We start from the raw sequence: 369,535 nt of genomic DNA on the forward strand, positions 1-369,535 counted from the left end.
CGCGTCCCATTCATGAACCTTGCCAGCAGCGGCTGCCTCGCTGGCTGCGGCCGTGGCAAGCGCTCGTCCACCAGGCCGGCCCACCGGTCGGCCAACTGTTCGCAGGTCGCGCGTAGCACCGGGTCGGCGTCCGGCAGGCGCGACAGCGCGCACAGATGGCGCTCGATGACCGAGGCCAGCTTTACACAGGGTTGTTCGCCGCCAGCGCGCGTGGTGTAGTGCGACATCAGGTGCAGCAGGGATGCCACCAGCAGCACGTCCTGGCCGCGCGGTTCCTGCGGCGCTGGCGCCGGCTTACCAAAAAAACTGTTCATGCACACCCCTCCTACGTTAGTTCAACCAATAATGAATGAGAATGATTCTCATTCATTATTGATCGCGCAAGCGGTGAATGCAAGGCTTTTCGACAGGCGTTTTACAGGCGGGTGTCGCGCGCAGCGCGCAGGAATTCGTCGAGCACCGGCGTGCAATCGAGCAGCTCGACGCCGCCGGCGCGGTGGAACTCCGGGTGCCACTGCAATCCCATGACGAACTCGGCACGGTCGTAGCGGATCGCCTCGACGATGCCATCGGGGTCAGAATAGGCCTCGACCCGGATGTCGCGTCCCAGGTCCTTGACGGCCTGGTGATGAATGGAATTGACAACCGGCCGGTGCATGCCGCGGAACATGCGGCCCAGCGACGAGCCGGGCGGGAAGCGTATGGCATGGCGGTGGGCATCGTACAAATCGTGCACGTGAGCCAGCGCCTCGGGCACATTGGTGGCGACATCCTGGTGCAGGGTGCCACCGAAGGCGACATTGATCAGCTGGCAGCCACGGCACACGCCCAGCACCGGCTTGCCGGCATTGACGAATTCGTGCAGCAGTTCGAGTTCGTACAAGTCGCGCGCCCGGTCGCCGCTCCATTCGGGCCGGGTCGGCGATTCGCAATAGGTCTGCGGCGCCACGTCCGCCCCGCCCTGCAACACCAGTCCATCGAGGTGGCGCGCGTAGTGGCGCAGCGTGATATTGCTGGGATGGAGCAGGCCGTTGGTGTTTACTGTCGGAATCATGACGACCAGGACGTCGCGCGACATCACCCACTGCGCGATCGACTCTTCGAGGTATTGGAGATTCTTGCTCAGTAATCCCTTGGCGCCGGCTTCGGGGTGAAAGATGCGTGCCGATACCCCGATCAGGAGCGTCCGGCGCATGAAGTCGCGGCTGAAACGTTCGCGCAGGGCGCGCCAGCGCGAGCTCAGTACCCGTCCGGCCAATGCAAACGGTGTATCGCCATCGCGCTGGTAGCGCGCCGTGCCGCGTGCGGGCGCGCCCTGCGGTGCGCGCTGCTCCGGCATCCGGATCGGACTTTCCGGACTCTGGTCGATCGGGGAATCGGGAAGGTGTTCGGGGGGTTTCTGTTCGTCTTGCGCCATGTTTAACAATATATCCTTGCTACGCACCGCGCACGATTTGAAATTGTGACAAAAACCGCATTGCCGATACGGCGCGCCGGAGCAGGCAGCGCGTGTGGCAGTAACGCTGCCGCCGCCATCGCCAGCTTGCAGGATTGGCGATTTCAGTGAATACTGTATGCAATTACAGTATTAGTCATGGGGGCAGTGCCAGCAGTTTCTGAAAGGTCGCCACAATGTGACGGTCGGCCACCGGTTTGTCCAGCAGCCCACGCACGCCGGCATCGCGCGCGCGCAGGCTGTCGTACTTGAACGATTGGCCTACCAGGAAAAGTACCGCGGTGCGTCCGGCACCGTCCTGCGACTTGATTCTGCGGCACAAGTCGTAGGGTTCGATGCCGGGGGCCGCAGTATTGATCATCACCAGCGACACTGCCGTCTCGTCGCACAGGCACAGCGCGGCGCGGCCGCTGTCGGTCCATTCGACGGGGCGGGCCTTGATGCCGACGACCTGGGCGACGTGGTCGCGAAATGCCCCGCCTTTGTCGATGATTAAAACTGCGCCATCGTGCGGTCCCTGGCGCATCTGGGCGTAATCGGCCGGGGCTGCGGTATCTGGCCGCAGCCTCGGCCTTCGTCGCCGCTCGGGTAGGCTGCGTACGCCGCGCGCCCGGGAGACGGCCATTGTCTGCACGCGGGCATCGAGCAGGTCGGCCAGGGCATCGTATAGCTCGGCAGCATCGACCGGATGGGGCAGCGTGCGGTAGCAACTGGCACCCTGGCCGCCAATGACCAACGTCGGTTGCGAAGCGCCGGGCGGCAGGCAGCGCAGCCGGGCCAGTGCCGCGGGGCTGTCGCCGGCGGCAAGGTACAGGTCTGGCTCCTGCAAGCTGTCGTCGTGCAGGCAGAAGTAGGACGGCCCCGAGCGTGGAGCTTGCGCCAGCAGGTGCTCGAGCTGCGCGCATTCGGCTGGCGCGAACCCGACCAGGCGGACGGTGAACGGATATCTGGCTGCGTGCATGCGCTTTTCCAGCCTTTCCATAACAAATCCGGGTCAATCGTCTTAATCTAGCACAATGGTACGGACTAACAAGTCCCTTTGACGTGTTGAAAAGATAAAATTTTTCCGTCCGACAAGATAAAATGCGCGAGCATTAATTCAAGAAAACTAGCATGGCTTCCAAGAAACCCGCATCCGACTACAGTGAATCATCCATCCGCGTCCTGAAAGGACTCGAGCCCGTCAAGCAACGTCCGGGCATGTATACCCGGACTGAAAACCCGCTGCACATCATCCAGGAAGTGATCGACAACGCCTCGGACGAGGCCCTGGGCGGCCACTGCATGAATATTGCCGTGACGATGAATACCGACGGCTCGGTCACGGTCGAAGACGACGGCCGCGGCATTCCGGTTGGACTGCACCCCGAAGAAAACGTGCCGACCGTGGAAATCGTGTTCACGCGCCTGCATGCGGGCGGCAAGTTCGACAAGGGCTCGGGCGGCGCCTATGCGTTCTCGGGCGGCCTGCACGGGGTCGGCGTCTCCGTCACCAATGCGCTGTCGACGCGGCTGGAAATTACCGTCTGGCGCAAGGAAGACAACGGCAACGGCGTGCACGACCTGGTGTTTTCCGCGGGCGACGTGATCGCGCCGCTCACCTCGCGCCCGCTCGAGCGCGGCGGCAAGAAGAACGGCACCCGCGTTACCGCCTGGCCCGATCCAAAATACTTCGACTCCCCGAACATTCCGTTGGGCGACATGCAGCGCCTGCTGCGCTCCAAGGCGGTGCTGCTGCCGGGCGTGACCGTCACGCTCACCAACCAGAAAACCGGCGACGTCCAGACCTGGCGTTACGACGAAGGCCTGCGCGGCTACCTGACCGAGGCGCTGGCCCAGGCCTCGACCGGCCAGACCGTGATTCCGCTGTTCGAAGGTGCGCAATACGCGCCATCGAGCGATGACGGTTTCGCCGAAGGCGAAGGCGCGGCCTGGGTCGTGGCCTGGACCGAAGAAGGGTCGGTGGTGCGCGAATCCTATGTCAACCTGATTCCAACCGTCAGCGGCGGCACCCACGAGTCCGGCCTGCGCGAAGGCTTGTTCGGCGCCGTCAAGAGTTTCGTCGAGATGCACTCGCTGCTGCCCAAAGGCGTAAAGCTGCTTCCTGAAGACGTGTTCGCACGCGTGTCCTTTGTATTGTCGGCCAAGGTGCTGGACCCGCAGTTCCAGGGCCAGACCAAAGAACGCCTGAACTCGCGCGACGCGGTCAAGCTGGTCTCGTTCTTCACCCGTCCCCCCCTCGAATTGTGGCTGAACCAGCACGTCGAATACGGCAAGAAGCTGGCCGAACTGGTGATCAAGCAGGCGCAGTCGCGCCTGCGTTCGCTGCAAAAAGTCGAGAAAAAGAAGTCGTCCGGCGTGGCCGTGTTGCCGGGCAAGCTGACCGACTGCGAATCGACCGACCTGACGCGCAACGAACTGTTCCTGGTCGAGGGCGACTCCGCGGGCGGCTCGGCAAAAATGGGCCGCGACAAGGAATTCCAGGCCATTTTGCCCCTGCGCGGCAAGGTGCTCAATTCCTGGGAAACCGACCGCGACCGGCTGTTCGCCAATAACGAAATTCACGACATCGCCGTGGCGATCGGCGTCGACCCGCATGGCGCGCACGACAATCCCGACCTGAGCGGCCTGCGCTACGGGAAAATCTGCATCCTGTCCGATGCCGACGTGGACGGCTCGCACATCCAGGTGCTGCTGCTTACCCTGTTCTTCAAGCATTTCCCTGCCCTGTTCCGCAATGGCCACATTTGCGTCGCCCGCCCGCCCCTGTTCCGCGTCGACGTGCCGGCCCGGGGCAAGAAGCCGCTGCAGAAACTGTACGCGCTCGACGACGGCGAACTGCTGGCGATCGAGGACAAGCTGACCAAAGAAGGCATGAAAGAAGGCGCATGGAGCATTTCGCGCTTCAAGGGCCTGGGCGAGATGAACGCCGAACAGCTGTGGGAAACCACCATGAATCCCGACACCCGCCGCCTGCTGCCGGTCGCCTTTGGCCAGTACGACCTGGCCGAATCGGCATCGCGCTTCAATATGCTGATGGGCAAAGGCGAAGCCGCCGCGCGCCGGGCGTGGCTGGAAGAACACGGGAATGAAACCGAGGCGGATATCTAAAGACGCTGGCGCGGCGACTGTCTGCCGCCCAAACACCGAACCCCAATCATGACGACGCAAGCAAACCTTTTCGAACAACAATCCGGGCCGGCCGACGACGTCGAAACGCTCACCCTTTCCACCTTCGCCGAGCGCGCCTATCTCGACTACGCGGTCTCGGTGGTCAAGGGCCGCGCGCTGCCGGACGTCGCCGACGGCCAGAAACCGGTCCAGCGCCGCATCATGTATTCGATGCACGAACTGGGCCTGGGCCATACCGCCAAGCCGCGCAAGTCGGCCACCGTGGTCGGCGACGTGCTGGGCAAGCTCCACCCGCACGGCGACCAGTCGGTCTACGACGCGCTGGTGCGCATGGCGCAGGACTTCTCGCTGCGCTATCCACTGATCGACGGCCAGGGCAATTTCGGCTCGCGCGACGGTGACGGCGCCGCGGCGATGCGCTACACCGAGGCGCGCCTGACGCCGGTGTCGCGCCTGCTGCTCGATGAACTCGACATGGGCACGGTCGACTTCCAGCCCAATTACGACGGTTCCAGCAACGAGCCGCGCCAGCTGCCGGCGCGCTTGCCGATGGTGCTGCTCAATGGCGCCTCGGGCATCGCGGTCGGCATGGCCACCGAGATCCCGTCGCACAACCTGCGCGAAGTGGCGCAGGCGGCGGTGGCGCTAATCCGCAATCCCAAGATGTCACATGCCGAACTGATGACGCTGATCCCGGGCCCGGACTTCCCGGGCGGCGGCCAGATCATCACCCCGGCCTCGACCGTGGCCGACATGTACGCCAGCGGCCGCGGCTCCATGAAGGTGCGGGCGCGCTGGAAGATCGAAGAACTGGCGCGCGGCCAGTGGCAGGCCGTGGTCACCGAACTGCCGCCGGGCACCTCGAGCCAGCGCGTCCTTGAAGAAATCGAGGAACTGACCAATCCCAAGATCAAGATGGGCAAGAAGGCCCTGCTGCCGGAACAGCTGGCCCTGAAGCAGAACATCCTCGGCGCGCTCGATACCGTGCGCGACGAATCCGGCCGCGAGGCAGCGGTGCGCCTGGTGTTCGAGCCGAAGTCGAAGAACCAGGACCAGAATGAGTTCATGCTGATGCTGCTCGCGCATACCTCGCTGGAGAACTCGAGCCCGATGAACCTGGTGATGATCGGCGGCGATGGCCGCCCGCGCCAGAAAGGCCTGCTCGAGGTCCTGCAGGAATGGATCGACTTCCGCTTTGTCACGGTGCGGCGCCGGACCGAATTCAAGCTCGGCAAGGTCAACGACCGCATCCATATCCTGGAAGGCCGCGAGATCGTCCTGCTCAACATCGACAAGGTGATTGCCATCATCCGCAATTCGGATGAGCCCAAGGCCGCGCTGATGGAAGCATTCGCCCTGAGCGAGCGCCAGGCCGAGGACATCCTCGAGATTCGCCTGCGCCAGCTGGCGCGCCTGGAAGCGATCAAGATCCAGCAGGAGCTGGCCGAACTGCGCCTTGAGAAGGAAAAGCTGCAGGACATCCTCGAGAATCCGTCGACCATGAAGCGCCTGATCATCCGTGAGATCGAGGCCGATTCCAAGCAGTATGGCGACGAGCGCCGCACGGTGATCGAAGAAGCCGAACGTGCCGTGGCAGAGCAGAAGATCATCGACGAGCCGGTGACGGTCATCGTGTCGGAAAAAGGCTGGGTGCGCGCGCGCACCGGCATCGGCCACGATCCGGCGCAATTCACCTTCAAGACGGGCGACTCGCTGTACCAGGCCTTCGAGTGCCGCACGGTCGACGCCTTGATTGGCGTAGGCAGCAACGGCAAGGCCTATTCGGTGCCGGTGGCGGCGCTGCCGGGAGCGCGCGGCGACGGCGTGCCGATCACGACCCTGGTCGACCTGTCGGGCGGCGTACGCATCTTGCACTACTTTGCCGGCAACCCGGACACACGCCTGCTGCTGGCATCGTCGAACGGCTTCGGCTTCATTGCCAAGGCCGGTGACATGGTCAGCCGCCTGAAGGGCGGCAAGTCGTTCATTACGCTCGACGAAGGAGCGCTGCCGCTGCCGCCGCGCATCGTTCCGGATTCCACCGGCGCGATCGCCTGCCTGTCCGAAAAGGGCCGGGTGCTGGTGTTCGGCATCGACGAAATGAAAGTGCTGACCAACGGCGGGCGTGGCGTGATCCTGATGGAGCTCGAGCCCAGGGAAACCCTGCTGGCGGCGCAGCCGATCAACCAGAAAGGCGTGAACGTCATCGGCACCTGGGCCGGCTCGAAGCCGCGCACGGTGGAGCTGTTCGCGTCCGGCCTGGAGCCGCACTACGGCAAGCGCGCCCGCAAGGGCAAGCCGCTGTCGGCCAAGCTCAAGGCGCAGGATCTGGCGATGCGCATGACCGAAGGCGAAGCGGCGAAAGCCGGTTAACGCAAAAACGCCGGCTGCAAGCCGGCGTTCTCTTTTAAACCAGCGCCAGTTTAGTGCTTGGCTGCTGCCTTGTGCACATCGGCGGTCGCTTCAGCGCGCACCTGTTCGGTCTTGGCTGCGGCGGTTGCCTTGTCGGCGGCCGCTTCGACCTGGGTCTTGAGCAGCTTCTCGTCGGCCTTGATCATCTTCTTGTCGGCCTTGAGCTGGGCGTCGGCAATCTTGACTTCGGCCTTGGCCATGGCCTTGGCGCGGTCTTCAGGATCGGCCTTGGCGATTTTTTCAGCCGCCTCGGCGTGGGTCTCGACGGCGTTGGCATGGGCCTTGGCCTTGGTCTCATTGGCCTTGGCAACGGCCTTGCTCACCTTTTCGTCTGCCTTGGTGACGACCTTCATTTCCTTCGATTCGGCCTTGACGATGTCCTTCTCGGCCGAGGCTTCCGCTTTCACGACTGCCTTGGTGGCAGGGACGGTGGTGCTGACCTGGGCGGTAGCAGCGGTGGCGAACAGGCCGGCGATCAGGGTAGCGATGAGTTTATTCATGGTGGTTCCTTTTTTTTTGGTGGTTGAGTCGCGCAGATCGGTTTGTCTGCGCATCAGTTTTTCTCTGACGACGACTCCAGAATAGGCTGCCGCCTTTCCCGGGTCTGTTACCCAGCCCACTTAGGCCCCCGCCAAGTTGTAAGCAAACATTACTGTCGAGCTGGCCCCGCATACAGGTCGATGATGTCGGTGATGCCGTCCTGGCACACCGGGCAGAAAGCGTCGCTGCGGTCGAACATCAGGCATTGCATGGTCGGGCGGTAGTAGCCGGACGCTTCGTAGTTGGCGCCTTCGAAAGCGCCCACCGCGTGGCGGTGCGGCTTGCCGGCGAACAGCGCCTGGGTCGCGCGCAGGTCTTCGCGAAACAGCGCGTTCATCTCGGACTCGGGTCGATTGGCCGCGCGCAGTGCGGCGCGCCTGGCCTGATAGGTGCGCGAGGCCGTTTCGTATTGCGCTTTCGGCCAGGGCGTCGGTAGCGGGGTGCCGGCTTTCACGTGGCGCTGCCACTTGACGCTGGCCGGGTCGCGCAGCGCCGTCACGTTCGGCTCCCATGGCTCCATGCGCGCGCTTGCTGCCGCGTACGCGACCGGCGAAGTGTAGTACTCGTCGGCCAGGCCGGCGAAGTGGTGGCCGAATTCGTGCACGAACAGATAGCTTGCCCATTCGTTGCCGGCCGCCGCGGTGCTGAACTGGCCAAAGATGCCGCCGCCGCCATAGGTCTCGTTGTTGACCAGGATCTCGATAAATTCGTAAGGCGCATGCTGGGCAATGTCGCGCAAGGCGCGGTTATCCAGGGTGAGCACATAGCGCTCGCTGCCAAAGATGTCGTAGCGCGTACCAAGTTGGGATGCCCGATGCACGCCGGTGGACGGGCGGCTGATGCCCGACTCGCTGGTAGGCACGGCCAGTGCCCAGACATTGAAACTGCTGGCGCGCTCGCGAAAGGGCGAGACCGAGAACAGGTGCCTGGTCAGGCGGCGCGCCTCGCGCTCGAACTTGGGCATGTCGGCCGCGGTATAGCCATCGCCCATGATCAACAGGTCGACCTTGTCGGGCGACGGTCCGCTCACGTGGATCGGGATCAAGGGCGCCGGCGCTGCCGGCTGCCGCTTGACGACATCCGGGGCGTCGGTATCGATCTCGATGCTCCAGGCAACCGAGAACTCGTTGCGCTCGTCGCGCTCGAGGATGCGCACCCGCACCGGACGCTCGAATTTCGGGAAGCGTACCGACTCCTGGAAGCTGCGGCTGATCTTGCTTGCCTCTTCGGTGCTGCGCCACTCACCGAAAATGGTCGAGAAACCGCGCGAGTACAGCAGGTCGCCGGTCTTGGCATCGACGACCTCGACACGATTCTGGCCGCGGTTGGTCGCGTCGATGGTGCGCGCGCTACTGCCGGGCCAGGGCAGCGGTTCGATGACGACGCGTTCGAGCGCATAGCCATCTTGCAGCGCATTGCCGCTATGAGCGTAGTCGACGCGAACGGTCGCTAACGGGGCGGCTACAGCCGCGCAGGCAGCCAGCGCGAGCGTAGCGGCAATGACATGGGAAACGAAACGGCGCATGGAAACCCTCTACACGAAGATTCTCCATTGTACCCATTCATTGTACCGCCGGTTCGGGGCTCACCTGGCAGCGCCTGTCCTGTCGGCAGCGGCCGGGCGATACTGGTAGAGCGGACGCTGCACCACGATCGGCCGGATATCGAGGCGCAGGTGATAGACCGAATACTGCTCGCTGAGCGCGGACACGTAGCCGACGCTGTCGTTGGTGCGGGTTAGCCTGAATTCGAAACCGAGCCTGGGCTGGATGCTGCGCGGGCTGCCGAGCGACAGGCCAATGGCTTCGGGCTGGTCGCTGTCGATGAACCGGGCCATCAGGTCGATAACCGCGCCGTTGCCAAGGATATCGGCCGAGAACAGCGGCTCGCGGTAATAAGGCTGGGCCGGATCGAGCCGGTTCTCGGCCTTCTCTGGCGACGGCGTCAAGACCCTGGTGGACAGGTGGAAGCGGTCGCCGTTGTCGAGGTAGCTCAGGCGCACATTGCTCACGTCCAGCGGACCGTCGCGCGCGACCGCGTTCGATAGATCGACCAAGAGCGCGCCGCGGTAGCCGATCACTTCGACCTCGCGGTCGGGGCCCACGACAATTGCACTGTTCTCGTCGATGCCCAGGCCGATCTTGTAGCCCTTCTTGAGCATGGCCGGCACCATGCGCGCAAAGCGCCCGCGCACCAGGAGGTGCTGGTCGATAAAGACATCCGGGCCGATGAAGCCGAGGCCCGGCGCGATCTCGCTGCCGTCTTCAATGCCGAGCTTGAGCGTGGCCAGCACCGTCTTGGGGTTGCCGAACATGGTGCTGCTCATGATGGCGGCGCCGGCACTGGTGCCGGCAATCAGGCCGCCGCGCCGGTACATCTCCCACAGGGCGTCGAGCACGCGGGTGTTGCTGCCGTCTGCACGGCGCAGGGCGCGCGTGATGCGGCCCTGGTCGCCGCCGGTAAAGAAGGCGCCGCCTGCCGTGCGCACCGCCGCTGCCAGCGCCGGATCGTCGGCGGCAGCCTGGTAGTCGGTGCCGGCCAGGCGCACGGCGACCGGCACGAAGAAAGCGTTGGCCCCGTAGTGATTCAGGCGCTCGACCAGTGCTTTGCCGACCCGGTCGGGATAGGCGGAAGCGGAAGCGAAGACCGCGATGCGGGCGCCCTTGCCACCGGCCAGCTGGACCGTACGCTCCCAGACGGCGGCATTATCGCTGCGCAGCGCGCCGCCGATGATGATCAGCGAGCCCTTGGGGGCTTCGGCAGCCCCGAGTGCACCGCTTGCCAGCAAGGCGAGCGACAAGATGGCACGAAGGACAAGATAGATTGCGGCCTGGAACATATCGCTTCCTTCTCGATTGAAACAATCTTAAGCCTGATTCGAGAAGGCAGGCGCCGTGTTGCGTCTGCTCAGGACAAATAAATGTTCGGGAAGTAACGTTCCATGAAGCTGTCGGGCTGTTTCGGCGCGGTAAATCCGAAGCGTTCGTACAGGCCGTGCGCGTCGTTGGTGGCGAGCGTGAACCGGCGCAGTTTTTGCAAGCTGGGATGACGCAGCACGACCCCGACCAGCTGCTTGCCATAGCCATGGCCACGGTACTCCGGCAGCACGAACAGGTCGATCAGGTTGGCGAAAGTGGCGTAGTCGGTGATGACGCGGGCGAACCCGATCTGGCGTCCGTCGAGATAGGCGCCAAAGCATAGCGAATTCTCGATTGCGCGCTCGACGACCGGACGCGAAATGCCAACGGCCCAGGTCGCCTGCTCGCTCAGGAAGCGGTAGATCATCGGGATGTCGAGCTGCGTCTGGTCGGTACTGACCTGGAAGCTGGAATCGTTGGTAATCATGGGAACCGTTCTGGCGAAAAAACCAATTCTAGCGCTGTTTTCACGATGTCCAACATTCAATTGGACGCCGCGTTGCATCGCCACGTGGACGGCCCATCGCACAGCGCACCAGCTGCCTGACCGGCAGGGTCCGCGCGCGGCATGTCGTCTGCTTGTTATTGCTATTTAATAAAGCTCGCCTGCAACCTCAGGCATTCTTGGGCGCTGCCCGCCCGCCGCCGATCGGGCCTTGGCCGGCCAGTTATAATCGGGGGATACCACACTGGGATCCCACCATGAACGAACAATTCTCCAAGAAAGCCGAAGCCTGGTCGGCGCGCTTTTCTGAACCGGTTTCCGACCTCGTCAAGCGCTACACCGCGTCTGTATTCTTCGACAAGCGCCTGGCGCAGTTCGACATCCAGGGATCGCTGGCGCATGCCGAGATGCTGGCCGCGCAAGGCATTATCAGCCAGCAGGACCGCACCGACATCGAACGCGGCCTGGCGCAGATCAAGGGCGAAATCGACGCCGGCAGCTTCGAGTGGCTGCTCGACCTGGAAGACGTCCACCTGAACATCGAAAAACGCCTGACCGAACTGGTGGGCGACGCCGGCAAGCGCTTGCACACCGGGCGCTCGCGCAACGACCAGGTTGCGACCGACATCCGCCTGTACGTGCGCGCCGCGATCGACGACATTCTTGTGCTGCTGGCGAGCCTGCGCACTGCACTGACTGACCTGGCCGAGCGCCACGTCGATACCATCATGCCGGGCTTTACGCACTTGCAGGTGGCGCAACCGATCACCTTTGGCCATCACATGCTGGCCTATGTCGAGATGTTCGGCCGCGACGCCGAGCGCATGCACGACGCGCGCCGCCGCGTGAACCGCCTGCCGCTGGGCGCCGCCGCCCTGGCCGGCACCACCTTTCCGATCGACCGCCTCCGCGTTGCCCAAACCCTTGGCTTCGACGACGTTTGCCATAATTCGCTCGATGCAGTGTCGGACCGCGATTTCGCCATCGAGTTCAGCGCCGCTGCTGCGCTGATCATGATGCATGTCTCGCGCTTCTCGGAAGAGCTGGTCATGTGGATCAGTCCGCGTATCGGCTTCATCGACATCGCCGACCGCTTCTGCACCGGCTCGTCGATCATGCCGCAAAAAAAGAACCCGGACGTGCCGGAACTGGCGCGCGGCAAGACCGGCCGCGTCTATGGGAACCTCACCGCCCTGCTAACCCTGATGAAGGGCCAGCCGCTGGCCTACAACAAGGACAACCAGGAAGACAAGGAACCGCTGTTCGACACCGTCGACACCGTTCTCGATACGCTGCGCATCTTCGCCGACATGGCCGGCGGCATCACGGTCAAGGCCGAGAACATGCGCGCCGCGGCGCTGCAGGGCTATGCCACCGCCACCGACCTGGCCGACTACCTGGTCAAGAAGGGCCTGCCGTTCCGCGATGCGCACGAAGCCGTGGCGCATGCGGTGCGCGCCTGCGATAGCGCCGGGTGCGACCTGTCGGAAATGTCGCTGGAGACGCTGCGCAGCTTCTCGCCGCTGATCGAGCAGGACGTGTTTGCGGTCTTGAGCCTGGAAGGTTCGGTGGCGGCGCGCGATCATGTGGGTGGTACGGCGCCGGCGCAGGTGCGCAAGGCGATTGAGCGGGTGCGCGGTCAATTGGCCGAATGATCCAGCAAGCCTCATGAGCCCAACCAACCCCGCCATCCTCCCCGCCCGCGGATACAGCGCTTTTCTATTCGACATGGACGGCACCATCCTGACCTCGATTAAATCCGCTGAGCGGGTCTGGAGCGCGTGGGCGCTTAGCCATGGGCTCGATCCGCTCAGCTTCGTGCCGACCATTCACGGCAAGCGCACCGAAGACACCATCCGCAACCTGGGCCTGCCCGGGGTCGATCCGGTGGCCCAGGCCATGGTGATCGCGCTGGCCGAGATCGAGGACGTGGGTGATATCGAAGAAATTCGCGGCGTGGGCGCCTTCCTGGCGAGCTTGCCGCCCGAACGCTGGGCGATCGTCACGTCGGCCTCGCGCCCGCTGGCCACGGCCCGCATCGCGGCCGCCGGCCTGCCCTTGCCGCCCCTGTTGATCACGGCCGAGGACGTCCGGCACGGCAAGCCGGCGCCGGACCCCTTCCTGCTGGGCGCGACCATGCTGGGCGTCGATCCACAAGATTGCCTGGTGTTCGAGGACACGCCGATCGGCCTGCAAGCGGCGGAGTCGGCCGGCATGGATAGCATCGTCGTGACCGCCACCCATACGCATCCGCTCGAGACGCGCTCGGCCGGCGTGGCCGACTATGCCCACCTGGAGGCGGTGCTGACGGACAGCGGCATGCTGCGGGTGCAGCGCAAGGTAATGTGAGCGCCGTTGATGCAGCGCTACCGTAACCTCAGCGGCCAGTCCGGCGTGCTGGCCTACGAGATCGGAGAGGATTCGATCACCATCGAATTTGTCGGCGGCGACCGCTATCTCTACACCGGGCACAGTACCGGTGTAGAGAATATTGCAAAGATGCAGGAGCTGGCACGTTCAGGCCGGGGGCTGGCGACCTTCGTCAGCCAGCACATTCGGACCAATTATGCGCGCAAGCTGGACTAGAAACGGCTAACAAAATCACCGAGTGGCTCAGCAGGCAACAGCCGAGTATATTGAGCCGTGCCGACCGACCGCTATCGGCCCAGAAGCGGACGCTGGACGTGGCGAAGAAGTCAGAAATTAAGTAAACGAATCCATGAGAAAACTAAACCTAGGCAAAGCCGCCTGCAAGATGACAGCAATGGCTACGATTATTTTTGGGCTGTCATGGCTTAGGATGGCGCATGGAGGCGAGCCAGAGAGCGTCGAGCAAGTGCTTGCCTCAACACCCATGCCCTGCGCAGAAGAGGCAACTCTGTTGATGAATCGACAATTGCTTCGGATGGCTCCGGACCAGATTTTAAGCGGCATGCAGCAGGCTACGCGTACCGCCTTGACTCCCGGTGGTCCTTCATACAACAAAGCGCGCGCGATTGTCACTGAAGCTCTCGCTTCGGAAGAAGAGGCACACGGTCCTCTCTTCAAATATACTCCCGCGCAAATTTTCAAGGGTGTTATCGCGACGTGGGGTGCAGACGAAAAATCGTATTACTCTTCCTTCTTCTCCAGCCCGTCCGGCAAGCTATACCTGACTGACATTCTGGATGGCGCGACATGTAAAGGCTGGTTGAAGAGCTTGAATTCGCCACCTTTTTCAAATTTCCATGATGAGGATAAAGCGCGCTGGGAGACATCGATGGCGAGATTGAATGGTGGCGAAGAACGCTTTCTCTTAAGGCTGAGGCAACTCACAAAAGAGGAGCGAAAACGCTTCGAGATTGGCTACAAAAAGCTGGATCGGGTATTCGACGCTGCCCTGATGCAGGCTGCAACTCGACAAGATGCTGTCCTCAAGGCACGTATCGAAAAGGCTTTGCAGACGCACGCGGCCGAGATATTGAAAACGATTAACACCCCCTGATCCCGACACTGCTGCCATGATGCATGAGCCGTCCTTTTGCGTTGCGCACGAGGCGAGCACTAGGGACCGGAATCGGGCCAAAAGCAGACATATAATGATCCCCGAAATGGTCGACCGCAGAGCAGGCGCACAGATATAAAAGGTAATAAGTGCTGAAAAAAATTCTGCTTTGGCTCATCGCTTTAGTAGCCTTGCCCTGTGTCGCGTCACCAATGGCATCGGGAGACTACGACGGCATCCTGGTCGGAGTCGACCGAAACGGCATCCTGACCGGCTACTTCGAGAGTTCTACGGGGGCTGGCCAGTTCAGTTGCATCTTCTTCGTTAGCGGCAAAGTAACTGGCTCCTCCTCTAATCGTGTTCAGACGTGGTTTCCAGGCGATCGCGACCCCAAAGAAGTAATACGCGGTGTTCTCAAACACGTGTCTTCGAATGGAAAGCCGGCCGTCCTCCTAAAGCTCGACGAAGAACATGGCGGGTGCTGGAACGTCCAGACTTTTGCATCGGATCCGTCTACCTTTGTGCTTACAGAGCAAGGTCGTTGGGAGTCGATCAGAATTATCGCGTCAAAGAAGGCATATTTCTATGACGAGCCTTCGAGTGAAAAGGCACGCAAAGCTTATGCCGTGACCGGAAACGCACTGAGAGTGTTTGAGACACGCGACGGCTGGGTCAAGGGGGAATATGTGAGCCCGGAAAATAGGCGTACACGTGGATGGATTTCAGAGCGAGACCTGTTCTCTGCTAAGACTCCTACGATCGTCGAAAAGGTAGCAACGCAGCGTTAATGCGAAGGTCCGCTTCGGGTCCAGGCTGTGTAAAAACGCGAAGTCGCCGCCATGCTGACGGCACGCGACCACTTAAAACGCGCGCCATGGCGTTTTCTCGATGCCGGAAATGGTGAGGCGACCCCTGAAAACACGCGGATCTCGCGTTTTTACACAGCCTGGGTCGTTAGCAGACGTACACAGCCGGTGCCCGGTTATACGGGGCAAAATCAGCGGCCATCTCAATATTCCCGATCGGGATATCAGTTTTCAGTCGCCGCTTGTAGCGTTTGCAACCGCTGCTGACATATGTACAGTATGGCTGGAAGCCAGTGGTGCAACGGTTGCCAGCTATTTGGCCTGCTAGGTAGCCAAAATCTCGGCCCCCCGAAGGCACGACTCGCGTTTTCTTGTTCCACTCGTCGAAGCCATCCCAGCGGTTAAAGGGATTGGGCTTTGTTGCCGTTCGCGTACGCGCCCAGATAAGCTGCACGCCGATCGGGCATAGGCTTCGCGAGCACATCGGACTGGGCCACGCCGGCGAGGCATCGCAGCACGTATCGCGCGATATGGTGTGAAGTCGCGAAAAAGGCTCGGCCGATGGCGTTGGGTTGTTGAGCGCACCTTGAAATGGCTACACCGCTTTCGCAGCTTGCGCACTCGGCACGAGCGGCGAGCAGGCATCCATCAGGCGCCCCAAGGAGCGCCAGCACCGCGCCGCACGCGGCTACGCGTCGCCGCGCTGCGGATACGGGCTGCCGTCCTCGTGCGTATAGGCGCCGCTGGCGCCATCGTAGCGCAGGTCAATGTCGGGATACGTGGTCACGTCTTGCTGAACGTGTGCGCCGACGCACAGGAACACACCCGGCCCCCAGCTACGGTTGACCAGGTGGTGGCCGTTTGGCTTTCCGGCTGGAAACGCCGCGCAGTCGCCCGCCCGCATGATGGTCTCGCCGTCGTCCGTCACCAGCACCAGTTCGCCGGATACCATCATCACGAACTCGTCTTCGTGCGAATGCCAATGGCGTTGCGACGAGGCCGCGCCGGGCTGCAGCTCGACCAGGTTGACGCCGAACTGGCTCAGCGCCCCGGCCTCGCCCAGGGCTTGACGGCTACGTCCGTCGACCAGTTCGGCGAAGGGTTCGGGGTAGTCGGTGCCCTTCAGTACGGCAATGCTGCTCAGGTCCAGTCTCGACATGCACGATCTCCTCGTTGTGATCAAGCTCAGGTGCGTTTTTGTACCAGCGTCAGGATATCGTAACTCGCTACCAGTTCGTCGTGTTGATTCGTCACCTGCACGTCCCAGGCCACCACGCCCTGGCCGCGGCCCTGCTCGTCCGCGCGGTTGCGGTCGACCTTGCGCTTGCAGGTCAGGCGTGCGCGGATGGTGTCGCCAATGGCGACCGGTGCAACGAAGCGCAGGTTGTCCAGGCCGTAGTTGGCCAGCACCGGGCCCGGGGCCGGCGACACGAACAGGCCAGCCGCCGCCGACAGCACGAAATAACCGTGCGCGATGCGCTTGCCGAACTGGGTGTCTTTCGCCGCGATCTCGTCGAAGTGCATGTAGAAATAGTCGCCCGAGACGCCGCCGAAGTTGACGATGTCGGCTTCGCTCACGGTGCGCCGGTGGGTCAGCAGCGAGTGGCCTACTTCGAGGTCGTCGAAGTGGCGGCGGAACGGGTGCAGGTCGCTTTCCTTCACGGCGCCGCCGCGCACGTATTCGCCGGTGACGGCGGTCAGCATGGTGGGTGAGCCCTGTACCGCGGCGCGCTGCAGGAAATGGCGGACGGCGCGAATGCCGCCGAGCTCTTCGCCGCCGCCGGCGCGGCCCGGGCCGCCGTGCTTGAGCTGCGGCAGCGGCGAGCCGTGGCCGGTGGAGTCCACCGCCGATTCGCGCTCGAGAATATGAACGCGGCCATGCGAGGCGGCCGCCATCGGCACCGCATAGGCGGCAATCGCCGGATCCTTCGTCACCAGCGTGGAGACCAGGCTACCCTTGCCGCGCGCGGCCAGCGCCAGGGCTTCGTCGATGTCGCGGTAGGTCATCAAGGTGGACACGGGGCCGAAAGCCTCGACGTCGTGCACGGCGTCGTTGACCATCGCGTTGCGGCACAAGATCAGGGTTGGCGAGAAGAAGGCGCCGTTGGCACAGCCTTCGCCCACCGGCTTGAAACCGTCGCGCGCGCTGAACAACACTTCGTTGCCGCGCGCGAGCATCTCGACGCGCTCGCTGACGTCGCGGTGCTGGTCCATCGAGGCCAGCGCGCCCATGCGCACGCCTTCCATCTTTGGGTTGCCGACCGTGATTTTCGCCAGGCGCTCGCGCAGGCGTTCGCCCACCAGCTCCACGTGCTGCTCGGGCACGATCACGCGCCGGATCGCCGTGCATTTCTGGCCGGCCTTGCCAGTCATTTCGCGCGCGACCTCTTTCACGAACAGGTCGAACTCCGGGTCGGATGGCAGAACATCCGGCGCCAGGATCGCGCAGTTGAGCGAGTCGGCTTCGGCGGTGAACGGAACCGAATTGCGGATCAGGTTCGGATTGGCGCGCAGCTTGGCGGCGGTGTCGGCCGAGCCGGTGAAGGTGACGGCATCGAAGCCGCCCATGCGGTCGAGCAGGTCGCCGGTGCTGCCGATGACCAGCTGCAGCGCGCCTTCGGGCAGCAGGCCGGAATCCATCATCATCTTGACGGTGGCCTGGGTCAGGTAGCTGGTCGCCGTGGCCGGCTTGACGATGCAGGGCATCGCGGCCAGGAAGCTCGGCGCGAATTTTTCCAGCATGCCCCAGATCGGGAAATTGAAAGCATTGATGTGCACCGCCACGCCGCCACGCGGCACCAGGATGTGGGTGCCGGCGAAACCGCCGCGCTTGCCCAGCGCGATGGCCGGGCCTTCGTGCAGTACGTTCGACGACGGCAGCTCGCGTCCGCCCATGCTGGCGTAGGCGAACAGGGTGCCGATGCCGCCTTCGACGTCGACCCAGCTGTCCGGACGGGTGGCGCCGGTCAGGTGCGAAATCTCGTACAGTTCTTCCTTGCGCTCCATCATGTACAGCGCCAGCGCCTTCAGGCATTGGGCACGCTTCTGGAAGTCCAGCGCCATCATGCCCTTGACGCCAGTCTTGCGCGCCCAGCTCAAGGCTTCGTCGAAGTCGATCGGCTCACGGTGGGTGTGATAGATCAGCTCGTTGTCCAGCGCGCTATGCAGCGGAGTAAGTGCCTGCTCACCATGCCAGCGGCCGGCGATCAGGCTTTGCAGCGTTGCGATGTTGCCCATATTATTTATCTCCTTCAGTTATCTTGTCAGTCCAGCGCCCGCAAGCCTGTGGGCGTTTCGGAATCAGCTTTTCGGCTTGTGCAGCGCATCCATCGCAAATTCGATCCCGCGCCGGTTCGGCTCCACCTCGGTAAACGCCTCGACCTCGCGCATCGTCTGTCGCGAGCGTACGGCCAGTTCGTGGTACTGCTGCGTCCCAAAACTCTTCCACTTCACATCGTCGTCGGTGAGCGCGCGCATGATCTTCGCGGGCGTGCCCATCACCATGCTGCGTGGCGGGATGAGCATGCCGGCCTTGACGAAACTCATCGCCGCAACGATCGACTCTTCGCCGACCACCGCCTTGTCCATCACCACCGCATTCATGCCCACCATGGCGTTGCGCCGGACGCGGCAGCCGTGCAGGACGGCGCCGTGGCCGATGTGGCCATCGACTTCGACCACCGTTTCTTCGCCGGCGAAGCCGTGCATCACGCAGCTGTCCTGCAAATTAGCGCCTTCTTCCAGGATCAGCCTTCCGAAGTCGCCGCGCATCGACGCCAGCGGGCCGATATAGCAGCGCGGGCCGACGATCACGTCGCCGATCAGTACCGCGCTCGGGTGCACGTAGGCAGTCGGATGCACCACCGGGCGCACGCCATTGATCTCGTAGACCTTGACCACGCCTAGACCCGCTCGACGATGATGGCGATGCCCTGCCCGACGCCAATGCACATGGTGCACAGCGCGTAACGGCCGCCCGTGCGGTGCAATTGGTTGACGGCGGTGGTCACCAGGCGCGCGCCGGAGGCGCCCAGCGGGTGGCCGAGCGCGATCGCGCCGCCGTTCGCGTTCACATGCGGCGCATCGTCCGCCAGGCCAAGGTCGCGCGTCACCGCCAGCCCCTGGGCGGCAAAGGCTTCGTTCAGTTCGATCACGTCCATCTGGCCCAGACTCAGGCCGGTGAGTGCCAGCAGCTTTTTCACGGCCGGCGATGGGCCGAAGCCCATGATGCGCGGCGCCAGGCCGGCGGTGGCCATGCCGACTACGCGCGCGCGCGGCGTCAAGCCATGGCGCGCGGCGGCGTCGCTGGAAGCGAGCAGCAGCGCGCAGGCGCCGTCGTTCAGGCTCGATGCATTACCGGCGCTGACCGAGCCGTCCGGCGTGACCACGCCCTTGAGTTTCGCCAGCGCGGCCAGGCTGGTCTCGCGCGGCTGCTCGTCGGTGTCGAACACGCGCGACTCGCCTTTCTTGAGCGCGATCGTGACCGGCACGATCTCGTCCCTGAAAAAGCCGGCGGCATGCGCCTGCGCCCAGCGCTGCTGGCTACGCAGTGCAAACGCGTCCTGGTCCGCGCGGCTGATGCCGAACTCGCGCGCCACGTTCTCGGCCGTTTCCGGCATCGAATCGATGCCGTATCTTGCTTTCATCAGCGGATTGACGAAACGCCAGCCGAGAGTGGTGTCCTCGATCTTTGCCGCGCGCGAAAACGCGCTGTCGGCCTTGGCCATCACGAAAGGCGCGCGCGTCATGCTCTCGACCCCACCAGCAATGATCAGGTTCGCTTCGCCAGCGCGGATCGCGCGCGCGGCGCTACCGACGGCGTCCATGCCCGAGCCGCACAGGCGGTTGATGGTGTTGCCCGGCACCTCGGGCGGCAGCCCGGCCAGCAGCGCGGCCATGCGTCCGACGTTGCGGTTGTCCTCGCCGGCCTGGTTGGCGCAGCCGTAGAACAGATCATCGACGGCGCTCCAGTCGACGTCTTTGTTGCGCGCGATGAGGCCGGCGATCGGCAGCGCGCCGAGGTCGTCGGCGCGCACCGTGGACAGCGCACCACCGTAGCGGCCGAAGGGGGTGCGAATGGCGTCGCAGATGAATGCGTCAGTCATGAAGTCTCCTTGATATTAATGTTTGGGGCGCTGGTCGAGCACGCGCCGGGCCTTGCCGGTGAGCGTGCGCTCGATGGCGCCAGGCGGTTTCAGGCTCACGCGCGTGCTCACGCCCACATGGGTCTTGATGCGGTGCTCGAGTTCGCGGCAGAGCAGCTCGACGTCGCCTGGCGCAAGCGCGCCGTCGCGTAGCTCACCGAGCACCGCGAGCGTGTCGAGATGGCCTTCGCGCGCCACCACCAGCTGGTAATGCGGCGCCAGCGCCGGCATGGTCAGGATGATCTCTTCGATCTGGCTCGGGAACACGTTCACGCCGCGAATGATCAGCATATCGTCGGAGCGGCCGGCGATGCGCGCCATCCGGCGCATCGAGCGCGAGCTTGGCGGCAACAGGCGTGTCAGGTCGCGGGTACGGTAACGGATGATCGGCAGCGCTTGCTTGGACAGCGAGGTCAATACCAGCTCGCCTTCGGCGCCATCGGGCAGCACCGCGCCGGTGTCCGGGTCGATGATCTCCGGGTAGAAGTGGTCTTCCCAGATGACCGGGCCATCCTTGCTTTCGATGCATTCGCTGGCAACGCCCGGGCCCATGACCTCGGACAGTCCGTAGATATCGAGCGCATCGATGCCTGCGCGGGTTTCGATCTCGCTGCGCATGGCGTCGGTCCAGGGCTCGGCTCCGAAGATGCCGATCTTGAGCGAGGACTGTGCCGGGTCGAGTCCCTGGCGCGTGAACTCCTCGATGATGTTGAGCATGTACGAGGGCGTGACCATGATGATCGAGGGCTGGAAGTCCTGGATTAGCTGCACCTGCTTTTCGGTCTGGCCACCGGACATCGGGATCACGGTGCAGCCAAGTCTCTCGGCGCCGTAGTGCGCGCCCAGGCCGCCGGTGAACAAGCCGTAGCCGTACGAGATCTGCACCATGTCGCCGGCCCGCCCCCCCGCGGCGCGGATCGAGCGCGCCACCAGGTCGGCCCAGGTATCGATGTCGCGCTGCGTATAACCGACCACGGTTGCCTTGCCGGTGGTGCCGCTCGATGCATGGATGCGCACCACCTGCTCGCGCGGCACCGCGAACAGGCCGAACGGGTAATTGTCGCGCAGGGTTTTCTTGTCGGTGAAGGGGAATGTTGCAAGGTCTTCAAGGGACTTGAGTTCGCCTGGGTGCACGCCGGCCGCATCGAAAGCGGCGCGGTAGTGCGGCACGTTTTCGTAGGCGTGACGGAGCGACCACTTCAGGCGTTCGAGCTGCAAGGCCTGCAGTTCGTCGCGGCTGGCGCGTTCAATCGGTTCGAGCTCGCCCGGAGCAGGCATCTTCTGGACCATCTGCGGCCTCCTAGTCGACTTTCGGCATGCTTTACTGCGGGAGCTCGGCCACCATGCCGCTCACACGGTGCGACTTGCCGCGAAACAGCGCCACCGTGCGGCCGTCCTGGTTGCGCACGGTGACGTCATACACGCCGGTCTTGCCCTGCAAGGCTTGCTCGATGCCTTCGGCCACCAGCACGTCTCCTTCGCGGCCCGGCGCAAGGTAATCGATGCTGCAGCCCGCGCCCACGGCGTTGAAGTTGTGCGAATTGCAGGCGAACGCAAAGGCGCTGTCGGCCAGCATGAAGATATAGCCGCCGTGGCAGGTGGCGTGCCCGTTGAGCATGCTTGCTTGCACCGGCATCGACATGCGCGCATACCCCGGGCGGATCTCGTCGAGCGTCATGCCCAGCGCCTGCGTGGCCTGGTCGCGCTCGTACATGGTCTTGCCAGCCAGTTCGGCCAGCGCCTGCGGCTCAATCATGAAAGCGTGCTCCCTCGCCGCCGCCAGCGAGCTTGCGGCGCAGCAGCGGCGAGACGCGGTAGCGGTCTTCGCCATAGGTAGCGGCCAGGTTGGCCAGCACGGTGACCACCTGCTGCACGCCAATGCTGTCGGCCCAGGCCAGCGGGCCGCGCGGGTAGTTGACGCCCTTCTGCATGGCGATATCGACGGCGCTGGCGCTGCACACGCCCTGGTTGACGGCATCGGCCGCTTCGTTGGCCAGCATGGCGACGGTGCGCATCACCAGCATGCCCGGAACGTCGTCGAAACGGGTGACGGCAAAGCCGGCGGCCTGGAACATGCCAACCACGGCGTGATACGCTTCTTCGCTGCACTGGTCGGCGCGGGCCAGCGCGATGCGGGTGGCACCGGCGGCATCGAGCAGCAGGTCATAGACGACGGTGTCAGGGTGCCAGCTTTCGGCGGCGCGCTCGCTGGCGCTGCGGCCGTCGCTCAGGTAGACCGCTGCGCCCTGGCAGACGAAGCCCGGCGTGCAGTCCAGGGTTTCTTCGTGGTGCAGGTCGAAACCGGCGTCGGCCAGGCGCGCCGCCAGCGGGGCCAATTGGGCAGATTCGCTGCCGACGATCGACACCGACTCCGGCCTGGCTTGCGGCGGCTCGGTTTGCACAACTGGTTTTTCAACACCCTCGCCATAGCGGTAGAAGCCGCGGCCAGTCTTGCGGCCCAGGAAGCCGGCATTGACCAGCTCCTGCTGCAGGATCGAGGGCGTAAAGCGCGGGTCGCCAAAATAGGCGGCGTAGACCGAATTGGTCACCGAGAAATTCACGTCGTGGCCGATCAGGTCCATCAGCTCGAAGGGCCCCATGCGAAAGCCGCCGCAGTCGCGCATCACGGCGTCGAGCGTAGCGTGATCCGCGGCCTGCTCCAGCAGCAGGCGCAGCGCCTCGGCATAGTAGGGACGGGCGACGCGGTTGACGATGAAGCCGGGCGTGGATTTCGCCAGCACCGGGCTCTTGCCCCAGGCGTGCGAGGTAGCGTAGACGGTGTCTGCCACGGCCGGATCGGTGGCGATGCCGCTAATGACTTCCACCAGCGCCATCAGCGGAACCGGATTAAAGAAGTGCATGCCCACCAGCCGCTCTGGGCGGCGCAACGGCGCCGCGATCGCGGTAACCGAAATCGACGAGGTATTGGTGGCCAGGATGCAGTCGTCGCCAACGATGGCTTCGAGTTCGGCGAACAGCGCGCGCTTGGCGTCGAGGTTCTCGACGATGGCTTCTACCACCAGCGCGGCGTCTTTCGCTTCTTGCAGCGTGCCGATGCGCGTGAGGCGCGCCTGCGCGGCATCGGCATCCGCCGCGCTCATGCGGCCTTTTTCAACCAGCCTGGCATAGGTGGCGCCAATGCCGGCGATGGCCTTGTCGGCCGCTTCGACACGGGTGTCGAACAGCAGCACCTGGTGGCCGGCGTTTGCCGCCACCTGGGCGATACCGGCGCCCATGGCGCCGCTGCCGATCACGGCGATGATGCTTTCTTGCGATAGTGCTTGCATACGACTACTCTCCCTTGAACTGCGCCGGGCGCTTGGCGATAAAGGCGGCGACGCCTTCGCGGTAATCGTGGGTATAACCGAGTTCGCGCATCATGTCGCCTTCCAGCTTGAGCTGTTCGGGCAGGGTGTTGGCGTAGCTGGCCTGCAGCGCCTTCTTGGTGAAGGCCAGCCCCTTGGTGGGCGCGGCCGCGAAATGCTCGGCCATGGCCATGGCCTGGTCCATCAGCGCTTCGTCCGGCACGCAGGCCCAGATCAGGCCCCACTGCTCGGCCTTCTCGGCACTGAGCTTTTCGCCCAGCATGGCCAGGCCGGTGGCGCGCGCATGGCCGATCAGGCGCGGCAAATGCCAGGTGCCGCCGGTGTCCGGGATCAGGCCGAGCTTGCAGAAGGCCTCGATGAAGCTGGCCGATTTGGCCGCCAGCACGATGTCGCAGGCCAGCGCCAGGTTGGCGCCGGCGCCGGCGGCCACGCCGTTGACGGCGCAGATGACGGGCATGGGTAGCGATTTAAGCGTCAGGACCAGCGGAGCGTAATATTTTTCGACCGATTCGCCGAGGTCGACGCCCTGGGCGCCCGGTTCGACGGCGCGGTCGGATAAATCCTGGCCGGCGCAAAAGCCGCGGCCAGCGCCGGTCAGGACCAGCACGCGCACCGACCGGTCGGCCTGCAGTGTATCGAGTGCGTGGCGCACTTCGAGGTGCATGGCTTGCGTGAAGCTGTTCAGGCGATCGGGGCGGTTCAGCGTGAGCACGGCGACGCCGGCGTCGATGCTGAACTGGATGGATTGGTAGCTCATGGTGGTCTCCAAGTCTTATTGTTATGTGGCGGCCCGCGGGCCAGGGACTTATTCGGCGATATCGAAATCGACGACTACCTTGTCGGTAATCGGAAAACTCTGGCAGCTCAGCACGAACCCGCGCGCGACTTCGTAGTCTTCGAGCGCGTAGTTCACGTCCATCTCCACCTGGCCTTCGAGCACCTTGCAGCGGCAGGTGGAACACACGCCGCCCTTGCACGAATAACGCATGTCGATGCCGGCGCGCAGGCCGGCGTCGAGCAGGGACTCTTTGTCTTTGTCCATCGTGAAGCTGGCGGCGCTGCCATCCATGATCACGGTCACTTCGGTCAGGTGCGGCACGCCTGCTTCGATCTTGCGCGGACGGTGTTCGTGCTTGGGGATGCTGGCGGCGAACAGCTCGATGCGGATTTTTTCCTTGGCCAGACCAGCTTCTTGGAGCGAGCGCGAGACGCCGTGCATCATGTCTTCGGGGCCGCAGATAAAGGCCACGTCGATGTCGCGGATATCGATCCAGTGACGCAGGAAATGGCCGCACTTTTCTTCGGTGATGCGGCCGTTGAACAGTTCGATGTCCTGCTGCTCGCGGCTCATGACATACACCAGCTTGAGCCGGTTCATGTAGCTGTCCTTGAGGTCGGTCAGCTCGTCGCGGAAGATCACGCTCGACGACGCGCGGTTGCCGTACACGATCGTGAAGCGGCTCTTCGGCTCGGCCAGCAAGGTGGTCTTGACGATCGACAGGATTGGCGTGATGCCGCTGCCGGCCGCAAAAACCAGGTAGTGGCGCTCGCTCTCGGGCTCGAGCGGGACATTGAAATGGCCCATCGGCGGCATCACGTCCAGGGTGGCGCCAGGGGCCAGGTGCTCGTTGGCCCAGGTCGAGAACAATCCGCCGGTGGTGCGCTTGATCGCCACGCGCAGGGTATCGTCCTGCACCGCGGAGCAGATCGAATACGAACGGCGCACGTCTTCGCCGTCGATCATGGCGCGCAAGGTCAGGTGCTGGCCCTGCTGGTAGGCAAATTGCGACTTGAGTTCGGGCGGCACATCGAAGGTGACGGCGATGGCATCGCGTGTCTCGTGTCTTACCTTGGCCACGTTCAGTGGATAGAATTTGCTCATCTTAGTGGCACTTGAAGTAGTCAAAGGGCTCGCGGCAGTCGAGGCACTTGTACAGGGCCTTGCACGGCGTCGAGCCAAATTCGCTGGTCAATTGGGTGTGCGGCGAGCCGCAGTTGGGGCAGGCCACGATCGGCGCGGCGCGGCGGCGAATGCCGGCGTGCAGGCCGCTGATGTCGATCGCCTGCTGGACGGGCGGCGCGATGCCGTAGCCCTTGAGGGCGGCCTTGCCGGCATCGCTCATCCAGTCGGTGGTCCAGGCCGGCGCCAGGCGGCTGACGATGCGTACGTCGTCGATGCCCTTGGCCTGCAGGGCTTCTTTGACCGAATCGGCAATCACCTGCATCGCCGGGCAGCCGGAATAGGTCGGGGTGATCGTCACGGTGCAGGTCTCGCCCTCGAAGGCGACGTCGCGCACGATACCCAGGTCCACCACCGAGATGACCGGAATCTCCGGATCGGCGACCTCGCCGAGCCAGTTCCAGACCTCGCCGGTGGTGATGCCCGACGCCGTCATTACCACTGCGCTCCCGGATAGGCGCGCTGCAAAAACTGCATCTCGGCCAGGATGAAGCCGAGGCGCTCGGTGTGGCGCCCCTGCTTGCCGCCGCGCTGCATCCAGGCGTCGGGCGATGGCATCGTCAAGGTCGCTTCGGCCAGCACCTCGGCCAGGTGCTCGAGATACTGGCGGCGCAGCGGTTCCGCGGCCGGGGCCACGCCCTGCTCCACCATCGCATTGTCGATCTCGTCGTAGAGGAACATCTCGCCGCTGTACATCCACAGGTCGTCGAGTGCGGCCTGCATCTTGGCGTGGCTGACATCGGTGCCGTCGCCCAGGCGCACCACCAGGTCGCCGGAGCGGCGCAGGTGGTAGGTCACTTCCTTGATCGACTTCTGGGCGATCTCGGCGATGCGGGTGTCGCTCGATCTGGCCAGGCCATCCATCAGGAAGTAGTGCCAGGTATCGAACAGAAACTGGCGCATCACGACCTCGGCATAGCTGCCATTGGGCTGCTCCACCAGCTGGCAGTTACGAAATTCCATGGCGTCGCGGTGGAAGGCCAGGCGGTCTTCGTCGCGTCCTGCTCCTTCGAGTTCGCCCGCATAGGTCAGCCACATGCGGGTCTGGCCCAGCAGGTCGAGCGCGACGTTCGACAGCGCCATGTCTTCTTCCAGCGCCGGGCCCTTGCCGCACAACTGGGACAGCTGCTGGGACAGGATCAGGGCGTTGTCGCCCTGGCGCAGAAGGTAGTCCATCTTTGCAGTGTTCACCATCACGGCCGCGCTCACAGGTTCTTGACTTCTTCCGGCATCGGGAAGAAGGTCGGGTGGCGGTATACCTTGCTGTTGGCTGGCTCGAACAGCGCCTCTTTGTCGGCTGGACTGGAAGCGACGATGTCGTTGGCACGCACAACCCAGATCGAGACGCCTTCGTTGCGGCGGGTGTAGACGTCGCGCGCGTTATTGACGGCCATCTCGGCGTCCGGTGCGTGCAGGCTGCCCACATGCTTGTGGGCCAGGCCGTGCTGGCTGCGGATGAAAACTTCCCACAGGGGCCATTCTTTGCTCATTATGTGTCTCCGGTCGTTTCTTATGCAGCGGCCCTGGCCGCGGCTTTCTTGTCGGCGTGGGCGACCAGCGCGTCGCGGAACCACTCGCCGTCTTCCCAGGCCTTGACGCGGGTGCGCAGGCGTTCGCGGTTGCAGGGGCCGTTACCCTTGAGGACGTTCTGGAACTCGCTCCAGTCGATCGCGCCAAAGTCGTAGGAGCCGCGCTCGGCGTTCCATTTCAGGTCGGGGTCCGGCACCGTCAGGCCCAGGTATTCGATCTGCGGCACGGTCTGGTCGACCATGCGCTGGCGCAGTTCGTCGTTCGAGAACAGCTTGATGCGCCAGGCCGCCGATTGCGCGCTATTGACCGATTCGGCGTCCGACGGGCCGAACATCATCAAGGACGGCCACCACCAGCGGTTGAGCGCATCCTGCGCCATCGCCTTCTGCTCGGAGCTGCCCTTGGCCAGGCTCATCATGATGTCGTAGCCCTGGCGTGCATGGAAGGACTCTTCTTTGCAGACCCGGATCATGGCGCGCGCATACGGGCCGTACGAACAGCGGCACAGCGGAATCTGGTTGATGATGGCCGAGCCGTCGACCAGCCAGCCGATGGCGCCCATGTCAGCCCAGCTCAGGGTGGGGTAATTGAAGATGCTCGAATACTTGGCCTTGCCCGAATGGAGCGCGGCGAGCAGTTCGTCGCGCGACACACCCAGGGTTTCGGCGGCGCTGTACAGGTACAGGCCGTGGCCGGCTTCGTCCTGGATCTTGGCCAGCAGGACCGACTTGCGCTTAAGCGTCGGCGCGCGCGTGACCCAGTTGCCCTCGGGGAGCTGGCCGACGATCTCGCTGTGCGCATGCTGCGAAATCTGGCGAATCAGGGTCTTGCGGTAGGCGTCGGGCATCCAGTCCTTGGCCTCGATCTTGATGCCGGCATCGATGCGCGCCTGGAACGCGGCTTCTTCAGCGCTCATGTCTTCTTCGGTACGGACTTTCTTGAGCCCGGTCTCCACCATCTGTGCGTACATGTCGGTTCTCCATTTGCAAACCTATCCAATCCATAATACGATACAAAAAATCAGATGTACACCAGAATTTTGAATCATATTGCGGCGAATCTCATGCAACTCATATGCCCCTAAGCGCAAGCGGCGACTGGATCGCCCACTTTCTCGCCAGCGACCCGCCGCGCCATAAATCGCTGGTGATGACGCTCTGCGGCGACGCCATTGCGCCGCATGGCGGCGCGTTCTGGCTGGGCAGCATGATCGAGCTGCTGGCCCCGCTCGGCGTGTCCGACCGGCTGGTGCGCACCAGCGTGTTCCGGCTGGTGCAAGAAGGCTGGCTCAGCGCCAGCCGCGAAGGCCGGCGCAGCCGCTATGCACTCGAGCCGACCGCCCTGCCGCGCTTCGAGCGCGCCAACCGCCGCATCTATTCGCCGCCGGGCCAGCACTGGGACGGTCGCTGGACGCTGGTGCTGGCCCCGACCAGCAGCATCGACGGCGACCTGCGCACCCTGCTGAGAAAGGAACTCGAATGGGAAGGCTTCGCCATGCTGGCCAGCGGCGTGATGGCGCATCCCGCGCCCAGCCGCGACACCCTGCACGAGGTGCTGGCGCGCTGCCAGGCCGCGGGCAAGGTCTTCGTCGTCGATGCGGCCGAGTTGCCCGGCAGTGGCTCGCGGCCCTTGCCGGAGCTGGTCGGCGACTGCTGGGATCTGTCCAGCGTCAGCGCCAGCTACCGCCAATTCATCGACGCCTACACCCCGGTGCTGGCCCTGGCTGAATCCGGCGCGATCACCGCGCCACAAGATGCCTTTGCGCTGCGCAGCTTGCTGATCCATTCGTACCGCCGGGTCCAGCTGCACGATCCGATGCTGCCGGTCGAGCTGCTGCCCAAGCCGTGGCCCGGCTCGGACGCCTACCGGCTGGCCAGGCAGATCTACCGCCTGACCTATGTGCAGGCGGAGCAGCACCTGATGGCCATGCTGCTGCATGAAGATGCCAGCACACCGGGCGCCAGCCGCGACTTCCATGAGCGCTTCGGCGGCCTCGATTGAGGCTTGCGGTATCATTTGACTTTCCGACATCATCCAACAACAGGACATACCATGTCTATCAAGATCAGCAGCCAGTTCGACGCCGGCGCCATCGAGGTCGTGAACGCCACCAGCGCCAACGCCATCGACCTGAACATCCGCAAGGACTCGCACGCCGAGATCATCCAGTGGTTCTATTTCCGCCTGCAGGGCGCGCAAGGCCAGGCCTGCACGATCCGCTTCCTTAACGCCGGCCAGGCCGCGTATCCGGCCGGCTGGGAAGGCTACCAGGCCATGGCCAGCTACGACCGCGTCAACTGGTTCCGGGTACCGACCAGTTTCGATGGCGACGTCATGACCATCGAACACACACCGGGCATGGACAGCGTCTACTACGCCTATTTCGAGCCGTATTCGTGGGAACGCCACCTGGAGTTGTTGGATCGCGCCCAGATGTCCGAGAACGTGCGCATGCTCGATCTGGGCTCGACCGTCGACGGCCGCGACCTGAACATGCTGGTGATCGGCGACGACTCGCAAGGCGAAGCTGCGCCGACAAAGAAGAAAGTCTGGGTCATCGCGCGCCAGCATCCGGGCGAGACGATGGCTGAATGGTTCGTCGAAGGCATGCTCGACGCCCTGCTCGACCCGGCCCATCCGTTTGGCCGCCAGCTGCTCAATGAAGCGGTGTTCTACGTGGTGCCGAACATGAACCCGGACGGTTCGGTGCGCGGCAACCTGCGCACCAACGCGGCCGGCGCCAACCTGAACCGCGAGTGGATGAACCCGACCATGGAGCGCAGCCCGGAAGTATTCCTGGTGCGCCAGAAGATGCACGAAATCGGCGTCGACATGTGCCTGGATGTACATGGCGACGAAGGCCTGCCCTATGTGTTCGTGGCCGGCAGCGAATCGCTCCCCACCTTCAGCGCCGACCAGATGGCGGCGCAGCAGCGCTTCATCGCCGACTTCAAGGTCGCCAGCCCGGACTTCCAGGACGTGCACGGCTACGGCGCGACGCCGTTCACCGAAGAAACGCTCACCATGGGTTCGCCGCACATCACCCATGCCTTCGGTTGCCTGTCCCTGACCCTGGAACTGCCGTTCAAGGACAACGCCAACGACCCGGACCCGCTGGTGGGCTGGGACGGCGCCCGCAGTGCGCGCCTGGGCGCCTCGGTGCTGCAGCCGGTACTCAATACCGTGCGCGCCCTGCGCAAGCAATAAGAAAGCGCGCACCATGACCGTATTTGCCGCATCCGTGTTCGACGCCACCGTCGTGTTCGACGGCCACGAACTGTTCAAGGGCCGCGGCTCGGCCCAGGCCTGGGCCGAGAAAGTGGCGAAGGAGCTCAATACCGAGGTACTGGTGGAGAAGCTCGGCACCGGCTGGGTCTTGAAGGCCACGGTCGATGGCGAGCCGCGCACCTGGGGGATTTACGGGCAGCGGCTCAGCCGGATCGAGCCGGCTGGCGGTTGACCGCCTGGCCGCCAGCCTCTGGGCCGGCGCTGTCAATGATTGCCGTCAGCCGCGGTCAAGCTGCGGCGCAGCTGCCGCGATCGGGCTGCCGTAGCGCGCCCGCGTGACAGCAATCGATTCGGCCACCATTTGTTCGAGCACGCCGGCGTCGACCTCGCCGAGGCGGCGCAGATACAGGCAGGCCTTGCCCATCTTGTGCCGGCCAAGCTGCTCGCGCAGGGCATCGAGGCGCTCCGGCTCGCAAGTCAGGTACAGGCTGATGTCGCCCTTGCGCGCGGCGAAGCAGGCCAGCGGCGCATCGCCTTCGCGGCCGCTGTCGTAGACATAGTGGTAGCTGCCGAAACCGACGATGCCGGTGCCCCACATGCGCCCTGGGGCGCCGGTAAGGCGGCCCATCATTGCGGCGATCGCCTCGCAATCGCGCCGGCGCTCTTCATCGACAATGGCATCGAGATAGGCACGCACGCTGGCATCGTTCGCCACCGTCTTGTTGGCAGCCATGGCGTGAGGCCTAAAGCCTGACGTCGAGGTGGGTGGCAACCCAGGCATGGGCATCCTCGACGTTGTCGAAATGCACGGTTGCCAGCGTGGTCTTGTCACCCGAGAGCAAGCTGGCGTAGACGCGCTTTTCGTCGTTGCTTGAGCTGAGCAGTTCGGATTGCGGTGCCAGCTCGACCGTGGCGACCAGGTCGAGGTTGAGCAGGACTGCCTTCTTCGGGACGTTGTCCTTGTCGATACGGATGAATTTGCTCATGGCGGTCTCCTGTCAGCAGCCGGCGATGACCATTTTCTCGATCAGGATCGAGCCGGTCGACTTGTTGCCGCGGGTGAGGACGTCGTTGCCGACGGCCACGATTTGCTGGAACATCTCGCGCATATTGCCGGCAATGGTGATTTCTTCCACCGGATATTGGATTACGCCGTTTTCGACCCAGTAGCCGGAGGCGCCGCGCGAATAGTCGCCCGTGACATAGTTGACGCCCTGCCCCATCAGCTCGGTAACCAGCAGGCCGGTGCCCATCTTGCGCAGCATGCCTTCGAAATCGTCGGCGCGTTTGGTCTGGGTCGATACCATGTCGAGATTATGCGAACCGCCGGCATTGCCGGTGCTGGCCATGCCGAGCTTGCGCGCCGAATACGAGGACAAGAAATAACCCTGTAGCACGCCATTGTCGACGACCTTGCGCCGCACGGTCTTTACGCCTTCTTCGTCGAACGGCGCCGAACCGACCGCGCCGATCAGGTGCGGATCTTCGACGATGTTGATATGGTCCGGGAACACCGGCTTGCCGAGCGTATCGAGGAGAAAAGTCGACTTGCGGTACAGCGCGCCGCCCGACACCGCCTGCACGAAGGCGCCAAGCAGGCCGGCAGCCAGCGGCGCCTCGAACAGCACCGGGCAGGTGCGGGTGTCTAACTTGCGCGCGTTCAGGCGCGCCAGCGCGCGTTCGGCGGCGTAGCGGCCCACCAGCTCCGGCTTGGCCAACTGCTTCGGGTCGCGCGCCGAGGTGTACCAGTCGTCGCGCTGCATCTTATTGCCCTTGCCCGCGATCGGCGCCACCGATATGGTGTGGCGCGAGAACGGATAGCCGCCGATGAAGCCGCGGCTGTTGGCGCTCACGAAGTGCGACTGCTGCAGGTAGACGCTGGCGCCTTCGCTGTTGGTGACGCGCGGATCGACCTCGAAGGCGGCGTTTTCGCAGCGCTGGGCCAGCTCGACGGCTTGCTCGGTGCTGATCTGCCACGGATAGAACAGGCGCAGGTCGCGCGGGTTCATTTCAAGTAGGTCGGCATCGGGCAGGCCCGAGCAGTCGTCTTGCGCGGTGAAGCGGGCGATGTTCCAGGCCGCTTCGACGGTATCCTTGAGCGACTTGGTGGAGAAATCGGAGGTATTCGCGTTGCCGCGGCATTGCCCGACATAGACGGTAATGCCGATGCCCTTGTCGCGATTTTGCTCGATCGTCTCGATCTTGCCTTTACGCACGGAAACTGAAAGACCGCTTCCTTCGCTGATGTCGACCGACGCATCGGTGGCGCCCTGCTCGCGGGCAAACGTCAACATGTCGCGGGCGAGCTGTTTCAGCTGGTCCTGGGTGTGGGTAAAAGCGGAGTCGTTCATATCGTGTTTTTCGTGGCCAGCCCTAAAACAGTTATCATAGCAGCCGTTTACAGTTTTTACTGATCGGCCCAGCGCCAATCGGATCATTCCGGAATTTCATCAAATATGCCTAATCCAAACCGCGGCTCCGTCGGCTTCCAGTCCAACGAGTTCGAGCAAGAATACGAACGCCCATCGAAGTCCGAGGCCAAGCGCCACTCGAACGAGCTGCAAAAGCTCGGCGAACAGCTGGTCGAAGCCGCGCGTGACCGGGTCAAGCGCGTCGAGATGCCGGAAGACGTGCGCGAGGCCATCCTCACCTGCCAATCCATCACCAACCACGAAGGCCGCCGCCGCGCCCTGCAGTTCGTGGGCAAGAAGATGCGCACGCTCGACGAAGAAGAAATCGCCGTCATCCAGCGCACCATCGACAGCTGGAAGGGCGCCTCCAAGGCAGAAACGGCTTCGCTGCACGCCCTCGAGCGCCGCCGCGAGAAGCTGCTGACCGACGACACGGCCCTGACCAAGCTGCTGGAAGAAAATCCGGAACTCGATGTGCAGCACCTGCGCACCCTGATCCGCAATGCGCGCAAGGAACAGGCTGAGTCCAAACCGCCGAAGGCCTATCGCGAAATCTTCCAGATTCTGAAAGACCTGAACAAGAAGTCCAAGCCGGCCAATGCCGAAGGCGACGACGAGGAAGCAATCGATGACGAGTCCGGCGACGAATAAGCACGACCAGGACGGCCACGTGCTCGTGATCGGCCTGGTGTCGGTATCCGACCGTGCCAGCGGCGGCGTCTACCAGGACAAGGGCATTCCTGCCCTGAGCGACTGGCTGGCGCAGGCCATCACCACGCCCTATCGGCTCGAGACGCGCCTGATCGCCGACGAGCGCGCCGAGATCGAACGCACGCTGCTCGAGCTGGTCGACAGCGTCGGCTGCCACCTGGTGCTCACCACCGGCGGCACCGGGCCGGCGCGGCGCGATGTCACGCCCGAGGCCACGCTGGCGGTGGCCACCAAAGAGATGCCCGGATTCGGCGAGCAGATGCGCCAGATCAGCCTGCGCTTCGTGCCAACCGCGATCCTGTCGCGCCAGAGCGCGGTGATCCGCGAGACGGCGAACCATGCGGCACTGATCATGAACCTGCCGGGCCAACCCAAATCGATCAAGGAAACGCTCGAAGGACTCAAGGACGAGGCCGGCGAAGTCGTCGTCGGCGGCATCTTCGCTGCGGTCCCCTACTGTATCGACCTGATTGGCGGCCCCTATATGGAAACCAATCCGGACGTGAGCAAGACCTTCCGCCCGAAGTCGGCGCTGCGTCCTGCCACGCCCACGTAACACTTCTTGAGGATGCACATGAACCAGCTGCTGGAAAACATCGAGATCGACACCGCGCCGAATCCGGAAATCGCCATCATCTGGCTGCACGGCCTGGGCGCCGACGGCAACGATTTCGTGCCGATGGTGCAAGAACTCGACCTGGCTGGCTTGCCGGGCATCCGGTTCGTCTTCCCGCACGCGAACACCATGCCGGTGACGATCAATGGCGGCTATGTCATGCGCTCGTGGTACGACATCGTCGCCACCGACCTGACCCGCCGCGAGGACGAAGGCGGCCTGCGCGCCTCGCAGCGCGACGTCGAAGCGCTGATCGCGCGCGAGAAAGCACGCGGCATCCCGGCCTCGCGCATCATCCTGGCCGGCTTCTCGCAGGGCTGCGCCATGACGCTGCAGGCCGGCATGCGCCATCCCGAAACGCTGGCGGGCATGCTGTGCCTGTCGGGCTACCTGCCGCTGGCGGCCAACGCCGGCGCCGAACGCACCGAACAGAGCCTGGCCACGCCGGTGTTCATGGCCCACGGCCGCCAGGACACCGTGGTGCCCTTCGCCCGCGCCCAGGAATCGGCCGAGATGCTGCGCCAGCTCGGTTACCAGGTCGAGTGGCACGAGTATCCGATGCCGCACTCGCTGTGCCTGGAAGAGGTGCGGGATATCTCGGCGTGGCTCAAGAAGGTGCTGGCAAAGCCCTAGGCCCGCAGGGCCGCCTCCACGGCATCGGCCAGCCGCGACACGATCTCCGACAGATCCGCCGCCGTCGCAATGAAGGGCGGCGCCAGCAGCACGTGGTCGCCAGCCTGGCCGTCGATGGTGCCGCCCATCGGATAGACCATCAGCCCGCACTCCATCGCCTTGGCCTTGATCGCCGCATGCAGCTTGCGCTCGGGGGCGAACGGGGTCTTGCTGGCGCGCTCCTGCACGAATTCCAGCGCCAAAAACAGGCCGCGGCCACGGATGTCGCCCACGTGCTCGTGGGTGCCGAAGACGTCGCCAAGCATGCGCCGCAGCGTGGCGCCGCGGCTGCGCACCCGCCCCAGCAAATCGTCGCGTTCGATCACCTTTTGCACCTCGAGCGCCGCCGCCGCCGCGACCGGATGGCCGATATACGTATGCCCGTGCTGGAATACCCCGCTGCCAGTGCGCAGGCAATCGACGATACCCTGGTGCGCCAGCACCGCGCCGATCGGCTGGTAGCCGGCGCCCAGGCCCTTGGCGATCACGATGATGTCGGGCGCTACGCCTTCCTGCTCGATGGCATACATGCTGCCGGTGCGGCCCATGCCGCACATCACTTCGTCGGCGATGAACAGGATGCGGTGGCGGTCGCAAATGGCGCGCACGCCCTGGAAATACCCCGCCGTCGGCGGGATTGCGCCGCCGGTCGCCCCCACCACCGGTTCGGCCACGAAGGCGATGATGTTCTCAGGGCCGGCCTCGAGGATGCGGGTTTCGAGTTCATCCAGCAGGCCGGCGGTGTAGTCGCCGACGCTCTGGTGGGCGGGGCGGCCGCGGTATTCGTAGCAGGGGCCGACCCGCACGGTGTCCATCAGCAGCGGCGCGAAGTCCTTGCGGCGCCATTCGTTGCCGCCGACCGCCAGCGCTCCCAGCGTATTGCCATGATAGCTCTGGCGACGCGCGACGAACAATCTGCGACCTGGTTCGCCCGCCTCTACCCAGTACTGGCGCGCCAGCTTGAGCGCCGTCTCCATCGCTTCCGAACCGCCCGAGACCAGGTAGACGCCTTTGAATTTCTGCGGCGCGCCGCGGATCAGGCGGTCGGCCAGTTCCTCGGCCACCTCGGTGGTGAAAAAAGCGGTGTGGGCATAGGCGCAGCGGTCGATCTGGCGGTGCATGGCGGCGATCACGTCCGGATGGCCGTGTCCCAGCGACGAGACGGCCGCGCCGCCGCTGGCATCGATATAGCTGCGGCCGACGCTGTCGCGGATGTGGATGCCGCTGGCGGACACCGCGAGCGGAGGAACCTGGCGCAGGTTGCGGTGGAGGATATGGCTCATGGCGCTTCCTTCGAAAAGAACGACTTTGACAATAAGCGTGCGGCGCGCCGGTTCTTTTGATTTTTACTGGACGCTATGCAATTATTTTCTAATTACAACATCGGTGTTTTTCCATGACCGACCGACTCGGACCGATCGCCCCCGACGCCATGACGCCGGCCCAGCGCGCGGCGGCGCAGGCCATCATCGACGGCCCGCGCGGCGCGCTCTACGGGCCGTTCGTGCCGCTGCTGCGCAGTCCCGAGCTGATGGAATACGCCCAGCGCATGGGCGAGTACCTGCGCTACCGCAGCGCGATCGGCGCCAGGCTCTCGGAGCTGGCAATCCTGGTCACGGCGCGCCAGTGGAACCAGCAGGTGGAGTGGGCGATCCATGCGCCAATCGCGGCGCAGGTGGGCATTCCGCACTCGGTGATCCATGCGATCGCGCTACGGCAGCGGCCCGCGGACATGCTGGTGGACGAAGCGGTGGTGCACGACTTCTGCGTCGAGCTGCACGAAGGAAAATCGGTCTCGGACCGGGTGTATGCCGATGCGCTGGCGCTGTTCGGAGAACAGGGCGTGGTCGACCTGATGGGGGTGAACGGGTACTACACCTTCCTGGCGATGGTGATGAACACGGCCAGGACGGCGGTGCCGTGGTGTGCGGTGGAAGCGCTGCCGGACTAGCCGCCCTGGCAGCGCCAGGCCTGCTTACTTCGGGTAGGCCACCACTTCGGCCTGTTGCTCGCCCAGTCCCGCGATTCCCAATCTCAGCTGGTCGCCCTTCTTCAGGAAGCGCTGCGGTTTGCGGCCCATCCCCACGCCCGGCGGAGTGCCAGTGGTGATGATGTCACCTGGCTCGAGCGTCATGAAGCGCGACACGTAGCTGACGATTTGCGCCACCGTGAACACCATGGTGGAGGTGTTCCCGCTCTGCATGCGCTTGCCGTTCAGTTCCAGATACAGGTCGAGGTCCTGCACGTCGAACACCTCGTCGCGCGTGACCAGGAAGGGACCGACCGGACCGAAGGTATCGCAGCCCTTGCCCTTGTCCCACTGCGAGCCCATCTCGAACTGGAAGGCGCGCTCGGACACGTCGTTGACCACGCAGTAGCCAGCCACGAAGTTCAGCGCTTCTTCTTCGCTCACATACTGCGCGCGGGTGCCGATGACCACCCCCAGCTCGACTTCCCAGTCGGTCTTTTTCGAGCCCTTGGGCAGCTGGATCGGATCGTCCGGGCCGGACAGGCTGCTGATCGCCTTGGTGAAGAACACCGGTTCGGCCGGCACCGCGGCGCCGGTCTCCGCGGCATGATCGGCATAGTTCATGCCAATGCCGATGAACTTGCCGACGCCTTTCACCGGCACGCCCAGGCGCGGGTTGCCGCGCACCAGCGGCAGCGTTTTCCAGTCGAGCTTTGCCAGCTTGCGCAAGGCCTTGTCGGACAGGACCGACCCGTCGATGTCATCGATTACCGTGGACAGGTCGCGCAGGCGGCCTTCTTCGTCGAACAGGCCCGGCTTTTCCTTGCCTGGGCGGCCATAGCGCACCAATCTCATTGTTGTCTTCCCGTGAGTAGTCAAGCCCGCAGCGGGCCGAGGCGGCGATGATACCAAGGATCGGTGCGGCCGGCGCCTCAGAGCATCAAGAGGTAAGCGCTCATGTCGATGGCATCGCGTTCGCTCACGCCCATGTTGGGCATGGCCGAATGCGGGTTGATCGCTTGCGGGTCGCGAATCCAGCGCACCAGGTTGGCCTGGTTGTTCTCCAGCGTTCCAGCCAGTACCTTGCGCTTGGAAAGGTCGGACAGCGGCCGGCCGACATAGACCTTGGAGCCGGGAACGGCCGGAATCATGTGGCATGACTGGCAGGCGTACTGGGTCAGCGCGATCTTGCCGCGCAGCGGATCGCCCTCGACGCCGGGACTCGGAACCGGCACGCAGCCGGCCAGCGCCGGCAGCAGCAGGCAAAGGAAGCATTGCAGCGGCTTCATGGCGCTACCTCCGTGGCAGTGGCCGCACGAAAATCGTCGGCGCTCATTGACGACATGGTCTTGACAAACGCCACCACGGCCCAGATGTCGTCGTCGGGCAGGTGGTATTCCCAGGCCGGCATGCCGCTCATCTTGATGCCGTTTTTCGTAACCCAGTACAGCTCGCGCGGCTGCCAGCGCAGGGTGGCATCGACCAGCGGGCCGGGAATCGGCTGCATGCTCATGCCGAAGGTCGACTGCGCGACGCCAGGGCCGCCGTGGCACTGCAAGCAGTGGTCGCGATAGACCTGGGCGCCGCGCTGCAACTGCTGCGCGCCGCCCCAAGGCGGCACCTTTACATCCTGGGCATGGTTCTGGACCGACCGCGTCATGCCTTCTTCCAGCACCGTGTAAATGAAGGGGAAGTGCTGGGCGGTGGCCCCGATGTTATACCAGCCGCCGTACAGCATGGCGAGACCGGCCGCGCCTGCAGCGACCCCGGCAGCGAGCAGCGTAAGTACGGCGGTCCTGGCGATCAGCCGGTGGCGGTTGGAGAGCATGCTGGAGGGGAGCGTCCGATTGGATATGTTAAAAAAAATACATCATTCTTTGTGTATTATAAAAGCCACTTCATAATCCTGATTTCCAAGCGTGCGCACCCTTACATCCCACCACTTTGTCTCTCAAACCACACACCGTGTCGGCCTGGTGCTGGTTTGTGCCGCCATACTGGCCGGCTGCAAGGGAGACTCTGGCGTGGTCGCCGTGCCTGGTGGCGATGCGCAGCAAGGGCTGCGCCTGGTCACCCAGTACCAGTGCGGCGCCTGCCACTCGATACCCGGGGTCCAGGGCGCGGCCGGCGAGCTGGCCCCGGCGCTCGACCATATCGGACGCCTGAGCTATATCGCCGGCGGCATCCCCAACCAGCCCGCCAACATGGTGCAATGGCTGCGCACGCCGCACGCCGTGAAACCCGGCACCGAGATGCCGCCCATGGGCCTGACGGAGCAGGAGGCGCGCCACATGGCGGCCTTCCTGTACACACTGCGATGAGCGCCGAACGCCTGCAATCGGTGCTGCATCCGGCCGGCTGGGACGCCGCCATCATCAGCCAGTTCGCCTGGGTGCTGTTTATCGCTGGCGCCATGATTTTCGTGGCCGTGATGCTGCTGCTGGTCGTGAGCCTGCGGCGCCATGAACGCCCTGCGCGCGCGCTGCTATGGATTGGCGGCGGCGGCATCGCCTTTCCGGTCGTGGTGCTGACCGCGCTGCTCGGATGGAGCACCTGGCGCAGCACCGAGCTCGCGCCGCAATCCTCGCACGACGCCCTCACCATTTCGGTGACCGCCAAGATGTGGTGGTGGGAAGTGCGCTACCGCGATCCGGCGACCGGACGCGAGATCGTCACGGCCAATGAAATCCATATTCCGGCCGGGCGCGAGGTTTATCTCGGCCTGAATTCGGCCGACGTGATCCACAGCCTGTGGATCCCGGCACTGGCCGGCAAGCGCGACATGGTACCGGGGCGCGTTACCGGCCTGCGTCTGCGCGCCGACAAGCCCGGCATCTACCGCGGCCAGTGCGCAGAATATTGCGGCGCCCAGCACGCCAAGATGGCGCTGCACGTCGTGGCCTTGCCCGCGCCGGAATTCGACGCGTGGCTGGCGCGCCAGGCGCTGCCCGCGGCGCCGCTGTCCAGTGCACTGGAGAGCCCGGTATTGCAGCGCGGCCGCAGCGCCTTTCTGGAGCAGCGCTGCCAGGCCTGCCACACCATCCGTGGCGTGACCGAGGTCACGCGCCTGGGGCCCGACCTGACCCACGTCGGCAGCCGCATGCACATCGGCGCCGGCACCTTGCGTAACCATCGCGACAGCTTGAGCAGCTGGATCGCCAACCCGCAGGCTGCCAAGCCGGGCGTGTTCATGCCCGGCTCGCAAGACCTCGACCGCGATACCCTGGACGCGCTCGCCACTTACCTCGAGCACCTGAAATGACCGACGCTGCCTTGCCAAGCCCTTCACCGACTTCTGTGCCGACTGCGCTGCCCCGCCCCGCAGAAGACTTCGAGCAGCTGAAAAAAGTCTGGCGCACCCCGACCGGGCTGCGCTTTGTCACCTCGGTCAACAACACCAGCATCGGCCTGCTCTACATCGGCACCGCGCTGCTGTTCTTCGTGCTGGCCGGCATCCTGGCACTACTGATGCGGGTCCAGCTGGCGGTACCGGACAACACCCTGCTCAGCCCCGGCACCTATAACCAGGTCTTCACCATGCATGGCACGGTGATGATGTTCCTGTTCGCGATCCCGATCGTCGAAGCCATCGCGGTCTACCTGCTGCCCAACATGCTGGGCGCGCGCGACCTGCCCTTTCCGCGCCTGTCCGCCTATGCCTATTGGGCCTACGCCTTTGGCGGCCTGGCCTTCTTCTGCACGCTGTTCTTCAGCCTGGCCCCGGATGGCGGCTGGTTCATGTACCCACCGCTGACGGGCGAGAAATACTCGCCCGGATTGAATGCCGACTTCTGGCTGCTGGGGATCGGCTTCATCGAGATTTCGGCCATTGCCGGCGCGGTCGAGCTGATCGTCGGCATCCTGTTCACCCGCGCGCCCGGCATGACGCTGCGCCGCATGCCGGTGTATGCCTGGGCAATGCTGGTGGTAGCGGTAATGATCGTGTTCGCGTTCCCGGCCGTGATCGCCGGTACCGCCTTGCTCGAACTCGAACGCGCCTTCGACTGGCCATTCTTCATTTCCGAGCGTGGCGGCGACCCGATCCTGTGGCAGCACCTGTTCTGGTTCTTCGGCCACCCCGAGGTCTACATCATCTTCTTGCCTGCCGCCGGCATGGTCTCGACCATGATCCCGACCATCGCCCAGACCACCCTGGTCGGGCGGCGCACGATCATCGTGGCGCTGGTGGGCGTGGGCTTCTTCAGCTTCGGGCTGTGGGCGCATCACATGTTCACCGCCGGCCTCGGCGTGCTGGAGATGAGTTTCATTTCGGCCGCCAGCATGGCGGTGGCGATCCCCACCGGCATCCAGGTATTCGCCTGGATCGCCACGCTGTGGAACGGCCGCGTCAAGATGAGCGCACCGACGATGTTCCTGATGGGCTTTATGTTCATCTTCGTGCTGGGCGGCCTGACCGGCGTCATGGTGGCGGTGATTCCGTTCGACTGGCAGGTGCACGATACCTATTTCATCGTGGCCCACCTGCACTACGTGCTGATCGGCGGGATGGTGTTCCCGGTATTCGCGGCGATGTATTACTGGGCGCCGCTCATCAACGGCAACCAGATGTCGGAAACGCTGGCGCGCTGGGTCTTCTGGCTGATGTTCGGCGGCTTCAACCTGGCCTTCTTCCCGATGCACATCACCGGTCTGTACGGCATGCCGCGCCGGGTCTATACCTATGACGCGAACCTGGGCTGGAACCTGCTCAACATGCTCTCCACGGTCGGCGCCTTCGTGTTCGCCGCGGGCGTCGTGCTGTTCTTCGCCGACCTGGTGCGCACGCTGCGCCGCTCCACGAAAGACGTCGGCAACCCATGGAACGCGGCCACCCTCGAATGGCTGCCATCCGAATCCTATGGCAACCGCAGCATCCCGCGCATTACCACGGTCAACCCGCTGTGGGACCAGCCGACCCTGTCCGACGAAGTCGCGCGCGGCCAGCACTACCTGCCGAACACTGCCACCGGCCTGCGCGAAACCATCGCCACCAGCCCTGTGCGCGCCGAGCCACGCTACGTGATGGTGCTGCCTGGCGACAGCTGGCTGCCACTGATCGCGGCGTTAGGCACGGCGGGCTTTTTCCTGCTGCTGACGGTGAAGATCATGCTGCTGGCCTGGATCTTCGGCTTCGTGGCGGTGGCCGGCACCATGGCCTGGCTGTGGCAGTCGGACCGCAAGCCGTCCATTGAAGAGGCGCGCGTCTCCGACGACCTGGTGCTGCCGGTCAATGCCAAGGGCACCGCCTCGCAGTCGTGGTGGGGCACGATGGTCACGCTGGTGGTCGACGCCAGCATCTTCGCTTCGTTCTGCTTTGCCTACATCCACGTGTCGATGCGGCTGCAGGTGTGCCCGCCGCCGGGCGCGGCGCTGCCTGCCCTGCCCTGGCAGTTCGCCTCCGGCGGGCTGCTGCTGGCCAGTTCCGCCCTGATGATCCTGGCCGTGCGCGCGCTCGGCAAGCGGCGCCTGCCCTGGCTGGTGCTGGCGGCGCTCGGCTGCGCGGTGGCGTCGTTCCTGCTCGACCTGAACGGCCACCAGTTCGCGGGACTGGACCCGACCGCCACCGCCTGGGGCGCGGCGATCGGCGCGCTGCTGAGCTACCAAGGCCTGCATATCTTCCTGCTGGCCCTCGCCGGTCCTTACCTGTGCCTGCGCGCCTGGCGCGGCATGCTTGGTGTACGCAGCCGGGCGACGCTCGACAACATCGCCCTGATCTGGCACTACACGACGCTGCAGGGCATTGCCGGCATGGTGCTGGTACATGTCCTGCCACTGCTGATGGAGTAACAAGCATGCACGATCATTTCTGGCGCCAGCTGCTGCGCGGCACCCTGCCCCTGCTGATATGGGCGGCGCATTTCACCTTCTGCTACCTGGTGGCAGCGGCGCAATGCACGCCGGCCATGATGCGCGCGGGTGGACCCGACCGGATGCTGCTGGGGATGGTCACCGTGGCGGCGCTGGCGGTGTGCGCCTGGCTGATGTGGCGCGAGCGCGCGATCTTGCGTGCCCGGGCCGCGACCCAGGCTAGGTTGCTCGACTGGGCGGCGGCGCTGGGCGCGGCGCTGGCCTTCGTGGCGATTGCCTGGACCGGGCTGCCGATCATGCTGGTGCGCGGTTGCGCCTGAACGACTGCGGCCGCGCGTTCGCTACGCGCGCCTGATCAGCGCCGGGCCGGCGTCACCCGCCAGACCACGTTTCCTACATCGTCTGCCACCAGGATCGCACCCGCCTTGTCTACTGCCACGCCAACCGGGCGCCCCAAGGCGTCGCCACTGTCGTCGACAAATCCGCTGAGCACCTCGACCGGCTTGCCCGATGGCTTGCCCTCGGTGAACGGAATGAACACCACGTTATAGCCCGCCAGCGGCTTGCGGTTCCACGAGCCGTGCTGACCGACGATGGCGCCATTGGCGAACTGCGGCAGCAGCGCGCCGGTGTAGAAGACCAGCCCGAGCGCCGCCACATGGGCGCCAAGCGCATAGTCTGGCACCAGTGCCCTGGCCACCAGGTCGGGGCGCGCCGGCTTGACGCGCGCATCGACGTGCCTGCCGAAATAACTGTACGGCCAGCCGTAGAAGCCACCATCTTGCACCGATGTCAGGTAGTCGGGCACCAGATCGCTCCCCAGTTCGTCGCGTTCGTTGACGACGGTCCAGAGCGCGCCGGTCTGCGGGTTCCAGGCCATGCCATTGGGGTTGCGCAGGCCAGAGGCGAACAGGCGCGTTTGGCCGGTGGCGATGTCCACTTCGAGAATGGCGGCGCGGTCGAGCTCCTGGTCCATGCCGTTCTCGCCGACGTTGCTGTTCGAGCCCGCGGTGGCGTACAGCTTGCGGCCGTCCTGGCTGGCGAGAATGTTCTTGGTCCAGTGGTGGTTCAGCGGACCGCCCGGCAGCGCCGCCACCGGCTGGGCGGGCGCCGTTATCTCGAGATCGCCCGTGCGGTAGGGAAAGCGCACGATGCCGTCGGTATTGGCCACGTAGAGCTGGTCGCCCACCAGCGCCATGCCGAACGGCGAGTTCAGGCCCTTGAGGAACACCTTGCGTGTTTCAGCGACGCCGTCGCCGTCGGCATCGCGCAGCAATGTGATGCGGTTGGCGCTCGGCACGGCGGCCCCGGCCCGCGCCATCACCTTGCCCATGATATAGCCCTTGATATGGCCCATGATGCCCTTGTGGCCCTCGGGACGCGGCGGTGCATTGGTTTCCGCCACCAGCACGTCGCCATTGGGCAGCACGTGCAGCCAGCGCGGGTGGTCGAGCTTGGCGGCGAACGCCTGCACCGCCAGGCCCGGTGCAGTGGCTGGCACGCCACCCTGCGGCCAGCCCTTGGCGGGGGCGATGTCGACGGTCGGGATCAGGCGCTTGACCGGTTGCTTGATGGTCGGTTGCAGGCCGACGTCGGCGCCTACCGGCAGGGTGGATCGGTCGCCGCAGGCGGCAAGCAGCAGCACCAGTGCGCCTGCCGACAGGCGAGGCAAGCTAGGGTTGGGCATGGTGGTTCTCTCCCTGGGATGGACCGATGCTCACCATTGTGCCGCCATGCTGGCCCGCCTGGCAAGCCCGCGCCGTTGCCGATTTCAGGCAAAGCCCCCCTTCACGAGGGGGTAGCCAGTGGCGCGTCGTCGTCCGCGCCGGCCACGGATGAGGGCAACGCAGCGGCGGCACGCAACTGGCGCCGGCGGCGCAGCACGAACGCGGCCAGCCCCGGCAGCTGCACCAGCAGCAGCACGGCAAAGGCGGTGCGGTAGGCCAGCGCCGGCGCATGGCCGGCCGCGTCCGGAGTCCACAGCCCCAGCATCAGCCCGAAGCCCGCCTGCACCACGAAGGCGCCGATGAAGATCAAGAGATTCAGGCAGGTCGCCGCGCGCCCGGTCAGCTCCTTGGGCATCGATTGCGCGACGATCGCATATTCGATGCCGGTAATCGTGCCGACCAGGGTGAACATCACCGATAGCAGCTGGAAGCTCGGCTGGTAATTGAGCACGAAGGCGGCCTGTATAAGCAGGAACAGGCCGATGCCGGTGGCGGCCACATCGAATGGGGCAATGCCGCGCCGCGCGGCCCATTCGGTGATCATGCCGACCGCGATGGCGCCGAAGATCACCGCCGCCATGCCCAGGTACAGCAGGTAGGCGACGGCATCGTCGGGAAAGCGCGCGACATCGGACAGCCAGCGCCCGATCCACAGGCCCTGGATGCCGAAGAACACCGCATGCGGCACCAGCACCAGCGAGGCTGCGGTGCGAAATACCGGCGCCTGGAACACCTCGCGCAGTGCCTGCCCGAGCGGGGCGCGCGGCGCTCCAGGCGCCGGCCTGGCCGCCTGGGGACACAGCAGCCAGATCAGCAGGCCGCAGCAGGCCGTCAGGGCCGCCAGCATGACGAACAGGCCGCGCCAGTCGGTATAGTCGAGGGCCAGGCGCACCGGCATGGTGGCGCTGGCCGCGCCCAGGCCGCCGACCGCGATCAGGTAGCCATGCACCGACGGCAGCCGGCTTGGCGCAATCCAGGTAGAGATGGCCTTGACCGCCGCCATGAAGCAGCCGCCCAGCCCAAGGCCCATGACGGCGCGCGCGAGCATCAGTTGCGCGAAGTCGTGGCCGCGCGCGAACAGCAGCGCGCCGAGCGCACCGACGAGCATCATCGCCAGCTGCACCCTGCGCGGTCCGTAGCGGTCCAGGGCAATCCCGACCGGCAGCTGGACCAGGGCAAACGCGAGGAAAAACGCGCTGGTGAGCAGGCCCAGCTGACCCGGGGTGAGCGCGAGCGCCCCGACCAGGTGCGAGGCCAGCACCGCGTTCACGTTGCGCAGCAGCGAAGACAGGTAGTGCCCCAGCGCAAACGGCAGGAACACGTAGAAAAAAACCGCCACGCCGGACAGGCGTGGCGCGATGGCCTGGTCCGGCATGGTTCAGGTCTCCCGGCCTGGCGTCAGGCGGCGTCGGACTGGGCCGGAGTGCATGCGTTGCCGCTGGCGCGCAGCTGGTTCGCCGGCACCAGTGGAATCACGCGCCCGCCCGGACCGCGCAAGGGACCGCCGCTCTCGTGCTCGAAGAAGAACTTGTCGCGCCCGAAGGCTGGCTTGAGGTGGTCGAGCCAGGTGGCGTCGGGATCGTATTTGGCAAAGAATGGGCGGCGCACCCATTCCGGATTGCGGGCTTGCAGGAACTGCAGCGCGAACAGCTTCTCGTCGTTGATGGTGACGATGCCATCGATCACCACCTTGCCCGGGAAGGCGCTCATCGACGGCCCACGCACCGTGCGCGACAGGCCCGAGACCATCGAATACGCCTCCTGGAAAATCTGGTGCGCGCGCGCCAGCGGCAGCGAGAAGTAGTCGCGCGGGCCGGTGTCGCGCTCGACGAACATGTAATACGGTATGGCGCCCAGGCGCACCCCGGTGGTCCAGAGTTCGGCCCAGCTCTTCGGGTCTTCGTTGATGTGGCGGATCAGCGGCCCTTGCATGCGCAGCGTGGCGCCGGTACCGACGATGCGCTTGACCGCTTGCTGCGCAACGGGCGCACGCAGCTCCACGGCATGGTTGTAGTGCCCCATGATCGCCAGGTTCTTGCCGGCCCCGACCACTTTCTCGAACAGTCGCATCAGGTCGTCGCTATCCTTGTCGGAGACGAAGCGCTGCGGCCAGTAGGCAACCGACTTGGTACCGAGACGAATATTCTGGATATGGGCCAGTTCGGGCGCCAGCAGCGGCTCGAGGAATTCGGCCAGCGAGCGGGTATTCATGATCATCGGGTCGCCCCCGGTGATCAATACATCGGTGACGTCGGGGTGCGCCGCGAGGTAGGACACCAGCTCGGAGCACTCGCGCGCGTCGAATTTCATGTCGTCCATGCCGACGAACTGCGGCCAGCGGAAGCAGAAGGTGCAGTAAGCGTGACAGGTCTGGCCGGCGCTCGGGAAGAACAGCACGGTTTCCTTGTACTTGTGTTGCAGGCCCCGGAGCGGCGCGTCGTTCACGCGCGGCACATTGTGCGTCATCTGGCCGGCCGGGTGCGGGTTCATGCGCATGCGGATACCGTGCACCAGGCGTGCAATGGCGGCATCGTCTTTCTTGTACAGCACCAGGTCGCGCAGCTGTTCGTACTCGGCCGCGGGCAGCATGTCGCGGTGCGGAAAGGTCAGGCGATAGATCGGATCGTCGGGCACCCGGCTCCAGTCGATCAGTTGCTCGAGCACGTAGGCGTTGACGCGAAACGGCAGCACATGCGACACCACCTGCACCGCTTCCTGGAGATCCGGCGTCATCCATTGCCATTGGCGTGCCAGGTGGATGGTCTGCCGGGTATAAGGCTTGAACTTGGAGGGCGTCGATTCGGTCGTGATCACGGGAATTCTCCAGGAAACGGTAGATGAAGGAAGCCGGCGAGGGAATAGTCATTGCCGGAAGGAATTCATCTTACGTTAAGGAAATTTGCTGGAAATTGCCTTCAATCAACCAGATCGATCCTGATGGATGGGGGTTATCACAAGAGGTGCATATAAGCTGGACGACCAGGCCCATCGGCGAAGGCCCGGATTGACATCCGGGCCCCCGCTTTATTGCCGCGCCCGATGTTGGGGCCGCTGCGCGAAATGCTTGCCGACAAACAGGTCGCCGTCATAGCTCAGGTGGTCTTTGTCGCGGTACATCAGGCGGCCGTCGATCATGACATTGCAATGGTCCTTGTCGCACAGCGCCGACGCCGTGTCGAACCATTCGATCTGCGGAAATTCCTCCATGAACTGTTGGAGGATCGCGTTGTGCTGCGCCACCTGCGCGTCCCATTCGCTGCGCGCGATCGCGCACGGCGCACGGGTAGCCGACGAGGCCACGCCGGCGCGCTTGATGCACGAACGTGGGTCGAAGTTCAGGATCGGCACGTCGTTCATGAACACCACGTGCTTGCCGGCCGCGAGGTAGCGGCGGAAGGTGTCGCGCGCGGCATCTGCCAGGAAGCGCCGCTCGGGGCTGGTGTCGAACCGTACATGGGTCGAGAATACGATGGTCTTCACCGACGGCATGCCCAGGGCCAGCTCCAGCATCGGCTGCGTCGCCATCTGGTAAGGGTCATTTTCATGATTGAGGCCCCAGTACGGGTAGCGGGTGCCGAGCATCAACAGATTTTCGCCGACACCGCTGTAGTAGCGCGTCAGGCCGGCCACCACATGATAGGCATGGCTGTCGCCTACCAGCACCACGGTCGGGTCTTTCGCCGCATCGGCCTGCAGGCAGTATTCATAGTCGGAATCGAAGCCATAGCGCTGCTTGCAGGCCGCGGCGTTGGCCTGGTCCTCGACCACGATCAGCGCTTTCTGGTTGGCCAGGTTGTCCTCGATCGGCTTGCGCGTCGGTAGCCCCTCATTGAAGTAGATGTAGGCGCCGGCACCGGCGGTGGCCAGCATCAGCGCGCACAGCGCCGCCACCTTGCCGCGTGCGGCGCCGAAGCGCAGCGGCCGCTCTACCACCTGGTAGGTCAGCCAGGCCAGCACGATCGCCAGCGCCACCGCCACCGCGCGGATGGCGGGGGCCGGCTCGCGCGACTCGATGATCTGGGCAAACGACAGCAGCGGCCAGTGCCACAGGTAGAGCGGATAGCTGATCAAGCCGACCCACACCAGCACGCGGTTGGACAGCACCACGCGGTTGAACCAGGCTTGCGGACCGGCGCTGATCAGCAGCACCGCAGCCAGCACCGGCAACAGCGCCAGCCAGCCCGGAAACTGGCGCTCGCGCGTGATGAGCGCCAAGCCCAGCGCAAGCAGGAGCACCCCGCTCCAGGACAGCAAGTTGGGAGAGAGATGCCGCGCGAGCGCGAGCGCACGCCCCGACAGCGGGCCGGCGCCGGTGCCCCGTGCATGCAGGCAGGCCAGGCCCGCCCCCAGCAGCAGTTCCCAGGCCCGGCTGGCGGGGGAGTAAAAGGTGGCGCTGGCATGGTTGGCGACACCACCGATGTTGACGACAAAGGATGCCAGCGCCAGCACGCCCGCCACCAGCAGCAGGTTCATGCGGCGCTTCCAGGCCACCAGCATGATCACCGGCCACAGGATGTAGAACTGCTCTTCGATGCCGAGCGACCACAGGTGCAGCAGCGGCTTGGTGTCGGCCGCGGTGTCGAAATAGCCGATTTGGGCCCAGTAGAAGAAATTGGCGGCGAAACCGGCGCCACCCAGCACGTGCTTGCCGAGCTGCTGGTATTCGTCGGGGAACAGGGCCAGCCAGCCGAAGGCCAGGCAGCACGCCAGCACCAGGATCAGTGCCGGGAAGATGCGCTTGACGCGGCGCGCATAGAAATGGGCGAAGCTGAAGCTGCCCTGTCCGAGCTCGCGCAGCACGATGCTGGAAATCAAGAAGCCAGAAATGACAAAGAAAATATCGACGCCGATGAAGCCGCCGCGCAGCCAGGCCGGAAACGCATGGAACACCACTACCGACAATACTGCGAGCGCACGCAGGCCATCGATGTCGCGCCGGTATGGCAGGTGGCCCACGCCATTGACGAGCGGGTCCCCCAGAGGGATCTGTTTTTCTAACTTCATTACTTCGAACCCGGCAAATCCTCCCATTCTACAGTAGCACCTTGCCCCAGAGCACATTCCTGATGGTCGTTATGCAAGCCGGCTAGGCCCCATCGGACAGTCGCGCAACTGTCCTGGCCAAGCACCGTTTCGCATGACGAATCGGCATCGCTTGACCCGAATCTGCACACTTCCTACCCCACCCTGCCGATAGATTGCGTTATCGCAATTCAACCCGGGAACGCCCCGGTACATTTGCCAATGCACTCCAGCAATATTGGTCCCAGAACATTCACTAAAGGAGTATCACCATGAAGTTGTTCGCACCTGCCGCAATCTTGTCCCTGGCTTTCGTGGCCGCTCCCGTCCTGGCCAATGCGCCGACTGAAAAAGACGCCATCGCCATGGTCGAACGCGGCGTGGCACTCGTGAAAGCCAAGGGCAAGGACGAGATGATGAAAAAAATTAACGCGAAAGATGCCGAGTACGTCCAGGGCGAACTCTACATTGACATGCGCGACCTGAAGACCGGCATCGTCCTGGCCCATCCGTACAACCCTTCCATCGTCGGCAAGGACCTGACCGACGTGCCCGATGCCAACGGCAAGAAATACCGCCGCGAGATCATCGATGTCGCCGCCGCCAAAGGCAAAGGCTGGGTCGACTACCAGTACAAGAACCCGACCAGCGGCAAGATCGAGCCGAAGACCACCTATATCCAGCGGGTGGATGATGTGGTCCTGGAAGCCGGCATCTACAAAAAATAGACCAACCCACCAGCCCACACCCGGAGTCAAGCATGCTCAATCAACTGCGGATCGGTCCCAAACTCTTGCTGGCTCCGGGTCTGGTGCTGGTGCTGCTGACCATGCTGTCGGCAGCTGCCTACTACGGCATGGTGCGCCAGAACGCCTCGCTCGAACACATGGTGCAGGTGCGCGCCGCGCGCCTGCAGTCGGTGGCGGACGTGGCAGGCGATGCGCGTTTTGCGCACGCCAATATTTATCAGCTGCTGGCCTGGGTGAACGGCAGTTTCGCGCAGAATCGTCTCGCGGCGCTGACCGCCGACATCCACAAGAAGCATGCGGGCGTCAAGGCCAAGCTGGACGCGCTGGCGAATCTGGCCGAGCCGAGCGAGCGCGTTTCGCTGGACAAGTCGCTGGCGGCGCTGGCGAGCTATCGCAAGGCGGTCACCGAGACGATCGAGCTGGCGCAGGTCGACCAGTCGATCGCCACCAATTCAATGCAAAAGGCCGAACAGCAGTTCGTCGTGCTCGATGCCGAGCTGCAGCACCTGGCGTCACTGGAGAAAAAGCTCAGCGTGGAGGCGCACGCCGCCGCCAAGGCCGAATTCCGCACGCTCGGCATGAGCATGGCGGGCCTGGTGCTGCTGTCGATCGCCCTGTCGCTGCTGGTAACAATGCTGGTGCGGCGCGCCATGCTGGCCGACATCCGCTCGATCGCGACGGTGGTGGGCGACCTGGCCGAGGGCCGCCTGCAGGCCTCGAGCGCGCCCGGCACCGGCCGTGACGAGATCGCCGACACCTCGCGCGCGCTGGATCATGCCATCGGCCGCCTGCACGGCGCCCTGCAAAGCATCATGGGCTCGGTGCGCTCGATCGACACGGCGTCGAAAGAGATCGCCAGCGGCAACCTGGACCTGTCGGCCCGCACCGAGATGCAGGCCGGCTCGCTCGAGCAAACCGCCAGCACGATGGAAGAACTGACCACGGCAGTGAAGGAAAACGCCAGCAATGCGCAGCTGGCGTCAAGCCTGGCGGCCGAAGCGGCGCAGCTGGCCGCGACCGGTGGCCAGTCGGTGGAGCGCGCGGTATCCACCATGGAATCGATCCAGGCCAGCTCGCGCAAGATCGTCGAGATCACCGGCGTCATCGACGGCATCTCGTTCCAGACCAATCTGCTGGCCCTGAACGCGGCGGTGGAAGCGGCCCGCGCCGGCGAGCAGGGACGCGGCTTTGCGGTCGTGGCGGCCGAAGTGCGCACCCTGGCGCAGCGCTCGGCGGCGGCGGCGCGCGAGATCAAGGGCCTGATCGCCGACTCGGTGAAGATCATCGAGGACGGCAGCGCCTCGGTCAGCCAGGCCGGCGCCAGCATGGGCGACATCGTCGCCTCGGTGCGCCAGGTGAACGACATCATCGGCCGCATCAGCGTGGCCAGCACCGAGCAGGCCGACGGCATCGCCGAAGTCAACAAGGCGGTCGGCCAGATGGACAGCATGACGCAGCAAAATGCCGCCCTGGTCGAGGAAGCCGCGGCCGCTGCCGAGAGCCTGCACGAACAGACCGTCAACCTGACCCGGGCAGTCTCGATCTTCAAGTTCGCAGGCGGCGGTGAATCGCCTGACGGCGAGCTCGATACCGAAGTTGACGAAGCGGACCACGACGAATCGGGCTTTCACGGCCTGCAAGAACGGCGCGGTAGCGCGAGCGCGATGCGCCGGCGCCCGGTGCGCGCCCTGCCCGCGTCCGAACCCCAAAGCCAGCGCCAGCGCCAGCGCCGGCTTTGACATCAGCGCAGCGGCCGGCTGACGAAACGCGAGCCGGCCAGGCCGAACCTCCAGGGCACGTCCACCGCCTTCGAAATGCCGATACGCGGCCCCGCCACGATCGGCAAATCGAGGGGGCCGGGCAGCAACTCGAAGGGCGGCATCGACAAGGGCATGCCGTTGAGGGCTCGGGTCACGCCCAGCGCCTGGCATAGCTTGCCGGGACCCGAGCACAGCAGCCATTCGTCGTCGGCGTCGCGGCGCTGGCGCATCTGGTCGAGGCCGGCCACCGGTTCGAGCGCACGGATCAGCACCCCGGCTCCATGGCCTTCTTCGCGGCAGACGAAATTCAGGCACCAATGAATGCCGTAGGATCGATAGACATAGGCGTGCGCGGGCGGCCCGAACATCGCGGCATTGCGCGCGCTCGGGCCGGAATAGGCGTGCGACGCCGGGTCTTCTCGGTCATAGGCTTCGGTCTCGACGATGCGTCCACCGACGCCGTCGATCAGCACCGTGACGCCGATCAGCTGGCGCGCGACGACGTCGGCCGGGGCGCTAAAGTCAATGCCGGATAGTGTTGAAACAACCATGGGCTGATTTTATCGCGGGCTCGTCTGAGACGCCGCTTTGGTGAAATCACCACAGTCGGCCCCTACTTAGAGTATTGCCTCAATGCAAGTGAGCGGCGACTGGGGTATAGTGAAGGCTGACCCATGCCCCCGAAGCTACGCTTCCCTGCCTGCCCATGAATACCGTCGCCGATCCCACCGCGCATCTCGCGCATCTCGACCAGGTCGATGCGCTGATCAAGTCGATCCGCATCCCTCCGCGCCCGAGCCTGCTTGCCGACATGCAGCGCGAGCTGGCTTCAAACGACCCGTCGCCGGAAGCGATCGGCAAGATCGTGGCGAGCGACGTCGGCATGTCGGGCGCGCTGCTCAAGCTGGCCAATTCATCGATCTACGGTGGCCGCAAGGCCAAGTCGATCGAGCAGGCGATCCTGTTCCTCGGCATCAACCAGGTGGCGGCACTGATGACCGGCCTGCTGGCGCGCCAGGCGATTCCCGTCAACAGCGCCAGCCTGGCCAGCTTCTGGGACATCTCGACCCGCCGCGCCCAGGCGATGGTGTTCCTGTCGCGCCGCCTGCGCATCGGCGAAGCGGACGTGGCCCACACCTTCGGCCTGTTTTGCGACACCGGCGTGCCGCTGCTGATCGAGCGCTTCGCCGACTACGCCACCACCTATGCCGACGCGGCGCTGGAAGCGGAGCGTCCGTTTACAGCACTGGAAGAACAACGCCACAGTACCAGCCACGCCGCCGTCGGCTGCCTGCTGGCGCGCAACTGGGGGCTCTCAAGCGATGTCGGCTGGGCCATCCTGCACCATCACGACTATGACGTGATCGACGACACCTCGACCAGTGGCACGGTTCGCTCGCTGGTGGCGCTGTCGCTGCTGGCCGAAAGCGCCATCAGCCGCTACCAGGGCGATGGCGCTTCGCTCGAATGGAGCAAGGGCGGCGCCGCCGCCTGCGCCTACCTTGGCTTGTCGGATGAAGAAACCGCCGAACTGCTGGACGAACTGGCCGAAGCGTTTCACGAGGAATGAACAAGCTTTGACATCCCCGCGGCACAGGCAGATACTGCGCCTGTCAGTACGCCCGGAGGTATGCCATGCCGCGCTTTACGGTCTTGTTGTCGTTATTGCTAACGTGGTCGCTGCTGGCCGGATGCGCCGGCATGCAGCCGCCCGCCGCGGCCCCTGCCCCGTTTGCCGATGCGCGCTTCGCGCCACCGCGCGACAAAGTCGGCGCCGACGACCTGTTCACCCTCAGTCCGGCGATGCGGGCTTACCTCAACAGCCACGCCTTTACCGTCCAGCTGCGCCAGCTGGGCCAGCACCGCGGCCTGGTCGCGGCGCTCTACAGCAAGAGCGATCTCAAGCTCCAATACGAATCCTCGAAAACCCGCACCGCCGCCGAAACCTATGCCGACCGCTCGGGCAACTGCCTGTCGCTGGTGATCATGACCGCGGCCTTTGCCAAGGAACTGGGCATGCCGGTTCGCTACCGCAGCGTGGACGTGGACGATGCCTGGAGCCGTAGCGCCGGCCTGTACCTGGCCAGCGCGCATGTCAATATCAGCCTGGGCCAGCGCGCAGAAAGCGGCGTGCGCAGCAGCGACCAGGACGACATGCTGCTGGTCGACTTCATTCCCCAGGACGCCGCGGCGCGCCTGCGCGCGCGCGAGGTCGACGAACAAGACATCGTCGCGCTCTACCTGAACAACCGCGCGGCCGAGATGCTGGTACAAGACCGCATCGACGACGCCTACTGGTGGGCGCGGGCGGCGGTGGCCAAGCGCCCCGGCATGCTCCGCGCCCTCAATACGCTCGGCGTCATCTACGAAAAGCATGGCGACATGCTGCTTGCCGAGCAAACCTACCGCGCGGCCCTGGAGCGCGAGCCGGAGAACATGGCGGTCATGCGCAACCTGCAGCCGGTGCTGGCCAGGCTGGGCAAGCAAGAAGAAGCAGCGGCGCTGGCCAGGCGCATCGCCAGCATCGAGCCCTATCCTCCCTACCACCACTTCGACCAGGGCATGATCGCGCTACGCGCCGGCGACTACGGCAAGGCCCGCGACCTGTTCGAGCGCGAGGTCAGGCGCGCCCCATACAACGACGAATTCCGCTTCTGGCTCGGCGTGTCGCACCTGCAGCTGGGCGAGCTGGGCCACGCCCGCGAGCAGATCGCCAAGGCGGTCGACACCAGCACCCGGCAGGAAATGCGGCAGGTTTATTCGGCCAAGCTGGCGCATTTGCGACGGGCGAGTGCGGCGCTGGCGCCCATCCGGTGAACGGCGCAATACCCCGGCCTGCGGCAGCATTCACGATCCTGCAGGCAGCGCCAGTTGGCGCCAGATCGCCAGCTTCTGTTCCAGGCGCATAGCCTGATGCGCCGGCGAACTCGATGGCAGCACCAGGCTACGATAACCAGCGGCAGCGAACTGCGGCGCAAACTTGCCCGCTGCCTGGCCGTTGAAGCCCACTGTTTGCAGCATGGGGCACACGGTGCGCAAGCGCTCGAAATCGTTGGCGGCCGCTTTGCGGATGCTTGCATCGAGGCTGCCTTCGCGCTCGCAGGCGCCCAGCACATCCCACAGGCCAAAGCCGTGCGCCAGCAGGCGCGTCAAGCGATCTTGATAGGGCAGCGCTGTCAGGTCGTCCTCGACAACGGCCGAGACGAGGGGCCAGAACTGGTTGCGCGGATGGGCGTAGTACTGCTGGGCGGCGAGCGAGGCGGCGCCGGGAAAGCTGCCGAGCACCAGCACGCGGGTGCCCGGCCCGATCACCGGGGCCAGCCCGGTCAGCGGCGCCGATTGTGGGGTGTCGAGGAAATGCGGCATGGTGGCATTGTAGTGCCAGGGCAGAACCGGGCGCTCGAGGTTTCGCCAACCATTGCGCCTGGATGCCGCGACAGGCGGTGTAGAATCGCCCGCAACAAGCCAGCCGGAGACCAGCATGGAGCACCGCACACCACCCCGCGATATCGACATCTTGCTGGAGCGCTATGGCGACAGCCACCAGAACCATACCAACGAAATCATCCACATCGTCTGCATCCCGCTGATTGTCCTGGGCCTGCTGGGCATCCTGTGGGCGATCCATCCGGTGCTGGCGGTGGCGGCCACGCTGGGCGCGCTCCATTACTACTACAAGCTCTCGCGCGGGTTTGCCATCGGGATGGGCGCGATGAGCGCCGCGATGCTGGGGGTGCTGGCGCTGATGCCGCCCATGACCGTGCTGCCGGTGTCGATCGCGGTGTTCGTGGTGGCGTGGATCGGCCAGTTCATCGGGCACAAGATCGAAGGGAAGAAGCCGTCCTTCCTGGATGACCTGCGGTTCTTGCTGATTGGGCCGCTGTTTGTGCTCAGCTTCCTGTATCGGCGCTTCAACCTGGCCTACTGACCGTTTGGTGGCAGGCAGATAGTGCGGGAACGCTGCCGAGCACGTATACTCCCGCGATGCCTTCTTCCGTCTTGTTTACCGTCGCCTCGCTGATCTGGGGCTCTACCTTCTTCGCCATCACGCTGCAGCTGGGCGAAGCGCCGCCGGCTGTGTCGGTGGCCTACCGCTTCTTTCTAGCCGCCGCGACGCTGTTCGTCATCTGCATCGTGCGGGGCGACCGCTTGCGGCTGCCGCTGCGTACCCACCGCTGGATTGCACTGCAGGGCGTGCTCACTTTCTGCATCTCGTACCTCTGCACCTACGAGTCCGAACAGTATGTGGTGTCGGGACTGGTGGCCGTGATGTTCGCGCTGATGGTGTTCTGGACGCCGCTCCTGAGCCGTTTATTCTTCGGCACCGGCATTTCGGCACGCACGGTCGTGTGCGGCGTAGCGGCCATTGCCGGCGTGGCCCTGCTGTTCTCGCATTCGCTCGCCATTGCCTGGCACGACTACCAGCGCGGGGGCAGCGCCAATTTCATCGCTGGCGTGATCCTGGCACTGGTGGCAACCATCGCCAGTTCGGCCGGCAGCATCGTGGTCAGCAAGGTGCAGCAAGAGTGCGCCAACCTGCCACTGAGCATGGCGTGGTCGATGCTATGGGGCGCCAGCCTGGTCACCGTATGGTCGCTGATGAATGGCGACCGCTTCGTGCTGCCCCCGAGTGCCACCTATTGGGCGGGGCTGGTCTACCTGTCGATCTTCGGTTCGGTGATCGCCTTCTTCGCCTACTTCACCCTGATCAACCGCATCGGCGCGCAGAAAACCGTGTATATCGGCGTCGTCACGCCGGTGCTGTCGGTACTGCTGTCGATCCAGCTCGAGGATTACCGTCCCGGGCCGGTCGAATTCGCCGGCATGGTCCTGTGCCTGGCCAGCGTGGCCTGGGCCCTGCATGCGCCCGCGGCCAGACCCGTGCAAGCTGCTAACCTGAACAACCCCATCGAAACCCCATGACCCAATTTACCATCCGCCCCGCTACCGCCCTCGACGTCGGCCATATCCAGTCCATGATCATGGAGCTGGCCGTATTCGAAAAACTCGAACATCAGGTGGTATCCACCGAAGCGCTGCTGCACGAAGGCCTGTTCGGCGCGCGTGCATCGTGCGAAGCCATCATCGGCGAAGAAGACGGCCAGGTGGTCGCTTTCGCCCTGTTCTTCCATAATTTCTCGACCTTCCTCACCAAAAAGGGCCTGTACCTGGAAGACCTCTACGTACTGCAGTCGCACCGTGGCAAGGGCTATGGCACCAGGATGCTGGCGCGCCTGGCGCAGATCGCGGTGGAACGCGAATGCGGGCGCTTCGAGTGGTCGGTGCTGGACTGGAACGAGCCGGCCATCCGGTTCTACAAGTCGATGGGTGCGGACGTCATGCCGGACTGGCGTATCTGCCGCCTCACTGGCGCCACCCTCACCGCCATGGCAGAACGCTGACACGGCGGCACAAAGAAAAACCCACGGGACCGGAAGGCACCGTGGGCGAACCCATTTTTACAAATGGGGAGGGGAGATGGTGAATCACACAGCTGAACTATAAAGCCGCTTTCTTAAAGTGGGATTAACGAGCGGGATTCATTCATGCATGCGGTTACCATGCTCGCCGCCTTGTCATACCCAGTAAGGTCATCATTCCTTAGCTGGAAACTGGCGCTTTGACGGCAATCAAGAAAAGCGAGGTCAGCTGCGGATAAGTCGGCAAGCACGACGAAACAGCTCCCTGTCCGTCTGCGCCGCGCCTTATCCGGGGGAGAGATGGGCGGGACGCAGCACGCCGCCGTTGACCACCGCGCGGCAGGGGTTCAAGCCCATCGCATAGGCCAGGTCGGCCGGGCGGGCGATATCCCACAAGGCCAGGTCGGCCACCTTTCCGGTTTCCAGCGTCCCGATCTCGCCGTCCAGGCCAAGCGCGCGCGCGGCGTGGCAGGTAGCGCCCAGCAGCGCCTCTTGCGGTGTCAGGCGCCACATGGTGCACGCCATGTTCATCGCCAGCAGCAGTGAACTCATGGGCGAGGTACCAGGATTGCAATCGGTGGCCACCGCCATCGGCACGCCGGCAGCGCGCAGCGCGGCGATTGGCGGCGGCGTGGTCTCGCGCAAGAAGTAATAGGCCCCCGGTAGCAGCACCGCCACGGTGCCGGCACGCGCCATCGCCTCGATGCCCTCTGGCGTGATGTGTTCGAGGTGGTCGGCCGACAGGCCGCCGAAGCGCGCCACCAGCTCGGCGCCGCCCTGGCTGGATAACTGTTCGGCATGCAGCTTGACCGGCAGGCCGAGCTTGTGCGCGGCGGCGAATACGCGCTCGGTCTGGGCAAGCGTAAAGCCGATCCGTTCGCAGAAAGCGTCCACCGCATCGATCAGGCCCTGGGCGGCGAGCTGCGGCAGCATGCGCTCGCACAGTTCATCGACATAGGCGTCGGGCCGGCCGGCGAATTCGGGCGGCAGAGCGTGGGCGCCCAGGAAGGTGCTAGCAACCCGCACCGGCAGGCGCTGCGCGAGCTCGCGCGCGGCGCGCAGCATGCGTTCTTCGGCGGCCAGCTCCAGGCCGTAGCCCGATTTGATTTCGATGGTGGTCACGCCTTCGGACAGGAGCTGGGCCACCCGCGGCAGGCTCTGGGCCAGCAGCGACCCGGCATCGGCCTGGCGCGTGGCGCGTACCGTCGACATGATGCCGCCGCCCTGGCGGGCGATGTCTTCGTAGGTGGCGCCGTTCAGACGCGCTTCCCATTCGTCGCTACGGTTGCCGGCGTGGACGATGTGGGTGTGGCAGTCGACCAGGCCCGGCGTCATCCACATGCCGCCGCAATCGTGTTCGGTCGCCGCCGCTGGTGCATCGCCGAGCGCGCCGAGCCAGGCAATGCGCCCGTCTTTCACCGCCAGTGCGGCATCTAGCATCTCGCCGTAGCCGTCCACCATCGTGGCCAGGCGCACGTTGATAAACAGCAGGTCCGCCATCTCACTCATACGCGGCTTCGTCTTCTTCGTTGTGATACCAGACGTCGACGATATAGATCAGCGCCTGCCCTGCTTCGAGCTTCCAGATCGAGCCGGCAGGAAGCACCACCGCGTCGAAGCGCACCAGGCCGATACGCTCCTTTTCGTTGCGCAGTTCCAGCGTCTCGCCTTCGGCCAGGAACAGCACGGTGACGTCGGCGCGCGCCACGAAGGTCGAGGTACCGGTGAGCCGGCGCCGCCCGAAGGTGTGGTAGCAGCGGTCGCTGCGCGTCATCGCATTGAAGTCGGTGCTGCCGCCGCGGTTGAGTTTTGCCGTGACGTGCGAACTACCGTCGAAGGCGATCACCGGATCGCCGTCGGTCACCAGCACCGGGTCGCCGTCGATATCGAGCGTCATGCCATGCCCTTCGACCAGCGCCAGCGTGCGGTCCACGCCGGGAAACTGCGAGAACGCGCCGTCTTTCTCGATGGTGGCGAGGCTCACGCGCCAGTCGAAATCCTCGAAGCCCGAATCGGGCGGCCCGATGGCGATTTCGGTCGTGCTGCCGCCGCCGTTTTTCCACGGCACCGGCGACAGACTAGCGAATTGGATCAGTACAGTCATTGGCTCACCTCGCGTAATTCATGAACGGCTTGTCGGTAGCGCTGCGCGATCGCATCCTGCGCCATGTGGCGGCCAGCCTGCACCACCCAGCGCCCGCCGCACAGCACATCGCGCACCAGGTTATCGTTACCGCAAAACAGGAAGCGCCCGAGTACGTCTGCGTCCGCCACCCCATCGAGGTTCGGATGCGTCCCGTCCAGCACCAGGAGGTCGGCACGCCGGCCCTGCTCGAGCGCGCCGACCTTGCGCCCGGTCGCCTGGGCGCCGCCGCGCAATGCAGCTTGCCACAAGTACTGGCCGATGTCGCGCTGTTCTGGTGTGAACGCGATATTGCGGCGCTGGTGCCTGAGCCGCTGGCCATATTCCAGCCAGCGCAATTCCTCGACCGGACTGTGCGATACATGGCTGTCGCTGCCGATGCCAAAGCGCCCGCCCGCCTCGATATAGTCTTGCAGCGGAAACAGGCCGTCGCCCAGGTTGGCCTCGGTGGTCGGGCACAAGCCGGCGATGGCGCCGCTGCGGGCCAGCGCGCGGGTTTCGTCCGCGTTGAGGTGGGTGGCATGCACCAGGCACCAGCGTTCGTCCACGCCGATATGCTCCATCAGGTACTCGACCGGGCGGCGTCTGGTGTGGGCGATGCTTTGCTCGACCTCGGCCTGCTGCTCGGCGATATGGATATGCAGCGGGCGTCCGGCCGGCAAGCCGGCGGCCAGCTCGCGCACTTGTTCAATGCTGGCCGCGCGCAGCGAGTGCGGCGCGGCGCCGACCTCGAGCTGCGGACCGCGCAGCACGCCGAGCGCATCGACGATGCCGAGGATGTCGTCGACGCCGGTGCGAAAGCGCTGCTGCTGCGGGCGCAGTGGCTGCTCGCCGAAACCGGCATGGCTGTACAGCACCGGCAGCAGCGTCACCCCCATGCCGGTGGCGTGTCCGGCGGCCGCGATGCGTTCGGCGGTTTCGGCCGGGCGCGCATACGCTTGGCCGCCCGGTGCGCGCTGCAGGTAATGAAATTCGCACAGCGAGGTATAACCGTGGCGCAGGCATTCCGAAAACAGCTGGGCGGCGATTGCCTCGATTTGCTCGGGCGTGATGCGCGCGGCGAAACGGTACATCAGGTCGCGCCAGGTCCAGAAGCTGTCGTGGCCACCATCGGCGCCCGCCGCGGCGCGCTCGGTGAGCCCGCCCAGCGCGCGCTGGAAGGCGTGCGAATGCAGGTTGACCATGCCCGGCACCACGTAGTCGGCGCGCGCCACGCCCAGCGGCGGCGCGGCCTGAGGCGCCACGCGGGTCAGCTCGCCATGCACGTCCCATTCGAGCAGCACGTCGCGCTGCCAGCCTTGCGGCAGCAGTGCATGGCGGGCGAACAAGGCCCTCATGCGCGCACCCAGTCGGCGGCCGCGCCGATCATGGCGCGCAGCAGCGGCTGCACCTGCGCCGCCACCTCGGGACGGTAGTCGAAGGGCGCCGCCTCGTTCATGTACAGGCATTGGCACATCTCGAGCTGGATCGCGTGCACATTGTCCTGCGGCTGGCCGTAGTGGCGGGTGATGTGGCCGCCCTTGAAGCGCCCGTTGACGGCAATGCTGAAACGGTCCTGCGCCCGCGCGACGCCAACCACCGCCTGCTCCAGGCCGGGTGCGCAGGAGGCGCCGTCGGCGGTGCCGAAATTCAGGTCGGGCAGGCGGCCCTCGAAGAAGCGCGGCACGCTGGAGGCGATCGAATGGGCGTCCCACAGCACCACGCGGCCGAACTCGGCCTTCAGGCGGTCGAGTTCGGCGCGCAACTGGGCGTGGTAGGGCATCCAGTAGCGCTGCAGGCGGCGCTGCACCTCCGCCTCGTCCGGCGTGCGGCCCGGCAGGTAGAGGGGCTCGCGGCCGAAGGTATCGACCGGGCACAGCCCCGTGGTGTCCATCCCCGGGTACAGATTGGTGTTCTCCGGCGGGCGGTTCAGGTCGATCAGGTAGCGCGACCAGCGCGCCGAGATGGTCGACACGCCCATCTCTTCCAGGAAGCCGTAGAGTTCGGGCAGGTGCCAGTCGGTGTCCGCGCGCGCTGCCGCGCAGGGCGACATCAATCCTGCTACCTCGTCCGGGATATCGGTGCCCGCGTGGGGCATCGACACCAGTACCGGAAGCCTGCCTGCCTTGAACCGAAAATCCATTGCCCCTCCTGGGTGGTGTGTTACGGGTGTAATGCGACGAACAATTCCTTGCACGTGGCCGACAGCTCGCCATTGACTACCATCGTGCGGGCGGCCTCGATGTCCGGCGCGAAGAAGCGGTCGGCATCATACGGGGCTACCTGCGCGCGCAGCTGCGCATGCACGTGCTCGAGGTGGCTTGACGTGCGCAGCGGACGGTGAAATTCGATGCCCTGCGCCGCCGCCAGCAGCTCGATTCCCACGATGACCGAGGTATTGTGCGCCATCTGGTCCAGACGGCGCGCCGCGAAGGTGGCCATGCTGACATGGTCTTCCTGGTTGGCCGAGGTCGGCAGGCTATCGACGCTGGCCGGATGGGCCAGCGACTTGTTCTCGGACGCCAGCGCCGCTGCGGTGACGTGGGCGATCATGAAGCCCGAATTCAGGCCCGGCTCGCGCACCAGGAAGGCGGGCAGGCCGGACAGGTTGGCGTCGATCAGCAGCGCGATACGGCGCTCGGACAGCGCACCGATCTCGGCGATGGCCAGGGCCAGCGTGTCGGCGGCAAAGGCCACCGGCTCGGCATGGAAATTACCGCCCGAGAGGATGTCGCCGGACGCGGCGACATCCGGCGCCCCTGGGAACAGCAGCGGATTATCGGTGACGGCATTGGCTTCGATCAGCAAGGTGCGGCCGGCGTTGGCGATGATGTCCATCGCCGCGCCCATTACCTGCGGCTGGCAGCGCAGGCTGTACGGGTCTTGCACGCGCTCGTCGCCAACCAGGTGCGAGGCGCGGATCGCGCTGCCCGCCACCAGCTCGCGGTAGATGCCGGCGGCCGTGATCTGGCCCGGCTGGCCGCGTACCGCGTGGATGCGCGCATCGAACGGCGCGTCGCTGCCGCGCGCGGCGTCGAGCGAGAGCGCCCCCGCCACCATGCCCGCTTCCAGCACGCGCTCGGCCATGAACAGGCCGTGCAGCGCCAGCGCGGTTGACACCTGGGTACCGTTGATCAGGGCCAGGCCTTCTTTCGCGCCCAGTGTCACCGGAGCAATCCCGGCGGCGTCGAGCGCGTCCATCGCCTCGACGATCTCGCCGCGATAGCGCACCGGGCCCACGCCCAGCATCGCCAGCGTCATGTGGGCCAGTGGCGCCAAATCGCCCGAGGCGCCGACCGAGCCCTGGCAGGGAATCGCCGGCATGATGCCCGCGTTGTACAGCGCGACCAGGGTCTCGATGATGACCGGACGCACGCCGGAATAGCCGCGTGCCAGGCTGCCGATCTTGGTCAGCATGATCAGGCGCACGATGTTGTCCGCGATCAGCGGACCGGTACCGACCGCATGCGACAGGATCAGGTTGCGCTGCAGCGCGGCCAGCTGCTCGTTCGGAATATGGGCCTTGGCCAGGATGCCGAAACCGGTGTTGATGCCATATGCCGGGTCGCCCTTGGCGACGATGGCGTCGACCAGCGCGAGCGAAGCCTGCACTGCCGGCCAGGCGCTGGGCGCCAGGGTGAGCGGCGCGTGGCCGGCCCAGACCGCGCGCAGGTCGTGTAAGCCCAGCTGGCCGGGTTGAAGGGTAATACCGTGGTTGGTCTGGTTCATACGTTCGCTCTTACTTGATCATCGGAAGGTTCAGGCCGTTGCGCCTGGCCGTGTCGATCGCGCTCTGGTAGCCGGCGTCGGCATGGCGCATCACGCCCGAGCCGCTGTCATTGACCAGGACCCGCGCCAGGCGTTCGCTGGCGGCGTCGCTGCCATCGGCCACGATCACCACGCCCGAGTGCTGCGAATAGCCCATGCCTACCCCGCCGCCATGGTGCAGCGACACCCAGGTGGCGCCGCCGGCGGTGTTGAGCAGGGCGTTGAGCAGCGGCCAGTCAGAGACCGCATCGGTGCCGTCGCGCATTGCTTCGGTTTCGCGGTTCGGGCTGGCAACCGAACCGGTATCGAGGTGGTCGCGGCCGATCACGATCGGCGCTTTCAGCTCGCCGCTGCGGACCATCTCGTTGAAGGCCAGGCCGGCCAGATGGCGCTCGCCCAGGCCGAGCCAGCAGATACGCGCCGGCAGGCCCTGGAAGGCGATGCGCTCGCGCGCCATGTCGAGCCAGCGGTGTACCTGCGCGTTCTGCGGAAACAGCTCCTTGATCTTGGCGTCGGTCTTGTAGATATCTTCCGGGTCGCCCGACAGCGCCACCCAGCGAAACGGGCCGCGGCCTTCGCAGAACTGGGGACGGATATAGGCTGGCACGAAGCCGGGGAAGTCGAAGGCATTCTCGACGCCCTGGTCTTTCGCCACCTGGCGAATGTTGTTGCCGTAGTCGACCGCGTGGCAGCCCATCGCCTTGAAGTCGAGGATGGCGCGCACGTGGAGCGCGCACGATGCGGCGGCATCGGCCACCAGCCGCGCGTGCTGGCCAGGGTCCTGCTGGGCGGCCTTCCATTCTTGCACCGTCCAGCCGCTCGGCAGGTAGCCATTGACCAGGTCGTGCGCCGAGGTCTGGTCGGTGACCAGGTCGGGCTTGATGCCGCCTGCCCGCGCGCGCCGCACCAGCTCCGGCAGCACGTCGGCGGCATTGCCGAGCAGGCCGATGGAAACAGCTGCGCGTTGCTCGACCGCGTGCTTGATCATGGCCAGCGCCTCGTCGATGTCTTTTGCCTGTCGGTCGAGGTAGCGGGTGCGCAGGCGGAAATCGATGCTGGCCTGCTGGCATTCAACCGTCAGCGACGCTGCCCCCGCGAAGCTCGCGGCCAGCGGCTGGGCGCCGCCCATGCCGCCCAGGCCCGCGGTCAGGATCCAGCGCCCGGCCATGTCGCCGCCAAAGTGCTGGCGGCCGGCTTCGGCGAAGGTCTCGTAGGTGCCCTGCACGATGCCCTGGGTGCCGATATAGATCCAGCTGCCAGCGGTCATCTGGCCGTACATGAACAGACCCTTGCGGTCGAGCTCATTGAAATGGTCCCAGTCGGCCCACTTTGGCACCAGGTTGGAGTTCGCCAGCAGCACGCGCGGCGCGTCCGGGTGGGTGCGGAATACGCCGACCGGCTTGCCGGACTGGATCAGGAGGGTTTCGTTGTCTTCGAGTTCGCGCAGCGAGGCCAAAATCTGGTCATAGCATTCCCAGTTGCGGGCAGCGCGTCCGATGCCGCCGTAGACCACCAGCGCCTGCGGATTTTCCGCGACCTCGGCGTCGAGATTGTTCTGGATCATGCGGTAAGCGGCTTCGGTGAGCCAGCTCTTGCAGGAAAGCTCGGTGCCGCGCGGGGCGCGGATGGATCGGGTCGGATCGAAGCGTGGGTCTTGCGACGTTGGTTGGCTCATGGCGGCTCCTGGGTGGAAGTGCAGCAATGAAGTCTAGGTTGTCTATACAACCAAGTCAACCGGTTTTGGTGCGCGCTTTGCGCTGCCCCGCTGGATCGGCAGGAACACCTGCCCATCCAGCGGGGTGCGCCGGTTGAATCCCTATTTCTTGAACACCTGCCTGCCGCCGACCCAGGTCTCGAGCACGCCGGTCTTGTGGATGTCGTAAGTCGGCATCTTGAACAGATCGCGGTCGATCACGATGAAGTCGGCTTGCTTGCCCGGCTCCAGCGAGCCCAGGGTGTTTTCCTGGTGGCCGGCATAGGCCGCATCGAGCGTGAAGCAGCGGAAGGCTTCCTTGAGCGACATCGCCTGGTTCGGGTACCAGCCGGCCACTGGCTGGCCGCTGGCGTCCATGCGGGTGACGGCGGCGTGAATGCCGAAGAAGGGGTTGGGCGACTCCACCGGGAAATCCGAGCCGCAGGCAATGCGCGAGCCCTGGTGCAGGAAGCTGCGCCAGGCATAGGCGCCCTTGATGCGTTCCGGCCCGACCCGGTTTTCGGCCATGTTCTTGTCGGACGTGGCGTGGGTCGGCTGCATCGACGGAATGATGCCGATCGATTTGAAGCGCGCAATGTCGCCTGGCGCGACGACCTGGGCGTGCTCGATGCGGTGGCGCTGGGCACCGCTATTGGTGGCAGCGACCTGCTTCTTGTAGATGTCGAGGATCTGCTTGTTGCCGGCGTCGCCAATGGCATGCACGTTGACCTGGTAACCCTTGCGCATGGCCTTGGTCATCATGGCGTCCATCTGGGCGGTCTTGAAGAACAGCAGGCCGTGCGAATGCGCTTCGTCGCTGTACGGCTTGACGAGCGCGGCGCCGCGGCTGCCCAGCGCGCCGTCGGAATACAGCTTGACCGCGCGCAGCGCATACATGCCGTTGGCGTAATCGCGCAGTGGTCCATTTTTTGCCAACTGGTCAAAATCCTTGTCGGTGCCGCCGATCATGCCGTAGATGCGTGCAGTCAGCTTGTTGTCGTCGGCGTAAGCGCGGTACAGGCGGTCTTCGGCCACGCTGACGCCGGCATCGTGCACGCTGGTCAAGCCGACCCGGGCGATTTCCTGCAGCGAACGCTCCAGCACCTTGCGGCCCTCGGCCTCGGTCTGGGTTGGCATCACTTTCGTGACCAGCTCCTGTGCGGCGTCGATCAGCACGCCGGTGGCCTCGCCATTGGCATCGCGCTCGATCTTGCCGCCGGCCGGATCGGGCGTGGATTTCGTGATGCCGGCCAGCGCCAGCGCGCGGCTGTTGGCCCAGCCGGCGTGACTGTCGACGCGCTCGAGCCATACCGGGCGGCTCGATTCGACCGGATCCAGGTCGGCGGCGGTGGGGAAGCGCCCCAGCTTCCAGTTTTCCTGGTTCCAGCCGCGGCCGCGGATCCAGGCCAGGCCCGGATGCGCGCGCGCATAGGTGGCGATGGCGGCGGTCGCATCGGCCAGCGAGGTGGTGCCGGACAAATCGAGCTGGGTCAGTTGCTGGCCCAGGCCGAATACGTGGCCGTGGGCGTCGATCAGGCCTGGCAGCACGGTACGGCCACCCATGTCCACCTGGCGCGCGCCCGGTGCCCTGGCAGCGACCTCGGCGGCCGTGCCGACAGCCGTGATGCGCCCCTTGTCGTCATAGGCCAGCGCGCTGAACTGCACCAGCTCGCCTTTGCTGTTGAGGGTGTAGCCGTTGGCGTTGGCAATGACCGTGTCGGCGTGGGCCGCTGCCGTCACACCAAGGACGCCGAGGCCGGCAAGGACAATCAGGGAAGACAGGGGGGACCGGCGCGCGCGCATATGCTTTTCTTTTCTCCGTATTGAAGGGATTCCAGGCCTGGTGGGCGTGGCACCAGGCAGTGTATCGCAATGCCGGCAGCCGGAACAGCGCCCGGAGCCGAGCCGGGCCTCAGCCCCCGGCCTCGCGTTCGAGCAGGGTGCGCTTGCGCTCGATGCCCCAGCGATAGCCAGACAGCGCGCCGTCCTGGCGCACCACGCGGTGGCAGGGAATCGCCACCGCTACCGGGTTGGCCGCACAGGCGCCGGCCACGGCGCGCGCTCCCGCGGGCAGGCCGACGCGTTCGGCCAGCTCGGCATAGCTGACGGTGGTGCCGGCCGGCACCGCGCGCAGCGCTTCCCACACGCGGCGCTGAAAGGCGGTGCCGCGCACGTCCAGCGGCAGGTCCAGCCCCAGGTGTGGCGCCTCGACCAGGCCGACAACCTGCGCCACGGTCTGCTCGAAAGCGGGCTCCGCGCCCTTGAGTTCGGCCCGCGGGAAGCGCTCCTGCAGGTCGCGCACCAGCGGCTCCGGCTCGTCGCCCAGCAGGATCGCGCACATGCCGCGCTCGGTGGCCGCCACCAGGATCGCGCCCAGCGAGCAGGCGCCGACCGCGAACCGGATCGTCTCGCCCTGGCCGCCCGCGCGGTAACGGCCAGGGGTCATGCCGAGCGCGCCGGCACTGGCTTCGTACAGCCGGCCGCTCGAGCCGAAACCGGCGTCGTACAGCGCAGCAGTGACGCTCTGGGCCGTCCCCAGGCCCTGCTGCAGGCGCGCCGTGCGGCGCGCGCTGGCGTAGGCCTTGGGCGTGATCCCGGTATGCGCCTTGAAGATGCGGTGGAAGTGAAAGCGGCTCATGCCGACCGCCTGTGCCAGGCTGTCGAGGTCAATGGCCGCCTCGGCCGCATCGATCAGGCGGCAGGCGCGCGTTACCGCTTGTGCCTGGCGCTCGGCCAGCGGCGGCAGCGCAGGGTGGCAGCGCTGGCAGGCGCGAAAGCCGGCAGCTTCGGCGGCGGCGCAGTCAGGATGGAAGGCGACATGGGCGCGCAGCGCGCCGCGCGATGGGCACGAGGGCCGGCAGTACACGCCGGTCGTGCTGACCGAGTAATAGAACCGGCCGTCGGCGTCGGGGTCGCGCCGCTGCACGGCGGCCCAGCGGGCATCATCGGTGTCGTCAATGCTGGTCATGGCATGCATGGTGGTTCCCGGTTCGGTAGCGATGAAAGCAGCCTAGCGCTGTTGCGCCCCGCGGGCACTCCGGGTCTTGCTTTCGAATGGCGATGCTAAAATCGATGCCGGCGGCATCCCCGCCGCATAGCCCACCGACCGCTCCCCGGAGAGTAATTTGGAAGAATACACCGCGCAAGAGAGCACGCCAGTTTTCCAGCGCATCAAGGATTACCTGGTCGGCGAAATCGTGGCCGGGCGCAGGAAAGAAGGCGACCTGGTACCCTCGGAGCAGGCGCTGGTGCGCCAGTTCGGGGTCTCGCGCATGACGGTCAACCGCGCGGTGCGCGAGCTTACCGCCGAGGGGGTGCTGACGCGCCGCCAGGGTTCGGGAACCTACGTCGCGCCGCAAAAATACCAGGCCACGCTGGTAGAGATCCGCAACATCGCCGACGAGATCCGCTCGCGCGGCCGTATCCACCGCAGCCAGGTGCGCCTGCTGCGCGAAGAGCCTGCGTTAGATGAGCTCGCTGCCGGGTTCGGGCTGACGCCGGGCATGTCGCTCTTTCATTCGGTGATCGTGCACTTCGAGAACGACGTGCCGATCCAGGTCGAAGACCGCTGGGTCAACCCGGCCTGCGCGCCCCATTACCTGGAGCAGGACTTCTGCACGATCACGCCCAACGAGCACCTGATGGCGGCCGCTCCGCTGCAGGGCGCCACCTATGGCATCGAGGCGCAGCCTGCCCCGGACGACATCGCGGACATGCTGGCGGTCGAGCCTGGCCTGGCCTGCCTGGTGCTGCATCGGCGCACCACTTCCGGCGGACGGGTGGCGTCGACCGCGACGATGTGGCATCCGGGCCATCTGGCGCGGTTTACCGGCAGCGTCTGAGTTCGCGGCGGGGCCGCTGCAACTATCGAGCAACTGTCGTGCAACACTATTGTTCAATATTTCCACGACAATAGAAAACTTCGCCATAATGGCCGGGTTCCAACCGCCGCCAACGCTTTGCCTCCATGATGCCAGCTTCTCCGCCCGCCCCGTTCGCCGCCGCGTCGCATAAAGCGTCGCAACGCGTGTTGCTGCTGGACGACGACCGCTTCATGCTTGCCATGCTGCGCGATATGCTGGAAGACTTCGGGTCCTTCGATGTTCATGCCGAACTCGACGCCCGCTCGGCACTGGCCGAGTTGCCGCGCCACGCCCCCGACCTGTTGATCTGCGACCTGGCCATGCCCGACATGGACGGCATCGAATTCTTGCAGGCGGCGGCCGGGCAAGGTTTCCGCGGCCGGGTGATCCTGGTGTCGGCGCTCGAGGACGGGGTGCGCGACGCCGCCACCGAGCTGGCCCGCGCCATTGGGCTGCAGGTGGCGGGTGCCTTCCGCAAGCCGGTTGCGGCCGAGCAGTTACGGCGCGCGGTGCAATGTTGAGATTTTGTACAAGCTACCTACCCATTTTAAAAAAATGGGGTATTATTCGGCACATCCCCGCCTGACATCCCCTTGCCGTCCTTCCATATTGAATCGTGCACACAGTGCCTCCACCATTGTGTAACATTAAATTATTCAATGGCATGCGCAATGCGCAATGCAAGGAAAGCCGGCCAGGAATACGCAGGATCGGCATTGGCCGCGAGCCGTTAATTGATCCTTACCTCTTTTGAGGAACCTATGAGCGAAAACATTAAACATATCAGCGATGCAAACTTCGATGCCGAAGTGCTCAAATCCGAGCTTCCGGTACTGGTCGACTTCTGGGCCGAGTGGTGCGGTCCGTGCAAGATGATTGCACCGATCCTCGAAGAAGTCGCCAAAGAATACGAAGGCAAGCTGGTCATCGCCAAGGTAGACGTCGATGCGAACCAGGCCGTACCGGCCCAGTTCGGCATCCGCGGTATCCCGACCCTGATCCTGTTCAAGAACGGCGCAGTGGCAGCCCAGAAAGTCGGCGCCATGGCCAAGGGTCAATTGACGCAGTTTATCGACAGCAACATCTGATACCATAGCGACGGCAGCGCGCCCGCGTTGCCGTCATTATCGGGAAGCCAGCCGGCTCCGGCGCTTCCAGTCCGACGCAGTTTAACGAACCCACGTTGTTCCCTCCCCTACCTTTACTTTCCCGTCACGGGACACCCACACAAACATGCATTTATCTGAACTGAAGGCAATGCACGTCTCCGCGCTGCTGGAGATGGCTATCGGCCTCGACATCGACAACGCAGCACGCCTGCGCAAACAGGAACTGATGTTCGCGATCCTGAAGAAGCGCGCCAAGGGCGGAGAGCAGATCTTCGGCGACGGCGCCCTCGAAGTGCTGCCCGACGGCTTCGGCTTCCTGCGCTCGCCTGACGCCAGCTACATGGCCTCGACCGACGATATCTATATCTCGCCGTCGCAGATCCGCCGGTTCAACTTGCATACGGGTGACTCGATCGAAGGTGAAGTGCGCACGCCGAAAGACGGCGAGCGCTATTTCGCGCTGGTCAAGGTGGACAAGGTCAACGGCGAATCGCCCGAAGCCTCGAAGCACCGCATCCTGTTCGAAAACCTGACGCCCCTGCACCCGAACGAGCCGCTGCGGCTCGAGCGCGACATGAACGGCCAGGAAAACATCACCGGCCGCATCATCGACCTGATCTCGCCGATCGGCAAGGGCCAGCGCGGCCTGCTGGTGGCTTCGCCCAAGTCGGGCAAGTCGGTCATCCTGCAGCATATCGCCCACGCGATCACGGCCAACCACCCGGACTGCACGCTGATCGTGCTGCTGATCGACGAGCGTCCGGAAGAAGTGACCGAGATGCAGCGTTCGGTGCGCGGCGAAGTCGTCGCCTCTACTTTCGACGAGCCAGCTACCCGCCACGTGCAGGTCGCCGAGATGGTGCTGGAAAAAGCCAAGCGCCTGGTCGAGATGAAGAAAGACGTGGTCATCCTGCTCGACTCGATCACCCGCCTGGCACGCGCCTACAACACCGTGATCCCGGCTTCAGGCAAGGTGCTCACCGGTGGTGTCGACGCCAACGCGCTGCAGCGTCCGAAGCGTTTCTTCGGCGCCGCCCGCAATATCGAAGAAGGCGGCTCGCTGACCATCATCGCTACCGCGCTGATCGAAACCGGTTCGCGCATGGACGACGTGATCTTTGAAGAATTCAAGGGCACCGGCAACATGGAAGTGCACCTCGAGCGCCGCCTGGCCGAAAAGCGCGTCTACCCGGCGATCAACCTGAACAAATCGGGTACCCGTCGCGAAGAACTGCTGATCAAGCCGGACCAGCTGCAAAAAATCTGGATCCTGCGCAAGCTGCTGTACTCGATGGACGAGATCGAAGCGATGGAGTTCATCCTCGACAAGATGCGCGCGACTAAGAACAATGTCGAATTCTTCGACATGATGCGCCGCGGCGGCTAAGCACCGACGCAGCAACGCGCCAGAGGCGGCCTGCGGGCCGCTTTTGTCGTTTGCGCGGATGCTGTTGCAAGCGCAAGCGCAAGCGCGGCAGTAGCGTTGCCTTCGACCCCAAACCAATTTATAATCTTCGGTTCAGTCCACCCTGGCAAGTGAGCGGCAATCGGGTCAAGAAGCAGGACGACCGCCGAAGTGCTGTTTGGCTACCAACTCTTAGAAAGCAATACCATGAAGACCGATATCCACCCAACTTACCGTGACGTCGTGTTCCACGACCTGTCGTGCGACTTCAAGTTCGTCACCCGTTCGACCATCAACACCCGCGATACGATCCAGCACGAAGGCAAAGAATATCCGCTGGTCAAGATCGAAGTCTCGGCTGAATCGCACCCGTTCTTCACCGGCAAGCACAAGATCGTCGACACCGCTGGCCGCGTCGAGAAGTTCCGCCAGAAGTTCGGCGCAGTCGGTTCGAAGACCGCCGTCGCCAACGGCTGATCGGTCACAGCACGACCTGCACACCCGGGCCACTGCGCCCGGCGTTGCCAGAGAAGAAGCCGGTTCACCGGCTTCTTTTTTTTTCGCGGCTATACTACGCGACTATTCTCATCCCGCAACAGACTGACCGATGAAACCCGTCCGCCTTCCCGCCGCCGCCACGCTGGCGCTGCCCCGCTGGGCCCTGCTCGCGCTGGGCATGCTGTACATCCTGCCGGGCCTGATCGGCCGCGACCCGTGGAAGGAAGACGCCGGCCCCTTCGGCATCATGTGGACCATGGCGCATGGTGGCCTGGACGACTGGCTGTACCCGAATATCGCCGGCCTGGCGGCCAGCCAGGAAGGCCCGCTGGCATTCTGGCTCGGCGCACTATGCATCAAGCTGTTCGGCCCGATCCTGGGCGACGTGCTCGCTGCGCGCGTCTCGACCATCGGCATCTTCGTCACCGGCGCGATGTCGCTCTGGTACACCGCTTTTCACCTCGGCCGCCGCGCCGAAGCCCAGCCGCTGCGGCTGGCCTTCGGCGGCCAGCCGGAGCCCGACGACTACGGCCGCACCCTGGGCGACACCGCGGTTCTGATCTACCTCGGCTGCCTGGGCTTGCTGGTGCAAAGTCACCTGACCCTGGCTGCGACGCTGCAGGGTGCCCTGCTCGCCTATTTCCTGTACCGCGCGGTGCGCTATGTCGAAAACGCCAGCACCCGCAATGCGGTGCTGGTCGGCCTGGCCCTCGGTGCGCTGGCGCTCACGCGCGGCTTCATGCCGCCAGTCATGCTGGTGCTGGCGCTGTTCGCCTGCACGCGCTACCTGAAGCTGCACACGGCCGCGACGGTGCGCCACCTGGGCATCGCGGCAGGCGTCGCGTTTCTGATCACCCTGGTCTGGATCCTGCCTGCGGCCAGCCTCAAGCCCTACGGCCTGTCGCCAGTGGGCGAATGGCTGGCCTGGAATGCCGGCCAGATCGGCTTGCCGGGCTGGGCCTCGCTGAAAGGCTTCCTGCGTATTGGAGTGTGGTATTTCTGGCCGGCCTGGCCGTTTGCATTGTGGGCGCTCTGGGCCTGGCGGCGCCAGCAGCACCTGCTGCACATTGTGATGCCGGTAATGTTCTTCGGGGCGCTGGCGCTGCTCATGCTGTGCGATCCGGAGCCGGAAAACGCCGACTTTCTCAAGATGCTGGCGCCACTGGCGCTGATGGCCGCTTTCGGTTTGCCAACCATGAAGCGCGGCACCATCAATGCGATCGACTGGTTCTCGGTCATGGTGCTGACCATGCTCGGCGCGCTGATCTGGCTGTTCTGGATCGCCAAGCTGACCGGCTGGCCCGCGCAGCTGGCCAAGAACGCGCTCAAGCTGGTACCCGGCTTCAAGCCCGAAGTTGGCATCATTGCCTTCATGGTGGCGGCCGCGGCCAGCATCGGCTGGATCATGCTGGTACATTGGCGCCTGTCGCGCCAGCCTTCGGTACTATGGCGCGCGGTGGTGCTGTCCTCGAGCGGTCTGATCCTGGTGTGGGTACTGCTGATGACGCTGTTCCTGCCCGACCTCAACTACAGCAAGAGCTATGCCGGCGTCGCCCAGCAAATCGCGGCGCGCCTGCCGCCCGATGCCGGCTGCATCGATACCAATGTCGGACCGGCCCAGCGCGCTTCGTTTGCCTATTTTGGCCGCCTGCCTTTTGCCGGTCTGGGCGGCGGGGAGTGCAACTACGTGCTGCTCCAGGACAGCATCAAGCATCGTGACGACAACATTCTCGCGCGCCGCCATGGCGTGCGCGGCGCCACCCTGCTATGGGAGGGCCGGCGCGCCTCCGACCGCGACGAACGCTTCCGGCTGTTCCGCCGTAGCCGATAACACCCCGCTCGCCTCGCAAGCTGCAACCGCCGCCTCACCGCCGGCGGATTTTTGCTGGCACGATTCGTGCATTGTTATTTCATTTGCGTGAGGCACGCCAGCCGACGGGGAACTTTTCTCCAGTGAGACGGTGTTTGAGCTCGATCAAGCTCTCCATTGGGCTGGTGATTAGATTGAATCGAGTGCATCCGATGTCGTGCGGCCCACCAGTCCAGCAGCGCTGCGAGGAGACCAACTTGAAAAGTATTACATTTTCCGAAATTGTTCGGATTCACGAACGCCCCTTTTTCCTCGGCCGCCGGGCGACCTGGCGCCAGCTGCTGCCCTGGCTCCTGACCCTGGCCCTGGGCTTGCCACTGTTGATGCTGGTGCTGCATGCCATCGATCCGGGCACGCCCTTGCCCTTCATCGTGGTGCCAGCCCTGGCTGGCGCTATGCTGCCAGTGGCCATGATGGGGCCCGGCCGCTTCGAGATGAATACCCACTTCGACGCCCGTTACATGATCAAAACGCTCGACGACGCCCTCACCTCGCTGGGTTATCGCCGCACAGCCTCCGACCCCGACCGCATCAGTTATTTCCGCCCGCGGCCCTGGCTACGCGGCCGCGAGGGCGCGATTGAAGTCGCCGTCACCGCGCATGCGCTGCAGGTCAAGGGGCCGGTGGGCAGCCTGCGATTGCTGCAGCAGCGCATCGTTTGCTGAGGCTTTCGATCGGGCGGACATCAGATAGTCGGGCGCAAGCGCGCTAGTACTGGTCAGTTGGGTACGGCATGTGCTAAGATTCGCGCCTGCTGTTGGGCCTCTGTGGCGGAATTGGTAGACGCACTTGACTCAAAATCAAGCGCCGTAAGGCGTGCCGGTTCGATTCCGGCCGGAGGCACCACCCCAACTGCATGGCAATCCCGCAAGACCCATCTTTCGCAGCGCAGTTCGCCGCTGTCACTCGCTTCTACGCTGTAAGAAATCCCGACACCCAGCGCCGGCCGTTTTAGCCAGTTCAGCGCACGCGCGCTTCGGGCACCCAGTTCTCGTAGCGGCGCTCGATGCGCCGTCCCGTTCCGTCTTGTGCTATCTGGTAGAAGGCGCGGTTGAGCCGGCCGATCACGTCGTTTGGCACTGCCCGGTTGCAGGCCAGGTAGACTCCGATTTCCTTGAACACCAATACCGGCACGATTTGCTTGTCGAAGCCATAGCGCGTGAGCACGTTGCTGCCGCTACGCTGGCTGGCTGCCCACAGGTCGATGCGTCCCAGGAGCAGCTTTTGCGGGTTGGACAGTTCGTTGGAAGTGGGGTCGGTGATCATGCCGCGGGCGCGCAAATAGGCGTCGCGCGCATCGCCATTATGCGTGCCGATGCGCAAGCCGCGTGCGTCGTCCAGGCTGCGCAACTGCAGCTCATGGTCGGCGCGCGCCATCAAGACCCATTGGGCGATAGCGGTCGGGCCCACCCACTTGAACAAGTCCTCGCGCTCGGGTGTGCGGGTAGTGGAATAGACGCAGGCGTCGGGCCGCTGGAGCGCCGCCGCGTAGGCGCGCTTCCAGGGCAGTACGTCGATGGTGTAGGCAAGTCCTGCGCGACTCATCGCTTCCCGGACCTTGTCGGTGGCGATGCCGACCACCCGCCCCTGGTCGAGCATGCTTGAAGGCGCCATGACCTCGGTCGTGATGTACAGGCGCGGCGGTTCAGCCGGCTGCACAGCGGCCAGGGCCGACCCGCATACCAGACTGAGAACCAAACATGTGGACCTGATGAGCAACATTCGAATCGCCTGACAACGCTTGCGCGTCGGTGAAGACAGCATATCAGGTGGTGTGAATTTCCACACTGCATGTGACGAACTGGTGGTGTCGACGCGACAGAGGGTATGCGCAGAAGCGCACGCCAGCTCAGGGCGTTGGCGGCAATCCAGCCAGTCCGACATTTGCGTCGGCACTGGCAGGCGCCTTGCGCGCCACCAGCTCCTGGTACAGCGCGGTGTAGTTCGCCGCCATCTGCTCGGAGGTGAACAGCTCGTGATACCGCGCCTCGGCGCGCGCGCCCATGCGGCGCGTCAGCTCGGGGTTTTCCCACAGCGTGTGCAAGGCGCCGCGCAAGGCACGCGGGTCCGATGGCGGCACCGCCAGGCCGGTCTCGCCGCCGATATTGATATAGGTGGTACCGGTGCCGATCTCGCACGAGATCATCGCCTTGCCATACATCGCACCCTCCAGCAGCGAGATGCCAAAGGCCTCGGAGCGCAGGTGCGAGGGAAACGCCAGCGCGTAGCACAGGCTCAGCAGCGCCGCCTTGTCGGCTTCGTCCACGGCACCGGTGAAGATCACATGCTTGAGTCCCAGGCGCTGCGCCTGTTCCTTCAGGGCCTGCTCTTCCGGGCCAGTGCCGACGATGACGATCGGATAATCGAGTCCCGCGGCTGCTTCGAGCAGGATGTGCAGGCCCTTGTAGTAGCGCAGCACGCCCACGAACAGGAAGAACTTCGGCCCGACCCGGGCGCGCCAATGCGCCAGGCGACATGGATCGGCGCTCGGGTAGGTAGCCTTGTCCAGGCCATAGGTAATCACACGCGTCTTGTCGCGGTAGCGCGCCAGGACGGTGGACGAGGCCAGGTAGTTGGGCGAGGCCGCGACGATGCTGTCGACGCTGCGCAGGAAGCGGTGCTTGAGCGGCTGGTACAGGCGCAGCAAGTGCTTCTGGCGCACGATGTCGGAGTGGTAACTGACCACGGTGGGCTTCTTCACGCGCGACACGAAGTGCGCCATGTCCATGAAGGGCCAGGGAAAATGGTAGTGCACGACATCGGCCTGGTTGGCCATGCGCGCCAGCGCACCCAGTGCCGCCAGCGAGCAGGCGTTCGACGCGATCTCGAAATCGAGCGGTACCCGGCACACCGTGTGGCCATCGACGTGGATTGGCGCCAGGTCTTTATGGCGCGACAGCGACAGCACGGTATTGGTCACCCCCAGGCGCGTCGTGCCGACGCACAGCTGGCGGATCACCTGTTCGATGCCGCCGACCGAGTCCGGATAGTAGGTCTTGTAGAAATGTAGGACGCGCATGTTGGAAGCTTACTGCGAAAGGACGGTTCGGTACACCTCGGCGGTTTGCCGTGCGGTGGCATGCCAGGTGAGTTGTTCGGCGCGGGCGCGACCGGCGGCGATGCAGCGCGCGCGCTCGGTGCTATCGTTCGCCAGCGTGCGCATGGCAGCGGCCAGTTCGCCTGCATCGAGTGGATCGACATCGAGCGCGGCGCCCTGGGTCACTTCTGGCAGCGAGCTGGCGTTCGAGGCCACTACCGGCACGCGCGAGGCAAACGCCTCGACCACCGGGATGCCGAAGCCTTCGTACAGCGAAGGAAAGACAAACACACCGGCGCCCAAAAACAGGTGGCGCAGGTGGCGCGCATCGGTAACCTGGTCGAGCCAGACGATGTTCTCTCCCAGCGCGCGCGTGGCTTCCAGGCGCGCCACCAGTTCTTGGCAGCGCCAGCCGCGCGCGCCCACCACCACCAGCGCGCGTTCGTCGCGCAGCGCCTTGGGCAGCATCAGCCAGGCGTCGAGCAGGCGGCCGACGTTCTTGCGCGGCTGCAGGGTGCCGACGGTAAGGAAGTAGCCGGGCGTGAGCGCATACGCGGCCAGGGTCGCGGCCACGGCCGCGTCGTCGGGCGGCTCCAGCCATTCGTCGTCGACCCCGCAGTACACCACCGAGATCCGCTTGCGATCTACCCCGAAACATTCGACCAATTCGTCGATCGCGAAATGCGACAACGCGATCACATGGTCGGCCTTGGTGGTGGCCTTGCGCTGCAACCAGTTCTTCAGGCCGCGCAGGCGTGGGCTGCACCACTCGGGATACTTGATGGGCAGCGCGTCGTGCAGGGTCGCCACCACCGGGCAGTCCATGCGCACGATGCGGTAGTCGGTGACGTGGAACAGGTCGGCCGGCATATGGACGCGGTGCGCGCGCGGCGTGGCCAGATCGATCAGGGAGGCGGCCTCGAAGGATTGCGGCATCGGCTGGCCAACGCTGATGCCGCTGCCGCCAGCATCCCTGCCGAGTTGCACACGCGGCCAGGAATACGGCACCACGGTGGCGCCGAGCGGGGGCAGGTAGCGCATCAGCGCGCGGGTATAGACCCCGATGCCATCGAGGCGACCGCCGGTCAGGCCCGGTTCGATCATGGTCGCTCCGAGTCCGACGGTAAGGCCGCCCTCGCTCACGCCAGGTACATCCAGCGCAGCGTCTCGGACAGCGGGGTCGGTTCGAGCTGGCCGATGACGGCAGTGAGTTTGCTGTTGCTGCCGGCCAGCGTGAGCACGTCGTTGGCGCGCACGAAAGCCGGGTTGACCTGCACCTCGATATGGTAGCCGGCGATCTGGCCCATCATGTCGATCAGGTTGGCCAGCGAATGCGACGAGCCGGAGCAGACATTGAAGGCTTCGCCGCTGGGGGCCACCGCCAGCAGGCGGCGGTAGGCGCGCGACACCATGCGCACGTCGGAGAAGTCGCGCGCGATCGCCAGGTTGCCCAGTTCGATGCGGCGCTCGTTGCGGCGGAAGTGCGAGACGATTTTCGGCAGCAAGAAGTTTTCGTCCTGCCCCCTGCCTGTATAGTTGAACGGGCGCGCGATGATGATCGGCAGCTTGTCCATCCACAGGCGCGCCATGTACTCCATGGCCAGCTTGCTGACGGCGTAGTCGTTGGCGGGAGAAGGCGGGACGCTCTCGTCGATGACGGACACGCTGGCGTTGCCGTAGATATTGGCCGACGAGGCCAGCAGCACACTGGTGGGGCGGTGCGCACCAAGCGCGAGCGCCTCGAGCAGGTTGCGCGTGCCGACCACGTTGACGCGGTAGATCAGCTCGGAATTGGCATGCGCCACGAAGGCAATGCCGGCCAGGTGCGCGACCACATCCGGTTGCACCTCGTCGACGATGCGGGCCACGGCTTCGCGGTCGCACAGGTCGACCGCGTGGATGTCGGGCCCGAGCTCCTCGCCCGGCAACACGGTGCCAAAGACACGGTATCCGGCGGCGCTCAATTCTTGCGCCAGGTAATAGCCGGTGAACCCGCGCAGGCCCGTGATCAGCGCGCGGCGCCCTTCGCCTTCTCTCCCGCCGATAAACGCCGGGATATCATCCGTGGCGACGCGCTCCATATCAGAACGAGAAGCCGATTTCGTTGCGGCGCAGGTCGGCGTCGACCATCATCTGGCACAACTCCTCGAGCGTGGTCTTTGGCTCCCAGCCAAGCACGCGCTTGGCCTTGGCCGGATCGCCAATGAGCAGCTCGACTTCGGCCGGGCGATAGAACTTGGGCGACACGCGTACCAGCGCCTTGCCGGTACGGACGCAGTGGCCGGTTTCGTTTTCGCCGGAGCCGCTAAATTCGAGGTCGATGCTGGCGCTCTTGAACGCCATGGTAACGAAGTCGCGCACGGTCTCGGTGCGGTTGGTCGCCAGCACGAAGGTGTCCGGCTCGTCGGCCTGCAGGATGCGCCACATGCCTTCGACGTATTCCTTGGCATAACCCCAGTCGCGCTTGGCGTCGAGGTTGCCCAGCTCGAGCACGTCGAGCTTGTTGAGCACGATCTTGGCGACCGAATCGGTGATCTTGCGGGTGACGAACTCACGGCCGCGCAGCGGCGATTCGTGGTTGAACAAGATGCCCGAAGAACCAAAGATATCGTAGGACTCGCGATAGTTCACCGTCATCCAGTGCGCGTACAGCTTGGCGACGCCGTAGGGGCTGCGCGGGTAGAACGGGGTGTCTTCGATCTGCGGGATGGCCTGGACCTTGCCGAACATCTCGGAGGTGGATGCCTGGTAGAAACGGATCTTCGGGTTGACGATGCGGATCGCCTCGAGCAGGTTAACCGCGCCCAGGCCGGTAATCGAGGCCGTAGCCAGCGGCTGTTCGAACGACACGCCGACGAAGCTCTGGGCCGCGAGGTTGTATACCTCGTCAGGGCGGGCATTTTCAACCAGGCGGATGCTCGATGACAGGTCGGTCAGGTCGTATTCGACCAGCGACAGGTTCGGGTGCTTCTCGATACCAAGTTCTTCGATCCGCCAGAAGTTGACGGAACTGGAGCGGCGGTAGGTGCCGGTCACGTGATAACCTTTTTCCAGCAGGATCTGGGCCAGATAGGCGCCATCCTGGCCGGTGATACCAGTGATCAGGGCTCTTTTTGTTGTGTGCATGTTCTTGGGTTCTAGAAGATGGTCTTGCAGGCCGCCAGAGAATGGCAAGCCGGAATTGTAACAGAGAGGAAAAGTCGCAGCATTGCACCATAGAAACTGGTGCAATAAATGCAACGATTATTTAGCCATTATGCCTTGAAACGGTGAGGGCACGTCGCCCGCTTACGGTTTGTTACCGTTGTATTTGCGCGGGGACAAATGGCGACATCGTGCGACATTGCCCCCGGACGCCGTCCGACCAGGGTGCGCGGGCCTGCTGCACCGGGACCTGGCCCGGTGCGGTTTTCAGGACCGGCTAACGTTGCAATATTAACGCTGCGACACTGCGTCGACCACGCACAGCGCCGTCATGTTGACGATGCGGCGCACCGTCGCCGACGGCGTCAGGATGTGCACCGGACGTGCGCAGCCCAGCAGCACCGGGCCGACGGCAATGCCATTGCCGGCTGCGGTCTTGAGCAGGTTGTACGAGATGTTGGCGGCATCCATGTTCGGCATGACCAGCAGGTTGGCGTCGCCCTGCAGGGTCGAATTCGACATCACCTTGGCGCGCAGCTTGGCGTCGATCGCGGCGTCGCCGTGCATCTCGCCATCGACCTGCATGTTCGGCGCTTTTTCAAGCACCATCGCCAGCGCGGCGCGCATCTTCTTGGCCGACTCGCTGTTGGACGAGCCGAAGTTCGAATGCGACAGCAGCGCCGCGCGCGGCTGGATCCCGAAGCGCTCGAGTTCCTCGGCCGCCATGATGGTCATCTCGGCGATTTCCTCGGCGTTCGGATTCTCGTTGACGTGGGTGTCGAGAATGGCCAGCTGGCGCTCCGGCGTGATGATGATGTTCATCGCCGCATACACGTTGGTGCCGGCGCGCTTGCCCAGCACCTGGTCGATGTAATACAGGTGCATCAGCGTATTGCCGTAGGTGCCGCAGATCAGGCCATCGGCATCGCCCTTGTGCACCATCATGGCGCCGATCAGGGTATGGCGGCGGCGCATTTCCAGCTTGGCCAGGTCGGCGGTGACGCCCTTGCGCATGCCGATCGCGTGGTAGGCCTCCCAGTATTCGCGGTAGCGGGTGTCGAAATCGGGGTTGATGACGTCGACATGCTCGCCAAGCTTCAGGCGCAGGCCGAATTTCTCGATGCGCTTTGCCAGCACCGCCGGACGGCCGACCAGGATCGGGCGCGCCAGCTTTTCGTCGACCACCACCTGCACCGCACGCAGCACGCGCTCGTCCTCGCCTTCGGCGTAGACGATGCGCTTGATTTCCGCCTGGGCGGCCTTGGCCACCGAGAACAGCGGCTTCATGAAGGTGCCGCTGCGGTACACGAACTGCTGCAGCGTCTCTTCGTAGGCCTGCATGTCGGCGATCGGGCGCGTCGCTACGCCGCCTTCCTGCGCGGCCCGGGCCACGGCCGGGGCGATGTGGGTCAGCAGGCGCGGATCGAAAGGCATCGGGATCAGGTATTCCGGACCGAACGACAGGTTGGTGATGCCATAGGCCGAGGCCACGATGTCCGACTGCTCGGCATGCGCCAGGTCGGCAATCGCATGCACCACCGCGATTTCCATTTCACGCGTAATGGTGGTGGCGCCGCAGTCGAGCGCGCCGCGGAACATGTAGGGGAAGCACAGCACGTTGTTGACCTGATTCGGGTAGTCCGAGCGGCCGGTGGCGATGATGGCGTCGCTGCGCACCGCCTTGACGTCTTCCGGCAGGATTTCCGGATTCGGGTTGGCCAGCGCCAGGATCAGCGGGTTCGGCCCCATGCTGGCGACCATCTCGGGCTTGAGCACGCCGCCGGCCGACAGGCCCAGGAAGATATCCGCGCCGGGAATCACTTCGGCCAGCGAGCGGTGCGCCGTCTCCTGGGCGAAGCGTTCCTTGTCCGGGTCCATCAGTTCGGCACGGCCCTTGTAGACCACGCCGGCCAAATCGGTGACGAAGATGTTCTCGATCGGAAAACCAAGATCGACGATCAGGTCGAGGCAGGCCAGTGCGGCCGCGCCGGCGCCGGAAACCACCAGCTTGCAGCTTTTCAAATCCTTGTTGACGACCTTCAGGCCGTTCAGGATGGCCGCGCCGACGATGATGGCGGTGCCGTGCTGGTCATCGTGGAAGACCGGGATCTTCATGCGCTCGCGCAGCTGGCGCTCGATGTAGAAGCATTCGGGCGCCTTGATGTCCTCGAGGTTGATGCCCCCGAAGGTCGGTTCGAGCGCGGCGATGATGTCGACCAGCTTGTCCGGGTCGTTCTCGTTGATCTCGATATCGAAGACATCGATGCCGGCGAATTTCTTGAACAGCACGCCCTTGCCTTCCATGACCGGCTTCGAGGCCAGCGGACCGATATTGCCCAGGCCAAGCACGGCGGTGCCGTTGGTGATCACGGCCACCAGGTTGCCGCGCGCCGTGTACTTGTACGAATTGGCCGGGTCCTTGACGATTTCTTCGCAGGGCGCGGCCACGCCCGGCGAGTACGCCAGGGCCAGGTCGCGCTGGTTCAGCAAGCCCTTGGTGGGGGTCACGCTGATCTTGCCGGGGCGAGGAATCATGTGGTACTCGAGCGCTGCAGCACGCAGTTGCTGACGCAATTCTTCTTTTTTATCCGATGACGAATCCATGCTGGGCAGCTTTCCTGATACTAGAGGGGAACCTCCAATTTTATCAGACCGGCACTTGGCAAGGTCTACGTATTTTCAACTAGCCGCCGATCGAACTATTAGACAAGCAAATAGTCGAGCTCGATCTAGTTGCCTGGCTAATAGTATGCGGCGTGCCGAGCGATGCCGGCATTACAATACGCAGATGCTCTCCGAATTCGACCTCATCAAGCAATACTTCCAGCGCGATCGCTCCGGCCGCGCCGACCTGGGCATCGGCGACGACTGCGCCCTGCTCACCCCGGCGCCGGGCCACCAGCTGGCCATTTCTACCGACATGCTGGTCGAAGACCGGCATTTCTTCGCCGGCGCCGATCCCTTCATGCTTGGCCATAAAAGCCTGGCCGTGAACCTGTCGGACCTGGCGGCGATGGGTGCGCGCCCGCTCGGCTTCACGCTGGCCCTGAGCTTGCCCGGGGCCGATCCCGCCTGGCTCGACGGCTTCTCGCGCGGCCTGTTCGCGCTGGCCGACGCCTTCGACTGCGAACTGGTGGGCGGCGACACCACCAAGGGGCCGCTCAACATCTGCATCACCGTCTTCGGCGAACTGATGCCGGGGCATGCATTGCGGCGCGATGCCGCGCGGATCGGCGACGACATCTGGATTTCCGGGACGCTGGGCGACGCGCGCCTGGCGCTGGCAGCGGCGTGGCAAGAAGTCACGCTCGGTCCCGCTGCGCAGGCGCAGGCGGCGCTGCGGATGCACATGCCGTCACCGCGGGTGGCCCTCGGCCTGGCCCTGGCAGCGCAGCCGATTGCGCACGCCGCGCTCGACATTTCAGATGGGCTGGTGGGCGACCTCGAACATATCCTGGCCGCCTCGCGGGTCGGCGCCACGCTCGACGCCGATGCGCTGCCGGCCGGGCCGGTGCTGGCGCTGCAGGAAACGGCGCTGCGGCGCCGGTTCACGCTGGCGGGCGGGGACGACTACGAATTGTGCTTCACGGCGCCGGTGGGCCATCGCGACGCCGTGCTGGAGGCGGGACGACGCAGCAGCACGCCCGTCACCCGTGTTGGGCGGATCGAGGCGGAGCCGGGCTTGCGGCTGGTCGACGCCAGCGGCGCGCGGCTCGACCTGACACTGCGCGGCTGGGATCATTTCAGTTAAAGGCACCGGCAACATCCAGCCACGCCGTCAATCAGCGTTCGCGCTCTCGTCTTCCCGCGGCGCCTTGCGGTCATCATAGGGCCCATAGGTCAGCCAGTAATGCCGGAACGCCAGCCGGATATTCTCCCTCAGCTGCAGGTCGTGCCAGGGCTTGGTATAGAAGCGATAGATCGCGCCGCGGTTGATCGAATCGAGCACCGTGTCCACGCCCGTACAGCCGGACAGGATGATGCGGATGGTCTCCGGATACATCTCCTTGACCTTGCTGAGGAACTCGGTGCCATTCATCACCGGCATGCGCTGGTCGCACAGGATCACCTGCACCCGGTACAGCGCCAGCAACTCGAAGCCTTCCGCCGGTGACGATGCCGTCAATACCCGGTAACTATCGCGCCTGAACAGGCGGTGCAGCGAGGTCAGTACATTGACGTCGTCGTCCACCACGAGCAAGGTCTGCACCTTGTCGTCGTGCGTGGGCGGCGTGTCGGGCTGGGCGCGATTGTCCTGCACCAGGCGCGCCAGCTCGCCCGCCGGCAGCGCGCGCGAAAAATGGAACCCCTGGATCTCGTCGCAGCGGTGGCGCCGCAGGTAGGCCATCTGGGCCCGGGTCTCGACCCCTTCGGCGATCACCTGCATGTGCAGGCTGTGCGCCATGCTGATGATGGCCGTTGCGATCGCCGCATCGTCCGGATTGGTCACGATGTCGCGCACGAAGGCGATGTCGATCTTGAGCTTGTCGATCGGGAAGCGCTTCAGGTAGGCCAGGCTCGAATAGCCGGTGCCGAAGTCGTCGATCGAGATCCGGATACCCAGCGCGCGCAACCGTCCCAGTACCTCGATGGTGTGCTCGGCGTTCGACATCAGTGCGCTTTCGGTCAGCTCCAGCTCCAGCAGTGCCGGTTCCACGCCATGCCGCTCGAGGGCGGCGCGGATCACGCCTTCCAGGTCGCCTTCGACAAACTGGCGGCTCGAGACGTTCACCGCCACCCGCAGATCGCGCAGGCCGTCGCTGCTCCAGGCGGCGATCTGGCGGCAGGCCTCGTCGACGATCCAGGCGCCGACCCGCACCACCAGCCCGGTCTCTTCCATGATCGGCACGAATTCGGCCGGATACACCAGACCGTAGCCCGGCCGGTTCCAGCGCAGCAGCGCTTCCACCCCCGACACGCGGCCGGTATTGAGCTCGAGCTTGGGCTGGTAGTACAGCACGAACTGCTGATCTTCGAGCGCGCCGCGCAGCGCCAGTTCCAGGTCGAGGCGCGCCAGCACCTGCACGTTCATGCCGGCGGTAAAGAAACGGTAGCCGTCGCGGCCCGCTTCCTTGGCCCGCACCATCGCAGCGTCGGCGTATTTCACCAGGTTGCCCGGTTCGAGCGCATCTTCCGGATACATCGCGATGCCGATGCTGGCGGTGAGCGCGGCGTGCTGGCCGTGCAGGTCGAATGGGGCGCGCAGCGCTTCGCGCACGTCGTTGGCCATGTTCACGGCTTCTTGCTGGTCGCGCGTCATGGTCAAGAACAGCGCGAACTCGTCGCCGCCCAGGCGGCCCGCCGATTCGCGCAGGCGCACGCAGCGCACCAGCCGGGTGCTGAACTGGCCCAGCAATTCGTCGCCCAGCTCGGTCCCGAGCGAATCGTTGATGATCTTGAAGCGGTCGAGCGTAATGCACAGCACCGCCACCCGCCAGCTCTTGTCGCGCGCCAGCTCGATCGCATCGTTCAAATTCTCGAAGAACAGCGTACGGTTCGGCAGACCGGTAAGCGCATCGTAGTGCGACATGTGGCGCAGGCGCTGCTGCGCATGCAGGCGCTCGCTGATGTCGCGTGCCACCGCGATCAGCATGCGGCTCTTGCCCAGGTCTTGCAGCTTCCAGCTGATCTCGACCGGCACAGCGCCCTGCCCGCCGGCGCGCAGCAGTTCGGTCTCGACGATGTCGCCCGGCAGGGTGTCCAGGCGCAGCGCGTGTGCGCCTTCTTGCGCGGCGGCGGAGTCATATACCTGGTGCGCCGGCGCGTCGGCCGCGAGGTGGCGCTCGAGCAGTTCGCGCGTGCCCAGGCCCAGTGCCACCGGGTCGATCCGCAACAGCGCATCGCGCGAGAAGCCGAGCATGCGGCAGGCGCCGTCGGAGACGTCGACGATCGCCATGCTGGCGGTATCGATCAGGAAGATCGCGTCGAGGGTCGCATCCATCGCGCCGCGAAAGCGCGCCAGCTCGGCGGTGCGTTCGCGTACTTCGCGCTCCAGCGCCATGCCGTAGTCGTGCGACTCGCGGTGCAGCAGGCGCACCTCGAGCAGGTTGCGAATCCGGGTCATGACTTCGACCGTATCGAAGGGCTTGCCGATAAAGTCGCGCGCGCCGGCCTCCAGGGCCGCCAGCTTCTTGTCCGGCTCGGCCGTCACCACCAGCACCGGCAGCCATGATTCGCTCTCGAGCGGCTTGAGCGCCTCCATCACGTCGAAGCCGTCCATGCCGGGCATGTGCAGGTCGAGGATGATCAGGTCGAAGCGGTGCTTCAGGTGCAGGGATACCACTTGGCGCGGATCGTTGGTGCTGAACACGTTCTCGTAACCGGTGGTCTTGAGCAGGTATTCGAGCAACTGGACGTTGACGGGTTCGTCGTCGACCACGAGCAGGCGCGCGCGGCGGATGTCGGACAATGAAATCATTCGGCCTTCCTTCCGGCCGGCTGCGCTCCCACGGGATGGAGCGCCGCCAGCGTACTGTTGATCGCTTCGGTGAATTGGTCGATGTCGATCGGTTTGGTCAGGTAACGGTTGAACCCTGCCTCCTGGCTGCGCTCGATATCGCGCGACATGGCGTTGGCGCTCAGGGCGATCACCGGAATGGCCGCGGTGGCCGGGTCGGCGCGTAACTGCCGCAGCACCTCGATGCCGCTCAGGCCGGGCAGGTTCAGGTCGAGCAGGATAATCTCGGGATGGTGGCAGCGCGCCAGCGACAGGCCGACGCGGCCGTCGGGCGCCGACAGCAGCTGCAGGTCGGCGCGAAAGCGCACGATCTCTTCGATCAGGCGCAGGTTGGCCGGATTGTCCTCGATATACAGGATCACATGCGGGTCGCGCCGCGGTTCGCCTTGGCCCGGCGCGGCCAGCGCCGCCGGCAGTACCGCTGCTGCGCCAGGCTGCAGCGGCGCCGCCAGCGGCGCAGTCGTGGATAGCTCGATCCAGAACACGCTGCCCACGCCCGGGCTGCTGGTAACGCCCATCTCGCCGCCCATCAGTTCGACCAGGCGCCGGGTCACGACCAGGCCGATTCCGGTGCCCTCCTGGTTGCCGCCCTCCTGGCCCAGCCGGTTAAAGGGCTGGAACAGGCTCGCCACCTGCTCCGCATCGAGGCCGCTGCCGGTATCATGCACCGCCATGCGCAGCTTGCCCGGGCCGACCTGCTCGCAGCTCAAGACCACGGCGCCGTCGTCGCGGTTGTATTTCACCGCGTTCGACAACAGGTTGAGCAGCACCTGCGTCAAGCGCGTGCGGTCGGCCAGCACCACCGCACCGGGTGCTTCGGGAAACAGCATGCGCACCCCGCGCGCAGCCGCGATCGGCGCCACCATGGCGTGGCATTCGCGCAGCGTGTCGGCCAGCGGCACCGGCTCCATCGACAGCGTCACCGTGCCCGACTCCACCTTGGCCAGGTCGAGGATTTCGTTGATCAAGGTAAGCAGGTGGCGCCCGGACTTGAGAATATGGTTGGCGAATTCCTTTTTTTGCTCGAGGGTCGAGGGTAGCGTGTCGGACGTGAGGATCTGGGCGAATCCAAGGATCGCGTTGAGCGGCGTGCGCAACTCGTGGCTCATCGAGGACAAAAAGGCCGACTTGGCCTGGTTGGCGCTGCGCGCCTGCTCGATCGCGTTGGCCAGTTCGGCATTGGCCAGTGCCAGCTGCAGCGTGCGCTCGTCGACGCGGTGCTCGAGCTGTTCGTTCAGGCGCATCACTTCCTGCTGGGCGCGCGAGCGTTCCTGGACCTCGTGCGCGATGTCGGCGCTGGAAGTTTCAAGTTCGCGCGTACGTCCTTCGATCTCGGTGAGCATCGCATTGAAAGAGTCGACCAGCTCGCCCGCCTCGTCGTCGCTGATGCGCGGGGCGCGGCGCGAATAGTCGCGCGTGGCGACGACCTCGCGCGCGATCTCGGTGATGGCCACGATCGGCGCGGTCACGACATGCCCCATGCGGCGCACCAGCAGCCAGGCCACGCCCATCGCCAGCAGCGTTACCCCGGCGGCAATGCTCAGGTAGTCGATAGTGCGCGCCAATAGCTGGTTTTCAGCGCGCAGGTAGACGGTGCCGACGATGTCGCCATTCTCGACGATGCGTTGCTGGATGATCATGTCGTCGTCGTCGACGTGGTCCGGGTCGGCCGCCGCCAGCGCGGCCGGCAGCGCGCGCTCCTCGCCCCTGGCGCGGTAAGAGGCGAACAGCGCGCCGCTGGCGTCGTAGATGGCGGCGGCGCGCACCTGCGGACGGGTGCGCAGCAGCGCCAGGTTTTCATTGGCCAGGCGCGGATCGTCGAAGCTCAGCGCGGCCGAGGTCATGTGCCCTACCAGCTCGGCCTGGGTAGCGAGGTCGTTGACCAGGGTGCGGTGGTAGCTGCGCAGGTCGTAGCCAATGATGATCGCAATCGACACCAGCAGCGCCGCGAGCGTGGTCGTCATGACCGCCGTCACCAGCTTGGCACGGATCGAATGGCGCGCGCTCATGCACTCTCCGGTGCCGGGACTGGCGCGCGCGACCCGCATGCATCGACATGCCGGTCCATCGGTGGGCGAGCGGAGCAAGCTGTGCGGGCCGCACCGCACGGATGGGCCAGCGCCATCCGGTCACGCGCAGTTCGTTCGAGCGGCATCGAGGGTCCTACGGAAAGCGGAAAAAAATGCGCCTGCCGGGTCGGCTGGCGGGCGCCGTCAGCATAGCCTAGCACTGTGGGTCATGTCGCACGGAACCTTTCATGAATGGCGCTGTCGTGGACAGTGCGCACGCATATGCACGGCGGGTCGCAATTTGTCGATGCCGGCCGTGCCAGGACCGGGCGGAGCGCGCTAGAATGGGACTGTGCGCACTTGGGTGCGCGCAATCCCGGCGACCCCGGCGCGCATGCGCGTCCGCGGCCCGCGAAGTGGCCTCTGGACCGGCCCAGACCAGTATGCAAAGGAGCCTCACGTGACGAACGACATTCTCGATCTTGCTACCAAAGCCGGACGCGCACTCGAGGCCAAGCGCCTGATGCTGGCCACCGCCGAGTCCTGCACCGGCGGCGGCGTTTCCCAGGCCATTACCGACATTGCCGGCTCTACCGGCTGGTTCGACTGCGGCTTCGTCACCTATTCCAACGCCTCCAAGAGCGAACTGCTGGACGTTCCGGCCGCGCTCATCGCGCAGTTCGGTTCAGTCAGCGAAGAGGTCGCCGGCAAGATGGCCGAAGGCGCGCTGGCCAGCAGCACCGCCGATGTCGCGCTGTCGACTACCGGTATCGCGGGCCCGACCGGCGCGGTGCCGGGCAAGCCGGTGGGCACGGTCTGCTTCGGCTGGGCGCGCGGCGACTCCACCTTTACCGAGCGGCTGGTGTTCCAGGGCGACCGCCAGTCGGTGCGCGAGCAGGCCGTCGCGCATGCGCTGCGGGGCCTGCTGCGCTTCATCGAGTAATCCGGGCCGCCGCATGTTCGCCGCGCGCCGCTGGCTGGGCGGCCTGGCACTGCTCGCCGCTGCCAGTCCAACGTGGGCATCTGCCGACACCAGTGCCGGCAGCGCCGCCTATACCGTCTATGCGGCTGGCGACATTGCGCGCTGCAAGCACCCGGACCCGCGCTGGTCGGGCGCTGCCGCCACTGCCCATCTGGTCGAAAGCCTGTTGCGCGCCGACCCGCAGTCGGCGGTGCTGAGCCTGGGCGACCATACCTATCCGCGCGGCACCGCGGCCGAATTCCGGGACTGCTACGGCCCTACCTGGGGGCGCTTTCGCGCGCGCACCTGGCCCACGCCCGGCAACCACGAATACGCCACCGCCGGCGCCCGCCCTTATTTCGACTATTTCGGCACGCGCGCCGGCTCCGCCGAGCGCCCCTACTACAGCCTGCGGCTGGGCAGCTGGCAGGTCATTTCACTCGACAGCAACCTGAAGGGCGCGGCCCATGCGGCCCAGATCGCCTGGCTGCGCACCGAGCTCCAGCGCCAGCCGGCCGCCTGCACCCTCGCCTTCTGGCACCATCCCCTGTACAGTTCGGGCGGCCATCCGCCGCCGGGCCGGATGCGCGACGCCTTCGCCCTGCTGCACCAGGCCGGTGCCGAACTGGTGCTGTCGGGCCACGACCACGACTACGAGCGCTTCGCGCCGCAAGACGCCAACGGCCGCATCGACCGCCAGCGCGGGCTGCGCCAGTTCGTGGTCGGCACCGGCGGCGCCTATGCTACCCCGTTCATCTTCTTCGCCCCGAACAGCGAAGTGCGCGAGGCCAGTTATGATGGCGTGCTCGCCCTGCGCCTGCTCGATGGCGCCTACGAGTGGCGCTTCCTGCCGGCCGACCCGGGCAAGGTGCCGGCGGCGGCGCGGCTTGACCACGGGCGCAGCAGCTGCCACTAAGCGGAGTCCGGCATGTCGCCCCTTTTATATTTTGCTCGTTTCACCTTGTTTATCACGCTCATGACCGCATTCGCCCAGGACGCGCAGGCCCAGCCTGTCGCCGCAACGCCGCCCTCGGTGGCCTTTGAAAAAACCATCCTGCCCAACGGGCTGCAGCTGATCCTGGTCGAGGACAAGCGCCTGCCTATCGTGGCCGTTAACATCTGGTACCACGTCGGCCCCGCCAACGAAGCGCCCGGCCTGGCCGGCTTCGCCCACCTGTTCGAGCACATGATGTTCGCCGCCACGCGCCACCTGCCGCGCGGCACGGCCGACCGCCTGCTCGAAGGCGCCGGCGCCACCGACAGCAACGGCGGCACCAGCTATGACAGCACCAGCTACTACGACACCGTGCCCTCGAACCAGCTCGAGCTGGCGCTGTGGGTGCACGCCGACCGCATGGGCTACCTGCTCGACGTGCTGGACCAGCAGGCGCTCACCAACCAGCAAGACGTGGTACGCAACGAGCGCCGCCAGACGGTCGAAGAAGAACCCTATGGGGTGGTCGAGGAAGCGCTGGCGCATGCCCTGTTCCCCAAGAACCATCCGTATCACGCCTCCATCATCGGCTCGCATGCCGACATCCAGAACGCGAAGCTCGGCGACGTGCGCAGCTTCTTCGAGCGCTTTTACGGCCCCAACAACGCCAGCCTGGTGATCGCGGGCGATATCGACAAGGCCAGAACGCGGGCGCTGGTCGACAAATATTTCGGCAGCCTGCGCCGCAGCGCGCCGGTGCTGCGCCCGGCGATCGTCACGCCGCCGATCACCAGCGAACGGCGGGTGGTGGTGCGCGACCGGATCGAGCTGCCGCGCGTGTTCATGGGCTGGCTCACGCCGCCCGCCTTCCAGCCGGGAGATGCCGAACTGGCGCTGGCGGCCGAGATTCTCGGCGGCGGCAAGGCGAGCCGGTTGTACAAAAAACTGGTGTACGAACGCCAGATCGCGCAAGACGTCGGCGCGGCCCAGAACGCGTATGGCTTGAGCTCGACCTTCGTCATCGATGTCACCGCGCGCAGCGGCACCGAAGCGCGCGAGCTCGAAGCGGCGATCGACGCCGAGCTCGCGCTGCTGCGCGAGCATGGACCCTCGCAGCGCGAAGTCGAGCGCGCCCGCAACAGCCTCGAGACCGCGCTACTGAGTTCTATCGAAAAACTGGGAGGCGACGGGCTGGCCGACCAGCTCAATCACTACAACCAGTACACGGGCGACCCCGGCTACCTGGCGCAAGACCTGGAGCGGCTGCGCCGGGTGACGCCGGCCGACGTGCAGCGCGCCGTGCGCGCTTACCTGGGCCAGCAGGCGCGCGCGGTTGTCACCGGCCTGCCCGGCAAGCCGGTAGTCAACGATCCGCGCGCGCCCAAGCCGCCCAAGGCCGGCAGCGCCGACAGCGCAGGCATCAATGCACCCGAGCCGTGGCGCGCACAGGCGCCCAAGGCCGGTCCGGCGCCGGCATTCACGCTGCCGCAGGGCGAGTCGTTTACGCTGGCCAACGGCCTGACAGTGATCCATCACCACAATCCGGCGCTGCCGCTGGTGTCGACCCAGCTGGTGGTACGCAGCGGCAGCGCCGCCAACCCGGCCGCGCTGCCCGGCCTGGCCGGCTTCACCGCGCAGATGCTCGAAGAAGGCACCGCCACCCGCAGTGCGCCGCAGATCGCCGACGAGATTGCGCAGCTCGGCGCCTTCCTGGGCGCCGGCACCGGCGCGGACGCTTCGATCGTCTCGCTGCTGTCGCTGCGCGCAACCTTCGCACCGGCACTCGACGTGCTGGCCGATATCGTGCAGCGCCCGGCCTTCCCGGTGGCCGAAGTCGAGCGCCAGCGCGCCGACCGCATCGGAGAACTGATGCAGCAGCGCGACGACCCGGAAAGCGTGGCGGCGGTGGCCTCGGCCGCAGCGCTGTTTGGCGCCAGGCACCCGAAAGGCTATGGACAGCTGGGCACCGAACGCGCGATTCGGCGCACCACCCGCGACGACCTGGCCGGCTTCTGGCGGCGCCACTATGTGCCGGGCAATGCGGCGCTGGTGGTAACAGGCGATATCACGCGCGGCGAGCTGGCAGCGCTGGTAGAAGCGCGCTTTGGCACCTGGACCGGCACTGAAACACCAGGCGCCAACCCGGGAACGCCGGCAGGCACGCAGGCGCGCCTGGTGGTGGTGGACCACCCGGACGCGGGCCAAACCGCGCTGCGCGTGGCCAGCATCGGCGTGGCGCGCGATACCCCCGACTTCGCGGCGCTGCAGGTCATGAATGGCGCCCTGGGCGGCATGTTCTCGAGCCGCCTGAACAACAACCTGCGCGAGACCAAGGGCTACAGCTACGGGGTGTATTCAGAGTTTCGCTACGACCGCACGCCGGGGCCCTTCGTTATCGCGGGCAGCGTCCAGCGCAATGCCACCGGTGCCTCGGTGCGCGAGATCTTCCGCGAGGTGGAAGCCATGCGCGAGACCACGCTGCCGCTGGCAGAACTTAGCGCGGCGCGCGACGCGCAGCTGCTGTCGCTGCCGGGACAGTTCGAAACCAATGCCGATGTCGGCGCCAGCCTGGCCGAGATTTTTTTGCATGGACTGCCGCCCGACTACTACCAGCGCCTGCCCAGGCAGCTCGCCGCCGTCACCGCCGCGCAGGTGCAGCAAGCCGCGCGCACTTACCTGGTGCCCGAGCGCATGGTCGTGGTCGCAGTCGGCGACCGCAAGCGCATCTTGCCTCAGCTAAAACCGCTGGGGCTGGGGGCGGCCGAGCTGCGCGACAGCGATGGCGAATTGATCGCTCAATAAGCGGAACCGGCGCGGCGCTTGCCGCGTCCGCGATTTTCGCCTAACATATGAACAACTATTCATATGTTTGATACTATGACAATCAACACCGGATTCGAAGTTGCCCCCGGAGCCGTCGAGGAACTGGCCGACTTGTTCCACCTGCTGGGCGAGCCTACCCGCCTGCGTATCGTGCTGGCCTGCCTGGCGCAACCGACCGCGGTGGGCGATATTGCCGCGTCGCTCGAGCTGTCCAGTTCCCTGGTCAGCCACCACCTGCGCCTGCTGCGCGCGGCCCGCATCGTCAAGGCCGAGCGGCACGGCAAGCAGGTCTTTTATTCGGCGGCCGATGCCCATATCAGCAGCCTGCTTGCCAACATGTTCGAGCATATCGCCGAACCAGCCATCGGGATGGATACATGAGCAATCACCAACACGACCACCACGCGCACGATCACGGCCACGGCCACGGCTTCGGGCACCATCACCACCACATGCCCGACCCGGCTGGCAACGGCCGCGCCTTCGCGCTGGCGATCGGCGTCAACGCGCTGTTCGTCGTCATCGAATTTGCCTACGGCTTTATGGCCAATTCCACCGCCCTGATGGCCGACGCCGGCCATAACCTGTCGGATGTCCTCGGCCTCATGCTGGCCTGGGGCGCGGCGCGGCTAGCCCTGAGCGCGCCAAGCGGGCGCTATACCTACGGCTTGCGCGGCTCGTCGATCCTGGCGGCGATGGGCAATGGCCTGCTCTTGATGGTAGCCTGCGGCGCCATCGCCTGGGAGGCTGTGCACCGGTTCAACGCGCCGGCGCCGGTCGAAGGCCTGACGGTCACGGTGGTGGCGGCGATCGGCGTGGCGATCAACGGCTTCTCGGCATGGCTGTTCCTGGCCGGCAGCAAGGGCGACCTGAACCTGCGCGGCGCCTACCTGCACATGGCGGCCGATGCAGCGATCTCGCTGGGCGTCGTGATTTCGGGACTGGTGATCATGAGCACCGGCTGGGCCTGGATCGACCCGGCGGTGAGCCTGCTGATCGTGCTGGTGATCGTGCTAAGCACCTGGTCGCTGCTGCGCGAATCGGTGCAGCTGTCGATGGCCGCGGTGCCGCCCGGCGTGGACGCCGGCGCGGTGCACGCCTACCTGGCCGGCCAGCCCGGCGTAAAAGAAGTCCACGACCTGCATATCTGGGCCCTGAGCACCACCGAGAATGCATTGACCGCGCACGTGGTCATGCCTGGCGGATATCCAGGCGACCAGGTGCTCGATGCGATGGTGGCGAAGCTGCGCAGCGATTTCGCGATCCATCACTGCACGCTGCAGGTAGAAGAAGGCACGACGCAGCACGATTGTGCGCTGGAGGGGCATGATGCACACGCGGCCCATGCGCACTGAGACCCAGGCACGCCTACCTAGCCGGCAAGATTGGCGTACAGCGCCGTACTCAGATAGCGCTCCCCGAACGACGGAATGATTGTCACGATGAGTTTGCCGGCGTTTTCGGGCCGGCGCGCCACCTGGATTGCCGCCCACAGGGCCGCGCCCGATGACATCCCCACCAGCAGCCCTTCTTCGCGCGCCGCGGCGCGGGCAGTGTCGAAGGCGTCGCTGTTGGTGACGGCGATGACTTCGTCGTAGGCGTGGGTGTTGAGGACCTGCGGCACGAAGCCGGCGCCGATGCCCTGAATCGGGTGCGGGCCCTTGGTTCCTTTCGAGAGTATCGGTGACGCCTCGGGTTCCACGGCGATCGCCTGGAAGCCCGGCCTGCGCGCCTTGATGACTTCGCTCACGCCGGTGATGGTGCCGCCGGTGCCGATGCCGGCCACCAGAATGTCGATCTTGCCGTCGGTGTCAGCCCAGATTTCCTCGGCGGTCGTGGTGCGGTGGATCTCTGGATTGGCCGGGTTGTTGAATTGCTGCGGCATGAAATAGCGTGGATCGGACGCCACCAGTTCGTCGGCGCGGCGGATCGCGCCCAGCATGCCTTCGTTACCCGGCGTGAGCACCAGTTCGGCGCCATAGGCGCGCAGCAGCAAGCGCCGTTCGCTGCTCATGGTTTCGGGCATGACCAGCATGCAGCGGTAGCCACGCGCGGCGCACACCATCGCCAGCGCGATGCCGGTGTTGCCGCTGGTGGGTTCAACGATGACGGTATCGTGCTTGATAAGCCCGGCCCGTTCGGCGGCCTCGATCATGGCCAGGCCGATGCGGTCTTTCACGCTGTGGGCGGGATTATGGTATTCGAGCTTGCCGAGGATGTCCGCGCCGGCGCCCTGCGCCAGCCTGCGGATGCGTACCAGGGGGGTATTGCCGATCAGTTCAGTGACATCGTTCGCAATGCGCATGCCGTTTCCCCCCAGGTATGGTTGACTTACTTCACGTTGAGCAGTTCCACGTCGAAGATCAGGTCGGCGTCCGGCGGGATCGCGTCGCCCGCGCCGCGCTTGCCGTAAGCCAGCACGCTCGGGATGATCAGGGTGCGCTTGCCGCCCACCTTCATGCCCGCCACGCCCTGTTCCCAGCCCTTGATGACGCGGCCCGCGCCCAGCTGGAACTCGAGCGGTTCGCGGCCGGCATCGAGCGAGGAATCGAACTTGCGGCCGCGCTGCTTTGGCGCCAGCGGCTTGTGGAACCAGCCCGAATAGTGGACCACGACATTGCTGCCGAGGGTGGCTTCCTTGCCCTTGCCGACCACGCGGTCGACGATCTCGACCTGCGGGGTAGGCAGTGGCGGCAGGGTTGGCGCCGCCTGCGGCTGGGCTACCTGCGCTTGTGCCTGCGCTTGTGGCTGCGCGACAGCCTGCTGCTCCGGCGCCGGCTGGGCGGTCGGTTTGGACGCGTCCTGGGCGGTGGTGTCCTGGGCGCTGCTGACGGTGGCCACCAGCATCAGGGCGGCAAAAGCGGTACGACGGATCATAGGGGTTCTTCCATCAAGGGGTCATTAACTGATCCTATGATAGCAAGGCCTCTTCCACTTGCACAGTTGGCAGTTGCTTAATCTCGAGCGGCGCGGCATTGGCGGCATCGGCCAGCTTGCGCAGCAGGTGGGCGGCGGCCACCATGCCAAACGTTGCCGTGACCACCATGCTCGACCCAAAGCCGGCGCAGTTCAACCCGGTCACGCTGGCCGCATCGACCGCGCAGGCGTCGCCGCTGTCCGGATAGCGCAGCGGCTCCATCGAGAACACGGCGTCGATATGGTATTTGTTCTTTTCGCCGCGGGCAAAGCCATACTGCGAGCGCAGCAGCTTGCGTACTTTTTTCAGCAGAGGCTCCTGCTCGGTGCGTCCCAGGTCGCGCACTTCGATCCTGGTGGGATCGGTCTGGCCGCCGGCGCCGCCGATGACGATCAGGGGCATCGCATTGGCGCTGCACCAGGCGATCAGGGCGGCCTTGGATTTGACGCCATCGATGGCGTCCACCACATAGTCAAACCCCTGTCCCGCCACCATCGCCTCGATATTGTCCGGATCGATGAATTCCTCGACCAGGGTGACCTTGCAAGTTGGGTTGATCTGCGCGATGCGTTGGCGTAAGGCCTCGATCTTGGCCATGCCGATGGTCGACGTGAGCGCCTGCAGCTGGCGGTTGATGTTCGATTCGGCCACGTTGTCGAGGTCGATCAGCGTCAGCTGACCGACCGCGCTGCGCGCCAGCGCCTCCACGATCCACGAGCCGACGCCGCCGACCCCGATCACGCAAACGTGCGCCGTACGGAAGCGTTCGAGCGCACGCTCGCCATACAGACGCGCAATCCCGCCGAAGCGGCGTGCAAAGTCGATGTCGTCGTCGGGAGTGTTGTCAAGAGTGCTGGCTTGGATCGGGTTCATCCCGGCATTTTAACGGACGATCGTTTCGCAACTGCACTAAAATAACTTCTCGTCAATCAAATTATTCTCGGCTGTCAACAAACCACCCATGACCCAACTTCTCCACGAGACCGCTCCCGATTTCGACCAGCCGATTGCTGTCCTCAAGCATTGCCACGGACGCATCCGCCGCCAGCTGGCCACGCTCGACAAGCTGCTGGCTCACCTGCCCGAGTGCGGCGCCGACGAGCAGGCGCGCCAGGCGGCAGCGGCGGTGCTGAATTATTTCGACAAGGCCGCCCACCTGCACCACGACGACGAGGAGCAAGATCTGATTCCCATGCTGCGCGCGGTGGCCCAGGGAGAGGATGCCGCCACGCTGCAGGCGCTGGCGCCGGTCATCCTGCAAGACCACCAGGACATGGACGCGCTGTGGCAAGACTTGCACGAACAGCTGGTAGCCGTGGCCGAAGGCCGCTCGGCGGTGCTCTCGGCCAGCGCGGTGCAGCGCTTCAGCCAGCGCTATTCGTCCCACATGGACCGCGAGGAAACCACCATGGCGCCGATGGCCATGCGCCTGTTCAGCCCGGAGCAGATGGCGCAGCTGGGCAAGTCGATGCAGGCGCGCCGCGGCATCGGCGGCGCGCCCGCCGCCGATGCCGCGGCGGGGGTAGGCCAGGCGGTGGCCGACCTGCGCAAGGATTACGGCCAGGCCAGCCTGAACGAAACCGAGGTAATGGACGACCCGGTGCTGCAATTTACACAGTGGTTCGAGCAAGCCCTGAAGGCCAAGGTGAACGAGCCCAATGCAATGTCGGTAGCCACCGTCGGGCTCGACGGGCGGCCGAGCTCACGTATTGTATTGGTGAAGCAATTCGACCAACGCGGCTTTACCTGGTACACCAACTATAACAGCCGAAAGTCTGCGGAGTTGCAAAATAATCCACACGCGGCCTTGCTATTCTTTTGGAGTGAACTCGAACGCCAGGTTCGCATTGAAGGACGCGTGGAGCGCACGTCCCCCGAGGAAAGCGACCGGTATTTCCGCAGTCGCCCGTTAAAGAGCCGCCTGTCGGCGATTGCCTCGCAACAGAGCGCTCCGATCGGCAGCCGCGCCGAGCTCGAACAGAACTACGAAGCCACCGCGCGGCAGGCTGGCGAAGATCCGGCGCGACCAGGCAACTGGGGCGGCTTGCGCCTGGTGCCCGAGCGACTGGAGTTCTGGCAGGGACGCCGCTCCCGCTTCCACGACCGCATCGTCTACGAGCGGCAGGAAGACGGCAGCTGGAAGCGCCTGCGTTTGCAACCGTAGGGCCGGGCACAGCGCAACACCGCGCCCGGCCGTTATTGCCGGAGGTGATCGTGTTCGAACAGATGATCTTGTCGGCCTGGAATGCCGGCCTGCGCAACAAGCTGTCGCTGCCCTTGCGGGTAGAACTGTGGGACGGCCGGCAGCTCGAATTTTCTTCCGGTGCCGCGGACGCGGCCGATCCGCGCGTCACCATTCGCGTGCCCGACCGCTCCGCCCTGCGCTACCTGCGCTCGCCCTCGCTGTACAACCTGGGACGGGCCTATGTCGAAGGCGCCATCGACATCAAGGGGCGCGCCGCCGACATCATCAGCGTCGGCAACAGCCTGGCCGCGCACCTGGCCGGAACCGGCAACCGCCTGGCCGATACGCTGCGCCGCGTTGCCCCGCACACGCGCGAAAAAGACGCCGCGGCCATCCGCTACCACTACGACGTCTCCAACGCCTTTTATGCTGCCTGGCTCGATCCCGGCATGGTGTATTCGTGCGCTTATTTCGACAACGGCGACGAAGACCTGGCCACGGCGCAGCAAAACAAGATCGACCACATCCTGCGCAAGATCGCGCTGCAGCCGGGCCAGTTGTTACTCGACATCGGCTGCGGCTGGGGCGCGCTGGTGCTGCGCGCGGCGCAGCAGTTCGGGGCGCGCTGCGTCGGCATCACGCTGTCCGATAACCAGGCCGCGCTGGCGCGCGAGCGGGTCGAACGCGCCGGCCTGCAGGGGCAGGTCGAGATCCGCCTGCAAGATTACCGCGACGTGGCCGGCCAGTTCGACCGCATCACCAGCGTGGGCATGTTCGAGCATGTCGGCGTACGGCACCTGACGGATTATTTTTCACAGATAAACAAATTACTGGTGCCGGACGGCGTCGTGATGAACCACGGAATCACCACCACCAACGCCGACAACGGCGTCTCGCCCTACGGCGGGGGCGACTTCATCGACGAATACGTGTTTCCGGACGGCGAGCTGGCCCACCTCGCCACCGTGGTGCGCGCCATGCAGGACGGCGGCCTGGAAGTACGGGACGTGGAAAACCTGCGCCGCCACTACGCCCGCACCTGCGCACTCTGGACCGACAATTTCGAGGGCAATGCCGCGCATATCCGCACGGTCACCGACGAAAAACGCTTTCGCATCTGGCACCTGTACCTGGCCGGCTGCGCCTATGCGTTCGCGCACGACCGGATCAGCCTGTACCAGATCGTGTGCGGCAAGGCGGGCATGGATCCCGAACAGATCCCGTGGTCACGCAAGTACATGTACCGGTAGGGTAGCCGGCCAGGCCGGCCGCCCTACTTCAGGCGCTCGGTAAAGGTCTTGCGAAACTTCGCCACCTTTGGCGCCACTACCAGCGCGCAATAACCCTGCAGCGGGTGCTGCGCGAAATAATTCTGGTGGTAGTCCTCGGCCTTGTACCAGGCTTCTTGCGGCAGCAACTGCGTCACCAGCGGCGCATCCCACACCGACGCCATTTCGGCCATTACCTTGCGCGCGGTCGCTTCCTGTTCGGGCGAGGTGGTGAAGATCACCGAGCGGTATTGCGGTCCGACGTCATTGCCCTGGCGGTCCTGGGTAGTCGGGTCGTGGATGGTGAAAAAAACCTCGAGAAGGTCGCGGTACGAGATCACGCTCGGGTCGAACTCCACCCGCACCACTTCGGCATGCCCGGTGGTGGCCGCGCATACCTGTTCGTAGCTCGGGTTGACCACATGCCCGCCCATATAGCCCGATTCGACCCGCGTGACGCCGCGCACTTCGAGATAGACCGCCTCCAGGCACCAGAAGCAGCCGCCGCCCAGGATGGCCACTTCGCTAGCTGTTTGCTCGCTCATCGCATACCTTGATTCGTCAGTTTCGATAGCTCTTAATGTAACGCAAAGCCGTGCTATCTGCATCGCAGCAGGGAGCCGGAACCGGTCCTGGGCCCGACAATGGCATAATGGCGCCATCCTTCAAGGTTCCAATGAATACACGTGCCCCCCTCGCCGCATCGCGCGGTTTCGATTCGGCGCATTTCCGCCATGCGCTGTCGCAGTTCGCCACCGGTGTCACCGTGATCACCACGCGCCTGGCCGACGGCAGTTTCCGCGGCCTGACCGCCAGTTCCTTCAACTCGGTCTCGCTCGAGCCTCCGCTGGTGCTGTGGAGCCTGGGTGCCGGCGCCAACAGCATGCCCATCTTCAGCGGCAATTCGCATTACGTCATCAATATCCTTGGCGCCGGCCAGGAAGAGCTGGCCATGCGCTTTTCGCGCCGCACCGAGAACCCGTTCGAGGGTGTCGACTACGAACTGTCGCGTACCGGCCAGCCGATCCTCAAGGGCGTCTCGGCCTGGTTCGAATGCCATAACCGCAGCCGCTACCCCGAGGGCGACCACGTGATCTTCGTGGGCGAAGTCGAGCAATGCGCGGTTCACCCCCAGCAGGCGCTGCTGTTCCACGGCGGCCGCTTCGGTACCACGCCGCCACGCTGACTGCTGCCGGGCAAAAATGAAAATGGCTGTCGCCATTTCAAAAGATGCGGCGCCGCCTCCTTTCTATAATGGCCAGACTGTGCGCAGCCTGTGTCCGTGCTTGCTCGCGCCTGATGTACAACTCACCTACAAGATCTGTACCAGATTCGACCAAGAACTTACCGAGACAGGATGACCCATGAACCGTTCCGATTCGCCCCGCAAAGCCGCTTTCCACTGGGATGACCCGCTGCTGCTGAACAGCCAGCTGCAAGATGATGAGCGCATGGTACGCGACGCCGCCGCCGCCTATTGCCAGGACAAGCTCAAGCCGCGCATCCTCGAAGCGTTCCGCCACGAACGCATGGATACCGGGATTTTCCGAGAAATGGGCGAACTCGGCCTGCTGGGCCCGACCATTCCGGAACAGTACGGCGGGCCGGGCATGAACTATGTCGCCTATGGCCTGATCGCGCGCGAAGTCGAACGCGTCGACTCGGGTTACCGCTCGATGATGAGCGTGCAGTCGTCGCTGGTGATGGTTCCGATCTTCGAGTTCGGCAACGAAGCGACCAAGCAGAAATACCTGCCCAAGCTGGCCACCGGCGAATGGATCGGCTGCTTCGGCCTGACCGAACCGAACCACGGCTCGGACCCGGGCTCGATGATCTCCCGCGCGCGCAAGGTCGACGGCGGCTACGCGCTCACCGGCGCCAAAATGTGGATCACCAACTCCCCGGTCGCCGACGTGTTCGTGGTCTGGGCCAAGGACGACGAAGGCGCCATCCGCGGCTTCGTGCTCGACAAGGACATGCCCGGCTTGAGCGCCCCGGCCATCCATGGCAAGTTCGGCCTGCGCGCCTCGGTGACCGGCGAAATCGTCATGGACAATGTGTTCTGCCCAGAAGAAAACGCCTTCCCGGACGTGCGCGGCCTGAAGGGTCCGTTCACCTGCCTGAATTCGGCCCGCTACGGCATCGCCTGGGGTGCGCTGGGCGCGGCCGAAGATTGCTGGCACACGGCGCGCCAGTACGTGCTCGACCGGCAACAGTTCGGCAAGCCGCTCGCCGCCAACCAGCTGGTGCAAAAGAAGCTGGCCGACATGCAAACCGAGATCACCCTCGGCCTGCAGGGCTGCCTGCGCCTGGGCCGCATGAAAGACGACGGCACCGCCGCCGTCGAAATCACCTCGATCATGAAGCGTAATTCCTGCGGCAAGTCGCTGGATATCGCCCGCGTGGCGCGCGACATGCTTGGCGGAAACGGAATCTCGGACGAGTTCGGGATCGTACGCCACATGGTCAACCTCGAAGTGGTCAACACCTATGAAGGCACCCACGACATCCACGCGCTGATCCTCGGCCGTGCCCAGACCGGTATCGCCGCGTTCTGACCCCCTCCTGCTCCCTGCGCGCCGCCGGCCTCGCCGGCGGCGCGCTGTCCAAGCTTGTTACAACACATCATTTACAGATTTCAATCGAGCGGCGTCAATACTGCTCTATTTTGCGTTACGATAGTTACCAGTATTGAATAACTAGATGTCTTAACGACCACTACGCGAGGCCCGATGAGTGCTCTCGATGAACCGCGTTCGCCAGCCCCGGCTAACGCGGAAGCGTTATCCCTTGACCTATTGCTCCGCAATTTGCCCGGTGCGGCTTATCGTTGCGCGAACGATGGATCGTGGACGATGGAATTCGTCAGCGACGGCATCGAAACACTCACCGGCTATCCGGCCGCCGCTTTCCTGGCCCGTCCTGGCGTCGCCTATTCCAGCATCATCGTTGCCGAAGACCGCGCCGGGGTCGAACGCGGCATCGCCGCCGCCGTGCAGGGAGACCGGCAATACCAGCTGACCTACCGCATCCGCTGTGCCAACGGCGAGCTCAAGTGGGTGTGCGAACAGGGTACGGTGGTGCCTCAAGAGCAGGGCCAGATTCTCGAGGGCTTGCTATTCGACTACACGCGGCTGCGCAGGGCCGACATGCTGGTTCACGAGCAGGCGTCCTTCCTGCATCGCGCACGCGACGCCATCATTGCGGTGGACATGAATTCGCGCATCTCGTACTGGAACAACGGCGCCGAGCGGCTGTACGGCTGGAGCGCCACCGAGGCGCGCGGCAAGAAATTCTCCGAACTGCTGTGCGACAACCTGCCGGCATATTCATCGGCCTACGAGACGACCCTTGCCAACGGCGAATGGTCGGGCGAACTGGCCCACATGCGGCGCGACGGCGTCTGCATCGAAACCGATACGCGCTGGACCCTGCTAAGCGCCGATCCGGCCTTCGACGCGCCACAGAAGATTTTGGTGATCAGCACCGATATCAGCGAGCGCAAGCATAACGAAGCGAAGATCTATCGGCTCGCCTTCTTCGACGCCCTGACCGACCTGCCCAACCGCGCCAGCTTGCTCGACCACCTGCGCCGCGCCCTGCTCGGCAGTGCGCGCACGCGCAAATATGGCGCCCTGATGTTCTGCGACCTCGACAATTTCAAGTACCTCAACGACTCCCAGGGCCACGCGGCCGGCGACATGCTGCTGCAGGCGGTGGCGCGCCGTCTCGAGCATTGCGTGCGCGAAGCCGACATGGTGGCGCGCCTGGGCGGCGACGAGTTCGTGATCCTGATCCAGCCGGTCGAAGACACGCGCGAAAGCGCCGCCGCGCAGGCCGAGACGGTGGCGGCCAAGGTGGTGGCCGCCATGGCGGCCCCGTTCCAGCTGGCCGAGGTGAGCTATTCGGTGTCGGTCAGCGTTGGCGTGGCGACCATGTGCGGCACCGTCGACACGGTCGAATCCACGCTGCGCCAGGCCGACGCCGCGATGTACCAGGCCAAGGCCTGTGGACGCAACACCTTCCGCTTCCACGATCCGGCGGTGCAGGCCGCCTGGGCGGCGCGGGCCGATCTCGAGTACGGAATGCGGCGCGCGCTGCGCGAGAACGAATTCGTGCTGCACTACCAGCCGCAGCTGGACCGCAGCAGCCGCGTGATTGGCGCCGAGGCGCTGCTGCGCTGGCGCCTGCCGGACGGCCGGTTGCTGTATCCGGCGGAATTCATCCACGCCGCCGAAGAAAGCGGGATGATCATCGACATCGGGCGCTGGGTACTGCGCACCGCCTGCGCTGAACTGGCGCGCTGGCAGCGCTTTCCAGATACTGCCGGCTTGACGCTGTCGGTCAATGTCAGCGCCGGCCAGTTCACCGAACCGGATTTCGTGCCGATGCTGTCGCAGATCTTCGAGCAGACCGGGGTACAGCCGTCGAGCCTCAAGCTCGAACTGACCGAAAGCCTGGTGGTGAGCGACTTCGCGCAGACCGCGCACACGATGGGCATGCTCAAGCAGCGCGGCATCAGCTTCTCGCTCGACGACTTCGGCACCGGCTACTCGTCGCTGGCCTACCTGCGCAAACTCCCGCTCGACCAGCTCAAGATCGACCAGTCCTTCATGCGCGATGTGCTCACCGACCAGAACGACGCCTCGATCGTGCGCTCGATCATCGCGCTCGGCGACAGCCTCGGCTTGCAAGTGATCGCCGAAGGGGTCGAGACGGCGGGGCAGCGGCAATTCCTGTCCGACGCCGGCTGCTTCATCTACCAGGGCTTCCTGTACCAGCACGCGATCAGCGCCGAGCATTTCACGGCGTACGCGCGCAACGTTCACTAAGAACCTATCCCAGTAGGGAAGAGGAAGTTGATGGCGATGCATGGCAGGCGCGCCAGCAACGACTCATAACCTGCGGGGATAGGTTCCAAGCGCCAGCGGCACGCCACGCGCCCAGCGGTTCGACGAAAGCGAAAAGCTCAAGGCCCGCACCTGGTGATACCAGCCGGCCGGCACGTACAGCATCTCGCCCGGGCCGACGACGCACTCGACCAGCGCCGCCTGACGCGCCAATGGAAAGCGTTCGAAATCCGGCGCCTCCGGGTCGAACGGAGAGCCAAACAGCATGGCATTGGCCTGGCTCGGGTACAGGAACGCCTCGTGGTGCGGCGGCGCCAGGAAGATCCGCTTGCTGCCCCAGATCTGGGCGAAGATATTGTCGTCGTAGTCGCAGTGCAGCGGCGTCATGGTGCGTTCCGGGCCGATCCAGAAGCGCGGCGGCCCCATCTTGCCAAAGTACATCGGCCAGTGGCACATGCGGTTCAGCTCGCGCAGCTCCAGGTTGCCGACATAAGGCGGCAGCGCGTCTGTGCCAGGGGCCAGGTCGAGGTATTCGCCCAGCGACATGTCTTGCATCGCGCGGTCGGGGTGAAAGGCAGTGCCGATGTAGTCGCCCACGCGGGCGCGCACCCGCAGATGGCCATAGCGTTCGCGCAGCACTTGCGGCGTGAGCGACAGCAGCGGCCAGCGGTTGACCACCCCGGTCATGATGAAGGGCAGGCCCTGCGTGGCGCGCGCGCGAAAGGCTGCCGCATCGAGCCGCGGCACACGCGGCACGGCGCTCATGCGGGGCAGGCTGCGCGCTGCCTCTATCACGGCGGCGCGCATCGCGCCGATCGAGGCGACGCCGCGGACCTGGGCATCGCGCTGTTCGCGCGCCTGACTGCGGGCGGCGGCTTCTTCTGGCGTAGCGGGCGCTGCCGCCGGAAGCGGCGGCAGGCGCGGCGCCGGGCGTTTTTCTATTGGCATTGGTGCTGAAGCTTTCTGCGGTCCGATCTGTCAGGCGAGAGTATAGCCGCGATGGCGGGCAATATCGGCGGTCCTGTCGACGAACGCCACATCGAAGGCGCTGTACCCGTTAGCTATGGATGAGCATTGAACTGCTGAGCTGAACTGCTGAGCTATTTTGCGGTCAAACCCCTGTCGATCTCGATAGGGAGTGGTGGATGAAAACGCCCAGGGTCGCCAAGCTGTTTGCCCAGCTTCCGATGCTCAACCAGGCCCAGCGGCAGCAAGCGCTTGATGCCCTGCATCCCGCAGCCGGCCTCGACCGGGCAGTCGCCCTGATTGGGCAGATCCGTTCCGCAGAGCGGCGCTGTCCTGAATGCGGATGCCAGCGCTATCACCGGCACGGCCAGGCCAACGACCTGCAACGTTTTCGCTGCTGCCAGTGCCGGCGCACCTTTAATGACCTGAGTGGCACGCCGCTGGCGCGGCTCAGGCTGCGCGGCAAGTGGCTCGACTACCTCGGCGCCGTGCTCGATTCCCGGCCGGTGCGCGACGCCGCCAAGCGCGTTGGCGTCCATCGCAATACGGCATTTCGCTGGCGCCATCGCTTCCTGGACCGGGTCAAGCATGACCGGCCAGCGCAGCTCGGCGGCATCGTCGAGGCCGACGAAATGTTTTTGCTCGAATCGCAAAAAGGATCGCGCACACTCGAGCGTCCGCCGCGCAAGCGAGGCGGCCGGGCCAGCCTGCCCGGCATCTCGCATCACCTCGACTGCATCCTGGTCGCGCGCGACCGCAGTGGGCAGACCATCGACGCCGTTACCGGACGCGGAGCGCTGAAGGTAACCCAACTGGTGCGGCACCTGTTGCCGAAGCTGGCCCCGCAAGCGCTCCTGGTCACCGATTCGCATGCCGCCTACCGTGCGTTCGCCCGCCAGCGGGGCATCGCCCACCAGGCGGTCAACTTGCGCTCCGGCGAGCGGGTTCGGTTCAGTAAGGGGGGCGCGATCCATGTCCAGAACGTGAACGCTTACCACCGGCGCTTGCGCCAATGGCTGGCGCGGTTCCACGGGGTTGCCTCGCGTTGGCTGCCCAATTACCTGGGCTGGCATTGGGCACTTGATGGCGGGCGGGTCACTTCCGTCGAGCACTTGCTGCGCATCGCTTGTGGACTCATCCACAGCCAACGGTGACAGCGCCACGGCGAAACCCTGGTCATGGCCCCCCGCCGGTACGCATGCCGTTAACGCAAAAACGTCGTTCCGGCGCGAGCCCGAACGACGTGCTGGTTGATCCTGCCGGACAGCGTTGCCGCGCCCAGCGAAACGCTGTTAGAACTTGTAGCCCACCGCCAGCATCACCGCCACCGGATCGAGCTGCATATGCTGCTTTTGCCCGGTCGAGAAATGGACGTCGGTGCGCAGGCGGCTCTGGTTGACGCTGGCATCGGCGAACCAGCGCTCGTTGATGTTCATCGTCATGCCGAGCTGCAGCGTATACGTCAATTTATTGTCGATGCTGAAGCTGGTCGGCGCGCCGCTGCCCGGGTTGGTAATGGCGGTCATCTTGGCCGAACCACGCTCTTTCATGAAATAGACATAAGTAGCGCCGATGCCCACGTAGGGACGGAAGGTCGCGCTCGGGGCGAAGAAGCGGTACTGTGCGAACAGGGTCGGCGGCAGCACTTCCACGGTGCCCAGCACGCCGGTGCCGGCGATGGCGCCCGCGCCGGAAATCTCGTGCTTGTACGGCGTGCCCAGACAGGTTTCGAGCGAAATATTATCGGTCAAGCCGTAGGCGAAGCTCAGCACCGGCCGCAGGTCGCGGCCGACGTCGGCCCTGGTGCCCGGCAGGGCCGGCGCGCTGATGTCGCCGCTCTCGACCTTCGGGGTCACCTGGTTGAAGCCGAACTTGGCCGTGAACTGGCCAGCCGACTGGGCCGACGCCGTCGAGGCGCACGCCAGTGCGGCGGCCATGGCCAGCACCTTGGCGGCGCTGTTAAAACGAATTTTCATGTGGTCTCCGATGTTGTTTCACGGGCTCGGCGCTTACAGCCAGCCCTTGACGGCCATTTCCTTGAGCACGAAGCGCGCGATCAGGTTGTTCTCGAACGGGGTCGGGTGGATATCGTCGGCGAACATGTAGCGGCTGACGTCGCCCGCCACGGTATTGGCATTGGTGCAGGCCAGCGAGGTGGTGCCCAGCACATTGGGACCGCAGGCCGGCGTGCTGGCATTGGTCAGGCCGTAGGGCGCCGGATTTTTCACCTGGTCGTTGCTGATGGTGTAGAGGTCGACGTACAGTATGCGCTCGTCGCTACCCAGGCCGCTCTTGAGCTGGCTGTTGAAAGCGTTGACCATGGCGGCGGTCAGCGCCCGGATGTCGGCCGACTGCGACTTCGATGCCGGGGTATTGGCCACGTCGGGCAGGTTGGCTACCACGACGTACCTGGCTCCCTTGCCGACGATCTCGCTCTTGACCAGTGCGGCCATCTGCGCGCCAGCCGCGCCCAGTTCGGCGACCAGCTTCGGGCCGTTGGCAGCGGCGTAGTCGTTACCGGCCTTGGTACCGGCGGCGGTGGCGTCAAGCTGGGCCTTGGCGACCATCGGGCCATGCACCGCTACCTGGCCGACGGCGGCATTGCCCGGCTGGGTTGCGGCCGCCATGACGGCTGCGGTAACCACGCTCTGGTCGGTCTTGCCGGGACGGGCGTTTTCCAGGGCGATGGCGGTGCCGATGGCCTGTGCGGCGGCTTGCGGATTGGTCGCGCCGGCAGCCAACTGCAGGGTCAGCGACGTGGCAAAGGCCTGGGCGCCGGCAGCGTTGCCGGCGGCGGTCGCCGCGCTCGAGAGGGTGTTCAGTTGCATCAGCACGTCGTTACCGCCCGACAGCAGGGTAACCAGCTCGGTGCCGCTGAACTTGTTACCGGTGCGGGCCAGGTGGTTGGCGACCTGGGTAACCAGCGGCACGGTGGTCTGGCCGATCGGCGAATTGGTGAACGGATTGCCCGGGCCGACCGGATTGGTCACGCGCGAACCGCCCTGGGCATAGTTAAAGCAGGTCAGGTGCTGGACGATCGGAACCGAGAAACCCATGGCGGCATTGCCGACCAGGCCGGTCTGGGCGGCGCAGGGCGCCGGCAGCTTCAGTTCGGCGGCCAGGAAATCCACCCAGATCTTGCCGTTCAGGTCAGGGCTCTTGGCCGTGCCGTCACCGTTGATGGTGAATTTGCCGCCGCCGGCGGTCTTGACCGCGCCCACGGCATAGGTACCCACGTCCGACAGGCTGTCGCCGAACGACACCTGCTGGGTGAACCTGATTTTTTGAGTCTGGTCGCCGCCGCCTGGGCTGGTTCCGCCGCAAGCAGCCAGTACCGCTGCCGTCAACAGAGCGAGCGCGAGTGTGGTTTGACGCATTGTGTCTCCTGAATGGAAAGTTTCTAACGAACGGCCGTACTATTCATATCAGCAACAATATGCCAGCGTTCAACTTTCTTGTATAGAAATTGTTGCCCAGCCGTCAGTTCCTAACGACAACAAACAACCGGTCAGGGAGGCGATTATAGCTTCGGCGCGTTGCGCGGCAATAACGGTTTTTTGAACAGGCCAGCAGGCTGGAACGCCGTAGCAGCAGGCGTTCTACCCGAAGCAATTGTTAGCCGGGCAAGTCGCCCGGGGTGGCTTGATTGAGCAAGCCGTGCACGATACCGGTCGAGCCGTGGGCGGCGCGGCGCAGGCGGTCGTTGACCCCATGCCAATTGCCGCCTTGCGGCGGCGCTTCGACCAGGATGACGTCGGCGCCATGGCCGTCCATTGCGCGCAGGGCTGCGTACAGGGCGTGGGCAAAGCCGGCGGGCGTGGCCGGCAGGCGCAGCGCGGCATGTGGTAGCGGCGCATCGGCGAGCGGCACGTCCGAGTAATGAATCAGCGCCACCTTGCGCCCTGCCCCGCTTAGTTGCGCCAAGGTCAGGCGCAGCGTGGTGCTGTCTTGCATCGCCACCGGCGTATGCGGCGCGTAATGCGATTCGAGCGTGCCCGAGGCGCGCGGTGCGGCGGCGTCGGGCGCGGCCGGGACCTGGTCGATCACTGCCGCGATGGCCTCGGCGCTGATCTGGCCGGGACGCAGCAGCACCGGGCCGTGCGTGGCCAGGCGCGACAAATCTACGATGGTCGACTCGATGCCGACTTCGGACGCGCCGCCATCGAGCACCATGGCAACCGAACCGTCACCGCCGAATTCGTCGCGCACGTGCTGGGCCAGGGTCGGGCTCACGGCGCCGAACTTGTTGGCCGATGGTGCGGCCAGGCCGCCCTTGCCGTCCTTGAACGCGCGCAGTAGCGCAATGGCCACCGGGTGCGCGGGACAGCGCAGGCCCACCGTGTCCTGGCCGCCGCTGACGGCGGCCGGGATGTTCGGGGCGCGCCTAACGATCATGGTCAGCGGACCGGGCCAGAAGGCATCGGCCAGTGCCTGCGCTTGCCGGGGAATATCGGCGCCCCAGTAGTCGAGCGCGGCCTCGGGCGCCAGATGCACGATCACCGGGTGGTCTTGCGGGCGGCCCTTGGCGGCATAGATGGCGGCGACCGCCGCCGGGTTCTCGGCGTCGGCACCGAGGCCGTAGACGGTCTCGGTCGGAAAAGCGACCAGTTCGCCCCGCTCCAGCGCGCGCGCCGCCGCGTCGATGGCGGCGTGGTCCAGGTCCCCGATGCTCATACCGCGATGCCGAGGATTGCGCACGCCTCGGCCAGGCTGGCCTGCGCCGCGGGCAGCGTGGGCGCAACGAAGGTGACGTGACCCATCTTGCGCCCGCGGCGCGGGTCGTCCTTGCCGTACAGGTGCAGGTTGGCGCCCGGCAGCGCCAGCACGCGGTCCCAGGCCGGCTCGCGCGCCGTGACGCCGTCGCCGTCGAACCAGACGTCGCCAAGGATATTGAGCATTACGCTGGGGGAGTGCTGGCGCACGTCGCCCAGCGGCAGGCGCGCCATCGCCCGCACCTGCTGCTCGAACTGGCTGGTAATGCAGGCATCCATGGTGTAGTGCCCGCTGTTGTGCGGGCGTGGCGCCATTTCGTTGACCACCAGCGTGCCATCGTCGAGCACGAAGAACTCGATGCACAGCACGCCCACGTAGCCCAACTGCGCGACAATCGCGGTGGCTGCAGCCTGCGCCTGGCTGGCACAGGCGTGGGACACGTTCGGGCCGGGCACGGTGGTGGTAAACAAGATACCGTCACGGTGCACATTCTCGGCGATCGGGTAGACCACAGAGGCGCCGTCGGCCCCGCGCGCGGTCAAGACCGATACCTCGCAGGCCAGCGGCAGCATCTTTTCAAGCAGGCAGGTCACGCCGTCCATGGCGTCGAAGGCGGCGCGCACGTCCGCGCGCGACCGCACCCGTACCTGGCCCTTGCCGTCGTAGCCCATGCGCACGGTCTTGAGGATCCCCGGCAGCAGTTCGTCCTCGATGTCGTCGATGTCGGCGTGCGAGGCGATGGTCTTGTGCGGCGCCGGCATCACCCCTGAGCTGGGGGCGCAGTCCACGAAAAAGCGTTTCTCGGCGATGCGGTCCTGTGCGATCGATACGCACGAGGCGCTTGGCGCGACGAAGCTGCGCGCGCCCAGCCAGGCCATGCTGTCGGCCGGGACGTTCTCGAATTCGGTGGTGATGGCCACGCAGGTCTGCGCCAGTTCGGCCAGCGCGGCCGGGTCGGAATAGGCGGCGTTGACCAGGCGCTCGGCCACCTGCCCGGCCGGGCAATCCGCGCCTGGCTCGAGCACGGCGACCTTGAAGCCCATGCTTTGCGCGGCGTGGGCAAACATGCGGCCGAGCTGGCCGCCGCCCATCACGCCGAGCCAGGCCGGGGGATGGGCACTCGGAAGCAATGGCACTGCCATTGCCGGATCGGTCAGTTTAGGCATGGTTCACACCGGAAGCAGCATGGCTTGCGCGGCCGCGCTTTGCGCGGCGCGGAATTCAAGCAGGGCCTGGGCTAGAACGTCGTCGTGCGCGGCCAGCATCGCCACCGCGGTCAGGGCGGCATTGGCGGCGCCGGCTTCGCCGATGGCGAAGGTCGCTACCGGCACGCCCTTGGGCATCTGCACGATCGACAGCAGCGAATCTTCGCCGCGCAGGTATTTCGACGGAACCGGCACGCCGAGTACCGGCACGATGGTCTTGGCGGCCACCATGCCCGGCAGGTGGGCGGCGCCCCCTGCCCCGGCGATGATCGCGCGCAGGCCGCGCGCGCGCGCGTTTTCTGCATACGTGAACATCTCGTCGGGCATGCGGTGCGCCGAGATCACCTGCGCCTCGAACGGCACATTGAACTGTTTCAAGATGGCGACCGCGTGCTGCATCACGTCCCAGTCCGAGGACGAGCCCATGATGACGCCCACTACAGGTTTTGCTTGTTCAGTCATCTCAAGCCTTCAGCTTGTCGCCGGTGAGGCGTTCGATGGCTTCGAAATACTTGGCCTGGGTCTTGTCGATGACGTCCTGCGGCAGCGATGGCGCCGGCGCGGTCTTGTTCCAGTCAGACAGCGTCTCGAGGTAGTCGCGCACGAACTGCTTGTCGAAGGACGGTGGCGACATGCCCGGCGCGTAGGAATCGGCCGGCCAGAAGCGCGACGAATCGGCGGTGAGTACTTCGTCCATCAGGTGCATGACGCCGTCGTCATCGAGTCCGAATTCAAACTTGGTGTCGGCGATGATGATGCCCCTGCTTGCCGCGTACTGCGCGGCGGCGGTGTACAGATTGATGCTGACGTCGCGCATCTTGGCGGCCAGCTCCTTGCCGATGCGCTGCTCCATGTCGTCGAACGAGATATTCTCGTCGTGCTCGCCGAGTTCGGCCTTGGCCGCCGGGGTGAAGATCGGCTCCGGCAGCTTGTCGGCCTGGCGCAGGCCGGCGGGCAGCGCGATGCCGCAGATGGCGCCGCTAGCCTGGTAATCCTTCCAGCCCGACCCGATGATATAACCACGCACGACCGCTTCGACCATGATGGGCTTGAGGCGCTTGGCCACCACCGCGCGGCCGCGCACCTGCTCGACTTCGTCTGGCGCCACGACCGACTCCGGCGCCACGCCGGTCAGGTGGTTCGGCACGATATGGCCGAGCTTGTCGAACCAGAAATCGCTCATCTGGTTCAACACCATGCCCTTGCCCGGAATCGGCTCGTTCATGACCACGTCGAAGGCCGACAGGCGGTCGGTGGTGACGATCAGGATCTTGTCGTCGCCGACGGCATAGTTGTCGCGTACCTTGCCGTGACCGAGCAGTGGCAGGGACTGGATTGAGGATTGGTAGAGGCTGTTCATAGAAGGGATATCAGGGAAACGGAACCGGAACAATGTCGCCGGTCGAGTGGGGCAAGCCGGGGGTGGCCTGGGCCAATGCGTGATTTTACGCCAATTCACCGCTCACCGTCCCGGCAGGAACCGGGATGGTGAGCGGTGCGGTCTATCCTGGCGGGTACTGCGCTTATTGCACGATCTGCGACAGCTCGCCCGCCTTGTAGCGCTCGGCCATCTTGTCCAGCGGCATAGGCTTGATCTTGCCGGCCATGCCTTCGCAACCGAACGACAGGTAGCGTGCCTTGCAGATCTCGGTGGCCGCTTCGCGTGCCGGCTTGAGGTAGTCGCGTGGATCGAACTTGCCCGGATTCTGGAACAGGTACTTGCGAATCGCAGCGGTCATGGCCAGGCGAATGTCGGTGTCGATATTGATCTTGCGTACGCCGTGCTTGATGCCTTCCTGGATCTCTTCGACCGGCACGCCATAGGTCTCTTTCATGTCGCCGCCGAATTCGCGGATTATCGCCAGCAGTTCCTGCGGCACCGACGACGAGCCATGCATCACCAGGTGGGTATTGGGAATGCGCTGGTGGATTTCCTTGATGCGGTCGATCGCCAGGATGTCGCCGGTCGGCTTGCGGGTAAATTTATAGGCGCCGTGCGAGGTGCCGATGGCAATTGCCAGCGCGTCGCACTGGGTCTTGGCGACGAAGTCGGCGGCCTGGGCCACATCGGTCAGCAACTGCTCGCGGGTCATGGCGCCGTCGGCGCCGTGACCGTCTTCCTTGTCGCCCATCATGGTTTCGAGCGAACCGAGCACGCCCAGTTCGGCTTCGACGGTGACGCCGATCGAGTGCGCGAACTTGACCACCTCGCGCGAGACTTCGACGTTGTACTCGTACGAGGCGACCGACTTGCCGTCGGCCTCGAGCGAACCGTCCATCATTACCGAGGTAAAGCCCGAACGGATCGCGGCCATGCAGACTGCCGGCGACTGGCCGTGGTCCTGGTGCATCACGACCGGGATGTGCGGATAGGCTTCGACGGCGGCGTCGATCAGGTGGCGCAGGAAAGCTTCGCCGGCATACTTGCGGGCGCCGGCCGAGGCTTGCATGATGACCGGCGCGTTGACCGCGTCGGCGGCGGCCATGATGGCCTGCACCTGCTCCAGGTTGTTGACGTTAAACGCCGGCAGGCCGTAGCCGTGTTCGGCGGCATGGTCCAGCAGTTGACGCATCGATACGAGTGCCATGGTTGATTACTCCAAACAATTAAGAAACTTTTTCGTCCAGCTCGCCCACGCGCACGATCTTGAGCGCATTGGTGCCCCCGGCCTGCCCCATCGGCGAGCCCCAGGTCACGACGATCAGGTCGCCCTTGCGCACCATGCCTTCGCGCATCAGCACTTCTTCGGCCTTGCGCAGCACGGCGTGGCTGCCGCCTTCCTGCAGCAGATGAAATGCTCGCACGTTCCGGTACAGCGATGCCTTGCGCTGCGTCGTTTGTGACGGGGTCAGGGCGAAGATCGGGGTATCGATCGAGTGGCGGCTCATCCACAGCGCGGTCGAGCCCGATTCGGTCAGGGCGACGATGGCTTTCACCTTCAGGTGGTGGGCGGTAAACAGCGTGCCATAGGCGATCGACTGGTCGATGCGGGTGAACTGGACGTTCAGGAAATCGGCGTCGAGCTTGTTGTATTCGGATTGTTCCGCCTCGAGGCAAATCGCGGCCATCATTTCGACCGTTTCAACCGGGTACTTGCCCGATGCTGTCTCGGCCGAGGTCATGACGGCGTCGGTGCCGTCCAGCACGGCATTGGCCACGTCCGATACTTCGGCGCGGGTCGGCACGGCATTGACGATCATCGACTCCATCATCTGGGTCGCGGTAATGGCCAGCTTGTTCGAGGCGCGCGCCATGCGGATCATGCGCTTTTGCAGCGCCGGCACTGCCGCGTTGCCCACTTCCACCGCCAGGTCGCCGCGCGCGACCATGATGCCGTCGGAAGCGTCCAGAATTTCCTGCAGCACCGGAATGGCTTCGGCGCGCTCGATCTTGGCGATCATCATCGGCTTGTGCTGGAAGGGCTCGCCGGCGATATTGGCCAGCTGGCGCGCCATTTCCATGTCGGTCGCGCTCTTCGGGAACGAGATCGCCAGGTAGTCGGCCTGGAAGCTCATCGCGGTCTTGATGTCTTCCATGTCCTTGGCAGTGAGCGCCGGCGCGGTCAGGCCGCCACCCTGGCGGTTGATGCCCTTGTTGTTGGAGAGCTCGCCGCCTACCTTCACCGTGGTGCAGATCTCATGGCCCACGACCTTGTCGACGATCAGCACGATCAGGCCGTCGTTGAGCAGCAGCTTGTCGCCCGGCTTGACGTCGCGCGGCAGCGCCTTGTAGTCGAGACCGACACGCTCCAGGTTGCCCAGCTCGCCGTTATCTCCCCATTTGGCATCGAGAATGAAACGGTCGCCGTTGTTCAGGAAAATCTTGCCTTCTTCAAACTTACCGACGCGAATCTTTGGACCCTGCATGTCGGCCATGATCGCCACTTCGGTGCCGCATTCGGCGGCGGCACGGCGCACCAGCATGGCGCGGTCGATATGGTCCTGCGCTTTACCGTGCGAAAAATTCAGGCGCACGACGTCGACGCCGGCGCGGATCATCTTGACCAGAATGTCGAAGTCGGTCGATGCCGGGCCGATGGTAGCGACGATCTTGGTGGCGTTGTACATGGGGCGCGCAGGTTGCATGGGTATAAATCCTTGATTCTGAAAAGAGAAACGCAGCTCTCTGGGCTGCGCTTGCAATGACTTGGCTTAGGTCGCGTTCCGCTGGAGCAGGATCTCGACTGCCGGCAGGGTCTTGCCTTCGAGGAACTCGAGGAAGGCGCCGCCGCCGGTGGAGATATAACCGATCCGGTCGCCGATGTCGTACTTGGCAATGGCGGCCAGGGTGTCGCCGCCGCCGGCAACCGAGAACCCCTGCGAGTCGGCGATCGCCAGCGCCAGCGTCCTGGTGCCTTCGGCGAACTGGTCGAACTCGAACACGCCAACCGGGCCGTTCCAGACAATGGTGCCGGCCTTGGCGACCTGTTCGGCCAGCATGGCGGCGGTCTTCGGACCGATGTCCAGGATCATGTCGTCGTCGGCCACATCCGCCACATCCTTGACGGTGGCAACCGCGGTTGGGCTGAATTCTTTGGCGCAGACCACGTCGACCGGAATCGGCACCGAGGCGCCACGCGCGCTCATCAGGTCGATGATCTGCTTCGCTTCGTTCACCAGGTCGTTCTCGACCAGCGACTTGCCGATGTTCAGGCCAACAGCCTTCATGAAGGTATTGGCGATGCCACCGCCGACGATCAGGTTGTCGACCTTGCCTGCCAGGCTCTGCAAAATGGAAAGCTTACTTGACACTTTCGAGCCGGCCACGATGGCCAGCAGGGGACGCTTGGGCTGGCCGAGGGCCTTGCCCAGCGCGTCGAGCTCGGCCGCCAGGAGCGGGCCGGCCGCCACCACCGGCGCGTATTTCGCGATGCCGTGGGTAGTGGCTTCGGCGCGGTGCGCGGTGCCAAAGGCATCGTTGACGTAGATATCGCACAGCCCGGCCATCTTGCGGGCCAGCTCGTCGTCGTTCTTCTTTTCGCCTTTGTTGACACGGCAGTTTTCCAGCAGCACAACCTGGCCTGGCGCGACATCGACGTTCTCAAGCCAGTCCTGCTTCAGTTCGACCGGTTGGCCGAGCAGCTCGGACAGGCGCACGGCGACCGGCGCCAGGCTGTCTTCGGGCTTGAATGCACCCTCGCTTGGGCGCCCCAGGTGCGAGGTCACCATGACGGCGGCGCCAGCCTTGAGCGCGGCCTGGATGGCCGGCACCGAGGCGCGCACGCGGGTGTCTTCGGTGATATTGCCAGCGTCATCTTGCGGAACGTTCAGGTCGGCGCGGATGAAAACGCGCTTGTTTGTCAGCAGCGAGCGGTCGATCAGGTCTTGCAAGCGGGTGAAACTGAGAACGTCGTCCATGGGCTGGTCAAGGGTGGAATAATGAAAGAACATTATTGTACATTAGGCTGGGGCGCCAAAAACGTGTAACAGGCGCAACAGAGTGAAGACCGCCATGCCAAACAAAATGGTCAGTATCATACTGCGGCGCCACAGGTAAAACGCCAGTGCGGCCAGGCCGGCGAGCAGCTTCGGATTGGCCAGCGTAAATTGCGCCTCGCCTTGCGCATCGACCAGCATGTCGGGACCGACGATGGCGGCCAGCGCACAGGCCGGCGCATAGCGCAGCATCTCCTGCACGCGCGGCGGAATCGTCACGCGGTGGCCGATCAGCCAGAACGAGCTGCGGGTGGCGGCGGTGGCCAGGCACAGCACGCCGATGATGGCCCAGATTTCCCAGTCAGACATGCCCGGCCTTTCGCTTCATGTGCCGTTTGATCACGGTTTCTTCGATCGTCATGGCGGTGACCATGCCGACCACGACTGCCAGCAGCAGGCCCAGTTTATATGGCAGGCCATATGCCAGCACCGAGATCGCGCCCGCCACCACCACGCCGCACAGCGCGGCACTATTGATAATCAACGGTACCGTGATGCACAGGATCGCCAGCGTTCCGGCAAAGCCAAGACCCCATTCGGCCGGAATCGCGCTACCCAGGAAGATGCCGGTCAGCGAACCGATCTGCCAGGCAAACCAGTTCGGGTACATCAATCCTTTTAGATAGGATAGTTTGCCGGCGACCCGTTCAGCAGTTGGATAGCGGCGCAGGAACATGGCCACCGTAATGTCACCTGAGACATAGCCAAGCAAGAAGCGCTGCTTCCACGGCAGGTGCGCGAAGTGGGGGCCGAGCAAGGCAGAAAAGATGACGAAGCGCAGGTTGACGACCAGCGCGGTGGCAAAGATGACCCAGATCGGCGCGGCGGCCACGATCAGCGGAAGTGAAGCAAGCTGGGCCGATCCGGCAAACACCAGCAGGGTCATGCCGACTGCCTGCACCGGGCTCAGGCCGCTCTTGACCATCGCGATCCCCACCACCAGGCCCCAGGCGGCGATGCCGAACAAGGTCGGCAGGCCGGTCTTGAAGCCTTCGCGCCACGCAGCCGGGTCGTGGGCCTCGGCCGGCGCAGGATGGGACGGGCCCGGCGGGGCTGGCTGGCTCATGTGGTCTTCGCGCTACCGCCGTGGCAGGCAGGTGCGGCGACGGGCAGAAAACGGCGGGGCAAGGAACGCATGTAAATGGTGTACAAAAATGCGGGTGTGCAAGAGTGCGGCGCCGAGTGGCCTGACGGCGCCCGGGCTCGATAGGGTTCAGTTTGTTATTCTACCGATCATTTCGGTATGCAGGGTGAATCCGGTAGAATCCTGTTTTGTCCAAAATCGCTGAACGGAGAACCCAGATGAACCAAAAGACGATGCCCGTGGTGGAGCTCGAGGCCAAGGACTTGCCGGCACATTGCCCGAACCCGGCCATGCCGCTGTGGTCGTCGCACCCGCGCGTCTTCCTCGACTTCGACCACCATGGCGACGCCAAGTGCCCTTACTGCGGCACCCAGTACCGCCTGGCCGCTGGCACCGTGCTCAAGCACCACTAATCCACCCTCGACCGGCGCGCTTGACCACGGCGCCGGCACCCTCCCCTTTCGATGCATTACCGCGCGCCAGCGTGGCTCCCCGGCGGCCACCTCCAGACCATCTACCCGGCTACCTGCATCCCCAGGGCGCCGGTTGCCTACCGGCGCGAGCGCTGGACCAGTAGCGACGGCGACTTCGTCGACGTCGATTTCGTCGACGGCCAGCCGGGCAAGCCGCTGGTGGTGCTGTTCCACGGACTCGAAGGCTCGTCCGCGAGTCATTACGCGCGTTCGCTGATGGCAGCCTTGCAATCGCGTGGCTGGTCGGGAGCGGTCCCGCATTTCCGCGGCTGCTCGGGCGAGCCGAACCTGACGCCGCGCTTTTATCACTCGGGCGACGCCCTTGAGGTCGACTGGATCGTGCGCAAACTGCATGCGCGCATGCAGGGTGACAGCGGCCCGCTGTTCGCCGCGGGCGTGTCGCTCGGCGGCAATGCGCTGCTGCGCTGGCTGGGCGAATCGGGCCAGGCCGCCGGCATCGTCAAGGCAGCCTGCGCGGTCTCGGCGCCGCTCGACCTGGCGCAGGGCGGCAAGGCGCTTGGGTCGGGTTTCAACCGGCTGTACACGCGCATGTTCTTGCAAACGCTCAAGCCGAAATGCCTGGCCAAGCTCGAACGCTATCCCGGTCTGTTCGACCGCCGCGCCCTGCTCGAGGCGCGCGATCTCTACGCCTTTGACAACGTGGTGACCGCGCCGCTGCATGGTTATCGCGATACCGACGACTACTGGCACCGCGCCAGCGCGCGCCACGTGCTGCACGACATCACGGTACCGACTCTTGTGCTCAATGCCCGCAACGACCCTTTTTTGCCGGGCCAGCACCTGCCCACGGGCGCGTCTAGCATGGTAAGGCTCGAGTATCCGGACGAAGGCGGCCATGTCGGCTTTTCGACCGGCCCCTTTCCGGGTCGCAGCAACTGGCTGCCACAAAAAATCCTGCACTTCTTCGACGGCCTGGCCCCGAATTGCGCGACCCGTGCGCATGAACTGTGCGAAGCTCCCTGACTATGGACGACATCGTAAAACAGGCAATGGCCAAGTGGCCGAACGTGCCGCATTGCTACGGCTGGCTGGCGCTGGACGCGCGCGGCAACTGGCGCATGCGCGACGACACCGCGCAGCGCGCCAACGCCCCGGGCGACAAGCTGGCGCACACGGCGCTGATCGGCTTTATCAACCGCAATTACGCGCACGACGACCAAGGCCGCTGGTATTTCCAGAACGGCCCGCAACGCGTGTACGTGAACCTGGAAGCGACGCCCTTCATTGCGCGTACCGACCCGGCGCAGGGCTTCGTGCTGCACAACGGGCAGGCGCTGCCGCCAGTAAGTGGCGCCTTCATGACCGATGCCGGCAGCGTCATCGTGCAGTCGGGTGACATCCTGGCCCAGCTGGACGACCGCGACGTGGAACAGGTGCTGGGTCAGATGCAGCTCGATGGCCGGCCAGCCTCGATCGAGGCCATCATGGCCTGGCTCGAAGACGATTCCGAGCCGCTGGTGCTGGTGCTGGGCGAAGCCCGCGTGCGCGTCGAGCGGCTGGCGGCCGAAGCCGTGCCGCGCCGCTTCGGCTACGTGCAGACCCCGGGTTCGTAGGGCGCAACCAGGCCCGCCTCACCACTGCTTTTCTTCTTCTTTCTCTGCTTTCTGCCGGGCCTTGATCTCGCGCTCGCGCGCGTCGATGACGGCCTGGTCGTAGAACGACACGTCGCCCGCCTTGCGCGCCAGTTCGAGCTGCGCCACCGCGGCCGGCAGCGCGCCAGCCCCCGCATACGATTCGGCCAGCGCCATATGCTGCAAGGCGATCTTGCCCTGCTTGGCGTAGGCGCGGGCCAGCATGTCGTGCAGCTTCGGCTCTTCGCGGTAGAGCTGCGTCTGGTCGCGCAGGTAGCGCGTCGCTTCTTCTAGTTTGCCGGCCGCGATCAAGGCTTCGCCGTACTGGCGTGCCAGCGCGCGCGACAAGGGATAGCGCTGGCGCGCCCGGTCCGCATCTTGCACCGCCTGCTGCACCAGCGCCTGCGGCTGTCCTGGCGCCAGCTTGATCTCGAGCGCCAGCCCGGCGAACATCGTTGCGCCATCGCCGGCACTGGACTGGCTGGAGAACACGCCTTCTGCCGGCTTGACGGTGGTGCGTGCCTTGTCGAGCCAGGATTGCGCCTCGACAGTATTGCCCTGGCGAAGCGCCAGCAGGGCCAGGCCATACTGGGCGCCGGCCTGGAGGTGGCGGTGACCTTCCTTGAGCTGGGTGGTGAAAGCGGTCTTGGTGTCGCGCCGGCCGTTGACGCTTTCGTCCTGCAGCACGCGGGCACGGGCCCGCACCAGCTGGAAATCGAGGTTGTCGATGCGCGCCTTGCGTGGAATCTCGCGGATGCGCGCCTGCATGTCGGTGATGCGCTCGGCGGTCAAGGGGTGGCTGCTCAGGCTAGCCAGTTGGGTCGGAATCTCACCGTACAGCTTGCTGGCCGACTGCAGGCGCTTGAAGAAGCCGACGATGCCGGTGGTGTCGTAGCCACCGGCGCTCATGATCTGGAAACCGACCCGGTCGGCCTCGCGCTCGGCGTCGCGACTGAAGTTGAGCTGGCGCTGCACGGCCAGGCCCTGGCCGCCCATCAGCACGCCCATCGCGGCATCGGAGCTGGCGCGCGCGGCCAGCGCCGCCAGGATCATCGCCGCCAGCGGCAGCAGCACGTCCTGCTTCTGCTGTCCCAGCATGCGCGCGATGTGGCGCTGCGAGACGTGGCCGATCTCGTGCGACATCACGCCGGCCAGTTCGGATTCGTTCTGCGCGGCGACGATCAGGCCGGTATGCGCGCCGATGAAGCCGCCCGGCAGCGCGAACGCATTCAGGTTCGGGTCGCGCATGGCGAAGAACGAAAAATCGGCGTTGGTCTCGCCGCGTGCGCCCGGCACGGCCGCAACCAGCGCATTGCCCAGGTTGTTGAGGTAGTCGGTGATCGGGTCGTCGTCGAGGTAGGCAGCGTCGCGTCGCACGTCGCGCATGATCTCCTCGCCGAGCTTGCGTTCGACGACCGGCGACAGGTCTTGCCGCGCGGCGTCGCCAAGTGTCGGCAGGCGGGTCTGGTCGGGCTTGCGCAGGGGTTCGGCCGGAGCCGCGATGGCGCAAGCAGCGGCCGTGGACAGGGCCAGGGCCAGGGCGGTCGTCACGGGGCGCCAGCGGCGCCTCGATGCTGGGCGGGGAGCATGGTTCACAATGCTATGATAACCGCATCCGTCGCCGCCTTGCTGTCCAGCGGAGCTGTTTAATCCTCACCTAATTTTTCCTGGCAATGAGCTCCCCTACCCTCCCGCTTGAGCAACTCACCCACTTCGATTCCACCGGCCAGGCCCACATGGTCGACGTCGGCGCCAAGCAAGATACTCACCGCATCGCCGTCGCCGCCGGTACCATCCGCATGCAGCCGGAAACCCTGGCGCTGATCCAGTCGGGCACTGCCAGGAAAGGTGACGTGATCGGTATCGCGCGGATTGCGGCGATCATGGCCGCCAAACGCACGGGCGACCTGGTACCGCTGTGCCATCCACTGCCGATCACGCGGGTGGCGGTCGATTTCGAGGTGGACGAGGCCGCCAGCAGCGTGCATTGCCGGGCGCAGGTCGAAACCATCGGCAAGACCGGGGTCGAGATGGAAGCACTCACTAGCGTGCAGGTCGGCCTGCTGACGATTTACGACATGTGCAAGGCAGTCGACCGCGGCATGGTCATGACCGATGTGCGGGTGCTGGAAAAGCATGGCGGCAAGAGCGGAGACTGGACCGCACAACCCGGCCGCTGAAGGCCGGGTGTGCTCCGCCCGCCTGCTCAGTGAGCGCGGGCGGTCAAGCTTACGGAGCGGTCAGCCGCAGCTTGCGGCCAACGTGCAGCTCTTTAGGATCGGCGATGTTGTTCCATTTGGCGAGATCGCCATGGCTGATCGAGTTTTTCTCGGCGATACCCCACAGGGTGTCACCTTTTTCTACCTCGTACATGCCGTCGCCGCCTGCCTCGGTCATGCCGGCAACCGACGAACCCGATGAGCCCGATGAGCCCGACTCAGGAACGGTTGCGGTCGCAGGCACCGCCGCAGGCACGACCTCGGTAGTCTCGGTAGCAGGCGGCATGGAGGTTGCCGGGGTAGTCGGGGTCGTCGTGGTCTGATCTGGCACCACCGCGACAGGCGCCGTCGTGGCTGGCACGGGCTCGTCTTTTTTACATGCGCTCAACAAGGTGATGCAAGCTACGGCTGCGAGTAATGTTTTCATATCGACCTCTATTGGTTGGTTGACAAGATATTCCGCCTATGACGGCAACGCGCCACCTTTATGGGGCAGGAGGCGCCGGATATGTCCATCCTGTCAAGAGTATGCTCCTTTTATTAAGTATCGAGCGCTCTTATCAAAAATTTCTCGGATTGCCCTGCAACGCCGGCGAACATTCGTCTATGGCGCGGGGGAGCGTCAGGCGCCCAGGCTGGCTGTTGCGCGCTGATCCGCGGCCCGGGTCGCCCGGTGCCATGCTGCCTGGTCCACGCCTTTTACCAGCAACCACAGGCACATCGCGCTCTCCCCTACCAGGGCCGGCAGCAAGATCGCCGGGAACAACAGGTTCTGCAGGGGCGGCGACAGGAACATGGCGAAACTATTGATCAGGTAGCTCGCGCCCACCACCTGCATCGCCGTGCCAAGAATGGCCGGGAGGTAGCCTGATTTGCGGATCAGGTAGCCCACCAGCAGGCATTGCACGCCAAAGAAAATGAGCGCGACCCCGAAGGCTTTCGCATGCGCGACCAGCGCCAGGTAACTCAAGCCATGGCGTTGTTCCACACTGGCGACTTTCGCCAGGGTCGCGTTGGTGAGAGGATCGAGCACCGCTTGCAACTGAAGCGCACTGACGCTTTCGACCGCCAGCGAGACCAGGCCAAAACACACTACCGCCAGCGCCAGGTTGCGGTTCACTGGGCGTAGCAGAACGTACCAGATCGCAGTCAGGGCCACCGCGCAGACCAGCAGCACCAGCTGCCCGGCCACGCCCAGTCGCCATAACCACTCCGACGCCAGGATACTGCGCGCGGTGGCAGTCGGATCGCCCGGCACCACCAGGCTGTTGCGGATGAACGCTTCGCCAAGCAGGCCGATCACGATGATGATCAGGTAGAGCAATCCTGCGCTACGGGCCACTGGCTGCACCGGTCGCAATCGATCCATGGCGGGGTGCGGTGCGGACATCGTGCTTCCTCGTGTGGTGGCCATTGGTCAGTTGAGCTTACGTCAACGATTTCACATCGTCAATATTTCCATTCCTCTGCCATGGCTGTCCTTCGTTCGTTGACATGTCACATGTTAAATTGCTTACCTACGCAAGCGGCGTCCTGCCGCGTGCCGACCATGACAACGAGGATGAAGCATGAAATTTCGTTTGCCGAGCTTGCTGCCGCATTGGCCGCAATTACTACCCATCGCAGCCGCTACCCTGGCCGCCACCACCGCGATGGCCGCACCGCGCGGCTTTACCGTGGAAGACCTGGTCAACATGGAACGGGTCGGCAGCCCGGCTGTGTCGCCTGATGCAAGCCGCGTCGTGTATACCGTGCGCAGCACCGACCTGGCCAAGAACCGCGGCCATACCGAACTGTGGATGGTCGACCTGCGCGCGGCCAAGCCTGCGCCGCGGCGCCTGACCAGCCACGCTTCGAACAGCACCGACCCGGAATGGGCGCCCTCGGGCGACGCCGTCTACTTCTTGTCGAGCCGTTCGGGCTCGTCGCAGGTGTGGCGCATTCCTGTTGCTGGCGCCAAAGCCGGCGCCGGGCCGGTCAAGGTCACCGACCTGCCGCTCGACGTCGACAGCTTCCGGGTCTCGCCCACGGGCGAGCGGCTGGCGTTGAGCATGTCGGTGTTCCGCGATTGCGCCAATCTAGCATGCACCAAGGAGCGCGCCGCTGCCAAGGCCAAGGACAAGGCCAGCGGCAAGCTGTACGACCGACTGTTCGTGCGCCATTGGGATACCTGGAAAGACCACCGCAACGCGGTGCTGTTCTCGGCGCCGCTCGACGCCAGCGGCAAGGTAAGCGCGGCGCCGGTCAACCTGTCCGGCACGCTCGACGGCGACGTGCCTTCGAAGCCCTTCGGCGACCGCGAGGAGTTCCGCTTCAGCCCGGATGGCAAGACCATCGTGTTTTCGGTGCGCCTGGCTGGCAAGACCGAAGCCTGGTCGACCAATTTCGACCTGTACAGCGTGCCCGCCACGGGCGGCGCCGCGCCTCGCAACCTGACGCCCGACAATCCGGCCTGGGACGCCAAGGGCGTGTATTCGCCAGACGGCCGCACCCTCGCCTACCTGGCGATGGCACGTCCCGGCTTCGAGGCCGACCGCTTCCAGATCATGTTGATGGACGTGGCCAGCGGCGACAAGCGCAAGCTGGCGGCCGACTGGGACCGCTCGCCCGGCAGCCTGCACTGGAGCGCCGACGGCAAGGCCTTGATCGTCGACGCCGAAGACCTGGGCCAGCACCGCCTGTTCTCGATCGATGTCGCGACCGGCAAGGTGGCCGCCCTGACCGACAAGGGCGCGGTCGGCGCCTTCGATGTGCGCGGCGATACCATCGCCTACACCCAGGCCAACCTGGCGTCCGGCGCGCAGCTGTACGCCATGAAGCCGGGCGCCGCGCCTGCCCAGCTTACCGAGCTTAACAAGAAGCGCCTGGCGGACGTACGCTGGGGCCAGTACGAGCAATTCAGCTTCAAGGGCGCCAACGGCGACACGGTCTACGGTCATGTGATGAAACCGTGGAACGCCGAGGCCGGCAAGAAATACCCGGTCGCCTTCCTGGTGCACGGCGGCCCGCAGGGCAGCTTCGGCAACGGCTGGAGCTACCGCTGGAATCCGCAGGTGTATGCCGGCGCCGGCTATGCCACCGTGTTCATCGACTTCCACGGCTCGACCGGCTACGGCCAGTCATTCACCGACTCGATCAGCGGCGACTGGGGCGGCAAGCCGCTCGAGGATCTGCAAAAAGGCCTGGACGCGGCAGTGCAGAAATTCTCCTGGCTCGACCGCGAACGCAGCTGCGCGCTGGGCGCGTCCTACGGCGGCTACATGGTGAACTGGATCGCCGGTAACTGGCCCGACGGCTTCCGCTGCCTGGTCAACCATGACGGGGTGTTCGACAACCGCGGCATGGCCTACTCGACCGAAGAACAGTGGTTCACCGATTGGGAAAACGGCGGCGCCTACTACGCCGTGCCGCAGAACCACGAGCGCTTCAATCCGGTCAACCACGTCAACAAGTGGAAGACGCCGATGCTGGTGATCCAGGGCGAACTCGATTTCCGGATCCCGACCGCGCAAGCCCTGTCGACGTTTACGGCGCTGCAACGCAAGGGCATCGACAGCCAGCTGCTGGTGTTCCCGGACGAGAACCACTGGGTGCTGAAACCGGCCAATTCGCTGCAGTGGCACCATACGGTGATCAACTGGCTGGACAAGCACTTGAAATCGCCAGCGCAGAAGTAAGGATCGGCGACTGCAAAAGCAAAAAACCCGCTCCGAGGAGCGGGTTTTTTAACGTGTTCCAGAATTACGGAGCGGTCGGGGTAGTTGCAGCAACCGGAGCGTTGTTCTTTTCGATCAGTTCCAGTGCCGCAGCGTGGGTGATGGTGGTGTCATTGGTCCAGGCCACGGTGGCGTCGCTCACCTCTGGCGTCATGGTCACGGCCAGCCCATCGACACCGTCACCGATTCCGGTACCCATGGTGATGGTGATGACACCATCAGCGACGCCGACTTTGGCAACTTCTTTGGTGGCCGCGAAGGCGCCGGCGCCGGTTTCAGCAGGAATGCCGTTCTTACCGCTATCGCAATCAGCTTCCACGCCGCCGTTTTCCTGGATGCACACGCCAACTGCGGTCTTGATCGAAGAGACCGAACCCAGGGCTGCGCCGATCTTGGCCTTGACGGTGTAGTTCTGGTAAGCAGGAATTGCCACCGCAGCCAGGATACCGATAATCGCGACGACGATCATCAATTCGATCAGGGTGAAGCCGCCTTCGGCTTTTTTGGTTTGCATTTGCTTGAAGTTCATTTTGTATCTCCAGGTGGTGTGTCGGGTGAATTTGGGGTGCTGCTTCGTGCCACGCTTTCTTATATGCAAGCGGTGTGCCAGCCTCAAAAATGTCGATTTTATGAGCTCGGAGATAACAAAACGGCCTGATAACGCAAGATTTTGCTTGATCGGTGACAAAATTTGTCAGGTTAGACGCGCAATTTTTGTCAGTACCTGTTTTTTCGTAACGTAATTTGTCATGCCAGCGTGCAGGCATGCTGCTATGCCCGGCAGCGCTAGCCAAAAAAAAGCGGGAAGCTCGCGCTCCCCGCTTATCTCAACCTAGAAGTCGCCGGTATTACAGCATGGCCTTGAGCAGGCGCGCCATTTCCGACGGGTTCTTGGTGGCCTTGATGCCGCACTCTTCCATGATGTCCAGCTTGGCTTGCGCGGTATCGGCGCCGCCCGAGATCAGCGCGCCGGCGTGGCCCATGCGCTTGCCCGGAGGAGCGGTGACACCGGCGATGAAGCAGACCACTGGCTTCTTCATGTTGTCCTTGATCCAGTAAGCAGCATTGGCTTCGTCCGGACCGCCGATTTCGCCGATCATGATGACCGCGTCGGTATCAGGATCGTCGTTGAACATGCGCATGACGTCGATGTGCTTCAGGCCGTTGATCGGATCGCCGCCAATGCCCACTGCCGACGATTGGCCCAGGCCCAGTGCGGTCAGCTGGCCGACTGCTTCGTACGTCAAGGTGCCCGAGCGCGAGACGACGCCGATGCGGCCCTTGCGGTGGATGTGACCTGGCATGATGCCGATCTTGATTTCGTCCGGGGTGATCAAGCCTGGGCAGTTCGGGCCCAGCAGCAGGGTCTTGGAGCCGGCTTTGGCCATGCGGTCCTTCAGGGCCATCATGTCACGCACTGGAATGCCTTCGGTGATGCAGATTGCCAGGTCCAGCTCGGCTTCGACGGCTTCCCAGATGGCAGCAGCCGCGCCCGCAGGCGGCACGTAGATGACCGACACGTTGGCGCCGGTGGCCGCTTTCGCTTCCGACACGTTGGCATAGATCGGAATGCCTTCGAAGTCTTCGCCGGCTTTCTTCGGGTTCACGCCAGCAACGAAGGCTTCCTTGCCGTTCGCGTAGTCGCGGCACATGCGGGTATGGAACTGACCGGTCTTGCCGGTAATACCCTGGGTGATGACTTTCGTATCTTTGTTGATCAGAATCGACATTTGTTTATTCCTTAATTAGGCTTGACCAGCGGCAGCGGCGACCACGGCCTTGGCTGCATCTTCCATCGTATCGGCAGCGATGATCGGCAGACCGGAGTCAGCCAGCATCTTCTTGCCCAGGTCTTCGTTGGTGCCCTTCATGCGCACCACCAGTGGTACTTGCAGCGAGACTGCCTTCGATGCGGTGATCACGCCTTCGGCGATCACGTCGCAGCGCATGATGCCGCCGAAGATGTTGACCAGGATGGCTTTCAGGCCAGGGTTCTTCAGCATGATCTTGAATGCTTCGGTGACTTTCTCAGCCGTCGCACCGCCGCCCACGTCCAGGAAGTTGGCCGGCTCGCCGCCGAACAGCTTGATGGTGTCCATGGTGGCCATGGCCAGGCCAGCGCCGTTCACCAGGCAGCCGATGTTGCCGTCGAGCGAGATATAGGCGAGGTCGAACTTCGATGCTTCGACTTCGGCTGGATCTTCTTCGTCCAGGTCGCGGTAGGCGACGATTTCAGGCTGGCGGTACAGCGCGTTCGAGTCGAAGTTGAACTTCGCGTCGAGGGCGATGACCTTGCCCGAACCGGTCAGGATCAGCGGGTTGATTTCAGCCAGCGAGGCGTCGGTTTCCCAGTAAGCCTGGTACAGGCCCTTGAGCTGGGTGCGGGCATCGGCCAGCGATTCGGCAGGCACGCCGATCTTGGTCGAGATTTCGTCGGCTTCGGCATCGAGCAGGCCAACCGATGGGTCGATCGCGATCGAGTGGATCTTCTCAGGATTGCTGTGCGCGACTTCTTCGATGTCCATGCCGCCTTCCGACGAGGCCATCAGCACCACGCGCTGCGAGATGCGGTCGGTGACCATCGAGACGTACAGTTCTTTCTTGATGTCGGCGCCTTCTTCGACCAGCAGGCGACGCACTTTCTGGCCTTCTGGGCCGGTCTGGTGCGTGATGAGCTGCATGCCCATGATCTGCTCTGCATATTCGCGTACCTGCTCGAGCGACTTGGCGACTTTCACGCCACCGCCCTTGCCGCGGCCGCCAGCATGGATCTGCGCCTTGACAACCCAGACCGGACCGCCCAGTTCTTCGGCAGCCTTGACCGCTTCGTCAACCGACATGCACGGAATGCCGCGCGGAACGGTCACTCCGAACTTTCGGAGGATCTCTTTGCCTTGATACTCATGGATCTTCATGCTGGCTTCCCTTCTATTGTTTACTGATTTGGAAATACGGTTGAACTACAAATGACAAACATCGAATGCTAACCCGCCACGGCCTTGATCGACCAGCGGGGATAGTAAGAGGCCACGGTCGGACCGTCGCTGCGCAGCGCGTGGCAACGGTCGAGCTCGAAAGGCCGTTCGGCCGAATGCGCAATGCCATTCGCGTCGGCGGCGCCGCGGGTGTCGAACACGTCGTCGGCAAAGGCCTGCAGCGCTGCGGTAGGCAGCACCTGGGCCAATTCGGTCAGGTGGGTGCAGCCGAGCACGCCTGACAGGCGGTCTTTCAGGTGCAACCGGAAATGCTTCATCAGCGACAGGCCCACCAGTTGCTTGTAGGCGGGGCCGATCGTTTCGCAATAGCCAGGATAGGGAACGGCATCGGACGCGGCTTCGGCGTCGACGATCGTCAGGTCGCGGTCGATAGTCACGCGCAATTTGAGGTCGTGCACCGGCATGCCGCCCGGGCGGATGCCGGAGGCGAGCGGAATGTCACGGGTTTTGACGTCACGGATGCTGGCGTCCAGATCCCACAGGCCATCATCGCGCGCATAGGCTTCGACAGTGATGGCGCGCGTATGCCGGAGCGAGCGCGATACGGGAGGAGACAGGGGCATAAAAACCAATGCCGCTTGCGCGGCCGTTAGTGGTGCAGCCAGTGTGCGTTGTGCACGTTATCGTAGCTTCTACGACAACAACCGCTCATGCGGCGCTGCTTAAACCACAAAAGTTTATCACACGGCGATCTAGGTTGCACTGCAACAGAGGGGTTTTCCGGCGTATGCAGCTTGATATAGCGGGGTTTCTTGCAGAGTGGTCAATGTTGCAGTGGTCGGCATGCGACTGGCGCAGCGATAGGGGACGAAGAAATGCAGAAGGCGAAACGCGATGCAGCGTATTAATTGAAAAAGTCCAATCGATGGTGCTGCAAGCAGCGCACCCTACCGACCGGCGCCGTGGACTAAAACGCTTCGTCTTCTGGTCCACCTTGCATGGCAATCCGGGCCGCGCGCTGAGAAAAGCCACGCTGCAGCAAAAACCGCATCTGCTTGGCACGCTCGGCCGCATCGACAGCGATCGATCCGAACTTGCGCTGCCAGACTTCGCTTGCGCGTGTGGTCTCGCTGTCGGCCAGGCCAAGCTTGAGTTCGGCCAATGCATCGCCAGTGACGCCATGGCTTTTTAACTCGGCCATGACCCGGCTGTTGCCGAAACGTGCAGCACGCCGGTTGATGAGCGACTCGGCGAAACGTTCCTGCGACAGCCAGTTGTTCTTTTCAAGAAAATCCAGAAGGGCTTCCACGTCGTCGCCCTCCTCGGCATAACGCGCCAGCTTGCGTCCCAGCTCGAGCCGGCTATGCTCGCGCATCGACAGATAGCGAAGCGCGCGGCCTTTCAGGCTGAGCTGAGGTGCTGGCATGTGGTGCGGGCAAGGGCTGGCGGCGATTACTCGCCGACCGCCTGCAACTTGGGCTTGCCGCCGTCTTCGGCAGCCACCAGCGGCGGCGGCAGTTCGCGCACGCCCAGTGCCGAACGGACCTTGTTCTCGATTTCGCGGGCCAGTGCAGGACGATCGCGCAGGAACTGGCGGGCGTTGTCCTTGCCCTGTCCGATGCGTTCGCCGTTATAGCTGTACCACGAGCCCGATTTCTCGACGATCTTGTTGTCGGCGCCGAGGTCCAGGATTTCGCCTTCGCGCGACGTGCCTTCTCCATACAGGATGTCGAAGTGCGCTTCTTTGAACGGCGGCGCGATCTTGTTCTTGACGACCTTGACCTTGGTTTCGTTGCCGATTACTTCGTCACCCGACTTGATCGAACCGGTACGGCGGATGTCCAGGCGCACGGAGGCGTAGAACTTCAGCGCGTTACCGCCGGTCGTGGTTTCCGGGCTGCCGAACATCACGCCGATCTTCATGCGGATCTGGTTGATGAAGATAACCAGCGTGTTGGTGCGGTTGATCGAGCCGGTCAGCTTGCGCAGTGCCTGCGACATCAAGCGTGCCTGCAGGCCCGGGAGCGAGTCGCCCATGTCGCCTTCGATCTCGGCGCGCGGGGTCAGTGCCGCCACCGAGTCGATGACGACCAGGTCGACCGAACCCGAACGCACCAGTGCGTCGGTGATTTCGAGGGCTTGCTCGCCGGTATCCGGCTGCGAGATCAGCAGGTCGGACAAATTGATGCCGAGTTTTTGCGCATAGCCGACGTCGAGTGCGTGCTCGGCATCGATGAAGGCGCAGGTACCGCCCAGCTTTTGCATTTGCGCGATGGTCTGCAGGGTCAGCGTGGTCTTGCCCGACGATTCCGGACCGTAGATCTCGACGATGCGGCCGCGCGGCAGGCCACCGACGCCCAGCGCGATGTCCAGGCCCAGCGAGCCGGTGGAAACAGTCTGCACCTCTTCGACCGGCGTATTGGCATCCATACGCATGACCGAACCCTTGCCGAACTGCTTTTCAATCTGCGCCAGGGCGGCGGCCAGCGCCTTGCCCTTTTCAGCGGCGTTTATTGCGGATTTTTTGTCGTCCATGATGTACTTTCAGCTGTGGAGTAGGCAAGGTAGGGGCGCTACCGCGCAAATCAAGGTCACTACTGTATATAAATCCAGTGGTCTTGGCAAGCCAATTCAATGCCACTACTGTATATAAATCCAGTAGTTGTGGCAAGCGAAAATTCTGGCTGTGCTGGGCTCGCATTGTTGCGTTAAATCAAACACAATAGGGACCTGACAACGCTCCAATGCTTACAGGTGGTCCCATGCGAATTTTGCTTGCCGAAGATGATAGCGTACTTGCCGACGGCCTGACCCGTTCCCTGCGCCAGTCCGGCTATGCCATCGACTGCGTCAAGAACGGCCAGGATGCCGATACGGCACTGTCGACCCAGGAGTTCGACCTCCTCATCCTCGACCTTGGCCTGCCGCGGCTGTCCGGGCTCGAAGTGCTGCGCCGCCTGCGCGCGCGCGCCTCGCTGCTACCGGTTCTGATCCTTACCGCTGCCGATTCGGTCGAACAGCGCGTCGAAGGCCTCGACCTGGGCGCCGACGACTACATGGCCAAGCCGTTCGCCTTGTCCGAACTCGAAGCGCGGGTGCGCGCCCTCACCCGCCGCGGCGCCGGCGGCGGCCCGGCCGTGGTGCGGCACGGCCCGCTGGTCTACGACCAGGTCGGGCGCAGCGCCTATATCGACGAGCAGATGCTCGACCTGTCCGCGCGCGAACTGGGCGTGCTCGAAGTACTGCTGGCACGTAGCGGGCGCCTGGTATCCAAGGAGCAGCTGGTCGACCACCTGTGCGAATGGGGCGAGGAAGTCTCGAACAACGCCATCGAAGTCTACGTGCACCGCCTGCGCAAGAAGCTCGAGATCGGCGGCGTGCGCATCGCCACCGTGCGCGGCCTGGGCTACTGCCTCGAAAAATTCCCGGACACCCCGCGCGCGCCTGGCGCCGGCAGTAAAACCGTTAGCCAGTGAGCACGCGCCACGCCGGGACCGACGCCGTTCCCTGGACGGCCGAGTCTCCCTACATTCCGCCCAATCCCGAGCCGGACGAGAATATCCGGCACTCGCTGTTTGGCGAGATCCTCGACTGGATGCTGGCCCCGCTGCTGCTGCTGTGGCCGATGAGCATTGCGATCACCTACCTGGTGGCCAAGTCGATTGCCAACCAGCCGTTCGACGATGCGCTGGAAGACCGCGTCACGGTGCTGTCGCAGCAAATCCGGACGATGGACGGGCGGCCCAGCGCGCAACTGCCCGGCAGTGCGCGCGACGTGCTGCGCGCCGACGACGTCGACAGCGTCTACTTCCAGATCAGCGGCCCCGACGGGATGCACATCGACGGCGACCGCGACCTGCCGCGCCCCGATGCCGATGCCGATGCCAATAGCGACGCCACCGACAGCGTCCGTAGCGGCGCCGTCACCTTTCGCAACGACAGCATCCATGGCACGCCGGTACGCGTGGCCTTTTCGTACGTGAACCTCGATCCGCTCGGCGCGAACGATACGGCACGCGCCGGGGCGCCTTCCGCCGCGCCGCAAACCATGCCGAACCTGGCCCTGGTACAGGTGGCGGAAACGCTCGACAAGCGCGCCCACCTGGCCAACGAGATCATCAAGGGCGTCATCCTTCCGCAGTTCATCATCCTGCCCGTCATCCTGGCACTGGTATGGTTTGCCCTGTCGCGCGGCTTGAGCCCATTGGCCGAGCTGCAAGAACGCATCCGCGCGCGGCCACCCGACGATCTGTCGCCTATCGATCCGCGCCAGGTGCCAGAAGAAATCTCGCCGCTGGTCGGCTCGTTCAACGACATGCTCGAGCGCCTGGCCCAGACCGTCGAGATGCAAAAGCGTTTCATTGCCGACGCCGCGCACCAGATGAAGACGCCGCTGGCCGGCATGCGCATGCAGTCGGAACTGGCGCTGCGCGAAGTCGACCCGGACGAAATCCGCCGTTCGCTCGAACAGCTGGCCAAGAGTTCGGAGTCGGCCACGCGCCTGGTCAACCAGCTGCTGGCGCTGGCGCGCGCCGAAAACCAGCCGCATGCCGGTCTCGCCTTTGAAGAAATCGCGCTTGAACAGCTGGCCCGCAGCACCGTGCAGGACTGGGTACAGGCCTCGTTCGCACACCGGATCGATCTGGGCCTGGAGGTGCCGGAGCACGCGCCGGGCCCGGCCCCCGACCAGCAACTGCTCATCGCCGGCAATGCGCTGATGCTGCGCGAGCTGCTGTCGAACCTGATCGACAACGCGCTGCGCTACACGCCGCCAGGCGGCAGCGTGACGGTGCGCGTGCGGCGCGACGGTGACAACGCCCTGCTCGAAGTCGAAGATACCGGCCCCGGCATCGCGCCCGCCGAGCGCGGCCAGGTGTTCGAGCGCTTCTACCGCATCCTGGGCAGCAATGTGCAGGGCAGCGGTCTGGGACTGGCGATCGTGCGCGAGATCGCGCAGCAGCATGGCGCCGAGATCGACATCTTCAACAATCCACGCAGTCATTCCAAGAAGCTTCCCGGAAGCCTGTTTCGACTGACCTTCCCGCCACCGCTGCACCTTGCCGACGAGGCCGACGATGCCGCTTGACTCCCCCACCCCGAGCTCCGACGACGGGGCGCGCCAGCGGCGCTTGCTGGCCGCCCGCGCCGCGCACTGGCAGGCCAGCCAGCGCATGACCGCCGTGCTGCTGTCGCTATGGCTCGTTACCGGATACGGTTCCGTGTACTTTGCGCGCGAGCTGGCGCGCTTTACCGTATTCGGCTGGCCGCTGTCGTTCTACATGGCGGCCCAGGGCGCCTCGCTGGTATCGCTGGCGATCATCGGCTGGTATGCCTGGCGCATGCGCCGGCTCGACCTTGCGTGCGACGCCGCGGCGCAGGACCGCCCATGAGCGCGCCGCGGCCGCCTTACTTTCGCAAGCTCTCGCGCTACTACCTCTGGTATACCGGCTGCTTCGCGCTATTTCTGGCGTCGCTCGCCCTGCTGGAGCAGGAAGGCATGCCGCGCCTGTGGATCGGCTATACCTTCATGGTCGCGACCATCGCGTTGTATGCCACCATTGGCGTGATCGCGCGCACCTCGAGTGTCACCGAATACTACGTGGCCGGGCGCCGGGTGCCGGCCCTGTTCAATGGCATGGCGACCGCGGCCGACTGGATCTCGGCGGCCAGCTTCATCAGCCTGGCCGGCGGCCTGTACCTGCACGGTTTCGACAGCCTGGCCTTTATCATGGGCTGGACCGGCGGCTACGTGCTGGTGGCGCTGCTGATCGCACCCTACCTGCGCAAGTTTGCCCAGTACACCATTCCGGATTTCTTGGCGGTGCGCTACGGCGGCGGCGAGGGTGGACGCGGCGGGCCGGTGCGGGCGCTGGCCGTCGGCGCCACCATTTTGGTCTCGTTCACCTACGTGGTGGCGCAGATCTACGCGGTCGGCCTGATCGCCTCGCGCTTTACCGGCGTCGACTTCTCGGTCGGAATCTTCCTGGGGCTGGCCAGCATCCTGGTGTGCTCTTTCCTGGGCGGCATGCGCGGCATCACCTGGACCCAGGTGGCGCAGTACATCATCTTGCTGGTCGCTTTCCTGATCCCGACCATCTGGCTGTCGGCCAAGCATGCCGACAATCCGATTCCCCAGGTGGCCTACGGCTCGCTGCTGCCCAAGCTGGCTGCGCGCGAGCAGCAACTGGCGAACGATCCACGCGAACTGGAGGTGCGCGCCGAATTCAGCCGCCGCGCCGGCGAATTCGACGCGCGCCTGCGCGCGCTGCCCGCCTCCTGGGAAGCCGGCAAGCTCGATGCCCAGCGCGCGCTGGCGGCGGTTCGCGCCAGCAATGCCTCGCTGGGAGAGGTGCGCCAGGCCGAGCGCGCGCTCACCACCTATCCGGGTTCGCCCGACGAGGCGCTCGCCGTATGGACCGAGCTGCGCGACGCCAACCTGGTGCGCGCCAAGCCGCCGGAGCCGCATGCCACGCCCTTTCCCGGCGCCACCGAAGCCGAGTCGGACAACCGCCGCAACAACTTCTTGGCGGTGGTGTTCTGCCTGATGTTCGGCACCGCCGCCCTGCCCCACATCTTGATGCGGTCCTATACCACGCCCTCGGTGCACGAAACCCGGGTATCGGTGTTCTGGGCCCTGTTCTTCATTTTGCTGATCTACCTGACCATTCCGGCGCTGTCGGTACTAGCCAAGTACGACATCTATACCTCGCTGGTAGGCAGCGATTTTTCCTCGCTGCCCACCTGGATTTCATACTGGGCCAACGTCGACAAGGTCAGTCCGCTCGTCACGGTAGCCGACATTAACGGCGACGGCATCGTGCAGCTGGCCGAGTTCGCGATCGACGCCGACGTGCTGGTGCTGGCCACGCCGGAAATCGGCGGCCTGCCCTATGTGATATCGGGGCTGGTGGCGGCCGGTGGCCTGGCGGCGGCGCTCTCCACGGCCGACGGCCTGCTGCTGGCCATTTCCAACGCGCTGTCGCACGACGTGTACTACAAGATGGTAGACCCGGGCGCCTCGACCCAGAAGCGGGTGACGATTTCCAAGCTGCTGCTGCTGGCGGTGGCCTTCATTGCCGCCTACGCGGCCTCGCAGCGGCCGGCCGACATCCTGTCGCTGGTCGGCGCGGCCTTTTCGCTGGCTGGCTCCACGCTGTTTCCGGCACTGGCGCTGGGAGTATTCTGGAAGCGCGCCAACCATGTTGGCGCAATCGCCGGCATGGTCACCGGATTTTGCATCTGTCTCTGGTACATGCTGCGCGCCAGCCCGACCCTGGGCGGCAGCGTCGACGATGCCTGGTTCGGCATCCAGCCCCTGGCGGCCGGCGTGTTCGGCGTGCCCGCCGGACTGCTGGCGGCGGTACTGGGCAGCCTGCTCAGCGCGCCGCCGAGCCGCACCAGCCTGGGCATGGTCGATTACATCCGCGCGCCGGAACCGGAGCCGCCCAGGAATCCTTGATACATCCTGTGCGCCGGCGCAACACAACTATGCGCACCGGATGAATGTGAGCCCGAGGGTTTTTTTGGCCTGGCAAGACTGTTATCGTTGGCGGCCCCTCCGGGACCTATCATCTTCTTAAGAGCCAACATGACAACTCTCTTTCCGCGTGCGCTGCGCGGCGCCGCGTGCGCCATCGTGCTGGCCTGCACCCTGCCGGCCGTGCAGGCGCAGGCGCCCGCACCAACGTCCGTCACGGCAACCCTGCCCTCGATCGCCAGCTTCTTCTCCAACTCCCGCTTCGGCGGCGCCAAGCTGTCGCCGGATGCGCGCTTTCTTGCAGCGCGCTCGAGCGCGCCGGACAAGCGCGATTTCCTGGTGGTGGTCGACCTGCAGACCAACAGCGCCAAGGTGGTGGCCGCGTACGACGACGCCGACGTCGGCGACTTCCAGTGGATCAGCAACGAGCGCCTGATCTTCGATACGCGCGAAAAAGGCGTTGGCCAGGGCGATGCCCGTTATGCGCCAGGCCTGTACGCGGTCAACCGCGACGGCGAAAAATTCTTCGAACTGGCCGACCGCACCGGCAAGCGCAATACCACCGGTACCCGCACGGTACGCAAGATCCTGCCATGGCATACCTTCATGCTCGACCAGGAAGGCGCCCAGGACTCGGAATACGTCTATGTGTCGAGCATTAAACCTGATACATCAGGACAGATGCGCAACGTCGAACTGCTGCGCCTGAACACCCTGAACGGCACCACCCAGGCGGTGCCGCGCCCAACGTCGAACGTCACCGACTGGACGCTCGACCACAAGGGCGAACCGCGCCTTGCGCGCTCGCTGGAGCGCGATACGGTCACGCTGCACTACCGTGAACCGTCGAACGGTGCCTGGCGCGTGCTGGCCAGTTATCCGGCCTTCGGCGACGGCAGCGAGTCGCTCGAGCCGCTTGGCTTCACGCCCGAGGGCAACCTGTTCGTGCTGGCGCGCAGCGGCGGGCGCGACACAACCGCGCTTCATCTGCTCGACATCGCCACCGGCAAGATCAAGCCGGAACCGGTACTGGTCACGGCAGGCTACGATTTCGACGGCTCCCTGGTGAGCAATCGCGACAAGATACTGGGCGTGATGTTCCGCACCGATGCCACGTCGAACGAATGGTTCGATCCAGGCATGAAAGCGGTGCAGCAGGCCGTCGACAAACTGCTGCCGGCCACGATCAACCTGCTCTCGGCCCCGGCGCAAGCCGATGCGGCATGGGTGCTGGTGCATGCCTACTCCGACGTCGTCCCGGGCAGCGTTTCGCTCTACAACACCAGCACCGGCCGGCTCAACAAGATCTCCGACCTGCATCCGAACATCAACCCGGCCCAGATGGGGCGCCAGCAATTCGTGCGCTACCAGGCGCGCGACGGCCTCGAGATCCCGGCCCTGCTGACGCTGCCGGCGGGCGGCAAGAAGAGCGCCCTGCCGCTGGTGGTGCTGGTGCATGGCGGCCCCTACGTGCGCGGCAGTTCGTGGGGTTGGAACCCACAGGTCCAGTTCCTGGCCTCGCGTGGCTACGCCGTGCTCGAGCCGGAATTTCGCGGCAGTACCGGTTTCGGCACCCGGCACTTCAAGGCCGGCTTCAAGCAGTGGGGGCTGGCGATGCAGAACGATATCGCCGACGGCGTGCGTTGGGCCACCGGCAAGGGCATCGTCGACGCCGGGCGCGTATGCATCGCGGGCGCCAGTTATGGCGGCTATGCCGCGCTGATGGGGTTGGTGAACGATCCGGGGCTGTACAAGTGCGCCATCAACTGGGTAGGCGTCACCGACATCAACCTGCTCTACGACAGCGGCTGGAACTTTACCAGCGATCTATCGGACGAATGGAAGGCGTACGGCATGCCGGAGATGATCGGCGACCGGGTCAAGGATGCGGCCCAGTTCAAGGCCACCTCGCCGCTCGAGCAGGCCAGCCGCATTACGCAGCCGCTGCTGCTGGCCTACGGCGGCGTGGACCAGCGCGTGCCGATCATCCACGGTACCAGGTTCCGCGACGCCGTCATGAAGACCAATCGCAACGTCGAATGGGTCGAGTATCCGGAAGAAGGCCACGGTTTCTATCTAGCCAAGAACAAGTTCGACTTCTGGGGCCGGGTGGAGCGCTTCCTGGACAAGCACATCGGCGCGGGGGCCGCGCGCGAATAAGTGCGGTTTTACCCTTGGCGGCGCCTGGGGCGCCGTTAGGGGGTCAGACTCAAACTCAAACTCAGGCTCAGGCTCAGGCCACGATGGTCTGGGCCTGGCCCTCTTCGCGGGCGCGGATCTCGCCGATGCGGTAGACGGTTTCGCCGGCCGCGGCAAGCTGCGCCATCGCGGCGTCGGCGTTTTCCTGCGAGACGATCACGGTCATGCCGATGCCGCAGTTGAACACGCGGTGCATCTCGGCGTCGGCCACGCCGCCGTGCTGCTGCAGCCACTGGAACAGCGGCGGCATGGTCCACGAGCTCGCATCGAGCACCGCCGTCACATGCTCTTGCAGCACGCGCGGGATATTCTCGACCAGGCCGCCGCCGGTGATGTGCACCATGCCTTTCACTTCCATCGACGCCATGAGTGCCAGCAGCGGCTTGACGTAGATGCGGGTCGGCGCCATCAGCACGTCCGACAGCTTGCGGCCGTGGAAGTCGGCCTCCAGGTCGGGCTTGGCGACCTCGATGATCTTGCGCACCAGCGAATAGCCGTTGGAGTGGATGCCCGACGAAGCCAGGCCCAGCACCACGTCGCCTGGCACGATCTTGCTGCCATCGATGAGCTGCGATTTTTCCACCGCACCGACGGCGAAGCCGGCCAGGTCGTATTCGCCATCCGGGTACATGCCCGGCATTTCGGCGGTCTCGCCGCCGAGCAGCGCGCAGCCGGACTGCTCGCAGCCCTGGGCAATACCCGAGACCACGGCGGTGGCGGTGGCCACGTCGAGCTTGCCGCAGGCGAAATAATCAAGGAAGAACAGCGGCTCGGCGCCCTGCACCAGGATGTCGTTGACGCTCATGGCGACCAGGTCGATGCCGACCGTGTCGTGGCGGTTCAGCTCGAACGCGAGCTTGAGCTTGGTACCGACACCGTCGGTGCCAGAAACCAGCACCGGTTCCTTGAACTTCTTGCTGATCTCGAACAGCCCGCCGAAACCGCCGATGCCGCCGAGGACGCCTTCGCGCATGGTGCGCTTGGCAAGCGGCTTGATCGCTTCGACCAGGGCGTCGCCCGCGTCGATGTCGACACCGGCGTCGCGATAGGAGAGGGAAACATTAGATGGTTGGCTCATGGTATTTGGCAGCGGAGGCGGTAAAATAGAAGGCGGCAGACCCAAACCAGGTCAATCCAGCATTTTAGCATTAGCAAAACGGCCCATCCGCAACCAAGTTTTTGCCCAACCGCGAACATAATAATAACTACATGCCTTTTTCCCTGACTCCGGAGCAAAAACAATCCACGTTCTGGTTGGCGCTCTGGTGTGCGGTGGCGCTGTTGTTGTACGTGCTGGGGCCGATCCTGTCGCCCTTCATTGCGGCCGCCATCCTGGCCTACATGCTCGGCGGCGCCGTCGACAGGCTGGCGCGGGGCCATCGCGGGCGCACCCGGATGCCGCGCGTGCTGGCCGTCTCGATCGTCCTGAGCGCCTTTTGCGCGGCGGTGGTAGCGCTGTTCCTGATTGTGCTGCCGGTGCTGCGCGCCGAGATTCCCCTGCTGCAGGCCAAGATTCCCGCCTTTTTCACCTGGCTCGACACCTACCTGGCACCGTGGCTGGGCAGCTACGGCATTCACGTCAAACTCGACAGCGCCGGCTTGCGCGCCCTGCTCGAACAGCAGGTGGCGGCCGGCGGCGACGACATGTGGACCTCGGTGCTGGCCCAGGTGCGCGTCGGCGGCAGCGCCCTGCTGGGCTGGATCGCTACCCTGACGCTGGTGCCGGTGGTGCTGTTCTACCTGCTGCTCGACTGGCACGCGCTGCTGGCGCGCATCGAAGGCGCCATCCCGCGCCGCTGGTCCAGGCAAACCGTGGGCATGGCGGTCGAGGCAGACGTACTGCTGGCCCAGTACCTGCGCGGCCAGCTCCTGGTGATGATCGTGCTGGCGGTGTACTACTCGACGGCGCTGTACTTTATCGGACTGGACGTGGCGCTGCCGGTGGGCGTGCTCACCGGCCTGCTCGGCTTCGTGCCCTACTTGGGTTTTGGCCTGGGCATGCTGCTGGCCCTGGTCGCGGCGCTGCTGCAGTTTTCCAGCTGGGCCGCGCTGGCCTGGGTGGTGGCGATCTACACCGCCGGCCAGCTGATCGAAAGCTTCATCCTGACGCCGCGCCTGGTAGGGGAGCGCATCGGCCTGCATCCGCTGGCGGTGATCTTCTCGCTGATGGCCTTTGGCGAACTGTTCGGCTTTGCCGGCCTGCTGCTGGCGCTGCCGGCATCGGCGGTGCTGATGGTCGGCTTCCGGCACGTGCGCCGCCACTACCTGCGCAGCAGCTTTTATAATGCGGGCAGCATGCAACCGAGCCTGGTCCACAGCCCCGACACCGATGTCTCCCGCGTGAAAGCGACGCCATGAAGCAGCTGGTGCTCGATTTAGGCGCCGAACCGGCGCACAGCCTCGACACCTTCCAGGTGGGCGAGAATGCCGAACTGGCGCACCTGATGCACCAGTTCGCACAGCGCGCATCGCGCGAGCATTTCGCCTACCTGTGGGGCGACACCGGCGCCGGCAAGACCCACCTGCTGCAAGCCCTGGCGGCCAGCCCGCGCTCGCGCTATATTCCCTTCAGTGCCGCCGAAGACCAGTTCGTCCATTCACCCGACGTTACCCTGTACCTGCTCGACGACTGCCACTGCCTGTCGCCGCAGCGCCAGATCGACGCTTTTGCCCTGTTCAACCAGATCCGCGAACACGGCACCTACATGGTCAGCACCGGACCGGTGCCGCCGGCGGTGTTGCAGGTGCGCGAAGACCTGCGCACGCGCATGGGCTGGGGCCTGGTGTACGAAATCAAGGGCCTGTCCGACGACGAAAAGATCGCCGCCCTCACCCAGGCCGCCGAGGCGCGCGGTTTGACGCTCTCGGCCAGCGTGTTACCCTATTTGCTGTCTCACTTCAAGCGCGACATGCGGTCGCTGGCGACGATGCTGGACGCCCTCGACCAGTACTCGCTCGAGACCCAGCGCCCCGTCACCGTGCCCCTGCTGCGTGATTTGTTGCTTCAAGAAACCCAGCAGCCGGAACCCAAAGAATGAAACACCTTGCGTTGTTCGACCTCGACCACACTCTGCTGCCGATCGACTCGGACTATGAATGGGGCGAATTCCTGGTCCGCGTGGGCGCGGTCGACGAAACCGCCTTCCGCCGCCGCAACGACGACTTCTTCGCCCAGTACCAGGCCGGCACGCTCGATCCGGCCGAATACCTCGAATTCGCCCTGGGCACGCTGGCGCGCTTGCCGCGCCATGATCTCGATGCCCTGCATGCCCGCTACATGCTCGAGGTTATCGAACCGGCGATCACGCCGCGCGCGCTGGCGCTGGTGCGCGAACACCAGCAAGCGGGCGACCTGGTGGCGATCATTACCGCCACCAACCATTTCATCACGGCGCCAATCGCCGCCGCCTTTGGCGTCGAGCACCACATCGGCGCGATGCCCGAATACGACGCCCAGGGCCGGCTCACCGGCAAGCTGGCAGGCACCCCGACTTCGGGCGCGGGCAAGATCACGCACATGCATGCGTGGCTCGGGCGCCTCGGCCACACGTTCGACATGTTCGAACGCAGCCATTTCTACAGCGATTCGCATAACGACATCCCGCTGCTGTCGATCGTCACCCATCCGGTCGCCACCAACCCGAGCACCAGGCTCGCCACCCATGCAAGCGAGCAGGGTTGGCCAACACTCCATTTATTCAATGATTAAGAAATTCATCCGCAAAATCCTGGGCGTCAAGGACGACGGCCGCGACCCGACCGAACCGGTCATTCTCGGACCCGACCAGCACCGCATCGATCCGCGCCTGGTCTCGAGCAACGCCATCAAGGTCACGCAAACCCTGCAAGAGGCCGGCTACCAGGCCTTCGTGGTCGGCGGCGCCGTGCGCGACCTGCTGCTGGGCGTCAAGCCAAAAGACTTCGACATCGCCACCAACGCCACGCCCGAGCAGGTCAAGCGCCTGTTCCGGCGCGCTTTCATCATTGGCCGGCGCTTCCAGATCGTGCACGTGATGTTCGGCCAGGACCTGCTCGAGGTCACCACCTTCCGCGGCAACGGCAGCGACGCTGCGCCCAAGGACGAGCATGGCCGGGTCCTGCGCGACAACAGCTTCGGGCCGCAGCACGAAGACGCCGCGCGCCGCGACTTCACCATCAACGCCATGTACTACGACCCGGCCACCGAAACGGTGCTCGACTACCATGGCGGCATCGAAGACATCCGCGCCAAGCTGCTGCGCATCATCGGCATGCCAGAGGCGCGCTACCGCGAAGATCCGGTGCGCATGCTGCGCGTGGTGCGCTTCGCGGCCAAGCTGGGCTTCACCATCGAGCCGACCACGCGCGCGCCGATTCCTGTCATGGCGCCGCTGATCGACAACGTGCCGGCGGCGCGCGTGTTCGACGAAATGCTCAAGCTGCTGCTGTCGGGCCACGCGCTGGCCTGCCTGCGCGAGCTGCGCTCGGCCGGCCTGCACCATGGCCTGCTGCCGCTGCTCGACGTCGTGCTGGAGCAGCCGATCGGCATGAAGTTCGTTACCCTGGCGCTGGAATCGACCGACAGCCGGGTCAAGGCCGGCAAGGGCGTCTCGCCCGGCTTCCTGTTCGCTTCGCTGCTGTGGCACCAGGTGCTGGAAAAATGGAATGCCTACCGCGCCGCCGGCGAAGCGCCGATCCCGGCCCTGCACCTGGCCGCCGACGACGTGCTGGACACGCAAACCGACAACCTGGCCCTGCAGCGCCGCATCGCCACCGACATGCGCGACATCTGGGCCATGCAGCCGCGCTTCGAGCGCCGCACCGGCAAGGCGCCGTTCAAGCTGCTCGAGCACCCGCGCTTTCGCGCCGGCTACGACTTCTTGCTGCTGCGCTGCGAATCGGGCGAGCTGCCTGAAGAAGTGGGCCAATGGTGGACCGCGTTCTACGCGGCCGAAGGCGGCGAGCGCGAGCAGTTGCTGGTCTCGGCCAATTCGGGCGGCCGCCGCTCCGTCGGGTACCGCGCCAACGTGGCCTCGGTCTCGAACGACAGCCAGGCGGGCGAGGGCCAGGGCGGCGAGAGCCAGCCGGCGCCGAAACGCAAGCGCGCGCCGCGCCGTGGCCCGCGCAAAACCGCTGGCGGCGAAGGCGCGCCAGCCAGCGTCCAGGGCGGCAGCGAGAAATGATCGCCTGGGTCGGCATCGGCGCCAACCTGGGCCAGGCGCGGGCCAATGTGCTTGACGCGCTGGCCCGGCTCGCCCTGCTGCCCGACACCAGCGTGCTGCGCGCGTCCAGCCTGTACCGCACGGCGCCGGTCGATTCCAGCGGCGCCGACTACATCAACGCGGTCGCCTGCATCGACACCACGCTCGCCCCGCACGCACTGCTGGCCGCGCTGCAGGACATCGAACTGGCGCACGGCCGCGAGCGGCCCTACCGCAATGCGCCGCGCACGCTCGACCTCGACCTGTTGCTCGCTGGCGACGAGACCATCGCCACCGATACCTTGACCGTGCCGCATCCGCGCATGCACGAGCGCGCCTTCGTGCTGGCGCCGCTGACCGAGATCGCCCCCGGGCTCGAGATTCCCGGCCGCGGCCCGGCGCGCGACTTCCTGCCCCTGGTAGCGAACCAGGCCATCGCCAGGATCGCCTGACAGGCGGGGGCTGCAGATTTGCGGCAGCCGCATTACACTACGCATTTTCGAACGACCGTTTTATAAGGAACTCCATGAGCGCTTACCTGCAGGGCCAGGACCCGGCCGCCAACGACGCACCGAAACGCGCGCGCAAGGCCGTCACCGCGCCTTCGCTGCTGGCCATGCGCGCCGCAGGCGAGAAGATCGCGATGCTCACTGCCTACGACGCCAGCTTCGCTGCGCTGATGGACCGCTGCTCGGTCGACGTGCTGCTGATCGGCGATTCGCTCGGCATGGTCTGCGCCGGCTACGACTCGACCCTGCCGGTAACGGTGCCTGATGTGGCGTACCACACGGCCTCGGTCGCGCGCGGCAGCAAGCTGGCGCTGGTGCTGGCCGATATGCCCTTCGGCAGCTACACGACGCCCGTCGAAGCCTACAACAACGCCGTTACCTTGATGCGCGCCGGCGCCCAGATGGTCAAGATCGAAGGCGGCGCCTGGCTGGCCGAGACGGTACGCTTTCTGGTGGAACGCGGCATTCCGGTGTGCGCCCACATCGGGCTGACCCCGCAGTTCGTGCACACGTTTGGGGGCTTCAAAGTGCAGGGCAAGACCGATGCCGCGGCCGAGCAGCTCAAGGCCGACGCCCTGGCACTGCAGGCGGCGGGCGCGTCGATGGTGGTGCTCGAAGCAATTCCAGCGGCGCTGGGCAAAGAAGTCACCGAGCTGCTCGGCATTCCCACCATCGGCATCGGCGCCGGCCCCGACTGCTCCGGCCAGGTGCTGGTGATGCATGACCTGCTGGGTGTCTTCCCGGGTCACAAGGCACGCTTCGTGAAAAATTTCATGGAAGGCCAGGCCAGCATCGACGCGGCCGTGACGAGCTATGTAACGGCGGTCAAGGACGGCAGCTTCCCGGGGCCGGAGCACTGCTTCTGAGGTGACGGCCATGGACAGGCAATCGAGCGTTCCTGCTGCGCGTCTGTTTCTTGCCCTGTGGCCCGACCCGGCCATGCGTGACCTGCTGCTGCAACGGCGCGACGCCTGGCACTGGCCCAGGGGCGCCACGCCGGTTGCTGCCGACAAGCTGCACCTCACCCTGCATTTCCTTGGCGCCCAGCCGGGTGAACGGCTGCAGGAATTCATCGATGGTTTCAGCGTGCCGTTCGAACCGTTCCGGCTCGACCTGACGACTGCGCTCGTCTGGCACAACGGGGTCGCAGTGCTGGAACCGGATCGAGCGCCGCCCCAACTGCTGGCGCTGCATGCGCGCCTGGCCGACGCACTTGTGGCGCTCGGCCTGCACCCGGAGGCGCGCCCCTACCGGCCGCACGTGACGATGGCACGCCGCGCCAGCGGGGCGCTGCCCGCTTCGAGCGGCCCGCCCCTCGCCTGGGATGTGCGCGGCTACGCGCTGGTGCAGTCCACGGGCGGCCTGTACACGGTATTGCGCGATTACCGCTAAGCCCCAGGCCTTGGCTGGGGCTTAGCGCAGTACCACCTCGCCCACCGAACGGGCTTCTGGCGCAACCGCCTGCATACCCCACCCTGCGCCAGCCACGAGGATCGTGGTCAGGATGAACGGCACCATCGTGCGCTTGAGCGCCGCAACCATCCAGTGCTGCGGGTCCAGCACCCGCAGCCGCCGGTACAGGCCCGCGGCCAGCAACCCGTCGACCAAAATCTCGGCAAACAGGATCGGCGCCGACCAGATCACGAACAGCGACGAAAACGCGATGCCCAGGGCAAGCAGGAGCACAACGAGAGGGATCGCCCCCTCGTCCGCATGCCCGACGATGCCGAGCGGCTTGTCGCCGACGGCATCGGCCACGCCGTCTCCGGTGCCAAAATCGACATTGGCGCTGGCGCCGCCGCCGTCGAAGCTGCCGCCGCCACCGCGAAAACTGGCCGCGCCTGCGGCGCCTTGTCCGGCGTTGGCGTCGGCCGGAACCAGCTCGAGGAAATCGGCCGCACTCGCACGCAACCATATCCAGAGCAGCAGCAAAAACACGATGTAGGCCACGCCCATCGCCAGCGCGTAGCGCAGCGCCATCGTATCGATTCCGGCGGCGAGCATGGCCGCCGAGGCGCCGAAGCCGGCCAGGCCGGTGAGCGACACCAGGATGAACATCTGGATGCGGGGGAAGCCTTCGCGCAGCAGGCGCGCACGGATGGTGGCTACTGCACTGGCACGCGTGATGCGGTGGGGTTCCGGGTGAGGAAGCACTTTTACCTCGAGTGTGAGACCACGGCGCCATCGTCAGGAGCCAGCGTTAAGTAGGGCCGGCAAATACCACGAACTGAACTTGGCGCATAACGCCCGCACTGGTCGATTGCATGCCGCTGAAGGTGCTCAGTGTACAAGGATTGCATTCCGAAAAACACGCGAAAACTATCGGCCTGGATCGATCATCCTTGTGCGTCTTTGCTACCAATTTCATGCAGGACAGGTAGCGATAGTCGGCGCATCGGTGAATTGCTACACTGGGCCGCTGCATTGCGCGTTGCACTTGATTGCCAGGCTTTCGCAATCCGCGCCGTTTTCCTGCGATCCGTCGCACGGCTTGCCACACGGGCTGCCAACCGGGACGCGTCGCGCGTCTTGCGGGACATGGCGGTCTAGGTGGCATCCGCGACCAGCCTGTCCGCTTCCAACTTACCAAACATTCACGAACAAACCTGAAGACACATGAAAACCTTCCTGGCCATGGCACTCGGCGGCGCAGCCGGCACCCTCATCTATACCGGCTGGATCAGCAGCGCCCAGGAGCTGGATTGGGGCCGCGCGCTATTCGTTGGCATCGCCGTCGGCTTCGGCGCGATTTTCTGGCCGCAGAAAAAGGCGAACCAAGCCACGCATCCGTGAGCGAAGTCGACCATGCCACCTCTACGTTTTCTCGTCTTCGTCGGCGTTTCCCTGGTCGTCTTCGGCGCCATCCTGCGCTGGACCTTGCGTGCCCGCGCGCTGCCACCGAAGGCCGGCATGATTGCCGGCCTGGCGTTCGTGGTCGTGGTACTCGGCATGGTGTTCGCGAAATTCGGCGCCACTGCCGGGCTGCCCTGGCCGGTATACTATGGCGTGCCGGCCGCGACGACACTGGCCCTGCCGCCGCTGGTGCTGCGCATGCACACGCGCGAGTTTGGCATGTACGTCGTGCTGGCGTTTGCCTCGTCGCCGGCAATCCACGCGTTCTTCTCGTTCTTCGTCGGCTGGCATGAATACATGCCGTTCTGGCGCATTGCGTCGCTGTGGGAGCTGGGCGCCTGATGTACATTATCAGCCATTGAAAACGACTGCACCTGCCATGCCGCACCCCGATCCGGATAACCCATTTCCCCTGCCAGGCTTTGCACAGGTGTGCTTTTTAAAAAACCTGATCACGCGCCCGAACATCGAGGTCGGCGCATTCACGTATTACGATGATCCGGACGGTGTCCAGAACTTCGAGAACAACGTGCTCTACCATTTTCCGTTCATCGGAGATCGCCTGCGCATCGGTAAATTCTGCGCGATCGCGCGCGGCGTGAAGTTCATCATGAATGGCGCCAGCCACCAGATGGACGGGATCTCGACCTACCCATTCTTTATTTTCGGGAATGGATGGGAAGACGCGCGGCCAGCCGAGGGCGAGTTGCCGTACAAGGGTGACACCGTCATCGGCAACGACGTCTGGATCGGCTTCGACGCGCTGATCATGCCGGGAGTGACAATCGGCGATGGCGCCATTATTGCGGCGCGCTCGGTGGTCACGGGCGACGTACCCGCGTATGCCATCGTGGGTGGGAACCCGGCCCGGGTCGTGCGCGCGCGCTTCGACGCCGTGCACGCAGGCCGGCTGGTGACGCTGGCCTGGTGGGACCGTCCGCTAGCGTGGATCACCAGGCACCTCGACCTGATTCGCGGAGGCGACGTCGACGCGCTCGAACGCGCCGCACGAAACTGACGCGGCGCCAGCAAAAGCGTTCAGCCGATCCGGATCCAGGTCGTCTTCAACTCCGTGTACTTGTCGAAGGCATGCAGCGACTTGTCGCGCCCGTTGCCCGACTGTTTATAGCCGCCGAAGGGCACGGTGATGTCGTCGTTGTCGTACTGGTTGACGTGCACGGTGCCGGCGCGCAGGGCGCGCGAGGCGCGGATCGCCTTGGTCATGTCGGCCGTCCACACGCCCGCCGCCAGTCCGTAGGGCGTGGCGTTGGCCTGCCGCACCGCCTCGTCGAGGTCGGTGAACGACAGCACCGACAGCACTGGCCCGAAGATCTCTTCGCGCGCGATGCGCATGTCGGGCTCGACGCCGTCGAACAGCGTCGGCTCGATGAACAGGCCGCCGCTGTCCTGGCGCACCGCATTGCCGCCCGCGAGCAGGCGCGCGCCGCCGTTCTTGCCCTCTTCGATATAGCCGAGCACCGTCTTCATCTGGATCGGGTCGACAATGGCGCCCATCACAGTCGATGGGTCGAGCGGGTCGCCCGGTGTATAGCGCGGCATCAGCGCCAGCGCTTTCTCCAGGAAAGCATCCTTGATCGAGGCTTCCACGAACAGGCGCGAAGGCGCATTGCAGCTTTCGCCCTGGTTGAAATAGATCGAACCGATCGCGCTTTCCACCGCGGCGTCCAGGTCCGGGCAGTCGGCGCAGACGATGTTGGCCGACTTGCCGCCAAGTTCAGTCCAGGCGCGCTTCAGGTTCGACTGGCCGGCCATCTGCAGGATCTGCTTGCCCACGCCGGTGGAGCCGGTGAAGCCGATACAGTCGACATCCATGTGCAGTGCCAGCGCGCTGCCGACTTCATTGCCAAAGCCAGGCAGCACATTGAACACGCCCGGCGGGATGCCCGCCTCCAGCGCCAGCTCGGCCAGCCGCAGGGCGCTGAGCGGCGATTTCTCGGATGGCTTGAGGATGACGCTGTTGCCGGCGGCAAGCGCCGGGGCGATCTTCCAGGCCGCCATCAGCATCGGGTAATTCCACGGCACGATCGCCGCCACCACGCCGACCGGCTCGCGCTGAATCAGGGCCAGGCTGTCTTCGGCGGTGGGCGCGACCTGGTCGTAGATCTTGTCGATCGCCTCGCCATACCAGCGGATGCAGTTCTGCGCCTGCTGCACGTCCACGGCCAGGCTGTAGCGGATGGGTTTCCCCATGTCGAGGGTTTCCAGCAGCGCCAGTTCGTCGCGGTTCTCGAGCATCAGGTCGGCGAAGCGGATCAGGGCGCGCTTGCGCCTGGCGGGCGCCTGGCCAGCCCAGCGCCGGTCTTCGAAGGCGGCGCGGCTGGCGGCGACGGCGGCGTCGGCGTCGGCGGCGTCGCAGCGCGCGACTTCGGCCAGCTTGCGGCCGTCGATCGGCGAGAGGCAGTCGAAGCGCGCGCTGCTGCGGGCGTCGACCCGGAACCCATCGATGAAGGCCCGACCGTCGATGGCCAGGCTGGCGGCCCGCTCGGTCCAGGAGGGGGTGGAACTGCGGCTATCGGACATGCTTTTTTCCTTCTCTGTTGAGCAACACTGGATCAGCAAATACTAGCAAACTTGATCCAGTTGCCGAATTCTGCCTTTATAATCGCGGATTTTCCGCGCGAACATTTTCGGAGCGTCCACCGCATGAACACCACTTTGCTTGTTTTCGTCGCGCTTTACCTGCTCGGCACGCTGGGACTCGGGGTGTGGGCCGGCACGCGGATCAAGAATACCAGCGACTTTGCCGTGGCCGGACGCAGCCTGCCGCTGATCATGGTGATCACGACCACTTTCGCGACCTGGTTCGGCGCCGAGACCGTGATGGGCATCCCGGCCAAGTTCGTGCAGGGCGGCCTCAATGCCGTCATCGAAGACCCGTTCGGCGCCGGCATGTGCCTGATCCTGGTTGGTCTGTTCTTTGCCGCCAAGCTGTACAAGCTCAATCTGCTGACCATCGGCGACTATTACCGCCAGCGCTACGGCAAGAGTATCGAGATTTTCTGTTCATTGGCCATCATCCTGAGCTACCTGGGCTGGGTGGCGGCGCAGATCACGGCGCTGGGCCTGGTATTTACGGTATTGACCAATGGCGCCATGTCGCCTGCGCTGGGCATGCTGGTCGGTACCCTGGCGGTGCTGATCTATGTGGTGGTGGGCGGCTTCCTGGCGGTGGCCATTACCGACTTTATCCAGATGATCGTGCTGGTAGTCGGCATGAGCATCATCGCCGTCTTCGCGGCGGATCTTGCCGGCGGCACCGACAAGGTAATGGCAATGGCGCAGCAGGCCGACCTGTGGCGTGTGCTGCCGGAGCCGAGCTTCACCGACATCATGTTCTTCATTGGCGCGGCCGTGACCATGATGTTCGGCTCCATCCCGCAGCAGGACGTGTTCCAGCGCGTGATGTCGGCCAAGGATGCACCGACCGCGCGCACCGGTGCGGTGATCGGCGGCGCCAGCTACATCCTGTTCGCTTTCGTGCCGATGTTCATCGTGGCCGCGGCCGTGGTGGTGATGGGCGACTCGGCCATGGACATCGCCAGGAACGACTACCAGCGCCTGCTGCCGACCTTCATCATGACCAAGATGCCGCTGGTGATGCAGATCCTGTTCTTTGGGGCCCTGCTGTCGGCGATCAAGAGCACCTCGTCGGCCACGCTGCTGGCGCCGTCGACCAGTTTCGTCGAGAACATTTTGCTGAACCTGCGCCCCGGCATGGCCGACAAGCAGAAACTGCTGGCGATGCGCATCACGATCGTGATCTTCGCGGCCACGGTATTGCTGTATGCAATCGCCATGGAAGGCACCTCGATCTATGAGCTGGTCTCAAGCGCCTACCAGGTGACCCTGGTCGGCGCCTTCGTGCCGCTGCTGATGGGGCTGTACTGGAAGCGCGCGACCACCCAGGGCGCGATCGTGTCGATCGCGGCGGGCATTATCGTGTAGTTGATGTTCTTCCCGCAGGTAACGACCTGGGGCGAGCATTTCCCGGGACAGCTGGCGGGGCTGGTAGCGGCCTTTATCGGAATGTTCGTGGGGTCGCTGGCGCCGCAGGTGTTCAAGAATGGCGGTGAGCCGCCCAAGCAGATGGTGGTCGGTGGGGTGTAGGCGGGACGCGTCTATTCACACCTGATGTGAACGCGTGGGCAGGAAACCTGCCCACGCCAGGCGTGGCCAGCTGGATTAGGCCATCCATCCGCGCTGGGTTAGTTCTTCCAGCGTCAGATCCAGGCACTCCCGAATCCGCTCCACCATCTCGTCGATCTGCGCCACGGTCATCGACAGCGGCGGCGCCACGATCATGCGGTCGCCGACGGCGCGCATGATCACGCCCTTGTCGAACATGTGCTTCCGGCACAGCATTCCCACTCCTTGCTCAGAGTCGAACGGCTCGCAGTCGTGCACCGTGGCGCCCTTGCGCCGCACCAGGTTCAGGCCGGCCGTCAGGCCGCAGGTCTGCGCATGCCCCACCAGCGGATGCGTCGCCAGGGAGGCAAAGCAGGCTTTCAGGTGCGGCCCGGTTTCCAGCGCCACGCGCTCGACCAGCAGCTCGGTTTGCAGGATGCGGATGTTCTCCAGCGCCGCCGCGCACGCCGACGGGTGGCCCGAATAAGTGAAGCCATGGTTGAAGTCTTCGCCCTTCTCGATCAGCATCTGCGCCACGCGCCCGCCCACCAGGACCCCGCCCAGCGGCACATAGCCCGAGGTGACGCCCTTGGCGAAAGCGATCAGGTCTGGCTGGAAGCCCATCAGCTCGCAGCCGAACCAGGCACCCAGGCGCCCGAAGCCGCAGATCACTTCGTCGGAGATGAGCAGGATGTCGTACTTGTTGCAGATGCGCTGGATCTCGGGCCAGTAGGTGCTTGGGGGGATGATCACGCCACCCGCGCCCTGCACCGGTTCGCCAATGAAGGCGGCGACCTTGTCCGGCCCCAGTTCGAGGATCTTCGCTTCGAGCCAGCCGGCCGCCTCGAGCCCGAAGTCGGCCTCGCTCATGCCACGTCCGCCCTCGGCATAGCAGGGCTGGCCAATGTGGTGGATGCCCGGGACCATTGGCCCACCCTGGGCGTGCATGCCAGCCATGCCACCGAGCGAGGCCCCCGCCACGGTGCTGCCGTGGTAGGCATTGTGGCGGCTGATGATGGCCTGGCGTTCGGGCTGCCCGGCCAGCTGCCAGTAGCGCCGCACCATGCGCAGAATAGTGTCGTTGGCCTCGGAGCCGCTGTTGGTAAAGAACACGTGTTCGAACTGCGGCGGAGAGATCTCGGCCAGCAGCGTCGCCAGCTGGACGGCCGGCACATTGGTGGTGTTGAAGAAGCTGTTATAGAAAGGCAGCTGCAGCATCTGGGCGTGCACCGCGTCGGCGATGCTGGTGCGGCCGTAGCCGGCATTGACGCACCACAGGCCGGCCATGCCGTCGATGATCTTGTTGCCCTCGGAATCCCATAGGTAGATGCCGTCGCCGCGCACGATCACGCGTGCGCCACTTTCGCGCAGCGCGGCGTGGTCGGTGAACGGGTGCAGGTAGTGCGCGCTATCGAGCTGCTGCAGGGCCGCGGTATCGAGGCCCTGCTTGCCGGCAGCCTCGGAAACGACAGGCACGCAGGCCTGAGGTGGGTTAGTTGTCATGATTGCCTTCCAGCGTGTGAAACTGCACGGATCAGACGTGCAGCAGGAGGTGTTCGCGTTCCCATGGACTGATGACGCGCATGAACTCCTGGTGTTCGAGATCCTTTACTGCAGAGTACACGTCGATGAAGCGCTCGCCAAGGATTTCACGAAGCCGTTCTTCACGCCGCAGTTGCGTAATCGCCTCGGACAGGCCGCCAGGCAGTTCGACAGGCATGTCGTAGGCACTGCCCTCGACCATCGGGCTCGGCTCGAGCGCCTCGGTCATGCCAAGGTAGCCACAGGCCAGGGTAACGGCCAGCGCCAGGTAAGGGTTGGCATCGGCGCCGATCACGCGGTTCTCGACGCGGCGGTCTTGCGCGCCCGATGCCGGCACCCGGAAGCCGACGGTGCGGTTGTCCATGCCCCACTGCAGGTTGATCGGCGCGGCCGTATGGCGCACGATGCGGCGGTACGAGTTGACGTAGGGCGCGACGATCGCCATCGCCGACGGCATGTAGCGCTGCAGGCCGCCGATGTAGTGGTGGAAGGCCGGCGACGCGCTGCCGTCGTCGCTGCTGAAGATATTGCGGCCGGTCTCGGCATCGACCACGCTCTGGTGCACGTGCATGGCCGATCCCGGCTCGTCGGCCATCGGCTTGGCCATGAAGGTGGCGTACATCTCGTGCTTGAGCGCGGCCTCGCGCAAGGTGCGCTTGAAATAAAACACCTTGTCGGCCAGGCCCAGCGGGTCGCCATGCAAGAAGTTGATTTCCATTTGGCCGGCGCCGATCTCGTGGATCAGCGTATCGACGTCGAGGTTCATCAGCTCGCAGTAGTCATAGATGTCCTCGAACAGCGGGTCGAATTCGTTGACGGCGTCGATGCTGTAGACCTGGCGGCTGGTCTCGGCGCGGCCGCTGCGGCCGATCGGCGGGGCCAGCGGCAGGTTGGGATCGATGTTCTTGGCAGTGAGGTAGAACTCGAGCTCGGGCGCCACCACCGGCTTCCAGCCACGCGCCGCGTACAGCTTGAGCACGCGCCGCAGCACGCTGCGCGGTGCGAAGTCGACCAAGGTGCCATCGGCGAAATAGCAGTCGTGGATGACCTGCGCGGTGGGGTCGACCGCCCACGGCACCATGGTGATGGTGGTGGGGTCGGCCTTGAGAACCATGTCGCGGTCGGTGACCGCGATGGCGTTGTTGTACGAGTCGTCGCGCTCGGGCGTGTTGCCGGTCACGGTCATGCCCAGCACCACTTCAGGGATGCGCATGCCGCGGTCTTCGGTAAATTTCGCGCGCGGCAGAATTTTTCCACGGGCTACGCCGGTCAAGTCGGGGACCAGGCATTCGATTTCGGTGACACGTTTGGCGTTGAGCCATTCTTCCATGTCGGTATAAGAAAATTTGTCGCGGATTGCCATGATTGCCTCTCTGTCTTGGATGGGTGCGCGCGCTGCCGGGTCGGCCACGCGCGTGCAGGCGCCGCTAGCGGGCGCGCTGGCTGCTTCAGGCAGGGAAGCTAGGGAACGGCGCTGGTTGCCCACCGGCGCGCCGCCGATGTCGTACGAAAGCTCATGACTGGTTCCATTGTTCGGACTGGCGTAAGGCGCGCTGCCTGCTCTGGCGCTCGGCCTGAAATTCGCGGCAGGCCTGGCCGAAGGCGCCGAACATCTTCATCGAATACGGGTTGTGCTCAATGCGCCACTCGGGATGCCACTGCACCGCCAGCGTGAATCCGGGCGCGGTGGACACCGAGAAGGCCTCGACCAGGCCGTCTTCGGCGACGGCCTCGATGCGCAAGCCAGGCCCGAGTTCGTTGACGCCCTGCCCGTGCAGCGAATTGACCGGGATCTCGGACACGCCAAGTATGCCTTCGAGGCAGCCGCCCGGCACGATCGTGACATTGTGGGCATCGCCGTATTGTTCGTCCATGCCGAGTTCTGGATTCTCGCGGTGGTCGAACTTGCCGCTCACGCTTTGCACCGCCTGGTGCAGGTTGCCACCCAGCGCCACGTTCATCTCCTGGAAGCCGCGGCAGATCGCAATGATCGGAATGCCGCGCCGGACCGCCTCGCGGATCAGGGGCAGCGTGGTCTGGTCGCGCGCCGGATCTTGCGGCAGCGACGGGTCGAGCACTTCTTCGGAATAGTAGCTGGGATGGACGTTCGAGGCCGAGCCGGTGAGCATGATGCCATCGCACAGATCGAGCACCGTTTCCAGGTCGAGCGATTCGCCCAGCGAAGGCAGGATCATGGGCGCGCAATCGGCACCGAGCACGACGGCGTCGACATATTTGTGCTGGGCAGCGTGATACGGATGTTCGCCGAAATCACGGGTGCACGCGGGAACGATGACGATGGGACGCATGGTCTCTACCTTGTCTTGAAGCGCACCAGACCATGATACGGGCATTCCAGTCCGGGCGCGAGTGGCAAAAAAATGGAACGTTGCTGCATCGATTCCATGACAAAATCATAACGGCAACTGGCAAAGCATGGCAACACACTAAGCCAAACGACGGGCTTGAAATTTAATTTCATTTTACCGCAATCAGTGAAATATTATTTCACCGCCTGCCGGCGCCGCGGCGCTTCCGCCTGGGTGGCCAACTGCCCAATGTTGGCAAAAACGTCTACCATGTCGCTTCGCTATCAGCCGCCCATGCAAAGGACATCCCATGCTAGATCTCAAAGACCCTTCCCTGTTGCGCCAGCAGGCTTATATTGGCGGCCAATGGTGTGACGCCGACGACGGAGCGACGGTCGCCGTCACCAATCCCGCCAGCGGCGAAACGCTGGGCAAGGTGCCGCATATGGGCGCGCCTGAAACCCGGCGCGCGATCGAGGCCGCGAACGCCGCTTGGGCGCAGTGGCGCAAGAAGAGCGCCAAGGAGCGCGCCGCCATCTTGCGCCTGTGGTCCGACCTGATGCTGGAGAATGCCGACGACCTGGCGCTGCTGATGACGCTCGAACAGGGCAAGCCGCTGACCGAGTCGAAGGGCGAAGTGATGTATGCGGCTGCGTTCTTCGAGTGGTTTGCCGAAGAGGCCAAGCGCGTCGCCGGCGAGACGCTGGCTTCGCCCTGGCCAGATCGCCGTATCGTCGTCACCAAGGAACCGGTCGGCGTGTGCGCCGCGATCACCCCATGGAACTTTCCGTCTGCGATGATCACGCGCAAGGTAGCGCCGGCGCTGGCCGCAGGTTGCCCGATCGTGCTCAAACCGTCCGAACTTACGCCCTACTCGGCACTGGCGCTGGCCGTGCTGGCCGAGCGCGCCGGCGTGCCGAAAGGCGTGTTCAGCGTGGTGATTGGCGACGCCAAGGCGATTGGCGGCGAGATGAGCGCCAGCCCGATCGTGCGCAAGCTCAGCTTCACCGGCTCGACCGCGGTTGGCCGCCTGCTGATGGAGCAGTGCGCGCCGACCGTCAAGAAAATCTCGCTCGAACTGGGCGGCAATGCGTCGTTCATCGTGTTCGACGATGCCGACATCGACGCCGCGGTCGAAGGCGCGATCGCCTCGAAATACCGCAACGCCGGCCAGACCTGCGTGTGTGCCAACCGCATCTATGTGCAAGACGGCGTCTACGACGAGTTCGCGCGCAAGCTGGTAGCGGCGGTGGGCAAGCTCAAGGTGGGCAACGGCGCGCATGAGGGCGTCAACCAGGGCCCGCTGATCGAGGAAAAAGCGGTGCGCAAGGTCGAGCAGCACATCGAGGATGCCATCGGCAAGGGTGCCAAGCTGCTGGCCGGCGGCAAGCGCCACGAACTCGGGCACAGCTTCTTCGAGCCGACCGTGCTGTCCGAAGTGACCTCGAGCATGCTGGTGGCCAGCGAAGAAACCTTCGGCCCACTGGCGCCGCTGTTTCGCTTCCATACCGAAGAAGAAGTCATCGAACTGGCCAATGCCACCGAATTTGGCCTGGCCTCGTATTTCTATGCACGCGACATCGGGCGCGTATGGCGCGTGGCCGAGGCCATCGAGACCGGCATGGTCGGCGTCAATACCGGCCTGATCTCGACCGAAGTAGCGCCCTTTGGCGGCGTCAAGCAATCGGGCCTGGGGCGCGAAGGCTCCACCTACGGCATGGACGATTACCTGGTCGTGAAATATATCTGCATGGGCGGTATCTGAAGCAGGCGGGCTGCGCTGCGCAGCCCGCTCTCACTTCTTGTACTCGTAGTATTTGCGCGCGTCTCCGCGCACTAGCTCGGCCGGGTATTTCTCCCGGTTGAGCACCATCTTGTCCTGCACCGCGGCGAACAGGTCGACGTCGAGCTTGTCGGCCAGGCGCACCAGGTAGACCAGCACATCGGCCATCTCGTGCCGCACCTGCTGATGCCTGGCCTCGCCCAATTCGTCGAGACGTCCATGCTGCAGCCACTGGAAATGCTCCAGCAGCTCGGCCGCTTCGACGCTCAGGGCCGAGGCCAGGTTCTTCGGCGTATGGAACTGGTCCCAGTCGCGCTCGTCCACAAAGCTGCGGACGATATCGCGCAGCCGCGCGAGATCACTGTCCGCGCCGCTCGTCACGTACTTTTCCCCCGTCCAGGTAACCATTGAGCACGCGCTCGAGCTTCGGCGCGATCTCGTCCTGGCTGCTGACGGTAATGCCAAGGTCGCGCAACAGGCCATCGTGCACGCCGTAGACCCAGCTATGGATGGTCAAGGGCTGGCCGCGTTCCCAGGCATCGCGCACCACCGTCGTCTGCGCCACGTTGATCACCTGCTCCGCGACGTTCAGTTCCACCATGCGGTTGGTGGCGGCCCGGCCGACCACGTTGCCCAGGTACTTGCCATGCTTTTCGCGCACGTCGCGCACATGGCCCAGCCAGTTATCGGCGATGCCCACGCGCTGGTCGGTCAGCGCAGCATGCACGCCAGAGCAGCCGTAGTGGCCGCAGATGATGATGTGCTTGACCTTGAGCACGTCGACCGCGAACTGCAGCACGGACAGGCAGTTCAGGTCGGAATGCACGACCACGTTGGCAATATTCCGGTGCACGAACAGTTCGCCTGGCGCCATGCCCAGCAGCTCATTGGCCGGCACGCGGCTGTCGGAACAGCCGATCCACAGGTACTCGGGCGCCTGCTGCGCTGCCAGGTCCTTGAAGAAGTTCGGGTCTTCGACCACCATCGAGGCGGCCCATTTGCGGTTGCGTGCGAAAAGGTCTTCGGCGGTCACGCCTGTCTTGTTTTCCAATTTTTCTCCCTGTTTTGATGCATCCTGGATAAGCGATAGTGTACAAAAAAAACCGCTGCCGATTTGCACCGGACAGCGGTTCTTTTTTGCCAGGCGCTTACTCGAAGAAGTCCTTGACCTTGTCCATCCAGCCCTTGCTCTGAGGGCTGTGCTTGCCGCCACCCTCGTTGGTCGAGCGTTCGAACTCGCGCAGCAGGTCTTTCTGCTTGTCGGTCAGCTTGACCGGGGTTTCGACGTTGACGTGGCAGAACAGGTCGCCCACATAGCCGGAACGCACGCCCTTGATGCCCTTGCCCTTGAGGCGGAAGGTCTTGCCGGTCTGGGTGCCTTCGGGCACCGTGAACGACACCTTGCCGGTCAGGGTCGGCACTTCGATCTCGCCGCCCAGGGCCGCCTTGCTGAACGAGATCGGCATCTCGCAATGCAGGTCGTCGCCTTCGCGCTGGAACACGGCGTGCGGCTTGATGTGGATCTCGACATACAGGTCGCCCGCCGGTCCGCCATTGGTGCCCGGTTCGCCGTTGCCGGTCGAGCGGATACGCATGCCGTTGTCGATGCCGGCCGGGATCTTCACTTCCAGCGTCTTGTTGCGCTTGATGCGTCCGGCGCCGCCGCAGGCCGCGCACGGCTCCGGAATGATCTTGCCGTTGCCGTGGCATTTCGGGCAGGTCTGCTGGATGCTGAAGAAGCCCTGCTGCATGCGCACCTGGCCATGGCCGGCACAGGTGGTGCAGGTAACCGGCTGGGTACCCGGCTTGGCGCCGCTGCCGTGGCAGGTGTCGCACTTGTCCCAGCTCGGAACCCGGATCGTGGTCTCGTAGCCGTTGGCGGCCTGCTCCAGCGTGATCTCGAGGTTGTAGCGCAGGTCGGCGCCGCGGTAGACCTGGGGTCCGCCGCCGCCGCCGCGGCCACGGCCGCCGCCGAAGATGTCGCCGAAGATGTCGCCCAGGTCGCCGAAGCCGCCGGCGCCGAAACCGCCGCCGCCACCACCGCCGCCCATGTTCGGATCCACGCCGGCATGACCATAGCGGTCATACGCGTCGCGCTTTTCCGGATTGGTCAGCATCTCGTAGGCTTCTTTTACTTCCTTGAACTTCTCTTCCGCTTCCTTGTTGTCGGGATTGCGGTCGGGATGGTATTTCATCGCGAGCTTGCGATACGACTTCTTGATGTCGTCTTCCGACGCATTCTTCGCGACCCCGAGGATCTCGTAAAAATCACGCTTTGCCATAGGCGGCACCTTGCTTTGTTAGATACTGATGAAACGGTGTATATGCAAAAAAACCGAGCCGGGGAACCATGTGGTCGCAGCGGCTCGGCGGTTCGCTCGGAGCGGAGCTAGTCGATCGACTCGCCCCGGCCGCGCTTACTTCGCGTCTTTCACTTCCTTGAAGTCGGCGTCGACCACGTCGTCCTGCTGCGCCTGCTCGCCACCCTGGCCGCCCGGCTGGTCGCCGGCCGCGCCGGCACTACCGGCCTGCTGGGCCTGCATGTCGGCATACATCTTCTCGCCCAGCTTTTGCGAAGCGCTCGACAGGCTTGCGGTCTTGGCATCGATGTCCGACTTGTCGCCGCTCTTGATCGCGCCTTCCAGGTCCGTGATCGCAGCTTCGATCGCTTCCTTTTCGCCCGCTTCGAGCTTGTCGCCGTATTCGGCCAGCGACTTCTTGGTCGAGTGCACCAGCGCGTCGCCCTGGTTGCGCGACTCGGCCAATTCCTTGACCTTCTTGTCTTCTTCGGCGTTAAGCTCGGCGTCCTTCACCATCTTCTGGATCTCGTCTTCGGTCAGACCCGAATTGGCCTTGATGGTGATCTTGTTTTCTTTACCAGTGGCCTTGTCTTTGGCGCCGACGTGCAAAATGCCGTTGGCGTCGATGTCGAAGGTCACTTCAACCTGCGGCGTGCCGCGTGGTGCTGGCGGGATGCCCTCGAGGTTGAATTCGCCCAGGCCCTTGTTGCCCGATGCGATTTCACGCTCGCCCTGGAACACCTTGATGGTCACGGCCGGCTGGTTGTCGTCGGCGGTCGAGAACACCTGCGAGAACTTGGTCGGGATCGTGGTGTTCTTGTGAATCATCTTGGTCATCACGCCGCCCAGGGTTTCGATACCCAGCGACAGAGGCGTCACGTCCAGCAGCAGCAAGTCCTTGCGCTCGCCCGACAGTACCGAGCCCTGGATCGCGGCGCCGACAGCGACGGCTTCGTCCGGGTTCACGTCCTTGCGTGGATCCTTGCCGAAGAATTCCTTCACTTTTTCCTGCACCTTCGGCATGCGGGTCATGCCGCCGACCAGGATGATGTCGTCGATGTCCGAAACCTTGACGCCGGCATCCTTGATGGCGATGCGGCATGGCTCGATGGTCTTGGCGATCAGTTCCTCGACCAGCGATTCGAGCTTGGCGCGGGTCATCTTCAGGTTCAGGTGGACCGGCGCGCCGTTCGCCATGGCGATGTAGGGCTCGTTGATTTCGGTCTGCTGCGACGACGACAGTTCGATCTTGGCGCGCTCGGCCGAAGCCTTGATGCGCTGCAGGGCGATCGCGTCTTTCGACAGGTCCAGGCCATTGATCTTCTTGAACTCGTCGATGATGTAATCGATGATGCGCTGGTCGAAGTCTTCGCCGCCAAGGAAGGTGTCGCCATTGGTCGAGAGCACTTCGAACTGCTTCTCGCCGTCCACATCGGCGATCTCGATGATCGAGACGTCGAAGGTGCCGCCGCCGAGGTCATACACGGCGATCTTGCGGTCGCCCTTTTCGGTCTTGTCCAGGCCGAAAGCCAGCGCGGCCGCGGTCGGCTCGTTGATGATGCGCTTGACGTCCAGGCCCGCGATGCGGCCGGCGTCCTTGGTAGCCTGGCGCTGCGAGTCGTTGAAGTAGGCCGGCACGGTGATGACCGCTTCGGTGACTTCTTCGCCGAGGTAGTCTTCGGCGGTCTTCTTCATCTTGCGCAGGATTTCAGCCGACACCTGCTGGGCCGCGAGCTTCTTGTCGCGCACGCCGATCCAGGCGTCGCCATTGTCGGCCTTGACGATCGCATACGGCATCAGCGAGATGTCTTTCTGGACTTCTTTCTCGTCGTACTTGCGGCCGATCAGGCGCTTGACGGCAAACAGGGTGTTCTTTGGGTTAGTGACGGCCTGGCGTTTCGCCGGCGCACCGACAAGAATCTCGCCATCTTCCTGGTAAGCGATGATCGATGGCGTGGTACGCGCGCCTTCGGCGTTCTCGATGACCTTTGGCTGGCCGTTTTCCATGATCGCGACGCAGGAGTTGGTGGTCCCCAGGTCAATACCGATAATTCTGCCCATGATGTGTTCCTTTTATATAAGACGCTTAGTTTCGGATGGATTCAATATTGGGAAAAACTGCGTGCTTTCAAGGGGAGCGACGGCGATACTCAGCCGTCGCAGATATTCTTCCCGCGCCGCAGCGTCACTTCCACTTACTTCGGCGCGGCGGCCGTCACGATTGCCGGACGCAGCAGGCGGTCGGCAATCGTGTATCCTTTTTGCAGCACGGTGACCACGGTATTGGCCTCCTGCTCGGACGGCACCACGGCCACGGCCTGGTGCTTGTTCGGGTCGAGCTTGTCGCCGGCTTGCGGCATGACCTCGAGTACGCGGTTCTTTTCGAACGCGGCGCTAAGCTGCTTGAGAGTCATTTCCACGCCTTCGCGGATGGCTTCGACGGTCTGGGTCTCGACCTTCAGCGCCATTTCCAGGCTGTCGCGCACCGGCACCATGGCCTCGGCAAAACCTTCGATGGCGAACTTGTGGGCCTTGGTCACGTCTTCCTGGGCGCGGCGGCGAATGTTCTCGGCATCGGCCTTGGCGCGCATGAACGCATCATGCATCTCGGCCAGCTTGGCTTCGGTGGCACTGAGCTGCGCTTCCAGGTCCGACTCGCCGGCCGGCGCCACGCCAGCCTGGCCAGCGCCTGCCTGCGCGGCCTCGTTCGCTGCATCGGCAACGGCGGCATCGACCGGCGATTGCTGGGATACCTCTTGGTTTTCTTGGTCTTGCATAGAAAAAACTCCTAGAATCAAGGACTTGGCTTAATTGGAAACGTATCTTGCCTGGCACACAGGCCCGCAGATGGGGCGATCTTCACCGTTTTCAAGGGTTGTTCCCCATCCCCCGATGAAAATCTGGAAATTATTTGTTACAAGATTTACGGTTTCCCTGAATCAATTCATAACGAAATCTCGTAATCTTTTCGGCATGGATGCGGCAGCTTTGCCGCGCAACCTGGGAACAGATTTCATGAGACTACGAATGATTAGCAGCGCCGTCGTCCTGTACACCATCGCGGTGCTGGCATGGTTATGCCACGTGGGAATCGGCGCGACGCCCTGAACCCTCGCAGATGGGCGGCTCGCGGCGCGCGAACGCGCCGGAAGCAACTATTTTAACAGATCGGCAACACCAGCTTCCGCGCCGAGCTGGGCCGCATGCTGGGCCCCTACCTGGACATCGCGGCGCTGGGCCGCGCGCTGGGCCGGCGTCAGGATGGTCGGCCAGCCGATCAGGTGCTGTTCGGCGATCTCGGCCAGCCCGGTGATCCAGGCCGGCGAATCGTTCAGGCACGGTATGTAGTGAAATTCCTTGCCGCCCGCGGTTTCGAAGTCATGCTTGACTTCCATGGCGATCTCTTCGAGCGTTTCCAGGCAGTCGCTGGTGAAACCCGGGCAGATCACGTCGACGCGCTCGACGCCCTCGCGCGCCAGTTGCTGCACGGTCGGCGCGGTGTACGGCTGCAGCCATTCGGCCTTGCCAAAGCGCGACTGGAAGGTAACGACGTATTCGTCTGCCCCCATGCCCAGCGCGGCGGCAAGCAGGCGCGCGGTCTTCTGGCATTCGCAGAAGTACGGATCGCCCAGCATCAGCGTACGCTTCGGAATGCCGTGGAAGCTCATCACGAGCTTCTGGCCGCGGCCATGGGCTTCCCAATATGCTTCGACGCTCGCGCGCAGCGCGTCGATATAGCCTTCGTTATCGTGGTAATGCTTGACCAGGCGCAGTTCCGGAATATTCCGGGACTTGCCGAAATAGGCGTACACGGCGTCCCAGACCGAGGCGGTGGTGGTGCCGGAATACTGCGGATAGGCTGGCAGGATCACGATGCGCTCGCAATGCTCCTGCTTGAGACGCTCCAGCACCTCGGGCAGCGACGGCGAGCCATAGCGCATGGCCATCACCACCTTGACCGCTTCGTGGCCGCGCTCGTGCAGCATCTTGTCGAGCAAGACGGCCTGCTTTTCGGTATTTACTTTCAGTGGCGAGCCGTCACGGGTCCAGATGCTGCGGTATTTGGCGGCTGACTTGCCCGAGCGGAAGGGCAAGATGAACAGATGCAGGATGAACCACCAGACCATGGCCGGGATCTCCACCACGCGCTGGTCGGAAAGAAACTGTTTCAGGTAGCGGCGCACGGCCTTGCGGGTCGGTGCATCCGGCGTGCCAAGGTTGACCAGCACGATGGCGTTCGCGGACACGGTGCCGTGGGTGAAAGGCGGTTCTTTTCGAAATAACATGAGCGAGGGAGGTTGGAGGGACGCCGCTATTATAAAGTGGCGTCCCTACGCCGCATATGTGTACGGCGGACAACAGTGGGACAAACGATCGTTCAGGTAGTGGTGCTCAAGCGCACGTCGATGTTGTTGCGGGTGGCATTCGAATACGGGCAGACAATATGCGCCTTGTCGACCAGCTCCTTGAGCTGGTCCGGATCCATGCCAGGGCCATGGATGGTCAGGTCGACCTCGATACCAAAGCCGGTCGGGATCGGGCCGATGCCAACCTCGCCTTTGACGGTCAGCTCAGGCGGCAAGCTCACCTTCTGCTGGCCAGCGACAAACTTCAGGGCGCCCAGGAAGCAGGCCGAATAGCCGGCCGCAAACAGCTGCTCGGGATTGGTTCCCGGCCCGCCGCCGCCGCCAAGCTCCTTCGGCGTGCTCAGCTGAAGATCGAGCACCCCGTCGGAACTTTTCGAGATCCCTTCGCGGCCGCCCTGCGACGTTGCCTGGGCGCGGTACAGCACTTTATCGATGCTCATTCGAACTCCTTGTGGTGGTTGGACAAGCCTGGACTTTGCCACAGAATCGACAATCCGGTTGAGCCGCCAGGTGACAAAGGTCGGCCGCCCGCCGACGCTTTGCGGTAGCCATCACGAGGCCAGCAACTCCCTGGCGTGCTTGCGCGTCGTCTCGGTGATTTCGATTCCGCCCAGCATGCGCGCGACTTCTTCGACCCGCGATCGGTTGTCGAGCACATCGATGCGCGAGACGGTGCGGCCTTCGCCGCTCGTGCCCTTGGCGACCTGGAAGTGCTGGTTGGCCTGGCTGGCCACCTGCGGCAGGTGGGTCACGCATAGCACCTGGCGCTGCTGCCCCAGGCGCTTGAGCAGGCGTCCCACCACCTCGGCCACGCCGCCGCCAATGCCGGTATCGACTTCGTCGAAGATCAGGGTCGGGGTGGTGGTGGCGTGCGCGGTAATGACGGCGATCGCCAGCGAGATGCGCGCCAGTTCGCCGCCCGAGGCCACCTTGGCCAGCGGCCGCGGCGCCACGCCGGCATGGCCGGCCACCAGGAATTCGACCTGCTCGACGCCGTGCACGCCAGGCTCGCCGGCGTTGAGCGCAACGGCAAAGCTGCCGCCGGTCATGCTCAGTTCTTGCATCGCGCTGGTGACGCCCTTGCCCAGCTCCACGGCCGCTAGCGCGCGCCGTTTCGACAGGCGCGCGCTGGCTGCCAGGTAGGCCGTCCTGGCCTTGTCTTCCTGCTTGCGCAGGCCGTCGATGTCGCTGGCGTCGGCCAGCTGGCGCAGGCGCGCCCCCAGGGTGGCGTGTTCTTCGTGCAGCGCTTCGGGCGCGACGTGGTAGCGGCGCGCGGCGCCGTGCAGGGCTTCCATGCGGGCGTCGACCTGGCGCAGGCGGTCCGGGTCGAGTTCGACCTTGTCGATGTAGTTGTTCAGCGCGTACACGGCCTCTTGCAGCTGGATGCGCGCCGGTTCCATGCAGTCGAGCACCGGCTGCAGCCCGGTGTCGATATCGACCAGCTTGCCCAGCTTCTGGTTCAGCGACGAGAGCTGCGACAGGATCGGCTGGTCGGCTTCGGAGATCGCCTGCAGGGCCTCCTGCGCGCCCTCGAGCAGGCTGGCCGCGTGCGACAGGCGGCCATGCTCGTTGGTGATCTCGGTCCACTCGCCGGACTTTGGCGCCAGCTTGTCGAGCTCACCAACCTGCCACTCCAGGCGTTCGCGCTCGAGCAGCACGTTGCGCGCGTCGTTCTCGAACTCTTCGCGCTGGCGCACCAGTGCACGCCAGTTCTTGTAGGCGCTGCTCACCGCCTGCATGTCCTCGAGGGCGGCAGGGTCGCGCACCGCGATCTGGTTGTCGAGCAGGGCGCGCTGGGACTCGAGCTTGAGCAGCGACTGGTGCGCGTGCTGGCCGTGGATGTCGACCAGCAGGTCGCCCAGCTCGCGCAACTGCGCGGCGGTGGCGCTGATGCCGTTGATATAGGCCTTCGAGCGGCCGGCGTTGTCGATCACGCGGCGCACCAGCGCCCCGTCCTCGTCGCTGCCTAGCTCGCGCTGCGCCAGCCACTGGCTGGCCGCCGGCGTAAGCGCGAAATCGGCGCTGATGTCAGCCTTGGCTGCGCCTTCGCGCACCATGCTCGCGTCGCCGCGCCCGCCCAGCGCCAGTTGCAGCGCATCGATCAGGATCGACTTGCCGGCGCCGGTCTCGCCGGTAAACACCGAGAAGCCGTTCGCGAACTCCAGTTCGATGGCGTCGACAATGACGAAGTCACGGATGGTAAGTGTGCGCAGCATGAAAAATCGGGTCTCCTGTCGTGGCTTGTTGGTGCTTGGCGCGGCCCTGGGGCCTTACGCGAGCTTGACTTCGTTGGTCGGGTATTCGTTCCAGTGCAGCTTTTCGCGCAGCGTATGGTAATAGCTCCAGTCGCGCGGGTGCAGGAAGGTGATCGTGTGCGGCGAACGCGAAATAACGATATGGTCGCCCAGCTGCGCGCTGGTAAAGGTCTGCATGTCGAAATTGACGCTGATGTCGCGTCCGGCCACCAGTTCGACCACGATTTCGCTCGATTCGGGCACCACGATCGGACGGTTCGACAGCGCATGCGGCGCGATCGGCACCAGCACGATGCCTTGCACGCGCGGATGCAGCAGCGGACCACCTGCCGACAGCGCATAGGCGGTCGAGCCGGTGGGCGTGGAGACGATCAGGCCGTCCGCGCGCTGGTTGTACATGAATTCGCCATCGACGGTGAGCTTGAGCTCGACCATGCCGGCGCCGGCGCCGCGCGCCACCACCACGTCGTTGAACGCCACGGCGCAGAAGATCTGCTGGCCGTCGCGCACCACGCGCGCTTCGAGCAGCGTGCGCTCCTCGGCCTTGGCCTGGCCCTGCAAAATCTCGTCCAGGGCCGGCACCATGCGGTCGATCGGAATGTCGGTGATAAAACCAAGCCGGCCCGAGTTGATGCCGATGAGCGGAATATCGTACTGGGCAAGCTGGCGCGCGATGCCGAGCATGGTGCCGTCGCCGCCCATCACCACCGCGTAGCTGGCCTGTTCGCCAATCTCGGCCACGCTCATGGCTTCGATGCCATGGGTTCCCAGGTGCGCCGCGGTATCGGTTTCGTACACGACCCGGTAGCCGGAGGCGGCCAGGAATTCGGTCAGGCGCCCTACCGGCTCTTCGATGCCGGGGGTATTTTGCCGCACCACGAGCGCGATGATTTTTTGCGGTTGGGGCGTCACGGGCATGGGTCTCGGGCGGTTGGGGTCAGGACTGTGGAGATTAACCGATTCGCGGCTGCGATAGAAGGTGCGGCTACAAGGTTCGGCGACGAGGGCCCGGAATGACTGTATGAATAAACAGTATAGCGGGGATGGCGCGCAACCGGCAAGCCATCTGGCGCCGGTCAGCGCCTTGCGCCACCGACACCAGGGCCAGCCGTCCAAGCGCGCGACTTCATTGGCGGTGCGGGGTTAGGATTGCGTCAACTGCTATAGGAGATGTACATGGTTACCGAAACCAAAGACCGCTTCGTCAACACGAAGGCCCCGATGGAAAACGATGGCGTCAAGCGCCAGCCACACGAACGCGACGAAACCCCCGACGCGCAAGACCAGGCGCCGCGCGGCGTCATCAAGCAGGCCGCCGAAGATTTGGCGCAGGGCCTGCAGAACACCGATTGCTACGGCACCAACGGCCAGGGACTGGACCAGGCCGTCGATCCCAAGGCAGGCGCGACCGGGCAGGCCAATCCGCTGTCCGACAACCACCGCTCGATGCGCCGTCATGACGCCGACGACGCTCCCACCGACAAAAACAACCTGTAAGGAATCAATCAATGACAATCAAACGCAAAGGTAGTGCCGTCTGGAGCGGCGGCCTGAAAGACGGCAAGGGCGCAGTCTCGACCGACAGCGGCGTGCTCAACGAGGCGCAGTACGGCTTCAATACCCGCTTCGAAGACGGCCCCGGCACCAACCCCGAAGAACTGATCGGCGCCGCCCACGCGGGCTGCTTCACGATGGCGCTGTCCGGCCAGCTGGGCCAGGCCGGCCTTACGGCGCAAGAACTGCGCACCAGCGCTACGGTCTCGATGGAAAAAGTCGAAGGCGGCTTCTCGATCACCGCCGTGCACCTCGACCTGGTCGCGAAAATTCCGGGCGCCAGCCAGGAAGCCTTCGACAAGGCTGCCAACACCGCCAAAGACAATTGCCCGGTCTCGAAGCTGCTCAACGCCACGATCACGCTCAGTTCAACACTCGAAAACTAAGAACCTATCCCAGTAGGGAGGAGGAAGTTGATGGCGATGCATGGCAGGCGCGGGCAAGGCGCGAGGAGGCCGCATGGCGAGCCATGCAACGACGAGCAACGCAGCACCCGCCTGTCAGGCGCGCCAGCAACGACTCATAACCTACTGGGATAGGTTCTAAGCCGCTCGATGTGAGCCGGTTTGCAAAGTGGGCGGCTGGGCCAGCAAGGCGCAGCCGTTCCCTGCAAGTTCCCCCTTCACCGCATAAAATGGCTGCTTTCCCGCATTTCTAGAAAGTCACCCCATGCGCATCCTGCACACCATGCTTCGCGTCGGCAACCTGCAGCGCTCCATCGATTTCTATACCAAGGTGCTCGGCATGACATTGCTGCGTACCAGCGACAATCCCGAATACAAATATACCCTGGCCTTCCTCGGCTACGGCAGCAATCCGGACCATGCCGAGCTCGAACTGACCTATAACCATGGCGTCGACAGCTACGACATGGGCACGGCATATGGCCACATCGCCATCTCGGCCGACGATATTTATGCCACCTGCGACGGCGTACGCGCAGCAGGAGGCAACATCACGCGCGAGCCGGGCCCGGTCAAGGGCGGCAGCACCGTGATCGCCTTTATCACCGATCCCGACGGCTACAAGGTCGAGCTGATCGAGCGCAAGGATCGTGCTGCCGGCAGCGGCCTGGCCGGCTAAGAACCTATCTCAGTAGGGAGGAGGAAGTTGATGGCGATGCATGGCAGGCGCGGGCAAGGCACGAGGAGGCCGCATGGCGAGCCATGCAACGACGAGCAACGCAGCACCCGCCTGTCAGGCGCGCCAGCAACGACTCATAACCTACTGCGATAGGTTCTAAGGGCAGCACCAGTACCGGCTGCGCTTTACGCCATCGGATCGATCGCGAAGGCTGGCATCCGCGCATTGTCCTTGGCGCAAGCCAGGAACTTGTCGGCGGTGGACAGCGCCTCGTTGATGGTCACGTCCATGTCGAGGTAACGGTAGGTACCGAGGCGGCCCACGAAGGTGACGTTCGGTTCTTCTTTGGCCACCTTCACGTAGCGCTCGAGCTGCTCCTTGTCGCGCGCCTGGCGGATGGGATAGTACGGAATGTCTTTCTCTTCGCATTGGCGGCTGAACTCCTTGTACAGCAGCGTCTTCTCGTGCTGCTCCCATGGCGAGAAGTGCTTGTGCTCGGTAATGCGGGTATAGGGCTGCGCATTGTCGCAATAGTTGATGACCGCATTACCCTGATAGTCGCCGGTATCGCGGAAGACTTCGAAATCGAGCGTGCGGTACGGCAGGCGCCCTTCGGCATGGTTGAACCAGGCGTCGATCGGGCCGCTGTAGAACACATGGGCGTAGTCGCCCTTGGCGGCCGGATCGAAGCGGGTGTTCAGGTGCACGGTGATGCCCGGCACGTCGAGAATCTTCTCGACCAGCGAGGTGTAGCCGTCTTCCGGCATGCCCTGGTACTTGTGATTGAAATAATTGTCGTCGTAGTTGAAGCGCACCGGCAGGCGCTTGAGGATACTGGCCGGCAGTTCGGACGGCTGCATGCCCCACTGCTTGACGGTATAGGTCTTGAAGAAAGCTTCGTACAGCTCGCGCCCGACGAAACGCAGGGCCTGGTCTTCGAAGGTGACCGGGTTTTCGATGGTCTTGTCGCCGAGCGAAGCCAGGAATTGCTGCGCTTCGGCCGGGCGGAAGGTCTTGCCGAAGAACTGGTTGATGGTCAGCAGGTTGATCGGCAGCGTGTAGACGCTGTCGTTGGTGATCGCCTTGACCCGGTTCACGTACGGCATGAAGCGGCTGTAGCGGTTCACGTATTCCCAGACGCGCTCGATGTCGGTGTGGAAGATGTGCGGACCGTAAATGTGCACCATGACGCCGGTCTCGGCGTCGCGTTCGGAGTGGCAGTTACCGGCGATATGGGGACGCGATTCAAAGATCTCGACCTTGTAGCCGGCCTGCGCCAGCTCGCGGGCAATGACAGCGCCAGAAAAACCGGCACCGACGATCGCGATATTCTTTTGCATGTTGTGATTCCTATGGGAGATGGATTTCTGACTCCGGGCACATGCATGAGACGGGCTCTGCCGGCCTGCGATTCGCGGAGTGCTTAACGTTGTCAGTTTATCAGCTTTGCAAAAAAAACCCTGGTCGCGATACTTGTCGTGCGTCAACTTTTCATTCTTAAATCAAGCACTTATGCGAGCGCCATAAGAAAAGCCCGAACCATCTCCAGTCCGGGCTTGTCACTTTCGTGGCCCTGGGTCGGGCCTGCCGCGATGTTACTGGACGAGCAGCTGATTTACCGCCGCCAGGTCGGCCTCGCGCAGCGAGCCCGCGGCCGCCTTCAGGCGCAGACCGTTGACGATGGTGTCGTAGCGCGCACGCGACAGGTCGGTGCGGGTCGAGTACAGCTGGCGCTGCGCGTTGAGCACGTCGATGTTGATGCGCACGCCGACCTGGTAACCGAGCTTGTTCGATTCGAGGGCCGACTGGCTCGACACTTCCGCCGCTTCCAGCGCCTTGACCTGGGCCATGCCGCTGTTTACGCCAAGATACGCCTGGCGCGCCTGCAACGCCGCCTGGCGGCGGGTGAACTCGAGGTCGCTGCGGGCCTTGTCTTCGAGCGCGATCGATTCGCGCACGCGGCTGGTCACGCCAAAACCACTGAAGATCGGCACCGCGAATTGCACGCCGATGCCGTTGTTCTTCTGGACGCCCGAGCCGGTGATCTGGCCACCGACATCGCGGCGGGTCGAACTTGCCACCAGGTCGAGGGTCGGATAGTGGCCGGCGCGGTTGCGCGCAATCTCGCGCTTGGCCAGTTCTACCTGGAGCTGCGACACGGTCACGCCATAGTTCTGGATCTCGGCCGAAGTCACCCACGGCTCCGGCGAAGCCGGCGATGGCGCGTTCAAGGTGATGCCGGTCTTGAGCGGTGCCAGCGTGCCCGGCGTGGTGCCGATGATCGCCTGCAAGGCATTGGTTTTGTTGTCCAGGTCGTTCACCGCCGCAAATTCCTGCGCGAGGACCAGGTCATTGGCGGCCTGTGCTTCGTGGGTGTCGGTAATGGTCTGGGTGCCGACCTCGAAATTACGCTTGGCCGAAGCCAGCTGCTCGGTCACGGCGCTTTTCTGGGCGCGTATCGATTCGAGCTTGTCCTGGGCTGCCAGCACGTCGAAATAGGCCTGCGCCACGCGGGTGATCAGGTCTTGCTGGGCCTGGGCAAATTGGGCTTCCGAGATGGCCTGCTGCAGCTTGCTCTGCTGATAGGTCTGCCAGGCGGCCCAGCGGAACAGCGGCTGGGTCAGCGCCAGCGTGTATTCGGTGGTACGCACATTGGCGCCACCGCCGGCGACCATGCTTTGCTCGCCGGTCACCGGATTGGTGATCAGCTGGCCTTCGTTCCATGGCGAGCTGTCGCCATCGTTCCTGACGCTACTGCCGGTGAGCCCTACCTGCGGAAGCAGACCCGACCGCCCCTGCACGATCCGTTCTTGACCGGCGGCAGCCAGGGCGCGCGCGCTCGCATACGTCGCGTCATTGGCCAATGCCTGCTGGTACACCTGAAGCAGGTCGGCCGCGCTGGCGTTCAGCGAATAGAAGGCGCTGGCGACCAGCACGGCAATAAAGCGTTTCTGCATTGCAATCTCCACAGGAGTCATCAAAAGTAAGGAACGGGTCAGTACTTCGGCATCGAAGGATCGACCTGCAGGGCCCAGGCGTGTACGCCGCCTGTCAGATTCGTTACGTTGCCAAACCCGTTACGTTCCAGGAAGGCCGCCACCTGCATGCTGCGCGCGCCATGGTGGCAAATGCAGACGATCTCGCGGTCATCGTCGAGTTCGCCCACGCGGATCGGGATCAGGTGCATCGGGATCTGGATCGAGCCTGCGATATGGCAGGTAGCAAATTCCCAGTTCTCGCGCACGTCGAGCAACAACGGCGGTTCGGCAGCCCCGGCGTCAGCCTGGGCCAGCCGCGCTGCCAGTTCGGGGGCGGTCACATGCTGCATGCTGTCCTCAGAACTGGAAGCGCGAGGGCGTTTGCGCGCCGCTTAGCGTCTTGACATTGGTCTCGAACAGCTTGACCGTGTCGTATGCCGTTTCCGACACCCGGGTGACGATGTTAAAGCTCATCGCCGGCGCATCGCCCAGGATCACCGCCAGGCGGCCGCCCACTTTCACTTGCTTGAGCAAGCTCTCCGGCAGCATCGGCAAGCCGCCCGAGACCACGATGACGTCGTAAGGCGCGCCCTGGTCCCAACCCTGGGCGCCATCGCCGAGCTCAACCGTCACATTGGTCACGCCGGCGCGGGCCAGGTTATGCTCGGCCAGCGCCTTGGTCTCGGGCAAAATCTCGACGGTCGTCACATGGCGCGCCTTGTGTGCCAGCAGTGCCGCCATATAGCCCGAGCCGGCGCCGATCTCGAGCACGTTCTCGTGCTTCTTGACCGCGACCTCTTGCACAATGCGTGCTTCGACCTTCGGAGTGAACATCGCTTCGCCACCCGGCAGCGGAATTTCAACGTCGGCAAAAGCCAGGTTCTGGTAAGCGACCGGCACGAAACCTTCGCGCTTAACGATGTGCAACAGGTCGAGCACATCCTGGTCAAGCACGTTCCACGGGCGGATCTGCTGTTCGATCATGTTGAAGCGGGCTTGTTCGATATTCATCTGAGTTCTCGGTGGAAAAATAATTAATCCGATATTTTATCGTTGAACGGCCTCGGGACGTACATCTTAGCGATGGGCCCCCGAAGACAGCGGAAATTGCGACAGTCTGCAGTTTGGATGGGTTGAACGCCAGAAAAGTGGCACCCTGACGCAAATGGCAACTTATTCGACGTTCGGAAGCAGCCCGTGCAGGGCCAGGTCGAGGAAAGCGTCGATGAATGCCAGCGGCTGCAGCTCATGGGCGTCGCAGGGCGCGACTGCCGAATACTTCCAGGTGTTGAGCATCAACATCGGCGCGATCAAGACTTGCGTCAGTTGGGGGATATTGACATTTCGAAACTCGCCACGGCTGACGCCGCGCTCGAGCATGCTCGAAATCATGCGGGTGCCACGCATGGTCACCTCTTCCTGGTAAAACCTGGCCAGCTCGGGAAAATTGCCCGCCTCAGCCATCATCAGTTTGCTGATACCGGCAGCCTTGCACTGGCCGATGCGACTCCACCAGCTCAGCATGACGGTGCGCAGCAGGTCGGCGCTATGGCCGTCGAACTCGGCCACGGAGTGCTCGGCCTCGCCGATGAACGGCACGATGCTTTCGCGCACGACCGCCTTGAACAGCTCTTCCTTGCTGGTGTAGTACAGGTAGAGCGTGCCCTTGGTCACGCCGGCACGACGGGCAACGTCTTCCAGCCGGGTAGCGGCAAAGCCGCGCTCGACGAACAGATCGATGGCAGCCGCAAGGAGCTCCTGGGGGCGGGCATCCTTGCGGCGCTCCCAGCGCGGCTTGCTATCGAACGAGCATTCCATATTGCTGCCTAGAAACCAACTATCGAGGCCTTGAATATAGTCGCGGCATATCAAGCAGTCAAGTGACCCGCGAATAATAAAACTCTGAAGAAAAACAAGCGTTTAGCGTATTTACGGTGGTTTGGAATGCATTCAGAGAGGGTGTGTGCGCCTCCTGACCGGCGCCGCCTGAAGCGGGTATACTCCGGTCCTGCCATGACTGCCTCTCTTTTCCCTGCCACGCTGCACTGCCGCGACCACTGCGGCGCCTGCTGCACCGCACCCTCCATTACCAGCCCGATTCCAGGCATGCCAAATGGCAAGCCGGCTGGCGTGCGCTGCATCCAGCTTGCGGAAGATAACCGCTGCCTGATTTTTGGGCAGCCAGAGCGGCCCGCGTTTTGCGGTGGCCTGCAGCCATCGGCAGAAATGTGCGGCGACAGCCGAGAATATGCGATCCATTGGCTCGATGCACTGGAACGGGCAACCGCGCCCTGATACCGTCGGCCGACGCGTTGTTGGGCTTTCTTGCCTGGCCTTAGCCTACGCCGGAGGCCTTGCCACGCGCCTGCTGCACGCGCTGGAATAAACCACCCAGGGTCAATTCTTCGTGCCAGATATCGTCGAGCCTCAGGCCGTACTGGTCACGCAGCGCCTTGGCCAGCATCTCGAGCTCGGCCGTATCAGGAAGCCAGCGGGTCGGGTTGACGGCGCGGTAGATACCAAGCACGGCGTCGTCGGGGCGGAAATGTCGGGTTTCGCTGTCACGAAACGAGAACGCCGACACGAACACGGACAGGAAATCGCGGATATCGCGTTTCGATGCACCAGGGAACGTGCTGCGCCAGGCCCTGCCCTGCCAGGGACGGTAGCGCAAGGCGTTGGGCTGCTGCCAACCGTAGAATGCTGCCCAGGCGAGCGCAGCGAGAACAAGAACAACGAGAATACCCATGCGGATGAGTGTAGCACGCGTTTTCGGGCGCGGCGCACGAAACAAATTCGACCGTCCACACGCTGCCTCAACCCGAAGCTAACGTGTGCGGGGTACAATCTTGCTCCAGACACAGTTGTAGCGCGAATCATTCGCGATGTCGTTTGCGTCCCTGGCACGCTCCGCCCCCGCCGGCGGGTCCACGGAAACTCCCGTTACACCCATCCACACTGACTGTTACGCACTCATGGACATTCTTCTCGCCATCAAGGCAATCATCATGGGCCTGGTCGAGGGCTTCACGGAATTTCTTCCGATTTCCTCTACCGGCCACCTGATCCTGGCGGGCAGCCTGCTCGATTTCACCGGTGAAAAGGTCAAGATCTTCCAGATCGCGATCCAGGCCGGTGCCATGCTGGCAGTGATCTGGGAATACCGCCAGCGTATCGCCACCGTGTTTTCCGGCCTCGGCTCGGACCCGAAGCAGCGCAAATTCGTGCTCAATCTCCTCATTGCGTTCATTCCGGCCGCCATGCTCGGCTTCCTGTTTAGCGAGATGATCAAGGCGCGGCTGTTTACGCCGGTTGCGGTGGCGACCGCCTTTATCGTCGGCGGCCTCGTCATCCTGTGGGTGGAGCGCCGCCACACCGGCAAGGACCACGCGGTGCGGGTCGAGAGCGTGGACGACATGAGCTACGGCGACGCACTGAAGGTGGGCATCGCCCAGGCTTTCGCCCTGATTCCCGGCACCAGCCGTTCTGGCGCGACCATTATTGGCGGCATGCTGTTTGGCCTGTCGCGCAAGGCAGCCACCGAATTCTCCTTCTTCCTGGCGATTCCGACCCTGCTGTCGGCGACCGTGTACTCGGTGCTCATGGAGCGCCATCTGCTGTCGATGGCCGACTTGCCGATGTTCCTGCTCGGTGGCCTGGCCGCGTTCGCTTCGGCCTTCCTGTGCGTGCGCTGGCTGCTGCGCTACATCAGCACCCACGACTTCACGATCTTCGCCTGGTACCGTATCGTGTTTGGTATTCTCGTACTCGTGACCGCACACTTCGGTTTGGTGGTGTGGGCAGAATAAACACATGACTACCGAGCTTCAAGCACGCGCACTGCACGTCCTCGAGACCGTCTTCGGCTATCCCGCCTTCCGCGGGCAGCAGGACGAGATCGTCGAGCACGTGGCCGGCGGCGGCGACGCCCTGGTCCTGATGCCCACCGGCGGGGGCAAGTCGCTGTGCTACCAGATCCCGGCGCTGCTGCGCGATGGGGTGGGCGTGGTCGTCTCGCCGCTGATCGCGCTGATGCAAGACCAGGTCGATGCGCTCGAAGAAGTCGGCGTGCGCGCGGCATTCCTGAATTCGACCCAGACCTTCGAAGAGTCCCAGCGCATCGAACGCCTGGTGCGCAGCGGCCAGATCGACCTGGTCTACGTGGCGCCCGAGCGCCTGCTGACGCAGCGCTGCCTTGAGCTGCTCGACGCTTCCCCCATCTCGCTATTCGCCATCGACGAAGCGCACTGCGTGTCGCAGTGGGGCCACGACTTCCGGCCTGAATACATCCGCCTGTCGGTCCTGCACGAACGCTACCCTGGCATCCCGCGCATCGCGCTCACCGCGACCGCCGACCAGCAGACCCGCGACGAGATCGCGCACCGCCTGCAGCTCGACGACGCGCGCAAGTTCGTGTCCTCGTTCGACCGCCCCAACATTCGCTACTCGATCGTCGAGAAAACCACCGGCCGCAAGCAGCTGCTCGACTTCATCACCAGCGAACACCCGCAGGATTCCGGCATCGTCTATTGCCTCTCGCGCAAAAAGGTCGAGGAAACCGCCGAGTTCCTGAACCAGCACGGCATCCGCTCCCTGCCCTACCATGCCGGCATGGAGTACAGCGTGCGCGCCGCGAACCAGTCGCGCTTCCTGCGCGAAGACAACATCACGATGGTCGCGACGATCGCCTTTGGCATGGGCATCGACAAGCCCGACGTGCGCTATGTCTGCCACCTCGACCTGCCTAAAAGCCTCGAGGGGTATTACCAGGAAACCGGCCGCGCTGGCCGCGACGGCGCGCCCGCCAGCGCCTGGATGGCCTATGGCCTGCAAGACGTGGTGCTGCAGCGCCGCATGATCGACGAATCCGACGCCGACGAGACCTTCAAGCGGGTGCTGTCGATGAAGCTCGACGCCATGCTCGGCCTGTGCGAGACGCTCAGTTGCCGGCGCATGCGCCTGCTCGACTACTTCGGCGAGCGCTCCGGCCCCTGCGGCAATTGCGATACCTGCCTGATTCCGCCGGTGCAGGTCGACGGCACGGTGCCAATGCAAAAGCTGCTCTCGACGGTCTACCGGGTCGACCAGCGCTTTGCCGCCGGCCATGTCATCGACGTCCTGCGCGGCGCCCAGACCGAGCGTATCGGCCAGTGGCACCATGACAGGCTCACCGTGTTCGGGGTCGGCGCCGACCGTCCGGAACAGGAATGGCGCGCCATCGTGCGCCAGGCGATCGCGCTCGGCTTTCTCACGGTGGACCACGATGCCTTCAGCTCGCTCAAGCTGACCGACGCGGCCCGCCCGGTGCTCAAGGGCGAACAGAAGGTGCAGCTGCGGCAGTACCAGAAACCGGTCAAGGCCAAGCGTCCGTCCTCGCGCGCCGCCGGCAGCTACGAGGAACTTGAACTGTCGCGCTCCGAGCAGGCGATCTTCGAACGGCTGCGTTCCTGGCGCATGGGCACCGCGCGCGAGCATGGCGTGCCGGCCTATGTGGTGTTCCAGGATGCGACCTTGCGCGAAATCGCCAAGGGCAAGCCGGCCTCGCTCGACGCGCTGCGCGGCGTCTCGGGCGTGGGCGAGAAAAAGCTGGTGTCGTATGGCGATGAAATCGTCGCGATTATCAATGAGATGATGTAGTGTCTCGGGTGATGAACGCTCCGCGTTCAACCTACCGACACTGCCATGGCCCTTCCGACTCCCACCAGTAGCACCGTTTCCCCCGCCAAGGACGGCGCCGCCGCCCCGCAGCTCCCGCCCGTTCCCGACAACGCCGCCAGTTTGCAGACCTTCGTGTTTGCGCTGTTTTTCGTTTTCGGAGGCATCACCAGCCTGAACGACGTCATCATCCCCAAGCTGAAAGACCTGTTCACCCTCAGCTACGCACAGGCGATGCTGGTGCAGTCGGCTTTTTTCGCCGCCTATTTCGTGGTGTCGATTCCGGCCGCGGCCATCGTGCAGCGCATCGGCTACATGCGTACCGCGGTCGCCGGCCTGCTCACGATGGCGGTGGGCTGCCTGATGTTCATTCCGGCCTCGTCCTCGGGTGTATTCGCCACCTTCCTGCTGGCGCTATTCGTACTGGCAGCGGGCATCACCATCGTGCAGGTGGTGGCCAATCCCCTGATCTCGATGCTGGGCAAACCCCAGACGGCGCATAGCCGCCTTACCTTTGCCCAGGCCTTCAATTCGCTGGGCACCACCGTGTTTCCCTACGTGGGCGCGATCCTGATCCTGGGCTCGCTGGCGACGGTCGACCCGGCCACGCTCAGCGGCGCCGCGCTCGACGCCTTCCGCCAGGAAGAAACCCGCGTCGTGGTCCATACCTATGTTGGCCTGGCGATTGCGCTGGTGGTGCTGGCCGGCGCCGTATGGCTCAATCGGCGCAAACTGGTGGAGACGCCGGCGCCATCGCAGAACATCCTGGGGGCGCTGGACCTGCTGCTGCGGCCGCGCTTCTCGCGCGGTGCGCTGTGCATTTTCTTGTACGTGGGCGCCGAGGTGGCGATCGGCTCGATCATCGTCAACTACCTGATGGAAGCCGACGTGCTGGGCCTGGGCGCCGAGGCGGCCGGCAAGCACGTGCCGCTGTACTGGGGCGGCGCCATGGTGGGCCGCTTCATCGGCGCCGCGCTGCTGCGCATGTTCTCGCCAGGCAAAGTGCTGGCCTGGGCGGCGGCGCTGACCATCCTGCTGCTGCTGGTTTCCAGCAATTCAAGTGGCGCGTTGTCCGGCTGGTCGCTGCTGGCCATCGGCCTGTTCAACTCGATCATGTTCCCGACCATTTTTTCGCTCGCTTGCGAAGGCCTGGGTGCGCGCGCGGCGGAAGGCTCGGGCGTAATCTGCGTGGCGATCGTGGGCGGCGCGGTCGTGCCGCTGCTGATGGGCTTTGCCGCGGATGCGGCAGGACTGAAGATGGCGCTGGCGGTGCCGGCGCTGTGCTACGCGGTGATTTTGTATTTCGGGCTGTATGCGAGGAAGCCGCACGTCGCATAAGCCTCGGGGTGGGCAGCTGCGCCGCCCATCCCGAGGCTTACCAATCGCAGCCTCTTTTTACTTCTTGGTAAACACCAAATCCCAGACCCCGTGCCCCAGCTTGAGCCCGCGGTTCTCGAACTTGGTGAGCGGACGGTAGGCCGGCTGCGGCGCATAGCCGTCGGCCGTATTCTGCAGCGCCGGCTCGGCGCTCAAGACCTCCAGCATCTGCACCGCATAGTCTTCCCAGTCGGTGGCGCAGTGCAGGTAGCCGCCCGGCGCCAGCTTGTCGCACAAGTGCTTGACGAAGGGCGGCTGAATCAGGCGGCGCTTGTTGTGGCGCGCCTTGTGCCAGGGGTCCGGGAAGAAGATGTGCACCCCGTGCAGCGAACCGTCGGGAATCATGTGCGCCAAAACCTCGACCACGTCGTGCTGGATCAGGCGCAGGTTCTCGATGCCCTGCTCGCCGATCTGCTTGAGCAGGCTGCCCACGCCCGGCGTATGCACCTCGACGCCGATGAAATCCGTTTCCGGCATCAGGCGCGCGATATGCGCGGTGGTGTCGCCCATGCCGAAACCGATTTCGAGCACGACCGGCGCCTTGCGCCCGAAGGCCGCTTCCAGATCGAGCGCGTCTTTCCTGTACCCGATCAGGAATCGCGGGCCGAGTTCTTCCAGCGCCCGCGCCTGCGCGGTCGACAGCCGTCCGGCACGCGTGACGAAACTGCGGATGCGGTGTTCGGTAGGGTCGTAAAGCATGGGCCGCGCCGGGCCGTTGGTGGGCGTATCAGAGGACATGGAATGGAAGTGAGGGCAAGTGAGAAAAACGGCTGCCATTATAACGTAGGCGCCCTGCCGGTCCGCCCCCCTCCGCTACCCGCGGCGTGTGGGGCTGTCGGGCAGAACCCGGCATAATCGTGCTTTATTCCTTACTGCGCCGCTGGAGCTACCGCCATGCATTCGACGAAACATCCGATCGCCCTCGACGACAACGTCGCCACCGTGCACCTGACCTCGCACCATTTCGGCAACCCGCGCGGCGACGCCGGCACTGGCAAGAAAGTGTATATCCAGGCAGCGATCCATGCGGACGAGGTACCGGCCATGCTGGTGGCCCACGTCTTGCGCCAGCAGCTCGAACAACTCGATGCCGAGGGGCGCATCAAGGGTGAGATCATCCTGGTCCCGGCGGCCAATCCGCTCGGGCTGTCGCAGGTACTGCATGGCGCGCCCTTCGGCCGCTACGACCTGTCGACCGGCACCAATTTCAACCGCGCCTACCACCACGCCGCCGATGGTCTCAAGACCTCGCTCCAGGGCCGGCTCGGGCTGGACGCCGCCGCCAATGTGGCACTGATCCGCGCCGAGGCGCAACGCGGCATGGACGCATGGGAGCCGGCCGACAATGCCGGCATCCTCAAGAAAACCTTGCTGTCGATGGCGATCGACGCCGACATCGTGCTCGACCTGCATTGCGATAACGAAGCGGTGCTGCACATGTACACCGGCACGCCGCTGGTGGACGCGGTGCTGCCGCTGGCGGCGCTGCTGGAGTCACGCGTGCTGCTGGTGGCCAAGGTGTCGGGCGGCGAAGCTTTCGACGAAGCCTGCAGCCGCCTGTGGTGGGACCTGGCCGACCATTTCCCCGATGCGGCGATTCCGCCCGCCTGCGTGGCCGTGACCGTCGAGCTGCGCGGGGAGCACGATGTGAGCTACGACTGTGCCGGCTCGGATGCGGCCGCCATTTTGCAATACCTGGCGCAGCAGGGCGTAATCGACATGCCGCTGCAGCCCCTGCCCGATTTGCTGTGCGGCGCTACCCCACTCGACGCGGTCGAGCCGCTGCACGCGCCGCACGCCGGCGTGCTGGTGTTTCACAAGAAGCTGGGCGACCGGGTCGAAGCGAACGAGCCGATCGCCGACATTATTAATCCGGTCAGCGGCAAGGTGACGACGGTGGCCGCGAGCCAGCCCGGCCTGCTGTTTGCGAGCACCGCGCATCGCCACCTGTTGCGTGGCATGCATGTTTGCAAGATCGCTGGCGCCGCTTCCTTCAGAAAAGGCAATCTTCTGTCCAATTAGCCGCAAAGCAGACGCTGGACGCCCTTGGTTGTATAAGAAATACAACGATAGATGCAAATAATAAATATAAGTTGTGTTTCAATCTACATAATTGTAGGATTGAAACATAAATTATCCAATGTATCATTCGCCAGGGAGTCTTTCATGAAATCGTCTGCGATCCTTTCACTCGGTAGTCTTGCGCTTTCGCTGGCCATCTCGGGCAATGTAGCGGCTGGACCTGTATGGAACGCGGCTAGCTGCGTAGCATCCAAAACCACACCCAAGACCATGGACTGCAAGTCAGCAGCGCCGGGCCCGGTCTATTCCGCCGCGCTCAGCGGCTGGTCAGCCGCAGGAACGGCCAATTTCGCGGCTGCCGACATCAAGTATTACGGCGGTGGATTGGGCGTGAGCGCCAAGGGCGAAAGCGGCAGCCCGCAGCATGCCATCGACAACAAGGGCGGCACCGACGCCGTCCTAATGTATTTCGACACCAACTTCGCGCTGAAGCAACTGAGCACCGGTTGGATCAATCGCGATGCCGATGTCAGCATCTTGCGCTATACCGGCACCGCCCCTCTCCAGCTTGGCGCCTCCCGCGTCAACAATCTGCTGGCGGTTCCAGGATGGGAACTGGTCGGCAACTACAGCACCCTGACGAAAAGCACCCCGCTCAATTTCAACGACACCAATAAAACGGCGTCGTGGTGGCTGGTTAGTGCCTACAATTCCGCCTACAACGGTGTTGCCGCCAGCGGCGCTTTGAACAACAACAATGATTATTTCAAGCTGAACGGCTTCAAGGGCGAAGTCGTCCCGAACGAGGTGCCTGAACCGGCAACCTGGAGCCTGGTGGGACTCGCCTTGCTCGGCATCGGTGCAGCAAGGCGCAAGGCCAGGCTGGGCTAAAGTGTTGGCGGCGATCGAATATTGACCCGCCCTGCCGATCGAACTAGCGATCTACACGATTTACTTCGACAATACGATCCCGCTGTTTCAGAACCGTTCGTGCTGCCTGCCCTTACCGGCCCCTTGTCCGGCGATCTAGCAGCGCCGTCGTCATCTTGGCGGTTCCGAACACGGCCGAACAATCGGTGAAGCCCAAGTTGATGGTGATGGCGACACTGGTGTGCTCGTGCAGCTTGGAATTCAAGTGGAACAGCAGTGCGCCGCCGGTCTGACTAAACGGCAGGTAGCCCAGCTCACCAAGGATGACGCGGTCCATGTGCATCAGCGACTGTGCAAGCCGGCCGGCCTAGCCCTCCCGTTTTTCGCGCTCCATGTGTTGACCAGATCTACCCTCGAGTAAAAGCGCACCCGTTTGTCCATCGCCGCGATGCCCGCCACCGCGATCGCCGTCGCCAGATGCGTCTTGTCGGTGCCGGGGCCGTTGGTGAGCACTGCATTCTGCGCCGTGTCGGTAAAGACCAGCGTACCAGTTGCCGCACCAACGCCTGGTCGACCTTGGACGCATCGAAGTCAAAGCCCGTTCTTTTTGTTGATCCCATAGTGAGTTCGTATGGTCTTGCGCCAGCATCAAGGCCCGCGCACTGATGCAGTGTCAGTGCCCACCCGCAGATCAATTTCATGCGCACGGCATATATCTTCCATTTCCGCTTCTTCCTAGAAAATTGTCCTAAATTCTTCGCTGAACCCCCGGATACATTGTTCGACAGTGCCAGTGGTTTTGAACGCCGGCCCCATCCAACATTTGCGGCCGGCGGGCCGCCTTACGGGAAAGAACGACATGGTTGCAATTGTTAGCGGAAATGGTAATGGCGTCTCCACAAGTTCGGCCAGTGTCCTGGGCCAACGTGGTGTATTCAGCGATGCTAAGACCGGCAACAGCAATGAACATGCTTACGTTAATATCGCTACCGGCAACTTGTCCCTGTCCAACCGCGACGACTTCCTCGCATCGCGTGGCATCGACGTCGCACTGACGCGTACCTACAACTCGCGCGGCACGCTTAACGACGGCAATGGCCTGAACTGGAAGATGGGCATGCGGCGCCAGGTATCCAACCTGACCGGATCGCTCAACTATGCCGGCAGCACGGTTACCCGTATCGACGCCGATGGCGCGGCGGTGGTTTACACCTACGACAGCACGCGTGCCGCCTACCTCGCTACTGACGGCGGTGGCGCCTACCAGAGCATGACGTACAACGCCGCGACCCAGGAATGGGTGTGGCGCAGCGATCGCCACGACCTGAAAGGCGTCCACGAAGTTTACGATCATGCCAGTGGCGGCCGCCTGAAATCCGTGCGCGACGAGATGGGCGTCAGCCTAACCTACGGCTACAACGCTTCCGGACAGCTCAGCCAGGTGACCGACGCCACCGGCGACACCACCTATTTCGACTACGCGGGCGCCAACCTCAGCCAGATCCGCACCGTACACAGCGGCACCACCAGCAGCTTCGTACGCGTGCGTTACGAATACGACGCCCAGAACCGCCTGAGCAAGGTCACGACCGACCTCACCCCGGAAGACGGCAGCATCGCCGACGGCAAGGTGTATGCGACCACGTATGTCTATGTCGGCACCAGCTCGCGGATCGAATCCGTCACCCAAAGCGACGGCAGCAAATTAAGCCTGGAATATATCCAGACAGGGTCGACTTCAAGGTTTCGGCCACCACCGACGCCCTTGGCCGCAGGACGACCTACGACTACACTGTGGCCGGCAAGACCACCGTCACCGCCCCGAACGGCGCCAAGACCGTCTACAGCTACGACGCGCTGGGTCAGTTGGTCGATGTGCTGGCGGCCCCGGTCGGCGGAGTTTCGCAACGCACTCAGTACACTTACGACGCCAAGGGCAACCTGACCCGCACGATTGACCCGATGGGTCTAACGGTGACTGTCAAGCTAGTTGTCGCCTGAATTAGTTGTTATGCCGCTTTTTTGAGCAGCTCGTTTTTGTCCACTTCGGTCACATTGCTGCTGGTCTGATCCGGGTTCAGATGGACGATGGAGACGGGCTCCCAGTTGCGCGTGTTGCCGCTCCAGCGCTCCGGATGCGCAGCCCTTGCTGCCTGATACACCGCGTCCCGTTTGCGTAGCAACGCCGCGTCCAGGCCTGCGTGGCGCTGTGCCGGGGTCACGAACCGGATCGCGCTGTGGCGGTGCTCGTGGTTATACCAATGAACAAAGCGACCGACCCACTGCCGTGCCGCCAACAGGCTGTCGAAGGCCCTTCGTGGATAGATGGGCCGATATTTCAATGTCTTGAACAACGACTCCGAAAAGGGGTTGTCATTGCTCACGGACGGGCGGCTGAATGAGGGCATCACGCCCAGCGCCTGCAGGGTCGCCAGCATGGTTGCGCCCTTCATCGGGCTGCCATTGTCCGAATGCAGTACGACCTGCTCCGGAGCAATGTTCTCCCGTTCGCAAATGTCACGCACAACCTCGCCGGCAAGCTCACTGCTTTCCACGTCGTATATCTGCCAGCCCACGATTTTGCGGCTGAAAATATCCATGAACAAGTAGAGGTAAAAATAGACGCCCTTCACGGGCGTGGGCAGATACGTGATGTCCCAGCTGTACAGCTGACCAGGGGCGGTCGCCACCAGCGCACGCGGCTTGTGACGAGCCTGTGCGGGACGTTCGGCATTTCGATGGGCGAGTTGATTCTCCGCTTTCAGCACCCGATAGAATGTCGACTCCGAGGCCAGGTACACCCCTTGATCGACCAAGCGCGGCACGATCTGGCTGGGCGGCAGGCTCGCGAACTCATCGGAGTTGGCGACAGCGAGCAACTGACTGCGTTCAAGCGCGCTGAGCCGGTTTCGCGGCGCCTGCACACGCGCCGGCCGCTGGTCGCCGCGCAGTACGTCACGCTGCCACCGTTGCAGCGTGCGCTCGCTGAACGAGATCGCAGCGCACGCCTTGTCCTGGCGCGCACCGGCTTCGACCGATTCTGCGACCAGGGCCATCACTGCGATGCGCTCTGGCAGCGAGGTCATTTGACCTCGTCCTCCCAGAGCGCCCGGAACTTTTTTTGTAGGATCAGTAACGCTGCCGCCTCCGCCAGTGCCTTGTCCTTGCGCAGCACCTCCCGTTGCAGTCGATCGTTGTCCTCCTTGAGCGCGCGTAGCGCTTTCGAATCCTGCGGCCCCGTTTTTCTATCGGTGCAAAACGCCGCCTGCCACTCGTTCAAATGATGAGGAAAAACGCCGTGCTCTCGGCACCACGCGTTCAATGTCTCGCCCGTCATGCCGTGGGTCTCGTGCAGCGCCACCAGCTGCTCCTGGGCACTCCAATCCTGCGGACGCTTCTCTTTTGCCGCTGGGGTATTCGTCTCTGCCACTGCTTTCCTCACCATCCAATTTTTCAGCGTGTGGTAATTGACGTTGATATCGTCTGCGACTGCCTGCACGCTCCTGCCGCCACGCGAGAATACCTTGACCAGTGCCTGTTCTACAAATGCCGGTGAGTACCTTGCCTTCATCTTGCGCCTCTATATTTGGGGGAAATCTAGAGGCGACAACTAGTCTGACACCGGGGGACCGCGACGCGATGAACCGCATGGTCACCGCGCAGGACCAGCTCACCAAGTATGACGCGCAAGGCCGCATCGATACCGTCAAGTCGAGTGTTGCCGGCGCTGACTACCAGCACCGCTACGAGTACGACAGCCATGGCAACCGCCTACGCGTGACCACCTCGTATACCAACGGCAACGGTGCGCACAAGCTCATCGTCGTCGACAGCACCTACGACCAGATGAACCGCCTGAAGACGGTCGGCGGGACGGTCACTACGACCGGTGACCAGGTACAGGCGCTGCCAGGTAACAAGCGTTACGACTACGAGGACACCTACGACCCATCGCCGGTCGAAAAAATTACCTATATCGCGACGCACGCCATCACCTACGACGGCGTGGGAAACCGCCTCACAGACACGATCGGCGGCAAGCTCGAGTCGTACCGCTACGACGCTGCCGGCCGCCTCGAGACCATCACGCGGGATAACGTCACCGTGGGCTACCGTCGCTACGATGGCGCGGGCCGCATCGTGGAAATGAAGGATGGCACCGAGGTGCGCACCAGCACCTATGACGCCCTGGGCTTCCAGATCCGCCAGCGCACTACCGCCGCGAGCGATGGCAAGGTGCTCAGCGAGATCTTCTATGGAAACAGCGGATACGACAACTACGGCTACGACGCCCAAGGCAAGCTGAGCTATTACCAAGTCAAGCAGGGTTCGACGACGACGCTGAACTCGATCACCTATCAGGGCTTCGACTCGTACAAGGAGAAGTCAGTCGAGTCCAGCGGTAACGGCGCAATCCGCAGGTCGACCCGCACCTACGACGCCTTCGGCAACCTGGCGGCAACCAGCGTTCAGCGCGAGAACAGCAGCTGGTCGAACCAGAGCTTCGTCAACGACATCAGCGGCCAGATGCTGAAGAAGACGACCGATGGCCTGGACACCCATTCGCTGATCGTGGGCGGCCAGTTCATCGGCAGCAGCGACCGTACCAGCGAATCGTTCAGCACCGTCGTCGATCCGATCAGTTCCCCTGCCCTGACGGCGGCGCCGACCACCTACACCGTGATAACAGGCGATACCCTGCAGGGCATCGCGAAAGCCGTATGGGGCGATGCGACCCTGTGGTGGCTGATCGCCGACGCCAACGCGGTCGGCAACGAGCTCACCGCCGGCATGACGCTGACCCTGCCAACCCGCGTGAACACGGTAAACAACGACTACGCCACCTTCAAGCCATACGACTCGGCGCAAGCGGTGGGCGATACCACGCCGAAGCTGCCGGTGCCGCCGGCGGATAAGGGTGGGTGTGGGGTGATCGGGACCATCATCATGGTGGTGGTGGCGGTCGTAGTGACCATTTATACGGCTGGAGCAATGACTAGCGCAGTGGCCGGCTTTGCCAACACTATGGCTGCTGGCGCAAGTGCGCTCGGTGGTGGCATGGGAATGGGTGCAGCTGTGGCCGCCGGTGCCGTCGGCGGTGCTGCTGGATCCATTGCGAGCCAGGGCGTGGGTATGGCGATGGGTATGCAAGACTCATTTAGCTGGAAGGCTGTCGGGATGGGAGCTTTGGGAGGGGCGATCAGCGGCGGGCTGGCTGGTTACATGCCTACAACCGGCGTTGCAGCAGCGATCGCGAAGGGTGCCGTGGGAAGTGCGCTATCTCAGGGTATTGGTTCATCCATCGGCATCACTAGCTTCTCATGGCGGAATGTCGCCGCTGCCGCCGCGGGGGCAGGCGCTGGCGCTGCGATGTCGAGCGGATTGGGCGATGCGTTCTCCTCGCTCGGAAGGATCGGGGCTGGCATTCTACGAAGTACAATTTCCGGAATGGCCGCCGGTGCAGTGACCCAGCGTATCGGTAACGGCAAGGTTGATTGGGTTCGGGTTGCGGCGGATGCATTTGGCAATGCGCTGGGGAGTAGCTTAGCCGCAAGCTTGCGCCCGACGGTTGAGCAGCCATCTAGTGGCGAAAAAGCTGGACCAATCTCGCGGGCTCAAGCAGAGCGAAGCATGTATGGAGGAATGACCGTCAAGGAAGTGTTGGGCGGCGAAAAGGATTGGCTTGGCTCGCTGGGGACGTATGAGGGCGCCATTGGCAACGGCGGCGCTGGGCTTTCATGGGATGGTGACCTTGCGGCGCGACGCGCTGCCCAGCCGACTTATCTTGCTGCACTTCCGCAAGTTGTAGTTCAGGGCGAGCGGATGACTGCGGAAGAAAAGGTTGAATCCCTATTCAATATCAATCGCCGGAACTGGCCAGCGGCAAATTCGCCAACTGAAAACTACGCTTCGCGATTCGGCCAGGGTGTCATAGGCGCAATTAAAGGGGTAGTGGTAGAGCCAGTGCGGCAGGTTCGCGATATGGCTTACGCAGGGGCGTCTGTTTTCTACAACGAACTTCTGCGGTCCAAAGGGACAGAGCGATGGGATCCCGCAATGTATAGCGGTGTAGCGAACGCGTACTCGAACGGGACGTCACAATTAAAATTGCTTCTCCAGTCCAATTTTGTAACTGGGACTGGGGCGATGTCGTATGATGCGACAACTGCCTTAATGAACCGGCAATACGGCGATTTGGCCGAAATGGCTGGCGGCATTGCTGGGGGCTTTGCCATTGGTAAAGTGGGGCAAAAATACGGTGGTTACGGGGTTGCACTAGCAGATATTGGCGGGCCTCGTTATGGGCCGATGGCGTCTCAACGCGGTTCGATTGGTCTAAGGTTGGTAACTCCCGATAGTGCCGGGATCGACATTACTCTCAAATTTAAACCAGAATGGACTGACGCGCAGCGGGCAGATGCGATCGTAAAGGCGCAAATTTTGAACGATGCCCCAACTGTCGTTACCAAATCGGATCGTTCTGGTACAGCAGGTGCAATGGATCGATATCGTAAAGCTGTGGAGGCACCGGCGAAAAGCGATATAGATCATAGAGTCGATTTGCAGCTTGGTGGCAGCAAAGCTATCGAGAATCTGGGGTGGCTCGATTCCAGCGTAAATCGGAGTTTCGGGGTTCAGATTTACCAACAAATTAAATACGCTCAACCGGGCACACTCGTTAATCGAGTGACAATTGGAGATTAGTCTGCATGTTCGATAACTTTGAAGCGGAGTTTGGCTCCTCTGGTTACCCAGGGCATGTTGAATCGTGCGCGTCACTTCCAGCACCGGAAGTGCTCGCTACGCTGTTTGCGAGATATGGTGGCCGCTCCTTCAGGCAGGGCATCTATCGAGTACTCTCGCCTGAGACGGCTGACCACTGGGCCAGCGTGATCATAAGCGCTTTCCCCACCTACGCCGGTCGCATCAGGTGTTTCGGAATGGATTGGTTAGGGCGTTGCTTTGCGCTCGACTCTGAGCGACTTGAAGGCGGAGGGGAAGGAGTTGTGATGTTTGAGCCAGGTACCGGAGAGGCATTGGAAGTTCCCTGTAATCTCATAAGCTTCCACGAAGGTGAGCTAATTCAATATCGGGAGGCAGCATTGGCCGAAAGCTTTTACAGGGAGTGGTTGGAAAATGGCGGAGCCGCGCCAACAATCACTCAATGCATCGGTTACCGGACACCGCTATTTCTTGGTGGGTCGGACACTTTAGGAAATCTTGAACTGTCAGATATGGATGTCTACTGGACGATTTCCGCTCAGCTAATTCAAAAGACTAGATCTTTGCCAATTGGCACAGTACTTCCACGGATCTCGATTGAGTGAGAAAGTGACATCGTAAGGCGAGGGCTAACATCTGACTGTAAGGTGACGGCCCACATCTCGGGGATTATCTGTTTAATTCGTAAAAAAGCCGCCCCCAACCCCGGCTAACGCCAGGGCACTGGTTGCGGCTTCAATTTTAGCTGCTAAGAAAAGGCGCTACACGCTGGCGTTCTTCGCTGCCGCCCGTGCGCCACGCTTGACCTCCACCTCGACCGCCGGCTGCTTCGCCGCTGCCGCCTCGGCCCTGGCCGAATCCCACCTGCGCGCCTCATGTTTGAGGATCATCCCTTCGAGCAGTTCGCGCACAGTCTGCTTCTCCGCATCAGTGAACTGGCTGACGGCCTCGAACTGCAGCGCCAGATCGGCGCTGGGTCCGCGCTCCTGGTCGCCAAACACCAGGTCATCCAATCTCACATGCAACACCTTGGACAACCGGATCAGGGCGTCTAAGGTCGGCTGGGCCGTCCCTGCCTCGTAGCGCCGGATCTGGTTGACGTGCAACTCTGCCACGTCGGCCAGGCTCTGCTGGGTCATGCCGAGCGCCTTGCGCAGTTGAATCAATCTGGAGGGGAAGGACATGGGCAGGAACCAAAGCGTGAGCGGTTGCATACTGTATCCCCCGGTTTCAAAAATGATTAACACGTACACAGTATAAGGGGCAGTCTCTAAAACCAAGTGCAACACTCTTCCTGTAGAGTGCCGCCATGCCCCGAATCTATACCCATCTGACGACGCAGGAGCGTGCCGTCGTGATGACCATGCGCGACGACCAGTGCAGCATCCGGTCTATTGCTGAACGCCTTGGCCGTTCTCCGAGTTCGATCAGCCGTGAGCTGCGCCGGGCGCCCGGCTCGGGCGCTTACGACGCCAACCTGGCTCACTTGCAAAGTTACGAACGACGTATGGCGCCGCGACGCATACCCAAACTTCACGCCGACGGTGCGCTATTTCAGGTAGTGCGGCACTATCTGAAGGAACTCTGGTCGCCGCAGCAAATTGCGAACATACTGCGCACCATGTGGCCCGATGACTGCGATAAAACGGTCTCTCACGAGACGATCTACAACGCGATCTACCTGCACCCGCGTGGCGAGCTCAAGCGCGAACTGATCGCCTGCCTGCGCCACCATAACCAGGTACGCAAACCGCGCAGCCGCGGTGTCGATCGCCGCGGCCAGATTAAGGACATGCAAAGCATTCACATCCGTCCACCCGAGATCGAGGACCGTCTCATTCCCGGTCATTGGGAAGGCGACCTGATCAAAGGCGAAGGCAACCGTTCCTCGGTCGGTACGCTGGTCGAACGTACGACACGTTTCGTGGTGCTGGCCAAGATGGACAATGCCGGCACGCGCTCCGTTGTCGACAGCTTCTCAGCCGTCCTGAATCGACAGCCGGCGGCGCTGCGAAAATCGATGACCTACGACCAAGGCCGCGAAATGCACGGCCACAAAATCCTCACCGAGCGCACTGGCGTGCAGATCTACTTTGCCGACCCGCACAGCCCCTGGCAGCGCGGCTCCAACGAGAACACCAACGGCTTGCTGCGCCAGTACATGCCCAAGGGTTCGGACTTGTCGATCTACTCCCAGGATGAGCTCGATGCCATTGCGCTCTCGCTCAACACCCGGCCACGCGAAACGCTTAGCTGGAAAACGCCGCTCGCTGTCTACACCGAGCATATGGCGCGGCTACAATTACAGCCCGACGCGATCCATTAACCCCAGTGTTGCAATTGGTTCTTGAGACCGCCGGGGCTTGATATCGTTTCTGGTCCGGCAATCTATGCAGTGCGGAATCTGACTCCAGTTGGTGATCTTTTGCAGGCGGCCACCAGTAAAGTTGCTGGTTATTTTGCCGATGGATTTGAGCGCGCTGGTCGCTCTGAAGTGGATTCCGCCAATGGTGGTATTGGTGGAACGGCAATGCTGTCTGTGGGGGGCGGTGGATTTGCCGGCGCGATCAAAGGCATAAGAAGTCTAGCAACCGACTTCAATCCAATTCGTAAATTTGATCGTAAGGAAATAACCAAAGGATTTCAAGATCACCACATCATCAGCGATAAGAATAATTTGACCAAAAATCATGAACTTCTGTCGCTCAGCGGTGCGGACTTGCAAGCACGATCGAACAAGATATTTCTTCCAAAGGCCCCAGGTTCGCATCCGACCCGTTCGCTGCACGACGGCAGGCACACGAATGCAGTAAGCGAAAATCTAGCGAACCAGATGGATGCCGTTGTTGAGGCTGGAAAACGAAACGGATGGACCGAGCAGCAATACCGTAAGGCACTGGATGCAATCACTGCACAAGAACGTGCCCTGCTAAAATCTGGTGACCGTGGCCTAAACAAAATCGCTCGGCCATGGTCGAAATGAAAAGGGTGGTAAATATGACGTATCTCTGGCGAATTCCTGACGACTATCCTCGATCACTGATTGGGGAGTACCAGCGGGAAGGCACACCTGATCGCTTCCTCTTTAAAAGGAGCGAAAGAGTTTCAGGATTGGCGGGGCTCCCTAAGGTCAAGTTCGACGCTTCGTGCGCGAAATTAAGGCAGTTCGATTGTCTATCCAGTAATGCGCAGGTGCCTATTGTAAGTCCGGCTCTAGCGGAATTTCTGCTGAGGTTTGCTTCGAATGATGTGCAACTTATGAAATTGGACATTAATGGGACCGACGGTTCAATAGGGGACTATTTCTTGTTGAATGTCGTTAAAAAAGTCTTATGCATTGATCACAAAGTTTCGAAGTACACACTTGTTCCAGGCACCACGGAGATTATGGGATTTCGGCAACTTAGCTTTCTGGATAATTGCATGGGAGAGCATGCGCTAGCGCGCGACAGCGAATATTTGTCACATTTGCTAGTGTCTGACCGTGTCGCTGACAACTTGATGCGCAACGGGTTTCATGGGGTGGCTTTGGTTGATCCTTCCGATATTGCCTGGTAGATGACGGGGAACGAGCGTCAGCGGCAGATTGCTCAATCGGGGTCGGGTCAGTGCCGGAAAGCGGATCCGGACGAAAAGCGACGCAAGTTGGTAGTATCGGCAATCAGCGATCCTATTCGTATCCTGTTCGTATCCGGATCGTAGGCTGGGCAGTCTCTAAAACCAAGTGCAACACTCTTTCCTGTAGAGTGCCGCCATGCGCCGAATCTATACCCATCTGACGACGCAGGAGCGTGCCGTCGTGATGACCATGCGCGACGACCAGTGCAGCATCCGGTCTATTGCTGAACGCCTTGGCCGTTCTCCGAGTTCGATCAGCCGTGAGCTGCGCCGGGCGCCCGGCTCGGGCGCTTACGACGCCAACCTGGCTCACTTGCAAAGTTACGAACGACGTATGGCGCCGCGACGCATACCCAAACTTCACGCCGACGGTGCGCTATTTCAGGTAGTGCGGCACTATCTGAAGGAACTCTGGTCGCCGCAGCAAATTGCGAACATACTGCGCACCATGTGGCCCGATGACTGCGATAAAACGGTCTCTCACGAGACGATCTACAACGCGATCTACCTGCACCCGCGTGGCGAGCTCAAGCGCGAACTGATCGCCTGCCTGCGCCACCATAACCAGGTACGCAAACCGCGCAGCCGCGGTGTCGATCGCCGCGGCCAGATTAAGGACATGCAAAGCATTCACATCCGTCCACCCGAGATCGAGGACCGTCTCATTCCCGGTCATTGGGAAGGCGACCTGATCAAAGGCGAAGGCAACCGTTCCTCGGTCGGTACGCTGGTCGAACGTACGACACGTTTCGTGGTGCTGGCCAAGATGGACAATGCCGGCACGCGCTCCGTTGTCGACAGCTTCTCAGCCGTCCTGAATCGACAGCCGGCGGCGCTGCGAAAATCGATGACCTACGACCAAGGCCGCGAAATGCACGGCCACAAAATCCTCACCGAGCGCACTGGCGTGCAGATCTACTTTGCCGACCCGCACAGCCCCTGGCAGCGCGGCTCCAACGAGAACACCAACGGCTTGCTGCGCCAGTACATGCCCAAGGGTTCGGACTTGTCGATCTACTCCCAGGATGAGCTCGATGCCATTGCGCTCTCGCTCAACACCCGGCCACGCGAAACGCTTGGCTGGAAAACGCCGCTCGCTGTCTACACCGAGCATATGGCGCGGCTACAATTACAGCCCGACGCGATCCATTAACCCCAGTGTTGCAATTGGTTCTTGAGACCGCCATCCATTCACGCTGTTGCCGGGAGCTAAAATTGATAGATTTGGATCTGATTTTGGAAGCTACTTATCTCCAACTGGAACAACCTATGCGGAACGTGCATTGAGACCCGGCACTCAGAATTCCCCGTATTCTGTATTCGAAGTAACAGGCCGGCTAGATGTTGAGGCCGCGACGATTAGGCCATGGTTCGGTGAAATTGGTATGGGAACGCAGTCTAAGCTTCTCGGCGACACTCGCGTCAAGAATTTGCTCGAAAGTGGACAGTTGAAAGAAATTTATAGAGGGCCTTACAATGGATTCAAGCACTAGACTCAAACTTATTCGCGCTTTGCAATCAGCAGGCGTCCGACCAAGTGCATATAGTGTTTCCGGTGCTGAAGATTTAGCTCTCTGTTTAGAAAGTGTCGACGGAAAATGGGAAGTATTTTATTCAGAAAAGGGAGAGAGAAATGGCTCTAAGTTCTTTACTTCTGAATCCGACGCTTGTACTTACATGTATAACGAATTGATGGGGGATAAAACTTCGTTTATGTAAGAATTTGATGTGCTGTTGGGGCAAACGGCGACAGGGGGGCAGTTCCGGCAGAACGACAAATCTCGGTGCGCTCGCACGGGGCACTGGCGGCGGGCACGGCCCGTATGCTGTTCGTATCCGCTCGTATTGAGGTAGCCTGAGTTCTGTGGACACTTCTATTTGATAAACTTGTCAAAGGGAGTGAACTTATGAAGTTGACGACATACACGCCGGAATTCCGAGCGGAGGCCGTGAAGCTGGTGCTTGCCCAAGGCTTGACGCTGGAAGAAGCCGCGAAGCGAATCGCGATCCCCAAAGGGACATTGGCGAACTGGGTGAGCGCGGCCAAGCGCGGTAGCGATCCGACTGCACCACCGGGCAGCCGTAGTGTCGCCGAGCTTGAAGCCGAGGTGGCGAAGCTGCGCAAAGAGCTGGCCGTCGAGCGCATGGAGAAGGACGTACTAAAAAAGGCCACCGCGTACTTTGCCAGGGAGTCGCTGCCCGGTACGCGTTCATAAAGTCCGTGCGACTCGATTACCCGCTTGGCCTGTTGTGCCGCGTATTTGACGTGTCGCGCAGCGGCTTCTATGCAGCAGTGGAGCGCCCACCATCCCAGCGCGCACAGGACGACGAGCGGCTGAAGGTTGCGATCAAGGCTGCACACGTCCAGACCCGGGAGACGTACGGCCCGTTGCGGCTGCAGCCTGAACTGCTTGCACAAGGGTTCGACACGGGCCGTGACCGCATTGTGCGGCTGCGGCAGGAGATGGGCTTGCGATGTAGGCAAAAGCGCAAATTCAAGGCGACGACGAATTCGCGCCATGCATTCCCGGTGGCGGAGAATCTGTTGAACCAAACGTTCGCGCCAACCCGCCCTAACGAAGCCTGGGTGACCGATATCACGTACGTGATGACCGATGAAGGTTGGCTGTATCTCGCTGGAGTGAAAGACGTTTTTACGTGCGAGCTGGTGGGCTATGCGATGGGGCCACGAATGACGCAGGACCTGACGGCGCAAGCGTTGTGGCGGGCGGTACGCAGCAAGCGACCGGCCGCGGGACTGGTCCATCACTCCGATCGCGGCACGCAGTACTGCGCCGACGATTACCGCAAGCTGGTTGAGCAATTCGGCATGCGGGCCTCCATGTCGCGCAAGGGGAACTGCTATGACACTCAGTCTATGATGAGCTCGAACGCCTGCCGAATCTGACCCGTGCTACGATTGGCCGGATGCCTTTGCGTTGACTTGTCGATTCGCCAGTGCGTTCCCCGAGCGTTGTCGGGCCTGGTCTGGTGACCTAATAGGAGCTTTGAATTTCCATCTTGAGTGTCCTGTCCGGCGACTAGGGTTGGCAATGCGCCCACTTCGACAGGGAGCGCAAAATGCATGAACAAGAGTTGCAACGTGAAGTGATTCTGGGCGTGGACACGCATTTGGATCTACATGTTGGCGCCGTTATTGATGGCACCGGCAAATTTCTTGGGACCTTGGCAACACCGACAACAGCTGGCGGATATGAGCAGCTTATTGCCTGGGCTCGTACCCTAGGGCATCTTCGCCGGGCGGGTGTCGAAGGAACCGGAACGTATGGTTCCGGACTTGCTCGTGCTTTGCACGAGCAAGGAATCGAAGTTCTCGAAGTGAATCGTCCCGATCGCAGTAAGCGGCGTCTGGTAGGGAAGTCCGATCCGATTGACGCGGAAAGCGCAGCACGCTCTGTCCTCTCTGGGCAAGCGACAGCGATTCCAAAATCCCACAACGGTGTCGCAGAAGCATTGCGAATACTTACAGTCGCCAGGCGTAGTGCGGTCAAGGCCAAGACTCAAGCGATCAACCAATTGAGGTCGATATTGGTAAGTGCGCCCGAGGAAATCCGTAATCGGCTTTGGCAGGCCAAAGCCGAGCATTGTGTTGCTGGCTGCGTCGATCTTCAGCTACTCGGGACGGCGACGCATTTGGTCGCATTGACGTCGACCTTACGTCTTCTGGCGAAGCGCTGGCTAATGCTGAAGGCAGAACTCAAAGAGCTGGATTCGGAGCTGGAAAAGCTGACGTTCGAATTTGCACCGAACCTCCGCAAGCAGTTCGGCGTTGGCCCACTTACCGCAGCAACGTTGATCGTCGCTGCTGGCGACAATCCCGAACGCTTACGTAGCGAAGCAGCGCTCGCCGCGCTTTGCGGCGTGAATCCATTGCCGGCATCCTCTGGAAAGACAGCACGCCACCGACTAAATCGAGGCGGCAACCGACAAGCCAATAACGCGTTGTGGACCATCGCGATGGTAAGAATGCGTAGTGAGCCCCGAACACGCGCTTATGTCGAGAAAAGATCGACGGAAGGATTGTCGAACAAGGAGATCCATCGCTGTGTTAACCGGTACGTCGTCAGGGAGCTATACCCGTATATTTTGGCAGATCTAAAGTCCACGGCACAAACCTGTTGACATAGGAGCGTCAACGCTCCGATGGAGAGCTTCTGGGGGAGCTTGAAGAACGAGATGATTCATCATCAGAGGTATGCCACGCGAGCCAACGCGGAGTCAGCGATCAAGGAGTACATCGAAATCTTCTACAACCGCCAGCGACGCCACTCGCGTCTTGGCTACGTATCGCCAGCCACATTCGCCGAGAATTTTAGGAAAGAGGCGCTGGCTGCTTGAAACGGACGTGTCCACTATTGACAGTACACCTCAGTGTCGCCGGACCTGATTTCGACCATCACCGACGAGGTTCTCGAAGAGGTCGCACAGTGGCAGCAAAGGCCGCTCGAAGCGATGTATCCGATCGTGTATTTCGATGCGCTGCGCCTGAAAATCCGGGACGAAGGCACAGTCAAGAACAAGGCCGTGTATCTGGCTCTGGGCATTCGTGCCGACGGCTGCAAGGAAGTACTGGGCCTGTGGATCGAACAGACCGAAGGCGCCAAGTTCTGGCTGAAGGTTTTCAACGAACTCAAGAACCGCGGACTGGACGATATTCTGATCGCCGTCGTCGATGGTTTGCGCGGCTTCCCGGAAGCCATTGAGGCCGTGTATCCGCAGGCGCAGATCCAGACCTGCATCGTGCACCTGATCCGCAACTCGACCACGCTTGCAGCTTGGAAGGACCGTAAGGAGCTGGCAGCGGCGCTCAAGCCGATTTACCACGCTGCCAACGCCGACCTCGCCGAAGCGGCGCTGGATGCGTTTGCAGCCGGACCATGGGGTACCAAATTCCCGACGGTGGCGGCAATGTGGCGCCGGCAGTGGCAGCAGGTAATTCCGTTCTTCGCTTACCCGCCGGAAGTGCGCACAATTATCTACACGACCAACGCCATCGAAAGCTTGCATATGCGCCTGCGAAAGATCGTCAAGAATCGTGGCCACTTCCCAAGCGATGAAGCCGCGACCAAATTGTTATTCCTGGCCTTGCGCAACATCGAGAAAGATTGGAAGATGCCGCAACGGACCTGGAAGCAGGCTGCAAACCAGTTCGCCATCATGTTCGGCGAGCGGTTCACAAACGCAATTATCTAACTACGAATTCTGGCCCCGCACACAGAATTCCTGACAGGTCCCTGAGTTCGGTTGAGTCGTCAAACCCAAACGTACCCATGAATCACGGTGGCCACCTCATCACTGCTCAAGCCTCGGCGCCGAACTCAGCGCCGATGCACTGGAGCGGGTGAAGGGAATCGAACCCTCGTCGTAAGCTTGGGAAGCTTCTGCTCTACCATTGAGCTACACCCGCGTGCAGCAGCATTCTACGCGGATTCTGGTTTATCTGACAAATCCCGCTTGCTGCCGGCCAGAAAAACACGCCCGGTGCACTGGCACTGGACGTCTTGCATGCGCGCCAGGCTTGCCGCCGGCCTACTCCGGCTGTTCGACCTTGTAGCCCTTTGCCGCCAGCGCTGCCACCATGCCTTTTGGGCTGAGCAGGTCCTTCATGGACAGTACCGCAAAGGTCGAGACATTGTTCGCCAGCGCAGCCTCGGCATTGGCGACCCACATGGCGCGCAGGCGGGGCTCTGCCGTCTGGAAGGCCGGGTTGTCGCGCACGGCGGCGCTGTTCATGATGACGTTGACGCAGCTTTCCTGCTGGTCCACGAAGTCCAGCTTGCGGATGGCCTCGATGTCGCCCTTGGACCAGGCGTTGGCGCGCAGGCGCATGCCTTCGATGTCGGTCTCCAGGCGGCTCAAGGTGGCGGCGAAACAGGCGGCATCGTCCAGCGGCGACTTCTTGAAGTCCTTGATGACGCGCCGCGCATTCTCGACCGGCAGCTTGAGTTCCGTCCGGGTGACCTTGAGCTTGTTGTCGTCGACGATCTTCTCGACCTGCTTGCGCACGCTGGTAGCAGACGTCAGTCCGGCTTGTTTCAGGGCGGCGCTGAACAATTGGTTGGCTACGAAGATGGGCCGCTCGCGTTCCTTGTTCTTTGGCAGGTATCTCTCCTTGAGCGGCAGCCAGCGCGCATACACCTCGGCCGGGAGCACGTCGCGCAAGGTGGCGCCGTCAGGGTTGTCGTTGATGCCGATGAGCAGAGGCAGCGCCATCAGGCCCTGCAGGTAGCCGATGTCGACCTTGCCATTGGGCGGCGCCAGGTATTCCTGCGAGCGCTTGATGACGGCTTCGACTTCGTGCGATCGCCAGTCCATCTTGAGCGGCAGCGGCGAATACGTCCCGAAGATCCACAGCGCATGGCCATCCCTGGACACCTTCCACATGCCGGGGCCAGGCTTGTGGCCGACCACCACGATCTGTTCCGGGACCGGTTCGGCGTCGCTGGTGATGGTGGCCGACAGTGCCGGTGGGGTGGCCGCCGGATCGAGCGACTGCGCCTGTGATGGCGCTGCGGTAAGGGCCAGGCATAGTGCCGGGAGGATTGCGCATTTCATCGGACATCCTTGTTGTTAGTAGTCCGTCAAGCGTAGCGCTGCATGATGAGGCGGTGCTTAATCCTGGCCGGGCCGCGCTATTTCATGCCGTGCGCATGGGCTGGCGTGAGCGCTCAATCCGGGCTGGGCCGATTGACGAGCTCATGCGCCAGCTGCAGTCCCCTGACCATGCTGGAAAACGCCTCGTGCTTGGCCGCTTCGTCCGGCACCCGCAGCACGTAAGAAGGATGGTAGATCGTCACCACCCAGCGTCCCTCGTGCCAGATCGGTGTGCCAAGCGACTCCTTGAGCGTGACGCTGCGCTTGCCCAGCACCGACTTGAGCGCGGTGGTGCCCATCGCCACGATGACCTTGGGCTTGACCGTGGCAAGTTCTTTCTCGAGCCAGTAATGGCAGGCCTCGACCTCGCGCTGGGCCGGCGTCTTGTGGATGCGGCGCTTGCCCTTGGGCTCCCACTTGAAATGCTTGACGGCGTTGGTGAGATAAATGGCCTTGCGCTCGACCTGCGCCTGCGCGAACACGCGGTCGAGCAGCTTGCCGGCCGGGCCCACGAAAGGCTTGCCGGCCAGGTCTTCCTGGTCGCCCGGCTGCTCGCCCACGATCATGATCGGTGCCTCACCATTGGCACCGAGTGCGCCTTCTCCGGGAACGGCCTGGGTGGCGTACTGCCACAGCTCGCAGCGTCGGCATTCGTCGAGCCTGGAGGGCTGCTCGCGATCCGGTTGCGCCTTTTCGGCGGTGATGGGAATCGTGGCGCCGCTCTTGCCGCCCAGGGTCTGCACCTGGCCGATCTTGCGCGCGCCAAGTTCGGCCTGGCTCACCATCATCGGCACGATCGCGCCCTCGGGCAGGTTCTTCCAGAAGCGCGAAGGAATGTGGCTCTGCATGAGCTGCGCGTTGACGCGTGCCGGATTGAAAATGCTGCGGTAATAGGTGAGCCAGAGCGCCTCGCCGGCATCGTCCAGGTCGGCCGCGCTGCTCATCAGGGGGCCGGTATTGTGCAGCGTAGCGCCATCCCATAGCACGCTGGCCTCGGGCGTGGCGATCATCCAGCTGGTCTTGCCCATGCGCGCCACGAAATGCTCGGCCACCTGCGGCAGCACGTCCTGGCTGGGTTCGAACCAGGCCACGAAGCGCGGCGCGCCGGCGTCTAGCGGGCGCTCGCGAAAACGAATATAGGCATGCATGTCGTGCTCCTCGCGCCGCACCGCCTTGACCATGCCGTGCAGGCGCGCGCCATCCGGGTCGGCCGCCGACTGCACGTCGTGCTCGCCCTGCTGCCAGCGCCACAGTACCCGGTACAGGAAAGCCCAACGGTCGGGGGCGCGAAAGCAGGCAGCTTTGTGCAGCATCTCCATCAACGAGCGCGGTATCACGGCAGCTGTTTGCGACGGCGGCGCCGATGGGCGGGCCGCGGAATGCTCCGGCGCTGCCGGGGCCGGGGCGTCCGAGAACAAGTCGCCGCTCCCGTGCGCGTCAAGCGCTCCCCAGACAACCGCTTCGGGCGGCACCCTGGTGCGCAGCAGTTCGCGCGCCAGTGCGCGCCACTCGTCGAAGCTGTTCGCTTGCAGAGGCTGGCCGCGCGCGACCATGGCGGCGGCCGATTCGGTCATGCTGCCTGCAGCTCCGGCCACAGGTTCATCTGCTCGGGCGCATCGGCCAGGTGACGCCGCAAGATGTGCGAACTGGCCGCGCCCTGTACCGGTTTGTAGTCGGCCGTGACAATGAAGGGCGCCAGCTTTTTCATGCTGCAGCGCAGGCGCGAGAGGTCTTCCCAGCGCACGCGGCGAATCCGGCGCAGCTCGATGATGCGCTTGGCGTTGCGCAAGCCGATGCCGGGCACGCGCGCGATCATGGTTTCGTCGGCGCGGTTCAGGTCCATCGGAAAGTGCTCGCGGTTGCTCAGCGCCCAGGCCAGCTTGGGATCGACATCCAGCGCCAGGTTGCCTGCTTCCGGCATCAGTTCGCCCACCGTGAAGCCGTAGCCGCGCAACAGAAAGTCGGCCTGATACAGCCGGTGCTCGCGCATCAGTGGCGGCGGCGCCAACGGCACGCTCTTGGGGCTTTGCGGGATCGGGCTGAAGGCCGAGTAGTACACGCGCTTGAGCTTGTAGCTGCCGTACAGGGTCTCTGCCGTGTTGAGAATGGTCTGGTCGTCGCTGGCGTCGGCGCCGACGATCATCTGCGTGCTCTGGCCGGCCGGCGCAAAGGCCGGCGCGCGCGGTTCCTCGGCCTTTTGGTCGAGCTTGCGGCGGATCGAACCCATCGCCAGCTTGATGGTATGAACGTTCTTTTCTGGTGCCAGCCGCGTCACGCTGTCGTGGGTAGGCAGCTCGATATTCACCGACAAACGGTCGGCCCAGCGGCCGGCCTCGGCAATCAGGAGCGGGTCGGCATCGGGGATGGTCTTGAGATGGATGTAGCCGCGAAAATTATGCACTTCGCGCAACTGGCGCGCCACCGCGACCAGCTGCTCCATCGTGTAGTCGGACGACTGGATGATGCCCGAGCTCAGGAACAAGCCGTCGATGTAGTTGCGGATGTAGAAGTCGTGCGTGAGCTTGACGACTTCGTCCACCGAAAAGCGGGCCCGTGGCACGTTCGAGCTGCGGCGGTTGATGCAGTACTGGCAATCGTAGACGCAGAAATTGGTCAGCAAGATCTTGAGCAGCGAAACGCAGCGCCCGTCCGGCGTATAGCTGTGGCAAATGCCCATGCCCGTGGTGGCGCCAAGGCCATCCTTGCCCTCGGAGCCGCGCTTGGGCGCGCCACTGCTGGCACAGGACGCATCGTATTTGGCGGCATCGGCCAAAATTTCCAGCTTGTCGTTGAGTTCCATCGCGCTTGATTGGACTGTATGGGCATACAGTATACCGTAGCGTGGCAATGACCGATCTCTTTCACGCGAAAAGCGTGGCTTCTTTAGTGGTTCATACGCGGGACAACGCTGGACAAAGATGACAACGTAGCAAATAAAACCAACGAAAAGTTACATTGGAAATAACGGATATTTCCGTGTGGCATTATTTTACAAACTGCTTTATCATGTCTGCTGCGTCGCGTTCCTACAATGCCGTGTCCAGGCTCCTGGCTTGAGCCCCACCTCCCAAGAAAAAATACCATGTCCGGATCTATCGTCAACGAACATTACCTGAGCAAAGTACTCACTTTGTCCGAGGAAGTCGGTGTCAATGCTACCGAAGACATTTACGACACCAGGGGCACCAAACTGCTGGCCAAGGGCGCGAGCGTATCGCGTCAACTGCAAGAACGCCTGATCGTCCACCGGCTGAGCAAGCCCCTTGAGTCCTGCATCGCCGTCGAAGACGCGGTCGACGGCAACCGGCTGGCCGACTGCGCCCTGAGCGCCTGCGAAGACTCGCGGGCGCTGGGCGCCATCATTGCCGCGTCGGGACTCACGGCCGCCAGTGTCAGGAACCAGCTCGCCTCGCTCCGGTTTGCCCCTGCCATGGCGATGATGCTGACCATGATCGACCGCGGCAGCAAGACCGGGCTGCGCCATGTCGCCGAGGTGGCGAGCCTGGCACTGGCCTTTGCCACCCGTGCCGGCTTGCCGCCGGATCTCCGGCAAGTAGTCTGCATGGCCGGTGTCCTGCACGATATCGGCGAATTGTATATCGATCCCGACCTGATCAACGCGAAACAGGTTCTCACCGCAGAACAATGGTCTCACGTAATTGTTCACCCACATATCGGCCGGCTCCTGATCCAGGACCTGGGATCGTGCCCGCCGGCTGTCGGCATTGCAGTAGCCGAACACCACGAACGCCTCAACGGCACCGGATATCCACGCGCCATGGTCGCAGGCCAGAGCAGCGCAGCAGGACAACTCGTCGCCAGCGCCGAACTGATCTCCGGACTGCTGCACAAACCGCACGCGCTCGAGCGCGCCGAGTTGGCACTGAAGATCGTCAGCGGCGAGCATCCGCGCCTGATCTCGTCGATCATCTCGCAGGCAAGCCGGACGCTCAACTGCCAAACTTTCGAACCGGGCCTGGCGACCATCAATGACGACGAAATCGAACGCCTGTCGGTGCGGCTGGTCCAGGCTTCCGAACTGGCGGCGCAGCTGGCGCGCGGCGCCATGATCGCGCCCAAGCACCTCGACCTGATGCTGCGTACACGCGAACGCCTTGCGGTCGTGCAGCGTGCCTTCATGTCGACCGGACTCGACATGCACGTCACTGCAATGGAATGCGCCGACGTCGACCAGTTCGAGGTGTTCGAAAGCGAACTGGCACTGCGTGAAATCAGCTGGCGCGTGCGCGATATCGGCCGCGATTTGGCCATTCAACTTGGCCCGGCCAAGGCATCGATTCCCCAGGCCGAGCAGCTGCTCGCGCTGCTGTGCTGACAATCCACCGGCGCTGAGAAGGCATGCGCCGGCACCACCGCCTGCCCGTCTTACAAGGCCGCCTGCGCCTGCGCCAATAACTGCGGCTCCATGCGGGCCGCGATCTTTTTCAGGTAACCCGCCGCCGCGCCCACGCCCGCGCCACCTGCGCGCTGCAGCCACCCATAAGCTTGCACCAGGTCGCGCTGCACGCCCTGCCCGGCCGAATACATCACGCCGAGATTGAACTGGGCGCGCGCATGGCCCTGGCGTGCCGCGCACAGGTACCAGAAATGGGCGGCCTCGTAATCGCGCTCGATGCCCTTGCCGCAGTCGTGGCGCAGGCCCAGCTCGAACTGGGCCAGCGCGTGGCCCTGGTCGGCGGCCTTGTGGAACCAGTCGGTCGCTTCGACCGGATTGCCGTGCTCGGCGCGGTCGAGCAGTGCGCCGACCATGTACTGGGCCGGCGCGTAATCCTGGTGCGCGGCGCGGCGATACCATTCCAGTGCCTGCGCTTCGTCGCGCGCCACGCCGATCCCGCCTTCATAGCGCAGCCCGAGGTCGAACTGGGCGCGCAGGTGGCCCTGCCCGGCGGCCTTGCGGTACCACTCGACGGCCTGCTCCGGGTCGTTCGCCACGCCCATCCCGGCATCGAACAACTGGGCCAGGTGATACTGGGCCGAGGGCATGCCCTGTTCGGCGGCCTGCAGATACCAGTGCGCCGCCTGGACCGGGTCGCGCGCGACGCCCTGCCCGTGCTCGTAGCGCACGCCCAGGTTGTCCTGCGCGCCGGCGTGGCCCTGGTTTGCCGCGCGGCGGTACCACTCCAGGGCCAGTGCTTCGTCGCGTGGCAGGCCATGGCCGCTGTCGTACATCAAGGCCAGGTTGAACTGCGAGCTGACATGCCCCTGTTCTGCGGCGCGGCCGTACCAGAGCACGGCGCGGCTGCTGTCCTGATCCACGTCCTGGCCTTTATCGTAGCGCAGGCCGAGGTTGAATTGCGCGGGTGCGTAACCCTGCTCGGCGGCCTTGCCAAACCACTGCAGCGCCGCATCGCCATCGCTGCGCAGCGCAAGACTGAACTGCGAGCGCGCATAACCCTGTTCTGCCGCGCGGCGGTACCACATGGTGGCCGCATCGACATCCTGCGGCACGCCCTTGCCGGTCTCGTACATCATGCCCAGGTTGTGCTGCGCACCCGGCTCGCCCTGGTCGGCAGCCTGGCTGAACCACTGCAAGGCTTGCTGCACGTCGTTCGGCACGCCCTGGCCCTTGGCATACAGCCAGCCCAGGTTGTACTGCGCCGGCGCATAGCCTTGACTTGCCGCGCGGCGATACCAGTAGGCGGCCTGGCCATAATCCTGTGCCACGCCCTGGCCCTTCTGGAACATTACGCCGAGGTTGTACTGCGCCAGTTCCAGGCCGGCGCTGGCGGCCATGCGGTACCAGGCCACGGCCAGCTCGAAATTCTGCGCCACGCCCTGGCCACTGGCATACATGAAACCCAGGCTGTGCTGGGCGGTCGGCACCCCGCGGTCGGCCAAGCCCTTCACGCGCAGGAAGTCGGCCGTGTAATGCGCCGCCGCAGGGCTGTCTCCCTGGTCGCTGGGCTGTGCCGGAATGTCGAGCATGGCCGTGGCTCAGGCTTGCACGGCGCGCAGGCCGAACAGCGTCGGCTGGGTGCGCAGCGCCTTCATGAACTCGCCCAACGGAATCGGCCGATAGTACAGGTAGCCCTGCATCGTCATGCAACCGTTCGAGCGCAGGTAGCGCGCTTGCTCTTCGGTTTCGACGCCTTCGGCGATCAGGTTCAGGCCCAGGCCGCGCGCGATCGAGATGATCGCCAGGATCACCGGGTAATGCCCGCCCTCTTCGTGGATCTCTTTCACGAAAGACTGGTCGATCTTGACGGTATGGATCGGGAAGCGGTGCAGGTAGGACAGCGACGAATAGCCGGTGCCGAAATCGTCGATCGCCACCGATACGCCCAGCTGGCACAGCTTGTTGAGCTGCTCGATCGCGTACTGTGGGTTGCGGATGCAGATGTTCTCGGTGATTTCGACTTCGATCTGGGACGGTTGAATCGAATAGCGCACCAGCGCGCTGCGCATCTTCTCGAAGAAGTCGCCGCGGTCCAGGTATTGCGGCGACAGGTTCAGCGACAGGCGCACCTGGTCGTTGCCGCTTGAATTCCATTGCAGCATATCGCGGCACAGTGCGCCGATCATCCAGTCCGAGATCGGCAGCATCAGGCCGTTTTCTTCGGCGAACGGCAGGAATTCGCCGGCCGACAATACGCCGCGGGTCGGGTGGTTCCAGCGCATCAGCGCCTCGGCGCCAACAATGCGCCCGGTCAGGGCATCGATCTGCGGCTGGTAATACATCTCCAGCTCGCCCTGCTCGAGCGCGCGGCGCAGCGCCTGCTCCAGGGCGATCTTCTGGTGCGACACGTCCAGCATCGACGTATGGTAGAAGCTGTGGCCGTTCTTGCCGAGTGCCTTGACCTGGTACATGGCGATGTCGGCGTGGCGCAGCAGTTCGTCGATCGATTCGCCGTCGGTCGGATAGATCGCGATGCCGATCGAGGCCGAGATATGCACTTCGTGGCCGTCCAGGTCGAACGGGCACTGCAGCGTTTCCAGGAACTTGTCGGCGACCATGCGCGCGTCGTCGCGGTCACGCAGTTCCGGCAGCACGATGGTGAATTCGTCGCCGCCCTGGCGCGCCAGGGTGTCGCCCTTGCGCAGGCACTCTTTCAGGCGGGTCGCGGCCTGCTGCAGCAGTTCGTCGCCCTTGACGTGGCCAAGCGTGTCGTTCACCAGCTTGAAGCGGTCCAGGTCGATGAACATCACCGCAAGTTCGGTCTGCTTGCGCTTGGCCTGGATCACGGCCAGCCCGAGGCGGTCCTTGAACAGGATGCGGTTAGGCAGGTCGGTCAGGATATCGTGATAGGCCTGGTAAGAAATGACTTCTTCGGCGCGCTTGCGGTCGGTGATGTCGCGCGCCACGCCGTAGGTGCCGAAGAACTCCAGCTTCTTGACTTCCTGGTCGGGCACGTGCATGCCGATCGCGTTAAGCGAAATCGTCATCAGGGTGGTGTTGAAGGTGCGGTCGTTGCTGTTTCCGCCGCGGCACTTCAGGCGCAGCTCGACGTTGCGCGAGGCGCGCTCGTCGACGCGGCGCTCGTTGAACACGTAGCGCGCGCGTTCCAGGTCTTCCTCGTGCACCAGCACCGAATAGTGCTTGCCGAGCAATTCGTCGCGCGAGTAGCCCAGCAGCTGGTAGGCGCGGTCGTTCACGAAGGTAAAGCGCCCTTCGTGGTTGAGCGTATAGATGATGTCCGGCGAGCTGTCCACCAGATAGCGGTACATCTTCTCGGAGTTTTCCAGCTGGTTGGCCATGCGCTCGTTCTCGAGCGCCAGGCGGCGGCCCTTGAGCGCGTTGGCGACGGTGGCCAGCAACTCCTCGCGCGCATAAGGCTTGCGCAGGTAATCGTAGGCGCCGCGCTTGAGCGCGCCGCTCGCCGCATCGATGCCCACCTCTCCGCTCATCACGATGACATCGGCGTCGATGCTTTTCTGGTTGATGAAGTCCATGATCTCGTGGCCGCCGATGTCCGGCAGGCGCAGGTCGAGCAGGACCAGGTCGAAGCGCAGGCGCGACAGGTGGGCCAGTGCCTCGCCGCCCGACGCCGCGGTGGTCAGCTGATAGCCGCGGCCCTTGAGCAGTTCGTACAGCGACGAGAGCAGGCGCGGTTCATCGTCGACCAGCAGCAGGCGGGGCTGGCTGTCGGTTTCCAGTGTTGCGGAAAACGGAGCGGGTTCGCCGGCAAACATGGCGTTATGCGCGTTCATCATGACCTTATGCGGAGCCGAGGGCACGTGCCGGCAGGGCGACGCTGCTGCCAGTGCCCGTGCCGGCCCAAGCCGGCAGGAGGATTTCGAAGGCGGTGCCGGTGCGGCCGCTGCGGCAGGCGATATGCCCGCCCAGCTTCTTGACCAGGCTGTGCACGATCGACAGGCCGAGGCCATGGTGGGCACCGTCCTTGGTGCTCTTCACCGGCGAGAACAGGTGGGCCAGCACTTCGCGCGACAGGCCCGGCCCGGTATCGCTGACGACCAGTTCAAGGTAAAGCTGGCGCTCGCGGTTCACATGGCCGCGGTTGAGGATCTCGATGCGCCCACCGGTACTGCCGAGCGCCTCGATGGCGTTCTTTACAAGGTTGACCAGGATCTGCTTGAGCACGTCGGCGTCGCCCTCGATGCGGGTGGCATCGTCGTGCATGCTCACCGCGATGTCGACCGAACTGGGGACGAAGCCGGTGCTGCGGAACAGGCGCTGCACTTCTTCCACCACCTTGGCGACATCGGTCGGACGCGGCCCGGCCTCGGCCGGCTTGAGGTCGGCCAGGCTCTGGACCAGTTGACCGACGCGGTCGATCTCTTCGTTCAGGATCGACATCTCGCCGCCTACCGGTTCCTGGCGCGCCAGCTTGCTATCCAACACGCTCAGGTAGTTCTTGATGATCGCCAGCGGGTTGTTCACTTCGTGCACCACGCGGCGCGAGGCTTCGCGGTATTCATCGGCGACATGCGCCAGCTGGCGGCGCGCGTGGCCGCGTTCGGACAGCAGGGTTTCCAGCGCACTGGCGGCCTGCACGCCGAACGACTGCATGAAGCGTGCGCGTCGCTGGCAGGCCGGCAGCTGCCAGGCCGAGACGCCGCCGATCAGCACACCGAGGCAGCGCGTGCCGGCCACCAGCGGCACGCACACCAGGCTGTCGGTGCCGAGCATGCGCAGCAGCTGCTCTTCGGCCAGGCCGAGTTCTGCGCCTTCGCGCTGCACAAAGGCGGGACGGCGCTCCAGCGCGCTCTTGGCGATGGCGCCACCCCTGGCCAGCGGCACCGCGAATTCGGCGATGCGCTGGCTGCCCTGGATCGGCGCGCCGACCAGGGCGTGGCCGGTCGGGTTCTCGAGCAGCACCACGGCATTGCCGAAGTCGAACAGGATGCGCGCCGAGCGCGTCATTGCCTCGAGCAGGCCGGTCTCGCCCTGCTGGCGCGCGAAGCTCTGGCCCACTTCGGACACCAGCACCATGTTGCGCACCTCTTCGGACAGGCGCTGCTGCACCGGGTCGAGCGCGGGCGGCGCATGTGCGGCCGGCGCCGGGATGTCATCGGCACCGGCCAGGTCGATGCCGAGATGGGCGGCGGCCTGTTCGATCTGGCGCGCGGCCCCATTGAGCAATTGACCGACCTGGTGCTCGTCGACGCCGCACAGGCCGGCGGCCTCGCGCACGGCCGCCTCGTCGCCCGTGTGGCTCGACAGCACATGTGCCAGGCGCACGATGCGGATTAATGGATGGGCCGATTCCAGGCGCTCGCTCGGTTCGTGGTGGTAGAGCACCGCATCGGCCAGGAAGGAATCGAGCTGCCAGCGTTCGATCAGCCAGGCGCCGGCTTCGGCATGGGTGATCTGCAGCGTGCGCTGCTCGACCGCGCACAGGTCTTCGTCGTCGCGCGCGTTGAAGTTGTAGGCGTATTCCTTGGGGGCGGTAGCCAGCAGCGCCAGGCGCCCGACGTTGTGCAGCAGGCCGGCCAGGTAGGCTTCTTCCAGGTGCGGATAGTCGATCATGCGCGCGATGTCTCGCGCGATCACGGCGCCACTGAGCGAATTCTTCCAGAACGCGCGCAGATCGGTGCTGCCAGAATGCGGGAAATTATTAAAGGTCTGGAATACCGAATCGCTGATGACCAGGGTCTTGATCATGTCGGTGCCGAGGGCAACCAGCGACTGTTCGAGATTGACGTTGCGGTGCTGGCGCTGGTAGGCCGAACTATTGGCCACGGCCAGCAGCTTGCCGGTCATGCCGGCATCCTTCGAGATCAGGGCTGCCAGTTCCGACATGCCGAGATCGTCGGCCTGCAGGTGTTCGATGAGACGCACGAGGATCTGCGGCATGGCCGGCAGACGGGCAATCAACAGGCGATTGCGAATATCCTGATCCGATTGTTGCATGGTCTCAAACGTGGCCGCTATCGAGGGTTATCCGGGGCGCCCCAGGACGGGATGCCACATTGTCTTGCTTATTCATCTAACAAATAGAACAGTATTTCGCGGTTTATTCCAGGCACGAAAAACTTGTCTTAGCATATAGACATTTCTGATTGGGAACAATACTTTCTGTGAAAAGTGTTGCCGAGACGCTGCTCTAATAGTAGATCAGCAACGATCCGAGCAGAAGAAAGTGAAATAGTATTTCATATATGCATACATGATGGAACTTTATTTCACATATGAACAAATATCCGCTGGGGGTAGCGACGTTGCGTTTTGTGCAAAACTACGGAATTTGGCGCCCCGAGCGTGCCAGGTTGCGCCGGTAGCGCCGCGCCGTCACCCAGAACGTCAATGCCACCAGCGCGAAGCCAGCCTGGCCTAGCGCCAGCGAGAACACCGAGTGCGACAGTGCCGGCGCGACCAGGCCGGCCACGATGGCGCCCATCAACGTGGTCATGAAGGACTGGCAAGAGGCCACCGTACCGCGGATATGCGGGAACAGGTCGAGCGCCAGCAGGGTAGCGCCGGGCGCGATGATCGAGCTGCCAAAGGTAAAGAAGAACATGTGCACCACGCTCCAGGGCAGCGACGGCGGCAAGAAGGCGTGGTAGCCCACATTGAACGCGATGGCGCCCAGCATGAAGAAGAAGCCGACGCGGATCTGGCGCGCGAAGGTCAACTTGCCGGCCATGCGGTTGGCCGCCAGCGCGCCCAGGAAAATCCCGCTCACCGACGGCACGAACAGCCAGGCGAATTCTGACGGCCCCAGGCCCAGGTGCTCGGGCAGCATCACTGGCGCGGCCGCGATATACAAGAACAGTCCGGCGAAATTCATCGCCACCACGCCGGCCTTCATGTGAAACAGGAAAGAGCCGAAGATCGCGCCATAGCTCTGCGCCAGGAAACGCGGGTTGAAGGGCTGGCGCTTCTCGATCGGCACCGTTTCGGGCAAATGCTTCCACGAGAACCAGCCCAGGACCACCGTGTACACGCACAGCGCCAGGAAAATCGCGCGCCAGTCGAAGAAGGTCACGATCCAGCCGCCCAGCACCGGCGCGATGGCCGGCGCGATCGAGAAGATCATCGTGACCATCGACAGCAGGCGCGCCGCCGCCGCATCCGAATACAGATCGCGAATGATGGCGCGGCCCACCACCACGCCCGCCCCGGCAGACACCCCCTGCATGATGCGGAACACCCAGAGGTAGTGCACCGACGAAGCGGCCGCGCAGCCGAAGGTGGCGATGGCAAACACCACCAGCGCCACCAGGATCACGTTGCGGCGCCCGAAGGCGTCCGACAATGCGCCATGCCACAGCACCATGCCGGCAAAGGCCAGCATGTAGGCGGTAAGCGTTTGCTGCACTTCGATCGCCGACGCACCGAGATCGGCGCGGATCTGCGGGAAGGCGGGCAGGTAGGCGTCGATCGAGAACGGCCCGAGCATCGACAGCCCGGCCAGCAGCGTGGCCAGGCCACCGGCCGTAAGCATCGCGATCTGGTGCGGTGGCGGCAGCGGAACCGGGATGACCGGGTCCTTCGGCAGGTGATCGGGTTCGTTCGGCGGCAGCATGGGCGCTCTGGCTTATTCCGGCGCCGGCACCGGGGGCTTGGCGCCCTCGCGGCGGTTGAAACCGGCCACCATGTCGAAGCGGAACAGGCGGCATTCGAGGGCGCCGTTGAAGAACGGGGTCTTGCGCGCTTCTTTCAGGCGCAGCAGTTTGGGCAGGCTCAGGTCGGCGGTAAACAGGAACACGGTCCAGCCGGCGAAGCGCTGCTTGAGCGTGGTGCCGAGGGCCGAATAGAACGATACCGCCATGTCGTCCGGCGCCATGGTCGAATCGCCGCGCACGCCGATGCGCTCGCCGTACGGCGGATTGGTCAGCACGATGCCCGGCTCGGTGGTCGGCGGCGATACATGCTGCGCCTCGATCTGCTTGAGCGGCACGTCGAACACGATGCCGGCGATCTTGAGGTTGTGGCGGGTCATCTCGATCATGTCGCCCGAGATGTCCGAGCCGAAGATGGTCGGTTCAAGCGGCAATGCATTGGGCTTGATCTCGGCTTTCATCGCGGCCCAGGCTTCGCGCTCGAAACCGGCGAACTTCTCGAAGGCGAAACGGCGCCGCGCGCCGGGCGCGATGCCCTGCACCATCTGGGCCGCTTCGACCAGGATGGTGCCCGAGCCGCACATCGGGTCGAACAGCGGCACGCCTGGCTTCCAGCCGGCCACGCGCAGCATGCCGGCGGCCAGGTTCTCGCGCAGTGGCGCGTCGCCGGTCTCCTCGCGCCAGCCGCGCTTGAACAGCGCTTCGCCCGAGGTGTCGAGATAGATGATGACGTTGCGCTGGTCGACGAAGCCGACGATGCGCATGTCCGGCTCGCGGGTATTGACCGTCGGGCGCTTGTTGAACTGGTCGCGGAAGCGGTCGCAGATGGCGTCCTTGATCTTGAGCGTGGTGAATTCGAGGCTCTTCAAAGGCGACTTGACGGCGGTGACGTCGACCCGGATGGTATGGTCGACCCCGAACCAGTCTTCCCACGGCTGCTCGAGCACGAGGTCGTAGACGTCGTTTTCGTTGTTATAGCTGCGCTGGCCCATGCGCATCAGCACGCGCGAAGCAATGCGCGAGTGCAGGTTGACGCGGTAGGCGTCTTGCATCGAACCGGAGCAGTGCACGCCCCCCGGCACCTGGTTGTGCACCTTCAGCGTGGTGCTGTGCTGGGCGATCTCGCCCAGTTCTTCGGCCAACGCCGCTTCCATGCCGCGCGGGCATGGGCAAAAATAAGAGGCCATGAGGAGTACCCTTTGTCCGTTTATAAAACTGTTGAATTACGCGTTGCCGGCAAATAGCCGGCAACCGTGGAACCGCCCGTCCCGCCGGTGGCGACACGCTCGGATGAGACCATGCAAGGCCGCCTAGAACGGCTTGACCACCACCAGGATCACGATCGCCAGCAGCAGCAGCACCGGCGCTTCGTTGAAATACCTGAACCATCGATGACTGCGCCGGTTCTGCCCTGCCTCGAATTTGCGCAGCAGCGAGCCGCAGGCGTGATGGTAGCCGATCGTCACCAGGACCAGCGCCAGTTTCGCGTGCAGCCAGCCGCCTCTGAAACCGTAGCCCAGCCATAACCAGACTCCCAGCAGCACCGCCGGCACCGCCAGGATGGTGGTGAAGCGGTACAGGCGGCGCGCCATGCCCAGCAGGCGCTCGAGCGCGGCCGGCTGGGTTTCCTGGGCCAGGTTGACAAAAATGCGCGGCAGGTAGAACAGTCCTGCGAACCAAGAGACGACAAACAGGATATGAAAGGCTTTAATCCAGAGCATGGGGTTTTATTATCCTTGTCAGCTGCGCACTTCGCCGTGTCCGAACACGACGTACTTGAGTGAGGTAAGTCCTTCCAGCCCGACCGGGCCGCGCGCATGCAGCTTGTCGTTCGAGATGCCGATTTCGGCGCCCAGGCCGTATTCGAAGCCGTCCGCGAAACGGGTCGATGCATTTACCATCACCGAGGCCGAATCGACCTCGCGCAGGAAACGCAGCGCGGCGCTGTAGTCTTCGGTGATGATGGCCTCGGTATGCTTCGACGACCAGGTGTTGATATGGTCGATCGCGCCGTCGAGCCCTTCCACCACGCGGATCGCCAGGATCGGCGCCAGGTATTCCGTGCTCCAGTCCTGCTCCGTCGCCCGGGCCAGCCACGGATAGCCGGCCAGGATCGCATGGGCTTCGGGATCCGCGCGCAACTCGACCTGCTCGGTCTTGTACAGCTCGGCCAGCTGCGGCAGCACGCCTGGCGCCACCGAGCGCGCCACCAGCAGCGTCTCCATCGTGTTGCAGGTGCCGTAGCGGTGGCATTTGGCGTTGAACGCCACCGGCAGCGCCTTGGCGATGTCGGCCCTGGCGTCGATATACACGTGGCAGATGCCGTCCAGGTGCTTGATCATCGGAACCGTGGCTTCCTGCATCAGGCGCGCGATCAGGCCCTTGCCGCCGCGCGGGACGATCACGTCGACATACTGCGGCATCGTGATCAGGGCGCCCACTGCGGCGCGGTCGACCGTGTCTACTACCTGCACCGCCTCCTGCGGCAGGCCGGCGCTGGCCAAGCCTTCACTCACCAGCGCGGCCAGCGCGCGATTGCAGTGGATCGCTTCGGAACCGCCGCGCAGGATCGCCGCATTGCCGCTCTTGATGCACAGGCCGGCCGCGTCCACCGTCACGTTCGGCCGCGCTTCGTAGATGATGCCGATGACGCCCAGCGGCACCCGCATCTGGCCGACCTGGATGCCGCTCGGGCGCGACTTCATGTTGGTAATTTCGCCGACCGGATCGGGCAGGCCGACGATCTGGCGCAGACCGGCAACCATGGTGGCGATGGCGGCGCTGGACAGCGCCAGGCGGTCGAGCAGCGCCGGCTCCAGGCCGCCGGCCCGGGCCGCCTCCATGTCCTGGCCGTTGGCGGCGCGCAGCAAGTCGGCGTCGCGCTCGATGGCGTCGGCGATCGCCAGCAGTGCGCGGTTGCGGGTGGCGCCGTCGGCCCTGGCCATGGCGCGCGACGCGGCGCGGGCATTGCGGCCCAGGGAGTGCATGTGTTCGGTGATGTCCATCATAGAGCCCGTTGTCGGTTTCGTCGGGTGGGCGGGTGCCACCCGCGCGGTCAATCAGCGTGGGGGCGGCGCTGCGTTGGTCAGCGCGCCACCCGCAAGGCCAGCTGCAGCATCGCGTCCCACGCATCCCCCGCGAACGCCCTGGCGCGCAGGCCCTTGACCATGCGGTCGACCTGCGCCGCCTCGCGCAGGGCAGATTCCAGCGTGCCAAGCGTCACGCGGCGCAGCGCCGGTTCCATCATGCGCTCGCGCGGGCCCCAGATGCGATGCTCCTTGAGCAGCGCGCCCAGCGGGCGCCCCTGCTGCATCCCGGATTTCAATTTTAGCAGCGTACGGATTTCTTCACTGACGGCCCACAATACCAGCGGCAGCGCCTCGCCCTCGCCCCGCAAGCCGTCGAGCATGCGGGCCAGGCGCGCAGGATCCCCCGCCAACATCGCCTCCGACAACTTGAACACGTCGTAGCGCGCCACGTTCAGCACGGCATCCATGACCTGCTCGACACTGAGCTTGCCCGGTTCGTGCAGCAGGCCGAGCTTCTGGATTTCCTGGTGCGCCGCCAGCAGGTTGCCCTCGACGCGGTCGGCGATGAAGTCCAGGCCCTGGCGGTCCACGCTCTGGCCCTGCGCCGCCAGGCGCGTGCCGATCCAGTTCGGAAGCTGTGCGCGCTCGACGTTCGGGATCTCGATGTACACCGCAGCCTGCTGCAGCGCACCGACCCACGCCGCCTTGGCGGTCTGCCAGTCCAGCTTGGGCAGCGTGATCAGGGTGAGGTTGTCGGGGCTGAGGTCCCTGGCATAGCCTTGCAGGGCCGCGCTACCGTCCTTGCCCGGCTTGCCGCTCGGAATGCGCAGTTCGATCAGCTTCTTGTCGCCGAACAGCGACATTGCCTGGTTCGCCGCCAGCAGTTCGCCCCACTTGAAGCTGCGCTCCACGCTCAGCACTTCGCGTTCGGTGTAGCCTTGCGCGCGCGCGGTGCGGCGAATGCGGTCGGCCGCTTCCAGCGCCAGCAGGTGCTCGTCGCTGGCGATCACGTACAAGGGCGCCAGGCCCTTGGCCAGGTGGCCTTCGAGGGCCTCAGGCCGCAGCTGCATCGGTCACTTTCAACCCAGGCTCATGTTGGCTTGATGGCCGCCAGGCGGCGCAAGATCTGCTGTACCAGGTCGGCCTGCATGTCGCGGTACAGCAGCGCTTCTTCGGATTCCTTGGCCAGCACCTGCGATTCGTCGAAGGCGATGTTGCGGCGCAGGGTGATCTCGGTCGGCCCCAGCAGCACGCGGTTATTGGCGTCGCGCACGCGGAACACCAGCGTATAGCTCAGCGCGTACTCGCGTACCCGGCCCAGGCTGTTGAGCGACAGGATGGCCTTGCCGCGCGATTCGCCCAGCACGTCAAACAGCGCCTCGGCCTTCGAGGCGTCGTCCTCGATGCGCACGGTATTGCCCGCGCGCAGGTTGCGCTTGAGCTCAGTGCCGAGCGGCGAGGTCTCGGAAAAGGCCAGGTAGATGCTCTTGAACGGCATGTTGTACTGGCCGTTCGAGCCGCGCAGCTGGAAGCCGCAACCCGCGAGGATCGCAGCGGCCACCAGCGCCAGGAGAGTGCGCACCACGATTGTCTTCATGGTCTACACCACGATGTTGACGAGTTTGCCCGGCACGACGATGACTTTCTTCGGCGTGCCTTCGATGAACTTCTGCACTGCTTCTTCGGCCAGTGCAGCCGCTTCGATGCTGGCCTTGTCGGCATCCTTGGCGACCAGGACCTTCCCGCGCAGCTTGCCGTTCACCTGGATCATCATTTCGATCTCGGACTGTTCCAGCGCTTGCGGGTCGACTTCGGGCCACTGCACATTGAGAATGTCGCCGTGGACAGCGGCATAGCCCAGTTCCTGCCACAAGGCGTGGGTGATGTGCGGTGAAACCGGGTTCAGCAGGCGCAGGAAGATCGAGAAGCCTTCGGCGATCACCGCGTCACTGGCGGCACCTTCGGCCAGCTTGCTCGATTCGAGCGTGTTGAGCATCTTCATGCAGGCCGAGACCACCGTGTTGTACTGGATGCGCTTGAGGTCGTAGTCGGCCTGCTGCAGCACCTTGTGCACTTCGCGGCGCAGGGTCTTTTGCGCGTCGTCGAGCGACGCGTCGCCCGGCGAGCCCTGCTTCTGGCCCGCCAGGGCAGCGGCGATGCGTTCGCGCTGCGCATAGCCGAAGGCCCAGACACGGCGCAGGAAGCGGCTGGCGCCTTCGACGCCGGTGTTCGACCACTCCAGGGTCTGCTCTGGCGGCGAGGCGAACATCGTGAACAGGCGCGCGGTGTCGGCGCCGTACTGTTCGATCTGCGCCTGCGGATCGATGCCGTTGTTCTTCGACTTCGACATCTTCTCGGTGCCGCCGATCTGGACCGGCTGGGCATCATGCCTGAGCACCGCATTCTGCGGGCGGCCCTTGTCATCGAAGGTAAGCTCGACATCGGCCGGGTTGAACCAGGTCTTCTTGCCGGACGGGTCTTCGCGGTAGTAGGTCTCGTTGAGCACCATCCCCTGGGTCAGCAGGTTGACAAACGGCTCGTCGAACTTGAGCAGGCCGAAGTCGCGCATCACCTTGGTCCAGAAGCGCGCGTATAGCAGGTGCATGACGGCGTGCTCGATGCCGCCGATGTACTGGTCCATCGGCATCCAGTAATCGTTGCGGGCGTCGACCATCGCCTCGTTCGAACCCGGCGAGGTATAGCGCATGTAGTACCAGGACGAATCGATGAAGGTGTCCATCGTGTCGGTCTCGCGACGCGCCGGCTTGCCGCACTTGGGGCAGTCGCAGGCGAGGAAGGCCTCGTCCTTGTTCAGCGGGTTGCCGGTGCCGTCCGGGACCAGGTGCTCGGGCAGTACCACCGGCAGGTCTTGCTCGGGAACCGGCACCACGCCGCAATCGCCGCAGTGGATCATCGGAATCGGAGTACCCCAGTAGCGCTGGCGCGAAATGCCCCAGTCGCGCAGGCGGAAGGTGACCTTCTTGTCGCCCAGCTCCTGGCCGGCCAGGTCGCCGGCGACCGCGTTGACCGCGGCGGTGTAGTCGAGACCATCGTACTTGCCCGAATTGATGGTGCGGCCGTGCTCCTTGTCGCCGTACCACTCAGCCCAGGCCTCGAGCGAGAATTCCTGGCCTTCGACGGCCACCACCTGCTTGATCGGCAGGTCGTATTTCTGGGCGAAGCCGAAATCGCGCTCGTCGTGGCCCGGCACGCCCATCACGGCGCCGTCGCCGTAGGTGATCAACACGTAGTTGCCGACCCAGACCGGTACCTGCTCGCCGGTGATCGGATGGGTGACGAACAGGCCGGTCGGCATGCCCTTCTTTTCCATGGTGGCCATGTCGGCTTCGATCACGGAACCCATCTTGCATTCGGCGATGAAGTCCTGCAGCGCCGGGTTGTCGCGCGCCGCGTGCTGGGCCAGTGCGTGTTCTGGCGCCACGGCGCAGAAAGTCACGCCCATGATGGTGTCGGCGCGGGTGGTGAAGACATACAGCTTGCCCTCGTTGATCAGCTCACCCTTGTCGTCCTTGATCTCGTGCGGGAAGGCGAAGCGCACGCCAGTCGACTTGCCGATCCAGTTGGCCTGCATGGTGCGCACGCGCTCGGGCCAGCCCGGCAGCTTGTTGTCGACATGGTCGAGCAGCTCGTCGGCGTAGTCGGTGATGCGCACGTAGTACATCGGGATCTCGCGCTTTTCGATCGGCGCGCCCGAACGCCAGCCGCGGCCATCGACCACCTGCTCGTTGGCCAGCACGGTCTGGTCGACCGGGTCCCAGTTCACGGTACCGGTCTTCTGGTAGATGATCCCTTTTTCCAGCATCTTGAGGAACATCCACTGGTTCCACTTGTAGTATTCCGGCTTGCAGGCGGTCATCTCGCGCGACCAGTCGATGGCCAGGCCCATCGATTCCATCTGCCCGCGCATGTGCGCGATGTTCGAATAAGTCCACTCGGCCGGAGGCACGTTGTTGGCCATCGCCGCGTTTTCAGCCGGCATGCCAAAGGCATCCCAGCCCATCGGCATCAGCACGTTGTAGCCGTTCATCCGCAGGTAGCGGTACATCACGTCGTTGATCGTATAGTTGCGCACGTGGCCCATGTGCAGCTTGCCCGATGGGTAAGGCAGCATCGAGCAGGCGTAATACTTGCCTTTTGGGAAACGCGGGTCGTGTTCGACGGCTTTATAGGCCTCGATCGACTTCCAGTAGGCCTGGGCGGCCTGTTCGACTTCGGCTGGACTATATTTTTCTTGCATGGTGTTCTGCGGACGGAGAAAGGGAGTGGAACCGAACATTATACTGGTTCATTTTGCACCGCGGCGAATGCCGGGCGCGATGCGCGGGCGCCGACGCGCGCCGCCCCCCCTATCAAGCCGCGTGCAGGTGCAAGCCCTGTCAGCGCAGCACCAGCTCCAGCGCCGGCTCGTCCCCGTAATCCTGATAGCGCTCGTTGATGCCGCCGACGCAGAACGCGATTTCCTCGAGCAGGTCGGGCACGGCAAGCTTCATCTTGCCGGCGTCGACAATGACGATCTCGAGCACTTCGCCCGGCTTGATCGTGAACTTGGTCATGTTCTCGTCGTCGCGCAGGTAGCTCAGGCAGTCGACCCAGGCATCGATGCTGTCGGCATACGAGTCGGGAAAGCCGAACGCGCGCCGCGATTCGAGGTGAAAGGACGCCTCGTCCACGATCGCCGCGCCATTGAGTTCTGCAGTTGCCATGTCAGCCTTTCAACCCGAGCACATCGTCCATGCCGAACAGGCCGTGGGGTTGGGCCGCCAGGAAGCGCGCCGCGCGCAGGGCGCCGTGGGCGTAGGTCACGCGGCTGCTCGACTTGTGGCTGATCTCGATGCGTTCGCCGGTTCCCAGGAACAGCACGGTATGGTCGCCCACCACGTCGCCCCCGCGCACGGTGGCAAAGCCGATGGTGGATGGATCGCGCTCGCCGGTCACGCCTTCGCGGCCGTAGACGGCGCACTGTTTCAGGTCGCGCCCGAGCGCGTCGGCGATGACTTCTCCCATCTTCAGGGCGGTGCCGGAGGGCGCGTCGACCTTGTGCCGGTGATGCGCCTCGACAATCTCGATGTCATAGCCTTCGCTGAAGCTTTTTGCCGCCATCTCGAGCAGCTTGAGCGTGACGTTCACACCCACGCTCATGTTCGGCGCCAGCACCACGCCGACCTTACCGGCCGCCAGGCGAATCGCGGCCTTGCCTGCATCGTCGAAGCCGGTGGTGCCGATCACCATCTGCACCCCATTGGCGGCGCAGTAGTCGAGGTGGCGCAGCGTGCCTTCCGGGCGGGTAAAGTCGATCAGCACATCGGCATTGTGCAATGCCGCCGCGAAGTCGGACTCGATCAGCACGCCGGTGGGCTGGCCGGCAAAAGCGCCGGCGTCCTGGCCGATCGATGGCGAACCGGCGACGTCCAGCGCGCCGACCAGCGTAGCGTCGGGCGCGGCTGAAATAGCCTGGACCAGCATGCGGCCCATGCGGCCGCTGGCGCCGGCGACGGCGATGTTCAGGGTCGTCATGGCGGCTCGCTTACTGGACGACGGGGGCGCCGCCAACCTTGACCGGTTCGACCGGACGGGTTGCCTGCTTGGCCTTGGTGCTGACCTTGGCCGGACCGGCGATGCGGTCGATGTACTCGCGCTCGGTTGGCAGGTTGCCGCCTTCGAAGCGCTCGACCTTGTCATCCTTGAAGAAGACGGTAACGCGGCTGGTGGTCAGTTCGCCATTGCCGCGCGCCAGGTAGAACGGATAGTCCCAGCGCTCGGCGTGGAACATGTCGGTCAGCAGCGGCGAGCCGAGAATAAAGCGCACCTGCTCCTTGGTCTGACCTTGCTTGAGCTGGTCCAGCATCTCTTGCGAGACGAAATTACCCTGCTGGATGTCTGGGCGGTAAGGCGAGAATACCCACATGAATTTCTGCAGCTTGCTGGCCTGCACCGTCTGCGCGCCGGCATTGGCGGCGGCCGCCGATTTTTGTGCGTCGGCGGCAAGTGCAGCCGAGTCCGTGCTCACCGGCGGCGCCGGGCGCGTCTGGTTGCGCCAGGAGGCGCAGCCCGACAGCAGCAGCGTGCATGCCAGGCCGGCCGCAAGGGCTGCCCGGGCTGGGAATCGACGGAGAACGGCTGGTTTGACGCGCATAGGTAACCTCAAAACGTTTGAGCGGGAGCTCCAAAACGCTATATCATAAAGCACTCCGCCAATATACGAGCAACAAACATGAGCAGCAGCACGAGTAATAATCCGAGCGACCTGAAGGCAAGTGGCCTCAAGGCAACCTTGCCACGCCTGAAAATCCTGGAAATCTTCCAGAACAGCGCCGTGCGGCATTTAACGGCGGAAGATGTCTACAAAATCCTGTTGTCTGACAACATGGACGTCGGCCTGGCCACCGTGTACCGCGTGCTGACCCAGTTCGAACAGGCCGGCCTGCTCAACCGCAATCACTTCGAAACCGGTAAGGCGATCTACGAGCTCAACGCCGGTTCGCACCACGATCACCTGGTCTGTCTCGATTGCGGGCATGTCGAGGAGTTCTACGACGAAGAGATCGAATCGCGCCAGCACAAGATCGCGGCCGAACGCGGGTACAAGATCGCCGAGCACTCGCTGGCGATTTATGGCAACTGTATCAAGGTAGGGTGCCCGCGCAAGACCTGAGCCACGGCACGGCGACGGCTCAGGAATGGCTCAGCGCGTTCGATAACAGTTTCGCCGTAATGTCCACGATTGGAATCACCCGCTCGTAGGCCATCCGGGTCGGTCCGATCACGCCCAGGGTGCCGACCACGCGGCCATTGACCTCGTAGGGCGCGGTGACGATGCTCATTTCATCCATCGGCACCAGCTTGGACTCGCCGCCAATGAAGATCTGCACCCCACCCGCCTTGCTCGACATGTCGAGCAGCTGCATCAGGCCGGTTTTCTGTTCGAACATCTCGAACATCTGGCGCAGCGACGTCATGTTGGACGACAGGTCCGATACCGACAGCAGGTTGCGCTCGCCGGAGATCACCATGTCGTCGCCTTCGGCCATTGCTTCACCACCGGTTTCGATCGCCACCGCCATCAGGCGGCCCATGTCGTCGCTCAGCTGGCGCAGTTCGCCGCTCAGGCGCTGGCGTACCTGGTCGAAGGTCAGTCCCGCGAAATTCTGGTTCAGGTAGTTGGCCGACTGGATCAGCTGCGAGGGCGTGTAGTCGGCGTCGGTGAGCAGCAGGCGGTTCTGCACATCGCCGCGCGGGTCGACGATGACCAGCAGGATGCGCTTTTCGGACAGGCGCAGGAATTCGATCTGCTGGAACACCGATTCGCGCCGCGGGCTCTGCACCACGCCGGCGAACTGCGACAGCGAAGAGAGCATCTGGGCGGCATTGGCGATGAGCTTTTGCGGCTGCTGCTGCGGCAACCGCATCTGGTGCGATTCCATTGCGTGCTCGTCGAGGTGCTGCACCGTCAGTAGGGTATCGACGAACAACCGGTAGCCGCGCGGGGTCGGGATGCGGCCGGCCGAGGTGTGGGGGCTGGAGACATAGCCCATCTCTTCGAGGTCGGCCATGATGTTGCGGATCGTGGCGGGCGAAACGTCGAGACCGGAAATCTTCGACAGCGCGCGCGATCCGACCGGCTGGCCGTCGGCGATATAACGCTCGACGAGGGCTTTGAGCAGGGTCTGGGCGCGGGGTTCGAGTTGCATAAATCCAGGAAGGCAGGAAGGCGGAAAGGTCCGCTTCTATTATGCACGCTCCGGCGCGCGCCGCGCCAGTTATCCGTGCTGGCGCTTGAGCCAGTCGAACAGTCCGTCCAGGCTGTTGACCTCGGCATCGGGCCGGACCTCTCCGGCCAGGTGGTTCGGCTGGGCGCTGCGGTTCATCCACACCGCGCGCATGCCCGCGCGCTGGGCGCCATACACGTCAAGCCGCAGATCGTCGCCCACGTACACCGCCTCGCTGGGGTCGATGGCAAGCTGGCGACAAGCTTCCAGGAAAATTGCCGCATGCGGTTTGGCGACGCCGAAACCCGGCGCCGCGACCGACACCTCGAAATGGCGCGCCAGGCCGATCGTCTGCAAATCGGCATTGCCGTTGGTGACCGAGGCAAGGCGCACCCGGTTCTTCAGGCGCAGCAAGCCGGGCAGTACGTCGTCGAAGGGGATCACCGCGTTGCGCGCGGCGAAGAACTCGGTCATCGCCAGCTCGACCTTGGCGGCGTCTTCGCCGGCCTGCTCGAAGGCCGCGATCAGGCCGGCGCGGCGCAAGGCGCCCAGGTCGAGCTGGAATTCAGGTTTGCGGGCCAGCAGTTCCAGGCGCGCGTGGCGCAGCGTGTCGATCGTGAAATGCTGCGCGACCAGCGGCGCATGTTCGCGCAGCCAGGCAAACAACACTTGTTCGGCCTCGATGATGACGGGGGCGATCGGCCACAAGGTGTCGTCGAGGTCGAACAAAACGGCTTTGGGCCAGGGACGGCGCGGCTGGATCATGGTGGCGTCTGCTCGATGAACGATCCGTTCAGGATAGCGAGCCCGGGGGTAGAAAGCAATGCAGGCTCGCCACTTACAGCTAGATACAAAGGCAAACCGTCCGGCGCCATGCCAAATGGACTAAAATGTTGAGCGATTATTACTCCACCGCGCTTTCCGTGCGCGGTTGTGCATTCCACCAGACCGATTATTTGGAGAAATTATGAAGAGTTCCTACCTGCGTGCCGGTACTGCGCTGGCCTGCGCGCTTGCGCTGTCGGCCTGCGGCGGCAGCGACGGCGACCTCGTACTGGGCGGTTCGTTTTCCGGCGTCACCAAGCCGGGCCTGGTCCTGCAGAACAATGGCGGCTCCGACCTGGCGGTCGCGCCGACGCCCAGCGGTTCGGGAAGCTTTTTTTTCAGCCAGCTGATGGAAACCGATTCCGACTATAACGTCACGGTCAAGAGCATCCCGAGCAATGCCGAGAAATGCGAGATGTTCCGCAACACCGGCAAGGTTGCGTTCAATATCTCGACCGTCGCCGTTGCCTGCACTATCAAGACCCATGCGCTCACCGGCACGGTGTCCGGCCTGACGGGCAGCAACCTGGTGCTGGTCAACGGTGCCGACCGCGTCGCGGTTGCCGCCGGCGCCACCACCTTTGCCATGAGCCGCGTAAACGAAGACGCAAACTATGGCGTTGCCGTCCTGACCCAGCCCGACAACCAGACCTGCACGGTTGCCAATGCCAGCGGCATGATGGGCGCGAACGACGTTACCAACGTGGCCGTCAGCTGCGTCAATCGTCCCTAATTCTCCTGGAGCTTACCCAATGAAGTTTTCCCTGATTCGTCCGGCCGCCGCGCTGGTGCTGGCACTGGGCCTCGCGGCCTGCGGTGGCGGCGACGACGACAATAACTATTCCATCAAGGGCACTGTCGAAGGCCTGGTCTACCCGGGCCTGGTGCTGACGACGAATGGCAAGGACCTTGGCGTGGCGCCGCCGGCCAAGGCCGGCGACCCGGTGCAATTTACCTTCCCCCACCGACTCGGCTACGGCGACGAGTTCAGCATCTCGGTCAAGACCCAGCCGGCGCACCAGAGCTGTGGCGTCAACACGCAAGCCCCACGTAGCGTCTTTGGCACGGGCGGCGAGCTGGCCCAGATCAATGCGCTCTTCGTGTGTGAAGTCAATGCCTATTCCATCGGCGGCAAGATCACCGGCCTGACCAAGGACACCACCGGCCTGGTGTTGACCAATGGCAGCAGCGGCGGGTCGATCACCCCCGTAACCGACCAGGCCAGCGGCGCGGTCATCGAGTATGCGATGCCTTTCAATGTGCCATTTGGCGTGTCGTATGGCGTCACCGTCGTGACCCAGCCAGTTGGTCGCTTCTGCACTGTGTCGAATCCGACCGGCATCATGGGCGACGCCCCGGTGACCAATATCGACGTCAATTGCGTGCCGACCTAAGACATTCACGAAACGCATGACACGTATGCGAAAGGAGAATTGGATTTATATGCTGTAACGCAGCATACTTGCTCCTGTCTCCTCCAGCTCTTCTTAAAAAAGAATTGGACTTCAGCCCGCTTCACAGCGGGCTTTTTTTTTGCCTGCACGCCGGGCTAGCAAGCTGGCGGTCGTGCCATCCGAAGAATTTTACCGTCTGGCAAAATTTTTAGAGCAGATTGGCCAGCGCCACATACTGTTCCAGCCCCACCGCCTCAGGACGCACACTCGGCTCGATGCCGGCTTCGACCAGCTGGGCTTCGGTGAACATGCCGGCCACGCAGTTGCGGATCACCTTGCGACGCTGCGAGAAGGCCTTGGCGACCACTTTTTCCAGCTTGGCGCCGTCGCAGGCGAGCATCTCGCGTTTGGGGACCATGCGCACGATGGCCGAGTCCACCCGCGGCGGCGGATCGAAGGCGGTCGGCGGCACGATGAACATCAGGCTCATGTCGTAGCGCCATTGCAGCATTACCGACAGGCGGCCATAGGCCTTGGTGCCGGGCTCGGCCACCATACGTTCGACCACTTCCTTTTGCAGCATGAAGTGCTGGTCTTCCACCAGCGGTGCAAACTCGGCCAGGTGAAACAGCAGCGGGCTCGAAATGTTGTACGGCAGGTTGCCGACGATACGCAGGCGCTGCCCTTCCGGCACCGGAATCGCGCCGAAATCGAACTTGAGGGCGTCGCCCGAATGCACGGTGAGTTTCTCGCGTGGATAGGCTTTTTCCAGGCGCGCGACCAGATCGCGGTCGAGCTCGACCACATGCATCTGGTCGAGCTGCTTGAGCAGCAGCGCCGTCATGGCGGCCAGCCCCGGGCCGATCTCGACCATGGTTTCGCCGCGCTGCGGCGCAATGGTGTCGATGATGTCGCTCAGGACCATCTTGTCGGTCAGGAAATTCTGACCGAAGCGCTTGCGTGCTACGTGTTTCATGTGTGCTTTCTAGCTTGCTTGATTTGCTTGATTTGCTGGTTATCTGGCCCGGCGGGCGTCGGCCATGCCCATGGCGGCGCGAATGGCTTCGATCATGCTGCCGCAGTCGGCCAGGCCGAGGCCCTGCGCGGCCAGGTCGAGCGCGGTGCCATGGTCGACCGAGGTGCGCACCAGCGGCAGGCCGAGCGTGACGTTGATGCCGCGCCCGAAGGTCGCATGCTTGAGCACCGGCAGGCCCTGGTCGTGGTACATCGCCAGCACGCAGTCGGCGTCTTGCAGGTATTTGGGTTGGAACAGCGTGTCGGCCGGGTAGGGGCCGCGCGCATCGATGCCGCGCGCGCGGGCGCGCTCCAGCACCGGCGTGATGACCTCGATTTCTTCGCGGCCCAGGTAACCGTTTTCGCCCGCGTGCGGGTTCAGGCCGGTGACCAGGATACGCGGCGCGGCGATGCCGAACTTCGATTTCAGGTCGCCATCGACGATGTCGAGCACCTGGGTCAAATTGTCCACCGTCAGGGCGGCCGGCACGTCCTTGAGCGGCAGGTGGGTGGTGGCCAGCGCCACCCGCAAGTAGGGCTGCTCACCGCCCTGCCCGGCCGCCGGCTGGCCGGCCAGCATCATCACCACTTTCGGCGTGCCGGTTTTCTCGGCCAGGTATTCGGTATGGCCGGAGAAGGCGACGCCGGCGTCGTTGATGGTGCTTTTCTGGAGCGGTGCGGTGACGATGCCCTCGAACCAGCCGCACAGGGCTCCTTCGATCGCCAGGTCCAGGGTGGCCAGCACGGCGCGACCGTTGTCCGGGTCGAGCCGGCCCGGCACCACGTGGGCATCGAGTGGCACGTCGATGACGGCCAGCCGCTCCTTGCCGAACTGCGGCAGGCCACTGTTGCGCAGCGCCTGGACCGACAGAGCCGCCAGGCGGATCTCGGGGTCGATCAGGCTGGCCGTGAGCGCCAGGAAGGCGGCGTCGCCCACCAGCACGCAATTGGCGAACTCGCGCAGCGCCCAGGCGGCGCGGATCGAGATCTCGGGACCGATGCCGGCCGGTTCGCCGACGGTGATCGCGAGGATCGGACGATGCGCCGGCGCGCCGTTCGCCTGCGGCATCGCCATGGGTTTAGCCTTCCTCGCGGAACTCGACGTAGGCGCGGTCGCGCACCTGGCGCATCCAGTCTTCCATCGCTTCCTGGGTCTTGCGCTCGCGCAGGATCTGGCGTGCCAGGCTGCGCTCTTTCTGCTGACTCTGGTCTTCGGACTTGCGCTCAATTACGCGCAGCACGTGGAAGCCGAATGGCGACTCGATGACGTCGGACATTTCGCCCGGCTTCAGGCTGGTCAGCGCCTGGTCGAACTCGGGGCCGGCATCGCCCGGCGCCAGCCAGCCCAGGTCACCGCCCTTGGCGGCACTGGCAGGCTCCTGGCTGTGCTGGCGCGCCAGCTCTTCGAAGGTGGCGGCCCCATTGGCGACCTTCTCCTTCAGGTCGAGCAGCTTGCGCTTGACTTCGGCCGCCGTCATGGTCGGCGTCGGCTTCATGAGGATGTGGCTGACGCGGGTTTGCTGGACCACGTTCTTGTCTTCCGCGGCGGCGTCGAGCAGGCTGCGCTTGTCCGCCATGCGCAGGATGTGGAAGCCAACATTGGTCTTGATGATCGACGTGACCTGGCCCGGCTGCAGCTTGCGCAGCTCGGTGGCGAACACTGGCGGCAGGCGGTCCGGGTCGCGCCAGCCGATCTCGCCGCCCTTGAGGGCGTCGGGGGCGTCGGAATAGGTAGCGGCCATCTTGCTGAAGTCGGCGCCGGTGCGCAACTGGCGCGCCACTTCTTCGGCGCGGGCGCGACGTGCGGCGATCTGCTCGGACGAGGCGTTTTCGGGCACGGACACCAGGATCTGCGCCAGGTTCATCTCGACCTTCTCGGCCGCCGCTGCCTTGGACGCCGCCAGATAGGTGTCGATCTCGGCTTCGGAGACCTGGATCTTGGCGTCGACTTCGTGCTCGCGCAGGCGGCTCATCATGATCTCGCTGCGGATGTCGTCGCGGAACTGCGAATACGCCAGGCCCTCTTTCTCCATCTGGTTGCGCATTTCCTGCACCGTCATTTTCTGGCCATCGGCGATGCGGCCGATGGTGGCGTCGAGCGTGCGGTCATCGATGCGCACACCCATTTCCTTGGCCAGCTGGATCTGCGCGCGCTCGACGATCATCGCTTCGACTACCTGGCGCTCCAGGGTGGCCTGGTCCGGCAGCTGCACATTGCGCGCTTTCAGGTTCTGCACGGTCTGGGCGACGCGCTTGCGCACCTCGTTCTTGGTAATGACTTCGTCATTGACCACGACGTGGATCGAATCGATCACCGTGGTGTTGCTTGACGCCGGCGGCAAGAAGCCGCTGCCCGGCTTGGCCGCGGACGCGGCGGGTGCGGCCGCGGCTGGAGCGGCTTGGGCCAGTACCTGGCCCGCGGTCAGTGCGCACAGCAGCGCTGCGGCAAGCGTGGAAACGTGCAAACGGGTGGAACGCGTCATCTGGAAAGCACTCATTCAGGTGAATAATTATTCAAGTAATCCGGCGGGCAGTGTAGCGACTGCCGGTTAAGGCGTCCTTAAGGACGTCCCACATTGGTGTTCAACTGCGTATAACCCGGGACGCTCTTGCTGAAGGTCTCGAGCGCATTGCCCAGGCCCAGGCGCGACAGGCCATTGAGCTCGAGCTGGAAGAAGGCCGAGGTCGAGGTGGTCTGGGCAGCGGTCACGAAACGCTGGCCCCCCATCCGGAACACCCAGCAATCGGCCTTGTACTCGAGACCGATGAGGCTCTCGAGCAGCTTGCCCTTTCCAACTGGCGAGGCGCCCCCCACGCCGTACGAGCGCAGCGCATAGCTCACGCGCCCGACGCCATACCAGCGCGCCGTCAGCGGCCACTGCGCCGAGAAATCGACGTTGCGGAAGCCGTCTCGCTGGTAGCGGTACTCGGCATTGACGACCTTCATCCGGGCCGGCTGCCACTGCATGCTCAGGTTCGAGCTGTACAAACTGCTTCCGGCCGCGTCATATTGTACGCCGCTATCGAAGCTCCAGGTCTCCGAGATGCGGCCCGAGGCCGCCAGCAGCACATCCGAGCGGCTCTGGTGCAGCGGCTCGCCCGGCAGGCGCACGCGCGGCTCTTCGAAATAGATGCGCTGGCCAAAGGCCATGCGCAGGCGCTCGGCGCCGTCCGGCTCGATATAGCGCGACACCAGCGCCGCGGTCAGCTGGTTGGCGTCGGAGACGCGGTCGGGACCGACGAAGCGGTTCTCGCTGAACAGCTGCGCATAATTGAAGCCGGCGCGGCCGGTATCGAAGAGCGGGAACGCATCCTGGTTCTTGTACGGCGTGCGCACGTAGAACAAGCGTGGTTCAAGCGTCTGCGTGATGGCGCGGCCAAACAGCGTGGTATCGCGCTCGAACACCATGCCGCTGTCGAGCGAGAAGGTATTGAGGTGGCGCGAGAGCTTGCGCTCGCCCGTGTAGTTGGCCCGGTCCAGATCGTATTTGCTGGCATGGGCGATCAATTTCGGCGTGATGAAATAACCGGGACGCACCCACGGATAGCTGACCTGGCCGACCACCACGGCGCGGTTGCCGCGCACGAAATCGGGGTGCCAGAAACGCACCGCCTCGGCGTCCAGCGCCCAGTCGAAGCCGGCCACGTCGTAGCGACCCGCATGGAAGTTCACCTGCGGCAGGCGGTCGTAGGGGCGCGGCACTGCCAGGCGCGGATCGGTGGCGGCGGCCGGGTCCTGCAGCACCTGGTAGTTCTGGGCGCGCGCGGTCAGGCTCCAGTACCGGCCGCTGTAGTCGGTGCGCACTTCGCGCAGCAGCTGGCGCTCGGCGCTGACCGCCACCGTGCGCGAGAAGTCGCTCGGGTATTCGTCATCTGACGCCCCGTGCAGGTTCCAGCCGTAAGACCAGCCCGGCGCCAGGCCCTGGGTGTGGATCGAGTCCACGCGCCAGCGGTTTTCACCGGTTTCACGGTCGTTGTACAAGCCTTCCAGGTGGGTCTCGCCCTGGTAGCCGCCGCGCTCGGTCACGCCAAGATAGCGGCCGGTGGCGCCCAGCTGCAGGCCGCGGTCGAACATCATGCGCGGATAGACGGTCAGGTCGCGGTTCGGTGCGATGTTGAAGTAATACGGCACCGTGACCTCGGCCTTGCCTTTGGAGCCGAAGCCCACCGTGGGCGCCAGCCAGCCGGAGCGGCGCGCGCCCGACAGCGAGAACGACAGGGCCGGGGTGCCGACGATCGGCACATCCTTGAAATAAATCACGGTCTTGCCCGCCAAACCGACGTCGCGCCCGCTGTCGAGGCGCAGGGTGCTCGACTTCAAATACCAGTCGGGATCGGGGCCTTCGCAGGTGCTGTAGGTACCGTCGCGCACCAGCGCCACGTTCTCGCCCAAAAAGTCGATGCGCGCGGCGCGGCCCTGGGCATTATTCAACTGCAAACGGTATTCGGGATGGAGCACATAGCCCTTCCCGGTTTCCAAATTCAGCTGCAGTTCGTCGCCCTTGTAACGGTCGCCGAAGCGCCACATCTGTACGTTGCCGGTGGCGGTGACCTCGTCTTCGACGCGCATGTAGCACGCACTGTCGGCGCGCAAGCGGGTCTGGCCGCGGGTCAGTTCGACCTCGCGCTCGAGATTGAGCTGGCGGTCGGGCCGCCCGCTGATTTCTTCGGCGCTGATCGTGATCGGCAAGTCCTGCTCACTGGCGGCGGATGCGGCGACCGGCGCAGTGGGAACCGACGCAGCTGGCTGTGGTGCGGGCGGTACGGACTGCGCGTGCACGGGTGCGGATGCTGCGGCAGCCAGTGCATACAGTGCGAGTACCTGCCGGGGGGGGAATGGGTGGGCCGTAAACCAGCTCATGGAAGATCGTGGTGCGCCATAAAGGGCGGTATTTTTGAGATGAATCCCTTATTATATGGGAATTACCTCAACCAACCGGATTCACCAGGCCGCTTCATGTCTTCTTTGCATCAACATTCCTCCTCTTCCGCCGACAAAGACGCGCGCCTCCAGGGGCTCACCGAATGGCTGGCCTCGACCGGCCTGGTGGAAGTCGACAGCGGCCGCCCCGCATCGTCCGATGCCAGCTTCCGCCGCTACTACCGCTACGACGTGGTCCCGGCCATGCAGGACAAGCTGGGCGCGACCCTGGTCGCCATGGATGCCCCGCCCGAGCGCGAGAACGTGCCGGCCTTCCTTCATGTGCAGACCCTGTTGCTGGAAGCCGGCGTCACGGTGCCTGCGATCGTCGCGCAGAAGGTCGAAAGCGGCTACCTGCTGCTGTCCGACCTGGGCGTGACCACCTACCTGCAGCGCCTGGACCTGGATAACGCGCCCTTCATGTATTCGAGCGCGGTCGACGCCCTGCTCAAGTTTCAGCTGGCCAGCCAGCCGGGCAAGCTGCCCGAGTTCGACCGCGCCTTTGTGCTGCGCGAGATGAACCTGTTCCCGGAGTGGTATATCGGGCGCCACCTGAACGTCACGCTCGACGAGGCGCAGCAGGCGCAGCTCGACAAGGTGTTCGAGGCGATCACCGCCAACGTGCTGGCCCAGCAGCAGGTCTACATGCACCGCGATTTCCATTCGCGCAACCTGATGTGGCTCGAACACGGCAACCCGGGCGTGCTCGATTTCCAGGACGCCGTGTACGGCCCGATCACCTACGACCTGGCCTCGCTGCTGCGCGACGCCTATGTTCAGTGGGACGAAGACATGGTGCTGGACTGGGTGGTGCGCTACTGGCAAAGCGCCAAGCAGCTCGGCCTGCCGGTCAATCCGGACATCGACGCCTTCTACCGCGATTTCGAATTCATGGCCCTGCAGCGCCACCTGAAAATACTGGGCATCTTCTGCCGCCTGAACTACCGCGACAGCAAGCCGATCTACATGGGCGACCTGCCGACCGTGATGGATTACGTGCGCAAGACTGCCAACCGCTACACCGAACTCAAACCGCTGGTACGCCTGCTCGACGCGCTCGAGGACAAGGCACCGGTGGTCGGCTACACCTTCTGACGGAGCGCGCATGAAAGCCATGATTTTCGCCGCCGGCCGCGGCGAGCGCATGCGTCCGCTGACGGACGCCTGCCCCAAGCCGCTGCTCAAGGTACGCGGACGCCCGATGATCACCTACCACGTGCTGAACCTGGTGCGTGCCGGGATCGTCGATATCGTCATCAACCACTCGCACCTCGGCCACATGATCGAAGAAGAACTGGGCGACGGCAGCAAGTACGGCGCGCGCATCCAGTATTCGCATGAACCGTCACCGCTGGAAACCGCGGGCGGGATCGTCAATGCGATGCACCTGCTGGGCGACGAACCCTTCCTGGCGGTGTCGGGCGATATCTACGCGCCCTATTTCGACTTCTCGCAGGTGACCGATGTCCTGAAAGACAAGGACATGGTAGGCGTCCCGATCCCGGTCGAGCAGCGCGACATCGCCTGGCTGTGGCTCACGCCCAATCCGTGGCACAACCCGGAGGGCGACTTCACACTGGATATGTACACGCTCAGGAACGACGGAGCGGAAAAGTGGAACTTCGCCGGCATCGGCGTCTACCGTCCCGAGATGTTCGCGGGGATCAGCGCGGGCGAGTTCGTCAAGTTCGGCCCCTTGATGCGCAAGTTCATCGACCAGGGCCGCGTGGGCGGAGAGCTGTACCACGGCCTGTGGGTCAATGTCGGCACCGCCGGCCAGCTCGAAGAACTCAACGCGCCGCTGGGGGCGGTGAAAACCGGTTCATGACGAGCGCCGTCGGCAGCTACCAGCAGCGGCGCACCCGCCTGCTGCAGCGCATGCAGCCGGGCGCCGTCGCGGTGATTGCCACCGCGCCTGAAGTCGTGCGTAACGGCGACAGCGAGTATCCGTACCGGCACGACAGCTATTTCTACTACCTGACCGGCTTCGCCGAACCGGAAAGCGCGCTGGTGCTGGTCGCCCCCATTGGCGAGAAACCGGCGCGTTCGGTATTGTTCTGCCGCGAGAAGAACCCGGAACGCGAAATCTGGGACGGCTACCGCTATGGCCCGGCGGCAGCGCGCCTGGCGTTCGGTGTCGACGAGGCCTGGCCGATCGACGAACTCGATGCGCAGATGACCAGGCTGCTGGCCAATGCCCCGGCGCTGTATTACGCACTGGGCCACAGCGCCGCGCTCGACGCCCAGGTGAGCAACTGGCTCAAAGCGGTGCGCGCCCAGGGCCGCATCGGCATCATGGCGCCTTCTACTACCCATCACCTGCTCGGCATCCTGGACGAGATGCGCCTGCTCAAGGACGAGGACGAAGCGACCCTGATGGCGCGCGCGGCAAGCATCGCCGGCGGCGCCCATGCGCGCGCGATGCGCTTTACCCGTCCCGGCGTGTTCGAGTATGAAATCGAGGCTGAGCTGCTGCACGAATTCCGCCGCCACGGCGCGCAGGCTCCCGCCTATACGCCGATCGTCGCCTCGGGTGCGAATGTCTGCGTCCTGCATTACAACCAGAACAATCGCCAATCCCGTGACGGCGAACTGGTACTGGTCGACGCCGGTTGCGAATTCGATGGCTACGCATCGGACATCACCCGCACCTGGCCGGTGAATGGCCGCTTCAGCGCGCCACAAGGGCTGCTGTACGAGCTGGTCTTGCAGGCACAGGAAGCGGCGCTGGCCTCGATTGTGCCCGGTCGTCGCTACAGCGACATGCACGAGGCAGCGGTGCAGGTGCTCGCGGCTGGCATGCTCGATCTTGGCTTGCTCGACCGGAAAAAGTACGGCTCCAGCGCAGACGCGATCGCCGACAAGGCGCATCTGCAGTTCTACATGCACGGCACCGGCCACTGGCTCGGGATGGACGTGCACGACGTCGGCTCCTACCGCGACCTGACGCACGAAGCACGTCCCTCGCGCCCCCTGCTGGCAGGAATGGCGTTGACGGTCGAGCCGGGCATCTATGTGCGTCCGGGCGAGGGCGTGCCGGAGCAGTTCTGGAATATCGGCATCCGCATCGAAGACGACGTGATCGTCACCGACGAGGGTGCCCGGGTGCTGTCCGGCGCGGCGCCGAAAGCGATGGCCGAGATTGAATCATTGATGCGGGGGCAGTAATGGCGGACGGAGTGATCGACCTTGATGTGGCAATCTGCGGCGCCGGGCCGGTGGGGCTGGCGCTGGCGGCCTTGCTGGTCCGGCGCGGCATGGCCGGGCAGCGAATCGCCCTCATCGACGGCAAGTCGCTGGGCCAGGCGATCACGGATCCTCGCTCGATCGCGCTGTCCTGGGGCAGCGTGCAATTGCTGGAACAAGTGCATGCCTGGCCGCTGCCAGCCACGCCGATCCACGAGATCCATGTCTCGCGCCGCGGCCACCTGGGCCGCAGCCTGATGGACCGCGCCGACCACAAGCTGCAGGCGCTCGGTTACGTGGCGCGTTATGGCGATGTGGTCGACGCGCTTGCGCGCGCCTGCGAGCGCGCCGGGGTGACCACGCTGCGCCCGGCGCGGGTGGAAGCGCTCGAGGAAAGTCAACGTGGTGTCGTGCTGCGCCTGGACGACGGACGCGAGGCAAGCGCGCAGGTGGCGGTGCAGGCCGAAGGCGGCGTGTTCGGGCAGCAGGACGGCAAGGCCCAGCAACGCGACTACGCCCAGACCGCGCTGATCGCGCGCGTTAGCGTAAGCGATCCGGTGCCGCACCGCGCCTTCGAACGCTTCACCGACGAAGGCCCGCTGGCGCTGCTGCCGCAAGAAGGCGACGATGGCCATGGCTACGCGCTGGTCTGGTGCATGCGCCCGGGCCGCGCGATGGATCTCCAGATGCTCGACGACGCCAGTTTCCTGGCGCAGCTCGGCGCGGCCTTCGGTGGCCGCCTTGGCCGTTTCACCCGCGCCTCGGCCCGCATCGCCTTCCCGCTCGGCCTGAACGCCGAGCCCCGCGCCACCGCGCGCACGGTGGCGATCGGCAATGCCGCCCAGACCCTGCACCCGGTCGCGGGCCAGGGCCTGAACCTGGGCCTGCGCGACGCCGCCGTCCTGGCCCGCCAGCTCGCGCGCGGCCCCAGCCCGGAAACCATCGCTGCCTTCATGCACCAGCGCCACCAGGACCGCCGCCTGACGATCGGCCTGACCGACACCATGGCCCGCGCCTTCACCGGCACCGGCCCCCTGCAACCCCTGCTCGGCCTGTCACTCGCCGCCCTCGACACCCTTCCCCCCGCCCGCCACCTGCTCGCCGAGCTCATGATGTTCGGCCGCCGCTAACCCAACAATTAGGGTCAGAGTAGAATTAATTGCCAAGATCCTTTGAGCATCTGGCATAGCCCAACAATTAGGGTCAGAGTAGAATTAATTGCCAAGATCCTTTGAGCATCTGGCATAGCGCTATTTAACTTAACTTCGACCAGTTGAGCCAGAGACTGTGCCCAATAATTCGACACTGACCCTCATTTTCTTCGGATGCAACAACGCCAGAAATAATTAGGGTCAGAGTCAAATTACTCACCAAGAGCTTTTGATTAACTGACATCGCGCTATGTTTCTTGGCCTGGCGATGGATCGGTAAATCAATTGGTGAATAATTCGACTCTGACCCTAATGAGGTGTGCGACGTGGTTTATTCGACGGCTTTGACCATGGATTCGATTACTTTCTTGGCGTCGCCAAAGACCATCATCGTATTCGGTTGGTAGAACAGTTCGTTGTCCAGGCCGGCATAGCCGGAGGCCATCGAGCGCTTGTTGACGATGATGCTCTTGGCCTTGTAGGCCTCGAGGATCGGCATGCCGGCGATCGCGGACTTGGGATCTTTCGCGGCCGGGTTGACCACGTCGTTTGCGCCCAGCACCAGTACCACGTCGGTCTGGCCGAACTCGCCGTTGATGTCTTCCATCTCCACGACCTGGTCGTAAGGCACCTCGGCTTCGGCCAGCAGCACGTTCATGTGGCCAGGCATGCGGCCTGCCACCGGATGGATCGCGTAGCGCACCTGGACGCCGCGCTCGGTGAGCTTGTCGACCAGCTCCTTGACCGAGTGCTGGGCACGTGCCACCGCCAGGCCGTAGCCCGGGACGATGATCACCGACTCGGCATTTTGCAAGATGAAGGCCGCGTCGTCGGCCGAGCCGGATTTCACCGGCTTTTGCTCCTTGGTAGTGCCATCGTCGACCACCGCTTCGCCGCCAAAGCCGCCCAGCAGCACATTGAAGAACGAGCGGTTCATCGCCTTGCACATGATGTACGAGAGGATCGCGCCGCTCGAACCCACCAGCGAGCCAGCGATGATCAGCATCGAGTTGTTCAGCGAGAAGCCGATACCTGCCGCCGCCCAGCCAGAATAGGAGTTCAGCATCGACACCACCACCGGCATGTCAGCGCCGCCGATCGGGATGATGATCAACACGCCAAGAACGAAGGACAGCGCGGCCATGATGATGAACGGGGTCCAGGCCGGCTCCACGCCGTCGGCGAAGCAGAACACCAGGCCCAGCGCGATCAGCGCGATCGCCAGCACCAAGTTGAGCATGTGCTGGCCCGCGAAGCGCACCGGCGCGCCCTGGAACAGGCGAAACTTGTATTTGCCCGACAGCTTGCCGAAGGCGATCACCGAGCCCGAAAACGTCACCGCGCCGACAAAGGTACCGATGAACAGCTCGAGCCGGTTCCCGAATGGCAGCGGGGTCTCGCGCGTGGCGATGTTGAACGCCCACGGCTCGGACACGGCGGCAATGGCAATGCACACCGCGGCCAGGCCGATCAGCGAGTGCATCGCCGCGACCAGTTCGGGCATCTTGGTCATTTCGACCTTCTTGGCCGCGATCGCGCCGATACTGCCACCCACCACCACGCCCAGGATCACCAGCGGGAAGCCCATGCCGCGCCCGGTGCCGAGTTCGGCCTGCAGCTTGAAGATCAGGGCGACCGTGGTCACCACTGCGATCGCCATGCCGGCCATGCCGAAGGTGTTGCCCAGGCGCGCGGTCGAGGGCGAGGACAGGCCCTTGAGCGCCTGGATGAAGCAGACCGATGCCACCAGGTAGAGCAGGGTCACGAGGTTCATGCTGATGAAATTCATGCCTGTTCTCCCGCCGCCGGCAGCTTGGCTTTCGGCTCCTTTTTCTTGAACATCTCAAGCATGCGCCGCGTGACCATGAAGCCGCCAAAGACGTTGACCGCGGCCAGCGCCACCGCCAGCGTGCCGGCCACTTGTCCGGTGAGTCCTTCGGTGAGGCCGGCTGCCAGCATGGCGCCGACGATGATGATGGCGGAGATCGCGTTGGTCACCGCCATCAGCGGCGTGTGCAGCGCGGGGGTGACGTTCCAGACCACGTGGTAGCCGACGTAGATGGCCAGCACGAAGATGATCAGGTTGATGATGGTGTGGCTGATTTCCATGCTTCGCTCCTAGAATCTGTTCCTGAAACCGATCTGCGCAATCAAGTGCGCAACACCGCGCCGTCCGCGCACACCAGCGTGGCGCGCACGATCTCGTCTTCGCGGTCGATCATGAAATTTCCATCCTTGTCGATGACCAGCTTGAGGAAATCGAGCACGTTACGGGCATACAGTGCCGAAGCATCGGCCGGCACCAGTCCAGCCAGATTCGGCTCGCCGATGATATGAACGCCATGCTTGATCACGGTGCGACCCAGCTCCGTGAGCGGGCAGTTGCCGCCCTGCTCGACGGCCATGTCGACAATGACCGAACCGGGCTTCATCGCCTGAACCGTCTCTTCGGAAATCAATACCGGCGCCTTGCGGCCCGGGATCAGCGCGGTGGTGATGATGATGTCGGCCAGCTTGGCACGCTCGTGCACGAGTTCGGCCTGGCGTCGCATCCAGTCCGCCGGCATCGGGCGCGCGTAGCCGCCCACGCCCTTGGCGATCTCGCGCTCTTCGTCGGTCACGAGCGGCACGTCGATGAACTTGGCGCCGAGCGACTCTACCTGTTCTTTCACGGGCGGGCGCACGTCGGACGCTTCGATCACCGCCCCCAGCCGCTTGGCAGTAGCAATCGCCTGCAGGCCCGCCACGCCCACGCCCATGATCAGGACCCGGGCCGCCTTGACGGTGCCGGCTGCCGTCATCAGCATCGGCATGAAGCGTCCATAGGTGTTGGCCGCCACCATCACGGCCTTGTAGCCGGCGATGTTGGCTTGGCTCGAGAGCACATCCATCGATTGCGCGCGCGAGATGCGCGGCGCGGCCTCGAGAGCAAAGGCGACCAGGCCGGCGCCTGCCATGGCGGCCAGGTTGTCGGTATCGAAAGGATTGAGCATGCCGACCAGGACGGTCCCGGGACGCATCAGGGCGCGCTCGGCATTGTCCGGGCTGCGCACCTTGAGCACCATGTCGGCGCCCAGCGCGCTGGCGGCATCGACAATGGTGGCGCCGGCGGCTTCATAGGCCGCATCGGGAATCGATGCCTGGATACCGGCGCCGGCGCCAACCAGTATCTGGTGGTGCGCGGCCAGCTTCTTGACGGTTTCGGGAGTTGCAGCGACGCGGGTCTCGCCCGGCCGTATCTCGGCCGGTATGCCAATTCTCATGAATCCCTCCGTTCAGTGGACGATATTCTTTCCACCAATCTAACATGTAATGACGAAGATTGCTTAATAACAAATATAAAAAAACCAATCTGGAATTGTGTCGCAAGATGCGGGCTGCAGCCAGACGAACCCATCCGACGTTTGCAGAATATCAAGCCCAATTAACGACATGGGAGCACGGCCAAGCTCGCATGGATGAGCAGAAAACGCTGTTGTCAAGGTAAAATGTCGGCTCATTTTTCGAGGAAGCGCATGACCGATATCTTCAAACCATCCGTGACCGTCGCCGCCATCATCGAGCGCGATGGCCGTTTTCTCCTGATCGAGGAAGAAACGAGCGAAGGCGTGAAGCTGAACCAGCCGGCCGGCCACCTCGATCCGAACGAGTCGCTCGAGCAGGCGGTGGTGCGCGAAGCACTCGAAGAATCCGCGCATGAGTTCATCCCGACCGGCCTGGTGGGCATGTACATGTCGCGCTACCATTCGAAGTCGCGCGGCGCCGACATCACCTACCTGCGCTTCACTTTCTGCGGCGACGCCGGACGCGAATTCGACCAGCCGCTGGACGAAGGCATCTTGCGTACCCTGTGGATGACGCGCGACGAAATCGCCGCCAGCGCCGAACAGCACCGCAGCCCGATCGTGCTGCAGTGCGTGGACGACTACCTGGCTGGCCGGCGCATGCCGCTGGCCCTGCTTTACACCCACCCCTCGGTGTTCGAGGGCGGGATCTAATCAAGACGGAAACAAGATGAGCAAGAAAAAAGTCGTCATCGGCATGTCGGGCGGCGTCGACTCTTCAGTCGCGGCGTGGATGCTCAAGGAGCAAGGCTACGAGGTCATTGGCCTGTTCATGAAGAACTGGGAAGACGACGACGACTCCGAATACTGCTCGACGCGCCAAGACTGGATCGATGCGGCCAGCGTGGCCGACGTGGTAGGTGTCGATATCGAGGCGGTCAATTTCGCCGCCGAGTACAAGGACCGCGTGTTCGCCGACTTTCTGCGCGAGTACCAGGCCGGACGCACGCCCAATCCGGACGTGCTGTGCAACGCCGAGATCAAGTTCAAGGCCTTCCTCGACCATGCGATGAAGCTGGGCGCCGACCTGATCGCCACCGGCCACTATGCGCGGGTGCGCGAGAACGACGGCCGCTTCGAGCTGCTCAAGGCCTTCGACCATACCAAGGACCAGAGTTACTTCCTGCACCGCCTGAACCAGGCGCAGCTCTCGAAGTCGCTGTTCCCGCTGGGCGAGATCCCCAAGACAGACGTGCGCAAGATTGCGCAGCAGCTGCAGTTGCCCAATGCGCAGAAAAAGGATTCGACCGGCATCTGCTTCATCGGCGAGCGCCCGTTCCGCGAGTTCCTGAACCGCTACCTGTCGCACAAGCCGGGACCGATGAAGCTCGATGACGGCACCGTCGTGGGCGAGCATATCGGCCTGTCGTTCTACACGCTGGGGCAGCGCAAGGGCATCGGCATCGGCGGCCTGAAGTCGCACAAGAATGCTGACGGAACCGGCGAGCCATGGTTCGTGGCGCGCAAGGATATCGCCACCAACACGCTGTACATCGTGCAGGGGCATGACCACCCATGGCTGCTGTCGGGCAGGCTCGAAGCCGGCCAGGCCAGCTGGGTCGCGGGCGAAGCACCCGCGCCACGCGCCCTGTCGGCCAAGACCCGCTACCGCCAGGCAGACGTGGCCTGTACCGTGCTGGCCGAAGGAATCGATCGTTTCACGCTCGATTTCACCGAGCGGCAGTGGGCGGTAACGCCCGGGCAGTCGGCCGTGCTGTATGACGGCGATGTGTGCCTGGGCGGAGGAATCATCGACGCCAACAGCGCCGGGTGACGCCAGGAGGGTGGACGGCCAAGCCGCCCATCCTATGAAAGCTCGCGTTGCTCCAGCCACTGCGCCAGCGCCGCCGGCGCCATCGGACGCGCATAGTGATACCCCTGCGCTTCGTCGCAGCCTGCCGCGCGCAGCAGCTGGGCCACCTCGGCGCTCTCCACGCCTTCGGCCACCACCCGGTGGCCAAGGTCGTGCGACAACTTGATCATGGTCGTCACCAGCGCCAGTGTGCGCTCGTCGTTCGCCATGCCGCGCACGAAGGACTGGTCGATCTTGACCACGTCGGCCGACATGTCCTGCAGGTAGGCCAGGCTGCTGTAGCCGGTGCCGAAATCGTCGATAGCGATCTTCACGCCGGCCGCCGTCAACCGCCGCATGGTGTCGTGCGCCGCCTTCGGTTTGCGCATCAGGGCACTCTCGGTCAGTTCCAGTGCCAGGCAAGCGGCCGGCAGCGCATGGCGCGCCAGCCCTGCGAGCACGCGTTCGCAAAAATCCGGTTCTTCCAGGTTCACCGCCGACACGTTGACCGCCACCTGCAGCGCCACCCCGCCGGCGTGCCACGCGGCGAGCTGGCGCAGCGCCGCCGCCAGTACCCACTCTGTGGTGGCGCGCGCCAGCGACGTGGTTTCGATGATCGGAATGAATTCGGCCGGTCCGATGGCGCCGGCCTGCGGATGGTTCCAGCGCAGCAGCGCCTCGACGCCGAGGCAGGCACCATCGGTCAACGATACCTTGGGCTGGAAGGCCAGGTGCAGTTCGTCCGGCTGCGTCAGGGCGCGGCCAAGCTCTCCGATGAGCCAGAAGCGGCGGCGATAGAGGGCATCCTGCTCGGCCGAAAACACCCGCAGCCCGGATTCGGTGTCGCGCGCGTCGTGGGCGGCGCTGTGCAGGTTGCGCAGCACGTCGAGCGGCGCATCCTGGCTGACGGCAAAGCGCACCAGCCCCACCGTGGCGCTGGTCAGGAAGCCAGCCTGGCCGGTCGGGAAGCGCTCTCCCAGCCAGGCCAGCAGCGTGCTGCTAAAGCTTACCAAAGAGGCCCCGAGCGGCGCGAAGAACGCGAACTGGGTCGTGCCCACATGGTAGACCTTGCCGTCGCCGGCAAGGCGGCGCAATGCCGGCACTGCGGCACGCACGGTGTCGTCGAGCCAGGCGCTGCCCATCACGCGCATGGCGTCGTTGAGCTGCTCGGGGCTGGCCAGGCTGACCAGCGCGGCGAGCTGCGGTTCGCCCTCGACCTTGACGATGCCAAGGTCGCGCATGTCGCTGACGAACTGGTTACGGTTGGGCAGACCGCTGAGCGGATCGATCCGGCCCAGCGCGTGCTGCAATTCGATCTGCGCCATCACCATCGCCGCCAGGTCAAGCAGGGTAGCGCGTTCCGCCTCGGTTACCGTGCGCGGCTCGGTTCCGAGCACGCACATCGCCCCCAGGCAGTGCCCGGCCTTGGTGGTCAAGGGCGCCCCAAGATAAAAGCGGATGCCGCTGTCAGCCAGCACGCTGTCGCGGAAATAATCGTCTTCGAGCAGGTCGGGTACCGCCACCAGCTGGCCGCTCTGTGCGACCGTCGCACATGGCGCCTTCAGGCGCGGGATCGCAGCGTGCTCCACGCCCACCTTGGACTTGAACCACTGGCGGTCGACATCGGTCAGCGATACGGCGGCAATCGGCAGCTGGAATAGCTGCGCCGCCATCCGCGTGATGCGGTCGAACGCGTCGTTCGGGGCGGTATCGAGCAGCTGCAACTGCTGCAGGGCGTCGAGGCGGCTGGCTTCATCGGTAACCAGATGGTTCAATGAATTCATGTGAGAAACAAAGACATATTTGACGGAAATGACGATTGTACGTGGAAAAAGCCCGAGAAGTCGGGAGGAGTGTCGCCCAAACCCCGGTTCAATTGCGCATTTTCGTCAATTATGCACAACATCTCGGTTAGAATCCCAGTACTTGCCTTTGAGTCAACCCATGACAGCGCCACCTGACGACGATCCAATCCTGACCACACGCGACGCGGCGCTGCTGCTTGGCGTTGCCGTCAGTACTACCCAGCTGTGGATGGAAAGCGGCGCGCTGCCGGCCTGGAAAACGCCCGGCGGACATCGCCGCGTGCGCCTGAGCAGCGTGCGGCAGCTGCAGATGCAACAGAGCGAAGAAACCGGTATCGCCCCCGAATGCACTACCGAAGGCACAGCGCTGGAAGCGGCGCGGCTGGCGGCACTGGCCGCTTCCGGCTTGATGGATACGCCACCAGAAGAAGTATTCGACCGCCTGGCGCGGCTGGCCGCGCAGTTGACCGATTGCCCGATTGCGCTGATCACCCTGCTGGGCGCGCAGCGCCAGTGGTTCAAGGCGCGCGTCGGCACCGATATCACGGAAACGCCGCGTGAGTGGGCGTTTTGCAGCCATGCGCTGGCCGCGGCGGTTGCCTTCGTGGTGGCCGATGCGCAGGACGATCCGCGCTTTGCCGGCAACCCTCTGGTCACGGGCGAGCCCCATGTGCGCTTCTATGCCGGGATACCGCTGGCCGATGCCCAGGGGCGGCAGCTCGGTACCCTGTGCGTCTTCGACCGCGAACCACGTTGCCTGCGCGAGCGCGAGATGCGCGCGCTGCACGAACTGGCGGCGATCGCGTCTGAAGAGATCGCGCGCCGCACCCAGGTTTAAGGTATGGCGCGGTGGCGATCAAGCCGGGTTGCCCGGTGTCGCCTGCTGCTTTTTCACGAGCGCGATCACGGTGTTGCGGATCGTCTTGAGGACGGTGTCGGCCTTGAACGGCTTGACCACGAAGCCATGCACGCCGCGCGCGACTGCGCCCTCGATGGTGGGTGCGTCAAGCGTGCCCGATACCATGAAGATCATCGCTTTCGGCAGCTGGCTGCGCAATTGCTCGACCACCTGGCTGCCGTCTTCGACCTGCTCGCGCGCGATGCAGACGATTTGCGGGCGGTGCTTCATGGCCAGCGTATAACCGAGCAGCCCGGTGTGGGTCTGCGCCACCACGTCGTAGCCGCCGTCGATCAGCACGGTGTTGAGCAAGCCACGCGAAAGCGCGCTGCTATCCACGATCAAAGCCTTGAGCATCGCAACTTTCCTTTCATCTCAGTGTGACTCATAGGCCAGCATGTTCCAGGTCACGCCCAGCCGTACATCGCGCTTGAGTTCGACCAGCTGGCGCGAGACCTCGAGTATCTCACGCTCGGCGCGCAGCCTCTCGCCCAGCGTCGTCTTGAGAATGCCGGCGCCGGCCACCACCGCTTCCAGGCTGCCATAGGCGTTGAGCAGGCGCGCTGCGGTCTTCATGCCGATCTTGGACACGCCCGGCACGCCGTCGGTCGGATCGCCCATCAGCGCCAGCAAATCGTGCAGCAGTTCGGGCGCCACGCCGAAGCGCTGGCGCACCCAGGCGTCGTCATGCCATTCGTTCTTGAAGTGATCCCATACCAGCGCGCCATGCGCCACCAGAACGTGCAGGTCCTTATCGGTGGTGGCGACGATGGCTTCGCCGCGGCCTTCCTGCAGCCAGCGCATCACGCCGGTAGCGATCACATCATCGGCTTCGACTTCGGGCAGCATCAGGACCTGCAGGCCGGCCTGGCGCAGGCGCTCGAAGAATTCGGGCAGCGCCTCGCGCAGAAAGCCTGGCATCGGCGCGCGGTTCTCGCGGTAGCGCGGGTACAGCGCATGGCGCCAGGTCGCGCCACCGTAGTCGAAGGCGGCCAGCACGTGGGTCGGGGCGTGGGTCTCGAGCAGCATGCGAAACGACGAGAATGCGTGGCGCAGCGCGATGCTGGCCTTCAGGTCGGAGTCCGGTTCGGGACTGGCTTCATAGACGCGGCGGACGATGTTCAGGCCATCGATCGCCAGCAGCTTGCCCTGGGTACTCATGGGGGTAAGTTTATTTAAGCAGGTCGTATTTGCCGCCGCGCTCCAGGGCCCGGACATACGCCGGACGGGCGTGGATCTTTTGCAAGAAGGCTTCGAGTTGCGGATACTGGCTGCCCAGGCCACCGCGCGAGGCGGCCGCCTCCAGCGGAAAACTCATCTGGATATCGGCAGCGGAAAATTCACTGCCGGCGAACCAGGGAGATTTTCCCAGTTCCGCTTCCAGGAACGCGAGCTGGCCGCGGATATTTGGCATGATAAAGGTCTCTTTGACCTTGCGCGCGATGCCGCGCGCAATCGGCTTGGCGAAGAAAGGCATCGGGCCGCTCTCGATGCGGTCGAACACGAGCTTCATCAGCAACGGCGACATGGCGGTGCCTTCGGCGAAGTGGAGATAATAGGTGTAGAGCAGGCGCTCGGGCGTGCCGGCGGCCGGCCGCAGGCGTGCGTTGCCGTAGCGCTCCAGCAGGTACTCGATGATGGCACCGGACTCCGCCACCGTGGCCTCGGCATCGGTGATCACCGGCGACTTGCCGAGCGGGTGGACGGCCTTGAGCTCGGCCGGCGCCAGCATGGTCTTGGGGTCGCGCTGGTAACGCTTGATCTCGTATTCCAGCCCCAGTTCTTCGAGCAGCCACAGGATGCGCTGCGAGCGCGAATTGTTCAGGTGATGGACGACGATCATGAAGGCTTTCGATAAGGTTCGACAAGGCCCGCAGCTTAGCATGTTGTGCGCCTGCCAACAGGCCGGCCAGTGTATCTTCTCTGTATATCCAACGCTCAGGAGACCGTCATGCAGTTGCTTCGAGTCAGTACCGCAATCACCGCCCTGCTGTTTTCAAGCACCCTGTTCGCCGCCGATGCCCCGCCGCTGAAAGCGGCGCATGGCGTATTGGTCGATGCCTCGGGCATGACCGTCTATACCTACGACAAGGATGTGGCCGGCAGTGGCAAGAGCAGCTGCGTCGAGACTTGCGCCCGCAACTGGCCACCGGTCACGGCGCCCGGTGCCCCCCTGGCCGAGCCCTGGTCGATAGTCACGCGCGAGGACGGCAGCAAGCAGCTGGCCTACAAGGGCAAGCCGCTGTATACCTTCATCAAGGACAAGCAAGAAGGCGACAAGAGCGGCGATGGGGTCGGCGGCGCCTGGCATGTGGTGCCCGATCCCGCGCGCTGATCAGGCGCTGGCGGCTTCCAGCCTGCGCCCCGCTAGCGGTGCTGGTGGATCTTGATGACCCGCCCCCTGCCCGGTTCGCCGCTGGACGGCGGCGTCGGTTGCGGCGTGGCGCAGCTTGCGCAGCTGCCGCAGCCGCTGCCGCAACTGGCCGAGGTATCGAGCCACGCCACCAGCCGCTTCGCCCGCGTCGATGCGCGCCCGCCGCCTGACAGGCGGTGCACCAGGGCGCGACGCCAGGATGCGGGCAGATATTTGGCCCCGGCATACAGGGCGGCCACTACGACAATGATTCCGACGAACAGTTCTTGCCAAGGCATGGCCGCTACGCTCCCGTAAAGAACAAGGTGGTGCGATAGACGATGAAGGCGGCCACATAGGCGAGCGCGAACATGTAGCCCGCCATGATCCAGGCAAAACGGCGGCTGCCGGTCTCGCGCGCCACCGTTGCCAGCGTCGGCAGGCAATGCGGTGCATAGACATACCAGGCCAGCAGCGACAGTCCGGTCGCCAGCGACCACGATTGCGCGATCATTGGCGCCAGGGTATTGCCGACCTCGTCCCCGCCCGACAGCGCGTACACGGTACCAAGGGCGCCGACCGCCACTTCGCGCGCGGCCATACCCGGCACCAGGGCGATCGCGATCTCCCAGCCGAACCCGATCGGGGCCAGCAGCACGGCCAGCCCGCGCCCGATCATGCCGGCCACGCTGTAGTAGATATCGGGATGGGCCGCGCCTTCCGGTGCACCCGGGAAGCTCGACAGCAGCCAGAGCAGGATCATCATGGTCAGGATCAGGGTACCGACGCGCTTGAGGAATATTTTGGCGCGCTCCCACAGGCCGGACGCCAGCGCGCCGGGCTGCGGCCAGTGGTAGGCCGGCAGTTCGAGCATCAGCGCCTGCTGTTTATAGGTACTGCGGCGCTTCATGAACCAGGCTACCGCCATCGCGCTCAGGATGCCGGCCATGTAGAGCACGAACAGCACCACGCCTTGCAGGTTGAGGCTGCCGGCAACGCTGCGGTTCGGAATGAAGGCGGCGATCAGCAGCGCATACACCGGCAGCCGCGCCGAGCAGGTCATGAGCGGCGCGATCATGATCGTCACCAGGCGGTCGCGCGGGTTCTGGATCGTGCGCGCGGCCATCACGCCGGGAATCGCGCAGGCGAACGATGACAGCAGCGGCAAGAAGGCGCGGCCCGACAGGCCCACGCTGCCCATGATGCGATCTAACAAAAAGGCCGCGCGCGGCAGGTAGCCGACGTCTTCCAGCAGCAGGATGAAAAAGAACAGGATCATGATCTGCGGCAGGAATACCAGCACGCTGCCGACCCCGGCAATGATGCCGTCGACGATCAGGCTGCGCAGCGGACCCTCGTCCAGCCAGGCGCCGACCAGCTCTCCGAGGCGACCGACGCCCAGCTCGATCAGGTCCATCGGCGCGCCAGCCCAGCTGAACACCGCCTGGAAAATCAGGAACATCAATGCGGCCAGGATCACTGGCCCGAGCACCGGATGCAGCACCACATTGTCGATCTTTTCGGTCAGGTTGCCGCTGTCGGCGCCGGTGGACACGGCCAGGTCGAGGATGCGGCGCACTTCGCGCTGGGTCTCCTCGACCGGCACTTCGTCGATCGCCGACAGCGGCTTGACCTTGACGGTGGCGCCGAACTCCATGCGGTCCAGTTCAGCCAGCAGGGCCTGTTCGCCGCCCGACTGGATGGCGACGGTTTCGACCACCGGCATGCCCAGCGCCGTGGACAGGGTGGCGGTATCGATCCGGATGCCACGCTTCTTGGCGACGTCGACCATGTTCAGGGCCAGCACCATCGGCAGGCCAAGACGGCGCAGTTCGAGCACCAGGCGCAGGTTCAGGCGCAGGTTGGTGGCGTTGACCACGCACAGGATGGCGTCGAGCGGGGCTTCGCCCGCGCGCAGGCCGGCGACGACGTCGCGCGTGATGCCTTCGTCGGGGGTCTGGGCATTGAGGCTGTAAGCGCCCGGCAGGTCGAGCACCCGGAACTGGCGGCCCGCGGGCGATGTGAAGCTGCCTTCCTTGCGCTCGATGGTCACGCCGGCATAGTTCGCGACCTTCTGGCGCGAGCCGGTGAGACGGTTAAAGAGTGCTGTCTTGCCGCAGTTCGGATTGCCGAGCAAGGCGATCAGGGGCGTGCGCGATGCCACCTGCTGTTCCATGACACCCATGCGTTTATTCCGGTTTGATCGACACGAGGGCCGCTTCGAAACGGCGCAGCGCAAAGGTCGATTCGCCCACCTTGACCGCCAGCGGGCCACCCATGACGCGCTTGAGCACGCGGATCCGCTCGCCAGGAACGAAGCCGAGCTCCATCAGGCGGCGCTGGACGTCGGTGCCATCTTCTTGCCGGCTCGGTGCCAGGTGGATCACGGTAGCGCTCTGGCCCGGCAGCAGGGCGTCGAGCGTGGTCAGGGAAGATGCAAGAGTCATGGTCGCGTCCGGGAATGTGAGGCTGTGGAGTAGGACTTGTAGCGCTGATGAGACAACTAAGTGCATCATAAACCTAAATGCGAATTATTTCTATTTACGCTTTGACCACAGGCCGAAAATAGTGCGGCGGAAAGGCAAAAATCGGTTGCAATCGCCGTCGAGTTTGGAGAGAATAGAACACGAATGAGATTGATTCTCATTTCAAATGGCAAATTACCAAGTCCGCACTAGCTCAGCTGCAAGGGAAACGAAGCGATGATCGTCTGTGTCTGCAACAACATCTCCGACCGCGAAATCCGCCAGGCGATCGACCTCGGCATCTCGTCGGTGGCCGAACTGCACCGCGAACTGGGCGTAGGCACCATGTGCGGCACCTGCGTCAGCTATGCCCGCGAAGTACTGAATCAGCATCTCGACAGCCAGACCACGATCACCGAAGTACGCCGCCTGCCGCAAGCGGCCTGAGTCACCGCAGCGATGCCCGGGCCCGCCACGCGGCGGGCTTTTTTTCGCTCCCCATTCCGGCCACCCACCGGGGACTGAGAAGCATTCTGCTTGTGGAGTGAGAACGCTTGCTATTCAGGCTCGATTCCACCGTTTTTCTCGTCGTTAGCCCGCTTTTTTCAGGATTTTGCACGCAGTTGATCCGAGATTCGGCCTGCTTGTTTGATATCATGGAGCGCATCGATCACCACAATATCAAGGGCACCACATGAAAGGCGACCAGAACGTTCTCCGTCTGCTCAATGCGCAGCTGACCAACGAACTTACCGCAATCAACCAGTACTTCCTGCATGCCCGCATGTACCGCCACTGGGGCTTCAGCCGCCTGGCGAAGAAGGAATACGACGAATCGATCGGCGAAATGAAGCATGCCGACAAGATCATCGACCGCATCCTGATGCTCGATGGCCTGCCGAACCTGCAGGCGCTGCACAAGCTGCTGATCGGTGAATCGACCCAGGAAATGCTCGAATGCGACTTGAAGCTTGAGCGCGCGGCCCATGTGACGGTCAAGGAGGCGATTGCCGCCTCCGAAGCGGCTGCCGACTACGTCACCCGCGACCTGTTCCTGATGATCCTCGAAGATACCGAAGAGCATATCGAATGGCTGGAGACGCAGCTCGACCTGATCGTGAAGGTCGGGATCCAGAATTATCTGCAGAGCCAGATCGGCGAATAATCACGCACTACCTGACGCCTTGCCGTACCGCCATCCCCGGCTACCCGGGGATCGGCGTTTACCGCGTCCGCAACACAGGCCCAACATGCCGACAGCGCGCTAGCGCCACTTCACCATCCACCCGTCATACCACCCCAGGTCGCGCGGCACCGCGCCGGGAATCGCGCAGATCGCGCCGGCGAACTCGTTGGCCCGCGCCAGCGTAAGTTCGAGCGGCCAGCCGCGCATCGTGCCCAGCAGGAAAATCGCCGAGAACGCATCGCCCGCGCCCACTGTGTCGATGACAAACGGAGGGGGCGGTGTATCGCGGTTCATGAGCACGCCGCCATCGGCGCCGAAGTACACCGAGCCGCGATGCCCGAGCGTGACGATCAGCGCGTCGAGCGCGAACATCTTGAGCAGCGCGCCGCAGGAGGCACGCACCTCTTCGGCCGACAGTGCGGGAGCGTTCGGCGCTATCTGGAAATACCAACCGAACAGCGACTGCAGTTCTTCTTCATTGACCTTGACGATGTTCGCTGCCTGCAGCGAACGGGTGACGCAGCGTTCGTCGACCTGGCCATCGCGCAGGTTCAGGTCGAGAAAGCGTAGCGCCGCCGTGGCATCGAGCAGCGCGTGCAGGCTGGCGCGCGAACACGCGTTGCGCTGGGCCAGCGTGCCGAAATAAAAGATGCCGGGCTGCGCGCTGTCGACTGCCTTCTGGGCCTGCGCAAGGTCGATGAAGTCGTAGGCCTGGCATGGCAGGATGGTGAAGCGGTGGCTGCGTGGACCACGTTCGACCAGCACCCGGCCGGTCTCTTCGATGGCGTCGAGCTGCAGGCCCGCGTCGCTCATCGCGAAGCGTTCGAACTCGGCGCGCACGGCCTGGCCCGGCCCATCGTTGCCGATGCGGGTGACCATCAGCTGCGGTGCCATGAAGGCGGCCAGGTGGCGCGCCACGTTCAGCGGCGCGCCACCGACGACCTGCTCGGTGGTGAAGTCGTCGACCAGCGCCTCGCCAAACACCACGGTGGTGGCGGGCACGCTCACGCCGACACCGGCACGGTGTCGCGGAACGACGCGCGTTCGGACAGTTTATCGTGCAGGCGCGCCAGGTTCGGGTAGTCGCCGCGCCAGTCAATGTCTGGAAAGCGCAACGCCAGCCAGCCCAGCGCGCAGCCGACCGCCACGTCGGCCAGCGTGTAGTGGGTGCCCATGCAATAGGCCGACTCGCCCAGCTTGCCGGACATCGCGCTCAAGCCGGCGTGCACCTTGCCCAGCTGGCGCTCGATCCATTTGGCGCTTTGCTCTTCAGGCGCCCGTTCGCGCCGTTCCAGGAAGACCAGCACGGCAGCATCGAGCACGCCGTCGGCCAATGCTTCCCATACCTTGACATCGGTGCGCTCGCGGCCACTGGCCGGCAGCAGTTTGCATACCGGGGAAACGGTGTCGAGGTATTCAACAATCACGCGCGAATCGTAGAGCGTGCTGCCGTCTTCCATGACCAGGCAGGGAATCTTGCCGAGCGGGTTGAGCTCCTGGATCGTGGTCTCAGGAACCCAGACGTTTTGCTGCTCGAAGCTGACGTCGAGCTTCTTCTCCGCCATGACGACGCGGACCTTGCGCACGAAGGGACTGGTGACGGAACCGATGAGTTTCATACGTGCTCACATAAGAAGAATGGCTGCAAGTATAGCATCGGCATCAGGGCCGCAACCTGCTCCCGGCGGCTCTCGGGCGTGTCGGTGCGGCGGCCGCGATCGGGCGCGTGGCGGGGCTGCGCGCCGCCGCCGGTGGTAAAATCCGCGTTTTTGCACGGACCGCCCGCCATGACCTCTACCGTCCCCTCCCCTGCCAAGTCGGCTACCCTGTCTGCCCTGTCCCCGCTCGATGGCCGCTACGCGTCGAAAACCGACAAGCTGCGCCCGATCCTGTCGGAAGCAGGCTTCATGCACCACCGTGTGAAAGTCGAAATCGCCTGGCTGCAGGCGCTGTCGCAGGCCGGGTTTGCCGAGATCGCGCCGTTCTCGCCGCAAGCCAATGCCCACCTCGAGCAGATGGCCGCGAACTTCGGCGACGCAGAAGCGGCCCGCATCAAGGAGATCGAAGCGGTCACCAACCACGACGTCAAGGCCGTCGAATACTGGCTCAAGGAGCAGGTGAAGGATGTGCCGGAGCTGGTGGCGGCGAGCGAATTCATCCACTTTGGCTGCACCTCGGAAGACATCAACAATACCTCGCACGGCATGATGCTCAAGGCCGCGCGCGACGGCGTGCTGCTGCCAGCCTTGCAGGCCATCATCGCCCGGCTCACCGAGATCGCGCACACCAATGCTGCGCTGCCGATGCTCTCGCGCACCCATGGCCAGACCGCCAGCCCGACCACGCTGGGCAAGGAATTCGCCAACGTCGTGGCGCGCCTGCAGCGCGCTGTCCTGCGCATCGCCAACGTCGAGATCCTGGCCAAGATGAACGGCGCCGTGGGTAACTACAACGCCCACCTGGCAGCCTACCCGGACTTCGACTGGCCGGCATTCTCGCAAGAGGTGATCGAGCAGCGCCTGGGTCTGGTGTTCAACCCGTACACCATCCAGATCGAACCGCACGACTACATGGCCGAGATGTTCGACGCCATCGCGCGCGCCAACACCATCTTGCTGGACCTGAACCGCGACATCTGGACCTATGTTTCGCTGGGCTATTTCAAGCAGAAGCTGCGCGCCGGCGAAATCGGCTCGTCGACCATGCCGCACAAGGTCAACCCGATCGACTTCGAGAATTCAGAGGGCAACCTGGGCCTGGCCAACGCCATTTTGCGCCACATGGCCGAGAAGCTGCCGGTCTCGCGCATGCAGCGCGACCTGACCGATTCGACGGTGCTGCGCAATATCGGCGTCGGCTTCGGCTATACGCTGCTGGCCTACGACAGCTGCCTGCGCGGCCTGAACAAGCTGGAAGTCAACGCCGCACGCCTGGAAGCCGACCTCGATGCGAACTGGGAAGTGCTGGCCGAGCCGGTGCAGACCGTGATGCGCCGCTACGGCATCGAGAATCCGTACGAACAGTTGAAGGAACTCACCCGCGGCAAGGGCATCACCCGCGACGCGCTGCAGGAGTTCATCGGCAAGCTGGCGATTCCGCAAGAGGCCAAAGAACTGCTGCTGCAAATGACGCCGGCAAATTACATCGGCTTGGCGGCGGAGCTGGCCAAGGCCATCTAAGCAGGTAGGGCAGATCCTGCCCTGCCTGCGCTGTGTCGGCGCATCACCGGCAAGGTGATTAATTGGTCCACACCAGCTTGACGCCAACCCGGCGTCCAAGCTCGGCACGGGTCTCGCGCCGACCATTTTCCCCATGGCCGCCGTTCAGGTTCTGGCCCACCAGCGACAATTCCAGGTTGGGCGCCAGGCGCCAGCCGAAGCGCGCATCCAGTGCCCAGTAGTCGGGCACTGCCGGATTCTCCAGCGCCGCCACCTTGCGCAGCGCCACATCGACTTCACGCCGCTCGTCGACAGCGTAGTGCGAGCGCAGCTGCAGCGTATGCTCCGGATCCCGGCCGGCGGTACCAGGACCGGCCAGGTCGTTACTGCCCGGCTTCAGGCGCAGCCGCTCGTGCAGCGCGGTGAACCCGCCCGTCAGGCGCCAGCTCCTGGTGAGCTGGTAGCTGCCCCACATCTCCATGCCGCTCGCCTCGCCTTGCATCAGGCTGCCAAAGGTGAAAAAGGTCCGGGTCGGGTCGATTTCCTGGGTACGCAAGTGGTCGTACTGGTTGTGAAACAACGTGGCCGAGTAAGACAGGCCGGCCAGCGGCTGGCTGTGATAGCCCAGTTCGACCACGCGCGCCACTTCCGAGCGCACCTGCGGTCCGCCGCGCAGCAAATACGGCGGACGGGCCGGAATAAAGGCATCGACGTCGAGCCGGGTTGGCGCGCGTACGGTGCGCGATAGCGCGCTCCAGACGGTATGGCCCGGTGCCAGGCGCCAGGCCAGGCGCGCTGTCGGCAACAATTCAATACCGGTATAGCTATTGCGCTCGATGCGCGCACCCAGGGTCAGGCTCAGGTCGGGACGCAGCGCCACCTCGTCCTGCGCGTATAGACTGGCCCAGGTCTGCTGCTGTTTGGCGGGCAGGAAGGCGAACACCTCGCTGCCCTCGACATGGTCCCAGCTGTGGCGCAAGTTCGCTCCCCACATCAAGCTGTGGCGGCCCCATTGCGGCAGCATGTGTTCGAGCTGCAGGTCGGCGACTTGCAGCGATCCGGTAAACGCCAGCGGCACCGCGCGCCGGGTATGGTCGAGGTAGGCCTGCACCGACAGGCGCGAGCCGCCGTCAAAGCCATGTTCCCAGTGCGCGCTCAGGTTGGCGCCTTCGGTGTCGATTTCGCCGAGCCGCAGTGCGCTAGCGGTGACCGGCACTTCACCGGGCGCGGGCTGCCCGGGCTGGCCACGGTACACGTTGCCGTTGAGGCTAAAGGTATCACTGCCGCGCTCCCAGTCCGCGCGCCAGCCCAGCTGGGCCTGGCGCCAGGCATCGTTCAGGCGCGCGCCGGCGGCGTTCTCGCTGTTCGAGCGTTGTAGCACCTTGCCGTATACCCGCCAGCTGGCGTCGCCCGATCCCCCGCCCTGGCGGAAGGCGGCGTCGGCGCCGTTGGTAGTGGCGCGCAAGGCGGCCAGGCTGCCCTGGGTAGCGTGGGCCGAACGGGTGGTGATATTGATGACGCCATTGACGGCGTTCACGCCCCACATCGTGCCGCCCGGCCCGCTGATGACCTCGATGCGTTCGACGTCTTCGAGCATCACGTCCGGCATATCCCAGAATACGCCGGAGAACACCGGCGCATATACCGAGCGGCCGTCGATCATCACCAGCAGCTTGTTCGGAAAACCGGTATTGCTGCCATTGAGGCCGCGCGCGCTGATCGCGTGGCTGTAGGTCGAGCTTTGCGCCACATGCAGGTTGGGCGCCAGCCGCAGTGCTTCCGGCAGGCTGCGCGCACCGGAACGGCGCAGGTCGTCGGCGGTGATCACGAAGACCGAGGCCGGCGCATCGTGCAGCCGCTCCGGCCTTTTCGACACCGAAGTCACCTGGATATTGGCCAACTCTTCGATCGACAGGTCGGCCAGGTGCTGAGCTTGCGCGATGGCCGGCAGCGCCAGCGCGGCACCGATGCAGGCTGCCAGGGTGGCAGGCAACCCCACGCAGGACGGCTTCGACAAGGTAAGCTTGATGATCATGATGCTGCTCCGTGAAACATGTATGCCGTCAGCAAGTTTGATAAACGGCTATGTTGGTGAATTTTACATTCTGGAACTTGCCTGCGGGTATAAAAACCCTACCATGCTCGTGTTCCGGTGAAAAATAATCCGGGGCAGCAGCAGAAGATGAACACTGGTATAGTTAGTTCGAACGCGTACAAATTTCAAAAAAAGAAACATGCATCGCTACACTACCGTCGCCATCGTGCTGCACTGGACGATGGCACTGCTGATCATCGCCACCTTCACGCTCGGGTTGGTCATGACCGATATCCCGGGCCTGACCCCGACCAAGCTGAAATACTTTTCGTGGCATAAATGGGCCGGGGTGACGGTTCTGGCCCTGGCTGCGGTGCGCCTGTTGTGGCGCCTGTTGCAGCATCCTCCGGCCTATGCCGACCCGCTGCCGGCCTGGCAGCGCGGCGCCGCGCATGGCCTGCACTGGTTGCTGTACCTGCTGATGTTCGGGGTGCCGCTGTCAGGATATTTCTATAGCCTGGCCGCGGGCGTTCCGGTGGTGTATTTCGGGGTATTCGACCTGCCGGTACTGATCGGCGCCGATCCGGCGCTCAAGCTGGTACTCAAGGATGTCCACTATTGGCTTACCATGCTGCTCGCCGTGCTGGTCGGCGTGCATGTGGCTGCTGCGCTCAAGCATTGGCTGGTCGACCGCGACGGCGTGATGGCGCGCATGCTGCCCTTTTCTACTGCAAAGGAACACCGATGACACCTTTCAAGAGCCTGTTATTCGCTTCGCTGCTTGCCGGCACCGCCATCGGCGCCAGCGCCGTCCCGCTCAAGACCGATCCGGCCCACAGCAGCGTGTCGGCCGTATTCAGGCAGATGGGCGTGCCGGTCGAAGCGCGCTTCACCCGCTTCACCGCCGTGATCGACTACAACGCCGCCCAGCCGGCCGCCTCAAAGGCGCAGGTCGACATCGTCACGGCCAGCCTTGACCTGGGCGATCCGGAATACAACAAAGAAGTAGCCAAGAAAGAATGGTTCAATGCCGCGCAGTTTCCCAAGGCGAGCTTCGTCTCGAGCGCGATCGCACCGGCCGGCGCCGGAAAATTCAATGTTACTGGCAAGCTGACCATCAAGGGCCGCAGCGCCAATGTGAGCTTTCCTCTGACCATGAAGACGGCGGGCGGAAAACACGTGTTCGAAGGCCAGTTGCCGATTCGACGGCTGGCGTTCAATATTGGCGAAGGCGAGTGGAAAGACACGAGCATGGTCGCCGATGAAGTAGTCATCAGGTTCCGCCTGACTGCAGTTCCCTGATCAAGAAGTTGCGCTCATTACACACCACCCTATAAGGAAATAGTTCACATGAAAATCAAGCATCTGATCACGGCCGTGGCCGCAGTAAGCACCTTCGGCGCCGGCGCAGTCCTCGCCGCCGACACCTACAAGATCGACCCGAACCATACCTACCCGAGCTTCGAAGCCGATCACATGGGCATCTCGGTCTGGCGCGGCAAGTTCAACAAGACCGAAGGCACGGTCACCCTCGACCGTGCGGCCAAGACCGGCATGATCGATATCACGGTGGATACCACCAGCGTCGATTTCGGCCACGAGAAGATGAACGAGCACGCCAAGAAAGAAGACATCTTCAATGTCGCCAAATTCCCGACCGCGACCTTTAAAGCCAAGACAATCAAGTTCACCGGCGACGTGCCGACCTCGGCCGAGGGCGACTTCACCCTGCACGGCGTGACCAAGCCGCTGACCATGACCATCAACAAATTCAAGTGCATCGAGCACCCGATGCTCAAGCGCGAAGTTTGCGGCGCCGACGTCACTGCCCAGTTCAAGCGCAGCGACTACGGCATCAACTTTGGCCTGCCGCGCTTCTCGCCGGAAGTAAAGCTGCTGATCCAGGTCGAAGCCGTCAAACAGTAAGCCACCGGCACTGCATAAAACAAAAGCCTCGCAGCCAGAACGGCTGCGAGGCTTTTTTATCTTGCCGCCCCTTGCAGGCGGCGGCAATGCCGATTAACGGCCGTCGCGGTCAAAGTCGCCCGGAATGGCGCGCTCGACCTTGTGCCATGCGGCGCGCGAAGCGAGCTTGGCCTGTTCCCAGTTCAGGCGCGAAGCGCCCTTGGTACGCTCCCACTCGCTCGACAGTTCGTTCTCGTGCGAGTCGTAGCCGCCTGGATAGCGGCCAGCGCCGGTGTAGCCCAGCGCATAGGCGGGTGCATAGTCGTCGTAGGTATAGCCAGGCGTGTAGTACGGCTGGGTCTGATACTCGGTGCGCCAGTGGGCTTCTTCTTCCGCTGGATTGACCAGCTTGGCCACGCCCTTGCCAGCCATGCCGCCGACGGCGGCGCCAATGCCAGCGCCAGCCACCGCACCGATCGGTCCGCCGAGGGCAGCGCCGATCACGGTGCCGCCCACTGCTGCGCCGCCGGCTGCGCCAACGCCGGTGCCCAGGTGATGGTCACGCAGTTCGTCGCCAGGCTTGGCGTTGATGACTTCGCCCGTGCCCTGGCCGGCTGCGCCGCCTGCCAGGCCACCGATGACTGCACCGGCAGCGGTGCCGATCGGACCGGCGATCGAGCCCACCGCAGCGCCGGCGGCAGCGCCGCCGCCTGCACCGATGCCTTGCGCCAGGTGATGGTCATTGAGGTCGTCGTTCGCCTTCGGATTGACGACTTCGCCCGCGCCGCGGCCAGCTGCGCCGCCCGCCAGGCCGCCGACGATCGCACCAGCCGCCATGCCGATCGGGCCAGCGGCAGCGCCTGCGACGGCGCCCACGGCCGCGCCGGTACCAGCGCCGGTGCCCTTGGCCAGGTAGTGTTCAGACAGGTCGTCGCCCGCTTTCGGGTTGACGACTTCGCCCACGCCCTTGCCGGCCATGCCGCCGGTGACGGCGCCAATGGCGGCGCCAGCAACGGTACCGACCGGTCCAGCCATCGAGCCGATGCCGGCACCGACAACGGCACCACCAACGGCGCCCAGGCCGGCACCGATGACATGGCTACCGCCCTCATCGGTGAACGATTGTTCGATATGACGCGCATCGTCGTCCGAACGGGCATTCACGCCCATCACGATGCCGCCTTGCTTGATGCCTTCTTCGTAGTGTGCTGCGCGGTCTTCGGGAATGCCGGCGCCGATCAGCGCGCCGATCAGGCCGCCGGTCAGGCCGCCGGCGCCAGCGCCGGCCAGGGCTGCCGCCAACGGACCGGCCACCACCAGGCCAAGGCCTGGCAGTACCAGCGTGGTGCCGACTGCGGCGATACCGGCCAGCACTGCGCCGATGGTGCCGCCGATGCCGGCGCCGATGCCCGCGCCTTCAGCAGCCTTGCTGCCCAGCTCGGTATCGGTGTCGGCGAAATGGGTTTTGCGCGCATCGTCCGACATCATCAGGTTGACGTCGTCTTTGGTGTAGCCGCGGGTCGAGATCGAGTTATAGGCGCGTTCGGCGCTGGCACGGTCAGGGAACAGGCCGGTGACCATACGGGAATTCTGGTTGTTCTTCGAATCGTAGCTGCTCATGGCGAATCCTTTCAGAGGTTCAATTGCGTGGTCGTGCAAACAGTTAATGTCTTGCAAGTGAACTAACAATATTCCGCAACACAACAGCTCTTCTGTTCGCTGACGCACTCTGCCTGCTTGTTTGTAAATTAAGAAGAACGGCCGATGCGATTCGCCGTCTAACGTTCGTTGCCGCACCGACCTGATGGGGACGCGTCCCTAAACTTGTCAACATGGTCACGGCAATAAACGGGCCTGGGGGTATGTTTTCTCACTTTGAAGGAGGTAAGCCATGTTATTTATCATTTGGATCGTCGTCGGTGGTATCTTGGGCTGGCTCGCCAGCATGGTCATGAAGACCGATGCAGAGCAGGGCATGATTCTCAATGTCGTTGTTGGTATCGTCGGCGCATTCCTGGGCGGCTGGCTGCTGTCGCCACTGTTCGGCTCGGGCACCATCAACTCGGACGACTTCAGCGTGTCGTCGCTGCTGGTCTCGTTCCTGGGCGCTGTCATCCTGCTGGCTATCGTGAACCTGCTGCGTCGCGGCCGCGTTCGTTAATAGTTTTAGTGGGTAGCCATTACTAAAAACCAACGCTTTATGCGTTGGTTTTTTTACATTTGAGAGTACAAATGTCCGCAAAAGTCTTTTGGATCGTCCTGATCACCAGTGCCGCCAGCCTTGTCCTGGGCGTACTCGCATTGAATTTCATGCCCAGTGAAAAGCAGATCGAAGCCCGTCTCACCCATCAATACGAGACCAACGATCCGCAGTTCCGCCGTTCGCTCGGCGTGCTGCTCGGGCCGCCCATCCTCGATGGCAACAAGGTCGATGCATTGCTCAATGGCGACGAGATCTTTCCCGCGATGTTGGAGGCGATCCGTTCTGCCGAAAAAACCATTACTTTCGAAACCTATATCTATTGGTCAGAAACAATTGGACAGGAATTTTCCGACGCCCTGGCCGAGCGCGCACGCGCCGGTGTCAAGGTGCACCTGATGCTCGATTTCATGGGCAGCATGAAGATGGACCTGGCGCAGATCGATGCGCTCGAGGCTGCTGGAGTGCAAGTGCAGCGCTACCACAAGCCGGTCTGGTGGAAGCTGGCACGCCTGAATAACCGCACCCACCGCAAACTGCTCATTGTCGACGGCAAGGTCGGATTTACCGGCGGCGTCGGAATCGCCGACCAGTGGCGCGGCAATGCCCAAGACAAAAATCACTGGCGCGATACCCATTACCGCATCGAAGGTCCGGTTGTGGGCCAGATGCAGGCCGTGTTCAACGATAACTGGCTCAAGTCCACCGGCACCGTGCTCGACGGCCCCGACTATTTCCCGGCACTGGAGGTGGTTGGCACCATGCCGGCCCAGATGTTCGCCAGTTCGCCCACCGGCGGCAGCGAATCGATGCACTTGATGTACCTGATGGCCATTACCTCGGCACGCAATACGATCGATTTGTCGGCCGCCTATTTCGTCCCCGACGACCTGACCGTGCGCACCCTGATCGAAGCGGCCAAACGCGGCGTACGGGTGCGCATCCTCATGCCGGGCGAACACATCGATTCCGACCTGGTCAAGGCGGCCTCGCGCGAGCGCTGGCCCGAGCTGCTGGCGGCCGGCGTCAAACTCGCCGAATACCAGCCCACCATGTATCACGTGAAAGGCTTGATCGTCGATACGTTGCTGGTGTCGGTTGGCTCCACCAATTTCGACAACCGCTCGTTCAGCATCAACGACGAAGCCAACCTGAATGTCCTCGACCCGGCCTTCGCGCGCCGGCAGGAAGCCATCTTCGAGGCCGACTGGCGCCTGTCGAAACAAGTGACCAAGGAATCGTTCCGCAAACGCCCGTGGTGGCAGCGCGTGACCACCGGTCTGGCCTCGCTGGTCAAGGCCCAGCTGTAATGCGTATCCCGGCAAAACCGCATGCAACAGCAAGCATTTAATTCGCGCAGGCGACATAGTGCTTGACGTTGAGGATACGTATTGCCGATACTCTTGGGTGCTCATGAAGTCCCAGAGTGTTCCCTTCCCTAACAGACTGAACAGACGACGCGAATGAAAAAGACTCTCCTCTCGCTGGCCATCCTGACCAGCTTCGCCGCACAAGCGGACGAAGGCATGTGGATGCCGCAGCAGCTGCCACAAGTAGCTAAGCAATTGAAGGCCGCCGGCCTCAAGCTCGATCCGTCCTCGCTGACCAAGCTGACCGAATTCCCAATGGGCGCGATCGTGAGCCTGGGCGGCTGCTCGGCATCGTTCGTGTCGCCGCAGGGTCTGGTGGTCACCAACCACCACTGTGTTTACAACAGCATCGCGGTCAATTCGACCCCGGAACGCGACTTGCTCGCAAACGGTTTCCTGGCCAAGACCATGGCTGAAGAACTGCCGGCCGCTCCGGGCAGCCGCGTCTACGTTACCGAAGACGTCGCCAATGTCACGACCCAGGTCATCACGCCTGAAGTAGCCAAGCTCAGCGGCAAGGCACGTATCGACGCCATCGAGAAGAACCAGAAGAAACTGGTGGCCGAATGCGAAAAAGATGCCGGCTACCGCTGCACCGTGGCCAGCTATTACGGCGGCCTGGAGTTCTACCGCCTGAAGCAGCTCGAGATCCGCGACGTGCGCCTGGTGCACGCGCCACCGGCCGGCGTCGGCAAGTTCGGTGGCGACACCGACAACTGGATGTGGCCGCGCCATACCGGCGACTACGGCTTCTACCGCGCCTACGTGAGCAAGGACGGCAAGGCCGCCGAGTTCTCGAAGGACAACGTGCCCTACCAGCCAAAGCATGTGCTGAAGATCGCCAAAGAAGGCCCGAAGGAAGGCGATTTCATCATGGTGCTGGGCTATCCCGGCCGCACCAACCGCCACCGCCTGCCATCAGAAGTGTCGTCGACCTTCGACTGGAACTACCCGGCCTTCGTGCAGGCATCGGGCGAAACCCTGGCCATCATCGAGCGCGAGACCAAGAACGATCCGGCTGCCAAGCTCAAGTACGCAGGCCAGATCGCCGGCGTCAACAACTACTACAAGAACCGCAAGGGCATGCTGACCTCGTACGAAGGTAGCGATTTCCTGCAGCGCAAGACCGCCGAGCACGCCGCACTGAAGAGCTGGGTCAACGCCGATGCCGCCCGTAAGGCCCAGTTCGCCGCTGACATCGAGCAGGTCGAGCAATTGATCGCCGAGCGAGACGCCGCTGCGAAGAAAAACTTCTTCCTGAGCTATGCGCAGCCGAAGTTCCTGTCGTCGGCGCGTTCGCTGTACCGCCTGGCCAACGAGCGCACCAAGCCCGACGCCGAGCGCAAGGCGGGCTTCCAGGAACGTGATATGCCACGCTGGAATTCGGTCATCGCAGGCCAGGACCGTACCTACGACGAAAAGGTCGACAAGGCGCTGGTGCTGAACTTCCTCAAGAAGTACAACGCACAGCCTGCCGCCGAGCACGACGCCGCGTTCGACGCCGCCCTGGGAATCCGCGCCGGCATGACCGAGGCCGAACTGAAGGCAGCGCTGGACCGCATCTACGCCGGCTCGAAGCTGGCCAACAAGGAAGAGCGCAGCGCGTGGCTGACCAAGTCGCCTGCCGAGTTCCAGGCCTCGAATGACAGCTTCATCAAGGCCGCCGTCGCGATGTACGACGCCGACATGAAAGATGAAGCCAAAGAGCAAGAGTTGGCCGGCAAGATCCAGCAAGCCTATGGCAACTACATGAAGGCCAAGATCGCCTACATGAACAGCAAGGGCCAGGCCGTCTATCCGGATGCCAACGGCACCCTGCGCGTCACCTTCGGCAAAATCGCCGGCCGCAGCCATGGCGCGGATGGTACCGGCTCCTGGAGCGCCTTTACCACCACCAAGGGCATCACGGCGAAGCACACCGGCGAAGGCGAGTTCAACGCACCAGCGCCACAACTGGCGGCGATCAAGGCCAAGGATTTCGGCAGCTATGTCGATCCTAAGCTCAAGACCGTGCCGGTCAATTACCTGGCAACGCTCGACATCACCGGCGGCAACTCGGGTTCGGCCGCGCTTAACGCCAAGGGTGAGCTGATTGGCCTGGCCTTCGACGGCACCCTCGATTCGATCATCTCGGACTGGGACTTCAACAACGCCAACACCCGCTCGATCCAGGTCGACAGCCGCTACATGCTGTGGAACATGAAGCATGTGGACAAGGCCGACAACCTGCTCAAGGAAATGAACGTGCAATAAACTTGGTGTGTGGCGCCTGCGGGCGCCCTATTGCAAAAAGCCACGTCGCCGTAAGGTCGCGTGGCTTTTTTCTATGACGCCTGCCTCGCGAACGAGAGAATGACTTCAGGCCGCAAAGGCGCGGGCAATGTAGTCGATCGCGAGCAGCAGGAAGACCGCTGCGATGGAGACGCCCAGTCGCAGGTAAAACACGCGCGAGTACATTCCGTCCGCATCCTTTGCGCTAGTTCCGCGGATCACGTGGTTTGCCACGGTGGACACACACGCCGCGCCGAACAGCAATATGGGGGACACCAGAATGCGTTGATCTAGCACCAGTGGCAACACCACGAGGGCCAGGGCAATCAGGACGAAATACCAGTAGGAACCTGCTCTGCCGCTTGATGCCTGCGAATTGGATGTCATCGTCACTATTCCTTGTTATGTGCTAACAAGCTGGGTTACCCCATGAAGCCGGCGATCTCCGCCGCAACTCCCTGCGCCAGCTGGTGAATATGAAAGCCATCGACGAAGCCATGGTGCGCCTGCACCGAGAACGGCAGCTCCAGGCGGCCGTCCCCGGCCTGACGGAACTTCCCCCATGCAAACGACGGAATGTCCGGGTGCGCCAGCGAGGCGCTCGGGTGCTGGATCGAGGTGAAGGCGAGCCAGGGAATGCAGGTGACGAACACCTGCTCCTTCGCTTCGCGCGGCGACATGTTGCGGTACCCGGCGTTCAGTTCGGTCATGGCGGCCGCCTGCTCGCGCGCCGCGATGCTGCGCGCGACGAATTCGCGCAGGTCGTCGGTCCAGTCGAACTGGGCGAAGTTCAGGTCGTTGTGCTGGTTGACCACCGTGAACGAGGGCCGCAGGCGGTCGATGCGGATCACTTCGCCATCGACCAGGCGGTAGCGGAAGTTGTCGATTCCGAGCACCGAACGCAGCACCGCGCACAGCAACACATGGAAAGGCGCCAGCCCTTGCTGCCGGCACCAGGGCCGAAAGTCCGGCAGTTCGAGCGGAAAGCACAGGTTGACGGCGGCGCTGTCCATGCTGTTGAACAGCGCGAAGCGGTCGCGCCGCCGCTCGAACGATGCCAAGCCCGCGTCCACTGTCGCCAGCCTTATTGCGCCTTGTTCAGGCGGCTGTGACGCATGCTGTACAGGAAATAGGTCGCCACGGCCACCGCCATCCAGATAAAGAACATGCGGAAGGTCGTCGCCGACAAGTCTTTCATGATGTACAGGCAGGCGAGGATCGACAGGCCGGGAACCAGGTAAGGACCGAACGGCACCCGGAAGCTGCCCGGCTCGCCCGGGCCCTGCTTGGCGCGGATCACCGGCACCGCCACCGATACCACGATGAAGGCGGTCAGGGTGCCCATGCTCACCATGTCCCACAAGAAGGTTGCATCGACCAGGCCGGCCACCAGGGCCACTGCGGCGCACACGATCACGGTATTGGCGGTCGGGGCCAGGGTACGCTTGTTCACCTTCTGGAAGATCTTCGGGATCAGGCCGTCGCGGCTGATCGCATACAGGATGCGGGTCTGGCCATAGATCGTCACCAGCGTTACCGAGAACACCGACACCACGGCGCCGGCCGACAGCACCAGCGCCGGCCAGGCCTGGCCGGTGACGTTCTGCAGGATCACCGACAAGCCGGCTTCCTGGCCCGCGAACTGGTGCGATGGCTGCGCGCCCATCGCGGCCAGGGCCACCAGCAGGTAGAACACGGTCACGATCAGCAGTGCCGCCAAAATACCGATCGGCACGTTGCGGCGCGGGTTGTTGACTTCTTCACCGGCGGTGGCGATGGTGTCCAGGCCGATAAACGAGAAAAACACGGTGCCGGCGGCCGCGGTCACGCCAGCCATGCCAACGTAGCCGCTGTCGGCGTCCGGGTTGAAGAAAGGCGTGAAGTTGTCGGCGTCGAAGCCGGTGAAGGCGATCACGCAGAAGAACATCAGGATGGCCAGCTTGATCAGCACCATGACGGCATTGGTGGTCGCCGATTCCTTGGTGCCGCGCACCAGCAACAGGCCGCACATAATCACCAGCAGCACCGGCGGCAGGTTGAAATTGCCCGGCATGAAATGAACATTCCGGTGGTCCGACACGAACATCGGCGAGCGCAGATGGGCCGGAATCTCCCACCCGAAAGCATTGACCAAAAAGTTATTCAGGTAATCGGACCAGCCGATCGCCACCGCACTGCCGGCCAGGCCATATTCGAGCAGCAGGCAGGCCGCCACGATGAAGGCGGCGAACTCGCCGACGGTCGCATACGCGAACGAATAAGACGAACCGGCAGCGGGCACGCGGCCGGCCAGCTCGGCATAGCACAGCGCGGTCAGGCCGGCGGTCACGGCGGCCAGCAAGAACGACAGGATCACCGCCGGACCGGCCTTGGGCACGGCTTCGACCATGGTGAAGAAGATCCCGGTGCCGATGGTGGCGCCGACACCGATCATCGTCAGCGGGAACAGGCCCAGCGACCGCTGCAGGCCACCGCCGCCCCCATCCGCTTCGTCGTGATGACGTCCAGCCGGTTTGGTGCGGATCAGCTTTTGGCCCAGGGTCAGATTCACGGCATGTCCTTTGGTGCGCGGCCAATGTGGCCTGTAGGTTCGGTAGCGTCGGCGAACTTGAAAGTTCGCCAATCAAAACCAGCGATTATAGGGGTTTGTTGTGTGCGACTACACATTTTGTTGTGTACAGACGCGCGCAAGCGTTCCGCACATCGGCGCCATCAGCGCTGACCCGGCCGCGCCGTTTCGAACAACTCCTGGTGCGCGCGCGGCGGCGCGCGCCAGTACTGGGGCGGCGCAAACACCTGCTCGCCCAGTTGCGCCGCCGCGTGCCAGGCCCAGCGCGGGTCGTACAGCATCGCCCGCGCCAGCCCGATCAGATCGGCCTGTCCCTGCTGGAGAATGTTTTCGGCCTGCTGCGCCTCGGTGATCAAGCCCACCCCAATGGTCGGCAATCCGGTCTCGCGCTTGATGCGCTGGGCAAAGTCGATCTGGTAGCCCGGCTCCGGCGAAATCTGCTGGCGCGGCGACAGGCCGCCGCTCGAGACGTGCATGAAGCTGCAGCCGCGCGCTTGCAGCTCCTGGCCCAGGCGCACGCTTTGCTCGATTTCCCAGCCACCGTCGACCCAGTCGGTGGCAGAAATCCGCATCCCCACCGCCATCGTCTCTGGCACGGCGCCTCGCACCGCATCGAAGACCTCGAGCGGGAAGCGCATGCGGTTTTCCAGCGAGCCGCCATAGGCATCCCCGCGCCGGTTCGACAGCGGCGACAGGAACTGGTGCAGCAGGTAGCCGTGGGCGCCGTGCAGCTCAATGGCGTCCAGGCCAAGCGCATGGGCGCGCTGCGCCGCCGCCACGAAGCCGTCGCGGATACGCGCCAGCCCTGCGTCATCGAGCGCCAGCGGCGCCGTGTCGACCTCGGCGTGCGGCAGGCTCGATGGCGCCACGGTCTGCCAGCCGCGCGGCTGGTCCGGCGCAATCTGCGCGCCGCCGTCCCATGGCACTTCGGTTGACGCCTTGCGGCCCGCATGGGCCAGCTGGATCGCGATCTTGATGGGCGAATGGGTACGCATGGCGCGCACGACCGGCGCCAGCGCTTCGGCGTGGGCGTCGGACCACAGGCCAAGGTCGTCGGGAGAAATGCGGCCTTCGGCCGTGACGGCGGTAGCCTCAATGATCAGCAGGCCCGCGCCCGACAGTGCCAGGCCGCCAAGGTGGATCGTGTGCCATGCCGTCGGCAAGCCATCGACTGCCGAGTATTGACACATCGGCGCGATGACGACGCGGTTCGACAAATGCAGGGAGCCCAGGCTGACTGGGGAGAAAAGCATGCTCATGGAGCCTTCCGCGGTAGGCAAAGGCTGTAGTCTAGTGCAGAGCGAACGGTAGATGCTGCAAGATCAGCCGATCCGCGTGACCATCAGGGCCGCGCGCAAGCCAATCCGCACATCCGGGTTCGGAAACACCACCAGTTCTTCGTCGTGCTCCACGGTGTAGACCGTGTCGCCGTCGGTCGCGATGACATCGCCCTTTTTCATCGGCGTGAAGTTCCAGGTCTCGCGTCCGACCGACATGCTGAAGTCACTGGACAACTTGATCACCTGCCGCGCCGTGGCGAACACGTGCGGCGCCGTGCTGGCCACTCGCGCAGCCTGCCCGCGCAGCAGCCGGTCCAGCGCTGCCGACGCAGCGGCGAACTGCGACAAATCGTTCTGCCCCAGCGTGCCGACCCGTCCCAGCTCCACGGTGGTACCCGCCGCGCCATGGTGCTCGCTCGAGTAATAGCTGTAGGTGCCGACCGACTTCGGGTTCATGATGATCGCGCCGATCGCCGCCTGTCCCAGCCAGTCGATCAAGGCATGGCGCGCCTGGTCCGCGATCAGCTCCGGCACGATCGCGAACATCGGATAGTGCGAGGGGCGGATCGCCGTGTGCAGGTCCAGGTGCCAGCGCGCCGGCCCCGCTCCTGCAAAGAAATCCTGCGTCACGGCCATGATCGTATCGGCACGCGTGGCTTCGAAGCTGCCGGCCAGGCTACCGCGTTCGGTGCGGAACATGCGGTTCAGGTCGGCATCGATGAAACGCTTGCCCGCCGCAATCGCGTCGATGTTGCCGACGCAGAGCATCAGGTCGACCGCCAGCGCATGCGGGGTGTGCGACAGGGCTTCGACGATCCAGGCCAGCATTTCGATCGGCCCGGTCTCGTCGCCATGCACGCCCACCGACACCAGCACAGCCGGCCGGGCCGCGTCAGGCGCCCCCCCCTTGACCGTGAGGATGCCGGACGCCGGCCGGCCGACCGTGAAACCAGCCTGCGCGAAGCGCTGCGCCACCGCGCCGAAGTCACCTCCGGCCAGGAGCCGCACCGCTTCCGGCAGCGCAGTAGTATGGTCTGCGCTCATCGTTCAGGCAGCCAGGCGGTCCGGGCTGGAACCTTCCGACAGCGCCCAGACGTCCAGCATGGCCTGTTCGAGTTCCACCGGCTGCGCGAAGCCCGACAGGCCGCGCGCCTTGGTGACTTCGTCGACCGCCGCCAGCGGATCGCCGCCCGCGCCAGCCCGCTCGATCACCTGCAGCAGCAGGCGCTGCTGGGTGCGGCGCAGTGCCTGCATCGCGTAATTGCGCAGCTGTTCCTGCGCCTTGCCCTGCGCCGGCAGCTTCAGGCCGCGTTCGAGCGTGTCGATACCGGCCTGCTGGCGCAGCGCCATGCCGACCTGCAGGAACTGGGCCAGGCTCATGCCGCTTGGGCGCTGGACCGAGACCGCCGCGAACAGGAAGGTGGCCAGCGACTCGATGGTCTCGACTGCCTTCCAGGCCGCGGTGAACGAGGCCGGCAGGCCGCTGTGGCCGTCGGCTTCCGAACGGGCCGGGCTCAAGCTGCGCAGCTGGTCGGCCTGGCCGAACAGCGACGACAGTTCGGCCATTCCGTCGGTGCCTTCCGGCAGCGACAGCACGCCTTCGATCAAGGCGCGCAGCAGTGCGCGGGTACGGGCGTCGACCACCATCGATACGTCGCGCGGCACGCTCAAGGCATCGGCGTCGAGCGCGTCGAACACCGGCGCCAGGTGCAGCGCCGCCCAGGCCCTGGCCCAGGCCTTGACCACGACGGTTTCGTCGACGCGGTGCTCGGCAGCCAGGTCGCGCAGCATCAGCGGACCGCAGCGATTAACCGCTTCGTTGGCCAGCACGGTCGCCAGGATGGCATTGGCCAGCGGGTGCTCGAGCGGGTCGCGGGTCGCCACCAGCTGCGCCGGGAAGTATGGCCGCAGCAGCGAATCGGCCCACGATTCGCCGGTCAGGTCGAGTGCCGACAGGGTACGCTTGAAGCGGTTCTTGACGTTGGCAACCACCACCGCCAGTTCTGGTGCGCTCAGGCCCAGGCCCAGAGCCTTGCGGCGCTGCAGCTCGGCGTCGCTTGGCAGCTGTTCCAGCTCGCGCGAGACCGAACCGTCCGATTCCAGGTTGGTAATCAGGGCGGCGTAGCCATCCACGGTCGACGCGGTGGCCTGCGCCTGCGCTTCGCGGGTCAGCAAATGGGTCTGCTGGGTGTTGTCGCGCAAGACCAGTTTCTCGACGTCGCCGGTCATCTCGTTCAGGATGCGGTTACGGTCGGCGTCGATCAGCTGGCCGGCGCTCACTTCGGTGTCGAGCCAGATCTTGATGTTCACTTCGTGGTCCGAGCAGTCCACGCCTGCCGAGTTGTCGATCGCATCGGTGAAGATGCGACCGCCCGCCAGGGCGAACTCGATACGGCCGGCCTGGGTCGCGCCCAGGTTGCCGCCTTCGGACACCACCTTGCAGCGCAGTTCGCTACCATTGACGCGGATGCGATCGTTGGCCCGGTCCTTCACCTGCGCGTGGGTCTCGGTCGAGGCCTTGATATAGGTACCGATACCGCCGTTGTAGAACAGGTCGACCGGCGCCAGCAAGATGCGGTGCATCAGGTCTTCTGGCGACAGCGAGGTTTCCTTGATATCGAGCGCGGCGCGCACTTCGGGGGTCAGCTCGATCGAACGTGCCGAGCGCGGATAGACGCCGCCGCCCTGCGAAATCAGGCTCTTGTCGTAGTCTTCCCAGGTCGAACGCGGCAGCGCGAACATGCGCTCGCGTTCCTGGAACGACACCGCGACATCGGGGGTCGGGTCCAGGAAGATATGGCGATGGTCGAACGCCGCCAGCACCTTGAGCTGGCGCGACAGCAGCACGCCGTTGCCGAACACGTCGCCCGACATGTCGCCCACGCCGACCATGGTGACCGGGGTGGTCTTCATGTCGTGGCCCAGCTCATAGAAGTGGCGCTTGACGGCTTCGAAAGCGCCCTTGGCGGTGATGCCCATTTTCTTGTGGTCGTAGCCGTTCGAGCCGCCCGAGGCAAAGGCGTCGCCCAGCCAGAAGCCGCGCTGCACGGCTATGCTGTTGGCGATGTCGGAGAAGGTCGCGGTGCCCTTGTCGGCAGCCACCACCAGGTAAGGATCGTCCTGGTCGTGGCGCACCGTATTGTCAGGCGGGACGATGCTGCCGCGCACCCGGTTGTCGGTCACTTCCAGCAAGCTGGCGATGAATTCGCGGTAGCAGGCTTCGCCCTCGGCTGCGATGATTTCGCGCGGGGCACCAGTGGGCATCTGCTTGCACACGAAGCCGCCTTTCGAGCCGGCCGGCACGATGACGGCGTTCTTTACCATCTGCGCCTTCACCAGGCCCAGCACTTCGGTGCGGTAGTCTTCCATGCGGTCCGACCAGCGCAGGCCGCCGCGGGCAACCGGGCCACCGCGCAGGTGCACGCCCTCGAAGCGGCGCGAGAACACGTAGATCTCGCGGAAAGGACGCGGTTCCGGCGCCAGCGCCAGGTTGCTGGTGTCGACCTTGAAGATGATCTTTTCGCCGTCGTTCTGGAAATAGTTGGTACGTACCGTGGCCAATACCAGGTCCACCAGCGCGCCCATGATTTCTTCGGTATCGGCGTGGTTCACGTTCGCCAGGCCGGCCTTGAGCGTAGCGAGCTTGGCGGCGCCGCCGGCATGTTCGGCAGCGGACAGTTTCGGGTCAAAGCGCAGCAGGAAAGCGGTGACGAACTCCTTCACCAGCGATGGCTGGGTGCGCAGGGTCTCGGCCATGTAGCGCACCGAGAACTTGGAGCCGAGCTGGCGCCAGTAGCTGATATAGGCGCGTACCAGCTGCACTTCGCGCATCGACAGGCCGCCTTCGATGGTCAGGCCGTTCATGCGGCCGTCTTCGGCGTCGCCGTTGAACAGTGCGGTAAACAGTTCTTCGGCCACCGGGATAATGCCCGGCTTGACCAGCTTGGCGCCGCTTTCGTCGTCCACCGCCAGCGCGGTCACGTGGTGGCGCGCTCCATCGGCGGTCTTGATCGACCAGGTTTGCTCGCGGTCGACCGCGATGCCGGCGTTTTGCAGTGCCGGCAGGATGCGCGACAGCGATGGCACCACTTCGCCCGAGTACAGGCGGATCGAGGCGCCGGTGGCGGCATTGCCGGCGCCATTGCCAGGCTCGACCCGCACCGCCACGTGGTCGTGCTGGCCGATCTTGAGCAGGGCCTGAAGGTCGCGGAACGCGGTTTCCGGCGCGCTGGCGGTGACAAAACTCACCGGCAGGTTGGCGCCAAGCTTGCGCAGGCAGCTGCGCTGGGCGTGTTCATCCACGCCGTTGGTGAGCATGGCGAAGCGGTCGTGCCAGCCATCCAGCACCGACAGCAGCGGCTGCTGGATGTCGGTTTCCAGGTCGAGCGGGTTGCGCGCGGCATGGGCGATCAGGTAGACGCGGGCCAGCGGGCCATCGGCCACCAGGGTCTGCACGCGCACGTCGCTCGCTTCCGAGCTGTCCTTCAGGGCCGCGGCCAGGCCGGCGGCGACCGCGGCGCTGTAGCGCTCGCGCGGCAGGTAGACCAGTACGTTCAGGTGGCGGCCATAGACGTCGCGGCGCGCGAAGACTTTCGGGCGCGGATGCTTGTACAGCGAGACCACCGAGCTGCATACCTGGGCCAGCCATTCCGGATCGGCTTCGAGCGCTTCGGTGCGCGGCAGCGATTCGAGGATCTCGACAAATTTCTCGGCGCGGAAGCCTTCCTGGCGCACGCCGGCGATCGACAGCACCTTGGCGACGCGGCCGCGTGCGAACGGCAGGCGCGCCAGCGGGGTCGAGGTGGCGGCGCGGGTGAGCAGGCCGACGAAGCAGTGCTCGCCCAAGATGCGCCCCTGGGCATCGGTATCGCGCACGCCGATGAAGTCCAGCGGCTGGTCGCGGTGCAGGGTGCCCTCGACGTCGGCCTTGACGATCGACAGGGTGTCGGCACGGCGCGACAGGGTTTCGAAATCGCCTGGGATATTGGCCAGGCAGGTGCCGTAGACCGGATGCGTGGTGTCGGCAAGCACGCCGATGCGGCTCGGGATGTCGCGCTCGAGTTCGCGCACGCCGTCCTTGACCATGTAGTAGGCGTAGCCGAACGGCTCGAAGCCTTCGTTCTTGGCCCATTCGAGGAAGGCGGCGACTTCCTGGCCTTCGGCGGTGCCCGACTGGGCGGCGGCGGCGGCAACGGCGGTCAGGCGGTCGGCCATCTTGACGGCGTCGCGGTGCACCACGGCGGCGTCGTTGGCCACCATGCGCAGGCGCGCGGTCAGCGAGTCGAGCTCGGCGAATTCGAGTTCGTCGTTGAGCAGCACCAGCACGATCGATTCGAGCGGGGCGCCGGTTTCGCCGACGGCGGTCGCGGCGCCGCTGGCGTCGCGGCGCACGGACAGCACGGCATTCATCACCCCGGTAGCGACCTGGCGCTCCTTGCGCAGGGCGATGACGAAGGAGTCGACCAGGTAAGGCATGTCATCGTTCAGGATCAGCAGCGCGGTCGCCATGCCGCCACGCTCGTCGGAATACTGCATCTGGGCGATCTGGCAGCCAGGGCCGGTGCGCTGGGCCAGCTGCGAAAAACCTTGCCACAGGACCGGCGCCAGGCTGTCGGGCGAGGTGCCGGCCAGGTCTTCGTCGTCGAGCGAGCCCAGCCACGCGCTGATCAGCGCGCCAACCTGACTGGCGTCGCCAGCGGCGTGATGTGCATTGACCAGCGCGAGCGTCTGGTTGCGCAGGTCTTGAGGCATGTCTTTCATGTGCTTCTCCAAAGTTTGAGTGCCCGGCGCGCATGGAGCTTGTGGCTTCGCGCCGCCCTGGCTTTATATGGACGGGGTTGTCCCGTCTGAATTCAGTGCGCGCCGCAGGTGCTTGTCTGCTCGCGCTAATCCGTTATTAGAACATGCCGCGCCGACCGGGTCACCCGGTCGCTCGCTTGCATTGCTATGACAGGTCGTACAGGCCCGACAGGCCAAGGATGCGTTCGAGCTCCTCGAGCGCGGCCGCGCATTCGAGCGCCAGTTGCGGGTCGGCCAGGTCCTTCGGTTCGACCCGGTCGCGATAATGGTGTTCGACCCAGGTCACCAGGCGTGCGTAGAGGGCCTCGGTCATGATCACGCCCTGGTGCATGGCGCGCGCCTCGTCGTCGGTGAGCGCCACGCGCAGGCGCAGGCAGGCCGGCCCGCCGCCGTTGCGCATGCTCTGGCGCAGGTCGAACTCGAGCAGTTCGTCGATTGGGCTCTCGCCCGCCACCAGCGTGTCCAGGTAGCGTGCCACCGCTTCGTTCTCGCGGCACTCGTGCGGCACCACCAGCGCCATGCGGCCATCCGGCCGGGTGAGCAGCTGGCTGTTGAACAGGTAGCTGGCCACGGCGTCGGCCACCGGCACCTGGCTGCTCGCCACGCGTACCGGCACCAGCTCGCTGTCGACTCCTGCAAGCGCGCGGTGCAGCGCATCCAGGGTGCCGGCTTCGTCGAGGAATGCCTGGTCGTGGTAGAACAGCACGTTGCCGTTGCCGACCGCGATCACGTCGTTATGGAACACTCCCTGGTCGATCACGTCCGGATTCTGCGATGCGAACACGGTGCGCGCCGGGTCCAGGCCATGCAGGCGGGCCACCGCCTGCGAGGCTTCCAGGGTCTGGCGCGCCGGGTATTTTTTCGGCGCCGGGGCCGACGGGTCGAACTCGACCCGGCCGTACACGAAGAACTCCACCCCCTGGGCGCCGTGCGAACTGGCGAAGCGGGTGTGGTTGGCCGCCCCTTCGTCGCCAAAGGCCGGCACCGGCGGCAGCGCGTCGTGCACCACGAAATGGTTGCTGTCGCCGAAGATCGCGCGCAGTGAGCGCGTGGCCTGCACATGCTCTTCGGAGCGGTGCAGCTTGTTGTTCAAGTTCGCCGCCGTGAAGTGCGCGCGGCCGTCGCGGGTGTCACTCGATGGGCTGACGGTGGCGGCGTTGGCGGTCCACATCGGCGCTGCCGAGTACGCGCAGGCCAGGATGACCGGGGCTTCGCGCCAGGCTTGCGCCAGCACGTCGGCGTCACTGCCCGAAAAACCGAGCCGGCGCAGCAGGCGGAAATTCGGGCGCGCCTGCGGCGGCATCACCGCCTGGGCAAACCCACGCGCGGCCAGCGCACGCATCTTGGCCAGGCCCTGCAGGGCCGCCTGGCGCGGGTTCGAGCTGCTGCGCACATTGCTGAACGAAGCGACGTTGCCGAACGACAGGCCGGCATAGTTATGGGATGGCCCAACCAGGCCATCGAAATTGTATTCGCGGGCTGTACGCATGATCAGAACACCAGTCCAGGCGCCAGCTTGGCCGGCATCTCGAGTTCGGCCGTCTCGATCGAGGCGACCGGGTAGGCGCAGTAATCGGCCGCGTAATAGGCGCTCGGGCGGTGGTTGCCCGACTTGCCGACGCCGCCAAAGGGCGCTGAACTGGCCGCGCCGGTGGTCGGGCGGTTCCAGTTGACGATGCCAGCACGGGCGTGCAGCGCGAAGCGCTTCCAGAGTTCTTCCGACGGCGACAGCAGGGCGGCGGCCAGGCCAAATTCGGTGGCGTTGGCAACTTGCAGGGCGGCGTCGAAATCGTTCACGCGGATCACCTGCAGCAAGGGGCCGAACCATTCTTCGTCGGGAATGCCCTGGGCGTCGGTAGTGTCGACGATGCCGGCGGTGACAAACCCGGCGTTGGCATCGGGCTGGGTCATCTGCAGCAGCACCTTGCCGCCCTTGGCGGCCATGTCGGCCTGCGCCTGCAGCAGGCGCGCGGCGACGGCGCTCGATACCACCGGGCCCATGAAGGGCTGCGGCTCGGCGTTCGGGGCGCCCACCTGCAAGGTCGCGGCGACCGCCACCAGACGCTCCAGGAAGGCCTGTCCCGCAGGCGTGTCCTGGATGATCAGGCGGCGCGCGCAGGTGCAGCGCTGGCCGGCCGAAACAAAGGCCGACATCACGGCATGGTGCACGGCGGCGTCGAGTTCGGCCGGGTCTTGCTTGATGTCCCATACGACCAGCGGGTTGTTGCCGCCCATTTCCAGGGCCAGCATCTTGCCCGGCTGGCCGCCGAACTGCTTGTGCAGGGCCGCGCCGGTCTGGCTGCTGCCGGTAAACAAGACGCCGTCGATGCCGCTGGCCTGGCCCAGTGCGATGCCGGTGTCGCGCCCGCCGTTGACCAGGTTCAGGACGCCCTTGGGCAGGCCGGCCTGCTCCCACAGCTGCACGGTTTTCAGCGCGGTACGCGGTGCGTATTCGCTCGGCTTGAACACCACGGTGTTGCCGGCGATCAGGGCCGGTACGATGTGGCCGTTCGGCAGGTGGCCCGGGAAGTTATACGGGCCGTAGACGGCGAACACGCCGTGCGGACGGTGGCGCAGCACGGCATTGCCGTCGGCGACCCGGGCCAGCGCCTCGCCGGTGCGCGCGCCGTAGGCCTGCACCGAGATGTCGATCTTGTTGGCCATGGTCGCCACTTCGGTGCGCGCTTCCCACAGCGGCTTGCCCACTTCTTCGGCAATGATGCCGGCCAGCGCTTCGGCGTGCTCCTTGAGCAGGTCGCGAAAGCGCATGGCGATGGCGACGCGCTCTTCGAGCGGGCGCATGGCCCAGGATTCGAACTGCTCACGTGCGGCGGCGACGGCGCGCGCCACGTCCTGCGCGGTTGACTGCTGGCTGGTCCAGGTCTGGCGCCCGGAGGACGGGTCGATGGTACTGAGTTCGTCACCGCTGCCGGCGAGCCACTCGCCGTTTATGTAGTTCGACAGATTAGCCATGCGCGTTCTTCCTTGCGTTGAGGGTCAGCGTACGCACTTCGTCGCCGGGCTGCACGTGCAGCTGCGACAGCTCCTGGGCGCTTAATGCGACGCGGTTGGCGCCGGGGATGGCGCGGGTGAGAATCATGCGGAAATCGGCCAGCTCGGTATTGGCCACCAACATGTGTTCAGTCTCGCCTTCGGGCAGGCCCGCGCTGGGGCCTTCTTCGGCGCGTGCCAGCACGCTGTCGCGCACTGCGCGCAATTCGGATGCGCGGCCCTGCAGCACCGGACCGGCGTCGAAGATGTCGACATAGCCTTCGTAATGCATGCCTTCGTTTTCCAGCAGCTTGCGCGCCGGCAGGGTCGAGGTATGCACCTGGCCGATCACCTCGCGCGCCGATTCCGGCAGGTAGTCGACGTACAGCGGCTGGCGTGGCATCAGTTCGGCGATGAAGGACTTCTTGCCGATCGCGGTCAGGCCGTCGACATGGTTGAAGTCCATCTTGAAGAAATGCCGGCCCAGTCCTTCGTAGAACGGCGACACGCCCTGCTCGTCCTGGTAGCCGCGCATCTCGGCGATGATCCTTTCGGTGAACATGTGCTTAAACTGCGCGATGAACAGGAAGCGGCTTTTCGAGAGCCACTTGCCGTTGAAGCCGGTGCGGTACTGCGGCAGCAGGAACAGCGAGCACAGCTCGGTCGAGCCGGTCAGGTCGTTCGACAGGTACAGGGTTTCCATCCGCGTGAACACGTTGAGCTCGCGGCTGCAGTGCACCAGGGTGCCGATGCGGTAGTTGTAGAACGGTTCGGTCAGGCCGACCGCGCTCTTGATCGCGCACACGCCGGCAATGCCGGCTGGCTGGCCGTCTTGCGCGGCGCGCTCGAGCACGAACATGTAGTCGCGCTCTTCGGGCGGGATGGTTTCGTTGAACGACGCTACCGCGGTGGCGATGCGGTCGCCCAGCATCTTCAGGTCCGGCTTGAGGGTGGTCATGCCGCTGCCGGCCTGGCGCGCCATTTCCATCAGGGCGTCCAGGTCGGAAGTGTGGATTGCACGGATTACGAGCATGGAGTCCTCTTTAGATACGCACGCAGGTGACGTTGTCACCCGGGGAGACGCCCAGCGCCTGCTGGGCCTCGCGCGGCAGGCAGATCGCCTGGGCGGTGTCGACCGGTGGGCAGGCGGCGATCACGGCGCGGAAATTCTGTTCGGTGCTGGCCACCGCATAGCTTACCAGCGCGCCGGCCTCGGCATCGTGCCTGGTGTTGTCGACCTGGCGCACATGCGAGCCGCTGAACGAGCGCAGCGAATTGCGGTGCGCCTGCAGGATCGGGCCGCCGTCGAAGATGTCGATGTATTCGTCGGCCTCGAAGCCCTCTTGCGTGAGCAGGTCGAAGGCGAGTTCGCCGCTCGGATGGATCTGGCCGAGCACGGCCTGGGCGTCGCCCGGCAGCAGCGGCACGTAGACCGGATAGTGTGGCATCAGCTCGACGATCAGGGTGCGGTTGCGGGCGCCGTCGATGACGCGCTCGGCCTCGAGAAAGTCCATCTTGAAGAACTTGCGGCCCAGCGCATTCCAGAACGCCGACTGGCCGTCGGCATCGGTGACGCCGGCCAGCGGCACGAAAAAGCGGTCGCCAAAGCGTTGCGGCGCCAGCACGGCGTACAGCAGGCGCGCGCGCGACAGCAGCGCGGCTTCCGGGCCGGCACTGGTGCGGTTGCGGATATAAAAGCCCGACAGGTGCGAATAGGCCGTCAGTTCCGAGCACAGCGTCAGCGCATGCACGCTGTGGCTGATGTTCAGGTCGCGCGAGACCTGCTGGATCACGTCGTTGCGAAACGCAAAATAGGTGCCGTTGGAACCGGCCGACGCATGGATCGACGAGGTGCCCACCACCTCGCGGCTGCCCAGGTCTTCGAGCACGAACTGGTACGACTCCTCGCTCGGGATGTCGACTTGGGCGGCGAACGAAGCGATCGAGCGCTCGACCGCCGCGACAATGGCTTCGCGCGTGCGCGGCAGCGTGTGCACGCCGGGGATCGAGACCGCCCCCAACGCCTCGAGGGCGCCGATATCACCGCGCTCTACCGGACGAACTACATACATGCGAACTCCTGAAAGAGATCAATCGATCTGGCCAAACCGCACGGCCGCCGCCCTCGCGGACGGACGGCCCCGGCATGACGGTATTTACCCGGCGACGAAGGCCTCGACGGCCTCGCGCATCAGGCGATCCGCTTCAAGGATCTGCTCGTCCGACACCACCAGTGCCGGCGCCAGGCGGACCACGTCGGGACCGGCGATGAGCAGCATCAGGCCGAGCTTTTCGGCCAGCTTGGTGTAGTCCTTGGAACGGCCCTTGCAGGCCTCGGCCATCGGCAGGCCGATGAGCAGGCCCATGCCGCGCGGCTTGCCGAACACCTGCGGGTAGTCGGCCGAGAGCTGCTCGAGATTGCCGAAGATCTTGGCGCTGGCTTGCACCACGCGTTCCAAGAAGGCAGGCTGGCTGATGGTCTCGACCACTTTCAGGCCGACGGTCGCCGCCAGCGGATTGCCGCCATAGGTGGTGCCGTGGGTGCCGACGCCGAAATGCTGAGCGATCGCTTCGGTGGTGAGCATGGCGCCGATCGGGTAGCCGTTGCCGAGCGCCTTGGCCGAGGTCAGGATGTCCGGGGTCACGTCCATCTGTTGATAGGCATACAAGCTGCCGGTGCGGCCCACGCCCGACTGTACTTCGTCGAACACCAGCAGCGCGCCGGTCGCGTCGCAGAACTCGCGCAGCGCCTTCAGGTATTGCTTGTCGCCCGGAATGACGCCGCCCTCGCCCTGGATCGGCTCGACGATCACGGCGGCGACATCGTCGGTGATCGCGGCGCGCGCGGCCTCGATGTCGTTGTACGGGATGTGGCTCAGTTCCTGCGGCAGCGGCTCGAAGCCTTCGGTGTACTTCGGCTGGCCGCCGACCGACACCGTAAACAGGGTACGGCCATGGAAGGACGACAGGCAGGACACGATGCGCGACTTGTGCGGGCCGAACTTGGTGTGCGCGTACTTGCGCGCCAGCTTCAGGGCCGCTTCGTTGGCTTCGGCGCCCGAATTGCAGAAGAAAGCGCGGTCGGCGAAGGTCGCTTCGGTCAGCGCCGTGGCCAGGCGCAGCACCGGCTCGTTGGTATAGCCGTTGCCGAGGTGCCAGAGGGTGTTGATCTGACGGGTGAGCGCGTCGACCACGCCCGGATGGGCGTGGCCCAGGCTCGTGACCGCGATGCCCGAGGTGAAGTCGAGGTAACGCTTGCCTTCCTGGTCCCACACTTCCAGGCCCGCCGCGCGCACCGGCACCATGGCAGCCGGGGCATAGGTCGGGACGAGGACTTCGTCGAAGGTCTGCCGGGTGACAGGCCGCGTGGTGACACCGGAGTCGAGCTTTGCGTTCATGGCTTCTTCCTCATCTTCAAGAAGGTTGTGCGCGGGCCAATCGCCGCGCAGCGTAGAAACCATTATAGAAAGCCCCCTCTACAAGTTCTTGCAGAACTGCGACAGGGATTTTCGTTTTTAGTCGAAGAAAGATTGTGGGAGTTACAACAGAGCGATCCTGCCCGCGTCCCTACTGCCCCAACTTGCGCTGCCGCTCCTCGCGCGGCGTATTGCCGAACAGCGCGCCGAAGGCGGTCGAGAAATGCGAGCCCGAGGAAAATCCGCACATCAGCCCCACCTGCACGATCGAATGATTGGTCTCGATAAGCAGTTTGCGGGCGCGCTGCAGGCGCAGCTCGAGGTAGTAGCGCGACGGCAGACTGCCGAGGTATTGCTTGAACAGGCGTTCGAGCTGGCGCCGCGAGACGCCGGAGAGCTGGGCGATCTCGTCGGTCGAGAGCGGCTCTTCGATATTTGCCTCCATCAGCGCCACCGCTTCGGTGAGCTTGGGCTGGAGCATGCCGAACCTGGCCTGCAGCGCCACCCGCTGGCGCTCGTCCTTGCCGCGCACCCGGTCCACGCACAGGATTTCCTTGACTTGCGCCTGGACCGCGCCGCCGAACAGCATCTCGATCAGGCTCAGGGCGAAGTCGATGCTGGCCGCGCCGCCACAGCACGTCAGGCGGTTGCCATCGACCTCGAACAGGTTGGGGGTAAACAGCGCCGGCTCGGCCAGCGCATTGGTATCGGGGTAGAGGGCCCAGGGCAGCGCGGTGCGAATGCCGTGCAGCGCGCCGGCATCGGCCAGCCACAGCACGCCGGCGCCGACACCGCCCCAGAACGGCGCCGCGCGCAAGCGCTCGACCAGGGCGCGGCAGTTGGCGGGGCGCAGCGCAGCTTCGGCTTCGTCGGCCACCAGCAGCACCAGGTGCCAGTAGCGCTGGGCATCGGCCATGAACTTGTCGGGGCTGCGCACGTCCACATGCAGCAGTTCGGGCCCCAGCAGCTTGGCGGCAAGGCGCAGCGGCTGGACCAGGCCGGACCAGCTCAGCATGTCCGGCTCACCCGCGCTTACCAGCAGCACGCGCAGCGGTCGTTCCTGTGCCAGCAGGGACAGGTCAGCAGGCTGCATCGGATCGATTCGGCGGTGTCATACGAGGAAAGGGGCGTGGCGACCGGTGGTACGCATCGCCCGCTATCATACAGAACAATGCGCCGGATATTCAGGGCCCGGTCCGCTCCAGCATTCGAATAAAGCGCGCAGGCGGCTATAATCCTGCCCCATGGGGGAACGATATTTAACGAGCATCCGGCTGCTGGCCGAGTGCATGCAAGGCTTCGAGCGTTTTTCTGGAGCGGCGGTGCGCCAGCACGGACTGACGCATGCGCAGTTCGATATCCTTGCCACCCTGGGCAATACCCCAGGAATGAGCTACAAAGAGCTGGGCGAGCGCACCTTGATCACCAAGGGTACGCTAACCGGCGTGATCGAGCGCCTGGAACAGAAAGGCCTCGTCGTGCGCGAGCGCAGCGACGCCGACAAGCGCTCTTTCTTCGTGCGGCTCACGCCTGCCGGCGAGGCCGTGTTCCGCGACGTGTTTCCGCAAGTTGTCGCGCATGGCAAGCGCCTGTTCGCCAGCTATAGCAATACCGAATTCGACGTCCTCGACGCCGCCCTGCGCAAGCTGCGCGACGGAATCGCCGCGGGCGCTGCCTCCCACCCTTCTGACACATAAAGGAAATGCCTTGAAAACTTCCCTGATCGACGGCAAAAAGCCAGCCCATTTTGATAAGCATATCGTTGGCAATATCCTGCTCGATGTCGCGCCGCTCGACGAAGTACAGCAAGAAACCATGCTGATCGGCATACGCAACGATTCGGGCGAGATCTACCGCCTGATCGGCGCCACCAAACTCAACAGCTTCATGAACGCGGTTGAGGAACTGATCGACCTGGGCTTGAACGACGAGCTGCAAGACACCGAAGAGCAAAAAGACGGCTGCGACGCCATCTTCAGCGAGCCTTGAAGCGGTACGGGCGTGCCTGGCAGGGCACTAATGCCTCAAAGCACTATTAACCAGCCCGGCAGTGCAATGGGGGTATAATTTTTCGATGGACCGATCCTCTGCCCTCAAGAGCATCGCCGCACAAGCCAGCCGCGGCGAACTCAGCTTCCCTACCAATGTCGATGCGACGCTCAAGTTGCAGCGCGCCCTGGGTGAGCCCGACTGCCATACGGACATGGCAGCGCGGCTGGTGCAGGCCGAGCCGCTGCTGGCGGCGCGCACCGTCGCGATCGCCAATTCGGTGGCCTATAACCGCACCGGGCACGATGTCACCAATGTGCGCGCGGCCGTACAGCGCGTTGGCTTTCGGACACTCGGCGCACTGGCCGCCGCCGTCATCGTGCGCCAGCTGGCAAGCGAAATCACCGACCCGGACCTGCGCGCCAAGGCCGACCAGCTGTGGATCCATTCGGCCCATGTGGCCGCACTGGCCCAGGTGATCGCGCGCCGGGTCTCGTTCGTCGATCCGGAAACCGCCATGTTTGCCGGTATCGTGCACGAGGTAGGCGGTTTCTACCTGCTCTCGCGCGCTGCCGAATTTCCGGGCCTGCTCGATGACATCACCGACGAATGGCTCGAGCATGGCGAAGCGCCGATCGGCCGCGGCGTGCTGCTCAAGCTCGGGGTGCCGGCACCGGTGATGGGGGCCATCGAGGCACTCTGGAACGGCATGCGCGCGCTGCCCCCCGAAACCCTGGGCGACACGCTGCTGCTGGCCAAGGACCTGGCGCCCTTTCCTTCCCCGCTGCACCAGCGCGCCGGCGCCACCACGGCCCAGAGCGCGGCCACCATCGATTTCACTACCGGCGAAGGCACCCTGGCCCAGGTGCTGGCCGAGTCGGCCGAAGAAGTCAAGAGCCTGACTGCCGCGCTGCTGTAGCAGGATTGGGCGCAGTAACACCCCGCGCCCAAAAAAATACCCGCTACAAGAGCGGGCAAAGTCCAAAACTAGGGATGTCCTGAAAGAGACAGTTCCACTATAGGCAGGAATGGTGCCTGTTTCCGTGCGCTGATTCACATAATGCCGCGGTTTCACTGTAAATGGCCGCAGCCACTTACAGTGTGTTGCAAATTTGAAGTTGTAAGGCGGAAAGAAACTGGCTAGGATCGTCAATACTTTCCACCAGCCAACTTTTACGCCATGGACCATTCCAGTTCCATCGTCGCCAGCAGCGACAACAACAGCTTGCAGGCACCTGCAGCAGTGGCCGCCATCTTGCCGCTGGCCTTACTGACGGGCTGCGGCGGCGGCGGCGGCGGTGGCGATAGTGCCGCCGCCCCGGTCGCGGCCGCGCCACCGCCTGCTGCCACGGCCCCGGTGGTCACGCCGCTACCGACCGGCCCCAGCGCAGCAGAAGCGTCGCGCTTTTTAGCCCAGGCATCGATGGGGGCAACGCGCGAACAGATCGCCCGTGTCCAGTCGCTCGGCTACGCCGGCTGGCTCGACGAGCAATTTGCCGTCCCGGCCTCGGGGACGCGATGGGACTACCTGGTTGCGCGTGGACTGAACAATATCAGCAACAAGAATGGCGAAGCGGGCGCCGATGCCACGATCTGGCGCAAGCTGCTGTCCTCGCCTGACACCCTGCGCCAGCGGATCACCTTCGCGCTGTCCGAAATCCTGGTGACCTCGGTGTCGGGCTTTAGCGGTGGATGGAAAGCCTTCACGGCTGCCGCCTACCTCGACCTGCTGGAGACGGAAGCCTTTGGCAATTACCGGCGCCTGCTGGAAAAGGTCTCGACCAGCCCGGCCATGGGCGAATTCCTGACCTACCGTGGCAGCGTCAAGTTCCGGGCCAGCACCGGCGCCCTGCCGGACGAGAATTATGCGCGCGAGCTGATGCAGTTGTTCACCATCGGCCTGGTCAACCTGAATCCGGACGGCACCCCGAAGCTGGTTGGCGGCCAGCAAGAAGAAACCTATGGCCTGGACGACATCGCCGGCCTGGCGCGGGTGTTTACCGGCTGGAACTACGACCTTGCCGGCGGCAACACCGACACCCCGGACTACAAACGCCGCCCAATGATCGTCAACGCAAGCGCGCACGAAACCGGAAGCAAGACCTTCCTGGGCAAAACCATTGCGGCCGGCCTGAGCGGCGAGGAAAGCCTCAAGCAGGCGCTCGATACGATTTTCGCGCACAGCAACATGGCTCCCTTCGTCAGCCGTCAATTGATCATGCGGCTGGTCTGCAGCAATCCTTCCCCCGCCTATGTCACCCGGGTGGCAGCGGTCTTCAACAACGACGGCGCCGGTGCCAGGGGTAACCTCACCGCCGTGGTCAAGGCGATCTTGCTCGACAGCGAAGCCCGCTCGGCGCCGCCGCCGAGCGACGTGCGCTTTGGCAAGCAGCGCGAACCGATACTGCGGTTTGCCGCATGGGCGCGTGCCTTCAAGGCCAGCTCGGCCAGCGATGCCTGGGCGGTCGGCAACACCTCGGATCCCGCCACCCGCCTCGGGCAAAGCCCCCTGCGCGCAGCCAGCGTGTTCAATTTTTTCCGCCCGGGCTATGTACCGCCGAACAGCGCCGTCGCCAGTGCCGGCATGGTCGCACCGGAATTTCAATTGACCAACGAGTCGAGCGTGGTCGGCTACGTGAACTACATGCAAACCGTGGTCAGTCGCGGGGTCGGCGATGTGAAGGGTGACTATTCGGCGCTGCTGCCGCTGGCCGATACCGCCCAGCTGCTGCTCGACGAACTCAATCTCGTGCTTGCCGCAGGACAGCTGTCGACCACCACCATGTCGCTGCTCAAGGGCGCCATCGATGCCATGCCGTCCGGGTCCGATAGCGCACGCACTAATCGCATCCATGCGGCCTTGACCCTCGTGCTGGCCGCGCCAGAATTCATCATCCAAAAATAGGAAGTAGCCATGGCAATCAAGCACCAACAACCTGCATCGCGCCGGGCCTTCCTGAAACGGGCATCGGCCCTCTCGGTGGCCGGCGTAGCCGCACCGTGGGCCCTCAACCTGGCGGCGATGGCCGAGGCGTCGGCCGCCACGGCTGGCGACTACAAGGCACTGGTTTGCGTGTTCCTGTACGGGGGCAACGATTATGCCAACACCGTCGTGCCCTATGACCTGAGCAGCCACGCGGCCTACCAGCAGATGCGGCCCGGCTTCGCCTACGGCCGCGCCAGCCTCGATGCGACCGCGCTCGCGCCCGCCAACGCGCCGCTCGACAGCACCGGCTACGCCCACCAGTATGCGCTGGCGCCGGAACTGTCTCCACTGATGCCGCTCTTCAATGCCGGCAACATGGCTGTCATGCTCAACGTCGGCACGCTGGTGCAACCGACCTCCAAGCAGCAATACCTGAACCGCTCGGTCAAGCTGCCTCCCAAGCTGTTCTCGCACAACGACCAGCAGTCGGTCTGGCAATCGTCCTCGCCCGAAGGTGCCACCTCGGGCTGGGGCGGACGCATGGGCGATTTGTTCGAGAGCGGCAACGGCAACGCGACCTTTACCTGCGTCAACGTCTCCGGCAATGCCGTATTCATGTCAGGAAAATCGGCAGTGCAATACCAGGTCTCCAGCAGCGGGTCGGTGCCGCTGGCGGGCGTCAAGTCGCCGCTGTTCGGATCGACTGCAGCCAGTGCCGCGCTCGCTACTTTGGTGAGCCAGCCGCGCAGCCATGTGCTGGAAAACGAATACACGCGCGTGACCAAGCGCTCCATCGACGCGGACAGCATCCTTACCGGCGCGCTGGCCTCGTCGCCGGCACTGGCCACGCCTTTCGCTGCCGGCAACAGCCTGGCCGGCCAGCTGAACATGGTCGCGCGGATGATCGGCGCCGCGCCCAAACTGGGCGCGAAGCGGCAAGTGTTCTTTGTGTCGATGGGGGGCTTCGATACGCACGACAACCTGCTCGGCACGCATCCGGGGCTGCTATCGAACCTGGCCTCGGCGCTGGCATCGTTCCAGGCTGCGACAGTTGAGCTGGGCTTGAGCGAGAACGTGACCACCTTCACCGCCTCGGATTTTGGGCGCACGATGGCGGGCAACAGCGACGGGTCGGATCACGGCTGGGGCAGCATGCATTTCGTGCTCGGTGGCGCGGTCAAGGGCAAGCGCTTTTACGGCCAGGCACCGGTCGTGGCAAACGGCGGGCCGGACGATGTCGGACAGGGCCGGTTGTTGCCGACCACATCGGTCGACCAGTTCGCCGCGACCCTGGGTAAATGGCTGGGCGTATCCGACAGCGAACTGCTGGCAATGCTGCCGGGACTGTCCAACTTCGACGCCAGTACCCGCAATATCGGCTTTGTCTGAGACGCCGGCAGCGCGCAGCCCATAAAAAAAAACCCGCTCCGGTTGAGGGAGCGGGTGAAGTCCAAAACTAGGGATGTCCTGAAAGAGACAGTTCCACTATAAGGTTGCGCTGGGGACGCCTCTGTGCGGTCACACACACATGCGGCAATTGACGGATTGTCCCCACCGCCCGAAAAAAATGCCGCTCCGATATTAACCGGGCGGCATTTTTTTGGGCAGACAAAACCTTAGACGACGGCGCCGTCGGTCTCGTCTTTTTCCTTGACCGGCTTGACCAGGTCTTCACGCTTGACGCCCAGCCACATGGCCAGCGCGGCGGCGACGAAGACCGACGAATAAATGCCGAAGCAAATGCCGATGGTCAGCGCGAGCGCGAAGTAATGCAGCGCGTGGCCGCCGAACAGCAGCATCGACAGCACCATGATCTGGGTCGAGCCGTGGGTGATGATGGTGCGCGAAATGGTACTGGTGATCGCGTGGTCCATCACTTCGGGCACGCTCATCTTGCGCTGCTTGCGGAACATTTCGCGAATCCGGTCGAAGATGACCACCGACTCATTGACCGAATAACCCAGCACCGCCAGGATCGCCGCCAGCACCGTGAGCGAAAACTCCCACTGGAAGAACGCGAAGAAGCCGAGGATGATGACCACGTCGTGCAGGTTGGCGATGATGGCCGAGACGGCGAACTTCCACTCGAAGCGGATCGCCAGGTAGATCACCACGCCAACGATCACCATCAGCAGCGCATTGAGGCCATTTTGCGCCAGCTCTTCGCCGACGGCAGGACCGACATATTCGACGCGCTGCAGGCTGACCCGCTCCTGGTTGGCGGTATCGACGCAGCTGGTGCGGCTGACCTGCTCGCCCTTGTCGGTGGTTACTTGCGTGACCTTCGGCGTGCCCTGTTCGGACGTACACACGGCATTGAATACCGCGGTCGACGAACCAGCCTGGGCCTGGCCTTCGATGATCGGCAGGCGCAGCAACACGGTCTGGGCGTTGCCGAAGCTGGTCACTTCAGGCGCAGCATAGCCGGTGGCGCGCAGCGTGGCGCGGATCTTTTCCTGGTCGGCGGCCTGCGGATAGCGCAACTCCATCACGGTGCCGCCGGTGAATTCGACCGAATAATGCAGGCCCTTGGTCACCAAAAAGAACACGGCCGCCAGGAAAGTCACCACCGAAATCACGTTGAGGATCAACGCGTGGCGCATGAACGGGATGTCCCGTTTGATCTTGAAGAATTCCATCGTTATTCCTGAGTTGCGTTTTGCTTGTTAGGCGTGAAACCGTCTTTCCAGACCGTGCCGATCGAGATGTGGGTCAGTTTCTTCTTGCGGCCGTACCAGAGGTTGAGGAAACCACGGGAGACGAACACGGCCGAGAACATCGAGGTCAGGATGCCCAGGCAGTGCACCACGGCGAAGCCGCGGACGGCGCCGGAACCGAACACCAGCAGCGCCAGGCCGACGATCAGGGTGGTCACGTTGGAGTCGAAGATCGTGTCCCAGGCATGCTTGAAGCCGGCCGAGATCGCCGTTTGCGGCGCCGCTCCGGCGCGCAGCTCTTCGCGGATGCGTTCGTTGATCAGGACGTTGGCGTCAATCGCCATGCCCAGCGCCAGCGCGATTGCCGCGATACCCGGCAAGGTCAGCGTGATCTGCAGCATCGACAGCAGGGCCAGCAGGAACAGCACGTTGGCCGCCAGCGCCATCGCGCTGAACAAGCCCACCAGGTGGTAGTACAGGACCATGAAGATCGCAATGGCCACGAAGCCCCAGATGGTCGAATACAGGCCGCGTTCGATGTTCTCGGCGCCCAGCTGCGGGCCGATCACGCGTTCTTCGATGAATTCCATCGGTGCCGACAGCGCGCCCGAGCGCAGCAGCAGCGCCAGTTCGTTTGCGTCTTCCGAGGTGCCCATGTTGGTGATCTGGAAGTTCGAGCCGAATTCGCTCTGGATGGTCGGGGCCGACAGTACGCTGAACTTGCCCTTTTCCTTGAGCAGAATCGCCATGCGCTGGCCGATGTTGTCGCGGGTGGTCTGGCGCATGCGGCGCCCGCCATCGCCGTCGAGGTCGAGTGAAACGGCCGGCTGCTGGTTGGAATCGAAGCTGGCCACGGCGCTCGAGATCGACTCGCCGCTCAGGATCACGTCTTTCGACACCACGATCGGGGCGCCGCGGCCCTCGGTGAACAGTTCCGAGTTCAGCGGAATGGCGGCGGTCAGTTCGGTGCCCGGGGTCACGGTCTGGTCGACCATGCGCAGTTCGAGGGTCGCGGTGCGGCCGATGATGTCCTTGGCGCGCGCCACGTCCTGCACGCCCGGCAGTTGCACGATGATGCGGTCGGCACCCTGCTGCTGGATCAGCGGCTCGGTGGTGCCCAGTTCGTTGATGCGCTTGGACAGGGTGGCGATGTTCTGCCTGACGCCGTCTTCGACGGTGCGCTTGAGCGCTTCGGGCTTGAGGGTGACGCCCAGCTTCAGGTCGGTGCCGTCGGCGGTTTCGGTAAAGTCGAGGTCGGGCGTCTGCCGGGCCAGTTCGGCCCGCGCGGCGCTACGGGTAGCGTCGTCGCGAAAGCGCACTTCGATGGCATTGCCGACGCGCTCGATGCCGGCGTGGCGGATGTTCTTGTCGCGCAGCTGGCTGCGCACGCTCGACTGGATACCCTTGATCTTGGAGTCGAGCACGGCCTTGCCGTCAACTTGCAGCAAGAAGTGCACGCCGCCGCGCAGGTCCAGTCCGAGATTCATCGGCTGGGCACCGATTGCCTGCATCCAGGCGGGAGTATTCTTTACCAGGTTGACCGTCACGATGTAATCGGGGTCTTCCTGGTCGCGGTTCAGGTCGCGCTCGAGCGCGAGCTTGGCCTTGAACTGGGCATCGGTGCTGGCAAAGCGGGCGCGCACCGAGGTGCTGTTGCCGCTGCCTTCGAGGCTGACCGCGGTGGCGGGAACGCCGGCGCGCTTGAGTGCATCCGCCACCAGGCTGGTGGTGGCGCTGGTGATGTTGACTGTCGATTTACCAGTGGTGACCTGTAACGCCGGAGACTCGCCGAAATAGTTCGGCGCCGTGTACAGCGCGCCCAACAAGAGCGTGATGGCAATCAGTAGATATTTCCAGACGGGATAGCGATTCATAGTGTTCCAGCGTTCGATGTTGAGCTCGCGGTGGCCAGGGCCGCCGCGGGCTTACAGGGCCTACGGCGCTTACAGGGACTTCAGGGTGCCTTTTGGCAGCAGTGTCGTCACGGCGTGCTTCTGCACCACGATTTCGGTACCGGCAGCAATTTCGAGGGTCACGAAGGTGTCCGCAACCTTGGTCACGCGGCCGAGAATGCCGCCCGCGGTCGCCACTTCGTCGCCCTTGGCGAGCGCATCCATCATCGCCTTCGCTTCGCGCTGGCGCTTTTGCTGTGGACGGATCATGAGGAAATACATGACCACGAACATCAGGATCAGGGGCAGGAAGGTAGTCAGGCTACCCATGATGCCGGGGTCGGCTGCAGTGGTGGTTTGCGCGTACGCGTTGGAAATGAACACAGAGACTCCAATTGTGAGATAAAAAAACAGCGCTACATTCTAGCATCGGCGCACCGTCCGCGGCCATTGTGCGCTATATAAGATCGACGACAACAAATTGCAAGTTGGAAATTTGCCTAACGCCTCCGATAGACGCCTGGCCTAGATGCGGTGCTGGAGAAAATCGAGCGCTGCCGTCGCGCGTGCCGACAGCGGCCACTCGGCGCGATGAATCAGCCACAGGCTGTCGAGCACCGGCGCGCCGGCCTCGACCACGCGTACCGCGTCCGGCCGGGCGAAGGCCTGGCGCGCATGGCGCGGCAGGATGGCGAAACCGAGTCCGCGCGCCACCGGCTCGAGGATCAGGCCGATCTGGTTCACGTAACCGCGCACGGCCAGGCTGCGTACGCCCGGGTTGCCGGGAAAATAACGGCTGAGCAGGCGGGTGGCCATGGCCTGGCCATCCGGATGGTCGATCATCCCCAGCCGCGCCAGGTCTTCCCAGCCATCAAGCCGGGCGTTGGCCGGCACTACCAGTTCCAGCGGTTCTTCGGCGAACAAGCGCGCCACCAGGCGCGGGTCGTCGGGTTTCAGGGTTAGCAGGCCCAGCTCGAAACGGTTATCCAGTACCGCTTCGCACACTTCGGCATCGGGCGCGAAGCGGTGGCGCACGCACAGGCCCGGCTCGGCCTGCTGCAACGCCAGCAGCAGCGGATACAGGGCCAGGCCGACACTGCCGGGCGTGATCAGGCTGATCTCGCCGTGATGCGGGTCGTCGTCGGAGAGACGCGCGCGCAGGCGCCGCTCGGCCGCCAGGATCTCGGCGTGGCAGGCCAGCAACGCATGGCCGGCCGGGGTCAGGTCGAGCTGGCGCGGCCGGCGCAGCAGCAGCGGGCCGAACTCGTCTTCGAGGCGGCTGATGTGCTGGCTGACGGCGGCCTGGGTCAGGCCCAGCTGTTCGGCGGCACGGGTAAAGCTGCCAGCCTCGGCAACGGCATCGAAGCTACGCAGCCATTGGGGATTGAGCATAAGAATATTTTATGGAAACCATAAGGTGGCATAAGTTTACATGATGCCCTAGCGCGCTCATCATGAATGCTCTTTCCACACAGGAGAATCAGCATGGCATCGACCACACCTTACCCACGCAGTTTTTCCCATATCGGCCTGTCGGTCACCGACCTTGACGCCGCGGTCCGCTTCTATACCGAAGTCATGGGCTGGTACCTGATCATGCCGCCTACCACCATCAGCGAAGACGACAGCCCGATCGGCGTCATGTGCGGCGACGTGTTCGGCCCTGGCTGGGGTTCGTTTCGCATTGCTCACCTGTCTACCGGTGACCGGATCGGGGTGGAGATCTTCGAGTTTCCCAACGCCGAGCGGCCGGCCAACAATTTCGAATACTGGAAAACCGGCATCTTCCATTTCTGCGTGCAAGACCCGGATGTCGAGGGCCTGGCAGAGAAAATCGTCGCCGCCGGTGGCCGCCAGCGCATGCCGGTACGCGAATATTTTCCAGGCGAAAAACCTTATCGCATGGTGTACATGGAAGACCCGTTCGGCAACATCATCGAGATCTATAGCCACAGCTACGAGCTGACCTACTCGGCCGGGGCCTACGGCAAGGCGTGATGCGCCTTAGACGCCGCGCGCGCGGTCGGCTGCGAACCGGATCCGGAACGCATTGAAGCCGTCGGCGTCGATAGCATCGCGCATCTCCTGCATCAGGTTCAGGTAGTAATGCAGGTTGTGGATCGTATTTAATCGCGCGCCCAGGATTTCGTTCGAGCGGTGCAGGTGGTGCAGGTAGGCGCGCGTAAAGTTCTTGCAGCAGTAGCAGTCGCACGATTCGTCCAGCGGCGCGGTATCTTCCTTGTAGCGCGCATTCTTGATCTTGACGTCGCCAAAGCGCGTGAACAGCCAGCCATTGCGGGCATTCCGGGTCGGCATGACGCAGTCGAACATGTCGACGCCATTGGCCACGCCATCGACCAGGTCTTCTGGCGTGCCCACGCCCATCAGGTAGTGCGGCTTGTTTTCGGGCAGGCGCGGGCCGACGTGGGCCATGATGCGCTTCATGTCCTCTTTCGGCTCGCCCACCGACAGGCCGCCGATGGCCAGGCCGGGGAAGTTGATATCTTCCAGTGCGGCGAGCGACTCGTCGCGCAGGTGCTCGTACATGCCGCCCTGGACGATGCCGAACAGCGCGTTCGGGTTCTCGCCGCCCTTGAATTCGTTCATCGAGCGCTGGGCCCAGCGCAGCGACATGCGCATCGACTTGGCTGCCTCGTCGGCCGTTGCGGGCCTGCCATCGATTTCGTAGGGCGTGCATTCGTCGAACTGCATCACGATGTCAGAGTTCAGCGAGCGCTGGATCTGCATCGAGATTTCGGGCGACAGGAACAGCTTCGAGCCGTCGATCGGCGAGGCGAACTTGACGCCCTCTTCCGTAATCTTGCGCATCGCGCCGAGCGAAAACACCTGGAAGCCGCCCGAGTCGGTCAGGATCGGACCATCCCAGCCCATGAACTTGTGCAGGCCGCCGAATTTGTCCAGCACTGCGGTGCCCGGGCGCAGCCACAGGTGAAAGGTATTGCCCAGAATGATCTGCGAACCCACGGTCTTGAGTTCAACCGGGTCCATTGCCTTGACCGAGCCGTAAGTCCCGACCGGCATGAAAATTGGCGTCTCGATGGTGCCGTGGTTGAGCTTCAGGCGGCCGCGGCGCGCATGCGACAGGCCGCTGGTGTCTTTTTTAAGCAGGGTAAATTCGAGCATTCTGGATTCTTTAACGGGATTGCGTGGTCAGCAGCATGGCGTCGCCATAGCTGAAGAAGCGGTATTGGCTGGCGATTGCATGGGCATAGGCCTTGCGAATGGCATCGAAGCCGGCAAAGGCCGACACCAGCATCAACAGGGTCGACTTGGGCAGGTGGAAATTGGTCACCAGGCGGGTGACGGTCTTGAAGGTATAGCCCGGCGTGATGAACAGCGCGGTATCGGCACTGCCGGCCATCAGTTCGCCGCTCTGCGAGCCCGATTCCAGCGCGCGCAGCGAGGTGGTGCCCACCGCCACCACGTCGCGGCCAGCCGCTTTCGCCGCGCGCACCGCCGCCACCGTCTCTGGCGGGATCGTGTACCACTCGGTATGCATCTCGTGCGCGGACAGGTCTTCCACGCGCACCGGCTGGAAGGTGCCGGCGCCCACATGCAGGGTCACATACGCGAACCGCACGCCCTTCGCGGCCAGGCGCTCGAGCAGCGGCTCGTCGAAATGCAGGCCGGCGGTCGGGGCGGCCACGGCGCCCGGCTCTTTCGAATACACGGTCTGGTAGCGCTGCTCGTCGAACTCGTCGGCGGTGTGCTCGATATACGGCGGCAGCGGCAGGCGGCCGTGGGCTTCGATCAGGTCGAACACGTCGCCCTCGAAGTGAAGGGTAAAGAATTCGCCGGCGCGCTCGCCCGTGGTCACATCGAAGGCGTCGGCCAGGCGGATGCGGTTGCCCGGCTTGGGCGACTTCGAAGCACGCACCTGGGCCAGCACGGTGCGGTTGTCGAGCACCCGCTCGACCAGCACTTCGACCTGGCCGCCGGTTTCCTTGACGCCGAAGAAGCGCGCCTTGAGCACGCGGGTATTGTTCATCACCAGCAGGTCGCCCGGCTCGAGCTGGTCGAGGATGTCGGCGAAATGGCGGTCGGTAATGCGGTCGCCATCGAGCTGCAGCAGGCGCGAGGCGCTCCGTTCAGGCAAGGGCAACTGCGCGATCCGCTCTGGCGGCAGGTCGAAATCGAAATCGGAAAGCGAATACATGGTGGTCAATTCTGGAAAAATGGGTGCTGACAGCTTTACAATAGAGGCTGCAGTGCGCGCGGCGAACCCTCTATTTTACGCCAGCAAACGCTAGAATGCTGCGATATGCCCGCCCCAAAATCGACTCCCGCGCCAAAAACCCTTGAATCGAAGCTCGCCCGGCTGGGCCTGCGCACCGACATGGACCTGGTGCTGCACCTGCCGCTGCGCTACGAAGACGAGACCCAGGTGGTTCCGATTCGCGATGCCTGCCTGCGCGGCCTGCAGACCTGGCAGGTCGAAGGCGTGGTGGTCAAGAACGAGATCACCCACAAGCCGCGGCGACAGCTGCTGGTGCAGATCGCCGACGACACTGGCGAGCTGCAGCTGCGCTTCATGAATTTCTACGGCAGCCAGCTCAAGCAGATGGCCGAAGGCGTGCGCATTCGCGCGCGGGGTGAACTCAAGCACGGCTTCTTCGGGGCCGAAATGGTCCACCCGGTCTACAAGGTCATTAACGAGGGCGCGCCGCTGCCCACCTCGCTCACGCCGGTGTATCCATCCGGCGAAGGGCTGTCGCAAACCATCCTGCGGCGCGCGGTGGGCGAGGCCATGAAGCGCATCGACTGGCGTGACACCCTGCCCAACGCCTTTCTTTCGCGCCTGCAGCTGTGGGATTTCGAGCCGTCGGTGCGCCTGCTGCACTCTCCGCCGGCCGACGTCGACGAATACGCGCTCACCGAGCGCAGCCACCCGGCCTGGACCCGCATGAAGTTCGACGAGCTGCTGGCCCAGCAGCTGTCGATGAAGCGGGCGCAGCGCGCACGCCGCGAAAAGGGCGCCCCGACCCTGGGTGCGGTCGGCCGGCTGTCCGACTCCTTCCTGGCGGCCCTGCCCTTCCAGCTTACCGGCGCCCAGCAGCGGGTAGTGAAAGAAATCCGCGCCGACCTGGCCCAGAACTTTCCGATGCAGCGCCTGCTGCAGGGCGACGTCGGCAGCGGCAAGACCGTGGTCTCGGCGCTGGCGGCCGCCCAGGCGATCGACAGCGGCTACCAGGCCGCGCTGATGGCGCCCACCGAGATCCTGGCCGAGCAGCACTTTCGCAAGATCGCCGCCTGGATGGAGCCGCTCGGCGTGAAGGTGGCCTGGCTTACCGGCAGCCTCAAGAAGAAGGACAAGGACGCGGCCAAGGAGATGATCGAGTCGGGCCAGGCCAAGCTGGTGATCGGCACCCACGCGCTGATCCAGGACACCGTGAACTTCGCCAGGCTCGGCCTGGTGATCGTGGACGAGCAGCACCGCTTCGGCGTCGGCCAGCGCCTGACCTTGCGCAACAAGGGCAGCGACGGCCTGGTGCCGCACCAGCTGATGATGTCGGCCACGCCAATCCCGCGCACGCTGGCCATGACCTATTACGCCGACCTCGAAGTGTCGGTGATCGACGAGCTGCCGCCGGGCCGCAGCCCAATCGTCACGCGCGCCATCGACCAGAACCGGCGCGACGAAGTCATCGAGCGCGTGCACGCGGCCGCGCAGGAAGGCCGCCAGGTCTACTGGGTCTGCCCGCTGATCGAAGAGTCCGAAGCGCTGCAGCTGCAGACCGCCACCGAAACCTACGAGACGCTGGCCGAAGCCCTGCCCGATTTACAGGTGGGGCTGGTGCACGGCCGCATGAAGCCGATTGAAAAACAGGCGGTGATGGACGCGTTTACCGCGGGCCAGGTGCACGTGCTGGTGGCAACCACCGTGATCGAAGTGGGCGTGGACGTGCCGAACGCCTCGCTGATGGTGATCGAGCATGCCGAGCGTTTCGGCCTGTCTCAGCTGCACCAGCTGCGCGGCCGGGTCGGCCGCGGCTCGGCCGCGAGCGTGTGCCTGCTTCTGTATCAGAGCCCGCTCGGGCAGGTGGCCAAGCAACGCCTGTTGACGATGCGCGAAACCACCGACGGCTTCGAGATCGCGCGGCGCGACCTGGAGATTCGCGGCCCCGGCGAATTTCTGGGCGCGCGCCAGTCGGGCGAAGCCATGTTGCGCTTCGCCGACCTGGAAGCGGACCAGTGGATCGTGGACCAGGCGCGCGACGTGGCGCACTACCTGCTGGAGAGCGAACGCCCGGAGCACGCGGCGGTCGTGGATGCGCATTTGTTGCGCTGGCTGGGTGGACGGGAAGAATTCCTGAAAGCCTAGTATATTAGCCGATGCATTTTCGATCATTCATCACAGGACATCATGCATGACGGCAGAAACGACATTTAGCGTGCGCCAGGCGGTGCTGGCCGACCTCGACCTGCTGGCGCCGATGCTGGACCAGTATCGCCAGTTCTACCAGCGTCCCAGTGACCTGGCGGCCGCGCGCAGCTTCCTGATGGACCGCTTCAATCACGGTGAATCGGTCCTGTTCATCGCACAGGAAGGCGATACGGTGCTGGGCTTCGCCCAGATGTATCCATCGTTTTCGTCGGTGTCGCTCAAGCGCGCGTTCGTCTTCAACGACCTGTTCGTCGCGCAAGCCGGCCGCCGGCGCGGCGTGGGCCAGGCGCTGATCGCGGCGGCGGCGGCCTATGCGACAGCGCTCGGCGCCAGGTTCCTCACCCTGTCGACCGCGAAAACCAACGAGGACGCGCAGGCCCTGTACCGCTCGACCGGCTGGCAGCGCGAGGAGACCTTCGTCGGGTACACCTTGATGCTGCAGGACTAGTCAGGACGCCGTTCTTCGCTTGCTGGGCTGGCGGGAAGCGTTGGGGAAGGACCGATACATGTCCGCAGCGCCGCCCTATCGCTTGCGCGACGCCCTTCAGGCAGCCTGGCTATCCAGTTTTTGAGCGAATCGAACGGTGCAGGTCTTGTCCCCCTGGCCGCTCAGTCTGAGCGATGGGTAAGTACGCAACATGTCGATCAGCTTAGGATAACCGTAGTTCTTTGCCTTGAAGCCCTGTGGCCGCTTACCAAGATGGCTGCCGAGCAACGACAGGTTCACCTTGCCATCCGGAGTGCATGCTGCCAGTTGTAAGACCGCATCCAGGATGAATTGAGGCTGCTTTTTGACGATGGGCGGTGGGGCGACCGTGACCGCCGCCAACGGCGCAGGCGCAAAATGGGGCGGATTCGGCGCCGCCTTTGCCGGCCCGGTTGGTATGAATTCGAAAAACCGGTCACATGCGCTACGCAGCCCCGCCGGAGTCTTTTCCTCTCCCACCACATGGATCGCGGCGCCGCGCTCTCTCAGCTTGTGGCAGAGGTAGACAAAATCGGAATCGCTTGTCACGATGACAAAGCTGTCTGCGCGCTTCTCGAGGAAGGCTTCGAGCGCGTCCAGGGCAAGCGCGATATCGGAGGTATTCTTCCCCGTCGCATACTGGAACTGAAGGCAGGGCGCGAACGCCATCTGAATGAGTGCGTCCTTCCACCGGTTGGCAAGCGTCGTGTGGTTGCCATAGGCACGTTTCTGGACCACCCGGCCGCAAGCGCTAGCACACCGCATCGCGTATTCCAGGACCATTGGATTCGCGTTATCGCAATCGATGAGGACCGCAACGCGTTGATCAGTCACCAATCGCAGCTCCCAAGATGAAGTTCCTCGAATGGCGCGTCCCCTGGCAAAAATGGATGCACCGGCACGCCCATACTGTAGCAGCTTCAATACCGCGGAAATACACGCTTCCTCACACGCACTGCAGCATCGGTCAGGTACTGATCGCACTGGTAAACGTCAGCCGGTTCCCGAACGGATCCTTGACCGACATATCGCGCGAACCCCACGGGGTATCGTCGACCCCGGGGCGGGCATAGCCGTACTGCTTCGCGATCAGTTCGCGCTGGTAGGCATCGATATCTTTCACCTGGATGCGCAGCGCCGCGCCGGGGCAGCAGTCGCCATGGTGTTCGCTCAGGTGCAGGGTGCAGCCGTCGCGCGACACCTGCAGGTAGAGCGGCAGCGCCGGCTCGAAGCGGTGCTCCCAGTCGACCCGAAAGCCGAGGAAATCGACGTAGAATTCGCGCGCCTTGGCCGCATCAAAGATGCGCAAAATTGGCGTGACCGGACCGAAGCTCATCTCAGTCGTCCAAACAAAGGCGCATGGCAACTCCACAAACACAAAGAAAAGCCAGTATTGGCGCGCCCGGCGGCATTGTCAACATGCGGGCGTCGCCCTCGGCAGGCATGCGCCTGGCATAAGGTCTTCACAAACACACCGGCTTGCACTATGGTCTGCGTGATCATTCACTGTCCAATTTTCCGGAACACCTCGTGCAGAATTTTCTACTGGCTGGTACCGCTGCCCTTGCCATCGTGAGCTTCCTGCTGGTCGGCGTGGGCAGCCAGCGCCTGGGTCGCGTGCTCGGCGCGCAGCAAGTCGACATGACGGCAGGCTTCGACACCTTCCATCGCTCCATGGTCGTTGCCGCCTGCGTCGTCTTGTGCGGCATTCCGGTCCTGCTGGTGAATATCCTGACAGATGGCGACCCATTGAGCGACAGGCTGGCCATGTGCGGGCTCTATAGCCTGCTCCTGTACTTCGTACTCAATATATTCAACCGAAAAATCATCCTGACCAGCTCCGGCATCGTCACCCGAACCGCGCTCGGCAAGGTGCTTGCGGTCAGCAATCAGGAGTTCCTTGGCGCGCGCATGGACAAGCGCATGAAGCGAATTGGCGCCGTCTGTTTCGTGACGCCCCGGCACCGCGTGATCATCGACGAACAGATGGAGAACTATCACATGGTGGTCGCCGAACTGCAGCGCCGCGCAGGCTAGCTAGGTTTCAAGACCCGCTTGGTTATAGACGCGCTTAACGAATAATTCCGGCTTTTTGTCGTGCCATTTTTTCAGAGCCTGGATCGGCGTTTGGTGTTCGATGGCGCGCTGTGGGATGCTGTTGTTGTAGATTTTGAGGTAGTGCGCAGCGTTGATTCAAGCTCGGCAGCGGAGCCGAAACGCGTCTGTCCAACGATCTCGCTGATGCGACCATTGAAGCGCTCCACCATGCCGTTGGTTTGTGGATGGCGCGGTGGAATCAGCCGGTGTTCGATCGTCAGGGTTTTGCAGAGAACGTCGAAGGCGTGCTTGCCGGACGGGATGCGATCGCCAGTGATGGGGTCTTTTTTCTTGCTGGTAAAGCGGTCGGTAAACTGACTTCCGTTGTCGATCAATAGTTTGACGATCTTGATCGGGCAGGCATTTTCCACCTTGATCAAGAAGTCGGTGCTGCTGCTGTCAGACTGGTCGGCATAGATGTCCATGAAGACCCACCGGATTGCGCGATCGATCGCGACGAACAAGTAGCGCCGCGATGCCTAGTCCGGCATCTGCGGCAAGTATTTGATATCGATGTGGAGATAGCCCGGTTCGTAATCCTTGAATGTTTTCTTGATTGCTGGCTGCTCGACCTCCAAGGCTGGAACCAGATCGCGCAAGTCCGAGACGCCGTGACGGCGCAGGCAACGGCCCAGACCGGCACGAGAGACGGCCGGGTTGATGAATTCGCGAGTTACCGCGAGCAGATCGTCGGTGGCCAGCAGAAGCGTTTTACGCAGCTCCACAACGATGAGTTCCTGCTCCGGTGTTAGCGTGGTGTTCATCGTCTTGGGGCAGTGCGAACCATCAAGCGGCGTTGCGCGATCTTGCCACTTCCGGATCGTCTGCCGCGTGACGTTGTAGATCCTTGCTAGCTCTGCCTGGGGCAGCTTGGAGTTCTTGATTTCTTCACGAATCAGGTGAGTCGTTCGCGCTTCGGTGGTTAGCAGTGTACGCAAAACGCGTCTGGCCTTGAGGAGTGGCCAGCTGCGGATGGGTAAATGATCCCACGAGTAACTACACTTAAACAAAGTTCGAGTCAGCTAAATAATTTCCCTGTTAACGATTTTTCCATTCATTCACCTCCTCGTATTTAGCTAGCCTTCGTCGGAGATGACGGTTATCTAAAATGAGAACCGCTATGTAAACCAAGCCTAGAACGAAAAAAGCGCTATTTCCAAGCGTGTGCCAAAATGCCCATGCACAAGCCGCTACGATCAAAGCGACAGCGAAAAGCAGCATTGGATTTGCACTCGCAAGAAATTTCATCACAACCTCCCAACAATTAGTACAACTTTACTGGAGGTGGGTATCTAGCCCACCGTAGATTGGACTTCCTATTACGACAATCAACACGTCCTTATAGAACATATTTGCTCGGCCTAAAACGCTCGGCGTGACAGTCAAGGCTCGGTTGCCGTCCTGACTTTTCCCAGTCGACCCGAAAGCCAAGGAAATCGACGTAGAATTCGCGCGCCTTGGCCGCGTCGAAGATGCGCAAAATTGGCGTGACCGGACCGAAGCTCATCTCAGTCGTCCAAACAAAGGCGCATGGCAACTCCACAAACACAAAGAAAAGCCAGTATTGGCGCGCCCGGCGGCATTGTCAACATGCGGGCGTCGCCCTCGGCAAGCATTTGCACCGATGTCTACCCATGCCGGATAGAGTCCAGGCGCCTGGCATAAGGGCTTCACAAACACACCGGCTTGCACTATGGTCTGCGTGATCATTCACTGTCCAATTTTCCGGAACACCTCGTGCAGAATTTTCTACTGGCTGGTACCGCTGTCCTTGTCATCGTGAGCGTCCTGCTGGTCGGCGTGGGCAGCCAGCGCCTGGGTCGCGTGCTCGGCGCGCAGCAAGTTGACATGACGGCAGGCTTCAACACCTTTCATCGCTTCATGGTCGTTGCCGCCTGCGTCATCTTGTGCGGCATTCCGGTCCTGCTGGTGAATATCCTGACAGATGGCGACCCATTAAGCGACAGGCTGGCCATGTGCGGGGTCTATAGCCTGATCCTGTACTTCGTACTCAATATATTCAACCGAAAAATCATCCTGACCAGCTCCGGCATCGTCACCCGAACCGCGCTCGGCAAGGTGCTTGCGGTCAGCAATCAGGAGTTCCTTGGCGCGCGCATGGACAAGCGCATGAAGCGAATTGGCGCCGTCTGTTTCGTGACGCCCCGGCACCGCGTGATCATCGACGAACAGATGGAGAACTATCACATGGTAGTCGCCGAACTGCAGCGCCGGGCAGGCTAAGAACCTATCCCAGTAGGGAGGAGGAAGTTGATGGCGATGCATGGCAGGCGCGGGCAAGGCGCGAGGAGGCCGCATGGCGAGCCATGCAACGACGAGCAACGCAGCACCCGCCTGTCAGGCGCGCCAGCAACGACTCATAACCTACTGGGATAGGTTCCAAGTCGCCCGGTCGGCATCGTAGGTCAGCCCGATCTGGCGCCGGATCTCGTCCATCACGCCCATCAGCGCCAGCGTCTCGCCCAGCGGCATGGACGGGCTCTCGGTGAGCCCGGCCAGGAAGCAGCGCTGCGCCTCCAGCACTTCGTGCACATAGCCGTTGCCGAGGTAGGGCGTGTCGACCGTGCGCGTGCTGCCGTCGTCCAGCGTTACCGTGACGCTGCGGGCGCGGTGGAACATGGTATTCATGCGCACATGGCCGCGCGTGCCCGACACCGTCAGTTCGCACGGCGTGCGCGCCAGGAACGAGCAGCTGCACGCCGACATGCCGCCGCCTTCGTGCTGCAGTGTGAAGCCGGTCTGCACGTCGACGCCGGTGGCACCCATCTGGGCCTGGGCCTTGACCGCGGCCACGGGGCCGAGCAGCGCCGCCGCGATCGACAGCGGATAGATGCCCAGGTCGAGCAGCGCGCCGCCGCCCAGTAGCGGATTGAACACGCGGTGCTCGGGGCCAAAAGTGGCGGTAAAGCCGAAGTCGGCCACCACCTGGCTGACTTCACCGATTTCGCCGGAATCGATAATGCGCCGTACTTCGTCGAAGGCGGGCAAGAAGCGCGTCCACATCGCCTCCATCAGGAACAGGCCGCGGCTGCGCGCCAGCGCGACCACCTGCCCGGCTTCGCGCAGATTCATCGTGAACGGCTTTTCGACCAGCACGCCCTTGCCGGCGCGCAGCGCCATCAAGGCATTCTCGGCATGCTGCGGGTGCGGGGTGGCGACATACACCAGGTCGATGTCATCGGCATCGAGCAGCTCCTGGTAGGAGCCGAACGATGCAGTTGCGCCAAACTCGCCAGCGAAAGCGTGTGCCTTGTCGAGGCTGCGCGAGGCCACGGCGGCCAATACCGCGCCCGGCACGTCGGCCAGCGCGGTCGCGAAGGCACGGGCGATCTTGCCGGTGCCGAGAATTCCCCAGCGTACTGCGTTTGCCATGGCCTGCTCCTGTCAGTGCTTGCGCTTTGCGCGAAAGACGGTGGTATCGAGATAAAAATCCTGGTCCTGGCCGGGCCACCAGCCCGGCACCCCGAGCACCGGCAAGGGCGTAAAGCCGGCGGTGCTCAGGCCCTCGCCCGCCAGCTGGGCGGCCACGTGGGCATCGAGCCAGGCGCGCTGGGCGTCGGGCGCGAGCGCGAAATAAGCGTCGTCCACGAACACCACCCGCGTATGCGCGGTGATCGCCTTGCGCGGCGCCACCAGCTTTTCCATCAGTGCGTGGCCAAACAGCCAGACCTGCGCGTCCGGCCCGAACATGGCGCGCTTGTTGAACAACGCCGCCAGCCAGTCGTGCGCGCGCAGCTCGTCCACCAACGCGCGCCCGCTACTGCCTGCGCGCACGACCAGCAGCGCGGCGTTCTCGTCGAAGATAGTAGCGGCATCGCGCGCCGGCCCGCGCGACTTGCCCACGCCGGCCTGCGCGATCTGCGCGGCCTGCAGGGCATTAAGCTGGCGCTTGACGAGCGGGAAGCTCTGCCACACCAGGCCATTGAAGAAATCGTGCAGGTTGGCGCGCGTGGGGACGCTGCCGGTAGCGCCGATGAATTCCTCGTAGGCGGTACCGTCGGGCAGCGCGGCCTGCGGCACGAAGCGCAGCAGCAGGCCGCCATCGTTGCGCAGGCCCAGCGCCGCCGCATTGCGGTTGAATGCGGCGATAAAGTCGTCGCCGGTCAGCGCCAGGCGCGCAAACGCGGGCCGCACCGATTCGTACCACGGGTGCGACCAGTCGATCTGCGCCAGCATCTGCTGGCTTACGCCATCTTCCACTGGATGGTCTCGCCGGCGTTGAGCGGCACCAGCTGGTGCTCGCCGAACGGCAGGGTCTCGGGCAGGGTCCAGGCTTGGCGCTTGAGCGTGATCGTGCCTTCGTTGACCGGCAGATCATAGAACGCCGGGCCGTTCAGGCTGGCGAAGGCCTCGAGCTTGTCGAGCGCGCCGGCCTGGGCAAAAGCCTCGGTGTACAGCTCCATCGCGTGCAGCGCGGTATAGCAGCCGGCGCAGCCGCAGGCGGCGTACTTGGTGTGTACCGCGTGCGGCGCCGAATCGGTACCCAGGAAGAAGCGCTCGTCGCCGCTGGTGGCGGCGGTGACCAGCGCCAGGCGGTGTTCTTCGCGCTTGAGCACCGGCAGGCAGTAATAATGTGGACGGATGCCGCCCTTGAAGATCTCGTTGCGGTTGTACAGCAGGTGGTGGGCCGTGATGGTTGCCGCGATCGGGCCTTCGGCCTCGGCCACGTACTGCGCCGCTTCTTTGGTGGTGATGTGCTCGAACACGACCTTCAGCACCGGCATGTCGCGGCGCAGCGGGCGCATCACGCGCTCGATGAACACGGCTTCGCGGTCGAACAGGTCGATGTCGTGGTCGGTCACTTCGCCGTGCACCAGCAGCGGCATGCCGACTTCCTGCATGACCTCCAGCGCCTTGTAGCAGTTGCGCAAATCGGTCACGCCGGCGTCGGAATTGGTGGTGGCCCCGGCCGGGTACAGCTTGACCGCGTGGATGAAGCCGCTATCTTGCGCGCGGCGGATTTCGTCGGGGTCGGTATTGTTGGTCAGGTAGAGCGTCATCAGCGGCTCGAAGCGCATGCCCTCCGGCAGTGCCGCCAGGATGCGGTCGCGGTAGGCGGCGGCTTGCGCGGTGGTGGTGACCGGGGGTTTCAGGTTCGGCATCACGATCGCGCGCGCGAACTGGCGCGCGGTGTGCGGCAGGACGTCGGCCAGCACCGCGCCGTCGCGCAAGTGCAGGTGCCAGTCGTCGGGGCGGGTGATGGTGATGCTCTCTGGGGTCTCGATAGGGGACATGGCGGCTCTCGGATTGGGCGATTACGAATCGCGACATTTTACCCGCAGCGCCGCCCGGGCAGCGCGCCTCCCATGCGATATCGCAGAGAGCTTGTCTAATGAATAATACGGGCCAGGAATTCGCGTGCCCGTTGCGAGCGCGGGGCCTGGAAGAACGCGTCCCTGGGGCTGTCTTCGACAATGCTGCCGTGGTCCATGAACACGATGCGGTCGGCCACCTTGCGCGCAAAGCCCATTTCGTGGGTGACGACCATCATGGTCATGCCATCCTGCGCCAGCCCGACCATGACGTCCAGTACTTCGCCGATCATTTCCGGGTCGAGCGCGGAGGTAGGCTCGTCGAACAGCATCGCCACCGGATCCATCGCCAGCGCGCGCGCAATCGCGACGCGCTGCTGCTGGCCGCCCGAGAGCTGGTTCGGAAATTTGTCTTTCTGCGCCAGCAGGCCAACCCGGTCGAGGTATTTCAGGCCGCGCGCAAGCGCGTCGTCCTTGCTGCGGCCCAGTACCTTGACCTGGGCAAGCGTCAGGTTGTCGCGTACCGACAGGTGCGGAAACAGCGCGAAGTTCTGGAACACCATGCCGATGCGCGCGCGCAGCTGCGGCAGATTGGTCTTCGGGTGGCCGACCGCGATGCCGTCCACCCGCACACTGCCTTGCTGGAAGGGCTCGAGCCCGTTGACGGTCTTGATCAGGGTCGACTTGCCCGAGCCGGAGGGCCCGCACACCACCACCACGTCGCCGCGCGCGACCCGCGTGCTACATTCGCGCAGCACCTGGAAGCTGCCGTACCACTTGCTGACGTTCTCGATGTCGATCATTCGGTGCCTATATTGACGCCCTCCTGCAGGTCGTTTCGACCAGGCTGGCGACGCTGTTGCATGTCCGGTTGCCTGTTACGTAAGCATGCTTGACAGCATTTCCAGTGCCAAGGATACTTCGGAACTTGCCATATTCTACAGAACGACCTGGCCGTTTCTCCTGAGCGCCAGTGTGTCATCCCACTCAATCGACCAGCGACAGCGCCATCGCCTGCCGCAGGTGTTGCACAGGTCCACAGGAAGCTTTTATGAACAATCGAAATCGCCTGACTATCTACATCCTGATCGGCCTCGCACTCGGGATCGTCGTCGGCTACCTCGCCAATGCCAACCTTGCCGATCCGGCCGGGTTCTCCGATGCGATGTCGCTGGTAACGACGCTGTTCCTCCGCCTGATCAAGATGATCATCGCGCCGCTGGTCTTCGCCACCCTGGTGGTCGGTATTGCCAAGATGGGCGACGCTAAAGAAGTCGGCCGCATCGGCGTCAAGGCGCTGGGCTGGTTCGTGATCGCTTCGGTCATCTCGCTGTCGCTGGGCCTGATCCTGGTTAACCTGTTCCGCCCGGGTGACGCGATGGCGCTGTCCGGCGCGCTGCCGCCGGTCGGTGCCTCGTCGGGCATCGTCACCACCGGCCTGACGCTCAAGGAATTCATCACCCACCTGGTGCCGTCGTCGATCGTGGACGGCATGGCCCGCAACGAGATCTTGCAGATCGTCGTGTTCTCGCTGTTCTTCGGAACCGCCGCGGCCGCGGTGGGCGCGCGCGCCACGCCGCTGATCGATGCGGTCGATGGCGTCGCGCACGTCATGCTCAAGGTTACCGGCTATGTCATGAACTTCGCGCCGATCGCGGTGTTCGCGGCCGTTGCCGGCATCATCGCCAAGAGCGGCCTGGGTGTGCTGTCCACCTACGGCATCTTCATGGCCCAGTTCTACTTCGGCATCGGCCTGCTGTGGATCGTGCTGATCCTGATCGGCATGGCCTTCCTCGGCCCGCGCGTGCTGCGCCTGATCACCGAACTGCGCGAGCCGACCCTGCTGGCCTTTTCGACCGCTTCGTCGGAGGCGGCTTTCCCAAAGACCCTGGAAGGCCTGGAGCGCTTCGGCGTCAAGAACCGCCTGGCCGCCTTTGTGCTGCCGATCGGTTATTCGTTCAACCTTGACGGCTCGATGATGTACTGCACCTTCGCGGCCGTGTTCATCGCCCAGGCCTATGGCATCGAACTCGACCTGGCAACCCAGCTGACCATGATGCTGGTGCTGATGCTGACCTCGAAAGGCATGGCCGGCGTGCCGCGCGCTTCGCTGGTTGTCATTGCCGCCACCCTGGCCCAGTTCAACATTCCCGAAGCCGGCCTGCTGCTGTTGCTGGGCATCGACCACTTCCTGGACATGGCCCGCTCGGCGACCAACGTGATCGGCAACGGCATTGCCACCGCAGTGGTCGCCAAGTGGGAAGGCGAACTTGGAGAACCGGTCAAGGACGTCACCATTTCACCGCTGCGCTGACGCGGCGAGCACGATACCGAAGGCCTTCCAGCGATGGGAGGCCTTTTTTACAAGCACTCACAACGATAACCAGGAGCGAGACATGAAACAGGCTTATGCGGCAGCACTGATGCTGGCAATGACGGGCGCGCACGGCGCCACCCAGACGGTCGACTGCGGCCGCCTGCTCGACGTGAAAAGCGGCGCCTGGCGCGAGCGCGTCAGCATCGTCGTCGAAAACGGCGTCATCAAGTCGGTCGGGCCAATGACCCAGGCAGTTGGCACCCCATCGGGGAATATCGACCTGTCGCGCCAGTCCTGCCTGCCCGGCCTGATCGACATGCACGTGCATCTGACCAGCGAAACGGCGCCGGCCATCGACGCCTACCGCGACCGCCTCACCGCCGATGCTGCCGACCTGGCCTACCGCTCGGTGAAGTATGCCGAGCGCACCCTGATGGCCGGCTTCACCACCGTGCGCGACCTCGGTGCGCAAGATGGCCTGAACGTGTCGCTCAAGCGCGCGATCGCGGCCGGCGCGGTGCCGGGGCCGCGCATGTTCACCGCCGGGAAATCGATCGCTACCACCGGCGGCCATGCCGACCCGACCAACAACCTGTCGCACTTCCTGGGCGAGAAGATTGGCACTCCGGGCCCCGAACAAGGCGTGATCGACAGCCCGGAACAGGGCCGCCAGGCCGTGCGTGCGCGCTACAAGGAGGGCGCAGACCTGATCAAGATCACCGCCACCGGCGGGGTGCTGAGCCAGGCTGCCAACGGCCAGAACTCGCAGTACACCGAAGATGAGCTCAAGGCCATCGTCGATACCGCCAAGGACTACGGCTTTCGCGTGGCCGCCCACGCGCACGGCGCCGAAGGCATGAAGCGCGCGCTGCGCGCCGGCGTCGATTCGATCGAGCACGGCACCCTGATGGACGACGAGACCATCGCCTTGTTCAAGAAGACCGGCCACTGGTACGTGCCGACCATTTCGGCTGGCCGCTACGTGGCCGACAAGGCAAAAATTCCCGATTACTATTCCGCGCTGGTGCGCCCGAAAGCGGCCGCCATCGGCCCGCAGCTGCAAGCCACCTTCGCCCGCGCCCACAAGGCCGGCGTGAAGATCGCCTTCGGCACCGATGCCGGGGTGTTCCCGCACGGCGAGAATGCCAAGGAGTTCGGCTACATGGTCGAAGCGGGCATGTCGCCGCTGGAGTCGATCCGCTCGGCTACCTTGCACGCGGCCGCGCTGCTCGACCAGTCCAGGCGCCTCGGTTCGATCGAGCCTGGCTTCGCGGCCGACATCATCGCCGTCGACGGCGATCCGCTGCGCGACGTGAAACTGCTCGAGCAGGTGAAGTTCGTGATGAAGGACGGCGTCGTCTACAAGCAGCCGTAACCGGCACGGCGCCTACCCTTCCAGCTCCAGCGGCGGCGAGGCCAGCTCTTCATCGGGCCGCGCCAGCTGCCGTTCCCACATCTGCTGGTACAGCCCGCGCGCCGCGAGCAGGCTCTGGTGCGTGCCGCGCTCGACGATCTTGCCGTGATCGAGCACGATGATCTGCTGCGCGTCGGCGATGGTCGACAGGCGGTGCGCAATGACGAGCGTCGTGCGGTTTTTCGCGATCTCTTTGAGCTGCGCCTGGATTGCCTGCTCGGCCTTGGAATCGAGCGCCGACGTTGCCTCGTCGAAAATCAGGATCGCCGGGTTCTTGAGCAGGGTGCGCGCGATCGCCACGCGCTGTTTTTCGCCGCCCGACAGCTTCAGCCCGCGCTCGCCCACCATGGTCTGGTAGCCGTCCGGCAGGCTCTCGATGAAGTCGTGGATCGACGCCGCGCGCGCCGCCGCCACGATGTCGGCGTGCGAGGCGCCAGGTTTACCGTAGGCGATGTTGTATTCGATGCTGTCGTTGAACAGCACCGTATCTTGCGGCACGATGCCGATCGCCGCGCGCAGCGAGGCTTGCGTGACATTGCGCAGGTCTTGCCCATCGATGCGGATCGCGCCGCCGTTGACGTCGTAGAAACGAAACAGCAACCGTGACAGGGTCGACTTGCCCGAGCCGCTGTGGCCCACCACGGCGGTCGTGGTACCGGCCGCAATGGTAAAGTCGACGTCGAACAGGATCTGGCGCTTGGCTTCGTAGCTGAACTGCACATGCGAGAACTCGACCTGTGCCCCGCGTGCGTCGAGCGGCTGGGCGCCGGGGGTATCGGCCACTTCGCGGTTCTGATCGAGCAGCGAGAACAGGCGCTCCATGTCGGCCAGGCTTTGCTTGATCTCGCGGTAGATCACGCCCAGGAAATTCAGAGGAATGTACAGCTGGATCATGAAGGCGTTCACCAGCACCAGGTCGCCCAGGGTCATGGTGCCTGCGATTACGCCCTCGGTCGCGCGCCACAGGATCAGGGTGACGGCGGTGGCGATGATCACGGACTGGCCGGTGTTGAGCACCGACAGCGAAGTCTGCGAGCGCACGGCCGCATTCTCGAAGCTCTGCAGGCCCACGTCGTAGCGCTTGGCTTCGTAGTCTTCGTTGCCGAAGTATTTGACGGTCTCGTAATTGATCAGCGAATCGATGGCCTTGGTGTTGGCTTTCGAATCGAGGTCGTTCATGGTGCGCCGGAAGTGGGTGCGCCATTCGGTGACGATCACCGTGAATGCGATATAGCTCACCAGCGCCACGGCCGTGATGATGGTGAACCAGATATCGTAGTTCAGCACCAGGTAGCCCAGCACCAGCGTGATTTCCACCAGCGTCGGCAGCACGTTGAACAGCGAGTACGAAATCAGCGAATTCACGCCGCGCGTGCCGCGCTCGATATCGCGCGTCATGCCGCCGGTCTGGCGATTCAGGTGAAAGCGCAGCGACAGCGCGTGCAGGTGCCGAAACACCTGCAGAGCAATGGTGCGCACGGCGCGCTGGGTCACGCGCGCAAACAAAAATTCGCGCAGTTCGGTAAACAGCGTGGTGGACAGCCGCAGCAGGCCGTAGGCAACCAGTGCGCCAAGCGGCAGCACCAGCAGCGCCTGCGGGTTGGCCGGGTCGATGGCAAGCTGGTCGATCAGCTGCTTGAGGACCAGCGGCACGCCGACATTGGCCAGCTTGGCGCCGACCAGCGCGGCAAGCGCCGCCATCACGCGCCATTTGTACACCCACAGGTAGGGGAACAGCGTGCGCAGCGTGGCCCAGTCGTTGCGGGCCAGGCCGGTCGAATCGGGGGGTAGGGGGACAGAACTGGCGGAGGAGCGTCGCATGGCAGGGCTTCGGGATTTATGGTTCAATTCGTGACGATTGTAGCTTTTACCGGAAAAACAAGATGACCACGCCTCAAAACACCCCTGCCGTTCCGCATACCCGTCTGCCCGAAGGCAAGATGCCGGAACTGCGCGTGATGCCCGCGCCGTCCGATGCCAACGTCTACGGCGACGTGTTCGGCGGCTGGATCATGGCCCAGGTCGACGTCGCCGGCTCGCTGCCGGCCACCCGCCGCGCCAATGGCCGCGTGGCCACCATCGCGGTCAATTCCTTCCTGTTCAAGCAGCCCGTGTTCGTGGGCGACCTGCTGTCGTTCTATGCCAACATCGTCAAGGTCGGCAATACCTCCATCACCGTCTGCGTCGAAGTCTATGCCGAGCGCAACCGCCTGCAGTCCGATGTGGTGAAGGTCACCGAAGCGCAGCTGACCTATGTCGCCACCGGCCCGGACCGCAAGCCGCGCCAGCTGCCGCCGCTCGATTCGCTCATTTCGCGCGATTAAGCCCGATGCCGACGCGCCGCGACTTTCTGTTTGAAGGCGCGCGCCTGTCGGCCACGCTGGCGAGCCTTGGCCTGAGCGCCTGCGCCTCGTCCAGCAAGGGCCCCTACCCGTTCAGCCTCGGTGTCGCATCGGGCTCGCCGCTACCGGATTCGGTGATTTTATGGACGCGCATCTTGAGCGACCCTCTGAATGCCGCCGCGACGTCGCCGGTAGCCATGACGGTGCGCTGGGAAGTGGCGCACGACGAGGGCTTTGGCCGCGTGCTCGCCAAAGGGAGCGCGGCCGCGGTGCCGGAGCTGGCCCATAGCGTCCATGTCGACGTCAAGGGCCTGGCACCCGGGCGTCAGTACTGGTACCGTTTCATGCTCGGAGACGCGGTCAGCCCAATCGGGCGCACGCGCACCGCGCCGGCGCCCGACAGCATGCCCGGCCGGCTCAGGGTGGCTGTCGCATCTTGCCAGCACTGGGACTTCGGCAGCTATGCGGCGCACCGCCATATCGCCGCGGCCGCACCCGACCTGGTCGCCTTTTTGGGCGACTACATCTACGAATGGGGGGCTTACCAGCTGCAGCACCCGTCGCGCGCGGTGCGCACCGACGAATCGTACACGCTGGAAGACTACCGCAAGCGTCATGCCCAGTACAAGAGCGATCCAGACCTGCAGGCGGCGCACCGCGCCGCGCCCTGGATCGTGACCTGGGACGACCACGAAGTGGCCAACGACTACGCCGGGCTGCGCGACGAGCGCCTGGCCGCCGACTTCGCACAGCGCCGGGCTGCGGCCTACCAGGCCTTCTACGAGCACATGCCGCTGCGCCTGCCGCATATCGGGCGCGACGGCTTCGGCGCGGTGCCGCTGTTCCAGCGCTACGACTGGGGACGGCTGGCGCGCTTGCACGTGCTCGACAACCGCCAGTACCGCTCGCCGCAGGCCTGCACCAAGTCGGCCACCCGCGGCGGCTCGAACGCCGTGTTCGCGCGTGCCTGCGAGGCGCTGCGCGACCCGCACCGCACCATGCTCGGCAGCGCGCAAGAGGCCTGGCTCGAAGCCGGGCTGGCAAATTCACGCGCGAAGTGGAACATCCTGGCGCAGCAGACCCTGATGGCGCAGTCGAGCAGCGTGCCGGTGCTCAAACCCGGCGACGGCCGCTTCTGGACCGATGGCTGGGACGGCTATCCGGCGGCGCGCCGGCGCCTGCTGGAGAGCATCCTCAGGCAGGGTGCCCACAATCCGCTGGTGCTGGGCGGTGACGTGCACACCTTCTATGCGGCCTCGCTGCGGCCGGATTTTTCCAGGCCGGTGACAAAGCAGAACCCGGAGATGGCGACCGAATTCGTGGGCACCTCGATCACCTCGGGTTCGCGCCCGCAAGAACGCACCCTGGCCCAGATGGAAAACAATCCGCACATGCTGTACGGGCGCAGCGACAAGCGCGGCTTCATGCTGCTCGAGGTCACGCCCAAAGCCACGGTAACGCGCTTTTTGGGGCTGGACGACGTGCGCGATGCGCAGTCGGGGGTGGACGAGCTGGCGGTGTTCAGGGTCGCTGACGGGGTGGTGGGGGCGCAGCGGATCGCCTAGCCCCCACCAGCACGAGGGCAGGTGTCAACATCCTGGCCGCGGCCGGGATGTTGGTCGACAGGCGCGGCGTCAGCTCAGCCTGGCGCTTTCTCATCGCGCAGCTCACGCCGCAAAATCTTGCCGACGTTCGTCTTCGGCAGCGTCTCGCGGAACTCGACGTATTTCGGACGCTTGTAGCCGGTGAACTGTTCCTTGCAGTAGGCAATGATGTCCTCGCTGCTCAGGTTCGCATCCTTGCGCACGATGTACAGCTTTACCGCCTCGCCCGAGTTCTTGTCCGGCACGCCGACGCAGGCCACTTCGAGCACGCCCGGATGGGCCGCTACCACGCCTTCGATCTCGTTCGGGTACACGTTAAAGCCCGACACCAGGATCATGTCCTTCTTGCGGTCGACAATGCGGGTGTAGCCCTGCTCGTCCATGATGCCGATGTCGCCGGTCTTGAAGAAGCCTTCGGCGGTCATGACCTTGGCGGTTTCATCGTCGCGTTGCCAGTAGCCGGCCATCACCTGCGGACCGCGCACGCCGATCTCGCCGGCGGTGCCGAACGGGACTTCGTTGCCGGCTTCGTCCAGGATGCGGATCTCGGTCGAAGGCAACGGCAGGCCGATGGTGCCGGTAAATTCATTGATGTCGCAGCGGTTGGCTGTTACCACCGGCGACGTCTCGGACAAGCCGTAGCCTTCGACGATCGGGATGCCGGTGATTCTCAGCCATTTGTCGGCCACCGCCTTTTGCACCGCCATGCCGCCGCCCGGGCACATCAGCAGTCCCGAGAAATCGAGCTTGGCGAACTCGGGGTTGTTCACCAGGCCGTTGTACAGCGTGTTCACGGCCGGGAAGATATTGATGCGGTAGTTGCCCAGCTCTTTGATGAAGCCCGGGATGTCGCGCGGATTCGGAATGAGCAGATTCATGCCGCCCACGCGCAGGCCGAGCAGCGCGCACACGGTCAGCGCATAGATGTGGTACAGCGGCAGCGCGCAGGCGAACTGCGCCTGCTCGCCCGGCTTGATCTTGGCCAGCGTCGGCGCGAACCAGGCTTCGTTCTGCAAGACGTTGGCGATCACCTGGCGATGCAGCAGCACCGCGCCTTTCGACACGCCGGTGGTGCCGCCGGTGTACTGCAAGAAAGCGATGTCGTCATGGCCGATGGTGACCGGCTTCAAGGCCAGGGTGGCACTGTCGGCCAGCATGCGCTTGAAGCTGATCGCGCCCGGCAACGAATACGCCGGCACCATCTTCTTGACCTTGCGCACCACCAGGTTGACCAGCATGCCCTTCAAGCCGCCCAGCAGGTCGCCCATGGTGCCGACCACCACGTGCTTGACGCTGGTGTTGGCGATGACCTGTTCCAGCGTGTGCGCGAAGTTCTCGAGCACGACGATGGCTTCGGCGCCGGAATCGATCAACTGGTGCTGCAATTCGCGCGGCGTGTACAGCGGATTGACGTTGACAATGACATAGCCGGCGCGCAGCACCGCGGCCATCGCCACCGGATATTGCAGCACGTTCGGCAGCATGATGGCGACCCGCGCACCGGGCTTCAGGCCGCGCCCCTGCAGCCAGGCGGCCATGTGAGCAGACAGGCGGTCGAGTTCGGCGTAGCTCAAAGACTTGCCCATGCACGCGTAGGCCTTGCGGTCGGCATACTTGCGGAACGCTTCTTCGAGCAGGTGCTTCAGGGAGCGGTACTGCGTCGGGTCGATCTCCGCGGGTACGCCTTCCTCATACGACTTGAGCCAAAACTTGTCCATCCGTGCCTCACCTTCTGATTAACTTGTTGCGTCACATTCTGTAACGGTAAAACGCTGCCACTAAAACAACTGTGCCCAATAAAACGCGAAGCCGCCCAAGCTACGGGCGGCTTCTGCCAACTACTTACTTGCAAGTCTATGCGGTCGGTGCGGTCTGCTTCTCGTCACGCAGCGCGCGCCGCAAAATCTTGCCGACATTGGTCTTGGGCAGCTCGTCGCGGAACTCGATGAATTTCGGTTTCTTGTAGCCGGTGAGCTGCTGCTTGCAGTAGGCCATCAGCTCCTCGGCGCTCAGGTTCGGGTCTTTCTTGACCACGAACACCTTCACCGCTTCGCCGGAATGCGCGTCCGGCACGCCGACCACGGCGCATTCGAGCACGCCCGGGTGCGCGGCGATCACGCCTTCGAGCTCGTTCGGGTAGACGTTAAAGCCCGAGACCAGGATCATGTCTTTCTTGCGGTCGACGATCTTCACGTAGCCCTGATGGTCCATCAGGCCAACGTCGCCCGACTTGAAGAAGCCGTCGGGCGTCATGACCTTGGCCGTTTCGTCGGCGCGGTTCCAGTAGCCCGCCATCACCTGCGGGCCGCGGATGGCGATTTCGCCGATCTGGCCGTTTGGCACCGGATTGCCGTCGTCGTCCAGGATCGCGATATCGGTGGACGGAATCGGCAGGCCGATGGTGCCGGAAAACTCCTTGACGTCGGTGCGATTGGCGGTGGCCACCGGCGAGGTCTCCGACAGGCCGTAGCCTTCGATGATGCTGGAGCCGGTCAACTGCTTCCACTTGTCGTTGACGATCTTCTGCACCGCCATGCCGCCGCCGAACGACAGCTTCAGGCCCGAGAAATCGATGCTGGAGAAGTCGGGGTGGTTCACCAGGGCGTTGTACAAGGTGTTCACCGCCGGCAGCATGTTGATCCGGTACTTGCCCAGTTCTTTGATAAAGGCCGGGATATCGCGCGGGTTGACGATCAGGAGGTTCAGTGCGCCGCTGCGCATGCCCCACAGCGCGCAGGTCGTCAGCGCGAAGATGTGGTACAGCGGTAGTGCGCACACGATCACGACCTGCTCGCCCGAGCCGGACTCGCCCAGCGCCGGCTTGGACCAGGATTCGATCTGCAGCAGGTTGGCAATCATGTTGCGGTGAGTGAGCGTGGCGCCTTTCGAGACGCCGGTAGTGCCGCCGGTGTACTGCAAGAAGGCGATGTCGGCGGCGCTCGGCTCGGCCTGGGTAAACGGCATCTTGGCGCCCTGCGCCAAGGCATCCTTGAAGCGCACCATGTTCGGCAGCGAGAACTCGGGCACCATCTTCTTGACGTTGCGGACCACGAAGTTCACCAGCATGCCCTTGGCGCCGCCGAGCATCTCGCCCATGCTTGCCACCACCACGTGCTTGAGCGGGGTCTTGCCCATCACCTGCTGCACGGTGCTCGCGAAGTTCTCGAGCACGATGATCGCTTCGCTGCCAGAATCGTTGATCTGGTGTTCAAGCTCGCGCGGCGTGTAGAGCGGGTTCACGTTGACCACCGTGTAGCCAGCGCGCAACACGGCCGCGATCGCAATCGGGTACTGCAGCACGTTCGGCATCATGACGGCCACGCGCGCGCCGGGCTGCATGCCGCGGCTTTGCAGCCAGCCGGCCAGCTGCTTCGAGTAGGCATCTAGCTCGCCGAAGGTCAGGAACTTGTCCATGCACACATAGGCCTTGCGGTCGGCATACTTGCTGAACGACTCTTGCAGCAGGTGTACGAGCGAACGGTACTGATCCGGGTCGATCTCGGCAGGTACGTTCGGCGGGTAGGAATTTAGCCAGATTTTGTCCATCGGATGCCTCTGTCTCGAAATAGTTATCGTTGTGGTCGAGTGGCCGCGCGGCGCAGTCTCGGTGTTGTTGCATGCGCGCGGTTAGCTTGCGCCTTTGCCAAGGCTGATGGTGATGCTATCGGGCAGCGCCAATGCGCGCAAGCTCTTTTACGGCTTTTGGAACGCGTCCTCTATCTTGGCTGCCCCCATGCTGCGGTGCACGACCAGGGGACTGGCGGCCGCCGGCGCCGCCGCCAGCGTCTTGAGCACGCGGTGGCGCTCTAGCTTGTCCAGCTTGGCAAGCTGGTTGACCGATTTGTAGAACGCGGGCCAGGAACCTTCCTTGCGCAGCAGAGCACGGAAGGCGGGCACGAAGTCGTTATAGGTGGCGATCGAGGCCAGGTGGGCGTTCGACAGCGGCTCTGCAAAAAAGCGGTCGTAGCCGGCGTAGCCGCCCCAGCTTGCCTTGAGCACCCCGTAGTCGTCGATCAGCGCGCCGAACAGCCGCGCCTTGGCGGCGCGTTTCTCGTCCGGGGTCATCTTGCTGACATAGGTTTTTTCGAGTTCGCCGCGATAGCGCACCAGCAGCGCCAGGAAGTCTTTCTTGCGCAGCGTGTAGCGCTCGAAAGCCTCGCGCATCATCGGGTTGCCGAAGCGCTCGAGCCAGCCTTCGACGCCGACCTGCTCCACCGCGCTGGCAAAGGATTCGTTGAACTTCGAATCGCCCTGCACATAGGCCACCTGGTGCGCCAGCTCGTGGAAGATCAGGCGCGCCAGTTCGGCGTCGGGGTAGTGGATGAAGGTCGAGATCAAGGGGTCGCTGAACCAGCCCAGCGTCGAATAGGCGCTGACGCCGCCCACTTCCACGTCATGCCCCTTGGCGCGCAGCTGCCTGGCATAGGCCTGCGCGTTGTGCTTGCTGTAATAGCCACGGTAGTTCACGCAGCCGGCCACCGGAAAACACCACTGCATGGGTTTGAGCGACAGCTCCGGGGTGGCGACCACGTTCCACAGCACGTAGGGGCGTTCGAGCTTGGTGAAGTTGGTGTAGCTGCCGTTGTCGGGCAGCTGCAGCTCCTGGATGGCGAAGCGGCGAATCTGGCGCGCCGCCTCGAGACGGTGACGCAGCGCCGGTTTGGTAGAGGGATCGGCCAGCCAGTCATCGATCGGACGGGAATCCGTCAGCAGTTCGAGCTGGCCCTGGGCGGCCTGGGAGTAGTAGGTGAGGGATGAGCAGCTTGACAACATCAGGGCCGCGCCAGCGGCCACCATGAATGGCCGGAAGGCCTGGGAGAATCTAGAGGTATTCATCTCGCGTTGGCGGCGCAGCTTTTTCAACCTGCACCAGGGTGTCGTAGAAGGTGGGCGCCCTGCCCATGTCAGTCAAGCGCTGGCTGGTGACTTCGTTGGCGTTCTTGCCGTCGCTGGCGAGTTTCTTCCACCAGATCGACAAGCCCACCACCAGCCCTTCGCGCGCCTTGTCGGTAACGCGTGCACGGGCAAGAAATGAGCCGCGGTCGTTGAAGATACGCGCCATCTCGCCGTGAACGATGCCGCGGCGGGCGGCGTCGGTCGGGTGGATGTCGAGGTGCGGCTCGCCCTCGGTTGCGCGCAAACTCTGCACGTTCACGAACGTCGAGTTCAAAAAGTTACGTGCCGGGGGCGAGATCATCGCCAGCGGATATTTCAGCGCCAGCTCCGGGTTGGAGGCGCGTGACTCGTACGGCGGAGTGTAGGCCGGGAGCGGGTCGAGCCCGTCGCGCGCCATGCTCTCTGAATAAAACTCGCACTTGCCCGACGGCGTCGGGAACCCGCCCTCGGCAAATGGCGCCTCTGGCATGACCAGCTTTTGCCAGCCCTTGCGCTTGAGCGACTCCCAATCGAAGTGGATGGCGCGCTCGTGCTTCTTGTCGAAGGCCTGCGCAGCCAGTTGGTCGTCGGTCTCGCTAAAGCATGGGTCGTCGAAACCCATGCGCGCGGCCAGCAGGCGGAAGAATTCGGTGTTGGGCTTGGCTTCGCCGACCGGTTCGATGGCGGCGTTGTTCGCCATCATGTACAGGTGGCCAAAGGCCAGGTGGGCATCGACGTGTTCGAGCTGGGTGGTGGCCGGCAACAGGATGTCGGCATAGTCGGCGCTGTCGGTCTGAAAATGCTCGAGCACCACGGTGAACAGGTCTTCGCGCTCGAAGCCCTGCTGCACCTTGCTCGATTCGGGTGCGATCGCCAGCGGATTGGCGTTGTAGACGATGACGGCTTCGATCTTGGGACCGAACTGCGGCGACGAGTCCTTGAGCAGGTCGTCGCCGATGGTGGTCATGTTGATGGTGCGCGGGGTGCGCCCGGCCAGCAGGTCCGGGCGCTGCAGCGCCGGGCGGTTGGCCGGGAACGAGCCCGAGGTCGACAACTGCACACCGCCGGCCGGATGGCGCCAGGCGCCGGTCAGCGCCGGCAGGCAGGCGATATTGCGCACCGCCATGCCGCCGCCGCGCACGCGCTGCAAACCGTAGTTCATGCGGATCGCGGCGGCCTCGCCGCGCTGCGCGGCCTGGCCGTACAGGCGTGCCAGGCCGATTACTTCAGCGGCACTGATGCCGCAGGTCTCGGCGGTGCGTTCCGGCGTCCAGGCCAGCGCCCGCGCCTTGAGTTGGTCGTAGCCAAGCGTGTAGCGGGCGATGTAGTCGTGGTCGACCATATCTTCTTGGATGAGCACGTGCATCATGCCCAGCGCCAGCGCGGCGTCCGTGCCAGGCAGAAGGGCAATGTGCTGGTGGCATTTTTCTGCCGTGAGCGAGCGGTAAGGGTCGATCGCAACCAGCGTGGCGCCGCGCCGCTTGGCTTCCTGCACGCGCATCCAGAAATGCAGGTTCGAGGCAATCGGATTGCCGCCCCAGATCAAGATAACCCTGGCATCTTGAAAGTGCTCGATATCGGTGCCGATCGACGCGCCGATGGTGTACTTGTAGCCGGTCGCGCCGGCTGTGGCACAGATGGTACGATCGAGCAGCGAAGCGCCGAGTTGATTGAAGAAACGCAAAGACATCGACTCACCCTGCACCAGCCCCATCGTGCCGCAATAGCTATACGGGAGAATGGCTTCGGGATCGCGCGCTGCGATATCGCCAAGACGTGTGGCGATCTCATCGATTGCTTCATTCCAGCTGATGCGCTCGAACTTGCCCTCGCCCTTGCGGCCGACGCGGCGCATCGGATACAGCACGCGCTCCGGGTGATAGGTGCGCTCGACATAGCGCGCCACCTTGGTGCACAGCACGCCCTGCGTCGTCGGATGCTCCGGATCGCCCTTCACTTCGGTGGCCACGCCCTTGTCGACAGTGACGAGGATGGCGCAGGTATCGGGGCAATCGTGGGGGCAGGTGGCGCGGACTTGGGTGACAGACATGGGGCGGAAAATGCTTCGTGAAACCAATACTTTATACGAATACCGGCTGCTTCGTGCCCGCTCTTTGAAGGACTGTTTGAGGCAGGCTACAATAGTTCTAAGTATGCATTGCAAGCATGACAAAAAACGGAGACACACATGAAGCTTATGGAACCTATCCTCGCTTTTCAGGCAGAACTTCAAGAGATCCGGCGCGACCTGCATGCGCATCCCGAACTGTGCTACGAAGAGCAGCGCACTGCCGACGTGGTCGCGGCGCGCCTGACCGAATGGGGCATCCCGATCGTGCGTGGCCTGGGCGTGACCGGTGTTGTCGGCATCATCAAGAACGGTTCGTCGCCGCGTGCGATCGGCTTGCGCGCCGACATGGATGCGCTGCCGATGCAAGAGACCAATGCGTTCGCGCATGCCTCGCGCCATCCGGGCAAGATGCATGCGTGCGGCCACGACGGCCACACCGCCATGCTGCTCGGCGCTGCGCATCACCTGGCGCGCCACCGCCACTTCGACGGCACCGTCTATCTGATTTTTCAGCCGGCCGAAGAAGGTGGCGGCGGCGCCCGGCGCATGATGGAAGACGGCCTGTTTACGCAGTTCCCGATGGATGCGGTGTATGGCATGCACAACTGGCCAGGCGTCCCGGAGGGACATTTCGCCGTGGTCGAAGGACCAATGATGGCGTCCAGTAACGAGTTCCGCGTGCTGGTGCGCGGCAAGGGCTGCCATGCGGCGCAACCACACCGCGGCATCGATCCGGTCATGATTGCGGTGCAGATCGCCCAGGCCTGGCAGACCATCGTCTCGCGCGAGAAGAATCCGCTCGATGCGGCGGTGCTGTCGATCACGCAGATTCATGCCGGCAGCGCCACCAACGTGATCCCCGACGAAGCCGAGCTGGTGGGTACGGTACGCACCTTCTCCACTGGCGTGCTCGACCTGATCCAGCGCCGCATGGAAGAGATCGCTACCGGTATTGCGGGGTCCTTCGCGGCTTCGGTCGAATTTAATTTCAAGCGCAATTATCCGCCGCTGGTCAATCATGCGCAGCAGACCGCGTTTGCGATCGATGCGATGCGCGCGGTGGTGGGTGCGGAACGGGTCGATACCGCTGTCGAACCAACCATGGGCGCGGAAGACTTCGCTTTCATGCTGGAAGAAAAACCGGGTTGCTATGTCTTCCTTGGCAACGGCGAAGGTGCGCACCGCGCCAGCGGGCATGGACTGGGTCCGTGCCAGTTGCACAACACGAGCTACGATTTCAATGACAAGCTGCTGCCGATCGGCGCAAGTTATTGGGTCAAGCTAGTGGAGATGAGTTTGCCGGAGGCATGAGGCAAGCCGGGAGTCGGTGTCATGGTAGCGCGCGGGGCAGTTGGTCTGCGCCCTCTCCCAGGCGGATACCCGGATTGAGCATCTCCAGCGCCAGCAGCGCCGCCGAATGGTCGGCCGTTGGAAGCTGCGTTTCGATCGACGCATAGCGCTGCGTGACCAACTCCGCCACCGGCAGGTGCAAGCCGACGTTCTCGGCCGCCGCCAGCACGTTGCGCAAATCTTTCAGCTGGCTTTTCACCTGGCCGCCCGGCAAGAAATCCCGGTCGAGCATGCGTTGGCCATGCACGTCGAGGATGCGGCTGCCGGCAAAGCCGCCGCTGATCGCCGCTCGCACCGCGGCCGGATCCGCGCCGGCGGCCTGGGCCAGCAACAAGGCCTCTGCCACCACGTTCAGCGTCGCGCCAACGATCAATTGATTGCACAACTTGGCCACCTGCCCGCTGCCGACACGCCCCAGGTAGTGCGGCGTTCCCATGACGGCCAACAATTTTGCCATCTGGTCAAATTGTGCCGCTTCGCCGCCCACCATGATCGCCAGCGTCCCGGCTTGCGCGCCGCCCACACCGCCCGAGACCGGCGCATCGATGAAGCGGCAGCCATGCGCGGACAAGGTGGCGTGAAAGGCCAGAGCTTCGTCTTGCCTGGTTGAACTCATGTCGATCCATTGCGTTTCGGGCGCCAGTGCTGGCAAGGCCGCAGCGATCACCTCGCCGACCACCTCCCCGGCTTCGAGCATCGAGATGACCACTTGCACACCCCGCACCGCATCAAGCAGCCCGGCCACAGGCAGCGCGCCGGCTGCGCGTACGGCTTCGGCTTTCGCCAACGTCCGGTTCCAGGCACGTACGGAAAAGCCCGCCTGCGCGAGGCGGCTGGCCATCGGCCTTCCCATCAGGCCAATGCCGAGGAAGGCGATGGTGGTCATCAGAACAGTCCGAGAAATTTCTTGACGGTGTTCTTGCGGCCCGGAACCACCAGGTCGGTGACGCCCTTGTCATTGAAGGCATCGAGCAGCTCCGGAAAGCCCTTGCGCTTGACCAGGTTCAGCTCGGCGTCATAGAGCGGCACGACGCAATGGAAATAAACATCCTTGCCGTCCTGCGCCAGCGAAGCGAATGCCTCCGGCGCCGAGGCCGGCGGCAGCAAGATGGCGCCGGTAAAGCCGGCCCCCTTGGCATAGGGCTTGGCCGGATGGCCATTCGGCACCGTGTGGCCGAGGCCGAGCCAGGTCGCATGCTGGTGCGGATAGTGCGCCAGGTGACGCAGCAGGGCCAGCGGCCAGTACCAGCGTTCGTCCTGGATCGACTGCGCATCGAGCTTCCAGTCGGCCGGCAGCGCCATCATCAGCTCGCCGTAGGGCGGCGCGCCGTCTGGCGTCGCCATGGGGCGGCTGCTCATGCCCGACGTCACCAGCCGTAGAAAAGGCGTCTGGGTCGTGGCCGGCACGACGTGGATATCGACCTGGACCGGGTCGGCGACGGTATCGTGGAACACCGTATCGATGCGGCCCAGATGCTGGGCAATATGGTCGGCGATCGGGTCGTGCGGCAGCGTAGCAGGCGCCATCGGCTGCTGGGTCGGGGCGGCGAGCGGGTACAGCGGTGCAATGGTCGGTTCGGTCATGCGCGATGGACAGTAAAAGTAGCTTGTTACGGGAGGCCTATCATACCTTCGCCAGCGCGTGCGGTGGCGAACAGCGCGGCATTGTCCACACCAGTACAATAGTATTCCATACAACATTTTCGATTAGCCAAAAGAGCAACCCATGCATACTTTGAAGACATTCGCCGGTATTGCCGCCACGTTTGCCGCAGTGATGTTTTCCCCGGCCGCCTACAGCGCCGATGGCATGGTCGACTCGGCATCGTTCGAAGTCGGCAGCAATCCGCAGCAACGCATGCTGCGCGTGGCGGTGCAAAACGATTGGCAGCAGCGCTGGTTCGCCGGCGGCGGCCGCCACCTGTCGGGCTATTGGGACACCAGCCTTGCCCTGTGGCGCCTGGACGCCTACCGCAATGTACCCGGCCAGAACAAGAATATCGCCGTGATCGGCTTCACGCCGGTACTGCGCTACCAAAGCGACAGCAAGCTGGGCCTGTACGGCGAGCTGGGCATTGGAGTGAATTTGCTCTCGACGCTCTACAAGAACAACGACAAGGAATTATCAACCGCCTTCCAGTTTGGCGACCATGTCGGGGTGGGCTACACCACCGCCAGATGGGATCTCGGCCTGAAGTTCCAGCACTATTCGAACGCCAGCATCAAGAGTCCGAACGCGGGCGCAAACTGGATCGTGGCCAAGGCGGCGTACCGCTTCTAAGCCGCTGGTGCCGCTGCGGGATGCAACACCAGGCCCGCTTGACCGATCCCGGCACGATCGCGCTGTTGAGTGAACACGCTGGCCTAAGCCGACAGCATCATCGGCGCACGGGTCTCGACGTGTGAAGCCAAGATCACGGCAGGCGAGAACCAGCCCGGCCCAGGGCATGCGCGCCGCTTATGGCCGATATGTCACAATCAATCGCGACGGGACAGGGGTGATGTTTCCAGGCTGGGGCGCAAAGGCAGCCGCACGCCAACCAATCAGTCAGACTTGAAGGAATGCGAATGTTTTTTGACAGCTGGGAAAATATCTACCGAGTCATCGTTGTCGGCGTTCTCGCTTATGCGGGGCTGGTGGTGCTACTGAGAATAAGCGGCAACCGCACCTTGTCCAAGATGAACGCATTCGACCTGGTCGTGACGGTGGCATTTGGCTCAACCTTATCAACCATCCTGGTCAACAAGAATGTCAGCCTGGCCATGGGCCTGACAGCGCTGGCCTTGCTGGTGGTACTGCAGTTGGTCATTACCTGGTGTTCTGTAAGATCTTCTTTGGTAAGCAATCTCGTCAAAACCTCACCCACCTTGCTGGTGCTCGATGGCCAACTGCGCCACGCGGCACTGCAGCGCGTGCGGGTGACCTCGGACGAGGTCATGGTTGCAGTACGTCAACAAGGATTTGGATCGCTGGACAGTATCGACGCGGTGTTCCTTGAAACAGACGGAAGCCTGTCCGTGATTTCAACGAGCCAGGCCGGGGACCGGTCCGCTTACAGAGATCTGCTGCCGCCTCACTCATAGCGCAGCTCTTCGATCGGGTCGAGCAAGCGGGAAGCCGCCCCTGTCACAAGTTGCCGGATCCAAAACGCAAAAAACCCCACAGAGATCACTCTGTGGGGTTTTGCTTATAACTAGCCTGACGATAACCTACTTTCACACTGGTTGCAGCACTATCATCGGCGCAAAGTCGTTTCACGGTCCTGTTCGGGATGGGAAGGGGTGGGACCGACTTGCTATGGTCATCAGGCTTTGACTTGTACGAGGTTTTTGCCAAGTGGCAAAAATCTCTGAATCTGGAAGAAGTAATTGTTGTATTGGGTAGCGAGTATCAACAAACGTGCGCTGTATTCTCGACTTATCTATATACCTACCAAGGTTATAGGGACAAGCCGTACGGGCAATTAGTACTGGTTAGCTTAATGCATTACTGCACTTCCACACCCAGCCTATCAACGTCCTGGTCTCGAACGACCCTTCAAGGAGCTCAAGGCTCCGGGAAATCTCATCTCAAGGCAAGTTTCCCGCTTAGATGCTTTCAGCGGTTATCTCTTCCGAACTTAGCTACCCGGCAATGCCACTGGCGTGACAACCGGTACACCAGAGGTTCGTCCACTCCGGTCCTCTCGTACTAGGAGCAGCCCCCTTCAAATTTCCAACGCCCACGGCAGATAGGGACCAAACTGTCTCACGACGTTTTAAACCCAGCTCACGTACCACTTTAAATGGCGAACAGCCATACCCTTGGGACCGGCTACAGCCCCAGGATGTGATGAGCCGACATCGAGGTGCCAAACTCCCCCGTCGATATGAACTCTTGGGAGGAATCAGCCTGTTATCCCCAGAGTACCTTTTATCCGTTGAGCGATGGCCCTTCCATACAGAACCACCGGATCACTATGTCCTACTTTCGTACCTGCTCGACTTGTCGGTCTCGCAGTTAAGCACGCTTATGCCATTGCACTATCATCACGATGTCCGACCGTAATTAGCGTACCTTCGAACTCCTCCGTTACGCTTTAGGAGGAGACCGCCCCAGTCAAACTGCCTACCATGCACTGTCCCCGATCCGGATAACGGACCAAGGTTAGAACCTCAAACAAACCAGGGTGGTATTTCAAGGATGGCTCCACGAACACTGGCGTGTCCGCTTCAAAGCCTCCCACCTATCCTACACAGATTGGTTCAAAGTCCAATGCAAAGCTACAGTAAAGGTTCATGGGGTCTTTCCGTCTAGCCGCGGGTAGATTGCATCATCACAAACATTTCAACTTCGCTGAGTCTCGGGAGGAGACAGTGTGGCCATCGTTACGCCATTCGTGCAGGTCGGAACTTACCCGACAAGGAATTTCGCTACCTTAGGACCGTTATAGTTACGGCCGCCGTTTACTGGGACTTCAATCAAGAGCTTGCACCCCATCATTTAATCTTCCAGCACCGGGCAGGCGTCACACCCTATACGTCCACTTTCGTGTTTGCAGAGTGCTGTGTTTTTATTAAACAGTCGCAGCCACCAGTTTATTGCAACCCGTTCATCCTTCCACAGTAAAGTGGTCAAACTACAAGGGCGTACCTTTTCCCGAAGTTACGGTACCAATTTGCCGAGTTCCTTCTCCCGAGTTCTCTCAAGCGCCTTAGAATACTCATCTCGCCCACCTGTGTCGGTTTGCGGTACGGTCTCGTATGACTGAAGCTTAGAGGCTTTTCTTGGAACCACTTCCGATTGCTTCAGAACCTAAGTTCCTCGTCTCGACCCCTTGAATTCCGCGCCCGGATTTGCCTAAGCGCCTTCTATGAGTCAAAAACTAGCTATTCCAACAGCTAGACAACCTTCCGCGATCCGTCCCCCCATCGCATCATACGACGGTGCAGGAATATTAACCTGCTTCCCATCAGCTACGCATCTCTGCCTCGCCTTAGGGGCCGACTCACCCTGCTCCGATGAACGTTGAACAGGAAACCTTGGGCTTACGGCGTGGAGGCTTTTCACCCCCATTATCGCTACTCATGTCAGCATTCGCACTTCTGATACCTCCAGCAAGGTTCACACCTCACCTTCGCAGGCTTACAGAACGCTCTCCTACCATATCCAATAAAGGATATCCGCAGCTTCGGTGACTGGCTTAGCCCCGTTACATCTTCCGCGCAGGACGACTCGATCAGTGAGCTATTACGCTTTCTTTAAATGATGGCTGCTTCTAAGCCAACATCCTGACTGTTTTAGCCTTCCCACTTCGTTTTCCACTTAGCCAATCTTTGGGACCTTAGCTGGCGGTCTGGGTTGTTTCCCTCTTGACGCCGGACGTTAGCACCCGACGTCTGTCTCCCAAGCTCGCACTCATCGGTATTCGGAGTTTGCAATGGTTTGGTAACTCGCAATGAGCCCCTAGCCATAACAGTGCTCTACCCCCGATGGTGATACTTGAGGCACTACCTAAATAGTTTTCGGAGAGAACCAGCTATTTCCAAGTTTGTTTAGCCTTTCACCCCTACCCACAGCTCATCCCCTAATTTTTCAACATTAGTGGGTTCGGACCTCCAGGGCGTGTTACCGCACCTTCATCCTGGCCATGGGTAGATCACTTGGTTTCGGGTCTACACCCAGCGACTGTCGCCCTGTTCGGACTCGATTTCTCTACGGCTCCCCTATTCGGTTAACCTCGCCACTGAATGTAAGTCGCTGACCCATTATACAAAAGGTACGCAGTCACGGAACAAGTCCGCTCCTACTGTTTGTATGCACACGGTTTCAGGATCTATTTCACTCCCCTCCCGGGGTTCTTTTCGCCTTTCCCTCACGGTACTGGTTCACTATCGGTCGATTACGAGTATTTAGCCTTGGAGGATGGTCCCCCCATGTTCAGACAGGATTTCTCGTGTCCCGCCCTACTTGTCGTACGCTTAGTATCACCGTTTGAATTTCGTGTAAGGGGCTATCACCCTCTATGGCCAACATTTCCAGGTTGTTCCACTATCCAATCGACTATCACGTACAGGCTCATCCCATTTCGCTCGCCACTACTTTGGGAATCTCGGTTGATTTCTTTTCCTGCAGCTACTTAGATGTTTCAGTTCGCCGCGTTCGCTTTGCATACCTATGTATTCAGTATGCAATGACCATAAAGGCCGGGTTTCCCCATTCGGAAATCTGCGGATCAATGCGTGTTTGCTCGCTCCCCGCAGCTTATCGCAAGCTACTACGTCCTTCATCGCCTGTAATCGCCAAGGCATCCACCATGTGCACTTATTCGCTTGTCCCTATAACGTTGGCCCCTGCTGACACAGGGATCGTTATAGAAAATCAAGAGTACAGCTTGTTGCATGTTTGTTGATACTGTATTGCTACCCTAAGCGTGTGCTGTCGCACACGCTTAAAAAACTTTTACTTCTTCCAGATTGTTAAAGAACGAAACAGCTTTGATCGCTAAAAGATCAAACCTAAGTCTCAACCAGGAACTGGTCGACTTACGTTTGTACTTTCGAATCATGTAGGCAGTGATTGGTGGAGGATGACGGGATCGAACCGACGACCCCCTGCTTGCAAAGCAGGTGCTCTCCCAGCTGAGCTAATCCCCCAGGATTCTTCTGAACCGCGATGGTAGGGCTGGTTGGACTCGAACCAACGACCCCCGCGTTATCAACACGGTGCTCTAACCAGCTGAGCTACAGCCCCGACTTGGAACACTGCTACTGTTTCTTCTAATTATTACAGTCGATAAGAGTGGACGCTCAATGAATGGGCTCTAACCCGGTGCTACTCTAGAAAGGAGGTGATCCAGCCGCACCTTCCGATACGGCTACCTTGTTACGACTTCACCCCAGTCACGAATCCTACCGTGGTAAGCGCCCTCCTTGCGGTTAAGCTACCTACTTCTGGTAAAACCCGCTCCCATGGTGTGACGGGCGGTGTGTACAAGACCCGGGAACGTATTCACCGCGACATGCTGATCCGCGATTACTAGCGATTCCAACTTCATGTAGTCGAGTTGCAGACTACAATCCGGACTACGATACACTTTCTGGGATTAGCTCCCCCTCGCGGGTTGGCGGCCCTCTGTATGTACCATTGTATGACGTGTGAAGCCCTACCCATAAGGGCCATGAGGACTTGACGTCATCCCCACCTTCCTCCGGTTTGTCACCGGCAGTCTCATTAGAGTGCTCAACTAAATGTAGCAACTAATGACAAGGGTTGCGCTCGTTGCGGGACTTAACCCAACATCTCACGACACGAGCTGACGACAGCCATGCAGCACCTGTGTATCGGCTCTCTTTCGAGCACACCCAAATCTCTTCGGGCTTCCGACCATGTCAAGGGTAGGTAAGGTTTTTCGCGTTGCATCGAATTAATCCACATCATCCACCGCTTGTGCGGGTCCCCGTCAATTCCTTTGAGTTTTAATCTTGCGACCGTACTCCCCAGGCGGTCTACTTCACGCGTTAGCTGCGTTACCAAGTTAATTAAAACCCGACAACTAGTAGACATCGTTTAGGGCGTGGACTACCAGGGTATCTAATCCTGTTTGCTCCCCACGCTTTCGTGCATGAGCGTCAATCTTGACCCAGGGGGCTGCCTTCGCCATCGGTGTTCCTCCACATCTCTACGCATTTCACTGCTACACGTGGAATTCTACCCCCCTCTGCCAGATTCAAGCCTTGCAGTCTCCATCGCAATTCCCAGGTTGAGCCCGGGGCTTTCACGACAGACTTACAAAACCGCCTGCGCACGCTTTACGCCCAGTAATTCCGATTAACGCTTGCACCCTACGTATTACCGCGGCTGCTGGCACGTAGTTAGCCGGTGCTTATTCTTCAGGTACCGTCATTAGCCAAGGGTATTATCCTCAGCCGTTTCTTCCCTGACAAAAGAGCTTTACAACCCGAAGGCCTTCTTCACTCACGCGGCATTGCTGGATCAGGCTTGCGCCCATTGTCCAAAATTCCCCACTGCTGCCTCCCGTAGGAGTCTGGACCGTGTCTCAGTTCCAGTGTGGCTGGTCGTCCTCTCAGACCAGCTACTGATCGTAGCCTTGGTAGGCCTTTACCCTACCAACTAGCTAATCAGATATCGGCCGCTCCAGGAGCACAAGGCCCGAAGGTCCCCTGCTTTCATCCTTAGATCGTATGCGGTATTAGCGTAACTTTCGCTACGTTATCCCCCACTCTTGGGTACGTTCCGATATATTACTCACCCGTTCGCCACTCGCCGCCAGGTTGCCCCGCGCTGCCGTTCGACTTGCATGTGTAAAGCATGCCGCCAGCGTTCAATCTGAGCCAGGATCAAACTCTTCAGTTTAATCTCTGTTTAATAGACATTTCTGTCTCCGTCCTTGCAGACGGGTCGCTCACTCAAAATACTGACCGTCATCTCATTGCTGAGACAACGCTATTTCTTTTTTGTGAACATTTGATAATTTAAGTAATCAAGAACCGAAGTTCCTGGCACCTTCATCAAACGCCCACACTTATCGACTGTAAATTTTTAAAGAGCTGTATTCGGTACTGCCTTGCTGCACTTGACGAAGCGTTGTGTTCGTCAGCAGCAGAGAAGAGAGAGTATGCAGTGTTTCGCGTTTCTCGTCAACCCCTTCGTTTCCTTCGCTATCGCTGCCGTGAAGCTGCGTGTGCGTCGGAGGAGCAGAACTATAGCAAAGGTTTGAGCTACTGACAATGCCTGTGTGCGAACGTTTGTCATATTTTTTATCCTGCCCTAGAAGGAAAATGTCGTACCGTACACAGAGCCGACAACATCAGGCTTCGCTTCCTGGATTTATCCCGTCCGTCTCTCTTGCGATCGGCTAGCGGCGGCAAAGCCTTATAATGGCGGCGTTTTGGTGCACGCGTCCGTATTCACGGGCGCAGTTAAACGGGAAACACAAAGCCAGTAGTAGGCCAAGGTGTGCTGCCCCCGCAACGGTAAGCAAGTGCCACACGCAGTTTTACTATGCATGCGGCAAGCCATTCTTCAACACCACTGTGCTTCAGCATGGGAAGGTTCGATGGCCAGACTTGCCAGCCCGGATACCGGCCAAAAGGTAGGAGTGCATCCCCAATGCACTTCGGTTCAATCTGGCCTACGGGGACGTCGGCCGGTTGTCATTGCGCGTGGATGCTGCTTTGCGCGTACCCCGACAAGGAAATGCATGCGTCACCCCGTCCGTTCGCTTAGCCAACAGGCCACGCTGGTCATCGGCGCACTGATGCTGTGCGCGCTTGCGAGCCTGGTAGTCTCCGGCATGACGGGCTCCGTCGCGATTCCCCCCGCCGAGCTGCTTGATGCATTGCGCCTGATGATGCGCGGGGAAGCCGGCACGCTCGCCGCCTCGCTGCTCGAACTGCGCGTCGGGCGTGCCCTGACGGCGTTCGTCACCGGAGGTGCGCTCGCGCTGGCCGGCGTGATGATGCAGGCGTTGCTGCGCAATCCGCTGGCCGATCCTTACGTACTCGGCGTCTCGGCTGGCGCTTCAGTCGGCGCCCTGCTCGCACTACTGCTCATGGCAGCGGCGGTCGTGGTCGATTTATCCGCGCTCGGCGGCGCAGTAGCGGTGTCGATGCTGCTCTACCTGCTGGCTCGGCGCGACCTGCGCAGCGGCCTGGCAGCCGAAGGCGGCAGCTCGATGCTGCTGCTCACTGGGGTGATCCTGTCCTCCGCCTGCATGGCCCTGGTGACGCTGATGCTGTCAATCGCACCGGAGGGCCGCTTGCGCGGCATGGTCTTCTGGATGATCGGTGACCTGTCTGGCGCGCCGGTGCGGCTGGCGTCGTGGCTGGTGCTCGGCGCGGCACTGCTGTATGCCCTGCGCTGCGCGCGCGCCATGAACATCGTCGCACTGCATGCGGAAAGCGCCGCGACCCTCGGCATCCGGGTCGGCAGGCTGCGCAAGGGTTTGTTTCTGGTATCGGGTGTGCTCACCGCCAGCGCGGTGACCAGTGCCGGCTCGATCGGCTTTGTCGGGCTGATCGTGCCACATGCCTGCCGCTTCGCCTTCGGCCCCGATCACCGCGTGCTGGTTCCCGCTGCGGTACTGGCGGGCGGTAGTTTCCTGGTGCTGTGCGATACGCTCGCGCGCACCGTCATCGCGCCGCAGCAGCTGCCGGTGGGCGCGATCACGGCAATCATCGGTGCACCGGTGTTCCTTTATCAGCTGCACCGCCTGCGGAGATAAGATGATCCAGACCGAGCACCTCGACCTGCACATCGGCGGCCGCACCCTCGTGCACCGGCTCGACTGGGCTGCCCGCCCCGGCGAATGCTGGAGCATCATCGGCCGCAATGGGGCCGGCAAGAGCACACTGTTACGTACCCTCGCCGGTCTGCACCCGCCAGGGGCCGGCGCGGTGCTGGTGCACGGACGTCCGCTCGACTTGTGGAAGCCGGAAGCACTGGCGCGTGAGCGCGCCTTCCTCGCGCAATCGCGTCATGATGCCTTTGCCTACAGCGTGATCGAAACCGTACTATCGGCGCGTCATCCCTATCATGGCAACCGCTATTGGGAAGGCAGCGACGACCACCATGCGGCCATGCGCGCGCTGGCATCGATGGAAGTCGATGACCTTGCCGGTCGCGACGTGCGCACCCTGTCTGGCGGCGAGCGGCAGCGGGTCGCCATCGCCGCGCTGCTGGCCCAGGAAACGCCCTTGCTGCTGCTCGACGAACCGGCCAACGCGCTCGACCTGGCGCATCAGGTGAGCGTCATGGGGCTGCTGGGCCGCCTTTGCCGCGACCACGGCAAAACCGTGGTCATGGTCGGCCACGACCTAAACCTGGCCTACCGCATTTCAACCCATGCGCTGCTCCTGAAGGGTGATGGGGGATGGCAGGCGGGCCCGGTAGCGCAGACAATGCAGGCGGCGGTGCTGGGCGACTACCTGGGCCACCCGATCGACATGCTTGAACACGGCGGGCGCCGCATTTTCATTCCGCTCGAGACGCGGGAATGAGCGCGTTGCAGGGACAGGAGCGACAAACGGCGCATCGAAGGCAAACTTGGCTGGTCGTATTCGTCGACCCGTAAACGCTCGAACGCATGCTGGAGAAAGGCATGGTCAGCCAACAGGTGCACCACGGCGTGCAGGTCTATGACGCGGTATTGGAAAAGGTCGATACCCTGGCTGCCTTTGCCCACGATTTCGGGAGGCGCGTGATAGAGATGGATGCGCCGCTTCCGGTCATGATGTTCAGCGGCAGCAAGCTGGTTGACGCGCAGAAGCTCGCCCAGCTCGAACAGTTGCTGCAGTACTGGCCGGACGACGCGGACCAGTCGCAGTGAGCGTGCTTGACCTTCTACTCGCGCGGCTACTGTTGGCGGCGGCGGGATCGTTGCTGGCCGGATGCGCGGTCTGGGGCATTGCCACGCTCTGCCGCCGATGCCTGCCGGGGCTCTCGCTACAGCGCTCGTTCTGGCTAGTGGCGCAGCTGGCGGTGACGGCGGTGTTTGCCGCGATGCTGTTGCCGCCGGCCGAGCGCCTGCGGGTAGTGCCCGTGATCGACATGGACGAGCACCCGGCGCGGCGTGCCGACCCGGGTGCGGAGCGCGCTGCCAACGATTTTCGCAACGTTATGAGGGTCTTGAAATGAAAAAGAAGTATGCGAGCTTGTCCGCGATCGCCTTGGCTGCCTGCCTGGCGAGCGCTCAGGCAGCGGACTGGTACGCCCCACAAGAGCCATTTGCCGTTTACGGCAATACCTATTATGTCGGCACCGGCGGCATCAGTGCGTTGCTGGTCACTTCAGAGGCCGGCCATGTGCTGATCGATGTCGGCGCGCCGAAGTCGCCAGCGCGGATCGCGCAACATATCCGCAAATTGGGATTCAAGGTCGAAGACATCCGCTACATCCTCAATTCGCATGCCCACCACGATCACGCGGGCGGCATTGGCGAACTGCAGAAGCTGAGCGGTGCCACGGTATTGGCCAGTCCCGCTTCGCTGGCCCTGATCTCGAGCGGTCAGCCGGACCACACCGACCCGCAATTGCGCCATCTGCTGCCGATGACGCCGGTGAAGAAGGTTGGTGTTGTTCATGACGGCGAGGTGGTCAGGCTCGGGCCGATCGCGCTCACCGCGCACTTCACGCCCGGACATACCAAAGGAGGAACCAGCTGGACCTGGCAATCAATGGAAAACGGAAGGGTGGTCAATATGGTGTATGCAGACAGCTTGTATGCCTTGTCCGGCGATGACGTGCGCTTTAGCGACAACCCAGGTTACCCCGATGCGCAAGCCGCCGTCGAGACATCCATCGCCAGAATCGCGTCGCTGCAATGCGATGTACTGGTGGCCGCGCACCCGGAGCTGAGCGGTTTGTGGAAAAGAAAGGCCCGGCAACCGGAACTCGGCAATGCGGCCTTCATCGATCCGGAGGCATGCCGCAACTACGCGGTGAATGCCCGAACTTGGCTTGCAAAAACCCTCGCCGAAGACGCAACAAGCGCCGCACTCAAGGGCAGTAAGGCACGGTAAGGGGTGTGCAGGGCGAGCCGCCGATGGGGCCGGCGCGCCCAAACGCAAAAAACCCCACAGAGATCACTCTGTGGGGTTTTGCTTATAACTAGCCTGACGATAACCTACTTTCACACTGGTTGCAGCACTATCATCGGCGCAAAGTCGTTTCACGGTCCTGTTCGGGATGGGAAGGGGTGGGACCGACTTGCTATGGTCATCAGGCTTTGACTTGTACGAGGTTTTTGCCAAGTGGCAAAAATCTCTGAATCTGGAAGAAGTAATTGTTGTATTGGGTAGCGAGTATCAACAAACGTGCGCTGTATTCTCGACTTATCTATATACCTACCAAGGTTATAGGGACAAGCCGTACGGGCAATTAGTACTGGTTAGCTTAATGCATTACTGCACTTCCACACCCAGCCTATCAACGTCCTGGTCTCGAACGACCCTTCAAGGAGCTCAAGGCTCCGGGAAATCTCATCTCAAGGCAAGTTTCCCGCTTAGATGCTTTCAGCGGTTATCTCTTCCGAACTTAGCTACCCGGCAATGCCACTGGCGTGACAACCGGTACACCAGAGGTTCGTCCACTCCGGTCCTCTCGTACTAGGAGCAGCCCCCTTCAAATTTCCAACGCCCACGGCAGATAGGGACCAAACTGTCTCACGACGTTTTAAACCCAGCTCACGTACCACTTTAAATGGCGAACAGCCATACCCTTGGGACCGGCTACAGCCCCAGGATGTGATGAGCCGACATCGAGGTGCCAAACTCCCCCGTCGATATGAACTCTTGGGAGGAATCAGCCTGTTATCCCCAGAGTACCTTTTATCCGTTGAGCGATGGCCCTTCCATACAGAACCACCGGATCACTATGTCCTACTTTCGTACCTGCTCGACTTGTCGGTCTCGCAGTTAAGCACGCTTATGCCATTGCACTATCATCACGATGTCCGACCGTAATTAGCGTACCTTCGAACTCCTCCGTTACGCTTTAGGAGGAGACCGCCCCAGTCAAACTGCCTACCATGCACTGTCCCCGATCCGGATAACGGACCAAGGTTAGAACCTCAAACAAACCAGGGTGGTATTTCAAGGATGGCTCCACGAACACTGGCGTGTCCGCTTCAAAGCCTCCCACCTATCCTACACAGATTGGTTCAAAGTCCAATGCAAAGCTACAGTAAAGGTTCATGGGGTCTTTCCGTCTAGCCGCGGGTAGATTGCATCATCACAAACATTTCAACTTCGCTGAGTCTCGGGAGGAGACAGTGTGGCCATCGTTACGCCATTCGTGCAGGTCGGAACTTACCCGACAAGGAATTTCGCTACCTTAGGACCGTTATAGTTACGGCCGCCGTTTACTGGGACTTCAATCAAGAGCTTGCACCCCATCATTTAATCTTCCAGCACCGGGCAGGCGTCACACCCTATACGTCCACTTTCGTGTTTGCAGAGTGCTGTGTTTTTATTAAACAGTCGCAGCCACCAGTTTATTGCAACCCGTTCATCCTTCCACAGTAAAGTGGTCAAACTACAAGGGCGTACCTTTTCCCGAAGTTACGGTACCAATTTGCCGAGTTCCTTCTCCCGAGTTCTCTCAAGCGCCTTAGAATACTCATCTCGCCCACCTGTGTCGGTTTGCGGTACGGTCTCGTATGACTGAAGCTTAGAGGCTTTTCTTGGAACCACTTCCGATTGCTTCAGAACCTAAGTTCCTCGTCTCGACCCCTTGAATTCCGCGCCCGGATTTGCCTAAGCGCCTTCTATGAGTCAAAAACTAGCTATTCCAACAGCTAGACAACCTTCCGCGATCCGTCCCCCCATCGCATCATACGACGGTGCAGGAATATTAACCTGCTTCCCATCAGCTACGCATCTCTGCCTCGCCTTAGGGGCCGACTCACCCTGCTCCGATGAACGTTGAACAGGAAACCTTGGGCTTACGGCGTGGAGGCTTTTCACCCCCATTATCGCTACTCATGTCAGCATTCGCACTTCTGATACCTCCAGCAAGGTTCACACCTCACCTTCGCAGGCTTACAGAACGCTCTCCTACCATATCCAATAAAGGATATCCGCAGCTTCGGTGACTGGCTTAGCCCCGTTACATCTTCCGCGCAGGACGACTCGATCAGTGAGCTATTACGCTTTCTTTAAATGATGGCTGCTTCTAAGCCAACATCCTGACTGTTTTAGCCTTCCCACTTCGTTTTCCACTTAGCCAATCTTTGGGACCTTAGCTGGCGGTCTGGGTTGTTTCCCTCTTGACGCCGGACGTTAGCACCCGACGTCTGTCTCCCAAGCTCGCACTCATCGGTATTCGGAGTTTGCAATGGTTTGGTAACTCGCAATGAGCCCCTAGCCATAACAGTGCTCTACCCCCGATGGTGATACTTGAGGCACTACCTAAATAGTTTTCGGAGAGAACCAGCTATTTCCAAGTTTGTTTAGCCTTTCACCCCTACCCACAGCTCATCCCCTAATTTTTCAACATTAGTGGGTTCGGACCTCCAGGGCGTGTTACCGCACCTTCATCCTGGCCATGGGTAGATCACTTGGTTTCGGGTCTACACCCAGCGACTGTCGCCCTGTTCGGACTCGATTTCTCTACGGCTCCCCTATTCGGTTAACCTCGCCACTGAATGTAAGTCGCTGACCCATTATACAAAAGGTACGCAGTCACGGAACAAGTCCGCTCCTACTGTTTGTATGCACACGGTTTCAGGATCTATTTCACTCCCCTCCCGGGGTTCTTTTCGCCTTTCCCTCACGGTACTGGTTCACTATCGGTCGATTACGAGTATTTAGCCTTGGAGGATGGTCCCCCCATGTTCAGACAGGATTTCTCGTGTCCCGCCCTACTTGTCGTACGCTTAGTATCACCGTTTGAATTTCGTGTAAGGGGCTATCACCCTCTATGGCCAACATTTCCAGGTTGTTCCACTATCCAATCGACTATCACGTACAGGCTCATCCCATTTCGCTCGCCACTACTTTGGGAATCTCGGTTGATTTCTTTTCCTGCAGCTACTTAGATGTTTCAGTTCGCCGCGTTCGCTTTGCATACCTATGTATTCAGTATGCAATGACCATAAAGGCCGGGTTTCCCCATTCGGAAATCTGCGGATCAATGCGTGTTTGCTCGCTCCCCGCAGCTTATCGCAAGCTACTACGTCCTTCATCGCCTGTAATCGCCAAGGCATCCACCATGTGCACTTATTCGCTTGTCCCTATAACGTTGGCCCCTGCTGACACAGGGATCGTTATAGAAAATCAAGAGTACAGCTTGTTGCATGTTTGTTGATACTGTATTGCTACCCTAAGCATGTGCTGTCGCACACGCTTAAAAAACTTTTACTTCTTCCAGATTGTTAAAGAACGAAAAAACAGTGATCTCGAAAAGACCAAACCTAAGCAGCTGTGCTTACGTTTGAGCTCTTGGTGGAGGATGACGGGATCGAACCGACGACCCCCTGCTTGCAAAGCAGGTGCTCTCCCAGCTGAGCTAATCCCCCTTATTGGGTATGCCAATAACTTGGTAGGGCTGGTTGGACTCGAACCAACGACCCCCGCGTTATCAACACGGTGCTCTAACCAGCTGAGCTACAGCCCCGACACTGTTGTTCTTGTTCTACAGTCGATAAGAGTGGACGCTCAATGAATGGGTTCTAACCCGGTGCTACTCTAGAAAGGAGGTGATCCAGCCGCACCTTCCGATACGGCTACCTTGTTACGACTTCACCCCAGTCACGAATCCTACCGTGGTAAGCGCCCTCCTTGCGGTTAAGCTACCTACTTCTGGTAAAACCCGCTCCCATGGTGTGACGGGCGGTGTGTACAAGACCCGGGAACGTATTCACCGCGACATGCTGATCCGCGATTACTAGCGATTCCAACTTCATGTAGTCGAGTTGCAGACTACAATCCGGACTACGATACACTTTCTGGGATTAGCTCCCCCTCGCGGGTTGGCGGCCCTCTGTATGTACCATTGTATGACGTGTGAAGCCCTACCCATAAGGGCCATGAGGACTTGACGTCATCCCCACCTTCCTCCGGTTTGTCACCGGCAGTCTCATTAGAGTGCTCAACTAAATGTAGCAACTAATGACAAGGGTTGCGCTCGTTGCGGGACTTAACCCAACATCTCACGACACGAGCTGACGACAGCCATGCAGCACCTGTGTATCGGCTCTCTTTCGAGCACACCCAAATCTCTTCGGGCTTCCGACCATGTCAAGGGTAGGTAAGGTTTTTCGCGTTGCATCGAATTAATCCACATCATCCACCGCTTGTGCGGGTCCCCGTCAATTCCTTTGAGTTTTAATCTTGCGACCGTACTCCCCAGGCGGTCTACTTCACGCGTTAGCTGCGTTACCAAGTTAATTAAAACCCGACAACTAGTAGACATCGTTTAGGGCGTGGACTACCAGGGTATCTAATCCTGTTTGCTCCCCACGCTTTCGTGCATGAGCGTCAATCTTGACCCAGGGGGCTGCCTTCGCCATCGGTGTTCCTCCACATCTCTACGCATTTCACTGCTACACGTGGAATTCTACCCCCCTCTGCCAGATTCAAGCCTTGCAGTCTCCATCGCAATTCCCAGGTTGAGCCCGGGGCTTTCACGACAGACTTACAAAACCGCCTGCGCACGCTTTACGCCCAGTAATTCCGATTAACGCTTGCACCCTACGTATTACCGCGGCTGCTGGCACGTAGTTAGCCGGTGCTTATTCTTCAGGTACCGTCATTAGCCAAGGGTATTATCCTCAGCCGTTTCTTCCCTGACAAAAGAGCTTTACAACCCGAAGGCCTTCTTCACTCACGCGGCATTGCTGGATCAGGCTTGCGCCCATTGTCCAAAATTCCCCACTGCTGCCTCCCGTAGGAGTCTGGACCGTGTCTCAGTTCCAGTGTGGCTGGTCGTCCTCTCAGACCAGCTACTGATCGTAGCCTTGGTAGGCCTTTACCCTACCAACTAGCTAATCAGATATCGGCCGCTCCAGGAGCACAAGGCCCGAAGGTCCCCTGCTTTCATCCTTAGATCGTATGCGGTATTAGCGTAACTTTCGCTACGTTATCCCCCACTCTTGGGTACGTTCCGATATATTACTCACCCGTTCGCCACTCGCCGCCAGGTTGCCCCGCGCTGCCGTTCGACTTGCATGTGTAAAGCATGCCGCCAGCGTTCAATCTGAGCCAGGATCAAACTCTTCAGTTTAATCTCTGTTTAATAGACATTTCTGCCTCCGTCCTTGCAGACGGGTCGCTCACTCAAAATACTGACCGTCATCTCATTGCTGAGACAACGCTATTTCTTTTTTGTGAACATTTGATAATTTAAGTAATCAAGAACCGAAGTTCTTGGCACCTTCATCAAACGCCCACACTTATCGACTGTAAATTTTTAAAGAACTGTATTCGGCACTACCTTGCTGCACTTGACGAAGCGTTGTGTTCGTCAGCAGCAGAGAAGAGAGAGTATGCAGTGTTTCGCGTTTCTCGTCAACCCCTTCGTTCGCTTCGTTGCAGATTTCCCTGCGGACTTTGTTATCGTAACTAGTTGATTACGTTAACGTTTTTCAGTCCCCACATCAGCATCTACTGCCGAGTGTCCCGAAGCGGAGGCGAACTATAACAAACCCGGCGGCCATCTGCAAGAGCCTGCCGCATTTTTCTTAGCGCGGGCCTGAGATCTTGCAATTAGCAACGCTGTCAGTACTGCTAGCATTTTTATTTCAGCCCAGCAGGAGAAAACGATGAAGTCAGTTCTTCTCAACATCTGCCTCTTGTTCACCCTCTGGCTGAGCATGGGGGCGGCTGTTACGCCATCTGCGAATAAGAAGGTCTGGATTACTATCGGCGACGCCGCCTTCCAGAAAATTAAATCCTCCGCTCCCGACCTGGTGTCAATCGACAGCCGGCAGTTGAGTGCAGCTGCGGGGGCGGACAAGGTGCATGCGGTGACGATCGATGAGAATCGGCTTGTTGCACTAGCCGGCGCAATCCATCAACGCATGGGACAGTGCGGCGGTTTCATGGTCCACGCCAGTGAAGCGGAGGCGCGTGCCGCTTTATCTCGCGGCGATCTGATACCGCCTACAAGGACGTACGCCATCTCTCATCGCGATACTGTTGAACCAATACTTGCGAACATGACAGAGAAAAATATCGAGTCCACGATCATCTCGCTCAGCGCCTTCCCCAATCGTTATTACAGGAGCCGTTCTGGCGTGGACGCGGCGAACTGGCTCTTCTCGACATGGCGCGGGCTTGGCGCCGGCCGCCCGGACATCTCGGTGACCCAGGTCATACACCCAGATTTTCCGCAAGCGTCTGTCAGCTTGACTATCGCCGGCACAGACCTGGCAGAGGAAGCCGTCGTCGTCGGCGCGCATCTCGATTCGATTCTGAGCTTTGGCATGGGCGAAAACGCGCGCGCGCCCGGCGCCGATGACGATGCGTCAGGCGTTGCCAGCATGACCGAAGCGGTGCGCGCGATCATTACCAGCGGCTACCGGCCACGCCGGACAATTCATGTCATCGCCTATGCCGCAGAAGAAGTGGGGCTACGCGGATCACAAGACATCGCGCTCCGTTTCAAGGCGGAAAATCGGTCACTTGCAGGCGTCCTGCAGCTCGATATGACCAATTTTAAGGGCGCCGAAAACGACATCTACCTGCTCACCGACTATACGAATAGCGCACAGAATGCCTTTATCGCCCAGCTGGTACGCGTGTATCTTCCCGGACTCACGGTCGGCTACGACAAGTGCGGCTATGCTTGCTCGGACCACGCCAGCTGGCACGCGCTGGGCTACACGGTGTCCATGCCGTTCGAATCATCGTCTGCACGCGACAATCCGTATATCCACACAGCCAAGGACACGCTCGCTAATTCCGGCGGCCAGACGGCGCACGCGCTTAAGTTCGCGCGCCTGGCCGCCGCCTACCTCGTCGAACTTTCGGGCCAGGACTAGTACAACCGTATCATCGTCCAGCCGCCGGCCACGAATCGAACGTGCAGCAAGCTGTCAGCGCCCTAGTACGGACCGGCGCCCAAACGCAAAAAACCCCACAGAGATCACTCTGTGGGGTTTTGCTTATAACTAGCCTGACGATAACCTACTTTCACACTGGTTGCAGCACTATCATCGGCGCAAAGTCGTTTCACGGTCCTGTTCGGGATGGGAAGGGGTGGGACCGACTTGCTATGGTCATCAGGCTTTGACTTGTACGAGGTTTTTGCCAAGTGGCAAAAATCTCTGAATCTGGAAGAAGTAATTGTTGTATTGGGTAGCGAGTATCAACAAACGTGCGCTGTATTCTCGACTTATCTATATACCTACCAAGGTTATAGGGACAAGCCGTACGGGCAATTAGTACTGGTTAGCTTAATGCATTACTGCACTTCCACACCCAGCCTATCAACGTCCTGGTCTCGAACGACCCTTCAAGGAGCTCAAGGCTCCGGGAAATCTCATCTCAAGGCAAGTTTCCCGCTTAGATGCTTTCAGCGGTTATCTCTTCCGAACTTAGCTACCCGGCAATGCCACTGGCGTGACAACCGGTACACCAGAGGTTCGTCCACTCCGGTCCTCTCGTACTAGGAGCAGCCCCCTTCAAATTTCCAACGCCCACGGCAGATAGGGACCAAACTGTCTCACGACGTTTTAAACCCAGCTCACGTACCACTTTAAATGGCGAACAGCCATACCCTTGGGACCGGCTACAGCCCCAGGATGTGATGAGCCGACATCGAGGTGCCAAACTCCCCCGTCGATATGAACTCTTGGGAGGAATCAGCCTGTTATCCCCAGAGTACCTTTTATCCGTTGAGCGATGGCCCTTCCATACAGAACCACCGGATCACTATGTCCTACTTTCGTACCTGCTCGACTTGTCGGTCTCGCAGTTAAGCACGCTTATGCCATTGCACTATCATCACGATGTCCGACCGTAATTAGCGTACCTTCGAACTCCTCCGTTACGCTTTAGGAGGAGACCGCCCCAGTCAAACTGCCTACCATGCACTGTCCCCGATCCGGATAACGGACCAAGGTTAGAACCTCAAACAAACCAGGGTGGTATTTCAAGGATGGCTCCACGAACACTGGCGTGTCCGCTTCAAAGCCTCCCACCTATCCTACACAGATTGGTTCAAAGTCCAATGCAAAGCTACAGTAAAGGTTCATGGGGTCTTTCCGTCTAGCCGCGGGTAGATTGCATCATCACAAACATTTCAACTTCGCTGAGTCTCGGGAGGAGACAGTGTGGCCATCGTTACGCCATTCGTGCAGGTCGGAACTTACCCGACAAGGAATTTCGCTACCTTAGGACCGTTATAGTTACGGCCGCCGTTTACTGGGACTTCAATCAAGAGCTTGCACCCCATCATTTAATCTTCCAGCACCGGGCAGGCGTCACACCCTATACGTCCACTTTCGTGTTTGCAGAGTGCTGTGTTTTTATTAAACAGTCGCAGCCACCAGTTTATTGCAACCCGTTCATCCTTCCACAGTAAAGTGGTCAAACTACAAGGGCGTACCTTTTCCCGAAGTTACGGTACCAATTTGCCGAGTTCCTTCTCCCGAGTTCTCTCAAGCGCCTTAGAATACTCATCTCGCCCACCTGTGTCGGTTTGCGGTACGGTCTCGTATGACTGAAGCTTAGAGGCTTTTCTTGGAACCACTTCCGATTGCTTCAGAACCTAAGTTCCTCGTCTCAACCCCTTGAATCCTGCGCCCGGATTTGCCTAAGCGCCTTCTATGAGTCAAAAACTAGCTATTCCAACAGCTAGACAACCTTCCGCGATCCGTCCCCCCATCGCATCATACGACGGTGCAGGAATATTAACCTGCTTCCCATCAGCTACGCATCTCTGCCTCGCCTTAGGGGCCGACTCACCCTGCTCCGATGAACGTTGAACAGGAAACCTTGGGCTTACGGCGTGGAGGCTTTTCACCCCCATTATCGCTACTCATGTCAGCATTCGCACTTCTGATACCTCCAGCAAGGTTCACACCTCACCTTCGCAGGCTTACAGAACGCTCTCCTACCATATCCAATAAAGGATATCCGCAGCTTCGGTGACTGGCTTAGCCCCGTTACATCTTCCGCGCAGGACGACTCGATCAGTGAGCTATTACGCTTTCTTTAAATGATGGCTGCTTCTAAGCCAACATCCTGACTGTTTTAGCCTTCCCACTTCGTTTTCCACTTAGCCAATCTTTGGGACCTTAGCTGGCGGTCTGGGTTGTTTCCCTCTTGACGCCGGACGTTAGCACCCGACGTCTGTCTCCCAAGCTCGCACTCATCGGTATTCGGAGTTTGCAATGGTTTGGTAACTCGCAATGAGCCCCTAGCCATAACAGTGCTCTACCCCCGATGGTGATACTTGAGGCACTACCTAAATAGTTTTCGGAGAGAACCAGCTATTTCCAAGTTTGTTTAGCCTTTCACCCCTACCCACAGCTCATCCCCTAATTTTTCAACATTAGTGGGTTCGGACCTCCAGGGCGTGTTACCGCACCTTCATCCTGGCCATGGGTAGATCACTTGGTTTCGGGTCTACACCCAGCGACTGTCGCCCTGTTCGGACTCGATTTCTCTACGGCTCCCCTATTCGGTTAACCTCGCCACTGAATGTAAGTCGCTGACCCATTATACAAAAGGTACGCAGTCACGGAACAAGTCCGCTCCTACTGTTTGTATGCACACGGTTTCAGGATCTATTTCACTCCCCTCCCGGGGTTCTTTTCGCCTTTCCCTCACGGTACTGGTTCACTATCGGTCGATTACGAGTATTTAGCCTTGGAGGATGGTCCCCCCATGTTCAGACAGGATTTCTCGTGTCCCGCCCTACTTGTCGTACGCTTAGTATCACCGTTTGAATTTCGTGTAAGGGGCTATCACCCTCTATGGCCAACATTTCCAGGTTGTTCCACTATCCAATCGACTATCACGTACAGGCTCATCCCATTTCGCTCGCCACTACTTTGGGAATCTCGGTTGATTTCTTTTCCTGCAGCTACTTAGATGTTTCAGTTCGCCGCGTTCGCTTTGCATACCTATGTATTCAGTATGCAATGACCATAAAGGCCGGGTTTCCCCATTCGGAAATCTGCGGATCAATGCGTGTTTGCTCGCTCCCCGCAGCTTATCGCAAGCTACTACGTCCTTCATCGCCTGTAATCGCCAAGGCATCCACCATGTGCACTTATTCGCTTGTCCCTATAACGTTGGCCCCTGCTGACACAGGGATCGTTATAGAAAATCAAGAGTACAGCTTGTTGCATGTTTGTTGATACTTGTATTGCTACCCTAAGCATGTGCTGTCGCACACACTTAAAAAACTTTTACTTCTTCCAGATTGTTAAAGAACGAAACAGCTTTGATCGCTAAAAGATCAAACCTAAGCATCTATGCTTACGTTTGTACTTTCGAATTATGTAGGCAGTGATTGGTGGAGGATGACGGGATCGAACCGACGACCCCCTGCTTGCAAAGCAGGTGCTCTCCCAGCTGAGCTAATCCCCCAGGATTCTTCTGAACCGCGATGGTAGGGCTGGTTGGACTCGAACCAACGACCCCCGCGTTATCAACACGGTGCTCTAACCAGCTGAGCTACAGCCCCGACTTGGAACACTGCTACTGTTTCTTCTAATTATTACAGTCGATAAGAGTGGACGCTCAATGAATGGGTTCTATCCCGGTGCTACTCTAGAAAGGAGGTGATCCAGCCGCACCTTCCGATACGGCTACCTTGTTACGACTTCACCCCAGTCACGAATCCTACCGTGGTAAGCGCCCTCCTTGCGGTTAAGCTACCTACTTCTGGTAAAACCCGCTCCCATGGTGTGACGGGCGGTGTGTACAAGACCCGGGAACGTATTCACCGCGACATGCTGATCCGCGATTACTAGCGATTCCAACTTCATGTAGTCGAGTTGCAGACTACAATCCGGACTACGATACACTTTCTGGGATTAGCTCCCCCTCGCGGGTTGGCGGCCCTCTGTATGTACCATTGTATGACGTGTGAAGCCCTACCCATAAGGGCCATGAGGACTTGACGTCATCCCCACCTTCCTCCGGTTTGTCACCGGCAGTCTCATTAGAGTGCTCAACTAAATGTAGCAACTAATGACAAGGGTTGCGCTCGTTGCGGGACTTAACCCAACATCTCACGACACGAGCTGACGACAGCCATGCAGCACCTGTGTATCGGCTCTCTTTCGAGCACACCCAAATCTCTTCGGGCTTCCGACCATGTCAAGGGTAGGTAAGGTTTTTCGCGTTGCATCGAATTAATCCACATCATCCACCGCTTGTGCGGGTCCCCGTCAATTCCTTTGAGTTTTAATCTTGCGACCGTACTCCCCAGGCGGTCTACTTCACGCGTTAGCTGCGTTACCAAGTTAATTAAAACCCGACAACTAGTAGACATCGTTTAGGGCGTGGACTACCAGGGTATCTAATCCTGTTTGCTCCCCACGCTTTCGTGCATGAGCGTCAATCTTGACCCAGGGGGCTGCCTTCGCCATCGGTGTTCCTCCACATCTCTACGCATTTCACTGCTACACGTGGAATTCTACCCCCCTCTGCCAGATTCAAGCCTTGCAGTCTCCATCGCAATTCCCAGGTTGAGCCCGGGGCTTTCACGACAGACTTACAAAACCGCCTGCGCACGCTTTACGCCCAGTAATTCCGATTAACGCTTGCACCCTACGTATTACCGCGGCTGCTGGCACGTAGTTAGCCGGTGCTTATTCTTCAGGTACCGTCATTAGCCAAGGGTATTATCCTCAGCCGTTTCTTCCCTGACAAAAGAGCTTTACAACCCGAAGGCCTTCTTCACTCACGCGGCATTGCTGGATCAGGCTTGCGCCCATTGTCCAAAATTCCCCACTGCTGCCTCCCGTAGGAGTCTGGACCGTGTCTCAGTTCCAGTGTGGCTGGTCGTCCTCTCAGACCAGCTACTGATCGTAGCCTTGGTAGGCCTTTACCCTACCAACTAGCTAATCAGATATCGGCCGCTCCAGGAGCACAAGGCCCGAAGGTCCCCTGCTTTCATCCTTAGATCGTATGCGGTATTAGCGTAACTTTCGCTACGTTATCCCCCACTCTTGGGTACGTTCCGATATATTACTCACCCGTTCGCCACTCGCCGCCAGGTTGCCCCGCGCTGCCGTTCGACTTGCATGTGTAAAGCATGCCGCCAGCGTTCAATCTGAGCCAGGATCAAACTCTTCAGTTTAATCTCTGTTTAATAGACATTTCTGTCTCCGTCCTTGCAGACGGGTCGCTCACTCAAAATACTGACCGTCATCTCATTGCTGAGACAACGCTATTTCTTTTTTGTGAACATTTGATAATTTAAGTAATCAAGAACCAAAGTTCTTGGCACCTTCATCAAACGCCCACACTTATCGACTGTAAATTTTTAAAGAACTGTGTTCGGACCTGCCTTGCTGCACTTGACGAAGCGTTGTGTTCGTCAGCAGCAGAGAAAAGAGAGTATGCAGTGTTTCGCGTTTCTCGTCAACCCCTTCGTTTCCTCCGCTATCGCTGCCGTGAAGCTGCGTGTGCGTCGGAGGAGCAGAACTATAGCAAACCGCAGCACTCCCTGCAAGGGTTGCAATGCTCACGCCCTTATATACAGCTGCGATCGGCAAGAATCTGGTCAATACGATATCTTATATAGGGCCGGGCGCTGTTGCGGTCGGCTAGGGTCAGGGGAAATTGGCCGCAACCCTCGGTATGTTGCAAAAATGGCATATCGAATGTGTTGTTAATTTGAGAATATGTGTTCTTATGAGCGGTAGCGAACAGTACACTACGTTCTGAAAGGTAATAATTCTCCCTGAAGTTGCCGGTTTAACAGGTCTTCCCAGCACGCTGGACGCCATCAGGCGGATCAGCTCATAGAGAGAGAAGTTCGCAGCTGTCTCGGCGGCGACATTTCCAGGCTGGGAAAGAACTGCTGACTTTCAACTGCTGCTGTCGCCTTGAGCAACAAACAGACCACCATATTAATTACTTTGACTAGAAAACAAACAATGAAAACTTCGAGCAAACTCGCCGCACTGATCGCACTGGCCTGCGCAACCATGATGACTGCCCAGGCTTCGGCCCAGGACATGGCGCCACAAGCGCCAATGCACAGCCATGCAACCGTGAACCCTGACTGGGCCAACACTGCCTGGTACATGGGCGCTGGCGTCGGCCGCACCCGCGCTGACATCTACAACACCGATCTGGCAAACCGCATGTCGGCTGCTGGCCTGCCGCTGACTTCGTACAGCGCTGACGACCGCAGCACCGGCTTCAAGGTCTTCGTCGGCAAGAAGTTCAACCGCTACTTCGGCGTGGAACTGGGCTATTTCGACCTGGGTGACTACAGCTTCGATGCTGGCACCACCAACAACCGTATGCTGCGCGGCGAGACCGACTTCCGTGGCGTGAACCTGGACCTGGTCGGTACGCTGCCACTGACCGAGCGCCTGTCGCTGCTGGCCCGTGCTGGTGTCCAGTACGCAAAAGCACGTACCGACTTCACCGGCAACTACCTGAACGCTGTCAGCAATCCTAATCCGCCAAACGAAGGCCGTCGTCACGGCAAGCTGGGCGTCGGCGCTGAATTCAAGCTGAGCGAAGCCCTGGCACTGCGCGCTGAATACGAGCGTCTGCGCGTGACCGATGCTGTCTACAACAACGGCGACATCGACATGGCGTCGGTCAGCCTGGTCTACAAGTTCGGCCGCCCTGCAACCGTCGCTTACGTTGCACCAGCGCCGGTTGCCGCAGCACCTGCAGCGCCAGTCGCCGCACCAGTGGTCGCCGCTCCTGAGCCAGTGCCAACCTCGGAAAAAGTCTCGATCGCAGCTGAAGCGCTGTTTGATTTCGACAAGTCGATCGTCAAGCCAGAAGGCAAGGCCGCACTCGACGAGTTCATGGCCAAACTCGAAGGCATGAACACCGAAGTCATGATCGCCGTCGGTCATACCGACTCGGTCGGCACCGATGCGTACAACGACAAGCTGTCGATGCGCCGCGCCGACGCAGTCAAGGCCTACATGGTCTCGAAGGGCCTGGACCCAGCGCGTCTGTACACCGAAGGCAAGGGCGAGAGCCAGCCAGTGGCTGACAACTCTACCGCCGAAGGCCGCGCCAAGAACCGTCGCGTGACCATCGAAGTGGTCGGTACCCGTACCGTCAAGTAATCCAAAGCCTCATCAAACAAACCGCCCGGCGCAAGCCGCGGCGGTTTTTTGCATTCTGAACGCCGGCCTCACGGCCTCGCGCACCGATCCTCGTCCTCTTTACACCCCCGTGCCTCGCCCATGCCAGTGCGATGCATGCTGATCCATGTCGATTGCTTGTGTGGTACGCCTCGACGGTTTTTTTCGCTATGAGGTGTACCGAACGGAGTGAGTGATTCCAAAAGGTAATAGTTGCGCCCAGAAGCCTACTAAGACATGGCCTCCGATTTTTCCGCTAACGCAGCATGTAAGCGGAGGATCCGCAATAGCACCTAACCCGAAAGCACCCATTGAACATCTTTAAGCGCTATACCAAACTACTCCTCTGTTCCGCCGGCTTTGCCGGCGCAGCGCTCGTCGCCGGATGCGGTGGTGGCGACCAGGGGCGTGAGCCCATCCTTGGCGTTCCGGCAGCAGACCTGGTCAGCGTCGCGGTGACGCCAGCCACGCCGTCGGTGGCGATCGGGGCGACCCAGCAATTCGTTGCGACCGCGGCCTATTCCGATGGTTCGGCGCGCGATGTCACCAAGATCGCCGCCTGGACCTCATCGGCGCCAGGCGTCGCCACCGTCAATGCGACCACCGGCATGGCGGTAGGCATCGACGCAGGCAGCGCTGCCATCGCAGCCGCGTTCGAAGGTCAGCGGGGATCGGCAATGCTGACGGTGCTGCCCGCGAAACTGGTGTCAATTGCTGTCGCACCCGCCGTCCAGGACCTGAATGTAGGCAATACGCAGCAGTACGTGGCGATCGGCACCTTCGAAAACAACACGACGCGCGATATCACCGCTGTCTCGACCTTTGCATCGGCATCGCCCGCCGTGGCGTCGATCGAAGCAATCGGTGGCAAAGCGCAGGCGAAGGCCGCTGGTCGCTCCGTGATCAGCGCCACCTCGGGCGGCTTGCAAGGCAGCGCGGTCCTGAATGTCTTGCCAGCGGCAGCCGTGTCGCTTGCAGTCACCCCGGCAAGCTCCTCCGCTCCGGCCGGCGCGACCCGCCAGCTCGCTGCGTTTGCCACCTACACCGACGGTTCGGTCGTCGATGTCACCGCCAGTACCGCCTTTGTATCCGCTACCCCGGCTGCGGCCAGTGTCGGCAACGCCGGACTGTTGACCCACGTCGCCGTCGGCTCATCCACGATTACCGCAAGTTTCGCTGGTAAAACCGCGCTTGCCACCGCCACCACGACTGCCGCTACCCTGTCGGGCATCACCGTCACACCATCGACCGCGTCGGTCGCCCCTGGCGCAGTACAGCAGTTCGTCGCCGTCGCGACCTTCTCGGACAATTCGACCTCGGTTGTCACGCGCACGGCAGCATGGACCTCGTCCAATACCGATATCGCTACCGTACTGAACACCGGCGCCGCCACCGGCATCGCTGCAGGCAGTGCCACTATCACTGCAACGCTGGACGGAAAGTCTGGCAGCGCCAGGCTGACCGTGACCTCGGCGCCACCGCCGGCCTCGGCCTCGATCAACCTGGGGAGCGCATCGAGCTTCGCCGTGCTCGCTGGTACCTCGCTGACCAACAATGCCGGCGGCACCACCCTGGTGACGGGCGACGTGGGCTCGCCTTCGCAAACCACCGATCCGGTACAGGCTGCCGGCTTCACCAACTACAAGTCGGGCGCAGTGCTTGACAATGCGCTGGCCGACCTGCAGACCGCCATCACCGATGCCAACAGCCGCACCTGCGATGTCACGTTTGCCGGCGACATCGACCTCGGCGGCCTGGTGCTGGCCCCGGGCGTGTATTGCTACTCCGGCGCCATCAGCGTGACCGGCACCCTGACCCTGAACGGCAGCGGCGTCTACCTCTTCCGCACTGCGCTCACGCTCAATACCACCGCCAACTCGGTGATTGCATTGACCAACGGCGCGACTGCCGGCGACCTGACCTGGGTGCCGGTCGGCCCGAGCACGCTCGGCGCCAACAGTGCGTTCAAAGGATCGATTTTGGCGCGGTCCGCGGCCATCACGGTCGGCGATAACACGACGCTGCTCAACGGCCGCGTGCTGTCGGCTGCCGCCGTCACCCTCCGCAATAACAAGATCACCAAATAACGCGCGCATATAAAAGAGATCCGGACAATGAAAACTTCCCACACACTTGCCCTGTTGACCGTACTGGCCAGCGCCAGCATCGCTACTGCCCAAGCAGCGCCCCAGGACATGGCAGTGCCCACCGCAGCGCGAGCCGACGCGGCTTTCGTCAATCCCGACTGGGCCCACAGCGCCTGGTACATGGGCGCCGGCGTCGGACGCGCGCGCGCCAACATCGATGACGAACGGCTGACCCGCAGCTTGACTGCAACCGGTGCCACGCTGACCCGCTTCGATGCGGACGAACGCGATACCGGCTTCAAGCTGTTCGCCGGTAAGCAACTGAACCGCTATATCGCCATCGAGGCCGGTTATTTCGACCTGGGCACCTTCAGTTTCGACGCGGCGACATCGGGCAACGGCGCACTGCGCGGCGAAGCCGGCTTTCGTGGCGTGAACCTCGACCTGGTCGGCCAGCTGGCGCTGACCCAGCGCCTCTCGCTGCTGGGCCGCGCCGGCGTGCAATACGCCAAGACCCGCACCCACTTCAGCGGCAATCGCCTGAACGCGGTCACCGATCCGAACCCGGCCAGCAAAAACCACGGTAACGCCAAGCTCGGCCTCGGCCTGGAATACAAGCTCAGCGAAGCCCTGGCAGTGCGCGGCGAAGTCGAGCGCTACCGCCTGAATGACGCGGTGAACAATCGTGGCGACGTCGACCTGGCCTCGGTCAGCCTGGTCTACAAGTTCGGCCGCCCTGCCAAGGTTGCTTACGTTGCACCAGCGCCGGTCGCCGCAGCACCTGCAGCGCCAGTCGCGGCACCAGTGGTCGCCGCTCCTGAGCCAGTGCCAAGCTCGGAAAAAGTCTCGATCGCAGCCGAAGCGCTGTTTGATTTCGACAAGTCGATCGTCAAGCCAGAAGGCAAGGCCGCACTCGACGAGTTCATGGCCAAACTCGAAGGCATGAATACCGAAGTCATGATCGCTGTCGGTCATACCGACTCGGTCGGCACCGATGCGTACAACGACAAGCTGTCGATGCGCCGCGCCGATGCAGTCAAGGCCTACATGGTATCGAAGGGCCTGGACCCAGCGCGTCTGTACACCGAAGGCAAGGGCGAGAGCCAGCCAGTGGCTGACAACGCTACCGCCGAAGGCCGCGCCAAGAACCGTCGCGTGACCATCGAAGTGGTCGGTACCCGTACCGTCAGGTAATCCAAGGTCTCGTCAAACAAACCGCCCGGCGCAAGCCGCGGCGGTTTTTTCTTTTTGGCGCCCTGCGTCCACGGTGCAAGAAGCGGTCCGCAGTTTCGGTACAATGCGGGCGATGACGATCCTGCTTTCCACGCTCAATGCGCGCTACACCCATGCTTCCCTCGGGCTGCGCTACCTGCTGGCCAACATGGGGGCACTCCAGGCCCAGACCTCGATCCACGAATTTGTCATTGGCGCCAAGACCACCGATCTGGTCGAGCGCCTGCTGGCGCCACAACCGCGCATCATCGGTTTCGGTGTCTATATATGGAATGTAGAAGAAACCACCCGCGTCGTAGCCATGCTCAAGCGCGTGGCCCCGCATGTGACCGTGATTCTTGGCGGCCCCGAGGTGTCATACGAGAGCGCCGGCCAGGAGATCGTCAAGCTGGCCGACTATGTGGTGACCGGCTGGGGCGACGTCACCTTCCCCAAGCTGTGCGGCGAGATTCTCGATGGTCCCAGGCCCTTGATGAAGGTGCACGCCGGCGTGCAACCGCCGATGGCGGAGATCGCCCTGCCCTACTCGCTGTACAGCACCGAAGACATCGCGCACCGCACCTTGTACGTCGAAGCCTCGCGCGGCTGCCCGTTCAAATGCGAATTCTGCCTGTCCTCGCTCGACAAGACCGCCTGGCCCTTCCCGCTCGAGAGCTTCCTGGCGCAGATGGAAGCGCTGTACGCACGCGGCGCCCGCCTGTTCAAGTTCGTCGACCGCACCTTCAACCTGAACGTCAAGACCAGCCTGCGCATCATGCAGTTCTTCCTCGACAAGCTCGAAGCCGCACCGAACGACCCGGTATATGCCCACTTCGAACTGGTCCCCGACCACCTGCCGGACGCGCTCAAGGAATCGATCGCCAAGTTCCCGCCCGGCGCGCTGCAGTTCGAGATCGGCATCCAGAGCTTCAATCCCGAGGTGCAAGCCCTGGTCAGTCGTCGGCAGGACAACGCCAAGGCAGCCGACAATATCCGCTGGCTGTGCGAACAGTCGCAGACCCACCTGCACGTGGACCTGATTGCCGGCCTGCCAGGCGAGGACGTGGCCAGTTTCGCCCGCGGATTCGACCAGCTGGTGGGACTGGGCGCCCAGGAGATCCAGTTCGGCATCCTCAAGCGACTGCGTGGGACGCCGATCATCCGCCACACCGAGCCGTTCGGGATGGTCTACGACCCCTACCCACCCTACACGGTGCTGGCAACCGACCGGATCGACTTCGCCACCATGCAGCGCCTGGTGCGTTTTGCCCGCTACTGGGACCTGGTCGCCAACTCCGGGCGCTTTGCCAACACTACCCGGGCATTGCTGCGCGATGCCCCGTTCGACAATTTCATGGCATTCTCCGACTGGATCTATACCCGCCTCGACTCCACCCACCGCATCGCGCTCGAGAAGCTGGCCAAGCTGGTGCAGGAGTGGCTGGTCGTGCGCGGCATGGCGCACGCCGAAGCGGCGGCGCTGGTGGCAAGCGACTATGCTGGTAAAGTCGACACCCAGGGGCACAAGCCGGCGGCAGTGGCGGGGGTCGCGGCAGCACCCGCGCGCCAGGTTCGGCACCTTGCCGCCTGATCCGCTTGCTAACGTGTAGCAACGATAACGATTCTCTTTTACACTGGTGCAATGCAGATTGAAAATGCGCCAATATTAACTATCCGGCATTCCGATGTGGATGCACGCAGCGACGCTAGCCAATCGGTGGTGGCGAGCGGCGTATGGCAAGTCCATACGCTGTCGCGGCGCGGTGTCCTCAAGGGCATCACGCGCACGCTGGCAGCGCTCAAGCACAAGGATAGCCTTCAGTGGGACCTCTCCAACATCGAGCGCCTGGATCACATCGGGGCCCAGATGTTCTGGAACGCCTGGGGCAAGCGCCGCCCGGGCGGGCTCACGCTCGATCCGCGCCAGGAAGAACTGTTCAATCGCATCGAGAAGGCGGGCGCCATCAAGCTGGCGCGCCATCGCACCAGCCCGCTGAACTGGCTGATCGTCCTCGGCGCCAGCCTGCTGTCGTTCTTCGAACACGCGCGCGGCTTCATCGCGCTGATCGGCCAGCTGACCCAGGACATCTGGCGCTTCATCCGCCGTCCACAAACCGGGCCATGGCGCGAAATCTCGGCCAACATCTACCATTCAGGCTTCCAGGCGCTGGGCATCACGGCGCTGGTCGGCTTCTTGATCGGGGTCGTGCTTTCCTTCCTGTCGGCGCAGCAGCTGCGTACCTTCGGCGGCGATATCTACCTGGTCGACATCCTTGGCATGAGCATCATCCGCGAGCTGGGGCCATTGCTGGCGGCGATCCTGGTGGCCGGGCGCTCCGGGTCGTCGATCACCGCGCAGCTGGGCGTGATGCGCGTGACCGAGGAGCTCGACGCCATGCTGGTGATGGGCATCTCGCACGGCTACCGCCTGATCATGCCGAAAGTGCTGGCGCTGGCCATCTCGATGCCGCTGCTGGTGGTATGGACCGATGCCATGGCCCTGATCGGCGGCATGGTGTCGGCCAAGATCGAGCTGGGCATGTCGTTTCGCTACTTCTTGCAAAAGCTGCCGGACGCGGTGCCGGTGGTGAACTACACGATCGGCCTTCTCAAGGGCTGCGTGTTCGGTATCCTGATCGCGCTGATCTCCTGTCACTTTGGCCTGCGCATCGAGCCGAATACCGAAAGCCTGGGTCGCGGCACTACCACTGCGGTGGTCACTGCGATCACCCTGGTGATCCTGGCGGACGCGGTGTTCGCGATCGTCTTCAACGGCGTGGGGTTCTAATGACCGAAGCCAAAGACCAGCGCGCGCCGCAGCGCTTGAACAAACGGCCCGAAGAAGACGTCGGTGCGCCGGTGGTCGAGATCCGCAACCTTTGGAAGCGCTTCGGCCGCACCGTGGTGCACCAGGACCTGAACCTGGACATCTATGCCGGCGAAATCCTGAGCATTGTTGGCGGCTCGGGCACCGGCAAGACAGTCCTGCTGCGCCAGATGCTGGGGCTGGAGCAGCCCTCGGCCGGCTGCGTCAAAGTCTTCGGCGAGGACATCAGCGCGGCCGAGCCAGAGCAGCTGCAGCACATGCGCAACCACTGGGGCATGCTGTTCCAGCAGGGTGCGCTGTACTCGGCGCTGAGTGTATTCGACAATATCGCCCTGCCGATGCGCGAGCTGCGCGCCCTGCCCGAAGACGTGATCCGCGACGCCGTTCTGCTCAAGATGGACATGGTCGGACTGGGCCCCGAGCACGCCACCAAGATGCCGTCCGACCTGTCGGGCGGAATGATCAAGCGTGCGGCCTTGGCGCGCGCGCTGGCGCTGGAGCCGCAGCTGTTGTTCCTGGACGAGCCGACCGCAGGCCTGGACCCCGACCTGTCGGATGCCTTCGTGGCGCTGATCCAGACCCTGCACCGCGAACTGAAACTGACCGTCGTCATGGTTACCCACGACCTCGACACCCTGTTCGCGCTGTCTTCGCGCATTGCCGTGCTGGCCGAAAAGCACGTGATTGCGGTAGGACCCTCATGCGACGTGCTGCGGGTCGAGCACCCGTTCATCAAACACTTTTTCCTGGGCCCGCGCGGCCAGCGGGCGCTGGAAGTGCTCGAAGAGCGCCACGCCCAGAACGAATCGGAGGACTAAAGATGGAAAACAGGTCATATGCCCTGATGACAGGCGTCTTCACGATCGCCCTCCTGGTGGCGGCCATCCTGGCCGGGATGTGGTTCAATCGCGACCGCACCGAGCTGGTGCCCTACGAAATCGTCACCACCCAGTCGATTCCGGGCCTGAACCCGCAGGCCACGGTACGCTACCGCGGCCTGGAGGTGGGCCGCGTCGAAGAGATCGTGTTCGACCCGCGCGTCACCGGCCAGATCCTGATCCGCCTGTCGGTCGACAAGGATTCACCGATCACCACCACCACCTTCGCATCGCTCGGATACCAGGGTGTGACCGGCATCGCCTTCATCCAGCTCGACGACGACCGCACCGGCTCGCCGCGCCTGGCGCAGCGCGAAGGCCAACCGACGCGCATTCCGCTGCGTCCAGGCCTGCTCGACCAGCTGGAAAAGCGCGGCCTGGTGATTCTCGAGAAAACCGAGCAGATCACCGAAAGCCTGAGCAAGCTGGTGGCCCCGGAAAACCAGGCCAGGATCATCGGCGCCTTCGACAGCATCGGCAAGGCCGCCGACGCCTACGCCGTTATTCCGCAGAAGCTCGAGCCGACGTTCAGCCGCCTGCCGGCGCTGACCGAAAAGCTCGATCGTAGCCTGAGCTCATTCGACTCGGCCGCCGCCAGCGTCGACAAGACGGCCGAAAGCTACAACCAGCTGGCCGTGCGCCTGCAGGGCAAGGATGGCCCGATCGAGCGCCTGAACAGCGCCATCGGTTCGCTGCAATCGGCCACCAGCGAGCTCGAGCTCGAAACCCTGCCGCACGTCGTCGAAATGACGGACGAAGCGCGCGGCGCGCTGCGCGCCGTCAAGCGCACCGCCACCTCGCTGTCCGACCGCCCGCAAAGCATCCTGTTCGGCGCGCCAAACGCCCAGCCGGGTCCGGGCGAACCAGGCTTCGTGCCCCCGACCAAATGAGGACTATCGTGACCGCCACCCCGCTCCGCTCCCTGACCGCCTTGGCCGCCGCAATCGTGCTGGCCGGCTGCGCCAGCACTACCGCCCAGGAAAACCTCACCTACGACTTCGGTCCGAGCGCCCCTGTCAGCCAGCAGGCGCTGCCGGCCGCGCCGACGTCGATGCCGGCGCTGGTCGTGATGGACGCCACCGGCCCGGCCGCGCTCGAGAACGAGCGCATGTACTACCGCCTGGCCTATGCCGACGCGCTGCAGGCCCGTACCTATGCCAACAGCCGCTGGAGCAGCAATCCGCTGCAGATGGTGACCCAGCGCTTCAAGACCCGCCTCGCGCAGTCGGGCATGAAGGTACTGACGGCGACCGACGCCTCGGTCGGCGTGCCGATCCTGCGGGTAGAGGTGGACGACTTCGTGCAAGCCTTTACCGGCGTGAACCAGAGCGAAGGCCAGATCGTGCTGCGCGCCTCGCTGTTTAACGACCACCGCCTGATCGACCAGCGCACCTTCATGCGCAGCACCCCTGCAGCGGCGGCCGACGCGCCCGGTGGGGCCCACGCGCTGGCAAGCAGCACCGACGCCGTCGCGGCCGATATCCTGGCCTGGCTGGCAACGCTCGACACGCGCAAACGATGACCCGTGCCAACGTCGTCGCCGATCTGCGCGAACGCCCGCGCGAAGGACGCGGCTCGCCGATCGCGCGCGCGGCGTTGCTGGCCTACCTGCTACTGATCATCTACGCCAGCTGGTATCCGTTTACCGGCTGGCGCGACAGCGGCCTGCCGCTGCTGACCTTCATGAACCTGGTCAAGCCGCGCTACTGGACCGGGTTCGACGTCACGGTCAACATCGTCGGCTACATCCCGTTCGGGGTGCTGCTGGTGCTGTCGGTGTATCCGCGCATCCGCGGCGTGTGGGCCGTACTGCTGGCGGCGCTGGTGGGCGTTCTGGTATCGGGCACGATGGAAGCGGTGCAGAACTTTTTGCCCAGCCGGGTGCCGTCGAACCTCGACTTCATTACCAATGCGGGGGGCTGCTTCGTCGGCGCGCTGCTCGGCGCCTGGTGGGCACCCGGACTGCTCGACCGCAGCCGTCTGTTCCAGCTGCGCCGGCGCTGGTTTGCCTCGTATGCCAGCCAGGGACTGGTACTGGTGGCCCTGTGGCCACTGGCGCAGATCTACCCGCAAAGCTATCTGTTCGGGCATGGCCAGGTATTACCAATCATTTCGCGCTGGTTGTCGAAATGGTTCGACACCGACATCAACCTGGTCGCCATGCTGCGCCCCGGCGCTACCATGACGGTCGAGCAGTACTGGCTGTCGGAAACCATCATCACGGCCTGTGGCATGACCGGCGCCGTACTGACCTTCATGTGCCTGGTGCGCCGCAGTGCGCCGCGCTTCATGCTGATGCTCACCTTCGTGGCGACCGCACTGCTGTTCAAGACCTTGTCGAGCTCGCTGTTATTCCGGCCAGACAATGCATTTGTGTGGATCACGCCAGGGGCCGAGGGCGGCTTCATCATTGGCGTGATCATGCTGGCGGGCCTGGTGTTCGCGCCCCAGGTGGCGCAGCGCCGGCTGGCGGTGGTCAGCCTGGTATTGAGCCTGATTGTGCTCAACTCGATTCCTGCCAATCCGTATTTCGTGTCCACGCTTCAGGGCTGGGTGCAGGGAAAATTCTTGAACTTCAATGGCGCGGCCCAGTTCCTCTCCTTGCTGTGGCCCTTCTTCGCACTGTGGTTCCTGCTGCTGCCATCCCATAAACTCAACCGGCAGGAGCCGCGCGCGCCGGTTCCCGGCTGACGCATGCGTTTGATGCCGTATGATTGTGCCCTGGCGCCCGGCGCCAGCTTTCCACGGACGAGACCGATATGAACGACGACAAATCTTTTTACGAGCACCATGTTTTTTTCTGCATGAATGTGCGCGAGGGCAAGGATGCCCGCGGTAGCTGCGGCAACTGCGGCGCCGAAAAAGCTCAGAAGCATGCCAAGAAGCGTATCAAGGAACTCGGGCTGAAGGGTCCGGGCAAGGTGCGCATCAACCAGGCCGGCTGTCTCGACCGCTGCGAGGAAGGGCCAGTGCTCGTGGTCTACCCCGAAGGCACCTGGTACACCTATGTCGACACGGCCGACATCGACGACATCATCGACACCCACCTGGTGGGCGGCAAGGTCGTGGAACGCCTGAAAATCTGATTACCCTATACCAAGCAATGAATTCGCAGTAATGAATAAATACTCGCACAAATTTACCCTCGACGGCCATGCCGGCAAGATGCAGTGCATCCTCGACTTGCCAGAAGCCGCGCCGCGCGGCATCGCGCTGGTTGCGCACCCGCACCCGCTGTATGGCGGCACCATGGAAAACAAGGTGGCTCAGACCCTGGCGCGCACCTTCGTGACGCTCGGCTACGCCACCGCGCGCTTTAACTTTCGCGGCGTCGGCGAATCGGAAGGCGTACACGACGACGGCCGCGGCGAAGTGGACGACATGGACATCATGTACCGCCACATGACCGAACGCTATCCTGGCCTGCCCGTGGCGCTGTGCGGCTTTTCGTTCGGCACGTTCGTGCAGGCCCAGTTCCAGCAGCGCCTGATCGCCGAGGGCCGCCCGGCCGAACGTCTGGTGCTGGTCGGCACCGCAGCCGGCAAGTGGCCGATGCCGCCGGTCCCCGCCGATACCATCCTGATCCACGGCGAACTCGACGATACGATCACGCTGCAAGAAGTGTTCGACTGGGCGCGCCCACTCGACATCCCGGTGACGGTGATTCCCGGAGCCGACCATTTCTTCCACCGCAAGCTCGGCCATATTAAAAATCTTGTCGTGGAGATGTGGCGGCGTGACATTTGATGTCCACCCTGTGCAATAATTAGCTTCTTCTTCCAGGCAATACTTGCAGTATCGCCTGCGTATTTGCACCTTACTAATGAATACTCCCATGAAAAAACTGTTAGCGGCCGTGGCCGCCTGCCTGCTGATGGCTTCGGCCGCTGCACAGACCATCCCGGCACCGTCCATCGCCGCCAAGTCGTGGCTGCTGCTCGACGCCACCAGCGGCCAGGTGATCGCCGCCCAGGACCAGAATGCGCGCATCGAACCGGCCTCGCTCACCAAGGTCATGACTGCCTATGTGACCTTCAGCGCACTGCGCGACAAGAAGCTGACGCTGGACACGATGGTCAACGTCTCGACCCGCGCATGGAAAGTCGACGCCAGCAGCTCGAAGATGTTCATCGACCCGGCTACCCCGGTATCGGTCAACGACCTGCTACACGGCTTGATGATTCAGTCGGGTAACGACGCCGCCGTGGCGCTGGCCGAAGCCGTGGCTGGCGACGAAGGCACCTTTGTTACGCTGATGAACCGCGAATCCGAGCGCCTTGGCATGAAGAACACGCGCTGGGCCAATCCGCATGGCCTGCCGGATGCGAACAACTATTCGACCGCCTTCGACCTGGCGGTGATGGCGGCAAGCGTGATCCGCGACTTCCCGCAGTTCTACAAGATCGACTCGATCAAGCAGTTCACCTACAACAAGATCACCCAGCAGAACCGCAACCGCCTGCTGTGGCTGGACCCGACCGTGGACGGCATGAAGACCGGCCACACCGATTCTTCGGGCTACAGCATGATTGCCTCGGCACGCCGCCCGAACGGCAACACCGGCCAGCGCCGCCTGATCTCGGTGGTGCTGGGTACCACGTCGGACTCGGTGCGTACCCAGGAAAGCCAGAAGCTGCTGAACTGGGGCTTCCAGAACTTCGACACCGTCAAGCTGTACTCGAAAGGCCAGACCGTGGCGACGCCGCCGGTGTGGAAGGGTTCGCAGTCGACGGTGAAAATCGGCTTTACCCGCGATGTGCTGGTGACCGTGCCCAAGGGCGTGGCGGCGAAGATGAAGCCCGTTTTGGAACGCAAGGACCCGCTGATGGCGCCACTGGCGCGCCACAGCAAGGTCGGCACCCTGAAGATGACGGTCGACGGCAAGCCGCTGCTGGCGCTGCCGGTGGTGGCGCTGGAAGAAGTGCCAGAAGCGAGCATCTTTGGCCGCGCATGGGATTCGCTGCGTCTCTGGATCCAGTAATCGCTTACCAGGCTCAGGCTCAGGCCAACGCCCGTCCGAGCGAAAGCGGGGCGGGTTTTTTTACGCTTGTGGCGCAGGCACCGAGACGCAACGAACCTGGGCTCTGTGCGCCGCTATAATCGAACGATTCATTTCACAGGATTTACCCATGACCCAGCAACACTCCGCCGACCTGCACTGCCCGCGCATCAGCACGCGCGAAGGCGGACCTGAACTGTCGCGCATCGTGGCAGGCATGTGGCGCATGAACGAATGGGGCATGTCACCCGAAGCGCACATCGGCTTTGTCGAACAGTGCATCGCGCTTGGCGTGACCACCTTCGACCACGCCGACATCTATGGCGATTACGGCGTCGAAACCGCATTCGGCGAGGTGCTGCGCACCCAGCCGTCGCTGCGCGAGCGCATCGAACTGGTGAGCAAGTGCGGCATCAAGCTGCTGTCGTCCAGGCGCCCCGAGCACGGCATCCAGCACTACGACACCACGGCCAGCCACATCATCGGGTCGGCCGAGGAATCGCTGCGCCAGCTGCACACCGACTACCTCGACCTGCTGCTGATCCACCGCCCCGACCCGCTGATGGACTTCGACGAGATCGCCGAAGCGTTCGTGCGCCTGAAACAGGCCGGCAAGGTGCGGCACTTCGGGGTGTCGAATTTCAAGCGCCACCAGTTCGAGTGCCTGAACCGGCGCGTGCCGCTGGCGACCAACCAGGTCGAATTCTCGCCGATGGCCACCGCGCCGCTGTTCGATGAGACCTTCGATGGCTTGCAAGACATGCGCATCGCGCCCATGATCTGGTCGCCGCTGGGCGGTGGGCGCATGTTTACGTCAGACGACGCCAATGCCGTCGCCGTGCGCGCAGTGATCGACGAGATCTCGAGCCGCACCGGGTGGCCGTTCGCCAGCGTGCTGTTCGCCTGGATCATGGCGCTGCCTAGCCGTCCGGTGCCGCTGACCGGCACCAAGCGCATCGAAGCGATCCGCGAAGCGGTGCTGGGGACCACTGTCAGCCTGGCGCGCGAAGACTGGTTCCGCATTTTGCGCGCCGCGCGCGGACACGAGGTAGCCTGAAAGGGACATGGCCATGGCCGAAGGGCAGCTCAAGATCATCGACGGCACGGCGCTCAGCGCGCAGCAAAAGAAAGACCTGCTCAACCGCCTGGCGCGTATCGAGGGCCAGCTGCGCGGCGTGCAAAAGCTCATTGCGCTGGCGGCGCAGCCGTCGGACGTCGATGCCGTGGCCCAGCAGATGGCGGCCGCACGCAAGGCGCTCGACCGCTCGTTCGTGCAGCTGCTGACGGGGGCGATCCAGACCCAGTCTGCCAATGCGTCCGATGTCGATGAAGCACGGGCCAGCGCCGCGCACCTTGCCGCGATGCTCGACCGGTTTGCGTAACGGCCCATCGATCGCGCCAGGTGGACGGCGACGCCGCCCGCCCCGGGTTTAATCCTGGTAGACCTTTGGCGGCGCCACGCCGCGCCATCCGGTCTGCCACGCGATATTGAGCAGCAGCGTCGCACAGATATACAGCAAGAAGAACAGCACGAAGAAGCGCGTCTGCAGCACCGCCAGCAGTACCGCGCACACCGCCACCAGCACCAGCATGACCTTGCCGCTCGGGTGCTTGGAGCTGGGAAAACGGATGGTCGACACCATCAGCGTACCGACACCCACCATCAGCGCCATCAATGCGAAGCATTGCGCCATCGTGATGAGCGGATCGGGCCAGGCCACCACCACCGAGGCCACGCAGGCCGCGCCGGCGGTGATCGGCATGCCGACGAAATAACGCGGATCGGTGCGGCCGGCGCTGACGTTAAAGCGCGCCAGGCGCAGTGCGCCGCAGGTAACGAAGATGAAACAGGCCAAGCCACCCATGCGCACCAGGGTCGGGTGCGCCTCGCTCATTTGCGCGAACCCGTAGCAGTACAGCAGCAGGCCGGGCGCGCAGCCGAAGTTCATGACGTCGGCGATCGAATCGAGCTGCATGCCAAAGCTGGACTGGGTATTGGTGGCGCGTGCCACAAAGCCGTCAAGCGCATCGAACACGCCGGCCAGCACCAGCAGGATCGCCGCCAGGCGGTAGTCATCGGGGTTGCCTATGTGGGCATTGTCGACCGAGATGACGATGCTGCCGAAGCCGCAGGCGATCGACAGCAGCGTCACGAGACTGGGCAGGGCGAACTTGGCACGCGCAAGGCGCTGCTGATTTGATGGCTTCAATTGACTGCCCGACAATAGGTTGAATGTCACATTCTACAGGCAGTGAAATAAGCTGGCGCTGCATGACAAGCTTCACGCGCGCGCTTGCGGTTTTCCTCTAGAATGTCGCATGAATCGCTGTATTGACAGGAGTTGCTATATGAGCTATATGCCTCGCTGGCGTCCCCTAATCTCCGCTATCGCGGCCGCCCTCATGGCCGCCGGCCTGGGCGCATGCGGTGGCGGTGGCGGCGGTGCGGCCGTGGCAGCGCCGCCCCTGGCCGTCCTACCCGTCCCTGGCACCGGCCCTTCCCCCGACGCGAGCGCGCCGGCGCAGACCAACAACATTGCCGTTGATGGCCGCAACTGGATCAACTACCGCCGCGCCCAGGCCGGCATGCCGGTCGTGCTTGAAAATGCGCAGATCAACAATGCCGCGCTTGGCCACTCCGAATACCAGCGCACCAATAACCTGATGAGCCACGAGCAGGTCGCGGGCAAGCCCGGCTTTACCGGCACTACCCTGCGCGATCGGCTCAACGCGGCTGGCTACACCATTCCCGCCAACGGCTTTGCGTTTGGCGAAGTCATTTCGGGAACCAGCAACGGCAATGGGTTTTTCATGGCCGAAGAACTGATCACCGCGATCTACCACCGCTTCGTGATATTCGAGCCCAAGTTCCGCGAGATCGGTACTGGTGCAGCTACCTCGGCGAACCGTTACAATTACTTCACCGCCAATTTTGCGACCCGCGGCGACTTTGGTCCTGGCATCGGCGCCAACGCCTTCGTCACCTGGCCGTTCAGCGGCCAGACCGGCGTGACGCCGAATTTCATGAGCGACAGCGAGGAACCAGACCCGGTGGCCAACATCAACGAAGTGGGATACCCGATCAGCGTGCATGCCAACATCGATGCGACGGTGTCGATGCAGGCATTTACCGTGCGTCCGCGCGGCGGCGCCAACCTGCAGGTGCAAGTCGTGAACCCCTTGGGTGACGCATCCAAGCGCACTGCCGTCGCCATCGTTCCGCTGGCGCCGCTCAGGTCCGGCACCACCTACGAGGCCAGTTTCAGCGGCACAGTCGACGGCACCCCGGTTACCCGGGACTGGTCGTTCACGACACGGTGAGCACGCTTTTTTCTCCCGCCGGCACGGACATGCCTGGCACGCCCGACGGGGCCCAGACAAGCGTCGAAGACTCAGCCCTGGACTACCGCGCCGGGCTGGCCCGCCTGATGGGCGACCAGGCGATGTACCTGCGCGTGCTCACCCGGTTCCACCTGGATTACCGCGGCATGGTGCTGGGCTTGCATGATGCGCTCGCCGCCGGCGACTTGTTGCTGGCCCAGCGCCTGGCCCATACGCTCAAGGGGGCTGCCGCGATGATCGAGGCGCGCCGCCTGCGTCAGCTGGCCCACCAGGTTGAACACGGCATGCGCGCGGGCTCGGGCGTGGATCCGCAATTGCTCGCCTGCCTGGGCAGGGAACTCGAGCGTGTCATGGCAGAACTGGACCTGTTGCTGGAGCAGCCTGCGGAACTGGCGCAGGCCGTTGCCACGCGGGTGTTCGCCGAGGCGGACATGACGCACCTGTGCGAGCTGCTCGACACCGGCGACAGCGCCGCGCAAGATTTCGTTGAAGATCAATTTGCCGGCCTGCGTATCGTGCTGGGCATGAAGCGCGCGGCGGAACTGCAGGCGGCGATGGCGGCCTTCGATTTCGACAAGGCGCTGCAGCTGCTGCGCCCGGATGCGCACGCCGGGCGTGACCTGCTCACTAGCGGGTGAATTCCGCTTCTTCGTCGAACGCATCCGCGCAGCTTTTGCCACAGAACCGGCGCACGCTGTCGAGCGGCTTTTCGCAATACCAGCATGATCCCTTTGCAGGCAAGCTCAATCGTGCCGGCAGGGACGCCGCCACCACGGCCAGCGCTGGCTCGGCCGCCAGCCCGTTGTCTGGACAACTTTCCTGTGTCGTTTCCACGATCCCCCCTGCAACAGACTGAAGTTCAATCAAGATTACTTGAGCGGAACATCATGCCAATGAGAAACCTCAAGTGCCGACTGTGGCTGGAATCTGTCCGGACAGTACAAGCCAACTCAGTGTGCGCCGAAGGTGTTTGCAGTGCAATCTCCGGATGGTGGCTGCATGTTAATTCGGCATGCATGCAACACATCTCCCACGACCTGCTGCGCAGCACGCGAAAATAATAGCGTATTGTTCATCGGCCGAAAGGCGCATCGATGGGTGTGTGGCGTAAGCGCTACTTTGCCGGCTCCAGCGTCACCAACAAGCCGGTGCGTGTGGTTTCGATGCGGGTCGGGATAAACTGCACCCCCGCATAGCGCAGCTCGTCCACGTCGAAGGCATACACCGGCATATCGCGCACTACCGTGTCGATCAGGGAATTGGCCATGCGCGTGAGCTGGCGCTCTGCCTCTGGATTCGCGCCCAGCACCAGCCGGTCGACGCGCGGCTCGGCCATCATCACCGCAGCCCGGCCGGGGTCGACATACAGGCGGCCCGAAAATGCCAGGCTGCCGCGCCAGGTATCGCGCGCGAACGGCGGCGACACCGAGGCGTCCAGCGCCAGCGCGACACGGTCGCGCTCCGGCTGGATCGACAGCATCGGGCGCGACAGGCGAATGTCGAACATCCGCATCAGCCGGTTATCGACCGGGAAGCGGCGCTCGAGGCCGGCCTGCAGCTTGTAAAGCGGCAGCTCGACCTTGCGCGGGCCGCTGAGGCTGGCGCAAGAAGACAGCAGCGTGCAGGCGGCCAATGCCAATCCTGCCCCCATCAGACGCCGTTGCCGCTTGAAACCCTGGGTAATCGCCATGCATGTTCTCCTGTCCAGACTGTTCGGCTAGCCTAGCATGGCAGCGCGGACGGAGCGGTGACGATAGGGCTGCGCGGCTATTTCGATACAGAAGCTTGTGACAAGCCGTAGAGCCACTGCTGACGTGCGCTTCGCTAACACCACCGGATTCTGTGTACTAACTTGTGTACTAATGGCTCAGTCCGTCCACGGTTTTCCGCCCTAATAGCAGGTACGCAGCAACCAGCGCCAGCCGTGCAGACACTGCTGCATACAGCTTTATGTCGGCGGTATTGCAGAGGAGGGAATACGGGACTTGGATGGAAGTACGGAGCTACTCGATTCTTTCGATAGCACAGGGGCTTTCGCTGATCGCCCTACTCTGCGACGAGCCGTCGTCGCAGCAAGTCCTTACGGCCAGAGTAACTTAACCGGCAATGAGCTGTGAAGGGTGGTGCCCTGACGACATTGGGGGTATGGCTTCAATCCTTATTATACCCAAGAGGATGCAGCTAGGCGGCACTGTATAGAGCACTGTTCCAAAGATTTGCCACGTTTTCCCGTCCCACACCGATAGGTTGAGTCGTCCACAGCTTCGCTGAGACTAGGCGAATCATGGAAGCCGAGAAGCTAAGGCCCCTAACGCCGCACCTCGACCGTTTTCTAGAGTGCCTTGGCACACCGGCGACACAAACCTGCATTGCATAACACAATGAACAAACTACAAATTCCTCCATGAACTTGTTTGGAACGGCGATAATGTGGCACTGTCACACAACATTTGGAGGTATTCATGCAGTATTTGCCACAGATCTTGAGTTTCTTAGGGGGCCTGCTCGCTGGTTGGACAATCAAGGTAATTGTCGACAGGTCGAAAAATAGCACCACTGTCAAAGGCAACACTGCGGGTGGTGACATTGCTGGTCGCGACATCACAAAGAACTAAGCTCAGATGTCGAGTTTGATGACCACAGTCAAAAACAACACGATTGGCGGCGACGCAGCCGGCAGGGATGTCGTTAAGACCTATCACGCGGCGCGCGAACCGACCGCCATGACCAAACTCGTCGAGCAGTATCTCGCGGAAACGCTTGCTGATCAGACACTGATGGCCTGGACTGAAAAGCTCGAACATTTTCTGTCGAATCAAACCAACTCGGATGTGCGGGGATTGGAAGCAAAGCTTAAGGCCTCCGGGCGCGACTATCTGATCAAAGACGCACTTGTCAAAAAGCAGTCGGCCTATAAAGCTATCTTGCGCCAACAAAGCTCGAAGTCGGCTCAGACCATCTACACGTTCTTGATGGCCGAGATTGTGGTGAATTTTGAACAAACGGTTCTTCCTCTAGTTCAGGACGGAGCCTCACGAGCGACGATCGACACCGCGATGTTAGAAAAGGCTATCGCACCTGCGCTTAGCATGCTCGAATCGAATCCGTTAAATTTGGACAAAATGGACATTCAAGGCTTGGTCTACTTTTTGGCCGGCAACTGCTATATTAGGTGGGATGCATGCTGATCTATGATCCGGCCTTGGACCCTTACCACACGGCCGTCAGGATATTGGCGATCGCGATATCGGCGACTGCGCGTGGAGCAGAGCTAACGGTCGACGCCGCCCGGATTACAGACTACTTCTTAACCTACCCGTATAAAATGGCCAACTTCAAGTTCCCGGCGGAGTTCAAGCCCTTACGCGCGGCAGTGAAGGAGACCGAAAACCCTTATCGACACGCCAACGGTAATCGCGCTGTGTTCGAACGCATGCGCCCAATCTTTTTTGCGGCACTTAGTGGACTTGTCGCGTCCAACATTATTCAAGATGTGGCGCTTCAAAAAGGGACCATTGAACTCACAAAACTCCCCATCCCCAACGAGCTAGCGTCGGCCGCCCAACGCTTTCATGTACGGCAAACGGCGATTGGAAAATTCCTGCTTTCGGACTTTCTCGCAATTCCAGCCACGGGTGAAAACGGACTCAAACATCGCTCCAACCTTATAGAACACCGATATGACATTGCTTAAGCCGACCATCCTCGTCAATCGTTTGGTGGTGATAAAAGACGGCCGGTCGGTTATGGACATTCCATTTCACGCCGGGCTCAACATAATCACTGGCGAAAATAGTTCGGGCAAGACCACTGCTATTCGATTTATCGCGTATGCGCTTGGCTCCGAAGGCATCAGCTTCAACCAAATCGCCCAATTTTGCGATGAAATTTACTTGGAAGTAACGGTCAACAATGCGGTAGTTACCTTGCGACGAGGTGTCAGTACCCAGCTCATGCGGCCGCTTTCAATATTTTGGGGGGCAATGCCAAATGCGCTAGGTGCGGGAGCCTCGCTATGGCAGCAGTTCCCTTTCAAACGAAGTGAAATGAAAGAGAGTTTTTCTCAGGTTCTGTTCCGGCTGCTCGAAATGCCCGAGCTCCGTGGCGAAGGTGGGTCGAATATCACAATGCACCAGCTTATGCGGCTGATCTATTCTGACCAAGAGACGCCCTCCTCTGACCTCTTTCGCTTCGACCGCTTCGACCGAGGCATCACTCGCGCAGCAGTTGGCGACTACTTGCTAGGGATTGACTCGACCGAGCTGTATGACCTTAAATTGCTTGAGTCCGCAGCGGACAAGGATGCATCCGCAATTCGCACCAGCATTAAAACAATATTTTCCACGTTTGGTAATTCGGGCACGAACATATCTCTGGAATTCTTAGACAACCAAATTCAGACACTGGGAAGCGAAATTTTATTCCTGCAATCCCGGCTTGAAAATATAGATAGCGGTGCAGCTTCTAAAACGTCGTCGTCGAAGGAAGATAACGAGCTGCGTGCGAAACTTACCGAGGCACACAGGGCACTTTCCATTCTGAAAGAAAAAAAGGGCGATCTCGAAACTGAGATCGCCGATTCAGAACTTTTTCTTCGAGAACTTGAAGAGAGAATGTTCAGCCTTGAAGAGTCTGCTGCTGCGGAGTCTTATCTTGGAACTGCGGTCTTTTCGATTTGCCCAAGTTGCTTCACAAAGCTTCAGGTCCCCGAGGGAAATCATTCGTCCTGCGCCCTCTGCAAATCCGATGTACCTGAGGATTCTGCACGCTCGCAATTGGCTCGAATGAAGAACGAGTTAGCCCTGCAATTGCGGGAGTCCGGGATTATCCGTGTCCAGCAACTAGAAGAGCTCGACAAGATTATCTTGGACATCCCTGCCGCGCAAAAACGGCTGAAGTCGCTGGAAGTGGAGTTCAAAAGAAATCAAGCTAATTGGCGCTCACCCGACCATATCCTGATGCAATCAATTTCTAAGGAGATCGGCGCTAAAGAGCAGGAGATTAAGAACGCACTGGAATTAAAGAAACTCGCTGATTTACTTGAAAGGCTCACCGACAAGCTTGGCGAAATCGAAGCCAAACAAGAATGGATTAAGGGGCGAATCGAAGCAGTCACCCGCGAACAGGAAGGTCGGCGTAGCTCGGCCTATCTCTCCGTCGCGAACAATTTGAAGGCGATTATCAAAGATGATCTTTCTCGCCAGGATGAGTTCGAGTTCGCTAATTCCATCAACATCGATTTTGGTGCGAATCAGTTGTCAATCGATGGGCAACGTGAGTTTTCAGCGAGTTCGATGGTGTTCCTTCGCCATGGCTTTCATCTGGCGCTTTTGTTGTCGTCGCTGGAACTGCCTTATTTCCGTTATCCTCGGTTGCTGATCCTCGACGGTGTCGAAGATGGCGGCATGGAAGTCGAGCGCAGCTACAACTTCCAAAAAATTATCGCCCGCCGTTCGCGGCAGTCGCAAGTCGTTCATCAGATCATCATGACAACAATGAGTGTATGCCCGGAGTTGGATACAAGCGAATACATCGTCGGCCGGAAGTTCACCCATGAAGAAAAATCGATCGGCATACAAGCAGGCCCCACGCTCACAGGCATTCTTCCATCTTGAGCCATCGGGAGGCGGCGGTCTGACGGGTAGGCTTTTTATTCGACAAAAAGGAACACTGATATGGGAAGAGCAATCAGCGTGAACGTAAATGGCCAGGTCTTCCCAAAGAAGGGCGACCTCACGGCTTACATTCGGTCGCTCGTTGAAAAATATGCAATCGGCGACTTCCTGACAGTTGAAGATTGCGCGTTCTGTCTTTCGCTTTTCGAAAGCCATCCGTCATATCCAGAGAAGATTTCTCCTGGAGTGGACAGAATCCAAGTGCTTGCCCAGGAGAAAGGCACTGTCGGTTTTCAAATCCATAAGAGTGACGGCACCAACGACAATATCAGTTGGACCGAGTGCGTCAAGAATCGCAAATAGAACTGGAAATTTTTCCGTTAACAGGCTTCTCAGCCGGCTTCCGGGCTCGAATAATTCTATTAAGATAGTTCATTTAATAGCGATTAAGGGGAATGGGGATTGCTATGAACGCGATTGATGTTCTGAAAAAGATTTCGTCAAACCTGACTCAGCGTCAGAACTCCGCAGCTCTGAGTAACTATCGAGTTCTCTGTAGCAACATAGCATTCTTGAATAAATCTTTCTCGAACGCCATCGGTACGTTGCGAGTCATCCACGGAGCAATAGAGTCTGCTCTCAAGAACGATTCCCTTCTAACACCCCAGTTCAAATCCGGCACTGACCTGAACGCCTTCGTTCCGATAGTCAGCCGACTTCAACTGAACAGTTTTTCAGTCTTTGATAAGCTGTCAGCCCTTACGACGCCAGATGACCGAGCGCACATCACTGTACAAAACGTATCAGCGCTTTCACGAGGTTTCGATGACTACAACAATCTAGTTACTGCTACCCGGCAGTACATAGACAGCATCGTTTCGGACTCCTATCAGCTATGTCTTCTCGATCCGAAGTCATTCAATTATCACGTCCTCGTTTCACTCAACAGTTTTAGCAAGTACGCGACGAAGTCGCTGGCCCATGCATTGTTTAACCCGGAAGTGGAAAGTGCACTGAACGAGTTTGGAACCTTAAAATTTAAAGACTGGGCAAAGTCTCATATCACCGAATGCAATCACACTACGTTTGCTCAGAAAGTTGACTTTCTTTTTTCGGAGGTTGGCCTACCGACAGACCTAGACTTACCTGATGATTTGAAGAACTTATTCAAATTTTCTTCGGAATTCACTCACATCGGCTATATATCGACGTTCTTCACCTCATCACCAGGCGCAGAAGTAATTTTTGGCGACGATGATGGTCCATATCTACCAAGCACTGAGAATTTTAGTGAGTTGAAGTATGAAGTGCTCGAAACTGCATGCAAGGCGCTAGTTTCCATATACATTCCGAGTCTGGTCAAAAGCTTGAAAAAACTAATGCTTAATTCCGAAGCAGAAGAATTTTCTACGTCGTTATACCTTGCCACCAAAGCACTCTCTGAAGCCGTTTTTAGTCGCAATTCGAAATACTATTTCTTCGTTAAAACTGGGCTGATTGGTTCACCGGCTTCAGTTCCGCTTACGTGTATGTGTGGGAGGACAAAAACATGGGTTCCTCCACATGCGACGACGGAGCTTTATTGCAATTCGTGCGGCAGTTCATTCCAGCTATTTGAAGTCAATGGTGATGGCGGCTATATAATAACGAGCAATGGCCCTGTCAAAATTATAGGGGCCGATGTCCCTGACTTTGACGATCTACCAATGATTGAAAAGATCAAACTATTGCGGCAGTGCGAAGAAGCGAAGACGGGACGTATCGCACAACCCGGCAGTCGATGGGCCGGTACAGAATAGGGGCCCATAGCGCCGTTACTTCACATTGGCGACAACCTATTTTCCGATACAGAATCGGCTAAAGATCACCCCCAGCAGATCGTCCGGCGTGAACTGGCCGGTGATGCTCGATAACTGCTCCTGCGCCAGGCGCAGTTCTTCGGCGAACAGGTCGAGCGACTGGTCGTCTTGCGCCGCATGCTGGCGCGCCAGGTCGAGGTGTTCGCGCGCCGCGCGCAGGGCGATCAGGTGGCGTTCGCGCGCCAGGTAGAGCGATTCGCCGGTCTGCTGCCAGCCGGCGATGCGCAGCAGTTCGGTGCGCAGCAGGTCGATGCCCAGCCCTTCGTTGGCCGACAGATACAGGTGCACGGCGTCACGCGCCACGTCGATCGACGGCTGGTGGCCCGACAGGTCGATCTTGTTCCAGATGCGCACCACCGGCACGCCTTGCGGGAAAGCGGCGACGATGGCTTCGTCTTCGGCGCTCGGGCCGCGGCTGGCGTCGAGCAGGTGCAGGATCACGTCTGCCTTGCCGACTTCTCCCCAGGTGCGCTCGATGCCGATGCGCTCGACGACATCGATCCCCTCGTCGGTACGGATGCCGGCGGTGTCGATGATATTGAGCGGGATGCCTTCGATCTGGATGGTCTCGGTCACCTTGTCGCGCGTGGTGCCGGCAATCGGCGTGACGATCGCCACGTCGGCGCCCGCCAGCGCGTTCAACAGCGACGATTTACCGACATTCGGCTGGCCCACCAGCACCACGTTCAGGCCTTCACGCAGCAGCGCACCTTGCGCCGCCTGGCGAAACACGTTTTCCAGCGAGTCGATGATGGTGGCGAGCTGGCCGCGCGCATTCGATTTCTCCAGAAAGTCGATCTCTTCTTCTGGAAAGTCGAGCGTAGCTTCGACCAGCATGCGCAAGTTGGTGGTCTGGTCCACCAGCTTGTGCACGACCTGCGAAAACACGCCCGACAGCGACTGCGATGCCGATTTTGCTGCCGCCTCGGTAGAGGCGTCGATCAGGTCGGCCACTGCCTCGGCCTGGGCCAGGTCGAGCTTGTCGTTCAAGAAAGCGCGGCGGGTGAATTCGCCGGGTTCGGCCAGCCGCAGCCCGAGCGCACTGCCGGCCTCCAACACGCGTGCCAGCAGCATCTGCAGCACGACCGGACCGCCATGGCCCTGCAGCTCGAGGACGTCTTCGCCGGTATAGGAATGCGGTCCCTTGAAGTGCAGCGCCAGGCCCTGGTCGATGATCTCGCCATTGGCAGCCTTGAAGGAAGTATAGGTGGCGTGGCGCGGCGCCAGTGTCAGGCCGGGGAACAGGGCGTCGATCAGGGCGGCCAGCGATTTGCCGGAGGCGCGCACGACGCCGATGCCGCCGCGGCCGGGGGCGGTGGCGATGGCGGCGATGGGGCAGGTGTCGAGTTTCATGGTGGAGATTGTAAATGAATGAAAAAAGCCCGCGCTTCGAGCGCGGGCTTTATCAGAATGCAAACCGCTTATTTGGGCTTACTTGGTAGCCGGCGCGTTCTCGTACTTCTTGGTAATCACCCACTGCTGCGCGATCGACAGGATGTTGTTGACCACCCAGTACAGCACCAGTCCCGATGGGAAGAAGAAGAAGATCACCGAGAATGCCAGTGGCATGAACAGCATCATCTTGGCCTGCACCGGGTCGGCCGGTTGCGGGTTCAGCTTGGTGGTGATGAACATCGACACCGCGTAGATCACCGGCAGGATGTACAGCGGATCGGGCTGGGTCAGGTCCTGGATCCACAGGATCCACGGCGCGCCGCGCATTTCGACCGACGATTGCAGCACCCAGTACAGGGCGAAGAATACCGGCATCTGCACCAGGATCGGCAGGCAGCCGCCTAGCGGGTTGATCTTCTCGGTCTTGTACAGCTCCATGGTGGCCTGCTGCATCTTCTGCGGGTCGCTCTTGTAACGCTCGCGGATGGCTTGCATCTTCGGTGTCACCACGCGCATTTTCGCCATGCTGCGGTAGCCGGCGGCCGACAGCGGGAAGAAGGCCAGCTTGATCAAGACGGTCAGCGCGACGATGGTCCAGCCCCAGTTACCCAGCAGCGAGTACAAATGGTCCATGACCCAGAAGATCGGCTTGGCGATGATGGTCAGCACGCCGTAGTCCTTGACCAGTTCCAGGCCGGGGGCGATGGTTTCCAGGGTTTTTTCGTCCTGTGGACCCGAATACAGGCGGCTGTCGGTCGACACCGTGGCGCCCGGCGCTACGGTACCCAGTGGCTGGACGGTGCCGATCGCATACAGGTTGGTCGCGATCTTCTTGGTAAAGATGTCGCGCGGCGCCTTGTCGGCCGGGATGAAGGCCGAGACGAAGAAGTGCTGGGAGAGTGCGATCCAGCCGTTGTCGGCCTTGGTCGAGTGCTGCACGCTGCCGTCTTCGATGTCTTCGAAGAGCAGCTTCTGGTACTTGTCGGCGTCGGTGTACATGGTCGGGCCGGTATAGCTCGACATGAACCACGAATCGTTGGCCGGCTTGTTGCCATCGTGCTGCAGCTGCAGGTAGAGCGACGGCTGTACCGGTGCGCCCGACAGGTTGGTCACGTCATGGCGCACGCCGATGGTGTAGTCGCCCTTGCGGAAGGTGAAGGTCTTGGTCAAGCGCACGCCGCCCTGCTCGGCATCCATCACCAGCTGCACGGTGCCGTTGTTACCCAGGGTGCGCGCGCCAGGCCGCACCACGAACGGGGTCTGGTGGTTCGGCAGCACGCCGGCCGCGCTGGTGCCGATCAAACCGGTCTGCGCCAGGTAGGTGTTGGTGCCGCCCACGTTAAACAGCACCTTGTTCTTGGTCTTGTCGGTGTCGTCCGCGAACTTGAGCAGCTCGAGACGCTTGATGACGCCCCCTAAGGTGTCGATATCGACTTTCACCACGTCGGTGGTGATGGTGACGCGTTCGGTCGCTGGCGCGACCGGCGAGGCCGGGATCGCCCCCGGGGCAGCGGCAACGCTGCCCGTGGCGGCGGCGGCCGGTACGTCGTTCGGCTTGGCTTGCTGCGGCGCGACTTGGGCGACTGGCGGGGCGGTCGAGAACAGCGACTGCTTGCCATTGGCCACCATCCAGTTGTTCCACAGAACAATCAGGGAAATGGCGAACACGATCCACAGGACGGTACGTTTATTGAGTTCCATTTGGGTCTAGTCAGGAGTGGTTACAACCGCGAGCGGCTGGTGGGGATTTGCCTGGCGCCGGCGCTAAGGCTGGAGGCACTAAGTCGACGCCGCCTTCGTGCCAGGGGTGGCAGCGGCACACGCGGCGCGCGGCCAGCAGCGAGCCGCGTGCGGCGCCATGCACGCGCAGCGCTTCGATCGCGTAATTGGAGCAGGTCGGGTAGAAACGGCATCGCTGCCCGAGCATCGGGGACAGCAGCAGCTGGTAGCCGCGCAGCAGGCAGACCAGCAGCGTCTTCATGGCGACGACGGCGCCGGGTTGGACCGGCGCGGGCGCTGTGATGCGAACAGGCGTGCCAGTTCGACCCGCAGTTCGGCCTTCAGGGCGCCGGTCGTGGCCGGCCCGGCCTTGGTGTTGACCGGACGCGCCAGGCGCACGATGCAATCGAGGGCCTGCAGTTCGCTGGTGCGAAACAGCTCGCGCGTGATGCGCTTGATCGTATTGCGGGTAACGGCGCGCGGCGCAAACCGCTTGGCCGCAACGACGCCCAGCCGCGCATGCGGCAGGCTGTTCGGACGGGTATACAGCACGAAATGCGCGGATTTTTGCGCCGGGCGCAAACGAAAAACGGATGAAAACTCATCCGTTTTAACGATACGCCGAACGCGCGCGAAGTCGTGCGAACCTTCGCCTGTCATGTCGACCGCGTCGATCTGCCAGCCAAAAGGCTTAGACAGCCAGGCGCTTGCGGCCCTTGGCGCGGCGAGCGTTCAGGACTTGACGGCCACCACGGGTAGCCATACGTGCACGGAAGCCGTGCGTGCGCTTGCGACGGACGACGGAAGGTTGGTAAGTACGTTTCATGGTGGTCTCGCTTAAAGCAAAAGAAAGTGCAAAATCGGGTCTGACGTCGTGTCAGGATTCGTCGCCAATGACAGTTCGCAGTTGTTAAGCCAGCGTCACGCCACAGCAAATACTCAAGTCGCCCGGGCTGCGTCGCGCTGACAATGTCAGTTTGATGGGGCACTCGGACGGGGAACCCTGAATTAGACTCGATTTCCGGTGCAACTGTCAAGGAGGCTGTTGTTTCCCGAAGAGTTCCGGCACTAGCCTCTCGCGCTTCCTTTGGTGCCCGTAAAACAGCAGCGCCGGTTGAAAATAGTGGGCGCAACCTGTGGATAACTTCGGCTGGGACAGGTAAAATAGCGTGTTACGTATCAATAAGCGAAGT

322 protein-coding genes, 8 tRNA genes, 9 rRNA genes, 9 pseudogenes and 1 riboswitch (1 of these 349 running past the window's edge) are annotated in these 369,535 nt (G+C 63.1%); of the genes and pseudogenes, 156 read left to right on the forward strand and 192 right to left on the reverse strand.

The genetic code is table 11. From position 1 onward, the window contains the following. The 3 genes from NRS07_RS17360 to NRS07_RS17370 form a co-directional block, all read right to left on the reverse strand. A protein-coding gene (locus tag NRS07_RS17360; protein WP_259209197.1) for a hypothetical protein crosses the window boundary here: on the reverse strand, nt 1-314 show its 5' portion. Its footprint begins 19 nt before the window's first position; 314 of the gene's 333 nt are visible here — the first part of the coding sequence; the start codon lies at nt 312-314; its stop codon lies beyond the left edge, outside the window. Between the two features lie 101 nt (nt 315-415). Beyond that, nucleotides 416-1,417: a gamma-glutamyl-gamma-aminobutyrate hydrolase family protein gene (locus tag NRS07_RS17365; protein ID WP_259209199.1), complete on the reverse strand. Its 1,002-nt coding sequence runs from the start codon at nt 1,415-1,417 to the stop codon at nt 416-418. 175 nt (nt 1,418-1,592) lie between these two features. Continuing rightward, nucleotides 1,593-2,417 carry a two-component system response regulator gene (locus tag NRS07_RS17370; RefSeq protein WP_259209202.1) on the reverse strand — a complete coding sequence of 275 codons (825 nt, stop codon included), beginning with the start codon at nt 2,415-2,417 and terminating at the stop codon, nt 1,593-1,595. A 152-nt stretch (nt 2,418-2,569) separates the two neighbouring features. Here NRS07_RS17370 and NRS07_RS17375 point away from each other — a divergent pair, with 152 nt between their 5' ends. Then, on the forward strand, nt 2,570-4,567 hold the full coding sequence (locus NRS07_RS17375) for a DNA topoisomerase IV subunit B (protein WP_259209203.1): 1,998 nt from the start codon (nt 2,570-2,572) through the stop codon (nt 4,565-4,567). Nucleotides 4,568-4,615: 48 nt separating this feature from the next. Further along, nucleotides 4,616-6,961, forward strand: a complete 2,346-nt coding sequence (gene parC, locus NRS07_RS17380) for a DNA topoisomerase IV subunit A (RefSeq protein WP_259209205.1) — start codon at nt 4,616-4,618, stop codon at nt 6,959-6,961. Nucleotides 6,962-7,011: 50 nt separating this feature from the next. Here parC and NRS07_RS17385 read toward each other — a convergent pair whose 3' ends face one another. The 4 genes from NRS07_RS17385 to NRS07_RS17400 form a co-directional block, all read right to left on the reverse strand. Next, a complete protein-coding gene (locus tag NRS07_RS17385) occupies nt 7,012-7,500 on the reverse strand; it encodes a hypothetical protein (protein WP_259209207.1) in 489 nt (162 codons plus the stop codon). A 149-nt stretch (nt 7,501-7,649) separates the two neighbouring features. Next, nucleotides 7,650-9,065 (reverse strand): IgA Peptidase M64, encoded by a 1,416-nt coding sequence (locus NRS07_RS17390; RefSeq protein ID WP_259209210.1) that lies wholly within the window; start codon nt 9,063-9,065, stop codon nt 7,650-7,652. Between the two features lie 60 nt (nt 9,066-9,125). Next, on the reverse strand, nt 9,126-10,379 hold the full coding sequence (locus NRS07_RS17395) for a cyanophycinase (protein ID WP_259209212.1): 1,254 nt from the start codon (nt 10,377-10,379) through the stop codon (nt 9,126-9,128). Between the two features lie 68 nt (nt 10,380-10,447). After that, the gene (locus NRS07_RS17400; protein ID WP_259209214.1) at nt 10,448-10,885 is read right to left on the reverse strand and encodes a GNAT family N-acetyltransferase; all 438 of its coding nucleotides are present in this window, start codon (nt 10,883-10,885) and stop codon (nt 10,448-10,450) included. A gap of 275 nt (nt 10,886-11,160) precedes the next feature. Here NRS07_RS17400 and argH point away from each other — a divergent pair, with 275 nt between their 5' ends. The 5 genes from argH to NRS07_RS17425 all read left to right on the forward strand — a co-directional run bounded on the left by argH (nt 11,161) and on the right by NRS07_RS17425 (nt 15,175). Further along, nucleotides 11,161-12,558, forward strand: a complete 1,398-nt coding sequence (gene argH, locus NRS07_RS17405; protein WP_259209216.1) for an argininosuccinate lyase — start codon at nt 11,161-11,163, stop codon at nt 12,556-12,558. A 13-nt stretch (nt 12,559-12,571) separates the two neighbouring features. Continuing rightward, a complete protein-coding gene (locus NRS07_RS17410; RefSeq protein WP_259209219.1) occupies nt 12,572-13,252 on the forward strand; it encodes an HAD-IA family hydrolase in 681 nt (226 codons plus the stop codon). Between the two features lie 9 nt (nt 13,253-13,261). Further along, nucleotides 13,262-13,489, forward strand: coding sequence for a hypothetical protein (locus NRS07_RS17415; RefSeq protein WP_259209220.1), 228 nt, complete (start codon nt 13,262-13,264; stop codon nt 13,487-13,489). A gap of 133 nt (nt 13,490-13,622) precedes the next feature. Then, on the forward strand, nt 13,623-14,387 hold the full coding sequence (locus tag NRS07_RS17420) for a hypothetical protein (RefSeq protein ID WP_259209221.1): 765 nt from the start codon (nt 13,623-13,625) through the stop codon (nt 14,385-14,387). A gap of 149 nt (nt 14,388-14,536) precedes the next feature. Then, complete coding sequence (locus NRS07_RS17425; RefSeq protein ID WP_259209223.1) at nt 14,537-15,175, forward strand: hypothetical protein; 639 nt, start codon at nt 14,537-14,539, stop codon at nt 15,173-15,175. Nucleotides 15,176-15,881: 706 nt separating this feature from the next. Here the strand turns inward: NRS07_RS17425 and NRS07_RS17430 are convergent. From NRS07_RS17430 to paaA, 13 genes are all read right to left on the reverse strand, one after another. Next, nucleotides 15,882-16,352, reverse strand: a complete 471-nt coding sequence (locus NRS07_RS17430; RefSeq protein ID WP_259209225.1) for a cupin domain-containing protein — start codon at nt 16,350-16,352, stop codon at nt 15,882-15,884. A 26-nt stretch (nt 16,353-16,378) separates the two neighbouring features. After that, nucleotides 16,379-18,430 (reverse strand): phenylacetic acid degradation bifunctional protein PaaZ, encoded by a 2,052-nt coding sequence (paaZ, locus tag NRS07_RS17435; protein ID WP_259209229.1) that lies wholly within the window; start codon nt 18,428-18,430, stop codon nt 16,379-16,381. Between the two features lie 63 nt (nt 18,431-18,493). Then, nucleotides 18,494-19,093 (reverse strand): phenylacetic acid degradation protein PaaY, encoded by a 600-nt coding sequence (locus tag NRS07_RS17440; protein ID WP_259209230.1) that lies wholly within the window; start codon nt 19,091-19,093, stop codon nt 18,494-18,496. Nucleotides 19,094-19,095: 2 nt separating this feature from the next. Further along, complete coding sequence (gene pcaF, locus NRS07_RS17445) at nt 19,096-20,298, reverse strand: 3-oxoadipyl-CoA thiolase (RefSeq protein ID WP_259209232.1); 1,203 nt, start codon at nt 20,296-20,298, stop codon at nt 19,096-19,098. Between the two features lie 15 nt (nt 20,299-20,313). Beyond that, nucleotides 20,314-21,627 (reverse strand): phenylacetate--CoA ligase PaaK, encoded by a 1,314-nt coding sequence (paaK, locus tag NRS07_RS17450; RefSeq protein ID WP_259209234.1) that lies wholly within the window; start codon nt 21,625-21,627, stop codon nt 20,314-20,316. Nucleotides 21,628-21,658: 31 nt separating this feature from the next. After that, complete coding sequence (gene paaI / locus NRS07_RS17455) at nt 21,659-22,093, reverse strand: hydroxyphenylacetyl-CoA thioesterase PaaI (RefSeq protein WP_259209236.1); 435 nt, start codon at nt 22,091-22,093, stop codon at nt 21,659-21,661. After that, the gene (gene paaH, locus NRS07_RS17460) at nt 22,086-23,624 is read right to left on the reverse strand and encodes a 3-hydroxyacyl-CoA dehydrogenase PaaH (RefSeq protein ID WP_259209239.1); all 1,539 of its coding nucleotides are present in this window, start codon (nt 23,622-23,624) and stop codon (nt 22,086-22,088) included. The genes paaI and paaH overlap by 8 nt, the downstream gene beginning before the upstream one ends. 4 nt (nt 23,625-23,628) lie before the next feature. After that, entirely contained in the window at nt 23,629-24,420 is a 792-nt protein-coding gene (gene paaG, locus NRS07_RS17465) for a 2-(1,2-epoxy-1,2-dihydrophenyl)acetyl-CoA isomerase PaaG (RefSeq protein ID WP_259209241.1), read from the reverse strand. Nucleotides 24,421-24,468: 48 nt separating this feature from the next. Next, nucleotides 24,469-25,545 (reverse strand): 1,2-phenylacetyl-CoA epoxidase subunit PaaE, encoded by a 1,077-nt coding sequence (gene paaE / locus NRS07_RS17470; protein ID WP_259209242.1) that lies wholly within the window; start codon nt 25,543-25,545, stop codon nt 24,469-24,471. Nucleotide 25,546: 1 nt separating this feature from the next. Beyond that, nucleotides 25,547-26,059, reverse strand: a complete 513-nt coding sequence (paaD, locus tag NRS07_RS17475) for a 1,2-phenylacetyl-CoA epoxidase subunit PaaD (protein WP_259209243.1) — start codon at nt 26,057-26,059, stop codon at nt 25,547-25,549. After that, complete coding sequence (gene paaC, locus NRS07_RS17480) at nt 26,059-26,799, reverse strand: 1,2-phenylacetyl-CoA epoxidase subunit PaaC (protein WP_259209244.1); 741 nt, start codon at nt 26,797-26,799, stop codon at nt 26,059-26,061. Before paaC ends, paaD begins: the two co-directional genes overlap by 1 nt. A gap of 29 nt (nt 26,800-26,828) precedes the next feature. Then, nucleotides 26,829-27,113, reverse strand: a complete 285-nt coding sequence (gene paaB, locus NRS07_RS17485) for a 1,2-phenylacetyl-CoA epoxidase subunit PaaB (RefSeq protein ID WP_259209245.1) — start codon at nt 27,111-27,113, stop codon at nt 26,829-26,831. 20 nt (nt 27,114-27,133) lie between these two features. Next, nucleotides 27,134-28,123, reverse strand: coding sequence for a 1,2-phenylacetyl-CoA epoxidase subunit PaaA (gene paaA / locus NRS07_RS17490; protein WP_259209246.1), 990 nt, complete (start codon nt 28,121-28,123; stop codon nt 27,134-27,136). A gap of 104 nt (nt 28,124-28,227) precedes the next feature. On the opposite strand from paaA, the gene paaX reads away from it, so the two are divergent. The 3 genes from paaX to NRS07_RS17505 are packed head-to-tail and all read left to right on the forward strand — an operon-like array spanning nt 28,228 to nt 30,613. Then, entirely contained in the window at nt 28,228-29,154 is a 927-nt protein-coding gene (paaX, locus tag NRS07_RS17495; protein ID WP_259209247.1) for a phenylacetic acid degradation operon negative regulatory protein PaaX, read from the forward strand. A gap of 51 nt (nt 29,155-29,205) precedes the next feature. After that, on the forward strand, nt 29,206-30,360 hold the full coding sequence (locus NRS07_RS17500) for a M14-type cytosolic carboxypeptidase (RefSeq protein ID WP_259209249.1): 1,155 nt from the start codon (nt 29,206-29,208) through the stop codon (nt 30,358-30,360). Nucleotides 30,361-30,373: 13 nt separating this feature from the next. Next, complete coding sequence (locus NRS07_RS17505) at nt 30,374-30,613, forward strand: hypothetical protein (protein ID WP_259209253.1); 240 nt, start codon at nt 30,374-30,376, stop codon at nt 30,611-30,613. A gap of 45 nt (nt 30,614-30,658) precedes the next feature. Here the strand turns inward: NRS07_RS17505 and NRS07_RS17510 are convergent, their stop codons facing one another. From NRS07_RS17510 to pmbA, 3 genes are read right to left on the reverse strand one after another with little or no spacing between them, the layout of a single operon-like run. Beyond that, complete coding sequence (locus tag NRS07_RS17510; RefSeq protein ID WP_259209255.1) at nt 30,659-31,114, reverse strand: DUF1801 domain-containing protein; 456 nt, start codon at nt 31,112-31,114, stop codon at nt 30,659-30,661. 10 nt (nt 31,115-31,124) lie between these two features. After that, nucleotides 31,125-31,367 (reverse strand): hypothetical protein, encoded by a 243-nt coding sequence (locus NRS07_RS17515; RefSeq protein ID WP_259209256.1) that lies wholly within the window; start codon nt 31,365-31,367, stop codon nt 31,125-31,127. A 12-nt stretch (nt 31,368-31,379) separates the two neighbouring features. Next, a complete protein-coding gene (pmbA, locus tag NRS07_RS17520; RefSeq protein WP_259209258.1) occupies nt 31,380-32,732 on the reverse strand; it encodes a metalloprotease PmbA in 1,353 nt (450 codons plus the stop codon). 105 nt (nt 32,733-32,837) lie between these two features. Between pmbA and yjgA the strand changes: the two genes are divergently transcribed. From yjgA to NRS07_RS17535, 3 genes are read left to right on the forward strand one after another with little or no spacing between them, the layout of a single operon-like run. After that, complete coding sequence (gene yjgA / locus NRS07_RS17525; RefSeq protein ID WP_259209261.1) at nt 32,838-33,443, forward strand: ribosome biogenesis factor YjgA; 606 nt, start codon at nt 32,838-32,840, stop codon at nt 33,441-33,443. Next, a complete protein-coding gene (gene mog, locus NRS07_RS17530; protein ID WP_259209263.1) occupies nt 33,421-34,059 on the forward strand; it encodes a molybdopterin adenylyltransferase in 639 nt (212 codons plus the stop codon). The genes yjgA and mog overlap by 23 nt, the downstream gene beginning before the upstream one ends. 18 nt (nt 34,060-34,077) lie before the next feature. Beyond that, a complete protein-coding gene (locus NRS07_RS17535; protein WP_259209264.1) occupies nt 34,078-34,752 on the forward strand; it encodes an alpha/beta hydrolase in 675 nt (224 codons plus the stop codon). Here NRS07_RS17535 and NRS07_RS17540 read toward each other — a convergent pair. Next, nucleotides 34,749-36,074, reverse strand: coding sequence for an aspartate aminotransferase family protein (locus tag NRS07_RS17540; protein ID WP_259209266.1), 1,326 nt, complete (start codon nt 36,072-36,074; stop codon nt 34,749-34,751). The genes NRS07_RS17535 and NRS07_RS17540 overlap by 4 nt on opposite strands. 113 nt (nt 36,075-36,187) lie before the next feature. Here NRS07_RS17540 and NRS07_RS17545 point away from each other — a divergent pair, with 113 nt between their 5' ends. Then, a complete protein-coding gene (locus NRS07_RS17545) occupies nt 36,188-36,742 on the forward strand; it encodes a carboxymuconolactone decarboxylase family protein (RefSeq protein ID WP_259209267.1) in 555 nt (184 codons plus the stop codon). A gap of 24 nt (nt 36,743-36,766) precedes the next feature. Here the strand turns inward: NRS07_RS17545 and NRS07_RS17550 are convergent, their stop codons facing one another. The 3 genes from NRS07_RS17550 to NRS07_RS17560 form a co-directional block, all read right to left on the reverse strand. Then, a complete protein-coding gene (locus tag NRS07_RS17550; RefSeq protein ID WP_259209271.1) occupies nt 36,767-37,615 on the reverse strand; it encodes a fumarylacetoacetate hydrolase family protein in 849 nt (282 codons plus the stop codon). A 77-nt stretch (nt 37,616-37,692) separates the two neighbouring features. After that, nucleotides 37,693-38,049 carry a cytochrome c family protein gene (locus tag NRS07_RS17555; protein WP_259209272.1) on the reverse strand — a complete coding sequence of 119 codons (357 nt, stop codon included), beginning with the start codon at nt 38,047-38,049 and terminating at the stop codon, nt 37,693-37,695. Then, nucleotides 38,046-38,588 (reverse strand): cytochrome c, encoded by a 543-nt coding sequence (locus tag NRS07_RS17560; protein ID WP_259209274.1) that lies wholly within the window; start codon nt 38,586-38,588, stop codon nt 38,046-38,048. Before NRS07_RS17560 ends, NRS07_RS17555 begins: the two co-directional genes overlap by 4 nt. Before the next feature lie 196 nt (nt 38,589-38,784). Between NRS07_RS17560 and NRS07_RS17565 the strand changes: the two genes are divergently transcribed. Genes NRS07_RS17565 through NRS07_RS17580 form a run of 4 tightly spaced genes read left to right on the forward strand, consistent with a single transcriptional unit; the run spans nt 38,785 to nt 42,888 of the window. Beyond that, nucleotides 38,785-39,081 (forward strand): cytochrome c family protein, encoded by a 297-nt coding sequence (locus NRS07_RS17565; RefSeq protein ID WP_259209276.1) that lies wholly within the window; start codon nt 38,785-38,787, stop codon nt 39,079-39,081. Beyond that, nucleotides 39,078-40,022 carry a c-type cytochrome gene (locus NRS07_RS17570; RefSeq protein ID WP_259209278.1) on the forward strand — a complete coding sequence of 315 codons (945 nt, stop codon included), beginning with the start codon at nt 39,078-39,080 and terminating at the stop codon, nt 40,020-40,022. Before NRS07_RS17565 ends, NRS07_RS17570 begins: the two co-directional genes overlap by 4 nt. Next, entirely contained in the window at nt 40,019-42,547 is a 2,529-nt protein-coding gene (gene ctaD / locus NRS07_RS17575) for a cytochrome c oxidase subunit I (protein WP_259209280.1), read from the forward strand. The genes NRS07_RS17570 and ctaD overlap by 4 nt, the downstream gene beginning before the upstream one ends. Before the next feature lie 5 nt (nt 42,548-42,552). Beyond that, nucleotides 42,553-42,888, forward strand: coding sequence for a hypothetical protein (locus tag NRS07_RS17580; protein ID WP_259209283.1), 336 nt, complete (start codon nt 42,553-42,555; stop codon nt 42,886-42,888). 35 nt (nt 42,889-42,923) lie between these two features. Here NRS07_RS17580 and NRS07_RS17585 read toward each other — a convergent pair whose 3' ends face one another. The 3 genes from NRS07_RS17585 to NRS07_RS17595 form a co-directional block, all read right to left on the reverse strand. Then, nucleotides 42,924-44,255 (reverse strand): sorbosone dehydrogenase family protein, encoded by a 1,332-nt coding sequence (locus tag NRS07_RS17585; protein ID WP_259209285.1) that lies wholly within the window; start codon nt 44,253-44,255, stop codon nt 42,924-42,926. A 101-nt stretch (nt 44,256-44,356) separates the two neighbouring features. After that, nucleotides 44,357-45,670: a nitrate/nitrite transporter gene (locus NRS07_RS17590; protein WP_259209287.1), complete on the reverse strand. Its 1,314-nt coding sequence runs from the start codon at nt 45,668-45,670 to the stop codon at nt 44,357-44,359. Between the two features lie 23 nt (nt 45,671-45,693). Beyond that, nucleotides 45,694-47,028 (reverse strand): KamA family radical SAM protein, encoded by a 1,335-nt coding sequence (locus tag NRS07_RS17595; RefSeq protein ID WP_373889876.1) that lies wholly within the window; start codon nt 47,026-47,028, stop codon nt 45,694-45,696. Between the two features lie 104 nt (nt 47,029-47,132). On the opposite strand from NRS07_RS17595, the gene NRS07_RS17600 reads away from it, so the two are divergent. Further along, the gene (locus NRS07_RS17600) at nt 47,133-47,303 is read left to right on the forward strand and encodes a hypothetical protein (RefSeq protein ID WP_259209290.1); all 171 of its coding nucleotides are present in this window, start codon (nt 47,133-47,135) and stop codon (nt 47,301-47,303) included. Between the two features lie 16 nt (nt 47,304-47,319). On the opposite strand, the gene NRS07_RS17605 is transcribed toward NRS07_RS17600, so the two are convergent. Continuing rightward, nucleotides 47,320-49,299 (reverse strand): acyltransferase family protein, encoded by a 1,980-nt coding sequence (locus NRS07_RS17605; protein ID WP_259209292.1) that lies wholly within the window; start codon nt 49,297-49,299, stop codon nt 47,320-47,322. A gap of 290 nt (nt 49,300-49,589) precedes the next feature. Here NRS07_RS17605 and NRS07_RS17610 point away from each other — a divergent pair, with 290 nt between their 5' ends. Next, entirely contained in the window at nt 49,590-50,045 is a 456-nt protein-coding gene (locus NRS07_RS17610; RefSeq protein ID WP_259209294.1) for a cache domain-containing protein, read from the forward strand. Nucleotides 50,046-50,077: 32 nt separating this feature from the next. Then, nucleotides 50,078-51,805: a methyl-accepting chemotaxis protein gene (locus NRS07_RS17615; protein WP_259209297.1), complete on the forward strand. Its 1,728-nt coding sequence runs from the start codon at nt 50,078-50,080 to the stop codon at nt 51,803-51,805. Nucleotides 51,806-51,807: 2 nt separating this feature from the next. Here NRS07_RS17615 and NRS07_RS17620 read toward each other — a convergent pair whose 3' ends face one another. Further along, nucleotides 51,808-52,377 (reverse strand): DNA-3-methyladenine glycosylase, encoded by a 570-nt coding sequence (locus tag NRS07_RS17620; RefSeq protein ID WP_259209300.1) that lies wholly within the window; start codon nt 52,375-52,377, stop codon nt 51,808-51,810. 155 nt (nt 52,378-52,532) lie between these two features. Between NRS07_RS17620 and NRS07_RS17625 the strand changes: the two genes are divergently transcribed. Together NRS07_RS17625 and NRS07_RS17630 are read left to right on the forward strand one after the other, a co-directional pair. Next, complete coding sequence (locus NRS07_RS17625) at nt 52,533-53,396, forward strand: HDOD domain-containing protein (RefSeq protein WP_259209303.1); 864 nt, start codon at nt 52,533-52,535, stop codon at nt 53,394-53,396. A gap of 65 nt (nt 53,397-53,461) precedes the next feature. Further along, nucleotides 53,462-54,643 (forward strand): tetratricopeptide repeat protein, encoded by a 1,182-nt coding sequence (locus NRS07_RS17630; protein ID WP_259209305.1) that lies wholly within the window; start codon nt 53,462-53,464, stop codon nt 54,641-54,643. A 30-nt stretch (nt 54,644-54,673) separates the two neighbouring features. Here the strand turns inward: NRS07_RS17630 and NRS07_RS17635 are convergent, their stop codons facing one another. Continuing rightward, nucleotides 54,674-55,192, reverse strand: coding sequence for a DNA-deoxyinosine glycosylase (locus tag NRS07_RS17635; protein ID WP_259209306.1), 519 nt, complete (start codon nt 55,190-55,192; stop codon nt 54,674-54,676). 115 nt (nt 55,193-55,307) lie between these two features. On the opposite strand from NRS07_RS17635, the gene NRS07_RS17640 reads away from it, so the two are divergent. From NRS07_RS17640 to NRS07_RS17650, 3 genes are read left to right on the forward strand one after another with little or no spacing between them, the layout of a single operon-like run. Then, nucleotides 55,308-55,754, forward strand: coding sequence for a DUF962 domain-containing protein (locus tag NRS07_RS17640; protein WP_259209308.1), 447 nt, complete (start codon nt 55,308-55,310; stop codon nt 55,752-55,754). Nucleotides 55,755-55,810: 56 nt separating this feature from the next. Beyond that, complete coding sequence (locus NRS07_RS17645) at nt 55,811-56,749, forward strand: DMT family transporter (RefSeq protein ID WP_259209310.1); 939 nt, start codon at nt 55,811-55,813, stop codon at nt 56,747-56,749. After that, nucleotides 56,746-57,228 carry a GNAT family N-acetyltransferase gene (locus tag NRS07_RS17650; protein ID WP_259209312.1) on the forward strand — a complete coding sequence of 161 codons (483 nt, stop codon included), beginning with the start codon at nt 56,746-56,748 and terminating at the stop codon, nt 57,226-57,228. The genes NRS07_RS17645 and NRS07_RS17650 overlap by 4 nt, the downstream gene beginning before the upstream one ends. A gap of 303 nt (nt 57,229-57,531) precedes the next feature. Here the strand turns inward: NRS07_RS17650 and hutI are convergent, their stop codons facing one another. The 8 genes from hutI to ada form a co-directional block, all read right to left on the reverse strand. Continuing rightward, nucleotides 57,532-58,746 (reverse strand): imidazolonepropionase, encoded by a 1,215-nt coding sequence (gene hutI, locus NRS07_RS17655; protein WP_259213356.1) that lies wholly within the window; start codon nt 58,744-58,746, stop codon nt 57,532-57,534. Nucleotide 58,747: 1 nt separating this feature from the next. Then, nucleotides 58,748-59,350: a HutD family protein gene (locus NRS07_RS17660; RefSeq protein ID WP_259209314.1), complete on the reverse strand. Its 603-nt coding sequence runs from the start codon at nt 59,348-59,350 to the stop codon at nt 58,748-58,750. Further along, complete coding sequence (locus NRS07_RS17665) at nt 59,347-60,726, reverse strand: formimidoylglutamate deiminase (RefSeq protein ID WP_259209315.1); 1,380 nt, start codon at nt 60,724-60,726, stop codon at nt 59,347-59,349. Before NRS07_RS17665 ends, NRS07_RS17660 begins: the two co-directional genes overlap by 4 nt. Beyond that, entirely contained in the window at nt 60,723-61,511 is a 789-nt protein-coding gene (gene hutG, locus NRS07_RS17670; RefSeq protein WP_259209317.1) for an N-formylglutamate deformylase, read from the reverse strand. Before hutG ends, NRS07_RS17665 begins: the two co-directional genes overlap by 4 nt. A 20-nt stretch (nt 61,512-61,531) precedes the next feature. Further along, on the reverse strand, nt 61,532-63,097 hold the full coding sequence (gene hutH, locus NRS07_RS17675) for a histidine ammonia-lyase (protein ID WP_259209320.1): 1,566 nt from the start codon (nt 63,095-63,097) through the stop codon (nt 61,532-61,534). A 10-nt stretch (nt 63,098-63,107) separates the two neighbouring features. After that, entirely contained in the window at nt 63,108-64,811 is a 1,704-nt protein-coding gene (hutU, locus tag NRS07_RS17680; RefSeq protein ID WP_259209322.1) for a urocanate hydratase, read from the reverse strand. 141 nt (nt 64,812-64,952) lie between these two features. After that, nucleotides 64,953-66,632, reverse strand: a complete 1,680-nt coding sequence (locus NRS07_RS17685; protein ID WP_259209324.1) for an amidohydrolase — start codon at nt 66,630-66,632, stop codon at nt 64,953-64,955. A gap of 109 nt (nt 66,633-66,741) precedes the next feature. Continuing rightward, on the reverse strand, nt 66,742-67,806 hold the full coding sequence (ada, locus tag NRS07_RS17690) for a bifunctional DNA-binding transcriptional regulator/O6-methylguanine-DNA methyltransferase Ada (RefSeq protein WP_259209327.1): 1,065 nt from the start codon (nt 67,804-67,806) through the stop codon (nt 66,742-66,744). A gap of 148 nt (nt 67,807-67,954) precedes the next feature. On the opposite strand from ada, the gene hutC reads away from it, so the two are divergent. The 8 genes from hutC to NRS07_RS17730 all read left to right on the forward strand — a co-directional run bounded on the left by hutC (nt 67,955) and on the right by NRS07_RS17730 (nt 74,420). Next, entirely contained in the window at nt 67,955-68,671 is a 717-nt protein-coding gene (gene hutC, locus NRS07_RS17695) for a histidine utilization repressor (RefSeq protein WP_259209329.1), read from the forward strand. Nucleotides 68,672-68,796: 125 nt separating this feature from the next. Next, on the forward strand, nt 68,797-69,213 hold the full coding sequence (locus tag NRS07_RS17700) for a response regulator (RefSeq protein ID WP_259209331.1): 417 nt from the start codon (nt 68,797-68,799) through the stop codon (nt 69,211-69,213). 240 nt (nt 69,214-69,453) lie between these two features. After that, nucleotides 69,454-69,780, forward strand: coding sequence for a thioredoxin TrxA (gene trxA / locus NRS07_RS17705; RefSeq protein ID WP_259209332.1), 327 nt, complete (start codon nt 69,454-69,456; stop codon nt 69,778-69,780). A gap of 145 nt (nt 69,781-69,925) precedes the next feature. Then, on the forward strand, nt 69,926-71,188 hold the full coding sequence (gene rho, locus NRS07_RS17710; protein ID WP_259209334.1) for a transcription termination factor Rho: 1,263 nt from the start codon (nt 69,926-69,928) through the stop codon (nt 71,186-71,188). Nucleotides 71,189-71,413: 225 nt separating this feature from the next. Further along, nucleotides 71,414-71,683 carry a type B 50S ribosomal protein L31 gene (locus NRS07_RS17715; protein ID WP_259209337.1) on the forward strand — a complete coding sequence of 90 codons (270 nt, stop codon included), beginning with the start codon at nt 71,414-71,416 and terminating at the stop codon, nt 71,681-71,683. A 130-nt stretch (nt 71,684-71,813) separates the two neighbouring features. Next, a complete protein-coding gene (locus NRS07_RS17720; protein ID WP_259209339.1) occupies nt 71,814-73,535 on the forward strand; it encodes a glycosyltransferase family 39 protein in 1,722 nt (573 codons plus the stop codon). A 236-nt stretch (nt 73,536-73,771) separates the two neighbouring features. Beyond that, nucleotides 73,772-74,239 (forward strand): hypothetical protein, encoded by a 468-nt coding sequence (locus NRS07_RS17725; protein WP_259209342.1) that lies wholly within the window; start codon nt 73,772-73,774, stop codon nt 74,237-74,239. Nucleotides 74,240-74,335: 96 nt separating this feature from the next. After that, nucleotides 74,336-74,420 (forward strand) — tRNA-Leu (locus NRS07_RS17730). A 114-nt stretch (nt 74,421-74,534) separates the two neighbouring features. Here the strand turns inward: NRS07_RS17730 and NRS07_RS17735 are convergent. The 6 genes from NRS07_RS17735 to NRS07_RS17760 all read right to left on the reverse strand — a co-directional run bounded on the left by NRS07_RS17735 (nt 74,535) and on the right by NRS07_RS17760 (nt 82,359). Next, nucleotides 74,535-75,272: an ABC transporter substrate-binding protein gene (locus tag NRS07_RS17735; protein ID WP_259209344.1), complete on the reverse strand. Its 738-nt coding sequence runs from the start codon at nt 75,270-75,272 to the stop codon at nt 74,535-74,537. Between the two features lie 151 nt (nt 75,273-75,423). After that, nucleotides 75,424-76,593 (reverse strand): glycosyltransferase family 4 protein, encoded by a 1,170-nt coding sequence (locus NRS07_RS17740; protein ID WP_259209346.1) that lies wholly within the window; start codon nt 76,591-76,593, stop codon nt 75,424-75,426. Between the two features lie 9 nt (nt 76,594-76,602). Continuing rightward, complete coding sequence (locus tag NRS07_RS17745) at nt 76,603-77,715, reverse strand: glycosyltransferase family 1 protein (RefSeq protein WP_259209348.1); 1,113 nt, start codon at nt 77,713-77,715, stop codon at nt 76,603-76,605. 35 nt (nt 77,716-77,750) lie between these two features. After that, the gene (locus tag NRS07_RS17750) at nt 77,751-78,692 is read right to left on the reverse strand and encodes a GDP-mannose 4,6-dehydratase (RefSeq protein ID WP_259209350.1); all 942 of its coding nucleotides are present in this window, start codon (nt 78,690-78,692) and stop codon (nt 77,751-77,753) included. A 1-nt stretch (nt 78,693) separates the two neighbouring features. Further along, complete coding sequence (gene gmd, locus NRS07_RS17755; protein WP_259209352.1) at nt 78,694-79,737, reverse strand: GDP-mannose 4,6-dehydratase; 1,044 nt, start codon at nt 79,735-79,737, stop codon at nt 78,694-78,696. A 309-nt stretch (nt 79,738-80,046) separates the two neighbouring features. Continuing rightward, a complete protein-coding gene (locus NRS07_RS17760) occupies nt 80,047-82,359 on the reverse strand; it encodes an NADP-dependent malic enzyme (RefSeq protein WP_307729904.1) in 2,313 nt (770 codons plus the stop codon). Between the two features lie 184 nt (nt 82,360-82,543). Between NRS07_RS17760 and thiL the strand changes: the two genes are divergently transcribed. Next, nucleotides 82,544-83,506, forward strand: a complete 963-nt coding sequence (gene thiL, locus NRS07_RS17765) for a thiamine-phosphate kinase (RefSeq protein ID WP_259209354.1) — start codon at nt 82,544-82,546, stop codon at nt 83,504-83,506. 27 nt (nt 83,507-83,533) lie between these two features. Here the strand turns inward: thiL and NRS07_RS17770 are convergent, their stop codons facing one another. Together NRS07_RS17770 and NRS07_RS17775 are read right to left on the reverse strand one after the other, a co-directional pair. Then, the gene (locus tag NRS07_RS17770) at nt 83,534-86,173 is read right to left on the reverse strand and encodes an EAL domain-containing protein (protein WP_259209356.1); all 2,640 of its coding nucleotides are present in this window, start codon (nt 86,171-86,173) and stop codon (nt 83,534-83,536) included. After that, nucleotides 86,170-88,221, reverse strand: coding sequence for an ATP-binding protein (locus NRS07_RS17775; RefSeq protein WP_259209358.1), 2,052 nt, complete (start codon nt 88,219-88,221; stop codon nt 86,170-86,172). Before NRS07_RS17775 ends, NRS07_RS17770 begins: the two co-directional genes overlap by 4 nt. 523 nt (nt 88,222-88,744) lie before the next feature. Between NRS07_RS17775 and NRS07_RS17780 the strand changes: the two genes are divergently transcribed. The 5 genes from NRS07_RS17780 (at nt 88,745) to NRS07_RS17800 (ending at nt 94,294) form a co-directional block, all read left to right on the forward strand. Further along, entirely contained in the window at nt 88,745-89,164 is a 420-nt protein-coding gene (locus NRS07_RS17780; protein ID WP_373889877.1) for a CinA family protein, read from the forward strand. 13 nt (nt 89,165-89,177) lie between these two features. Continuing rightward, complete coding sequence (locus NRS07_RS17785) at nt 89,178-90,098, forward strand: metallophosphoesterase (RefSeq protein WP_259209362.1); 921 nt, start codon at nt 89,178-89,180, stop codon at nt 90,096-90,098. Nucleotides 90,099-90,110: 12 nt separating this feature from the next. Continuing rightward, nucleotides 90,111-92,918 (forward strand): pitrilysin family protein, encoded by a 2,808-nt coding sequence (locus NRS07_RS17790; RefSeq protein WP_259209364.1) that lies wholly within the window; start codon nt 90,111-90,113, stop codon nt 92,916-92,918. A gap of 75 nt (nt 92,919-92,993) precedes the next feature. Beyond that, nucleotides 92,994-93,320 carry a helix-turn-helix transcriptional regulator gene (locus NRS07_RS17795; protein ID WP_259209366.1) on the forward strand — a complete coding sequence of 109 codons (327 nt, stop codon included), beginning with the start codon at nt 92,994-92,996 and terminating at the stop codon, nt 93,318-93,320. Next, nucleotides 93,317-94,294, forward strand: coding sequence for a cation diffusion facilitator family transporter (locus NRS07_RS17800; RefSeq protein ID WP_259209368.1), 978 nt, complete (start codon nt 93,317-93,319; stop codon nt 94,292-94,294). Before NRS07_RS17795 ends, NRS07_RS17800 begins: the two co-directional genes overlap by 4 nt. A 17-nt stretch (nt 94,295-94,311) precedes the next feature. On the opposite strand, the gene cysK is transcribed toward NRS07_RS17800, so the two are convergent. From cysK to tcdA, 3 genes are read right to left on the reverse strand one after another with little or no spacing between them, the layout of a single operon-like run. Further along, nucleotides 94,312-95,244 carry a cysteine synthase A gene (gene cysK / locus NRS07_RS17805; protein ID WP_259209370.1) on the reverse strand — a complete coding sequence of 311 codons (933 nt, stop codon included), beginning with the start codon at nt 95,242-95,244 and terminating at the stop codon, nt 94,312-94,314. A 26-nt stretch (nt 95,245-95,270) separates the two neighbouring features. Beyond that, the gene (locus tag NRS07_RS17810; protein WP_259209372.1) at nt 95,271-95,816 is read right to left on the reverse strand and encodes an FKBP-type peptidyl-prolyl cis-trans isomerase; all 546 of its coding nucleotides are present in this window, start codon (nt 95,814-95,816) and stop codon (nt 95,271-95,273) included. Nucleotides 95,817-95,850: 34 nt separating this feature from the next. Beyond that, the gene (gene tcdA, locus NRS07_RS17815; protein WP_259209374.1) at nt 95,851-96,729 is read right to left on the reverse strand and encodes a tRNA cyclic N6-threonylcarbamoyladenosine(37) synthase TcdA; all 879 of its coding nucleotides are present in this window, start codon (nt 96,727-96,729) and stop codon (nt 95,851-95,853) included. An 88-nt stretch (nt 96,730-96,817) separates the two neighbouring features. Here tcdA and pdxH point away from each other — a divergent pair, with 88 nt between their 5' ends. Next, nucleotides 96,818-98,020, forward strand: coding sequence for a pyridoxamine 5'-phosphate oxidase (pdxH, locus tag NRS07_RS17820; protein ID WP_259209376.1), 1,203 nt, complete (start codon nt 96,818-96,820; stop codon nt 98,018-98,020). A 50-nt stretch (nt 98,021-98,070) separates the two neighbouring features. Then, nucleotides 98,071-99,291, forward strand: coding sequence for a cyclopropane-fatty-acyl-phospholipid synthase family protein (locus tag NRS07_RS17825; protein WP_259209378.1), 1,221 nt, complete (start codon nt 98,071-98,073; stop codon nt 99,289-99,291). Between the two features lie 23 nt (nt 99,292-99,314). Here the strand turns inward: NRS07_RS17825 and msrA are convergent, their stop codons facing one another. Beyond that, nucleotides 99,315-99,854, reverse strand: coding sequence for a peptide-methionine (S)-S-oxide reductase MsrA (msrA, locus tag NRS07_RS17830; protein WP_259209380.1), 540 nt, complete (start codon nt 99,852-99,854; stop codon nt 99,315-99,317). 131 nt (nt 99,855-99,985) lie between these two features. Between msrA and NRS07_RS17835 the strand changes: the two genes are divergently transcribed. From NRS07_RS17835 to NRS07_RS17845, 3 genes are all read left to right on the forward strand, one after another. Further along, nucleotides 99,986-100,495, forward strand: coding sequence for a flavin reductase family protein (locus NRS07_RS17835; protein WP_259209382.1), 510 nt, complete (start codon nt 99,986-99,988; stop codon nt 100,493-100,495). Nucleotides 100,496-100,673: 178 nt separating this feature from the next. Continuing rightward, nucleotides 100,674-101,867 (forward strand): acyl-CoA dehydrogenase, encoded by a 1,194-nt coding sequence (locus NRS07_RS17840; RefSeq protein ID WP_259209384.1) that lies wholly within the window; start codon nt 100,674-100,676, stop codon nt 101,865-101,867. Nucleotides 101,868-102,164: 297 nt separating this feature from the next. Continuing rightward, nucleotides 102,165-104,141: a bifunctional diguanylate cyclase/phosphodiesterase gene (locus NRS07_RS17845; protein WP_259209385.1), complete on the forward strand. Its 1,977-nt coding sequence runs from the start codon at nt 102,165-102,167 to the stop codon at nt 104,139-104,141. A 63-nt stretch (nt 104,142-104,204) separates the two neighbouring features. Here the strand turns inward: NRS07_RS17845 and NRS07_RS17850 are convergent, their stop codons facing one another. Next, entirely contained in the window at nt 104,205-105,107 is a 903-nt protein-coding gene (locus NRS07_RS17850) for a cupin-like domain-containing protein (RefSeq protein WP_259209387.1), read from the reverse strand. A 197-nt stretch (nt 105,108-105,304) separates the two neighbouring features. Here NRS07_RS17850 and NRS07_RS17855 point away from each other — a divergent pair, with 197 nt between their 5' ends. After that, a complete protein-coding gene (locus NRS07_RS17855; protein WP_259209389.1) occupies nt 105,305-106,279 on the forward strand; it encodes an IS1595 family transposase in 975 nt (324 codons plus the stop codon). Nucleotides 106,280-106,417: 138 nt separating this feature from the next. Here NRS07_RS17855 and NRS07_RS17860 read toward each other — a convergent pair whose 3' ends face one another. From NRS07_RS17860 to NRS07_RS17910, 11 genes are all read right to left on the reverse strand, one after another. Then, nucleotides 106,418-107,101, reverse strand: coding sequence for an OmpW family protein (locus tag NRS07_RS17860; protein WP_259209391.1), 684 nt, complete (start codon nt 107,099-107,101; stop codon nt 106,418-106,420). A 33-nt stretch (nt 107,102-107,134) separates the two neighbouring features. Further along, the gene (locus tag NRS07_RS17865) at nt 107,135-108,502 is read right to left on the reverse strand and encodes an SGNH/GDSL hydrolase family protein (RefSeq protein WP_259209394.1); all 1,368 of its coding nucleotides are present in this window, start codon (nt 108,500-108,502) and stop codon (nt 107,135-107,137) included. A gap of 238 nt (nt 108,503-108,740) precedes the next feature. After that, nucleotides 108,741-109,799: an L-threonylcarbamoyladenylate synthase gene (locus tag NRS07_RS17870; protein WP_259209396.1), complete on the reverse strand. Its 1,059-nt coding sequence runs from the start codon at nt 109,797-109,799 to the stop codon at nt 108,741-108,743. Beyond that, entirely contained in the window at nt 109,796-111,004 is a 1,209-nt protein-coding gene (locus tag NRS07_RS17875) for a 5-(carboxyamino)imidazole ribonucleotide synthase (protein ID WP_373889837.1), read from the reverse strand. Before NRS07_RS17875 ends, NRS07_RS17870 begins: the two co-directional genes overlap by 4 nt. Before the next feature lie 3 nt (nt 111,005-111,007). After that, a complete protein-coding gene (gene purE / locus NRS07_RS17880) occupies nt 111,008-111,505 on the reverse strand; it encodes a 5-(carboxyamino)imidazole ribonucleotide mutase (RefSeq protein WP_259209399.1) in 498 nt (165 codons plus the stop codon). 1 nt (nt 111,506) lies between these two features. Further along, entirely contained in the window at nt 111,507-112,403 is an 897-nt protein-coding gene (locus tag NRS07_RS17885; protein ID WP_259209401.1) for a phosphoribosylaminoimidazolesuccinocarboxamide synthase, read from the reverse strand. A gap of 163 nt (nt 112,404-112,566) precedes the next feature. After that, a complete protein-coding gene (gene fba, locus NRS07_RS17890) occupies nt 112,567-113,631 on the reverse strand; it encodes a class II fructose-bisphosphate aldolase (protein WP_259209404.1) in 1,065 nt (354 codons plus the stop codon). Nucleotides 113,632-113,650: 19 nt separating this feature from the next. Next, nucleotides 113,651-115,111 (reverse strand): pyruvate kinase, encoded by a 1,461-nt coding sequence (gene pyk / locus NRS07_RS17895; protein WP_259213360.1) that lies wholly within the window; start codon nt 115,109-115,111, stop codon nt 113,651-113,653. An 84-nt stretch (nt 115,112-115,195) separates the two neighbouring features. Then, nucleotides 115,196-116,401 carry a phosphoglycerate kinase gene (locus NRS07_RS17900; protein ID WP_259209406.1) on the reverse strand — a complete coding sequence of 402 codons (1,206 nt, stop codon included), beginning with the start codon at nt 116,399-116,401 and terminating at the stop codon, nt 115,196-115,198. Nucleotides 116,402-116,443: 42 nt separating this feature from the next. After that, on the reverse strand, nt 116,444-116,788 hold the full coding sequence (locus NRS07_RS17905; protein ID WP_259209408.1) for an AzlD domain-containing protein: 345 nt from the start codon (nt 116,786-116,788) through the stop codon (nt 116,444-116,446). Then, on the reverse strand, nt 116,781-117,545 hold the full coding sequence (locus NRS07_RS17910; protein ID WP_259209409.1) for an AzlC family ABC transporter permease: 765 nt from the start codon (nt 117,543-117,545) through the stop codon (nt 116,781-116,783). Before NRS07_RS17910 ends, NRS07_RS17905 begins: the two co-directional genes overlap by 8 nt. Before the next feature lie 236 nt (nt 117,546-117,781). On the opposite strand from NRS07_RS17910, the gene NRS07_RS17915 reads away from it, so the two are divergent. Genes NRS07_RS17915 through NRS07_RS17925 form a run of 3 tightly spaced genes read left to right on the forward strand, consistent with a single transcriptional unit; the run spans nt 117,782 to nt 119,610 of the window. Then, nucleotides 117,782-117,976 carry a zinc-finger domain-containing protein gene (locus NRS07_RS17915; protein WP_171087614.1) on the forward strand — a complete coding sequence of 65 codons (195 nt, stop codon included), beginning with the start codon at nt 117,782-117,784 and terminating at the stop codon, nt 117,974-117,976. A 51-nt stretch (nt 117,977-118,027) separates the two neighbouring features. Further along, nucleotides 118,028-119,020: a YheT family hydrolase gene (locus NRS07_RS17920; RefSeq protein WP_259209413.1), complete on the forward strand. Its 993-nt coding sequence runs from the start codon at nt 118,028-118,030 to the stop codon at nt 119,018-119,020. Between the two features lie 2 nt (nt 119,021-119,022). Further along, complete coding sequence (locus tag NRS07_RS17925) at nt 119,023-119,610, forward strand: DUF2946 family protein (protein ID WP_259209414.1); 588 nt, start codon at nt 119,023-119,025, stop codon at nt 119,608-119,610. 18 nt (nt 119,611-119,628) lie between these two features. On the opposite strand, the gene NRS07_RS17930 is transcribed toward NRS07_RS17925, so the two are convergent. Next, nucleotides 119,629-121,179 carry a M48 family metalloprotease gene (locus NRS07_RS17930; RefSeq protein WP_259209415.1) on the reverse strand — a complete coding sequence of 517 codons (1,551 nt, stop codon included), beginning with the start codon at nt 121,177-121,179 and terminating at the stop codon, nt 119,629-119,631. A 122-nt stretch (nt 121,180-121,301) separates the two neighbouring features. Between NRS07_RS17930 and moaC the strand changes: the two genes are divergently transcribed. Beyond that, nucleotides 121,302-121,808: a cyclic pyranopterin monophosphate synthase MoaC gene (gene moaC, locus NRS07_RS17935; RefSeq protein ID WP_259209416.1), complete on the forward strand. Its 507-nt coding sequence runs from the start codon at nt 121,302-121,304 to the stop codon at nt 121,806-121,808. A gap of 49 nt (nt 121,809-121,857) precedes the next feature. Here moaC and NRS07_RS17940 read toward each other — a convergent pair whose 3' ends face one another. Together NRS07_RS17940 and NRS07_RS17945 are read right to left on the reverse strand one after the other, a co-directional pair. Continuing rightward, complete coding sequence (locus tag NRS07_RS17940; protein ID WP_259209417.1) at nt 121,858-122,274, reverse strand: LysM peptidoglycan-binding domain-containing protein; 417 nt, start codon at nt 122,272-122,274, stop codon at nt 121,858-121,860. A 195-nt stretch (nt 122,275-122,469) separates the two neighbouring features. Further along, a complete protein-coding gene (locus NRS07_RS17945; RefSeq protein ID WP_259209418.1) occupies nt 122,470-123,237 on the reverse strand; it encodes a DUF4386 domain-containing protein in 768 nt (255 codons plus the stop codon). A 178-nt stretch (nt 123,238-123,415) separates the two neighbouring features. Here NRS07_RS17945 and NRS07_RS17950 point away from each other — a divergent pair, with 178 nt between their 5' ends. Next, nucleotides 123,416-125,524 carry a S9 family peptidase gene (locus NRS07_RS17950; protein ID WP_259209419.1) on the forward strand — a complete coding sequence of 703 codons (2,109 nt, stop codon included), beginning with the start codon at nt 123,416-123,418 and terminating at the stop codon, nt 125,522-125,524. 64 nt (nt 125,525-125,588) lie between these two features. Here the strand turns inward: NRS07_RS17950 and NRS07_RS17955 are convergent, their stop codons facing one another. From NRS07_RS17955 to recA, 6 genes are all read right to left on the reverse strand, one after another. Further along, nucleotides 125,589-126,092 carry a pilin gene (locus NRS07_RS17955; protein WP_307729905.1) on the reverse strand — a complete coding sequence of 168 codons (504 nt, stop codon included), beginning with the start codon at nt 126,090-126,092 and terminating at the stop codon, nt 125,589-125,591. A gap of 319 nt (nt 126,093-126,411) precedes the next feature. Further along, complete coding sequence (gene sucD, locus NRS07_RS17960; RefSeq protein WP_259209420.1) at nt 126,412-127,293, reverse strand: succinate--CoA ligase subunit alpha; 882 nt, start codon at nt 127,291-127,293, stop codon at nt 126,412-126,414. A gap of 15 nt (nt 127,294-127,308) precedes the next feature. Further along, nucleotides 127,309-128,478, reverse strand: a complete 1,170-nt coding sequence (gene sucC, locus NRS07_RS17965) for an ADP-forming succinate--CoA ligase subunit beta (RefSeq protein WP_259209421.1) — start codon at nt 128,476-128,478, stop codon at nt 127,309-127,311. Between the two features lie 68 nt (nt 128,479-128,546). Next, nucleotides 128,547-129,122, reverse strand: coding sequence for a DUF2889 domain-containing protein (locus NRS07_RS17970; RefSeq protein WP_259209422.1), 576 nt, complete (start codon nt 129,120-129,122; stop codon nt 128,547-128,549). Between the two features lie 344 nt (nt 129,123-129,466). Continuing rightward, a complete protein-coding gene (gene recX, locus NRS07_RS17975; RefSeq protein WP_259209424.1) occupies nt 129,467-129,925 on the reverse strand; it encodes a recombination regulator RecX in 459 nt (152 codons plus the stop codon). Nucleotides 129,926-129,951: 26 nt separating this feature from the next. Continuing rightward, entirely contained in the window at nt 129,952-131,034 is a 1,083-nt protein-coding gene (gene recA / locus NRS07_RS17980; RefSeq protein ID WP_259209426.1) for a recombinase RecA, read from the reverse strand. A 227-nt stretch (nt 131,035-131,261) separates the two neighbouring features. On the opposite strand from recA, the gene NRS07_RS17985 reads away from it, so the two are divergent. From NRS07_RS17985 to NRS07_RS18005, 5 genes are all read left to right on the forward strand, one after another. Then, nucleotides 131,262-131,975 carry a response regulator transcription factor gene (locus NRS07_RS17985; RefSeq protein ID WP_259209427.1) on the forward strand — a complete coding sequence of 238 codons (714 nt, stop codon included), beginning with the start codon at nt 131,262-131,264 and terminating at the stop codon, nt 131,973-131,975. Then, nucleotides 131,972-133,585 (forward strand): sensor histidine kinase, encoded by a 1,614-nt coding sequence (locus tag NRS07_RS17990; RefSeq protein WP_373889838.1) that lies wholly within the window; start codon nt 131,972-131,974, stop codon nt 133,583-133,585. Before NRS07_RS17985 ends, NRS07_RS17990 begins: the two co-directional genes overlap by 4 nt. Next, entirely contained in the window at nt 133,575-133,889 is a 315-nt protein-coding gene (locus NRS07_RS17995) for a DUF4212 domain-containing protein (protein ID WP_259209429.1), read from the forward strand. Before NRS07_RS17990 ends, NRS07_RS17995 begins: the two co-directional genes overlap by 11 nt. Then, nucleotides 133,886-135,958, forward strand: a complete 2,073-nt coding sequence (locus tag NRS07_RS18000; protein WP_259209431.1) for a sodium:solute symporter family protein — start codon at nt 133,886-133,888, stop codon at nt 135,956-135,958. Before NRS07_RS17995 ends, NRS07_RS18000 begins: the two co-directional genes overlap by 4 nt. 129 nt (nt 135,959-136,087) lie before the next feature. After that, nucleotides 136,088-138,136: a S9 family peptidase gene (locus NRS07_RS18005; RefSeq protein ID WP_259209434.1), complete on the forward strand. Its 2,049-nt coding sequence runs from the start codon at nt 136,088-136,090 to the stop codon at nt 138,134-138,136. A 73-nt stretch (nt 138,137-138,209) separates the two neighbouring features. On the opposite strand, the gene purM is transcribed toward NRS07_RS18005, so the two are convergent. Continuing rightward, complete coding sequence (gene purM, locus NRS07_RS18010; protein ID WP_259209436.1) at nt 138,210-139,253, reverse strand: phosphoribosylformylglycinamidine cyclo-ligase; 1,044 nt, start codon at nt 139,251-139,253, stop codon at nt 138,210-138,212. Between the two features lie 131 nt (nt 139,254-139,384). On the opposite strand from purM, the gene NRS07_RS18015 reads away from it, so the two are divergent. From NRS07_RS18015 to thpR, 7 genes are all read left to right on the forward strand, one after another. Continuing rightward, the gene (locus tag NRS07_RS18015; protein WP_259209437.1) at nt 139,385-140,533 is read left to right on the forward strand and encodes an AI-2E family transporter; all 1,149 of its coding nucleotides are present in this window, start codon (nt 139,385-139,387) and stop codon (nt 140,531-140,533) included. After that, nucleotides 140,530-141,213, forward strand: coding sequence for a DnaA regulatory inactivator Hda (gene hda, locus NRS07_RS18020; protein WP_259209438.1), 684 nt, complete (start codon nt 140,530-140,532; stop codon nt 141,211-141,213). The genes NRS07_RS18015 and hda overlap by 4 nt, the downstream gene beginning before the upstream one ends. After that, complete coding sequence (locus tag NRS07_RS18025; RefSeq protein WP_259209441.1) at nt 141,210-141,884, forward strand: HAD family phosphatase; 675 nt, start codon at nt 141,210-141,212, stop codon at nt 141,882-141,884. Before hda ends, NRS07_RS18025 begins: the two co-directional genes overlap by 4 nt. Then, entirely contained in the window at nt 141,877-143,337 is a 1,461-nt protein-coding gene (pcnB, locus tag NRS07_RS18030; protein WP_259209442.1) for a polynucleotide adenylyltransferase PcnB, read from the forward strand. Before NRS07_RS18025 ends, pcnB begins: the two co-directional genes overlap by 8 nt. Further along, complete coding sequence (gene folK / locus NRS07_RS18035; protein ID WP_259209443.1) at nt 143,334-143,807, forward strand: 2-amino-4-hydroxy-6-hydroxymethyldihydropteridine diphosphokinase; 474 nt, start codon at nt 143,334-143,336, stop codon at nt 143,805-143,807. The genes pcnB and folK overlap by 4 nt, the downstream gene beginning before the upstream one ends. 74 nt (nt 143,808-143,881) lie before the next feature. Then, nucleotides 143,882-144,730 carry a 3-methyl-2-oxobutanoate hydroxymethyltransferase gene (gene panB, locus NRS07_RS18040; protein WP_259209444.1) on the forward strand — a complete coding sequence of 283 codons (849 nt, stop codon included), beginning with the start codon at nt 143,882-143,884 and terminating at the stop codon, nt 144,728-144,730. Between the two features lie 10 nt (nt 144,731-144,740). Beyond that, complete coding sequence (gene thpR, locus NRS07_RS18045) at nt 144,741-145,256, forward strand: RNA 2',3'-cyclic phosphodiesterase (RefSeq protein ID WP_259209445.1); 516 nt, start codon at nt 144,741-144,743, stop codon at nt 145,254-145,256. Nucleotides 145,257-145,277: 21 nt separating this feature from the next. Here thpR and NRS07_RS18050 read toward each other — a convergent pair whose 3' ends face one another. Continuing rightward, the gene (locus NRS07_RS18050) at nt 145,278-146,018 is read right to left on the reverse strand and encodes a hypothetical protein (RefSeq protein ID WP_259209447.1); all 741 of its coding nucleotides are present in this window, start codon (nt 146,016-146,018) and stop codon (nt 145,278-145,280) included. Between the two features lie 462 nt (nt 146,019-146,480). Between NRS07_RS18050 and NRS07_RS18055 the strand changes: the two genes are divergently transcribed. The 3 genes from NRS07_RS18055 to NRS07_RS20315 are packed head-to-tail and all read left to right on the forward strand — an operon-like array spanning nt 146,481 to nt 147,735. Next, nucleotides 146,481-146,657: a hypothetical protein gene (locus NRS07_RS18055; protein WP_259209449.1), complete on the forward strand. Its 177-nt coding sequence runs from the start codon at nt 146,481-146,483 to the stop codon at nt 146,655-146,657. Nucleotides 146,658-146,669: 12 nt separating this feature from the next. Continuing rightward, a complete protein-coding gene (locus tag NRS07_RS18060) occupies nt 146,670-147,059 on the forward strand; it encodes a hypothetical protein (RefSeq protein ID WP_259209453.1) in 390 nt (129 codons plus the stop codon). Nucleotides 147,060-147,096: 37 nt separating this feature from the next. Further along, entirely contained in the window at nt 147,097-147,735 is a 639-nt protein-coding gene (locus NRS07_RS20315; RefSeq protein WP_307729906.1) for a CatB-related O-acetyltransferase, read from the forward strand. A gap of 20 nt (nt 147,736-147,755) precedes the next feature. Here NRS07_RS20315 and NRS07_RS18070 read toward each other — a convergent pair whose 3' ends face one another. Then, nucleotides 147,756-149,258, reverse strand: a complete 1,503-nt coding sequence (locus NRS07_RS18070) for an aldehyde dehydrogenase (RefSeq protein WP_259209454.1) — start codon at nt 149,256-149,258, stop codon at nt 147,756-147,758. Nucleotides 149,259-149,381: 123 nt separating this feature from the next. Here NRS07_RS18070 and NRS07_RS18075 point away from each other — a divergent pair. Continuing rightward, nucleotides 149,382-150,845: pseudogene (locus NRS07_RS18075) on the forward strand (sodium:solute symporter family protein). 75 nt (nt 150,846-150,920) lie between these two features. On the opposite strand, the gene NRS07_RS18080 reads toward NRS07_RS18075, so the two are convergent. The 3 genes from NRS07_RS18080 to NRS07_RS18090 all read right to left on the reverse strand — a co-directional run bounded on the left by NRS07_RS18080 (nt 150,921) and on the right by NRS07_RS18090 (nt 154,714). Next, nucleotides 150,921-152,366, reverse strand: coding sequence for an aspartate aminotransferase family protein (locus tag NRS07_RS18080; RefSeq protein ID WP_259209457.1), 1,446 nt, complete (start codon nt 152,364-152,366; stop codon nt 150,921-150,923). 31 nt (nt 152,367-152,397) lie between these two features. After that, entirely contained in the window at nt 152,398-153,768 is a 1,371-nt protein-coding gene (locus NRS07_RS18085) for a glutamine synthetase family protein (protein WP_259209458.1), read from the reverse strand. A 151-nt stretch (nt 153,769-153,919) separates the two neighbouring features. Then, a complete protein-coding gene (locus tag NRS07_RS18090) occupies nt 153,920-154,714 on the reverse strand; it encodes a gamma-glutamyl-gamma-aminobutyrate hydrolase family protein (RefSeq protein WP_259209460.1) in 795 nt (264 codons plus the stop codon). 310 nt (nt 154,715-155,024) lie between these two features. On the opposite strand from NRS07_RS18090, the gene NRS07_RS18095 reads away from it, so the two are divergent. Next, the gene (locus NRS07_RS18095; RefSeq protein ID WP_259209463.1) at nt 155,025-156,479 is read left to right on the forward strand and encodes an NAD-dependent succinate-semialdehyde dehydrogenase; all 1,455 of its coding nucleotides are present in this window, start codon (nt 155,025-155,027) and stop codon (nt 156,477-156,479) included. 30 nt (nt 156,480-156,509) lie between these two features. Here NRS07_RS18095 and NRS07_RS18100 read toward each other — a convergent pair whose 3' ends face one another. The 5 genes from NRS07_RS18100 to grpE form a co-directional block, all read right to left on the reverse strand. Then, nucleotides 156,510-156,878: a nucleotide pyrophosphohydrolase gene (locus NRS07_RS18100; RefSeq protein WP_259209465.1), complete on the reverse strand. Its 369-nt coding sequence runs from the start codon at nt 156,876-156,878 to the stop codon at nt 156,510-156,512. Then, nucleotides 156,856-157,548 (reverse strand): carbonate dehydratase, encoded by a 693-nt coding sequence (gene can, locus NRS07_RS18105; RefSeq protein WP_259209467.1) that lies wholly within the window; start codon nt 157,546-157,548, stop codon nt 156,856-156,858. The genes NRS07_RS18100 and can overlap by 23 nt, the downstream gene beginning before the upstream one ends. 97 nt (nt 157,549-157,645) lie before the next feature. Next, the gene (dnaJ, locus tag NRS07_RS18110) at nt 157,646-158,779 is read right to left on the reverse strand and encodes a molecular chaperone DnaJ (protein WP_259209468.1); all 1,134 of its coding nucleotides are present in this window, start codon (nt 158,777-158,779) and stop codon (nt 157,646-157,648) included. Nucleotides 158,780-158,914: 135 nt separating this feature from the next. After that, the gene (dnaK, locus tag NRS07_RS18115) at nt 158,915-160,858 is read right to left on the reverse strand and encodes a molecular chaperone DnaK (protein WP_259209470.1); all 1,944 of its coding nucleotides are present in this window, start codon (nt 160,856-160,858) and stop codon (nt 158,915-158,917) included. Nucleotides 160,859-160,992: 134 nt separating this feature from the next. Further along, on the reverse strand, nt 160,993-161,574 hold the full coding sequence (gene grpE, locus NRS07_RS18120) for a nucleotide exchange factor GrpE (RefSeq protein ID WP_259209472.1): 582 nt from the start codon (nt 161,572-161,574) through the stop codon (nt 160,993-160,995). 115 nt (nt 161,575-161,689) lie between these two features. On the opposite strand from grpE, the gene NRS07_RS18125 reads away from it, so the two are divergent. Beyond that, the gene (locus tag NRS07_RS18125) at nt 161,690-161,905 is read left to right on the forward strand and encodes a hypothetical protein (RefSeq protein ID WP_259209473.1); all 216 of its coding nucleotides are present in this window, start codon (nt 161,690-161,692) and stop codon (nt 161,903-161,905) included. A 47-nt stretch (nt 161,906-161,952) separates the two neighbouring features. On the opposite strand, the gene hemH is transcribed toward NRS07_RS18125, so the two are convergent. The 4 genes from hemH to NRS07_RS18145 form a co-directional block, all read right to left on the reverse strand. Beyond that, nucleotides 161,953-163,083 carry a ferrochelatase gene (gene hemH, locus NRS07_RS18130; protein ID WP_259209475.1) on the reverse strand — a complete coding sequence of 377 codons (1,131 nt, stop codon included), beginning with the start codon at nt 163,081-163,083 and terminating at the stop codon, nt 161,953-161,955. 92 nt (nt 163,084-163,175) lie between these two features. Continuing rightward, nucleotides 163,176-163,604, reverse strand: coding sequence for an organic hydroperoxide resistance protein (locus NRS07_RS18135; RefSeq protein WP_259209478.1), 429 nt, complete (start codon nt 163,602-163,604; stop codon nt 163,176-163,178). 111 nt (nt 163,605-163,715) lie between these two features. Next, nucleotides 163,716-165,380, reverse strand: a complete 1,665-nt coding sequence (gene recN, locus NRS07_RS18140; protein ID WP_259209479.1) for a DNA repair protein RecN — start codon at nt 165,378-165,380, stop codon at nt 163,716-163,718. Nucleotides 165,381-165,434: 54 nt separating this feature from the next. Further along, a complete protein-coding gene (locus tag NRS07_RS18145) occupies nt 165,435-166,337 on the reverse strand; it encodes an NAD kinase (protein WP_259209482.1) in 903 nt (300 codons plus the stop codon). Nucleotides 166,338-166,595: 258 nt separating this feature from the next. Here NRS07_RS18145 and NRS07_RS18150 point away from each other — a divergent pair, with 258 nt between their 5' ends. The 3 genes from NRS07_RS18150 (at nt 166,596) to gloA (ending at nt 168,056) form a co-directional block, all read left to right on the forward strand. Continuing rightward, nucleotides 166,596-166,916: a hypothetical protein gene (locus NRS07_RS18150; protein ID WP_259209484.1), complete on the forward strand. Its 321-nt coding sequence runs from the start codon at nt 166,596-166,598 to the stop codon at nt 166,914-166,916. An 11-nt stretch (nt 166,917-166,927) separates the two neighbouring features. Continuing rightward, a complete protein-coding gene (locus NRS07_RS18155; RefSeq protein WP_259209485.1) occupies nt 166,928-167,359 on the forward strand; it encodes an OsmC family protein in 432 nt (143 codons plus the stop codon). A 283-nt stretch (nt 167,360-167,642) separates the two neighbouring features. Continuing rightward, nucleotides 167,643-168,056 (forward strand): lactoylglutathione lyase, encoded by a 414-nt coding sequence (gloA, locus tag NRS07_RS18160; protein WP_259209487.1) that lies wholly within the window; start codon nt 167,643-167,645, stop codon nt 168,054-168,056. 185 nt (nt 168,057-168,241) lie between these two features. Here gloA and glf read toward each other — a convergent pair whose 3' ends face one another. From glf to NRS07_RS18185, 5 genes are all read right to left on the reverse strand, one after another. After that, nucleotides 168,242-169,396 (reverse strand): UDP-galactopyranose mutase, encoded by a 1,155-nt coding sequence (gene glf, locus NRS07_RS18165; protein WP_259209488.1) that lies wholly within the window; start codon nt 169,394-169,396, stop codon nt 168,242-168,244. 255 nt (nt 169,397-169,651) lie between these two features. After that, a complete protein-coding gene (locus NRS07_RS18170) occupies nt 169,652-171,013 on the reverse strand; it encodes a TolC family outer membrane protein (RefSeq protein ID WP_259209489.1) in 1,362 nt (453 codons plus the stop codon). Nucleotides 171,014-171,051: 38 nt separating this feature from the next. Continuing rightward, complete coding sequence (locus NRS07_RS18175) at nt 171,052-171,384, reverse strand: rhodanese-like domain-containing protein (RefSeq protein WP_259209490.1); 333 nt, start codon at nt 171,382-171,384, stop codon at nt 171,052-171,054. 7 nt (nt 171,385-171,391) lie between these two features. Continuing rightward, nucleotides 171,392-172,045, reverse strand: a complete 654-nt coding sequence (locus tag NRS07_RS18180; protein WP_259209492.1) for a protein-L-isoaspartate O-methyltransferase — start codon at nt 172,043-172,045, stop codon at nt 171,392-171,394. A gap of 162 nt (nt 172,046-172,207) precedes the next feature. Beyond that, entirely contained in the window at nt 172,208-172,852 is a 645-nt protein-coding gene (locus tag NRS07_RS18185) for a TetR/AcrR family transcriptional regulator (protein ID WP_259209493.1), read from the reverse strand. 195 nt (nt 172,853-173,047) lie between these two features. Here NRS07_RS18185 and NRS07_RS18190 point away from each other — a divergent pair, with 195 nt between their 5' ends. Then, a complete protein-coding gene (locus NRS07_RS18190; RefSeq protein ID WP_259209495.1) occupies nt 173,048-173,329 on the forward strand; it encodes a YkgJ family cysteine cluster protein in 282 nt (93 codons plus the stop codon). A gap of 40 nt (nt 173,330-173,369) precedes the next feature. Here the strand turns inward: NRS07_RS18190 and NRS07_RS18195 are convergent, their stop codons facing one another. Next, nucleotides 173,370-173,783, reverse strand: a complete 414-nt coding sequence (locus NRS07_RS18195; protein ID WP_259209497.1) for a hypothetical protein — start codon at nt 173,781-173,783, stop codon at nt 173,370-173,372. A gap of 226 nt (nt 173,784-174,009) precedes the next feature. Here NRS07_RS18195 and NRS07_RS18200 point away from each other — a divergent pair, with 226 nt between their 5' ends. Genes NRS07_RS18200 through NRS07_RS18210 form a run of 3 tightly spaced genes read left to right on the forward strand, consistent with a single transcriptional unit; the run spans nt 174,010 to nt 178,027 of the window. Continuing rightward, complete coding sequence (locus tag NRS07_RS18200) at nt 174,010-174,843, forward strand: undecaprenyl-diphosphate phosphatase (RefSeq protein WP_259209498.1); 834 nt, start codon at nt 174,010-174,012, stop codon at nt 174,841-174,843. A 4-nt stretch (nt 174,844-174,847) separates the two neighbouring features. After that, nucleotides 174,848-176,671, forward strand: coding sequence for a DNA helicase RecQ (gene recQ, locus NRS07_RS18205; RefSeq protein WP_259209501.1), 1,824 nt, complete (start codon nt 174,848-174,850; stop codon nt 176,669-176,671). Between the two features lie 45 nt (nt 176,672-176,716). Next, a complete protein-coding gene (locus tag NRS07_RS18210) occupies nt 176,717-178,027 on the forward strand; it encodes a sugar MFS transporter (RefSeq protein WP_259209502.1) in 1,311 nt (436 codons plus the stop codon). Between the two features lie 57 nt (nt 178,028-178,084). On the opposite strand, the gene trmB is transcribed toward NRS07_RS18210, so the two are convergent. Then, nucleotides 178,085-178,765: a tRNA (guanosine(46)-N7)-methyltransferase TrmB gene (gene trmB / locus NRS07_RS18215; protein ID WP_259209505.1), complete on the reverse strand. Its 681-nt coding sequence runs from the start codon at nt 178,763-178,765 to the stop codon at nt 178,085-178,087. 195 nt (nt 178,766-178,960) lie between these two features. Here trmB and NRS07_RS18220 point away from each other — a divergent pair, with 195 nt between their 5' ends. Further along, a complete protein-coding gene (locus tag NRS07_RS18220; RefSeq protein WP_259209507.1) occupies nt 178,961-180,088 on the forward strand; it encodes a M14 family metallopeptidase in 1,128 nt (375 codons plus the stop codon). A 144-nt stretch (nt 180,089-180,232) separates the two neighbouring features. Beyond that, the gene (gene xdp1 / locus NRS07_RS18225; protein WP_259209509.1) at nt 180,233-180,979 is read left to right on the forward strand and encodes an exosortase-dependent surface protein XDP1; all 747 of its coding nucleotides are present in this window, start codon (nt 180,233-180,235) and stop codon (nt 180,977-180,979) included. Nucleotides 180,980-181,103: 124 nt separating this feature from the next. Here xdp1 and NRS07_RS18230 read toward each other — a convergent pair. Beyond that, nucleotides 181,104-181,557, reverse strand: a pseudogene (locus NRS07_RS18230) (ATP-binding protein); the annotation flags it as partial. 260 nt (nt 181,558-181,817) lie between these two features. Here NRS07_RS18230 and NRS07_RS20355 point away from each other — a divergent pair. Both NRS07_RS20355 and NRS07_RS20360 read left to right on the forward strand, forming a co-directional pair. Next, nucleotides 181,818-182,420, forward strand: a pseudogene (locus tag NRS07_RS20355) (DUF6531 domain-containing protein); the annotation flags it as partial. A 332-nt stretch (nt 182,421-182,752) separates the two neighbouring features. Next, on the forward strand, nt 182,753-182,959 hold the full coding sequence (locus tag NRS07_RS20360) for a hypothetical protein (protein WP_373889839.1): 207 nt from the start codon (nt 182,753-182,755) through the stop codon (nt 182,957-182,959). A gap of 8 nt (nt 182,960-182,967) precedes the next feature. Here NRS07_RS20360 and NRS07_RS18240 read toward each other — a convergent pair. Continuing rightward, nucleotides 182,968-184,529, reverse strand: a protein-coding gene (locus tag NRS07_RS18240) for an IS3 family transposase (protein ID WP_259209513.1) whose coding sequence is annotated in 2 segments (ribosomal slippage) — nt 182,968-184,073 and nt 184,073-184,529 — 1,563 coding nt in all. Because the reading frame shifts where the segments join, the coding sequence is not laid out codon by codon here. Between the two features lie 68 nt (nt 184,530-184,597). Between NRS07_RS18240 and NRS07_RS18245 the strand changes: the two genes are divergently transcribed. After that, complete coding sequence (locus NRS07_RS18245; RefSeq protein WP_259209516.1) at nt 184,598-187,663, forward strand: LysM peptidoglycan-binding domain-containing protein; 3,066 nt, start codon at nt 184,598-184,600, stop codon at nt 187,661-187,663. A 5-nt stretch (nt 187,664-187,668) separates the two neighbouring features. After that, nucleotides 187,669-188,286 (forward strand): DUF1851 domain-containing protein, encoded by a 618-nt coding sequence (locus NRS07_RS18250; protein WP_259209518.1) that lies wholly within the window; start codon nt 187,669-187,671, stop codon nt 188,284-188,286. A 258-nt stretch (nt 188,287-188,544) separates the two neighbouring features. Here NRS07_RS18250 and NRS07_RS18255 read toward each other — a convergent pair. Further along, nucleotides 188,545-188,865, reverse strand: a pseudogene (locus tag NRS07_RS18255) (helix-turn-helix domain-containing protein); the annotation flags it as partial. Nucleotides 188,866-188,990: 125 nt separating this feature from the next. On the opposite strand from NRS07_RS18255, the gene NRS07_RS18260 reads away from it, so the two are divergent. The 9 genes and pseudogenes from NRS07_RS18260 to NRS07_RS18295 all read left to right on the forward strand — a co-directional run. Continuing rightward, nucleotides 188,991-190,007, forward strand: coding sequence for an IS30 family transposase (locus NRS07_RS18260; RefSeq protein WP_373889840.1), 1,017 nt, complete (start codon nt 188,991-188,993; stop codon nt 190,005-190,007). Between the two features lie 21 nt (nt 190,008-190,028). Next, nucleotides 190,029-190,664: an AHH domain-containing protein gene (locus NRS07_RS18265; protein ID WP_259209523.1), complete on the forward strand. Its 636-nt coding sequence runs from the start codon at nt 190,029-190,031 to the stop codon at nt 190,662-190,664. Beyond that, complete coding sequence (locus NRS07_RS18270; RefSeq protein ID WP_259209524.1) at nt 190,652-191,239, forward strand: Imm43 family immunity protein; 588 nt, start codon at nt 190,652-190,654, stop codon at nt 191,237-191,239. Before NRS07_RS18265 ends, NRS07_RS18270 begins: the two co-directional genes overlap by 13 nt. 196 nt (nt 191,240-191,435) lie before the next feature. Further along, a complete protein-coding gene (locus NRS07_RS18275) occupies nt 191,436-192,452 on the forward strand; it encodes an IS30 family transposase (protein ID WP_373889841.1) in 1,017 nt (338 codons plus the stop codon). Nucleotides 192,453-192,498: 46 nt separating this feature from the next. Then, nucleotides 192,499-192,792 carry a TNT domain-containing protein gene (locus NRS07_RS20365; protein WP_373889842.1) on the forward strand — a complete coding sequence of 98 codons (294 nt, stop codon included), beginning with the start codon at nt 192,499-192,501 and terminating at the stop codon, nt 192,790-192,792. A 414-nt stretch (nt 192,793-193,206) separates the two neighbouring features. Next, nucleotides 193,207-194,186, forward strand: a pseudogene (locus NRS07_RS18280) (IS3 family transposase); the annotation flags it as partial. A 194-nt stretch (nt 194,187-194,380) separates the two neighbouring features. Then, nucleotides 194,381-195,442, forward strand: coding sequence for an IS110 family transposase (locus NRS07_RS18285; RefSeq protein ID WP_259209526.1), 1,062 nt, complete (start codon nt 194,381-194,383; stop codon nt 195,440-195,442). Between the two features lie 12 nt (nt 195,443-195,454). After that, a pseudogene (locus tag NRS07_RS18290) lies at nt 195,455-195,658 on the forward strand (IS3 family transposase); the annotation flags it as partial. A 27-nt stretch (nt 195,659-195,685) separates the two neighbouring features. Then, nucleotides 195,686-196,513 (forward strand): annotated as a pseudogene (locus NRS07_RS18295) (IS256 family transposase); the annotation flags it as partial. Nucleotides 196,514-196,653: 140 nt separating this feature from the next. On the opposite strand, the gene NRS07_RS18300 reads toward NRS07_RS18295, so the two are convergent. From NRS07_RS18300 to NRS07_RS18315, 4 genes are all read right to left on the reverse strand, one after another. Further along, nucleotides 196,654-196,727, reverse strand: a tRNA-Gly gene (locus NRS07_RS18300). Nucleotides 196,728-196,849: 122 nt separating this feature from the next. Next, the gene (locus tag NRS07_RS18305; protein ID WP_259209528.1) at nt 196,850-197,875 is read right to left on the reverse strand and encodes a TraB/GumN family protein; all 1,026 of its coding nucleotides are present in this window, start codon (nt 197,873-197,875) and stop codon (nt 196,850-196,852) included. Between the two features lie 113 nt (nt 197,876-197,988). Beyond that, complete coding sequence (locus tag NRS07_RS18310) at nt 197,989-199,488, reverse strand: UdgX family uracil-DNA binding protein (protein ID WP_259209531.1); 1,500 nt, start codon at nt 199,486-199,488, stop codon at nt 197,989-197,991. Further along, the gene (locus NRS07_RS18315; RefSeq protein ID WP_259209534.1) at nt 199,485-200,714 is read right to left on the reverse strand and encodes a putative DNA modification/repair radical SAM protein; all 1,230 of its coding nucleotides are present in this window, start codon (nt 200,712-200,714) and stop codon (nt 199,485-199,487) included. The genes NRS07_RS18310 and NRS07_RS18315 overlap by 4 nt, the downstream gene beginning before the upstream one ends. Nucleotides 200,715-200,996: 282 nt before the next feature. On the opposite strand from NRS07_RS18315, the gene NRS07_RS18320 reads away from it, so the two are divergent. Then, nucleotides 200,997-202,250: an HD-GYP domain-containing protein gene (locus NRS07_RS18320; RefSeq protein ID WP_259209536.1), complete on the forward strand. Its 1,254-nt coding sequence runs from the start codon at nt 200,997-200,999 to the stop codon at nt 202,248-202,250. 50 nt (nt 202,251-202,300) lie between these two features. On the opposite strand, the gene NRS07_RS18325 is transcribed toward NRS07_RS18320, so the two are convergent. The 13 genes from NRS07_RS18325 to NRS07_RS18385 all read right to left on the reverse strand — a co-directional run bounded on the left by NRS07_RS18325 (nt 202,301) and on the right by NRS07_RS18385 (nt 219,082). Beyond that, nucleotides 202,301-203,860: a hypothetical protein gene (locus tag NRS07_RS18325; protein WP_259209537.1), complete on the reverse strand. Its 1,560-nt coding sequence runs from the start codon at nt 203,858-203,860 to the stop codon at nt 202,301-202,303. 9 nt (nt 203,861-203,869) lie between these two features. Then, the gene (locus tag NRS07_RS18330) at nt 203,870-206,083 is read right to left on the reverse strand and encodes an EAL domain-containing protein (protein WP_259213386.1); all 2,214 of its coding nucleotides are present in this window, start codon (nt 206,081-206,083) and stop codon (nt 203,870-203,872) included. Between the two features lie 7 nt (nt 206,084-206,090). Further along, on the reverse strand, nt 206,091-208,247 hold the full coding sequence (locus NRS07_RS18335; RefSeq protein WP_259209539.1) for an HDOD domain-containing protein: 2,157 nt from the start codon (nt 208,245-208,247) through the stop codon (nt 206,091-206,093). A gap of 325 nt (nt 208,248-208,572) precedes the next feature. After that, entirely contained in the window at nt 208,573-209,862 is a 1,290-nt protein-coding gene (locus NRS07_RS18340) for a multidrug effflux MFS transporter (protein WP_259209541.1), read from the reverse strand. Nucleotides 209,863-209,874: 12 nt separating this feature from the next. Further along, on the reverse strand, nt 209,875-211,086 hold the full coding sequence (locus NRS07_RS18345) for a class I SAM-dependent RNA methyltransferase (protein WP_373889843.1): 1,212 nt from the start codon (nt 211,084-211,086) through the stop codon (nt 209,875-209,877). 123 nt (nt 211,087-211,209) lie between these two features. After that, entirely contained in the window at nt 211,210-211,620 is a 411-nt protein-coding gene (locus NRS07_RS18350) for a CopD family protein (protein WP_259209544.1), read from the reverse strand. An 18-nt stretch (nt 211,621-211,638) separates the two neighbouring features. Further along, nucleotides 211,639-212,904 carry a glutamate-5-semialdehyde dehydrogenase gene (locus NRS07_RS18355; RefSeq protein WP_259213389.1) on the reverse strand — a complete coding sequence of 422 codons (1,266 nt, stop codon included), beginning with the start codon at nt 212,902-212,904 and terminating at the stop codon, nt 211,639-211,641. Between the two features lie 80 nt (nt 212,905-212,984). Further along, the gene (gene holA / locus NRS07_RS18360; RefSeq protein WP_259209547.1) at nt 212,985-213,998 is read right to left on the reverse strand and encodes a DNA polymerase III subunit delta; all 1,014 of its coding nucleotides are present in this window, start codon (nt 213,996-213,998) and stop codon (nt 212,985-212,987) included. Nucleotides 213,999-214,018: 20 nt separating this feature from the next. Further along, complete coding sequence (gene lptE, locus NRS07_RS18365; protein ID WP_259209548.1) at nt 214,019-214,525, reverse strand: LPS assembly lipoprotein LptE; 507 nt, start codon at nt 214,523-214,525, stop codon at nt 214,019-214,021. 3 nt (nt 214,526-214,528) lie between these two features. Beyond that, entirely contained in the window at nt 214,529-217,186 is a 2,658-nt protein-coding gene (gene leuS, locus NRS07_RS18370; RefSeq protein ID WP_259209550.1) for a leucine--tRNA ligase, read from the reverse strand. 139 nt (nt 217,187-217,325) lie between these two features. Next, nucleotides 217,326-217,652 (reverse strand): barstar family protein, encoded by a 327-nt coding sequence (locus NRS07_RS18375; protein WP_259209553.1) that lies wholly within the window; start codon nt 217,650-217,652, stop codon nt 217,326-217,328. A 1-nt stretch (nt 217,653) separates the two neighbouring features. After that, the gene (gene dapB / locus NRS07_RS18380; RefSeq protein ID WP_259209556.1) at nt 217,654-218,463 is read right to left on the reverse strand and encodes a 4-hydroxy-tetrahydrodipicolinate reductase; all 810 of its coding nucleotides are present in this window, start codon (nt 218,461-218,463) and stop codon (nt 217,654-217,656) included. Between the two features lie 10 nt (nt 218,464-218,473). Further along, complete coding sequence (locus tag NRS07_RS18385; protein ID WP_259209558.1) at nt 218,474-219,082, reverse strand: outer membrane protein assembly factor BamE; 609 nt, start codon at nt 219,080-219,082, stop codon at nt 218,474-218,476. Nucleotides 219,083-219,160: 78 nt separating this feature from the next. On the opposite strand from NRS07_RS18385, the gene fur reads away from it, so the two are divergent. Continuing rightward, a complete protein-coding gene (gene fur, locus NRS07_RS18390; RefSeq protein ID WP_259209561.1) occupies nt 219,161-219,601 on the forward strand; it encodes a ferric iron uptake transcriptional regulator in 441 nt (146 codons plus the stop codon). Between the two features lie 19 nt (nt 219,602-219,620). Here the strand turns inward: fur and hrcA are convergent, their stop codons facing one another. Beyond that, the gene (gene hrcA, locus NRS07_RS18395; RefSeq protein WP_259209564.1) at nt 219,621-220,637 is read right to left on the reverse strand and encodes a heat-inducible transcriptional repressor HrcA; all 1,017 of its coding nucleotides are present in this window, start codon (nt 220,635-220,637) and stop codon (nt 219,621-219,623) included. Between the two features lie 69 nt (nt 220,638-220,706). Further along, nucleotides 220,707-221,420, reverse strand: a complete 714-nt coding sequence (locus tag NRS07_RS18400) for an HAD family hydrolase (protein ID WP_259209565.1) — start codon at nt 221,418-221,420, stop codon at nt 220,707-220,709. A gap of 202 nt (nt 221,421-221,622) precedes the next feature. Here NRS07_RS18400 and NRS07_RS18405 point away from each other — a divergent pair, with 202 nt between their 5' ends. Together NRS07_RS18405 and NRS07_RS18410 are read left to right on the forward strand one after the other, a co-directional pair. After that, nucleotides 221,623-222,213 carry a hypothetical protein gene (locus NRS07_RS18405; RefSeq protein ID WP_259209567.1) on the forward strand — a complete coding sequence of 197 codons (591 nt, stop codon included), beginning with the start codon at nt 221,623-221,625 and terminating at the stop codon, nt 222,211-222,213. A gap of 19 nt (nt 222,214-222,232) precedes the next feature. Continuing rightward, complete coding sequence (locus tag NRS07_RS18410; protein WP_259209571.1) at nt 222,233-222,874, forward strand: hypothetical protein; 642 nt, start codon at nt 222,233-222,235, stop codon at nt 222,872-222,874. Between the two features lie 208 nt (nt 222,875-223,082). Here the strand turns inward: NRS07_RS18410 and rsmA are convergent, their stop codons facing one another. The 4 genes from rsmA to NRS07_RS18430 form a co-directional block, all read right to left on the reverse strand. Next, entirely contained in the window at nt 223,083-223,850 is a 768-nt protein-coding gene (gene rsmA / locus NRS07_RS18415; RefSeq protein WP_259209573.1) for a 16S rRNA (adenine(1518)-N(6)/adenine(1519)-N(6))-dimethyltransferase RsmA, read from the reverse strand. Nucleotides 223,851-223,889: 39 nt separating this feature from the next. After that, nucleotides 223,890-224,963: a 4-hydroxythreonine-4-phosphate dehydrogenase PdxA gene (gene pdxA, locus NRS07_RS18420; RefSeq protein ID WP_259209574.1), complete on the reverse strand. Its 1,074-nt coding sequence runs from the start codon at nt 224,961-224,963 to the stop codon at nt 223,890-223,892. Nucleotides 224,964-224,967: 4 nt separating this feature from the next. Further along, the gene (locus NRS07_RS18425; protein WP_259209577.1) at nt 224,968-226,371 is read right to left on the reverse strand and encodes a peptidylprolyl isomerase; all 1,404 of its coding nucleotides are present in this window, start codon (nt 226,369-226,371) and stop codon (nt 224,968-224,970) included. Between the two features lie 77 nt (nt 226,372-226,448). After that, nucleotides 226,449-228,749, reverse strand: coding sequence for an LPS-assembly protein LptD (locus NRS07_RS18430; RefSeq protein ID WP_259209579.1), 2,301 nt, complete (start codon nt 228,747-228,749; stop codon nt 226,449-226,451). Between the two features lie 96 nt (nt 228,750-228,845). Between NRS07_RS18430 and NRS07_RS18435 the strand changes: the two genes are divergently transcribed. From NRS07_RS18435 to NRS07_RS18450, 4 genes are read left to right on the forward strand one after another with little or no spacing between them, the layout of a single operon-like run. Further along, nucleotides 228,846-229,904: an aminoglycoside phosphotransferase family protein gene (locus NRS07_RS18435; RefSeq protein ID WP_259209581.1), complete on the forward strand. Its 1,059-nt coding sequence runs from the start codon at nt 228,846-228,848 to the stop codon at nt 229,902-229,904. Between the two features lie 10 nt (nt 229,905-229,914). After that, complete coding sequence (gene murU / locus NRS07_RS18440) at nt 229,915-230,637, forward strand: N-acetylmuramate alpha-1-phosphate uridylyltransferase MurU (protein ID WP_259209584.1); 723 nt, start codon at nt 229,915-229,917, stop codon at nt 230,635-230,637. Next, nucleotides 230,634-231,977 (forward strand): aminopeptidase P N-terminal domain-containing protein, encoded by a 1,344-nt coding sequence (locus tag NRS07_RS18445; RefSeq protein ID WP_259209587.1) that lies wholly within the window; start codon nt 230,634-230,636, stop codon nt 231,975-231,977. Before murU ends, NRS07_RS18445 begins: the two co-directional genes overlap by 4 nt. Beyond that, nucleotides 231,977-233,125 carry a UbiH/UbiF/VisC/COQ6 family ubiquinone biosynthesis hydroxylase gene (locus NRS07_RS18450; RefSeq protein WP_259209590.1) on the forward strand — a complete coding sequence of 383 codons (1,149 nt, stop codon included), beginning with the start codon at nt 231,977-231,979 and terminating at the stop codon, nt 233,123-233,125. Before NRS07_RS18445 ends, NRS07_RS18450 begins: the two co-directional genes overlap by 1 nt. 352 nt (nt 233,126-233,477) lie before the next feature. Here NRS07_RS18450 and NRS07_RS18455 read toward each other — a convergent pair whose 3' ends face one another. The 3 genes from NRS07_RS18455 to NRS07_RS18465 are packed head-to-tail and all read right to left on the reverse strand — an operon-like array spanning nt 233,478 to nt 236,409. Further along, entirely contained in the window at nt 233,478-234,935 is a 1,458-nt protein-coding gene (locus NRS07_RS18455) for an NAD(P)(+) transhydrogenase (Re/Si-specific) subunit beta (RefSeq protein WP_259209592.1), read from the reverse strand. After that, the gene (locus tag NRS07_RS18460) at nt 234,932-235,255 is read right to left on the reverse strand and encodes an NAD(P) transhydrogenase subunit alpha (protein ID WP_259209595.1); all 324 of its coding nucleotides are present in this window, start codon (nt 235,253-235,255) and stop codon (nt 234,932-234,934) included. Before NRS07_RS18460 ends, NRS07_RS18455 begins: the two co-directional genes overlap by 4 nt. 41 nt (nt 235,256-235,296) lie before the next feature. Continuing rightward, a complete protein-coding gene (locus tag NRS07_RS18465) occupies nt 235,297-236,409 on the reverse strand; it encodes a Re/Si-specific NAD(P)(+) transhydrogenase subunit alpha (RefSeq protein WP_259209597.1) in 1,113 nt (370 codons plus the stop codon). A 252-nt stretch (nt 236,410-236,661) separates the two neighbouring features. Here NRS07_RS18465 and NRS07_RS18470 point away from each other — a divergent pair, with 252 nt between their 5' ends. Both NRS07_RS18470 and mnmA read left to right on the forward strand, forming a co-directional pair. Beyond that, nucleotides 236,662-237,144, forward strand: a complete 483-nt coding sequence (locus NRS07_RS18470; protein ID WP_259209600.1) for an NUDIX hydrolase — start codon at nt 236,662-236,664, stop codon at nt 237,142-237,144. A 16-nt stretch (nt 237,145-237,160) separates the two neighbouring features. Beyond that, nucleotides 237,161-238,264, forward strand: coding sequence for a tRNA 2-thiouridine(34) synthase MnmA (gene mnmA, locus NRS07_RS18475; RefSeq protein WP_259209602.1), 1,104 nt, complete (start codon nt 237,161-237,163; stop codon nt 238,262-238,264). A 32-nt stretch (nt 238,265-238,296) separates the two neighbouring features. Here the strand turns inward: mnmA and NRS07_RS18480 are convergent, their stop codons facing one another. Further along, complete coding sequence (locus tag NRS07_RS18480) at nt 238,297-240,066, reverse strand: EAL domain-containing protein (protein WP_259209604.1); 1,770 nt, start codon at nt 240,064-240,066, stop codon at nt 238,297-238,299. Nucleotides 240,067-240,226: 160 nt separating this feature from the next. On the opposite strand from NRS07_RS18480, the gene NRS07_RS18485 reads away from it, so the two are divergent. Beyond that, nucleotides 240,227-240,925, forward strand: coding sequence for a GAF domain-containing protein (locus NRS07_RS18485; RefSeq protein WP_259209608.1), 699 nt, complete (start codon nt 240,227-240,229; stop codon nt 240,923-240,925). A gap of 18 nt (nt 240,926-240,943) precedes the next feature. Here the strand turns inward: NRS07_RS18485 and NRS07_RS18490 are convergent, their stop codons facing one another. The 3 genes from NRS07_RS18490 to NRS07_RS18500 are packed head-to-tail and all read right to left on the reverse strand — an operon-like array spanning nt 240,944 to nt 242,828. Further along, on the reverse strand, nt 240,944-241,342 hold the full coding sequence (locus tag NRS07_RS18490; RefSeq protein ID WP_259209610.1) for an ANTAR domain-containing response regulator: 399 nt from the start codon (nt 241,340-241,342) through the stop codon (nt 240,944-240,946). Nucleotides 241,343-241,360: 18 nt separating this feature from the next. Next, complete coding sequence (locus NRS07_RS18495; RefSeq protein ID WP_259209612.1) at nt 241,361-242,146, reverse strand: 5'-3' exonuclease H3TH domain-containing protein; 786 nt, start codon at nt 242,144-242,146, stop codon at nt 241,361-241,363. A gap of 10 nt (nt 242,147-242,156) precedes the next feature. Further along, nucleotides 242,157-242,828 carry a glutathione S-transferase gene (locus NRS07_RS18500; protein WP_259209613.1) on the reverse strand — a complete coding sequence of 224 codons (672 nt, stop codon included), beginning with the start codon at nt 242,826-242,828 and terminating at the stop codon, nt 242,157-242,159. 108 nt (nt 242,829-242,936) lie between these two features. Between NRS07_RS18500 and NRS07_RS18505 the strand changes: the two genes are divergently transcribed. Next, nucleotides 242,937-243,320 (forward strand): hypothetical protein, encoded by a 384-nt coding sequence (locus NRS07_RS18505; protein WP_259209615.1) that lies wholly within the window; start codon nt 242,937-242,939, stop codon nt 243,318-243,320. Nucleotides 243,321-243,352: 32 nt separating this feature from the next. On the opposite strand, the gene NRS07_RS18510 is transcribed toward NRS07_RS18505, so the two are convergent. The 3 genes from NRS07_RS18510 to NRS07_RS18520 are packed head-to-tail and all read right to left on the reverse strand — an operon-like array spanning nt 243,353 to nt 245,785. After that, nucleotides 243,353-243,637, reverse strand: coding sequence for a DUF6587 family protein (locus tag NRS07_RS18510; protein ID WP_259209618.1), 285 nt, complete (start codon nt 243,635-243,637; stop codon nt 243,353-243,355). Between the two features lie 5 nt (nt 243,638-243,642). After that, nucleotides 243,643-245,523 carry a ferrous iron transporter B gene (locus NRS07_RS18515; RefSeq protein ID WP_259209620.1) on the reverse strand — a complete coding sequence of 627 codons (1,881 nt, stop codon included), beginning with the start codon at nt 245,521-245,523 and terminating at the stop codon, nt 243,643-243,645. Nucleotides 245,524-245,527: 4 nt separating this feature from the next. Then, nucleotides 245,528-245,785 (reverse strand): FeoA family protein, encoded by a 258-nt coding sequence (locus NRS07_RS18520; RefSeq protein ID WP_259209624.1) that lies wholly within the window; start codon nt 245,783-245,785, stop codon nt 245,528-245,530. A 255-nt stretch (nt 245,786-246,040) separates the two neighbouring features. Here NRS07_RS18520 and NRS07_RS18525 point away from each other — a divergent pair, with 255 nt between their 5' ends. Next, nucleotides 246,041-246,250, forward strand: a complete 210-nt coding sequence (locus tag NRS07_RS18525) for a bacterioferritin-associated ferredoxin (protein ID WP_259209625.1) — start codon at nt 246,041-246,043, stop codon at nt 246,248-246,250. A 247-nt stretch (nt 246,251-246,497) separates the two neighbouring features. Beyond that, nucleotides 246,498-246,968, forward strand: a complete 471-nt coding sequence (gene bfr / locus NRS07_RS18530) for a bacterioferritin (RefSeq protein ID WP_259209628.1) — start codon at nt 246,498-246,500, stop codon at nt 246,966-246,968. Nucleotides 246,969-247,067: 99 nt separating this feature from the next. Here bfr and NRS07_RS18535 read toward each other — a convergent pair whose 3' ends face one another. Both NRS07_RS18535 and NRS07_RS18540 read right to left on the reverse strand, forming a co-directional pair. Beyond that, entirely contained in the window at nt 247,068-247,997 is a 930-nt protein-coding gene (locus NRS07_RS18535) for a PfkB family carbohydrate kinase (RefSeq protein ID WP_259209630.1), read from the reverse strand. Beyond that, a complete protein-coding gene (locus NRS07_RS18540; RefSeq protein WP_259209632.1) occupies nt 247,994-248,608 on the reverse strand; it encodes a glutathione S-transferase N-terminal domain-containing protein in 615 nt (204 codons plus the stop codon). Before NRS07_RS18540 ends, NRS07_RS18535 begins: the two co-directional genes overlap by 4 nt. Before the next feature lie 168 nt (nt 248,609-248,776). On the opposite strand from NRS07_RS18540, the gene purB reads away from it, so the two are divergent. After that, on the forward strand, nt 248,777-250,168 hold the full coding sequence (purB, locus tag NRS07_RS18545; protein WP_259209634.1) for an adenylosuccinate lyase: 1,392 nt from the start codon (nt 248,777-248,779) through the stop codon (nt 250,166-250,168). Nucleotides 250,169-250,226: 58 nt separating this feature from the next. Here purB and NRS07_RS18550 read toward each other — a convergent pair whose 3' ends face one another. Then, nucleotides 250,227-252,182 carry a TonB-dependent siderophore receptor gene (locus NRS07_RS18550; protein ID WP_259209636.1) on the reverse strand — a complete coding sequence of 652 codons (1,956 nt, stop codon included), beginning with the start codon at nt 252,180-252,182 and terminating at the stop codon, nt 250,227-250,229. Between the two features lie 199 nt (nt 252,183-252,381). Between NRS07_RS18550 and NRS07_RS18555 the strand changes: the two genes are divergently transcribed. From NRS07_RS18555 to NRS07_RS18565, 3 genes are read left to right on the forward strand one after another with little or no spacing between them, the layout of a single operon-like run. Beyond that, entirely contained in the window at nt 252,382-252,930 is a 549-nt protein-coding gene (locus NRS07_RS18555; RefSeq protein ID WP_259209638.1) for a cytochrome b, read from the forward strand. Further along, the gene (locus tag NRS07_RS18560) at nt 252,927-253,484 is read left to right on the forward strand and encodes a YceI family protein (protein WP_259209641.1); all 558 of its coding nucleotides are present in this window, start codon (nt 252,927-252,929) and stop codon (nt 253,482-253,484) included. The genes NRS07_RS18555 and NRS07_RS18560 overlap by 4 nt, the downstream gene beginning before the upstream one ends. 48 nt (nt 253,485-253,532) lie before the next feature. Beyond that, nucleotides 253,533-254,108 (forward strand): YceI family protein, encoded by a 576-nt coding sequence (locus NRS07_RS18565; protein WP_259209643.1) that lies wholly within the window; start codon nt 253,533-253,535, stop codon nt 254,106-254,108. Nucleotides 254,109-254,201: 93 nt separating this feature from the next. Here NRS07_RS18565 and NRS07_RS18570 read toward each other — a convergent pair whose 3' ends face one another. Further along, nucleotides 254,202-255,707 (reverse strand): hypothetical protein, encoded by a 1,506-nt coding sequence (locus NRS07_RS18570; RefSeq protein ID WP_259209646.1) that lies wholly within the window; start codon nt 255,705-255,707, stop codon nt 254,202-254,204. Between the two features lie 271 nt (nt 255,708-255,978). Here NRS07_RS18570 and NRS07_RS18575 point away from each other — a divergent pair, with 271 nt between their 5' ends. From NRS07_RS18575 to NRS07_RS18585, 3 genes are all read left to right on the forward strand, one after another. Next, nucleotides 255,979-256,248 carry a GlsB/YeaQ/YmgE family stress response membrane protein gene (locus tag NRS07_RS18575; protein WP_020656446.1) on the forward strand — a complete coding sequence of 90 codons (270 nt, stop codon included), beginning with the start codon at nt 255,979-255,981 and terminating at the stop codon, nt 256,246-256,248. A gap of 71 nt (nt 256,249-256,319) precedes the next feature. Further along, a complete protein-coding gene (gene cls / locus NRS07_RS18580; protein WP_259209650.1) occupies nt 256,320-257,597 on the forward strand; it encodes a cardiolipin synthase in 1,278 nt (425 codons plus the stop codon). 153 nt (nt 257,598-257,750) lie between these two features. Beyond that, nucleotides 257,751-259,910, forward strand: coding sequence for a S46 family peptidase (locus NRS07_RS18585; protein ID WP_259209651.1), 2,160 nt, complete (start codon nt 257,751-257,753; stop codon nt 259,908-259,910). 105 nt (nt 259,911-260,015) lie between these two features. Here the strand turns inward: NRS07_RS18585 and NRS07_RS18590 are convergent, their stop codons facing one another. The 12 genes from NRS07_RS18590 to NRS07_RS18645 all read right to left on the reverse strand — a co-directional run bounded on the left by NRS07_RS18590 (nt 260,016) and on the right by NRS07_RS18645 (nt 277,076). Beyond that, a complete protein-coding gene (locus tag NRS07_RS18590; RefSeq protein WP_259209652.1) occupies nt 260,016-260,315 on the reverse strand; it encodes a hypothetical protein in 300 nt (99 codons plus the stop codon). 35 nt (nt 260,316-260,350) lie between these two features. After that, nucleotides 260,351-260,989, reverse strand: coding sequence for a CatA-like O-acetyltransferase (locus tag NRS07_RS18595; RefSeq protein WP_259209653.1), 639 nt, complete (start codon nt 260,987-260,989; stop codon nt 260,351-260,353). 23 nt (nt 260,990-261,012) lie between these two features. Then, nucleotides 261,013-262,479, reverse strand: a complete 1,467-nt coding sequence (locus NRS07_RS18600; protein WP_259209654.1) for an APC family permease — start codon at nt 262,477-262,479, stop codon at nt 261,013-261,015. 161 nt (nt 262,480-262,640) lie between these two features. Continuing rightward, on the reverse strand, nt 262,641-263,756 hold the full coding sequence (locus NRS07_RS18605; RefSeq protein WP_259209655.1) for an NADH:flavin oxidoreductase/NADH oxidase: 1,116 nt from the start codon (nt 263,754-263,756) through the stop codon (nt 262,641-262,643). A gap of 63 nt (nt 263,757-263,819) precedes the next feature. Continuing rightward, on the reverse strand, nt 263,820-264,821 hold the full coding sequence (locus tag NRS07_RS18610) for a succinylglutamate desuccinylase (RefSeq protein ID WP_259209656.1): 1,002 nt from the start codon (nt 264,819-264,821) through the stop codon (nt 263,820-263,822). A gap of 3 nt (nt 264,822-264,824) precedes the next feature. Further along, nucleotides 264,825-269,537, reverse strand: a complete 4,713-nt coding sequence (locus NRS07_RS18615) for an NAD-glutamate dehydrogenase (RefSeq protein ID WP_259209657.1) — start codon at nt 269,535-269,537, stop codon at nt 264,825-264,827. A 184-nt stretch (nt 269,538-269,721) separates the two neighbouring features. Further along, nucleotides 269,722-271,065 carry an N-succinylarginine dihydrolase gene (astB, locus tag NRS07_RS18620; protein WP_259209658.1) on the reverse strand — a complete coding sequence of 448 codons (1,344 nt, stop codon included), beginning with the start codon at nt 271,063-271,065 and terminating at the stop codon, nt 269,722-269,724. A gap of 2 nt (nt 271,066-271,067) precedes the next feature. Then, the gene (gene astD / locus NRS07_RS18625; RefSeq protein ID WP_259209659.1) at nt 271,068-272,549 is read right to left on the reverse strand and encodes a succinylglutamate-semialdehyde dehydrogenase; all 1,482 of its coding nucleotides are present in this window, start codon (nt 272,547-272,549) and stop codon (nt 271,068-271,070) included. Further along, on the reverse strand, nt 272,542-273,600 hold the full coding sequence (gene astA / locus NRS07_RS18630; protein ID WP_259209660.1) for an arginine N-succinyltransferase: 1,059 nt from the start codon (nt 273,598-273,600) through the stop codon (nt 272,542-272,544). Before astA ends, astD begins: the two co-directional genes overlap by 8 nt. 10 nt (nt 273,601-273,610) lie before the next feature. Further along, nucleotides 273,611-274,639: an arginine N-succinyltransferase gene (locus tag NRS07_RS18635; protein ID WP_259209661.1), complete on the reverse strand. Its 1,029-nt coding sequence runs from the start codon at nt 274,637-274,639 to the stop codon at nt 273,611-273,613. 84 nt (nt 274,640-274,723) lie between these two features. Continuing rightward, on the reverse strand, nt 274,724-275,965 hold the full coding sequence (locus NRS07_RS18640; RefSeq protein WP_259209662.1) for an acetylornithine/succinyldiaminopimelate transaminase: 1,242 nt from the start codon (nt 275,963-275,965) through the stop codon (nt 274,724-274,726). A 169-nt stretch (nt 275,966-276,134) separates the two neighbouring features. After that, entirely contained in the window at nt 276,135-277,076 is a 942-nt protein-coding gene (locus NRS07_RS18645; protein ID WP_259209663.1) for a GlxA family transcriptional regulator, read from the reverse strand. Nucleotides 277,077-277,227: 151 nt separating this feature from the next. Between NRS07_RS18645 and NRS07_RS18650 the strand changes: the two genes are divergently transcribed. From NRS07_RS18650 to NRS07_RS18670, 5 genes are all read left to right on the forward strand, one after another. Beyond that, nucleotides 277,228-277,680, forward strand: coding sequence for a MarR family winged helix-turn-helix transcriptional regulator (locus tag NRS07_RS18650; protein WP_259209664.1), 453 nt, complete (start codon nt 277,228-277,230; stop codon nt 277,678-277,680). A 10-nt stretch (nt 277,681-277,690) separates the two neighbouring features. Next, nucleotides 277,691-277,972 (forward strand): hypothetical protein, encoded by a 282-nt coding sequence (locus NRS07_RS18655; RefSeq protein WP_259209665.1) that lies wholly within the window; start codon nt 277,691-277,693, stop codon nt 277,970-277,972. 85 nt (nt 277,973-278,057) lie between these two features. After that, the gene (locus NRS07_RS18660) at nt 278,058-278,891 is read left to right on the forward strand and encodes an HDOD domain-containing protein (protein ID WP_259209666.1); all 834 of its coding nucleotides are present in this window, start codon (nt 278,058-278,060) and stop codon (nt 278,889-278,891) included. A gap of 261 nt (nt 278,892-279,152) precedes the next feature. Continuing rightward, a complete protein-coding gene (locus NRS07_RS18665) occupies nt 279,153-280,877 on the forward strand; it encodes a DUF1800 family protein (RefSeq protein WP_259209667.1) in 1,725 nt (574 codons plus the stop codon). A 9-nt stretch (nt 280,878-280,886) separates the two neighbouring features. After that, complete coding sequence (locus NRS07_RS18670; protein ID WP_259209668.1) at nt 280,887-282,287, forward strand: DUF1501 domain-containing protein; 1,401 nt, start codon at nt 280,887-280,889, stop codon at nt 282,285-282,287. Nucleotides 282,288-282,514: 227 nt separating this feature from the next. On the opposite strand, the gene secF is transcribed toward NRS07_RS18670, so the two are convergent. The 4 genes from secF to NRS07_RS18690 form a co-directional block, all read right to left on the reverse strand. Beyond that, entirely contained in the window at nt 282,515-283,537 is a 1,023-nt protein-coding gene (gene secF / locus NRS07_RS18675) for a protein translocase subunit SecF (RefSeq protein ID WP_259209669.1), read from the reverse strand. 2 nt (nt 283,538-283,539) lie between these two features. Further along, nucleotides 283,540-285,429 carry a protein translocase subunit SecD gene (secD, locus tag NRS07_RS18680; RefSeq protein ID WP_259209670.1) on the reverse strand — a complete coding sequence of 630 codons (1,890 nt, stop codon included), beginning with the start codon at nt 285,427-285,429 and terminating at the stop codon, nt 283,540-283,542. A gap of 69 nt (nt 285,430-285,498) precedes the next feature. Continuing rightward, nucleotides 285,499-285,831, reverse strand: coding sequence for a preprotein translocase subunit YajC (gene yajC, locus NRS07_RS18685; RefSeq protein WP_259209671.1), 333 nt, complete (start codon nt 285,829-285,831; stop codon nt 285,499-285,501). Nucleotides 285,832-285,972: 141 nt separating this feature from the next. Further along, entirely contained in the window at nt 285,973-286,839 is an 867-nt protein-coding gene (locus tag NRS07_RS18690) for a LysR family transcriptional regulator (RefSeq protein WP_259209672.1), read from the reverse strand. A 93-nt stretch (nt 286,840-286,932) separates the two neighbouring features. On the opposite strand from NRS07_RS18690, the gene NRS07_RS18695 reads away from it, so the two are divergent. Continuing rightward, nucleotides 286,933-287,445, forward strand: coding sequence for a lactoylglutathione lyase family protein (locus tag NRS07_RS18695; protein WP_259209673.1), 513 nt, complete (start codon nt 286,933-286,935; stop codon nt 287,443-287,445). 6 nt (nt 287,446-287,451) lie between these two features. Here the strand turns inward: NRS07_RS18695 and tgt are convergent, their stop codons facing one another. Then, nucleotides 287,452-288,591 carry a tRNA guanosine(34) transglycosylase Tgt gene (gene tgt / locus NRS07_RS18700; RefSeq protein ID WP_259209674.1) on the reverse strand — a complete coding sequence of 380 codons (1,140 nt, stop codon included), beginning with the start codon at nt 288,589-288,591 and terminating at the stop codon, nt 287,452-287,454. Between the two features lie 10 nt (nt 288,592-288,601). Then, on the reverse strand, nt 288,602-289,624 hold the full coding sequence (gene queA / locus NRS07_RS18705; protein WP_259209675.1) for a tRNA preQ1(34) S-adenosylmethionine ribosyltransferase-isomerase QueA: 1,023 nt from the start codon (nt 289,622-289,624) through the stop codon (nt 288,602-288,604). A gap of 105 nt (nt 289,625-289,729) precedes the next feature. Here queA and recG point away from each other — a divergent pair, with 105 nt between their 5' ends. Together recG and NRS07_RS18715 are read left to right on the forward strand one after the other, a co-directional pair. Continuing rightward, nucleotides 289,730-291,790, forward strand: coding sequence for an ATP-dependent DNA helicase RecG (recG, locus tag NRS07_RS18710; RefSeq protein ID WP_259209676.1), 2,061 nt, complete (start codon nt 289,730-289,732; stop codon nt 291,788-291,790). A 46-nt stretch (nt 291,791-291,836) separates the two neighbouring features. Beyond that, complete coding sequence (locus tag NRS07_RS18715; protein WP_259209677.1) at nt 291,837-292,301, forward strand: GNAT family N-acetyltransferase; 465 nt, start codon at nt 291,837-291,839, stop codon at nt 292,299-292,301. Between the two features lie 96 nt (nt 292,302-292,397). On the opposite strand, the gene NRS07_RS18720 is transcribed toward NRS07_RS18715, so the two are convergent. After that, nucleotides 292,398-293,153: an NYN domain-containing protein gene (locus NRS07_RS18720; protein ID WP_259209678.1), complete on the reverse strand. Its 756-nt coding sequence runs from the start codon at nt 293,151-293,153 to the stop codon at nt 292,398-292,400. A gap of 133 nt (nt 293,154-293,286) precedes the next feature. Further along, nucleotides 293,287-293,655 carry a VOC family protein gene (locus tag NRS07_RS18725; RefSeq protein ID WP_259209680.1) on the reverse strand — a complete coding sequence of 123 codons (369 nt, stop codon included), beginning with the start codon at nt 293,653-293,655 and terminating at the stop codon, nt 293,287-293,289. 194 nt (nt 293,656-293,849) lie between these two features. Between NRS07_RS18725 and NRS07_RS18730 the strand changes: the two genes are divergently transcribed. After that, a complete protein-coding gene (locus NRS07_RS18730; RefSeq protein WP_259209682.1) occupies nt 293,850-294,356 on the forward strand; it encodes a hypothetical protein in 507 nt (168 codons plus the stop codon). Here the strand turns inward: NRS07_RS18730 and NRS07_RS18735 are convergent. After that, nucleotides 294,357-295,354: pseudogene (locus tag NRS07_RS18735) on the reverse strand (IS481 family transposase). Between the two features lie 470 nt (nt 295,355-295,824). After that, nucleotides 295,825-295,923 (reverse strand): annotated as a pseudogene (locus NRS07_RS18740) (glyoxalase superfamily protein); the annotation flags it as partial. A 230-nt stretch (nt 295,924-296,153) separates the two neighbouring features. Between NRS07_RS18740 and NRS07_RS18745 the strand changes: the two are divergent. Beyond that, nucleotides 296,154-296,660: a hypothetical protein gene (locus NRS07_RS18745; protein WP_259209684.1), complete on the forward strand. Its 507-nt coding sequence runs from the start codon at nt 296,154-296,156 to the stop codon at nt 296,658-296,660. A 141-nt stretch (nt 296,661-296,801) separates the two neighbouring features. Here the strand turns inward: NRS07_RS18745 and NRS07_RS18750 are convergent, their stop codons facing one another. From NRS07_RS18750 to NRS07_RS18765, 4 genes are all read right to left on the reverse strand, one after another. Next, the gene (locus NRS07_RS18750) at nt 296,802-297,809 is read right to left on the reverse strand and encodes a Gfo/Idh/MocA family protein (protein ID WP_259209685.1); all 1,008 of its coding nucleotides are present in this window, start codon (nt 297,807-297,809) and stop codon (nt 296,802-296,804) included. Between the two features lie 12 nt (nt 297,810-297,821). Then, nucleotides 297,822-298,613 (reverse strand): DUF3025 domain-containing protein, encoded by a 792-nt coding sequence (locus NRS07_RS18755; protein ID WP_259213392.1) that lies wholly within the window; start codon nt 298,611-298,613, stop codon nt 297,822-297,824. Nucleotides 298,614-298,621: 8 nt separating this feature from the next. Further along, nucleotides 298,622-299,671, reverse strand: coding sequence for a dihydroorotase (gene pyrC / locus NRS07_RS18760; protein ID WP_259209686.1), 1,050 nt, complete (start codon nt 299,669-299,671; stop codon nt 298,622-298,624). Nucleotides 299,672-299,766: 95 nt separating this feature from the next. Next, nucleotides 299,767-300,492: an amino acid ABC transporter ATP-binding protein gene (locus NRS07_RS18765; RefSeq protein WP_259209687.1), complete on the reverse strand. Its 726-nt coding sequence runs from the start codon at nt 300,490-300,492 to the stop codon at nt 299,767-299,769. Nucleotides 300,493-300,740: 248 nt separating this feature from the next. Here NRS07_RS18765 and NRS07_RS18770 point away from each other — a divergent pair, with 248 nt between their 5' ends. After that, nucleotides 300,741-302,003, forward strand: a complete 1,263-nt coding sequence (locus NRS07_RS18770) for a dicarboxylate/amino acid:cation symporter (RefSeq protein WP_259209688.1) — start codon at nt 300,741-300,743, stop codon at nt 302,001-302,003. An 82-nt stretch (nt 302,004-302,085) separates the two neighbouring features. Then, nucleotides 302,086-303,381, forward strand: coding sequence for an amidohydrolase family protein (locus NRS07_RS18775; RefSeq protein ID WP_259209690.1), 1,296 nt, complete (start codon nt 302,086-302,088; stop codon nt 303,379-303,381). Nucleotides 303,382-303,393: 12 nt separating this feature from the next. Here NRS07_RS18775 and NRS07_RS18780 read toward each other — a convergent pair whose 3' ends face one another. After that, on the reverse strand, nt 303,394-305,241 hold the full coding sequence (locus NRS07_RS18780) for an ABC transporter ATP-binding protein/permease (protein ID WP_259209691.1): 1,848 nt from the start codon (nt 305,239-305,241) through the stop codon (nt 303,394-303,396). Nucleotides 305,242-305,303: 62 nt separating this feature from the next. Here NRS07_RS18780 and NRS07_RS18785 point away from each other — a divergent pair, with 62 nt between their 5' ends. Beyond that, complete coding sequence (locus tag NRS07_RS18785) at nt 305,304-305,744, forward strand: acyl-CoA thioesterase (RefSeq protein ID WP_259209694.1); 441 nt, start codon at nt 305,304-305,306, stop codon at nt 305,742-305,744. Nucleotides 305,745-305,749: 5 nt separating this feature from the next. Further along, nucleotides 305,750-307,327 carry an alkaline phosphatase gene (locus NRS07_RS18790; protein WP_259209695.1) on the forward strand — a complete coding sequence of 526 codons (1,578 nt, stop codon included), beginning with the start codon at nt 305,750-305,752 and terminating at the stop codon, nt 307,325-307,327. A 74-nt stretch (nt 307,328-307,401) separates the two neighbouring features. On the opposite strand, the gene NRS07_RS18795 is transcribed toward NRS07_RS18790, so the two are convergent. The 4 genes from NRS07_RS18795 to NRS07_RS18810 form a co-directional block, all read right to left on the reverse strand. Further along, on the reverse strand, nt 307,402-309,084 hold the full coding sequence (locus tag NRS07_RS18795) for a long-chain-fatty-acid--CoA ligase (protein ID WP_259209697.1): 1,683 nt from the start codon (nt 309,082-309,084) through the stop codon (nt 307,402-307,404). Nucleotides 309,085-309,220: 136 nt separating this feature from the next. Beyond that, on the reverse strand, nt 309,221-310,912 hold the full coding sequence (locus tag NRS07_RS18800; RefSeq protein ID WP_259209699.1) for a long-chain-fatty-acid--CoA ligase: 1,692 nt from the start codon (nt 310,910-310,912) through the stop codon (nt 309,221-309,223). A 147-nt stretch (nt 310,913-311,059) separates the two neighbouring features. After that, the gene (locus NRS07_RS18805) at nt 311,060-312,163 is read right to left on the reverse strand and encodes an aminopeptidase (RefSeq protein ID WP_259213395.1); all 1,104 of its coding nucleotides are present in this window, start codon (nt 312,161-312,163) and stop codon (nt 311,060-311,062) included. A gap of 25 nt (nt 312,164-312,188) precedes the next feature. Continuing rightward, nucleotides 312,189-314,291 (reverse strand): molybdopterin-dependent oxidoreductase, encoded by a 2,103-nt coding sequence (locus tag NRS07_RS18810; protein WP_259209701.1) that lies wholly within the window; start codon nt 314,289-314,291, stop codon nt 312,189-312,191. A 138-nt stretch (nt 314,292-314,429) separates the two neighbouring features. Here NRS07_RS18810 and NRS07_RS18815 point away from each other — a divergent pair, with 138 nt between their 5' ends. Next, a complete protein-coding gene (locus NRS07_RS18815) occupies nt 314,430-315,623 on the forward strand; it encodes a M20 aminoacylase family protein (protein ID WP_259209703.1) in 1,194 nt (397 codons plus the stop codon). Between the two features lie 19 nt (nt 315,624-315,642). Here the strand turns inward: NRS07_RS18815 and NRS07_RS18820 are convergent, their stop codons facing one another. Together NRS07_RS18820 and NRS07_RS18825 are read right to left on the reverse strand one after the other, a co-directional pair. Next, the gene (locus NRS07_RS18820; protein ID WP_259209706.1) at nt 315,643-316,548 is read right to left on the reverse strand and encodes an NAD(P)-dependent oxidoreductase; all 906 of its coding nucleotides are present in this window, start codon (nt 316,546-316,548) and stop codon (nt 315,643-315,645) included. Further along, entirely contained in the window at nt 316,548-317,246 is a 699-nt protein-coding gene (locus tag NRS07_RS18825) for a suppressor of fused domain protein (protein WP_259209707.1), read from the reverse strand. Before NRS07_RS18825 ends, NRS07_RS18820 begins: the two co-directional genes overlap by 1 nt. A 142-nt stretch (nt 317,247-317,388) precedes the next feature. Between NRS07_RS18825 and NRS07_RS18830 the strand changes: the two genes are divergently transcribed. Together NRS07_RS18830 and NRS07_RS18835 are read left to right on the forward strand one after the other, a co-directional pair. After that, on the forward strand, nt 317,389-317,943 hold the full coding sequence (locus tag NRS07_RS18830; protein ID WP_259209710.1) for an acyloxyacyl hydrolase: 555 nt from the start codon (nt 317,389-317,391) through the stop codon (nt 317,941-317,943). 287 nt (nt 317,944-318,230) lie between these two features. Continuing rightward, a complete protein-coding gene (locus NRS07_RS18835; RefSeq protein WP_259209713.1) occupies nt 318,231-318,746 on the forward strand; it encodes a DUF421 domain-containing protein in 516 nt (171 codons plus the stop codon). Nucleotides 318,747-318,859: 113 nt separating this feature from the next. Here the strand turns inward: NRS07_RS18835 and rrf (NRS07_RS18840) are convergent. The 5 genes from rrf (NRS07_RS18840) to NRS07_RS18860 all read right to left on the reverse strand — a co-directional run bounded on the left by rrf (NRS07_RS18840) (nt 318,860) and on the right by NRS07_RS18860 (nt 324,018). Continuing rightward, nucleotides 318,860-318,972 (reverse strand): 5S ribosomal RNA (gene rrf / locus NRS07_RS18840). Between the two features lie 133 nt (nt 318,973-319,105). After that, nucleotides 319,106-321,980: ribosomal RNA gene (locus NRS07_RS18845) — 23S ribosomal RNA — on the reverse strand. A 242-nt stretch (nt 321,981-322,222) separates the two neighbouring features. Further along, a tRNA-Ala gene (locus tag NRS07_RS18850) sits at nt 322,223-322,298 on the reverse strand. A gap of 20 nt (nt 322,299-322,318) precedes the next feature. Continuing rightward, nucleotides 322,319-322,395: transfer RNA gene (locus NRS07_RS18855), tRNA-Ile, on the reverse strand. A 90-nt stretch (nt 322,396-322,485) separates the two neighbouring features. Continuing rightward, nucleotides 322,486-324,018, reverse strand: a 16S ribosomal RNA gene (locus tag NRS07_RS18860). Together the 16S, 23S and 5S rRNA genes with 2 tRNA genes alongside form the textbook arrangement of a ribosomal RNA operon. Nucleotides 324,019-324,537: 519 nt before the next feature. Then, nucleotides 324,538-324,770, forward strand: a riboswitch (cobalamin riboswitch). A gap of 95 nt (nt 324,771-324,865) precedes the next feature. Between NRS07_RS18860 and NRS07_RS18865 the strand changes: the two genes are divergently transcribed. The 5 genes from NRS07_RS18865 (at nt 324,866) to bla (ending at nt 328,184) form a co-directional block, all read left to right on the forward strand. Continuing rightward, nucleotides 324,866-325,888 (forward strand): iron ABC transporter permease, encoded by a 1,023-nt coding sequence (locus NRS07_RS18865; RefSeq protein ID WP_259209717.1) that lies wholly within the window; start codon nt 324,866-324,868, stop codon nt 325,886-325,888. 1 nt (nt 325,889) lies between these two features. Next, complete coding sequence (locus NRS07_RS18870) at nt 325,890-326,663, forward strand: ABC transporter ATP-binding protein (RefSeq protein WP_259209719.1); 774 nt, start codon at nt 325,890-325,892, stop codon at nt 326,661-326,663. 101 nt (nt 326,664-326,764) lie between these two features. Beyond that, nucleotides 326,765-326,992, forward strand: coding sequence for a hypothetical protein (locus NRS07_RS18875; RefSeq protein ID WP_259209721.1), 228 nt, complete (start codon nt 326,765-326,767; stop codon nt 326,990-326,992). Between the two features lie 2 nt (nt 326,993-326,994). Then, nucleotides 326,995-327,300 (forward strand): hypothetical protein, encoded by a 306-nt coding sequence (locus tag NRS07_RS18880; protein WP_259209723.1) that lies wholly within the window; start codon nt 326,995-326,997, stop codon nt 327,298-327,300. Then, nucleotides 327,297-328,184, forward strand: a complete 888-nt coding sequence (gene bla / locus NRS07_RS18885; RefSeq protein WP_259209724.1) for a subclass B3 metallo-beta-lactamase — start codon at nt 327,297-327,299, stop codon at nt 328,182-328,184. The genes NRS07_RS18880 and bla overlap by 4 nt, the downstream gene beginning before the upstream one ends. Nucleotides 328,185-328,275: 91 nt before the next feature. On the opposite strand, the gene rrf (NRS07_RS18890) is transcribed toward bla, so the two are convergent. From rrf (NRS07_RS18890) to NRS07_RS18910, 5 genes are all read right to left on the reverse strand, one after another. Beyond that, nucleotides 328,276-328,388 (reverse strand): 5S ribosomal RNA (gene rrf / locus NRS07_RS18890). A gap of 133 nt (nt 328,389-328,521) precedes the next feature. Beyond that, a 23S ribosomal RNA gene (locus NRS07_RS18895) occupies nt 328,522-331,396 on the reverse strand. A 209-nt stretch (nt 331,397-331,605) separates the two neighbouring features. Then, nucleotides 331,606-331,681 (reverse strand) — tRNA-Ala (locus NRS07_RS18900). 21 nt (nt 331,682-331,702) lie between these two features. Continuing rightward, a tRNA-Ile gene (locus NRS07_RS18905) sits at nt 331,703-331,779 on the reverse strand. Nucleotides 331,780-331,854: 75 nt separating this feature from the next. After that, nucleotides 331,855-333,387 (reverse strand): 16S ribosomal RNA (locus tag NRS07_RS18910). 538 nt (nt 333,388-333,925) lie between these two features. On the opposite strand from NRS07_RS18910, the gene NRS07_RS18915 reads away from it, so the two are divergent. Further along, a complete protein-coding gene (locus NRS07_RS18915; RefSeq protein WP_259209725.1) occupies nt 333,926-335,146 on the forward strand; it encodes a M20/M25/M40 family metallo-hydrolase in 1,221 nt (406 codons plus the stop codon). A 132-nt stretch (nt 335,147-335,278) separates the two neighbouring features. Here NRS07_RS18915 and rrf (NRS07_RS18920) read toward each other — a convergent pair. The 5 genes from rrf (NRS07_RS18920) to NRS07_RS18940 form a co-directional block, all read right to left on the reverse strand. Continuing rightward, nucleotides 335,279-335,391 (reverse strand): 5S ribosomal RNA (rrf, locus tag NRS07_RS18920). A 133-nt stretch (nt 335,392-335,524) separates the two neighbouring features. Then, a 23S ribosomal RNA gene (locus tag NRS07_RS18925) occupies nt 335,525-338,399 on the reverse strand. Between the two features lie 230 nt (nt 338,400-338,629). After that, nucleotides 338,630-338,705 (reverse strand) — tRNA-Ala (locus NRS07_RS18930). 20 nt (nt 338,706-338,725) lie between these two features. Further along, nucleotides 338,726-338,802: transfer RNA gene (locus NRS07_RS18935), tRNA-Ile, on the reverse strand. A 90-nt stretch (nt 338,803-338,892) separates the two neighbouring features. Continuing rightward, nucleotides 338,893-340,425, reverse strand: a 16S ribosomal RNA gene (locus NRS07_RS18940). Nucleotides 340,426-341,227: 802 nt separating this feature from the next. On the opposite strand from NRS07_RS18940, the gene NRS07_RS18945 reads away from it, so the two are divergent. The 14 genes from NRS07_RS18945 (at nt 341,228) to NRS07_RS19010 (ending at nt 355,794) form a co-directional block, all read left to right on the forward strand. Then, the gene (locus tag NRS07_RS18945) at nt 341,228-342,391 is read left to right on the forward strand and encodes an OmpA family protein (RefSeq protein ID WP_259209726.1); all 1,164 of its coding nucleotides are present in this window, start codon (nt 341,228-341,230) and stop codon (nt 342,389-342,391) included. Between the two features lie 329 nt (nt 342,392-342,720). Continuing rightward, nucleotides 342,721-344,496: an Ig-like domain-containing protein gene (locus NRS07_RS18950; protein ID WP_259209729.1), complete on the forward strand. Its 1,776-nt coding sequence runs from the start codon at nt 342,721-342,723 to the stop codon at nt 344,494-344,496. Nucleotides 344,497-344,523: 27 nt separating this feature from the next. Beyond that, nucleotides 344,524-345,690, forward strand: a complete 1,167-nt coding sequence (locus NRS07_RS18955; protein WP_259209731.1) for an OmpA family protein — start codon at nt 344,524-344,526, stop codon at nt 345,688-345,690. Between the two features lie 112 nt (nt 345,691-345,802). Further along, nucleotides 345,803-347,299 carry a B12-binding domain-containing radical SAM protein gene (locus NRS07_RS18960; RefSeq protein ID WP_259209733.1) on the forward strand — a complete coding sequence of 499 codons (1,497 nt, stop codon included), beginning with the start codon at nt 345,803-345,805 and terminating at the stop codon, nt 347,297-347,299. Between the two features lie 51 nt (nt 347,300-347,350). Next, a complete protein-coding gene (locus NRS07_RS18965) occupies nt 347,351-348,496 on the forward strand; it encodes an ABC transporter permease (protein WP_259209735.1) in 1,146 nt (381 codons plus the stop codon). Continuing rightward, a complete protein-coding gene (locus NRS07_RS18970; protein WP_259209736.1) occupies nt 348,496-349,353 on the forward strand; it encodes an ABC transporter ATP-binding protein in 858 nt (285 codons plus the stop codon). Before NRS07_RS18965 ends, NRS07_RS18970 begins: the two co-directional genes overlap by 1 nt. A 2-nt stretch (nt 349,354-349,355) precedes the next feature. Next, nucleotides 349,356-350,303: an MlaD family protein gene (locus NRS07_RS18975; RefSeq protein WP_259209739.1), complete on the forward strand. Its 948-nt coding sequence runs from the start codon at nt 349,356-349,358 to the stop codon at nt 350,301-350,303. Nucleotides 350,304-350,311: 8 nt separating this feature from the next. After that, on the forward strand, nt 350,312-350,935 hold the full coding sequence (locus NRS07_RS18980; RefSeq protein WP_307729907.1) for an ABC-type transport auxiliary lipoprotein family protein: 624 nt from the start codon (nt 350,312-350,314) through the stop codon (nt 350,933-350,935). Beyond that, the gene (locus tag NRS07_RS18985) at nt 350,932-352,104 is read left to right on the forward strand and encodes a VanZ family protein (RefSeq protein ID WP_259209746.1); all 1,173 of its coding nucleotides are present in this window, start codon (nt 350,932-350,934) and stop codon (nt 352,102-352,104) included. The genes NRS07_RS18980 and NRS07_RS18985 overlap by 4 nt, the downstream gene beginning before the upstream one ends. 68 nt (nt 352,105-352,172) lie before the next feature. Continuing rightward, nucleotides 352,173-352,499: a ferredoxin gene (locus NRS07_RS18990; RefSeq protein ID WP_259209747.1), complete on the forward strand. Its 327-nt coding sequence runs from the start codon at nt 352,173-352,175 to the stop codon at nt 352,497-352,499. Between the two features lie 31 nt (nt 352,500-352,530). Beyond that, nucleotides 352,531-353,160: an alpha/beta hydrolase gene (locus NRS07_RS18995; protein WP_259209749.1), complete on the forward strand. Its 630-nt coding sequence runs from the start codon at nt 352,531-352,533 to the stop codon at nt 353,158-353,160. A gap of 88 nt (nt 353,161-353,248) precedes the next feature. Next, entirely contained in the window at nt 353,249-354,394 is a 1,146-nt protein-coding gene (locus NRS07_RS19000) for a D-alanyl-D-alanine carboxypeptidase family protein (RefSeq protein ID WP_259209751.1), read from the forward strand. Between the two features lie 148 nt (nt 354,395-354,542). Next, the gene (locus NRS07_RS19005; RefSeq protein WP_259209753.1) at nt 354,543-355,469 is read left to right on the forward strand and encodes an aldo/keto reductase family oxidoreductase; all 927 of its coding nucleotides are present in this window, start codon (nt 354,543-354,545) and stop codon (nt 355,467-355,469) included. A gap of 7 nt (nt 355,470-355,476) precedes the next feature. Further along, the gene (locus NRS07_RS19010) at nt 355,477-355,794 is read left to right on the forward strand and encodes a metal-sensitive transcriptional regulator (protein WP_259209755.1); all 318 of its coding nucleotides are present in this window, start codon (nt 355,477-355,479) and stop codon (nt 355,792-355,794) included. A 48-nt stretch (nt 355,795-355,842) separates the two neighbouring features. On the opposite strand, the gene pssA is transcribed toward NRS07_RS19010, so the two are convergent. Continuing rightward, complete coding sequence (gene pssA, locus NRS07_RS19015; RefSeq protein ID WP_259209756.1) at nt 355,843-356,622, reverse strand: CDP-diacylglycerol--serine O-phosphatidyltransferase; 780 nt, start codon at nt 356,620-356,622, stop codon at nt 355,843-355,845. Between the two features lie 139 nt (nt 356,623-356,761). On the opposite strand from pssA, the gene NRS07_RS19020 reads away from it, so the two are divergent. Both NRS07_RS19020 and NRS07_RS19025 read left to right on the forward strand, forming a co-directional pair. Then, complete coding sequence (locus NRS07_RS19020; RefSeq protein ID WP_259209759.1) at nt 356,762-357,733, forward strand: CAP domain-containing protein; 972 nt, start codon at nt 356,762-356,764, stop codon at nt 357,731-357,733. Between the two features lie 29 nt (nt 357,734-357,762). Next, the gene (locus tag NRS07_RS19025; protein WP_259209762.1) at nt 357,763-358,392 is read left to right on the forward strand and encodes an Hpt domain-containing protein; all 630 of its coding nucleotides are present in this window, start codon (nt 357,763-357,765) and stop codon (nt 358,390-358,392) included. On the opposite strand, the gene NRS07_RS19030 is transcribed toward NRS07_RS19025, so the two are convergent. Both NRS07_RS19030 and NRS07_RS19035 read right to left on the reverse strand, forming a co-directional pair. Then, a complete protein-coding gene (locus NRS07_RS19030; protein ID WP_259209764.1) occupies nt 358,382-358,621 on the reverse strand; it encodes a hypothetical protein in 240 nt (79 codons plus the stop codon). The two genes, NRS07_RS19025 and NRS07_RS19030, sit on opposite strands and share 11 nt — an antisense overlap. Before the next feature lie 247 nt (nt 358,622-358,868). Continuing rightward, a complete protein-coding gene (locus tag NRS07_RS19035) occupies nt 358,869-359,444 on the reverse strand; it encodes a DUF1439 domain-containing protein (protein WP_259209765.1) in 576 nt (191 codons plus the stop codon). A gap of 943 nt (nt 359,445-360,387) precedes the next feature. On the opposite strand from NRS07_RS19035, the gene NRS07_RS19040 reads away from it, so the two are divergent. From NRS07_RS19040 to NRS07_RS19060, 5 genes are all read left to right on the forward strand, one after another. Beyond that, entirely contained in the window at nt 360,388-360,942 is a 555-nt protein-coding gene (locus NRS07_RS19040) for an ABC-three component system protein (RefSeq protein ID WP_259209768.1), read from the forward strand. After that, the gene (locus NRS07_RS19045; protein WP_259209770.1) at nt 360,936-361,448 is read left to right on the forward strand and encodes an ABC-three component system middle component 5; all 513 of its coding nucleotides are present in this window, start codon (nt 360,936-360,938) and stop codon (nt 361,446-361,448) included. Before NRS07_RS19040 ends, NRS07_RS19045 begins: the two co-directional genes overlap by 7 nt. Further along, complete coding sequence (locus NRS07_RS19050) at nt 361,435-363,369, forward strand: AAA family ATPase (protein WP_259209772.1); 1,935 nt, start codon at nt 361,435-361,437, stop codon at nt 363,367-363,369. The genes NRS07_RS19045 and NRS07_RS19050 overlap by 14 nt, the downstream gene beginning before the upstream one ends. Before the next feature lie 60 nt (nt 363,370-363,429). After that, the gene (locus tag NRS07_RS19055) at nt 363,430-363,732 is read left to right on the forward strand and encodes a DCL family protein (protein WP_259209776.1); all 303 of its coding nucleotides are present in this window, start codon (nt 363,430-363,432) and stop codon (nt 363,730-363,732) included. 104 nt (nt 363,733-363,836) lie between these two features. After that, nucleotides 363,837-365,168: a hypothetical protein gene (locus NRS07_RS19060; protein ID WP_259209778.1), complete on the forward strand. Its 1,332-nt coding sequence runs from the start codon at nt 363,837-363,839 to the stop codon at nt 365,166-365,168. 36 nt (nt 365,169-365,204) lie between these two features. Here the strand turns inward: NRS07_RS19060 and mnmE are convergent, their stop codons facing one another. From mnmE to rpmH, 5 genes are all read right to left on the reverse strand, one after another. Then, entirely contained in the window at nt 365,205-366,581 is a 1,377-nt protein-coding gene (gene mnmE / locus NRS07_RS19065; protein WP_259209780.1) for a tRNA uridine-5-carboxymethylaminomethyl(34) synthesis GTPase MnmE, read from the reverse strand. Between the two features lie 78 nt (nt 366,582-366,659). Continuing rightward, nucleotides 366,660-368,324 carry a membrane protein insertase YidC gene (gene yidC / locus NRS07_RS19070; RefSeq protein ID WP_259209782.1) on the reverse strand — a complete coding sequence of 555 codons (1,665 nt, stop codon included), beginning with the start codon at nt 368,322-368,324 and terminating at the stop codon, nt 366,660-366,662. A 10-nt stretch (nt 368,325-368,334) separates the two neighbouring features. Beyond that, nucleotides 368,335-368,604, reverse strand: a complete 270-nt coding sequence (yidD, locus tag NRS07_RS19075) for a membrane protein insertion efficiency factor YidD (protein WP_259209785.1) — start codon at nt 368,602-368,604, stop codon at nt 368,335-368,337. Next, nucleotides 368,601-369,002: a ribonuclease P protein component gene (gene rnpA / locus NRS07_RS19080; RefSeq protein WP_259209787.1), complete on the reverse strand. Its 402-nt coding sequence runs from the start codon at nt 369,000-369,002 to the stop codon at nt 368,601-368,603. The genes yidD and rnpA overlap by 4 nt, the downstream gene beginning before the upstream one ends. Before the next feature lie 31 nt (nt 369,003-369,033). Then, nucleotides 369,034-369,168, reverse strand: a complete 135-nt coding sequence (gene rpmH, locus NRS07_RS19085) for a 50S ribosomal protein L34 (RefSeq protein WP_040378179.1) — start codon at nt 369,166-369,168, stop codon at nt 369,034-369,036. Nucleotides 369,169-369,535: the final 367 nt, after the last annotated feature.

This window comes from Massilia sp. H6 (assembly GCF_024802625.1).
Classification (GTDB): Bacteria; Pseudomonadota; Gammaproteobacteria; order Burkholderiales; family Burkholderiaceae_D; genus Telluria.

What these genes read in the sequence shown, in the direction of transcription:
- NRS07_RS17365 (WP_259209199.1), bottom strand. Translation starts at nt 1,417, where the DNA reads ATGGCGCAAGACGAACAGAAACCCCCCGAACACCTTCCCGATTCCCCG.
- NRS07_RS17370 (WP_259209202.1), bottom strand. Translation starts at nt 2,417, where the DNA reads ATGCACGCAGCCAGATATCCGTTCACCGTCCGCCTGGTCGGGTTCGCG.
- NRS07_RS17375 (WP_259209203.1), top strand. Translation starts at nt 2,570, where the DNA reads ATGGCTTCCAAGAAACCCGCATCCGACTACAGTGAATCATCCATCCGC.
- parC (WP_259209205.1), top strand. Translation starts at nt 4,616, where the DNA reads ATGACGACGCAAGCAAACCTTTTCGAACAACAATCCGGGCCGGCCGAC.
- NRS07_RS17385 (WP_259209207.1), bottom strand. Translation starts at nt 7,500, where the DNA reads ATGAATAAACTCATCGCTACCCTGATCGCCGGCCTGTTCGCCACCGCT.
- NRS07_RS17390 (WP_259209210.1), bottom strand. Translation starts at nt 9,065, where the DNA reads ATGCGCCGTTTCGTTTCCCATGTCATTGCCGCTACGCTCGCGCTGGCT.
- NRS07_RS17395 (WP_259209212.1), bottom strand. Translation starts at nt 10,379, where the DNA reads ATGTTCCAGGCCGCAATCTATCTTGTCCTTCGTGCCATCTTGTCGCTC.
- NRS07_RS17400 (WP_259209214.1), bottom strand. Translation starts at nt 10,885, where the DNA reads ATGATTACCAACGATTCCAGCTTCCAGGTCAGTACCGACCAGACGCAG.
- argH (WP_259209216.1), top strand. Translation starts at nt 11,161, where the DNA reads ATGAACGAACAATTCTCCAAGAAAGCCGAAGCCTGGTCGGCGCGCTTT.
- NRS07_RS17410 (WP_259209219.1), top strand. Translation starts at nt 12,572, where the DNA reads ATGAGCCCAACCAACCCCGCCATCCTCCCCGCCCGCGGATACAGCGCT.
- NRS07_RS17415 (WP_259209220.1), top strand. Translation starts at nt 13,262, where the DNA reads ATGCAGCGCTACCGTAACCTCAGCGGCCAGTCCGGCGTGCTGGCCTAC.
- NRS07_RS17420 (WP_259209221.1), top strand. Translation starts at nt 13,623, where the DNA reads ATGAGAAAACTAAACCTAGGCAAAGCCGCCTGCAAGATGACAGCAATG.
- NRS07_RS17430 (WP_259209225.1), bottom strand. Translation starts at nt 16,352, where the DNA reads ATGTCGAGACTGGACCTGAGCAGCATTGCCGTACTGAAGGGCACCGAC.
- paaZ (WP_259209229.1), bottom strand. Translation starts at nt 18,430, where the DNA reads ATGGGCAACATCGCAACGCTGCAAAGCCTGATCGCCGGCCGCTGGCAT.
- pcaF (WP_259209232.1), bottom strand. Translation starts at nt 20,298, where the DNA reads ATGACTGACGCATTCATCTGCGACGCCATTCGCACCCCCTTCGGCCGC.
- paaK (WP_259209234.1), bottom strand. Translation starts at nt 21,627, where the DNA reads ATGGTCCAGAAGATGCCTGCTCCGGGCGAGCTCGAACCGATTGAACGC.
- paaI (WP_259209236.1), bottom strand. Translation starts at nt 22,093, where the DNA reads ATGATTGAGCCGCAGGCGCTGGCCGAACTGGCTGGCAAGACCATGTAC.
- paaH (WP_259209239.1), bottom strand. Translation starts at nt 23,624, where the DNA reads ATGCAAGCACTATCGCAAGAAAGCATCATCGCCGTGATCGGCAGCGGC.
- paaG (WP_259209241.1), bottom strand. Translation starts at nt 24,420, where the DNA reads ATGAGCTACCAATCCATCCAGTTCAGCATCGACGCCGGCGTCGCCGTG.
- paaE (WP_259209242.1), bottom strand. Translation starts at nt 25,545, where the DNA reads ATGAGCAAATTCTATCCACTGAACGTGGCCAAGGTAAGACACGAGACA.
- paaD (WP_259209243.1), bottom strand. Translation starts at nt 26,059, where the DNA reads ATGACGGCGTCGGGCATCACCACCGGCGAGGTCTGGAACTGGCTCGGC.
- paaC (WP_259209244.1), bottom strand. Translation starts at nt 26,799, where the DNA reads ATGGACTACCTTCTGCGCCAGGGCGACAACGCCCTGATCCTGTCCCAG.
- paaB (WP_259209245.1), bottom strand. Translation starts at nt 27,113, where the DNA reads ATGAGCAAAGAATGGCCCCTGTGGGAAGTTTTCATCCGCAGCCAGCAC.
- paaA (WP_259209246.1), bottom strand. Translation starts at nt 28,123, where the DNA reads ATGTACGCACAGATGGTGGAGACCGGGCTCAAGAAAGTCCGTACCGAA.
- paaX (WP_259209247.1), top strand. Translation starts at nt 28,228, where the DNA reads ATGCCCCTAAGCGCAAGCGGCGACTGGATCGCCCACTTTCTCGCCAGC.
- NRS07_RS17500 (WP_259209249.1), top strand. Translation starts at nt 29,206, where the DNA reads ATGTCTATCAAGATCAGCAGCCAGTTCGACGCCGGCGCCATCGAGGTC.
- NRS07_RS17505 (WP_259209253.1), top strand. Translation starts at nt 30,374, where the DNA reads ATGACCGTATTTGCCGCATCCGTGTTCGACGCCACCGTCGTGTTCGAC.
- NRS07_RS17510 (WP_259209255.1), bottom strand. Translation starts at nt 31,114, where the DNA reads ATGGCTGCCAACAAGACGGTGGCGAACGATGCCAGCGTGCGTGCCTAT.
- NRS07_RS17515 (WP_259209256.1), bottom strand. Translation starts at nt 31,367, where the DNA reads ATGAGCAAATTCATCCGTATCGACAAGGACAACGTCCCGAAGAAGGCA.
- pmbA (WP_259209258.1), bottom strand. Translation starts at nt 32,732, where the DNA reads ATGAACGACTCCGCTTTTACCCACACCCAGGACCAGCTGAAACAGCTC.
- yjgA (WP_259209261.1), top strand. Translation starts at nt 32,838, where the DNA reads ATGCCTAATCCAAACCGCGGCTCCGTCGGCTTCCAGTCCAACGAGTTC.
- mog (WP_259209263.1), top strand. Translation starts at nt 33,421, where the DNA reads ATGACGAGTCCGGCGACGAATAAGCACGACCAGGACGGCCACGTGCTC.
- NRS07_RS17535 (WP_259209264.1), top strand. Translation starts at nt 34,078, where the DNA reads ATGAACCAGCTGCTGGAAAACATCGAGATCGACACCGCGCCGAATCCG.
- NRS07_RS17540 (WP_259209266.1), bottom strand. Translation starts at nt 36,074, where the DNA reads ATGAGCCATATCCTCCACCGCAACCTGCGCCAGGTTCCTCCGCTCGCG.
- NRS07_RS17545 (WP_259209267.1), top strand. Translation starts at nt 36,188, where the DNA reads ATGACCGACCGACTCGGACCGATCGCCCCCGACGCCATGACGCCGGCC.
- NRS07_RS17550 (WP_259209271.1), bottom strand. Translation starts at nt 37,615, where the DNA reads ATGAGATTGGTGCGCTATGGCCGCCCAGGCAAGGAAAAGCCGGGCCTG.
- NRS07_RS17555 (WP_259209272.1), bottom strand. Translation starts at nt 38,049, where the DNA reads ATGAAGCCGCTGCAATGCTTCCTTTGCCTGCTGCTGCCGGCGCTGGCC.
- NRS07_RS17560 (WP_259209274.1), bottom strand. Translation starts at nt 38,588, where the DNA reads ATGCTCTCCAACCGCCACCGGCTGATCGCCAGGACCGCCGTACTTACG.
- NRS07_RS17570 (WP_259209278.1), top strand. Translation starts at nt 39,078, where the DNA reads ATGAGCGCCGAACGCCTGCAATCGGTGCTGCATCCGGCCGGCTGGGAC.
- ctaD (WP_259209280.1), top strand. Translation starts at nt 40,019, where the DNA reads ATGACCGACGCTGCCTTGCCAAGCCCTTCACCGACTTCTGTGCCGACT.
- NRS07_RS17580 (WP_259209283.1), top strand. Translation starts at nt 42,553, where the DNA reads ATGCACGATCATTTCTGGCGCCAGCTGCTGCGCGGCACCCTGCCCCTG.
- NRS07_RS17585 (WP_259209285.1), bottom strand. Translation starts at nt 44,255, where the DNA reads ATGCCCAACCCTAGCTTGCCTCGCCTGTCGGCAGGCGCACTGGTGCTG.
- NRS07_RS17590 (WP_259209287.1), bottom strand. Translation starts at nt 45,670, where the DNA reads ATGCCGGACCAGGCCATCGCGCCACGCCTGTCCGGCGTGGCGGTTTTT.
- NRS07_RS17595 (WP_373889876.1), bottom strand. Translation starts at nt 47,028, where the DNA reads ATGACGCCGGATCTCCAGGAAGCGGTGCAGGTGGTGTCGCATGTGCTG.
- NRS07_RS17600 (WP_259209290.1), top strand. Translation starts at nt 47,133, where the DNA reads ATGAAGGAAGCCGGCGAGGGAATAGTCATTGCCGGAAGGAATTCATCT.
- NRS07_RS17605 (WP_259209292.1), bottom strand. Translation starts at nt 49,299, where the DNA reads ATGAAGTTAGAAAAACAGATCCCTCTGGGGGACCCGCTCGTCAATGGC.
- NRS07_RS17610 (WP_259209294.1), top strand. Translation starts at nt 49,590, where the DNA reads ATGAAGTTGTTCGCACCTGCCGCAATCTTGTCCCTGGCTTTCGTGGCC.
- NRS07_RS17615 (WP_259209297.1), top strand. Translation starts at nt 50,078, where the DNA reads ATGCTCAATCAACTGCGGATCGGTCCCAAACTCTTGCTGGCTCCGGGT.
- NRS07_RS17620 (WP_259209300.1), bottom strand. Translation starts at nt 52,377, where the DNA reads ATGGTTGTTTCAACACTATCCGGCATTGACTTTAGCGCCCCGGCCGAC.
- NRS07_RS17625 (WP_259209303.1), top strand. Translation starts at nt 52,533, where the DNA reads ATGAATACCGTCGCCGATCCCACCGCGCATCTCGCGCATCTCGACCAG.
- NRS07_RS17630 (WP_259209305.1), top strand. Translation starts at nt 53,462, where the DNA reads ATGCCGCGCTTTACGGTCTTGTTGTCGTTATTGCTAACGTGGTCGCTG.
- NRS07_RS17635 (WP_259209306.1), bottom strand. Translation starts at nt 55,192, where the DNA reads ATGCCGCATTTCCTCGACACCCCACAATCGGCGCCGCTGACCGGGCTG.
- NRS07_RS17640 (WP_259209308.1), top strand. Translation starts at nt 55,308, where the DNA reads ATGGAGCACCGCACACCACCCCGCGATATCGACATCTTGCTGGAGCGC.
- NRS07_RS17645 (WP_259209310.1), top strand. Translation starts at nt 55,811, where the DNA reads ATGCCTTCTTCCGTCTTGTTTACCGTCGCCTCGCTGATCTGGGGCTCT.
- NRS07_RS17650 (WP_259209312.1), top strand. Translation starts at nt 56,746, where the DNA reads ATGACCCAATTTACCATCCGCCCCGCTACCGCCCTCGACGTCGGCCAT.
- hutI (WP_259213356.1), bottom strand. Translation starts at nt 58,746, where the DNA reads ATGGCGGACCTGCTGTTTATCAACGTGCGCCTGGCCACGATGGTGGAC.
- NRS07_RS17660 (WP_259209314.1), bottom strand. Translation starts at nt 59,350, where the DNA reads ATGACTGTACTGATCCAATTCGCTAGTCTGTCGCCGGTGCCGTGGAAA.
- NRS07_RS17665 (WP_259209315.1), bottom strand. Translation starts at nt 60,726, where the DNA reads ATGAGGGCCTTGTTCGCCCGCCATGCACTGCTGCCGCAAGGCTGGCAG.
- hutG (WP_259209317.1), bottom strand. Translation starts at nt 61,511, where the DNA reads ATGGATTTTCGGTTCAAGGCAGGCAGGCTTCCGGTACTGGTGTCGATG.
- hutH (WP_259209320.1), bottom strand. Translation starts at nt 63,097, where the DNA reads ATGAACCAGACCAACCACGGTATTACCCTTCAACCCGGCCAGCTGGGC.
- hutU (WP_259209322.1), bottom strand. Translation starts at nt 64,811, where the DNA reads ATGAGCCAACCAACGTCGCAAGACCCACGCTTCGATCCGACCCGATCC.
- NRS07_RS17685 (WP_259209324.1), bottom strand. Translation starts at nt 66,632, where the DNA reads ATGCGCGCGCGCCGGTCCCCCCTGTCTTCCCTGATTGTCCTTGCCGGC.
- ada (WP_259209327.1), bottom strand. Translation starts at nt 67,806, where the DNA reads ATGCATGCCATGACCAGCATTGACGACACCGATGATGCCCGCTGGGCC.
- NRS07_RS17700 (WP_259209331.1), top strand. Translation starts at nt 68,797, where the DNA reads ATGATGCCAGCTTCTCCGCCCGCCCCGTTCGCCGCCGCGTCGCATAAA.
- trxA (WP_259209332.1), top strand. Translation starts at nt 69,454, where the DNA reads ATGAGCGAAAACATTAAACATATCAGCGATGCAAACTTCGATGCCGAA.
- rho (WP_259209334.1), top strand. Translation starts at nt 69,926, where the DNA reads ATGCATTTATCTGAACTGAAGGCAATGCACGTCTCCGCGCTGCTGGAG.
- NRS07_RS17715 (WP_259209337.1), top strand. Translation starts at nt 71,414, where the DNA reads ATGAAGACCGATATCCACCCAACTTACCGTGACGTCGTGTTCCACGAC.
- NRS07_RS17720 (WP_259209339.1), top strand. Translation starts at nt 71,814, where the DNA reads ATGAAACCCGTCCGCCTTCCCGCCGCCGCCACGCTGGCGCTGCCCCGC.
- NRS07_RS17740 (WP_259209346.1), bottom strand. Translation starts at nt 76,593, where the DNA reads ATGCGCGTCCTACATTTCTACAAGACCTACTATCCGGACTCGGTCGGC.
- NRS07_RS17745 (WP_259209348.1), bottom strand. Translation starts at nt 77,715, where the DNA reads ATGATCGAACCGGGCCTGACCGGCGGTCGCCTCGATGGCATCGGGGTC.
- NRS07_RS17750 (WP_259209350.1), bottom strand. Translation starts at nt 78,692, where the DNA reads ATGGAGCGCGTCGCCACGGATGATATCCCGGCGTTTATCGGCGGGAGA.
- gmd (WP_259209352.1), bottom strand. Translation starts at nt 79,737, where the DNA reads ATGCACACAACAAAAAGAGCCCTGATCACTGGTATCACCGGCCAGGAT.
- NRS07_RS17760 (WP_307729904.1), bottom strand. Translation starts at nt 82,359, where the DNA reads ATGGATTCGTCATCGGATAAAAAAGAAGAATTGCGTCAGCAACTGCGT.
- thiL (WP_259209354.1), top strand. Translation starts at nt 82,544, where the DNA reads ATGCTCTCCGAATTCGACCTCATCAAGCAATACTTCCAGCGCGATCGC.
- NRS07_RS17770 (WP_259209356.1), bottom strand. Translation starts at nt 86,173, where the DNA reads ATGATTTCATTGTCCGACATCCGCCGCGCGCGCCTGCTCGTGGTCGAC.
- NRS07_RS17775 (WP_259209358.1), bottom strand. Translation starts at nt 88,221, where the DNA reads ATGAGCGCGCGCCATTCGATCCGTGCCAAGCTGGTGACGGCGGTCATG.
- NRS07_RS17780 (WP_373889877.1), top strand. Translation starts at nt 88,745, where the DNA reads ATGCTGGCCACCGCCGAGTCCTGCACCGGCGGCGGCGTTTCCCAGGCC.
- NRS07_RS17785 (WP_259209362.1), top strand. Translation starts at nt 89,178, where the DNA reads ATGTTCGCCGCGCGCCGCTGGCTGGGCGGCCTGGCACTGCTCGCCGCT.
- NRS07_RS17790 (WP_259209364.1), top strand. Translation starts at nt 90,111, where the DNA reads ATGTCGCCCCTTTTATATTTTGCTCGTTTCACCTTGTTTATCACGCTC.
- NRS07_RS17795 (WP_259209366.1), top strand. Translation starts at nt 92,994, where the DNA reads ATGACAATCAACACCGGATTCGAAGTTGCCCCCGGAGCCGTCGAGGAA.
- NRS07_RS17800 (WP_259209368.1), top strand. Translation starts at nt 93,317, where the DNA reads ATGAGCAATCACCAACACGACCACCACGCGCACGATCACGGCCACGGC.
- cysK (WP_259209370.1), bottom strand. Translation starts at nt 95,244, where the DNA reads ATGCGCATTGCGAACGATGTCACTGAACTGATCGGCAATACCCCCCTG.
- NRS07_RS17810 (WP_259209372.1), bottom strand. Translation starts at nt 95,816, where the DNA reads ATGATCCGTCGTACCGCTTTTGCCGCCCTGATGCTGGTGGCCACCGTC.
- tcdA (WP_259209374.1), bottom strand. Translation starts at nt 96,729, where the DNA reads ATGAACCCGATCCAAGCCAGCACTCTTGACAACACTCCCGACGACGAC.
- pdxH (WP_259209376.1), top strand. Translation starts at nt 96,818, where the DNA reads ATGACCCAACTTCTCCACGAGACCGCTCCCGATTTCGACCAGCCGATT.
- msrA (WP_259209380.1), bottom strand. Translation starts at nt 99,854, where the DNA reads ATGAGCGAGCAAACAGCTAGCGAAGTGGCCATCCTGGGCGGCGGCTGC.
- NRS07_RS17835 (WP_259209382.1), top strand. Translation starts at nt 99,986, where the DNA reads ATGAATACACGTGCCCCCCTCGCCGCATCGCGCGGTTTCGATTCGGCG.
- NRS07_RS17840 (WP_259209384.1), top strand. Translation starts at nt 100,674, where the DNA reads ATGAACCGTTCCGATTCGCCCCGCAAAGCCGCTTTCCACTGGGATGAC.
- NRS07_RS17845 (WP_259209385.1), top strand. Translation starts at nt 102,165, where the DNA reads ATGGAATTCGTCAGCGACGGCATCGAAACACTCACCGGCTATCCGGCC.
- NRS07_RS17850 (WP_259209387.1), bottom strand. Translation starts at nt 105,107, where the DNA reads ATGCCAATAGAAAAACGCCCGGCGCCGCGCCTGCCGCCGCTTCCGGCG.
- NRS07_RS17855 (WP_259209389.1), top strand. Translation starts at nt 105,305, where the DNA reads ATGAAAACGCCCAGGGTCGCCAAGCTGTTTGCCCAGCTTCCGATGCTC.
- NRS07_RS17860 (WP_259209391.1), bottom strand. Translation starts at nt 107,101, where the DNA reads ATGAAAATTCGTTTTAACAGCGCCGCCAAGGTGCTGGCCATGGCCGCC.
- NRS07_RS17865 (WP_259209394.1), bottom strand. Translation starts at nt 108,502, where the DNA reads ATGCGTCAAACCACACTCGCGCTCGCTCTGTTGACGGCAGCGGTACTG.
- NRS07_RS17870 (WP_259209396.1), bottom strand. Translation starts at nt 109,799, where the DNA reads ATGAGCATCGGGGACCTGGACCACGCCGCCATCGACGCGGCGGCGCGC.
- NRS07_RS17875 (WP_373889837.1), bottom strand. Translation starts at nt 111,004, where the DNA reads ATGCCTAAACTGACCGATCCGGCAATGGCAGTGCCATTGCTTCCGAGT.
- purE (WP_259209399.1), bottom strand. Translation starts at nt 111,505, where the DNA reads ATGACTGAACAAGCAAAACCTGTAGTGGGCGTCATCATGGGCTCGTCC.
- NRS07_RS17885 (WP_259209401.1), bottom strand. Translation starts at nt 112,403, where the DNA reads ATGAACAGCCTCTACCAATCCTCAATCCAGTCCCTGCCACTGCTCGGT.
- fba (WP_259209404.1), bottom strand. Translation starts at nt 113,631, where the DNA reads ATGGCACTCGTATCGATGCGTCAACTGCTGGACCATGCCGCCGAACAC.
- pyk (WP_259213360.1), bottom strand. Translation starts at nt 115,111, where the DNA reads ATGTACAACGCCACCAAGATCGTCGCTACCATCGGCCCGGCATCGACC.
- NRS07_RS17900 (WP_259209406.1), bottom strand. Translation starts at nt 116,401, where the DNA reads ATGGACGACGTTCTCAGTTTCACCCGCTTGCAAGACCTGATCGACCGC.
- NRS07_RS17905 (WP_259209408.1), bottom strand. Translation starts at nt 116,788, where the DNA reads ATGTCTGACTGGGAAATCTGGGCCATCATCGGCGTGCTGTGCCTGGCC.
- NRS07_RS17910 (WP_259209409.1), bottom strand. Translation starts at nt 117,545, where the DNA reads ATGAGCCAGCCAGCCCCGCCGGGCCCGTCCCATCCTGCGCCGGCCGAG.
- NRS07_RS17915 (WP_171087614.1), top strand. Translation starts at nt 117,782, where the DNA reads ATGAACCAAAAGACGATGCCCGTGGTGGAGCTCGAGGCCAAGGACTTG.
- NRS07_RS17920 (WP_259209413.1), top strand. Translation starts at nt 118,028, where the DNA reads ATGCATTACCGCGCGCCAGCGTGGCTCCCCGGCGGCCACCTCCAGACC.
- NRS07_RS17925 (WP_259209414.1), top strand. Translation starts at nt 119,023, where the DNA reads ATGGACGACATCGTAAAACAGGCAATGGCCAAGTGGCCGAACGTGCCG.
- moaC (WP_259209416.1), top strand. Translation starts at nt 121,302, where the DNA reads ATGAGCTCCCCTACCCTCCCGCTTGAGCAACTCACCCACTTCGATTCC.
- NRS07_RS17940 (WP_259209417.1), bottom strand. Translation starts at nt 122,274, where the DNA reads ATGAAAACATTACTCGCAGCCGTAGCTTGCATCACCTTGTTGAGCGCA.
- NRS07_RS17945 (WP_259209418.1), bottom strand. Translation starts at nt 123,237, where the DNA reads ATGTCCGCACCGCACCCCGCCATGGATCGATTGCGACCGGTGCAGCCA.
- NRS07_RS17950 (WP_259209419.1), top strand. Translation starts at nt 123,416, where the DNA reads ATGAAATTTCGTTTGCCGAGCTTGCTGCCGCATTGGCCGCAATTACTA.
- NRS07_RS17955 (WP_307729905.1), bottom strand. Translation starts at nt 126,092, where the DNA reads ATGAACTTCAAGCAAATGCAAACCAAAAAAGCCGAAGGCGGCTTCACC.
- sucD (WP_259209420.1), bottom strand. Translation starts at nt 127,293, where the DNA reads ATGTCGATTCTGATCAACAAAGATACGAAAGTCATCACCCAGGGTATT.
- sucC (WP_259209421.1), bottom strand. Translation starts at nt 128,478, where the DNA reads ATGAAGATCCATGAGTATCAAGGCAAAGAGATCCTCCGAAAGTTCGGA.
- NRS07_RS17970 (WP_259209422.1), bottom strand. Translation starts at nt 129,122, where the DNA reads ATGCCCCTGTCTCCTCCCGTATCGCGCTCGCTCCGGCATACGCGCGCC.
- recX (WP_259209424.1), bottom strand. Translation starts at nt 129,925, where the DNA reads ATGCCAGCACCTCAGCTCAGCCTGAAAGGCCGCGCGCTTCGCTATCTG.
- recA (WP_259209426.1), bottom strand. Translation starts at nt 131,034, where the DNA reads ATGGACGACAAAAAATCCGCAATAAACGCCGCTGAAAAGGGCAAGGCG.
- NRS07_RS17985 (WP_259209427.1), top strand. Translation starts at nt 131,262, where the DNA reads ATGCGAATTTTGCTTGCCGAAGATGATAGCGTACTTGCCGACGGCCTG.
- NRS07_RS17995 (WP_259209429.1), top strand. Translation starts at nt 133,575, where the DNA reads ATGCCGCTTGACTCCCCCACCCCGAGCTCCGACGACGGGGCGCGCCAG.
- NRS07_RS18000 (WP_259209431.1), top strand. Translation starts at nt 133,886, where the DNA reads ATGAGCGCGCCGCGGCCGCCTTACTTTCGCAAGCTCTCGCGCTACTAC.
- NRS07_RS18005 (WP_259209434.1), top strand. Translation starts at nt 136,088, where the DNA reads ATGACAACTCTCTTTCCGCGTGCGCTGCGCGGCGCCGCGTGCGCCATC.
- purM (WP_259209436.1), bottom strand. Translation starts at nt 139,253, where the DNA reads ATGAGCCAACCATCTAATGTTTCCCTCTCCTATCGCGACGCCGGTGTC.
- NRS07_RS18015 (WP_259209437.1), top strand. Translation starts at nt 139,385, where the DNA reads ATGCCTTTTTCCCTGACTCCGGAGCAAAAACAATCCACGTTCTGGTTG.
- hda (WP_259209438.1), top strand. Translation starts at nt 140,530, where the DNA reads ATGAAGCAGCTGGTGCTCGATTTAGGCGCCGAACCGGCGCACAGCCTC.
- NRS07_RS18025 (WP_259209441.1), top strand. Translation starts at nt 141,210, where the DNA reads ATGAAACACCTTGCGTTGTTCGACCTCGACCACACTCTGCTGCCGATC.
- pcnB (WP_259209442.1), top strand. Translation starts at nt 141,877, where the DNA reads ATGATTAAGAAATTCATCCGCAAAATCCTGGGCGTCAAGGACGACGGC.
- folK (WP_259209443.1), top strand. Translation starts at nt 143,334, where the DNA reads ATGATCGCCTGGGTCGGCATCGGCGCCAACCTGGGCCAGGCGCGGGCC.
- panB (WP_259209444.1), top strand. Translation starts at nt 143,882, where the DNA reads ATGAGCGCTTACCTGCAGGGCCAGGACCCGGCCGCCAACGACGCACCG.
- thpR (WP_259209445.1), top strand. Translation starts at nt 144,741, where the DNA reads ATGGACAGGCAATCGAGCGTTCCTGCTGCGCGTCTGTTTCTTGCCCTG.
- NRS07_RS18055 (WP_259209449.1), top strand. Translation starts at nt 146,481, where the DNA reads ATGAAAACCTTCCTGGCCATGGCACTCGGCGGCGCAGCCGGCACCCTC.
- NRS07_RS18060 (WP_259209453.1), top strand. Translation starts at nt 146,670, where the DNA reads ATGCCACCTCTACGTTTTCTCGTCTTCGTCGGCGTTTCCCTGGTCGTC.
- NRS07_RS20315 (WP_307729906.1), top strand. Translation starts at nt 147,097, where the DNA reads ATGCCGCACCCCGATCCGGATAACCCATTTCCCCTGCCAGGCTTTGCA.
- NRS07_RS18070 (WP_259209454.1), bottom strand. Translation starts at nt 149,258, where the DNA reads ATGTCCGATAGCCGCAGTTCCACCCCCTCCTGGACCGAGCGGGCCGCC.
- NRS07_RS18080 (WP_259209457.1), bottom strand. Translation starts at nt 152,366, where the DNA reads ATGACAACTAACCCACCTCAGGCCTGCGTGCCTGTCGTTTCCGAGGCT.
- NRS07_RS18085 (WP_259209458.1), bottom strand. Translation starts at nt 153,768, where the DNA reads ATGGCAATCCGCGACAAATTTTCTTATACCGACATGGAAGAATGGCTC.
- NRS07_RS18090 (WP_259209460.1), bottom strand. Translation starts at nt 154,714, where the DNA reads ATGCGTCCCATCGTCATCGTTCCCGCGTGCACCCGTGATTTCGGCGAA.
- NRS07_RS18095 (WP_259209463.1), top strand. Translation starts at nt 155,025, where the DNA reads ATGCTAGATCTCAAAGACCCTTCCCTGTTGCGCCAGCAGGCTTATATT.
- dnaJ (WP_259209468.1), bottom strand. Translation starts at nt 158,779, where the DNA reads ATGGCAAAGCGTGATTTTTACGAGATCCTCGGGGTCGCGAAGAATGCG.
- dnaK (WP_259209470.1), bottom strand. Translation starts at nt 160,858, where the DNA reads ATGGGCAGAATTATCGGTATTGACCTGGGGACCACCAACTCCTGCGTC.
- grpE (WP_259209472.1), bottom strand. Translation starts at nt 161,574, where the DNA reads ATGCAAGACCAAGAAAACCAAGAGGTATCCCAGCAATCGCCGGTCGAT.
- NRS07_RS18125 (WP_259209473.1), top strand. Translation starts at nt 161,690, where the DNA reads ATGAAAATCTGGAAATTATTTGTTACAAGATTTACGGTTTCCCTGAAT.
- hemH (WP_259209475.1), bottom strand. Translation starts at nt 163,083, where the DNA reads ATGTTATTTCGAAAAGAACCGCCTTTCACCCACGGCACCGTGTCCGCG.
- NRS07_RS18135 (WP_259209478.1), bottom strand. Translation starts at nt 163,604, where the DNA reads ATGAGCATCGATAAAGTGCTGTACCGCGCCCAGGCAACGTCGCAGGGC.
- recN (WP_259209479.1), bottom strand. Translation starts at nt 165,380, where the DNA reads ATGCTGCGCACACTTACCATCCGTGACTTCGTCATTGTCGACGCCATC.
- NRS07_RS18145 (WP_259209482.1), bottom strand. Translation starts at nt 166,337, where the DNA reads ATGCCCGTGACGCCCCAACCGCAAAAAATCATCGCGCTCGTGGTGCGG.
- NRS07_RS18150 (WP_259209484.1), top strand. Translation starts at nt 166,596, where the DNA reads ATGGTTACCGAAACCAAAGACCGCTTCGTCAACACGAAGGCCCCGATG.
- NRS07_RS18155 (WP_259209485.1), top strand. Translation starts at nt 166,928, where the DNA reads ATGACAATCAAACGCAAAGGTAGTGCCGTCTGGAGCGGCGGCCTGAAA.
- gloA (WP_259209487.1), top strand. Translation starts at nt 167,643, where the DNA reads ATGCGCATCCTGCACACCATGCTTCGCGTCGGCAACCTGCAGCGCTCC.
- glf (WP_259209488.1), bottom strand. Translation starts at nt 169,396, where the DNA reads ATGCAAAAGAATATCGCGATCGTCGGTGCCGGTTTTTCTGGCGCTGTC.
- NRS07_RS18170 (WP_259209489.1), bottom strand. Translation starts at nt 171,013, where the DNA reads ATGCAGAAACGCTTTATTGCCGTGCTGGTCGCCAGCGCCTTCTATTCG.
- NRS07_RS18175 (WP_259209490.1), bottom strand. Translation starts at nt 171,384, where the DNA reads ATGCAGCATGTGACCGCCCCCGAACTGGCAGCGCGGCTGGCCCAGGCT.
- NRS07_RS18180 (WP_259209492.1), bottom strand. Translation starts at nt 172,045, where the DNA reads ATGAATATCGAACAAGCCCGCTTCAACATGATCGAACAGCAGATCCGC.
- NRS07_RS18185 (WP_259209493.1), bottom strand. Translation starts at nt 172,852, where the DNA reads ATGGAATGCTCGTTCGATAGCAAGCCGCGCTGGGAGCGCCGCAAGGAT.
- NRS07_RS18190 (WP_259209495.1), top strand. Translation starts at nt 173,048, where the DNA reads ATGACTGCCTCTCTTTTCCCTGCCACGCTGCACTGCCGCGACCACTGC.
- NRS07_RS18195 (WP_259209497.1), bottom strand. Translation starts at nt 173,783, where the DNA reads ATGGGTATTCTCGTTGTTCTTGTTCTCGCTGCGCTCGCCTGGGCAGCA.
- NRS07_RS18200 (WP_259209498.1), top strand. Translation starts at nt 174,010, where the DNA reads ATGGACATTCTTCTCGCCATCAAGGCAATCATCATGGGCCTGGTCGAG.
- recQ (WP_259209501.1), top strand. Translation starts at nt 174,848, where the DNA reads ATGACTACCGAGCTTCAAGCACGCGCACTGCACGTCCTCGAGACCGTC.
- NRS07_RS18210 (WP_259209502.1), top strand. Translation starts at nt 176,717, where the DNA reads ATGGCCCTTCCGACTCCCACCAGTAGCACCGTTTCCCCCGCCAAGGAC.
- trmB (WP_259209505.1), bottom strand. Translation starts at nt 178,765, where the DNA reads ATGCTTTACGACCCTACCGAACACCGCATCCGCAGTTTCGTCACGCGT.
- NRS07_RS18220 (WP_259209507.1), top strand. Translation starts at nt 178,961, where the DNA reads ATGCATTCGACGAAACATCCGATCGCCCTCGACGACAACGTCGCCACC.
- xdp1 (WP_259209509.1), top strand. Translation starts at nt 180,233, where the DNA reads ATGAAATCGTCTGCGATCCTTTCACTCGGTAGTCTTGCGCTTTCGCTG.
- NRS07_RS18245 (WP_259209516.1), top strand. Translation starts at nt 184,598, where the DNA reads ATGAACCGCATGGTCACCGCGCAGGACCAGCTCACCAAGTATGACGCG.
- NRS07_RS18250 (WP_259209518.1), top strand. Translation starts at nt 187,669, where the DNA reads ATGTTCGATAACTTTGAAGCGGAGTTTGGCTCCTCTGGTTACCCAGGG.
- NRS07_RS18260 (WP_373889840.1), top strand. Translation starts at nt 188,991, where the DNA reads ATGCCCCGAATCTATACCCATCTGACGACGCAGGAGCGTGCCGTCGTG.
- NRS07_RS18270 (WP_259209524.1), top strand. Translation starts at nt 190,652, where the DNA reads ATGGTCGAAATGAAAAGGGTGGTAAATATGACGTATCTCTGGCGAATT.
- NRS07_RS18275 (WP_373889841.1), top strand. Translation starts at nt 191,436, where the DNA reads ATGCGCCGAATCTATACCCATCTGACGACGCAGGAGCGTGCCGTCGTG.
- NRS07_RS18285 (WP_259209526.1), top strand. Translation starts at nt 194,381, where the DNA reads ATGCATGAACAAGAGTTGCAACGTGAAGTGATTCTGGGCGTGGACACG.
- NRS07_RS18305 (WP_259209528.1), bottom strand. Translation starts at nt 197,875, where the DNA reads ATGAAATGCGCAATCCTCCCGGCACTATGCCTGGCCCTTACCGCAGCG.
- NRS07_RS18310 (WP_259209531.1), bottom strand. Translation starts at nt 199,488, where the DNA reads ATGACCGAATCGGCCGCCGCCATGGTCGCGCGCGGCCAGCCTCTGCAA.
- NRS07_RS18315 (WP_259209534.1), bottom strand. Translation starts at nt 200,714, where the DNA reads ATGGAACTCAACGACAAGCTGGAAATTTTGGCCGATGCCGCCAAATAC.
- NRS07_RS18320 (WP_259209536.1), top strand. Translation starts at nt 200,997, where the DNA reads ATGTCCGGATCTATCGTCAACGAACATTACCTGAGCAAAGTACTCACT.
- NRS07_RS18325 (WP_259209537.1), bottom strand. Translation starts at nt 203,860, where the DNA reads ATGCTCGACATTCCGGCACAGCCCAGCGACCAGGGAGACAGCCCTGCG.
- NRS07_RS18330 (WP_259213386.1), bottom strand. Translation starts at nt 206,083, where the DNA reads ATGAACGCGCATAACGCCATGTTTGCCGGCGAACCCGCTCCGTTTTCC.
- NRS07_RS18335 (WP_259209539.1), bottom strand. Translation starts at nt 208,247, where the DNA reads ATGCAACAATCGGATCAGGATATTCGCAATCGCCTGTTGATTGCCCGT.
- NRS07_RS18340 (WP_259209541.1), bottom strand. Translation starts at nt 209,862, where the DNA reads ATGCTGCCGCCGAACGAACCCGATCACCTGCCGAAGGACCCGGTCATC.
- NRS07_RS18345 (WP_373889843.1), bottom strand. Translation starts at nt 211,086, where the DNA reads ATGGCCTCTTATTTTTGCCCATGCCCGCGCGGCATGGAAGCGGCGTTG.
- NRS07_RS18350 (WP_259209544.1), bottom strand. Translation starts at nt 211,620, where the DNA reads ATGCTCTGGATTAAAGCCTTTCATATCCTGTTTGTCGTCTCTTGGTTC.
- NRS07_RS18355 (WP_259213389.1), bottom strand. Translation starts at nt 212,904, where the DNA reads ATGGACATCACCGAACACATGCACTCCCTGGGCCGCAATGCCCGCGCC.
- holA (WP_259209547.1), bottom strand. Translation starts at nt 213,998, where the DNA reads ATGCAGCTGCGGCCTGAGGCCCTCGAAGGCCACCTGGCCAAGGGCCTG.
- lptE (WP_259209548.1), bottom strand. Translation starts at nt 214,525, where the DNA reads ATGAAGACAATCGTGGTGCGCACTCTCCTGGCGCTGGTGGCCGCTGCG.
- leuS (WP_259209550.1), bottom strand. Translation starts at nt 217,186, where the DNA reads ATGCAAGAAAAATATAGTCCAGCCGAAGTCGAACAGGCCGCCCAGGCC.
- NRS07_RS18375 (WP_259209553.1), bottom strand. Translation starts at nt 217,652, where the DNA reads ATGGCAACTGCAGAACTCAATGGCGCGGCGATCGTGGACGAGGCGTCC.
- dapB (WP_259209556.1), bottom strand. Translation starts at nt 218,463, where the DNA reads ATGACGACCCTGAACATCGCCGTCGCCGGCGCCAGCGGCCGCATGGGC.
- NRS07_RS18385 (WP_259209558.1), bottom strand. Translation starts at nt 219,082, where the DNA reads ATGCGCGTCAAACCAGCCGTTCTCCGTCGATTCCCAGCCCGGGCAGCC.
- fur (WP_259209561.1), top strand. Translation starts at nt 219,161, where the DNA reads ATGAGCAGCAGCACGAGTAATAATCCGAGCGACCTGAAGGCAAGTGGC.
- hrcA (WP_259209564.1), bottom strand. Translation starts at nt 220,637, where the DNA reads ATGCAACTCGAACCCCGCGCCCAGACCCTGCTCAAAGCCCTCGTCGAG.
- NRS07_RS18400 (WP_259209565.1), bottom strand. Translation starts at nt 221,420, where the DNA reads ATGATCCAGCCGCGCCGTCCCTGGCCCAAAGCCGTTTTGTTCGACCTC.
- NRS07_RS18405 (WP_259209567.1), top strand. Translation starts at nt 221,623, where the DNA reads ATGAAGAGTTCCTACCTGCGTGCCGGTACTGCGCTGGCCTGCGCGCTT.
- NRS07_RS18410 (WP_259209571.1), top strand. Translation starts at nt 222,233, where the DNA reads ATGAAGTTTTCCCTGATTCGTCCGGCCGCCGCGCTGGTGCTGGCACTG.
- rsmA (WP_259209573.1), bottom strand. Translation starts at nt 223,850, where the DNA reads ATGAAACACGTAGCACGCAAGCGCTTCGGTCAGAATTTCCTGACCGAC.
- pdxA (WP_259209574.1), bottom strand. Translation starts at nt 224,963, where the DNA reads ATGGCGATGCCGCAGGCGAACGGCGCGCCGGCGCATCGTCCGATCCTC.
- NRS07_RS18425 (WP_259209577.1), bottom strand. Translation starts at nt 226,371, where the DNA reads ATGACGCGTTCCACCCGTTTGCACGTTTCCACGCTTGCCGCAGCGCTG.
- NRS07_RS18430 (WP_259209579.1), bottom strand. Translation starts at nt 228,749, where the DNA reads ATGAGCTGGTTTACGGCCCACCCATTCCCCCCCCGGCAGGTACTCGCA.
- NRS07_RS18435 (WP_259209581.1), top strand. Translation starts at nt 228,846, where the DNA reads ATGTCTTCTTTGCATCAACATTCCTCCTCTTCCGCCGACAAAGACGCG.
- murU (WP_259209584.1), top strand. Translation starts at nt 229,915, where the DNA reads ATGAAAGCCATGATTTTCGCCGCCGGCCGCGGCGAGCGCATGCGTCCG.
- NRS07_RS18445 (WP_259209587.1), top strand. Translation starts at nt 230,634, where the DNA reads ATGACGAGCGCCGTCGGCAGCTACCAGCAGCGGCGCACCCGCCTGCTG.
- NRS07_RS18450 (WP_259209590.1), top strand. Translation starts at nt 231,977, where the DNA reads ATGGCGGACGGAGTGATCGACCTTGATGTGGCAATCTGCGGCGCCGGG.
- NRS07_RS18455 (WP_259209592.1), bottom strand. Translation starts at nt 234,935, where the DNA reads ATGAATTTCATCAGCATGAACCTCGTGACCCTGCTCTACCTGGTGGCA.
- NRS07_RS18460 (WP_259209595.1), bottom strand. Translation starts at nt 235,255, where the DNA reads ATGGAAATCAGCCACACCATCATCAACCTGATCATCTTCGTGCTGGCC.
- NRS07_RS18465 (WP_259209597.1), bottom strand. Translation starts at nt 236,409, where the DNA reads ATGAGAATTGGCATACCGGCCGAGATACGGCCGGGCGAGACCCGCGTC.
- NRS07_RS18470 (WP_259209600.1), top strand. Translation starts at nt 236,662, where the DNA reads ATGACCGATATCTTCAAACCATCCGTGACCGTCGCCGCCATCATCGAG.
- mnmA (WP_259209602.1), top strand. Translation starts at nt 237,161, where the DNA reads ATGAGCAAGAAAAAAGTCGTCATCGGCATGTCGGGCGGCGTCGACTCT.
- NRS07_RS18480 (WP_259209604.1), bottom strand. Translation starts at nt 240,066, where the DNA reads ATGAATTCATTGAACCATCTGGTTACCGATGAAGCCAGCCGCCTCGAC.
- NRS07_RS18485 (WP_259209608.1), top strand. Translation starts at nt 240,227, where the DNA reads ATGACAGCGCCACCTGACGACGATCCAATCCTGACCACACGCGACGCG.
- NRS07_RS18490 (WP_259209610.1), bottom strand. Translation starts at nt 241,342, where the DNA reads ATGCTCAAGGCTTTGATCGTGGATAGCAGCGCGCTTTCGCGTGGCTTG.
- NRS07_RS18495 (WP_259209612.1), bottom strand. Translation starts at nt 242,146, where the DNA reads ATGAGTACCCAGGGCAAGCTGCTGGCGATCGATGGCCTGAACATCGTC.
- NRS07_RS18500 (WP_259209613.1), bottom strand. Translation starts at nt 242,828, where the DNA reads ATGATCGTCGTCCATCACCTGAACAATTCGCGCTCGCAGCGCATCCTG.
- NRS07_RS18505 (WP_259209615.1), top strand. Translation starts at nt 242,937, where the DNA reads ATGCAGTTGCTTCGAGTCAGTACCGCAATCACCGCCCTGCTGTTTTCA.
- NRS07_RS18510 (WP_259209618.1), bottom strand. Translation starts at nt 243,637, where the DNA reads ATGCCTTGGCAAGAACTGTTCGTCGGAATCATTGTCGTAGTGGCCGCC.
- NRS07_RS18515 (WP_259209620.1), bottom strand. Translation starts at nt 245,523, where the DNA reads ATGGGTGTCATGGAACAGCAGGTGGCATCGCGCACGCCCCTGATCGCC.
- NRS07_RS18520 (WP_259209624.1), bottom strand. Translation starts at nt 245,785, where the DNA reads ATGACTCTTGCATCTTCCCTGACCACGCTCGACGCCCTGCTGCCGGGC.
- NRS07_RS18525 (WP_259209625.1), top strand. Translation starts at nt 246,041, where the DNA reads ATGATCGTCTGTGTCTGCAACAACATCTCCGACCGCGAAATCCGCCAG.
- bfr (WP_259209628.1), top strand. Translation starts at nt 246,498, where the DNA reads ATGAAAGGCGACCAGAACGTTCTCCGTCTGCTCAATGCGCAGCTGACC.
- NRS07_RS18540 (WP_259209632.1), bottom strand. Translation starts at nt 248,608, where the DNA reads ATGAAACTCATCGGTTCCGTCACCAGTCCCTTCGTGCGCAAGGTCCGC.
- purB (WP_259209634.1), top strand. Translation starts at nt 248,777, where the DNA reads ATGACCTCTACCGTCCCCTCCCCTGCCAAGTCGGCTACCCTGTCTGCC.
- NRS07_RS18550 (WP_259209636.1), bottom strand. Translation starts at nt 252,182, where the DNA reads ATGATCATCAAGCTTACCTTGTCGAAGCCGTCCTGCGTGGGGTTGCCT.
- NRS07_RS18555 (WP_259209638.1), top strand. Translation starts at nt 252,382, where the DNA reads ATGCATCGCTACACTACCGTCGCCATCGTGCTGCACTGGACGATGGCA.
- NRS07_RS18560 (WP_259209641.1), top strand. Translation starts at nt 252,927, where the DNA reads ATGACACCTTTCAAGAGCCTGTTATTCGCTTCGCTGCTTGCCGGCACC.
- NRS07_RS18565 (WP_259209643.1), top strand. Translation starts at nt 253,533, where the DNA reads ATGAAAATCAAGCATCTGATCACGGCCGTGGCCGCAGTAAGCACCTTC.
- NRS07_RS18570 (WP_259209646.1), bottom strand. Translation starts at nt 255,707, where the DNA reads ATGAGCAGCTACGATTCGAAGAACAACCAGAATTCCCGTATGGTCACC.
- NRS07_RS18575 (WP_020656446.1), top strand. Translation starts at nt 255,979, where the DNA reads ATGTTATTTATCATTTGGATCGTCGTCGGTGGTATCTTGGGCTGGCTC.
- cls (WP_259209650.1), top strand. Translation starts at nt 256,320, where the DNA reads ATGTCCGCAAAAGTCTTTTGGATCGTCCTGATCACCAGTGCCGCCAGC.
- NRS07_RS18585 (WP_259209651.1), top strand. Translation starts at nt 257,751, where the DNA reads ATGAAAAAGACTCTCCTCTCGCTGGCCATCCTGACCAGCTTCGCCGCA.
- NRS07_RS18590 (WP_259209652.1), bottom strand. Translation starts at nt 260,315, where the DNA reads ATGACATCCAATTCGCAGGCATCAAGCGGCAGAGCAGGTTCCTACTGG.
- NRS07_RS18605 (WP_259209655.1), bottom strand. Translation starts at nt 263,756, where the DNA reads ATGAGCATGCTTTTCTCCCCAGTCAGCCTGGGCTCCCTGCATTTGTCG.
- NRS07_RS18610 (WP_259209656.1), bottom strand. Translation starts at nt 264,821, where the DNA reads ATGAGCGCAGACCATACTACTGCGCTGCCGGAAGCGGTGCGGCTCCTG.
- NRS07_RS18615 (WP_259209657.1), bottom strand. Translation starts at nt 269,537, where the DNA reads ATGAAAGACATGCCTCAAGACCTGCGCAACCAGACGCTCGCGCTGGTC.
- astB (WP_259209658.1), bottom strand. Translation starts at nt 271,065, where the DNA reads ATGCGTACAGCCCGCGAATACAATTTCGATGGCCTGGTTGGGCCATCC.
- astD (WP_259209659.1), bottom strand. Translation starts at nt 272,549, where the DNA reads ATGGCTAATCTGTCGAACTACATAAACGGCGAGTGGCTCGCCGGCAGC.
- astA (WP_259209660.1), bottom strand. Translation starts at nt 273,600, where the DNA reads ATGCTCGTAATCCGTGCAATCCACACTTCCGACCTGGACGCCCTGATG.
- NRS07_RS18635 (WP_259209661.1), bottom strand. Translation starts at nt 274,639, where the DNA reads ATGTATGTAGTTCGTCCGGTAGAGCGCGGTGATATCGGCGCCCTCGAG.
- NRS07_RS18640 (WP_259209662.1), bottom strand. Translation starts at nt 275,965, where the DNA reads ATGAACGCAAAGCTCGACTCCGGTGTCACCACGCGGCCTGTCACCCGG.
- NRS07_RS18645 (WP_259209663.1), bottom strand. Translation starts at nt 277,076, where the DNA reads ATGCAGCCTGCTGACCTGTCCCTGCTGGCACAGGAACGACCGCTGCGC.
- NRS07_RS18650 (WP_259209664.1), top strand. Translation starts at nt 277,228, where the DNA reads ATGGGGGAACGATATTTAACGAGCATCCGGCTGCTGGCCGAGTGCATG.
- NRS07_RS18660 (WP_259209666.1), top strand. Translation starts at nt 278,058, where the DNA reads ATGGACCGATCCTCTGCCCTCAAGAGCATCGCCGCACAAGCCAGCCGC.
- NRS07_RS18665 (WP_259209667.1), top strand. Translation starts at nt 279,153, where the DNA reads ATGGACCATTCCAGTTCCATCGTCGCCAGCAGCGACAACAACAGCTTG.
- NRS07_RS18670 (WP_259209668.1), top strand. Translation starts at nt 280,887, where the DNA reads ATGGCAATCAAGCACCAACAACCTGCATCGCGCCGGGCCTTCCTGAAA.
- secF (WP_259209669.1), bottom strand. Translation starts at nt 283,537, where the DNA reads ATGGAATTCTTCAAGATCAAACGGGACATCCCGTTCATGCGCCACGCG.
- secD (WP_259209670.1), bottom strand. Translation starts at nt 285,429, where the DNA reads ATGAATCGCTATCCCGTCTGGAAATATCTACTGATTGCCATCACGCTC.
- NRS07_RS18690 (WP_259209672.1), bottom strand. Translation starts at nt 286,839, where the DNA reads ATGCTCAATCCCCAATGGCTGCGTAGCTTCGATGCCGTTGCCGAGGCT.
- NRS07_RS18695 (WP_259209673.1), top strand. Translation starts at nt 286,933, where the DNA reads ATGGCATCGACCACACCTTACCCACGCAGTTTTTCCCATATCGGCCTG.
- tgt (WP_259209674.1), bottom strand. Translation starts at nt 288,591, where the DNA reads ATGCTCGAATTTACCCTGCTTAAAAAAGACACCAGCGGCCTGTCGCAT.
- queA (WP_259209675.1), bottom strand. Translation starts at nt 289,624, where the DNA reads ATGTATTCGCTTTCCGATTTCGATTTCGACCTGCCGCCAGAGCGGATC.
- recG (WP_259209676.1), top strand. Translation starts at nt 289,730, where the DNA reads ATGCCCGCCCCAAAATCGACTCCCGCGCCAAAAACCCTTGAATCGAAG.
- NRS07_RS18715 (WP_259209677.1), top strand. Translation starts at nt 291,837, where the DNA reads ATGACGGCAGAAACGACATTTAGCGTGCGCCAGGCGGTGCTGGCCGAC.
- NRS07_RS18725 (WP_259209680.1), bottom strand. Translation starts at nt 293,655, where the DNA reads ATGAGCTTCGGTCCGGTCACGCCAATTTTGCGCATCTTTGATGCGGCC.
- NRS07_RS18750 (WP_259209685.1), bottom strand. Translation starts at nt 297,809, where the DNA reads ATGGCAAACGCAGTACGCTGGGGAATTCTCGGCACCGGCAAGATCGCC.
- NRS07_RS18755 (WP_259213392.1), bottom strand. Translation starts at nt 298,613, where the DNA reads ATGCTGGCGCAGATCGACTGGTCGCACCCGTGGTACGAATCGGTGCGG.
- pyrC (WP_259209686.1), bottom strand. Translation starts at nt 299,671, where the DNA reads ATGTCCCCTATCGAGACCCCAGAGAGCATCACCATCACCCGCCCCGAC.
- NRS07_RS18765 (WP_259209687.1), bottom strand. Translation starts at nt 300,492, where the DNA reads ATGATCGACATCGAGAACGTCAGCAAGTGGTACGGCAGCTTCCAGGTG.
- NRS07_RS18770 (WP_259209688.1), top strand. Translation starts at nt 300,741, where the DNA reads ATGAACAATCGAAATCGCCTGACTATCTACATCCTGATCGGCCTCGCA.
- NRS07_RS18775 (WP_259209690.1), top strand. Translation starts at nt 302,086, where the DNA reads ATGAAACAGGCTTATGCGGCAGCACTGATGCTGGCAATGACGGGCGCG.
- NRS07_RS18780 (WP_259209691.1), bottom strand. Translation starts at nt 305,241, where the DNA reads ATGCGACGCTCCTCCGCCAGTTCTGTCCCCCTACCCCCCGATTCGACC.
- NRS07_RS18785 (WP_259209694.1), top strand. Translation starts at nt 305,304, where the DNA reads ATGACCACGCCTCAAAACACCCCTGCCGTTCCGCATACCCGTCTGCCC.
- NRS07_RS18790 (WP_259209695.1), top strand. Translation starts at nt 305,750, where the DNA reads ATGCCGACGCGCCGCGACTTTCTGTTTGAAGGCGCGCGCCTGTCGGCC.
- NRS07_RS18795 (WP_259209697.1), bottom strand. Translation starts at nt 309,084, where the DNA reads ATGGACAAGTTTTGGCTCAAGTCGTATGAGGAAGGCGTACCCGCGGAG.
- NRS07_RS18800 (WP_259209699.1), bottom strand. Translation starts at nt 310,912, where the DNA reads ATGGACAAAATCTGGCTAAATTCCTACCCGCCGAACGTACCTGCCGAG.
- NRS07_RS18805 (WP_259213395.1), bottom strand. Translation starts at nt 312,163, where the DNA reads ATGGTGGCCGCTGGCGCGGCCCTGATGTTGTCAAGCTGCTCATCCCTC.
- NRS07_RS18810 (WP_259209701.1), bottom strand. Translation starts at nt 314,291, where the DNA reads ATGTCTGTCACCCAAGTCCGCGCCACCTGCCCCCACGATTGCCCCGAT.
- NRS07_RS18815 (WP_259209703.1), top strand. Translation starts at nt 314,430, where the DNA reads ATGAAGCTTATGGAACCTATCCTCGCTTTTCAGGCAGAACTTCAAGAG.
- NRS07_RS18820 (WP_259209706.1), bottom strand. Translation starts at nt 316,548, where the DNA reads ATGACCACCATCGCCTTCCTCGGCATTGGCCTGATGGGAAGGCCGATG.
- NRS07_RS18825 (WP_259209707.1), bottom strand. Translation starts at nt 317,246, where the DNA reads ATGACCGAACCGACCATTGCACCGCTGTACCCGCTCGCCGCCCCGACC.
- NRS07_RS18830 (WP_259209710.1), top strand. Translation starts at nt 317,389, where the DNA reads ATGCATACTTTGAAGACATTCGCCGGTATTGCCGCCACGTTTGCCGCA.
- NRS07_RS18835 (WP_259209713.1), top strand. Translation starts at nt 318,231, where the DNA reads ATGTTTTTTGACAGCTGGGAAAATATCTACCGAGTCATCGTTGTCGGC.
- NRS07_RS18865 (WP_259209717.1), top strand. Translation starts at nt 324,866, where the DNA reads ATGCGTCACCCCGTCCGTTCGCTTAGCCAACAGGCCACGCTGGTCATC.
- NRS07_RS18870 (WP_259209719.1), top strand. Translation starts at nt 325,890, where the DNA reads ATGATCCAGACCGAGCACCTCGACCTGCACATCGGCGGCCGCACCCTC.
- NRS07_RS18875 (WP_259209721.1), top strand. Translation starts at nt 326,765, where the DNA reads ATGGTCAGCCAACAGGTGCACCACGGCGTGCAGGTCTATGACGCGGTA.
- bla (WP_259209724.1), top strand. Translation starts at nt 327,297, where the DNA reads ATGAAAAAGAAGTATGCGAGCTTGTCCGCGATCGCCTTGGCTGCCTGC.
- NRS07_RS18915 (WP_259209725.1), top strand. Translation starts at nt 333,926, where the DNA reads ATGAAGTCAGTTCTTCTCAACATCTGCCTCTTGTTCACCCTCTGGCTG.
- NRS07_RS18945 (WP_259209726.1), top strand. Translation starts at nt 341,228, where the DNA reads ATGAAAACTTCGAGCAAACTCGCCGCACTGATCGCACTGGCCTGCGCA.
- NRS07_RS18955 (WP_259209731.1), top strand. Translation starts at nt 344,524, where the DNA reads ATGAAAACTTCCCACACACTTGCCCTGTTGACCGTACTGGCCAGCGCC.
- NRS07_RS18960 (WP_259209733.1), top strand. Translation starts at nt 345,803, where the DNA reads ATGACGATCCTGCTTTCCACGCTCAATGCGCGCTACACCCATGCTTCC.
- NRS07_RS18965 (WP_259209735.1), top strand. Translation starts at nt 347,351, where the DNA reads ATGCAGATTGAAAATGCGCCAATATTAACTATCCGGCATTCCGATGTG.
- NRS07_RS18970 (WP_259209736.1), top strand. Translation starts at nt 348,496, where the DNA reads ATGACCGAAGCCAAAGACCAGCGCGCGCCGCAGCGCTTGAACAAACGG.
- NRS07_RS18975 (WP_259209739.1), top strand. Translation starts at nt 349,356, where the DNA reads ATGGAAAACAGGTCATATGCCCTGATGACAGGCGTCTTCACGATCGCC.
- NRS07_RS18985 (WP_259209746.1), top strand. Translation starts at nt 350,932, where the DNA reads ATGACCCGTGCCAACGTCGTCGCCGATCTGCGCGAACGCCCGCGCGAA.
- NRS07_RS18990 (WP_259209747.1), top strand. Translation starts at nt 352,173, where the DNA reads ATGAACGACGACAAATCTTTTTACGAGCACCATGTTTTTTTCTGCATG.
- NRS07_RS18995 (WP_259209749.1), top strand. Translation starts at nt 352,531, where the DNA reads ATGAATAAATACTCGCACAAATTTACCCTCGACGGCCATGCCGGCAAG.
- NRS07_RS19000 (WP_259209751.1), top strand. Translation starts at nt 353,249, where the DNA reads ATGAAAAAACTGTTAGCGGCCGTGGCCGCCTGCCTGCTGATGGCTTCG.
- NRS07_RS19005 (WP_259209753.1), top strand. Translation starts at nt 354,543, where the DNA reads ATGACCCAGCAACACTCCGCCGACCTGCACTGCCCGCGCATCAGCACG.
- NRS07_RS19010 (WP_259209755.1), top strand. Translation starts at nt 355,477, where the DNA reads ATGGCCATGGCCGAAGGGCAGCTCAAGATCATCGACGGCACGGCGCTC.
- NRS07_RS19020 (WP_259209759.1), top strand. Translation starts at nt 356,762, where the DNA reads ATGAGCTATATGCCTCGCTGGCGTCCCCTAATCTCCGCTATCGCGGCC.
- NRS07_RS19025 (WP_259209762.1), top strand. Translation starts at nt 357,763, where the DNA reads ATGCCTGGCACGCCCGACGGGGCCCAGACAAGCGTCGAAGACTCAGCC.
- NRS07_RS19035 (WP_259209765.1), bottom strand. Translation starts at nt 359,444, where the DNA reads ATGGCGATTACCCAGGGTTTCAAGCGGCAACGGCGTCTGATGGGGGCA.
- NRS07_RS19040 (WP_259209768.1), top strand. Translation starts at nt 360,388, where the DNA reads ATGACCACAGTCAAAAACAACACGATTGGCGGCGACGCAGCCGGCAGG.
- NRS07_RS19045 (WP_259209770.1), top strand. Translation starts at nt 360,936, where the DNA reads ATGCTGATCTATGATCCGGCCTTGGACCCTTACCACACGGCCGTCAGG.
- NRS07_RS19050 (WP_259209772.1), top strand. Translation starts at nt 361,435, where the DNA reads ATGACATTGCTTAAGCCGACCATCCTCGTCAATCGTTTGGTGGTGATA.
- NRS07_RS19055 (WP_259209776.1), top strand. Translation starts at nt 363,430, where the DNA reads ATGGGAAGAGCAATCAGCGTGAACGTAAATGGCCAGGTCTTCCCAAAG.
- NRS07_RS19060 (WP_259209778.1), top strand. Translation starts at nt 363,837, where the DNA reads ATGAACGCGATTGATGTTCTGAAAAAGATTTCGTCAAACCTGACTCAG.
- mnmE (WP_259209780.1), bottom strand. Translation starts at nt 366,581, where the DNA reads ATGAAACTCGACACCTGCCCCATCGCCGCCATCGCCACCGCCCCCGGC.
- yidC (WP_259209782.1), bottom strand. Translation starts at nt 368,324, where the DNA reads ATGGAACTCAATAAACGTACCGTCCTGTGGATCGTGTTCGCCATTTCC.
- yidD (WP_259209785.1), bottom strand. Translation starts at nt 368,604, where the DNA reads ATGAAGACGCTGCTGGTCTGCCTGCTGCGCGGCTACCAGCTGCTGCTG.
- rnpA (WP_259209787.1), bottom strand. Translation starts at nt 369,002, where the DNA reads ATGACAGGCGAAGGTTCGCACGACTTCGCGCGCGTTCGGCGTATCGTT.
- rpmH (WP_040378179.1), bottom strand. Translation starts at nt 369,168, where the DNA reads ATGAAACGTACTTACCAACCTTCCGTCGTCCGTCGCAAGCGCACGCAC.